Raw genomic sequence first — 392,684 nt, forward strand, 5'->3', positions numbered from 1 at the left:
ACAGTTTCAAGTAACGGTTGCTCCCGTTCCCAGACCATGACTTTCAGTGCGACCGACGCCTGCGGCAACACCGCTACCGCGACCCGCACCGTGTCCTGGACTGTAGACACCACCGCCCCAGTGATTTCGGTGACTGGCCACACAGCAACTCTAGGCTGTAACCCGACTGCTTCAGAGATTACTGCTGCCTTCGGTACAGCAACAGCTTCTGACGGTTGCAGCGGCACAGCTTCCGTGACTGCTACCCCAGGTACAGTTTCAAGTAACGGTTGCTCCCGTTCCCAGACCATGACTTTCAGTGCGACCGACGCCTGCGGCAACACCGCTACCGCGACCCGCACCGTGTCCTGGACTGTAGACACCACCGCCCCAGTGATTACAGTAAGTAGCACACCTCTTACAGGTAGTAACTGTGTTGCGCCTACTCAAGCTCAACTTGAGGCAGCGCTTGGTTCAGCCACAGCTTCTGATAACTGTGGAAATGTGACCGTTACTGCATCAGACGGTGCTGTTCAAGGCCAAGGATGTTATCGTTCTCAAACACGTACATTCACCTCAACAGATGATTGCGGTAACACCGCCACTGAAACTAACACAGTATCTTGGACAGTACCAATAGTAGTTGATTGCTACAGTGTTTGCGTATCAATGGCCAACTATGACCAGAGTAGCAATACTACTACTTTTAGGTTTAGAGTATGTGCAAATGAATGTCCTAATGCGCTATCTTACATAGCTTTCATTATAGGCAGAAGAATAGGAGTTGTGTCACCAGTTAATGGGTCTGTATATAACTACCCTGGTGATCCTAACATAAGCTACAGAGTTTCTGTGCCTATAAGTAATAAAGTTAATGGAATTAAGTTTGAAACAATTGGGGAAGGAATCAGAAACGCATGTGACATTTTTGAGTTCACTCTTGCTGGTAACCAAACACAAACTCCAATTAATATAGAGATCAAAGCAGGTAATAATACTTACAACATTCCTATTAGCAATCCATCTGCTTGTGTATCTTCTCAAACTAATGGAACTACTGCACTTTCAGCAACTTCATCTAGCTCACTTCAAAGTATAGGCGAAGCTGAGGGTGACTTAAGAGCCTATCCAACTCCGTTCTCTGACAAGGCCACAATCGAGTTCACCACTTCTGTGGACGAGAACTACACCGTGCGTCTGTACGACATGAAGGGAGCGCTTGTGAAGGAACTGAAGTCTGGCGCGGCCAAGGCTGGCGTAGTGAACCAGGTGGAGGTTGACGGCAGAAGCCTGCCAGAAGGCCTGTATTTAGGCAGAGTAGTGAGCGACTCCGGATCACAGACTGTCAAATTACTATTGAAACGATAAACCAACATAACAAACAGTAAGGAGGCTGTTTAGAAAGGCGGGGTGCCGGGAGCTTGCTCTTGGCACCCCGTTATTTTTAGATTAATCTGTTATAATTTAGCTAGCTTATACATATGAATGTATTGTATATATTGTATTTATATTTGCATTGTGTTAACATTTATTTACTAAGGTTAATAAGCGTTTAACTTTAAAGCTGTGTAATTTAAGTACAAGAAATTATATCTCTCGTTAAACAAATAAGAGAAGATGAAATGCAGTATAAGACATTTGTATTGCATGAGTAAGTAATAGCGCTACAGATATTCAGCAGAATGCAATAGCTGAAGGTATAATGGATTAAGCTACAATTTATAACCTGTTGATTAATATTTGTTAAACAAAACTTACAGCTTTAGTTACCAAGGCATTTAAACACAACACCGAAATAATAAGCTGGTGTACAGGATCTAAACTCCCCTTTTAGAGCTGATTCTTTAACAATTTAAAAACAGATCATGAAAAAAACCTACCATCTGAAAAAGGTAGGCTGTAAATCTGTTGCCTTCATTTCACAGCCTCCTTAAAATTACCCAGCTATACTTTGCGCCTGCAAAGTGGTTAAGGTCCATTTTATACGGCGGTGTGCATCAGGCAAAGTAAATCAGCCGCAAATCATCAAAAACAATTTATGTAATTTAAACATTTACAGCTATGAACAAATTTTCTTGTTACACGAGTAGAACAGGCAATGTTCTCTCACAGCAGCTGCAGCTAGTATGGCGAATCGCCATGGTAGTAGTAGTTGCTTTTTTATTTTCAGGTAATGCTTATGGGCAAATTCCAGCCTCTTATTGCGATGGTAATCCAGCAGGGTGGCCACTTAGCGGACCTGGTACTGCCAAGATTACAGACAAATTTAACTCGAATGTTGATGATCAGTTTACTGAAGGATCAAAAGACGGGAATCAAATAAATCAAAACGCCTGGGCACTTGGTACTGCTAATGATAAAGGTGACATCATTAATGCCGGAGCCGCGCTTGTAGATGGCTGTGTATTACGCTTCTTCGCTGACCGCTATGCTGTTAATGGTGATGCTGCTATTGGGTTTTGGTTTTATAAAGATCCGAATATAAGTCTTAATCCTGATGGAACTTTTAGCGGCACTCACACGGATGGTGATATCCTGATAGTGGTTAACTTTGTTAACGGCGGTGGAACAGCAGCGCCAGTAACTTATATATGGAGTAGTGGCTCATTAGTAGAAACATCTGTTCAAGGATGTGGTATTACAAACACAACTCAGATGGATGTACCATCAGGTTTAAGTTATCAGTCAAAATCTGGTCCAGCTGGCAAATATCAAGCAGGTGCCTTTTTTGAGGGATATGTGAATTTATGCGGATCAGGTATCGATTTGTGCTTTAGTAGATTCTTAGTTGAAACAAGAAATTCACAGTCGCTAACTGCTTCACTGCAAGATTTTGCTTTAGGTAGCATTGATATCAAGCCTGCTATACCTCAGGGCACAGCAACAGATGAAACATGCTTAGTGAAGGGAACAGTTACTGTTACTAGTCCAATTGTTGGTTTATCTTATAAATTAAGTGGTAATGGGTTTAATCAAACTATAGTAGCAACTGCTGGTAACCCAGTAGTATTTACAGGGTTAGAAGATGGTACTTATAGCCTGACAGCGATAAATACAGCTAGTAACTGTGAGTCAGGGGCTCGTAGTATAGAAGTTGACGCAGACATAACACCGGTGAATGCTCCAGGTGCGTTAGACGTTGACAGATGCGGTCCTGGTACAGTAACATTAGCAGTATCTAACCCACTGGGTGGTGTTACCTACAGATGGTATGCTACCCAAACATCTACAACAATACTTCATACAGGCACCACATTTACTACTCCTAGTCTTAATGCAACTGAAGATTATTGGATCAGTGCTACTGGCGCTAATGGATGCCCAAGTACTAGAACTTCTGTACAGGCTATCATTCAAACGCCTGTTGTGGTAGAAGCTGGTGATAATTTAGCCCGTTGTCAATCTGCATCTGCTCAAGTGGTTCCTCTAACTGGTGCAAGTATAACAGGTGGTGCTACTACTGGTACCTGGACTATTGTATCATCAGTGCCAGCCAATGCAGGAAATACGTTGGGTAATAACACATTGGCTAGTGGTAGCCTTACTGTGGCTGCCAACTACGTTGGTGTGATCACACTACAACTAACAAGCGCAGACCCTCCTGGAGCTTGTCCATTTGTAAGCGATACAAGAACCGTTTCAATTGGGCCAGCTGCTGTCGTTGATGCCGGCGATAACCTTGTGCGTTGCCAATCTGCTTCAGCTCAGGCAGTTGCTCTAACAGGAGCATCAGTTACCGGTGGCGCTGCAACAGGAACCTGGACTATTGTATCTTCTGTGCCAGCCAACGCAGGCAATGTGCTTGGTAACAACACACTTGCCAGTGGTAGCCTGACAGTAGCAGCCAATTATGTAGGCGTTATCACTTTGCAGTTAACAAGTGCCGACCCAGATGGAGCTGGTCCTTGCGTGGCAGTTAGCGATACAAGAACAATTACTATAAATCAAGCTGCAATTGTAGATGCTGGTGATAACTTAACCCGTTGTCAGTCCTCTTCAGCACAGGTTATAGCGTTAACAGGTGCTAGTGTAACAGGCGGTGCTTCAACAGGTACATGGGAAATCGTGTCTTCAGTACCAGCTAATGCAGGTAACGTGTTAGGCAATACTACATTGGCTGGCGGAAGCCTGACAGTTGCTGCTAACTACACTGGTGTAATTACACTTAGATTGACAAGCGCTGATCCTGACGGAGCAGGCCCTTGCCCTGCGGTAAGTGATACAAGAACTGTAACTATAGGCCCAGCTGCAGTGGTAGAGGCAGGTGCTAATCTTGAGCGTTGCCAGTTAAGTACTACACAAGCTATTGCTTTAACAGGAGCAACCGTTAGCGGAGGTACTAATACTGGTACCTGGTCTATTGTTTCCTCTAACCCAGTTAACGCGGGTAATATGCTTAGCAACAGTACGCTAGGAAGTGGTAGCCTGACAGTGGCAGCCAATTATGTAGGCGTTATCACTTTGCAGTTAACAAGTGCCGATCCGGATGGAGCTGGTCCTTGCGTGGCAGTTAGTGATACAAGAACAGTTACTATTTACCCAGCAGCTACTGCTAACGCAGGTGGACCTTACACTGTAGGATGTACTCAGCCACGACAGGTAACTTTAATGGGTACATTTGGTGGCGGAGCAACCAGTGGAAGTTGGAGCGTGCCAATGGGAATGGGTACTGTAGTTGGTAATGTGTATACACCAAGTGCAGCAGCTCTTGAGGCTGGAGTGCCGGTTACACTTACGTACACAACAAATGATCCTGCAGGCCCATGTCTAGCAGCGACTGCTACTGCAATTGTGAACTTTGAAGTTTGCGATGTGTTTGAAGGCTGTACTTTAGGCTACTGGAAGAACCATACAGGTAGCTGGGCATGTTACTCACCAACCACTCTATATGGTAGTATATTTGCAAGTGCACCTGATGAACTTAAAAATATGGAATTGCTTGACGTGCTTAATCTAGGCGGCGGCGGTATCTATAACTTAGCACGTCAGAGTGTAGCAGCCCTATTAAATGCTTGTCATCCACATGTGGATTATGAGTTGACTAGTAGCCAGATTATCAGTAGAGTGAATGCAGCATTTGCTGCTGGTACTAAAAATGCTGCAGGTGCATTAGCAACAGAGCTTGATATGATGAACAACGCTGGTTGCTCTATAGATGCTCATAACAGACCAATAAGCTCTAGTTCATCTTCTTCTCTACAAGGTATAGGCGAGGTTGAAGCTGGTGATCTGAAAGCTTATCCGACTCCGTTCTCTGACAAGGCCACAATCGAGTTCACTACTTCTGTGGATGAGAGCTACACCGTGCGCCTGTACGACATGAGAGGTGCCCTAGTTCAGGAACTGAAATCTGGCGAAGCCAAGGCTGGCGTAGTAAACCAGGTTGAGGTTGACGGCAGAAGCTTACCAGAAGGCCTGTACTTGGGCAGAGTGGTGACTGGCTCCGGATCACAGACTGTTAAGTTACTATTGAAACGATAAACCAACATAACAAACAGTAAGGAGGCTGTTTAGAAAGGCGGGGTGCCGGGAGCTTGCTCTTGGCACCCCGTTATTTTTTATCAAAATATTCAAAGTATTCTTTTATAAATATACTGTGTTGTAACACAGATATGTATAAGTATATTTGAGCGTTCTTGGCTTCCAACTGCTGAACTTATACTTCATATTATCGTCTACTCACCCTCATAACACTATCCTCTACTTACTATATAGGATCGATGTTATAAGTATAATATTATTTAAATAATATTTTGCATAATATTGTTTTGTTGATAGTATGTTGCTGAATTAGTGCAGGAAAATATCTCCTTACTAACTGCGTCTGTATTTGAATAACATCAACATAATTGAAGAAGTTAGAGTATAAGCGCCTCCTTACCCCACCTCCAAACCCTTTAGTACGTTGCGGTAAAGTTTACAGCAGCTGATCACTTGTTTCCCAAACTATACATGATGGTTACGCTTTATGAAAAGTATGGCGGCAGGCTCACTGCAATTTGGTGGGGTTACCTGTTGCGTCCAGGCCCAAAGCAACTGCTCACATAAGTGAGTATTGGTCAAAATCTAAATCAGACACCTTGTTACAGCGCAAGTAATTGCTACAGCTAATAAAACCATAACATTGGCTAAACGGATTTGCTTTGCCCGGTTTTTAATGACGTCTTAAAAGCTTTCTAAACAAAACCTCCAACAACAATGAAACAATTTGACTTTTACCAATTGAGAACGGAGATGATTCTATCCAATCGGCTGTACCGGTTGCCAAAATTTTTCTGTCTCCTATTTTGCTTCGGCCTAATCTTGCTAGCTCAGTCCGTTTATGCCCAAGGCCCATGCCCGGGTAGTAATTGCGTATCTGGTGATATGCGGATTTCAGAAGTTAGGCTCGTACAAAAAACAAGTGCGGGTTATACAGATATGGCAACAACTTGTGATGTAGGACAAACTTTTAATGTAAGTCTAAAAGTTACCATTGATGTTACATCTCAAACCCGCTATGGTTTTGCAGTTATAGCTGATATATACATAAATGATGCTAAAATTACTAAGTCATTAGCCTACTGTGATTCTAAGGATTTTCCGCAAGGCGTAAATATAATTTATGTTGATAAATATGCTGATGGAACACCTATTACATGGAGTTGTGGTACAAAAATTCAGCTCAAAGATGTTTATACAGCTTGGAACAATGCAGTTGAGTCAAGAACTAATCCTAGCATCTGCAATTACTTATCCAAAGATACTGAAGGGAATTACAATGGGTTAATTACAGCTGCCAACTGTAAAAAAATTGCCCCAAAATGTAAATTTTATGGTTCAAACGAGAGTATTACAGTTGTTGCTCCCTTATCAGCCAGCTTTACTACTGTAACTACCTGCGATCAGAATAATCCGGTTTTTAAAACTTATACATTTACAAATACTTCACAGGGAGGGTTCGGAAGTCTTAGTTATAAATGGGAAGTTAAAGTAGCTCCAGCAGAACTATTTACAGAAATGTCTACAGCTACTAATTATTCTTATACACCAACTAGCAGTAATGCATTTACAGTGAAGCTAACAGTTACAGATCAGACCAGTCCTATACCACTTGTTGATACTGAACAGACATTAGTGAATACGCCTGAAACCTGTTGTACTAACCCTATCATAACTGATAAAACAGCTACGATATGTAGTGGAGGGAAATTTACTGTAACTTTAATTTCAGATAATAATAATACAGTACCAGCAAATACAACTTATACATGGGGTGAGCCAGTAAGCAGTCCTACAGGTATTATATCGGGCGGTACTTCACAAACAGATGCAAGTTCAATAAGCCAAACACTTGAAAATAATTCGAGTAATTCTGCAACGTTAACTTATACTGTAACACCAAAGTCCGGTGGATGTGCAGGTAACCCGTTTACAGTTACAGTGACGGTTGATCCAACTACTTTTGGAGGTAGCGTAGGTAATGCCCAGAATGTGTGCAGTGGTAATCAACCTGCAAATAACATTACTTTAAGTGGCCATGTAGGTAATATAGTTAAATGGCAGAGATCGACATCAGATAATTTTATATCAGGGGTGACAGATATTGCAAATACTACTAATACATTAACAGCTGCATCAATAGGAGTACTTACTCAAGATACTTGGTTCAGGGCAGTAGTAAAAAGTGGTGAATGTGCTGCAGCTAATTCTGCCCCAGTGAAAATAACAGTTTATGAAAGTCCAACTGCTGCTACGGTAGGAGGTACACAAAATCGATGTGGAACATTAACTTCTACCTCTCTCGGTGGCAATACTCCAAATGTAGGCACAGGTGCATGGAGTAAAAAAAGTGGTCCAGGATCAGTAACCTTCAGTAATATTAACACAGGTAGCTCAACAGCTACAGTTGATGCGGTAGGTACTTACGTATTTACTTGGACTATATCTAATGGTACATGTACACCTAGTTCAGCAGATATAACTGTAAATTATTATACCGCCCAGTCAGCCCCAACATTAGATACTACACCGCCAACCTGTTCTAATAATAACGGTACTGTAACAGTTACAGCACCACTTGATGGAAACGGTATCGATTACGAGTATAGCAATAATGGTGGTACTAGCTGGCAGGAAACTACTTCTTTTACAGTAGCAGGTGGAGCAAGCTATAGCATTATTGTTAGAAATAAAAACACGACCTGTATTTCTATTGCTACTACTGGAACTATGGCATCTCAACCTTCAGCTCTATCTACGCCGAATGTAACTATATTAACCTATCCTGATTGCTCATCGTCTTCAGGAACTCTTAAAATAGTTAAATCAGTAGAGCCTTTAGAAGAATATGGTTTAGGCTATGAATTTAGCAATAACAATAAGGATTGGGTTGAAAGTCCTGTTTTCAGCTTTACAGCAGGTGCTGGTTACTCACTACATGTTAGGAAAGTAAGCGATATTACTTGTGTAGCTTCAACATCCTGTCAAGGAGAAGGTTCAAGAATAACTTCCCAAACCACCAGCTCCATACAAACAGATGCGCAACCTAAAACTGAAGATCAACTAACTGCCTATCCAGTACCATTCTCACAGAATGTAACACTGGAGTTTAAGGCAGAGCAGTCCGGCAAGTATGAGATCAACTTGTACGATATGAAGGGGCAGCTTGTACGCCAGCTGAAGTCTGGTACTGCAAAAGCAGGAGAGGTTACCCAGATTGAAGTAGACGGAAGAAGTATGGCAGATGGCATGTACCTGGCCCGAATGGTTAGCGGCTCAGGATCTAAAACTGTTAAGCTACTCAAGAAGAACAATTAGATGTAATATTTTATTAAATAGAATTTTAAAGCGGCACCGGGGCTACCTCTGGTGCCGCTTTTTTATTATTTTAAGCTAAGTATAAACTGGCTTGCTGTGTGGGTAAATTTATACTTCCCTCTTAAAGCTTTTTCTGCATGAAGATGATGTATAAGAAGAAGCATGTTTAGACACTATCCCCAACTTTGTTTTTTATACTGTTCACCCATTTCATGTATACTTATACCTGTTGTTATTGCTGAATATTATAATTTATTTAATTAAATAAAGGAATAGTTATATACTTTTATGCTTAAATCCGTACTACTCTAAAATGCAATTAACCGCTTTAGCTAGATTGCAAATGCACTGGCTAATCAGTTAGTGGTATTTACCGCGCCAATAGTACCTATCCTAAGCCCTAATGCTTTCTGATGCAGGAAAACTGCGTCAGCTACTACTATTATTTATACTACAGATAATGGAGCAAAGCACCAGGGTTACCATTTCACCAAATCTTAAGAACCAAAGAACATTATTTGGGGCAAGCCCCTAATTACCGGAAGGTAATGCTATGTATCAGCCTTAAATGATACTTGCAGCCGTCCTGTCTACCGCTGCTTCTCAGCATTGGGTGGCACTGCTGTGCCCACATTTTTCAGAATCATTTATAAACCAATAAACAATAAAAACCCATCACTATGAATTACTTATACCGAAACAAGTATGGCGAGCGCTATGCGTCATCACCCAAGCCATCGAATATGAAATGGCACCTGCTAATGCTACTGATCTCGGCATTGCTTGTGTCTTCTAATGTGTTCGCACAAACATGCCCAGACCTTAACTGTACTTCTAATGATGTAACAGTGCAGCGGGTATACCTGGCAGATGTAAATGGTGTTCCTTTAACGTCGGCCTGCACACCCGGCGAACAGGTACAGGCCTATCTGCACCTGGTGGTATCTACTAATACACCAAGAGTAGGAGCCTTTATATTGGGCACACTTAAAATTGATGGTATGGCCGACCAAGCTGTGGCAAACTGTTTTGGTGTGGCTTTGACGGGCAACAACAATATTCTTAAATACCCGACTCCTGTAAACTGGACTTGCGGCAAAAAAATTATGCTGGTGGATATTTTTGTTGCCTGGGGTACGGGTAACACAGACTTCTGCGTGAACCCGACTACCTGCTCTTCTATTGTGCCATCGAAATGCCGCCGGGAAGCACCTATTGTTGTAGAGGCGCCGCTTATTGCCAGCTTTACAGCACGGGCTTCCTGCACAGAAAATAACCGCTACGAAACTATTGCTGTAAGCGGTTCTGCAACAGGAGGCAAAGCACCTTATACTTATGCTTGGGACTTTAATAACGACGGTGTAACAGATGCAACCACCCAGAACGCTACATATACTTATATGAGCACCGGCGAAAAGATGGTTAAGCTTACCGTAACAGACTCCTCTAGCCCGGCTAAGACAGACATGCATACAAGTATGGTGATGGTGAATGCCTGCTGCACCACCCCGGATGCGAACGCCGGCGACGACATGGTGCTTACCTGTACCACCACAAGCGTAGTCTTAAATGGTAGTTCGGCAACAATGGGGGCAACATATGCCTGGGTAGCCAGCAATGGTGGTAACATTGTATCCGGAGGCGCCACGCTTACACCAACTGTAAACGCCGCAGGTACTTATACTTTAACCGTTACAACAGCAAGAGGTGGCTGCACCGCATCAGATGTGGTAGTGGTAGCAGAAAATAAAGTAGCGCCTGATGTAAACATAAGTACGCCTTCTGTGCCGCATCTTACCTGTACAACACCTACTGCCATGTTAGGCGGATATTCTTCAGTGCAGGGTGCTACATACAAATGGACTGGTCCGGATGGCTTTACAGCTACAACCCAGGGAATTGAGGTTTCTGTAGCGGGCATTTATACGTTAACAGTTACGGATCCGGCCAATGGTTGTACAGCGTCAAAACAGGTTTCAGTAACAGAAGATAAAGAAATAATCTTAAGTGCAGGACTCGACAAAGAGCTGAGTTGCAAAAACACTTCGATTATGCTAGATGGCTCTACGTCTGTGCCGGAGCATTGGAGAAGTGTATCCTGGACAGCCAGCAACGGAGGCAATATTGTATCGGGAGCACATACGCTTACACCAACTGTGAACGCGGCAGGTACTTATACTTTAAAAGTTGTGAATTCGCGTTCAGGTTGCGAGGCTACTGATGTGGTAGTAGTTACTATGGACGATACTAAGCCAACTGCACAGGCAACCGGAGGCATGCTAAGCTGCGCTACAGGTGCACTGCAGCTAAAAGGCTCTTCTACCACACCAGGTGTAACTTACAGCTGGACAGGACCAAACGGCTTTACCTCTATAGAGCAAAACCCGACTGTAACAGTGGCCGGTACTTATATTTTAACGGTAACAAAAAAATCAAACGGGTGCTCTGCAACAGCTACTGCTATTGTAACACCGCAACCAACGCCAGAGCCGGAACTAACCTGCCATATGGAGAACTTCAGCGACGAGAAAATGGGCTTGGTTTCAGTACTTAATACACCAGCGGGCCCGGTGTCTGTATTTGGTCATAAGCGTAACCCGGATGGAAGCTATGCTCCACAAAACCATGCTGCCATTTTCGATACGCAGGCACCTACCGGCGACGATACCGACTTGTACACTGTAGACTGGCATCATGTGCTGATCATTAACCAGGACCAGACCAACGTGCCAAACGACAACCAGTGGGGTGGTGAGTTAGTGCTTGATTTCGCACAGACTGGCCCTGTAGTAATGACCTCCATGCGTGCCTTGGACATCGACGGCTATGAGAGCAACTCGTGGATATACCTGTACGGAGACGAAGGGCAGGAGCTTTACAAGGTGAAACTGCAGGCATTGGGCAATAACAGCCGCCAGACAGTAGACTTGGGTAATACAAGAGGGGTGATGAAGATGAAGATCGTGTTGGATGGCCGCAACGAAATGATGCACTTGGCCGGCTCCGGCGCCTTCGACGAGCTTAAGTTCTGCATCGAAAACGAAGTGGAGAACCCGTGCAACGAAGTGCCGATGGCAAGCGCCGAAAGCAACAAAGCAGTGGCTTATCCAATGCCGTTCAGCGACAGAACTACCGTTGAGTTTACTTTTGTGAAGGGCGGCGAGTATGTGGCAAACCTATACGACCTAAGAGGTAACCTGCTGAAAGAGCTTCAGAAAGGTACTGCACAGGCAGGACAGTTGACTAACGTGGAAGTTGACGGACGTAGCTTACTGAACGGCATCTATATTGCCCGCATCGTGAGCGGCAACGAGGTGAAAACCGTGAAGCTGATTCTGAGAAAATAAAAAGTTAGACATAATGCTGAAAGCTGCCCCGGTGCCTTTGGTGCCGGGGCAGCTTTGTTTTATACTTATAGCGTATTTTTTACGACCTTTGGTATATGCTTAAAGTCGCGATTACAGGACCTGAGTCTACGGGCAAGTCTACTTTGGCGGAGCAGTTAGCGCAACACTACAATACGGTGTGGGTGCCGGAGTATGCGCGCACTTATGTAGGCAACTTAAACAGGCCTTATACTTTGCAGGATATAGAGGCTATTGCGCGCGGACAGTGGGAGCTGGAGCAGCAGGCCATGCAGCAGGCAAACACTATACTTTTTGCCGATACCGATATGCTTGTGCTCAAGATATGGAGCCAACATGCTTTTGGCGAGTGCCCTGCCTGGATATCTGAAAAACTAATGCTGCAGGACTATAACCTTTGCCTGCTAATGGGCGTTGATTTGCCGTGGGAGCCAGACCCGCAGCGTGAGCACCCGCACATGCGCCAGTTCTTCTTTGATTGGTATAAGCGTGAGTTGGAGGCCATGCAGGTACCATTTGTAGAAATAACAGGGCAACAGCAGGAGCGTTTTGCTATGGCACAACAGCACGTTAACAGTCTGCTCCCGAAATCTAATTAAGAAACAAGCTATGCTACACTTTCTCGAGAACGAATATTTTAAAGTAGGCATCGAAAGCCACGGTGCAGAACTGCAGCATTTTATCAAAAATGACGAAGACCTGGAGATGATCTGGGTGGCGGACCCGGCTGTATGGGCTAGCCATGCCCCAAACCTGTTTCCGATTGTAGGGGAGCTGCCAAAACAGCAGTATACTTATGATGGCGAAACCTACCACATGCAACGGCATGGCTTTGCACGCAGCAAAGATTTTAAAGTGAGAGAGGAGAGTGATAAAAAGCTGGTGTTTGAGCTGGAGTATGATGAGGAAACACTGGCACAATACCCGTTTAAGTTTAGGTTGCTGGTGGCCTACAAACTGAATGATAATAGGCTGGAGGTAACCTACAATGTATTTAACGAAGATAAGAAAGCCATGTGGTTCTCGGTAGGAGCCCATCCGGGTTTTAACGTGCCGCTGTACCCCAACGAGCAGTATGAAGACTATTACCTCGAATTTGAGCAGGAAGAAACGCTGCGCCGCTACCTGATAGATGAAAACGGCCTACAAACCGGCGAAACCGAGCTGATTGAGGAGCAAAGCAATATACTGCCGCTCCGGCACCAGTATTTTGATAAAGACGCCATCATACTGAAGGACCTGAATTCAGAAAGACTGGTACTGGCAAGCCATACGGGTCCACGAAAGATAGAGGTAGAGTTTCAGGGATTTCCATACTTGGGTATTTGGGCTAAGCCGGGGCCGTCGCCTTATGTTTGCATAGAGCCATGGTGCGGTATTGCCAGCAGCACAAACGGCAGCGGCGAGTTACAAGACAAAGAGGGAATAAACGAACTGGGCCCGAAGCAGGTGTTCGAGCGCACACTTAGCATCAGGGTTTGGTAAAGGAAGTATAAAACGCGAATTGCGATCTATACTTTGATGATATAAATCCTATCCCTGACTCAGTGCTCTAAACTTAAACTCAAGCTATCATCTCGACGAAAGGAGAGATCTTTTTAGAACTAGTGCAGAAGGAATTTAATAGAGATCTCTCCCAAAGGTCGAGATGACAGGAAACATTAATTTAATGGCGTGGGGAGGGGGAGGTGTGGGTAAATCTAAATCATAAAAACTAAAATCCCCGATTGGCGTACAATCGGGGATTTTAGTTTTTCAGTCAGTGCAGGGACGGTTCCGGGAACTTTGGTACTTTAATGTTCCGGATGTCGTATCTTGGTTCAAAATCACTTATCGGCAATGAAATGCCGGGTGGCAGATCTAAATCTGGTAAATCATCTCCTAGTGGCTCACCTCCGTCATCGTCGTTGTCTGTTGATGGGGGGTGGTTAAATCTTCTGCGTGGGGCAAAAGCATAATATGCTAGTATGGTTAGGAGCGCCATTGTATACAAAATGCTGATCATCATCACAGTTCTACTTAATCATTAATAGTTTCAGCTGGCTTCTGCTACATTCTTATTGGTGCAAAGGGCTATGTAGAGGAATATATGCCATTTACTGTTTTCAACGTACTTTCTGCGTCTGTGGTTTTTGCATTTAAGGAAAAATAACACGCTACTAACCAGCCTGTAGTGTACGTCTGCCCATATGCCTACATTTATTTTTGATTAATAAGGAAATGCCCCCTACCTTTGTCCTTGTTAGGGGTGCCTTAATATAACGGGCTGAGATCATACCCATTGAACCTGATGCGGGTAATGCCGTCGAAGGGAATACAAAACGGTAATAAATGGTAGCGTCATGCTACTCCCCCTGGCATAAATTTTTATGTCAAACTTTTTATCACTTATCATCAATGAAGTACTTAGTATTTGTAATTGCGACCATTGTGTTGCCATTACAGTTGTTCGCGCAACACAACCTGAGCGGACGCGTGGCCGACGCTGCTACTGGCAATGGACTGGCTGGTGCAAATGTGGTGCTGCAAAGCACGGGCGCAGGTGTTGCCACAAACCCACAGGGCGAATTCGAGTTTCCGAACCTACCTGCCGGAGATTACACGCTTAGCATCAGCTACCTGGGCTATGCGGAGAAGAAAGTAACCCTTAGTCTGCCGCAAAGCCAAATAACACACATCAGACTGCGCCAGCAGGCTTTACAAACCAATGAAGTAATTGTGCAGGCCACACGCGCCGACCAGACAACAGGAACCACCTTTACCAATGTAACACGCGAGGAAATAGCGGAACGCAACTTCGGCCAGGACTTGCCATACTTACTCGAGCAGGTGCCGTCGGTAGTGGTAAACTCTGATGCCGGCGCAGGGGTTGGTTATACCGGTATTCGTATCCGGGGCTCCGATATTACCCGCATCAATGTAACGGTAAACGGTATTCCGATAAACGACTCGGAGAGCCACGGTACATTCTTTGTGAACATGCCGGATTTTGCCTCTTCTGTAGAGGATATCCAGGTACAGCGCGGGGTAGGTACATCAACAAACGGTGCCGGAGCCTTTGGTGCAAGTATAAATATCCAAACGCAGCAGGTGCGCCGCGAAGCCTATGCCGAAACAGACAACAGCTACGGCTCTTTTGACACCTGGAAAAATAATGTGCGTTTTGGTACAGGGCTGATCAAAGGCAAATTTGCCTTTGACGGACGTTTGTCGCGCATCAAGTCGGATGGCTATATTGATCGTGCCTTTTCAGACCTGAAATCGCTATACTTTACAGGTGGCTACTATGGCGAAAAAACATCTGTTAAATTCATCACTTTTTCTGGTAAAGAGCAAACGTACCAGGCATGGTATGGCACACCAGAAGCGCTGGTGTATGGCAACGAGCAGGACCTGCAAAACTACATAGACCGCAACTGGATAGAGGGAACCGACAAAGAGAACCTGCTTACTGCCGGCCGCAGGTACAACTACTATACGTACGACAACGAAACCGACAACTACCAGCAAGACCACTACCAACTGCACCTGTCGCATGATTTTATGCCGGGCTTGACCTTCTCTGGTGCGCTGCATTATACGTATGGCCGTGGCTATTACGAGCAATTTAAAGCAGACGATAAACTATCGAAGTATGGCTTACCGAATGTGGTGATAGGTGGAACAGAGATCAAACGCACGGATATTATTCGTCGCCGCTGGCTGGATAACGATTTCTTCGGGGCTACTTACGCGCTGCAGTACCAGCCTAACTCCCGCTTAAATGCCACTTTGGGCGGTGCTTGGAACAAGTATGACGGCGACCATTTTGGTGAAGTGATCTGGGCACGTTATGCCTCCACTTCCGACGTCCGCCACAGATACTACGACAACAATGCCGTAAAAACAGATTTTAACATCTTCGGCAAAGCCACATACGGCTTAACGGATAAACTAAACTTGTTCGGAGACCTGCAGGTGCGCACCATCAACTATGCCTTCGTTGGCTTCGATAACGACCTGGAAAGTATAGAGCAGGACGTGGATTATACTTTTGTGAACCCAAAGGCAGGTATAACTTACAACCTGAAGCCGACGCACCAACTGTATGCTTCTTATGCTGTGGGCAATCGTGAGCCGGTGCGCGACGACTTTACTGAGTCTACTCCAAACAGCCGCCCTAAGCACGAAACGCTTCATAACTGGGAAGCTGGTTACCGCGGTCAAATTGCCCTTTCAGAGGTGGCAGGCAAAGCACTTTTGGCAGACGTGGAGGCAAACCTATACTACATGGACTATAAGAATCAGTTGGTAGTAACCGGCCAGATAAATGATGTAGGTGCCTATACCCGAACAAACATCGACGAGAGTTACCGCCAGGGTATAGAATTGGCAGGTGCCTTGCGTTTAGGCACTACTGCTAAGCTTAGCTCTAACTTAGCTTACAGCCAGAACAAGATAAAAGGCTTTAACGAGTTTATTGATGATTATGACAATGGAGACCAGGTAATGAACAGTTACAACGAATCTACCATTGCCTTCTCGCCAGCCTTTGTTTCATCTACGCAGCTGGAGGTAGAGGTGCTAAAGGGCTTGCGCGCAGCTTTTATCTACAAAACAGTCAGCAAGCAATACCTGGACAACACAGAGAACGAAAGCCGCATTATCCGCCCATATGAGGTAGGTGATCTGCGCCTGCGCTACAACATTGGCTTTAAGAACATACTTAAGGAGCTGGAGTTAGGCTTGATGGTGAATAATGTGTTCAATGAAATGTATGCGGCCAATGGCTATACTTTCAGCTACATTGCCGGTGGCGACCAGATAACTGAGAACTTTTACTACCCACAGGCTACCCGCAACTTCCTGCTGTCTGTTGGGTTAAAATTCTAACTATAAATCCACTTCCATGTAAAGAGCCTCACCAATTGGTGGGGCCTTTTTATTTGTCAGGATTTGCAGGATTTTAGGTTGGATAGGGTTGTTCTGAAACTCGAAGTCCAACCACCCCTGCCCCTCCTTATCTAAGGCGGGGAGTCTGCTACTACTGTTTCTCCTTTCATCACAAAAGCTGTGGCTTTTACTACTTCATTTTAGAAGGATCTAGTATGAAAGGAATATAAGCAGAAACTACTTAGCTTATACTTTTGCCAGAGTAAATCAGAGTTCCCCGCCTTAGATAAGGAGGGGCAGGGGTGGTTGGACCAAATTACTCATTCTGCTAATCCACTAAAACAAGTAATTCCTGCTACAGGTTATACTTAAAATTTTAACTTTGCGTATTACCCTTTCTCATTAACCTTAAAACAAAACTATGGCTTACGAATCATCAGGAGCACCTGACTACTTCAATATCGACGACCTGCTTACGGAAGAGCATCTGCTAATCCGCCAGACCATGCGCGACTTTGTGAAGCGTGAGATTTCGCCTTACATAGAGCAGTGGGCACAGGATGCGCATTTCCCCTCTGAAATCGTGAAAAAGTTTGGTGATGTAGGTGCCTTTGGCCCAACCATCCCGACAGAGTATGGTGGCGGTGGCCTGGACTATATCAGCTACGGCATCATTATGCAGGAGATTGAGCGAGGCGATTCAGGTATGCGTTCTACAGCTTCGGTGCAAGGCTCCCTGGTGATGTACCCAATCTACAAGTATGGCTCTGAGGAGCAGCGCAAAAAGTATCTTCCTAAATTAGCCAGTGGCGAATGGTTAGGTTGCTTCGGCTTAACCGAACCAGATTTTGGCTCCAACCCGGGTGGTATGATGACGAATATCAAAGACATGGGTGACCATTACCTGCTTAACGGTGCCAAGATGTGGATCTCTAACTCTCCGGAGTGCCAGGTGGCCGTAGTATGGGCAAAGAATGAGGAAGGCCGCATTAAAGGTGTGATCGTAGAGCGTGGCATGGAAGGTTTCTCTACGCCTGAAATCCATAATAAATGGAGCCTGCGTGCCAGCACTACAGGAGAGCTGGTATTTGATAACGTGAAAATCCCGAAGGAAAATATCATGCCTAACGTAGAGGGCCTTCGCGGTCCTTTGGGATGCCTTGATTCTGCCCGTTATGGTATTTCGTGGGGTGCTATCGGTGCCGCCATCGATTGCTATGAGTCAGCAAAGAAATACAGTATGGAGCGCATCCAGTTTGATAAACCTATTGGTGCATTCCAGTTAACGCAGAAAAAGCTGGCAGAAATGCTTACAGAGATCACTAAAGCCCAGTTGATGGTATGGCGTTTAGGTACTTTGATGAATGAAGGGAAAGCATCTACGCAGCAGATATCGATGGCCAAGCGAAACAGCGTAGATATGGCCCTGCACATTGCCCGTGAGGCACGTCAGATTCATGGTGGTATGGGTATAACAGGTGAATACCCGATCATGCGTCATATGATGAACCTGGAGTCGGTAATAACCTACGAAGGCACACACGACATTCACCTGCTGATCACAGGGGCTGATATCACAGGTATTTCTGCATTTAAATAATCGTTGATCGGGTGGTAAAGTATAAGAAGGCAGCTGCGTGAGTGGCTGTCTTTTTTGTTGATGTTTTGAACTACCGTCTGTATCTGTGAGGGGCGAATGAGCAGCAGCTGAAGTATAAGTACCATAGCCTCAGCTTTTGCGCAGACAGGTCGCGATCTGTCCCTATGAATGTTTTGCAGTTGCAAATGCGCAACTTAGAGGTGTCGATCCCAGTCTTTGTTGTGAGCGAATCATAGACTAAAGAAGGAGAGTAACTAGATAGAAAGGTAGAACTGATTGCTATTGTTTTTTTGCTAATTATATTAGATTTATATCTAAAAAATATAAAATAATTAGCAAAAATACGTAAATTCGTAAGCTAAAATGGAGCCAATTCTGGTAGTAAACTGTTACCATTAAGTGCTGCAAAAGCAGAAAATAAGAATTAATTTTAGAGCATGAGGGAAGACTATCTTACTGGCGGCAACGAATACATGACGCCAACCGAACGCGACATAGACAAGGCGCTCCGTCCGCTTAGTTTCTCTGACTTTACCGGTCAGGATAAGGTGGTAGAGAACTTGAAAATATTCGTGCTGGCTGCAAAACGCCGTGGTGAAGCACTGGACCACGTGCTGCTGCACGGACCTCCAGGTCTTGGGAAAACTACACTTTCGCATATTATTGCTTCCGAACTGGATGCAGGTATAAAAATGACTTCGGGACCTGTACTGGATAAGCCAAGCGACTTAGCTGGTTTGCTTACCAACCTGGATCCTAACGATGTATTGTTTATTGACGAGATACACCGCCTCAACCCGATTGTGGAAGAGTACCTGTACTCAGCTATGGAGGACTACAAAATTGATATTATGCTGGACTCGGGTCCGAATGCACGTTCTGTGCAGATCAGCCTGAACCCGTTCACGCTGATTGGTGCTACTACTCGTTCAGGCTTGCTTACATCGCCTTTACGTGCGCGTTTCAGTATTAACTGCCGCCTGGAGTACTACGATTCGGAGCTATTGACTTCTATTGTGAAGCGTTCCTCAGGTTTGCTGGGAGCACCTATCTATCAGGATGCCGCATTCGAGATTGCTCGCCGTAGCCGTGGTACACCACGTATTGCTAATAACCTGCTTCGCCGTACCCGCGACTTTGCTCAAGTAAAAGGCGATGGCTCTATCAACGTAGATATTGCAAGGTTTGCCCTAAATGCGTTAGATGTAGACCACAATGGTCTGGACGATATGGACAACAGAATCCTGACCACTATCATTGATAAATTTAAAGGTGGGCCTGTAGGTTTATCTACGATTGCAACAGCTTGTGGCGAAGAGTCTGAGACAATTGAAGAAGTGTATGAGCCGTTCCTGATACAGGAGGGTTATATTAAGCGTACAGCGCGTGGCCGCGAAGCTACTGAGTTAGCGTATCGCCATTTAGGTAAAATTCCGCCACAAGAGATTGCCTCTGGTGGATTGTTTAGCCAGCCGGAAGCGTAAAAAATAACTGTTTGTGATAAAGTTAAAAAAGCAGGCTATATGGCCTGCTTTTTTGCTTATCTTATTTTCGGATTAAAGCTGTTCCTTAGAACTGCTTTAATTTATTATTCAGTTTTCTTTATCTCTGCGATAAGCTCCACCTCCAGTACAGACGCTTCATCAAACAAACGATCTATTTGTACCCAAGTGGCAGCAGGGGAGTGGGTGCCATAGTATTTCTTCCGGACTGCTATACTTTTCTTTGTGGCTTCCATGTCGCGGGTGTAAAGGTTCTCCTTCACCACATGGGTAAAGTCCAGTCCATACTTCTTTAGCGTTAGCTCCAGCGTTTTATATACGCGTTCCGTCGCCTCATCCATAGTTCCGCTGCCAACAGTACCAGAGATGTAGAGCATATTGCCACTGCGGTAAGCTTGCGCATAGTTATACTCTTTCTCGCCGGGGTGCAGGTGGAATACTTTACCGTTCTTCTCCAGAATTCCCTGAGCTTTAACTTCTACCAAAAGAGCAAGGCAAAGTAACAGTAAGATTGCAAATAATTTTTTCATAGTGTTTATAGATTATGGTTTGATGCCAGAAAGGTAGCAAAAGCTCAGAATTAAGTATAAGATTTTACACACTTTAACTAAATTTATACTTTATAAAGTGCAGTAAAAACTTATTTCCTGCACAGAAAAGAAAAGCGTAAAATCGATCATACAACCATAACTGATCACTAAAGTCTGTTTTAATCTGCTGTTGGATTTATTTTGCCTTACTTTTGTTCTTTAAACCATAAAGGTAAAGTATAAAAGCGGCACCAAGTACAAATTGAGCAGAGAGAAGTATACATATCTTGTAAAGCAGAAGGCAAAGGAGCTGGGTTTTATGTACTGTGGCATTTCTAAAGCAGAATTTCTGGAGAAAGAGGCGCCGAGGCTGGAGCGTTGGCTAAACCAGAATATGCACGGACAGATGCACTACATGGAAAACCATTTCGATAAGCGCCTGGACCCGCGCTTGCTTGTAGATGGCGCCAAAACTGTGGTGTCGTTGCTATTAAATTACTTTCCTGCCAAAGAAAACCAGCAGCAAGAGGAAGATACTTATAAAATATCAAAGTATGCTTACGGCACCGACTACCACTTTGTAATAAAAGACAAGCTAAAGGAGCTTTTGAATTATATCAACGAAGAGATAGGAGAAGTAGGAGGCCGTTGCTTCGTAGACTCAGCGCCGGTGTTGGATAAGGCGTGGGCAAAGAAAAGCGGTTTGGGCTGGGTTGGCAAAAACTCGAATCTGATAACTCCGCAGGTAGGCAGTTTTTACTTTATAGCTGAGCTGATCATTGACCTGGAGTTGGAACCCGATGGGCCAATAAAAGACTATTGTGGCTCTTGCACTCGTTGTATCGATGCCTGCCCAACTAATGCCATTGTAGAGCCTTACGTGGTGGATGGGAGCAAGTGCATTTCCTATTTTACCATTGAGCTGAAAGACCAGCTGCCACAGGAAATGAACGGCAAGTTCGGCAATTGGGTATTTGGGTGCGACATTTGCCAGGATGTCTGCCCCTGGAACCGCTTCAGCAAGCCGCACAATGAGCCAGCATTTCAGGCGCACCCGCAACTAACGCAGATGAAAACCAGCGATTGGCAGGAGCTGACACAGGAGGTCTTCTCTCAGTTATTTAAGAAATCAGCGGTAAAGCGCACAGGATACAATGGTCTGCTGCGCAACATCATGTTTGTGCAGGGAAAAGCCACTGCCCAAGAAGAATAGCACCTAAACCTGTGCTTTGGCAAATACCTTATTAAGCACCAGCAGGTACATGCCAGAAAACTGTGCATAGCACCATTTTTTAAGTTCCTGTAATTCTTCTTTGATTAATACTTTGAAGGCTTTTCGAAGCTCCTTTTCAAACAGCATCTTGTCGAAGCTAACCTTCAGCAAAATGGTTTTAATGTATTCTAACATTTCGGTAGGCGAATGAATGATAATCTGCTTTTAATTACGTTGCAGGGGAAAAAAGTTGCTTTTTATCTCATTAATTATCACAAATGTATTAAAAAATATTACCAAATTTAAATGATGTTGATTATGTGTCGAACATAACACAAGTCATTGTTTTCCTCCCTACATTAACAACGGCTAATATTCAGCTTAAGTATAAAGTTTATGCTTGTTTCAGCATCGCTATTAATGTGCCAGTTTCTGTCATCCCGGAGCAATGTTGCAAGCTGTACTTACCCATAGAAAACAGGCAACTAGAGTAAGTGCCGGAATTTAGTTAAATTTGCTACGGTACACGTGTTGGTACCATCCTGTTAAGTTGGATATGCGCCCTTTTGCCCTTTTTCTGTTTTTGATATTTGCCCTAACTGTGCCCGGACTGGCGCAGCAGGTAAGTATTGAATTAGGCAAAAGCCCCTTGCCCATAAACCAATATTACACCGTTTCTATAAAGCTGCAGGACGAACAGCTGAAAGAATACACACCCTTCCCCGAGATAGAAGGGTTTAAGAAAAGCACCCGTTACTCCTCTGAGAAAACGGTAACAGTGGGTGGCGTTACCAATATCATCCGAACCTATACCCAGAACTATGCTCCGCTGGAGGAAGGTGACTTTATACTGAAGCCATTCACCATGAAGGTGAACGGTACTACGGTGCAGTCGCAGGGGATGGCTATTAAGGTTGTACCGATGCAGGCAGGCACGGCGCAGGGCCCAAACCTGCCCGATCTGATTGAAGAGCAGGACAAGCAGGCGCCTACCAGCGAAGAAATTGAGTTTGTTGATAAGGAGGATAATGCGTTCCTGCGGCTGTACACCAGCAAAGAAAAAGTGTTTGTAGGCGAAGGCGTAGATGTGGCTTTATACTTTTACCTGGCCGAGGATGACCAGCGCCTGCTTGATTTCCATGATTTTGCCAACCAGATAACAGGCATCATCAAACAGATAAAGCAGCCGAATGTGTGGGAAGAGACGTTTGACTTTTCGGAGATAACGCCGGAGAACGTAACGGTGCAGGGCAAGCCTTACCTGCGGTTCAGGCTTTACGAGGCTGTGCTTTACCCTTTAAACCTACAGCCACTCAAGTTTCCGCAGTTGCAGCTAAAAATGATAAAGTATAAAGTTGCCAAAACTCCAAACCTGCTTACCGAAGACCGACAGGAAGGATTTAAGACATTTTACAGCAGAGAGCGACAGGTAGAGGTAATGGAGTTGCCGCCGCACCCGTTGCGCAATGTGGTGCCGGTGGGCAATTATACTTTGCTTGAGAGCATCTCCAAAAAGCAGGTATCGGTAAACAAAAGCTTTAGATATTTATTTGAGATAATAGGAGAGGGTAACTTAGATGCTGTGATGCCGCCTACGCCTGCAGCTCCGGCTGGTTTGGAGTTTTATCCGCCGGATGTTCGGCAGGATGTAACGAGGCGTGCAGGCAGGGTGTCGGGTGCGAAAAGCTTTTCGTACAATGTGCTGCCCCGTGAACCGGGTACCTATGAGCTAAGCAATGCTATAGAGTGGATATACTTTAACCCTGTAACAGCTGCTTATGATACCCTGCGGCCATCTTTGCAGGTTACAGTAACCGGCGCCCGCGACAGCGATGCCTTGGTGCTGTCGCGCGATCTGGGAGCTTTCTACAACATTATCGAGAATGAAGACAATACGTTGGTTAGCCTTCATTTTTTCGAGGAAATAAAGCGTTATACAAACATTATACTTGCCGTACTGCTAGTGGTGTCGGCATTTGTATTTCTAAAAAACAGAGCATGAGTAATTCATATGGTAAACTTTTTAAGATAACTACATTTGGCGAATCGCATGGCCCGGCAGTAGGAGTGATAATAGACGGTTGCCCTGCCGGGCTGGAGATAAGTGTAGAAGAAATACAGCATGCCCTGGATCGCCGCCGCCCCGGCCAGTCAGATATAACCACGCCGCGCAAAGAAGAAGATAAAGTAACCATACTTTCCGGCATATTTGAAGGCAAGACTACCGGTACACCCATTACCCTGGTGGTAAATAACAAAGATCAGCACAGCCACGATTACAGCCATATTCAGCACGCCTACCGTCCATCGCATGCTGATTATACTTATACCGCCAAGTATGGTACCCGCGACTACCGTGGCGGAGGCCGCAGCTCGGCACGCGAAACCGTAGCACGTGTGGCTGCCGGTGCATTGGCCATGAAGCTGCTGCAAAACTACGGCATCAGTGTAAATGCTTTTGTATCGCAGGTTGGTAAGGTAAAGCTGCGCAAACATTACTCTAAGTTAGATTTTAGTAAAATTGATGCTAATAAAGTGCGCTGCCCCGATGGTAAGATAGCTGCCCGCATGATAGGTGTGGTAGAAGAAGCCCGCGATAACCTGGATACTATCGGAGGTGTAGTTAGCTGTGTGATTCAGGGCGTGCCAGCCGGCCTGGGTGAGCCAGTGTTTGACAAGCTTCATGCTGAATTAGGCAAGGCCATGCTAAGTATAAATGCTGTAAAAGGCTTCGAATATGGCAGCGGCTTTGAGGGGGTAAGTATGCACGGTTCTGAGCACAACGACCAGTTTTATACAGACAACGAAGGAAATATCAAAACAAGAACAAACCATTCCGGAGGTATACAGGGTGGCATCAGCAATGGGCAGGACATATACTTTAATGTAGCATTTAAACCGGTTGCCACTATACTTCAGCCCCAACAAACAATTAACGATGCCGGCGAGGATATTACCCTGCAGGGCAAAGGTCGCCATGATCCTTGTGTACTGCCACGCGCCGTTCCTATAGTAGATGCCATGGCTGCGCTGGTTATTGCTGACTTCCTGCTGCGCCAGAAAGTTAATAAAGTATAAGTATAGTTTTAAAGATATTCTGATTTACCACAGCGGCAGGAATTTAGTCTCACTTTAAGAGCTCTTTTGTGCTCCTCATATAGAGTTGATTTATCCTGGAGAATGGCAAAAAAAGTAGTGGGAACTATATATTATATTATAGTGAAAGCTGCAGCTTAAAATTACTCTAATGACTTTTAGACAACTTATCAGCTTGTATATCCAAATACTTCATGCTTGCTGCTGCTTTGTATTTTGAAGTGCTAGAGTATAAAAACAGAAGCGCCGCCTCTTTTATACAAGGGGCGGCGCTTCTGTTTTTATACTCTAATGCTTAGAATAATTTCAGGTATACGACCAAGTACCACACTAATATAAGAGCCGGTAACAAGAACGGAATAGAATAACGCACAATATAAGCGAAGAAAGTTGGCATCTTTATGCCTGCACTTTCTGCAATGGCTTTTACCATGAAGTTAGGACCGTTGCCAATATATGTGAACGCACCGAATAGTACAGCTGCCAGCGAGATAGCCTCTAATAAAATTAAAGTTTCTGGGTCAGCGCCAGTGCCTGTGGCAAATGCTTTAACTTCTACTACACTGTTCTGTGCCATATCATACTTCGCCATGGCCAGCGATAAGAAGTTGGCATAGGTAGGAGCGTTATCTAAGAAGCCAGAAAGTGAACCGGTTGCCCAGTAAAGGAAATTCGGTGTAATATACTGCGAGAACTCAGGCGATGAAGCTATAGCTGCTGAAAGCTGCAGGGCAGGCATCATGGTAAAGAAGATACCAAAGAACAGAAACACCACTTCAAGGATTGGGTGGAAGTTAAATTGGTTTCCTGCTAACGCTGTTTTGCTAGAGAATTTGAAACAAGCAAAAGCTGCTGATAACTGTATAATCTCGCGTAGGAAAGAAAACTTGTTGCCATCGTAGGCGATGTGCGGTAATCCTTCTATCACGTTAGGGTCTAGGAAAATGGCACCTATGATAATAGCCAACCAAAACAGGTTGCGCTTCCCACTTACATAAAACTCTGTCTTCTCTTCGTTTTTAGCTACTACCTCTGGGCGGGGTGTGTAAGCGGTTTCTTTATTTCTGCTATCAATTAAAAAGAAGATAAGGCAAAGCAGTGCAATAGTTAGTACCCATGGCGTAAACAGGTGTTGTAATGTCCAGAAAAAAGGTACTCCTTTCAGGAATCCGATAAACAACGGAGGATCTCCTAGTGGAGTAAGTAAACCGCCAGCGTTACTAACTATAAAGATAAAGAATACGATCTGGTAGGGCTTAATGCGGTGTACATTCAGGCGGATAAAAGGACGTATCAAGAGCAGTGATGCTCCCGTTGTGCCCACTAAATTTGCCAGCACAGCCCCAACCGCAACTAAGGCTACGTTCATGGCAGGTGTTGCATTCGCGTTGATATTGATGTAAATACCACCGGCAGCTATGTACAACGAGCTTAAAAGTATAGCAAAAGAGGCATACTCGAAGAAAGTATGCACTGGCATGTGGTAATCGCCTAAGGCAAAAATATAATAACCTAAAACAGCCAAGCCTAAGGTAACAGCAATGGTCTTATAATTGTGCTCCCAAAAGTGGCCAAAGAAAATAGGCCCGGCGGCAATCATACCTATCAGAATAAGAAAAGGAATAATAAGGAACGCCGGTGCTATGTGTTGAGACTGCACCAGAAATATAAAGTTGTTCAGCATGTCTAGATTAGTGCGGTAAGAAAAGGTAATTTAATTTGTTGTTGCACAAAGATACATTTTCTAGCTTAAATAGCCACCCCATTTGGCGGTATACCCTAGGCAGGCCCGGAATTTGTGTAGATACATGTAAAGCGGTTTACTTCGTCGGAAATAATGCCTAATTTTGGAAACTTAAAGCGACACCCGCTAGTTTTAGTTTTAAACAAGATATATCATGTCAGAAAATAAAGAAAAGATGGTTTCGGTTTATGCTGAGGCCAACCCCAACCCTGAATCGATGAAGTTTGTGATGAACCAGCAACTGCTGCCAGAAGGGCAGAGCGTGGATTATCCAAACGTAGAAAGTGCAATGGAGTCGCCGCTGGCGCAGGAGCTGTTCAATTTTGATTACGTTTCTCGTGTATTCATTGCCAGCAACTTCGTTACAATCACTAAGAACTCAGAACTGGAGTGGGTAAAGCTTATTCCTGAACTGCGTACTTTCTTAAAGTCTTATGTAGAGGCTGGAGGTCCTATTTTTAACGAGGGTTTCTCTGTTAAGAAAGCTGCACCTGCTGAGGTAGGTGGCGAGACATCCGCAGAAGATGCAGAGATTTCTAAAAAAGTGATCGACTTGCTGGATAACTATGTACGCCCAGCTGTTGAGCAAGATGGCGGCAATATTACATTCAAGTCCTATAATGACGGGGTGGTAACAGTGCACCTGCAGGGTTCATGCAGTGGTTGCCCATCAGCAACTGTAACGCTAAAGGCTGGTATCGAAAACCTGCTGAAGCGCATGGTGCCGGAAGTGAAAGAAGTAGTAGCCGACGGTGTAACGATCTAAGTATAATTGTAGGTAAAGTATAAAAAGAGCCAGCCTTGAATAAAGGCTGGCTCTTTTGTTCTGTAGCTGCCATAATCCAACCACCCCTAATCCCTCCTTGTCTAAGGCGGGGAACTTATAATTCACCCCAGCCTTCTCCTAATAACAGGAGAAAGTTAGTAACTTGATCAAAATATAATCCCTGTAGTTCCAGCTTAATATCCCTTCACACAAGATCTTTTCAAGATGATATGTAGTAATGCTTATGTGATAGTAGTAGAAGCAGTAGTAACAGATTCCCCGCCTTAGACAAGGAGGGGTTAGAGGTGGTTGGACCCAGTTCTGCTGAAGAATCTTGCTAGACTATTTAACTTATCACATCACCCATCAAACAAAAAGCCCGGAGCAGTTGCCCCGGGCTTTTTAAGTATATTCTAAGCTTATATTACGAACGTGTTACCGGAGTAGCTGCTGCGGCAACTGGCTTAGGCTCTTCTTTAACTGTATCTACTACAATTGGTGTAGCGATAAACAGGGAAGAATAAGTACCGAACAACACACCGATGATCATCGCCAGGGAGAAGCCACGTAGAACTTCGCCACCGAAGAAGAATAGGATCACTACCACCAGGAACAATGTAAGGGAAGTAATGATCGTACGGCTGAAAGTGCTGATAAGAGCTGGGTTAACCAGGTCTTTGATCTTCGTGCGTGGGTTATCGTTCATGTACTCACGTACACGGTCAAAGATTACCACAGTATCGTTAATTGAGAAACCGATAATGGTAAGTACCGCTGCGATAAATACCTGGTCCATTTCGTAAGATATACCGAATAGGTCAAGTATAGAGAATACAGCAATAATCATTAAGGCATCGTGTAACAAGGCCACAACACCACCCAAGCTGAACTGCCACTTTCTGAAGCGGATCATCACATAAAGGAAGATACCTACCAGTGCCAGAAGTATAGCGATAAGTGCTGTGTTCTGAATATCGTCAGCCATTGTTGCACCAACTTTAGATGAGCTAAGCACTTCAGGAGTTAAGTTGCTGTACTCTGCAAGGCCTTCGTCAAGCGCTGCTCTTACTTTGTTGTCTGCCTCAAGGCTCTCGTCGTCGGCTAACCAGCTGGTAATTACTTTAACACGGTTAGAAGCACCGAAAGTCTTCACCTCTGTACCTGCACCCTGGAAGTTATCTACCAAAGCAGCGCGAACCTCAGAAGCAGGAACAGCCTGATCCAACTCTACTACATAAGAACGGCCACCTCTGAAGTCTACACCCAGGTTAGGACCACCATTGATGTACATGGCAATAAAGCCGAAAGCAATTACGCCAAGTGAGAAAGCGTAAGCTGCTTTTCTATACTTCATTACATCAAACTTAATGTTACGGAACATGTTGTCCGACAGCACAGATGAGAATGAAAGTTTACCAGCTTTTCTGAACGTGCTTTCTACAAACAGTCTTGAGATAAATACTGATGTAAAGAACGACGTAACGATACCGATCATCAACGTAATAGCGAAGCCTTTTACCGGACCAGAACCGAAGAAGTAAAGTATAAAACCTACCAGGAAGGTAGTAACGTTAGCATCCAAAATAGTACTGAAAGCCTTATCGTAACCTTTGTTGATCACTTCGCGCATGCTCAGGCCTTTTCTAGCCTCTTCGCGCATACGCTCAAAAATAAGTACGTTCGCATCCACGGCCATACCCAGTGTAAGTACGATACCAGCGATACCTGGCAACGTAAGCGCAGCGCCAAACTGAGCAAGTATGCCAAGTATAAAGAACACGTTAAATACAAGTGCAAGGTCGGCGATAAAACCACCACGGCTATAGTAACCGATCATGAAGATAACTACCACTACTAAACCAGCAATTGTAGAGATCAGACCCTGGTTGATAGCCTCTTTACCCAAAGATGGACCTACAACAGCCTCTTCTACGATACGTGTTGGAGCTGGCATTTTACCTGCCTTTAAGATGTTAGCTAAGTCTTGTGCTTCTTCGATAGTGAAGTTACCAGAGATAGATGAGTTACCACCAGTGATTTCGCTCTGTACCACAGGGGCAGAGTATACATAATCGTCAAGTACGATAGCAACCTGACGGCCTACGTTCTCACCAGTAAGGCGAGCCCATTTCTTAGAGCCTGTTGCGTTCATTGTCATGTTAATCTCAGGACGGCCCTGCTGGTCAAAATCCTGACGTGCATCGTTGATTGCGTCGCCACCAAGCGGAGCCTTACCATCACGACCTTTTTTAATAGCGTAGAATTCTACAAACTGCATGTTGCCTTCGCCTGCCGTTGGCTTAACAGACCACAGGAACTTCATGTTTGGAGGAAGCATAGAACGAACTTCAGGACGGCTGAAGATCTCGTTGATCTTAGCTGTGTCACGCACGTTAGCCATCAGGCCACCCTGCGTAGGTATAAACAGGTTTGCCAACACGCCACCCTGCTGAGCAGTAGTGTCAAGTGCTGCAGTTTTGTTTGTATCTGGCGTGGTTGCCGCTAATGCACTAGTGTCGCCGGCAGCTGCCTGCGCTAATACGTCTTGCGTAGTGTCGGTAGTAGTTGCGGCAGCTGCAGAAAGCGCATCTTTTTGTGGTGCTGCAGCTGTGCCTAAGTTAAGTTTGCCGGCTGCCTGCTGCTGGTCAAGGTACTGGCCAACCTGCATAAAGTAAGGGCTGAATTCCTGAATAGACCATACTTCCCAGAACTCCAGGTTTGCCATGCCAGATAAAAGCTTGCGAACACGGTCAGGGTTGTCTACCCCTGGTAACTCGATCTGAATACGACCTGAACCTTTCAGGCGCTGGATGTTTGGCTGCGTTACACCAAATTTGTCGATACGTGTGCGCAGGATGTTGAAAGAGCGGCCAATCGCGTCTTCTACTTCTGCTTCGATCACCTCAATTACTTCTTCGTTAGAAGATTCGTAGCTGATCTTGCCACGGTTAGCTGTGTTTGAGAAGATGCGGCTAAGGCGTCCGTCTGGCTCAACTTCGCGGAAAGCCTGGCCAAAAAGTGTAACAAAGTTCTCCTGGCTGTTGCGCTGCAGTTCTTTTGCACGCTCCAGAGCCTTCAGGAAATTAGGGTCTTTGCTGTTGCCAGACATAGACTTGATGATCTCTACCGGAGAAACCTCAAGCACTACGTGCATACCGCCTTTCAGGTCAAGGCCAAGACCAAGCTCGTTCTCCTTAACCTCCTGGTAAGTCATACCCAGGAATACTTCTTCATTCCAGATAGAATCAAGGTAAGCCTGTTGCTTAGCCATATCTACATTGCCTTGCGCATCAGTGGCATAAGCCTCAGCTTTGTCCTGGATGCGGCTGGCAACAAACGAAAACGATAAAAAGTAAAGGCAGATAGCCGATACAATTACCGTTAAAACGATTATTAACGATTTGTTACGCATTGTTTAATTAATGAAAGTATAGGTGAATTTTAAAAACAACATTGATTCCGGGTAGCTATTTTAAATCAACCTTTAAAAAAGCTTAGATGTTCCGGATGAGCCTGAATAACTGCATGTTAAGCAGAAATGGCGCCTATAAAAATAAAGAAATGGAGGTGTTGCCCAGCCTAGGGAGCGTTGGGCTGAATGGTAATAGGAAAGATTTGCGCTAAGAAACCAACACTAGGAGGTATGGTTGTATAGGCAGGTAAAAGAATATCTGTCGGGTTTGCGAAAACAGGCTGATGCGGCAGTGGCTCTACGGCCTGCTGCAGGTTAAGCGCCACAAAAGAGGTAGTGCCCTCGAGTGATACCTTCTGCTTTACAACAGTTTTGTTTTCGTGCTTTTCTGCCAGCCGGGTGTCGGCTTGTTGCGGAGTTGCCTCAGCCGAGCAAGTATAAGCCACCACTTCCTGTCCGTTGAGCATAAGTGCCCACAGCAGGGTAAAAGTCATCAATAGATGCTTTAAATGGTTCGGTATGTTCTTGGCTTTTGGCATGTATAACCACAAATGTAAAATCTTTTCTGAAAAAAACAGAAAAACTTAGCGGTTTACATCAATAAATCGCTTCACATCGTTCTTTTTCCCTATAAGAATCAGGATATCTGAAGGATAAATAATGGTGTCGGCTTTTGGTACACCAATAATGTGCTCTACCTGCGTTGGCTTACCATCCTGTATTTCCTCGAAAAAGCGCTTGATCGTGATCAGGTTAAGGTTATATTTTTCGCGGAGCGATATTTTGGCGAGACTGCGGTTGGCGATGTTGCGCGGCGCGTTTATCTCCACGATCTCATAATTATCGGGCAGGGGCAGGAACGTGCGGATGTTAGGCTGCAACAAGCGTTCTGCTACAGTCTTGCCAACCTCACCCTCCGGAGAAAGAATCTCCTGAACACCCATTTTCTCTAGAATACGACGCTGCTGCTTGTTAGAGGCACGGGTAATAACACGCTTAATGTTTAGCTCCTGCAGGTTGGCTGTGGTAATAAGTAAGGCCTCAAAATCCTCGCCAATGGCAACTACCACCGCATCCATGTCCTGGATGTTCTGGGCTTCCAGGGCGCGAATATCGGTAGCATCAAGGGCAACGGCATAGGCTACGTCTTCTTTGATGGCCTCTACGTGATCTTCGTCGTTGTCGATGGCAATTACCTCTGCGCCTCTTTCTGCCAGCGTGCGGGCAATGGAGTTACCGAAAATACCCAGGCCTATTACAGCAAATTTGCTCCTCATGCTTTTGTTTTAGCGTTTAAGAAAGTGGTAAGCACATCAAGGCCCCGCTCAAAGTTGGCGTTATTCGGTATGATGATGTCAGCGTCGTTTTTATAAGGCTTGATGTACTTCTCGTAAGTAGGCGCTACATGATGCGTGTAGCGGTACAATACATCATCCAGGTCATAGCCGCGCTCTACTTTGTCGCGAACAATGCGGCGCTGCAGTTTAATGTATTCTTTTGCGTCGATGTATACTTTCAGGTCCAATAACTTGGCAATCTCCTCGAAATAGAAAACAAAGATACCTTCTACCACCACAATAGGGGCAGGCTTGAATTCCAATTGCTTGGCTACTACATTAGGGTTATTAAACGTGTACTCTTTACGGTAAACAGTTTGGCCTTGGCTTACTTTAAGAATATCTGCAGCGTAGGCTTCGTCGTCTATGCAGGAGGGAAGGTCAAAGTTAACGACCCCGTTTGGATCTATTGTCTGGTGTTCGCGGTCTTTGTAATAGTTGTCTTGCGAGATCAGGCAAACCTGCTCTGGTGAGAACGAAGTAAGGAGTTTATTCAAAAAAGTGGTTTTTCCTGAAGCACTACCTCCTGTAATCCCTACGATAAATGGCTTTTGCATTGGAAGCTTTAGTTTCAGGATACAAAATTAAGATTTTAGGCAGAACAAGACCAAAGGCAGCGGAATAAATTTATACTTTACCCGTTTGTTCTCAGGAAATCGACCAGTTTGCGCACGGCGCGGCCTCGGTGACTGATGGCGTTCTTCTGTTCTGGACTCATTTCGGCAAATGTCTGCTCATAGCCATCCGGCCTGAATACAGGGTCGTAACCAAAGCCTTTGTTGCCTTTCCAGTCGTGGGTTATACTTCCGTCTACGGTGCCTTCAAACTGGTGCTCTTCCCCATTGAGTATAAGTGTGATGCTGGTTCTGAAGTTTGCTTTTCTGTTCTCGTTGCCCTTCAGGTTTTGCAGCAGCAGGTTTATGTTGTCGTTATCGGAGCGCTGGGGGCCGGCATAGCGGGCAGAGTATACACCGGGTGCACCGTTAAGGGCATCAACTTCCAGTCCACTATCGTCGGCAAAACAGCTGATGTTGTATTTTTGCCACACATACTGTGCCTTTTGGCGTGAGTTACCCTCCATGGTGTCCTGCTCCTCAGGTAGTTCTTCATGGCAGCCGATCTCCTCCAGGCTCACCAGTTCATACTTGCCTTCCAGCATCTGGCTCACTTCGGCTATTTTATGTTTGTTGTTGGTGGCGAAGCAGATTTTTTTCATGGATTTAAATGTTGAATAACTGAATTCTTAAATAGTTGATGTATTAGTGTTTACTCAAACTAAATATGCTGCTATCTCACTTTCTGTCAATACCACCTCCACGCGTTCCTGTAATGTTGTAGCCAGGGAGTAACCGGTATAGGTGGCTGCAACCGGATAGAGTGGGTGGTGCCTATCCACGAGTGTGGCTACTTCTACTTTTTTGGGGTTCTGGGGGAGCAGTTTATTTAAAGTATAGGCCAATGTTTTGCCGGTGTTCAGCACGTCGTCTACCAGTACCACATTTTTATCCTCAATCGTTACACCTTCCGGCGATAACGTAACAGGGGCCTCTAGTGGAGCAGTTTTGTCTATGCGCACCTGCAGCAACTGTACTTTTATAGGCGATATGCTTTCCAGTTTTGCCGCCAGCTTTTGAGCCAACGTATAGCCGTTCTGATAGATGCCTGCCAGCACAAGTTCCTGCTCCTCAAAGTTCTGCTCATACATTTCGTAAGCCATGCGTGTAATTTTCTGCTCTATCTGGCTCTGGTCCAGTATCAGGCTCTGGTGCTGTGTCTGTGGTGTCATGGTTTTGATGCAGGTTTTGGTTTAGCGCTAAGGCAAATTTAGAAAGATAATCCTATCAGTTACAGCATTTAAGGAGAGTGTAAAATAATTTAGCGAATAGCATTCTACTTTACAAAATTCTTGTTAAATTTGCAGTCCGATTCAGAAATTAAGGTTAATTAACGTTTATAATAATGAAAAAAGGCATTCACCCAGAGTACAGACAGGTGGTTTTTCAGGATATGACAAGTGATTTCAAATTTATCACTCGTTCCACTATGACTTCTGACGAAACTATTACGATGGAAGACGGAAAAGAGTATCCAGTAATCAAAGTGGAAGTTTCTTCTGCTTCTCACCCTTTCTATACTGGTAAAAATATTTTCGTGGATACTGCTGGTCGCGTGGAGAAATTCAACACGCGTTACAAGAAAAAATAAGCGGTTTCACCCGGTTAAAACGTTTCAACAGAAAGCTTTCCAATACATGGAAGGCTTTTTTGTTTTATAGCTGCCTGTATTTGGTCCGGTTTATGCTAAAGCAAAAACCATATATAGTTTTAACCAGATAAATCCAATGCTATGAAAACAAAACTTACCCTTACGTGTGCTATTGCTGCACTTGCCGCGCTTGCTTCATGCGGTAAAAAAGATGAGGTGGCGCCAAAGCCAATTGCAGTAGATAAAACTGTGGAATTTAAAGTATTTGCCTCTAAAGATTACAGCAAAAGCTACCAAGCTGATGATGAGGTAAGAATATACCTTTCGATCCGTCGAAGAAATAAAAAGACACTTGAAAGCACTGTAGTGTTCGATACTACCTTTTATAAAAAGCTGAAGGAGCTACCTCTTGAATCAAATCCGATAACCATAAACAAAAAGATTTCAAATGTGATAGTCGAAGATGAGTGGGTTGATATTGGAAGTGGGGCTAGAGTAGGTGGGTTTGGGTATGGCGGTACTCAACCATTTCCGGAAGATGAAACAGTAAAAAGTATTGAGGTGGAATGGTAGGCTTAATTATTTCATTTTAGCCAAAGTTTAGGCGTAATAAAACGGGTCTTCCTGAGCTATATCGGGAAGACTTTTTTATTTTTGTAACTATGAATATTATTCTCTTCTGTGATCCAGTGATCAGGCAAAATCTTTTGCCCCTGACTTTTACCCGTCCTGTCTCCGAAATAAGAGTGGGTATACTTACGATAACCCAGAAATGGGAGCAACACGCAGGGGCAACAGTGTCCTTCTTAACAGAAACCTATCTGCAGGAGAAGTATAGCATAAACCAAAGCCATGAAAATATTTACGTAAATGGCACTCTGCTGCCAAACGAAGCCATACTTGCTGAAATAAAAAAACTTAAAATAGGAGAGGCACTCTACTGCGACGATACGCTGCTGGCTTTTAACGGCGATAACCTGGAGCTTCACTCTATTTCCGAAATGGTGGAGGCGTCTTCTTCTAAGAAGAACAATTGCGATGTAGAGCACCACATGGTGCGTGAACTATGGGACATCTTTCTGCTTAACGGGGAGCAGATTCGAAAGGACTATGAAGTGATTACTGCAGGGCGCCAAAGCCAGCCTGTAAATGATAAGCACACCATCGTTTATAACGAAGAGAACATCTTTATAGAAGAGGGTGTGAAAATTCGTGCAGCCATACTTAACGCTGAAAATGGCCCGATTTACCTTGGCAAGAACTCGCAAATACACGAAGGCGCCGTGATAAAAGGGCCATTTTCGTTGGGTGAGGGCAGCAATGTAAACGTAGGCGGCAAAATGCGCGGCGACGTAAGCATTGGCCCGTATTGCAAAATAGGCGGCGAAGTGGCAGCATCAGTAATTTTCGGATACACCAACAAAGGTCACGAAGGCTACCTGGGTAACTCTGTATTAGGCGAGTGGATAAACATCGGAGCAGATACGAACACCTCCAATCTTAAAAACAACTACGCAGAGGTTAAAATCTGGAATTACGCCAAAGGCGGTTTCAAGAATACGGGGCAGCAGTTCTGCGGTCTTATTATGGGCGATCACAGCAAGTGCGGTATTAATACGATGTTTAATACGGGCACGGTAGTAGGAGTAAGTGCCAATATCTTCGGGCCAGGGTTTCCGCGTAATTTCATACCTTCGTTTAGCTGGGGTGGTGCAGCTGGCTTCGAAACTTTTGCCCTGCGCAAAGCTTACGAAGTAGCCGACAAAGTAATGGAACGCCGCAACATACACTTTAATGATCAGGAGAAAGACATCCTGAAAAAAGTATTTGAAGATACGCAGCAGTACCGCGTGTGGGATAAGAAAGCTTAGTTGCTGATTGAATCTCTGAGTTTACCCCATTTATAATTCATAATTTTTAATTCGTAATTCCTTAAAGTGCAGTTTTCACAGATCATAGGTCATCAGGAGGCGAAGCAGCTGTTGCTGAAGTCGGTGCAGCAGAACCATGTGGCGCATGCCCAGTTGTTTCTGGGGCAGGAGGGAAGCGCTAATTTAGCTTTGGCTTTGGCCTATGCCACCTATATTAACTGCGAAGACAAGCAGCCCAATGATTCATGTGGAACATGTGCCAGCTGCGTGAAAATGAACAAGCTGGTGCACCCGGACTTCAACTTTGTTATGCCGGTTACCACTACCAAATCGGTGAGTAAGGATGCGCTGAGCAGCAGGTTCATGAATGAATGGCGGGAGTTTGTGCTAGCCAGCCCCTACCAGGGTCTGAATGACTGGATGCAGCATATCGGTGCAGAAAATAAGCAAGGTATTATCTCGAAAGAAGAAAGCCGCCAACTGGTAAAGCTGGTGTCGCTGAAAGCTTTTGAGGGAGACTATAAAATTGTGGTGATCTGGTTGCCGGAGCTGATGCACTCTGCCGCTGCAAACGCACTGCTGAAGCTGCTGGAGGAGCCGCCTGCTAAAACGCTATTCCTGCTGGTGGCGCAGGCATCAGAAAAGCTGCTGGTAACCATCACATCCCGCACCCAGATCTTGCAGGTGCGCAATTTTACGGAGCAGGAGGTAATACAGTATCTTCAGGAAAAGTATAACACAAACACTGACGTGGCTTACCAGGTGGCCCAGTTAGCCGAGGGCAACTTAAATGCCGCCGCCAAGTTAACATCCGAGATCAGCAGCGACTATTTCAGCTTTTTTACCGATTGGATGCGTAACTGCTACAGCTATAAGTTTGCTGAGATGATAGACATGAGTGACAAGTTTCAGACGCTGGGCCGCGAGAACCAGAAGAACTTTTTACTCTACGCGCTTAATCTTTTCCGGAAAGTGATGTTGTATGGTATGGATGCAGGTCTGGTAACATATCTGCCTCCCGCAGAGCTGGATTTCGTACAGAAGTTCTCGAAAGTGATTACAGGTGCAAACGCTGCGCAATTAACAGAAGAACTAAACCAGGCACATTACCATATTGAGCGTAATGCCAATCCTAAAATGGTGTTTGTGGATAGCTCTATCCAGATTGCGGGATATCTGAGAGGAAATTAATTGTTAAAGGCTAAGTTGTTGATTTGGCTATAACAGAATTAACAGTTTAGCCTTATAAGTTTGAAAAGTGCCTAAGCATGGGCACGTTGACAAAAAGAGTTTTATGCAGGAAAACATAAAAGATAAAGTAATACGAATCGGAACACGAGGCAGCAAGCTGGCTTTGTGGCAGGCAGAGCATGTGGCAGAAAAGCTACAGGCAGCAGGCTTACACACAGAACTGGTGATTATCAGCACCAAAGGTGACCAGGTGCTGGACCGTTCGCTGGATAAAATAGGCTCTAAGGGCGTATTTACGGAAGAACTGGAAATTAGCCTGCGCGATGGAAGTATAGATATTGCCGTGCACAGTGCTAAGGATGTGCAGTCTACTATTCCGGATGACCTGGAGCTGGTGGCCTTTATGGAGCGTGAAAAAGTAAACGACGTTATACTTTCCTTTGATCCTGATTTTAAGCTGGAACGTGACAGCACTGCGGTAATTGGTACATCATCTACTCGCCGTAAGGCATTACTAAAGAAACACTACCCGAACGTTACTACGGCCGAGTCGAGAGGTAATTTGCAGACACGCCTGCGTAAGCTGGAAGAGAAGCAGTTCGATGCCCTGATGCTGGCCTTTGCAGGCGTTTACCGCATGGGCTACGATAACCTGATCGTGCATACTTTTCCGGAGGATGAATTTGTGCCGGCTGCCGGACAAGGCAGTGTGGCCGTTGAGTGTGCAAAGAATCTGGAGCCTGAACTGAAAGCCGCCATTAAAAACGCACTGGACCACCCTGATACGCATGTGTGCCTGGTGGCAGAGCGCGCTTTCCTGAGAACCATGGAAGGCGGTTGCAGCATTCCATCTTTTGCTTTGGCTACTTTAACTGATGAAGGTGTAAGTATAACTGGTGGTATTGTTAGCCTGGATGGTAAAACCCTGCTGCAACAAACCATGACTGCCCCTACTGAAGAAGCTGAGGCGATTGGCGTGCAACTCGCAAATGATACACTTCGCAGTGGTGGCGAAGAAATCCTGTCAAGTATAAAACGCGAACGCAGCGAGATATAGAAGTATAAAGTTATAGTAAATCAGAAGGCCCGCTCTTAACTTATAAGAGCGGGCCTTCTGATTTTGTCTTTTGTCATTTCGAACGCAGTGAGAAATCTGAATAAGATTACAAATGCTCCAGATTTCTCACTGCTACGCAGGTCCCTTTCGACTCTCGTCTCAGGCATGCTCGAAATGACAAAATGCTAATTCATAATCCCTAATTCATCATTCATAATTCCACTACACCTGCGCGGCCTCCACAGCTTTTTTGGTCAAAGGCTGCTTTTTGGTTGATTGGGCGTAAGCAAGGAAAGCCTGCATCTCACGCTTCACTACTGGAGCCAGTAAGTATAAACCAACCATGTTCGGTATACTCATAGCAAACAGCATAGCATCCGAGAAAGCGACCACACTTCCTAGTTGAATAGGTGCACCCAATACAACAAAAGCACAGAATAAAACCTTAAAGCTGATGTCAGAAGCCTTGTTGTGGCCAAACAGGTATGTCCAGGATTTAAGGCCGTAGTATGACCAGGTGATCATAGTAGAGAAAGCGAAAAGTATAACAGCTGCCGCCAATACTAACGGGAACCAGTCGATGACCGTGGAGAAAGCAGTGGAGGTAAGGGCGATACCATCACCAGTTTCCTGGGTATATGCACCTGTTACTACAATTACCAGGGCCGTCATGGTACAAACTATAACAGTATCGATGAAAGGCTCCAGGGAGGCTACAAAGCCTTCGGTTACGGGTACATTGGTTTTAACAGCGGAGTGTGCGATAGAAGCAGAGCCTATACCTGCTTCGTTAGAGAACACCCCACGTCTCAGGCCCTGTATCATAACACCCACCAGGCCGCCTGCAACGGCGCTACCAGAGAATGCTCCTTCAAAAATAGCTACAAAAGCAGCCGGTATGTTTGTTAAATTAACCGCCAGAACAATAAGGGCCGCCAAGATGTAAATGCCGCACATAAACGGTACCACTTTCTCGGTTACTTTGGCAATGCTTTTCATACCGCCAATTATAACCAGGCCCACCAGCACCGCGATGATCAGGCCGAACATCCAGGCATTACCTCCACCAAAAAATGAGCCTTCGGCACCACCGGTTACTGCTATGAACTGCTGTGTGGCCTGGTTTATCTGGAACATGTTGCCAGCCCCAATAGCCCCGCCAATACACATTACAGCAAAAAAGGCAGCCAGAAACTTACCTAGTCCTTTCATGCCACGCTCGCTCAAACCTTTGTTCAGGTAATGCATCGGTCCACCCGACACAGTGCCATCGGCATGCACATCTCTATACTTTACACCCAGTGTGCACGATACGAATTTAGACGACATGCCCAGCAAACCAGCTATGATCATCCAGAAAGTAGCACCAGGGCCGCCCAGCGATATAGCAATAGCCACACCGGCAATATTACCAAGGCCAACCGTGCCAGATACGGCTGCCGTCAGTGCCTGGAAGTGCGAAACCTCGCCGGGAGCACCGGGTTGGTTATACTTGCCACGCACAATATCCAGCGCATGCTTAAAGCCACGTACATTTATAAAGCCCAGGTATACAGTAAAGAAAGCTGCACCCAGCAAAAGCCACACAAGTATAAGCGGGATGCCTATGGTGTCTGTTAGTGTTACTTCATAAAAGATAATGTCGGAGATGAATTGTGCTGCGGGACCAACAGCGGCATCTATTTGCTCATCGATAGAAGCCTCTGGCGCACGTGCCATAAGACTGCTAAGCGACGCTAAACAGAGCCCTGCAGTAAGTAGGATTCTTTTCATTAATAAGTTTAGGTTGATTAGTCAGTTTGCTTGAATATAGCATTTTTAGGGGGAAGTATGAAATTTACAGCTCAATTGCATCTGAGGGTACAGCAAGAAGTTCTAATAATACAATGGTTCTAATGAATAAGTAAGGAGATCAGTTTCTACTCAAGGCAGGTATAAATTGCATGCAAAGTATAAATACGAGCTAAAAACCTTTAAATTTGAATGCTGCAGATTGTAGCGTTATAGTAAATGATCATCTAAACCAATACATAACAAGTATGAAGCTGCTTAAGAACCTTGTTTTGGTCGCAGGGCTGGCCATAGTAGTGCCTATGGGGGCAATGGCGCAAAAGCCGAAAGGCAAAGATAAATTAGTAACGATAGAAACACCGCAGGGCGAAATAAAGCTGGTGCTGTTCGATGATACGCCAAAGCACAAGGAGAACTTCCTGAAGCTTGCCAAAGAAGGGTTTTATGATGGCACCACCTTTCATAGAGTGATAGACGGTTTCATGATACAGGGCGGAGACCCAAATACCAAAGACGATAACCCACGCAACGACGGCTCCGGTAACCCCGGCTATACTATACCTGCCGAAATTAATCCTGCTCATAAGCATGTGCGTGGTGCCGTGGCAGCAGCCAGAATGGGAGACCAGGTAAACCCAGAGCGTGCCTCCAGCGGGTCTCAGTTTTACATTGTTGAGAACCACGACGGCACGCCAATGCTCGACGAGGCCTACACCGTGTTCGGGCAAGTTGTTGATGGGCTGGATGTGGTGGATAAAATTGCAGAGGTGCCGAAAGGCGAGCGCGACAGACCGCTGTCAGACGTGAAAATGAAGGTGAAGGTAGAGGACGTGAAGAAGAAAAAGATTGCCAAAAAGTATAACTACGACTACGCTACACAGTCGCTGCAGAAAAAATAGAGATGAAAAGAGTACTTATTACAGGATCTAACGGCCTGCTGGGACAGAAGCTGGCAGAATTAATTTTACCCAGAACAGATGTAGAGTTGCTGGCAACCAGCCGCGGCGATAACAAACTGGCTGAAGTGCTGCCAACACTGCCATTTAGAAGTATGGATGTAACAGACCCACAGCAGGTAGAGCAGGTGGTAAGCGAATTCAGGCCAACGCACATTGTTCATACGGCCGCCATGACCAATGTAGACCAATGCGAAACCGACCGCGAAGGGGCTGTAAAGCTAAACCGTGATGCGGTGCAGTACCTGGTGGATGCCTGCGAAAAGTATAATGTGCACCTGGTTCATGTATCAACCGACTTTATTTTTGACGGGGAAGACGGACCTTACAGCGAAGAAGCCGAGGCAAACCCAGTGAACTTCTACGGCGAAACCAAACTGATGGCAGAGGAAGTGGTGAAGCAGGCTAAATGCAAATGGGCCATACTTCGTACGGTGCTGGTTTTTGGCGTTGCCCACGACTACGGCCGCACCAACATTGTGCTGTGGGTGCGTGATAGCCTACAATCTGGAAAGGTAATTAAGGTTGTAAACGACCAGTTCAGAACCCCAACACTGGCCGAGGATTTAGCCATGGGTTGCTGGCTGGCTGTTAAACACGACGCTGAGGGAATCTACAATATTTCCGGCAGTGAGATGCTAACCCCTTATGATATGGCCCTGCAGGTAGCCGATTATTTTGCGTTGGATAAATCGCTGATAGACAAAGCGGATGCATCCACATTTACACAGCCTGCCAAACGTCCGCCGCGTACCGGTTTCGACATCAGCAAAGCACAAAGAGACCTTGGTTACCAGCCCCATACCTTTATGCAGGGGATCCAGATGGTGGCAGAGCAAGCCGAGGACATACTTTAAGATCTCTGTCAGAACACAATTTCAGGAGCCTAACACGAGCCAATATTAAAAATATCTGATTTTTAATGCGCTTGTGTTAGGCTTTGTTGAATTTGTTTCCTTAAATTTCAGCTTAAAACGACCTAATCTTAAAACCAACTAAACTAAAACTAAACACTTCTACCTTATTTTATGAGTGCTAACAAAGAATCGTGGGGCTCACGTGTGGGTCTCATTCTGGCTATGGCCGGTAATGCTGTTGGTCTCGGTAACTTCCTCAGGTTTCCGGTGCAGGCAGTACAAAACGGTGGTGGCGCCTTCATCATACCTTACCTGGTGTGCTTTTTAGTGATGGGTATTCCGCTTTTATGGATTGAGTGGTCTATGGGCCGTTTCGGGGGTAAATTCGGACACCACTCCACACCGTTTATTGTGGATACCATGGGCCGTAACCGCCTTTGGAAATACATCGGTGTATTCGGAATCTGGACAAACATTGCAGTTGCCGCTTACTATTGCTACCTGGAGTCCTGGACGCTTTCATATGTGTTCCACTCGCTGGCCGGTACCTTTAGCGGTATGGACCAAGATGGCGTAGCTGCATTCTTTATCGAGTATGTTAGCCTTGGCGAGTCTACTTTTGGTATACCATACGAGCCAATCGTGTTCTTCCTGATCTGCTTGCTGCTTAACACTTGGATTCTGTCTCAAGGCTTAGCAAAAGGTATTGAGAGAGTAGCTAAAATAGGTATGCCGATGCTTATCTTGTTCGGTATTTTCCTGGCTTATAAAGGCTTTACAATCACTGCAGGCGAGAACGGCGCTATCAACGACAGCACGGTAGGTCTTAACTTCCTCTGGACGCCGCAGTACGATAAACTATGGTCGCCAAGCGTATGGTTAGCTGCTGCCGGTCAGATTTTCTTTACCCTTTCTGTGGGTATGGGTACTGTGCATTGCTACGCCTCTTATGTTCGCTCTAAAGATGATATTGCCCTTAACGCCATGTCAGCTGGTTGGATGAACGAATTCGTAGAGGTTGTATTGGGTGGTGCTATCCTTATCCCAATCTCTATCGGTTACTTAGGCATTGATCGCGTAACAGAGCTTGTACAGAGTGGTGGTCTTGGCCTTGGCTTTAGAACATTGCCTTACCTGTTTTACCAGTGGGGAGATGTGCTGGGAGCCATCTCGGGTATGATGTGGTTTGGCTTGTTATTCTTTGCTGGTATTACATCTTCTCTAGCCATGGGTACTCCTTGGATTGGTTTCTTACAAGACGAGTTTAACTGGAAACGTAAACCAGCTGCCTGGTCATTTGGTTTGATCGTACTTATACTTGGTATGCCAACCGTGTTGTTCTTCAACTACGGCGTGTTCGACGAGTATGACTACTGGGCCGGAACAGTATCGCTGGTAGTGTTTGCCTTGCTAGAGTCTATACTTTTTGCGTGGGTGTTTGGCATTAACAAAGGCTGGAGAGAAATTATATCTGGTTCTGATATCAAAGTGCCGGGCATTTATAAGTTCATCATTAAGTTTATCACGCCACTGCTGCTTCTGTGGGTATTCTTAGGCTCACTTTTCACACCAAAAGGCGGTGACTGGGGTAAGGCTATTGCCGGCGACTGGGTGTTGGACGATAGCTCTATTATCAAGAAGATCGCAAACAGTGATTTGAAGGCTAAAATTGCTGCTGCCACAGATCCGGCTACAGTTAACCAATTGCAGGATACGCTTATGTTCGTGAACGGTTCGCGCATACTGCTGGTTGTGGTATGGCTAAGCATTGCCTTGCTGGTGTACATTGCTTACAAAAAACGAGTTAGAGAAGGAAGAATTTAAGAAATATGAATACATCTGCAATTATTGTCATGCTGCTAACATTGGGCACCGTAACTGCTCTGATGCTATACTTCTTCTGGAGGGTGATGAATACGCCACCCAAACCTGAGCCAGATTCGTATCTGGATAACGATGACGAGCCAGGCCGTCAGGAACCGTTACCTTAATACAAATGAATAAACTCAGACACTTAATCCGGCGATACTTTGGCTTTTCGCAGCGCGAGGTAAACGGATTCTTGTGGCTGATAACCATAATGGTGCTGCTTACGGCAGCACCATTTCTTTTTAACAGGCTTTATACTTCAGACACAAGTATAAATACAGCTGCCGACAGGCAAATTTTAGATAGCTTGGTAGCGCAACTGGAGGCAAAGCAGCCGGAGGGGCCGAAGCGCAGGCAATTATACAATATACCCCATCAACTGCAGTCCTTTAACCCGAACCAGCTAACTGCAGAAGGTTGGCAGCAGTTAGGTATGCCTCCTTACATGGCGCAGCGCATCCTCAATTACCGCAAAAAGATTGGCGACTTTACTTATAAGGCAGAGCTAGGCAGGATCTATGGATTACCGGATTCTGTTTTTCAGCAGCTATACCCGTACATCCAGCTGCCGGTAGAGCAGCCGGAAAAGTATAAGCGCAACCAGAGCTACGCCAGTAATAACAGGCCAACTCCTTACCCGGACTGGAACAATGACCGTAAGCCACGCGAAAAGTTTATACTTGCTCCCTTCAACATAAATACTGCCGATACCACACAATTAAAGCAGATCAGAGGTATTGGAAGTAAACTCTCGGCCAGAATTGTGAAGTACCGGAACAGCTTAGGAGGTTTCCATAATGTGGCTCAGCTGAAAGAGGTGTATGGACTGCCGCCCAATGTGGTAGATAGCCTGGAGAAGTACACCTTTGTCCCTAAAGTCAATGCACCGCAAAAGCTGAACCTAAACAATGCTACAGTAGATGAACTGCGTGCGCACCCTTACATTACACCGAATATGGCACGGCTTATTGTGGCTTATCGGGAGCAACATGGGTCTTATCAGCAGGCAGAGGAGATCAAAAATATAAAGGTGATAACGGCAGAGCAGTTCGAGAAGCTAAAGCCATACCTAGAAGTGTAGTGGTTATCTTAGCATTACTGGGTTCATCCTATAATCCTGCAAATCCTGATTACGAGAATAATATCTTAAGAAGTATAAGCTTTTGCCTGCATAAAAGTATAAAAGAACACAGCATTTGGGCTTTTGGCTACTATCCGCATTTCCTCACGCACTTTATCTGCCAGTTCAGCATCAACATAGCCAGCCTCCAGTAATTGAGGTAAGCCACTCAGGAGTAACTCCGTCCAGAAACTGATCATCTCGGCGCGCTTGGCCGGATTCCGGTTGTCGAGGTGGTAAGTTTTAGGCTCTGTAGTAATGCGCTGATACCCTACCGACTGCAGCAAATTACCTAGTTTAGCACCCACAAACGGATCACCGCTCATATCGTACTGCAGGTCGTTAAAGCGCATCCAGTATTGCAGCACACTGGGCGAGTAAGGCTCTACAAAAAAGCTGGAGTTAAGTACCTCTGTTATCACAATAGGGCTGCCCGGCTTTAGCACACGCCGCACCTCCGATAGCACCCTGGCCGGCTCCGGTATATGCTCCAGCACCCAGCACAAAAACGCTCCATCGAACTGCGCCTGTGAATCGAAGTTCATATCCATGGCATTGCCTTGCAGCAACGTGTAGCGGTTCGTGGCATAAGGTATAGCCGAGAGGTAACTTTCTGCCTGCTTAATTTGCTTCTCAGAGTAGTCGAGACCGGTTAAGTGAATGTGTGGGAAGCGGCGTAACAAAATCTCACTTTGGGCACCCACACCGCAGCCTACCTCTAACAGGTTGGATACAGTAGAGAAATCGATATCTGAATAAATCTTATTCTCCATGAAGCGTGCCTGCTTGTAGAGTCGCTGTTGCTCTTCTTCAGAGTAACCGTGCAAGTACTTTTCTTCCGATGGTTCTGTCTGTGCCATAAGTAATGTATCGTTTTGCAAGTTGTAAAGATACTGCTTTAGAAGTTGGTAGCGGAGGTATAAATCTATTTTATGAGCTGATGTAAGGCTAAGAGTGCAAAGTATCTATCATTTCCCTGGCAGTGGCAACCATTTGTTTTTCGCTTTTGAATGCCAGTAGTTGCTCCGCCTCTTTTATACTTACCCAGCGTGCCTCATTTACTTCCCAATCGTGCTTTTCAATATCACCGGAAGTATACAGAAGCAGGAAGAAGTGCACAAATTTATGAAACCGCACCCGCTGCTGCCCCTTATTGCCTACATACCAATATTCTATAGTGTCAATCTTTTGGAGGAGTTCTGTACTGATGCCGGTCTCTTCCTGCACCTCCCGCACGGCAGTTGTTTCTGGTGTCTCTCCTGGATCAACGATGCCTTTTGGCAGTTGCCAGCGTGCAGGCTTGCCAACAGAGATCAATGCTATCTCTGTGCCTAACTCAGTTTTTCTGAAAGCCACTCCTCCGGATGACACCTGGTCTACAACAGGAAGCTTGGGTTTAGGACTGGTGTCAGGCATAACAAGGAAGATTTATTTTTTGGCTGCCGGGGTGGTAGAAGTGGTGTCTATACTTTTCCGTTGTTCGTTTAGCCAAAGCAATCCGGGACTATATGCCATGTCGTGCACCCCCTCAAACAATACCAGCCGTACATCACCTGATTGGCGTGTATATACCACACTAGGGTCAGAGCCTCCAAAATACTTAACGCCATCCGATGTACCCTCTAACTCTTGCGGTAGTTCCTGCTCTTTGTCGATATAACGCATATGCTCCTGCGAAATAGTGTCGGAGGGTTGTGCAAGAGCATTAAATGCTCTGAGGGTATGGCTAACCGGAACAAGCACATCTTCTATGCCAGCCGCCAGAAAAACAGGTATGCCTTTGACGTTGTTGATATAAGTGACCGGGCTTCGGCGCAGACACTCTTCAGCGGCAGGTGTTCCGGGTAAAGGCTCACCACCACAAGCTGTAACTACATGGCGGTTATAGTCGCGGTGGGGGTAATATTGACTAAAGGCATACCAGTCTACCAAGTCATAAACAGGTACCCAGGCTACCACGCCAGCCCACAACTCAGGGTGGCGGCCGGCTGCCACCAAAGCTGTCATAGCACCACCTGAGGAGCCAAGAATGTATATGCGCGATTCGTCTATTTCAGCGTGCTGCTTTGCATAATTCACGGCATCAACTATATCCTGAATAGCCAGGTCAGAGGCCATAGCCTCCGGTTTGTTAAACTTGCCACGGTAATTGGGATGAATAAAGGCCCAGTCGTATTCCATGGACCATTGCGCAAAGGGTATACTTACCTCCTGCAGGTATTCGCTGCTCCAGCTATGCAGCATCACTAGTAATGGCCTTTTGCCGATAGTCTCAGAAGTATAAAATAAAGCAGGCTGCTCGTTACCATCTGCTGTAGATTTGATATTTACTTTTTTTATACCAGGAACTTCTTTCTGCCATTTGCTCAGGCTTTCATCAGCAAATTTAGATGGATACTTTTTAGAGGTAGAATACTGACCCATGCGCTCCACCGGTTTCTCCTGTCTCTCTTTGCGGCAGGACGAAAAAAGCGTGAGCGCTAGTAGCAAAAACGCCAAAGGGAAAGGCTTTTTATACTTTATGAAGGAAAACAGTATCATTTTTAAATAGATAAACAGCCTAGGCACCTTTCTGTGCAGGTTATAAATGAACTTGCAAAGGAATAAAAAGTTACATCATTTTAATAGCCTATAACGAAAATCAGCCAGTTAATTGTATCCGCTCCAGCAATTCTGGGATGCCCTCTTTCTCAAATAAAATCCGCCCGATCTTCAGATCAGACCAACCCTCCTGCAGGCGGTAGGTAAAAACAGGCAGGTTTTCCTGCAGTTCACATGCAATGCTAAATTGCTTAACACCGGGTATTTCTGTAGCGGATTTTAAGTGCAACAGATGAGTAGAGATGATGAAGTAGCACCTGTTATACTTGGCTAGGCCATTAATGGTAGTGGTTGTAATGTCCAGGGCATCGTCTGTGTTAGTGCCTCTAAAAAGTTCGTCGAATACGGCAAAGCAGCTTTTGCCGCTGTTTGCTTCCTGCACTACGCTTTTCAGGTTTATGATTTCTGCCATAAAATGGCTGTAGCCGTCCTGCAGGCTATCGTTGGTGTTAATAGCAACGGCAACGGTATCGAAGTATGGTAGTACAGCACTAGCAGCTGGCACAGCAAGGCCAAGGTGTGCCAAGTAAACACACAGGCTTACCGCCCGCAACAGGGTAGATTTGCCCGACATGTTAGGTCCTGTAAGCAGTATCACGTTATCTGTTGAGGCTAAACACAGGTCGTTCTTAACCGGTTTTTTAAGACTTGGGTGGTAGAACTGCTTAAGCTCAAAAGCATCTTCAGCAAAAACTGGAAAGGCAAAATGATGCGTAAGAATACCTTTGGTGATGGAAAAATAAGCCTCGAAGGTAGCCAGGCTGGTCCAGAAGGAAGTGGTTTCGTGCTGCGTAAGGGCGTTTAATTTCTGGCTAAACTGTATGGTAGCCTTTAGGGTAAACTGCTGCTGTGCTACAAGCCCGGCCTGCTTTTCCATCTCCAGTTTATGGATGAAGGCGTTGATCACCTGCAGGTGCTTTTGAAAGCTGGCAGGGAAGGCAGCTATACTTAACCCCGAGAAATAGCGGCTGTTTAACCTATGTAGGAAATTAATTACCTGGATGCACTTTGATATGAGCTGTTGCCGCTGCCCATAGTTGAAGGTGAGTCTTATAAAGGCCTTTAGCTGCTGCGTCTCCAGTACGATCTTGTTTGAGGCTACTTCATTCAGAAAATACATTGCCTCTCTGTAATCCAGCCGTTGGTAAGTAAAAGACTCAAGCACCTTCCAGTTTTGAACAAAGGCTTTGATCTCTTGCTGCCGGTTGTAGATTTCGTCAACGCTATTGAGCGGCTTGCTGATGAACTGCCTCAGAAGATCTTCTGCCTCTGTGCTATAAGTATAGTTAAACAAGGGCAGGATATCGTTTTTAAGGTTCAGATCGTGTACTTTCAGCATAAAGCAGAAGCGGTTTATTGGTGGCGAAGCTGTTTATTAACTCAAGATAGTGATACCTTCTCTAAATCCGCTTCCAACTCAAACCTTTTCCTGCTAACTTGCTTAAGGCAAACACTACCGCTGGCGTTTCTTCGTTAACGGTGACAGGCACAATGAAAAACATCCTCAAGAATTACAGACGCAGGCTACTTAACCTGGGCACTGGAAACAGGGCTTTGCTACTGCTGCGCCTGTACCAGGAGCTGCACGTGGATGTGGAGGCGCTGGACTTTTTGAGCGGAGAGCCTGCCTTTGAGGTGCTAAACAAATTGCTGAGTGGTAAAAAGAAAATTACACTTGGCCCTTATACCGATAGCCGCTATGCCCCGGTGGCACCTGTTAGCCGCAGATTGCGCTACATAAAGCGGAAGGCAGAAATGATTTTTGAAGAGCGCGGCAGCCGTGAGTTATACTTGGGATGGCCTTTTGTGCACGGTAAATTCTCGGATGGTACGCCGGTTCGTTGCCCCTTGCTCTTCTTTCCGGTGGCTTTGCAGGTAAACGCAGCGCAGGAGTGGGAGATGGTGCCGGACACATCGCAGCAGCCGCAGTTTAACCAAAGTTTTTTGCTGGCCTACGCCCACTACATGGGCACGCCGCTGGCCGAAGAACTAACCGAGCTGGACCTGAGCACACTGCCGCAACAACCGCTGGAGTTCCGCACTAAAATATACGAACTGTTAAAAGACCATCAACTGGCCATTAATGCTGGCCGTGAATTCTTTGCCGATAAGCTCAAACCGTTCCGCGACTACAAAAAAGCCGACTACGAAACACACCTGAAAGACGGGCAGCTGCACCTGGAGCCGGAGGCAGTGATCGGTATTTTTCCGCAGGCCGGTTCCTACTTGCTTAACGATTACGATACCTTGCTGGAGCGCGACGACCTGCAGCAGATGGAAGACCTTTTTGCATCGCCTTTTGAAAGTATAAACAGTCATGCCCCGGCGCAGCAGACCTTTACAGCATTTGCCATGGATGCCTCGCAGGAGGCGGCGCTGCAGGCCGTAAAGCAGGGTAAATCGCTGGTAGTGCAGGGGCCGCCGGGCACGGGCAAATCGCAACTGATCTGTAATCTGGTATCGGATTTTACTGCACGTGGCAAAAAGGTATTGGTCGTAAGCCAGAAGAGAGCCGCACTTGATGTGGTGCACCAGCGTTTGTCGCAGCAGGGGCTAGGTACTTTTGCCGGTTTGGTGCACGACATTAACGCCGACCGAAAAGCCTTGTTTAACCAGCTGCTGCACCAGGTAGAGCAACTCGACGAGTATAAAAAGCAGAACCTGGCGCTCAATAGCATCTACACCGACCGCACTTTTCTGGAGGTAAGCCGGGGCATCAATAAAAATACAGAGCAGCTCGAGAATTTTAAAAAGGCCCTGTTCGATACCAGCGGCTGTGGCTGGTCGGCAAAAGAGTTATACTTGCTCAGCAGCCTGCAGCAACCGCACATAGACCTAAAGGGGCTTTACAAAAACTTTACAGCAGATACGGTAGCCACTTTTCAGCCACGTCTGCGGCAGTACCTGGAGCAGGCTATCAAATTTGAGGGTCCCGATTTTGTATGGCGCGACAGGCGAAGTATGAAAGGCTACGGCTGGCCGCAGCGGCAGCAACTCGAGCAAAGTATAAAATCTGTGCAGGATGAGTACGGTACGCTGCAGCAAAGTATAAAAGAGCAAAGCGGGTTTGAATTTGAACTGAATGCCTTGCCTGCGAACATCACTGAAAGTATAAACCAGGTACACGAGCTGCTGCTGCAAAATGGTGTGCACGAGGTGGTTGATGTACTGCTGCAAAAGCCGGTAAGTTTAAAGGAGCTTGCAAAACAAGTGCAGGAACTGAAGAGCTTATACTTGGTTTGCCCGGCTCCGGATGCTGCCATTCCTGCCGCAGATGTAACTGCTGTAAAAGCTGCCATTGCAAAGTATGAGGCACAGCAAGGCAACCTGTTTAAAAGCATAGGCTGGCAGTTTTCTAACGAGAAGAACATCTTGAAACAGGCGCTGGCAAAGTATAAACTGGAACTGGATGCTGTTGGCGTTGGCGAACTGCAGCGCAGGCTGGCACTAAGGCAGCAGGCCGAATCGCTGATAAAGGCTATCAACACAAGTATAAAGTATAACTTAAGTATTGAAGATAACCCTACGCCTGTACTGCAAAAGCTGGCGGTAATAGAACAGGCACTGGAGGCGCATCAGCAACTACATAAGCTGCATCAGAATAAAATACTCCACGAGAAACTGCTGAAAGAGGTTAACCTACCTGAGCACCTGCAGGAGCTTAAAATAAGCGTATTGCAGCTGGACGAGAAGCAGAAAAATTGGCTGGTGTGGCTGACGGAGAAGCAGGTGAAGCGACTGTTGATCGAAGAAAGCTTTGCCGAAGAACTGCTGCAGGCCCTGCCTTTATACTTTGAAGAACTGGTAGCTTTTGATGCCCTGAAGGAGGAGCTGACACAACCGCACCGCGAAGCAGCAGGTCTGTTGCTTGCAGAAAGTATAAAATCAGGTGAAGAAGGAGAGAAGCTGTTCCTAAACAGTTTGTACCTGGCTTGGTTGCACCACCTCGAAGGGTTGCACCCGGAGCTGCGCCTGCCAAGCAATGGCGGCCTTACCAAGTTGGAGGAAGACCTGCAGCGGCTACTGCAGGAAAAGCAGCAGCTAAGCCAGGAGATCGTGCTGTCGCGGTTACGGGAGCAGACGTACAAAAACATTGAGCTAAACCGACTGGGCAACCCCGTTACCTACCGTAGGCTGCACGCACAGGTTAGCAAGAAGCGCAGTCTGTATCCGCTGCGCAAATTATTATCATTATTCTCTGCTGAGATATTAGACCTTATGCCGTGCTGGCTGGCCTCGCCGGAAACGGTGTCGGCGGTTTTTCCGCTGGAGGCTTGTTTTGATGTGGTGATTTTTGACGAAGCCTCGCAATGCTATGCTGAAACTGGTATACCTGCCATGCTGCGCGGCAAGCAAGTAGTAGTAGCCGGAGACCAGCAGCAGCTAAAACCATCCGACTTGTACCGTGCCCGCTGGAGCACCTCAGACGATGATGAAGTCGAAGAACTGTCTGCTGAATCTTTGCTGCAGTTGTGTGGTTTATACTTGCCGCAAACTATGCTTACGCAGCACTACCGCAGCCGCTATCCAGAGTTAATAGAATTTTCGAACCGCTACTTTTACCGCCACAAACTGGAGCTTATACCAGAGCTTCACGACCTGAACGACAGGCAACCGGCTATTCAGTTTGTAAAGGTGCATGGGCTGTGGCAGGATAACCAGAATATACCAGAGGCCGAGAAAGTAGTGGAACTGGTGCTGGAACTGTTAAAGGCTGGGCAGGAAGAGATTGGCGTGATCACCTTTAATTACGCCCAACAAATGCTGGTGCAGGACCTGCTGGAGGAGAAAGCGCTGGAGCAAAGTATACCAATTCCGGCTTCTGTACTGGTTAAAAATATTGAGAACATTCAGGGTGATGAGAAGGAGGTAATTATACTTTCGGTTGGTTACGCACCGGATGCCAAAGGTAAGCTGAACATGCAGTTTGGCAGCCTGAACCAGGCTGGCGGCGAGAACAGGCTAAATGTAGCTATTACCCGTGCACGGCAGCAGGTGCTGGTGGTAAGCAGCATCAGGGCCGAACAACTACAGGTAGAAGGTACGCTGCACCCGGGACCCAAGCTATTAAAAGATTACCTGCACTACGCGCAGCAGGTTAGCAGGAGGTATTTCCAGTATCAGCCTAAACAAGAGTACATGCCGGGGCACGTGCCGTTGCTAAAAGAGCAGCTGGCAGCGCAGGTGCCAAACCTGCAACCTGAGGTGCCTTTTGCCGACCTTACATTTACCGATAACAACACGTTTAAGGGAGTAGTACTGACGGATGATGATTTATACTATAACCACCAAACGATCCGGCACCTGCACGCTGATGTGCCTCAACTGCTAAAGATGCGCCACTGGCCATACGTTAAAGTATACAGCAGGCAATTCTGGGAAAACCCCCAGGCAGTGCTGCAGCAGCTAAAAAGGCAACAGGAGAATGTTACAGCACAGCAGCTTTAAATATTTTTCAGAGGAATGGGTAGAAAGCGGTAGTTGAACTGGTATATGCCAGCATGAAATTTAAATTTAATTTCGAACTTCTGCCTAACAGGCTCACCGTTAACAAGAGCCGGCTCTAAAGCAGGCAGGCTCCGCAACGACCTTACAATACCAGAAGCAATACGTTCATTAAATGCATTGCTATATGTGAAATTGATCAGCCTACCATCCTCAGCCACCTCTGCATTAATTGTTAACTCATTCTCATAAGATTTTAGGTCAATAGTACTTAAGTAGCCGCTCAATTTCAGCTTTATCTCCTCGCTGTAAGCAGGAATGCCGTTGCGAAACTGTGCGCCCACAACCTTCACTCCTTTTGGCTTAGCCTCGCACTTGTAAGAAGAGATAACCATTCTCTCAGCATTTATGTAAGGGAAATCGTTAGAGTTTAGCAGCGATACTCGAGGGGCATTTGTGTAAGGGCCAATTGGGCTAGTACCTCTTTTAAACTCTCCGTCCTTAAATCGTTCGATGTTGATGGCTTTCTTGCTTCTGTCTGTAGTGTTTACAGCAGTCCATGTGCCTTCTGGTTTACCGTTCAGGATTTGACCACTCCAGGTGATAAAAGCACCTTTGTTAGTGTATTTGCCAATGCCTTCTTTTACAGTTTGTGTGCCATCTGCATCCCAGGCATTGATTATACTTATCTCTCCATCAACTGCTTTAAAGGTGAGCTTGGGGGCGCCTGTTTCATAGTATAGATTCCAGGTGCCGTCAAACTCGTTTTCTGTGTAATTTCCTTGGGCCCGTAATTTTCCGTTGGTGTAATAAATTGTAAACAATCCGGTTTTAAGGCCATCTTTAGTATAGCTTCCCTGGGAAAGTATAAGTGCGGGATCTGATTTGCTGTGGTCGGCAAAGTTGCCATAGAAAACAGCTTTTTCCCTGTTAAAGCGTACATGGCGTACTATACGGGCGCAACTGTCCTCAATAATGGCATATTCATCGTTAAGGGGGATGTGCAGGCTGTCAGCTCCATAATTAGACATGGTAATTCTGCGGTCGGAGGGAACCTGAGCCAGGCAGTTAGAAAAAAGTAGCGCCACGAATATGGCTGTAAGTAAAGTTGTTCTCATAGGGTGACTGTCAAACTAAAATCGGGGTGCAAATAAAATCAAAAAATTGATGTGCTGTTACTTATTTTTTCTCCATCTAAAACTTTTGGTCTTTATAAGAAAAACAGTGCGGACCTTTAGCCATGTAAAGCAAAAAGTATAAAGTATATTGTTGGTGCAAATCCTTTATGTATGCTCTTCAAACTCTTTACCCTGTACATTTATCTGCAAACTTCCCTTTGCGGCTGCGGCCCCGACAGGCGCAACAGTGGCTTCGAAAAACCTTCGTTCAAGTATAAGCTCGAACGGGTTGGCAAGATGGATGCACGTGTACGGGAAAGCTCTGGCCTTGCTCATGCAACTGATAGCACCCTAATTACGCACCCCGACGGAGAAAATCCTGCCATACTTTACAACATTAGCAAAAAAGGAGCATTACTGGACTCCATGCTTTTACCACAGCTACAAAACGCTGACTGGGAAGACCTTGCAGAGGATGATGAGCACCTGTACGTCGGCGATTTTGGCAACAATGCGAACAACCGAAGGGACCTGCGCATTTATAAGATCAATAGGCAAAACCATACTTTAACCGGCACTATAGGTTTTTCTTTTGAGGATCAGGAGTTTTTCCCACCTGCAGAAAATAACCTGCACTTCGATCTGGAGGCATTTTTCTACCACCAGGATTCGCTGTACCTATTCACGAAAAGCCGCGGCAAAAACAAAAAACTAAAGCTGTACACATTGCCTGCCACACCCGGCAATTATACAGCCAAATTGCGGGAGCAACTACCGGTAAATACTATGGCAACTGCTGCCGATATCTCACCAGATCAGAAGCAATTTGCTATACTTGGCTATGGCAAACTATACTTGTTTGCTGTAGAGAACGGAAGTATAAACTTTAGCGGCAAGCATTACTGCATACCCCTTGCCAGAACCGGGCAGGCCGAGGCCATACTTTATACTTCGCCACAGGAACTGCTGCTAACAAATGAGGCTGGTAAACTGTTTAAGATTGTACTCAGACCCCAGTAAATAAATACATTCACCAGTACTTGTAACAGCGAAAATACCATCATATATGGTTAAAAAGCCGTACTATAAGTATATACCCAAAACAAGATAAAACTATGCATACAACAATACTAGTAACCGGGGCCACTGGTACCGTTGGCTGTGAGGTAGTGAAACAGCTATCTGTACAAGACGGCGATATCAGGGTGCGTGCCGGTGTGCACTCCATCATAAAGGGCGAGAACCTGAAACGCCTGCCGGGCGTGGAGATTGTGGAAATGGATTTTGAAGACCAGGAATCGCTGCATGCTGCTTTCACTCACGTAGATAAAGTGTTCCTGATAACTCCCTTTGCCAAAGACCAGGTGCATATGGCCAAAACATTGGTAGACGAAGCAAAGAAAAAAGGAGTAAAGCACATTGTAAAACTGTCGGCAATGGGGGCAGATGCGGAGCCAGGTATACAGCTTGGTCGCTGGCACCGCGAAATAGAAAAGTACATCGAAGACAGTGGCATTTCCTATACTTTCCTGAGGCCCTCTTCCTTTATGCAGAACTTTGTGAACTACAATGCCGAAAGTATAAAGCACGACGGTAAAATCTACATGCCTACCGGCAAAGCTAAAATCAGCTACATAGATGCGCGCGATATTGCCGCAGTAGGAGTGGAGGCGCTAACCGGCGAAGGCCACGAAGGACAGGTTTACGAACTCACCGGCCCAGAAGCCATATCAAACAGCGAGGCAGCTCAGATACTAAGCGATGTAACCGGCAAACAAGTAGAATTTGTAGATGTGCCAGAGGATGCCGCCAGGAAAAGTATGGCAGAACATGGCACCCCGGATTGGATGGCCGATGCTATGATGGAGTTATACGATGTGTACAAAGCCGGAAATTCTAACCAGGTATTCGATTCGGTACAGGCTGTAACAGATAAAAAGCCACACTCTTTCAGGCAATTTGCGCAGGATTACAAGCAATGTTTTGTGTAGTGCAGAAAGTATAGCTAACAAGTACAGGCATAAAAGTAAAAAGGCCTCTCCAAATAATGGAGAGGCCTTTTATTATTGCGTTAGTCTATAACTAGTCTCTGTCTAAGTTACGGTAACGATCACTTCTGCGGCTTTCATAGCGGTCTCTGTCTTGGTCAGAGCCAGAAGATGAGCCGTAATCGCTGCTGCCATAGCCTCTGTAGTTTTCGCGTGAGCTTGATCCACGGTTATCGCTGTAGTATGATGTGCTGCTGTCCATAGAACCGTAACGGCTTTGATCGCCGCCTCGGCCTCCCTGGCCATAACCACCTGAGCTGTATCCGCCTCTGTCGCTAGAGCTGCCAGAGCCGTATCCGTATCCGCCACTCATGCCACGGCTATAGTTGCTATCGCCGTATCCGCCTCTGTCGCGGTCGCTAGAGCTGCCTGAACCACCACTATAGCCACCGCCATAGCTGCTCTGTCCGTAGTCGCTGCCCTGAGAACCATATCTGCTAGAACGGTAGTCGTCGTTATAAGAGCCGCCTCGAGAGCCGTAGCCGCCCTGGCTGCCATAACCGCCCTGCATAGAGCTCTGAGAATCCCAGCCTCTTTGTGAACCACGGTCATCACTATCGTACTCGCTCATGCCTCTTGATGAGCCATAGCCCATAGAGCCGTAACGATCTCTATCGCCGTAACCGCCCTGCATTCCTGTTCTGGATGAACCAGAGCCTGTAGAGCTGGAACCGTAACCTTGCTGACCGCTGCTATAGCCTGATGATGAGCCGTAGCCGCCCTGCCCGTAGTTACTACCACGCTGGCCATAGTCACCCTGTCCGTAGTTTTGCTGGTATCCCTGGCTGCCGCCTCTTGATGAACCTGAACCATAACCTCCCTGAGATGATGAGCCGTAGCTACCTTGAGAAGAGCCATATCCACCTTGAGAAGAAGAACCATAGCCGCCCTGACCGCCGAAGCTTTGCGAAGACGATCCGCCACGCTGGCCGTAACCGCCCATGCCGCCTTGATCGTTCATGGTACCGTAACCACCCTGAGATGAACCGTAACGTTGAGAGCCCTGGCTCTGGCTGCCATAGCCGCCACCGCGCTCGTATCCGCCTCTGCCGCTATCATAGCTGCCGTAGCCGCCTTGGCCAGAAGAGCCGCTCTGCATACCGAATCCACCTTGTGAACCTCCATAGCTTTGGCCGCCCATATTGTCACCTTCTCTATCCTGATATCCGCCTTGCATACCTCCTCTAGAAGAACCATAGTCCTGATCCTGATATCTTGTGCGGTTGCCTTCCATGCCACCTTGGTTGCCATAGTTATAGCCACCCGATGATGAGCCATAAGAGCCACCCTGTCCATAGCTGCTGCCAGACATACCCTGGTTAGAAGAGCCGTAGCCGCCGCTGCTCATGCCTTGGCTGCCGCTTCCGTATCCGCCTTGCTGGCCATAGCCCTGGTTCATGCCTCCTCCTTGTGAAGATGAGCCATAATCACCCTGATACCCGTAGCCACTCTGGCCACCATAGTTACCATGCTGTGATCCATACCCGTAGCCACCCTGGCTGCCATAACCACCTTGACCACCCTGGCCACCGTAGTTGCCTTGGTTAGATCCCTGGAAGTCTTGCTGAGAACCGCTGCTCATAGAGCCATAGCTACCAGTGTCTGAGCCTTCGCCCATGCCACTTACTTGAGAAGAACTGCCAGAAGATTTAGATGACTTACCAGATGATGAACCGGAAGATTTACCAGAAGTTGATCCGGATGATTTACCGCTTGCTGATTTAGAAGTGCTAGCCTTTGTAGTTGAAGACTTAGAAGTTGATCCTGATGTTTTACTTCCTTTAGAAGTTGAGCCGCTGGCAGAGCCTGAGGATGAAGTAAGACCGCTGCTGCTGCTTCCTGATGATGTATTTGATGATGAAGATGACGACGGGTTACTGGACGATCCGCTCGACATATTTGATGATTGGTTCGAGCTTTGGTTTTTCTCAGTGTCTTTCATAGTTCTGATCTCCTTGTTTATTGTTAAAAATTAAGTTTGTTAAACGCTTTTACAAAGCAACCACAGAGGTGGCAGCTATGGGTTCTGTTAGTGGGTGCAATGGTTTCAAAACATTTAGTAATGAAGCCGTTTTTTAATGTAACAGAACGTTTTAGCTATACGAACCCCGCGTTACTTGGTTATTTCCATATTGAAGTATAGCAGTAGTGCAGCAGCAGTGATCAGAGGGAGACTGAAAGTATAATATTATTCATCCTGCGCACACCCAAAGGTTGCCGCGCCAGGAGTGTATGTAATTGTGTAAGTGGTTGATGATGTTATGTTTGATATTTTTTTGTAGTTGCTAGTAATTTTAAAAGGAATATGTACCTTTGCCTTATTAATTAATTTATTTCGTAATGAAGACAGGTAAAGTAAAATTCTACAACGTATCAAAAGGTTTCGGTTTCATTGTTGCTGATGATACAAACCAGGACATCTTTGTGCACCAGACTGGTTTGGTACACGAAATTCGTGAGAACGACCGCGTATCTTTTGAAGTTAAGGATGGCAAAAAAGGATTGAATGCAATCAACGTAGAGAAAATCTAAGTTGTAAATATATAGTGCCGCAAGGCATCATTCATCTATTTTAACCCGCTCACTTAGTGAGCGGGTTTTTTTTCTGCTTTCTGTTCACCGTTCTCCTTTTTTTCCTGGTTACGCTCTTCGCCTTTCTCTAGGCCCTCCTGTATTAGTTCCTTTGCTTCTTCCTTATCCTCACAGTCTGCTTTTGGCGCTTCCTGCTCATCTCCGTTCAACGGCTCATAGTTAAGGCTGATAGCAATAGGGAAGTGGTCGGAACCGAATTTGCTCAATCTCCTTAAGCTAAGCAGCCTAAATTCCGGGTCGTAAAAAACATGATCCAAGGGGTAACGGAAGAAGGGCACAAGGGCATTGTAGGTGTTGTAAAAACCGCGTCCTACACGTGGGTCCAGCATCCCGCTTATTTTCTTAAATAGCTTTGTTGTGCTTGACCATGCCACATCATTCAGGTCGCCAGCTACTATACTTGGGTAGTTGGTTTTTTTTGCCTGTCGTGCCACCATAAGAAGTTCCGCCTCACGTGTTTCTGTATTAAGCATTAAACGCGGGGGCTGTGGATGCACAGTGAACAAGTCAAATTTTTTGCCGTTAGGCAGCTCTATAACAGTGTAGAAAGAAGGTATATCATCTTCAACCAGAAACCTTACTTCACTGTCGTGTAACTTAAACTTGCTCCAGAAGAGCATACCGTAAGTATTGTCTAGTGGTTTTTTGATAGAATATGGGAAATGCGCATCAAACTCTTTTCTCACACTTTCATGCCAAGCCTCATCTGGTTCGTTCATGATGAGCATATCCGGATTTTCCAGCAGTACAAGCTCTTTAAATTTTTGATGTTGCTTGTTCACCATCCGTACATTTGCAATCATTATGGTAAAAGCATTGGCGGGATGCTTCTGCTCAGTCCGCAACCCCTCTACCCTGGCAACAGGAGTAAACCAGAATACATACCTTATCTCGTTGACGATAGCTAAAAACCACACAACCAGCATGACTTTTTCTGTAGTGCCTCCTAATCCGAATGACAATATATAGGTTACAAGTATGATAGTGAGGAAAACAGCAACGTGCAGTCTCGGAAAGTCCAATACCCTGATCCACCAAAGCGGCGATTTGATAAATGGAAGTATAGAGAAGAGTGTAAAAATAAAACCAAATATTATAAGAGCGGACTTCATGTTTGCTGTGGTACTTATATGTGTTGCGTGTTTGTGAATACTTATACCGTACAGGTTTTGTTGCTAACACACCTGTGCAATACTTATAAGTAGAGGCTAATTTATTGCTATGCAGAACTGCTGCAAAAGAAAAAGCCCCACGCACATATATACGCAGGGCTTTTTCTTTTATAGTAGGATCTTTTAGTGCTACTCTGTTTTATTTTCGGCAACGCGCACGCCAACAGCTAAAATATGCGGCAGCGGGTCGCGGCGCATGTACTGCGTCAGCTTCAGTTTATACTTGCCTTGCTTGCTAAACTTTACGTTATCAAGTGCCAAGGCCTGCAGGTCAAATGTATCGCTGGAGCCATCACCCAAAGGCTTGCCTGTTTTGGCATCCATCAGCAATAACTCGTGCAGTTTAGTAGATACCTCAGCTCCATCCGGACCTAGCAGCTCGTGGCGCAAGTACAGGTTATAAAAGTCGTACTGCAGGTTGTAGCGCACATTAAAATATACATCATATACTTTAGTAGTATCCTGAATTTCAAACTCGAAAACAGGGGCGTTGTCAATCTGCCAGTTACTATCAGGCAGCTCTACATTCTGCTCGTACACGCGGGCTGGGTCGCAGCTGGTTATAACAAACAGTAAGGCAGCAGCCCACAACACTAGTTTTTTATGCATCGTTGCGCGGTGGTTTGTTAGCATCTTGGTCAGACTTCTTTCCTCTGAAAGGCTTTCTGTTGCGCTTCTTTGGCCTCTGGTCAGGGTTTCTTTCCTCCCCGGCGGCTGGGGCATTACCAGTTTGCCCTTCAGCTCTAGGAGGCCTTGGTGGCCTGTTCTCCCGGCGCTCTCTAGGCTCTCTGCCTTCACGCTGTTCTCTTGGCTCACGCAGTTCGCGTGGTCCACGTGCTTCTTTTGGTTCACGTTGCTCTCTGCCTTCACGAGGTTCTCGTTGTTCGCGGGGCGCTTTAGCCTCTCTAGGTTCTTTACCCTCGCCACGCGGCTCACGGTTCTCGCGGTCCTCACGGTTTTTGTTTTTGTTCTTGAAAGGCTTCTGCTTGCGCGGTTTCTGCTCATCGCTTCTTTCGCCACGCTCAGGTTGCTCCTGCTTCTTCTCAGATCGTTCTTTCTGCTGCTTAGGAACTTCTGTTACAGCTTGCTCAGGCTGTGCGCCAGCAGGCTTTTTCTTTTTCTTCTTTTTCTTCTTTTTGCTCTTAAACTTGTCGTCCAGGCGCTCCAGACTACCTTCTACCTGCGCTACAAACTCGTTCTGCTTCGGCTCTTCCTGCGGCACCAGCAACAATGTTTCTACGGCAACGCCTTTGGCATTCAGCTCCTGTATCTCCTGCACACGCTCCACTGGAACGGCATACCAGTTGTTGTCTCCCTTGTAGCCGAACCACATCATGCGCTTAAAGATATCCGTTTTCTGAAGTATGGCATCACCTTGTTGCGTCTGCAGTGGTCGGTTTACCGTCGGGATATCCTTCAGGGCATCCATGTAGGTTTCCAACTCATAGTTAAGGCAGCACTTAAGCCTGCCGCATTGGCCCGAAAGCTTGCTCGGGTTAAGCGAAAGGTTCTGGTAACGCGCCGCTGTGGTAGAAACGCTCTTAAAATCGGTAAGCCAGGTAGAGCAGCAAAGCTCACGACCGCACGAGCCTATGCCGCCCAAGCGACCTGCCTCATGGCGCAAGCTTATCTGGCGCATCTCAATACGCACCTTAAACTCCTCGGCCAGTTTTCTGATCAGGTCACGGAAGTCTACACGGTCATCGGCTGAGTAATAGAATGTAGCCTTGCTTTTATCAGCCTGGTACTCCACATCCGAGAGCTTCATTCTAAGCCCGAGTTGCTGAATGATCTCGCGGCTGCGGTACATGGTGGTGCCTTCAAGGTCTCTTACCTCGTTAAACTTCTCCATGTCTTTTTCATTGGCAATGCGGTAGATGCTGCGAATTTCTTCGTTGTTGTCTACCTTCTTTTTCATCATCTGCAGGCGAACCAACTCACCTTTTAATGATACAAAACCAATGTGATGCCCGTTTGGCACATCCACTACCACGGCATCGCCGGTTATAAGCTCTAACCTGTTTGTATTACGGTAGAAGTCTTTGCGACCTCCTTTAAATCTTATCTCAACTATGTCAAACTCCTCAAACGATACCGGTAACTCCATGTCGCTGAGCCAGTCGAACACGTTTAAACGGTTGCAGCCACCCGTGCTACATCCGCCGTTGCTTTTGCAGCCACCGGGTTTGGTGCCGCATCCGCCACTAGAACATGAACTACATCCCACTTTATATATCTCCTTATAATAGCCAGGCTATTCTTGTTTTCTAAAACTGTTAATTAACAAATATACTAAAATTTTAGGCTTTTGCTTTTGCTCCTCCTAAAAGTACAACTTATGCTGACAGCAGAAAGAGCTAATTAATTTTAACCGGCCCTATTAGCAAGCACAAGTAAGGCAGTAAAATACGAAAAATTTGCAGGCGTGGAGAAAGGCAGCGAATTAAAGTATATTTTTAAGGGATGTTTCGGAAGCTACTGTCACATGCGGCGATCTACGGACTGGCAGCACAGGTGCCCCGGCTGGCGGGTATACTTGCGCTACCGGTTATTACACCCTATCTCACGACTGTAGATTATGGTGTGGGCGGCGTGATAACAGCTTATGTCGTAGCCTTGAATACGTTAATATCGTTGGGACTATCGGTGGTGATGGTAAACAGTTTTGCGAAGCACCCACATCATTATAAATGGGTGTGGCGGCAACTGCATGGCTTCTTATCTGTGTGGGCAGTGGCAAACGGAGTTTTACTTACTGCTGTACTTTGGTGGGCTATTCCGGAGGAAGCCATGGTAAATCGTTGGGAGCTGCTTGCACTGAATGTGCTGCCGGTTGTACTGTTTGGGGTAACAGAATATCAAGGTACGCTCTTGTTCCTGATTTCGCAGCGGCCGGTTCCAGTTGCAATACGATCGTTTGTAGTGGGTGTTGCTACTGTTGGGCTCAACATTTATACGATTGCTTACCTGCGAATGGGCTACATGGGGTGGTTTTATGCCAACGCTGCCGGTGCACTGATCGGCTTTGTGTATTACAGTTACCCCATGTATCTAAAGGAAAAGATGTGGCCCATATTTAACTTTAAGTGGCCGCGCATCCGACAATCTTTAAAAATATCGCTGCCCATAATTCCGCATCACTTTTCTTTTTTCCTACTTGATACTTCTGACAGACTTGTGCTGGACCTACTGAAGGTACCTGTGCCGCGAATAGGTCTTTACAACATAGCGTCTAGTTTTGGATTATACTTTATGGCGGCGTCTAATGCAGTGGTGCAGGCCGCATCGCCTTTTTATTTGCAGTATTATTCTAAATCCGGTAAAGATATAGAGGCTGCCAGACAGGCAAGAAGTATGACCTTTGCTTTACAGCTGCTCTTTCTTGGGGTAACGTTTATACTTTGCCTCTGGCTGAAGGAACTGTTTATACTTTTGATCAGGAACAGCGAATTACAGCAGGCTTACCCGTTGGCCATCATACTGATGATGGGATACAACTACAAACCCATGTACCTGGGAGCTGTTAACCTGCTGTCGTACCGTGAGCACACTGGAGTACTTTGGAAAATATCTACTGTGGCTGGTGTAGGTAATGTTATTTTAAACCTGATACTGATACCCTATTTTGGCATTGAGGCGGCGGCTATTACCACTTTTGTCGCTTTAATGTACATGGGATATTCTGGTTATGCCTTAAAGGAGTATAAGCAGATTGCTGAAGTAAATTATCATCCCTGGCTGTGGCTGCTGGTAAATATTATGGCGTTGCTGGCGGTATACCTGCTAAAAGATGTCGACCTGGAGTATAAAGCTATACTTACAGCTTTTCTAGGTGCTGGGGCAAGTATAGGATATCTATACTTTGGAAAGCGTTTAGCCTGGAGTAGCTAGCGGCTTTTTCGTGGCCTATCCTTAAGAAGGCTGTAATACAAAGTCATCAGCTTTTGGTGCAGCACATGGTTATCAAAATTTTGCTGAACGTAAGCACGGCCTGCCTTGCCCATTTGCCTGCAAGTCTCAGGGTGCTTCAACAGGAAATCTATTTTATCGGCAATGGCTGCTGCGTTTTTCTGCTCTACCACAAAGCCAGATTTACCAGGTAACATTCCTTCGGGTATGCCACCAGCATCTGTAACAACCAATGGTAACGCCATGCTTTGAGCCTCCTGCACCACCAGCCCCTGTGCCTCTATTTCTCCGTTTACTGCCTTAATCCCAGCTAAAACAAAAACATCAACATTGTTGTAATGCTCCAGAACCTGCTCCTGTGTGGCGGCACCATGTAAAAATACATGCTGGGTTAGTTTAAGCTCTTTTATAAGCTGCTCTAGCTCCTGCCGCTGTTCGCCTTCGCCAAGTATGTGATAACGAATGTCTGGATAAGTAGGTAGAAGTTGCGAAACAGACACAATGCTATACTTGAGCCCTTTGAACTCAGTGAGGCGTGCTACGGTAAGTATGGTAGGTATGTGATGTTTGCTGCCTCTGTTATTATCTGGAGAGAACTTTTTTGTATTTAACCCTACTGGTAAATACGCGATGTTGGCTTCCGGTATGCCAAGGTTAATTGCCTTCTGCTTCGTATAATGTGAGTTAACAGTAAAAAGCCTGCATTCCTTTGCAAGGTCTTTATACAACCCTTTTCTTGATGCATGACTTTGCCTAGAAAGAAACTCTCTATGGTTTACATCATATCCATGAAAGGAAGTAATCAGCTCACCCTGCAGCAAGCCCAGTTCTCTTAAATTAAGTGCTTTAATGGCGTTAGGGCCAAAATGACAGTGTACCACATCAAACTGCTTATGACCTAGAAAGGGAACAGTGTCATAGAAGAAATCCAGGTTCAGGGCGTACCTGCCATACTTTATAAAGTTGAGCGTTTGCAGCAGGTGTTTGGCGTGTCGGTAGTTCGCCAGCAATAGTTTTAGTGCTTTAGCCAGTCTTCTAACTTTGCTCTTGGGGATATGAGGGCGATAAACTGTTTTAGAAAGCATATTATACTTTTCGATAACAGCGTGCCTGGTCCAGTTCTCAGGCTGTCCGGTAGAAAATATCGTTACATCGTGGCCCTCTTCAAACAAAGGTGCCAGCTGGTTTAGAAGGTACGTTTCTGAAAGCGCTGGGAAAAAACTGATAGAGTAGGCAATTCTGAGCTTCATGCGCATCTAAATTAGCAAATTGCCTTGCTCAGTGCAATCAGGTAGTTAGGATTTATACTTCGTAAATATGCTGAAGCAATAGCAATACACACTTTGGCAGGTGAAACGTCAAAAAGAAAAGGGAGGCAATTGCCTCCCTTGCATGCTTTAGAAATTGAACTAAGGCTTTAAAACTACCTTCACACAGTTGTCCTCTTTCTTTTTAAATATCTCATAGCCGTGTGCAGCCTGATCGAGTGGTAGGGTATGAGTAATAATGTCATCTAATTTAACTTTACCTTCCTGCACCAGTTTCATCAGGTGGTCAATGTATATCTGTACAGGAGCCTGGGTACCCATAAGCGTCACGCCTTTATCAAACCAGCGGTAAATTGGGAAGTTGTCGAAGGCGGATCCATATACACCAACCACACTCACAATACCAGCTCTGCGAACGGCTCTCAGGCAGGTTTCCAACACTTTTGGTGTTCCTTTTTCTATATTGATAACGGCTTTGGCTTTATCTAGAAAACTACGATCTGCTTCCATACCAACGGCATCAATACATACATCTGCTCCTCGGCCTTCCGTCATACTTCTTATTATCTCTACTACCTGGTCCTGGTCCTGCCAAAGTATAGTTTCGGAGTTTGCTGCTTTTTTTGCCATGTCCAGACGGTACTGCTGCACATCTACGTTTATCACCCTTCCGGCACCCATGAGCCATGCCGATTTTGCAGCCATGATACCGACAGGTCCCGCACCAAAAATGGCCACTGTTTCACCGCCTTTAATTCTGCCCCAGTCGGCGGCGGCCCAGCCAGTCGGGAAAATATCTGTCAGGAAAAGCACTTGTTCATCGGTTAACCCATCGGGCACCAGGCGCGGACCATAATCTGCATAAGGCACTCTTACATATTCTGCCTGGCCTCCGCTATAACCGCCGTATAAATCTGTGTAGCCAAAAAGCGCAGCTCCTTTTTCTGATAAAAAGCCACCATCAGGCCCGTACATTGGGTTAGAGTTTTCGCATTGGGTTGGCCATTGATGCGTGCAGAAGTAGCAGGTGCCGCAGGCAATCGGGAAAGGCACTACCACACGGTCTCCCTTTTTGAGGTTGCCTACCCCTGGTCCAACTTCCTCCACGATGCCCATAAACTCATGGCCCAAAACCATATTATTCATTTGTGGTACAAAACCATCTAAGATGTGCAGGTCTGATCCACAAATTGCTGTGGAAGTAACTCTGATAATAGCGTCACGGCTTTCTTCTATGCGTGGGTCGTCTACTGTTTCAACGCGTACGTCGTTAATTTTGTGAAAAACAAGTGCTTTCATAGTTTGTGGTGTTTGTTAAGTATAACCCAGCAGGCTGGGCTTCTGAATAAAATAACTAACGTCTTAATAGAAAACTAGTTATGAAGTTTGAAGCACTGGGATTAGAAAAGCATAAGAGCCGTAGGATATGAAGCATAGATTAATCATAAGGTATACCGTCAGCATTTAATACAGAATGACAGATTTTCGCTTCTCTTTACTAAAGGCACAGGACATGCCCTTGCTGCACCAAACGTTTCTGAAAGCATTTGCTGACTATGTTGTGCCGATACAGCTGAATGCGGAACAATTTAAGTCAAAGCTGCAGCGCGAAGGAATAGAGCCGGGCTTTTGTGTGGGTGCTTTCTACAAAGAACATATGGCAGGATTTATACTTACCGGCGTAGGGGAGTGGCAGGGTAAGCCAACAGCCTATAACGCAGGAACAGGTGTAGTGCCTGTCTACAGAGGGCATAAGTTAACGCAGCAAATGTACATGTTCCTAATGTCCAAGTTGCGTGAGTCTGGGATTGAGGTTTGCTTACTGGAAGTGATACAGGGGAACACAGCTGCATTGAAAAGTTACCAGCGGATAGGTATGCAAAGAACCCGCTCTCTGGACTGCTTTAGGGTAAGAAAGGAGGAATTACTGCTAAGGGCTGATGCACCAGAAAATATCAGTATCGCGAAATCCGTAAAGCCAGCGTGGGAAGAATATCGAAGCTTCTGGGATATTGCCCCTACCTGGCAAAACACGATTGCCGCCATCAAACGCAGCAGAAACGATAACGTGATACTGGAGGCACGCAACCAGGAACAGCACCTTTGTGGCTACATTATTTTTTACCCGAAAAATGGAGCTGTGGCACAGTTAGCTGTGAAAGAAGAGCACCGGTGTAATGGCGTAAGTACAGCTTTGTTGCGGGAGGCGGTTAATCAAATTCAGGCACCGGCCCTCATGTGCATTAACATTGATACCAAGGGAACAGGCGTGATTTCATATCTTAAGCAGCGTTACTTTAAGCTCATCCTGAGTCAGTATGAGATGCAGGTGCCGATTACATAAACAAGAATGAACTAAGCTACTTCAGTAGCTGGATTATGTGTGTAATGGTTGGCTTTCTTTCGGATTGCCCCAAAACTTAGAAGTGCACACAGTAGTACAAAGTATGAAGCTGCTAGTATCCAAGTACTTTGATAGCCAACTACGACTGATTCTGTAGGGAAAATATCCACAGTAATGTAATAAACAATATTTGACGCCCAATGTATACCCAGCGTTAACCAAAGCGACTTTGTTAGCTGCATGGCTGTTGCCAGTACAAGTCCAAGTATAAATAAGTACGTCAGCACGGAGGGGTGATCTGCCAGGCGCCAGATATGGTTTAGCACATACACCACCGCAGAAAATAATACCCATGCATTTGCAGGCATACGTTTGCTTAAATGCTTAAACAGGTAACCTCTGGTAAGGATATCTTCAGCCAGAGATGGCCAGAAGGTCATGAACATGATCCACCAGATCTTATCGAAGAAAACTTCTGCTCCGGGTGTTTCGGTAATCCGCTCATAACCTAAATAAATTGAGACACCCGTTGACAAGCCCACAAAGCAAGAGCCTAAAACCATACCTGTCAAAAGCTTTGCCCACCACTGCTGCTGCAGACCTAAGCCCCAGCTTTGTAATCCCTCCAGCTTTTGTGCCCTGGCCACTGCATAGCTCACAACTACAAACGAGAGCATGGCTACAGCCGAAACAGCCATTGATTGAAAGAACTCGTGGGAGTGATAAACAGCGAAGAGCGCAGCGAAACCAGCAATTATACTTGTGGTGCTGCTGTGTAATACAGGATTGGCGATTTTCATAGTTAGTAGTTAGCTAGAAGCAAATATAATTGCTTTCTGAGGGTTTTGCCAAGGTGGCTCATCAGAAGTAGCTATATTTACATTTTAAACAATAAGCATGAATACAGCGTGGATATACCTGATACTGGCCGGCATCTGTGAGATTGGCTGGGCTTTTGGGCTTAAGTATAGCGAAGGCTTTACAAAACTGGGAGTAAGTATAGTTACCGTGGTGGTAATGATCCTGAGCTTCGTGTTGCTTGCCCAGGCTATGAAGCATTTGCCGCTGGGCACAGCCTATGCCATCTGGACCGGCATTGGAGCCGCTGGCACAGCCATACTTGGTATCGTGTTCCTGAACGAGCCGCGCGACGCTATCAGAATTTTCTGTATACTTTTAATTATTGTGGGTGTAATAGGGCTGAAGGTTTTCTCGGGAGCTAAATAACTACCAGGTGTAAATATCCAAGGCTCTGGTATTGAATAAGTATAGCTGCCCTTCGCTGGCTAAAGCAGTTATGTATGGCTTAGGGAGTGGCAAAGTTCGTGTTTCGGAAGTATAAAGGTTCACAAAATGCAGTACCCCGGCCTTTACAAAGTATAGCTCATTACCCATAAAATTGATATAATCTACGCCAGCTATAGGCAGCTTTCGTTTGTAGTTGCCCAGGTTATCAAACACAAAAATGCCGTTGGCATCCAGAAGGTACACCATATTCTGATACTCCCGCAGTTGCTTTACATTAAAACGCTCTTTTTCCAGGATCAGGTTTAGCGGGGTTTCGATGGTTACTTGGCGTAGCTGCATGTTCAGCTTGCTTAGCGTAAGGTTTGTTTCATCAAAAAGCCAGAAGCTGTCATCAGAGGCCAGGGCTGCTGCTTTGGCTGTGCCCTTGTAGTTAATATCCCGCAGGGTTGTATTGCCGATAGGGCGCAGGAATCTGTCCAGCAGAAATAGCTCCTGACGGTCTTCGTAAAACAGCAGGATTTTCATGGGGTTCCAGGCATCAATGCTGGCAATGCGGCCCCGCGATGGCGGCGAAAAGGTGCCTAAAGCATTTCCTAAAGAGTCTATCCTAAGCAGGCTGCGGTTAGGCGCCAGAAAATAAATATTACCGTTGCGGTCTTTGGAGATGGTGGTAGGGGAGGTAACGGCTATGCTGTGGCTATACTTTAGTTTAAGAGGCAGCACTGCTTCCTGCGCAAAAGCCGGGGCTAGTGCCGTAAGCAACGCCAGTACAAGTATAGCTATGTGATTTTTAGCCTTCAAAGGTCTTTAGTTCAAAGTTTTCTCCGTCGTACACACCATACGTGCAAAAATTGACCCACTCTCCCAGATTCAGGTAGCGGCTGCTTTCTGCAATGGGTACATCTAATGGCAAATGGCGGTGACCAAACACATAAAAGTCATGGTGTTTGTCGGCTTCTACTTCTTTACAGTACTGTACCAGCCACTCGTCTTCACCTAGATAGGCTTCATCTTTTTTGATATTGCTGATGCGGCTTCTTCTAGACCACATATTGGCTACACCAATGCCCAGGTTCGGATGAACACGCGCAAAAAGCCACTGACATACTTTGTTATCAAAAACGCGCTTCAGCACTTTATAGGTATGGTCGCCGGGACCTAAACCATCGCCGTGGCCAATATAGAAAGTATGGCCGTTTATACTTGTGGAGATAGGTTTACGAAGTATAGGAATGTTCAGCTCTTTCGGAAAGTAATCGAACATCCACATATCGTGGTTCCCCGTGAAAAAGTATACTGGTATGCCTGCATCTGTGATCTCTGCCAGTTTCCCCTGTAGCCTGATAAAGCCCTTCGGAATAGCATGCCTGTACTCAAACCAGAAGTCGAAGATATCGCCCAGCAAAAGTATGGCGGCGGCATCCTGCTTTGCCATATCCAGCCATTTCACGATTTTTCTTTCGCGTGCAAGACTGGCTTCGGCATTGGGTACGCCTAAATGGAAATCGGAGGCAAAGTATATTTTTTTACCTGACTCTAACTTGTTAATGCGGAAGGTCATCAATCAGGAAAAGTACTAGCTGTTTAGGGCCATGTGCGCCCATTACCAATGTTTTTTCGATATCGGCTGTGCGGCTCGGGCCACTCACCATTGATACCATAGAAGGAAAGTTGTCTTTATACTTATCCCGAATGCGCTGCAGGCCATCTTTGATATCCGGTACCAACTGGCTGGCTTTCGCTACCACCATGTGTGTTGGCGGGTAAATACTTAAACGGCGGCCACCGGCATTCGCAGAGCTCACAAGTACACTACCTGTGCGGGTGATCAGGGATTCGCAGGTGGTAAGGCTGGCTTCCGCATCGCGCACGAAGCCATCTTGATCTGCAGAGAACTCAATGCCTGCATGGTGGAGCGCATTTTGCAGGTTAGGCTCCCAAACGTACAGGTGCTGCAGGTTCTGCTCTTTTTTGTAGATGTACAGCTGGTCAAAAAAAGCCTCTTCGTTATCGCAGTAGATAAAAACACCTGCGTTTTTGATGAAGTTCTCAGCAAATACCACTGATAAATCCTCCAGTGCAATGGGTGTGTGCAGCGGAGAGGTGAAATCCGGGGTAGGAGGCAGAAAAGGCGCCGACTTAGCCAGCGCCTCTCTTACTCTTCTTAATACTATTTCTTTTGATTTTGCTTCGTACATGCTTGTTACTAAGCTGTTCTCGAGTTTATATTGTCCTCTTGTTCGGCATGAGAATTACCGTTGCCATTGCCCTCCAGCGGAGTACCCGGCACTGATCCTTCTGTCTGCTCAGGATGCTCTGTCTGTCCAAGCTCTACCGGGTGTGTTTGCTCCACTTCGCTCTTTGTCTGGCTTCTGTCAGTTCCTGAAGTATGCGCCTGGTAGGTAGTAAGCGCCTCAAAAGGACGCTTGCCTACTAAACGCTCTAAGTCGCTTTGGAATAGGATTTCCTTCTCCAGTAGCTCTTTTGCAACAATCTCAAGAGCATCAAATTTATCCCTTAATAGCGCTTTTGTACGCTCATAAGCAGAATTGATAATCTGACGAACTTCCTCATCAATTGTTTCGGCAGTTGCCTCAGAATATGGCTTGTTAAACGTCATCTCAGACTGCTTGGAATCGTAGAACGAAACATTGCCGATTTTAGCGTTCATACCATACATGGTTACAATGCTGTAAGCCATCTTCGTGATACGCTCCAGGTCACTTAGAGCACCTGTAGAGATCTTGCCGAAAACAATGTCCTCTGCAGCACGTCCGCCAAGGGCCATGCACATCTCGTCGATCAGCTGCTCGGTAGTATAAAGGAACTGCTCTTTTGGCAGGTACTGCGCATAACCTAAAGCGGCTACACCACGCGGTACTATACTTACTTTTACCAACGGATCGGCGTGCTCAAGGAACCAACCAGCAATGGCGTGGCCGGCCTCGTGGTAAGCCACAATTTTCTTCTCTTCCGGAGAGATGATCTTGTTCTTCTTCTCCAAACCACCAATTACGCGGTCAACAGCATCGTTAAAGTCCTGCATTTCTACAGCTTTTTTGTTGCGGCGTGCAGCAATTAGGGCGGCCTCGTTACAAACGTTAGCTATCTCGGCACCGGCAAAGCCTGGTGTCTGGGCAGCCAGCTTTTTAGCATCCACATCAGGAGCCAGCGTAAGCGGCTTCAGGTGCACTGCAAAGATCTCGGTACGTCCGTTAATATCTGGCTTGTCTATGCTTACCTGTCGGTCGAAACGGCCAGGACGTAACAAAGCTGAGTCAAGCGTATCAGGGCGGTTAGTAGCTGCGAGTATAATTACACCTGAGTCAGTTGCGAAACCATCCATCTCTACAAGCAGGGAGTTCAGCGTGTTCTCGCGTTCGTCGTTACCGCCTGGTGTAGTGCCACGGCTACGGTGACGACCAATAGCGTCAATCTCATCGATAAAGATGATACAAGGTGCTTTTGCTTTGGCTTGCTTAAACAAGTCGCGTACACGCGCTGCACCCACACCCACAAACATCTCCACAAAGTCGGAGCCTGATAGTGAGAAGAACGGTACATCGGCCTCGCCTGCAACAGCTTTAGCCAACAAGGTTTTACCGGTACCCGGAGGGCCCACCAGCAAAGCGCCTTTTGGTATCTTACCGCCAAGTATGGTAAACTTGCTTGGGTTTTTCAGAAACTCAACGATCTCCTGTACCTCTTCTTTTGCCTCTTCTAGGCCAGCCACATCCTTAAATGTGATCTTTACCTTGTTCTCAGCGTCGAAAAGGGCAGCTTTAGACTTGCCAATGTTAAATATCTGGCCGCCTGCACCACCGGATGTAACGCGGCGCATCAGGAACCAGAAGCCAAATACCAGTAGTATCAGGAAGCCCCACTGCAGGAAGAAGTCAGCAAAGCCGGTACGGTCTACCAAACTGTAAGGTACATGCTGCTCTTTCGGAACGTTAGCCTGCAGTTTGTCCAAGTCTTCTTTAAAAGACTCGGCAGAGATGATCTGGAAGTGATAATGCGGTCCTTGTTCCATGGTAAAGGTACCACGCTCAGTCAGGTCCGGCTTATACTTCTCATTCTCGATAGCCTCTTCTTTCAGGAAAACCTCCACGGTTTTGCCGTTTACGATGTTAAGTTTCTTAACATCCCCGCTTAGCAGCATCTCTTCAAACTCCGGTTGGGTAGTTTCTACAGAAGAATTGCTTTTGTTAAGGTAGGTAAGCCCGAAGATCAGCAGAATCAGCACTGCCAACATCCACAACTGCATAGTCGGGCGCGGGGGTGTGTTCGGGATAATCGGCTTTTTCTTTTTGTTATTGCCTTTTTTGTTATTTTCTGCCATTGATGTTTAGTTTCAGTTGTATGTAAACATTGGCCAAATCCTAATGTTTAGGCCAAATGTATTAGACAGACTCCACGTGTTTGATGCTGGCGTCGCCCCAAAGCTCCTCCAGTGCATAAAAGTCACGCTTTTCTTTCAGGAAGACGTGTGCCACCACATCTACGTAATCAAGCAGCACCCACTCTTTGTTGATGCGGCCTTCACTTTGCCATGGGTTTTGTCTTATTGCCTTGAATACCTCTTCCTCAATAGAAGTAGCGATGGCATCAAGTTGTGTATCGGAGCTTGCCGATGCTATAACGAAGTAATCTGATACGGCGTTTTTAAGCGATTTAAGGTTAATTATGACAATATCGGAAGCTTTTTTCTCCTGCATTCCCTTTACTACTAGTTCTGCCAATATGTCTGAATTAGCCTCAACCTTGGTTTCTTTCATTTGCTATACTTAAATTTGAATGTACAAAAGTATTAAATTCTGGGTTAAAGTATGTTGCCTAATACGCTGTTTATGGGTCAGCAGCTATATTTTCTGCCGGCTTGCCCTTCCACAAATTCTGAGGCCCAGCAGCTTCTTATCAAAAATGAAGCCACAGAAGGCTGTGCGGTAGTTACGGCACACCAGACTGCGGGTCGCGGGCAACGTGGCAACACCTGGGAAGCCGAACCCGGCAAAAACATAACCCTATCAGTTATACTTAAGCCAAAATTTCTGGCTATCAAACACCAGTTTTATCTTAATATGGCTGTGTCGTTGGGCGTGCTTGACCTGCTCCGTGAGTTAGGCCTGAAAAACGCGCAGGTAAAGTGGCCAAACGATTTATTCTTTGAAGATAAAAAACTTGGCGGGATTCTAATAGAAAACGCACTAAATAGCCTGACTTTACAACACAGTATAGTCGGGATTGGTTTAAATGTGAACCAGTTAGCTTTTGGTTATACAACGGCCACATCCCTGGCAAAAGTATTAGGTTATACCTTAGACCTGGAGCAAGTTACGAACAGGCTGCTCGAGTTGTTGGAAAAAAGATACCTGGAACTAAGAAATGATAAAACAGCTAAGCTAAAGTATGAGTACCTGCAGGCCTTATATCGCTATCAGGAACAGCACACGTACAGGGTTGATAACCGGCCAGTGATGGGGCAGATTTTAGGCGTAGATGAAGAAGGCCGGCTAGCTGTTGAGATCGAAGGCGAACTCCGGTACTTTGGGTTCAAAGAAATAGCCTTCGTTATTTAGGGCTTCTTTTTCTGGTACAGGGTTACCATCCGGGCCGGGTTATACTCCGGGGTAAGGTGCAGGCGCAGGTTTACATGGATATTTTCTGCCATAAAGCCGCTGGTAAGCTGGGGCGAGTTAATATGATGGTCTTTGGTGCTTACAACAAACAGCGACTGTAGTACAAAGCTGTTCCCTTGCTTTACCAATGTTCCTTTTATACTTCTTCGTTTTGCAACCCCATGAATGGTCAGGGTGCCGTAGGCAGTAACTTCTTTGCTGTTTTGGCTGAAGCTGGTCAGTTCTCCGTTAAAAGTTGCTTTGGGGTGCCTGTCGGTTTGCATATACTTATCATTGAATCGCTCCTGCATCAGGGAGTTAGCAAACTGAAATGACTTTACAGGTATCTCGAAATATACTTTACCATTTTCCGGATTTATACTTCCCTTTATCTCAGAGGAAGTTCCCTTGATCAGGTCAAGGGGGGCTCCGGCGGAAAAGGTGACCTGGCCGTTGCCGGTATACATATTTTGCTGTCCTAAGCTAACCTGCCAGCAAAGCGAAAAGGTTAGCAGCAGCACTAAAAGCGGTTTCATAAAAGTGGCGTATCTATATTATTATGAACTGCTTATACCGTGTATTGTTTCAGGTTTTGGGAAGAAAAAGCGGGAGTCATGTAGCAAACTCCCGCTTATTTAGTCAAAGCCCATATTCTTAGGGTATAATCAGTTTCTTCGTTTCTGTTTTGTTGTCATGGTGCAGCTTAACCATGTAGATTCCTCCGGGCAGCTTTAGCTCAGATAGTGGTAAATCCAACTTGCTTGTACCGGCTGCCATCTGTTCGCTGAATACCACCTGGCCGTTCATGTCCATAATCTGTATGGCTGCGCCGTTGCCTTTGTTTATCTTCAGTCCGACAGTCACATAATTTCCGGTTGCCGGGTTAGGGTAAACAGACAGGTTGTCAGTTGTTGTGCTTTTGCTCTGTGTAACCGCTATCGTGTTACTGTACTCAAACGTGCCGTCGTGGTCTACCTGCTTTAGGCGATAGTAGTTGGTGCCCGGTTCTGCGCTTGCATCTGTGTAAGTATAATGTAGCGCGGTGTTAGAGTTGCCTGCACCTGCTACAGTGCCCACAGTAGTATAAGTTTTGCCGTTCTGGCTGCGTTCTACCTCAAATCCTGCATTGTTTGTCTCTGATGCGGTGCTCCAGTTCAGTTCGATGCCGCTTGGTGTGGCTATACCTTCAAATGATGTCAGTTCTACAGCTAAAGGAGATATAGGAGTGTCTTCGCATGTTTGGGTATTTAAGCCTGAGCTTACCACGGTGCCTCCGGCAGAAAGCGTGATCTGGAAAAACGGATCTGCCTGATAAAGAGCAGTCGGGATGGTGACGGCAAAAATATCTGTACCGCCGTTTGCGTAGCCTTTGGTGTTCTGGCTGTTAAATGTGATCAGGTTTGCCTCCTGGTCCACGGTTGTGCTGTAGCTATACTTGGCTTTGTAAGCGCTGCCGTTGTTGTCGCTGGCAACGGCAATAGGCTCGTTTGTAGCTGGGGTCTCTATAAGTACCTGTTCCACATCAGCAGCTGTGTTGTTCTTTAGCAGGAAGCGGATAGTGGTGGTGCCGTCAGGGAAGTTCATGGCATCAACAAAGCCAAAAACCGCATCGTTTAAGTCCAGCTCACAAGCAGTGTCGGGGTCCTGGCCGGGTGCAGGCACTGCAGCGCAGGCGTTAAGGTCAAAAGTTACCTGGCCAATGGTGCCGTTGCTGGTGCGGGTTTGTACACGCATGCCAGTTGCTGCCAGCGCATCGTAATCGGCATTTGTCAGGTAGAACTCAAAAAGGTCCTCTTCTCCGTTGTTTATTGCCGCCGTATTCTTGGCGTTAAACTGGATGGAGTTAAATTCAGTGTCTATCTGGTTTGGCCCCTGGTTGCTGGTTCTGCCATTTCGTACTACATAATCGTTGTTCTGCTGCAGTATGTTAGATGGGGTGGCGGCTTTAGAGCCTTCCGGCAGCTCAAAGGCAATATAATCCAGATTGTTGTTGCACAGTATTTTAACCGTGTAGATCAGTTTAACATGATCATCGTCGAAGCGTGTGGCGCCTAACAGTTTGTATTCAAAACAGGCATCTGTTTGGGTGCAGTTACTTTGGGCACTAAGACTGTGTAAGCTAAAAAATAGTAGGGCGAATAATAATATATGGCGTTTCATGTAAAGTATCTTCAATATAGTAATCTAAGTTTTGTTTAATGTTTAGTTTAACGAGGTGTTAATTAGCTAGTTGCACAAAACGTAGTTCATTTAAAATAATGCAATAAGAATCTTTATTAAGTATAATTAAATGTGGCTTAAAGGGTGTTTTAGACCTTTGTTTTGTTGTTGTTTAGCAGAAAAGACTACTTGAGTTGGGTTTGCTTAAATTGAATTTTATTTATTCGTGTTGTTTTTGTTTTGACTAGAGTGTGATTGGTAAAATTATAAAATGGCTTTTGCGGCGGCTGCGTGGAGTATGAGAAATCATTAAAAATGAATGCAACCATTTTAGCTTATCAGGCATCATTTTTGAAAGTGATAGAAAAGCCAGTTGAGTTAAAGTAGACGCTGCCTTACTAAATATTTTAAAAATTATATTTAGACTTCTGGCTTTTTAGGCTATCTTTGACTTGAATGTCAGAGTAGACCATAAATCTAAATCGAGACACCCTTATGAAAAATTTTACAAAACTGTTTTTTATAGCTACCCTTATCAGCTCGCACCTGCTGGGTTTTGCAGCCAATGCAACAACCGGACAGTCTGCGAATGAAGGCGTAGAACCTACTTATAAAGGCGGCTCCACTAACTGGAAGCTGATTCAGGAGAAAGGCGCTCAGCTGAGTGTCTCTGCCCAGAACGCACGTCCTGCCTTTGTTCGTAACGAGGAGGAGCATACTTGCTCCAAGCTGTTTGCCTCAGCCGTTAGCAAAGAGTTTCATGTGGTGGAGAACCGTGGCACCAAAAGCATGTTTGCAACAGTGAGCTTCGCTTCGCTGTCTTCTATTGCGCCTTCGCGTGTGATCAAGCAGATGCCGTCTATCAACGCTTATCCAAATCCATCGAGAGGTATAACCAAGCTTTCGCTTAACCTGCCTGGCGGACAGGAGAACTATAAGATCCGAATCTCTAATACCATTGGAAAAGTGCTTAGCGTGCATGAGTTGGTGCCAGCCGAGAAAATGGAGGTAGAACTGAACATGACAAGCCTGCCTTCTGGAATTTACTTCTATAGCCTGCTGGTAAACGATAAAACAGTTGAGACTAAGCGTCTTGTGCTTCAGAAATAAGTATAAATAGGCTTACCCAAAGATACTAAGCCGGCCACCAGGCCGGCTTTTTTTGTTACTAACCCTTAAAATTGCTAAGCCCCTACGATTTATTTATTATTTTCGGGGCTCAATCAAGAAAGCTATGACGGATTATCGTAAGATAAACAACCTCGTGGGCTGGGTCGTGTTTTTGATCGCGACTACAGTATATGTGCTAACGCTGGAGCCAACAGCCAGCTACTGGGATGCAGGAGAGTTTATTGCCTGCTCATACAAATTACTGGTGCCGCACCCTCCGGGAGCTCCTTTCTACCTATTGGTAGGACGTATGTTCTCTATGTTTGCCGGCGACCCGGCTCAGGTGGCATGGTGGGTTAACCTGCTTTCTGCGCTGTGCAGCTCTTTTACAGTGCTTTTCCTGTTCTGGACCATTACCATACTTGCCCGCAAGCTGATGGTGAAAGAAGGGGCTGAGCCTACCCGCGGCAATGTATTGTTGATTATGGGTAGCGGTGCAGTAGGTGCACTGGCTTATACATTCTCCGATTCAGCGTGGTTCTCAGCAGTAGAGGCCGAAGTATATGCTATGTCGTCTTTCTTCACGGCTATAGTCTTCTGGGCAATTCTGCGCTGGGAAGCCAAAGTGGGAGAGGCACACTCAGACAAATGGCTGGTGCTTATTGCTTACCTAGTAGGTCTTTCGATAGGTGCACACTTGCTGAACCTTGTTACCATCCCTGCGCTGGCTTTTATTTACTATTTCAGGTTATACAGGCCATCATTCTGGGGTGGGGTAATCGCTTTTGCCATTAGTGCTGTTATCGTGGTGGCTATACTTTGGGGCGTGATACCTGGCTTGCCATCTGTGGCGGGCTGGTTTGAGGTGCGCTTTGTGAATGACCTAGGAATGCCGTTTGGTTCTGGTCTGATTGTATTCCTGGTGCTGCTTATTGCTGCCATTGTATACGGACTTCGTACATCAATCAAGCATAACAACCGTGTACTGAACACAGCAATTCTATGCTTTATATTCGTGCTGATTGGTTACTCTTCCTACATGATCATTCCAATACGATCATCTTATGAGCCAACGATCGACGAAAACGATCCTGATGATATTCTGACCTTTGTTTCTTACCTGAAGCGCGAACAGTATGGCGACAGGCCACTGCTTTACGGGCCGCAGTACAATGCGCAGCCAGTAGACCAGGAAGAGAAAGCGCCGCGATATGTTAAAGGCAAGGATAAATACATTGCTACACCAGGTGGGGTAGAGCCAATCTACGACAGCAAAGATAAAACCTTGTTGCCGCGTATCTACAGCGATAATCCGCAACACATAGATGAGTACAAAAAGTGGGTTAACCTACGCGAAGGGCAAATGCCATCTTTCGGGCAGAACATCAGCTTCCTGCTTAATTATCAGTTAGGGCACATGTACTGGCGCTATTTCATGTGGAACTTCGCAGGGCGCGAAAGCGATATTCAGCATGCCGGTGTACTTTGGTTTGGAAAGGCTGATCCAAGCGCGCCTGAGCGTGTGCTCGAGAGCAAAGCCCGTAACTGCTTCTATTTGCTTCCGCTGCTGATAGGTATACTTGGCCTGATTTACCAGGTGAGAAAAGATGAGCGAAATGCCTTTGTAGTAGGCCTCTTGTTCTTCTTTACTGGTATTGCCATTGCCTTATACTTAAACCAACCGCCGGTAGAGCCACGTGAGCGTGACTATACATTTGCCGGCTCGTTCTATGCATTCAGCATTTGGATTGGCTTAGGCGTAATGGGGCTGGCAGAACTGCTGCGTAAAGGTGTTAAGAACAACCAGGCGGCGGCAGGTATCGCTACTGTTCTTGGTTTACTTGTTCCGGGTGTAATGGCAGCCGAGGGCTGGGACGACCACGACCGCTCAGACCGTTACCACTCTGTAGACTCAGCCAAAAACCTGCTTGACTCTTGTGCGCCGAATGCCATACTTTTCACAAACGGCGACAACGATACTTTCCCGCTGTGGTATGTGCAGGAGGTAGAGGGTTATCGTACCGACGTGCGGGTAGCTGTACTTAGCTATCTGAACACCGATTGGTATATTGACCAAATGAAGCGCCAGGCGTATGAGTCTGAGCCTTGGCCATTGTCTCTTGAAAACGAGAACTACCGCCAGGGCACAAACGATTATCTGCCTTATGTAGAGCGCCCTCAGGTTGCCGCAGGTATAGACCTGAAGCAGTACATAAGCCTTGTAAAGCAAAACCATCCGGCGCTTCAAGCGCAGTATGGCCCAGGTACTACGCTGCTTACCTTCCCTACTAAAACTTTCTCTTTAAGTATAGACAAGGCGAAAGTTGATGCCATGAACATAGTGCCAGAGGAGAAAGAAGGTGAAATTCTGGACCGTATGCAGTGGAGCATCAGCAAATCTATACTTGAGAAGAAGCACCTGGTTATGCTGGACCTGCTGGCTACAAACGACTGGAAGCGTCCGGTATACTTCTCCACAACAGTTAATAGTGCTGACTTTATTGGTTTGTCGGAGTTCTTCCAGTTAGAAGGTTTGGCCTACAGAATAGTGCCTGTTAAAACTTCAGGTGAAGAAAGCCAGGGCTATGTGAACAAGGAGGTAATGTATGAGAACATGATGAAGGAGTTCAGCTTCCGTAACTTTGACAGGGAGGACATCTTCTATGATGAGAACTATTACCGTTTCTCAGCCAATGCTCGTGACAAATTCGCCAGACTTGCCGCAGCCTACCTGGAAGATGGAAATACAGCACGTGCTAAAGAGGTACTGGAGTATTGCTTCAAGGTGTTACCGGAGGAGTCAGTGCCATACGATTATTATACACCACAGTTTGTTACATTATTTGACGCTGTTGGTGACGAGAAGAGAGCCAATCAAATAATGGACTCGCTGATCAAAAAATCAACGAAGTCCCTAGATTACTATTTTGCTAAAGGCTCATTGTTTGATATGGAGATACAAACAAACATGATCATCCTGCAGCAGTTAATCGGTATTGCGGAAGAAATGGGCATGAATGAGCGCGCCCAACAGTTGCAGCAACAGTTTATGCAGTACCTGCAGCGCATGCGCCGTTAAACAAAATACAGCATTAAACAGTAAAGAAAGCCGGGTGCCTACAAAGTGCCTGGCTTTCTTGTTTTTGGGCTTTAAAGAAAAATTGCTGTAAATGACACGCATACCTTTACCTTTTGCCTTGCTGCTTATACTCTTAGGCTTACATGCATGCGGAACTCCCCAGGCTACACGCTTACAACCTGTTGTGGTAAGGCCTGTTGTGCCGGAGATTGCCATGAAACATACTTTTTATGAAGCCAACGATAGCCTGCACGTGCACCTTAAGTTTGAAGACGAGCAGGAAGTCATGGATGTATTACAGTCTGCTACTGCAGTAGAGTATTTTGTAAAAACAGGCCTCTCTGACCGCGACAAAGTGCTTGTTGCCGATTCGCTTGTGAAGCCATCGCGTAAAATAACAGATGTTGAAGGAGAGCTGCATATAGCGTTTGCATTGCCAGCAAGTGTAGTAACAGAACCTAATATTCTGCATGTAAGGCTGTGGCAGGCATTGGTTGGGCAAGAGCGCATGGCAGTGCGATTTAGAGTACCGCTAAAGGCACAGATGCTGGATAAGAATTATTTGCTGGTTAAGGCAAGTGATGACAAGCCAATAACAAAAGAGTACGCTAACACCTCCGAAAAGCTATTTATAAAACAGTACGGCACACAAAACAACCCAGTAAATATCCATTATTACAACACCGAGTTTTCCCCTGCTTTGCCCCCTATGTCTACGCGCCAGGAGCCAATGGCATTGCCAATGAATGCAGCCGATACCTTACATTACAGCACTGGCGATACAATTAAATTTAATAAAGAAGGGCTTTACGTACTTGAGCCTTCATCAGCGTTTGCGAAAAGTCTGCTCGTGCAAAAAGGAGCTTATCCGCAAATTACCATGGCGCAAGAATTGCTTCAACCGCTTATCTATATCACTACCTCTACAGAGAGGGAGGCGTTATTCAGAACCAGTAACCCGAAGGAGGCAGTGGATAACTTCTGGTTAAAAGTAGCCGGCGACAAAGCCACTGCACGCGAACTGATTCGGACATACTATAGTAGAGTAGAGAGAGCAAACAAGCTTTTTACCTGCCACAAGCCCGGCTGGACCTCAGATAGGGGGATGATCTACATTGTATTTGGAAAACCAAGCACAATGAGCCAGACTGGCAACACCGAGACTTGGATTTACCGGGAGGCGGAGGCGAGCCCATACATTAAGTTCGTTTTTAATAAAAAAGGGGATAACTTTACCGAAAATCATTATGAGCTGGTACGGCACCGCGATTACGAGGAAAGCTGGTACAGCACAGTAGCAAAATGGAGAGCAGGAATAACAGACAATTTGTAGGCAACCGCTACGGTGGCCCCAGAGCACCCAAAGAAGAAAAATTAGAAATGATTTTCGGTTCGCGCCCCATCCTGGAGGCAATGCTGGCCGGAAAAACATTGGAGAAGATTTTCCTGCTGCGCGGTACCAATAACCCAACCACAGACGAGATAATAGCGGAGGCTAAAAACCATGATGTACCAGTTGCATCTGTGCCTCTGGAGAAGCTAAACAAGCTTACACGCAAAAACCACCAAGGTGCCGTTGCGTTAATTTCGCCGATCACGTACCAACCACTAGCTGAAATTGTAACTTCACTGTTTGAAAACGGCAAAACTCCGCTGTTGCTTATACTTGACCGCGTTACAGACGTGCGCAACTTTGGCTCTATTGCCCGTAATGCCGAGTGTATGGGAGTAGATGCTATTGTTATACCAAGCAGAGGCGGTGCGCAGGTAAACGCAGATGCCATGAAAACATCAGCTGGTGCCCTTAATCTGGTACCGGTGTGTCGCGAGCCTAACCTGAAAGATACCATCGACTACCTGAAAGACTACGGTATCCAGATAGTTGCCTGTACCGAAAAAACTGAGCACATGATCACAGATTTTGCCGTTGATTTTTCGGGGCCTACAGCGATCATTATGGGCAGCGAGGAAGACGGTATATCACCAGAGTACCTGAAGCGTGCCGATGTGCGTCTGCGTATTCCGTTGATGGGGCAGATTGGCTCGTTAAACGTATCGGTGGCTACGGGTATTATACTTTACGAAGCAATGAGCCAGCGCCTGCGCGAGAGTGGTTACTCCAGCCTGGGCAGCCTAGAACCTAGATAAACGCTGTATTTATTCTTAATAAGCAGAATATAAAAGGCCGGAAGTATAAAGTATCTTCCGGCCTTTTTGATTTTTATACTTTGCTAGAGCTTAAATAAAGTCTACGCCTTTTTTAGATTTGGCGTCGGCCATAAACTCCTTTACTTTCTGCTCTTCAGACTTTTTGCAAACCATCAGTACATTATCGTACTCAGCTACAATGTAGTCTTCTAAACCCTGCAGCACCACCAGGCGCTCTTTCGGAGTTTTAATAATACAGTTGTTGGTGTCGTAAAGAAGTACCTCTCCGTCAATCACATTGCCGTTGTCGTCTTTATCGTTTATCGTGTAAAGCGAGTTCCAGGTGCCAAGGTCCGACCAGCCAATATCAGCCAGCAGAACAAAAACATTGTCTACCTTCTCCATAATACCGTAGTCGATAGACACGTTGCGGCACTGCGAGTAGGCTCTGGTAATAAAGTTCTGCTCCTGTGGGGTATTTAGCGTGCTGGCTCCTTCTTCAAATATCTCGGTTATCTCTGGCAGCTGCGCTTTAAAAGCACTCAGTATACTTTTAACGTTCCAGATAAATATGCCGGAGTTCCAAACAAAGTCACCGCTTTCCAGGAACATGTTGGCCAGCTCCAGGTTAGGTTTTTCTGTAAAGGTTTTAACCTTTTTTATACTTTGGCTTTCGTCACCTAAATACTGAATATAACCATACCCAGTGTCTGGGCGGCTAGGGGTGATGCCGAGTGTGATCAGAACATCATTGTTGTCGGCAGCAGCAACGGCCTCCTTAATTACATTGGTAAACACCTCCTGTTTTAGCACTACGTGGTCTGATGGGGTTACCACCAGATTGGCGTTAGGGTTTATCTGTGCAATTTTATAGGAAGCATAGGCAATACAAGGCGCGGTGTTACGGCCAATGGGCTCAAGCAAAATCTGGTTATCACTCAGAAAAGGCAGCTGTTGCTTTACCAAATCCTCGTAGTCTTTGTTGGTTACCACATACACGTTTTCCGGCGGGCAAATATCCTGGAAACGTTTTGCTGTCATTTGCAGCATGCTTTCGCCAATACCCAACACATCATGAAACTGCTTTGGGTAATTCGTACGGCTGAATGGCCAGAAGCGGCTTCCGATGCCGCCGGCCATTATCACCACGTAAGTGTTCTTATCCATTATTTTTATACAAGTCCTTCTTTTAGTAGGTCGTGCAGGTGCACGAATCCCTCAAAGATACCAGATTTGGTTACAATTAGCTGTGTTATACTTTTTTCCTGCATAATGGCGAGTGCCTCTGCAGCATATTGTTCAGGCTCTATGGTTAAAGGCGATGGTGTCATGATATCGCTGGCCTTAATGCCTTCTGTAGAATCATATTTGTTTAGCATGCGGCGCAGGTCTCCATCTGTGATAATGCCCACCAACTCTTTGCTGCCGTCTTTTACAACAGCTGTTGCACCTAACCGCTTCGAGGAAATTTCAATAATAATCTCCTTTAACGAGGCGTTCTCATTAACGTTGGGTGCCTGGTTGTACCCATAGATGTCGCCTACCATCAGGTAAAGGCGTTTGCCCAGCGAGCCGCCTGGGTGCAGGTGCGCGAAGTCAGAGCTGCTAAAACCACGTGCCTCCAACAGGCTAACCGCAAGGGCATCGCCCAGAGCAAGAGCCGTTGTGGTGCTGGTGGTAGGGGCCAGGTTATGCGGGCAAGCCTCGCGTTCTACGTTTGCGTTAAGTATAAAATCTGCGCTTTGGGCAAGGTATGAGTCTGTACTAGAGACCATTGCTGCTAGTTTAGAGCCTTTGCGTTTAAGCAACGGAACTAGTACCTTTATCTCAGGCGTGTTGCCGCTCTTAGATATACAGATCACAAAATCATCTGGCTGTATCATGCCTAAGTCACCGTGAATTGCATCGGCGGCATGCATGAAAAGGGCAGGGGTTCCGGTAGAGTTTAGGGTGGCTACAATTTTGGTGGCGATGTTGGCGCTTTTGCCAATTCCTGTTACCACAACACGGCCTTTAGACTGAAGTATGGCTTCGACGCATCTTTCAAAACTTTCGTCGATAAATTCTGCTATTCTGGCGATTGCGTCAGCTTCGGCCGTTAAGACTTTTTTTGCCGTAAGGGCTATATTATTAACAAGATTCAAATTAAATTTGTATTAAGTACCCCGTAAAGGTACAATGCATTTGAATAATTTTCTGCAAGATTACATGTCAGTACAACAAGAGGTAAATCTCAAGAACAAATTAAAGGAAGTTTTTGGGTATAATCAATTTAGAGGAAATCAAGAGTTGATAATTAATAACATTATCAACGGCAAGAATACCTTTGTGATTATGCCTACAGGCGCCGGCAAGTCGTTGTGTTACCAACTACCTGCACTTTCCTTACCGGGCACAGCTATCGTTATTTCGCCGCTGATTGCCCTTATGAAAAACCAGGTAGATCAGCTTAACGCCTTCGGGGTTAACGCGCACTTCCTAAACTCTACTTTATCTAAGGCAGAGATCAACAAAGTTAAAAAGGAGACACTGGCCGGAGAGGTGAAGCTGTTGTATGTGGCACCAGAGTCGCTTACCAAAGAAGAAACTGTTGAGTTCTTACGTAGCTCTAATATCTCTTTTGTTGCAATAGACGAAGCACACTGTATCTCGGAATGGGGGCATGATTTCCGTCCGGAGTACCGCCGCATCCGTGGTATTATTGACCAGATCGGCAACCTGCCAATAATTGCGCTTACTGCCACAGCTACGCCTAAAGTGCAGCTGGACATTCAGCGCAACCTGCAAATGGATGAGGCCTCTGTTTTCAAATCCTCTTTTAACCGTACTAATTTATACTACGAGGTTAGGCCAAAGCACAATACCAAAAAGCAGCTTATCCAGTATGTAAAGAAAAACAAGGGTAAGAGCGGCATTGTGTACTGCCTGAGCCGCAAAAAAGTAGAGGAGATTGCCGAACTGCTGCGTGTAAACGATGTAAAAGCATTGCCGTACCATGCAGGGCTAGATTCAAGTATACGAATGGCCAATCAGGACGCTTTCCTGAATGAAGATGCAGACGTAATTGTAGCTACTATTGCCTTCGGTATGGGTATCGACAAGCCAGATGTGCGCTTTGTAATCCACTACGATACGCCAAAATCTATTGAAGGCTATTACCAGGAAACCGGCCGCGCAGGTCGTGATGGCTTGGAAGGCAACTGCATTATGTACTACAGCTATGATGATATCGTAAAGCTGGAGAAATTTAATAAAGATAAGCCGGTAACGGAACGCGACAACTCGAAGCTGCTACTGCAGGAGATGGCTGCTTACGCCGATTCTGCTGTGTGCCGCCGCAAGCAGTTGCTGCATTACTTTGGTGAGGCTTACGAGAAAGACTGTGGTTTCTGCGATAACTGCCTGCACCCGAAAGAGCGTTTTGAGGCGCAGGAAGAAGTGCAGTTGGCACTTAAAGCTGTGCAGCAAACCGGCGAGCGTTTCGGTATAGACCACATTACGGCTGTACTTACTGGTTTGCGCAACCAGTATGTTACCAGCTACGACCACGACAAACTGGAAGTATTTGCTGCAGGCAAAGAGCAGGACGTGCAGTTCTGGAGTTCGGTGCTGCGCCAAATCCTTTTATCGGAGTTCCTGGAGAAAGATATTGAGAATTTCGGCGTTGTAAAACTGACCCGGAAAGGACTTGACTTTATAGCAAACCCACAGCCTATACAGTTAACTAAAGATCATAATTACGAGCAGGAAGTGAAAGAAGACGAAGAGAAAGAGGAGAGTCAGGCAGCAGCCGGTCACGACGAAGTGCTGTTCGACCTGCTGAAGACGCTGCGTAAAAAGCTGGCAAAAGAAAAGAATCTGCCGCCTTACGTACTGTTCCAGGATCCATCTTTAAAAGAGATGGCTACCGTTTACCCAACCACTAAAGAAGACCTGGCGCATATAGCCGGTGTGGGCATGGGCAAGGTACAGAAGTTCGGTAAACCGTTCCTGGATCTGATCACAAAGTATGTAGAGGAAAACGACATCGTGACAGCTGCCGATGTGGTGGTTAAAACGACGGTAAACAAGTCAAAGATCAAAATCTACATCATCCAACAGATAGACAAGAAAGTTGACCTGGAGGAGATCGCTAGTTCAAAAGATTTAACAATGCCAGAGTTGATCGAGGAGATCGAGCATATCTGTTACTCCGGTACAAAACTTAACCTGAACTACTACATCAACAATATACTTGATCAGGAACGTCAGGAGGATATCTATGACTACTTTATGAACGCCAGCACCGACAACATCGGAGAGGCACTGAAGGAACTCGGCACGGATGATTTCTCTGAAGAAGACCTGCGTTTGATGCGCATTAAGTTCTTATCGGAGTACGCTAACTAAATTGCTAATACCTTATTGTTTGACAAGAAGCATATTAAAAAGGCCGTTGTAGTACTACAACGGCCTTTTTGTTTAAGATAAAGTATAACCTTACAAAGTATAAAACTGTAGATTGTGCTGCACAGGCAAGTATAAATTCATAACTTCGCAACAGTACTTTTAACGGCGCTGAGTACAGCAATTAACAACCAGCTATTAGCAATCAAACTATGAACGTACTAATCATCGGGTCAGGAGCCAGAGAACACGCCATTGCCTGGAAACTAAGCCAGAGCGAATATTGCGACAAAATCTTTGTGGCGCCCGGTAATGCCGGAACATCCGAATTTCACACAAACGCCAGCATCAATATCCACGACTTTGAGGAGGTAGCAAAGTTTGCGACAGACTTCAACATTATGATGATGGTGGTAGGGCCGGAGAATTCGCTGGTAGAGGGTATACACGATTACTTCCAGGAGAAAGAGTACCTGCGGCACATCCTGATTGTAGGGCCTAAAAAAGCAGGTGCTATGCTGGAGGGAAGTAAAGATTTCTGCAAAGCTTTTTTCCAGAAGTATAACATCCCAACTGCGCGTTACCAAACCTTTACCGAAGAGACCTTTGCCAAAGCCTGCGATTACCTGAAGGGGCACACGTACCCTGTAGTGCTAAAAGCTGATGGACTGGCTGCAGGTAAAGGTGTGATTATAGCACAGGATTACGATGAGGCCTTTGATGCACTGGACGCCATGCTGCGCAACAAGCGTTTTGGCAATGCCAGCAGCAAAGTGGTAATAGAGGAGTATCTGCATGGTATAGAGGTGTCGGTGTTTATACTTACCGATGGTAAAGAATACGTACTGCTGCCGGAGGCAAAAGATTATAAGCGCATTGGCGAAGGAGACACAGGCCTGAACACAGGTGGCATGGGAGCAATTTCTCCGGTGCCGTTTGTAGATGATGCCTTTATGGCCAAGGTAAAGGAGCGTGTAATTGAGCCAACGCTACAGGGCATGCAGGCAGATAATTTGGGCTACACCGGTTTCTTGTTTATCGGTTTGATGAACGTAAACGGCGACCCATATGTAATTGAATACAACGTACGCCTGGGCGACCCAGAGACAGAGGCCATACTTCCCCGCATTAAGTCTGACCTGTTTGAGCTGTTCAAGGCCTTGCACGACCATACGTTAGGTAGCTATCAACTGGAGATCGATCCGCGTACGGCTACCACGGTGTTCCTGGTATCAGGTGGTTACCCAGAGGGGTTTGAGAAAGGCAAAGAGATTACAGGTATAGAAAACGTGCCGCAGGATGTAATGGTGTTTCATGCGGGTACAAAAATGGTAGGTGATAAACTCGTGAACAGCGGAGGCCGTGTAATTGCCGTTACTGCCCTAGGCGACACCATGGAGGAGGCACTGGCAAAAGCCAACGCTGCTGCCGAAGCCATTACCTGGCAGGACCGCAATTACCGCCGCGATATTGGCTTTGACCTGAGAGGTATGCATGCGTAAGCAAGTATAAGTATAAAACGACAGCGGCCGGTACTCTACATACCGGCCGCTGTCGTTTTATACTTGGGGTAAATTTAGCAGTATGCTTCGAAAGCACCTTTCAGGTTATCAACGATGCGATGCAACTCGTTCCCCTCGATGTGGTAGCGCTCGATCATGTGCACCAACTCACCATCCTTAAACAAAGCAATAGACGGAGATGATGGAGGATATGGCAGCATGTACTCACGTGCTTTGGCAACAGCATCCTGTTCCATGCCCGCAAACACAGTTACAAGTTTGGTTGGAGTTCTATCGCCGGCTGCAACAGCCATTTTAAGTGCAGGGCGTGCCTTAGAGGCAGCACAACCACACACAGAGTTTACAGCAAGCAAAACAGTGCCTTCAGTTTTTAAAGCCTGCTCTACTTCCTCAGGTGTCATTAATTGCTCAAAGCCAGAAGAGGTTAAGTCTTCACGGATCGGGGCAACCATATATTCAGGATACATTCCCATAGAATTCAATTATTTAAGTAATGAACAATGTGCTGCAAAATTAACAAAATCTCATTAAATAAAGTTACTAACCAACAGGATAAGAGGCTATAATTAACTTAGAGCAGCAAAAATAAAATGTTATAAATATTTTGTAGTAATGTTCTATGAATCTGCTGTTTAGCTATAACTCCGTTCATTAATTGAAGTATAGGTGAAGTACGGCAAAGTTTTTTACACAGCTAAAGTAGATTCTTATGCTTCACCCTGAAAACAACAAGGCCTGTGTCAGGTATTATTATCTGGCCGCGCGCAACGGCAATAGTGCCGAGATTATCAAAGTGCTTAACAGCCAGCGCTATACTATTGATGTGCCCTTGTGGGAAGAAGATGTGATTCTGGAGCCGTTCTACACCCGCCCTATGACCAAAAAAGAGGAGCACCACTGCAAAGGATCTGAGACCTGGAAGCTGTTCTATAATTGGAATAAACTGTACGCTGACCTTTCAAAGAACGGTGCAGGAGAGCACGAATTAAAGGAGTTGCAAGACCGCCAAAAGAACCTGATGTCAGCAGAAAATATACTAGCTTAAAGCTTTTACAGTAATAAGACACAAAGCCAAGTACCAAACTATCTTGTATAGGGCGGTACTTGGCTTTTTTCATTATAGTGATGTACCCGAGACTAAATTTAGCTAAAATAAAAAAAGCCTCTCAGATTTCTCTAAGAGGCTTTTTCGGTGGTCGCGAAGGGAGTCGAACCCCTAACCTTCTGATTCGTAGTCAGATGCTCTATCCAGTTGAGCTACGTGACCGTTTTACCGTTATTATGGTGCAAAGTAACGGCGTTTTTTGATTATACGCAAGTCCTTTTCTAAAATTTTACTCATTTTTTGCGGTAGCGTTGCGTAGGGCTTTTTTCAGAGCACGGTCAAAAACAAAGTATAAACCACCTATCGAAATGACTATCAGGGAGATCATGAGAATTTGTCCGCCGGCTCCGCTGTCGGGGTTTTGAAGTAATTTTATGATGTCGTTGGCCTGAGTGCCGATCCAGAAAAAGAAAAGCGTGCGGGGGAGCATGCCCACTATACTTGCCAGAAAAAATTTACGCTTGTTTACTTGCAGAAGCGACAGCACAAAGTTCATCAGGGCAAAGGGTAGTACCGGCGAAATACGTGTTAAAAAGATAAGGCTCCAGCTTTGGTTACGCAGCTCCTGCATTAGTATGCGGGCTTTTTCGAAGCGGTTCAGGAAGCTCATCATCTTGCCATGGTCAATTAGTTGGGCCAGGCCGTAACCTACCAAAGCCGCAATGCCATACGATATTACTATGCCTGCAAAACCATTCCAGCCCAGGTAAAAGCCACTGACAAGTGCCACAAAAGTGGTGGGTGTGAGGGCAAAGGCCATCGTTACAGATATTACCGCAAAGTATAGCAGCATCTGCAGCCATGTTAGCTCACGCAAGAAGTCCTGGTACTGATAAAGTATAAAAGCCAGTGTAGAGCTAACTACTACCGGCACCACCACCAAAAGCAACATCGACACAAACGTAGAGGCATTTTCACGAACAAGGTTGCGCAGCAGCGGGATAAATTTCATGCAGTAGGCTTTGGTTTATACTTAGCAATAGACGAAATACAAAGGACAAAAGATTTTTGCGGCTTTAAAAATGCTTTCTGAAATGGCTTGTACCAAGTATAAACTGCAGTGCCCTCTTCTGCCTTTAATTTTATAACTTGCAGTATACCGCTTATTCTAAAAATATACTTTGACTATGAAATTCGGAACAAAAGCTATACACGCTGGCGTAGAGCCAGACCCAGCCACAGGCGCCATCATGACGCCTATCTACCAGACTTCTACTTATGTGCAGCGTTCTCCTGGCGACCATAAAGGCTATGAGTATTCGCGTACCCATAACCCAACCCGCACACAGTTGCAGAACGCGGTAGCAGCGTTGGAAAATGGCACACATGGCCTTTGCTTCGCCTCTGGTATGGCTGCCATAGATACGATCATCAAATTACTTGCCCCTGGCGATGAGGTTATTTCTACTAATGACCTGTACGGTGGCAGCTACCGCATTTTTACCAAGATATTCCAGAACTACGGCATCAAATTCCACTTTACCAACATGGCCGACCTAAGCAAGGTAGAGGCGCTGGTAAACGAGAACACGAAAATGATCTGGGTAGAAACACCAACTAACCCGCTTCTGAATATTATTGACATAAAAGGATGTGCCGGCATTGCCAAAAAGCATAACCTGTTATTGGTTGCCGATAATACTTTTGCCACGCCATACTTGCAAACACCGCTTGATTTAGGTGCCGATATTGTGATGCACTCGCTCACAAAGTATATGGGAGGCCACTCTGATGTGGTGATGGGTGCTGTTGTGGTAAATGATGATGGCCTGCGTGACCGCCTTGCTTTTATTCAGAACTCATGTGGTGGCACTCCAGGACCGCAGGACTGCTTCCTGGTACTGCGTGGCATCAAAACATTGCACCTGCGCATGGAGCGCCACTGTCAGAACGGGCGTAAAGTGGCTGAGTATCTTAAAAGTCATCCAGAGGTAGAGAAAGTATATTGGCCAGGTTTCGAAGATCATCCTGGTCATCAAGTTGCTAAAGAGCAAATGCGTGACTTCGGAGGTATGGTGTCTTTTGTTCTTAAAGGCGATAAAGTGGAAGATGCTACTAATGTGCTGGAAAACCTGAAGTTGTTTGCCTTAGCAGAGTCGCTGGGAGGTGTAGAGTCGCTGTGCGGCCACCCTGCCACCATGACCCATGCCAGCATTCCAAAAGAAGACCGTATGAAAGCCGGACTTAGCGATTCGTTGATAAGACTAAGTGTAGGTGTAGAAGATGCCGAAGATCTGATTGCTGATCTAGAAAAAGCGATAGGGTAGTTTTTGTTAAAAGACTAAAGGTGCACTGAAAGAGGCTGCTTGCTGATTTGATTTAGCTGGCGGCTTTTTTACATATAAACTACTCTGTACTTTGTTTGATCGTAGTAAATTGAAATCCATTTTCTAAATATCTTGTGTCGAGAAAGTGACTGACCACGTTATACTTTTCAGGGAGCGGCAACGGTTTAAGCAGTTCTGGCTGTGGATAATTCTACTTGGCGCAGCAACTGTGTTCTGGGCAGGCTTTATTTACCAGGTTATACTTGGAGGGCAGTTTGGCAACAGGCCAGTGTCTGATGTGCAACTGGCAATTCTTCTGGGCTTGATGGGAGTGGGGATGCCATGGTTCTTTTACAAGATGAACTTAAGCACTGAGGTGAGGCCCGGAGAGATACAATTGCGCTTCTGGCCTTTTCATGTAAAGCCAAAAATCATCCCGCTGCACTTGGTCCGTGATTTTGAACAGGTAATTTACAACCCCATAGGAGACTACGGTGGGTGGGGCATACGGTGGGGCTTTAAAGGCAAAGCTTATAACATGTCCGGCAACGAAGGGGTGAAACTATACTTCTACAACCGAAAGCCTTTGTTAATTGGGTCGCAGGACGCACCAGCACTTTATGAAGCTATTAAGCTGGCAAAGGAGCTGAGGTGATTGCTAGTTACTCGCTTCCTCTTCCAACTGTCCCTAGTCCTTTCCTGGATCAAATTCGGGATCTTCGACTTATCATCTCAAAATCTTGTGCGAGGGCATGTTAGGCAACAGCTTCGGTGCTAATACCTCAGCAAACATTAATAGCAGTAATGTCCCCCTTCGAAGGGGGTAGGGGGATGACAATCGTTAGCAGGTAAAAAAGATGTGCATTTTTCTGCAGCGCCGGGTCCAACCACTCTTTTATCTCCCCTTAGCTAAAGAGGGCAATCGAGCCACAACACTAAGGGAAATCCTGTGCATCCTAAAATCCTGTAAATCGTGATTCAGACAAACAAAAAAGCCGGTGCCCTTCTCAGAGCACCGGCTTTTTATACTTTGTTTAGCTTAAAACTACGCCTGGATACCCAGGATCTTGTAGATCTCAGTGAAGTCTGGAGTCAGGATGATCTCAGTACGACGGTTTTTAGCTTTCGCCTCAGCAGAACGTCCTGTATCAACTGGCATATAGTAAGAACGGCCAGCTGGCGTGATTCTGTCTGGAGAAAGACCTTTCTCAGTCATCATACGAGTGATCTCAGTAGCGCGAAGTACGCTCAGATCCCAGTTGTCAGTCAGGTATTTCATGCCATTAGCAACTGTTACGTCGTCTGTGTGGCCTTCTACCATTACACCAACCTGCTGGTTTTTCTTAAGAACGTCTACCAGTTGGTTAATGGCCTTCTGGCCACCAGAGTTTACTTTAGTGCTACCAGTTGCGAAAAGAAGCTTGTCAGACATAGAAACATAAACTTTTCCGTCTTTCACGCTAACGCTAAGGTCGCCTTGGTTGAAGCCCTGTAAAGCAGTATTAACCTCATTTTTAAGGTTGTCTAATACTTTCTGCTGCTCATTCATGGCACGCTCCATTTCAGCAAGCTTCTGCTCACGCTCTTTAAGCGAAGCAGCCAGTTGATCAGCTTTAGCCTTAGAATCAGCAAGCTCGCGCTCCTGAGCCTCTTTGCTAGCTTTCAAATCTTCGTACTTCTTAGAAGAAACACAAGATACCATTAGAGACGAGCACAGCAGCATAGAGAACGCCGCTTTTAAGAAGTTGAATTTCATGTGCGTTTGTGAATTTGTTGTTTAAAGTTTAATTACTCAGTTATTTTATTAGTTTGCAAATATGGTAAAAGATTGTTCTGTAAACTAAAAAAAGTAAAGAAATCCTTAATTATCACTCAAATATTTGCTGCTAAACGCTTATTTCTCTGATATATTGTATTGTTTCTATATAAATTCTAATACTGCCTTTTGAATTGTACTTATTTTAAAAAGATGTTAAAACAATGCATTGTAATTTACTAAGGTATAGGTAGTTTAGAGGTGAGTCTGTTCAGGCGCGGTTGTAGAAACCAAATGCCTATTGGCAGGAATAATACCTGCGCCAGAGGCAAAATGTACGCCTCTAGTGTAATAATCCTTTGCTGTTCTACGCTTGCTATGGAGCGTGCTACAAAATAGACCATGTAGAGGTAACAGAATGTGGCAAACAGGTGTATCGGTAGTAAAAGCGCCAGCATTCCTAAGGGCAGCATGCCATCGGCTATACTATCGCGCACATACCCTAAAGTATAAATAAGGAGGAGGATGTAGAGCGCAAAGTATAAGGCGGCCAGGTGGAAGTATATTGCGCTGATTTTTATGCTGGCCGGCAGGCGTCTGTAAAAGTATAAACCCATCCGCCACAGCCAGTATACAGGCACAAGGGTGGGCAATGCATCTAACACAACAGCAAGCGGAGCAGGCACTGACATGCCTGTAAAAGCAAAAAGCTCAGTTAAGGCATATCGAATAATGAACGGGAAAACGAAGAGCAGCAGAAATGCCAGCCAGTGCCTAAGGCGCAGTAGAAACATAAGTTCAAGAAAAAGCTATTGCCGCAATTTTACTAAATTGTACCAAACACGCTAAAATTAACGTCCTTAAATAAGATTGTAACCTTATAAAGCAGACCATGAAAAAGAGAACATACTTATTGTTTGTGTACCTGTTTGTAAGCCTGGTAAGCTTTGCGCAGACAAAACCAGATTACAGCAAAATTACCTTGGTTATACATGGCGGTGCGGGCACCATTACCCGCGAAAACATGACGCCTGAAAAAGAAAAAGCCTACCGCGAAAAGCTGAATGAGGCCCTGCAGGTGGGATACGCTGTTTTAAAGAAAGGCGGCAGCAGCCTGGATGCCGTAGAGGCCACCGTTAAAGTAATGGAAGACTCGCCGTTGTTTAATGCGGGCAAAGGCGCTGTGTTCACGAACGAGGGTAAAAACGAAATGGACGCCGCCATTATGGACGGTAAAACACTAAAAGCAGGTTCTATTGCCAGTGTAACTACCATCAAAACCCAATTACAGCGGCGCGTGCTGTAATGGAGAAGTCGGAGCATGTGATGATGATAGGCGCAGGAGCAGAGAGGTTTGCCAAGATGAAAGACATAGAGCTGGTAGACCCATCATACTTTTACACTGAGACCCGCTTTAAGCAACTGCAGCAGATTAAAGACAAAGAGAAAACGCAGCTTGACCATGATGGCGGCACCGGCAGCAACGAGAACATTTTTATTGAAGGCAAAAAGTTTGGTACAGTAGGGGCAGTGGCCCTGGATGCTTATGGTAATCTGGCGGCAGCAACTTCTACGGGCGGCATGACCAACAAACGCTATGGTCGGGTAGGAGACGCACCCATTATTGGTGCAGGCACCTACGCCGATAACAGTAGCTGTGCCGTTTCGGCAACTGGCCACGGCGAGTACTTTATTCGTGCTGTGGTAGCCCATGATATAGCTGCCCTAATGAAGTATAAAAACTACACCGTAAAGAAAGCCGCTGACGAAGTGGTTATGAAAAAGCTGGTTGATTTCGGTGGTGAGGGAGGTGTAATTGCCTTGGATAAAAATGGTAATTATGCCATGCCTTTCAACTCTGCGGGCATGTACCGTGGAGTAATCAAAAATGGAAAAGCGGAGGTGTCAATCTACAAAGACTAGTTTAAGCAAACCTTTCAAAAGCAAAGAGGCCGGAAGTGTAGTTCTGGCTTCTTTGCTTTGTAGTTTATACTTGTTGCTGCGCGTGTATCCAAGACCAGGCCTGCTCTCGTTGTGAGAAATCGAAGTACTTTACCTCGGCTGTGGTAAATGGTTTTGCAGCCAGCGTTACCCAATCCAGCCACTTCTGGTCGCCTACAATGGCAACTCTGCTAAAGTCTGATGCATGTGTAAAGTCATACTTGATATCTTCCCACAATGCCCTGATAGAGAAATCCTCTACAAGCTGAACCTCAGCATACACTCTAATTTTTCCGTGCTGCTTAATCCTTTCATCAAGCAAGGGCAACATCACATCATAATCACTCTTATCAACATGCCCAGTTATCCTGAACGCTACCAGATCATCTTTCGCTTCTTCTAATAACTGTATCATATGCGTAAGTTTGGTTAAAATTACAAGCTGTCTGTAGCTGGCCTACTGGTGTAAATGGAGCAAATATAGCTACAGGCTTTCTAAACGCTCCAGTTCTTTGGTTAGTATGGCGTTGGTAGTATGTTCCGTTCCATCTTTAAACCTGATCTTGTACGGTTCGCCGGAAAATCCTGACTTCGATGCCAGTTTCTCTATAAAGTCTCTTGCAGAACCGATACTGTTTTTATGCTTTTCCCACTTGGATTGCAGGTGATCTGCTGCCTCCTTGCACGTGTGTTCGCTACCGTTTCGTACAAAAGTGGCGTCTTTCATACCTCTTACAAACTGTATCAAGCGATGCACCTTCTGCACCTCTGTTAGCTCTACTTTTGTATGTTCTTTAACACTGCCCGCAGGAAGCAAGGTATTACCAGCCAGCAGGCTGCCAGAGCTTAGCAGTAGTATAAATCCCAACATCACATATCTTAACATACCTTTACTTTCTTTAAATAATTATTTTATGATTATAGCGTTATTATTAGCAATTTTAATGCACTTATGTTCAATCAATAACGTTTTGCTGCCACGGTATTCTAAATGCACCGTTACAAGACATTAACGTAGTTTATGAGGAAAATAGTTTTCGCTTTCTTTCTGCTGCTACTTTGCCAGCAGGCTTTTGCCCAACGCAACATCGAAACCCGACTGGGATACAGCTACAACGATGATTTTGCTTTTACGGATGAATGGCAGTACCTGTCTACTGATATTTACCTGTTTAATGGCAACAAGTTTACCCGTGTGCTGAATGAGCTGGAGAAAGGGGTAAGAAAGCCTAAAAAGAAGTATGGCAACTCGCTGGAGTACCTCTTTATTACAGCACAGCTAAAGAACATGAAGCTGTTTGGTAACGATGCAATCGTTTACCCGCTTTACAACTTCTATATCAACCACGATAAGCGGGAGTATAAAACACAGGTAAGCGATCACCTGGAGGTGGTGCGTATTATCGATAAAATGCCACTGTCATCTACACAGAACAGCATTGATGCTGTAATTAACGCAAAGGCGGTTACAAATAACGACGGCGATCAGGTGTTTAGCCTGGTGGCAAACCAATTGGTAAATCTTTCAAAACTTACTAACCCATCAAGTGCAGTGCTTTCCTTAGTTGGTGAGTTTGGTAATCTGCTTAATGCCCGCACTGGCAAAAAGGAGTATAAGTTCAGCTCCACGATCCGGTTATACGAAGGCCAGGACTTTGACACGCGCCTGCACTCGGTGCGCATTTATGTGTTTGTGCCAAGCGATGTAAAGGGGGTAAGTATAAAATCTGTTAAGCTGGGGGATTATCTTTCTAAAAACTCGAACAAGCTAGACCGTAAAAGCCTGGAAGAGTTTATTGGCTATAAAGATTACCCGTTCATGGTGGTGGCCAATTATAAGTCGCTTTACAAAATGGATGTGTTAACTGGCGACGAGGTAACACTGGACCTGATTGAGAAGCGCAAGCAAAAAATTGTAAGCGCCTACGAGCAAAAGCTAGTAAACGACGAGACTTTTAGGCAGGAGAAATTATATGTAGAGTTTCTGCGCGTGTTTGCCGAGATGAAGCAGAACCTGAACACGTACCGCCTGAACTACCGCAACAACAGCCCGGAGGTAAATGCAAAAAACCTGTTTGGTATAGTGCAGGAGTACAAGCGCCTTAAAAGCACGTTTGATGCCCGCGAGAAAGAGTTCTCCAAGAACAGCACCTACATTAACATTTTCAAACCTGAGTATGAATCCATACTGGGTAATGCCGATCTATACTTAGAAGCCGACCACAACCTGAAAAACGGTAAAATATTGGTTAATACCCTGCGTGAGCTGGAAAACGAGCCCAAAAGCTGGAATACGCCTGAAAAGCGTGAGGCCGCACTTGCAAAACTGTACGCAGTGGAGCTGCCAAGGCCGGAGTTTCTTTCAGCATCTGTAGAGGGCGAGGCGATTATAAGGCTAATCAAAAAACTGGAAGACCAGCAGTATAATGATGTATTTGCCCAGGATCTGCAGAAATTAAACGAGGCACAGGCCAACGACGAAACGCTGGCGCAGCGCAACACCCTGCTCGATAAAGCAGCGTCGAGCAAGTGCCAGAGCTGCCGCGAAAAAGTACGCGATGCCGTGACCGATTATAACAAGCGTTACGATAGTTATAAACTAAAGCAGGCACTTAAAAAGAAATCCGAGCTGAATCAACTGGCTGAGCAAACAGTATTCAAGTATCTGAAAAAGCAACTCTGCATCGACAGTAATTTGCAAACGGCAACTACATCTAGCAATACAACACTCGAACAGTATGTTAGCCGGATGCAGGAGAAGAACACGGAGTTTGGCAAAAGCATAAACCAATTGGACCAGCTTAATAAGCAGGAGCCGGAAGCTATAAAGCTTCCAAAAGTGCAGGAGTACAATAATAAGCTGCAGCAACACATAAAGGAGGTAGAGCAGAATTTTGAAATACTGTACGCGTTGGATAAGAGCCTTTGCAATTGCAGCGACACAAACTAAAACAGTTTAAGTAACTCTTCAGGTCGCTGTTCGTTTTCTGAAGTATGCAAGATGCTTTGGAAACAATAGATCACTTGTTGGGTATTGGGGTTGAGTCACTAAGTTGGTGGCAAATGTCTTTAAGGGCCATTGTTGTATTTTTCGCAGCGCTGGCCATTATCCGGATGGGTAACCACCGCATTTTTGGTAAGAATACGGCTTTTGACATTATATTAGGGATTATTTACGGCTCGGTTTTAAGTCGTGCCATAACAGGCAATTCACCTTTCTGGCCCACAATATTTGCAGCCTTAACCTTGGTTATATTGCACAAAATACTAGCTGTAGCGGCCTATCATTCTTCATTTGGCTTTGGCAACATGATTAAAGGCAAACCCAAAGCACTGGTTAAAGACGGGGAATTGCAAAGGGATACAATGCGCAGCAGCAGCGTAACCGAAAACGATATAAAAGAGGCGCTCCGTAACGCGGGGCATAAGCCCGAGATCAGCAGCATTTACAGAGCCTATTTGGAGCGAAGCGGAGACATAAGTATAGTTTGTAAAGAATAAGGCACAAAACAAAGCGGCCTCTTCTGCAATTGCAGAAGAGGCCGCTTTGTTTTGTCTGAAAACACTTATGCCATTTGGGCATCCAGCTTCTGAGACAGGATATTTTTAGGTACAGCACCAACCTGCTTATCTACAACCTCGCCGTTCTTAAAAACAAGAAGCGTTGGTATGCTTCGGATACCAAATTTGGCAGAAGTCTGTGGGTTAGCGTCTACGTCGACCTTACCAATAACGGCTTTGCCTTCGTACTCGCCAGCAAGCTCTTCTACAATCGGGCCTACCATGCGGCAAGGTCCGCACCACTCTGCCCAAAAGTCTACTAATACTGGTTTATCTGAATTGATGATCTCATCAAAATTCGCGTCTGTGATCTCTATTGCTTTGTTAGCCATAACTTTAACGGTTTGTTGTGTTAAATTCTGTTCTTAAATATAGTAACAAATATAGGTTTGGCAAATATCTGCCCAAACTCTGTTTACCTGACAAGCTGTCCTGTTAGTTATACGTTTTAGTGTTACTGTATCTGTTTACTTACGACAAATAGCAGTTGCAAGTATAAATTGTTTGTATAAACAAATGTTGTAAATAAAAGTTTTGCGAGCAAAAGCAACGGTATAATAAAGTAAACTTTCCGCATTATAGTAGCGAAGGCAAAACAACCAGCAATGTGTAAAGGCCAGGCGCAGAGAAAGGGGCTTAAGGTCTTTATTCTAGCATCAGTCTGTAAAACCCTAGAAGCAGCAGGCAACTTTAGCCATTGTTTGAGCATCTAAGGTAGTGTGGCGGTAACAAAACTGATATACAGCCATACTGTACCTGCTAAACCTAAAACTATGAAATTACCAAAGACGTGCTTTTTGCTCGTACTAGCGTGCTTTATCTTAAACTATACTAATGCCGCTCCAAAACCACTCGGCAAAAAAACAATTGAGCGTGTAGCAACCTTTACTAAAGTATGGGGGCTAATGAAGTATTACCACCCAGAGGTGGCAGCAGGAAGTATAAACTGGGATTCTGTATTTGTGGCTCTTACTCCCAAGGTGGCAGAGGCCCAAAACCAACAGGAGTTTGATGCGCTGATGGAAGATTTATATACTTCTGTTCCTGCCCCAACACTTGCCGATAGCTACAACATTCCGAAAGCAGATACTACAAAGACTGTCTTTGCTGTAAGTGAGATCGCTGACTACAAAGTAAGCGTTGTCTTAAAGCAGCAGCTCAGAAACCTCTATGAACGGCACCTGCCTCTGCAGAGTAGGTACATTACCAATAAGTATAAAGAGTATACGTTAGATTATATCCGATTTATAGAAGATCCGCTGGATAAAGTAACTTATCCGGAGAGTGAAATACGGTTATTAGCCTTGGCTCGCTACTGGAACACCATCAATTATTTTTATCCGCACAAGTATAGTATAGGTAAAGCTTGGGAACGAGTACTGCTGCAGTATATACCTGTGTTCGCCAATGCACCTAACGAACTGGATTACCATCTGGCAATACAGCGCCTCAACAAAGAGTTAGTAGATACCCACAGCTTTGTAAGCAGCCCAATTATTAACGCAATGTGGGGGCCAAATCCACATTTTATGGTTGGCTACATGGATGGCAAGTATGTAATTACCAGCCTTAAGTCTGATTCTATCGCTAAAGCTGAAGATGTCAGAGTAGGGGATATACTTGTAAGTATAAATGGTAAACCTATAAAGCAACGTATGAAAGAGCTCTGGCCGCTAATGGTCGGTTCTAACAGAGCAGCTACGCACCGCGATGTTGCTATCTACCTCTTAAACATAGATGCAAAAGCTTCCGCGACTATTGACCTGAAAAGAAACGGCAGCCGCCTTACCAGAACCATAAGCCGATATCCGTATCAGGAGTTGGTTAAACTGAGCGACAAGCCAAAACAGCAGAACCTGTGGCGGGAAGTAGCAGAAAATGTGTATTGGGTAAATTTCGGGGCAATTCAAGATACTGCTAAACTACGGAGTTTGTTTGAGGACCTGAAGAAAGCTGAAACTGTGATCATGGATCTTAGGAGGTATCCAAATTACCAGGTTTACATGATGGCCTTACCGGCATTGCTCTCCGGCAGCTTTCAAACTTCTACAGTAATAAACGCGCAGGTAAATTTTCCTGGATTGTTTACAGAAAGTAAATCGATATTTGAGCGTACCGATACCTCTAAATTAGCTGCATATAGCGGCCGTATGATTGTATTGGTAAACGAGCACACACAAAGTTTAGGAGAGAGTTTTGCCTTTACATTAGCTCTACGACCAAACACAACAATTTTAGGTTCACAAACAGCTGGAACCACAGGCAACATCACTTGGCTATCTTTGCCCGGAGGAGCACGCATTGCCTTTACCGGTGTGGGTGAGCATGGAGTAGACTATTCATTTGAGCAGCGAAAAGGAGTGAAGATAGACAAAGTAGTAAAACCAACTATTGATAGTATAGCCGCAGGCAAGGATGCAGTATTAGATGCCGCTGTTGAGGAGGCCAGAAAGCTTTCTGTAACTACTAAAAGATAGGCAGGTTTAAGCACCATGTACTATGGGTATTGTGCGGATTCAAACAATGTATGTTCAAAATCGCGCGTGTTTAGGTGATAAGTGTGTTTGTAAGTGTTTGATAAATAAATTGTTGTGAGATTGGTGTAATATTGGCTATGGCTGTGGCATTGATCTTATCTGTCACACAAAAAAGTAAAGCCATGAAGAACAGTTACTTAAATCGCCTTAGCCAGTCATTACCGTTTGCAGCTATTTTGCTAATAGCTGTCATCTGCAGCAGCTATATTCAAAAGCAGCAGGATAAAAATAGCTATACAGGTAAAGAGTTTAAATCTCTGCGTTGGCTGGAAGGTACCTGGAAGGGAACAGCTGACGGTGAAGCTCCTTTCTTTGAAAAGTATGAGTTTGTAAATGACACGCTCATGCAGATTACCTACTACAGCGACTCCTCTCTAAAAAAGGGAAGTACGGATGGTGGTGTATACTTTTCAGGAGGTAAAATCTACCATAACTATAAGTCAGCATTATGGGAGCTAAAGCAGCTGGATGGTAAGTCGGCAGCTTTTGTACCACTCAGGAGAGCCAGTAACTCTTTTACCTGGAAGTATACTTCGCCTAATGAATGGACAGCAACTTTGTTTGCTGCCAACGACTCTAAGGGGAAAACTTACCGGCTCCAGCGCATTAAGAAATAATTGTTAGTTGTTTGTGTTTGTTTAAAGAGGTACGCTACTACGGTGGCGTACCTCTTTAAACCTTTATTAGGTACACAGGAAGGCAATCCTGTCCATCCAAAAATCCTAGAAATCCTGATCCTATAGAAGCTTACACTCGCCCAGTCCCAGATCCTTTATTGAACTCAGGAACAGTTTTGGGTCGATTCTATACTTTCTGGAGTAGGTTGGCAATGCAAGTTTTTCCTCTGGCACATGCAGCATGATTTCCAGCCGTTTCTGTCCAGGGCTTGTGACGATGGCGTTTTCTAAGGCTTCGGCCAGGTTTGGTGTGAAAAGCTGCAGGTTAACATTTACCTGAACACCCTGCGCCATTTTATCTAACACATCACCCAACAGTTGAATGTTCTGCGGCTTCAGTTCCCACTGGTCTTCGGTTTTATAGCGCAGCTGCACTTTGCCCCTTATAAACAAGTATAAACCCATCTTCAGGTAAGGCGAAAACTTTACGTAATCTTCTCCAAACAACGCCATCTGCATCGAAGTGTCGTAATCTTCAATAGTAAACAGGGCAAATGGATTACCATTCTTAGCCGTACGGATTACCACATCGGTCACCATACCGGCCACGTTCACATCGCGGTTTTTATACTCCTCAATCTTATTAAGAGGACAAGTGCAGTAAGAGTCTATCTCCAGCTTGAACTGATCCAGCGGGTGGCCCGACATGTAGAAACCTACTACCTCTTTTTCGCGGCGAAGCATTTCGGCCTGCGTCCATACAGGTACTTCCGGTATTTTCGGCAGTGGAGCTGCTACTGCGGCACCGCCACCGAACAGCGACTGCTGCGCGGCTTGCTGCTCTGCCTGGTAACTGTTACCATAACGAACTGCCTTTTCCAGTAAAGGCATACTCTCGCCTTCAGGTATTTCTATCAGCTGAGCCCGGTGGTATAGCTGCCACGAATCGAAACTACCAGCCAAGGCCATACTTTCGAATGTCTTCTTATTTACCGCACGCAAGTTAATGCGCTTGGCAAAATCAAATATATCCTGGTACGGGCCATTGGCCTCACGCTCCGAAATAATGGCATCCACGGCAGCTTCACCAGTTCCTTTTATGGCAGCCAGGCCAAAACGAATCTGCCCCTGCTCATTCACGTTGAATTTGAGCAACGATTCATTCACATCCGGGCCAAGTACGTCTACGCCTTGCTTGCGTGCTTCCTCGATAAAGAACGTCACCTTTTTGATGTCGTTCATGTTGTTGGTCAACACAGCAGCCATGTACTCGGCAGGGTAGTGAGCCTTCAGGTAACCTGTCTGGTATGCTACAACAGAGTAAGCAGCAGAGTGGGAGCGGTTGAAGCCGTACTGCGCAAACTTCTCCATCACGTCGAATACCTCAGAGGCCTTTTTGGCAGGAATCTTATGAATTTCAGCGGCTCCGGCAATGAACTTCTCACGCTCCTCGGCCATCTTCTTCATGTCCTTCTTACCCATGGCGCGGCGCAGCAAGTCGGCACCACCCAGCGAGTAACCCGCCAGAATCTGGGCCGTCTGCATGATCTGCTCCTGGTACACCATGATACCGTAAGAGTAGTTCAGGATTGGCTCCAGCAGCTCGTGCGGGTATTCCACTTCCTCTTTACCGTGCTTTCGGTTAATGAAGTTCGGGATGAACTGCATCGGGCCCGGACGGTAAAGGGCGTTCATGGCAATCAAGTCTTCAATGTTGGTAGGCTGTAGGTCCTTGAGGTACATGCGCATACCCTCCGACTCGAACTGAAACGTACCAATAGTGTCACCCCGCTGGTAAAGCTGGTAGGTTTTCTCGTCATCTATCGGAATCTCGTCTATGTCAATCTCAACGCCATGGTTCTTCTTGATCAACTCCAGCGCATCTTTAATGATAGTCAGGGTTTTCAGGCCCAGAAAGTCCATCTTCAGCATGCCGGCACTCTCGATCACCTTACCGTCGAACTGCGTTACCAGCAGGTCGGCGTCTTTGGAGGTAGAAACCGGGATATAGTTTGTGATATCGTCCGGCGCGATGATCACACCCGCTGCGTGGATACCGGTGTTACGCACCGAACCTTCGAGCTTTTCAGCCAGCTTCAGTACGGCGGCACGGTGGTCTGTGCCTTCGCGGATGGCGGCCAGGTCCAGGTTCTCCATAAAAGCCTTTGCCAGCGTGGTGCCTGGGGTGTCAGGTACCATTTTCGCCAGTTCGTTGGCTTCGGCCAGTGGTAATGAGGTGGAACGCGCTACGTCTTTGATAGACGACTTGGCGGCCATGGTACCAAATGTAATAATCTGGGCTACCTGCGTTTTGCCATACTTGTCCACCACGTAGTCGATCACGCGCTGGCGGTTCACGTCGTCAAAGTCAATATCAATATCGGGCATGGATACACGCTCCGGATTGAGGAATCGCTCAAACAGCAGGTTATACTTAATCGGGTCAATGTTAGTGATACCGATGCAGTAGGCTACCGCAGATCCAGCCGCAGAACCACGGCCCGGCCCCACGAATACCCCCATGTCGCGGCCACGGTTGATGAAGTCCTGCACAATGAGGAAGTAACCTGCAAAGCCCATTGTCTCCACAATGCGTAACTCATAGTCCAGTCGCTCTTCTACCTCAGGTGTAATGTCGGTGTAGCGCTTCTTGGCACCTTCGAATGTCAGGTGGCGCAGGTAAGCATCAGGGCCAGCATGCTCCGGCGGAATCGGGAAGTTAGGCAGCAGGATGTCGCGCTTCAGCTTTGGTGGCGTTATTTTGTCAACGATATCGTTGGTATTGTCCACCGACTCCGGCACATCCTTGAACAGCTCGTTCATCTCGGCCTGCGTCTTGAAGTAGAACTGGTCGTTCGGGAAACCAAAACGCGTTTTCGGACCCGCTTCATCAATGCGGTTCAGCATCTGGCGCACGCCAGACTGATGGCCATACTTGTTGCGTACGTTCTCCACCGTATCATAAATCACTTTCTGGTCATCAGACAAAAAGCGATAATATTTTGTAGTAAAGTCACCAACCGGAGTAGATTGATCCTCGCCGGTGTTCACGCACAGCAGGATATCGTGGGCATTCCAGTCTTCCTGGTCTACATAGTGCGAGTCGTTGGTGCAGATAACTTTTACGTTATACTTCTTGGCCCACTTCAGAAGCACCTGGTTGATATCTTCCTGGCTTTTGCCGGTGCCGTCAATATTCATCAGGCCGTGGCGTTGTATCTCGATGTAGTAGTCCTCCCCGAACACATCCAGCCACCACTTAAAAATCTCCTCGGCTTCGTCCTCAGTTTTCCAAAGTATAGCCTGCGGAACCTCGGCACCAATACAGCAGCTGGTGGCAATCAAGCCTTTGCTATACTTTAACAGCAGCTCCTTGTCAATACGAGGCCATTTGCTGTACATCCCCTCGATGTAGGACATGGAGCAGAGCTTGGCTAGGTTCTGATAACCTTCCTGATCTTTAGCAAGCAGCAACTGGTGGTGGCGCACATCCTTTACTTCTTTGCTGAAAGTTTTTTGATGGCGGTCCGTTACCAAATAAAACTCACAGCCCACGATCGGCTTCACGTTATACTTGTTGGCCTCGTTCACGAAGTTGAAAGCGGCAAACATGTTTCCGTGGTCGGTCATGGCGACAGCGGGCATACCATCGGCCTGCGCTTTTTTCATGAGCGCGCTGATGCTGGCCTGGCCGTCGAGCAGCGAGTACTGAGTATGGGTGTGTAAATGCGAAAAAACTGGCAAATCTCTAAAATTAGAAATTAAAAATTATGAATTAGAAATGACTATCAAAACTAGGGTCTAAGCCCCAGTTATATCCAAACCGATTTATTTTAGAAGCAAGTTATGATTGTAAACAATGTAAAAACATCTCTGTCTCACATTCATAATTTTTAATTTCTAATTCGGCTTAGCACAAGCCATTATGGGATGTTAAAATTACGTAAAATAGGTTGGCTGCCCAAACTGAAAGCTGTCCATTTACCAACACACTTACCAACAAAAAAGCAGCAGGAAAAAGTCCTGCTGCTTCTGTTTTCTCAGCTTAAATTAAAGTTGCTTCTCCCTACTTTCTTCTTCCTGCTGGTTCACCACAAACAAAGTGCGTGTTGGGTAAGCTATTTCAATGCCCATGCTTTCAAACTCTCTGAATATGCGGAGGTTAATAGCCTGTTGGATGTCCATATACACCACATACGTCGGGTCAAGCACGTAGTACACTACCTCAAAGTCAAGGCTGGAGTCTCCATAGGTTTTAAAATGGGCCCTTTCGAACTCTACAGGAATTTGGCTCTCTACAATGTTTTTCAAGACAGAAGGGATGCGCTCCAGGTTTTCGTATGAAGTTTGGTAGGTTACGCCGATGGTAAAAACAATGCGCCGGCGCTGCATGCGTTTAAAGTTATGGATGCGGGAACTGGTCAGGTCGCTGTTAGCAAACACCAGTTGCTCTCCAGACAGTGTTTTGATGCGGGTAGTCTTAACACCGATGTGCTCTACAGTTCCAGTTTTATCATCTATCACCAGGAAATCTCCCACCTCGAAAGGCTTGTCCAGAAAAATAACGAAGTAGTTAAACAAATCGCCAAGTATATTTTGCGCTGCCAGGGCCACTGCTATACCTCCTACACCCAAGCCGGCAATTACTGCCGTCAGGTCGTAGCCCATATTGTCAAGCAGAAAGCCTAAGCCTATAAACCAGATCACCACATTTACGATTAGTGAGATGGCGCCTAACTCATTCACAGTATCTCGGTTTGGGTGCCTCCTGTGTAAGTATGATCGGATAATCAGAACAATGGAAGAGATCAGGAACCGGATAACCATGATCGTAACGGCTACGGTTACAGCAATCTCAAGTATATCGTTGGCTCTGTCGGTTAGGGTGAGGTAGTTTAGAGAGATGTAGATGATCAGAAAGTATAAGATTGGTATACCAAACCTGCTAAAACTCTCTATCAGGTAGTTGTCGAGTCGGGTTTCAGTGCTCTTTGTCCATTTTATCAACCTTAGTAATATGGCCCTCTTGAAGAACTTGACAAGCATTATTCCAATAAAGATGGCGCCTAGTACAATGAGATAATCTCTTACAGTGTTGTGATAGTATACTCTGTCCAGAATTTCTTCCATTAATAAGTATGTTTGATGATTATTCCTGCTTTTATACCGCTGTAACAGGTTTATGTTTGTGAAAATATAGTTCAGGCTGGTGCAGCAGTGTTGTATAGTTACTTGCCGTTTTATAAGTTTAATGATGCCCGTTTAAACTATAACTCCTATCCTTGAACCACACGTAAGTATAATCCTGTGCCAGGGCAGGTGCAGCGAAGTATAAATTTATGGCGACAGCAGTACGAGGAGGAAAATTAAGCGACATGTTCAGGGCTTTGCAATCACGCAACTACAGGTTGTTCTTTGTGGGGCAGGGCATTTCGCTTATTGGCACCTGGATGCAACAGTTGGCGCTCAGTTGGCTCGTTTATCGCCTTACCGACTCTGTTTTTCTGCTGGGAGCTGTTACATTCTCCAGCCAAATACCCTCGTTTTTACTTGGTCCGTTTGCCGGTGTGCTGGCCGACAAGTTTAACCGCCACAAGGTACTGCTGGTAACCCAAACGCTGTCTATGCTGCAGGCTTCTACATTGGCTGCCCTAGTACTCACAGATACGGTGCAGATATGGCATGTGCTTGCGCTGAGCGCCTTACTGGGCACTATCAATGGCTTTGACATTGCTACACGTCAAGCATTTGTGGTAGAGTTGGTAGAGAGGAGGGAGGATATGAGCAACGCTATCGCCCTGAACTCATCATTGTTTAATATTGCACGCCTGGTGGGGCCAACTGTTGCAGGTTTGCTTATTGCAGCCGTGGGAGAGGGGGTATGCATCTTGATTAATGCGGTTAGCTACATCGCGGTGCTGGGGTCGCTGTTATTAATGCGGCTTAAACCTTTTGAGCGTGTAAAAAAGCAGCACCGTGTATGGCAGTCGTTACGCGAAGGGCTCAGTTATACTTTCGGATTTCCGCCTATACGTGCGCTTATTATCATAGTAGGTTTGATTAGTTTGTTTGGGATGCCTTTTACAGTGCTGCTTCCGGTGTTTGCACGCGATATTTTACAGGGCGGTGCAAATACGCTTGGTTACCTGATGGGGGCTTCGGGCTTTGGTGCACTGGCAGGTGCTATGTTCCTGGCGCAGCGTAAATCTGTTATTGGATTGGGGAAGGTTATTATTTTTACAATGTCGCTTTTCGGCTTGGCGCTTATTTCTTTTTCGTTTTCTGAGGTTTTCCTGCTCTCATTGGTGCTAATGCTGGTTAGTGGCTTCGGTATGATTGTAACCATGGCCTCGTGCAATACCCTGCTGCAGACCCTGGTGGACGATGACAAACGTGGCCGCGTGATGAGCCTGTATGCTACAGCTTTTATGGGGATGGCACCGGTAGGAAGTATGTTGGCTGGTTCTGTTGCAGAACACATCGGAGTAGCTTATACTTTGCTGGGTTGTGGGTTTCTGTGCACGATCAGTGTGATCCCGTTTGCTATTCACCGGCCACGACTGCGCCGGATGGTGCAGCCTATTTATGAGCGTTTGGGGATAGTGCCTGAAATTGCCACCGGATTACAAACTGCCTCCAACTTAACTGCTCCTCCCGAGGAGAGGTAGGTATGATTGATAGTTGCCGTTTGTTGACTATTGGTTGATTATAAAGCATAAAGCCGGCCACAGGGCCGGCTTTATGCTTTATAAAATTATTGAGTCAGAAAATGAATTAGTTCTTCTTTATCAAAAGCTTTTCGCCTGGCTTCACATTAAAGTCCGACTTGTTGTTCCACTCCATCACATCCTTAATCGTAACACCATACTTGCGTGAAATCTGGTACATGCTTTCGCCGGCATCTACTGTGTGGTAAGTGCTTTCTGTAGTAGCTGGCGCAGTTTTCTCTGTTGTTTTAGGAGCAGGCGCTGTAGCTTTTTCTTCCGGTGCCACTACACGCAGTTCCTGGCCAAGTTTTAGATTATTATCTACCAAGTTGTTCCAGCTACGAAGTTCGTCTACGGTTACATTGTAGCGTTTAGAGATTTGGTAAAGCGTTTCACCGGGCACAACTGTATGGGTTTCAGTAGCAGGCTTTGCCGGCTCCTTTACTTCAGACTCTTTGGCAACAACTTCTGCTGCACCTAGCGGCTCTGCTACGATCAACTCCTGACTAGGCTGCAGTGCAGTGTTACTTAAGCTGTTCCAGGCGGTAAGCTGAGCCACGGTTACATTATACTTCTTAGAGATGGCATACAGTGATTCGCCTTTCGATACCACATGCTTGGCAGACTTGGCAACAGGAGTTTTTGCAGTTGCATCTTCTTTGGCTTCCTCAAGCACATCTCTTGAGTAGGTAACAAATGTTCCCATTTGCTCCTCTTCTGCTTTCTCACTTTTAGCTGTTTTTACAGGCTCTTTTTTAGAAGTACTTGTTTCTACTGCTTTTGTGGTTGTTTTGGCAGGCTTTGTTGATTCAGTCTTTTCCTTCTCTTGGTAAAGTATAGATTCTACTTCTTCTTCAGACTCCTCCTGCTTTACTTCTTCCTGCTTGGCAGCCATTGGCTTTTCAGTTGTCTTTGCAACTGGTTTCTCTTCCTGCTTCGGCTCAGTTTTTACAGTAGCTTTTGTCTCCTGCTTCGGCTGAGGCTTTTCTTCTGTTTTAACTGCTGTAGGGTTCTCAGTTTTCGGCTTGATAACCAGTTTGTCTTTGCTTGATGGATAAAGAGCGCCTTTAGGCTGAGCAGTAGCAGTTTCAACCACCTCTGTTTTCTCTGAAGTAACAGCCTGCTCTGGAGTTTTCTCTGCGGCTACAGGATCAGCTTCTTTAGCTGGTGTAGCAGCAGGCTTGGTTTGTGCTACAACTGGAGTCTCCTCTGCTGGGGTAGCTGCTTTCTTGTCTTTCTTAAAGCTGTTGATAAAGCGTTTGAACACATTGTCCTTAGGAGCTTCGTCTTTTTTCGCAGCTGCCGTGGGAGTTTCTTTAATGTTTGTGCCCTCAGGGCGGTTGTAACTAGGCGCGGCATTCTTCGCTATACCTTGTTTTTCGTTGGCAGACTTAACCTCTACTGGCGTAGTTACAGGGCGACGCTTCTGCAACCACAGCACACGACCTGGCACTGGCACCTCGTTGCGGGCCATACGGTTTTTATAGCGCAGGTAGTTTAGCTTAATGCCATACTGCTGAGAGATCTGCTGCATTGTTTCGCCTGCCTGTACTGTGTGGTACTCTGCATCAGCGGTAGTCTTTTTAGGTACAGTGTAATAAGCGGCTCCGGCAACTATCTCATCGAAATTGTGCAGGTCGTTATACTTTAAGAACTTACGTGTAGAGATGCCAGCCTGAAGGGCCAGTTTGTCTTTAGTGTCGTTAGGGCGTGCAATAAGGGCACTAAGGCCATTACGTTTTACTGCCGTTGCGGCTGCAGCGTTTTGCTGCGGGGCACTGGGAGTAGCCTTCGAAACAGGAGTAGTTTTTGCAACAGGAGTTTCTTCTTTAGCGGCAGATGCCATAACGCCTGTTTCACCGCTTCGCACCGGTACCATCACATAGTAATCTTTGTCTGATGGGATAGAGTTGCCCAAAAGCCACTTATTATACTTCTCCAGTTCAGCGTAATCAGTTTTAGTGGCAAGGGCGATGTCTGTAAGGCTTTGGCCTGGTGTGGCACGCAGCTCACGCAGCGATACAGCAGGCTTGTCTCTACCAATAAAGTTATCGTAGGCTATTTTGTGCGCCAGGAAAGTGATCACGTATGGGTGTGATTTTTCTGTCACGTCCATTTTCTTAGAGCCAACGTCCGATGACTTGGAGTAGGTTTTTACGCCTGTGTAACCAAGGTAGTATGACAGCAGCGAAGTAAACCAGTTGTCATAGTTCTTGTTGCTGCGCTTAAAATACTGCGCTGCTCCGCGGCTGGCTTCAATAATATGGCGACGCTCGTCCACCACGTTATCCATGCGCAGGTTAAAGTCAGAGGCAGCCTCTTTTTTAAACTGCCAGTATCCTACTGCATTGGATGTAGAAACTGCATCACCTATCAAGCCGCTTTCCTGCAGGGCCAGGTACTTGAAATCGTCCGGAACTCCCTCTTCTTTAAAAACACGCTCTATTACCGGGAAGTATGCGTTGGCCAGGTCTACTTTAATTTTAAAATAGGTCTGGTTGCGGTGCAGAGCGTCTACTTTTTTCTGGATCTCCTGTTGTGCCGCATCAGATATTCTGAGGTGCACATCTGCGAAATAAACGTTTTTTGGTACTGTAACAGTTTGTGCCCATGCCAGCAATGGCAAAAGCAACAGAACGAGAAGAGGTAGCTGTTTTCTCATAAAGGGTAATGGTAAATATACTTTGGCTAAAAATTTTGCTTTTGGCTCTACTACCGGTTGAATAGCAGAGAGCTAATCATCTCTGAATTAATATATTCAGAAAATAATATAGTGTCTGCAAAAATAAAGGATTTTACCGCTCTTTATACTTAGTAACGAAGTATTTTTAGTAAAATTTTTTAGAGCGAGTAGGACTTATCTATTTATAGCTTGCACAGCTACCTTTAGTGTTTTGAAAGGGAAGAGAACAGGCATTTTACACTTGCTCTCTTTGCTTCTGAAGTATAGACAGTTAAAGTTTCCTGGCGATCATCAGGCCATCGCGGATGGGCAGCAGGATGTTTTCTACCCGTGGGTCGTCGTGCACCTTTTTGTTGAAGGCAAGCAAGGCGGCTGTGTCTTCGTCTAGTTTCTTTCTATACTTGTCCAGCACTTTGCCGCTCCACAGCACATTGTCTGCGATAATGTAGCCGCCGGGTGCCATGCGGTCTATTACCATGTCGTAATAAGCAGCGTTGTTAATTTTGTCGGCATCTATGAACACGAGATCAAAAGCAGCATCGATGGTGGGTATTATATCCAGCGCGTTCCCGATGTAGTACTTTATACTTTGGGCCAGCCCTGCCTCTTTAAAGTAGCCACGCACACGGTCTTCCAGTTCCTCGTTAATATCAATAGTATGGAGTGTGCCACTTTCCTGCAGCCCCTCGGCCAGGCAAAGTGCGGAGTAGCCGGTATACGTACCTACCTCCAGTACCTGCTTCGGCTTTATCATGTGCGAGAACATAGCCAGCAACCTGCCCTGCATGTGGCCCGATAGCATGCGCGGCTTCATCACGCTCAGGTGCGTCTGGCGGTTTACCTTGTGCAGCAGCTCACTCTCCGGAGAAGTATGTTCCTCTGCGTATCGTTGCAGGTCCTCGTCTATGAATTCCATAGGGCAGATTTGAAGATTTGTAACTGTGCAGATTAACAAACTCCTGCACAGTTTCTAACTCATATTATTAATTCCTGCCTAGGCAGGTACATAATTCAGGAAACTTAGCTGGTCTTCACGCAGCACGTCATTGGCGATGTCTACCAGATCGCCGGCCTGTATACTTTTTATTTTTTCGAAGATCTCGTTCAGCGACTCTACTCTGTCTAAGTCAAGTATACTTTTGCCGATCATCATCATCAGGCCCATGTTGCTTTCCTCGGCCATGGCTAATTGCCCCATCAGTTGCTCTTTTGCCGTGTGCAACTGCAGTGAGCCAAGCGGCTTTTCGCGTAGCTTCTTCAGTTCTTTAAGCACCAGCGAAGTAGTGCGCTTTAGCTGTTTTTTCTCAGTGCCGAAGTAAATAGTAAGCAAGCCAGTGTCTATGTAAGTAGCATAGTTGGCATCAATGGTATACACCAGGCCATGTTTTTCGCGCACGGCCAGGTTCAGGCGTGAGTTCATGCCTGGGCCACCCAACAAGTTAACCAGCATAAAGAACGGTATGCGTCGATCATCAGACAAGGCGTAGGCCGGGCAGCCTATAACACAATGTGCCTGCGAGATCGGCTTCTCTACAGTAACGGTTTTAGGCAGGTAAGTGTCAAATGGTACGCGTTCCCGCTGTTTCTGTACAGTTGGTATATCACTCAGGTACTTTTCGGCAATCTTTACCACTTTCTCGAACGGCAGATTGCTTACGGAGCAGAAAAGAAGCGAATTGTTGCTGAGGTTACGGTTAATAAAGTCTAGGAAGTCCTGCTTAGTGAGGCTCGATACACTTTCTTTGGTACCCAGTATGTTGTTGCCAAGCGGGTGTCCGTCAAAAACTACTGCATCAAATTCATCTACGATAGCCTCTTCCGGTGTATCGAGGTACATGGCCATCTCTTCCAAAATAACCCCACGCTCTTTCTCAATTTCACGCTCCGGAAATACAGAATGAAAAGTAATGTCTGTCAGCAGCTCAAACGATTTCTCGAAGTGTATATCGAGCACCGAGCTGTAAAAGCAGATTTTTTCTTTGGTAGTATAGGCATTCAGTTCACCACCTACAGACTCCAGGCGGTTAAGTATATGAAAGGATTTACGCTTTTGTGTGCCCTTAAAAGCCATGTGCTCCCAGAAGTGGGCCAGGCCTAACTGGTTCGGACATTCGTCGCGGCTGCCAATGTCCATGATAAACCCGCTGTGGGCTATTTTAGTATGGAGCACTTGCTTGTGAACCACGCGTATTCCATTGGGTAATGTATGGATTTGATATTCAAGCATTCAATCTGAAATTAGCCTGCAAAGGTACGGAAAATGTGGGAGAGTTTTAAGGAAGGGGAGAAGGTTCTTTGCTTGTATAAGTATGATTCTGCAGATCCTATCAGCAGCCTTACTTGCCCACTATTGCACCTACGGGTTTTATCTACTCATCAAAAATTATATACCTATAGGTCTTAGCTGACCGCTCTAGCTATGGTAGTGGAAGAAAAAAACAGCAAAGGCAGAAAGTCCCCCTTCGAAGGGGGGTAGGGGGATGTTGGACTTGAGCAACAGCGCTTATACTTCAGTTATAGGATTAGCAGAATTCCCCTCCTTGGCTAAGGAGGGGCAGGGGTGGTTTGACGTTGTGAAAACTCGCACCCACTTCTCGTCACCAAGTAGATGCTGCGTTAGATAAGCAGATTGATTACTTCGCCTTGCCGCCCACATTGATAACAAAGCCCAGCGAGAAAACAGAGTAAGCGGCCGTTAGGTCGTCGCGGTTCTTCAGGCCAAAGGTAGTGCCGGAGGTGTACTGCAACTGCACCGACGGGTTTAGAGTAAGACGGGTATAGAAGATCGGTTCGATAAAAATGTTGTCTTCTTCTTTAGCCGGCTCGTTGTTGATCTTGTAATCGTGCATGTTCACATAGCTGGCACGCAGGGTGGTGCCATAGTTAAGCGGAAACTCATGCTTAAATACCTTCAGCGATTTTTTCTTTTTGGAAGTGAAGTTCGCCTGCACAAAGTATTTGCTGAAGTTCGCCTCCATGCGTTTGTAGTGCATGGTGCCGTCTTCGTGTTCGTCTTTTTCGGTGCGGTCGCTGCTGCCCGCGCCATAGCCAGCATACAACTCCAGTATCCTGTTTTTATTAGGGCCAAATGTGGTGAAGTAACCGCCACCGGCCTCCAGCAGGTTATGTGTAAAATCTCTTTTGCGGCGCTCGCTGCTTAACATCGAACCGTTAAGTATAACCCCAAAATGATCTGTAACAGCGTAGGCCGTATTAAAAGTAATGTTGCCTTTGGGAGTAATATGGCCTGCTGCGCTTAGCTCCCCTTTCTGGGTAAACATAGGCACGTTCGGCACGTTGGGCATATAAGTCGATACACAGCCCGGCATCAGCAGAAGCGTACACGCAAGTACACAATAAAATAAAATGGAGTTGTTCTTAAATCCGGATAGGAAGCGGGTACTTGTTTTTTTCATACTATAATTAGATGCTATACTTTGGGCCCAGGCCAGGAGTGTTAAGGCTGAGAGGGAGTTTGCGCTCTCACAACCTAAAACAAGCCAGAAAACGAAATAAAACCTAAATTATTCAGCAGAACTTAGCGAAAATATTTCGGCGGCCAAGTATAGATAAAATTCTATATTTATGACTGCTTCTTGTATGGCCACTTCTGCCTTTATATTTTTAACTCAGGCTGGTTTGCCGTAGCTTTGCCCGCTGTACCCTGGGTGCCACCATGAATAAGATACTGATCATACAGACAGCCTTTTTGGGAGATGTAGTGCTGGCAACGGCGCTGATAGAGAAACTGCATGCACACTATCCGCAGGCGCAACTCGATTTTCTACTGCGAAAGGGCAATGAGAGTCTGCTGAAAGAGCACCCGCTGCTGCAGCAGGTACTTATCTGGAATAAAAAGGAAGGCAAGTATAAAAGCCTGATGAAATTGCTGGCGCAGATACGTGCCGAGAAGTATGATTTGGTGGTAAATGTGCAGCGTTTTGGAGCCACAGGTATACTTACAGCCCTGTCTGGTGCAAAAGAGACAGTAGGTTTCGACAAAAATCCTTTCTCCAGGTTTTTCACACGCAGGCACAGGCACGATGTAACTTCCGGCACCCACGAGGTAGAGCGCAACCAACTGCTCATTCAAAGTATAACCGATGCTACGCCGGCCAAACCTAAACTGTACCCGAGCCAGGCCGACTTTGCTAAGGTAGAGGAGCTGAAAGGGGAGAAGTTTATCTGCATGGCACCTACCTCGGTTTGGTTTACAAAGCAATACCCGCTGGAGCAATGGGTAACACTGATTAATAGTATCGACCCAAAGTATAAAGTATACTTGCTGGGCTCACCGGCAGACAAAGCGCACTGCGACGAGATTATCGGCAAAAGCACCAACTCCAGTGTAGAGAACCTTTGCGGACAGCTGAGCCTGCTGCAGTCTGCTGCCTTGATGCGGGATGCTGTGCTGAATTATGTGAACGACTCTGGCCCGATGCACCTGGCTTCGGCTTTAAATGCCCCTACCTGTGCCATTTACTGCTCTACCGTTCCTTCCTTCGGGTTTGGGCCGCTGGCAGATTTTGCCAATGTAGTAGAGCGCGAAGAACCACTTTACTGCCGCCCATGCGGCTTGCATGGTTATAAAGCGTGTCCTGAAGGCCATTTTAAGTGTGCCAGAGACATCAGAAATGAGCAATTGCTGGAAGTATTACAGTTAGCGGAGATAGTATAATCAACCTCAGCACCTCAGGGTAATAGTATAGTATAAGCAAGGCGGGAACAACGTGTGTAATAATTTCATATCTTAGTTTGATAAACACACGATACCTTTCTGCTAACTATGAGATACGCACCTATTGGGCAAGATCTGTTTGTATACAACCGCCATAACCTTGTTAAGCACTTAAAGCATTCCTCAATTGCCATCTTCCACTCCAACGATGTCATGCCCACCAATGCCGACGGCACCATGCCGTTCAGGCAGAACAGTGATCTGTTCTATTTATCAGGCATAGACCAGGAGGAAAGTATACTGCTGCTTTTCCCGGATGCACGTGAGCCACGCATGCGGGAGGTGCTTTTTGTGCGCGAAACAAATGATCATATCCTTACATGGGAAGGCTATAAACTAACTAAACAGCAGGCACAGGAAGTATCCGGCATCAAAACCATACTCTGGACGCATGAATTCAACTCTGTGCTGCACACGATAATCTCTGAGGCAGAGCATGTATACTTAAACTCGAACGAGCACCCAAGAGCAGTAGTGGAGGTTGAGACACGCGATGCCCGCTTCCTGAAGTGGATAAAGGAGCATTACCCCCTGCACAAGTATGAGCGGGTGGCGCCTATCATGCACTTGCTCCGGGCAGTAAAGTCTGAAACAGAGGTTGCCTTAATAAAGCAGGCTTGCCAGATCACGAAGAAAGGCTTTATGCGGGTACTTGGGTTTATTAAGCCAGGTGTGATGGAGTATGAGATTGAGGCAGAGCTTTACCACGAGTTTATCCGGAACCGATCCAGAGGGCCAGCTTACCAACCTATTATTGCATCTGGTGCAAACGCGTGTATTCTGCATTATGTAGATAACGACCGCGAGTGCAAAGATGGAGACCTGGTGCTGATGGACTTTGGTGCAGAATATGCCAACTACGCCTCCGACCTTACACGCACTGTTCCTGTAAATGGTAGGTTTACGCAACGTCAGCGCGATGTGTACAATGCTGTATTGCGCGTAATGAAAGCTGCCACCCAAATGCTGGTGCCGGGAAATACACTGGGGCAGTATCACCAGTTTGTGGGCACCGTAATGGAGAACGAACTGATACAGCTGGGGCTGCTAAACCAAGGAGACGTAAACAACCAGGATCCGAAAAATCCGCTTTACAAAAAGTATTTCATGCACGGTACTTCACACCACCTTGGGTTAGATGTGCACGACGTAGGTGACAAACACAGAGCTTTTGAAGAAGGAATGGTGTTTACTTGCGAGCCCGGCATCTATATAAGAGAAGAGGGGATAGGCATCAGGCTTGAAAACGACATACTTGTTACAGGTAAAGGCCCTGTAGATTTAATGGCAGACATACCACTGGAGCCTGAAAGTATAGAGGAGTTAATGCAGAATAGATAAAATAGTGTGTAAAAGCACCAATTTACTGAGGTTGCCGGTTAAATGCCGGCAACCTTTTTTGTTATCCTTACTTTAAAATTGGGCCCTTTACATCATTTTTTGTCTCAAGTTACAACCTTGTACTACCTAATCAGTTTAAATATTTGGATACATTTTTAACCAGAGGTGTAGTGCTGCCTTAAAAACGCAGTACAATTTTGAGCTTGCAGGAAAGCTGATTTTCAAGCCTTTCCTATAACAACCACTAAAAGCAACGCTTATGGATAAAACGTATACACTAAACTCAAACCCTTTCCGTAAACCTCCTCCTCGACTCTCTGGTGTGTTATTTTTTTAACATCTGTAAACTTGAATAAAAACATGCACGTATGAACATATCAAAATATACTATATAGAACCATGCGAACAAGAATTACTAAACTGTGTACAATTGCTTTTGTGCTCGCTTTGATGCTGTCAGGTAATACAGCATTGTTTGCACAAAGCGCTGACCAGAAGACAAATCTTCAGATATACGGTAGCGCCTTACAGTACAGAGGCGACTTACAGAACGACAAAGAGTACAGTAAAATTGATTGGGGCGGAGGTATTAACCTTAACCGCTACATCAGTCCATCCTTTGACTTAGGTTTAGGCTTGACCTACGGTAGTGCAGAGGATAAGGGTACAGGAGCTTTAACAGGAGCTAACTTTGATGCCCAAATGGGTACTGTTTTGTTGAACCTGCGCCTTAAAATGTATGGCAACATCTTGAAAGAAGATGCCTTTATCGGGCCATACCTGCAAATTGGTGGCGGTGGTGCCTGGGCTAAAACAGATGCTATGAGAGCTGACGGCAGCATGCAGATGGACGACAAGTTCTTTACTGCAGCTGCAAGAGGTGGTGCCGGTATCCGATTCCGCTTCTCTGACGCTGTTAGCGCCTTTGTAGAAACCAACTACCTGATCATTGGTCAGGATAAGATTGATGGCTACGATGTAGGCGAAAATGATCGTTTCCTGCAGCATAACGTTGGTCTTGGTTTTAACCTTGGCAAGGCAAAAGACACTGACATGGACGGTGTGCCTGACAGAAGAGACAAGTGCCCGGATACTCCAACTGGCGTGCAGGTAGACAAAGATGGTTGCCCTGTTGACACAGACGGTGATGGTGTTGCTGACTACCAGGATGAGTGCCCTACAGAGGCTGGTGTTGCTAACTTGAACGGTTGCCCTGACAGAGATGGTGACGGTGTTGCTGACAAGAACGATGAGTGCCCAGACGAGGCCGGTACAGCTGCCACAAACGGTTGCCCTGACTCTGACGGTGACGGTGTTGCAGACAAAAACGACAAATGCCCTGATACGCCAGCCGGTGTGCAGACAGGTCCGGATGGTTGCCCAACTGATAAAGACGGCGACGGTATTCCAGATAATGAAGATGCTTGCCCTAACACTCCTGGCCCAGGTACAGCCAACGGTTGTCCAGAGCTTGACCCTGCTACGCTGAAAATACTTGAAGAAAAAGTTCGCTTCGAGTTCGACAGAGCAAGAGTACAGGAAGGTTACAAGCAGTTACTGGATAGCATTGTAATGGTACTTGGTAAATACCCAGACCACGTGCTGCTGATCAAAGGCCACGCTGACTACATTGGTAGTGAAGAATACAACCAGGCGCTGTCTGAGCGTAGAGCACAGGCTGTAAAAGATTACCTGGTACAGCAAGGCGTTCAAAACCCTGACAGACTGGTAACAAGAGGTTACGGTGAATCTCAGCCACTTGTAAAAGTGAATGAGCGCCTGTCAAGAAGAAGAACAGAGGCTGCCAGAGCTAAAAACCGAAGGGTAGGATTTGAATTGAATACCCCAGACATGCAGCTTAATATGGAATAATGAATTGTTAAGTTTGTGAAAGTAAAAACGCCGCAGGTAAGCCTGCGGCGTTTTTTTGTTTTATACTTCGGTAGCTTTAGGTTATTCCTTTAATCTGTCTAAAAGCAATTGTCCTTGCTCCCATGCACCAATATTGGAGTAGGAGTTGATGTGGCCTAGTGTGCCCACGTTTACAAATTCACTTCCCCACAAATCTGCCAGGTATTTAGCCCTTTCTATGGTTAAATAATCATCATCAGAACTGGCCACCAACATAGATCTGAAAGGCAGTTTATACTTCGGGAAAGGAGCAAAGTCGAGTACTTCCTTTAGGGTAACGTTTATTTCTACTTCTGGCGGGGCTACCAAGAACGCGCCTTTAATGGGAGCTTTATACTTTTGTGCCCAATGCGCTACTGTAAGGCATCCCAAACTGTGGGCCACAAATATAATTTCTTTGTCTTGCACACTAGAAATTACACGCTGTAATTCTTCTACCCAGTCTTTGCAAACAGGATTATCCCAGTTGGTTTGTTGTACACGGATGCTGGTGGGGTCGTTGTTTTGCCATATGCTTTGCCAGTGTTCCGGACCTGAATTCCCTAAACCAGGTACATGTATTACCTGTGCATTTCTCATAAGTTGTGGTTTATACTTTAGATTGGCCCGACCGATTTAGACCAGGTTGGTTATACTTATTGCTTTGATGCCAGCAAGTATAAAACAGCCATGCGTATGGCTACACCGTTCTCTACCTGGTTAAGTATGATGGAATGATGTGAGTCTGCGGCATCGGAACTTAATTCTACGCCACGGTTTATGGGGCCAGGGTGCATTAATACGATTTCCTTATCCAGGCTATCCAGCAGCTTTTTGTCGATGCCATAGTATAAAGTATACTCGCGCAGCGATGGGAAATACTTCATCTGCTGTCGTTCCAGTTGTATGCGCAGTACGTTCGCCACGTCGCACCAGGCAAGGGCCTTGCGCACATCAAGCTCTACCTTTACGCCTAGCTCTTTAATGTGCTTTGGCAGGAGCGTTATCGGTCCGCAAACCATCACTTCGGCACCAAGCTTTTGTAAGGCAAATATATTTGAAAGGGCTACCCTCGAGTGCAGGATGTCTCCAATGATCACCACTTTTTTACCGGCTACATCACCTAGTCTTTCTCTAATAGAAAAAGTATCTAGTAAAGCTTGTGTAGGGTGCTCGTGGGTGCCGTCGCCGGCGTTTACAATATTGGCGTTAATGTGGCGGCTAAGAAAGTGAGGAGCTCCGGGGCTGGAGTGGCGCATCACAATCATATCCACCTTCATAGCCAGGATATTGTTTACTGTGTCCAGTAGGGTTTCACCCTTCTTTACGGAGCTACTGCTGCTGCTGAAGTTGATTACATCGGCAGACAGCCTTTTCTCTGCCAGCTCAAAAGAGAGCCGTGTGCGGGTGGAGTTCTCGAAAAAAACGTTGGCAATGGTAATGTCGCGAAGCGAAGGCACTTTTTTGATTGGCCTGTTAAGCACGTCTTTAAAATTGTCGGCAGTCTCGAAGATAAGTTGAATATCCTGCGGAGTAATGTCTTTGATGCCTAAAAGGTGCCTAACGCTAAGCTCTTGCATGGGTGAGAAATCTATTCGTCGGTTTTAGTAATCAGCCAGATATTGTCTTCCGGTGTTTCCTGCCCCTGCCACTCTACCAGTACCCGCTGGCTTCGCAGGGAGTTTACGTGGCGGCCCACATAGGTGGGTTGTATGGGCAGATGGCGCGTGTACAGCCTGTCTATCAGCACGAGCAGTTCCACGTTGGCAGGGCGGCCATAAGCGATCATGGCATCCATGGCAGCCCTTACAGAGCGGCCCGTGTATAGCACATCATCTACCAGTATCACTTTTTTACCCTCAATCAGGAAATCTATTTTGGTAGCGTTTGCTGTGAGGGGGGAGTCGCGGCGGCGAAAATCGTCGCGGTGAAACGTGGTGTCGAGGTATCCGGTAGGTATCTGTTTGCCAAGTATAGATGCCAGTGTTTGCTGAATGCGCTGGGCTACAAAAATGCCGCGTGGTTGCAGGCCAAGTATAACTGAGTCAGAAAAGTCGCCGTGGTTTTCGATAAGCTGGTGACAAAGGCGCATCACCATTATCTCGAGCAATTGGTGGTTTACGATGAGTCTTTTCTGCATGGCCGGAAGTCTTGCTTGCAAATATAGAGAGTTTAGATTAATTGTTGGGTTGTTAACTTGCTTAATTGTTAAATTGTTGAAGGCTGGTTCCTGACTGGCTGCTGAGATGTTGCGATTTGCTATTACAGATGCAGCTGCAGCCGCTGGAGAAGGTGCTTTCTAAATCTTCCCTGGTTCTTCCTTGGCGCAAATCATAAACGTAGCACCCTTGTAATGTATCATCAAGAGGAGGCTTTGGATTGTTTAGAACTAAGATTTATACTTTAAGTTGCGCTGTTGAATTGTAAACAAGACGCAAGATATTACGTCTCTACATTTCCTAACAACTAAAATCTTACAGCCAAAACACAATCAGAAACTTATCTTATTCAGGTAGAATATTGTGCGGGGTTCATCGCCGGATGCTTTGATTCGCTGGAAGCCAGAGGCTACAAAGTTATTGTTATACCACTTGATGATTCTGGGATCTTCGGTAAGTTGTACTTTTTCATCCTCTGAGTAAGTCTTAATTTCTAATTTATACTCTTTATCATCAAACCTGTCTTCTTGCATAGTATGGTAGATGACATCACCTTCATCGGGATAAGCCATTATAATACGGCCATCCTGAGCTCTTGCTACCTCAACGGCATGTACCAAGTCCATGGTTACCACATCCTTTATCGGGAAAGTATTGTCCCAGATCAGGTTTCCGTCTTTATCAAAAAACATCGCAACAATATGTGTGCGCTTATAGCCCTCCGTTTGTTGTCCGAAGCTTTGCCTGCGCTCCAGGGGTAGTTGCGTATAATTGTTGCGGTACTGCGGGTAGTATATTTCGCCGGCCAACACATAGCCGGTTGGTGTTGTAATAAGATCATGCAGTAGTATACGGAAGCGGTACAGAGGCTCTTTACCGGCTAGCTGCCGCTCTTTTTCACGGGCGCGTGTACGCTCTTCTCGCCGGGGCTTCATGTACTTTAAGAAATTCTTTAGCTGTAGCACACTGTAAAAATTGCCGCTACCGTAGGCAGCTGTTACAGGTTTGGTAAAAAAACCGGCAATGTAACGCAGATCGCGGGTGCCGTAAGTACCTAGTAGCATTTTTTGAGCACTATCGCCGGGTGTTATCTCTGCATTAAGCAGGCTTTTATCTTCTTGTTGTAGTATAAACCTATTGCGTATAAGCTCACCTTTGGCATCAAAGCTTTTTACCTGCAGTCGCGATACCCGGCCATTAGACTCGCTTAGCACCACATCAAGCTGCTTATTTTCGTGGTCGGCCAGCATATCTGAGAAGGTGGACTCTTCACCATAGACAGCTGGCAACTGGCGAGGCTTATCTTCGGTTGGGTCAAGGTACAGCAGTAGCGGCTTAAAGCTTAACCGATTGCGGCCAATCAAAAAATAATTGCCCTGTAGCACATTAAATTCATGGATTGCGTCTACATCTTTTAGCTCATACTTCTTAACTTCTGTGCTTCCGTTTAAGAGGTTCGTTTTTGTGAATACATACTCCTCCGGGTTGTCCCCGGTAAAAACAGCGTAAGTATAAGGGGCTTCGGTGTAATGGCGGATATACTCGTAGCGGGGTGGGATGTCAACAGTTTTACTCCAAACCTTTTCCAGCTTGTGGTTATACTTTGTAAAATAGAAGTCTGCTTTGGTGCTCCAGATGTTACCGGTTTTGTGATATACTAGCAAGCTGCTATCGGGTAGGGCAATTACTTCTACGCTGGTCTCGGTTCTGTTAAAAGGGAGCTCCAGTCGCACAGGCTGTGTAGGCTCCTGTGCAAAAACTACTTCCGTGCAAAATAGCAGGAAAAGAAATAAAAGACTTTGTACTTTAGCCATAGTAGGGTATTTGTGCTATGCAGTACCGGGAAAGTATAAATGGCGCCTGACACTATGTACTTGTTTTAGGCGCCATTCGTTGTAATTTGCCTGTATTTTATGCCCCTACAGCTGTGCGCAATTAGTTTCCCAGCGCCAGCAGTACGTCAAACTCTTCAGGCTTTAGCGGCATCACCGATAGGCGCGACTGACGGAGCAGGGCAATGTTCTCCAACCGATTGTCCTTTTTAATTTGCTCCAGTGTTACCGGGTCTTTAAAATCGCGGAACGGGACAAGGTCTACTACTACCCAATTGCCTTCCTTGGCGGTAGGATCTGGGTAAGCGGCTTTATCTACTTTGGCAATACCCACAATTGCTTTCTCTGATACGCTATGGTAAAACAATACCATATCGCCGGGTTGCATTTGCTGCATGTTGTTGCGTGCCTGGTAGTTGCGTACGCCATCCCACATTGTTCTGCCGTCTTTTACGAGGTCGGCCCACGCGTAAGTTTCTGGTTCTGATTTTACAAGCCAGTAGTGCATTTGTTGTAAAAGTGTATGTAAATTAAAGTTAAAAACTAGATCAATGTGCCAGTAAGTGACTAATGCTTTTGCCTGGCTGCGTTTGCTTTATTGCGCTTACGGCGTTTCCGTACCAGGTCGTTTGCGATTGTTGCTAACAGCATACCGCTTATTATGCCTCCCCAAAAAAGATGAAGTATGCCTGTTAGCATAAGAACTAAAACAAGTACCTGTAGTGCGGCCTTAAAGAATGTCTTTTGGTCATCAGATAAAGTAGCGTAACGGCTCAATAACCCAGACTTTAAAGATTCTTTAGTAAAGTAATGTTTCGAGAATTTTTTAACCTCTACCTCAAACTGCATAAACAGCACCCCAAGCACAATACCCCCGAAGAAGCTGATGAGTAAATCGGCCATTGCAAGCACCATGTACAACAGAAGCAGCAGTATGGCTGTTCTGGTACGGGCCGATTTAGAAAGCTTCTCGTAGTTAAGCATTAAGCTGTCATTTTATCTGAAGTATGGTTACAGGCTAATCATTTGTGTAGCAGCTTTTAGATGCTGGAGTTAAAGAGAAGGTGCGGCTTTACAAAGTATAAACTTAGTTGGTCGACTTCCTGATCTTTAGTACATCATCTTTAAGCGATACGATCTCTATAGTGTATTTTTGTACAGGTTGTCCATTGCCATCAAACTGCACGTGTATTTTGTCTTTATCTTCCTGTTTCCACTTGCCTAAGTGTTCTTCTAGGCCATCGGTAGGGGCGATGTCATACTGTTTTAATACTCCGCCCTCTTCCAGTGCAAAACCTGTTCTTCCGCGCGACGGCGGGAAATCGTACGTGTTTGGGCGGTATACTGTAATGTCGCCTTCGTCCTCCTCAAAAGAATGTAGCCATACTTTACCTATCAGTTCGGTTTCTATGGTGTTCTTTTTACACGTGTTTGCCAGAAAAAGCAGGCACAGCAGGCATAACAGCGATGCGTATTTCATATTATTTCAGCAGTTTTCCATTGCCAAGATAATCATTTCTGCTTTTATATAGAAGCAAACGAATATAAATGCAGCCGTAGCGTGTTCGGGTGGTTTTTCTATCTTTGTAAGTATACGCGACAGAGCCTTGGAAAATAAGAAGATCATAAGATTATTTAAGCTTGCAGCCGAGTTGATGGAGCTGCACGATGAGAACCCATTTAAAGTGCGTTCTTACGTTAACGCAGTAGCTACCCTCGAGCTGGTAGAAGATCCGCTGGAGGGGATGAGCCAGAGCCAGTTGGAAAGTATACAGGGAGTGGGCAAGGGCATTGCAGCTAAAATTACAGAAATAAACGCCACCGGTTCGTTCGAAGAGCTAGACCAGATGCTGGCTGCCACGCCGCCGGGAGTGGTGGAGATGCTGCGCATTAAAGGTATTGGCCCCAAAAAAGTGCGCAACCTCTGGAAGGAGCTTGGCACAGAAACAGTGGAAGAGCTGCTGGACGCCTGTGAGCAGGACAAAGTGAGCAAGCTAAAAGGCTTTGGCGCCAAAACCCAGGAAAACATAAAACAGGCGCTGCTCTTTACGCAGCAAAACAGGGGCAAACTGCTCTATGCCGAAGCAGAAGCAGGTGCCAATGAGTTGCTGCAAAGTATAAAAAGTGCCCTGCCAGAGGCGCAGGTAAGTATAGCCGGTGAGATCCGCCGCCGCCTGGAGATCGTTACCCGCCTGCAGTTTATACTTGCTACTAATACACCGGTTACAGCGCACCAGGCATTGGATACAGTTGCTGAGTTGGAGAAGGACGCGAGAGCATCTGGCCCTTTTGCATGGCGTGGTACCTATACTTTAAATGGACTGGATGTAGAAATAAAGCTGGTGCCGGAAGAGCGCTTTGCCAACGAACTGCTGCTATGCTCGTCGAGCACAGAACACTTATCGCAGCCGTTTACCAGCAGCACAAACCTGCTAACTGTAGTGCGTGAGCAAGGCTATACTTCGGAGGCTGATATCTACAAATCGGCGGGTATGGCCTACGTGGAGCCAGAGCTGCGCGAAGGTACAAATGAGTTGCAACTTGCCCTGGAGAATAAGCTTCCAAAGCTGCTGGAGCTATCTGATCTGAAAGGCATTCTGCACAACCACAGCACGTACTCGGATGGTGCGCATACGCTGGAGCAGATGGCTACTTTTTGCCGCGACATGGGCTACCAATATTTGGGTATTTCCGACCACAGCAAAACGGCATCGTATGCCGGTGGTTTGCGCGAAGGCGATGTGCTGCGCCAGCAAAAAGAGATCGACGAGCTGAACAAAAAGCTTCCTCCGTTCAAGATCTTCAAAGGTATTGAATCTGATATCCTGGGCGATGGCTCACTGGACTATGATAAGGATATTCTGCAGACTTTTGACTTTATAGTTGCCAGTATCCACAGCAGCCTGAACATGGACGAGAAAAAGGCTACAGCACGCCTGATCACCGCCATTGAGAACCCCTACACTACTATGCTGGGTCACCCGACTGGCCGCCTGCTGCTTCGCCGGGAAGGCTATCCGATCAATCATAAAATGGTGATAGATGCCTGCGCGGCGAATAATGTTATCATCGAGATAAACTCGAACCCCTGGCGCCTCGACCTGGACTGGCGCCACGTGCAGTATGCACTGGAGAAGGGCGTAATGCTAAGTATAAACCCGGATGCCCACCACACCAGCGGCTACGACGATATGAAGTATGGCGTGCTGGTTGGCAGAAAAGGCGGCCTTACGAAGGAGATGACCTTTAATGCGAAGCCAGTAGAGGAGGTGGAGAAGTATTTCGCAGCCAGAAAGGAGAAGATAAAGTAGCAGTGAAGATTCTTATACTTCGTTTCTCCTCTATAGGGGATATTGTATTGACTACGCCTGTGGTGCGCTGCATAAAAGAGCAGGTGCCTGAGGCGGAGGTGCATTACTGTACCAAAAAAGCATTCCAGGGTATACTTGCCAATAACCCGTATGTAGACAAAGTGCATGTGCTGGGCGAGAAACTCGGAGATTTGGTGCAGGAGCTAAAGGCGGAGAACTTTGACTATGTAGTAGACCTGCACAACAACCTGCGCACGCGGGTAATTAAGGCAAGATTAGGCAAACCGAGCCGCAGCTTTAACAAACTGAATTACGAGAAATGGCTGATGGTGAATTTCAAGATAAACCGTTTGCCTGATGTGCATATTGTACAGCGTTATTTAGAAGCAGCAGCGCCTCTAGGCGTAAAAGACGATGGCAAAGGACTTGACTACTTTATACCTGCCCAGGATGAAGTGGATGTACAAACCTTACCGGAGGGCTTTCAGGATGGCTATATTGCTTTTGCCATCGGAGCACAACACTATACCAAACGATTGCCTGTAGATAGAATTATTGAACTGTGTGAGCAACTGCAAAAGCCAATTATACTTTTGGGAGGCAAAGAGGACTTTGACACTGGAGACACAGTAGCCGAAATCCTGCGGGCAACTAACTTCGATGAAGCTTTAAAAGTGTATAACGCCTGTGGCAAGTATAACTTGAACGGCTCGGCCTCTTTGGTGCGACAGGCTACCCAAGTGGTAAGCCACGACACCGGCCTCATGCACATTGCCGCTGCCTTTCAGAAGGATGTTATCAGCATTTGGGGTAACACCATTCCAGAGTTTGGGATGTACCCTTATCGTACAAAGTATAAAGTGCTGGAAGTGCAGGGCCTCAGCTGCCGCCCTTGCTCTAAAATTGGCTATAAGAAGTGCCCGAAGGGGCATTTTAAATGTATGCGTGATATTTCATTTGAGAACTTAGAGGTGTAACTATGGCAAAGCATAATCTTACCTGGCAAGCCATTGATGCGCAATTTCTAGAGGCTATACTTTTAGCAACCGGTGGCGAGGGTGGTGCGCCATTGCAGGAAGTGCTGTTGATGGCCGATGCAGTGGATGGTACTGTTTATACTTTAAAAGAAGTAGAGGAGGCGTTGGAAAAGCTGGTTGCGGCAAGTCTTGTGCAGATCCAGAAAAATAAACTGGCATTAACACCTGCCTTCCTGGAAGCTTTTGAAAGCATAGCTGACTCTGAAGTTACAAGTGAGGCTATACTTGATCAACTAAATGCTTACACGCTTACCGAGCAAAGTATAAATGAAGCCAGAGAAGTGCTAAAGAAGTATAAACTGAAAATTTACTACCAACAATACCAGGAGCAGTATGGCTAAGTAGCCGACATCATGTGGCGCAAGTCTTAAGCGCAGCGTGACTTGTGACATGTAATGTGGAAAGTCTTCAGACTTCCTTAAGTTATACTTAACATCTTGACAACCATAAAGCAGAACAGCCACTGAAGTATAATCAGCGGCTGTTCTGTTTTGACGGAGCATCATCTCCCAATTATTACATCTTCAAAGCTTAAGAGATCTTCTCAAACCCTAAGTATGGGTGCAGCACCTTTGGCATGTTAATGCCATCTGGCGTCTGGTTATTCTCCAGGATAGCGGCTACAATACGTGGCAGGGCAAGCGCACTACCATTTAGTGTGTGCAGCAACTGCGTTTTGCCAGACTCTGTTTTATAGCGTAGTTTCAGACGGTTGGCCTGATAGGTTTCAAAGTTAGAGGCTGAGCTTACTTCTAACCAGCGGCCCTGGGCAGTAGAGTATACTTCCATGTCGTAGGTAAGGGCAGAGGTAAAGCTCATGTCGCCGCCGCAAAGGCGCAGCACGCGGTAAGGCAACTCCAGTTTCTGTAACAGGCCCTGTATGTATGTACTCATTTCCTCCAGCGCCTCGTAAGACTTCTCAGGAGTAGTTATCTGCACGATCTCTACTTTGTCAAACTGGTGCAAGCGGTTCAGGCCACGCACATCGGCACCCCACGAACCTGCCTCACGACGGAAACAAGGCGTGTGACCGGTATTCTTAATCGGCAGCTGCTCCGTAGGCACAATCACATCGCGGTAAATGTTCGTGATAGGCACTTCAGCCGTCGGGATCAGGTAATAATTATCTTCTGTGGCATGATACATCTGGCCGTCTTTGTCTGGCAATTGGCCAGTGCCGTAACCAGATGCCTCGTTTACCAGAATAGGAGGCTGTATTTCTACATAACCTGCTTTCATGGCTTCGTCCAGAAAGAAGTTGATCAAGGCACGCTGTAAACGAGCTCCCTGCTTTTTGTATACAGGAAAACCAGCGCCTGTTATTTTGTTGCCCAGCTCAAAGTCGATGATATCATACTTCTGAATTAGCTCCCAGTGCGGCTGCGCTCCCTCATGCAATTGAGGAATTTCGCCGTGTTGTAGAACTACTTCGTTGTCTTCTGCTGTTCTACCAACAGGAACACTTTCGTGCGGAAGGTTAGGTAGCTTATAAAGTGCCTGCTGAATTTCCTCCTCAAGAGCAGATTGCTCCTCAGACAGGGCTTTAGTTTTTTGTTTTAATTCGGAAGTCTCTGTTTTGTACGCTTCTGCTTTGTCGCGCTCCCCGTTCTTCATCAGCACCCCAATTTCCTTAGATAGCGAGTTGGCTCTGCTCTGAAGTTCATCATGCTCGTTCTGCACCTGGCGTCGGCGCTGATCAAGCTCCAGTAAAGCGGCAACCTCCTCGGCCGCGTTTTTGTAGTTTTTCTTGCTCAAACCGGCAATCACCTGTTCGGTTTGCTCTCTTAAAACTGTTAGCTGTAGCATAGTTGGTGTTGTGTATACCTACAAAAATATACTTTTTTGAGTAGTTTGAGGCATTTACGAAATCTTTTAGGTTAATTATGAAACTTTTTTCTTAAAAAACTCCGTAATATTTGTTAATTACCCGGCATTGCAATAACATTGCACTGCAATTTTTAAAGTAGGTTCTATTCTGAGCCTCAACAAACTCTTTCGCAACCTATTCTATTTCCTAGTTTAAATTTATAATCTCTCGCTGCGTTCGCCCATGCAAACCTAGCAAGTTAAGTTAACTACCATACCACTATTTATGTACAACATTGAAGAATTGAAAGATAGGCTTCTTTCAGAACTCAAGGAAATTGCTGAAGATCTGGGCGTCAAAAATTTTAAAAAGCTTAGTAAGCAAGACCTTATCTATAAAATTCTGGATCAGCAAGCCATTACCCCTCCCGAGAAAATAGCCAAAAAGTACAAATCTCCTGCCCGTACTACCGAAATTGAAGCCACTGAGGCTGATGAAAACACAACTGAAGAAGTAGAAGAAGCACTTGTTGAGGCTGAGCCTGCCCGGGCAGAGCGAAGAGCCCCACGCGAGCAGGTAAATCGCAGGGAGAATGCTTCTCAGACTTTTGTACAGGCACCAGTTCCTGTAAAAGACCATGGTCCGCAGGACCAGCCACGTGAGCCGCGCGAGCGCATTAACCGCCGAGAAAATCGCAACGAAGGCCGCGAGCAAAGAAATGATAATCGTGCTGAGCAACGTGAAAACCGATCAGACACACGAAACGAGCAGCGTGAGAACCGCAACGAGAACAGGGAAACCCGTCCGGAGCGTAACGAGAATCGCAACGATAACCGCGAGCAGCGCAACGACAACCGCAACGAGCAGCGCGAAAACCGTGGAGATAGAAACGAAAACCGTAACGACAACCGCAACGATAACAACCAACGGCGTAACACCCAGCAGCAAGTAAGCAGCAGTAACTTTAAAGAGTTTGACGGAATAATCCTAAACGAAGGTGTGTTGGAGCTGATGCAGGATGGGTATGGTTTCCTTCGTTCTACGCACTACAACTATCTGGCTTCTCCGGATGATATCTATGTGTCGCCTTCGCAGATCAAGCTTTTTGGTCTTAAGACAGGTGATACGGTAAAAGGCCAGATTCGCCCTCCGAAAGAAGGCGAAAAGTATTTTGCCCTGCTTAAGGTTGAAACTGTAAACGGACGTACCACCGAAGAAATTCGTGACCGTATTCCTTTCCAGCACCTTACGCCGCTTTTCCCGGAAGAGCGTTTAAAACTGACAACACGCCCAAGCCAGATGTCTACCCGTATTCTGGACCTTTTTGCCCCTATCGGTAAAGGCCAGCGTGGTATGATTGTGGCGCAGCCGAAAACAGGTAAAACCGTGTTGCTTAAGGAGATTGCCAACGCTATCTCTGAAAACCACCCGGAAGTATACCTGATGATCCTTCTGATTGACGAACGTCCAGAAGAGGTAACAGATATGGCACGCAGCGTTAAAGCAGAGGTAATTGCCTCTACGTTTGACGAAACTGCAGAGCGCCACGTAAAAGTATCAAGTATCGTATTGGATAAGGCCAAGCGTATGGTAGAGTGCGGCCACGATGTGGTTATACTCCTTGATTCGATTACACGTCTTGCACGTGCCTATAACACTGTAGTTCCGTCGTCTGGTAAAATCTTATCTGGTGGTGTGGATGCGAACGCGCTGCACAAGCCGAAGCGTTTCTTCGGTGCTGCCCGTAACGTAGAAAACGGTGGTTCCCTAACGATCATCGCTACTGCGCTTATCGACACTGGCTCTAAGATGGACGAGGTTATCTTTGAAGAATTTAAAGGTACAGGTAACATGGAGCTTCAGCTGGATCGTAAGCTTGCCAACAAGCGTATTTACCCAGCTATCGACGTGCCTGCATCTGGTACTCGTCGCGAGGACCTGTTGATGGACAAAGACGAACTGAACCGCGTTTGGATTCTGCGTAAGTTTATGTCGGATATGAATTCTGTAGAGGCTATGGAGTTCTTGAAAGACAGAATGAAAGGCACGAAGAGCAACGAGGAGTTCCTGATTTCGATGAACGGCTAAGCGTAAGCTTTAGCTTAAAGTATAAAAGCTGCCTGCTGGGTTATATGCCCGGCAGGCGCTTTTGTTTTGAACCGGTGATTAAGGATATTTATTTGATTATAGGGAATATCTAGTAGTTCCGGGTCCAACCACCCCTGCCCCTCCTTATCCAAGGAGGGGAGCTTTTACTTACTGCTTCAACCGCCATCACAATAGCATTTGTCTTCTTCTTTGTCATCTTGAAAAGATATTTTTTGAAGGGAGGTTTAGCAACAGCTATAGAGTTTATACATAAGCTATAGTAACCGCAGAGCTCCCCTCCTTATCCAAGGAGGGGCAGGGGTGGTTGGAAAACAATAGCTAGGGAATCTATATCAAAACATACATTAAACCAGAACGCCTGAACCAGCTAAACGGCGCTATCCAATTCATAATTCATCATTCTGAATTCATAATTGAAATAAACTACCACCAAAACGGGTAATCTGGCTTAAGCAGCAAGTAGAAAGTATAAGTAGCTACAAAGCCAAATACAAGATGAACAGCAATCAAAGTGAGCAAGTATGTTCTAAGGGGAATAATGGGCGGATTAGGGTGCAGCATGAAAAAGAAATACCACATCAACATAGCTATAATGCCGTGCGCTAAGCCAAACAGCAATCCCCACGAGGCTGTAACCAGGCCCACTTCGGAATCCCACAACGCCAGGTACACTACTGCAAAAAATATCCCTACCAGGTAATGTGCTATATTGCCTATTACTTTCGTGCTGGTAGCATCGGAGAGGCTGCCGTCGGGTTGGGTGCGCCTAGTAATCATGGTGCCGAGTATCTTTGCCACTTTCATAACACGGTGCGTCAGGAAGGAAAGCAAGTATAAAAAGGCCGTCATGGCGGCGGTTGCTGCCAAACCAGCTGGTATTGCGTAGAGAAATTTCATAGGCCAGCAAGTTATTTTCACCTGTATACGAAGTATGGCGCTTAGGTTATACTTCTACAAGTATAGGTTTGCAACAAGCATCAAAATAAAGGCTAAACTAATGCAGACAGAGGATATCTTGTTCATCAGCATCGTGTTTTTATAATTAACAACCTGCACATCCTTTAGCCCTCGCATTACCCATCCGGCAAAGAAGTACACGATAGGTGCCGTGCAGATAAGGAAGATAACAATGTTCTGTAGTTGCTGCTGTGTAAAGTATAGCCAAAGTAAAAGCGCGCTACCTAGCAGCAAACTGACAGCTGCAAAAAGATAAGTACCCTTAATGCCTAGTATAAGGCTGAGGGTTCTGTCGCCACGGCGTGCATCTTCCTGGTGCTGGTAAATTTGTGTAAGGGGATAGGAGCCACAAAGGAATAGCGTACTCACCAATGCAAACCACACATTCGGTTGCTGTAGTACTTCAGCAGTAGTTAACCCCACACCTACCTGAACCATTAAAAAAGTAAATGCTCCCTGGAAAACCGTTACAACAAAAGTGCTAAGTATAGGATACTTTTTTAACCTGATACCCTCGTAACTGTATGCTTTGGAGATAAGCAAGTATAGAGCCACTAGTCCGGCAAAAAGCGGCGACAGCAGTAGCGCAAAGGCAACAGCCAGCACATCAAAGAGCAGCACTAGGTGCATCAACTCACGTGTTACTTTTGGGGGATGCTCCAGACCTCCTATACTTTCCTCGTCGCGATCGTAGTACGAGTTATAGCCGTTGCTAGCGGGGTAAACAAGTACATGAAGTATAAAAAAGACCGCTAATGCACGCCATACATCAAAATGCTGTAGCGTACTCAGGGCAAACCAGAAGACAGGCATCAGGTACACCGAAAAGGGTATACGCAAAAGTATAAGCGCACTTCGGTAGCTTTGCATTTTCGTTATAGGTTGTTAGTTATTTGTATTCACTCAACCACTCACTTGCTCATTCACTTGTTCACTACCCTCCGGATAACCGATAAGATAAATCACATGTTTTCCCGGTCCTCCTCCTGTACGTCCTGCCTTCCAGATATATTTTGCGCCCTTTACTTGTTTAGCAAGGCTCATAAGCTTTTTAGGTGGATAAATGCGGAGCAGTGAAACGGTGCCATCCCATAAAATGCCAATTGGTATCAAAGGTATAATATAGGTAAAGAAAAGCCTGCTCAGTTTAAATGGTCTGATAAAGGGGGTTACAAGTATAATTACAATCGGGAAGGTGATCCAAAGTAGCAGCAGCTCTGTCCAGCTTTTCTTAGCACCCTCAAATATCCCAATGGCAGCTTTTTTATCTACAGCATCCTGAAGTATATTTTGAGCTATGTGGGGCGGGAAGTGATGGAAGGAAGAGAAGATGGTGCGCACCCCATGCAGTTGATCAGGCACGGCTAGTGCGTTAACAGGTTCTGGCACAAAGGTAATGGTACCCTTCGATTCGTTGTATAGGTACTCATAAGCATCTAAGTTGGGGTAAAGATCTGTTAATGTTACCCTCACGGGCACTCCCATACGCTTGCTAAGTGCAGCGCGAATACCGGCTATGCCGCCCCCGGCCCCTGAACAGAGGTCGGTAATGTGCTGCTGTTGCGTTTTCATCAAAAGCTCCTCCAGCAAAGGCAAGGCTGCCTCATAGGTAGAAAGTGTACTGATCATGAAGCGCAGGTAGTCCTGCATGCCCTGCCGCACCACATGCGGAAACCACTGCTGGTCTTCGAGCTCGAAAAGTTGAAGGCGGATATTCAATACCTTATTTTTTATTTAAAGTACTGAACACCCGCTTTAAAAGTTGTCAGCTATAGTGCAGCCAGAGTTAAAGTATAAGTCCGTTCGCTCCGGCACCTACTGTAAGTCCGTCGCCGGTGTTGCTGAATAGCTGCCAATACTCATCTGCTGGTGTCTCCGGATCGGGAAGAACAGAAAGCAATGTGCCATCGCTGAAGTATAGCATCAAGGTATAATCCTGCTGCTGTTCGATGCGCTCCACCACTAGGTTTGGGTTATCGTTAGTAAGCTGCATTAGGCGCTGATCGCTCAGGCTGGAGCCGGGCTTCTTCCAATCCCAGACAGGAGTAGGCAGGCCAGCCTCACGTTTGCGGATATAAACCTCGCTGTGCTTTATACTCTGGCCATCGGGTAACTGCACCTGCCATGGGCAATTTACTGCCAGTGTTATTTCTCCAACATCTAGCACAAGACCCTGAGGGGTAGTGTAATACGTATTTCCGAAATGGAAATACTGCACAGCTTCGCTGCGTGTTGTCTTATACAAGGGTAAGCCGATAAGTCTGTCAAAAGCCTGCTGAAGAGTCTGCGCCATCGTTGTTCAATTTTATACTTGCTAAGGCAAAGATAGTCAGGTGTATTAAAACTAGCGGCTATTTACACACCATTGATCAAGTTTTTGATATTATCCCCGAAGATGTTGGGTACAAAAGGTATATTTGCACTCGTTTTAATCATCTGAAACGGGAATTTTAAGAGGCTCGCCTCTGTTTGATAGCAATGCTGAAGGAGCAAATAGAAATAGAGAAACCGAAGAGGTCAGTATACAAAGGAATAGTTAGATTTATCTGGAAAGGCTTTTTTCTAGGCTTTGCCTTTGTTGTGTTGTACCTGCTGTGCGTAGAGCACAATGTGCTTTACCTGTTCGGGTCATCGCCGAGCCTGGATAAACTGGAGAACCCCCGCTCTGACCAGGCATCTGAACTTTATACTTCGGATGGTGAGCTTATTGGTAAGTACTTCCAAGAGAACCGCAGCCCTGTAGGCTACAATAAAATGTCGCCGATGCTGATTAAGGCCTTGGTTGCTACCGAGGACGTGCGTTTCTATGACCATGCCGGCATTGACCCTGAAGCCATTGCATCGGCTGTATATGGCAGCTTGAAAGGCGATGCCCGTGGAGCCAGTACCATTACACAACAGCTAGCTAAAAACCTATACAAGACCAGAACCAAAGACACAAAAGGTGTGCTGGGCCATATACCCGGTCTAAATATTGTTATCGCAAAAACCAAAGAATGGTTAACGGCTATTAAGCTGGAGCAACGTTATACAAAAGACGAGATCCTGGCAATGTACCTGAATACGGTGGATTTCGGTTCGAACTCCTTCGGAATAAAGGTAGCCTCTAAAACTTTCTTCAACACATCCCCGGACAGCCTAAAAGTTGAGCAGGCAGCCGTATTGGTGGGTTTGCTAAAAGCGCCTACTTATTACAGCCCCCGTTTTAACCCCGAAAATGCTACCCGCCGCCGCAATGTGGTGCTGGCCCAAATGGCAAAGTATAATTACCTGCCGCAAGCCAAAGCCGACTCGCTGAGCCAACTGCCGCTGGTGCTGGATTACAAAGTAGAAAACCATTACGACGGCCCTGCTACCTACTTTAGAGGTGCTGTGGCAGACTACCTGCAGGAGTGGTGCAAGCAGAACGGCTATGACCTGTACCGCGACGGTTTAAAAGTATATACTACCATCGATTCCAGAATGCAGAAGCATGCCGAAGAGGCTATGCAGGAGCATATGCGCAATCTGCAGCGCCGCTTCGATAATCACTGGAAAGGCCGCAACCCTTGGGTAGACGAAAACGACAAAGAAATACCGGGCTTCATTGAAGAAACCATTAAGCGTACGTCCTACTACCAGCGCCTCAAGAAAAAGCATGGTAATGATGTTGCCGCCATTAACCGTGAGCTGAACACGCCGCGCAAGATGATGGTGTTTACCTGGGAGAACCCTGAGATGGAGAAGGAAGTAACCATGAGCCCACTGGACTCGCTGGCTTATTACAAGCACTTCCTGCACGGTGGTATGATGACAATGGATCCATTTACTGGGCAAATTAAAGCCTGGGTGGGTGGTATCAACTTTAAGTATTTTAAGTATGACCACGTAAAGCAGGCGCGTCGCCAGCCGGGGTCTACGTTTAAGCCATTTGTATATGTAGCTGCCATCGATAACGGCTACTCGCCATGCGATAAGATTGTAGACAAGCGCATCACCATTAACTATGTAGAGAATGGGGAGAAGAAGTCATGGTCGCCTACCAATGCCGATTGGCAGTATACCGGTGCCCCCATGACGCTTCGCCGCGCTATGGGTAAATCAGTAAACTCTGTAACAGCCCAATTAACCGAAACTATAGGTTGGGAGACGGTAGTAAAGTATGCTAAGCGTTTGGGTATAAACAGTCCGCTACAATCGGTACCATCTATTGGGTTAGGTCCTAGCGATGTATCTATCTTTGATATGGTAGGTGCTTACAGCACTTTCCCGAACCACGGTTTTTATACAAAGCCTATGTTTATTACCCGCATCGAAGACCGTAACGGTAACCTGATACACCAGTTTATGCCAAGGCAAAAGAAGGTGCTAAGCGAAGAAACGGCTTTCCTGATGATGCACATGCTAAAAGGCGGTATTGAGGAGCCAGGTGGTACGTCTCAGGCACTTTGGGAGTACGACCTCTGGAAAGGAAATGAGATTGGTGGTAAAACGGGTACAACCTCTAACCACTCCGACGGATGGTTTATGGGTGTTACCAAAGACCTTGTAACAGGTGTTTGGGTTGGCGGCGAAGACAGAAGTATACATTTCAGGACGTCGCAGCTAGGAGAGGGTTCTAAAACAGCTCTACCTGTGTTTGGTCTTTATATGGAGCGTATCTATAAAGATGAAGCGTTAGGTTATACAATGGGGCGTTTCCCGGGACCTACTGTTAAGATCAATAAAAAGTATAACTGTACTACAGTGCTGCCAAAAACTACAGTACCAGACTCTGCTGCTGTAGACTCGGTGCTGGAGATACTTAACCTTGGCGGTGATTTGTTCTAGTAAAGTATAAAGTATAAAACAGAAGCGGCCTGCTAAAGTATAGCAGGCCGCTTCTGTTTTATGTGTTCAGGAGTGTTAGCTTGGTTTGTAAAACGACTCAAGTGCTTCCTCCAGGTAGTTATACTCAAAAGTAAAACCAGTCTGCATTACTTTGTTGGCACTAACACGCTGGCTGGCCAATACTACCTCACTCATTTCTCCCATCATCAAGTTTAAAGCAAAGGCGGGAACATTTGGCAAAACAAGTGGCTTGTGCATCACTTCCGCTAATTCTTTTGTAAACTCTTGGTTGGTTACCGGGTGTGGTGCCACGGCATTGTAAACACCTTCAAACTGGGTGTCTTCTATGGCTCGTATAAACAGCCTGCAAGCATCATCTATATGAACCCAGGACATATACTGTTTGCCAGAACCGAGTGGAGCACCAGCAAGCATTTTGACAGGTTTGGCAATCTGGGGCAATGCACCTCCCTTATCACTTAATACAATGCCCAACCTGAAGATAACTGTTCGCAGGTCGAGTTCACGCATTTGCCATGCGGCATCTTCCCAGGCTTTGCAAACTTCTGCGAGAAAATCATCTGCATAGCTGCTTTCCTCAGATACCAGCCTATCGCCGGAGTCTCCATAAATGCCGATAGCCGATGCCGAGATAAACCCTTTTACGTGGTGCTCGCTTTGGCTTAGGCACTTATGTAACAGCTTAATACTTTCTACGCGGCTGTTTATTATTTCCTTTTTTCGCTCTTCAGACCACTTTTCATCTGCTACGCTGGCCCCGGCCAGATTAATGATGTAATCGGCATAAGACACAGCGTTATCATCAATGTATCCTTTTGCAACATCCCATTTAAAGGTCTTGTAGCTGGATACTTTGTTGGGGTTACGGCTCAGGTGTGCCACTTCATAACCCAGGTCTATCAGCATTTCAGACAGGCGCATGCCTATCAACCCTGATCCACCTGTAATAAGTATTTTACCTGGCATAGTTTTAATTTAGAATAATAAATATAGAAATGATCCTATACGTATACAAGCGCATAAGGTGTTTTATCTACAGCCAAATACTTTACAAAGTGCTTGAACTACAGCATTAAAAGGGATAGTGCCTGCTACTTTTTGCGGATATGCGCCAGGAATTCGTTTCGGAAATGATCTTCCTGAAACAAGCCCGAATATTCTGCTGTGATGGTGCTGCTGGTGACATCGTTTACGCCACGGCTCATAACGCACAAGTGATCTGCCTCTATCATTACAGCCACGTTCTCAGTTCTGAGCGCCTGCTTCAGCTCATTAGCAATCTGCATGGTAAGGCGTTCCTGCACCTGTGGGCGGCGAGCATAATACTGCACAATGCGGTTAAGCTTGGAAAGGCCAATTACATGCTCATTAGGCACATAGGCTACATGAGCTTTGCCGATGATAGGTACAAAGTGATGCTCACAAGAAGAGTAAACGGTAATGTCGCGCTCAACAAGCATATGGTTATACTTGTACTTGTTCTCGAAGCGTCGGATGGTTGGTTTGTTGTCTGGGTGAAGACCGTGGAAGATCTCCTTCACATACATTTTAGCAACACGATGCGGCGTTCCTTTCAGGCTGTCGTCTGTCAGGTCCAGGCCAAGCGTATGCATGATTTGCTCAAAATGCTTTTCTATGATGGCTATCTTCTGGCTGTCAGATAAGTCAAAAGCATCGGCGCGCAAAGGTGTCTCCAATGAACTCAGGATGTGGTCATCCATTTCTTCGTCGTGGGTCCAGTCCTGATTATCCATTGTATTCAACAAAGTTTCTTTCTGTTTCATAAAGTACTACGGCCAGCTCAAGGCTAGCGTCAATTTTAGGGCGGAGTTTGTTCCAAATAACCACTGCAATGTTTTCTGCAGTAGGGTTAAGCTTTGCAAACTCTTCTGTATCCAGGTTCAGGTTTTTGTGGTCAAACTTAGCGATCACTTCTTCCTGCACCAGGGTACTTAACTTTTTCATGTCGTACACATACCCTGTATCCGGATCTACAGCACCTGTAAGCTTTACGATAAGCTCATAGTTATGCCCATGATAATTAGGGTTGTTGCACTTCCCGAAAAAGTTATCGTTCTGCTCGTTGGTCCAGGCTGGGTTATACAGCCGGTGGGCAGCGTTAAAGTGTTCTTTTCGGCAAACGGTTACTCTCATAGTGTCAGCAACAACCTTATACAACTTATGTTTTACCAGGCGTAAAGTCTTTACTTATTAGCGTTGGCTATAAGCTTACAAAGTTACGCGCTGCTATTTCTAATCCCAAACCAAATTTTCGCTAAATTAATCCCCTTATAGCCTCTGAATATCAGGCTGATTACTTATTTTCGTAATCATATCACACAAATCACTAAAGTCAAACACAGGAATGAGAACAGTTTTACTTGTAATGCTATTAATGGTGGCCGGTATTTGCCAGGCGCAGCAGGTTAAGGTAGAGGAGACAGAGCAAACAGTAAATGGCGTTATGCGCCGTGGGCAGCAGCTTACTGTACAGCTCGACCCGAAGTTTGTAGAAAAATACTGGAAAGACCACTTGGGTAATAAGGCTGGAAAAGTAAAGTATAACAAAGGTATTTATACTATCGAGAGCGCCGTTATTGATACTATCAGCAACAAACCGATGCGTGTACTGTCTACGGTAGGCAGTGGTACAAACGGCAGCTTTGTTTGGTGGAGCCTGGATATGGGTGTGGCTTATGTAGACAAGAGTGCAACGCCGCAGGAGTATGCCGCTGCCGAGAACTTTATGCGCGGCTTTGCCCGCAAAGTATACCGCGAAGATGTACTGCGCCAGATTAACGAGGCTGAAGAGGTGCTACGCGCCACCAAGTTGGAGCAGGACCGCGTAGTAAAGCAGGCAAATGACATACAGCTGAACATTGAAAAGAATAAAAAGCGCAAGCAGGAACTGGAGGCAGAACTTGTGCGCAATGGCAATGATTTAAAGCAGCTGGAGCAGGAAGTTGTGAACAACCAGACACAGCAGGAGGTAAGCCGCCAGCGTGTGCAGGATATGGAGAAAGCAGTTGAGGCTGTAAGAGCAAAGCTGCTGCAGATAAAATAAGGTTTAGAAAGAACTAAGCTATACTTACGCTGATTGGTTGGAGTGCTAAGGCTCCTATCGGTCAGCGTAATTTTTTTGTTCAGTTATAGACTAAGAGTTGCTTAAATATCCTAAAATTCCGCCTACAGCTTCATCCAGCGCAATATTTCTTTGTCGGCAAATCTCTCGTTGCGCCAGGCTACAAATTTAGTATCATCTGTTTGGCTGGAGTTTACAAACCACTCCTTAAGTATAGTTTGTGCAGCAGGGTATTTTCTTGAGAAGGTTGCCAGTGTGGTAGCATCTATGGTGCGCTCACTAGGTCTTGCCGGTACTGCTATCACTACAGGTTTGATCTCTCCGTTTGTCTCTAACTGCATTATACCCAACGCTACCACTTCCATAACTGTACCAGCCTCTGCACGCTCCGACATAACAAGTATAGGTAAGCTATCGCCATTCTTATCTATCTCTGTAGAGGGTATAAATCCATAGTTACCCGGGTAGGGGAGGAACTCCACTTTCTGTTCTCTGCCAGCGCTTTTCACACTTACAAACTCCTGCGTACCACGATCATACTTCACCTGTTTGCTGTTTCCGGCTGGCACTTCTATTACAGCCTGTAGTTGCCTGGTACCTGTGTAGGTTGGCAGGTTAGCATAGTCGGTTTTACAGCTGGTAAACAAAAGTATACTTACAAGTAAGATAGTATAGCGGAGATGCATCATAGGTAGTATGGGGGGATTTGTGCTTTCGCTTTAGGCAGGGTAATGTATAAATAAAAAAGAGGAGCTGCGTAAACAGCTCCTCTTCACTAAAACTACGGAAAAATTTATGAAAACAGGTATTCTTATCTTCTTTCTTTGATACGAGCTGCTTTTCCAGAAAGACCTCTTAGATAGTATAGTCTTGCTCTTCTTACTTTACCTCTTCTCACTAGTTCGATTTTCTCGATAGCTGGAGAAAGAAGTGGGAAAATACGCTCAAGGCCGATCTGATTAGATACTTTTCTAACAGTAAATGTTTCGCCGTTAGTGTTTACGTTTTTACGCTGAATCACAACGCCCTGGAACTGCTGGATACGCTCTTTGTTACCTTCACGGATTCTTACGTGGATATTGATTGTATCACCCGCCTGGAAAGATGGGAAAGAGGCGCGCTTGTCAGTAGATTCCTGCTCAATAAATTTAATTAACTCGCTCATGATGGCTATTTTCTTAAAGTATCTTCTTCAAAATTCGGACTGCAAAGATATGTAATTATTTATTACATAAGAACATTTGCAGAAAAAAAATATAGTTTTTTGCTGCCATCGCTAAAAAATTGGTGCAAAGGCAGTTGTAAAGTATAAATAAGCTGGTGCTTAGCCGATCAGATCCTCGTCCAGTAAGTCCGGTCGGCGCTGTTTGGTACGCTCCACGGCCTGCTCAAAGCGCCACTGCTCTATCTTTGGCGTATCTCCCGACATCAGAATATCCGGTACTTTCATGCCCTTATACTCAGCGGGCCTTGTATAAACCGGTGGAGCAAGCAATCCATCCTGAAAAGAATCAGTAAGGGCCGAAGACTCATCGTTCAATACACCTGGAATAATCCGGATGATGGCATCTGCCAACACTGCTGCACCCAGTTCTCCACCCGAAAGTACATAGTCGCCTATGCTTACCTCGTGGGTTACATAGTGCTGCCTAACACGCTCATCCACGCCTTTATAGTGGCCGCAAAGTATGATCACATTCTGCAGCAGCGAAAACTTGTTAGCCATCTGCTGATTCAGCGTTTCGCCATCCGGTGTCATATAAATAATGGCATCGTAGGTGCGCTGTGCCTGCAGTTCAGATATGATCTTGTCAATTGGTTCGATCATCATCACCATACCGGCGCCACCTCCAAAAGCATAGTCATCTATCTGCCCGTGCTTGTTAATGGCATACTTGCGCAAATCATGCACGTGTACCTCCACTAAGCCTTTGTTCTGGGCTCGTTTAAGTATAGAATGGCTAAAGGGGCTTTCCAGCAGGTCGGGCTGGCAACTAATAATATCGAAGCGCATTACTTATCCTCCTCCGTGTCGTCCTGATCGTCGGCGTCCTCGGGGTTGGCTGGTTCGGTGTATACTTCAAGTAATCCTTCCGGCAGTAAAATATGCAACTCTTTGGCTTCATGGTCTGCGCGCAGCAGAATCTCACCCATAACAGGTATAAGCATCTCCTGGCCCAGGTAGTCCATTGCCATCAGCTGTTGCTGCGGAAGGTCGTAAAATTCTTTTACTGTGCCCAGTTTACCATGATTCTCATCTACCACCTGGTATCCGATCACTTCATGGAAATAGAACTGGTCTTCTTCCAGCTCCGGCAGTTCGTTCAGCGGCAAGTATAAAGAGGTGCCGCGCAGCGCTTCTGCCTGCTCCATCGTGCTGATGTCCTCAAACTTAATGATGAAGCGGCTGTCTTTAATCGGGTCAATAGAGTCTATAAAAAAAGGAATCAGTCTTCCTTTTTGCTCAAGGAAAACTGATTCCAGATCTTCATAATCTTCAGGGTAGTCTACGTCGAAAAACGCAACAACCTGACCCTTGGTGCCATGGGTCTTGACGATGTATCCTAGGAGAAAACAGGCATCAATGTTCATGGCAAAGATAAATTATGCCTGCTCTTCAGTAGACTCGCCACCTTCAGCTGCTGCCTCAGGAGCCTCTTCAGTTGCTTCTGCAGCTGGAGCGTTAGCAGCAGCTTTCTCAGCCTCACGCTGACGGATAGCCTCTGCACGAGCTTCTTTAACTTTAGTCTCTGCCTCAAGAGCAGCTTTTCTCTGAGCAGCTTTGTCAGAAATAAGACCCTGACGCTTGCTTTCGATTTTAGCTTCTTTCTCTTTCTTCCACTCCTCGAAACGAGAGTCAGCAGTTTCCTGAGAGATAGCACCTTTGATAACACCAATTTGCAGGTGTCTTCTGTAAAGAATGCCTGTGTAAGAAAGCATCGCCTTAACTGTGTCAGTTGGCTGAGCACCGTTCATTACCCAAGTAAACGCCTTCTCCTGATCGAAGTCGATAGAAGCAGGGTTTGTGTTTGGGTTGTAAGTACCCAGTTTCTCGATGAATTTACCATCACGTGGTGCACGAGCATCAGCTACTACGATATCGTAGATTGCGGCTTTCTTGCGGCCTCTGCGGGCCAGTCTGATTTTTACTGCCATTTTTTATAAGTAGTTAAGTCGGCGAATCCCGTCCGCCAGTTTTTAGAACCGCAAAGGTACGTATTTTATTCCGTTAATTACAAGGAAATTAAAATTGAAAAGTGTGCTGGAGATGTGGATGGAATTTCTGTAAAAGTATAACTGCGTCAGGAGATTAGGCATAATATAGAAAGGAGCATTCGTAGGGACAGGTCGTGACTTGTCCGCGCAACAGGATTTTCGAAGAAATAGGGAAGTATAATTTTGTATTCAAAGCCTGAATTTAATCCTGCTCATCATTAAATCCTGAGAATCCTGATTCAGATAAATTTTTCCGTGCTCGATTCGGACCAGTCACTACTTGTCCCTACAAGGTTATGTTCAACAAAAAGAAAAGCCCTCCGTTACGGGAGGGCTTTTTATACTTAGGCTGCGACTTTAGTTCTTGCTGTTTTGGCTTTAGGAGCTTTCAGTTTAATGATGCTCAACTTATCCAGTGTCCATATAATTGGCCAGGTTGGATCAAACTCCCACCATTTCACACCAAAGTTAACGCGGTTAGGCAGTTTATGGTGGTTATTCTGGAACAGTTCACCTCCTGTAAGAAAGTCGAAGAAAAGCGAGTTTCTTGATTTGTCGTTGTTGTCGAAGTTCTGATAGCCATACTTGTGACCGCTCCAGTTTACGATAGCGCCGTGTACCGGGCCCATCAGGAAGTGGATCGGTAACAGCAAATACATCCACCACTGTGTGGCAAAGGCAATGTAGAACAACACATAAGCCACACCCCATCCGATTCTGGAGTAATATGAATCACCAATTTTTTCGATAGCATTCCAAACAGGGTAGTTACCCTCAAAGCGCTGCTCGGGCTCTACACGATGGTTAAGCACATTGTTGTAGATCTCCTTTGTCTTCCACATCATGGTAAAGGCATTGTTAGAGAAATGCGGAGAATGTGGGTCGCGCTCAGTGTCTGAAAAGGCGTGGTGCATACGGTGCAACACAGCATAAGCACGCGGCGACAGGAAAGAAGATCCTTGGGCAACGTAAGTTAAAATGTAAAATGCTTTTTCCCAGAAAGGGTTCATCGTGAACATTTTGTGGGCGGCATAGCGGTGCAGGTAAAACGTCTGTACAAATAGCGACAGGTACCAATGCACTACAAAGAAAATGAGAATTGCCATTTAGTTGATGTATAGGTGTTTAGGTTTGTATTGCGTGCAGCATGAGCAAAAGCTATGCTAAGCTGCAAAGCTACAACACGAAATCAAAAGTTAAAGAGTTGATAGGGTATAAAAGTTCAGAAAATGATTAAAATCACTTTTTAGAATTATATGCTGCCTTCTTAATCTATGCTAAGAAAAGGTTGCCATACAGCAGTAAGTGGCGGAGGCGCGCTTACAGTTACCGGTGTTTTTAGTGTAGGGTGCTCAAATTGTAATTGCCTTGCATGAAGGGCTATACTTTTGTCTGGTAAGGGTTGTGCCGCGCCATACTTTAAGTCACCAAGTATAGGGCACCGCATAGAAGCAAGCTGCACTCGTATCTGGTGTGGGCGTCCTGTTATAGGGTTTACCTCCAGCAGGTACTTGCCACTGGTTACCTTTAGTAGTTTGTAGTGCAACTCAGAGCGAAGGCCGCTCTTGTTCTCTTTAGCAAAAGCTTTGGATACATTTTTTGAGCTGTCTTTTACAAGCCAATGCACCAGTGTTCCCTGTTCCTGCTGTGGCTTATTCTGTACCACAGCCCAATAAGTTTTCTGCGTTTTCTTGCTCCGGAACAGCTCGTTTAGCCTGCTTAGCGCCTTGGATGTTTTGGCCATTAGCACCACGCCGCTTACAGGCCGGTCCAGGCGGTGCACAACACCTATAAATACGTTTCCGGGTTTATTATACTTGTGCCTGATGTAATCCTTCGCCAGGTCTGCCAGTGTAATGTCTCCAGTCTCATCGCCATGCACCAGCAAACCAGCCGGCTTATTAACTACCAGTACATGGTTATCCTCAAAAAGAACTGACAAAGCCATAGGCTTTTAATTATGAATGATGAATTATAAATTATGAATGGGAACTATGAAGATCATACTCAGAAATTAAGTCTACTTATACTTCAAAAGTTAAGAACTACCAATTCATCATTCGCAATTCTTAATTCATAATTATTACTAATAAGCTTCCTTCTCGCTTGGGAAATCCTGGCTCTTTACGTCCTTTACATAGTTCTGTACCGCATCCGTCATAATGGTGTGCAGGTCAGCGTAGCGACGCAGGAAACGAGGCTTAAACTCTTTATTAATACCCAGCATATCATGCACTACCAACACCTGACCGTCTACATGAGGGCCGGCTCCAATGCCTATTATCGGTATGTGCAGCTGTTCTGCTACGCGTTTTGCTAACTCAGACGGGATTTTCTCCAGCACGATAGAAAAGCATCCTAACTCTTGCAGCAGTAGTGCATCCTCGATCAGCTTCTGAGCTTCTGCCTCCTCTTTGGCGCGCACCGTGTAGGTGCCGAATTTGTAAATTGATTGTGGTGTAAGGCCCAGATGCCCCATGACTGGAACCCCAGCGCTAAGTATTCGTGTAACAGATTCTTTTATCTCCGCGCCGCCTTCAAGCTTCACACCATGTCCGCCAGACTCTTTCATGATACGGATGGCTGAGCGCAAGGCCTCTGATGAGTTGCCCTGATACGAGCCGAATGGCATATCTACTACTACAAAAGCTCTGTTAACGCCGCGCACTACCGAAGAGGCATGGTAGATCATTTGATCCAGCGTAATTGGCAGTGTAGTTTCGTGACCGGCCATTACGTTAGAGGCAGAGTCACCAACCAGCAGTACATCAACTCCGGCAGCATCCAGGATGGTGGCCATGGAGTAGTCGTAAGCAGTGAGCATGGAGATTTTCTCGCCGCGCTCTTTCATGTTCTGCAGCTGGTGCGTGGTTACTTTTTTAACGTCGCTTTTATGAACAGACATAGCAATTGCAGTAGTTAAGGTGTAAAGCTATAAAATCTAAAACAAAAACAGCCACATTTTGGTGTGGCTGTTTTCTTTAAAATCTGTTTCGGGCTGTTCTGTTTCGGGTAAGCCGCAAGTCTTGCAGCAGCGCAGACTTAGCGTTTATGGTAATGTTATAGCCTTGTGCAAAACCGTAAGGTATCCAGCCGATGCTCATTTCCCAGCAATGTAAGTCGCGGTATATCTGTATGTTGGCATTGGCAATGTTGTTGTTTGTAAAGTCATAACCAGCGAAGTAGGTTATTTTCCACTTATCGGTCAGGTTTACCGAGCCATTTACACCTAATGTTTGGTTTATAGTTTTACTGGCAGCACGTCCAAAGTTTCTAAAGTAACCAATGGTGTAGTCAAAACTCAGTGTCCACGGAATTTTGAAGTCTACATATTCTGGCAGCAGCGGATTCATGTCCGGGTTCAGTATTGGTAGATTACCGGGAGCTGATGTACTTGATTGTCTCGCCTCCGGGTTTAAATTGGCGCTTATTGTAAAGTTGGCATTTGTAAGTGTGGCCAGCTTTAGCTTAGAGAAGTCGAACACATAGTCATCAATCTGCCTGCCCAAAGTGTCACGCTTATAGGGCTCAAAAGTAGAGTTAAAAGTTACATTAAAGATCTTGAACAGTCTGGTATTGGCCACTAGGCTTATTGGGGCCAGCTTAAGTGAATCTGCTGCAAAGTTGTATGAAGTGGAAATTCCCAAGTTATCCAGTATACTTACCTTCTCAAATTGATCTTGTGCAGCTGAGTCGGCCTGCGACCTGACCTTCATCTCGATGTTGTTGGACACGTTGAAAGTTAACATGTTCTGAAGCCCTGCTCCAGGTGCATTGGCTACCCGGGGCAAAAGTGTAAAAGTATCGCTACCTGGCGCAGGGAAGGTTGATGTCTGTACACGCTGGTAAAAACCAAAGCGCTCTCTGCCAAAGTCTGGTCGGTAGCTATAACCAATATTCGGGCGGATCAGGTGGCGGATTGCCTCAACGCGTTTGCCTCCAATGTATGCTGTACCATAAATAGTTGTGCTGAGCGAGGCGTTGGCACTATACTCATATATTCTGGCAAAGTTGGTAGTGTCTACATCCACTTTCTGAGAGTCCGGATTAAAGCGGAAACTGTAGCGCTGATCAGTCCAATTCTCGCTATAGCTTACAGATGGCGAAAAGTTAAAATAGCGCATAATCTTGTAGCTGCCCAGGTTAAGCTGGAACTGGTGATTTGCAGAGCGCCGGCCATTTTTCCAAAGGCTTTCAAAATCATCTAAACTAATAGTGTCTTGTCTTACAAAACCTTCTGTAATCGGAACGCCAAAAGAATTACCTGTTGCCTCTCTTAAGTTGGATATCCTGTTTTGAGCGTTCACGTTGTAGCCTATTGTAAACTGCTCATACCATTTACCTGTCGGCTGATCGTTAGTAAAAGCCTCTACAAAGCTGATAGGAGTCATAGAGAAGTTCAGGTCTGGCAGCACGAAGTTGTAAATGCCGCCACGCGTTTGCCCCTGCGATAACTTAGCTGTATAACTGAACGGTGTGTTCTGTATTGTTTTCTGATAAGTAATGTTCGAGTTAAATGTAGGCGACAGGTACTGAGACGTGCTATTGTAGTTTAGGCGCTGATGGCTGGCACTACCTGCGTTTACACTTGCTGAGAAGCGGCCACGTCCGGGCTTTTGCACCGGAGAGTGCGTCCAGTTTATCCAGATCGTACGTTGTGTTGGAGGTAAAGCGTTAAGCAGATCGTTGGTAGAGCGTGAGCGTTCTACGTCTGCTTCGTCGTTTTTAAAGTAACGGTATGCCACGCCCAGGTTACCGCTGTATGCGTATCGTTTACGGTACGTGTTGTCTATACTTACATTGTAGCCTCCCAAAGAGTATATATCACCTGTGAGTCGGGTGCCAACATAATCGTTCCAGGCAAAATAGTAGCCACCGTTGCTCAGATAGAAGCCTTGCCCTCTGGATTCTCCAAAGCTAGGTATGATAAGACCGGAGGCGCGGGTTTTTGCAGGCATCGGAAAAAGTCCGAACAAAAAGCCCAAGGGTGTAGGTATATCAGCCACAACCAGGTTAAAGGGACCTGTCATTACTTTATCATTTGGGATCCCCTTCATTTTAGAGGCGCCTATAAAAAAGTGCGGGTGCTCCAGGTTACAGGTAGTGTATTGGGCGTGGTAGCCAAAGAATTCATCATTTTCGTTCTTTTTTACTACCTCAGCGTGTATATATCCCTCACCTTGCTGCGTTACTACTTCAGATATCCGACCTTTCTTGGTTTTATAGTTGTAAGCAATGCGCTTGGCAGCGTACGAGCCGCCGGAGTCTTTGAACACAGGCACACCGGTTTCTTTGCCTGTAGAGTCTGGCAGAGGTGTAGCTAGCAACATGTTGCTCTCGTAGTCAATCTGGATATAGGCTGCCTCTAAGGTAAGATCGCCGTAGTTGATCTTGGCATCGCCGTATAGGTTTACCACCTTACGATCTACCTCAAACATGATAGAGTCTCTGGCAGAGTATTTGATGGTGGTCGTAATGTCGCCTTTTGGCGCCGAAAGACGGAGAGAGTCTTGCCCGGCAGGAACAGTATCTTGTCGCTGAGTGTTAGCCTGTTTCAGCGTACTCATCCGAGGCACACGCTGGCCTGATACCAACGAGGGGATAAGCAATGCACACTGCAGCAGCAGTAAAAAAAGTAAAATGTGGCGCAACTTCTTCAGACTTCCCTAAAGTTTTATTTATTTTGTACAAAGTTATTGTTTTAGCTTTTAACTAACGAACGTTGTGAGAAATATTGTTACTGTTTCATTTCTGGCTATCGTTTTCTTGCTTTGCTCATCCAACACCCTAGAGTTCAAGAAGGCTTATAAAGTACGTACGGTGGTAATTGACGCCGGGCATGGTGGAAAAGACAACGGTTGTAATGGTAAGTTTTCACATGAGGCAGACGTAGCTTTACAGCTGGCCATGCAAGTTGGAAGCCTGATCGAGAAAAACCTGCCGGACGTAAAAGTTGTTTATACCCGTAAAAATGACACTTTTGTTGAGCTTGTAGATCGTGCCGGTATTGCAAACAAGAACAACGCGGACCTTTTTATCTCTATTCACCTGAACGCAGGTCCATCCGCGGCATACGGTACGGAGACCTATACCATGGGGCTTCATACTTCGGAAGGTAACCTGAATGTGGCAAAACGTGAGAATGCCGTAATATTGCAGGAAGAGAACTATAAGGAGAACTATGGCGGCTTTGACCCAAAGTCTCCGCAAAGCCATATCCTGTTTGCCCTGCATCAAAGTGCGCACCTGGACAACAGCATTCGGTTTGCTGACAAGGTTGAAAAAGAGTTTAAGCACAAGGTTGGCCGCTATAGCCGAGGGGTGAAACAGGCCGGCTTTTTAGTGCTGTGGAAATCCTATATGCCGAGCGTGCTGATAGAGTGCGGTTTCCTTACAAACCCAACAGAAGAAAAATTCCTTAACGATAAGTCCGGCCAAACGTATATGGCATCAGGAATATATCGTGCCTTCAAAGAATACAAGCAGGAACTGGAGGCAATGAACTAAAGCTATTTAGCAACACACCTTACGTGAAAATATCCAAAGAAGTAAAAGTTGCGCTGCTAGGTATAGTGGCGCTGGTTATCCTGTATTTCGGGTTCATGTTTCTGAAAGGATCCGATCTGTTCTCAGACACTCGCTCATACTTTGTGGTGTATGATAATGTAGATGGGCTTACTGTGTCTAACCCGGTTATACTTAATGGGGTGCAGGTGGGTACGGTGCAAAGCATTACCCTGATGACCGAAGAGCAGAACAAAATTCTTGTTAAAGTAGATGTGCTTAAAACGCTGCAGGTAGGAGACTCTACAATTGCCGCATTGGGTAACTCAGATTTGCTGGGCAGTAAAGCGATCACTTTATACTTGGGTAATAGTATAAAAATGTACGATGGCGGTGAAAAGCTGATCCCGTTTAAAGAAAGCTCCATCACAGATATCATTTCCACTAAAACAGTGCCGGTAATTGATAAGGTTGATACCACACTGGCCCGCGTAAACCGCCTACTCGACAGCGAGGCAAAGGAAAATATACAACAGATACTTGCCAACACAAGTGAGACTACAGCTGCACTTAGTGAGTTACTGCGCGCAAACCAGCAAAACATTAATGCTATTACGGCTAACGTAAATGCCTTGACAGCTTCGCTGCGGCAAACAGAGCGCCAAATAAACCAGCTGGCCCGCAACATGACCGACATTACCGATACCCTAAAGCAAGCAGAGTTTAATAAGCTGGTTGCTAATGCAAACAGTGCAGTGGTGGATTTACAGTCTGCTGTAAATAAGCTTAATTCGGAGCAAGGTACAATGGGAAAGTTAATCAACGACGAAGGACTGTATGAGAACATGAATCGCTCTACAGAGGCGCTTAACCTGCTTCTACGCGATATTCAGGCTTACCCGAAGCGCTATGTAAGTTTTTCAGTATTTGGCCGTAAAGACAAGTATAAAGTAGATGCAACTGGCCGTGTTATTACCTTAGATGAGGTAAAGGAGCTGCAGGACAAGAATCCGCAGGAGTTCCGTACGGTGCCGGATACAGTTTATGTGCCTGTACCTGAGAAGAGTGGCAAAGGTACTACAGGTACAAAATCTAATTAAGCCTTATATGTAAAATCGTATATTTGTGAAATCCGCTTCTTTGGGCGGATTTTTCATTGATACACTATTCTATACTAATACAAACTAGCCTACATGGACATTGAATTCAACAAAAACGAGGACGCACTTAAACAGCTTGTTTTTCAGTTACAGAGTAAGTTAAAGAAGGTACATATGGGTGGCGGCGAAAAGCGCATCCAGAAAGAACACAATAAAGGCAAACTAACTGCCCGTGAGCGTGTGGATTACCTGCTTGACGAAGGCTCAGAGTTTTTAGAAATAGGCGCATTTGCCGGCGAAGGTATGTACCAGGAAGTTGGTGGCTGCCCTAGCGGCGGAGTGGTAACAGGCATCGGATACATTAAAGGGCGCCAGTGTGTAGTGGTTGCCAACGATGCCACTGTAAAAGCCGGCGCCTGGTTTCCGATCACGGCTAAGAAAAACCTGCGCGCACAGGAAGTTGCTATTGAGAACAGGCTGCCAATTGTGTACCTAGTGGATAGTGCCGGTGTGTTTTTGCCGATGCAGGATGAGATTTTCCCGGACAAGGAGCACTTTGGCCGCATGTTCCGCAACAACGCCGTAATGAGCTCAATGGGTATTGTGCAGATTGCAGCCATTATGGGCAGCTGTGTGGCTGGTGGAGCTTATTTGCCTATCATGAGCGATGAAGCTTTGATCGTGGAAGGCACAGGGTCTATTTTCCTGGCGGGCTCATACCTTGTGAAAGCTGCCATTGGCGAAACGATTGACAATGAAACGCTTGGCGGTGCTACTACGCATAGTGAGATATCAGGCGTAACCGACTATAAGTGCAAAGACGATAAAGAGGCGCTTGACCACATCCGCAACATCTTTGATAAGATGGGTGATTACAACAAAGCAGGATTTAGCCGGATTGAGCCTGCCGCGCCTAAGCACGACGAGAAAGAGATTTACGGTATGATGCCGGCAGATAGAGTGAAGCCATACGACATGATGGAAATTATAAATCGTTTGGTAGATAACTCAGAATTTGAGCCTTATAAAGAACACTATGGCCAGTCGCTTATCTGTGGCCTTGCCCGCATCGATGGTTGGGCTGTAGGTATAGTAGCCAATCAGCGTAAAATCGTGAAGAGCAAAAAAGGCGAAATGCAGATGGGAGGCGTAATCTACTCTGACTCTGCTGACAAAGCTGCACGCTTTATCATGAACTGCAACCAGAAGAAAATTCCATTGGTGTTCTTGCAGGACGTATCCGGATTTATGGTTGGTAGCAAGGCTGAGCACGGCGGTATTATTAAGGACGGCGCCAAAATGGTAAATGCCATGGCTAACTCCGTAGTGCCTAAGTTTACTATCCTGATTGGTAACAGCTACGGTGCAGGTAACTACGCCATGTGCGGTAAAGCTTACGACCCACGCCTGATCTATGCATGGCCAACTGCCCAGCTGGCGGTAATGAGTGGTGCATCGGCTGCTAAAACTTTGCTGCAGATTCAGGTGTCTGCTCTAAAAGCAAAAGGAGAGGAGATTACGCCGGAGGCAGAGCAAGAGTTGCTGGAGCGCATCACAGCCAAGTATAACGAAGAGCTTTCTCCATACTATGCCGCTGCACGCCTTTGGGTAGACGGTATCATCGATCCGCTGGAGACACGTAAAGTGATATCGATGGGTATAGAGGCCGCCAATCACGCGCCTATCGAAAAGCCCTACAATGTGGGTGTAATTCAGACGTGAGGCTAAGAAATTAAAAATTATGAATTAGAAATTAGAAATGAGAGTATAAGAATGTATGGTTATCAGTTAAGACCATTTGGCAAGTAAGGTTTCTAATTTCTAATTTTGAGTTTCTAATTAAGAACATTGTGACGAAGAACGAAATAAAGGCGCTAATCTCGCTTTTGGATGATAATGATTACGAGGTGGCGTCGCATGTGGAGAAGCAGATTGTAGCTTTGGGAGAGGGCGTAATCCCATACCTGGAAGAGGAGTGGGAGGAAACCCTGAATTCAGATCTTCAGAAGAAAATCGAAGACCTGATACACAACCTTCAGTTTGAAGGCCTGATGGCCCGCCTGAAAGAGTGGAAAGAGAACGGCGGGGAGGATCTGCTGGAAGGGATGTATTTGGTTAACTCTTACCTGTACCCGGATGTAGAGTACGCTAATATTACCAAAACAATCGATCAGCTATACTTTGATGCCTGGACCCACATGAAGGAGGAAATGCATCCTTACGACCAGGTAAAAACGCTGAACAATGTGTTGTTTAAGGAGAAGCGCTTTACTGCGAATACCAAGAACTTTCATTCGCCGGCCAACTCTATGCTGCACCTGGTGCTGGAAACAAAGCGCGGTAATCCATTAACGCTATGTGTTATTTACATGACACTGGCCCAGCGCCTTGGAATGCCGGTGTATGGTGTTAACCTGCCAAACCTGTTTATACTTACCTATAAGCTGGATGGCGTGCAGTTCTATATCAATGTGTACAACAAAGGGCTTATACTCGCTAAGTCGGATATTGATAACTATATTCTACAGTTGAACCTGAACCCGATCGATATCTTTTATGAGCCTTGCAACAACCTGGACATTATCAGACGTGCTCTGCGTAACCTTGCTTTCTCTTTTGAAAAGATGAACGACCCGGAAAAGGCCACAGAAGTTACAAAACTACTTGCTGCCATCACCGATGAGGAGCCACCGGTGTAATGTATATCTACTGAAGCAAAAAGGCCGGGCCGACTAAATTAGTCGGCCCAGCCTTTTTATATATGTATGTTTTTAGTACTTCTTGATCAAACAACCTGTAGCGCGTTTGTCGCTTGCCGATACGGGTCTGTTAGCTAACACGTCGTCAATTACACCTCGTAAATACTGGTTCTTTACACCAGACTCTACCTGTGGATTATCGTCTATGGCACCTTTATACTTCAGTATAAAGCCGTTGCTGGTATTGTGCAGCACAAAAACCTCAGGAGTTTTAGTCGCGCCAAACTGGTTACTGATCTTCTGGCCAGTATCGGCTAAGTATGGGAAGCTATAGTTTTTGGAGCTCATTTCTTCCAGCGTTTCGCTACTTTCGCCAACGCCAGGATTGATGAAGACAAACTGAACGCCCCTGTTGGCATACGTGCTGGCAAGCGTAACCAGCCTGTTTTCATAAAGCTTCGCGTATGGGCATTGGTTGTTTGTAAACACAAGCACCACCGTTTTTGCATTAGCAAAGTCGTTAAGCGACACTGGCTGGTTTTTAGCGCCCTGCAGCGAGAAATTGGCTACTTTATCACCGAGCTGGTAACCGCCACCTTGTGCAAAGGCAAAGGCTGTTACAAAAAATGCTGCGGCAAATGCGGCTAAGTGTTTCATGATTTTAAGTGTTTGTTCTGTTTAAGCTTGTAATTCGTCGATGCAGTAGGTAAGTACGTGATTTTGCAGGAACTCGAAATGGATCCTATACAATTTACTGAAATTAGCTGTTTTTACCTCGCCCAGCAGCACATTTTGTGCATCGGTTGGTGCTAAAATCAAGTTGTCTTTGAAAATCAGTTGCTTACGGCTGTACAACTTATACAAGGTTTCTTTGGCACTCCAGTACAGGCAGGTTTTGTTTTCGTCCTGGGCAGTATACTTTTTTTCATCCTCGCCCAAAAACTTACCGGCCACACGCAACGCCTTTTGCGATAGAAGTTCAATATCTATGCCAACTTCATACTTATCAGAAATAATAACAGCGGCTAAAGCTGGCGAGTGCGAAATAGAAAGGTACAGAGGCACATTCTCGAAGTATGGCTTTCCGTTTTCGTCTTTTCTTAGAACGGCATGAGCAGCGGTAAATTGCTTTAGCAAAGTATAAACCAGTACCCGGCTTGCCAGCCATTCTTTTTTGCGCTTGTCATGTGCCTGCGCTATTTGTGTACAATCTACATGGTGGGGGAGCAAAGCTAGAAGCTCCTCCAGCGATTCTTCCGTTTGCCAGATGCCAAGTATAGTGTGTGGGTTAAGCTGCTGTTTTTGAATAAGAGGCATAGGCAATAAACTCCAGGTAGGCAGGTTTTGTAAGTATGGGCACGCTTTGTTAGGCGATATTGTTGTAAATTTAGCTAAAATTTAAAGACACAGAACCAATTTGGCATCATGGCCAGCAAGATACAAGTACAAAAAATAGCCACCCTCACCGGCCACCGCGACTGCGTTTATACTTTGGAGAAAAGCAGTGATGACAACATCTTTTTCTCTGGTGCAGGCGATGGAATGGTAGTAGCCTGGGACCTGACACAGCCAGAAAACGGAGAATTGGTAGCCAAGGTAACAAGCTCTATTTATGCATTACGATACGTGCCAGACCGCAACCTGCTGCTGATAGGGCAGAATCAGGAAGGGGTGCAGGTAATTGATCTGAATAATAAGCAGATTCTAAAGTCGGTAGCGCTGCCTAAAGTTGCCATTTTCGATATAGTTTATACTTTGGATAAGGTGTTTGTGGCGATGGGCAGCGGAGCAGTGTGTGTGCTTAACGGCCAAACGTTTGAACTGGAAACCATCATCCGAAAATCTGACCAGAGTGCCCGTAGCCTTGCCTACAACAAGTATAGCAACGAACTGGCAGTTGGCTACAGCGACAATGTGGTGCGAATTTTTGATGCCACAAGTATGGCTGTAAAGTATGAACTAAAGTCTCACACTAATTCTGTGTTTACAGTGGCTTATACTCCTGATGGCAAGCTGTTGCTAACAGGCAGCCGCGATGCACACCTGCGGGTGTGGGAGGTGGAGCAACAGTACAAAGAGCGTGGTTACCTTATTGCACACATGTACACTATCAATCATATTGCTTTTAGTCCTGATGGCCGCCATTTTGCCACCTGCAGCATGGATAAATCTATCAAAGTATGGGACGCGGAGACTTTTAAGTTGCTGAAAGTGATAGACAAAGTGCGAAATGCAAGCCACGGCACATCGGTTAATAAATTATTTTGGTCGGCTCACAAGAATCAGTTAGTTTCGTGTAGCGATGACCGCACCATTTCGGTTTGGGATATAAATTTAGGTTCAAGTTATGAAGATTACACCATTAGAGATCAGGCAAAAAACGTTTGAGAAGGCATTTAGAGGATTAGACAAGGACGAAGTAAACGCATTTTTGCTTACCCTTTCGCAGCAGTGGGAAAGGCTGCTGGATGAGAACAAGGATCTGCGCATGAAACTGGATGCTTCGCACCGCGAAACCCAGAAACTGCGTGAGGTGGAGTCGTCGCTTTACAAAACGCTTAAAACCGCCGAAGATACAGGTAACAGCATTCTGGAGCAGGCTACTAAGTCTGCAGAGCTTAAGGCGCGTGAGGCAGAGCTAAAGGCCAACGAGTTGCTGAACCAGGCTCGCAACGAAGCACGCCAGATGTTGGAGGAGGCTAAAAAAGAATCTGAGAAGATGGTAGCTGAGATGCAGCAGGAGGTAAAGGCCCTGGAGCAGGATTATCAGCGTATGGAAGGACACTTGGACACAATGGTGCGTGAGCTAAAGAACCTTGCCAACGAAGCGCTTGAGAAAGCAGAGCGAACCAAATCTAAACCAAAGAGCGATACAAACAGTATTCTTTCAAGAGCTGCCGGTGTTCGAGTTGAGAACACGGAGCTGTTAAAAAATCTGAAAGAAATGAATACTGTAAAAGAAACATATACTTTACCTGAGTCTACGGCAGCTAATGCGCCTGTAGCAATAAGCAACGGTAACGGCAAAGAGTACGATCCATTTGGCGATCCGGCTCCGGATGTAACCCAGCCAAACGAGGTGCCTACGCCTGTAACACCTGTACCCAACATTCCATCGCCGGAAGTTGAGCCAGTTGAGCCAGACTACCCTGGTCGTGTGCCTGCGCCGGATATCGAGCAGCCAATACCTGAAATTAAGCCAGTAACGCCAGATAAACCTGAGATTCAACCACCAAACACAGAGCCATCACGTAACGCTTATGCTACAAACGGCGCCACTGTGAAGCCAACTAGTACTGGCGGTTCTTTCTTTGACGAGATAGGCTAAGCTGTAAGTATGGGGCAGATTGCACTGGAGGGCATGGAGTTTTTTGCCTTCCACGGGTTTTACGACGAGGAGCAGAAGATCGGCAACAAGTATGGCATCGACCTGATCATCAACACCGACCTGCGCCGCGCCGCCGAAAGTGATAACCTGGATGAGACGGTAAACTATGAAGTACTGTACAAGCTGGTGCTGGAGGAGATGAAAATACCTGCCCGCCTGCTGGAGCACCTGGGGCATCGGATTATTGATAAAGTATACGAGCGCTTCCCGTTTGTGCAGTCGGTAAAGGTTAATGTATACAAGTTTAACCCGCCTCTGGGAGGAATCTGTAAGTGGGCGAAGGTTAGTTTAGAAGAAGCAAGGTAGTTTATACTTTAATGGTATTTAAAAACAGCTGGTTCAGGAAATGAGCCAGCTGTTTTTGTTTTATAGCTGTTGTGGTCCAACCACCCCTAACCCCTTCTTGTCTAAGGCGGGGAATTGTACTTACTACCTTAACTTTCATCATAATAGCTTTGTACTACTCTTTTTCACCCTTAAAGGATCTTGTGGGAAGGGAGGTTAAGCAGAAGCTACAGAAGTTAGACTAAAGTAATGCAAGAGTTCCCCGCCTTGGATAAGGAGGGGTTAGGGGTGGTTGAATTCGGAACTGCAGGAGTAAAACCTACACCAATCGCAACAACTCAGCAGCAGCGGCAAAGGCAGATTTTTGCCCATCTTTAACCTCATCTGCTATACTTTGTAATTGTTCTTTCACCTGCTGGTGGCTATAGAAATTGTCTTCCAGCCCTTGGCGAATAGCCTCATACATCCACTGTAGGTTCTGGTCCCTGCGCTTCTTTTCGAAAAAACCGTTGTCTTGAGTGAGCTTCAGGTAGTCGGCAATGGTTTGCCAGATTGTGTCGAGACCAGTGTTTTTCAGAGCGGAGCAGGTGCTAACCTGTGGAAGCCAGCCCGAAGTACCAAGAGGGTAGAGGTGCAGTGCGCTTTGATATTCAGCCTTGGCGGCTGTCGCTTTGCCTGTGTTGCTTCCGTCGGCTTTGGTAATGGCAATGGCATCGGCCATCTCCATAATACCGCGCTTTATACCCTGCAACTCATCGCCGGCACCCGCCAACATCAACAGCAAAAAGAAATCGACCATGGCATGCACAGCCGTCTCTGACTGGCCAACACCTACTGTCTCAACTATAATCGTGTCGAAGCCAGCAGCCTCGCAAAGTATGATTGTTTCGCGGGTACTCTTGGCTACGCCTCCCAACGACTTGCCAGCCGGTGAAGGCCGGATGTACGCCTGCGGGTTCATGGAGAGTTCCTCCATACGAGTCTTATCGCCAAGTATGCTTCCGCCGGAGCGTTGGCTGGTAGGGTCTATGGCCAGCACGGCTAACTTTTTGCCTTGCTCTATGATGAGGTAGCTGCCGAATGATTCGATAAAAGTGCTTTTGCCTACTCCTGGCACACCAGTTATACCTATCCGCACAGAATTACCAGCATGCGGCAACACCGCATTTATTACCTGCTGGGCTAGTTCCTGATCAGTAGCAAGTTTACTTTCAACCAAGGTAATGGCACGGCTTAGCATCACCCGGTCTCCGGAAAGTATGCCATTTACATAAGTATCGGTGCTGAATCTCTTTGCCAACTTTTAGCTGTATAGGTTGCAGTGCTATCTACAAATTTAGGACTTAAATGCACAATCGCTTTAGTTATACTGAAGAATATACTTTTCTATATATAACGTAACAAATAAATTTCTGGATATATATGGATATCACATATAAAAGCAAGAAATTGCACTCAAATTGGCAGTGCTGTAAAACGTTGAAGTATAAAACTTTCCGTTTCTTAATTGCAAAAACACTGTCAGCTTAATCTAACCAAACACAAGTACAAAGTACATCAACCAACTTTTATGAAAAAATTGTTGATGCTGGCGGCTGCCTTCGCGGGGATACAGGCAAGTGCGCTGGCGCAAACAGAGCTTAGCAGCTTCTCGGTAGTAGGCCGTGGGGGCGTAATGAACACTTTTGTTCACGACTTTCAGGCGATAGGGGTAAACCCTGGAAACTTAGGCCGCAGCACCTCTATTGTATCGTTTACAATTGGCGAGGGTGGAGTAGGAGCCAGCACACAGGCCATGACCAGAACCACTGTGAACCGCTTTTTAGAGGCTGCCGAAAACAAAGAGCTTACGCTAGCTGCGCGCCGTGATCTGGCAAAAGCTTTCACCAGCGACAACGTATTAAATGCAGGTGCCGATTTTAACACCTTTGCACTTTCCATCAGTCTGCCAAAGTTTGGTGGCCTTGCTATTAGCAATCGTCAGCGTGCACTAAGCCATGTGGCCTTCAACAAGAACTTTTCAGAGCTGGTATTCCTGGGACAGGATGCTGAATTGTACAAGCAATATGCGCCAGGGCAGACAGTATATGTGTCGCAGCTTTTTGAGGGTACTGAGATAAAGGCATCGTGGGTAAATGAGTGGAATATTGCGTACGGCAGAAAAATAATTGACTTGCCCTTGCTGAATATTTACGGTGGCGCAGGTTACCGATATATCCAGGGTATGGCACTATACGAGTTCAGTTCTAAAGGAGGTGAGGTAAAGGCTTACAGTGCAGCCTCGCCTATACTTGACATCGACTACGATGACTACCTGAACGACCCTAAATTCACCTATGAAGACGCTGACGGTTTATTGAGTCCTGTTGGGCGCGGCCATGGCTTCGACGTAGGCTTATCAGCTGAGATCGTAAAGATTGTAAAAGTAAGCGCCTCAGTAACAGATATCGGTAAAATGACTTGGACAGAGAACCTGCTGCAGGCTCAGGACAAAGGCTTTAAGCTGCCGGAAGTTGACGGATCAGAAGAGTATGATTTCAGCGAGGCAGCAGACATGGCTAAAACCATCATCGACAGCGCGTTGGTATTTAGTCCTGTAAGTGAGCTTACTACTGACCTGCCAACACGCTTCAGAGCTGGCGTTGGTGTAAAGATAGGAGAGAAAGTAGAAGTAGGATTAGATTATGTGCGTGCGCTTAACAATGCGCCAGGCAACATTTCTCAGGACTTTGTTGGCTTGGGCATAGACGTGAATCCTTTCTCGGCCTTACGTTTAAGCACAGGTGTAACCACTGGTGCCGGCGATAAGTTTAACCTTCCGGTTGGTATTGCGATTGTTACACCAGTTTATGAGTTTGGCGTGAGTACACGCGATGTAACTGCTCCTTTCGTAGAGGATAATCCGGGTGGATCATTTGCCGTGGGCTTCCTGAGGTTTAAAATAGGTAAGCCAAAGGTACTTTAGTTTACATTTGCTGAACCGCCTGATTGTAGTTGAGCAAAGAATTATAAAAGCAGCAGCGCCGGCTCTATGAAGGGCCGGCGCTGCTGCTTTTATATAAAGTCTATACTTAGTTTATCCTTGGCCTTGATAATCCTTGTGGAAAGTTAGGTAAACCTAAGTCACTTTTCTGCTTGCCCAGGTGAAAGCCGTTGTCTACATACTCGCTGGCTTTGCCTGTTGCATTTGGTTTGTTAATTACGCCCAGGTAATAGTTGTCTTTACGGGCAACATAAATTTTACCATCGGGCCCAACTTGCAGTGCTCCTAAACTAGGGCTTCCGGAGGTACCTACTACAACCGCTGATTTTGCAATGGCATCTGCGCTTCCTGCTCTCAAATCAAACTGTACGATCTGTGCTTTATTCATTTCGCCGTTATTAACGGTGCCGTATACTTTGCTGCCGTCCGGAGAAAAAGCAACACCATAGGCCTGAGAAAATCCTTTCAAGTGGACAGGGTCTGATATTTTACCGGTACTGCGGTCAAATTTTAAAATCTCAAAGCTGCTGTCGTCATTCCAGAGTGCAGCAGCTAGTCTTGTACCGTCAGGAGATGGCACTAGGTAGCCAATTGCCTTGCGGTTAGGACCACCATGTACTATGCCCACCATGCTCATTACCGGCTGTGTGGCTACACCTTCGGCATCAACTAAATAGGCCATGTAACCATTGCTGTTCCAGCGGTGTGCCAGCACCCACCAGTCGCGGCCGTTGCTGTGGCGTACAGCTGTTAGTTTTTCGGTGGCTGGGGCAATCACAAAGTTGTTACGGGTAACAATGTCGCCGTTGCCGTTGTCTTTGCTCATGTCTACCACGCTGTAGCGCAGGCCGTTGGATTGTGCCTGTATGTCTGTGGTAAAAATGTAGTAGATGGTTTCGCTGCCGGGCTTGGGAAGTATAAGTGCCGATTGAGTGGAAGATTTGCCACCCATCAGTCCGTTGCCATTCGGCATTACCTTGTGCTCACGGTTCCAGACGGTGATGCCGTTTGTGTACAATAGCAAATTACCGTCTTTATCTGAAAGCGAAGAACTGCCCTCTTCGGTAAACAAGCGGCTGGATGTGGCAGTGGGTGTGCCATTTTCAAAGATGATCCCGGCACCTTTTCCGAAATACCAATTATTTTTTTCTCCCTGGGCAAAAGCGCTAAAGCTGCTGAAAGTAATTAAAGCTGCAGCTGCAATATGTTTAAATCTTATCATAGCAAATGTAAAACGTCTGATGCTTCGAGAAAGTACAAATGCAATGCCAAGTATAAAGGGAATAGCAAATTGCTACTGTTATGGGCTATAAACCAGGAGAAGCAGACTGTGCAGTCTGCTTCTCCTGGTTTATGATTTGGGATTACCTGCTACTGCTGAACAACAGAATCGCCGGCTAATTTATCGTTGATGTGTGCAGAATCTGCGCCAGTGCCAGATTTGTCACCAGATATTTCCACCCCTGTTTCCTGTGTATCACTCACCTGTGACTCTGGTGGCATTTCCGCATTTTCACCGTACTCACTGCCGCCACAGGAAGCAAGTAACAGTGAAGCAGAGAAAAGTGCTGCCGCAAAAATATTTATCTTTTTCATAGCTGTCATATTTAAGGTTATCCTTATTGTACGATGCCAATGCGCATTATTTTCAAAAACTAAAAGGTAGTAGTGCAGCTATGGATTAGGCCTGATCTACTTAAATGGTTGCTTCACAAACGACACTTGGCCCATCGCATCTTTCTCATACTTGGCTAAAGCGTAGTCGTTATAGCGAGCTTCAAAGTTAGTGCTGCCGGGGTAAATATTGTCAGGTGCAGGATTGCCTTCTAAAAAGAAATAAACTTTGGTGTTACCATACTTGGTGTGGGGCATGAAATCGCCATAATCCTGCATTTCCTGCCACAACGTATCGTTAACGGTTACTGCATAAATTCGGGTGATTGGACCGGTGTTGTTTTCGTTGCGGTACATGGCCACTTCACTAAAATCTCCTTCCAGGTCATCAACCCCAGGTATAGATAAAGTATCGTAGATAAACCAAGCGACAAGTAAAGCCGAGACAAGTATGAGGATGTACTTAAATTTCATGGTAGAATTAAGGCTTAATGCTTTATAAACGTAGTTCTGTTTTTACTTAGCTTAAAAATAGAGATAAAAAGGATGTATACCAGAGAAGGCAGCCCTACCCAAACCACCTCGCTCTTGATCACCCGCCAGCCCCACTCGCTAAAGAAATTACCTATGCCTATCGGTGATACCTGTATTGGCCTCCAAGGCAGAAAGTGCCGAGTGTTATCGAACGGTGCGAATACCGCCACCCCTAAACCGCCGTTGGTTAAGGCGTCCAGCAGAATATGGGAGGCAGTGCAGAGACTGAAGAAAAGTATAAGTAACAAACCCTGTTTGCTAGTCAGTTTTATACTTCTGAAGAAGATGGCAGTTACCAAGACCCCGAGCAGCAACGCAAATACCAGCGAGTGCGAAAAGCCTCTATGCCCCAGAACATGTTCATACGGTATGCCAAGTTTAAACATCAGCACATCGGCATCAGGAAGTATGGTACAGAGAGCTCCCAAGATCCAAAATTTAGCAGAAGTAGACTTAGCGGGTAAAGTTTTGCCAATTGCTACTGCTGCCAGTGCGTGTGCGAAAGCTGAGGCCATTGTTATGGGGGTGTTGGTTTACTAAGTGAAGATAAGTATAAAGTTGGAGAAGAGATATAGTCTAAAAACTTTAGGGGCAGCATTTCGTCTTCTGAGTGATGAGCACGAAGTATAAACTCGCAAACCCTGATGGTATATTCTTTATCACACTAACTGTGGTGGAGTGGGCGGATGTATTTACCCGACGCGATTATTGTGAGTTGGTTTGTGAAAGTATAATCTACTGCCAGTAAAAGAAAGAACTGACACTTTATGCCTGGTGTATCATGACGAACCATGTGCATTTAATCTGCTCTGCGCCAAAGTTGCCAGATGTAATGAGGGATTTGAAAAAATATACTGCGCGGCATTTAATTGAAGCCATCAGGAACAACCCAAAGGAGAGCCGGATGAACTGGCTAATGTGGATGTTTAAAAGTGCCGCAGCGAAAAGCAGCAGCCATGGAGAGTATCAGTTTTGGCAACTGGCAGAGCATCAACTTGAGCTAAGTAATAATGAAATGCTAGACCAACGATTGGAGTATTTGCATCAAAATCCTGTGAAGACTGGCTTTGTAGAGGAGCCGGAGCAGTGGTATTACAGCAGTGCCAGATATTATGCTGGTGAAAAAGGGAGGTTAGAAGTTGTGTTGATTGATTAAAGTATAAGTATAAAGTCTGGCGCCGGAATCTATCCGGTGCCGAGGGTGGGTGTGAGTCTCCAGACTCACTTGTACAAGTATAAAAGCGAGTCTGGAGACTCTCGTACACTGTGCGTCACCGGTTGGATACCAGCGCCAGAATAAATATAAAGCCGCAGCTGAGCTTAATCAACTGCGGCTTTTTTATATTAGAAGTAGCTTACGCCTCCACTCTTTTGATCAACTTCTCCAGAATATTCTGAGCAGCCACTGAGATGATGGTTCCAGGTCCAAACACCCCCTCTGCACCAGCTTTGTACAGGAAGTCGTAATCCTGAGCTGGAATCACACCGCCTACAATCACCATGATATCCTCGCGATCTAGTTTGCGGAGCTCTTCAATCAACTGCGGAACCAACGTTTTATGACCAGCTGCCAGTGACGATACGCCCACCACGTGCACGTCGTTTTCGGCGGCTTGCATGGCTACTTCGGCTGGTGTCTGGAACAACGGCCCGATATCCACATCAAAACCGAGGTCGGCGAAGGAGGTGGCGATTACTTTGGAGCCTCGGTCGTGGCCGTCCTGGCCCATTTTAGCGACCATGATTCTTGGCCGGCGGCCTTCTAGTTCTTCAAACTGATCAGCTAAGACCTTAGCTCGTTCGAAGTTTTCGTCATCGGTTAGTTCTGCGGAATACACTCCTGATATGGCTCTGATTACTGCTTTATGTCTGCCGTATACTTTCTCCAAAGCATCGGAAATCTCCCCTAAGGTGGCTCTGCGTCTGGCTGCTTCTACGGCAAGGTCAAGTAAATTGTCTGTTCCAGATTCTGCAGCGTCCGTTAAAGCCTGCAGTGCATTTAGAACGCTACCTTCGTCGCGGCTGTCTTTTATACTTGCCAATCGGCGCAACTGAGATTCACGCACAGCAGTGTTGTCAATGTCCAGGATCTCGATCTCTTGTTCCTGCTCTGGTTTATACTTATTAACACCTACAATGATATCTTTGCCGGAATCAATACGGGCCTGCTTACGGGCAGCTGCCTCTTCAATACGCATTTTTGGCAGACCTGTCTCAATCGCTTTGGCCATACCGCCCAGTTCTTCCACTTCCTGCATCAGTGTCCAGGCTTTGTGTGCGATCTCGTGTGTAAGCGCCTCTACGTAGTATGAGCCGCCCCACGGATCTACCACATTGGTAATATGCGTCTCCTGCTGCAGGTAAATCTGCGTGTTACGGGCAATGCGGGCAGAGAAATCTGTTGGCAAGGCAATGGCCTCATCAAGTGCGTTGGTGTGCAAGCTTTGTGTTCCGCCAAGTGCAGCAGCAAGAGCCTCCACGCAAGTACGGGTTACGTTGTTGAACGGGTCCTGCTCTGTTAAGCTCCAACCGGAAGTCTGGCAGTGCGTTCTTAAAGCCAGCGACTTCGGGTTTTTCGGGTTGAACTGCTTTATCAATTTAGCCCACAGCATACGCGCGGCACGCATCTTGGCAATCTCCATAAAGTGGTTCATGCCAATAGCCCAGAAGAACGACAAACGCGGCGCGAAATCGTCAATGTCCATACCTGCTTTCAATCCGGTACGCACATACTCCAGACCGTCGGCCAAAGTATAAGCCAGCTCAATGTCGGCAGTGGCGCCGGCCTCCTGCATATGGTAACCCGATATGGAAATAGAGTTGAAACGCGGCATCTTCTTGGAAGTATACTCAAAGATGTCGGCTATAATTTTCATACTTGGCTCCGGCGGGTAAATGTAGGTGTTGCGCACCATAAACTCCTTCAGGATGTCATTCTGAATTGTACCTGAAAGCTGCTCGGGCTTCACACCCTGCTCTTCAGCTGCCACAATGTAGAAAGCCATGATCGGCAGCACGGCACCATTCATCGTCATGGAGACCGACATCTGATCCAGCGGAATCTGGTCGAAGAGGATCTTCATGTCCTCCACCGAGTCGATGGCTACACCGGCCTTGCCCACATCACCAACCACGCGCGGGTGGTCGGAGTCGTAGCCGCGGTGCGTGGCCAGGTCAAACGCTACCGAAAGGCCTTTCTGCCCTCCGGCCAGGTTGCGGCGGTAAAAGGCGTTACTTTCTTCAGCGGTAGAGAAACCGGCATACTGGCGAATAGTCCACGGTTTTTGAACATACATCGTGCTGTATGGTCCGCGTAAGTATGGCGGCAAACCGGCTGCAAAATCCAGATGCTCAAAATGCCTGGCGTCCTCCGAAGTATAAAAGGTCTTTACCTCGATCTGCTCCGGTGTTTTCCAGGGCTTCGGCTGCTTGTGGTCTTTAGGTCCGTGCTCAGACGAGGCTACCTTGTTTATGTCAACTTTCGAAAAGTCAGGTTTCATTCTTAATAATTTTGAATGAGTGATTGAGTGAATGAGTGAGTAGGTTATCCGATCATTTCATTCGCTCATCATAATCATTTTTATAGTTTAGAATGAGAGTCTGGTGAAGTATAATCTAAAATCATTCACTCAATCGCTCATTCACTAATTCAGTCATTGTTTAACTCGCGTGCTCTGAGGTTACCACCCAGCGTCCATCTTTCTTTTTCCAGAGCTGCGACGATACACCACCCATCAGGCGTTTACCATCCAGCTCAATCTTCCAGCGGAACACAAAGTATACTGCCTCTGAGGATACCTGCTCGATGTGCAGCGGCTCATACGAATAAACGCCCATTTTGCTGCGATCGGTAAAGTCTTGAAGGAACATCTGGTATACTTCCTGATATCCTTTTTCAGTGCCGCTTTTACTGATCCAAAGCATCTCCGGAGAATTCCAGTAAAAGCTCATGGCCTCTTCCAGGTCGCCTTTGTTCCAGGCAGCGATCTGCCCTTCAAGGGCCTTTATTACTTCCTGTTCAGCTTTACTTTTTGGTGCCACAAAAGATGAAAGTGCTGTTGCCAAAGCCATGGTTAGTATACTTGTGATGATAAACTTCATTAGTCTTTGTTGCCTTCGCCGTGCAGCTTTTTGTTGATCACATTCATGATAGTGCTCATATCGCAATCTTCAAAGATAAACTCTTCGTAACCGTTGTCTATCATCTCATCTTTCATGTGCTCCGGGTTATCGGCAAGTATGACAGTAGGTCTGGCATGATGGTTACGAATTCTTGGTCCGAACTCACGCACGAAAGCCGATTCCGAAGAAGAAACTACCAGCACTTCAATGTCCGAGTTTGTCAATTTATCAGATGCTTCCTCAACGGTTGCATACTGCTGAACCTCTGTATCGAAGCCGGCGCAAGTGAAGAACTCCTGTGCAAAACTGGCATTCACGTGGCGTTGCACAGCCTCTCCAATAACAGCAATTATCACCTTAGGATGGCGCTGTAGTTTACGCCTGTGCAGTTCTGTGGCCATGCGCATTATCTCTGTGGGGTAGGAGGCACGGGTGGTGTCAAAACCTGAGCTCTGGATCAGTTCTTCCGGGTCAAAAGGCAGTTGCTCTTTCGGGTTCGGGTATTTATTGGTACCTACCAGCACTTCGCGCCCGGTGGCTATGTTGCGGAATTTGCGGCGGCTAACTTCTGTAATGGTGCCAAGTATAAATCCGTCTTTATAGGCCTCCTCAAATCCGCCGCGCTCTTCCACTTCTTTAAACAGTTTCCAGGCTTTTTGAGCCAGCGCGTTGGTCAGAGACTCCAGGTAGTATGAGCCAGCTGCCGGGTCGATGGCTTTGTCTAAGTACGCTTCTTCTTTAAGTATAATAGACACGTTGCGTGCAATGCGCTCCGAGAACTCATCAGAAGACTTGAAGGTGCTATCGAAAGGTGTAACAGTAAGCGAGTCGCAGCCGGAAATAACAGCCGCCATGGCCTCTGTTGTGGTGCGCAGCATGTTCACGTAAGGGTCCAGGGTAGTTTGATACCAGCTGGAGGTAGAGCTATGGATACGCAGTTTTGCGGCTAACTCCGGATCTGCCTTGTATGCTTCTACAACAGCTGCCCACAGCAGACGCAGTGCACGAAGCTTGGCAATCTCGAAGAAGTAGTTCGTACCCGAAGCCATGTGAAACTGCATGTTGCGCAGCACCGACTCAAGTGGCTCACCGGCATCTGTTAATCTGTCGACATAAGCTACAGCAGCACTTAAAGTATAAGCAATCTCCTGCGTAATAGATGCTCCGATGCCTGAAAAGCTGGTTCCATTTACCGTTACACCGTAAAATTCGGAGCTATCCTTTGTCAGATTTAGTACCTGGATAATAGCTTTCTTCTCCTCGTGGGTAATGGTGCTCTTGATCGTGATCGGGTCGAAGTTGATGGAGCCCTTCATGTTGAGCGGCGACACTTCACAAGCATTCAATTCTGCATATAGGTGCTCCAGGAATGTATCCGGCTGCTCCTGCAGGGTAAAAGAAACTGCATGCTTCGTAAGGTCTATCTTCCGGACCAGGTATGCAAAATCAAACAGTTCGGGATTGTGTATCACAAAGCTGATACCGTCTGCACCTCTTTGCAGTGCATCGGCCGCTTTTTCGATATCGTGTTTGCCGTTGCCCTTAACCTCTACCTGCTGAATGTTTTGCCAGCTGTTGCCGTTAGTTTTACGGCCTCGCAGGTACGGGAACTGCCCCGGCTCGTGCTTTGCAAAAGGCAGGTTGGCAATATCCTCTCTGGAGTAGTATGGCTTAACATCAATATTTTCGTGGGTGTGCCAGGTAAGGCTTTCGAGGGGCGTGTCGCGCAGGTCTTTCTGTGCTTTGTGCTCCCAATCAGCCGCAGTGGCTGGGTTGAATTCTGAAAATAGCTTCTGCTCTTCCGTCATCGTGGTGGTGTAGTAATTTGTTGTAAAGATAACCTTTTCTACGTAAGGTTGTAAAAGTGCAGCGGCTGTATATCTGCAATGCGCTATACTTTAATCGATCTGCTCCATGTATGCCTGGTAAAACCAATAGCCTATCAACAGCCAGATAATGACGATCACCGCTGCCATTACATAGTTTGGTTTTCGCTCCAGCATCTGCTCTTTTGCTTTTTGCCGGTAATGCTCCAGAACTGGTGCTGGAATCAGTTTGATGGACAGCCAAATACCCAACGGAAGTATAAGCAGGTCGTCGAGGTAACCAAGTATAGGTATGAAGTCAGGAATAAGATCTATCGGGCTAAAGGCGTAGGCAACTGTGATCACCAGCACTACTTTAGCCGCAAAGGGTATGCGCGGATCGCGGGAGGCCAGGTATAAAGTATAGATATCCTCCTTAAGTTTACGTACCGTTTCTTTCCATTTCCGAAGCATGGTAGGTTGTACGGTAGATTTTGAGTTTTGGAGAAGGTGATAGAAATGACGATTTGCAGCTGTCGGCTTTTGCTACTGCTGTTACTCAGGATAGTGTTGTTTGTCTTTCTACCTAACTGCTGCTAAAGCTCAGTCTTACTTACCTATACTTTCATTTCAGGCTTTGGTGCCCTCAAGGCCGGGTGGCCTCGTTTGTCTGCATGCCGCTGTGTTCCCTCCTGCGCTTACGTGATGCCCTTGCGGGCACCGGATCTCACAAGGCGCTCAACCCAAAGGCTGGGATCGGCACTTCTTCTCAGGAGGCTTTTGCAACCGGAGACAAAGTATAAGCATGCAACGTTAAATTTCCCACCTTGGAGGTGCAGGGGTAGATTGAACACTCTCGCTCAAAGTAACGGCCTTGGTCAGGTGCACCAACGACGATTTTTTGTCTGAGCGTTCAGCGAGTGGGGGTAGGGGTCCTCAAAAAACAAAATTGTCTTGATTCTTTTGCACTCCCCTCCTTTTTTTAAGGAGGGGTGCCGCAGGCGGGGTGGTTTATCTCCTCAAGGAGAAAAGTAAGGCCCAGCCGGCGAGGCGAAAAGCTAGCTAAGAATAGTAAAAGTTATTCAAACATGATAGCGGATAAAAAGCATTACTCCCAAATAATACCTGCTCACACTTCCATCCTAAGCTCCAAGTGTTTATATTCATACTTCCACTTTATACAAACCGATATGAAAAAGCATCAACTTATACTTGCCGCACTAGGCTTTGGCTTATTTGCAGCGCCAGCCATGGCACAGCAAAGCAAACTAACAGCCAAGGCCAACGCCATGGCTGACAAGATAGAACCTAAAGTAATTGAGTGCCGCCGCTATTACCACGAAAACCCGGAGCTAAGTAACCGTGAAACGGAAACAGCAAAACGTATTGCCCAGGACCTGAAAAAGCTGGGCATAGAAGTAGAGACAGGTATTGCCAAAACAGGTGTGGTAGGTATACTTAAAGGAGGCAAACCCGGACCTGTAGTTGCCCTAAGAGCCGATATTGATGGACTGCCTGTAACAGAACGTGCAGACTTACCATTTGCCTCAAAAGCTAAAGGGGAGTACAATAAGCAGGAGGTAGGGGTGATGCACGCCTGCGGGCACGATACGCATATTGCTATGCTGCTTGGTGCTGCTGAGGTGCTGGCAAGTATGAAAAATGAAATCCCGGGCACTGTAAAGTTCATTTTCCAGCCAGCCGAGGAAGGCGCTCCTGCCGGTGAGGAAGGCGGCGCTTCGCTGATGGTAAAAGAGGGTGTACTGGAGAAAGGACCAAAGCCAGAAGTAATTTTCGGACTGCACATAAACTCACAGACCGAGGTGGGCACCCTAAAGTATAGGCCAGCTGGTATCATGGCTGCTGCGGATGTGTTCAAGATCAAAGTGAAAGGCAAGCAGGTGCACGGCGCCAGCCCATGGAATGGTATAGATCCGATTGTAGTTTCTGCTCAAATCATCAATGGTCTCCAAACGATCATCAGCCGCCAGACAGAACTAACAGAAAACGGTGCTGTAATAACGGTAGGCATGATCCATGGCGGAGTGCGCAATAACATTATACCTGAAGTGGTGGAGATGGAAGGCACCATCCGTACCCTTGACAAGGACATGCAGAAGAAGATACACGACAAGATAAAGCTAACGGCCACCAAAATTGCAGAAAGTGCCGGTGCAACCGCAGAGGTAGAGATAAGAGAAGCGGCCGCATTAACCTACAACGATCCGGAGCTTACACAAAAAATGCTGCCTACGCTGCAGGCTGTAGCTGGTAAAGACAACGTGGTGCTGATGAATGCGATGACCGGTGCCGAAGATTTCTCATACTTTCAGCAGAAGATACCAGGGCTATACTTGTTTGTGGGAGGCATGAAGAAAGGCCAGGACCCGGCCACAGCACCTGCCCACCATACCCCTGACTTTTACATAGATGAAAGCGGCATGACACTGGGTGTAAAAACCCTCACCAATCTCACGTTGAACTATATGAGCAGTCAAGGCAAAAAGTAAGACAACAAAAAAGGCGGAGCTTCATCAACTCCGCCTTTTTTTATGATATAACTGTAACCAAGACTACAGTGTATTATAATAAGCTACAATTTTAGCAAGGTCTTTACCTGGTTTGAACTTCAGCTTGTTTTCCTTCATATAAGCTTTAACCTGATCTTGCTGTGCGCCTAAGGCAGCAAGGTTTGATTTCTGGTTTCTGCTTATTTCCACAAGGTCGTTGCTATCTTTCTTTTTTAGATAGTATGCTTCTTTCTTAACGATCTTGTCCTGCTTGTTACCTGCATTAAGGGCAACGTTATAACCCGCTTTTATCACTTCTATTCTATACTTTCGCAGCAAAGTTGCTTTACCGTCCTCTATCACTTCCAGGAATCCCATCAACGGAACACCGTTTACTTTGTAGCCAGAGTTCAGGCTATTAAGGAACTGGCGGGTGCCACCAAGTTTGCTCTTCATCACAAAAGCCATCACGTTTACACCGTTAACTACACGCGCATCCGATAGTTCTTTTAATTCCTCTTCTCCTTTTAATAAAAACTGGTTCATTTCAATATCAAACTGAAATTGCTGGTCTTCCAGTTTTCTGTTCAGGGTAAAGAAGATCGTGCCTTTGTTCCAGTCTTCCGTCAGAAAAGTGTTGCCGATCGGGGCATTGGCCGAGTAGTCTACATCATCAGGAGAAATAGCTTTGTGCTGTCCGAATCCATCACCTACATAAGTTGTCATTTCACCGATGTAAGTAGGCATGGCTTTGGCAGTTTTTCCACTTATAACCTGCTGTGCGTTTGCGGTTGTAAAACCAAGTACAGAGAGGGCCGCAATGGTAAAAAGCTGGGTAGTTTTTTTCATTTTAGTGTTAGGTTTTGTTAGTATACCTATAAAGTTAGCTAATCAAAAAACAATTTGCCAGCCTTTATTCTCCTGCCATTGCTTATGATGTAATAGAAATAAGTGCCAGAAGGTAAATGCCTTGGGCGTTTTATTATATTTTTGCCTTCATTTAATGTTGTCACAACAACTTGCTGCCCCATAACATTCCATATCTGCAGCTCCACATTTTTCTGCTTAATTTTTTCGATAAAAATTTTGTCAGATACCGGGTTAGGATAAACTTTTGCATCTATTTCGTCTTTTAGATCAGAGACTGAAAGCAAAGTAGAGGCAACTTGTATATATGCATAGTCCCAATTAGTGATTTCGTACAGGTACAGAGAGCTTGTAGTATACTTGTCTACAGCAGATTTAGTACCTATTATATAGGGTTGGTTGCGTACTAGATCAGGTGCTGGAGTAAAAACAACCTCTAAAACTTTACCGTTTGCAGAGTCTCGGTGTGTTACTGTCTGAGAAGTAAAATTACGGATATGGTCTAGTTGGAACTCACTGTACAGTTGAGGAACTTTAGGTGTTTTACCGCTACTTTCAGAAACAAAAAACTCCAACTTAAGCCGTTGATTTGGAGTAGCGATTATCATTCCATCGGTTGTATACTTATACCGATCCTTCTTAACAAGTGTGGCTCTGGGCTCCTTGTTTGATTCCTGTACTATTATCTGGAAATCATAAATTGTTTGGGCTACCAACTCGTTGTTTTTATACTCCTCAACCAAGACGGCAACAACATATTCCCCCCTGACCTGAGGTGACGGCCAATTTATCTCGCCAAACTTATTTATAGATATGCCCGGAGGCAGTGAATAATTTGGTACACCGATAGAATACCCTGGGCCAAAACATAGAGGCGTGACAAACTTATATACCAGTATGTCTCCGTCAGTCTCGTAAGTTCTTAGATTATGTTTAAATGGCTTTCCTACGTAAGCAGTTGCTGTAGTGGGGGCTTCAAATCTTATTCCATTATTAGCAGTGTTTGAGCTGGGAATAATTAAAGTTGTCTTTACTAAAAAAGAGAGTTGATCTGATGGTGAGGATACATTCAGTATATATGGGTTACGATTTATACCGTTCCAAGTGACGTTAAAAGTACCTGCCCCCGGAAAAGTATATTCCCACTTATAAATGTTTAAAGCCGTGTCTTCACCTCCCAAATCGGTGTAGGAATATTTTAAAACACTGATAGAAGTGTTAGGGGCAAGGTTAGTACCAGAGAAATTAATCGTAACCGATGGGTCATCGACACTTGAACCTCTGTCTTTATATACATAAAGCTCAAAGTGATATTTCAGGGGATTGTCTTTGTCAGCTTTATGAGTAATATATCCGCCTTTAATATGAGTTGCTTGTGCAGCTGTGAAACTTAAAAAGTACAAGGCAACTGTAAAATAAAGTAAAAGTGTTTTCATAAGGTTTCTCTTGCCTGAATTAGATACCTATACAAAGAAGTATAAGGTCTTAAAACTAAGGAAACAAAATGAAAATCTGGTTCATCTTATGTTAAAATACTTGCTACTCCAGCACCAGTTTACCAGCTTTTATAGCCTTCCCATTTTTATAGATGTAATACACATAAACTCCAGCCGGCACATGAGAAGGGCGTTTTATAGTGTTACTACCCTCTTTCAGAGTATAGCTGAAAGCTTGCTGCCCGTTACGATTAAATACCTTGAGCTGCCCTCCCTGTAAGTTATCGCCCTCTATTACTAACTTATTTGTGCTTGGATTGGGGTAAACCAGCAGGTTAGCCTGCTCTGGCAGATCTCCTCGGATGGAAGTAGGTTGTTGTGCTCCGATGTACACATTTACAAAGTCCCAGCCATAAACCTGATGAACCATTTGAGAGGTAATAGTTGAAGTACTTCCTCTTAAGCCAATTATATAAGGCTGGTTGCGTGCTATACTTATTCCGGGAGTTAATCTTAAAGTTACAGCCAGGCCATTGGCAGAGTCGCGTGCTGCAAAATCAGGAGTTGCCAGGTCAAGCGTGTCGAGGTCGCTGAACTGCTTTGCGTAAACTGGATTAGTGCTGTTCGGGGCTTTCTCTACAAAAAACTCAAGCTTTAAAAGTTGTTCAGGTTTTGCATACACAGAGCCATCGTAATTAATTGTAAGCCGGTCTTTGTTCAGCAGTTTTACGATTGGCTCGTGCACTCTGTCCTTCACGTGTAATTGCATATCTACAATTACGTACCCGGTCGGCTGATTCTCTTTATATTCTGTTATCTTAACCGCAATAGCATACTCACCTTTAGCCATAGGGTTTTGCCATTGCAGTTCACCAAATTTATTAATGTGTAGGCCTACCGGAAACTGGTAGCCTGGCAGGTTTTGAGGTATAAAGTTTTGATTAACATGCTGCGGTATCACCAACTCATACGTAAGCTTATCTCCGTCTGCATCGTAGGCAATCAAGTTCGTTTTAAATGGCTCTCCAGTGAAAGCTTCTAATGGTGCTGGTACAATTGTTTTAATACTATGCCTGTTTAGTGGGTTAAGTCGTGGTTGTACTTCAGTGTACACAAAGATTGATAGTTGATCTGAGGGCTGGGTTACATTTACAATGTTAGGGTTCCTGTTAACACCCTTCCAGGAAACAACATAATTGCCTGGTTGTTGGTAAGTATGTTCCCATTTAAATTTGAGTATTTGGTAAGCGTGTGAGTAAACTATTGTCTCGGTTTTGACTATAGTTACTTGATTTAAGTCACCCATACTTATCTGAACAGAGACCTCATCAGCGTTTGAGGCCGCATTCTCAAAAATTGTTAGTGTAAACTCATACTTCAACGGATTCTGTGGATCTACTTTGTAACTGATGTAGCCGCCACTTATGTGTGTGGCAAATGTGGTGCTGGAGGCAAGCAGTATGACAACCGCTAGGAGAAGTAAAAGTCTGGTTTTCATAGGCTAAGGATTTATGCACAATATACTATATTAACTGAAAATGAGATATAGATATTGTTAATATTATCCTATGTTACTATATTAATTTAGTGTAGAATTTCTGTGTAAGAACTTACTCTGTTTGCTTGCTGTTGAAGAGGCTGGTAAATTAGAGCCATACTTTACACACAAACATGAAACAAAACACCCTTAAATACATTGGTGGCCTGTTGTTGGTACTCAGTTTAGGAGCCTGCCAGCGCACTTTTGTAGCATCTCCCGTCCTAGAGAATACCGATGTTCCGGTTGACAAAACTGTAACTGCCGATCCACAAATGGAAGCGAAGATTGCACCTTACCGGCAGGAGGTAGTAGCAAAAATGTCGGAGGTGGTAGGTACAGCACCTAAATCCCTTACCAAAGGCAGTTACGAAACATCGCTGGGCAATTTTGTAACTGACCTGCAGATAAGCCAGAGCCAAAAGCTTTACGGCAAACCGATCAATTTTTCGCTCACAACAGATGGCGGCTTGCGTGTGCCGTTGCCGGAAGGTAACATTACTACTGGCCATGTGTTCGAGCTGATGCCTTTTGAAAACGAACTGGTAGTGCTAACCCTGACTGGCGACAAGGTTAAAGAACTGTTTGATTATGCAGCCCAAGCAAAGTTTGTGTTCATCAATAACTCTACTTACACTGTTGCCGATAGTAAAGCCACAGATATTAAAATAAACGGAAAGCCACTGGAGACAAATCAGACTTATACTTTGGTAACTTCTGATTACCTGGCCGGTGGCGGCGACAAGCTGACTATGCTCAAAAATCCTGTGAAGTATGAGAAAGTAGGCATGTTGCTGCGCGATGCTATCCTGCAGCAGATCAGGCAGCTAACTGCTGAAGGCAAGCCGGTAACAGCAGAAGTACAGAACCGTGTCACCATCCTCCCTTAAAGTATAAATCACCATGAAAAGAAGAGATTTTTTAAGAACAACAGCAGTAGGGGCGGCTGGTATAAGCTTGCTTGGAGTGCCTTTTTCAGCTGTAGCTGCACAAAGTATAACCCTCACCATTCTCCATACCAACGACCAGCATTCCCGCATCGATCCTATTCCGGACGATGGACGCAAACACGGGGGCATGGGCGGTATGGCAAGGCGTAAAACCCTAATAGAGCAGATTCGCAAAGAAGAACCAAACGTGTTGCTGCTTGATAGTGGCGACATATGGCAAGGCACACCATACTTTAACTTTTTTGGCGGAGAACTGGAGTACAAGCTGATGAGTGAGATGAAGTATGATGCTGCCACGCTGGGCAACCACGATTTTGACAATGGTTTAGTGGGACTGGAGAAAATGCTGCCACATGCGGCTTTCCCGTTCGTGTCTGCTAATTACGATTTCTCTAAAACTATACTTGAAAACCGCTTCGAACCATACAAGATCTTCGAGAAGCAGGGCGTGCGCATTGGCGTTTTTGGCCTGGGCATAGAATTGGACGGTCTGGTGAGCAAAAGTATGTACGGCGAAACCGTTTACAACGATCCGGTAGCTGTAGCCAGGGAAATGGTGCAGGAATTGCGCGATAAACAAAAATGTAACCTTATTGTCTGTCTTTCACATTTAGGTTACAAATATAGCAGCGATAAAATCGACGATATGAAGCTTGCGCAACAGGTAGATGGAATCGACCTTATACTTGGTGGCCATACCCATACTTTCCTGGATGAGCCTACTGTTGTGCAGCATAGCAACGGCCACGAAACGCTTGTAAACCAGGTGGGTTGGTCTGGTATTTTCCTGGGCCGCATCGACTTCTCGTTTAACAAAAGCTCCAAGAAAAAGACAGATGTGAGAACCGCAGTTTTACCGGTAAACACACCTGTAACAACTTCGTGAAAAAATAATTTTTTGTTTACATATATTTAAGCAAATTTGTAACCCCCTGCCGACAAAAGGAGGTTGGTTTCACCAAACTAATCTTAGTGAGTTTTGGAAAATTGGATGATTAAAGATTGTACGACTGTATGGAGTAACTGCCTGCAGGTGATCAAGGAAAACATTGGCGAACAAAGTTTTAAGACTTGGTTTGAGCCAATAAAGCCTATATCACTGCGTGACAGCGTGCTTACGATACAAGTGCCTAGCCAGTTCTTTTACGAGTGGCTGGAGGAGCACTATGTGCAGTTACTTAAGAAAGTCATTTACCAGGAGCTTGGCAGTGAGGGTAGGTTGGAATACTCCATTATTGTGGACCGTGGCAACGAGGCTAATAAACCGCAGACGGTAAACATCCCGACCAAAAAAATACCACAGGCAGTTGTAAATTCTTATAAGCCAGAGCAAAGCTTTATCAAAAGTCCGTTCGAGTCGAAGACGATTGACCGTAACTTCCTGAACTCGCAGCTGAACCCGGCTTATACTTTTGAGAACTACATCGAGGGTGACTGTAACCGCTTGGCTCGCTCTGCAGGTTATGCCGTAGCAAACAAACCGGGTACAACATCTTTCAACCCACTAATGGTTTATGGCGGTGTAGGATTGGGTAAAACGCACCTGGTACAGGCCATTGGTAACCAGATCAAAAACAGCAATCCAGAGAAGTTTGTACTCTACGTTTCGTCAGAGAAATTCGTGAACCAGTTCATCGAGTCCCTGAAAACGAACAACGTGCAGGACTTTGCTAACTTCTATTTGCTGGTGGATATCCTGATCATCGACGACGTACAGTTTTTGAGCGGTAAGGAGAAGACGCAGGAGATGTTCTTCCACATCTTCAACCACCTGCACCAGTCCGGCAAACAGATCGTGATGACCTCCGACTGTCCGCCACGCGACCTGAAAGGCCTTGAGGAGCGTCTGTTGTCCCGCTTTAAGTGGGGCTTAACCGCCGACTTGCAAAGCCCGGATTTTGAAACTCGTATGGCCATCATCCAGAAAAAGATGCAGGGCGACGGTATTGATATTCCGGATAACGTGGTAGAGTACCTGGCTTACAGCGTAGACACCAACGTGCGTGAGCTGGAAGGCGTGCTGATTTCATTGATCGCGCAGTCGTCGCTTAACCGTAAGGAAATTGACCTGGAGCTTGCCAAGCAGGCCCTGAAACATATTATAGAGGATGTGGAAACAGAGGTTAACCTCGACTTCATCCAGAAAACTGTAGCCGAGTACTTCCAAGTAAGCCTTGACTCTCTGAAAGCTAAAACGCGTAAAAAAGAGATCGTAACGGCTCGCCAGGTGGCGATGTACTTTGCCAAGGAGTTTACCAGCCATTCGCTTAAGTCTATCGGTTACCACTTCGGCGGCCGCGACCACAGTACGGTAATTCACTCAGTACAAACCGTATCCGACCTGATCGACACAGATAAGAAATTTAAAGCCAGCATTCAGGAGCTTCAGAAGAAGTTTAAGTCCAAAGCTGGTTAAGAAGTATAAAATATAAAAAGAGAGCGGGCCATACTTTGCAAAGTATGGCCCGCTCTCTTTTTATAACAACAAATAATTTACGGCCGGTTGGCAGTAGACTCCGAAAGAGCAAAGCCATTTAAAGCGGCCATGTCTTTTATCTTATTCTTAATCTTATCCAGATCTCGTTTTTTGCGCACTTGCTTCAGGTCCAGGTATACTTTTGTGCTGTCTTTTAAAGTAACTCTCAAGGCATAAGGCGATATATGCACAGCTGCGATATCAGGTATAGCGAAGATATGCTTCGTACGGAAAACGCCATACTTCTGCACAATGTACTGCGGCGTAACTTCAATGTAAGACTGCACCCCGAAAACAGAAGTGTTTTGCAGCACCACATAACCAAAGAAAACGAGGGCCAAGGCAAAGAAAACATAGTACAGGTAGTTTGCTCCGTCCGTGCCATCATCGGTTACGAGCAGCATAACAGACCATGCCAGCCAGAAAAGAGTAAGTATAATTTGTACAGTAAAAGAGAGTTTTGCACTTTTTGTTGGGCTTAGCTGCACAATTAACGAGGTTCGTGCATTACTACTACCGGGTACTGCCATGTTCTGGTGGTTAGGTTAAACATAAGATGCTATCTCATAACATACTTGTTGCAATATAATAATTTATTCAATTAAAGTAGCCTTAACATTAACCTCCGGTATGGCTTTCAGTGCTTTAGAAATTGGGCAATTCTCTTTTGACTTCTTAGCCAACTCCTGTAGCTTGTCGTTATCCAGGTCAGGCACTTTTGCCTCTACGTTCAGGTCTATTCGCTCTACTAGGGCTGCTCCGTCTTTTTCTCCCAGTATTACAGTTGCTTTAGCGTGTATGTAATCTGGCGTATAATTTTCCTTACCCAGCAAAGCACTCAAAAACATGGAGTAGCACCCGGAAAGTGCTGCGCCTATCAACTCTTCCGGCGTAGTGCCGTTTCTCTCGTTGCCAAAGCGCGTACCATAGCTGTAGGCAGATTCTATAGTGCCGTTTCCGGTTTTAATGTTACCTGAGCCATCTTTCAATCCTTTTTTCCAGGTGGCTTCTGCGTGGTGTTCTCTCATAGTTAATATTGGTTTATGGTTTCTCACCTTAATAGTGCTAATAGCCTCCAGATGTTACACCCAAGTATAAAATTAAGTACCAACACCACCGAAAATAGAAGATGATATGGCAATACTGGTTAATCTGGCTATATTTACCATCAGACAAAAACTGACTGTATGGGTGTAAAAGCATTGTTGAGTAAACCACTTGCTGCCTACGTGCATAAAAAGCACTTGCGCTGGATGGAGAATCCGGTGGAAGCACAGCAAGCGGTTTTCAGGAAAATCATTGACAAAGCTCAGAACACCCTGTTTGGACGCGACCATAAATTCAGCGGTATTAAAACGCATGCTGATTTTGTGAAGGCTGTGCCGGTGCGCGACTACGAAGGCCTGAACCAGTACTTTAACAAAGTAAAAGAAGGGGAGAGGGATGTGCTGTGGCCTGGTACCCCACTCTACCTCGCCAAAACATCCGGCACCACCTCTGGCACCAAGTATATTCCGATATCAAAGGATTCTATCTCGAACCACATAGACGGTGCCCGCGATGCATTATTAGCTTATGTGTACGAAACAGGCAAGTCTGCTTTTCTGGACGGTAAAATGATCTTTTTGTCAGGAAGCCCTGAACTTGATGAGGTGGCAGGTGTAAAAACAGGCCGCTTGTCGGGCATTGCCAATCATCATGTGCCGGGTTATCTGCGCACAAATCAGCTGCCAAGCTACCAAACTAACATTATAGAAGACTGGGAGAGCAAGCTGGATGAAATCATCGAAGAGACCATAGACCAGGACATGACTCTGATCTCAGGTATTCCGCCATGGGTGCAGATGTACTTTGATAAGCTGATCCGGCAGACTGGTAAAAAGGTAAAAGACATTTTCCCGAATTTTAGCCTGTTTGTGTACGGTGGCGTAAACTTTGATCCTTACCGCAAAAAGCTATTCGAGTCTATTGGCAAAGAGGTGGACTCTATTGAGCTGTTCCCGGCCTCCGAAGGTTTTTTTGCTTACCAAAACGAGCAAAATGACCCAAGCCTCTTACTGCTGCTGGATACCGGCATTTTCTATGAGTTTATACCTGTGTCTGAGTACTTCAACGATAACCCTACCCGCTTAACGATAGGCGAAGTAGAAGTTGGGGTAAACTATGCTTTAGTTGTAAGTAGCAACGCAGGGCTTTGGGCTTATTCTATTGGCGATACGGTTAAATTTACCTCGGTAAAACCATACAAACTAGTGGTGTCGGGTCGCATAAAGCATTACATTTCTGCGTTTGGAGAGCATGTAATCGGAGAGGAAGTAGAGAAGGCAATGAACGCTACGGTTGGCTTGTTCCCGGAAGTGGAGCTGACGGAGTTTACTGTAGCCCCTTACGTGAGCCAGGACCATGGTGCTTCCTATCATGAGTGGCTGGTAGAGTTTGCCAAGCCGCCGCTTAATGCCAGTGCCTTTTCCGAAGAACTCGACAAACAGCTTTGCAAACTGAATACGTATTACAACGATCTAATCACCGGAAACATTCTGCAAAAGCTAAAGCTAACGCAGCTTGCCAGAGGCTCGTTCAGGAACTACATGAAATCGCAGGGGAAACTAGGTGGCCAAAACAAAGTGCCGCGCCTGAGCAACGACAGAAAGTTAGCTGATGGACTGCTTGAAGCTAAATAAAATATTAAACAGCATCATTATTACGAGTCAGGCAAAGGGTAATTTCAACTCGGAACCCGGAACTCGTAACTCGTAACTTAACATGAAAAGAATTGCCATATTGGGCTCTACCGGGTCTATCGGTACACAGGCCCTTGAAGTTATAAAGGCAAACCCGGATAGCTTTGAGCTGGAGGTGCTTACTGCACACAGCAACGCGGATCTGCTGATACAGCAGGCGCTGGAGTTTAACCCTAACACTGTTGTTATCGCCAACGAGGCCCTGTACGATAAGGTGCAGGATGCCCTGCAGCACACCGATGTTAAAGTATACGCCGGTGCCGGTGCCCTTTGCTCGGTAGTGGAGATGGGTACAGTAGATATGGTGCTTACAGCTATGGTTGGTTATGCCGGCCTGCAGCCGACCATCCGTGCCATTAAAGCAGGTAAGCACATTGCCCTGGCCAACAAAGAGACATTGGTGGTAGCCGGACAGCTTATAACCGATCTGGCTGAAGAACATGCCGTAAACATTTACCCTGTCGATTCTGAGCACAGCGCCATTTTCCAGTGCCTGGCAGGGGAGTTTCATAACCCGATCGAAAAGATCATACTTACTGCCTCTGGTGGGCCGTTCAGAGGGCGCACCGCATCAGAGCTTGCTACCGTAACCAAAGCACAGGCCCTGAAACACCCGAACTGGGATATGGGAGCCAAAATCACCATCGATTCTGCTTCGCTGATGAACAAGGGGCTGGAAGTGATTGAGGCAAAGTGGCTGTTCGGGCTAAGAAACGAGCAGATTGAGGTAGTGGTGCATCCACAGTCTATCATTCACTCGCTGGTGCAGTTCGAAGATGGCTCCATTAAAGCACAGCTGGGGCTGCCTGATATGAAGCTGCCGATACAGTATGCACTGGGCTATCCAAACCGATTGAAGTCAGATTTTCCGCGTTTTAATTTCTTGGATTATCCGCAGCTAACTTTTGAGCAGCCGGACCTGGAGACATTCCGCAACCTGGCCCTTGCCTACAAAGCCATGGAGCAAGGCGGAAATATGGCCTGTATTTTGAACGCAGCCAACGAAGTAGCCGTAAGTGCTTTCCTGCGCGACGAGGTTGGTTTCCTGCAGATGTCGGATATCATCGAAAGTTGTATGGCAAAAGTTACGTATATTGCGAATCCTTCTTTCGATGACTATGTTACTACAGATAGAGAAACCCGTGAGAAGGCAACAGAACTCATAAATAACTAAAAACCTGCTGCCTTTAAGGCGCTAGATAACAAGAATAAGCTTTTTTGATGGATATTTTAATAATGGTTGGTCAGCTCATTCTGGGCCTGACGATACTGGTAGGATTGCACGAGTTGGGCCACATGCTGGCAGCTAAATGGTTCGGAATGCGCGTGGAGAAGTATGCCATCGGTTTCCCTCCTAAAATTTTCGGTAAAAAAATTGGCGAGACAGAGTACATGCTGGGCCTGATTCCATTGGGGGGATTTGTGAAAATATCAGGCATGGTGGATGAGTCGATGGACACGGAAGCGCTGAAGGAAGAACCGAAGCCTTGGGAGTTCCGGGCCAAACCAGCCTGGCAACGCCTGATTGTAATGATGGGCGGTATCATTGTGAACGTGATCACAGGTATTGTGATATACATTGCGCTTACCTTTAATTATGGGGAGCAATACACGCCTATATCTGAAGTTAAGTATGGTATTGTGCCTAATGAACTTGGGCAGGATATCGGCTTCCAGACAGGCGATAAACTAGTGGCAGTAAATGGCAAACAGCTAGAGCGCTTCGAGGATGTTTACTCAATGGATGCTTTACTTGGCCGTAATGCTTACTATACAGTAGAGCGCAACGGAGAACGTGTTAACCTAGAGGTTCCAGCAGATCTGATGGATCGTGTGGCTGACGATAAGGATCGTATGTTTTTTGTGCGTCCGAGGCAGCCATTTAGAGTAGGCCAGGTAATGGCTGGTAGCCCCGCAGCCAAAGCAGGATTGCAGGAAGGAGACTTTATTGCTAAAATAAACAACGAGAGCGTTAAGTTCTTCCATGAGTTTCAGGAGACATTACAAGGCAATGCCGGCAAGAAAATAACCATGATGGTTGAGCGTGACGGGAAGCCAATTAAACTGCAGGCGGAGGTAAGCGAAGAAGGCACACTGGGTTTCATGCCACAGGCGCTACTACAGACTGCCACTCGTGAGTATAGCCTAGGCGAAGCTATTCCTGCTGGTACTGACCAGGCTTTCGGCGTAATTACAGCTAACTTGAAAGGCTTTGGTAAAATATTCAGAGGCGAGGTTTCAGCTTCTAAATCGCTTAGCGGCCCGATCGGTATCGCCCAGATCTTTGGTGATACATTTACCTGGTATAAGTTCTGGAGCATAACAGCGATGCTGTCGATGGTGCTGGCGTTCATGAACTTCCTGCCGATTCCTGCGCTGGATGGCGGCCACGTGGTGTTCTTAACGTATGAGATAATCAGCGGGCGCAAGCCATCAGATAATTTTTTAGAGAATGCCCAAAAAGTGGGTATGGTTTTATTGTTAGGCTTAATGGCATTTGCTATATTTAACGATGTGTTCAAGATAATCTTCTAACCAAAGATCCTCTTATGAAAGCCATCGTGACGTATGCCCTGACAAACTTATTACTAGTATTTGCTATAATAACAGCCGAAGATGCTCCCGCAGCAGATTGGCCCATAAGTATAAACCAGCACGTTATCGCCGCACCAGGCGATAGCGTGTACCTGGTACAAAAAGGCGACACCTACTATAGCCTTTCCCGCCGCTTTAACATCCCGCTTGATTCGCTTCAGAAGTGGAACGATAACAAATTGCAGATTGGCCAGACGCTTTACTTAAGCCGTCACCGTATGGCACCTGCTCAAGCTGCCAAACCAAAATCACAATCTGCACCAAAATCATCCAAAGCCGCACCTGCCACTACTACTACTACTACTACACGACCTGCAGGCAGTAATTCCGCTTCTATTTCTTCGGTGCCCCGCACAGCCGAGCATAAGACAAAAAGCAGGGTAATGGTTATCCCATTCGATCCATACTTATACTTTTCGGATGCCGACGATGAAATTGCGCGTAAGTCTAAGATACCGCGCCAGAACGTGCGCCATGTTTTCCGCAACCGCCTGAACGCTATGTTGGCTCCAGAAGGCTACGAGACCATCCACTTGTTGGGCGGCGTGTACCGCGACAGCGTTAGCGAACTGAGCAGGCTTTACAAGTCGCTGAGCTACGGGTACCAGGATAACAAGCAATCTCGGTTTAACAAGCAGCCAGTTGTGGAGGAAGAAAAGGGAGGAGCCCTGGAGTGGGTGCAGCGGCAAAAAGAGAAGCTGGGAATGGAGAAGGAAGAGCAGCCGGTATCTGTTGCCCAGGATCCTACCAAGCACTTTGGTGTCACTGTTAAAGACCCGGAGTTCTTTGGCTATTTTAACAACCAGTACGGCATAGACTACTATGTTTTCATTAACCAGTTTGAGGTGAAAACGGTGTACGAAAACTGCCTGGACCGCGCAGCCTTGAACTATGAGCGTGATTTCATGGTTCATTATTCCATCTATAACAACAAAGGAGAACTGGTGTCGGGAAACAAAGTGAAGATTGCATACCAGTCTAACATGAACGATGTGCAGCGTATTGTAAGCGATAATATGCCAACTATGGCTAAGCGCGTGCTGTCGGACCTGCCGCCATCCGGTAAATAAGTATGAAATATAAATTCCTGTTTCTGGTGCTTGCATTTATGGCAGCATCCTTAGTGCCTGCCCTCGCGCATGATTTTCATACCAGTATCACCGATATCAAGTACAACCCACGCACGCAGTCTCTGGAGGTAGCCGTTAAAGTGTTTACCGATGACCTGGAAGAAGCTGTATCAAAGTTTACCAAAACCAAAGTGGTGTACAACAGCAAATCTGCAGAGCAAAAGCAGCAGCTAAATGCTTATTTGCAAAGCAAGCTTAGCTTTGAAGTTGCAAAGGGTAAGCCCCTGAAGTATAATTTCCTGGGGTCGGAGGCTGAGACAGATGCTGTTTGGTTGTACATAGAGGTTCCGGTTAAGAACTCTTCTCTGGCCCAGCTATATGTTAAGAACTCCGTACTGACTGAACTCTTCAACGATCAGATGAACATTGTTAACCTGAACTACAAAGGCAAAACAGAAAGTGTACTTTTACAGCGCGGCGAAGAGCAAAAGAAGTTTACGCTTTGATTTTTATTGATCCTGACAGCTGTCTCATTGCGCTTCTTTCACAAATAACCATCCAACCACCCTATCCCTCCTTGTTTAAGGCGGGGAATCTGCTACTACCGCTTCTCTGTCATCTTAATAACATTAGCCCTTCTCCTTATCATCCTGCAAGGATCTTGTGTGAAGGGAGGTTAAGCAGTTGCTACAGCACTTTCACTTTTAATCAGTAAAAGCAAAAAGTCCCCTTTGAAGGGGGTAGGGGATGATAATCGTGTGCTGATAACACCCATGCTTTAAATAAGGAGGGGCAAATATTAAATCTATCTTCTAACTTTAAGAAGCTTCCGCCACAACTTAAGAAATGCTGTAAGCAAAATAACCGCAGCTAGACATCCGCTAATAAATCGAACAACCCACATCTCTACTTGTGCAATGCTATTGATATCTGGCGTCTTCAGTAAAAACAATAACAGACCGGACGCGAATACAGCCAGCCAGAAGTATAGCCAGCCATACTTTGAACCCCGGGCAGCTCCATAAGTTGGCAGCAGCAGAACGTAAAAAGCTATAGCCGTTAACCCTGCAAACGTACTGAAATGCTGCACCCAGCGGCAAAGCGGGAGAGCAAAACCAAAGAAATCCACTGGTCTTCTAAGTATGGAGTAGTTTCTTACAAAATAGCCGGAGTAGTGGGTAAAGCTGTCCCAGAAGAGGTGCGAGAGAATACCTATCACAGCAGAAGCAAGAAAGATGTGCCAGTTGCCGCGCAAGTAGCTAAACCATTTGGCATGTGCCGCCACAGCAGCCCTGCGCTCCAAAAAGCCCGGCAAAAACCGAATAACCTGTTCCCTTACAATTGCATGAAAAACAAAGGCAAGTATAAGCGTAATAGGCAGGTTAAATACCAGTACCCCCTTCAACGTATGGCTTACCTTCGTAGTGATAATGGGATTGAGAAAATAGGCAAAATCAGGGGCTATACTTCCAATTACCAATCCTGTGGTAGAGAAAAAGCGGCCAAACTTATACTTTAGCGGAAGAACAATGGCAGGATGCGCGGCGGTAAATGGCATTTATACTTATTTAAATCCGCGTTCCGGCTTCTGTGGTTTTATCAGCCTGAACTCCACACGGCGGTTAATCTTACGGTCTTCGGCTGTCTTTTCTTCTTTTATCGGTTTGGTACTGCCGTAGCCGATGGCATCTATACGTCCCTCCACCATGTTCACCCTTCTTTCTATGTATTGCCGGATAGCGTCCGCACGATCCTGCGACAGCACCAGGTTAAAATCAGGGTCTCCGGCGCCATCAGTGTGACCAGCAATCTCCAGCCTGAAAGTTGGGTGGTCTATCAGGAACAGGGCTACCTCGTCAAGTATAGGCTTCATGTTCTCCTTTATCTCCGACATGTTCGGGTCGAACTCGATGTTCTCGAATACCATTGGTATGCTGTAATCGATCAGGGTGGTCATCAGATCTAGCTTAGTATCGTCCTGCAGCGAGATTTCTTTCTCAATGGTAAAGAAATCCGGGCCCTGAATCATCAGCATGTATCGGGAGTTATCTATCAGGTCAAATTCAAAAGAACCATCGGGGCGCAGGTATTTAGAAGAAACCTCTATGCCATTGTCCAGGTCTATGATAGAAACGATGCCCGAAAGTGGTTTATTGGTGACGGAGTCAGTTAATGTGCCCTGAACCTTTGTTACAGCCAAAGGGTGCGCTTCCATGGGTAATGGAAAAGAGAACAGGTCCAGGTTCTGGAGATCATTTGCCTCGGAGCGGGCATAGTATAAGTTTTTGGAGTCGGCATCGATGGTAAAGTAGTACTCGCTGCCCCGGCCGTTAACCAGTGGCCCTATGTTACGCGGCTCCTGCCAGTGCTCCTGTACTTTGTAGGTTTTGTAGATATCAAAATCGCCGAAGTTGTACAGCTGCCCCCTAGAGCTAAAGTACAGCACCTGATACTTAGGATGGAAAAAAGGGCTTACCTCACTTTCGCGGGTGTTAATGGTAGGGCCAATGTTCTTTGCAGGAGCCCAGTTGCCGTTTTTAGTTTTGTAAGTATAGTAGATGTCCGAGAGGCCAAATCCTCCCAAACGATCAGAGGCAAAGTATAACGTGTCTTCGTTGCGCGAGAGGGTAGGCTGAGAATCCCAGGCATTGGAGTTTACGTCAGGGCCAAGGTTCGTAATTTCGCCCCACTTACCGTCAGGCTGCATTTTGGCTATGTATAAGTCACAGTTGCCGTAGCCATCCGGAGACTCACAGCGGGCAAAGTATAGGGTTTTACCATCGCGGCTTAGGCGGCCGGAACCTTCATTATAAATGCTGTTTATTGGCTTGCCAAACGACTGTGCTTCTTCCCAGTGGCCGTTGTTTTGTTTAGAGAAGAAAAGATCTTCGTTGGCACGGCCGTTTAGCCCCTGCGTGTTGCGCTTGGAGGTAAAAATAAACACCTCATCCTCGCCGTTCAGGGTAGGGCCATAATCCTCAAACGAAGAGTTGATGGCATTGCCCATGTTCAGGTACACGCCTTTAGGCGGCTTAAACGTAGCAATGGATTTACGATATTCTACCAACTCATAATAATAATCCAGCGGCACGTAATAGTTTTTGGTGTTCTGCTCCAGCGAGTCGTAGTAAGAGTAAACGCCGCGGGCATCGGTGCGGTGGTGCTTTAATACCAGCCTGTATAGCTCTTTTGCCTCTTCTTTTCTGCCGGTGCGCTCAAACAGCTGGCCCAGGCGCCAGAGCAGGTAAGTATCTTTGTAAAAATTCTCTATCCCGAAGTTTGTAACATAAGTTTCCAGTAGAGGTAATACCTTGTCGTACTGTTTCCTTTTTTCGAGCTTTTGTATCGTAGATAGCTTCTTTTGGTCGCGATAGTAGGCTATTTTGTTTATATTAGGGAAGTTGAGGTGCAGCTCAGGATCTGGTACCTGCTTGCTGATCTTTAGTCCGCTTGTGCTGTCCAGCGGGATATGGTGCAATTGCCCATAGCTACGCAGGGGAACTAACAACCATGTTGTCAAAACTAATATAAGCAGGGGCTTGAACTGCATCAAAGTGTGTTTGTCCTCGTGCTCAAAGATATTATTTTTGAGTTATATTTTTGTGATAAATACACCTGCAGGTATTTTTTTAGCTGTAATTTTGCACATCAGTAGAATCTCACAAGACAAATCAGCAGGTTGCGGTAGTGTGGCACAGGTCTTGACAACTATAGAAGAACCCTGAAATAAGGCTATCAACGCTTTATTTCTGTCATTATGGCATTGATCATTATATGAATTATACGTTAAAGAATTTTTTACAGAACCTCTTGTTAAGCAATATATCAGACGACGACGAAGTAGAGTTGATCCCGATTATAACTGCTGAAGCAGAAGATGATCTTCCTACTGATACCCTGCCCGACGAACTCCCTATCTTAGCGGTTCGTAACACTGTGCTGTTTCCGGGTGTGGTGCTGCCCATTACAGTTAGCCGCAAAAAGTCGGTTAAGCTGGTGCGTAAGGCCCACAAAGGCGACAAAGTGATTGGCGTGGTTGCCCAGAAAAACTCTAACAGCGACGACCCAACAGCCGAAGACCTGTTTGAAGTAGGTACTATGGCCAAAATCCTGAAGATGCTGGTGCTGCCAGATGGTAATACCACTATTATTATACAGGGACACAGCCGTTTCAAGATAGAAGAGGTAACATCCGAAGATCCATATCTTACCGCCAAGGTTACAGCCTGCACCGAAACAGGGCTTAACAAGAAAGATAAGAACGTAAAAGCGTTGGTGCAGTCGCTAAAAGATGCGGCTGCAAAAATGCTGAAGCTGAACCCTGAGATACCGCAGGAGGCACAGGTGGCGTTGGATAATATTGATAACCCCGGTTTCCTGACGCACTTTCTATCAAGCAATCTGAATGTTGATGTAGCGCAAAAGCAGGCTTTGCTGGAGGTGAATGATGGCATGGAGCGTGGTACTCAACTGTTGGAAATGATGCTGCGCGAAATACAGTTGCTGGAACTGAAGCAGGAGATTCATACAAAAGTTCACACCGACCTGGATCAGCAGCAGCGCGATTACTTTTTGCGCCAGCAGATAAAGGTGCTTCAGGACGAATTGGGGCAGGAGGGACCGGATCAGGAGATAGAGCGCTTCAGAGAGCGTGCCGCTAAAAAGAAGTGGCCGGAGCCTGTAGCGCAGCATTTTAAGAAAGAGATTGACAAGCTGGCTCGCCTTAACCCGCAGGCGGCAGAGTACCCGGTAGCGGTTAACTACCTTGAGTTTCTGCTGGACCTGCCATGGAACGAGTACACCAAGGATAACTTCAACCTGAAGCGCACTAAAAAGATACTCGACGCAGACCACTATGGCCTGGAGAAAGTGAAGGAGCGTATTTTGGAGTACCTGGCCGTGCTTAAGCTTAAGAACGACATGAAGGCGCCTATACTTTGCCTGTATGGTCCTCCGGGTGTTGGTAAAACCTCACTGGGTAGGTCTATTGCAGAGTCGCTGGGCCGCAAGTATGTCAGAATGTCGTTGGGTGGCGTGCGCGACGAGGCCGAGATCCGCGGTCACCGCCGTACCTACGTAGGCGCCATGCCCGGCAAGATCATCAACCAGATTAAAAAAGTAGGCTCTTCTAATCCAGTTATTATTTTGGATGAGGTAGATAAAATTGCTTCTGATTTTAGAGGAGATCCTTCTTCTGCTTTGTTGGAAGTGTTGGACCCGGAGCAGAACAGCACGTTTATGGACAACTACCTGGACGTGGAGTATGACCTGTCCAAAGTATTGTTTATTGCCACTGCCAACTCTCTAGATACAATCCAGCCGGCCCTGCGTGACCGCATGGAGATCATAGAGCTGACAGGCTATACTTTAGAAGAGAAGACTGAGATAGCTAAGCGCCACCTATTGCCAAAGCAGGTAGCGGAGCACGGCCTTACAGAAGATGATGTGAAAGTATCTAAGGCTACCATCCAGAAGATCATAGAAGATTATACACGAGAATCTGGGGTGCGTAACCTGGAGCGCAAGATCGGGCAACTGGTGCGCCACACAGCCAAACTGAAGGCAATGGAGGAAGAGTACCAGAAAAGCCTAAAGCCTGAAGATGTGACCAAACGCCTTGGGCCGGAGATCTTCGACAAAGAAATTTACCAAGACATTGATACAGCTGGTGTTGTAACAGGCCTGGCTTGGACATCGGTGGGTGGTGATATCCTTTTCATCGAATCTATACTTAGCAAAGGCAAAGGCAAACTTACCTTGTCGGGCCAGTTAGGCGATGTGATGAAGGAGTCGGCCATGACGGCAATCTCATACTTAAAAGCCCATGCCGAGCTATTAAACATCGATTACCGCCTGTTCGACCAGTACGACCTGCACATCCACTTCCCGGAAGGAGCTGTGCCGAAAGACGGTCCGTCGGCAGGTATAGCCATCTTTACTTCTATTGCTTCTGTGTTTACGCAGCGCAAAGTAAAATCACGCCTGGCCATGACCGGTGAGATAACGTTGCGTGGTAAGGTATTGCCTGTAGGTGGTATAAAAGAAAAGATTCTGGCTGCCAAACGTGCCGGTGTAACCGACATTATACTTAGCCAGAAAAATAAGAAAGACATCAACGAGATTCCGGAGCAGTACATTAAAGGTCTGCACATCCATTATGTAGATCGTGTGGATGAGGTGGTAAAAATTGCGCTCCTGAAGGAAAAAGTGAAAAATCCGCTGAAACTGGTGGTGACGGAGGAGAAAGCCAGCGCTGATAAAGAGTAGTTGATTGCTGTCATCTCGACGATAGGAGAGATCTAATTAGGATGCTGAAGAGATTTCTCTCAAAGTTAGGAATTACAAAAAGAATAGGGTGAACCATCCTCACCCACTTATTCAAATTTAAGGAGTCCATGAACAGAACCCCTGCTCTTATACTTTGCATCTTGCTGGGCTTTGCGCTTAAGGCGCAGGCGCAGGTAGGGGGGCAGCGTGGCTTCACGTTTCTTGAGTTACCATCGAGTGCCAAGCAGGCCGCTTTAGGTGGGATAAATGTAACAGCTGGCGGGCACGATGTAAACATGGTGTCGGCTAACCCTGGTTTGCTTAACCCTGAAATGGACAACCAGCTTAGCCTGAGCTATGTGGGCTATCTGGCCGATATCAGGCAAAGCAATTTGGCCTATGCTTTTAACACCACTAAGTATGGCCGCTGGGCTTTAAACCTGAATTACCTGAACTACGGCGATTTTGTGCAGCGCGACGCAGCAGGAGCTGTTGAAGGTACTTTTAATGTAAATGATTACACATTAGGTATTACCCATGCCCGACAGGCAGAAGCCTTTACAATGGGGGCTACGGCTAAAGTGGCGGTGTCAAGTATGGCAGGCAACAAGGCTGTAGGTATACTTGCAGATGCAGGTGTGGCTTTTAAACATCCTGAAAAAGACTTTACAGTTGGCCTGGCTTTCAAAAATGTGGGTTACCAGGTAAAGCCTTTCGATGACGGAGAGCGCCAGCCCATGCCTTGGGATGCACAGTTGGGCGTAAGCTACAAGCCGGAGCACATGCCTGTGCGGCTCTCTGTTACAGCGCACCGCCTCTACCAATTCGATATTGTTTACCTAGACCCTAACGCAACTGGCCAGCTGGACGAGAATGGCAATGAGGTGAAAGAAGAAAAGCAGCTGGGAGATAAAATTGCCCGTCATTTTGTGGCAGGTGCTGAATTTGTTTTCAGTAAAAACTTTAACCTGAGGGCCGGCTATAACCACCTGCGCCGCAAAGAACTGAGGTTAGATAACGGTGGTGGAGGCGCAGGATTTTCACTGGGAGCCATGCTGCGCGTACGATCTTTTGAGCTAAACTACAGCAGCGCTTTCTTTCATCTTTCTGGTGCTACCCATTATGTTACTGTGAGCACCAACACCAGCACAATTCTTAAAAAGAAAAGCAGTTTATAACGTATAAGCTAGGGCACCGGCAAAGTGCCCCGGCACATATTCAAAATAAGACTACTATGTTAGATAATATTGCATCACTTACACCAGCACAAATTGTTGCAGAGCTGGATAAATATATAATCGGGCAGCACGATGCCAAACGCAATGTAGCCATTGCTCTGCGAAATCGCTGGCGCCGCATGAATGCCGATAAAAGCATACAGGGTGACATTGTACCGAACAATATCCTGATGATAGGCGCAACTGGTGTGGGTAAAACAGAAATTGCCCGTCGCCTGGCAAAAATTGCCGACGCCCCTTTCACTAAAGTAGAAGCATCTAAATTTACAGAAGTAGGCTATGTTGGCCGCGACGTAGAAAGTATGGTGCGCGACATGGTGGAGCAGTCAGTAAACTTGGTAAAACAGAAGAAAAAGGAAGAGGTAAAGCAGAAGGCCGCCGAAATGGTAGAGGATATCATCTTGGATGCGCTTATCCCGCCAATCCAGGGGCGCAATAACTCTCCGGTTAATCTGAGCACCGACCCGAGTGTAATGCCCGAAACAGACTATGAACTGAACGAGCGCACCCGCGAGAAATTCCGTGAGAAGATCAGAAATGGCGAGTTGGAAGACCGTAAAATTGAGATACGTGTGCAGCAGAGTTCTATGCCGGGCATGGGTGTAATGGGACCTGGTATGGACGAAGCCTCTATGATGAACATCCAGGAGATGATCAGCGGCATGATGCCTAAAAAGACTAAGAAGCGCAAAGTAACCATTGCCGAAGCCCGTAAGATTTTGCTTGAGGAAGAAGCAGCAAAGCTTATCGACATGGATGAGGTGAAGGAAGAAGCGATCTTTAAAGCTGAGAACTCAGGTATCATTTTTATTGATGAGATCGATAAAGTTGCCAGCTCCAGCAAAAAAGGCGGTGGCGGACCGGATGTGAGCCGTGAGGGTGTGCAGCGCGACCTGCTTCCGATTGTGGAGGGCTCTACAGTTAACACCAAGTATGGCATCATCAACACCGATCATATTTTATTCATTGCAGCAGGTGCGTTCCACGTGGCTAAGCCTTCCGATCTGATACCAGAGTTACAGGGCCGTTTCCCGATTCGTGTAGAGCTGGACAGCCTGACGAAGGATGATTTCTACCAGATCCTGAAGTTCCCTAAAAATGCGCTTACAAAACAGTATGAGGCGTTGCTAGCATCGGAAGGAGTGGAGCTTACCTTTAACGACGAGGCCCTGGACGAGATCGCTTCCATTGCCTACGAGGTAAATACTGAGGTAGAGAACATTGGTGCCCGTCGTCTGCAAACCGTAATGAGCCGCCTGCTAAACGACATACTTTTTGATGTGCCAGACAAGATCGGAGCCAACGCTCACATTTTAGTAGATCGCGCCATGGTGCAGGAGCGCCTGGCAGGTATGGTGAAGAACCGTGACCTGAGCCAGTATATACTTTAATTAGGAATGATGAATTAAGATTTATGAATTAGAAGTATAAAGTAGCCTTAATTCCTGGCACCGGTATCTAACCGGTGACGTAAGGTGGGCATGATTCTCCAGACCCGTTTTTATGCTTTAGATCATACTTTAAAGCTGGTGTTTCTGCAAAGGCAGGGGCACCAGCTTTTTTTTACAGGATTTAATTTAAAGCAATGTATAATATTGTTTCACTTATAAAATAATCAGGCTTGCCTCTTACTTAATCTAATTTGCTAAAACGTCTGCAGTACTTTATTGATTATTTTTTTCAAATCGTAAAAATAAAATAGTCTTCAGCTGCGAAGGATGTTTTATATCACGAAATATTAAGATGAAAAAGTATGGCAAATCAAAACTCGGCTTGTTCCTAGTAAGTTCTCTGTTACTAGTAGGATGTGATGATAACAACGACCAGATACCTGTTGTGTCAGAAACATTTACTGTTCGAATTGAAAATGTGTCTACTGAAAATTTAATTAATACGACACGAGCCAATGGGGCTGTACCTCTGTCTCAAGGGGTGTATGCAGTGTATGAGTCTGTTAACCCAATGTTCACAATAGGCATAGATAAAAAGTCAGATGCTGCACTTGAATTAATGGCTGAAGATGGTGTTACTACATTATTGCTTAATCAATTGGCAAGTATGAAAACCATAATCTCAGGATTATTTGAGGCACCAGGAGGCCCAGACAATAGCACTGCGTTATTTCCAGGAGAAGAAGCTACATTCACTTTCGAAGCGTCTCCAGGAGACGAGTTACAAATAATTACGATGTTTATGCAGTCTAATGATTGGTTTTATGCTTTTCGTCGTAATGGCCTTGATTTGTTTGATGGACTAGAAGCTATAGATGGAGATGTAACCTCTGAGTTGGTGCTTTATGATGCTGGTACAGAAGATGACACTGCTCCCGGAACCGGTCCAGATCAAAAGTTGGCTCAAGATCCTTCTGTCACAAATCAAGGTCCGAGAGATCCTCTAAATCAAATTCATCCTGCCGTCGGATCACATCCAGAATACACCATACCTGAAACCGCCTCTGTTATTAAAGTTACCATTACACACGATTAAACAAAGTTGCCTGCTAAAACAGAAAGCTGGTGCTGCTTCAATGGGGTATCAGCTTTTTGCTTTAAAGTTTTACTTACTTTATACTTCAGAAAGAAGAGATAACCTTTCTTTCCCCCTCATTCGTAATTCATAATTCACCATTCATAACTCAGAAAAGTGAACTACTACATCATCACCGGAGCCAGCAAAGGCATAGGCAAAGCGATAGCCGAAGAACTACTGAAAGACGAGAACAACCGTGTAGTGGGCGTATCGCGCACAAACAGTTTAAAGCACCCGAACTACCGCTACCAGCCCCTCGACTTTTCTGACATTGAAGCAGTAGAACACAACCTGCAAAAAGTGTTTCTGCCTTACAAAGACGCCGAACGCCTGGTGCTGATTAACAATGCCGGGGTGCTGGGTGATATTGGTTATGTAGGAGAGGGAATGCCCAACGAACGTTTTGAGTTTGTGTTTGATGTGAACGTGATTGTGCCCGCCATGCTGATGAACACTTTTCTGGAAGTATACCGCACGCTACCTTGCGAGAAGGTGATTGTTAATGTGAGTTCCGGTGCCGGTAAGTACCCGATTGATGGCTGGGCCAGCTACTGCGCCTCAAAGGCTGCTTTGGATATGCTCTCACAAACCATACAACAGGAACAGAATGTGCGTGGAACAGGCGTGAAAGTATATGCCCTATCGCCTGGAGTAGTAGACACAGGCATGCAGGAGCACATCCGGGAAAGCGACGCAGACCAATTTAGCAATGTGCAGCGCTTCCGCGAGTATAAAGCCAACGGTGAGCTTGCCTCCCCGGAAGCAGTGGGAAAAAAGATAGTAGAATTTCTGCACAGCACCGACAAGTATAACGATGTGCTGGTATCAGTTAGGGATATGTAAAGAAGTATAAATCTAGCAAAGTATAGCCTGGCATCAATGTCAGGCTTTTTTTGTGTCTTGGCCTAATCTCTTGGTCTGCAAGGGTATATCTTATAGCCTTTTTGATATGTTTGTTGCTAAATTGCTATAGTTATGCTAATTTACTATACTTTTAAATCAGAAGTATACCATATAGCACACCATGAAGAATCCGATCTGCCCGAAATGTGACGCAATGCACGTAGTAAAGAGTGGTGTGATAGGCGAAAGGCAACGCTATCACTGCAAACAATGCGGCTACTACTTTACGGTAAACAAGGTTGGTAAAAGTATCGATAGCTATTATGTTACAAAAGCACTGCAACTGTACATAGAGGGCATCAGCTACCGCGAAATCGAACGTATTCTGGGTGTCAGTCATGTGTCTGTAATGAACTGGGTGCGCAAGTATAACATTAAACCTCCGGTACAGGCGGTTTACCATCCCACCTACAAAGTAATGAACCAGGCGGAGCTGGTGGAGTACATCAAAAATGGTGGAAACCTGAAAGGCGCCGGTATGCTTATCACTGAATTGGGTGATAAGTACATGATGATAAAATGGAAGCGGTTTAAGGAATAAGCCTTTTCAGTTCTTCTAATGTACTTGCTGCAAAGGTATACTTTGGTTATACTTCTTAGCTATATCAAATTACCAAAAACCAACAAGCTGTTATTTTTTATCCAAACTTTTAGCTAGTATAGGTTAGCCAATACAGACAAAGCAACAGCTTGACACTCACTATCAAAAATTAAGCAGTTCTGTTAAGGCGCTCATTCCGGATGTAGGGCAGCAGGCACTGTGTTTAAGCAGAAACCTCCCGAATGTATAAGGTAAAATACCTTCATTAACTACAGAATTTACCACAGCTATAATCAGGCAGCATTACTGGCTTAAAGTAAGCTGCCTCCGGCGCTAGATATTTGCAGGCAGTGCTTTCTCCGCCATTTGTTGCCGTGGTTCCCATTATACAAGCCGGGATCCGGATTCAGGATACGGCGCAAACAGATTTTACAGAAGCATTATACTTTAACCCGGCAGCAAGGCAGTAATACCTGCTGGCTAAGACGAAGCTATACAATAAAATCACTAATTATACTTTAAACAAACTTATGGAAAGCAACAGAGAAAAAATGCAGGAGTACTGGCGGCGCAATGTCCGTATTCTGTTAACGTTGCTGGGGCTCTGGTTCTCGGTATCCTACCTGTTCGGCATCCTGCTCGTGGACCAGCTCAACGAGATACGTCTGGGCGGATTTAAGCTGGGCTTCTGGTTTGCCCAGCAAGGCTCTATCTACTTTTTCGTGCTGATCATCTTTGTGTATGTGTGGCTGATGAACCAGCTGGATAGGGAATACGATGTGCACGAAGAATAAAGCTCACCTTCACCCTCTCAGCTGCAATACATGGAAATCCTAACCTGGACATACATTATAGTGGGGCTTACATTTGCCCTATACATTGGCATAGCCATCTGGTCGCGGGCAGGCTCTACAAAAGAGTTTTACGTGGCAGGCGGTGGGGTTAGTCCGCTGGCCAACGGCATGGCCACGGCCGCCGACTGGATGTCTGCAGCCTCTTTTATCTCGATGGCCGGTCTTATCTCCTTTATGGGCTACGACGGTTCCGTGTACCTCATGGGCTGGACTGGTGGCTACGTGTTGCTTGCTCTTTTGTTGGCCCCATACCTGCGTAAGTTTGGCAAATTCACAGTGCCCGATTTTGTAGGCGATCGCTATTACTCTAAAACTGCGCGGCTGGTAGCTGTTATCTGTGCCATCTTTATCTCTTTTACCTATGTTGCCGGCCAAATGCGTGGGGTGGGTATCGTGTTTTCGCGTTTCCTGGAGGTGCAGATCGAAACAGGGGTGATCATCGGTATGGTGATCGTTTTATTCTATGCTGTGCTGGGTGGTATGAAAGGCATTACCTATACGCAGGTGGCACAGTACTGCGTGCTGATATTTGCGTACATGGTGCCTGCCGTTTTTATCTCGTTAATGCTCACCGATAATCCTGTTCCGCAGATAGGTTTAGGCGGTACTTTGGAAGACGGCACTTACCTGCTCGACAAGCTGGATGGCCTACTGACAGACCTTGGCTTTTCCGCCTACACCAATGGTAGCAAGGCAACCATTGATGTGTTTTTTATAACTGCAGCACTGATGGTGGGTACAGCAGGTTTGCCGCACGTTATCGTCCGTTTTTTTACTGTGCCTAAAGTTAAGGATGCCCGTATGTCGGCGGGTTATGCGCTGGTTTTCATTGCCATACTTTATATTACGGCCCCGGCAGTTGGAGCCTTTGGTATGTATAATATGCTTAACACAACGGTTAACAAACCAATAGCCTCAATGCCGCAGTGGGTAAGCAACTGGCAAAAAACAGATCTGATCAAAATAGAGGACAAGAACAACGACGGACGTGTGCAATATGTAAAAGACCCGGCTGCAAACGAACTTGTCATCGACAAAGATATTATGGTGCTGGCAAACCCTGAAATTGCCAGGCTGCCGAACTGGGTGATTGCCCTGGTGGCGGCCGGAGGTCTGGCAGCAGCACTCTCTACGGCAGCTGGTTTGTTATTGGTTATCTCCACATCCATTGCCCACGACCTGCTTAAAAAATCGGTTATGCCGGACATTACGGAGAAGAAGGAGCTGATCGCGGCACGCATCGCAGCAACATTGGCGGTAGTGATAGCAGGTTATTTTGGTATCAACCCTCCGGGTTTTGTGGCTGAAGTAGTGGCTTTTGCCTTTGGCCTGGCCGCCGCATCGTTCTTCCCGGTTATCATCATGGGTATTTTCTCCACCCGCATGAACAAGCAGGGAGCTATTTGGGGGATGGTGGTGGGGTTGCTGTTTACCATTGGCTATATCTCCTACTTTAAATTCATCAACCCGGAAATGAGCAAGCCCGAAAACTGGTTCCTGCACATCTCCCCTGAGGGCATTGGCACCGTTGGTATGATCCTGAATTTCATCGTGTCTTTTGTTGTGTCCAGGTTTACACCGGCGCCACCGGCCCATATACAGGAACTGGTGGAGGATATCCGCATTCCGCGTGGTGCAGGTACAGCAACAGTACATCATTAATATCCTGAATAAGTAAAATTTTACGTTCCGAATAAGCCAAAAGCAAAAGCTGCGGCTGCTAAAGTGTAGTATATGAAAACAAGCATTGAACAGCTGAAGGTGTTGTTGGTAGATGATGCCCCAAGTATACTGTTGCCACTGGAGTACCTGATGCGTAAAAGCGGCTTTAATGTTTTTATTGCCCGCAATGGTACCGAAGCCATCGAGTGCGTAAACAAGGAGTTGCCGCAGGTAGTGGTGCTTGATATTATGATGCCGGACGTAGATGGCTATCAAGTATGCCAGTACATCCGGAGCAAAAAAGAAATGGAGGGAGCAAAGGTGATTTTCCTGAGTGCCAGAATGAAAGAAGTGGACATTGCCCGTGGCTACGAAACCGGGGCAGACCTTTATATACCCAAACCTTTTTCACCTCGTTTTCTGATGGAGAAGATTGTAGAATTGGCGGGCAGTTAACGTATAGATGGTGAACAACCCATAAGCCCGGCTAAAGTATAACTAACCGGCGCTTAAAGTACTTTACGAGAAAGAACTTTAACCTTAAACACCTAAACCAACCAAGCGATGACAAATTTCCAAGTAAAGACATACGAAGAGTACCAGCAGGCTTACAAGCGAAGCATAGAAGATCCTGAAGGGTTCTGGAGTGATGTAGCAAGTACCTTTACCTGGCGCAAAAAGTGGAACACAACGCTGGAATGGAATTTTGAGGAGCCTGATGTAAAGTGGTTTAAAGGCGGTAAACTGAACATTACCGAAAACTGCCTGGACCGCCACCTGAAAACCCGCGGCAACAAACTCGCCCTGATCTGGGAGCCAAACGACCCGAAAGAAAGATTTGTGCGCTTTACCTACCGCGAACTCTACGAGAAAGTGTGCCAGTTTGCCAATGTGCTGAAGAAGAACGGTGTGCAGAAAGGGGATCGTGTGTGTATTTATATGCCGATGATTCCGGAGCTGGCCTTTGCCGTGCTAGCCTGCGCGCGCGTGGGTGCTATACATTCGGTAGTCTTTGCCGGCTTCTCCGCTGTAAGTATGGCCGACAGGATTAACGATGCCGGTGCCAAAATGGTGCTTACTTCTGATGGCCTTAACCGCGGAGCCAAGCAGATACCTGTAAAGCGTGTAGTGGATGAGGCCCTGGAGACCTGCCCTACAGTTGAGAAGGTGATTGTGGTGGAGCGTTTGGGCTGGGCTGTGAACATGGTGGAGGGGCGCGATGTGTGGTACCATGATGAAGTGCAGGATGTAAGTAAAGACTGCCCTGCTGAGGTGATGGATGCGGAAGACATGCTGTTCATACTTTATACTTCAGGCTCTACGGGCAAGCCAAAAGGCGTGGTGCATACGTGTGGCGGTTATATGGTATATGCAGAGTATAGCTTCCGGAACGTGTTTCAGTACGAAGAGAGCGATGTATACTGGTGCACAGCCGACATAGGATGGATAACAGGCCACACATACCTGCTGTATGGTCCGCTGCTGTCAGGTGCTACAACATTGATGTTCGAGGGTGTTCCAACGTACCCAGACATGGGGCGTTTCTGGCAGGTATGCGATAAGTTTGGCGTTACGATCTTTTACACAGCACCAACTGCCATACGTGCGTTAATGGGAGGCGATATTGATGAAGTACTTTCCTACAGCCTCGACTCACTGCGGGTATTGGGCTCTGTGGGCGAACCTATTAATGAGGAGGCCTGGCATTGGTACCATATCCATGTGGGCAAAGAGCGCTGCCCATTGGTAGATACCTGGTGGCAAACCGAGACAGGCGGCATTATGATCTCTACGCTGGCCAACGTAACTCCCATGAAGCCGAGCCACGCTGGCCTGCCGCTTCCGGGCATAGAACCAATCTTGGTAGACAGCGAAGGCAACGAGATAAAAGAGAACGGTGTGGAAGGCTACCTGTGCATCAAGCACCCATGGCCAAGTATGATCCGGACCACATACGGCGACCACGAACGCTGCCGCCTGAGCTACTTCTCAACTTACAAGAACCTGTATTTCACCGGCGATGGAGCCAAGCGAGACCAAGACGGATTGTACCGCATTATTGGCCGGGTAGATGATGTAATAAACGTGTCAGGTCACCGTTTTGGCACAGCCGAAATTGAAGAAGCCATCAACCATAATTCTCATGTAATAGAGTCGGCAGTTGTGGGTTACCCGCACGATGTAAAAGGGCAGGGCATCTACGCCTTCGTTATCTGTAAAGACAGACCTGAGAACGACGAGTGGCTGCGTGCCGAGATTATTGAAACAGTAGTTGAGAAAATAGGCAAGATAGCCAAGCCTGACAAGATTCAGATCGTAACTGGCCTGCCAAAAACCCGCTCAGGCAAGATCATGCGCCGCATCCTGCGCAAAGTAGCCGAAGGCGACGTGTCTAACCTTGGCGATACCTCTACCTTACTTGACCCTACTGTAGTAGATGAGATTGTAGAAGGATCCTTAAGCAAAGCAAAAGTTTAGTTGATTATAGTTTAGTTGATTGTTAAAAGTCCTGCTGCATCTGTAGCAGGACTTTTGTTTTACTGCCCCTCCTAAAAACAGGAGGATACTGGCGCCAGCATCCAGCTGGTGGCGTTGGGTGTGTGCGAGTCTCCAAGCTCGCGTTACAGTTACCGTTGGTCCAACCACCCCTAACCCCTCCTTGTCTAAGGCGGGAATCTGCTATCGCCAATTCAATTTCCTTTCTCTGTAGACTTTGCTTAATCTCCCTTCACCCAAGATCTTTCCAAGATGACAAATAGGAATAGCTTCAACTATAGTGATGGAAGATGATATAGTAAGAAAAAATTCCCCGCCTTAGACAAGGAGGGGTTAGGGGTGGTTGGACCTAGTGCTGCTAACCAATAACCGACACCTTGCAAAGCCTCAACCAAACCCTTACCTTAACATCTACAAACCACTACTATGAAACCCTCCAACGCCATACAGGAACGGGTGCAGGAATTCCTAAACAAGTATCCGCCGTTTAACCTGATAATGCCTGAAAAGCTGCAGCAACTGGCGGCGCAGGTGCGGGTTTTATACTTAGAGCCGGAACAGGTGCTGTTCTCGCAAGGCGACGCAAGGCATGCATTTTTTTATGTGGTAAGGCAGGGGGCGGTAAGGTTGCTGCAGCAGGATGAGTTGCAAGAACAACGACTCGTGGATATCTGTGACGAAGGAGATGTTTTTGGAGCACGTGCCTTAATTACAAAAAACAACTATGCCTCTACAGCCAAAGCAGCAGAAGAAACGCTGGTATATGGAGTGCCCATTGCGCTTTTCGAGCCCATACTTCACGAGAATCCCGAAGTAGCCTTATACTTTGCAGCAGGTTTTGCGGCAGGGGCTTCGGTACAACATGGCCGCATGCAGGAAACCAACCAGGCCCGACGCGGACTAAAAAGTCAGCTGGGTTTGCCGTTGCCCCTGCACCTCGAAGATGTATTGGCTGTGGATACCTCGCAGAGTCTCGTTACCTGCTCACCGGAAACCTCGCTGCGCCTGGCTGCCCAGATTATGAGCGACAAAGACTCCAGTTTTATGGTAGTGGTAGATGAACAGCAAAAACCTTTGGGTATTCTTACCGATACCGACATGCGCAAACGTGTAGTGGCTGGCCATGTAAGTATAGATGATCCGGTAACAGCTATCATGTCGTCGCCGGTGGTAAGTATAAAACCAAACCCACACATGGCCGAGGCCCTGATCTCGATGATGCGGCACAAGATTAAACACCTCTGCATAACCGCTGACGGAAGTATAAATACGGTGGTGCAGGGTGTGGTAACCGAGCACGACCTGTTGCTGGCGCAGGGCAGCAACCCGGCGGTTTTGGTGCAGGAGATCCGTCAGACTAAAAGTATAGCAAACCTGCCCACATTGCGCGACCGAGCCGAAGAGCTGCTGCAAAAGTATCTGGAGCAGGAGGTAAGCATCGCCTTTGTCGCTAACATTATCACCGAGATAAACGATGCGCTTATAGTTCGGGCTTTGCAGCATGCCGAAAGTATATTAGGGGAGCCACCTTTACGCTACTGCTGGCTTAGTATTGGCAGTGAAGGCCGCGAAGAACAGCTGCTACGCACCGACCAGGATAATGCGCTGGTGTTTGAAGACCAGCATGCTGCCGGCGAAAAAGAGGCGCAAGTATACTTTCTGAAGCTGGCAACTATAGTAAACGAACTGCTGGAGAAAAGCGGGTTCGAAAAGTGTCCGGCCAACATGATGGGCAGCAACCCGAAGTGGTGCCAGCCGCTGCACACCTGGAAACAGTATTTCTATAGTTGGATACACGAGCCTACCGAAGAGGCGATCATGCACACGTCCATCTTCTTCGATTACCGCCCCGTGTACGGTGATGTTAAACTGGCCGCGCAACTAACTGATTACATTTACGAGCATATACAGCAGGAGCGCATCTTTCTGCCGTTTCTGGCCAAGCATGCGCTGCAAACCCCGCCGCCGCTTAGCTTTTTTCGCAACTTTATAGTAGAGCGCGGCGGCGAGCACAAAGACCAATTCGACATTAAACTCCGTGCCATGACGCCCCTGGTAGATGCGGCCCGCGTGCTGACCTTAGACAACCGCGTAGCCGGAATGAACAACACCTTTAAACGTTTCGAGAAGCTGGCTGAGTTAGAGCCCCAAAATGCAGACCTGTACCGCGAGGCAGCCATGGCCTACGAAATTATGATGCGCTACCGTGCCCTGAACGGCTTGCGAAACCATGACTCTGGCCGCTACCTGAACCCGCAAGAGCTGAACAAGCTGGAGCGGCAAACGCTGCGCAACACCTTTAAACCCATCAGCGATGTGCAGGAGCTACTGCAGGTGCGTTTCCAACTTAGTTATTTAGGCTGATGCTCAATTGGCTAAAAAAACTGTTTACCCGCCCAACGCAGGCTGCGCCCGATGATCCGGAGTTCTGGAAAGTATACCTCCAAAGTATAAATAACCAGCCTGCCAACAGCACACCGTTGCACGAGGCCGTGTTTGTGGTGTTTGATACCGAAACCACCGGCTTAGATACCAAAACGAATAAAGTGCTAAGTATAGGAGCCGTTAAAGTACAGGGGCAACAAGTGCTGGTGCATGATAGTTTTGAGTGCTTGGTGCAGCAGGAGGTAGAGCAGGGTAACAAGAGCCCAGAGGTGCATGGTATACTTCCCTCGCAGGTGCAGCTGGGGCTAACGGAGCAGGAGGCGCTTAAAGCGTTCTTAACTTTTGCCGGCAATGCCATACTGGTAGGCCACCACGTAAAATTCGATACCGATATGCTGAACGGAATGCTCCGGCGAAGCGGCATACAAGGCAAGCTGTATAACCGAAGTATAGATACTGCTCAGTTGGCCCAGCGCCTCGAGCGTTTCCGCCAAAGCCCCGACAGCTTCAGCCGCTCCGACTACAGCCTCGACGCCCTCAGCCAAAAGTATAACCTGCCCACCGAAGCCCGCCACACTGCCCCCGGCGACGCCTTTACCACCGCCATACTTCTGCTAAAGCTGATGGCCCTGGCTAAGAAAAGGGGGATAAGGACAGTGGGGGAGTTGGTGAGGTAGGGGAAATTGTGATGAAACTTTATACATTATTAAATATATTCAAAAGTTGCTAAGTATCAATGTTAATTATATCTGCTATGCAATTAAAAAGAGGTGTTCTAATTCTTGTGTTTTCGACAGTTGCGATGTTCGCTTTGGCAACGATTGGATACTTTGGCCATCATTATAAATTTTCGGCGGTTACTATTTTATACTTTCTCTTAACATTATACTTTCTGGGGAAGACAGCAACTTTACAGGAAAAAGTATGGGTAATATTTCTAATATTGCTTCCTCCGGCAGTTCTCTACCTGCCATTACACTTGATGAGTTTCGAAGGTACTAAGCAGTCAGTTCCAAGTTCTGCAGCACATCTTATTGGTATTGGTTCCGGCACTTTAGTAAATATATCAGGCAAATCACTGAAAGTTGGCTTAGTAACTTTGATACTGTTCCTTTGTATATGGACTACTTCAAAGGGATATGACCTTTGGCTTAACAAATTGAGTTTTGGTACATATACAGGTTCTGTTTCAGAGCAGCTGCCACAGTTTTCATTGTCAGATTCAGAAGGCAATGTTATAACGAGCAATAACTTTAATGAAAAACTTATTGTGCTGGATTTTTGGACTACAAGTTGTGGAATATGTTTTAAGAAGTTTCCTGTTTTACAGGAGAAAGCTAAACCTTACAAAAACCATTCTAAAGTTGAATTTTATGCTGTGAACATACCTGTAGCCAGAGACACCTTAGGGCAGGGACAAAGGACAATTGAGAGTTTAGGTTACTCTTTTTCCAATTTATTTGCTAGTGGAGAGGATGTAGCAAAAGCCTTTGGAGTAAGATTCTATCCAACAGTGCTTATACTTAAAAATGGGAATGAGATTGTCTACAGAGGGAGTATTGAGGGTATAGATGATGAAATCGACGATTATTTAGACTTATAAGAATAGTTTAAAACCGCTTTAGCTTAACCAAATCATAAAATGAGCCACATACTTGAAACAGAAAGGCTAAGGTTACGGGAGTTCACACTCCAGGACACAGCGTTTGTGCTAGAGCTTTTAAACAGCCCAGGCTGGTTGCAATTTATCGGAGACAGAAACGTAAAAACAGAGGCACAGGCAAAAAGCTATCTCGAAAATGGGCCGCTAGAAAGTTACCGTGTAAATGGCTTCGGGTTATGGTTAGTTGAGAAAAAAGACAACAGCCAGCCAATGGGAATGTGTGGTATATTAAAGCGAAATACTCTGAAAAACCCGGATATTGGCTTTGCGTTTTTACCCGGATTTGATGGCAAAGGCTATGCTTACGAATCTGCCACTGCAACGATGGCCTATGCAAACAATCAACTAAAATTACCAAAGATAGCGGCCATAACCATAGCTGACAATGAAAGGTCGATCAGGCTTTTAGAAAAAATAGGAATGGCTTATACCGGCACTGTTCGCTTAGCCGACGATCAGGATGAGTTGCTTTTATACTGTAACTGATCAAGTATAACCCGTATTGATTTTAGCTTAGCTTTAAACTATAAACTATGACAAGAAAAGCATTTACCGCAGAAGGGGCAGTAGCTGTAGGCCCGTATACACACGCTGTAGAAGCCGGCGATCTGGTATACCTCTCCGGGCAAACACCTATTGATGCAGCAACCGGAAAGCTAATAGAAGGCGACATTGCGGCCCAGACAGAACAATGCTTCAAAAACCTGTTTAGCATACTTGCTGCAGCAGATCTGACGTCAGACCATGTAGTAAAGGTGAATGTATTCCTAACAGATATGGCTAATTTTGCAGCCATGAATGCTGTGTATGAAAAGCATTTTACTGCTCCTTATCCGGCCCGTACCACCATAGGTGTGGCTTCGCTGCCATTAGGTGCGCAGGTAGAGCTAGAGATGATTGCCCAGAGAGGCTTATAAAGTATACTTATACTTTTGTCGTCCATACTTGCGCAGCCCTTATCTTTGCGGCAGCAAAACTAAAAGCTATGATTGACGAGACACACAACCCCTGGACCACCCTCTCCAGCAAAAATATTTACCAAAACCCCTGGATTAAAGTGCGCGAAGACCAGGTACTGAACCCGAAAGGCGGAGAAGGTATCTATGGTGTGGTAAGTATGAAAAATAAAGCCATTGGCATCATTCCCATTGATGACGAAGGCTATACTTACCTGATCGGGCAGTACCGTTACCCCCTAAACGAATACAGTTGGGAGATACCCATGGGCGGAGGCTTGGTAGAGAACGACATCCTTGAATCGGCGAAGCGTGAGCTGCAAGAGGAGACAGGCTTTACTGCTGCTAAATGGACCAACATCTGCCGGCTTCATACTTCCAATTCCGTAACCGACGAAGAAGGCTTTGTGTTTCTGGCGCAGGAGCTAACCGCCGGCGAAACCGCCTTTGAAGAAACAGAAGAATTGCATATCAAAAAAGTACCCTTTTCAGAAGCCGTGCGCATGGCCATGAATAATGAGATTACCGATGCTATCAGTGTGGCAGGTATACTAAAAGCGCATCTTCTGCTACAGCAGGAGGCAAAAGCACAGTAGTTACAGATCGCATTTTTGGGAGAAGTATAAAGTGTAAATTTAAATCGACTGATAGCTAATGCTTTATGAAAGTAGGGACAAAGTTTAAATCGGGAATAAGCATACCATCAGCCACCACAGCACGTTAATGAATTATTCTGAAACCGGATTGGTTCTTGAGAAGTTGAAGAATAAGGGAATATTATTACATTTGAGTGCATGAAAGCAATTAAATACCTCTCCCAAAGACTATACACAACCTGGTGTTGCACCTGGTTTATAGTGCCCTTTGTGGTTACCTATCCGGTACAGGCTTTCCTGATACGTAAAGAGAAGTGGTATAAGCACGTGCATAACATCAACAGAGCTTGGTCTACGGTGTTTCTGCGCATGTTCATGGCCCCGCTTATTGTGGAGTGGCGCATGAGGTTAAACCCGAAGCAGCAGTACATCTTCACGCCAAACCACAGTTCCTATCTCGATATCCCGATGATGCTGCATTCCATTCCCGGATTTCTTAACTTTGTTGGGAAAAGCTCGTTGGCAAAGGTGCCGCTGTGGGGTAAAGTATACAATAAGCTGTACATCTCAGTGGATCGTAAAAGTGCCGTAAGCAGTGCCAAAAGCTATATTAAGTCGGTTAAGTCGCTGGAACAGGGGCGTAATCTGGTAATTTTCCCAGAGGGCACCATACCGCCTACAGCCGGAGAGCAGTTGCTGCCTTTTAAAGACGGACCGTTTAAACTGGCTATTGAGAAGCAGTTGCCGGTAGTACCCGTAACCATGCCTTATAACCAACATTTCCTGCCCGACCTGGATGGGAAGCTGAAGGTAAGGTGGCATCCGCTTAAGATCGTGTTCCATGAGCCGATCGAAACAAAAGGCATGACACTGGCAGACCTGCCAATGCTGAAGGAGCGGGTTTTTAACATAATTCAAACAGAAGTAACAAAACATACAAAGACAGATGTCAACAGATATTCAGACTATCAGGAAATTAGCGCACTTAGCAAGGCTGGAGTTTAACGACGAGAAAGAGCAGGAAGTGCTGCAGGATCTGAATAAGATCCTGAACTGGGTAGACCAACTGCGCGAACTCGACACGGAAAACGTAGAGCCGCTGACGCATATGTCTGAAGAAGTGAATGTGATGCGTGAAGATGTGGCACAGAACACTATCACACACGAACAGGCGTTGCTGAACGCCCCTAAAAAAGACTCCGATTATTTCAGGGTACCAAAAGTGCTGGAATAGTCTGCTGACTAACCTATGAGCAAAATCAAATTCTGGAAAGGCTGGGATACTGACACCAAGTATCCCTATCTTTTTTTATTGCTGCTGAGCCTGCTGGCTCTAACTATTGGCGTATTCTATTACTTTGCTGGAGAGGATTACGCCTATGCCTGGGATAAGATAACAGACCTGCAGGTGGTGCCTGTGCCTGTGCACGAGGTGTCGCGGTTACTCGAAAACTTTACCCTGACGGCAGACGGATACCTACTCTTTGAGCAATATGATGTAGCTCCGCCCACCACAAATACAACGGCCGCCACGCTGTTTTTAGGATTTATAGCCCTTTCCATCGCCTTTTACACGGCAGCTATCAGTACCATGAAGCGCATTCCATACTTTGTAGGGGTGCTGTTACTGATGCTGTTCCTGGCTAGTTTCTACTTTGATGAGTTAAGCATTTTTGGTGCTGGCACCAGCCAGACAACCCTGTTGGTAAGTATAATCTTACTGGCAGCAGGAAGCTATTCTTTCCAGGCTTTTCTGCCTCAAACAAAGTTCTCGCTGCGCTTGCTTGTGATGCTGGGTATTGTAGGCATGCTGGGGGTAATTTTCTACAGCGAAGCAGATTTCTCGGCAGAGCTGGTAACGCTGCACCTGGTTAACTACAGCAGTATCGGCACGCTACTGGTTACGCTGTTGTTCATGCTCTGGGTGTCTTACGAAAACGTAAACGCCCTGCTCTGGATCAACACACAAGGTAAAACACCGGAGCGACGCTTTAGCTTGTGGCAATTTATACTTGTAACCGTTCTATACTTGTTAAACCTGCTGTTGCTGTACCTGCGCCACATCGGTTACCTGCACGCCGACCTGTTGTACATCAATGCCTATGTTATTTTGCTGCTGTCGACAATAGCTGGCTTCTGGGGTATGCGACAGCGCGAGGCGTACTACAAAAAGCTTTTCCCGTTCAGGCCAACCGGCGCGGTACTGTACCTGGTATTTGCAACCATCGCCTTCGCCAGCATAGGCTACGCATTTGCTACTGCCAATGATACGTACATTGCCCTGTTCCGAGACCTGGTGGTGTACACGCACCTGGCTTTCGGGTTTGTGTTTTTTATTTACGTGATGATAAACTTTGGCAGGCTGATTGAGCAGCGCCTGCCAGTTTACAAAGTTGTTTACGAGCCCAAGAGCTTTTCACTGGTTTCGTTCTTTATCATGGGTATTATCTTGTGTGCCATACTTATAGTGCGCACACAGTACCGTTCCTATACTTATGCCTTTGCCGGCCACTATAGCTACCTCGGCGATTTGTATGCAGCGTCAGGCAACGACATCCTGGCAGAGCGCTATTATGTAGAGAGTGATGTGTATGATGTAAACAACGTGAAAGCAAACTATAGCCTGGCAGCCCTTTACCGCAAAACCGACCAGCGCAACAACGAGATTCTTCGCTTGAAAGACGCTATCACGAAGCGGCCTAACCCAAAGCTGTATGTGCGCCTGGCTAATCTTTACGACGAAAAACAGTACTTCTTCGAAAAGCTCTATGTGCTGCAGGAGGGGATAGATAAGTTTCCGGAAAGCTCGGAGATCTATAATAACCTGGCGCTGATGTACGCGCAGACAAATGTGCAGGATAGTACCGAGTATTACTTTAACCTGGCGCAGGAGCATGCATCGGATAAAGATTTTATTTATAGCAACAGGCTGGCTTATTATACAAGGCAGGCCATGCTGGAACCTGCCCGTACGCTGCTGGACGAGTCTACAAAGGGGAAATATAAAACCCTGCGAAGCAACACAGCAGTTTTAAGGCAATTGCTTGGCCTGGACCCACGTGAGAAAGAAGCATATACACCAGATTCCCTGGAAAGCGTAGAGGACCTGACACTATTTTACAACCAGACGATAAGTAGGCTGAACAGTGGAGATACTGCCCGAATAGAGCCCATCAACCGTTACTTGTCTTCGCCGGGTAATCAGCTTTTCTTTGAAGATCTGTTATACTTAAAAGGCCTTGTACACCATTACAACGGCCGCCCACGAGAGGGGAGAAGGCTGCTGGAGAACCTGGCTTTACAAGCAGAGGCCAAAAGCGGTTACTATAGCTATGCGCTGGGGCTATGGATGCTGGAAGAAAGAAATTACAAAGCTGCTGCCTCCTATTTTAAAAGAGCAAAAGACAACGGCTACCAATATGCCTTTTTAGCGCATGGCTATGCGCTGGCACTGGCCGGGCAGCCACAAAAGGCGGTGGAGGCCCTGCAGGAGGTAGGGTTTACAGAGAATGAGGCCGCCATAGCTGTGGCACAGGACCTGATGAACGTACTGCAGCAGGATGTTTCTACTATTCTGCAGGAGGCTCCGGACAAGGATAAGGTGCAGTACATGATAGCTTTTCTGCCACAGCTCCAGAAGGAAGAAGTAAATGCACTGGTACAGGCCGTTGAAGACAAGGACCTGAAACGTAGAGCCCTGATTGCACGCGTAAACTATCTGATGGCGAAGCAAAGTTGGAAAGAAGCTTTCGATGCTATACAGGATGCATCTACAAAGTTGCAGCCTGAAGGAGAGCTACGTTCTGCATTAAATTTGCAACAACTGAGGCTTTGGCTGAATACTGGCAAATATGACGTGCTGCTAAGCAAAATGGACCAGCTATACTTAACAGACCGTGACAAGCGACAGCATTTATACTTTAAAGCCAAGGTAGCAGAGGCAAAAGGACGCACAGAAGAGGCCGCTACCAAGTATGAGCAGGCAGTTAAAATGCTGCTGTACGATGAGGAAGTGGTACTGTCTGCGGCCAACTTTTTTAATAAGCATGAGCCTAAAACTGAAAAAGCCTATAACATCCTTTTAAGCGGGATAACCTATAATCCATACGCTGCAGAACTATACAAAGCCTATGCCCTCGAGAGCGTGGAACAGGGGCTTTACAGTTATGCAGACCAGGCTAAAGAGGCGCTTCAAAGCTTGCTTCCTGCGTCAGAATATAGTACATTTATACAGAAATTAGACAAAAAGCGCCAGGAGGCTGCAGCACGCGCCGACGAGTGGCAACTATGAAATTAGCTGTATGAGCGTTATCATCGAAACTCACGATATCTCGAAGGTTTACAGAATGGGAGCCGAAACCATTCATGCCCTTAAGTCTGTGTCTATCAAAATAAGCAAAGGCGAGTATGTAGCGTTTATGGGGCCGTCCGGTTCAGGCAAATCCACGCTCATGAACATTATCGGCTGCCTTGATACTCCTAGTGGTGGGCAGTATATCCTGAACGGACAGGACGTGAGTAACATGACCGATAATGAACTGGCAGAGGTGCGCAATAAGGAAATCGGCTTCGTATTCCAGACGTTTAATCTGCTGCCGCGACAGTCGTCGCTGGAGAACGTAGCTTTACCGCTTATTTATGCCGGCTATAGCAAAAGTAAACGCACAGAAAAGGCCCAATTAGCTCTGGAGAGCGTAGGTTTGGGTAACCGGGGTAAGCATAAGCCAAACGAGTTGTCTGGTGGTCAGCGCCAGCGTGTGGCCATTGCCCGTGCCCTTATAAACGATCCTAGTATTATACTTGCCGACGAACCAACAGGTAACCTCGATTCCAAGACCTCTTACGAGATCATGGAGCTGTTCGAGAACCTGCACTCCAAAGGCAACACTATTATCATGGTAACGCACGAAGAGGATATTGCCCGCTACGCGCACCGCATCGTGCGCCTTCGCGATGGCCTTATCGAGTCTGATGTTATGAATCAAGATATCGTAACAGCATCCAAGTTACAGTCTGAACACTCACACTAAATGAAGATTTATACCAAAACAGGTGACAAGGGGACTACTGCACTCATTGGTGGTACCCGTGTGTCTAAAGCCGACCTACGCATAGAAGCATACGGAACAGTGGATGAACTGAACTCCTACATTGGTCTGGTGCGCGACCAGGAAGTAAACTATTCTCGCATGGATATTCTCAAAGAAATTCAGGACAGGCTGTTTACAATAGGTGCACTGCTGGCTACAGATCCGGAAAAATCTAAAATGAAAACCCCCGACCTGCACGAGGAGGATATAACCTTGCTGGAGCAGGAAATAGATAAGTATACTGCTGAAGTGCCGCCCCTACGCGCTTTTGTGTTGCCTGGTGGACATCAGTCGGTGTCGTTTTGCCACGTGGCCCGCTGCGTTTGTCGCCGTGCTGAGCGGCTGGCAATAAGCTTGCAACAGGTGTCGGAGGTAGATAATTTAATAGTTAAATATTTGAACAGATTATCTGACTATCTGTTTGCACTTTGCCGTAAAATGACGCAGGAGCTTAATGCCGAAGAGATCACTTGGAAACCCCGCGTCTGATACCAAATGAAAGAACCAAACAAACCTACTATGTCATTAGACCTACTATCGATACCAGCCGAGTGCGTCACCCAATCACGCATTTCGGAGCTGGACTATAACAACATTGAGTTCGGTAAAATATTCTCAGACCACATGCTGGTGGCCGATTACAAAGACGGTGCGTGGCAAACGCCGCAGATCATGCCGTATGGCAACATGTCTTTGAGCCCTGCAACATCAGCGCTGCATTATGGACAGTCTATTTTTGAGGGCATGAAAGCCTATAAGGCTGCAAACGGAGATATACTTTTGTTTAGGCCGCTGGATAACTTCAGACGTCTGAATATATCTGCAGAGCGCATGTGCATGGCTGAGCTGCCGGAGGATATCTTTATGCAAGGCTTAGAGCAACTGCTGCGACTGGATGCCGCATGGGTGCCGCCAACTTCAGGCTGTGCATTATACATCCGTCCGTTTATGTTCGCTACCGACGATTTTATCGGTGTTCGCCCGTCCTCTAGCTACAGGTTTACGATTTTCTCATGTCCGGTGGGTGCTTATTATGGACAGCCATTGAAAGTAGCCATTGAGCCACATTACGTACGTTCAGCTGAGGGAGGCGCTGGTTTTGCCAAGGCAGCAGGTAACTATGGTGCAGCACTTCTACCTGCCCGCAAAATGCAGGAGAGAGGCTACCACCAGCTTATCTGGACAGATGCCAAAGAGCATAAATTTATTGAGGAGTCTGGCACCATGAACCTGATGTTTGTGATCGACGGAAAGCTAATTACGCCTCCGGCCAGCACAACAATCTTAAAAGGCATTACAAGAGACAGCGTATTGCAATTGGCCCGTGACTTTGGCTACACAGTAGAAGAGCGTAAGGTATCTGTAGATGAAATTGTAGAAGCCCACAAAGCTGGTAAGTTGCAGGAGGCATTTGGTACAGGTACAGCCGCTACTATTGCCCAGATTGCTACTATCCACTACAATGGCCAGGACATGGACCTGCCAGCTATAGAGAACCGTGAAATATCGAACAGGGTAGCTACTGAACTGGATAAAATTAAAACAGGTCAGGCACCTGACAAGCACAACTGGGTGTATCGTATCAGCCTGTAAAGTATAAAGTATAGTATAAAATGCTGGAGTATAAGCCTTAAGTTTATACTTCAGCATTTTTGTTGTTTAAAACAAAGTATAAACCGCATAGCTAATGACAACCGAGCAAGTAAAAGAGTTGAAGGCCAGAGTAGAGGCCTTAAGGAGGTACCTTTGACTACGATGCCAAGAAAGAGCAGGTAGCCGAAACCGAAGTACGCACCACTGCCCCCAACTTCTGGGACGATCCCAAAGAAGCCGAAAAAGTACTGAAAGAAGTAAAGTCTGTTAAAGTCTGGACAGACCATTATGATGAAGTAGAGAAAGCTGTTTCTGATTTTGAAGTGCTCTTTGATTTCTATAAAGAAGGAGATGTGTCGGAAGAAGATATACAGCAGGAGTATAAGAAAGCTGTAGAGGCTGTGGAAGGGCTTGAGTTTAAGCGTATGCTAAGCGGCGAGGAAGATCAACTAAGTGCTATACTTGAGATCAATCCCGGGGCTGGCGGTACCGAAAGCCAGGACTGGGCCGAAATGCTGATGCGCATGTACATTATGTGGGCCGAGTCGCATAACTTCGGTGTAAAGCAGATCAACTACAATGCCGGTGAAGGCGCAGGGATAAAGTCGGCTACGCTGGAAATTACCGGCGACTTTGCTTATGGTTATCTTAAATCAGAGATAGGGGTGCATCGCCTGGTACGCATCTCACCGTTCGATTCTGGTGGCCGCCGCCATACTTCGTTTGCCTCGGTATTTGCTTACCCTGTGGTAGATGATACTATAAATATTGAGATCAACCCTAGCGACATAGACTGGGATACGTACCGTGCAGGTGGCGCAGGCGGACAGAACGTGAACAAAGTGGAAACGGCAGTTCGCCTGAAGCACAAGCCAACTGGTATTGTGATAGAGTGTCAGATAGAGCGTTCGCAGCTGATGAACAAGGAGCACGCCCTACGCATGCTTAAGTCACGCCTTTACCAGATAGAGATGGAGAAACGCAACGAAGAACGCGATCGCATTGAAAGCACAAAGAAGCGCATCGACTTTGGCTCTCAGATTCGGAATTACGTGCTGCACCCTTACAAACTTGTAAAGGACATTAGAACAGGTGTAGAACGTTCGGATGTACAGAATGTGCTGGATGGTGACTTAGATGAATATATTAAGGCATTTCTGATGCAAGCGTAGAAGGTTTTCTACTAGATAAAGCAGCGGGGGCTATCATTTTTAGTGATAGCCCCCGCTGCTTTTTTGTTACAGGATGAAATTTCATGATTTACGTTGAATTTCACACAGTTAAGGTGTTAGTCCATAATTGCACTTAATATTATTATATAAAGTACAAATAAGCTTTCATTAATAGGACTATTTCTATATTGAAAGATTTTTATTGCAATGTAAAATATTGATATACAAACATATATGATTGCATATATTAGATATGTTTAATCGGTTTTAGTGATTAAAAGCTAACCTTTTTTTTAACTGAATTCGTAAAACCACTTTGATATGTTGTACTATCTAAATAATTAATTTGTATGAAAAGAGGTCTACTACTAACCTTTTTATTGGCGATACTGCTGTCAATAGAAGGTTTCTCACAAACAACTCAGACCATCAAAGGTCGGGTAACCGACGCTGAGACAGGTCAGGCTTTACCAGGTGTTGCAGTACTGGTAAAGGGCACTACAACAGGTACTACTACAGGAGCTAATGGTGAATATGCACTTGAGGTACCTATACCTGTAAACACAAAAGTTCTTCAGTTCAGATTTATAGGATATGGGGTAGTAGAGCGAGCCATAGGCAGCACTACCACTATAGACGCACAGTTAAGTGTCGATACCAAACAGCTTAGTGAAGTTGTTGTTACAGCGTTTGGTATTGAAAAAGAAGAGAAGGCTCTCAGCTATTCAGTGCAACAGGTAACAGGTGAAGAGGTAAACAGAACTAATCAGCCAAATGTTACCAACGCTATTCAGGGTAAAGTAGCTGGGGTTATCGTTCGGCAGTCGAGTGGTCTGCCAGGCTCATCTTCTACCATTACTGTTCGTGGTAACCGCTCTTTTACAGGTAACAACCAACCATTATATGTAGTGGATGGCATGCCAATTGAAAGTAATGCCATTCAACAAGCTGGTGGTACAGGTATAGGCGTTGGCGGTGTAAGTGGTACTGATGCCTCTGCGCGTGCTCTTGATATTAATCCAAATGATATTGAATCTATTTCTGTACTGAAAGGAGGTGCCGCGGCTGCTCTCTATGGCGTTCGAGCTGCTAATGGCGTAGTGTTAATTACAACAAAGAAGGGTAAAGGTGTAGGGCCAAACGAAAAAGCTAGAATAACTTTCAACTCTGATTTTTCATTCGACCGCGTTTCAAGACTTCCTGAATTACAGGATACTTATGCTCAGGGCTCTGGAGGAGTTTTTAACTCGACCACATCCCTCTCTTGGGGTCCCAGAATAAGCTCTCTCTCAACAGTAACAACGCCTCTGGGAGATCAGATTCCAGCGCAAGTTTTTGATAACGTAGACCCTTTCTTTGAAACAGGACATACATGGACAAATGGTATTACTGTAGCAAATAATGGAGCTATAGGAAATTATGCTGTTTCTTTGAGCTATACAGATCAGGAAGGTATAATCCCAACAACAGGTATGGAACGTTTTAACGGTAAAGTTGGTGGTGATTTTAAGGCGGGTGAAAAAGTAAGTATAGGAGCCTCCATAAACTACTCAGATGTTCATATAGATAAAGTGCCGGGAGGTTCTAACCTATCAAACCCGCTATTTACACTTTATGCAGCGCCAAGAACATTTGATCTTTGGGGGACACCGTTTAACTTCCCAGGACAGCCCTTCAGACAAGTTAATTACAGGAGCTCTATTGATAACCCAAGATGGTCGCTGGCAAACAACAGATTTTTTGAAGATACCCGGCGCGTAATAAGTTCTGCCAGCATTAATTACAAGCCGCTCGACTGGATTACCCTCAATTACCGATTAGGTGGTGACTTCTTTGTAACAGATGGTAAAGAAGTTTATGAATTAGGATCTGGTTTTACCGGTGGTTTTACGAATCCTCCATCAGGTGGTCAGATAAACGACTTTAGCTACATTCAGAATCAGGTAAACTCAAATTTGTCATTAACATTTAACCGTGATTTGACAGAAGATTTAAATGTTACTTTATTGCTTGGTAATGAGATATATAATATCTGGAACCGCTTGATAAATAACACTGGTTTTGGTATTGCTCAAGGCGGATTTGGTAATATAAATAACACAACAGTACAAACAGCCTCCGAGACGGTAACGGAACGTAGAGTTGCTGGTTTTTATGCAAACGCAGAATTAGGATTCAAAAACTTCTTATTTGTAAATGCATCAGCTAGACAGGACTATGTTTCTAACCTTGCACGTGGAAACCGTGACTTCTTCTATCCTTCAGTAGGTGTTGCACTAGCTTTCACCGATGCGTTTGATATAGGAACTGATGTTCTGAACTTTGGTAAGATAAGAGCTTCATATGCTGAAGCTGGTCAGGCCCCTGATGACGCTTTTATTACCAGAAACGTGTTTATACAAGGTGGTGCAGGCTCAGGTTTCCTGAATGATGATATTCAGTTTCCGTTTAACAGCCGCATAGGGTACACCTTAAGCAATGTTTTCAGAACAGAAGACCTGCGTCCACAGAATACAAGAACTATAGAGTTTGGTGGTGATTTTAGATTTTTCGACAACCGCCTATCTTTTGACTATACCTACTATATACAGACAACAGAAGATCAGATATTTAGTGTGCCAGCCTCTCCTGCCTCTGGTTTTACATCAGAGTTCAGAAACGCAGGTAAGCTAGAAACAACTGGACATGAACTAATTGCTACAATAGTTCCAGTTAAGACAGATGCTTTTGATTGGGCTCTCACAACGAACTTTACAGCATATAAGAACGAAGTAAAAGAGTTAGCTCCGGGTGTGGAGAATATTTTCCTTGGAGGTTTTACAACTCCGAATATCCGGGCAGAGGCAGGAGCTCAGTACCCGATCATCTTTGGTACATCTTTCGTTCGTGACGACGCCGGGAATATTGTAGTGGATAGCCGCCAAACAGTAGGGGGTAAAGCTAATCCAACTTATGGCATGCCATTACAGGGACCTGCAAAAAACATTGGCAATGTGCAGCCTGATTTCGAAATAACTTTTACAAATACACTTACATTCAAGAATATAAGTTTGGCTGCCCAGTTAGACTGGAGAAAAGGTGGCAACATGTATGCGGGTAATACTCGCCTTCTTAAACTATATGGTATGGCTGAGCTTACTGAAGATCGTGAAACACCAAAAGTATTTGGTGGGTCTAAAGGCTTCTTCGATGCAGATGGTAACTTAGTTGTTGAAGGACCTAACGACATAGCTGTGGTACAAGGTCAGGTTTTCTGGCAAAATGCAATGGATGCTATTACAGAGTCTAATGTTTACTCTACAAGCTTTGTAAGATTGAGAGAAGTAGCTCTGAATTATACTTTGCCATCATCTCTGATTGAGGGTACTTTTATTAGGAATGCTTCTATTGTCTTAACAGGACGTAACCTATTCCTTATCACAGACTATCCAAACTTTGACCCAGAGACAAGTGTAGGTGGCGCTAGTAACTTCCAAGGTTTGGAGTATGTGACACTTCCACAGACAAGAAGCTTTGGCGCAGGTATTAAAGTTACTTTTTAAACGCTAGAAACGACAGTTATGAAAAAGAATAAATTTATGAGCTTTATCCTAGCAGTTGGCCTAGTTTTAGGTAGCTCTGCTTGTGACGAAGACACACTCGATGAAATAGACACCAATCCGAATAACCCGGAGGATGTTTCTATAAGTTTACTGATGCCTCAGGTAACGATGGCTGTACCTACAGCTGTTACAGGGGTAGACTTAGCTTGGTATTCTTCAGTTTTTGTACAACATACAGCAGGAGTGCACGCGCAAATGCAGGATGCTGACCGCCGTTCAGGTCTTACTGATGCAACACTTCTTAATAACGTGTGGGTGAGTATCTATGCACTTGTACTGCCGGATTTGAACGAGATTATCAGGAAAGGATCTGAAGGTGGAAGTGAAGAAGGTAGCTGGACACAGGTAGGTATAGCAAAAGTTTTGAAGGCATATACTTTATCAGTCGCAACTGATGCCTGGGGACCTGTACCAGCTAGTCAGGCAAGTCAGGGTATTGAGAACAGAAAGCCAGGCTTTGATGCGCAGCAGGCGGTATACAACCAAATACAATCTTTACTGGATGAAGCAATAGCTGACTTGGCTAAGCAATCGGCGACAAATCCGGGTGGGCAGGACTTTATATATGGTGGTAGTGCAGCTAAATGGACAAGGGCGGCTTATTCACTTAAAGCAAGGTACTACAACCGGCTAAGTAATATTAACCCGCAGGAGTCTGCTAGAAATGCTCTTGATGCAGCTGCAAAGGGTTTCCAAAGCTCTGCAGATAATTTTACCTTTAATATGTATGTGGCGTCAGCAATAGGTGAGCATCCTTGGTTCCAGGAGAAGAATGACCGTAGCCATCATGCTGTAAGTGTATCTTTTGTACAGACGCTGCAAAGTTTAAACGATCCACGTTTACAAGCAATGGTAGCACCAGCTCCTACACCAGGTGTAATTACAGGCGCACCTAACGGAACTCTGACAAACGATCAGGCAAATAAACTGTTTTCTGATGTAACGCCAGCGGTACTTGCTCCAAATTCTCCAATGCCAATGATGACCTATGATGAGCTGAAATTTATTGAAGCTGAAGCCCACTTAAGATTGGGAGCTACAGGTGCGGCTTTTACAGCCTACCAAGAAGGTATTCGTGCCGCAATGAGACGCCAGATTAATGCAACTGATGCTGCGATAACTGCTTATCTGGCAAATGCAGCTCTGCCTCAATCTGCCGGAGCTTTGTCATTAGAGAATATCATACGTCAGAAATGGATAGCGTTTTTCTATTTCCAACCATTTGAAGCATATAATGACTGGAGAAGAACGGACTTTCCTGCCTTTATAGACGACCATCAAATTTCTCCTCCACCATTACGTTTCCCTTATCCACAATCAGAGTTAGATGCGAACATTGAGAATGTGCCTGATATCGGAGGGGTTCAGATCTTTAGCAACCCAATTTGGTGGATGGACGGTGTAGAAGAATTATAAAATCAAAATTAATTTAACTGAAAAAGGCCCGGCATTAGTTCTGTCGGGCCTTTTAGTTGCTTAAAGAATAAATAATTTTAGCCTTAATGTACTTTGATACATCTTATTCAATGGTTAAACATTGAAATTGTTATACTATCTTTTATCGCTCATTTACTTGTAAAGAATCCAATCTAATGTATTAATCTATTACATATGAAAAGGTTGATAAATGCATTTATAGTGTTTAAACACTGTTTTTTATCTATAAAAAAAGATTTGCAAACAGTTGCTTTTGATGTTAAAGGTCAATATAATTGATGAAAGAATAGGACTTCCTACTAGGTAAGATACAATAGTTGATGTAAGTGAAAAGCAGTCTTTATTCGTTTCCTTTTATTTATAGTGCTGCGTCTGTTGTAGAGCGCATCACGTTTTAATACTTCTCCATTTACTTTTTTGAATTACATCATTTCGGAAAAATTCGCCTTTTCTCTGAAATGTGTTATCTGATATTTTTTATGCTCTTAGAATGGGTCAGGGAAAACTATTGCCTATTCCAAAGCATCGATACATATTTTACTAACCTAATTATTACCTATTATTCACCTTAATTCAAACACTTAAATGAGAAAACTATTACTCATGAGTCTTGTTTTGACGCTCACCCTGCTTAACCAGGCAGTTGCGCAAAGCAAGACCGTGTCTGGTAAAGTAACAGACCAGACCAACGCGCAAGGGCTGCCGGGTGTAGCAGTCGTTGTAAAAGGTACATCTGTGGGTACCACAACAAGTGCAGATGGTACATACTCTATCAACGTGCCGGCAAACTCAAATACGCTGGTTTTCCGTTTCATCGGTTATTTACCGGTTGAGAAGACAATTGGTAATACATCAACCATAAATGTTGGCATGGCCTTAGACAACAAGCAGCTGCAAGAGGTTGTTGTAACAGGATATGCTACAAAAAGCAAAGAAGAGTTTACAGGAGCAGCGGCTTCTGTAACAGGCGAGGCTATCAAAGACCGACCTGTTCAGAGCTTTGCACAGGCCTTAACCGGTCAGGCAGCTGGTGTAAACATCGTTCAGCCAAACGGTGTGTTAAACAACCCGCCGGTAATCCGTATCCGTGGTATCAACTCTATCTCTCTTAGCTCATTCCCGCTTGTAGTTGTTGATGGTATTCCGATTGCAACAGGCGATGCGTCTCCAAACTCTGCTGCCAACAACCCACTTGGCGATATCAACCCGTCTGATATTGAGTCTATTGACATTCTTAAAGATGCTGCTTCTACCTCTATCTATGGATCGAGAGCAGCTGCCGGTGTTTTAATCATTACAACCAAGAAAGGTAAGCAAGGAAAAGCTAAAGTATCATACGATGGCTGGGTAGGAACAGGCGTTGCAGCACGCCTACCTGAACTACTGAACGCGGAGCAATATGTGGAATATAAAAATGAAGCTGTACGTAATGCGCTTTCTGTAAACACGGCTCTAGTTCCAACTGCGCAACGTGACGCAAACGGAGTAAGCTTCTTCCCTGGTGAAGGAAACGTGGATACTAAATGGTATGATGAAATATATCGTCGTTCAGTTTCTCAGAACCACACATTCTCTGTTTCTGGTGGTAACGAAAATACTTCCTACTATTTTTCAGCAGGTATATCAGATCAGGATGGCTTTATAAAGACAAACTCTTTTACCCGAAGAAACACCAGGTTAAATATTAACCATAAAGTTACAGACTGGTTCAACTTCAGAGGGAATGTTACTTACTCAAACTCTATGAACATGGCGCCTCAAACAGGTTCACTTCCAGGAACTTCGTTTGCATCATCTGGTTTGGCTCGTCTGGCGTTGGTACTTCCTCCAAACGTGGCTCCACGTAATGCGGATGGCAGCTACAACATTACTGGCTCTAATACGATTGGGCAGGGTAAGAACTTGGCAGCTATTACATTCCAGAACCCACTTCCTATAATGGATCTGAATACAAACACATCTGAGAATACAAGGTTGATCTCTAACATTGGTGCCGATTTCAACATTTTTAAAGGCCTTACAGCCAGAACAACATATTCTTATGATAGAGGCAACACTGAGAATATTCAATTCTGGAATCCACAACACGGTGACGGTTGGAGCTGGGGAGGTCAGGCATTTAACAGTACAGCCAGAAGAGAGAACTGGAACTGGGTTAACACATTGCAGTACGAGACTACATTTGGCGAAAAACATAATATCTCCTTATTGGCAGGTACAGACGTTCAGAAAACTACTGTAGATACCTGGGGATCTGTACGTCAGACGTTAACTGATGTGGGTTTTGATTTATACCAAGCAGGCTATACAACTAATGTGGCTGGTGGTAATGGTATTAGTTACAGAGCTTACGAGTCTTACCTGTCTAGCTTGAACTACAACTATGGTGGCAAATATTTCTTAAGTGCTAACTTCAGAAGAGACGGCAACTCTGCGTTAGCCACTAAGCAGCGTTGGGGTAACTTCGGTGGTGCATCAGTTGGTTGGGCACTGTCTGAGGAAAACTTCTTCAAGAATAGCTCACTTGCCAACACAGTATCAAATGTACGCCTTAAAGGTAGCTGGGGCCGTGTAGGTAATGGTAACCTGCCTAGCGATTTCGGTTCTTATTCTCTGTTTGGAACAGGCCTATACGGTGATATCTCTACGTTGGCGTACGCGCAGGCTGGTAACGAGTTCCTGTCGTGGGAGACAAGTGATCAGACTAACATCGGTTTAGACCTGGCTTTCTTGAACAACAGAATTACATTTGAGACAAACTATTACAAGAATGATGTTAACGGACTGATCCTGGAGGCACCACAAGCGCCATCTAAAGGTATCCCTGGAAACAGCATCCTACAGAACGTTGGCTCTATGTATAACGAAGGTCTTGAATTCTCATTGGGTGCAACACCGATAGATAGAGGTAAGTTTTCATGGAAAACTAACTTTAACCTGACACTGAATAAGAACGAAGTTACTGCACTGGCAGGCGGAAACGCTCCTATTCCAGGTGTAACTCAGTTAGAGACTGCTAACCTTACAAGCGTAGGTAATTCAGTAGGTAGCCTTTGGGTAGTTAGAACAAACGGTGTTAACCCTCAGAATGGTAGAAGAATCTTTATTAACAAGAAAGGTGAAGAAGTACAGTACCTGCACGGTGGTGGCGCTAACGCCTGGACTTACCTAGACGGTAAAGTAGCTTCTGCTGTAACAGCTGCTGATGCTTCTGCTATGTACAACACCCTGCCAACCTGGTACGGTGGTTTCAACAACAACTTCACGTACGGTAACTTCGACCTGAGCATAATGTTTACGTACTCTGGCGGTAACTATATCTACAACGGTACACAGGCTGGCTTAAGAGACCAGCGTTTCTGGAACAACCACACAGATGTGTTGAGCCGCTGGCAGAAAGAGGGTGATCAAACTGAAATCCCTCGTCCAATCTTCGGCGATAACGTATCAAACGGTTCTTCTTTCCCAATCGATGTAAACGTTGAAAAAGGCGATTTCCTTCGTCTGCAGAACACTGTATTAGGTTATAGACTGCCTGCTCAGCTGTTTGGTAAAACTGGTATCTCATCGCTGAGAGTGTACGGCCAGATCGACAATGCATTCTTGCTTACAAAGTATAGCGGCGTTGACCCAGAGATATCTACAAACGGTAATTCTAACCTGGCTCCGGGCGTAGAGCGTAACACGGTGCCGCAGGGCAGAATGTTTACAATGGGTGTTAACCTAGGCTTTTAATCCTTAAGATCATTACCAATGAATATACTTAACAAAACAAATAAAAAATACTTACTAAGGCTGGCCTTGCTAAGTATTCCTTTAGCTCCGATGATGTCTTCGTGCGCGGATGACTTCCTGGAGGCACAACCACGTACTTCAGTTTCTGTAGAAAATGCCTTTGATACTCCTGAGCGTGTTGAGGCACAGGCTAACGGACTTTATGCCACAATCAAATCTGGTGCGTTTCTTGGAGGCCGTTACCAGGTTTACAACGATGTGCGTGCAGAGGAGTTCATCAACCGCCTGAACAACGGCGTGACAGGGGCGTGGGCTTATGCGCACACCATTGGCGGCGACGACACATACCTGGCAAACTTCTGGATCACAGGATACCTGGCCATTAACCGGTCTAACCTGTTCCTGGAAGGCCTGGATGCAAACGCTACCAAAATAGACCCTGCGAAACTGCAGCAGTACAAAGGAGAAGCAAAGTTTGTGCGCGCACTAACTTACTTTTACCTGGTACAGATCTATGCCAAGCCTTATGCAATTGATAACGGAGCTTCCCCTGGACTGCCGCTTAGGTTAAAAGGAGAGACTGGCCCGGATAATAACGGTATGGCAAGAAGCACAGTAGCACAGATCTATGCCCAAATCCTAAAGGACCTGAACGAAGCTGAGGCGGAACTTCCGTCTAACTATAGCTCAGGAAGCCTTAACACGACACGTGCTCATAAGAATACCGCGATTGCCCTTAAAACGCGTGTATATTTAACCATGAAGAATTATGCAAAAGTGATTGAAGAAGGAAACAAGATTGTTTCCGCAAATGCTCCTTTCACTTCTCCTAATCGTGTAGCGCACGCTCTGCAGTCAAATATCAAGAACGTGTTCACTAACTACACTACAACGGAGTCTATCTTCTCGATGCCGATGACTAACAACAGTGCTCCTGGTACACAGAACCAGTTAGGATATTACTACAATGGTTCGCCTAACGGTAACAGAGAGTACTACCTGAATGTGAACGCGACTGGCATTAAGGGAATTTATACAAACTCTCAGTTCAGAGATACAGATGCGCGTAAAACTGACTTAACTGCTACTATCTCTGGCCAGCGTTATGTTACTAAGTTCAGTGGTGTTACGCCATTTACTGACTGGGTTCCGATTATCAGATACTCTGAGGTGCTGTTAAACCTGGCAGAGGCAGAAGCTGAGGTAGGTAGCCAGACACGTGCCATTGCACTACTGGAGGCAGTTCATAAACGCTCAGATGCTACATGGACTTACACTGGTACTACGAAAACTGACCTTATAGACGCTATCCTGACTGAAAGAAGGATAGAGTTGTTGGCAGAAGGCTTCAGAACAAATGATATTATGAGAAGAGGCCTTGCTATACCATCAGTAGGAGCCGGTGCTCAAATACCAGTAGCTGATAGCAGGTATACATTCCCGATTCCAACAAGGGAGTATCAGACTAACCCGCTACTGTAGAGTTTCTTAGCTAATTTTTTTCTCATACATTTCTAAAAGCCCGCCGTCGTTTGACTGGCGGGCTTTTCTTTTGTATCAGGAAATGTATTATACTGTTGCTTTGTTTACCTTAAAATAAATTTAAGCTGATAATTTTGCGGCAGCTAAGTTTATACTTTTAGCCATACTTTATACTTATGCTTTTACCAAACTACAGCGGCTATACATTAGAGGCAGGCATTGATGAAGCAGGACGCGGCTGTTTGGCCGGACCTGTTGTGGCTGCCGCAGTTATACTTCCCTCAGACTATAGCCACCCGCTTTTAAACGATTCGAAGCAACTGAACCGAAAGCAGCGGGAGCAGCTGCGCGAGGTTATACTTCAGGATGCTGTCTGTTGGGCAGTAGGTGAAGGAAGCCCATCTGAGATTGACCAGATAAACATCCTGAATGCAACTTACCTGGCTATGCACCGTGCCATTAAAGGGCTGCAGCAGCACCCGGAGTACCTGCTTATTGATGGTAACAGGTTTAAGACAAACTTAGCAACGCCTTACGCCTGTATTGTGAAGGGCGACGGAAAGTATTTATCTATTGCAGCTGCGTCGGTGCTGGCTAAGACTTACCGCGACGATTATATGTGCAGCTTAACAGGGGATTGTGAAAGGTATGGCTGGGAGCAGAATGCAGGCTATCCTACAAAAAAGCACAGAGATGCTATTCTTAAGTATGGCGCTTCGGTACATCATAGGCAGTCGTTTACGCTGCTGCCCAATCAGTTAGATGTGTTACTATAAGTAATTTCGCACCAAATTTATACTTATAGCGGCTAGGGCTACTACTTTAATTTGATCAGGTCCAGGAAAAGGCTGAAGCTGTCTAGTGAAGAGTGGCTTTTCTCAAAGCTGTCAAAAGAAAGCGGTTTTACGATATAACCAGACACGTTTAGGCGCTGAGCGGCCATCCTATCTGTTTCCTCGTTCGAGGTGGTCATGATGAATACTGGGATGTGACTGAATTCTGGCTCACGTCTAAGCTCTGTTAGAAACTCAATCCCATTCATTTTAGGCATGTTAATATCCAGAAGTATAACGCTTGGAGCAGGCGTTATTTTAGGTGCTCCCTCGCCACGCAACATGTTCAATGCCTCACGGCCATTGCGTGCAACATGAATAGGATGTTCTATATTAATCTTTTTAAGCTCACGTTCCACATTCATAATATCCAAGTAGTCATCTTCTACTAAAAGGATATTTACTTTATTGTCAGTCATTTATAAATTCGTCTGGTGCGTTAGAAACAAAACTACTAAAATTCTTCCTCTTTTGCCTTACTTTTTGGCCAGGTAAAGGTAAATGTAGCACCCTGCCCCGGCTGCGAATCGAGCCAGATGGTGCCGCCCTGCCACTCCACAATTTTCTTAACGATGGTTAAGCCAACTCCAGTACTTTCTACAGCGTCGCGTTCCTGCAATGTCTGGAAAATAACGAAGATGCGGTCATGGTAATCAGGGTCAATGCCCGGGCCATCGTCTGAAACAGAGAACACATGATGCGTGTCAGTTTCGTGATGGCGAATTGTGATTAGCCCTTTCTCTTTATCGTGATATTTAATGGCATTGCTGATCAGGTTGCTGAACACCTGCTGCAGCTGTATACGGATAGTATGAAGAAGAGGCAGGCTATCCTGTACATCAAACGTAAATTTATTGCTTGGCGAAAGCATGTCTATTACCTCCACCAGTAGCTCGTTCACATCCACATCTTCTTCTACCTGCCCGGTGCGGCCAATACGTGCAAGGGCAAGTATACCGTTTATCAGGTTCTCCATGCGGTGCACCCTAACACGCATCATCATCAGGTACTCTTGCACGTTTGGCGGCATTTGTGAGCCCATGTCTTCTTCCACCCAACGCGACGCGACCTCAATGCCCCGCAGCGGAGCCTTCAGGTCATGCGAAACTACATAGGCAAACTGGTCAAGCTCTTTGTTTTTCCTGTCCAGCTCTGTAAATGTTTCGTCGATGGTGGCAGACATCCGGTTCAGAGAGTGCGACAGCTGGCTTAGTTCGTCTTTGGAGGTATCGATAATGTGGGTTTTATAATCACCCTTGGAAATCTGCTCAGCTAGCTTCACCATTTTCATGATGCGCTCTGTAATGATCCTAACAATATAATAGGCCCAGCTCAGCGCAAGTATAACCGACAGGATGGTAAGTATAGTAGAAACCTGGCGGGTTGTATCTAAACTTTGGCTAAGACGTGCATTTCGCTCTCCTCTCACCTGGTACTCATACGCATTAAATTCCCGGAAAATAACGCGTATAGAGTCTACAACAGCTTTCTCCCCTAATACCAAGCTGTCTATCTGTGCTGTAAAGTCTTGGCCTGAGCCAATTGTATCGGCTTTTACAATAGCAATAAGCGGCTCGGCGTAGTTTTCTTCAAATTCTCTCTGATATTCTATAATTCTATTTATTCGCGCAGTCTGTTCGGGTGCATCTGCTGTGTATACTTTTATTTCATTAAACAAATTGCCGAGTATGCCTTTGGCAGTATAGTATGGCTGAAGGAATGTCTGGTTGCCGTTAAGCAGGTAACCGCGCAAACCGGTTTCCATATCAATAATATTACGTTGCAAGGCAGCAGAATTCCGCACTACGATCTGGGAACGAGTAACCCAATGTGAGTTCTGAATTACATCCTCAGATAGCTGGAAGTTTACGATGGCCACAGCCGTAAATAACACCGAGATCAGAATGAACCCGAGAAACAGTTTTACAGATAATTTCATTGATTAGAAAGTCCTATCATGGCAGACACTGAGCACCTGTTGTACAGGTGTACAAAAGTTCGCGCTCTTTTAGCCTATAAGTATAAGCCAGGCTATGAGCATTTTGCAAGATAAGCTGTAAAACTATATAGGAGGTACTAGAGTTGAAATATAGGGTGCTTTATTAGATGACATTGGTTCCTTTAGCTAATTATACCGTAGCAATAACGGGAAACGATATAATCTGGTTTAACATTATTTTGCACTCTTTCTGTGCTTTTCGAAGATATTTAAAGTGGCAGAAAGTATAACTGCATCCGTGCTGATTTGCTGGAAGTGGAATGTTAATTAATTTCGGATGCGGTTGAAATTTAATTAATTTTGCTACTTAACCACACAGAAACAGCATTACCAAATGGAACTTAAGAAAATAGCTTTAAACGACGTGCACGAGGCGCTTGGTGCTAAAATGGTGCCTTTTGCAGGTTATAATATGCCGGTTCGTTACTCATCAGACCTAGAAGAACACAACACAGTGCGCAACGCAGTGGGTATTTTTGATGTGTCGCACATGGGTGAGTTCATGCTGCGCGGGCCAAAAGCTTTGGACCTGATCCAGCGCATTACCTCTAACGATGCCTCAAAGTTAGCTGATGGCAAAGTGCAGTACTCTTGCTTCCCGAACGAGGAAGGCGGTATTGTAGATGATTTACTGGTGTACCGTTTAGGCGAGGAAGAATATATGCTGGTGGTTAATGCCTCTAACATAGAAAAAGACTGGGCCTGGGTAAGCAAGTATAACACAGAAGGTGTGGAGTTGGAGAATATCTCTGATGAGATGTCTTTGTTTGCCGTACAGGGGCCAAAAGCTGTTGATGCGCTTCAGCCGTTAACTAAAATTGACCTGGCAAACATGGTATACTATACGTTTGACAAAGGTGAGTTCGCTGGTGTGCAGGACGTGATTGTTTCAGCTACGGGCTACACTGGCTCGGGTGGCTTCGAGATCTATGTAAAGAACGAGGATGCCAAAAAAGTATTTGATGCCATTATGGAGGCAGGCAAGGAGCATGGTATTAAGCCAATTGGTTTAGGTGCCCGCGACACGCTACGCCTGGAAATGGGCTTTTGCTTGTATGGTAACGACATAAACGACACTACATCGCCGTTGGAGGCAGGCTTGGGCTGGATCACGAAGTTTGATAAAGACTTTACCAATGCGGCAAATCTTAAAGCGCAGAAAGAAGCAGGCGTTACGCGTAAACTGATTGGGTTTGAGATGTTGGAGAAAGCCATCCCGAGAGCACATTACGAGATAGTGAATGAAGCTGGTGAGCAAGTAGGAGAGGTTACTTCAGGCACTATGTCGCCATCGATGGGCAAAGGCATTGGTATGGGATACGTAACAACAGACTACAGCAAGCCAGGCAAAGAGATCTTTGTGCGTGTCCGTAACAAAGACATGAAAGCACAAGTGGTAAAACTGCCTATCCTTAAAAAGTAAATACATTACTAGGTTGCTGAATGGTTAAGCTGTGGAAATTTGAATTTCAGTAGTTTAACCATTCAGTATTCTAACCATCTGATATTAATAAATAAGTGATGCCAAGTATAGATGTGTGCTACAGCCCGGAGCTGCTGCACTTGTATGATCTGAAGGGAAAGGCTGTGGTGGCCGTGGATATTCTGCGTGCTACCTCTACTATGGTTACTGCTTTTGCCCACGGTGCCACAGATATCTTTCCGGTAATGAAGCTGGAAGAATGCCAGGCATTTGCCGAAAGAGGCTGCCTGATAGCCGCTGAACGCGATGGTATAAAAGCTGAAGGTTTTGACTTGGGAAACTCTCCGTTTGCTTACATGAACGGCAATGTGCAGGGCAAAGCTATCGCCATTACAACTACCAACGGCACCCGGGCCATCCATCTGTCTATGGAGGCGGAGGAGATCGTGATAGGTTCTTTTTTAAATTTACAGGCCGTTACAAATCACCTGCTGGACCTGCAACTGGACGTGCTGGTAGTTTGCGCCGGCTGGAAAGGCAAGTTTAACCTGGAAGATACATTATACGCCGGTGCATTAGTGGAGCGCTTGCAGCATGCCTTCTCATTCGAGAACGATGCAACGCTTGCCTCCCTATACTTGTACCAGACCGCAAAGCAAGATCTTGTAACTTTCCTGCGTCAGTCGTCGCATGTGCGGCGCCTCGAGAACTTGGAGATACACAAAGATACTGAGTTCTGCCTGCAGCACGACGTGTACAGCACGCTGCCAGTCTGGAAAAATGACAGGCTGGTGGACATAGCCGCAAAAAGAGAACTGGCATAAAAGTATAAAGTATAAAAGGCCACCCATCGGGTGGCCTTTTATACTTTATACAATACTGATTTACCAACCAGGTGCAAAGTTTATTCCGAAGCTGGCCAGCTTCAGGCCGTTCTTTTCTAGCGGAATAGCATAGAATGGCTCTATAACCATATAACCAAACAGGTTCACGCGCACCGAGGCGCCTGCACTTACCAAAGGCTTATGCGAACCGGTTTCTGCCGTAAGGCCCCAACTCTCCGTAGTAGATTTATCAGGACTCCAGGCCATGCCCGCATCCACAAACAGGTTTAGGTCTGTTAAAAAGAAGCCTGATTTGATTAGTGCCAGCCGCTCTGGTCCTGTGAACGGCAAGCGGATTTCGGCATTAGCTACTGCTATGCGATTACCATACAGGTTGCTGAACGACACATTGCTGTAGCCATACTTCTGGCTCTTGTTAAAGTAGCCGTTGCCATAACCACGCACAAAAGTTGGGTGTGCAATAGATAATGGACCTAATCTGCCGCTTTCAGCATCACCGCCAATACGCGTCTGGTGCAATGCCCTGAAGGCTATGGCAAATGGCTTCACGAACACATAATGCCTGTAATCAACAATACCTGTCCAGAAGTTAAACTCTCCGAAGTAACGCTCAGCGTGCAGCCTAAAGCGACGTCCGGCTAAAGGGGATGTCAGGCCAAAAGTAGAGTTATCGCCTACATAGGCCACAAATGCCTGCTCAAAATGGAACGGCTCCGGCGCATCCAGCTTTTCGTCCTTCGTTCTAATGTATAAGCCGTCTTTGTAGTAGTTGTTATACTGATCTATGCGATAACTGTAGCGCGAAATGCCTCCACCAAACTCCAACCTGCGGGTGGTGCTAAACACATAGTTACCAATCAGGTTAGCAGACTGCTGAAACATCCTGATCTGCTGCAATATCACGTTGTCTACAAGTTCTTTTTTATCTCCTAACTGTATAGAATCCTGGGTAAAGCCCATTAGCCCGGACATGAACGGTACATGCCCGATTTGTGCACCGAGCTTAAACCTGCCTACCTGACGAAGGTAACCAACCTGGGCTCCAAAATCATAAATCTGGCCATTAAGTGAAGCAGCCGCAAACAACTGATTTGTGCCCAGCACATCACTGAACAGCATATTGATGCCACCATTCAGGCCTGCGCCGTACGGGCCAGTGCTCGCCCCAATGCCCACACCTGCCGTGTTGCTGATGTGGTCGAGTTTGAATTCTGGTTTATAAGCTTTCTCAGAAACATATTCAGCTCCTATACTTGCAGGGTTAGCTGTAGAGGCTTTAGCTAAGTTTGGTGCAATAAGCGGCTTGTTACGTTCCAGTGGAGGCAATACGCCTGCATGTGCCTCTACTTTGTTTTTGTCTACTTCTTTACCTTTAAACTGTGCCAGCGGTGCCGTAAAAATGCTGTAATCTCCCTTTTTGTAATGCGAGTAAGCTACAGCAGAAACATCACGCGCTACCGACAGGGCCGGGGAGAAAGCAGTAATGCCGCTTATACCTGTTACATATTCTGTAAGCTGCTCCACACGCTGTTCTCCAGGTATGTAGCGGTACATGTTACGGTAGCCATCCCTGTCTGAAAGAAATAGTATATTATCGCTGTTTGGTTCGTACACCGGGTTCAGGTTATCAGCTCCTGCAAATACATCGGCGACTTTTATACTTCCAGTGGCAATAGTTAGCTCTGCCAGGTTATAGCTGCTTTTGTTGTCGGTCTGGGTTCCAACGGGTCTGTCAGTAGCAAAAACCAGTTTAGTACCATCGGCAGACCAGCCCGGCATCAGGTCGCTGTAGGCATCGTTGGTAAGGCGGGTAGTTTTTTTGCTGCGAAGGTCATACAAGTATAAATCGCTCTGCATTTCTCCCAACCCAGACACTACTATACTTTGCCCGTCCGGCGACCAGGCTGGATACGCAAAGGCATCTACTCCCGGTATTCTGATGTTCTCGATAATTTTACCACGGGCCACATCTACAATTGCCAGTTTATTTACACCCTGCTCAAACACAACGAATGCAAAACGATTGCCGTGTGGCGAGAACGTACCCGCCGACTCCATGAAGTTGAAGTTATCCAAGTGCTCGTTTTTGGATAGGCTGGCCAGTTGTTTTACTACTTTACCTGTTCTGGCGTCGGCCAAGTATAAATCCAGCCCCAGCACATTCTGATCCGACATGTAGGCAATAAACTTCCCGTTCGGGCTTAGTACCGGGCTAATATTCAGGCGACCCGCATTCTCCTTATGAAGCAGCTTGTTTCCTGTAGCTATACTATCGGCGCTGCTGATATATGGTTTATAATAGTCCTGCAGCTTCGTCTTCCACATGTTACCCAATGTCACGGCATCAAGGTTAAGTACCGTGTCGATGGCGGCTTCGTAGCCATACTTGGCCGTGTTAAGGAAGAGCGGCTCTATTACCTGATCACCCCATGTACCTGCCACAAAAGACCAAAAGGCCTGTCCCCAGCGATAAGGGAAGTACTGAGGTTTGCGGGTAAGATCTTTCAGCGACGGAATGTCTTTGTGCAATACCGCGTCGCGCATCCACATGGCTGTGTTCGGGTCGTGGTGGCCAATAGACATATACTCGGCAAGCCCCTCTACCATCCAGAGCGGCAGGTTACGCATCGAGTTAAGCGACAGCGAATCGCCTGTACGCATCATGTTATATTGAAAGGCGTGTACCAGCTCGTGCCCCAGCACGTGATCTGTTTGTTTGTTGGAGAGTGTAATGGGCATCACCACACGGTTCTTCAAGCCTTCAGTTACACCACCAGTACCTACACTAATAGCGCCACTAATTGCTGTGGTCTGCTGAAAGTCAGCGTGGTTCTTGTAAATGATAAGCGGGTTGGGTTCGGCTATAGTATCTTTTAAAACCAACTGATGCAGCTTATACCATCGCTCAGAGTCCTGGATTACCTTAAGTGCGTCCTGTTGGTTGTCGAAGTAATGGTAGAGTTTGAAGTTGGGACTCTCCATCACCTTAAAATCAAATTTCTTGTAGGCTGGTTTATTGCGTCCAAAGTACTGTGCCTGTACAACAGTGGTTGTAAGCAGCATGAGGCACAGTAAGCCATAGCGTGTTAAGTTATGTACCATATGTTTAGCAGTTTGGATCGGGTGCTGCAAAATGGCTTACGTTCAGACAGTGCTTTAGCGGCACTATATGCTATACTTGTACTCTAAAATGGGTGAAGCTAACTCTCGCAGTATCCGTCTGTTAAGAAAAATTATAGTACCAGTTGCTAAAGCAAATATTTTGCCAGAAATGGGCGTCAAAGCAGCAGTTTATACTGTGAATGGCAAGTGAGGGTAAGTTAGGGAGTCTATAGGTTAATTAGCAAAGGGGTTGTGTTTGCCCTGTGTTATAGCGGAGTTGCTGACTTAATGTTTTTGCTAGTGTAGAAAAAGCAGGAAAAATGTCGTGCTTGTAAAAGTTATACTTACTTGAGTTTTTTGTTTTCCTTGTGGCGCTGGCTGTCGCGATTTGTCTTTTTCTCCAGGTTTTTTTGCAGTGCCTCGGTCAGGTTGATGCCGGTTTGATTGGCTAGGCAGATAAGTACGAAAAGCACATCGGCCAGCTCATCTGATAATTGCTTGCCCTCGTCACTTTTCTTAAAAGATTGTTCGCCGTACTGCCTGGAAATAATGCGGGCTACCTCGCCTACCTCTTCGGTAAGTATGGCCATGTTAGTAAGCTCGTTAAAATAACGCACCCCGTTCTCCTTAATCCAGTTGTCTACAATGGCTTGGGCCTCAGCTATGGTCATAATTAAAAGATGTCTTTGTTTTTAGTGTCCATCATTATGGTTACTGGTCCGTCGTTTAGCAGCGATACTTTCATGTCGGCGCCAAACTCACCGGTTTGCACAGGCTTGCCCAGTACTTCCTCCAATATGGTAACAAAACGCTCGTATAACGGTATGGCAATGGCAGGAGGAGCCGCATTAACATAAGAAGGGCGGTTGCCTTTTTTGGTATTGGCGTACAATGTAAACTGGCTGATCACCAGAATATCCCCCTGCACATCCTGCACGCTCAGGTTCATTTTATCCTGCTCATCGCTGAAGATTCGTAGTTGGGCTACTTTCGTGGCCAGCCACTTCAGGTCTTCTTCGGTGTCGTCGGGGCAAATGCCAACCAGTAGCAATAAGCCTTTCTCTATCTGGCCTTTTACTTTTTTCTCTATTTCTACAGATGCCTGCGTTACCCGCTGAATAACAGCTCTCATAGTTATACTATACTTCGTGGTTCCTGGGCAAAGGTAGCAATTGATTGTTAATTGCTGGTTGCTAATTATTGGTTCGCAGCACCGGGTCAAACCACCCCTAACCCCTCAGAGCTACGCTCGTTAGTTTCGAACTCGCGTTCTCACTAGTCCAAGGCGGGGAATCTTACCTACTACTTTGCTTCCCATTAAAATAGTGACTTAATTCTATTTAAAGATAAGTTAAGCAATTGCTACAACGCTTGCACTTTTAATTAGTAGCAGCAGAAAGTCCCCCTTCGAAGGGGGTAGGGGGATGATAATCGTATGCTGATAACGCCCAGCCCTGCAAAAGACAGGGATATGAGGATGCTCTTCGTGAACTAACTGTCATAAGTTAATCCACATACCCCTCATACAAAATACGACTTACTTTGCCGTTTTTGAGGAAGAAGTGTAGTGTGGTGGGGGCACCTTCGTAGCCGGAGGCAATTACCTCGTTGGGGTTTTGGGTAATCCTGATATCCTTACCAAAAGTTTTAAGCTTGCTCATAAGCTCTGCCTGCGACATACCAACGCGCATGTTATTGCGGAGCGTTATGTCGCTGTTCTTGATATCGGCGACCTGTAACAGGAGGTCACCTGTCTGGCTTGGGGCATAAAATTCCATCATGGAGTTGCCAAAGCGGATGGTAAAGATCGTGTCGGTAACAGTAGAGCGGTGAATATTTTCTATCGGATCGGCATCAATGGTAAAATCAGTATTAATGCGGTCGTAGTAGGAGCTTAAAAAATTACCTTTGCTACGGTTTGCTACAAAAGGGTTTCCCAAAAGGCTTACTGTGGTTGGGGCGGCATTTCGCCTGGTAGAGGTAGTGTCGGCCTCCACGGTTGTTTCGCGCTCACGTGGCATATCGTTCTCCCCATCTGTTGTGGAGTCAGAAGTGCATGCAGAGGCAAAGGTGTTTACCAGGAACAACAGGATCATCAGCCTTAAAGCAAGGCTGTATTTCCAGCGGCAGCTGATGAAGTATAAAGTAGACATGGTAAACGTAAGTAGGCGTTAAGAAATTATACCATACATACGAGAGCTGCCTGCTGAAAAGTTTTGACTAAAAGTAGTTTAGCCAGTAGTATCTGCGCCTGTAAAAGCATAATTTTGCGCAAAGATTACACAAATATGAATATTCAACAAATAGCACTCATAACTTATTTTAATACCGGTAATTTCAGCGGAATTTCTGATCAGGAGAACGACGATCTATATAATTACCTCACGCAAAAAGGCTTATCTGTTTCTTACCAGATCTGGGACGACCCGGAAGTGGACTGGACACAGTTTGAGCTGATTATCCTGAAATCGCCTTGGGATTACTTTGATAAAATAGATGCCTTTTATACCTGGCTGGATAAGCTGGAGCAATTAGGGTGCCGCGTGCTAAACCCGGTGCAGACAGTGCGCTGGAACGCTGATAAACGTTACCTGAAAGATGTGCAGGACAAGGGCATGAAGATAGTGCCTACCGTGTGGCTTCAGAAGGGCAGTACGTTTAATGCAGGAGAGGCATTTGCTACACTCGGCTCAGAAAAAATTATTGTAAAGCCAAGCGTAAGCGGTGGTGCCAAAAATACTTTTGCGCTTACACCTGCCGATGCCGAAGCTAAAACAGAAAGTATAAACGAGCTGTTGCAGGAGGAGGCATTTCTGGTGCAGCCCTTTGTAGAGGAGATCAAAACAAAAGGAGAGTGGTCGTTCCTGTTCTTTAACGGGGAGTACAGCCACACGGTGCTAAAAACGGTAAAGCCCGGCGATTTCAGGGTGCAACACTTCTTTGGGGGCACAATTCATACTCCAGAGCCACCGGCTGCCTTACTAGAAGCTGCCCACAACATAGTAGACAATTTTGCTCAGGACTGCCTGTATGCCCGCGTAGACGGTGTTGAGATTAACGGAGAGCTCCACCTGATGGAGTTAGAGCTGATAGAGCCGTTCCTGTTCCTGGCAACAAATGAGGGTGCCTTGGAGCGTTATTACCAGGCTGTGCTGGAGCACCTGCAGATACCGGCGTAGTTTATACTTCGTCAGGGGAATGGAAAACCAGTAGCGGGACCTCCGACTCCAGTACCAGTTTCTGCGCCAGGCTGGGATTAAGAATAGAGGCAAACCCGCTGCGCTTGTGCGTAGTAAGGGCCAGCAGGTCTATCTGTTGGTCCTGTATGTACTCGTGTAAGGCCTTGGCTACATTGTCGCCTTCTAATAAGGAACAAGTTATACTTGCCTGTGGGTGAGTCTGCGTTAGCTTGTCCTGTAGCGCGTGCAGTTGCTGCTGGTCCTGCTTGTTTTCTGATTTACTGATGTGCACACAATGTAGCTCCGGCCTGAATGGCTCTAAGAGCTGCAGAAGCTGCGAGATAGCCTTGGTGTCTTTGTTGTCGAAGTTGGAGGCATAGGCCACTTTTGAAATCCAGGTGCCCTGGTAAGAGGCAGGTATAGTGAGCACAGGTATATTCAGTTCCTGTACTACTTTGGTGGTTACAGTGCCGAAAAACGAACGGGAAATATTGGATTCGCCTTTGGTGCCCATTACTACCAGATCGGGTTTAAAACGCTCTGCCTCGTCCAGGATCACGTCTTCGGGCAGGCCGTGTATAAAAGCGCGCTCCAAGCGGGTGTGGCTGTTTTGTGTGGTGGCCTGGGCGCGCAACTGCTGGTAAAGCTCCTCCAGTTCGTCCTGTGCTTCGTCCACATTCCGATTTATAACCCGTTCTGCTATTTCTTCTGATGCTGTCATTTCGGGTGGCGGCGGCACGTCTGTGTCAGCGTCGGCAAGGTAGTCCTGGTAACAGTGCAGGAGTAACAATTGTGCCTGTGGTGCAGCAGTGGCCAGTGCCAGGGCATAGTGGCTAGCTTTAACGGAGTCTTCGGTAAAATCAACCGGAACAAGAATCTTATACATGCGGGTGTCTTCTGGTTTGGCTATGTATACGTGTTGCTGTACCAGAGTTTTGCGCCGATCATACAAAGTATAAAAATGGCTTGCTCTGCCGTCTCAATAGTATGGCTAAAGCTGTCAGTATTCAAAAAAAAGCCTAAGTTTGTAGTCCGTAATTACTGCACATGCCGAAACGCATCGTATTCTACTTCATTGGTTTTGTTGTGCTGGCATCGCTGGCCTACTACGGCTTTAACCGCTGGAAAGACTCCCGCGAGAAAGTTGATCTGTGGGCGATGGTGCCGGAAAACGCTGCCTTTGTAGTGGAAACAAACAACCACTTGGCTTTGGTGGAGCACCTGCGGGAAACCAATCTATTAGAGAGCTTTTCTGCCCTTGCCGCCTACCAGCGCTTTGAGGAGAACATGGCTTACCTGGATAGTGTGTCGCCGGGGACGCAGCGCCGCGAACGCTTCTTAGATAAGAAAAATATACTTACCTCTATCCACGTGGTGGGCAAAACCGATGTGGAGTTTGTGCACTACATTCCGGTAAACTCAGTTGGGGAGCACCGTTTTCTGCGCACGCTTACCGAAAACATCAGCAAAAGCGAATTTTTTGAGCAGGATAGCCGGCAATATCAGGGCACTTTGCTAAATGATATAACAAACACACGCCTCGGCACCAGCTTCACCTACTTTACCTACCACAACAACATTATACTTAGCCGCTCGCCGGTGCTGGTAGAGGAGATCGTGCGCCGCATAACCCGGGGTAACCCTACCTCTGTTGCAGCAAAATTTAAAAGCACCAATTACCTGAACCAGCCCGAAGTATACGCCAACGTCTTTATAAACTACCGTGAGCTGCCCAATGTGCTGGGGCTTTTCCTGAAAGAAGACCTGATGCCGCAGGTGCGCTACCTCAGCAGCTTGAGCGAGTCTGCTATGCTGGAGCTGAAACTGGAGCAGGATAAGATCTTTCTGAATGGTTTTTCGGAGCCGGAGACGTTAAAGAACTCCTTCCACAGCAACATTGCACCGGTAAAGCCGCAGCCAATGGGTGTGAAGAACTACCTGCCTAACCGCACGGCTGTTCTTCTGCATTTCGGCCTGGATAAAGTGGTTAAACTAAAGAGGCAGCCTGCCCAGAAAGAAGCGGCGGGCTCGGCTTACGGGGCAACCATAGATAGCTTAGCGCAGGTTTTTAACAATGAAGTGGCGCTGGCTTACATGGAGTCGAACACGATAAATGCCAGCCCCGAAAAAGTAGTTTTTGCCCATGTTGGCAATGCAGCCCGTGCACAAAGCCTCATAAAGCAGCTGAATCAGAAGGTTCTTTCGCCCCGGAAAAAGAAACCGTACACCGAGAAGTATGGCGGCTATACTATAGAGATGATAGAAGTGCCGGAGCTGCCTGCAAAGCTGTTCGGCAGTTTGTTTACAGGCTTTGAGCAGAGCTATGTGGTAGAGGTCGACGATTATATCATTTTCTCTGATGAAGTTGCCGCGCTGCGCGATATGCTGGATGATATCTCGGCCGAGAATGTCTGGGGTAAGTCTGTAGCGCAAAAGGGCTTTATAGAAGAAACGCTGCAGGAGGCAAACTTCAGCCTGTACCTGAACACGGTAAACGCCTGGTATGTGCTTAGCCGCTACATGACTGACAACAGCCGCGAGGACCTGCTGCAGAACGCGACACTGATCAAACGTTTTAACCAGGTCAGTTTTCAGTTTGCCAATACCGGTAAGCAGTACTATACTAGTTTTGTTTTCAGGAAGCAGGATCGGAGCGCTACCTCTGGCGAGGACCTGTTTGTAACAGAACTAACCGAAAAATTTGACACCCGCATCAGCTCCAAGCCATTTCCTATTCAGAATGCAGTGGATCGTAGCCGTGAAATTGTAGTTCAGGATTCTGCTGACGTACTCATTAATATAACGGCTACCGGTAAGAGAGGCTGGGCAGATACAGTGGGTACTTCTATAAGAGGAGGTATAAAGCAAATAGAGTTTGGCCCTGAGAACAAGCTTCGTTACCTGTTTGCCACAGGCAGCAGAATACACGCCATAAACAACCAGGGACAGAGCCTCGAGAATTTTCCGTTTAACATAGGAGACACGCTTAACATACAGCACCTGGCCGTTTTTGATTACGAGAAGAACCAGGACTACCGCCTGCTGATCGATGATAACCTGGGCAACCTGTACATGTACGATATTCGGGGCAATGCCATAGAAGGCTGGCAGCCGCGCCGCATGGATTACCGCCTGGCAACAGAGCCGCAGCACCTGCGCGTAGGAGGCCGCGATGTGATCCTGGTGCTGCTGGAGAACGGCTATGTATATGCATTAAACAAGCGAGGCGAAACTTACCCGGGATTCCCGATCAACCTAAAATCTCCCTTAACATCGGGTGCTTTTATAAATGCCGGCGCCGATCTACGCAAAACCGAAGTTACCGTGGTTACTAAGTATGGCAGCGTTGCTACTTTTAACCTGCAGGGCAAACTCCTAAACCGAGAGCAGCTGGAAAGGCCAAGCAAAGGCGCGTTCTTCAATCTGTTGCCAGAGGAAAACAATGGGAAGTCTTACATTATAGTGCGGCAGGAGCAGGGCAGGGTAGCCATATTTGATCAGGACCTGAACCTGCAGTTTGAGAAGCGCTATGTTACCTCAGCACCTAAAATCGTGCAGTACTTCCATTTCGGCGGCGACAACAAAGTATACGCCGTAACAGAAACCGGCCCACAGAAAACCTACCTCTATACTTCTAAGGGCAAGCTTGTAGGTAACACCACCCTCGAAAACAGCAAGCCAGTGGTTATATACCGCAACGAGGCCACCAACGATTATACTTTATACAAGGTGTTTCGGAAAGAGCTGCAGAAGATCAGCTTTAGGTTGGTGAATTAGACGTTGTACTTTTCGATTTAGCTGTAGTACAAGTTTCTCCTTATTACTATCTTTATTTCTCATAATTACTGTCTTAAAGGCATCAAACACCTTTGTATATAGTGTCAGTAACCGTATGTTTACGCATAGCCGCTAGTTAGGCAATATTAATGTAATGAAAGAAGACGAAGTTTTTAAGTATGTATCCGACCACCAACTTGATTCCATTATGAACAATACAAAATGGAAAGAGTTAGTGAAAGAAATTAACGCAGACCAGAATTATAGTCCTTCTGTCAACATTAAATACATCTTCGACAGAGAAAATAATGGAAAGTTTTCACCTGTATCTTGGGAAGAAGTTGAAAGAGATGGATATAAGCTGATAGAGTGGATTGAGATCAATCCTATCAAAGAAGAGCGGATAGGAGCATTAGTACCTCCAAAAGTTACCGACCATACAGATTTTGTGAAGAGCGCAATAGAAAAACATGGAATTCCATATGAAGTAAATGGCAAGGTATTTAAAATTTGGGGGTATAGAAGAACAAAATAACAATGCCTAACCACACCTAAACGTCATGCTTCGGCCAATGGCCTCACCCGTAGTTTAGCCAAGTACCGTTACTTTTTATGAATTTAAGTCACCTTATCGCCTTGCTCTGTCTCCCTATTGGAATCTTCTTTATGCTAAAGAATAAATTCTGGAAGTATGACTCTAGTGATATGTTGTCTGCAGCCTCACTTAAACTCTTCTTGGGTGGCCTTCTTTTCTTACTAGTAGGGATTTATGGAGTTGTTGATGGGGTAATAAAGCTGGTTGAGTAAGGTAATATGTGTTTTAGTATAAGACAAAGATCAAAATCAGCCTTTAGGCTGCGGCTACGCCTTTTCAAATCACGCAAGAACACGTTAGGCCACATGTAAAACTTAAACGAAACCAATCTTGCTATACTTTCAAATCATTTAGGCTCTTTCAAGCCCTTTAACCGGTCTGTACCCTTGATGTGGTTGCACAGCCGCAGAGCTAAATCCGTCAGAAGTAATACAGTATTTAATATATTACTATGAAGACAAGCCGGAAGAAAATAGTTAAGCGTCGGGGTTATAGTCTGCCATACTTACTTCTGTTCGGAAAGAAGCTACATGTAAGTACAATTGGGCTGCTAGCGTTGGTGGCACTGTTTATATATCGCGTAGCTGATACTACTTTATTAAAAATGGATATAGCCGAAAACGGTAAAATAGTAAAAGGCTACATTTACGATTCGAGGCGCCTAGGGGGTAAAGGGACAGTGTACCACCACTACACCTTTAAAGTGGGCAGCAGCTTCTACGAAAGTAAAGCCGTTGATGGAGATTTTTCAGAGAAAGACTCTATGTACATTGTTTTTGACGGCCAAAGCCCCGATAGGAATTGGGCTCTAAAACATCTGGAAAAAGATCATCCTGCCCTGTTAAAGCATAACCTCAATTATATACACCTAAGCAAGAGCAAGTTTCTTAAAGTATCTGAGGCACACTAAAGTTTGCGTTGCTTTATGTCCGGAACAGATTCAGCCATTACCTTCCATCTGCTTACTAAAAATAACTTAAACATTATTATATTGTGTAGCACATTATCCATCTGCTCATGAAGAAGCTATTCCTGTATTTAGAAGATATACTCATGAGTAGGAAATGGGTGTTGCTCTTTGTAACGCTCAGTATTGCAGTTGTGCCTACCCTTACTAATCTGCTCTTTACATCAGACAAGCTGCGTGCGTTACTGGACAATCAGCTATACTTTGTGGGGTTAGGTGTAGTGGTGTATACCATATGGCTCACGCTGCTGTATTACCTTAAAAAGAAAGACACTATTAAATTCAGGCATCTCAGCCTGACAAGGTCCGAGATCACGAAAGGCCTTCTGCTTAGTGTAGTTATTTATATTGGTGTAAACATTGCCTTAATAGCAGGTGTGTTGCTGAAAGGGGAGAGCTTAGCGCTGGCTAAAAGCTTCTGGTCGGTTAGTGGTGTGGCTAAGGCGCTGGGTGTATTTTTCTTTAACATACTATTAGGAGCTTTTATCGAAGAACTGCTGTGCAGGGCCTATTTAATTCCACAGGGCTATCTGCTGCTCCAGAAAAAGATAAAGTATAAAGTAGTGGCATTGCTGGCTGCGGTTATCTTAACACAGTTGATATTTGCACTTGCACATCTCCCTGCCGAACTGTTCCGTTTCGAAAAGAGCCTAGCCAGTATCGTCAGTAACCAGGGGCAGCTTTTTATGAGCGGACTAATACTTTCGCTGGTTTACTTAAGAACCCGGAATGTTGTTTTTGTGGCAGTGTTTCATGCTCTTATGAACTATAAACTACCTATTATAGATGCAACAGATGCCGACTTTAAGTTTTATTACCTGGTGGGTGCTTTTGTTGTAGCTGTTTTCTGGGATAAAATTATGAAACCAGTCGGTGCAGGCAAACAGGTAAGTACAGAGGCAGATTTTGTTCCAGGTAACCTGGCTTAAATAAGTATAGGCTAAGATGTAATCAGGTCTCCTTATTTATTCCTCCTCAAACATATCTAACACCATCATCACTAACGACGCAAAACATATGTACTACATCCTCTTTTATGCAACTGTTGAGAACTACATAGAAAAACGTGCCCCTTACCGCACCGAGCACCTGGCGCTTGCCCAGCAGGCAAGGCAGGACGGACATCTGGTAATGGCAGGCGCACTTGCTGAACCCGCCGATGGAGCGGTGTTGGTGTTTAAGGGAGATTCCGCTGGGGTGGCAGAAGATTTTGCCAAGAACGACCCTTATGTAAAGAATGGGCTGATCTCGGAATGGAAAGTAAGGCCATGGACAGTTGTGATTGGAGGATAAGCTTACGATTAAAAGCTCCTGAACCACCCTTTTTTGTAAAAGAAGTATAGCTGGAAAAGTATAAGTATACCCATTAGCCCGAGCAATATAGGGTAAGAGTATGGCTCATACAACTCTGGCATGCTGTACCTGAATACTCTGCCAGTTTCAGGGTCTTCGTGGGCGAAGTTCATGCCGTAGAGGCCCACGATAAAGCTAAGTGGAATAAAGATACTGGAGATGATGGTAAGTACTTTCATGATCTCGTTCATACGGTTGCTCACCGTAGACATGTAAAGCTCCACCAAGCTAGACGACATTTCCCGGTGGTTCTCTACCAGGTCTATCAACTGCACGGCGTGGTCGTACGCGTCGCGGAAGTATACTTTAAGCGAGTCGGGTATGGTGGCATCATCCATGCGCAGCAGCTCATTCATCAGGTCACGCTCCGGCCAGGTTATGCGGCGCAGTTTTACCAGTTCGCTTTTCAGGTCCAGTACCTCTGTTAAAGTTGATTTTGAAGGCTGGCGCAGTACCTTTTGTTCCAGTTCCTCCATGTAATGCCCGATCTCCGCCATTACCGGGAAATAGTAATCCAGCACCACATCCAGTACAGCGTAGGCCATGTACATGGTAGGGCGGGTACGGATAACACCTTTGCCAATCCTGATGCGTTCGCGCAGTGGGTCCAGGCAATCGCCGTAGTCGCTTTGCAGTGTAAGAATATAGTTGGCGCCGGTAAAAATAGACAACTGCACATCTACCAACGATTTAAACTCCGGAGACCAGCGCAGCATGCGTGTGATAATAAACAGCCGGTTCTCACCAAACTCCTCTACCTTAGGGCGCTGATAGTCGTTTATCACATCTTCCATCTGCAGCGGGTGCAGGGTAAAGTCTAGGATAAACTGCTCTAGCATATTCTGATCACCATAACCACGAATATCAATCCAATGGCGTGCATTTGGTTTCTCTTTAAACCGCTTTATCAGTTCCTGATAGCTGTTAAGCTCTGACTCCTCAAAATGCGTTTCTGAAAAAGAGATTAGGAAAAAGCGAGGTTTATAAGCCTCTGCGGAAATAACCAAAGAACCAGGTTTGATACCTGCTTTGCGTTCGAGAATTTTGTTGCGCTTACGCTGGAATTTGATTTTGGCCATGCAGCAAGATACTAAGTTATGGCAGGTTTGGTAAATTTATACTTTATAAACTGGTCGGAAATCCCTGCTCAGCCACAACGGGTAAATCATCAGTTGCTCCCCATTCACTCCACGACCCATCATACACGGCTATATCTTGGTAGCCTGCTAAAGTTGCTCCCAGAGCAGTGATACACGCCGTTACGCCAGAGCCACAGCTAAAAATAAGCTTCTTGTTTGTAAGCGGTAAAGTTTGGAACAGTTCTTTCAGCTCAGTTTCAGAGCGCATCTTGCCTTTTTCCAGCACTGCCTCAAAAGGAATGTTTTCAGCGTTTGGCATATGCCCTAGCCGTAGTCCAGGCCTTGGCTCCGGTGCTTTCCCGTGAAATCGTGCAGCAGGTCGTGCATCAATTACACTGTAATTTTCATCTTCAAGAGCCAGCAGCACTTGTTGCTTGTCACTAACTAAGGCGGCATTATACCTGGCCTCAAAGTGTCCTGCAGCAGTGGCATGTGCCGTAGCAAGTGGCTCACAAGTATAACCGGCTGCTATCCAGGCCGGCAACCCACCGTCAAGCACATACACCTGCTCGTGCCCCATAGCCCTAAACATCCACCAGGCCCTAGGGCTGGAGTAGATGCCTCGGTTATCGTAAATTATAAGTATGCTGTTTTTGTTGATGCCCAGCTTTTGTGCCTCCCGGGTAAAACTTTCCGGTGAAGGCAGCATGTGCGGCAGGTTACTGTTTTTATCACTGAATGCGGCATCGATGTCGAAGTATCGAGCTCCTGGAATTTGCAAGGGCTGTTCAACAGATACAGAGGTGGTATTCTGAGTTTGTTTCAGGCTGGCATCCAGTACCACAACCTCAGGCTGTTGCAGGTGCTGGTGTAGCCATTCTACAGATACCAAGGGAGAAGAGGGAAGTTTTATCATAGTTTTAGCTGTTACTCAAGTATGGTTACCTTTACACCCTCCGTATCCTCCAGTTTCGCTGTGATTTCATACTGCAATGCTTTCCTTACCTCCAGCGTTAGTTTGCAATCCAGTTCGAACTGCTGGTCGCGCACCGGCAGATCGTATTCCTTCACCAGGCTCATCACGTCGTTCATCTGCGGGTAAGCATAGTGGGCCTGCAGCAAAACTGTTTCGTGCTGCTCTACAACAGTAGCCTGCTCCAGGGCAGCGGCAGTGGCCGCTTTATAGGCTGTAATCAGTCCGCTTACCCCTAACTTGGTGCCGCCAAAGTAACGCACCACAATCACCAACACATTGCTTAAATCGGCAGAGCGAATCTGGCCAAGTATAGGGTCGCCGGCAGAGTGGTTAGGCTCCCCGTCGTCGTTGGCGCGGTAGCGGCTTTTGTCGGCTCCTAAGGTATAGGCGTAGCAATGGTGGCGGGCATCGTAGTATTTCTTCTTCACCTCCGCCAGAATATCCTTCACCTCGTCTTCGGTATAAACCGGGTAAGCCAGGGCTATAAACTTGCTGCCTTTCTCCTTGTAAAGTCCTTCGGTGGGCTCGGATATGGTTCTGTAGGTGTCTTGCATAGGCTAAGGTAAGTTAGCTAAAATTTCTTGATACGAGATAAGTATAATGGCCAAAACGGCTACCGCAATGCCGATCAGGTTAAGTTTGGTAAGTTTCTCTTTAAACAAAGCCACTGCCCCGATGGCGCCCACAAGTATAATCCCGATATTGTTGATTGGGTACAGAAAAGCACCGTCGTTGCCAAAGGCAGACAGCGCCAGCAGCAGAAAAAAGATGGAGAAGTAGTTCGGAATGCCCAGCAGCACACCGGCTGCTATACTTTTAAAGTTGAGCCGCACTTTGCCCAGCAGCAGCACTACAACCAGCACAAGCAAACCGGCAGTGGCCGAGGTGGTGAACGTGAGCATGGTAAACTGGCTGGCCTGGTGTGGCTGCAGGTAATGCTCGTTTGTATAGTTGATCAGAGAATCGGCAATACCGCTGTTCAGGAAGATAATAAATGGCAGCAGCAGCGTAACAGCCCTAGATGCTTTCACATCGCCATCGTTTCGGGGCCTGATGGAGGTAAGCACAATGGCCACCACAGCTGCGGCCATACCCAGGTAGTTGATGATGTTATAATCTTTTAGGCTGGTACGGAGCACAAGCAAACTGAACAGTACCGGTATCACCATCGAAATCTTGGCTGCCACTGAAGTTGCCGTTACGCCAGCTTTGTGAGTACTAAGCGCCATCAGGTAAAAAGTAAGTATAAATATGGTGCCCAGCGCCATAGCTGCGTAAGCCCAAGTGTGGTTAAAAATGCCAGGCTGCAGCACATCAGTACCTCCCGGAAAAAGCAGTCCAACGAAAATGCATACCGTATAATTTACCACAATGGCCTGAAAGGTGTGCACGTTGTAGTGCTGGAAAAGCTTGAAAATGAAAATAAGAGAAGCGCTTACTAGAACGCTAAGTATAAGGTAAAGCATAGATATCGTTAACAGGCCTGTCTGCCGCAGCTACAAATTTAACTTAACTATAGCCGTAGGCAAGCTGGTAAAAGAATTAGCGCTATATTCGTTCTGGATAAACAATAGTTACAAAATTGCCGCAGCAGCCACACTACATCACATTCGATAGCACCGGAGATTCTTCCGAAGGCTATATCAGCTCCACGCAGTTTGCCCATAAAATTCCTTTTGCCGTAAAGCGCGTGTTCTGGACGTACAATACGCCGCAGGATGTAGTGCGTGGCCGCCATGCACATATTGCCACGGAGCAGGTGCTGGTGGCAGTAAATGGAAGTATAGCGGTAAAGATAGATGACGGACGTGGCGGCAAAACATCGTTTACACTTGACCAGCCAAACCAAGGGTTATACCTGCCGCCGATGTATTGGGCAAATTTATACTTCTCGGAAGGTGCTATACTGCTGAGCCTTACTTCTTCTGACTTTGACGAGGCCGATTACATCCGGGATTACCACACTTTTTTAGAGAAAGCACAACAGGCAAAAGTATAGACAGATGCAGGAGCAGGTACCTTTTTTTGCGTTCAGGGATTTTGTGCCGGGTGTGCAGCAGCAACTGGAGCAGGCCTTAGTTCATGTGGCGCAGCGGGGCAACTTTATACTTGGCGAGGAGGTGGGCAGCTTTGAAAAGGAGTTTGCCAGTTACTTAGCAGAAGGAACAACTGCCATAGGAGTAGGTAATGGCTTTGATGCGTTGGTTATCTCTCTAAAGGCCTTAGGAATAGGAGCGGGTGCAGAAGTGATCGTGCCATCTAACAGCTATATGGCTACTGTAAATGCTGTGCTGCAGGTGAAGGCAAAGCCCGTGCTGGTAGAGCCGGATAAGTATACTTATAACCTAACGGCAGCAAACGCTGAGAAAGCTATCACACCTAAAACCAAAGCTATACTTCCGGTGCACCTCTACGGCCAGGCCTGCCAGATGGATGAACTGATGCAGCTTGCACATAAGTATAACTTAAGTGTGGTGGAGGACTGTGCCCAGGCACATGGTGCTGCTTTTAAGGATCAGTTAATTGGCACCTTTGGCGATGCCGCTGCTTTTAGTTTTTATCCCACCAAAAATCTAGGTGCCATGGGCGACGGTGGGGCAATAGTTACCAGTAACGCATTGGTGGCAGATTTTGCGCAGCAGTACCGTAACTATGGTCAAAAGCAAAAGTACATAGGCGAGCTGGTTGGCGTAAACTCCCGCCTCGATGAACTACAGGCTGCCATACTTCGCATTAAACTTCAGCACCTGCACCAGTACAATGCCGAAAGGCAGCGATTGGCAAACGTATACTTGCAGGAGCTAAATGGAGTAGGAGATCTTTTACTTCCACAAACAGCTGAAAGCTGCAGCCACGTGTACCACATCTTCAACATCCGGACAAAACAGCGGGATGCACTGCAAAACTATTTGAGAGAACAAGGAATTTGCACAGCTATTCATTACCCGGTGCCGGTGCACCTGCAGCCTGCTTATATTTTTCTGGGTTATGGCGCTGGTGACTTTCCCGTGGCAGAAGAGCTGGCTTTAACAAGTATAAGCTTACCGCTTTTTCCAGGGCTAACAGAGCAGGAACAGGAGCGAGTAATTAAGGCGGTAAGGGAGTTCTATCAGGACAAGTAAGTACAACAAGCTTCTTACTCCCACAGAAAAAGCTTATTTTGCGGTAGCTTTGGCCAACTAAATGCTGCGACTACTTAAATCATCCTTCTGGTCTTTTGTCTCCATCCTAGTACGCGCAGTATCTAATATTGCCATCAATAAACTGTTTGCCATATTCTACGGGCCAAACGGCATCACACTTTACGCGCACTTCCAGAATCTTTTGTCCATTGTAACCACAGTGCCGGATGGCGGTGTGAATATTGGGTTGGTTAAGTTTCTGGCAAAAGGGCAGCCTACTTCCGGGGTATACAAACGTTACTTTTGGGCAGGCATGTTGCTTAATTTCTTATGCATACTGGTGGCTCTTGGTTTGATATTTGGCTTTCCGGGATATTACCTCGAGGCTTTTTTAAGGGAGGTAACCTGGAGTAGTGGCTGGCGATGGGGCCTTTACTTTAGTATAGGCAGCATGTTGGTCACGCTTAATCTGGGCCTGCAGGCGGTGGTGCTGGCGCGGCAGCAGCTGAAGTGGCATGTGTTCAGTAGTGCAGTAATGAGTATTGGCGGTGTGCTGGTGGTATACTTTACCCAAGGCGAATTGCCCCTGAACATACTTTTACTGTGGGTGCTGGCGGCGCAGGCAATCTCTTTTTTTCTGATGCTCGGAGTGTTATACTTCAAGCGTTTGCTGCCATCGCTTAAAAGTATCAGCATACCCAAAAGCGTTTACAGAGATCTCTGGAAGTATATTTTGATGGCTCTTAGTGCAGTTGTATGCCTTAAGCTCACCAACTTTTATATCCGTGATTTTGTGATAGCGCGTTTTGACTTGTACCAGACGGGGCTCTGGCAGGCAGTGGTAAAAGTATCCGAGAATTACAGCACTGTGTATAGTGCCGTAATTTCTATGCTGGTGTATCCGCGCCTGGCTGCCATGGTAAACGAGGAGGATGCGCTGCGTAAGTTTGTGCGTAACACTTTTTACCTGGTAATGCCGGGCCTGGCTGCTGCGCTTTTGCTGGTTTACCTGTTGCGCGATTGGGTGCTGTTGCTACTGTTTAACGAGGATTTCGTAGTGGCCAGCTATCTGTTCGACTACCAGCTGCTGGGCGATTTTTTCAGGATGTGGAGTGTGATATTAACTAATCTGATTGTGGTGCGCGCGCATGTAAAACTGTATATTGGATGGCAGTTATCATCAGCTTTGCTATACATTACGCTGGTGAGTGTGCTGGTAAAGCCATTTGGTTTAGAAGGCATCACCATCGCGCATGCTGTTCGTTATGCCGCCACACTGGCCTTTGCTATGTTGTATTACAATAAATACATCCGCCCATGAGTTCGCTGCCACTGGTAACTGTTATTTGTTTGTGCTACAACCACGAACGTTTTCTGGCAGAGGCCCTGGATTCTGTGCTGGCCCAGACTTACCAGAATGTAGAGGTAATTGTAGTAGATGACAGCAGTACCGACGGAAGCGTAAAAATCATTCAGTCATACCTGCAGCAGTACCCGCACATCAGGTTTGTCAGTACCGGGAAAAACGTGGGTAACTGTGCTGCTTTTAACATGGGGCTGCAGGCCAGCAAGGGGGAGTTCATCATCGACTTCGCAACAGATGATGTACTGTTGCCCGAACGTATTGCGCAGCAGGTGGAGGCCTTTGGTAAACTGGATAAAAGCTATGGCGTGGTTTATACCGATGCCGCCTATATCACAGACGCTTCAGAGTTCTTATACCTGCATAGCCAGAAATATGAACCAGCCCCCGATGGTGACGTGTTTGCGGAGGTTTTGCGCCGCTACTTTATATGTCCTCCAACCATGATGGTGCGCCGCCAGGTGTTCGAAGACTTAGGTGGTTACGATGCCACACTGGCTTATGAAGATTTCGATTTCTGGGTAAGATCGTCCAGGAAGTATAAATATTATTACCTTGATAAAGTTACTACTAAACGCAGGGTGCACGAGCAGGCATTATCTAGGGGCTTGTACAAACCAGGAAATAAAATGCTGGCGTCTACGGTGGTTGTTTGTCGTAAGGCAGCAGCGCTGGTGCAAAGCGAAAATGAGCGGCAGGCACTAGCTCAGCGGCTAAAGTATGAGACAAGGCATGCCTTTTTAACATGTAATTTTAAGGAAGCCGGAGAGTTGATAGAACTACTCAAATCCACTACCGGATTACCTGTTTTGTACAGGTTTATTTCTCTTTTAAATGAGTATAAAATTAACTTGGGTTTCCTTCGTAAACTTTACCATAAGGTTCGGTACTAAATATTTATTGCACTCTTTTACTTGTGTTTACGTTGATAGTGTACCCTCAAAGTATACCTTGATGCTATATTTGCGTAAGTAATATTTTAAGCAAATTCCATATCGGGTTTCTTGGCATATGTTATCAATTTGTTAACCGATAAGGGTAGTTTATTAGCATTTATAAGTATATTTGGCCTTTCATAAAACAAAAACAAATGATTACAGCAGTAACCGCTTCCCGCGCAGAAGTCATCAAGTGGATGGAAGATTTCGTGAATGAGAAAATTTCCGAATTTCTTAAAACTGTAGAAGACAGCTGGCAACCAGCAGATTTGTTGCCTGATGCTACGCTTGATACTTTTTTTAGCGAAGTAAAGGAACTGCGTGAGCGTGCCCGCGACCTAAGCTACGACTTACTGGCTGTTTTAGTAGGAGATACTATTACAGAAGAGGCGCTGCCAACCTACGAAAGTTGGTTAATGACAATCGAAGGTTTGCCAAGTGATCCACAGGGGCCATGGATGCGCTGGAACCGTGCCTGGACTGCTGAAGAAAACCGTCATGGTGATGTGCTGAATCGTTATCTATACTTGAGCGGCCGCATTAACATGCGCGAAATGGAGGCCTCTACGCAGTACCTTATTGCTGATGGTTTCGACCTGCAGACAGACAACGATCCTTACCGTTCGTTTGTATATACTTCTTTCCAGGAAACTGCTACAAACCTTTCGCACCGTCGTGTGGCTCAGATAGCGAAAAGAGAAGGTGATGCAATGCTGGCCAAACTTTGCGGCCACGTAGCTGCCGACGAAGCAAGACACGCGAAAGCCTATAAATCATTTGTTGGTAAAATTTTCGAAGCTGACCCGAACGAGATGATGCTGGCTTTTGAAGATATGATGCGCAAGAAGATCGTTATGCCAGCGCACTACATGCGCGAGCTAGGCGTGGATCTGGGCAAAACCTTCGGGCACTTTACAGATGCTGCTCAGCGTATTGGCGTTTATACTTCATCAGATTATACTGATATTCTGGATGGCTTGATTAAAGAGTGGAAAATTGATGCGGTTACAGGCCTTAACGAAGCTGGCGAACGTGCACGCGATTACCTGATGGCTTTGCCTGATCGCCTGAAGCGTGTAGCTGAGCGTATGCGTGTGCCGCAGTTAGAGTATAAATTCCGTTGGATTGACTAGTTCAACTAAAGTATAAAACAAGAAAGGTGCGCTGCAAAGCGCACCTTTCTTGTTTTATCTTCTGCCTTCTCGGCAAAATATTATTTCTTTAACTCTATCTCATCAGAGAAGGCAATGTAGCCTCTGATGTCTGTTGCATCTTCTTTAGGATCGGGATAATACCACGCGCCATCCTGCTTTACTTTGCCTTTTACCTGCACATGGTAAAAAGAAGCCTCTCCTTTATCCGGGCTGTCTTTATGCGTGCGACTGTCTTCCAGGTACTTTTTGTCTACAGTATTTGGCGGGAAATAATGTTTGCCGTCTTTCTCTATTGTACGATCGCTGTCTGCAATCACGATCTCATTCCATATCGCTTTCATAGTTTCTTCGTTTTAATTAAAAGTGACTTTCTAAATTTTACTTCAGAAAAGCAGTTTAAGTTATACTTTGGCTGCGTTTGAAGGGAAGTTAGCAAGACATATAAAGAACAATGTGCTTTGTTGGCTTGTTGTAAAGTATACATTTATTCTAGTTATGGCTTTAGGATACCGATTTACAGATTACGTACCTCCGCAGGATGATAAACCAGGGTTTGAGTCGCTGCTGAAGATATTTCTCCAACTGGTTACCATCAGCTCCGGCGATGTGGGGGAGGCGCTTAATTGGCTAAGTTCGCTGGACAAGCAGTACAACTTAACCGGCGACGAGTATGGCATCGGCGACTTTATCGAGGATCTGAAGAAAAAAGGGTATCTCGATGAAAAGCCGCAGGAACGCGGAGGATTTCAGTTGACTGCTAAAAGCGAACAGAGTATTCGCAAAAGTGCCCTGGAGGAGATCTTCGGTAAACTTAAGAAGGGTGGCAAAGGCAGCCACGCCACACCACATACTGGCACCGGTGACGAAGCCAGCACCGACCGCCGTGAGTACCGTTTCGGCGATGCCCTCGAGCAGATATCTATGACAGACTCTATCCGAAACGCCCAAATAAATCACGGCATTGGTGACTTATGGCTAACCGAGCAGGACCTGGAGGTAACTGAAACAGAGCATAAAACACAGGCAAGTACGGTGCTGATGATCGATATTTCGCACTCCATGATCCTGTACGGGGAAGACCGCATTACGCCTGCCAAAAAAGTAGCCATGGCGTTGGCCGAACTTATCAAACAAAAATACCCGAAAGATACGCTCGATATCCTGGTGTTTGGGAACGACGCCTGGCAAATAGAGGTAAAAGACCTGCCATACCTGGAAGTAGGGCCTTACCATACGAACACCGTGGCAGGTCTCGAATTGGCTATGGACTTACTGCGCAAGCGCAAAACACCAAACAAGCAGATCTTCATGATAACTGATGGCAAACCAACGTGCCTGAAAGAAGGGCTGCGCTACTACAAAAACAGCTTTGGCCTGGACAGGAAGGTGGTAAACAAAACACTGAACCTCGCTGCCCAATGCCGCCGACTTAAGATCCCGATCACTACATTTATGATCGCATCAGACCCATACCTGCAGCAGTTCGTAGATGAGTTTACGAAAGTAAATAACGGGCAGGCCTATTACAGCAGCCTGAAAGGTTTGGGGCACCTCGTTTTTAAGGACTACGGCCGCAACCGCAGAAAGAGCTTTTAAATATAACTGTACCCTCAAGTGGACAATGTCCTTACTACAACAATTTAACCATACAAGAATCAGAAATGGTTACTTATTAGTGTTAATCCATAATTGTGCAAATGAACTACAAAGACATACCAGCCGAAAATTTACTTAAGATAAAAACGCTTGGCCAACTGAAAGCAGCTGGCTACGAACCACAGAGTGTAAAGCAGGAGCTGCGGCACAACCTGATTAAGAAGCTTCAGAACAAAGAAGAAATCTTTCCGGGGATATGGGGCTATGAAGAGACGGTGATTCCGGATATGCAGCGTGCCATACTTTCGATGCACCACATTAACCTGCTGGGCTTGCGTGGACAGGCCAAGACCCGTATTGCCCGCCAGATGATAGACCTGCTGGACGAGTACATACCTGTAGTGCAGGGCTCTGAACTGAACGACGATCCGCTGCAGCCGCTGTCGCGCTATGCCCAGGACATGGTGCACGAACACGGCGATGATACACCAATTAGTTGGATGCACCGCTCAGACCGCTACACGGAGAAATTAGCCACACCCGATGTTTCCGTAGCCGACTTGATTGGCGACGCAGACCCCATAAAAGCCGCTACCATGAAGCTGCCCTACTCAGATGAACGCGTGATCCATTTTGGACTGATACCGCGTTCGCACCGTGGCATTTTCGTAATCAATGAGCTGCCGGATTTGCAGGCGCGCATACAGGTGGCGCTGTTTAATATTCTGCAGGAAGGGGACATACAAATACGGGGTTTTAAAGTGCGCCTGCCTCTGGATATACAGTTTGTATTCACGGCCAACCCGGAGGATTACACGAATCGTGGATCTATTGTAACACCCCTCAAAGACCGCATCGATTCACAGATCATCACACACTATCCGAAGACCATCGAAACCGGTAAAAAAATCACAAGCCAGGAAGCGCGTATAAAAGACGGACAGGGCGACCTGGTGCAAACAAATGACATCATAGGTGACCTGATTGAGCAGGTAGCGTTTGAGGCGCGTGAGAGTGAGTATGTAGATGCCAAAAGCGGTGTGTCTGCCCGATTGACAATATCTGCATTTGAGAACCTGCTGAGCGCTGCCGAGCGTCGTGCTCTGCTGAATGGTGAAAGCAAAACATACATTCGTGTATCAGATTTTTTGAACACAATTCCGTCTGTAACTGGTAAGGTGGAGCTGGTGTACGAGGGGGAGCAGGAGGGAGCAGGACATGTAGCGCAGGTACTGATGGGCAAAGCTATCCGCACACAGTTCCTCAAATACTTCCCTGATCCTGATAAAGCCAAGAAAGCAAAAAACGGTAACACTTATAAAGCCATCACCGACTGGTTCGGAGACGGAAACACACTTGATATCCTAAACGATGCCTCCTCAGCGGATTACAAGAAAGCCCTGAATAAAGTGCCGGGTTTGCAGGAACTAGTAGATAAGCATCAGCCTAAGGCGAAGGGGGATGAGAAGCTGTTTTTGATGGAGTTTGCACTGCACGGTTTAGCAGAGCACAGCCAGCTGAGCAAAAACCGCCTGAGCACCGGCCTTCAGTTTAAAGACCTGCTAAGTGGTATGTTTAGTATGCCTACTTTCGGTGAGGAAGAGGAGGATGACTATTAAGAGTTAGAGAATTAGAGAGTTTAGGAGTTAGAGAGGGAATTGTAGAGACGCAATACTTTGCGTCTTTGAGTGATGATAAAGACCTCGCAGTGTCCGGAGGTCCTGCGAGTGTCTGGTGACAGAGGCTGTTGCTTCGTAGCAGACCAGACGCTCGCGGGTCATAAAGACACCGCGAGGTCTTTGTCATTTTATGCTTTTATGAAGACTTTCCTCCGGCACAAGTAACGCTGCGCTTAAGGCTTGCCCCAGTGGTATATATCAAAAGTCGTAAGTCCTTTGTCTAACGTTCTTTTGTCCTGTTACCTATACTTGCTGCCGCGCTTTTTTCTCCATGGGCAAAATGCAGTGGTAGATAAAGCGGTTCACCGGTACAGGCACGTTATACTGCTCGGCCAGCTTTACCACGGTGCCGTTCTGGTATTCAATCTCTGATGGCTTGCCTTCCCACACATCCCGGGTAAGAGATGCAGTAGATTCGGGTGGCAGTGCCTCAAAATTAAGTATGGTGCGGGCTACAAAATCAGTCTCAATGTTAATACCGATGCGCTGTGATAAAGTATAAACTTCAGTTAACAGCTCAACTAATAGCTGCCTGGTTTGCGGCAAGTCCAGCACCTGCCCATAAGTAGAGCGTGTAATTGCCAGCAATCCGCTTACACAGATGCCAATAAACTTCTTCCATAGCTCTGCCTGAATGTCGGTGGCTACTTTAGCTTGAATATCTGCCTGCTCAAAAACCTGCTGCAATTGCTGCGTTCGCGCAGACAGTTGGTTATCAAGCTCACCGAAGATGATGGTAGGCTCCACGCCAAAGTGGTTGATAACACCTGGTGCTTCAATTTTGCTGATGATGCGGCACAAGCCTCCCAGTACATTTCGAGCAGGCAGATGCTCGCCTAACTCCTGTGCAGCCAGTACACCATTTTGCAGGGGAAGTATGAGCGTGTCGGGAGTTACGATGGTGGCTAGCTCCAGAGCTGCTTCTTTAACCTGCCATGCCTTTACGCATACCATTACAAGATCTACCGGTCCTATGCTTTTGATGCTGTCAGTGGCAGTTACTTTCTCTATTTTAAAGTCGTCTTTTATACTTTTTACCGTGAGGCCATCTGTCTGCATTGCCTGCAAGTGTTTGCCTCTTGCCAAAAAAATAACCTCGTGGCCTGCTTTAGCCAGCTTAGCTCCAAAGTAACCGCCTACTCCGCCTGTGCCTATAATCGCAATCTTCATGTGTTTTAATACGCCTTTCTTTTTTAAGCTAGTATAACGTGCGGGGTTTTAAAGGAGATACCAGAAAAGTTTATGCGGCTGCTAGGTCCTGCCTGATAACAGATTTTTGTTTCCATGCCCAGACAATTGCCAGCACTACCAGCACGCGAATAGCTGTGAAGATCAACTCACCGGTTGGCTCCAGGTTGGTAGGATAGGCCAGGTTTGCCATCAGGTGCAGAAGTATGGCGCCAAGTATACTTCGGTTGGTGTTGTTGTATATCCAGGTAAATACAAATGATAGCATGATCAACTGGAAAGACCACGACCAGAACTGGTAACCAAAGCCTTTTGCGTGCTGCGATGTACCTTCAATAAAGAATAGTGGCAAGTGCCAGAGGATCCAGAAAATACCTAGAATTAAACTGCCACCTGCAGAGCCATACTTTTGCTGCAGTGGATCAAGCACGTAGCCGCGCCAGCCCAGTTCTTCAGAAACAGGTCCGGCAAAAATCATTACAAAAGCAAACAGAAGTATAGCTGAAAAGGAGTCGAGGCCGCTGAACAGACTTGCTACGGGTGGCTGCTCTCCTCCGAAGTATGAATAGATATAGTAACCAAGCAGGTAAATAGCCGGAAAGATTGAAAGTATCACCAAATACCATTCCCAGCCTATCTTTTTAAAACTGATTACACGGGTCCAGAAGTCGCGTATGTTTGCTGCGTTCCCATAGCGGTGCATCAGGTAAACAGCGGCAAAAGTAGGCCCAAAGGCACCTAATATAAGCAATGGCAGCATCAGGTCTGCGGGTAGCGACAATGCCAGCATAGCACCCCAAACAGCCCACGAAAACAAAAAGCTAAGTCCAAAGAAACCCCAGATGCTGGCTAGCTCAGTGTATTGTAGAGATGCTTTTCCCATAGTATAAAACAGATTTTAAGAGTAATAAATAAACTACAATATAGTAAAAACCGCATACATAGGTGATACATGGATGCGCTGCTAAGGGGGTAGCTTTGAGGTAAGGGCATAAAAAAACAGGAGGCTTTATGCCTCCTGTTTATACTTTAGCTGTGTTACAGGCTCTTCTTCTGCGCTACCTGTTCAGCCAGCTTAAGGGCTTCGTAGGCGTTTACCACCCCACCAGAGGCTGATAATGTAGAGAACTTCGTTGTCTTTTTGTTTTTAGGATCTTCAGTAGGGTAGTAAACTTTTAGCTTCGGATACTTTACGGACGACTGCAGCAGCACATCCTTCAGTTCAGCGGCAGTAAGCTCCGGGTAATACGACCATACCAGGGCAGCTACTCCAGACACTACAGGGCTGGCAAAGCTGGTCCCGTCCATTTTGTCGTACTTGTTGTCCGGGGCAAGCAGCACCAAGTCTACGCCAGGGGCGAACAGGTCCACGTTCTGAACACCGTAGTTAGAGAATTCTCCTACAAAAGTTTTATCTAAGTTTTTGGATGTGGCGCCAACCTCCAGCCAGGTGCTGGCACGGGTGCCATCTAATAATTGCTTTGTCGGGAAATTATCCGCACCATCGATGTTTTTACCGTCGTTGCCGGCAGCGTGTACCATCAGCACATTTTTAGACTCGGCATACTTTACGGCTTCATCTACAAAGTTTTTCTGTGGCGAGAAGTCTTTGCCAAAGCTCATGTTGATGATGTGGGCACCGTTGTCTACGGCATATCGAATGGCCAGGGCAATGTCTTTGTCGCGCTCATCGCCGCTAGGCACGGCACGCAGTACCATAATCTCTACATTCTCTGCTATGCCGTCTACACCTACTCCGTTGCCCCGGATACCTGCAATAACACCCGCAACCGGAGTGCCATGGTCAGCTCTTGGGCCTACCACATCGCTGTTGCCATACTTGTTATCTGTGATATCCTCAGGGTTATCGGCAACAATAGTTCTTGGGTTAAACTCCAGGTTCAGGTGGTAGTTCACGTACTTATCGATGTGCGCTTTGTAGGCTCTGAACGATTCTGGCGTAAAGCCCTGGCTATACTTCTGCAGCAACCAGTTTTTTGCTTTGTTTACCTCGGCGTCTGAAGTTGAGATTGCCTTCAGCTCGTTTACGGTATAAGTGTTCTTGCCCAAATGCTTGCCGATTACAGCTTCGCAGTAGTTTAGCACCTCCCCGAATCCATCTAAGTTAGCCTTCGTTTTAAGACGCTCATCCAGCTCCTTTTCGAAGTTTTTGCGGGTGGTAAGGTAAGTGTTATACTCTTTCTGCTCTTGCTCGGACAGGCCCTGTGTAGACGTTACATTTTTATACTTTGGCGCATACTTTCGCAGCAGGCGCACATACTCATATGTTTCATACTCGATGTTCTCGCCAGCGGCATTGCCCAAAAATCCCCAGCCGTGCACATCATCGGTGTAGCCGTTGTTATCGTCGTCTATGCCGTTTCCGGCTATTTCGTTTTTGTTAACCCAGATCTTTCCTTTTAGCTCTTCGTGGTTAATATCGGTGCCGCTGTCTATTACAGCTACCACCACTTTCTTTTTGGGCTGTTTAGATGCAAGCAACTCGCTGTAGGCGCGGTTTACGCTAACACCAGGCACTTTGTCCTGCTTGGCATCCAGGTTATACCAGTTGTGGTATGCCTTGTCTAACTCCGATACCGACGATACGCCTCCATCCTGGGCAAAGGCAATAGGGGCACTTAGTAAAAGAAAGGCTGCAGTTGCCTTTAAATTACGGAAGAGGTTTGTTCTCATGCTATACTTGAAGTTTTTTGAATTACGAAGCTATAATAACAAAAACCGGGCAGAATTTTTTATGAATTATTATTTTCTCAGAAAATCGAAGGCTCCTTTTCTCAGGTTTATCCCATACTCCAGGTATGCTTTTAGACAGGCCAGGAAATTAGCCCAGCCTTCGGTGTTTCTTTGTAGCCACTCTATGCCGGTTTCGTTGTTGGGCATACTCTTTTCGGTGATGCTCACCAACGTGGAGTTATTCTCTTTTGGAGTGAGCGTTATCTCTACCAGAAGCTCCTTGTCTTCGTTATGCCAATAGTAAGAGATATACTTGTCCTTGTCAATCTTGCCTACGCGCACAGGTACTTCCAAGTCAAACTCCGGGAACCGCCAGGTAATCTCTTTGCCTTCTTCCATTCTGCCTGTGCTCTCCGAGATAAAGTAATTTGCCATTTTTGCAGGATCTACGATTGCTTCAAATACGTCATGCTCGGGTTTCTGAATCTGGAGTGCAGCTTTGATTTCCAGGGTTTGTGTCATGTGGGAGTTAGTAACGTTTTGCGAGATGTGCTATTGATTAGGCTAAACAGCGGCCGAGGCTGGCGTTTAGCTGTTGTGAGTATCCAGCTTTCTTTTCTGTTCCTCAAAAAATACTTCTTCGTCACGAACATAATAGCTGATTAACCTATAAGTCCCTGTTCGCTTGATATTCATAACTTGTCCTTTAGCGACTGTGTTAAACTGGTTGTCCTTATTTCTTAAAATGAATAGTCGCCATTCGTTTAAAATTAAAATCTTAAAGCCACCTAAATCAATAACGTCTGTCACTTTAAAGTTTGCTGTTCTCTTAATCCCCAAATTCAGGTCTATAGTGTTTCTTATAATTAAGTAAGCCAGGCCTATTAATAGTATTAATGGTATAACTATCAGAAAACTTGAAACTCTAGATTCGTAGTCATCAAGGGTCTTAGGGGGCGACCAGTTGCCCCAACCATAGCGAGGTGGGAAAAAGGGCATGATAAAGGATGAAACAAAAATCACAAGGAAAATAATGCCTAAGGAAACCCACGTAGATTTTTTAGACAATGAGAAGGTACCATATTTCCCTGATAAACTCTGAACTTCCCATTCCAAGAGTCTTTCGGTTCGATATTTCGTATCGATTTGTGGTTTCATCAAGTTTGCCAACGGCTTTGCTATGAGGTGGCACAGCTACCTTATAGGTTTTGTTGTGGTTTGTTGTTTTTAGACTTGCGCTATTTCAATTATTGAGACAATACTCATAAGCAATCCAAATGCTATTCCGAAAATCAGTATTCCTTCTGGAAGTTCATAGGCTGTCTTGGTTCTTGGTTTCAGAAAAAGGAACACCACACATAATAACATGATGGGTATTGTTATGAAAAAGAAGAACGTCCACCATGTCGGAATTAGGTTTAAAACAATTGCTGTTACTCCTAATACTCTGGGCTTCTTAATTATTCTGTCAATCCAGTTACTCATGTTTTGAGCATATTTAATCTACTTTGGTAAGTTGCTCATAAGCTTGTTCATCAGTTAGCTCTGTCAGCTTTATTAAGGTTCTTTTGGAAAAGTTGTCTGAAGCAAGGCCCTTGCTTATGAGTTCTAAGCTTTGTATGAACTCATCTATAAGTGCCCAGTCTTCACGATTGAGTTTCTGTTTTTCAATCACTTTACCTGCCCTTGCAAAACCATCATTGTCTCCGCTATACTTGTGGTAGATGTTTAACTTCTCGATGGTTATTCTTTTCATAATTTCAATGCACCACAACTTCTGTATAGCAGGAGTACCTACTCCCACTATCTGCACTATATCCGGAGTAATTTAACTATCTTTTTATACTAACATTCACCTCCCGTACCTAAAAATAGCAAAAATTAAATTCGCACCTACACCTGCACAATAACAGGCAAAATAAAAAAAGCCCCGGATAATTCCGGGGCCAGTTTGTGTTATGCGGGTTCTTCAATAGGCGGGTGTAGCTGGCCTTCGGTTCGAGCCACCACCATGGCTACAGTGGCATCGCCGGTTACGTTTACTACGGTGCGGCACATGTCCAGAATACGATCGGGGGCAAGTATAAGCGCTATACCCTCTACAGGTATTCCAGCCTGCTGCAGCACGATTACTAGCATTACGGTGCCTGCACCCGGTACGGCTGCTGCACCAATAGAGGCTAGTGTGGCGGTAAGTACAATGCCTATCTGCGTCATGATGTCCAGGTTCATGCCATAGGCCTGCGCAATAAACACGGCAGCTACCGCCTGGTAAAGGCTGGTACCGTCCATGTTAATAGTAGCGCCAAGGGGTAGCACAAAACTTGTGATCTCTTTGTTGATGCCCAGGTTCTGTTCGCAGCGCTCCATGGTTACAGGCAGTGTGGCAGCACTAGACGAGGTAGAAAATGCCAGCATCTGTGCCGGGAAAATTCCTTTGAAGAAGTCTTTATACCTTGTTTTGCCAACAGTGGTCACAAGTATAGGATATACCACGGTAATCATCAGCGCCAGGCCAATGATGACTACAATACAGTAGTAGCCCAGCACCAGCAGCAGTTCCAGGGCAGCGCTTGGGTCGTCGCCGGCAAACTCTACCACCAGACCGGCCAGCAGCGCAAACACACCGTAAGGCGCAAATTTCATGATAATGTCCACTACCTTAAGTATAACCAAGTTCACGCCCTCAAAAAAGTCGTTAACAGGAGCGGCTTTATTGGATGGTATCATGATAAGGGCAATGCCAAACAGCAAAGCAAAGAAAATAACCTGCAGCATACTGCCATTGTCCGTCAACGATCTAAACACATTGTCTGGCACAATGTCTATGAGCGGCTGCAGCGGCCCCTGCTGCTCTACGGCAGCGGCATCAGTAGATTTCTGCGTGGTGGTGGCGGCAAACTGCTCTTTAAACTCCTCGCGTTTTTCAGGGGAGAAGGCTTTGCCTGGGGCAAACACATTTACAAGTATAAGCCCCATAGTTACGGCCAGTACCGTTGTTGCTAGGTAAATACCAATAGTTTTGGAGCCAATGCGGGATAGCCTGCTTATATCACTTAAACTGGAGACACCCGTTATCAGCGACACCAATACCAGCGGCACGGCAATAAGTTTTAGCAGGTTTATAAAGATGGTTCCAAAGGGTTTAAGCCAGTCCAGCGTGAAATCGACTAGGCCATAGGAGCTGGCGAAAATACCCCACAGTACGCCAAGGGTCATACCGATGAGGATTTGCCAATGTAGAGCAAGTTTTTTCATGTTACCTGAGTTGGAGCAGCACCAGTTGCTGGCATCCGTTTAGTACGTATAATTTTGGATAATTAACGCCTGGTACCATAAAAGCCGGGGCGGGCATAGCAGGAAAACCCCTTCCGGTACCGAACGGCATTATGGTAAAATTAAGCATAAATACTCAGGAAAGGGGTGTAATGTTGGAAAGATGCCGTTATACCTGCTAAAAGTGCAGCATAAAGTGTGTTGTAACCAACAAAAAAAGCCGCTTTATCAGCGGCTTTTTTATTCTAATATAGTATAAACGTTATTTGCAGATCAACTGTAGATATGCATCACGAATAACTGGCAACTAAAGGTTACTCTTCGGTTACCACGATCTTTTCGATCTTGTCGTTGGCTTTGATCTGGTCAATCACCTCATCGCCTTCTACCACTTTACCAAAGCAAGTATGGTTACGATCCAGGTGAGCGGTGTTTTTGCGGCTGTGGCAGATAAAGAACTGCGATCCGCCGGTGTTGCGGCCAGCATGCGCCATACTTAGCACGCCACGATCGTGGTACTGATTTTCGCCGGTAAGTTCGCAATCAATCTTGTAGCCTGGTCCGCCTGTTCCTGGTACGCCTTTAGCTCCCTCGCGTGAGTTAGGGCAGCCACCCTGGATCACGAAATCAGGAATAACGCGGTGAAAGGTTAGGCCATCGTAAAAGCCTTTCTTAGCAAGATCTATAAAATTCTGTACTGTTTTAGGAGCGTCTTTCTCATAGAACTCTACTTTCATGACACCCTTGCCAGTATGGATTTCTGCAGTTTTCATGGTTTATTTTTTTGGTGTAAAACAATGTAGATAACAAAAGTACGCATTTTATAGTTTAAGAAGACAAACTGCCGGCACCATTGGTAGCCGATCCGTGACAAAAGTTAAAGTACAATCTATGAAAAAAATGAAGATACATGCACTTGTTAGTGCCATTATGTGCAGTGCCATACTTATGGGGTGTGGCGGTGCTGATGATAGCAGAAACGAGAATCCAATGCAGGAAGAGCGAAGCAGGCCAAACCTAGGCGCGGAAACTGAAGCAAAGAGAACAGAACCTAACACACCTGGCAAGCAGGCCGGTGAGGGTGGAGGCATAGCTAATCCAGAGATAGGCGGAAAAGAAGTGTTGCCATCTCAGACAATCGTTGAGAATATTTATGTTGCCCCTCGTTTATCCAACCTGGAATCTGCTATTAAGCAGGCCGAACTGGTAAGAACGCTTAACGCCACAGGGCCATATACTATTTTGGCACCTGATGACGCTGCCTTTGACGCCCTACCGGAAGGTGTACTGGAAGACCTGATGAAAAACGAAAACAAGCAGGATTTGATCGCTATACTTAACAACCACGTGATTGCTGGAAAGCTGACTTCCCAGAACCTGCAGGACGGCACAATGCTTAAAACAGTAGGCGGCGAACAGCTTACCGTTACAAAGCGCAACAACAAAATAATGGTTAACGGTGCAGAGGTGATTGAGATGGACGGAGAAAGCAAGAATGGCACCATCCATGTTATAAACAAGGTGCTGGTTCCGTCTAAAAAAGAATAAGTTATAAATGGTTGATAAAAAGGCGGCTCTACAAAAGAGCCGCCTTTTTTGTGTTGTCTAAAACGGGTTGGTGGCCCATACGGCAAGCTCTGGTATAAAGCCTCTGTTATCCATCTCCAAAGCACTCTTTATTGCCCATGCTATTTCCTCGCCGCGCAGCTTGTTGGGTTGCGAGTCACGTTCTTCTCGGTCTGGGTTGCCAAAGGCAGTGGTTACTTCGCTGGGGTTTATCAACATAACGCGCACGTTGTGCTTGCGCAGTTCTTTTTGCCAGCTTTGTGTCATACTTCTAAGAGCTGCTTTTGAAGATGCATATACCGAGCCTCCTTCATAACCATTAGTTGCTGCCGTAGACCCAATGTTGATGATGTTTCCGTAATTCTGCTTATTAAAAATTTTTGCCGCGCGAGCCGCCATCATGGCCGCACCGAACACATTTACCCGGTATATGCGCTCAAAGTCCTCGATAGTCAGTTCTTCAAGCGGCCTCGATAAGCCTATTCCTGCATTATTGATTAGCACATCCAATTTGCCATACTCCTCCATAAATGCCTGAAACGTGTGCCGCACATCATCCGGATTGGCTACATCTGCTGTAATGGGCATAGCGCCAATTTCGCGTGCTGCCTTATGGGTGCGTTTTTCGTCGCGGCCAGTAATGGCTACGTTCGCACCGCTTTCAATTAAAAGTTTAGCGGTATCGTGGCCAATGCCCAAGGTGCCACCTGTAATCAGGATATTCGCGTTATTGAGTTTCATAGTAGGAGATAGATTTGAGGTTTAGGTGTAAGTAACGGTGGCGGAGGAGAATTGTTGATGGGTTGTTGATTGTTTGCAGTCCTGGGTCCAACCACCCCTAACCCCTCCTTATCTAAGGCGGGGAATTATGACTACCGATTATTCTGTCATCACCATAGTTGAGGCTGCTACTTACTATCGAGAGGATCTTGTGATAAGGAAGTTTAAGCACAAGCTACAGAGCTTATACTAAGCTTTAGTAAAGTAATACCAGAGGTCCCTGCCTTGGATAAAGAGGGGTTAGGGTGGTTGGACACCTGCGCTACATCTCTACGGGTTTAGTATAATTTGTAACTCGGCACTCAGAACTCAGAACTCACTTCCGGTTGTCCTGGCCGTGCAGCATGCTCAGGTAACTTTCGTAGCGGGTAAGAGAGATTTCGTTATGGCGTACAGCTTCTATAATAGCGCAGCCTGGCTCGTTAAAGTGGGTGCAGTTGTTAAAGCGGCACTGGTTCATACGCTCCCGCATCTCCGGGAAAAAATGGCTTAGTTCAGCTGCCGGAATATCTACAATGCCTAGCTCTTTAATACCCGGAGTATCGATGATAAAGGTATCCTTATCAACCTCAAACATCTCGGCAAAGGTGGTAGTGTGTACACCTTTGTCGGAAAAGTCAGATATTTCGGAAGTCTTCAACTCCAGGTCTGGTACAATCAGGTTGATGAGCGTAGATTTTCCTACCCCAGAGTGACCGGAAAGGAGGGTAGTCTTACCATGTAGGAGTTGCTCTATCTCATCTATACCTTCTTTTGTTTTGGCCGATACTGCCAGGCTTTTGTACCCGATCTGGTCATACATGTGGCTGATCTGGCGCTGGTACTCCCGCATCTCGTCGTCATACATGTCGGTTTTATTGTACACAATTATGGTGGGGATGTCGTAGGCTTCGGCAGTAACCAGAAAGCGATCTATAAAACCAAAAGAGGTACGCGGCGAAACTAATGTAACGATAAGCAGTGCTTGGTCGAGGTTGGCGGCAATGATGTGTGCATGTGCCGATTTGTGCGTGCTCTGGCGGATGATGTAGTTTTCGCGGTCCTGAATTTTATGGATTACAGCCGTATCTTCTCCGGTAGTCTCCACATCAAACTCCACCTTGTCGCCGACGGCAATTGGGTTACTCACTTTCATGCCCTTCAGCTTAAACTTACCGCGTAGGCGGGCACGGTGCAATTTGCCTTCTTCATCACGAAGCAGGTACCACGATCCCGTCGATTTTACTACAACTCCTTTCATGTATTCTGTTTAAGCAAAGCTTTTATGTCGGCCATTATCTTAGCAGTAGCACCGGCTTGCTCTTGTACGTATGTTTTTTCTTTGCTGGTTATACTTTGGCGAAAGCCGGGCGTGGTATGCACCTCTTCAAACTTCTGCAGCAGTTCCTGGCTAGTATTTACTGAGAACGCGCAGCCAATGCCGATCAGATCCTTCGCCTCCTGAAATTTCTCATACTTGGGTCCGAAGAAGAGCGGCAGTCCAAACACGGCAGCCTCCAGGGTATTGTGCAACCCTTTGCCAAAGGCGCCGCCAATGTAGGCGTAAGTGCCATAGCTGTACAGCGACGACAGCATGCCAATGTTATCGATCACCAACACGTTATACTTTGCGACATCTGTCTCTGTGGCTTTGGAGAAACGTATCGCGCCTTCGCCAAGACTTTGCATCATGGTAGTTATACTTGCTTCGTTTACCTCGTGAGGTGCAATGATGAAATTTATATTTTGGCTATACTTCTGTATCAGCGGTAAGAGCACCTCCACATCAGCGGGCCAGCTGCTGCCTACCATAAACACCTCCTTGCCTGCTACAAAGGCCTTAACCAAAGGTATGCTTTTAACAGAAGCAGCCGTTTGTAATACCCTATCAAATCGTGTATCGCCGGCTATACTTGCTTGCTTTATACCAATGCGTTTTAGCAGCTGCAGCGAAGTTTTGTTTTGAGTATAGATGTGTGTGAAGCGGCGCAGCATGTTGCGGTTAAACTCTCCGTAAGGCTTAAAGAAAACCTGGTCTGGCCGGAAAATAGCCGACACGGAAAGTATAGGTATGTTGCGCTGCTGCAGCTCTTGCAAGTAATAATGCCAGAACTCATACTTCACAAACACCGCCAGCTCAAGCTCTGCTATATCCAGAAACTGCTTCGCGTTTTGGGCGCTATCCAGGGGCAGATAGAAGATATAATCAGCACCCGTGTAGTTCTTGCGAATTTCGTATCCGGAAGGGGAGAAGAAGGTAAGCAGGATCTTATACTTTGGATATGCCATCTTGAACGCCTCCATTACCGGACGCCCTTGCTCAAACTCTCCCAGCGAGGCACAATGAAACCACACTACCGGCGCCTGGTTGCCTGCAAAGGCCCGTTTCATTTTATCGAACTGCTGCTCCCGTCCCTGCCGCATTAATCTGGCCTTCTCGTTAAAGGGAGAGGCCAGGGCAATGGCAGCTTCGTAAGCTTTTAGTCCGATGTCGTAGAGTAACTTCAAGTTTATACTTTCAATAAGAAAATACCGAAATGCGTACAGTTGCCGCGAGTTTCTGGAAATGCAAATATAGTGGATTGTGGAAGTATAGTTTGTAAGGAATTATACTTTGTGGGTGTGCCTTTTTGTGAGCTGCTGATATCTGCTATATTTGAAGAGATATGGCAGAGCAGTAATAGGTGCAAGTATGCGTACTCGGGTTTTCTGAAGTATGGATCGTTCTGCAAATTGCTGTAATGCTTTTTACTAGTATAAAAAATGAGCATCAACATCAGGCCGATACAAGAGGCAGATAACCTAGAGCTGGCAACACTTATCCGTAAAGTTTTCAGAGAATTTAAAATCGACAGGCCAGGTACCGTATACACAGACCCTACCACAGATGATCTGTATAACCTTTTCAGGCAGCCGAACAGCGCATACTTTGTGGCAGAGGAAAACGGAGAGATAGTTGGCGGCTGTGGCATATATCCTACTGATGGCTTACCCAAAGGCTGTGCAGAGCTGGTGAAGTTTTACTTATCGGCGGAGGCCAGGGGTAGGGGAATTGGCAACCAACTGATGCAGCAAAGTATAGAAGAAGCCAAAAAACTTGGGTATAAGCAGCTTTACCTGGAGTCTTTTCCGGAGTTAGCCAAGGCAGTGAGCATGTACGAGAAGGCCGGTTTTAAACCTTTACCGCATGCAATGGGTAATTCAGGACATTACGCCTGCAACATCTGGATGTTAAAAGAACTATGAGCATAGAACAAGCCTACAACAATTGGGCATCGCAGTACGACACAAACAAGAACAGAACCCGTGATCTGGAGGGGAAGGCACTGCGCGCAACTTTAGCAAGTATACCTTTCGAAACCTGTCTGGAAATTGGTGCCGGAACCGGTAAAAACACAGAATGGCTGATGCGAAAAGCAATGCTTGTTACGGCAGTAGATTTGTCGGAGGAGATGCTGAAGCGCGCCAGAAAGAAAGTGAACTCTAATAAAGTTGAGTTTATTCAGGCTGATATTACGAAAGACTGGGATTTTAAAACACAGGAATACGATCTGGTAAGCTTTAGCCTGGTGCTGGAACACATCGAAAACCTGGAGCATATTTTTAAGGAAGCAGCAGCAGCATTAAAACCTGGTGGGCATGTGTACATTGGCGAACTGCATCCTTTTAAGCAATACACCGGCACCAAAGCCAGGTTTGATACAGAGGAGGGAAGGCAGGAAGTGGAGTGCTATACCCATCATATCTCAGATTTTTCACAGGCAGCCAAACAGTGTGGCTTTAAGCTGGTTGATGTAAATGAGTATTTCGATGACAACAACAGAAACGATATTCCGCGCATCCTTACCTTACTTTTTCAGAAGTCATCAACATAGGCATTGACAGAGTTGTTTTGCAGGCTGCCTTAGCACAGCACTGCTAGCGCAAAAGGTGCCGTATACTTTATCAGAGACCTTATTATTTATGACTACAGCACCGGCAAGTACCTATACTAACCTGTACAACTTTCAGAAAAGCTTTTTTGAAACCGGGAAAACTAGAAGCTATACTTTTCGGAAAGAACAGTTGCTGCGCCTACGCCAAGCTGTAAAACAATATGAAGATGGTATAACCGAGGCGCTGCATAAAGATCTGCACAAGCCTGCCACCGAGACGTATGTTACAGAGATAGGATTTGTTTACGAAGAAATAAAGTATGTCCTAAAGCATCTCAAAAGTTGGATGAAGCCACGAAAAGTATCTACTCCACTTGTGGCGCAACCGGCATCCAGTAAAGTTTACCACGATCCGTTGGGGCTCACCTTCATTATTGCGCCCTGGAACTATCCCTTTCAGCTGCTTATTGCTCCTTTGGTAGGGGCAATTGCCGGAGGTAACTGTGCGGTTTTAAAACCATCAGAAGAAACACCGCACACGGCACAGGTAATAGAAGATATGGTTAAGGAGTTCTTTCCGGAGGAGTACCTGGCAGTGGTGCAGGGAAATGGTGCAGAGGTAGTGCCAGAACTAATGGATAACTTCCGATTTGATCATGTGTTTTTTACGGGCAGCGTACCTGTTGGTAAAATCATAATGGCAGCGGCAGCCAAGCATCTTACGCCTGTTACGCTGGAGCTAGGCGGTAAAAGCCCCTGCATTGTTGACGAGACTGCAAATCTGAAAGTAGCCGCTAAAAGAATAGCCTGGGGTAAATTCTTAAATGCCGGCCAAACCTGTGTTGCCCCCGATTATGTACTGGTTCATACTTCTGTTAAAGAAGAGTTTACCAGACTGGTTGGTGAGGCTATAAAAAGTTTTTATGGAGAGGATGCAGCCAAGAGCCCGGATTACCCGCGTATGGTGAACGAGAAACGCTATAAGGCTGTAGCTAAATTTATTAACCCTGAGCATGTTGTGCTTGGCGGCCAAACAGATGAGCAGGATAAGTATATCGCGCCTACCATACTCGATAGAATTACCTTTGATGACCCGGTGATGCAGGAAGAAATATTTGGACCTGTGCTGCCCATACTTACTTTTGAAAAACTAACTGAGGTGCCGCAACTGGTAGGGCTGCATCCATACCCGCTGGCTTTGTATCTGTTTACAAGCAGCAAAGAAAACGAGAAGTACATTTTAAACAACATACGCTTCGGCGCTGGCTGCATTAACGACACTGTTATACACTTAAGTAACCCAAGTATACCTTTTGGCGGCATTGGCACCAGCGGGTTTGGCAGCTATCACGGCAAGTATAGCTTTGACACATTTACGCACGCAAAGGGTATACTTAAAACAACCACTGTTGTAGATGTGCCGCTGCGTTACCCACCATACGGCGACAAAGGCAAGTATGTAAAGATGGTGATGAAGTAAAGTAATAAAACAGAAAAGCCCCGACATTTGCCGGGGCTTTTCTATATCTAAAAGCTGTTAAGCTTAGTGTTTTGCAAGGTAGTTAGATACACCTTCTTTAGTAGCCTGCATTGCTTCTTTGCCTTCAGACCAGTTTGCAGGGCAAACTTCGCCTTTCTCCTCAAAGTACTGCAGCGCGTCAACCATACGCAGGGCCTCGTCGATAGAACGGCCAAGCGGAAGGTCGTTTACAACCTGGTGACGTACTACGCCTTCTTTGTCGATTAGGAACAGACCACGGTAAGCTACTGGCTCGCCAACAAAGATAGCTTCGCCTTCTTCGTTGTAGTCATAATGACCAGCTAGAACGTCGTAGTTCTGAGCGATAGTTTTAGAAGCGTCTGCTACAAGTGGGTAGTTTACACCCTCGATGCCACCCTGCTCGCGCGGAGTGTTCAGCCATGCAAAGTGAGAGAAGTGTGTGTCGGTAGAGCAACCTACAACTGCTACGTTCTTGCGCTCAAACTCTTCCATTCTGTCCTGGAAAGCGATGATCTCAGTTGGGCACACAAACGTGAAGTCCATTGGGTAGAAATAGAAAAGTACGTGCTTCTTGCCAATGTACTGGTCCAGTGAAAAGTTCTCTACAAATTCTCCGTTCTCTACGGCTGTTGCTTTAAAAGAAGGTGCTTTTTTACCTACTAATACTGCCATGTGTTATTTAGTTTTTGGTTAAAAATTCTATTTAGATACTCGTTTTATACTTATTTGCTTATCGGGTTCCACTTTGCTGCCTGTTAGCTGCACTGAGAAGCCTTTTAGTTCAAAGTTCTCCAGCTTTCGCTTGCTGAAAAAATCTGCCAATAGCTGTTCCAGTTCTTCATCCTCAAAATCAACAATCTCTTTCGTCTTGCTGCAGAAGATATGGTTGTGCACGTGTGTGTTGGCATCGTAACGCTTGCCGCCTTCTTCTGAAAGAGCACGCTTAATCAGGCCTGTTTCTACAAAAGTATCCAACGTTTTATAAACCGTACCCAGCGATATACTTGGATTTCCCGGTTTAAGGCGTTGGTAAATGTCTTCAGCAGTAGGGTGGTGCCCATGCAATTCCATCACCGATTCAAACACAACAATGCGCTGGTGCGTGGCTTTTAAACCACCCTCCGTCAGGCGCTGTCGTAATTCGTCTCGTGTCAGATTTTGCATACCAGATAAGAATGTTTCTTAACTAGGAAAAGTTCCTGCAAATGTAGAGGTAATAATTAAGTTTTGAAAGTGAAAGTATAAAACTTGTTCGTGGGTTGAGGAACTTTGAGTGTGGAGGATTACGGTGATTCGCATACGACTATAAACCACCCCTACCCCTCCCTAACCAAGGAGGGGAGTTCTGTTATTACTTTAGCAGAAGTATAGGTTTCCATAGCTGCGTCTATTACCCAGACAGGCTCTCGATCTAGCCCTGCATGTTACAGCTATTATAGGGGGCAAGAGAAACAGTAATTACAGTACTCCCTCCTTGGACTAGTGAGAACGCGAGTTCGAAGCTAGCGAGCGCAGCTCTGAGGGGTAGGGGTGGTTTGACCGGTACTGTGAAAATACCAAGCCTAAACTTATCTTCCCTTAAACTCCGGCCTGCGCTTCTCTACAAAGGCGTTCATACCTTCGGTTTGATCTTCGGAGGCGAAGCAGAGGTAGAAGTTCTTGCGCTCAAAGTATAAGCCTTCGTCCAGGTTAGTTTCGAAAGATCGGTTTACAGACTCTTTGGCCAGTTTAGCTGCCACCGGCGACATCTGAGCCACCTCGCCGGCCAGTTTAAAAGCCTCTTCTAAGTATAGTTCTACAGGTACTACGCGGTTTACCAAGCCGTGCTTTTCTGCTTCGTCGGCACTCATAAATTTGCCGGTAAGCACCATCTCCATGGCTTTTGCTTTACCGATGGCTTTTGTAAGGCGCTGTGTGCCGCCGGCACCTGGCATTACACCTATTTTAATTTCCGGCTGTCCAAATTGTGCAGTTTCAGAAGCCACGATCATGTCGCAAGTCATAGCCAACTCACAGCCACCTCCCAAGACAAACCCAGAAACAGCGGCGATTATTGGTTTTTTGGTTTTTCGGATCTGGTCCCAGGTAGAGAACTGGTCAATGTTGAGCATGTCAATGGCAGTTTTACCAGCCATTTGCTTAATATCGGCTCCAGCTGCAAAGGCACGTTCGTTGCCCGTGATGATAATAGCACGTACTTCATCATTCTCGTCTAGCTCCTTTAGAGCATCGCGCAGCTCACCCATCAATTGCAGGTTTAGCGCATTAAGCTCTTTGGGTCTGTTTAGCTGTATGAGGGCAACATGAGGCTGGGCCTGTGGCGTTACAAGTATAAATTCCATGGGTCTTATTTTGTGTTCAAGCTTTATTTAAAGCCTCAAGTTACGGCTTTTGGATCAACCATAAAAAAAGCCCTTCAAAGGGCTTAAGAATTAGATAGCAGGACTATTTGGTTTGGCGCGATCAGCTACTTTATGATATGGGGTCTTTTCCTGCTGCTGTACATTGTTAACCTTGGAAGGCTGCTCATCTAAATGCACTTCAGCTGCATCTGCAGGAACACCCATTTTGTTGGTACGGAAAAATACCCCCGTTAACAACAGGGCGAATAGCACCACGAGTTTAATTACAAATGTAGGGGTAAGTTTCTCAGCCATGGGCTCTCTTCGTTTGTCAGCTCTTTTTCACTGGCTAATCTATACGCAAAGTAAATATAAAGTTTTGGGAATATGAATAAGATCAAACTAAAAGTTGATAAAGTCTAAGTATATTTTTCTTCGGGCTAAATTCTACCTGCAAACTGCCTGGAAGGTGGTTCGGGTGCGCTGTTCAAGTAATATACTTTTGCCAGTGGTAACCTTGCTGATGCTCTGACTGTCGTAGTTTTTTATGGTATAAAGCCGCAGGTTAGTGTTGTAGTGTATCTCAAATTGGTCTTGCAGCGTCTGGATGAGGCGCTCCAGGCGTTCCGGAAAATAGTCTGTGCAAATGGAAAAGGAGATGGCCGAGTTCTGCATCATGTTTATCTTTAGCCGCATCTCCGACAGCGCGTTAAAAATAGTGCCTAAGTTTTTCTCTGATATAAATGTGAAGTCTTTAACACTAAATGAGATGAGGCACTGGTTTTCTTTGATAATGTAGGCTGGCGCAATTACCTCAAAACGGCAATCGCAGATCTTAGTGCCTGCCGCCGCCGGATTCAGGAAAGATTTTACATAGAGCGGTATAAGTTTGTTGGCCAATGGCTTGATTGTTTTAGGGTGTATTACGGATGCACCATAATATGCCATCTCAACTGTTTCCTGATACGATATCTCAGGGTACCGAACCGTATCCTCAAAGTACTTAGGGTCAGCGTTCAGAAGCCCTTCCACATCTTTCCAGATATACATGGCTTCGGCGTCAAGACTGTAGGCAAAGATGGCTGCACTAAAATCAGAACCTTCGCGGCCAAGAGTGGTGGTAAATCCATTATTTGTTCCACCCAAAAAGCCTTGCGTTACAACCAACTGCTCCTGCAGCAGGCTAGTAAGGTCACGTTTGATTGTGCGTTCAGTCCAGTTCCAGTCTACTTTGCCCTCCCGCCACGTATTGTCTGTCTGAATATACTTGCGGCTATCTATCCAGGTATTTGAAAGCCCTTGCTCCTGAAGAAAATGGTGAAGTATGGTAGAAGAAAATAATTCTCCGTAACTAACCACCTGATCGTAATATTTATCGTAAGTAGCCCCGGATGGAATTCGCTCCAAAGTTTGGCGAAGCTGTGCAAACAAGTGCTCCAGGCGCTCATGAACAGGCGCTGTCTTATCGCGAAACAGTTCGTTTGTAATTTCCTGATGGTACGACAGGCATTGCTGAAATGCAGTTTCAAATGACTGTCCGCTGTATGCCAGATCAAAGATTTGCTCTAGCGCATTGGTTGTTTTGCCCATGGCCGACACAACCAGCAGGAGTTCCCTGTCGCCGCCACATGTCTTAACAATATGTGCTATGTTTCGAAATGCCTCTGCGCTTTTTACTGATGCGCCACCAAACTTGAATACTTTCATCCTGACTAACTACGTTTGCCGTAAAAATATGTATACTTCATTATATTAACTAAAATCGATACTTTTGTACCCGAATAAACCTTTACCTTATGAACGATAAACTGGCGTTACCTGTAGGCACCACCCTTGACAGGTTCATCATGCGAAAACAAGAGGATTTCCCTTATGCAACAGGGGAGCTTTCTCAGTTGCTGCGCGATATAGCGTTAGCAGCCAAAATTGTGAACAGAGAGATCAATCGTGCCGGATTACTTGATGTAACCGGAGCTTATGGCAACCAGAATGTACAGGGAGAAGAGCAGCAGAAACTGGATGTAATTGCCAATATCCGTTTTATCAGAGCCCTTCGTAATGGCGGTGAGGTTTGTGCCATTATTTCTGAAGAAGAGGAGGATATCATCCAGACAGGTAACACAAAAGGCAAATACATTGTTGCCATGGACCCGCTGGACGGCTCTTCTAACATTGACGTTAACGTATCGATAGGTACTATTTTCTCTATCTATAGAAGAGCATCTGAAACCGGATGCGACGGCACATTAGAAGACTGCTTACAAAATGGTACGCGCCAAATTGCTGCCGGATACATTATCTATGGCTCATCAACGATGCTGGTTTATACTACAGGCCATGGCGTTAACGGCTTTACCTATGAGCCATCGCTGGGCGAGTTTTTCCTGTCGCACCCTAACATCGTAACACCGCGCACCGGTAATGTGTATTCCTGCAACGAAGGTGGCATTAACGGCTTCCCTGAAGGAATTAAGAACTATATAAGCTACTGTAGAGACAGCGGTTATTCGGCGCGTTATATTGGTTCGCTGGTGGCAGACTTTCACCGTAACCTGTTAAAAGGTGGTATCTATATTTACCCGTCAACTGCAAAGGCGCCTAACGGTAAACTGCGTTTGATGTACGAGTGCAACTCGCTTGCCTTTATTGTAGAGCAGGCCGGTGGTAAGGCTACTACAGGTACACAGCGTATCATGGAAATAGAGCCAACAGAGCTGCACCAGCGTTGCCCGCTCGTAATTGGCTCTGCCGAAATGGTAGACAAAGTAGAAGAATTTATGAAGGCCGAAGCGTTGATTAGCTAAAGCTCAAAGTACAAAATGAAAGAGGGCAGGAGTTAAACATACTTCCTGCCCTCTTTCATTTTGTAGCTATTGATATTAAACTATTTGCCGCTGTACCTTTGGCGTAATTCAGCCTTCTGTAGCTCGCGCTTTAATACAAGGCGTGCAATGCGTTCGGCAATCAGTTCCTGGTCATCGGCAATCATGGCCTCTTTTACGGCTCTTTCTTCTACGTCTATGCGGTAAAGGATATGGAGAAGCTTTGCCAGGTCGGTGTTTAGCAGGTGCAGTATTACTCGTGCCAACTTAAAGTGCAGCGACTCCAGGTTAGTAGCAGGCAGGTTATCTGTTTCAAAAAGGCTTTGTAAGCGCAAAGTTGTACTGGAGATTATACTTGGCGGGTACTGCATACTGTAAAATTAACTAAAAATTTAGCCACAAAGTAGAACGCCCTCCGTTGTAGAAGGGCGTTCTATTTTGTGGCTTTAAAGCTTACTCTTTATCTGCTTTAGGCTTCTTTGGTTTTGCCTCCGCTGTTTTTTCCTTTTTATCAGCAGTTGCTTTTTTAGCTTTCGGAGCCTCCTTTTCTTTAGCAGCTTTTTTCTCTCCGTCGGCAGCTTTTTCTTCTTTAGCAAAGCCTATGTGCTTATTAACAATAAGGTACCAGTTGGCCAGCTTCTTCATGTCAGAAGTATACACTCTGTCCTCGTCGTAATTTGGCAGAATGTCGCTCATAAACTGCTGGTAATCCTCGTTGCTTGGTTTCTCGCTAAGCGGCAATTTATCGCCATACTTTTCGTGGATACGCTCAAACACCTCGGCCAAAGGCACAGTGCCCTCTTCATCGGTAGTATAGATAGAGATCTCATCCAGGATCGACATGCGGTGGCGCGCCTGAGCAACCATAGTTTTTGGTTTTTCTTCCAGGCTCTGCACAATAACACCGGTACGCGTAGGCTTTACAATCTGGTAAAGGCCGCTTTGGCCAGATATGGCCGCAACTTGTCTTAAATCAATAGGCATAGTAAAGTATAAACTGTTGTTTTATAGTTTAAACATAATCGGAATGCTGGCATTTACTGCGAAGCCAGGTGCTTTAAACTTTAGCAGTCTGGTAACGCGGAGCGCCTCCTCTCCAGTGCCTGCACCTGCATTGCGCAGCACTTTAAATCCTGACAGAGAGCCATCCTCGTTAAGGGTAAAGCTAACGATGCAGTCGCCCTGTACACGATTACGCTTTGCCAGCGCCGGGTAATTAAGTTCTTTATAGATGGCCTTGTACATAGCTTCTACACCGCCTTCATAAAATTCGGCTACCGGAGGCGTTTTCTCAGGTGTCCATACTTTTTTCTCTTCAACTTGAGCCGCTTCGGCTTTCGCCTCAGTGGTTTGTGCAGAAACTGCTAATGTCGCGAAGGCAAACAAAATAAATAAAAATGTGAACTTGGTTTTCATAAGGGTTAAATTAAATATTCTACTTCACAAATGGCTTTCCGGCACATTTCCGCAAACTTATACTTTTGAGGTAAGAGTTTTGTTATTGCTGTTGCTGTACCTTCTCGTTTATTTCATCAATATAGGCCAGAATCTCATCTTTGCCAATTCTCTTCTCTGCCGAGGTTTTAAAGATCGGCGGAAGCTCATCCCAAGTTTCGCGCAGCTTGGCTTCGTAAGCGGCAATGTTTGCATCTGTTTTAGCTGCAGATTGCTTGTCTAGCTTCGTGAAAACAATTACAAAAGGAACGCCCATATTACCCAGGTAATCGATAAAATCCAGGTCTGGTTGCAGGGGCTCGTGTCTGGAGTCGATCAGCACAAACACACAGGTAAGGTTTTCGCGCTTCTGGAAATAATAATTGATCATTCTGCGCCACTTCTCCCGCGATTCCTTGCTAACTTTTGCATAACCATAGCCTGGTAAGTCTACCAGGTACCACGAGTTATCTACCAGAAAATGGTTAATAAGCTGCGTTTTTCCAGGTGATGAAGATGTTTTGGCAAGTCCTTTCTGTCCTGTCAACATGTTAATCAAAGACGACTTTCCAACATTTGAGCGACCAATAAAAGCGTATTCTGGCTTATCAGGTGCCGGACACAGCTCCACTTTGGTGTTGCTCATCAAGAACTTTGCTTCTTTAATTTCCATGTGTTTATCTATACTGTTAGCCCTTATTATTAATTTATTACAGTAAGGGTAAAAAGCTTAATTTTGTTAACTTAAGCTGCTCATAGGCCTTAAGCCTTTCTGCGCCTCAAAGTTAAGCTTATTTTTTCAAACATGAAGTTGCCTAGCACTAACGTGACAATTGCTTTTAGTATAACGGCGAATATTCTGAAACAGTATCGTGTAAAGCATGCGGCACGGGTGCTTTGTCTTGCTTTTACCTTTCTTTTGTGTGGTGCAGCCGTTTCGGACGGTGAGCAGAAGTATATTCGTCGTGCTGATGTAGCCTTTGACCTGGAAAACTATAAACTGGCTCTAGAACTATATCAGAAAGCACTGGAGGTAAATCCAAAAAGCCTGAAAGCGAATTACAAAGCTGGCTATTGCTACATGGAGCTGCATGAGCCAAAGAAAGCCAAAGTATACTTTAAGAGAGCATTTGATATTACCCCCACTTTCTCTGATTACCTTATTACATTATACTTAGCGGAGGCGCACCATCAGGATTATGAGTTTGAAGAGGCCCGTAAGTATTATCAGCAGGAAATGGCCCGCACGCCCCGCACCGATAAGCCTTACATTCAGTTCCTGCAAAAACGGATAGATGAATGTGCTGCCGGAGCTATACTTGTAAACCGCCCTTCTGTGGCTGAGGTTGTTAACCTAGGGGCAAGTATAAATACTTCGTTCTCAGATTACATTCCGGTGTTTTTACCCGGCGATAGCACCATGCTTTTTACCACGCGTTACAGACACCCTGATAAAAATGGCCTCCTGACGGATGATGAAAAACTGAAGTATGCCCGCCATGGAGCTAAAGGATGGGAGGAGACTGCCACTGAGTTCGGACATTTTGAAAGCAAGGCTGGGCACGGGCTGGTAAACATAGGTCCGCGCGGCAAAAGGCTATATACTTTCCATAACTCCAAAGGCTTGCATGTATCTGAACTAGTGCAAAACACATGGACTGAACCGCAGCAGTTAGGATATCCCTTCAACGAAGGCCAGTTGAATGTGTCTATTTTCATCACACCAGACGGTAAGTATGCTTTCTTCTCAAGTAACCGTGCCGGTGGCATTGGAGGTTTGGACTTGTATGTAACAGCGAGGCAGCAGGACGGCGCCTGGGGGCCAGCCCTTAATTTAGGCCCCAACGTAAACACAGCCTTCGACGACGATGCACCATTTGTAGACCCAGTTACACATACTTTATACTTTAGCTCCTTAGGACATAACAACATGGGGGGCTTTGATATCTTTAGCAGTAAACTTGAAAATGGTGGGTGGGGAGCCGCACAAAATCTGGGATACCCTATCAATTCTACCCATGATGATTTATACTTTGTACTGAACCGTAACAGAACCAGTGCATTTTTTGCATCTAACAGAGCTGGCGGGTTTGGAGGGAAGGATATCTACCAGGTTTTATTTCCCTCGCACTAGTGTGTTATAGTTTGGCAGTCAAAGGGTTTGCGAATTCATGCAATAAGCTGCTCTTTCAATAGTGATAATACCCATTATCTAATTCTGTTAGGTACAGGGGCCTTTTTAATTACTTTGATCAATGCCCAGGAAGGCACTGCGATCATCCGACAAGTGAAGCTTTTAATTTTTTAATCAAATTGTGGTTCAATAATTAATGTTGTGCCATGAAATTAGATATCTTGTATATAATATATTTTATATATTTGCACAATTATCAATTTATTATTGGTAACATTATATAAGATTTAGTTATGCTAAACTGACGTAACTATCGCACCGTTTAAAGACCGCATTAAATGAACTAAAGGTGCGTATAACATATACTAAATTTAATATTGACCGTATAGAAGCAAGTAAATGCGCATTATTAAGTAGAAGTATACAGTAAAACAGCTTTTTAAAGTAGAAGCCTAATAATATAAACAAACAAAATATAACAAACCCTTTACTATATGAGCCAATTAGCCAAAATGTTGTCACGGTTCACGATGTTGCTGGTCATTATGCTTATGCTGGTAACTTCGGTGTCGGCACAGAGTACCAGAAAACAGATGCGTACCGCCAATAAGTTTTTTGACAAAGAAAACTACCGTGCAGCCATTCCATTTTACGAGCAAGTACTGGCTAGCGACCCTAACAACGCAAAAGCCCTATACCGGGCAGGTATCAGCTATCTGACTTTCGATAAAGAGAAAGCCGCTGATTACCTGTATCGCGTTCAAAAACTTAAGCCAAATGTAGATCGTGATCTGGAGTATTGGTTAGGTCGTGTAGATCACATCAATTATCGCTTCGATAGTGCCATTGATCACTACCAGAAATATCAGAAAGAGATTCCTCGCAGAAATGAAGAGCGTCGCGAAGAGGTAGCTATGCTGATTCAGCATTCTAAAAATGCGAAAAAAGAAGTAGCAAACCCTAAAGATGTGTTCGTAAATAACCTGGGTGGCACTATAAATACAGCTTATTCAGAGCACAGCCCTGTAATCTCATCAGACTTTAACTACCTGTTATTTACTTCAAGAGGCGAGCAGGCAACAGGTGGCAAAGCTGCCCGCGACGGTGAATACTACGAGGATATCTTTGAAACAAGAAGAACAGGCGAAGATAATTGGGAGCCAACTCGCAAAGTGTCTGGTGCCCTAAATGGTCCTGGCCACGAAGCTTCTATCCAGTTATTTGATAATGACACAAAGATGCTGCTATACTCATCTGTGAACAACGGTGATATCATGGTGTCTGAGCGTCAGGCCGACGGCTCGTGGGGTGCTCCTAAGAGCATCAGCGACAGAGTAAATACTAAAGACTTTGAATCTGACGCATACATTTCACAAGACGGAAACACACTGTTCTTCTCTACCAGCCATTATTCTGAAAACGGCGACCTTGACCTGTATGTAGTACAGCGCAACAAGAACGGCAGCTGGGGTACACCAAAAAGCCTGGGTACAACCATAAACTCACCTTTCGATGACGATAGCCCATATCTTGCAAAAGATGGTACTTTGTACTTTGCCTCCAGAGGTCACAACACGATGGGTGGATATGACATCTTCTCTGCTAAGTTTGACTCTGTTGCCAGACGCTGGAGCCGTCCTGTAAACTTGGGTTCGCCTATTAACACGCCGGATGATGATACGTATTACCGCCTTGCGCCAGATGGCAGCTATGCTTACCTTTCTTCTTACCGCATAGGTGGCTACGGCGAAAAAGATATTTATACTATTAACTATATCCGCAGCTCGCAGGTAAAAGGCCAGGTGTTCTCTAAAGTAGACAGCACCATGATACCTGGTGTAGAACTGATCTTCAATTCCAGCCAGGCTGATAAGCGCCCTATCTCGTACCGCGACGTTACAAGACCAGATTCTGCTACATATGCCGTGCAGGTGCTATCTGGACGTGACTACCAAGTACAGGTTTCTAAAGATGGTAAGTTAATCACAACAGAACAGCTGGAAGTTCCAATGTCGCTGAACGATACAACTACTTTGGTACGTAACTTCTATATCGATTATGTAGATACAACCGGAGTTACACCAGGTGTTGTAGCAGGCAAGTTTGCGATGCAGAATATCTACTTCGATACCGACAAGTATAACCTGAGACCAGAGTCTATAACGGAACTGGACAACATTGTGCGTATCATGAAGCAGAACCCGAATATCAACGTAAGTATAGAAGGCCACACCGACTCACGTGCCAGCGAACAGTATAACATGACGTTGGGTGATAACCGTGCCGGTGCCGCTTACGACTACCTGGTGAAGCAGGGTATCTCTCCAAGACGCCTTGTAACTGTAAGCTACGGCGAGCGCAGACCTGCCGTGCCAAATACATCTGCCGACAACATGCAGCTGAACAGAAGAACCATGTTTAAGGTGATTCCTCGTGAAGGAGACGACCAGCAGCAGAACCAGCAGATTAACAACCAGATGAATAAAAAGTAAAAAGAACAGCCTGAAAAGGCGCACTTATACTTTACAGGAGCAGGCCAAACCAAGTGTTTGGCCTGCTTTTTTTATATTTCGGAACATAATCTGCGGTTTATAGTTTTAGGAACAGTATTTTTGCCTTATTATACTTTACATTGAATCATGGCGGTAGTACCCTACAAAGACCAGAACGACGACAAGAAATCGCAGGTAGCTACAATGTTCAACAACATTGCCGGCAAGTATGATTTCCTGAACCATTTCCTGAGTGCTGGCATCGATATCATCTGGAGAAAAAAGGCTGTTAGCCTGCTTGCTCCCGAAAAACCAAAGTATGTTTTAGATATTGCCACCGGCACCGCTGACTTCGCTATCGAAACGCTGCGCCTAAACCCAGATAAAATTGTGGGTGTAGACATCTCGGAGGGTATGTTAGCCGTAGGACGTGAGAAGCTGGCAAAGAAAGGCCTTACAAATAAAATTGAGCTGAAGTACGGCGACTCAGAAAACCTGCCATTCGAAGACAATACTTTTGATGCAATTACCGTAGCTTTTGGCGTACGTAATTTCGAGAACCTGAAGAAAGGCCTGTCTGAAATGAATCGTGTGCTGAAACCGGGCGGAACAGCCGTGGTGTTGGAGTTTTCTAAGCCGCGCAGCTTCCCGATGAAGCAACTTTACCAATTTTATTTTAAGAATATACTACCGGTGGTAGGTAAGATCGTTTCAAAAGACAACGCTGCGTATACTTACCTGCCCGAGTCGGTACAGGCTTTCCCGGACGGTAAGGACTTTATCAGCATTTTTGAAGAAGTTGGATTTAAAAACACCAAATGGCATTCACTCACATTCGGCATAAGCTCGATTTACACTGGCAAAAAATAACCTTTCTGGCAATTGTGCTTGCTTTGCTACTTGGCAGCCAGGCAGCCCAAGCCCAGAACAAAATAAAGCAGCAGAACAAGCCTGGCTACGACGATAAGATCGTGCACTACGGTTTTTACCTGGCTGCACCGCTTACTACCTACAAAATACAGCATTCACAGGAGTACGCCGATCAGCTTGCCAACGACCCTGGTGGAGCGGGAAGTATGGCCGTTAACGCCAAAGTGTCTCCGGGCTTTTACACAGGCTTGGTGCTGGATGTAAAGTTAGCAGAGTATTTAAGTGCACGCTTTGTGCCTGGAGTTGGCTTTTACGGCCGCTCTATAGAGTATGCCAATGCACCCCAGGAGACAGGTGAGCGCAAAGACGTGGTAAAGACAATAAGCTCTACCATGATCGAAATGCCCCTGCTGCTAAAGTATAAAGCCAAACGCCGCACTAACTTCAGGATGTATTTAGTAGGCGGTATCAAACCAGGTCTAGATCTTGGCAACAACCGCAGTGGCGATGATACAGAGAACGAGCTCTTGGTAGATAACTTTGATGTAGCAGTAGAGTATGGCTTTGGACTAGACATCTTCTACCCATACTTTAAGTTTGCCCCGGAAATACGTTTCTCGCATGGCCTGCTAAACCAGCACGTGCCTAATGAGAGCTTATATAATAACAGCATTCAGAGGCTTACAAATCACAACGTTTCATTTATACTTTTCTTTGAGTAAAAGATGAATAAAACTGCACTTGTTACCGGCGCAACTTCCGGCATTGGTCGTGCCACAGCCATAGAGCTAGCTAAAAAAGGATATCAGATAATTGCTACCGGCCGCCGTGAAGATAGGCTGGAAGAACTAAAAGACCTGATTACCGAGGTGCCGGTTTATACCATGGCTTTTGATGTGCGCGACAAAGTTGCCATAGAGGAGGCTTTTGACTCATTGCCTGAAGCGTGGCAGCAAATAGAAGTGTTAGTTAACAATGCCGGAAACGCACATGGCTTATCTCCTATTCAAACCGGCGACGTGGACGACTGGGATGCCATGATTGATATTAACGTGAAGGGGCTATTGTATGTGAGTCGTGCAACGCTGCCTTATATGCTCAAGCATAAAAAAGGCCATATCATTAACATAGGCTCTATTGCTGGCAAAGAAGTATACGCCAATGGCAATGTGTACTGTGCCTCTAAGTTTGCGGTAGATGCCCTCTCTAAAGCTATGCGACTGGACCTGGTGCAGGAAGGCATAAAAGTATCGGAAGTTAACCCGGGGCTGGTAGAGACAGAATTCTCTGAAGTACGCTTTAAAGGCGACAAAGACAGAGCGGCTACTGTTTACCAAGGTTACCAGGCCTTGCAGGCTGAAGACATTGCTGAGTTAATCAGCTTTATAGTAACACGTCCTGCCCATGTAAATCTAGCTGAGGTGCTCATACTTCCAACTGCACAGGCATCGGCTACTACGGTGGTGAAAGAGTAAGTATAATGTATTTTGAAAAAGCCCCGGCTTTTGAAAGTAAAGAGCAGGAGCCGGGGCTTTTTGTGATAAGACTATTTTATTCAGCCATTATTGGTTTTATCTCTAATAATCTATACTACTGCCGCCTTTGCTTGCTGTTCAAAACATACGTCTAAGGCGGCTAGATAAAACGTTAAACAGGTTCATCCGTCTCATCTTAGCTTTCCGAATCTATAGCTAAAGGCTAGGCTAAACTGGCGAATTACTGTAAACGACTCACGTAACTGGTAAAATGATGGATTTATAGTTTCGTGTAAGTTACGTCTCTCTTTAATGAAAGGGCTTCTCACATTAAAGGCGATACTTGCTTTCTCGTTTTTCAAGAACTGCTTGTTGATAGAAAGCGAACTCCAGGAGTAACCACTTGAGCTACCCTGAAGTATGATGTTAGGAGAGTTGTAGCTCAGGTTACCGCTTATACGCCAGCCTTTGCCGAAACGCACATTTGCTGCTCCCCGGAGGTTATAGGTAAAACCCTCATTTGTCTGTGGCTCTCCTTCCAGCGTGCTAGTATAAGAAACATAATTTGCTCCTGCATTCAGGTTAAGTGATAACCTTTTAAACAATGTGGTATTGCCATTAAGCGTTAGGCCATAGTTCCTGTTCTGTCCTATATTACCAAATGTATTACGTGCTACCGAGTCCTTGCCAAGTATGGTCAACTGTTCGATGGAGTTGTTGGTAAAAGTATGAGTGGCATTAAGGTTAAATGAGGTAGCCTTATAATAGGTGCTGTACTCTGCCTGAAACGCATGGCTGGTGGCCGGATCTAGATCAGGGTTGCCAAAACTAATGTTTAAAGGATCAGTTTGATCTACATAAGGGTCTAATGAGTATAAGCCTGGTCTATCAATACGCTGACTGTAGGAGAGGTTAATTCTGCTATTTTCCTTTAGCGCGCGTGAGAGCGTCACGTTAGGGAATAAACTGAGGTAGCTCTTAGAAACGCTTGTGCCGGACGATCTGAAATTAGCATCTAATTTAGTACGCTCTATACGGCCCCCTGTTATAAGTCCCCATTTGCCCGTAGTTAGGTTAAATGAGATGTAAGCAGCATGAACATCTTGGTTGTAGCTAAAGCTATTGCTCATACTTGGGTCTGGCAGAAAATAACCGGTCTCTTCGTCACGGGTTTTGAAAAAGTAGTTACTGGTGCTTTTCTCAAACATTGATCTTGCTCCAACTTCAAGACTTTGTTTTCCTATAGGATGTACATAATCTACCTGTATTATACGCTCTTTAGTGTTGTTTTCATTAGTGGCTACACTTACCCGTCCAGTATAGTTTACTATTGGCTTAATTGTAAGATCACTGTTGTTGCTACTGTTGCTAGTGGTTGAGTTAAATGAAAAGGACAACAACTGCTGGTCGCTCTTCTTGAAACTGTGCTCATAGTCTAAAGAGACGTCTTGGCCAGTTGATTCGCTTTTGCCATAATTTAGGTTTTGGAAAGATTGAGTTAATGCGCCTATAGCGTTCGTTTGCTTAGCCAACTGAGTAAAGTTGCTCGTGTTATTGCTGCTGTATTGGCTATAGTTGGCGGTAATGATATCTTGGGGGCTAAGCTGATAGCTTATCTCACTGCCCAAATTCTGAGAACTGCTTTTACTAGTTCTTATACTTGTTTGCTTTAGCTTGCTATTATTAATGAAGTCATTTCGGTAAAAACTGCTGCTATTGGGAGGGCTTTCAGAGTGCCTGTAGTTATAACGACCTGAAAAAGAGAACTTGCCTGCGGTTGCTGAAAGGAAGGAACCTGCAGTATAGCCTTCTGGGCTGTCTCCAGTTAAGTTGATGGAGCCATTATAACCGCTGATGCTTTTCTTATGGGTAACGATATTGATGATCCCACCAATGCCAGATGCTTCGTATCTGGCAGAAGGATTTGTAATAACCTCTACTTTTTTTATAGAATTGGCTGGGAGGGTTTTAAAGATCTCGCTTGGGTTGCCGGCAAATAGTGCAGACCTTTTACCATTTACTAGTATCTGATAGCTATTACTGCCTTTTAGCTGGAGGTTATCTTCCGCATCTATGGTTAGGTAGGGCACTTTACGTAGCATATCCAGTGTACTAAGGCTATTTGCCTCAGGGTCTGCATCCACGTTGTAAATAGTTCTGTCAAAGCTTTGCTCAATGAGTGGCCTTAGCGTTGTTATCTGTACTTCATCGAGTTCTGTAGCCGTGGGAGTAAGAATTATAGTTCCAAGATCAACAGTAGGGGAAGTTGAAGAAGGGAGCGTTAAGGTTTTAGTTTTGTAGCCTAAGTAGCTGATTGTAAGTTGGTATTGTAAGTTAGGTAACTCAGATAACGTGAAAGTGCCGTCGTCATAGGATAGAGTGGTTCTTACAACTTGCGACCGCTCAACAATAATTACTGTTACGTAACTAAGCGTCTTTTGTGAGACAGAGTCTACTATAGTACCTTTTATTGATAAAAATGCTTTAGAAGTCTGTGCATAAGCAGTATGAAAACTAAGGTACAAAGTTAAAAATAATAGTAATTTATGGCATCTCTTAAAGCTTAATGTGAACAGGTACATAGGAAAACTTCAAGGTTATAAAGCTTTTTCTTACATATCTTATGCAGTTAAGAACTGAAATTTTTTATCGCGATTGCAGGTTTACCTGCAATCGCGATAAACATGTTATCTACATACATTTGAAGGGGCAACAGGGGCAATATCACCTAGATTGAAAAATCGTCCTAAAATAGTAAAACTAACATTTTTGAAAGTAACATCAACTATGCTTCGCATGCCATCAGGACAGTCTCCTGCTTCAAAGTCAGTATAAAGTATTTGACAGCCTCTTGTTCTGCCGTTACGAACATCAAAAGTAAGAGTAGATGATTGATTTGGTAATGTTCGGGTAAGTCCTGGTACAGGTTCACAATCTTGTTTCTGTTGTCCACGATTAATACAGTATGTTTCAACTACAGCAGTATAATTTACTATAATATCAACTTCATTAATGTTACCAAGACCAGCGAAATCAACACAGAGTTGTAAGTCTGTACCTAAATCTGTTGCAGTTGGATATTGTTTCACTACAAGGTTCTGTGCCGTAGCCGTACCTAAATTTAACAGCGCGATCAGCGCAATGGCGAAACTTAAAACTTTTGCTTTCATTAGAATAATAGTTAATAGTTTAAAATTTAGTTTTCCTGAATAAGTTGTTCTTGCTAATAAATTGGCAATAAGATGCCTGCCAATAGTGTACCTATCGGAAAGTATGGGTGCATCAACAGCTAATGATTGTGCTGAAGGGTTATTAAATGCTGCTGTGAATTGTAATGTTTTTGCGATGTATAACCTGCCTTAGCAGTGATGGATTTTATTGATTAATTCTCCTGTAGTGGTAATAATTAACATGTTGTATCTTGAATGTTAATATAAAAATATAAGGCTACACCTTAACTGTTGCTCGTGAGCTCGATAAAGCAACATGTAAAAATCAGGTGCTGTGGGAAGTGTGGTGAGAAGTTTAACCTAATATTAGTAAGTTTTTGATTCTCTACCTATTTCAATCTTTTAGCAAAAACAACTTACTTAGAATTACGAGATATTATTGCATTAATATGCTAAAAAATTACAATATAAGTAGCTGATGGAATTTAAGGTGTAAGTGTTCTGTATTGGTGGGTGTATAAATATGTATATTATTTATATAATTTATATAGTTTTATTAATGCTGTTAGAGTGTTATAACATTGGTATAGTATAAATAAAGCGCGTTCAAAATCTTTATTGCGCTAGTATATATACTTACTATAGTAGTTAGTGACAATGTTTGTTAATGACAGTGATAAAGCACATAAGTTGCTGTTTTATATTACCTAATATCCAATAACTACAAAAAGAATTTATTAGAGTAGGCTTTATAAAGTATGAATGGATTTTTTAGTCTAAATAATACCTGAGTAGCCACCCCTCTGCATCAAACTTATTAGCGGGTATATTATCATCTACTTTAACAGAAGTATGCTTCGCTACATTATAAGTGTTGCTGTAGGTAGAGTCGGTAATGTATACTTTGTTGCCTACCTTACTTTGGCCGGCTTCAACAAAGTAAGTGTCGGAACCGGCTCCGCCCCAAATGTTAATCCTTATTTTAGGTTTTGCAGTACCTTTTATTTCAAAATTATCGTCACCGTTAAGGCCATATAAGTTTACTGTACTGGTAGTTTTTGCATTAACAGTACGGCTGTAGAGGAGTTGCTTTGTGATTCCTTCTTTATCTGTTTTAAACATTTCTATCTTAACTTCATCCTCTGAGATAACATGCACTACAAATTGCTCATGCTTGTCAGAGCCTACCAAGGTTACATCTTCGGCAAGTATGGTAAAATAGCGCCGGGAAATTTCCTGTAGTTGATTTCTTCTACTTTTCAGCTTCTCCAGGGTTTCGGGGCCAGTAAGTTTGTACACGGTGTCTGGCATTGCACGAAGGGCTTCCTCCAGCACCTGGTTGGTTAGGGCGGTTTGTACGCTGTCGGTTATTTCCTGCCAGTCCTGCCACTCCAGTTCTGCCAGTATCAGCTCATCTAGATTGCGGGCGCTCAGGTTCAGTTTCTCTACCTGCCTCAGGTTTTTCCGGAAGGTTTGGAAGTGAGGTTTAAAACCAAATCGCTTAAAGAACCAGGGAATAATGCCGTCTTCAAACTTGTAGTAGATGTTGTCTCGGTCTCGGGGAATGGCGCGATACGTATAAGCGTTGTTATGATGTTCAGTTTCAGCCCATCGCCAGTTGTCTTCGTGGCGGCTCCAATCGCCTACTACCATATCAAGCAGGCGTGCCCGCAGGTAAAAACGTGCATCAAAATGTGAATCATTGTCTGTAAGGCGCTCTGTAATTGCAGAACGTGTGCTTTTAACCTTAGGCGCATTGCCTAAAAGTGGGTTATCTGATTGATCTCCGTCCGGCCTGCGTTCCAGTAAAGCTAAAGTACCGCCTATGCTGTCGCGGTAAGCTCCTAGGCGTGGGTCGTGGGGCACGTATACCAACTCTGGCTTCACGTGGTAAATATTAATTGCCTCAGCCATTCTCGGTATAGTTAAAGCACCATAAGGATTGGTAGCAGAGGTGGCATCGCGAACAATGTATGCGAAATAACTACGCTGCAGGCGCTCCGGGAAAATGCTGGCTGGTTCTTTATCCAGAGAACGTATAACGTACTCTACTCCATTCGTATTTAGCATGCGCATGTTAATGGTTTGCCTGCTGCCACCCATCTGCAGTGGCTTTAAACCTCCTTTGGCTGTGGCAATATCAAGTACTTTAGCTTCTACAGGAGCTTTCCAGATATCACGGTAATGGTCGCCGTAGAGCACTGTATGAAGCCAGCCCCTGTCGTAATGGGTGCCGGCTGCCAGCGTAATGGTGCTATCAGAAAAATCCGGAACACTGCCTGCAATACCATCCGGCGGAGAGACTTGTTTTACGGTATGGATAAACCTATTGCTGCAACTGCTTAGTATAAGTAGGAGCAGCAGCACAGATAAATTATATAGGTATGTTTTGTGCATAGTTGTTATTGTACAAGCCAGGCATTGCTTGGAAGTACTTGTTTAGGTGCTAACAATAAAGTACAGAGTGGCTCTAAAAGCCTTCTCTATCAAAGGCGTGTAACCGAACGTCATTTTTGCGTTTATCTTTGGTAGTAGGTCCTGCCTCTAATTCGGTGCCGCGTTTGGTGTCGTATACCCAGGTTTTCTTTCCGCCCCGTTTTACTTCAGACTCATCTTTTATCTCATCTTCACCGCGCCCACCATAGATTTCTATTTTGATGCCTTCGTTCACTTTGCCGCTTATTTTAAACTCATCATCCTCGGCAAGGCCATGTAGAGTAATCAAATCTGTTTCTGAACGGTAAAATGTACGCCTGTAGATCACATTATCGTCAGACTTGCGTTTAACTATCACCTCAGTCTTTTCATCGTCCAGGCGGTTCACTTCAAACTCATCCTCCAGGTCAGTACCAACCACTAAAACCTCTTTAGCCAGGATCTCATAAGCCTTATCTGCGGCTTCGTGTAGTTTGTTGCGTCGGTTTATCAGCTTGCGCTGTGTGCTTTCTCCTACAAGGCTGTACACTGAGTCAGGGAAGTTCTGTACCCCGCGGGCAATTACATCATCAGTTATACTTGTTTGCAGCTCTTTAGCCAGCGAATCGAACTGCGCGCGCGTTACCTGCGATAGCGCCCTTTCATCTAAAAATTTAGAGTTGATCATCAGCGCATAGATGTCGTTATATTCATCGTCAAAAGATTCAAACTTACGGATGGCCCAGTTCCTGCTGAAGATCCAGGGGATGGTTCCGTCCTGGAATCTATAAAACACATTGTCGCGATCTTTGGGTATTGGGCGGTAAATGTGGTTTTTCTTATTTTCATACTCTGCCCATTCCCATTGTCCTTCATGCCGATCCCAATCATGGATCAGAATATCAAATAGGCGAGCTTTTGCAAATGCCAGTTGGTCTATAAAGTGATTGTCTTCTTCGTAACGCTTGTTAAGTACTTCGCTGGAGTTTACGATATCAATAGCATCACCTAGTTCAGGAGTTAGCGCACGTTTGTCGTTATACTTCTCTTCAATAGTAAAAAGCTTGTCGCTAAACTTATCTTCATACTCCCCAAAAGAGCTGTCGTTGGGGCGCACATATACCAACTCTGGAGATGAATGCGGTATTCCTGCTGCCTTGGCCATTGGCGGTAAAGCTAAGGCGCCGTAGGGGTTTATGGCTGAGATCTGGTCGCGGAGGATGTTTAGTACAAAGGTATTGCGCCATACTTTGGGCAACACCAACTCCGGGTCTTTGTCAACAGAGCGGAGGGCATAGGTAAAACCGTTTTTATCCTTCAGAGTAAGGCTGGTGGTCTGGTAACCCCCGCCAAGCTTTTCGATCTCAAGGCCACCTTTGGTGGTATCCATATCAAATACAGGCACTTTTGCAGGAGCGGCCCAAACCGGACGATAATGCTTACCCCAGAAAATGCGATGTAAAAAGCCTCTTTTGTAATGCCTTCCTGCCTGTACTACCACCGAGTCCACGGACTGAGGATTTTGTTCAAGCTTCTGGCGTACTTCTGGATTAACAAGGGGCGTTTTGGCGTAGAAGTTCTTTCGCACGCATCCTGTAAACAGTAATGCCAGCGCTATAAGTATAAGGTGCCCAAGGCGTATATTCATAAAGCGTTATATGTCCTTTTTATCATCCTATCTAACGTAAATTGGCTATAATGTTTTCAGTGAACAGCTATAAGCAATAAGGGAAGGGCAAGGGCAGCCATGTAGAAGTTAGCACCTGCACCTGATTGCATGTGCAACCAGTATGAATATGAGGAGGGTAAGGGCAGCGCAGTAGGGACGATTCTCAAGCCGTAGGTTCAGGTGAAACTCGCTCAAGCCAGACCATTCATCATAAGCAAGTATAAACTAAATGTGGGCTGATTGCCAGGAAAAGTATCCTGACCATCAGCCCACATTTAATGTACTAATAAGTATATCTTAAACGATTACCACTTGTAAGATGCACCTAGCTGGAAGCGGGCACCGTTTGCTCTTGTAAAGTAATCGTTACGGCCATACCAGTAAGCCTGTGGCAGGTAATACGATTCATTTAGCAGGTTCTCAATGCCTAGGTTCAGGTTCAATTTCTCTGTTGCCTGATAAGTGCTAGCTAGGTTAAACACGTTAAATGATTTTATTGGACCTTCGCCAGATACGTAATTGCCTTTTGCGTTTGGTTCAAACCTGTCTCTTTCGCCTGAGTAAATGTGCTGCAGGTTGATGTTCAGCTTCGCAATTGGCTTAATGTTGATGTAAGAGGTAACCTTAACCGGAGGAATACGCGTGCTATTCAGGTAGCGATCCGCGTCGTCAAAATACTCCCCATTGTCATCAAAGTCAATTTTACCTTCGCTGTAGGCTGCATTTGCGCCAATTGTCAATTTGCTGGTAACAAAGAAGTCAACCAATGCCTCAAAACCTTCGATACGCTCCGGAGCACGCTCAATAGAGTAAGTGCCTTCATCATTTGCCTTCAGGTTAGCACCCAATTTAGAAGTGCTCACGAAGTATGCTCCGCTAAAGGCAAACTTACCCAACTTGCTATGGAAACCGGCTTCATAATTATTTACAATTACTGGCTCCAGGTTCATCTGGGAAATATAATCTTCTTTGGCTCCACGTACATAACGGCCTACATCGATCATGGAGAAACCCTGCGAGTAGCTGATGAATGGTTTGAAGGCCTGTATGCCTGCGTAGCGCAAACCAAAGTTATAAGTGTTGGCATCAAATTTTAATGTACCTCCATTTACATAGTCACCACCTGCTCCGCTAGCTAATACCAACTGCTGAAAATCATCTACAGAGATTTTTACGTTGTCGTAACGATAGCCTGCTTTAAAGATGAAGTCGTTGTAGAGGTTTAGTTGCAACTGCGCGTAGGGTGCCAGGTTGTGAAGGTCCATTTCAGGTACCCAGGTACGGCCATCTACCAGCGGCTGCGATGTTACGTCATTCATATAGTCAACACCGTAAGTAAGCTGTGCTTTGATGTCGTTATTGATCTGAAACGGAGTATTCAGATTTACTCTAAGGCCTTTCTTGTCTGACAAGATGGTAGACTGTCCGCCGTCTTTAAAGTATGTTGTCCAGCCATAAACGGTGTAGAAGTTCTGCATGTAAGCGCTCACATCTACAGTACTGTTCAGGAACAGGTTTTTACCAGTGTAGCGCAGCTGTGCATTATGGTTGTAGCGCGTGCCCTCTTCAATGCCTTTTACTTCACCTTTCACACCTATACTTGGTGTCTCGCCATACTTGCCGTTCTGTAATACATATTCGGTGTCCTGAAGGCTACCGAAGTAGTTATACATGGCTTCTACACGGTGGTTGTCGTTGATGTTATAGCCTAATTTACTAAAGCCATTATACATTTTGGTTTCGCCTAAGCCATATAGGGGAGAGATAACCAGCCCTTCACCGTCTTTCAGAACACCTGTTTTCTCGTAAGTGCCACTGGCAACGTAGTCAAATCCCTTTATTTTACCGGAGAACTGTTGCGAAATGCGACCTCCAAGGGTGTTTTTGCTATTAAACAACATACCTGTACCTGCAACAGAAGTATAGGCACTAAAAGGTTTGTCAGTGTTTGGCTGCTTGGTGATGTAGTTGATCAAACCACCATCTGCGCCGTTGCCATACACAGCAGTAGCGCCTTTTACTACTTCTACACGCTCAATGGCTGCGGGGTCAATAGTACGTACGTCGCGGCTGCCGTTTCGCAGTGGGGTAGACTGCGGGATCCCGTCTACCATGATCAGTACGTTACGTCCTCTCAGGGTCTGGCCTACATTGCTGGTGCTGTTGCTTTGCAAGGCAAGGCCTGGAACAGTAGCTGCCAGTATGTTAGATATATTGGAGTTAATCTGGGTTTGCAGCTGAACAGTACGCGAATCGAGCACGTGCACTGATGCAGGAGTTTCATCCAGAGCTTCTACGCTGCGGCTCGCTGACACAATAACCTCATTTAAGGTATGTTGGCTGGCACTGATATTAATATCAAGCTTTAGTATCTGGTTGTCTGCTAACGATACTTCTTTACGGATAGTGTTATATCCTACACCGCCAACACGTAGCACATATGTACCAGAGGTTATATTATTAAGCTGGTAATAGCCGCTTGCATCAGTGTGGGTGCCTTTATCTGTTCCCTCTATGGCGACAGTAACCATACTTACAGGGGTATTCTTGGAGTCGGTAACTATACCTTGTATAGTAGCAGGAGCATTTTGTGCACTGACACCAAGGGTATAGAGTAAAACAAAAACGAGGAGTAGTAACTTTCGCATTTTTATGGTTGGATTATTTAGACTGATTCTATTTTGATGCAAAAGTATTATCTGATGTTATGCCATGCAACCTTTATTTAAACTAATTCTAAATAATTTTAGGTGATTGTTATCACTTTTTTAACCGCAACGAAAAACGCCTGCCACAGCAAAGTGGCAGGCGTCTAAATAGTTAATGAAAATTTATAATCTTACATTTTAACAAACTCTACTCTTCTATTATTTGATTTGGCTTCTGGTGTACTGTTCTTATCGAGCGGCTTTGATTCGCCCATGCCTTTTGCCTTTAACCTGTCAGTGGCAATACCTTGTTCTGTTAAGTATACTTTTACAGCTTCGGCACGCTGCTGGCTTAGCTTCAGGTTAGAGTTGTCGTCTCCGTCGCTGTCGGTGTGACCCTCAATGCTGAACTTTAAGCTTGGCTGTTCCTGCATTAGCTTGGCTATACTTGCCAGTGTACCCACAGACTCTGGTCGGATATCAGCTTTGTTCACATCGAACTTAATGCCATAGGTTACTATTTTACCGTCTGCCATTACCTGGTCGTACAGTTTTTTGCCGCCTTCGGCAATCATCACGTTTTTAACCATGGTGTTTGCCTCAATTCGTTTATCAACTTCGATACGCAGCGAAGCAGGTGTGCCTTTTACATTAGGTATGTTTATAAGACGCTGGTTGTCCAGGTATACTTTCATGCTGCGTTTATTGAAAGAAATAGCAACATGGCGCCATTGGTTCTTAATATCTTGTGCTTTTAATTCTTCAGATTCTGAGCCATAATCCTGAAACCTGATGCCATTTGCTCTGATAGCAATCGGCTCCCAGAAATCACCATGCTTGGCTTCGATGAAATTAGAGGCTTTGGGTATAAGAAAAATTTCATACTCCACATTTGGGTTGTCACTGTCGAAGAAGATGTCGAACTCTATGGTGAAGGTTTCAGGCAGGTACTCTGTTTTGGTCATGAGCGGCTGCACGCTGGTGCCGTAGCTTACTAAGTTTATGGCGCGATCATCGCCCAATACTGCTACTTCAGCGTTTCCTTTATTTAAGTCCCAGCGTGACGGAAATTCCCCAATCTCTTCTCCTGCTAAGTTATCGGCAAATAGTACTTTGTCACCCGGCACAAAATCATACTTTGTCCAAGCCTTAATTTTCTCCGGATTGTTTTCTTTACTGGCTGCAGCTCCGTTTGCAGTAGCTTTACCGGCAGCTGTTGGTTTTTTGCCATTCAATGCTCCATCAATTGATTGGTCAATCTTCTGGTCTATTTTCTGGTTTACCTTGTTTTTGATTTTGTTGCCAATGTCGAATTGGGCGTAAGAAGGAGTGCTGAACAGCAATGCCATGGCCGCTGCGCATGCAGCAGATAATACAATTTTTCTCATAGTTTTTGGGTTTAGGTTCGAGTCAGCAAATTTATAAATACTTTGAATTAAATCAATATTAAATTTGATAATTTAATTGCCATGGCATTGATAATTAAATTATTAATATTCATTAAAACCAGATGTTAAAGCGTTTTGTAAAAAATAAAGGCCTGCCACTTTTCAGCGGCAGGCCTTTTATACTTTATAGCGATTTATACTTACGCTACTTCTTCTTTATTTCTCATGCGGTTACGCTCATTCTCGTCTAAGTAGATCTTGCGCATACGCAGGCTCTTCGGCGTTACCTCCAAGTACTCATCCTTCTGGATGTATTCCATGGCTTCTTCCAGTGAGAAGTTTTTAGCAGGAGCGATCTTAGTGTTATCATCAGAACCGGAAGCACGCATGTTTGTCAGCTTCTTACCTTTCTGGATGTTCACTGTGATGTCGTTCTGGCGATTGTGCTCACCAATTACCTGACCCATGTAAACATCTACACCCGGATCAACGAAGAACACACCTCTATCCTGAAGTTTATCGATAGAATAAGCAGTACCAGGTCCAGTCTCCATAGAGATGATAGAACCGTTGTTACGTCCAGGGATTGCGCCTTTGTACGGCTCGTAGCTCTGGAAACGGTGGTTCATGATCGCCTCACCGGCAGTTGCTGTAAGCACGTTGTTACGCAGACCAATAAGGCCACGCGCAGGGATGTTGAACTCAAGGTGCTGCAGGTCTCCCTTAGGCTCCATGATCGTAAGCTCACCTTTACGCTGCGTTACAAGCTCAATTACTTTACCAGCTGTCTCTTCCGGCACGTCAACTACCAGGTGCTCGATTGGCTCGTGGCGCTGGCCGTCAACTTCTTTATAGATTACCTGTGGCTGACCTACCTGAAGCTCATAGCCTTCGCGGCGCATAGTCTCGATAAGTACAGACAAGTGCAGGATACCACGACCAAATACAAGGAATGTATCTTCACGGTCAGTTTCCTGTACACGCAGTGCCAGATTTTTCTCAGTTTCTTTGAACAGACGATCGCGCAGGTGACGTGATGTTACGAATTTACCCTCTTTACCGAAGAAAGGAGAATTGTTGATCGTGAACAACATGTTCATGGTAGGCTCGTCGATAGAGATACGCGTTAATGCCTCTGGGTTCTCCGCATCAGCAATAGTATCACCAATATCGAAGCCTTCGATACCTGTTACAGCGCAAATTTCGCCGGCAGATACTTCCTGAACTGTTTTCTTACCAAGACCTTCAAATACCTGAAGTTCTTTAATGCGACCTTTCTTGATGCTTCCATCTGCTTTCATTAAGCTGATAGGCATACCTTCTTTCAATGTTCCACGGTGAACGCGACCAATCGCGATACGACCTACGAAAGAAGAATAGTCAAGAGAAGTGATCTGCATCTGCGGAGTACCTTCACGGAACGGAGCAGCAGGAATCACATCAATGATCGCATCTAATAAAGGAGTGATGTTATCAGTTGGCTGTGTCCAGTCGGTGCTCATCCAACCCTGCTTAGAAGAACCGTAAAGCGTTGTGAAGTCCAGCTGGTCTTCTGTAGCATCCAGGTTAAACATCAGGTCGAATACCTGCTCGTGCACTTCATCAGGACGGCAGTTTTCTTTATCCACTTTGTTTACTACCACAATCGGCTTCAGGCCAAGCTGGATAGCTTTACCAAGTACGAAACGTGTCTGTGGCATGGCGCCTTCAAAGGCATCCACCAATAGTAGCACACCGTCAGCCATCTTAAGAACGCGCTCTACCTCACCACCGAAGTCGGCGTGACCAGGCGTGTCAATGATGTTGATCTTAACGTCTTTGTAACGAACCGACACGTTCTTAGAAACGATCGTGATACCACGCTCGCGCTCCAGGTCGTTGTTGTCCAGAATAAGGTCGTCAAACTGCTGGTGCTCTGCGAATAGCTTAGAAGCATGGATGATCTTGTCCACGAGCGTTGTTTTGCCGTGGTCTACGTGTGCGATGATCGCAATATTTCGAATATTTTGCATTGAATAGGTTTTTCGAGCCGCAAAAGTACTGAAAAGGGTTTAGATTTTCACTAGTTAGCTCGAAATAAACAGGTTATGATACTATTTTTTTATTGAAAGCCTGTAATTTGGCAGGCTAATGGGCAAACACAAACTATTTATACTTTGTTTCCTAAGCAGTTAGGAAATTTAACATAAGCCAAAGCCAAGTATAAACTATGGTCGTAAGTATAAGTATGAAAGCACTAATTTTTATCCCATTGTTTGTCCTGCTAAGCCAGGCTGCCTGCACCCAGCAAGACAAAACCACCGACCTTGATTATACAACAGCCACCAGCGGACAAGAGCCACTGCCAGACTATGTGCGCCAGGCACTTAACAGTGAAACTCTGGCAGATACCGTGGCGCGCACTGAAGAGGAGTGGCTTAAGCTACTGACAAAAGAAGAGTATTATGTGCTACGCGAAGAAGGCACGGAGCGTGCTTTTGCCAATGAGTACAACGATAACAAAAAGGAGGGAATTTACTACTGCGCAGCCTGCCATAATCCCATGTTTACTTCCTACACAAAATTTGACTCCGGCACCGGTTGGCCAAGTTTTTATGCGCCCATCTCTAAAGAGCGTGTAAAAGAAGTAGAAGACCGGACTATGGGGATGGTAAGAACTGAGGTGGAGTGCGCACGCTGCGGATCTCACATCGGCCACGTTTTTCCGGACGGACCGGAGCCTACAGGTTTGCGCTACTGCCTTAATTCCGTGGCCCTCGATTTTGAGCCGAAAAAATAAACCTTCAGAAACACTCTCGGTTTTACCTTTGCTTTGCCTGACTACATGCGTGGCAACAGCTTTTTTACATCTACTTTTAAACAAAAATGAATCACAGAATTGAGGCGCTTCAAGAGGCGCTGCTGCAGCATCGGCAACGACTGCTCGAGCACAACGTGTACCAAAGCCTGGAGACGCTAGAGGATCTCAAAACATTTATGCAGCACCACGTTTTTGCCGTGTGGGATTTTATGAGTTTGTTAAAAGGGCTGCAGCGAGACCTGACTTGTGTTACATTGCCATGGGTACCAAAAGGAAGCCCAGTTACACGACGCCTGATAAATGAAATTGTGCTGGAAGAGGAAACAGACGTAGATCAGGAGGGTAACCCGGTAAGCCATTTTGAACTGTACCTGCGTGCCATGGAGGAATGCGGAGCAGATAAAACACAGATAAACTCAATGCTGAAGAGTATAGCAGAAGGTATGAGTGTAAGCAGTGCCCTTGACCATATATTGGTAGATGCGTCTGTAAAACATTTTGTGCGCAACACATTCAGCATTATAAAGTCGGGCAAAACACACGCATTGGCAGCTGCCTTTACTTTTGGCCGCGAAGACTTAATACCAGATATGTTTCGCAACCTAATTGCAGACTTAAACGAACGCTTCCCAGGTAAGCTTGATACTTTTATTTATTACCTGGATCGCCACGTGCAATTAGACGAGGAAGTACATACACCTCTAGCTTTGCAGATGGTTAGCGAATTATGCGGTGATGATGATGAAAAATGGCAGGAAGCACTTGATATATCCATTGCTTGCATTGAGCAGCGCATTGCGCTGTGGGACGGAATACGGAGTATATTACCAACGGAAGCGTCTTAATTGTTGGTTGCTGTTTTAGAAACTCTCATTTGTGGCTGAGAAAGCCGGATGTAACCGAAACATTTAAAACACTTACTCCGGCACATATAACAATCATCTATCAGCAATCAACAATTAATAAAATCCTCCCGTACTTAATCTAAACACAAAAAGTATAGAAAAATGGTAGAACTACATTCCGAAGCAGATAATATAGAGAACACGGCTCAGTGCATAATGGATGCCTTTAAGACAAATAATATTAAAGAAGGAGAAACTCTGCGGTACCAGGAGTTATACCCATACTTGCAGGAGCGCTACCCGCATTATAAAGATGTTCAGAAAGAGGCGGAGCAGCACTTATCAAAAGAAGGTTTCGTAAACCCGGCACCAGATGGCCTGATGTTAACACAGGTAGGCGCTGCTAATCTCTACAATAACAAATAAGAAATCCCAGGTTAATGCTAAGCTGGGGCAAAGGCGACAGGTAATTTATACTTGTTGCCTTTGCTGTTTTAAGAGTATACTTTAGTTTAACTCCTGTTATACTTCGTATATACTTATAAGCCAAAGGTATAAAGTTGGATTTAAGTATAATACTCAGACAAATGAAAACGAACATTGCATATATAACAGGAGCATTTTTAATAAGTATAGTTAGCTGTACCTCGCTATCGGAGGGGCAGGAGAGCCTGCCGCCTGGCGTGGTTACAGAACAAAGGGTAAGCTACAGGGAAGGTCTGAACACAGATGTGCGGGTGCGTATGAACGAGCAGGCAAGCGAGATAAACCGCAAACGAAACATCGAAGAATTCGATAGAAACGAGCCTGCTATGACACCTCCTACACTTCGTCCTCAGCATTTGCCCTATTCACCTATAGATTCTACCCGGCATACCATTTATTGGCCGATAAGACCGGTTATAAGACCCATTAGGGTAATTCCTGGCAACTAAACTAAAAGCCCCGGCCTGTATTTAAGCCGGGGTTTTTAGTTTGATATTACTTCTTCTTTTTCTTCTCTTCCTCTTCTTTAATTTCCTGTACAGGCTCGTCGCCTACATGCAATTCATCTGGCTCCAGGTCTACATATACTTCGTTTTCTTTGGGAGTATTTATTGATTCGCGGTCAGCCTCTTTGGGTGCAGGATCTTTATCTATTTTCTTACGCTTTTGTTCATTGCCCAAGCTTTCGGCGTGGTGTTTCTCAGTACGGAAGTTATCTTTATTCTTCATCTCAAAGTATAGGTAAGGTGATGCTTTGTCTTACGGAAAAACGGGGCAGAGGTCATACAGAAAACCTGATTTTGCCACTTTAAGAGTTAAGGGCGATGCAATCCGTTCGCTATTTGTATATTTGCTTTTTTTAAGACGAGACATGACAAATACACCAAAACGCTATACTGTAACAGCTGCTCTGCCTTACGCCAATGGTCCGGTTCACATCGGGCACCTGGCCGGGGTATACTTGCCAGCTGATATCTATGTGCGCTACCTGCGCCTGCAGGGCCGCGACGTGAAGTTTATCTGTGGATCTGATGAGCATGGCGTGCCGATAACGATTCGGGCTAAGAAAGAAGGCATTACACCGCAGCAGGCAGTAGATAAATACCACGAGCTGATCAAGAAATCGTTCGAGGATTTCAATGTGTCATTTGATGTGTATGACCGCACTTCCTCTAAAATACACCACGAAACGGCCTCTGATTTTTTTAAGAAGCTGTATGAGGAAGGTAAATTTATAGAGCAGACAACGCAGCAGTACTACGACGAGAAAGCACAGCAATTCCTGGCGGACCGTTACATTGTAGGCACGTGCCCGAAATGCGGTAACGAAAATGCCTATGGCGACCAGTGCGAAAGCTGCGGTACCTCACTTAATGCAACAGACCTCATCAACCCTAAGAGTACACTGAGCGGCGCTGTGCCGGTTATGCGTGAAACAAAGCATTGGTACCTGCCCCTAAACGAGTATGAGCCATGGCTGCGCGAGTGGATCGTAGAAGGCCACAAAGGCGACTGGAAGCCAAACGTGTACGGCCAGTGCAAAAGCTGGATCGACCAAGGGCTACAGCCGCGTGCCGTAACCCGCGACCTGGATTGGGGCGTGCCTGTACCAGTAGAAGGGGCAGAAGGTAAAGTGCTTTATGTGTGGTTTGATGCGCCTATCGGATATATCTCTGCTACAAAAGCTCTGACAAATGACTGGGAGAAGTACTGGAAAGACAAAGACTCCAAACTGGTACACTTTATTGGCAAGGATAACATCGTGTTCCACTGCATCATCTTTCCGAGTATGCTGAAGGCGCACGGCGATTATATACTTCCTGACAACGTGCCGGCCAACGAGTTCCTGAATCTGGAAGGCGACAAAATCTCTACCTCCCGCAACTGGGCGGTGTGGCTGCACGAGTACCTGCAGGATTTCCCGGGTAAAGGCGATGTGCTGCGTTATACCTTGTGTGCCAACGCTCCGGAAACCAAAGACAACGACTTTACCTGGAAAGATTACCAAGCCCGCAACAACAACGAACTGCTGGCTATACTTGGTAACTTTATTAACCGTGCGGTAGTGCTTACCCAAAAGTATTACGATGGTGCCGTACCAACCCGTGGCAAGCTTACAGACTACGATAAGGAGGTGCTGGGCGTGCTGGAAGGTATGCCAATGGTAATTGCAACTTATATTGAGCGTTACCGCTTCAGAGATGCCCTGGGTGAGCTGATGAACCTGGCGCGTTTGGGCAACAAATACCTGGCAGACACTGAGCCATGGAAGCTGATCAAAACAGACGAGGAGCGTGTGAAGACCATCATGAACATTGCACTGCAGATCTCTGGTAGCCTGGCTATACTTATGGAGCCGTTCCTGCCTGATTCTGCTGCCAAATTGCGCAATATGTTGAACATGGCATTGGGAAATAGCTGGTCTGCTGCAGGGGCATCTGACCTATTAAAAGAAGGCCATGTTATTGGTAAGCCGGAGCTACTGTTCGAGAAAGTAGAAGATGCGGCCGTGGAGACACAGGTGCAGAAGCTGCTGGACACGAAGAAAGCAAATGAAATGGCCAATGCTGTAGCTGAGCCAGCGAAAGAAAACATCACCTTTGATGAGTTTTCTAAAATGGACATCCGCGTAGGTACTATTCTGGAAGCGGAGAAAGTGGCTAAAACTAAAAAGCTCCTGAAGCTGAAGATCGACACTGGCATTGACCAGCGCACGGTAGTTAGCGGTATTGCTGAGTTCTTTAACCCGGAGGAGATCATCGGGCAGCAGGTAAGTATACTTGTAAACCTGGCTCCACGCGATATCAAAGGTATTACCAGCCAGGGTATGATTCTTATGGCAGAGAATGCCGACGGCTCTTTAGCTTTTGTACAGCCAAGCAAGCAGATTGTAAACGGAGGTACCGTTTCATAGAAACACAATAAGAGTAACAAAAAGCCTCATAGTTCACTAAAACTGTGAGGCTTTTTCTTTATAGAGGTGCAAATTAGTACATCTCTATTGTCTCAACTCATCACGGCTGGCTCACCGGCGGCAATTATTAGCTTCTGCTCATTTTGCTCTACTCTTCTTACAACAAAGTAGATCCCAATACTTAAAAATACTGTAAAGACCCCAAGCGACCACCAAAGGGTATCAAAGCTATACTTAGATGCAATGGTTGTACCTAAGTATGGCGCGATAACGTGCGCGGCAGCGTAGGAAATAGTATAAAGCCCCATATATGACCCACGGTTTTGCTCGTTAGACCGCTCTACAGTTATCGTAGACATAAAGGGCATCACCAGAATCTCGGCTATACTTAGCAAAGCCATTGCCAGGTATAAGATACCAACATGATGTGTAGCGTTTAGTAATACAAATGAGAAGCCAAGTAGTAATATCCCCGCTGGTATAATCAGCGATTTTTTAAACTTTTCGCCAAGCAAGTATACTAGGATCATTTCTAAAGCAAACACCAACAGGCCATTAAAACCCAATAACATACCAATGCCTTGTTCCGGTAGTGTGTATACATCTCTATAGTATATAGGCAACGTAGACAGAAACTGGAAGAACACAATAGCAAAGCCACAGTTAATGAGCACAAAAAGTAAGTATAACCCATCAGTATAGGGCGATTTTACCTTAGCTACAGGTCTGGATGCATCGTGCTTTTGCCTCATAGGCTTATGCCCCTGCTTATTTCTAAAGTAAATAAAAAAGAACAGGCCAGCCATAATACAAGTAGCACCATCTGCAATAAATAACCAGTTGTAGGAAATCGCCGCTAAAAGACCTCCAACTGCCGGGCCAATAGAGAATCCCAGGTTTATAGCCATCCTGTTCAGGGAAAAAGCACGTGTAACATTTTCAGGCTTAGCATAAGAGGCTACTGAAGAGGCATTGGCCGGGCGCAGGGTATCATTTACGAGGCTAAGTATAAATACCGCTGCGGCCATATGCTCGAACTGCTGCAGGTGCAGGAACATAAAATATAAACTGCCGCCTATGGTAAGGCTAAAGAATTGTACTTTAAAATGACCGACTCTATCCGTCAGCCAGCCTCCTAAAAAGGAACCACAAACTGAGCCAAGCCCATAGATACTGAGTATAGCACCGGCTTCTTTTAAAGTATAACCTAAAACACCTGTTAAGTAAACACCCAGAAAAGGGATAACCATCGCACCGCTCCTGTTAATGAACATGATCAGTGAGAGCATCCAGGCGGAGTGGGAGAGGCCGCCAAAGGCGTTGCGGTAGAGAGAGAAAACTTTTTTCATAGCTTTGGTAATAAGTAGCGGTAAGCAAATGTATATTTTCTGCCTTACATAAAAAAAAGAAGAGACACAAAACTGTGTCTCTTCATGTAACTATATGATAGCTGAAGGGTAACTACTTCGTATTGTACTGGTTCATAGTGCGTTCCAGGCCAATAGTGCCAAAGGCTATTACCGAGTCAGCTGCCTTTTCAATCAGCGTCTGTAGCTCTATCTGCTCGTCGTCACTGAACTTGCTGAGTACATAATCTACCTGCTTTCCTTTATGGAACGCGTCGCCAACACCGAAGCGCAGACGGGGATAGTTGTTGTGCCCCAGTGTTTGCTCGATGTGCTTTAAACCGTTGTGCCCGCCGGCGCTGCCCTTCATACGGATGCGTATCTTGCCGAAAGGTATGGCAATGTCGTCGGTGATCACCATCATCTGCTCTACAGGCAGTTTCAGGGTATTTAGCCAGTGCTGTACGGCTTTGCCGCTCAGGTTCATGTAGGTAGTTGGCTTCACTAACACGAAGGTGCGCCCTTTGGTCTTTATCTCGGTTACAAAGGAGTGGCGGCTGGTATCGAACTGCGCATCAAACTTCTTTGCCAGGTAGTCCAGCACCATAAAGCCAATGTTGTGTCTGGTTTCAGCATACTCAGGACCAATGTTGCCAAGGCCCACAATCAGGTATTTCATACTTGTATCTTCGGGTAGGGCGGGAGCCTCAGGAGCCATGCCCAGCCACTGTTTTATCTTAATAATGGTTGAATTGCTCAATTGTTAAATCGTTGTAAAGCTTAGCACTATATGAGTTCAGCAATTTAACAGTTTAACCTTCAATCAAAAACAAAAAATCCTGCCCCGCTTGTAGGCAGGACAGGACTTGATGTGTTGAAGCAGTAATTGCTTATTTCTTACCAGCACGAGCTTCTTCCATCTGTGCACTCTTAAGAGCACGAGGAATAGTAACTGTAGCTACTGGAGCAAGTGGGTTTGTAAGGATTTCGTAATCGCCACCTTTGATCTTACCAACTTTGATTGACTTACCAAGCTCAAGATCAGAGATATCAACTTCGATATAGTCAGGAAGGTTAGCAGGAAGAGCTTTCACTTTAAGCTTACGCAGTTTTGTTACAAGCTTACCACCTAGCATTACACCTGGAGAGTTACCTACCATTTTCACAGGAATTTCTATCTTAACAGGCTTGTCTTCCTGTAGCTGAAGAAAATCAACGTGCAATAGCATTTCGTTAACCGGGTGGAACTGTACGTCCTGCATAATTGCTCTGTAGTGCGTACCTTCAATGTTTAAGTCTACTTCGTATACTTCCGGAGAATAAACTAAGTCTCTGAACAGGATAGCTGGTGCGTAGAAGTGAACTTGCTCAGCGCCGCCATAAAGTACTCCTGGTACATAAGACTCATTACGCAACTCTTTCGTTTGCGCTTTACCGAGATTTGCTCTTTTAAACCCTATAATCTCTAAAGTTTTCATAAAAATGAATTTGTTAAAATTTTGAAGCCACAAAGGTAGGGATTAAATTATTGATTATTGAATGGTTGATTGTTTTTTTCTTGTATTGTACAATCAATTCAGTAATCAGGCGCTCAGTTACCTTTCAGGCCCGCTTTTGTAAAATGTTAAATGCTGATTGTTAACCATTGCGAACAACAGTTAACAATCAGTATTTAACAGTTCAGACTATATAAACAGCGAGCTGATAGACTCGTGTGTAACAACGTTATTGATAGCTCTGGCAAAAAGATCTGCAAAAGAAAGCACCTTGATTTTTGAGCTCTCATGTTTAAGTGGAATAGTATCAGATACCACCAGTTCTTCCAGCACAGAGTTCTCTATGCGCTCGTAGGCCGGGCCAGAAAGGACAGGGTGCGTAGCGATGGCTCTCACAGATTTTGCGCCTTTCTCTTTCAACAACTCTGCTGCTTTTGTAATGGTACCGGCTGTATCTACCATGTCGTCTACCAATACTACGTCCATGCCTTCTACATCACCGATCACCTGCATAGAAGCAATTTCATTGGCACGTTTACGGTGTTTGTCGCAAACTACCATCTCTGCTCCGAAGTTCTTGGCAAAGCTACGCGTTCTAACCACACCGCCTACGTCCGGAGATGCAAAGATCAGGTCTGAACCCAGGTTCAGGCTACGCAGGTAAGGTACAAAAATAGCGGAACCATCCAGGTGGTCTACCGGGATATCAAAGAAGCCTTGAATCTGGCCAGCGTGCAGGTCACAGGTCATCAGGCGGTCGGCGCCGCAGCTTTGTATGGCGTTAGCCAATACTTTAGCCCCAATAGAAACGCGTGGCTTGTCTTTTCTGTCCTGGCGGGCATAGCCATAGTATGGCATTACAACAATTACTTTGTGTGCCGATGCGCGTTTTGCGGCATCAACAAGTAACATAAGCTCCATCAGGTTATCAGCTGGCGGAAACGTAGACTGCACAATGAATACTTCAGCGCCACGTACAGACTCGTTAAAGTGTACGCCAATCTCTCCATCGCTGAAACGGGAAATGGTAAGATCGCCGAGCTTAGTGCCGTAAGCGGCAGCTATTTTCTCAGCTAAATACTGTGAGGCGGAACCGGAGAAGATTTTTACCTGTGGCATAATTCTGCTAAATGCTAAGTGTTGATTGTTAGGGTTTAGGTTAACTATGCCTGCAAAGCTACAAAATAAGTTCTATAGCATTGGGTTATTTATGAAGTTTAAATGCGGGGTAATGGTAATAGGGTAAAGCTTGCATTGCTTTAGAGGATAGTTTAAGCAATACACTTATACTATAGAGGAGCTTAATTGGTATTCATGAGCCGTGAGGTGCAAGTGCAGGAAACCAGAGCAGAGACTAGAAACAAAAAAGCCCTTAGATCAGATCTAAGGGCTTTTTAAGTTGTCCGACCAGGGCTCGAACCTGGACTCTTCTGAACCAAAATCAGACGTGTTGCCAGTTACACCATCGGACAAACTACCTACTAAACATCAGGGTGGAAGCCCCTTCGTCGTTTGGTGATGCAAAGATAGAGAGACGATTTTAAACTGCAAACAATTGCTGCAAAATTTTTCAGAAAATTTTAGTCAAAATCTGCTCTGGCGCTGTTTCATCCTGCTTTTTACCTGTTGTATTGCATCTCATTAGTTGCTGTTTTTGCGGCAGTTGCAATAAGTTATAGCAGCTAATTATGTGAAATTCACAGTGTTGTTTTATGGCAATTAACTTAAAAGTATACTCCAGGGGCAAGATCAATATCGTGACGAGAGTTTATACTTTACGTGAAAACGTATGCGTTTTTTTGATGATTTTTGCTGTAGATCTGATTAAGTGCGGCTAGTTAGAATTGCTCTATCCGGCTTTTTTCAATTGTTATACTTGAAGCTAAAAGCTATATTCTTTGGTTAATCACTCCTGAATCTGGTCAAGTGAACCTGGGTTAGTCCGGCTCTACATCAGTTACATTCTCAACTCGAGCATCAATGCTTCCTTTTAAAGTTAAGTAAATGCAGCAGTCAAGGCTTCTGAAAAGGAACTGCTGTTTCAGTTGATTTTCTGTGGTTTAGGAGGTTGTGAGAAGAGGTTAGTAAGAAGAAAAGTATGTGTTTCAGTAGCTTATTATATTAAGAAATATGGTGTTTCCAAGGTTGTATAACACAGAACAAATACATCTTAAAAATTATTATTTTTTCTGGTTTAGTCGTGTCACTAACTGTGGTTTTGTGCGTAATGAAAGTTCTATACTTTACTTATGCTTATGCCAACCACAACACTTAACTCTGATATCATCACGACCACCTGTGGCCAACAGTTAGACCTGAGTACTACTGAGCTGGTGATAGAGCGGTCTAACAGTCTTTTTAGCTATAATATACATAAGCTAAAAACCGGGGAGTACGTTATCTGCGAAAAGTTTTACGCCAACCCGTTTAACAACCGTTATATTTTGTTGAATGACGACCAGATAGAGTTACTGAAGAACCTGTAGTGCAGGTTATACTTGTGATGTGGTTTGAAGCCAACTGACTAAATAAAAAAGCGCAGCCAGTATTTCTCTGGCTGCGCTTTTACTTTTTGCAAAGTATAAAGATTAATTTTCGGCTACACGGCCTCCACCTGCGCTAACTATTGTTCCTCTTCTTTTTTCTCCTCCGTTCTCAATCTCCCTGTTTATCTCATGAATATCTACAGGCTGTGAGAAATCTCCTAACAGGTGCTTAGTAAAGTAGTCACCCATCATCCAGAAAAAATACTCTGTCATGTCGCCGAAGCCGTGGCGCTGGCCTGGCATCAGCATAAAGTCGAAGCGCTTGTTTGCTTTGATAAGGGCGTTAGCCATGCGGATAGTATTAGCAGGGTGCACGTTGTTGTCCACGTCGCCGGTTACCAGCAGTAGGTTACCTTTCAGGTTCTTTGCCAGGTCAGGGTTTTTCTCGATGTTGTATATAAAAGTAGTGTCGCCTTTAGGAGAGATCAATTCTTTTACACCATGGTGCTTCTCGCTCCACCAGCGGTTGTAGATGTTGTTCTCGTGGTTGCCCGCACCCGATACAGCCACTTTAAAGAAGTCTGGGTAAACTAGCATGGCTGCCGTAGACATAAAGCCACCACCAGAGTGGCCGGTAATACCTACACGGCTGATGTCGACAAACTTGTGGCGATCTGCTAACTGTTCGATAGCTGCTTTCTTGTCGGCAAGGCCATAGTCGCGCAGGTTGCCGTAGCCGTAGGTGTGGTACCACTTAGAGCGGGCAGGGTGGCCACCTCTGTTACCCACAGTAATTACCACAAAACCCAGTTGCGCCAAACGGTCGATGCGGTCCATGCTGCGGCCAAACGACTTATTCACCGCTTCAGTCTGCGGACCTGGGTATACATAGGCAATAACCGGGTAGGTTTTAGTAGAGTCGAAGTCGAAAGGTTTATACATTACACCATAGATATCGGTAATGCCATCGTCTGCTTTCACTTTAAACGGCTCTGGGAACTTGTAACCAGTCGTCATCAGGCGGCTAAGGTCTGCTGTTTCCAGGTCCATTACTTTGCGACCTTTGCTATCGTACAGAGTAGATTTAGGGGTAGTGTTTACTCTTGATGCAGTGTTTACAAAGTATGAATTGCCATCGTTCAGGTTGGCATTGTTGTCGAAGTTGCCTTTGTTTAGCAATGTAAGTCCGCTGCCATCGAAGTTGATGCGGTACAGGTGCATTAAGTATGGGTCTTCGCCTGTTTCGCGGCCATTGGCTGTAAAGTATAGCACACGGTTCTTCTCGTCGATGCCTTCTATACTTTCGCAGTGGTAAGGACCTGTCGTGATGCGGTTTTTCAGGTTACCGGCTGCATCATATAAATAGAAGTGTCCCCAGCCATCGCGCTCAGACCAATGGATAAGCTCTTTGCCGCCGTTTACTAAGCCAACACGCTGTACTTCTACATAAGTATTAAAGCGCTCATTGATCACAGGTGTTACAGTGCCGGTTGTAACGTCTAACTGGCAAATGTCGATCTTCTTCAGGTCGCGGCTGGTGCGTGTAAAGTATAGTTTATTGTTAGTGCCGTGCCAGATGCTAGGGCGGTGCTCATCGTCGCGGTTCTTCTTCAGGTCCGGCGCGTCCCACAATCCTAATTCTTGGTCCTTAAAAGCTGAAGTGTTTATTTTCTTAGCTGTCTTGTTCGCAAAGTCAAACACCATTAACTCTCTTTTTGGTGCTTCCTTTTCGCCTGGCATCTGGTATTTGTAAGTTTCCAGTTCCGGACGGCCTTTGGCAGTGTTATGAATTACCCACAGGTCTTTTACCTTACGCTCATCGGTGCGGATGAAAGCAAAGTGCTTTGAATCTGGGGACCAAAGTATACGTGCCGGCTTGCGGTTGTTCTTGTTCTTTTCACGCTCCACATTTGTTTCGCCTCTTGTGTCGCCGTAGCTGTAGTGCTCAATACCGTCTTTGGTAAGCTGGTGCTCTACAATGGTAGTGTCTTTCTCGTTTTTCAGGGCCTTCTGGTAGTTAGCAATGTCCATCCAATATAGGTTGTGCTTACGGGCAAACACTACCACTTTCTCGTCTGGTGAGATAGATGCCCAGCGTGCTCTTGGCTTCGGCTTTTCGTAGTCCTTTAGCTCCTGCAGTTGGCCAGTAGCCAGGTTATAGCGGAAGAAGAATGTCTTTTTCTGAAGTGAGTCTGGAGAAGATTTATCGGTTCTGTCTTTTTTTACTTCATCTACAGTGCTCTTTACCTCAAACTGGATGTTCTGCTCGTCTGGTAAAAACTTCAGGTTCTCGATAGGCAGGTGCTGCGCATCAAAAGGGTCCTGCACGATCATGGTGATGGCAGAGGCCAGTTTGTCTTTGTCAAACAGCTGCTTTTTTGTTTTGGTGGCAGGGTCTACAATATACCAGCTTTTGCCGTTGCTGGTCTCATACTCGTACCAGAACTTGTCTGACTGCTTAAGCCAGTGCGGGTCTATACTTGTGCTGAAGATAAGCTTTTGCAGCTTCTTAGGGGAGAAGCGTGAGGCAAGCTGGTAATTGCCTTTGGCTGGTGCCGGCGACTGAGCCTGTACTCCTAAGCAAAAGAGCAGGAGAAAGGACAGGAGGTAAATTTTTCTCATGTTAGGCTAAAAGTTTAGAAAAGTATTAAGGTGTAAATTAGTATAATAAATTATGTAGCCAGTGCTGGTTTTAGTGCAAAAGCAGAGAAGCAAAAGCATCTATAGTTTGCTTAAAACAATTAAATACCTGCCTTCAGCCACATTTTCCGGACTATAGACAGTCAAAATAAATAAAAGTTTAATCATCGACTTGCATAAATGCACCTGTTGTTAGCATAAATTTACTTATAGTTGTATGTGCATAGTGCGCGGTGGCAAAACTTTTTGAGTTCTTGTATGGATATAAGAGATTAATGCATTAGTTTTGCACCCTGAAATAACTCCGTTACAAAAGTTAATCAATAAATTAAGTCAAATGGCGAATATTGGCAGAATTACCCAGGTTATCGGTCCGGTTGTGGACGTTAGCTTTGCGGGTGAAAACTCTAAGCTACCAAATATCTTGGATGCCCTACAAGTGACGAAAGACAACGGCCAGGTAGTAGTACTGGAGTGTCAGCAGCACCTTGGCGAGGACCGTGTACGTACCATCGCGATGGACTCTACAGAAGGTCTTACTCGTGGCGCTGAAGTAGTTGACTTGGAAGGTCCAATCAAAATGCCAACAGGCGAAGGCATTAAAGGTCGCCTTTTCAACGTAATCGGCGAAGCCATTGACGGTATTCCGCAGCCTGTGAGCACGGGTGGTTTGCCAATCCACAGACCTGCTCCTCGTTTCGAAGATCTTGCTACTTCTTCTGAAGTATTATTCACAGGTATCAAAGTAATCGACCTTATCGAGCCTTATGCAAAAGGTGGTAAAATTGGTCTTTTCGGTGGTGCCGGTGTAGGTAAAACTGTATTGATCCAGGAACTGATCAACAACATCGCGAAAGCACACGGTGGTCTTTCTGTATTTGCCGGTGTAGGTGAGCGTACTCGTGAGGGTAACGACCTTCTTCGTGAAATGATCGAGGCTGGTATCGTGCGTTACGGTAAAGAGTTCTTAGAGTCTCTTGAGCACGGTGGCTGGGATCTTTCTAAAGTAGATCAGGAAGAACTGAAGGAGTCTAAGGCTACCTTCGTGTTCGGTCAGATGAACGAGCCTCCTGGGGCGCGTGCACGTGTGGCACTTTCTGGTTTGACTATGGCGGAGTACTACCGCGATGGTGAGCCGGGTTCAAGCGATGCGGGTCGTGACATCCTTTTCTTCGTAGATAACATCTTCCGTTTCACGCAGGCAGGTTCTGAGGTGTCAGCACTTCTTGGCCGTATGCCATCTGCGGTAGGTTACCAGCCAACGCTGGCAACTGAAATGGGTGCCATGCAGGAGCGTATTACATCTACAAAGCGTGGTTCAATTACTTCGGTACAGGCCGTTTACGTACCTGCCGACGACTTAACTGACCCTGCTCCGGCTACAACGTTCGCTCACTTGGACGCGACTACGGTACTTTCTCGTAAAATCTCTGAGCTTGGTATCTACCCTGCGGTGGACCCTCTTGATTCTACGTCTCGTATCCTTACGCCAGAGGTAGTTGGTGAAGACCACTACAACACTGCGCAACGTGTGAAAGAAATCCTGCAGCGTTACAAAGAACTTCAGGATATCATCGCCATCCTTGGTATGGACGAACTTTCTGACGAGGATAAAATGGTAGTACACAGAGCGCGCCGTGTGCAGCGTTTCCTGTCTCAGCCATTCCACGTAGCAGAGCAGTTTACAGGCCTTAAAGGTGTACTTGTTGATATCAAAGACACTATCAAAGGCTTTAACGAGATCATGGACGGTAAGTATGACCACCTTCCTGAGGCAGCTTTCAACCTTGTAGGTACAATCGAAGACGCTGTTGCAAAGGGTGAGAAAATGCTTGCTGAAGCAAAATAAGTATAAATTAGTTACGAGTTACGAATTCTGAGTTACGGGTTAGCTTCTGCTGCTCATAACTCGGAACTCGGAACTCTAAACTCATAACTAATAAAAATGTATTTAGAGATAATCACACCTGATAAAAAGGTTTTTGCCGGTGAGGTAACAAGTGCCCAGTTCCCGGGAGCCAATGGTTCTTTCGAGGTTCTTGATTCTCACGCTCCACTCATCAGCACCTTGGATAAAGGCAGAATCCGTGTCACTACCAACAAAAGCCAGGAATTCTTTACCGTTGACGGTGGTGTGGTAGAAGTGCTTAACAACAAGATCATTGTACTTGCAGAGTCTGTGATCGAGTAGCAACAGCGCAACTAAGACATAAAAATTCCCCTCCTGTTCGTAAGAGCAGGAGGGGATTTTGTTTTGGGAGTATACCCTTACTGCTTTAGATTAGCTATGGCCGGATTAGGCTCTGAATCTGCTCTTTCTAAGGGGTAATATTCTACAACATCGAAGCTTTTGCCTCCTAGGTCCACATAGAAGTAATGTAGCTGATCATTCTTGTTAAACTCTCCATTCTTATCTATGTCTTCCGAGGTAATGAAGTATATTCTCTTTTGCACGTCAATTATCTGCCAGTCAACAAGCTCCTGCAGATCTGGTGACAGCTTTTGGAGATTATGACCATTTATACTACTTATATAAAGAGATTCAATGTCATCAGTATCTAGTTTCCTGTCCTTATTGGTGTCTTTATCAGTAAGGCTATATAAAAGTAACTGATTCTTGGTAGACTCAAAGATTGAACGGAGAAAAGTAATGGAGCGAATTTTAATCTGCCTTTTTGTTAGTGATGTGAAGCTTGCTGAGTCTACGTGCTGAAACTTTACGTTATCAAAATTTCCTGATATCTCCTGGTTGTTCCTGTAAGCTACTGCAATTCCGCTGTTACCAGATTCGTAAGAGCTCATGTATATATCGGCTCCTCTCTTGTTGGGAGAATACTGTCCTATCGGGTGAATTAGATAAAAAGTACTATCAAAGTGGATTGGAATACTAGCTACCGCAATTGAAGTGCTGTCATCTAAGATTTGATTTTCTGTTTCTGCAATCTCCTGCGCATCATCGTAAACAACCTTAGGTTTAGGATCGGAACAGCTTGTGTTAAGAGCAAGCAATAGTAGTGCTACAATTTTTCTCATTCCAATATTATAATATTAAAGTATCAGGAGCGTGTTCTAGGGTCTGCTATTTTGAGGCTATCATTTCATATCAACAGAAGAAAACCAAGGATTATTCTTCAACAATATAGTAATTTCCTCCTTATCTTACAGCTCGATTTATACTTACTCCCATGCCAAACATTCACCCGAAAACCACACCTATCTACCAAACCTCTGTATTTACTTTCGACGACCTAAACGCGCTGGAGTTATACTTTGAAGAGCCGGGACAAAATTATATGTACACCCGTTACGGCAATCCAAACACGGATGAATTGGCAGAGGAAATAAACAAACTTGAGGGTGGAGTAGGAGGAGTGGTAACCTCTTCGGGTATGTCTGCTATACTTGCTGCGGTCTTGGCAGTTTGCAAGGCTGGTGACCATGTGTTGTGTGCCGAAGAAATTTACGGTGGCTCGGCGGCACTGCTGAGCCAGGAGCTTACGCGCATAGGCATAGAAGTAAGTTACGTGCCCTCTGCCGATACTTATACTTTGGAGCAGTATACCAAGCCAAATACCCGACTGATGCTTGCAGAGACCATGAGTAACCCGTTGCTGCAGGTACTGGACATTGCAAGGCTGGCCCTTGAAACCAAGAAGCTAAGTATAAAACTGGTAATTGATAACACCTTTGCCACACCTGTACTTACCAAACCCTTAGAGCTGGGTGCAGACATGGTAATGCATAGCGTTACTAAATATCTGTCGGGGCACAGTGATGTAACAGCCGGGGTAGTAGTATGCCAACAGCAGGAAGATTTGCAGCGCGTGCAGGCGGTAATGCGCACGTATGGCCTTAACCTGAGCCCTTTCGAAGGATGGCTTGCTGCACGTGGATTAAAAACGCTTCGCCTGCGCATGAAGCAGCATTGCAGCAATGCACTTGCTGTAGCTCAATTCTTGGAGCAGCACCCAAAGGTGGAGCAAGTATGGTACCCGGGACTAGAAGGGCATCCGCAGCACGGGCTGGCAAAAGAGCAGGGGCATGGAATGTTTGGCGGCATGCTCAGTTTTAGGATAGCAGATGATACAGAATCGGTAAATCGCTTTATGCAAGGATTGGCAAGTATACCTTTTGCGCCGTCGCTGGCTGGTGTAAGTACTTCTATTTCATATCCGCTTGGCACTTCGCACCGCTCGCTTAGCCCGGAGCAGCAGCAAAAGCTTGGAATTACGACAGGAGTAATCCGGCTTTCGGTTGGTATAGAAGAGCCCGAGGAGTTGATTGAAGAGCTGGAACAGGCGTTGGCAAAAGTATAAGGGTTTAGCTTTAATAGCTGCCTTGATCCAACCACCCCTAACCCCTCCTTGTCTAAGGCGGGGAACTATGGCACTACTTTTCATTGACATACTTCTTTGTAGAGATTGCTTAACCTCTCTTCCCACAAGATCCTTTCAGGATGACAAGGGTAGAACTAAAGCAATTATGATAAAATTGAGGTTGTAAGTATAATTTCCCGCCTTAGATAAGGAGGGGTTAGGGGTGGTTGGAACCGGTTCTGCAGACAGGAAGGACTATACCACCTCCAGTAACTTCTTGAGATGCTTTACAACCTTTTCCAGTTCCTCTTCCTGTAAACTGCTGCTGCTTGGGAGGCAGAGGCCGCGGTTAAAGAGACGCTCGCTCAGCCTGTCGCCAAAGTAAAGATTGTTGGCGAAGAGCGGCTGCTTGTGCAAAGGTCTCCAGAGAGGGCGTGTTTCTATATTTTCTTCTTCCAAAGCCTGCCGTATGGCTTTAGGCTTTTGGCCCTCGGGTAAAAGCATAGTAGAAAGCCAGCGGTTAGAGAAACAAGCTTTGGGCTCAGCTAGAAACTCTACGCCTTCTATACTTTGGAGCTGGTTTCGATAATAGTTGAATATGTCCCGGTGCTGTTTTACACGAAGTTCCAATACTTCTATCTGCCCACGTCCGATGCCTGCATTAATATTGCTGATGCGGTAGTTGTAGCCCATTTCCGAATGCTGTTCATGCGGTGCAGGGTCTTTTGCCTGTGTCGCTAAAAAAACTGCTTTCTCAGCAAGATCCGGCTTAGAAGTGATAATGGCTCCGCCTGCCGATGTGGTAATGATCTTGCTTCCGCCAAAAGAAAAAACACCCATACGCCCGAATGTGCCCACTTGATGGCCGCCATACCTTGCACCCAACGCCTCTGCAGCATCCTCTAGTACAGGGATATTATATTCCTCAGCCACAGCCATAATTTCATTAAGCTTTGCTGGCATGCCATAAAGATGCACCACAAGTATAGCTGCTGGTTTCTTTCCCTGTTTCAGTCTGTCTTCTATGGCACTGCGAAGCGTAGCAGGGCACATGTTCCAGGTCTCGGACTCGCTTTCTATAAAAACAGGACTGGCACCCAAGTATAAAATGGGGTTGGCAGAAGCCACAGCTGTAAAGGTAGAGCAAAGCACTTCGTCGCCGGGGCCAACGCCAAGAAGGCGCAACGCTACGTGTAAAGAGGCCGTGCCAGAGCTTAAGGCAACCGCATGGCGGACATTGGTATGCTGGCAAATGTCGTGCTCAAAACCCGGAATGTTAGGCCCGGAAGTAGTAACCCAGTTATCCTCAATAGCTTTCTGTACATAGTTCTTCTCATGGCCGCCCATCTGCGGGACCGATAAAAAAATTCGCCCTGGCCTGTACATCATGTCTTTACTATTAATAAGGGTAACTTAATTAGGTTGCGTCTTGGTTTATACTTGAACGGTGTCAGTAAGTATAGCAGTATATGCCAATAAGTCTTATACTATGTTTTTATGAATATAGTAAAAAGACTTTACTCAGTCAGGGCATTTTACGTACTAAACGAGATTATGCTGCAACGGTGCGCAGGTTTCAGGGCATTTTTATAGATTGCAGCCGAAAAACACTGTTTTTAATTCACAATGCTGGACTTTCCGAACGCTAAGATTAACCTTGGCTTATACATTATTTCCAAAAGACCTGATGGCTTCCATAATTTACAGTCGTGCTTTTACCCTGTAAAGTGGTGCGATGCGCTGGAGATCTTACCTGCTGCTGAAGAGCGTTTTGATATTACAGGTTTGCCTGTTCCTGGAAATCCGGATACAAACCTATGCCTGAAGGCGTACAAGCTGTTGCAGCAGGATTTTAACCTGCCGCCGGTACATATGCACCTGTACAAGGTTATCCCCATGGGAGCCGGACTAGGAGGAGGGTCTGCCGATGCCGCCTTTACATTAAAGATACTGAACAAGCAATTTGAACTGAACCTGACAGAAGATGCACTGGAGGAATATGCCCGGCAACTGGGAAGCGACTGCGCGTTCTTTATCCGGAATAAGCCAGTGATTGCTACTGAGAAAGGAGATGTTTTTACACCAACAGACCTGGACTTAAGCGGCTATACTTGCGTGGTCGTGTACCCTGGAATTCATATCACAACGGCAGAGGCCTATGGCAATGCAAAGCCTGAGCAACCTACCTGCCACATGGATATGTTGCTGAAGCAGGATGTGAAGGTATGGAGGGACGTATTAAAGAATGACTTTGAAGACGCGCTGTTTCCCAAGTACCCGGAGTTGGGGCAGATAAAGGAGAAATTATACGCCGCCGGTGCAGTGTATGCCTCCATGACAGGGTCTGGCTCAGCAGTGTACGGTCTGTTTAAAGAGAAGCCAGCAGCACTACTCTTCCCCGACCACTACACTCTCTGGAAAGGCCTGCTTTAATTTTTTGCGGCGTTTATCATAAGCATCCAGTATCGGGTAGATAAACACGCTTAATAGAATGATGGTAGCCCCCAGGTAAAAGCCAGACGACATCTGCTCGTCTTCCTTAAAGATCAGGAGAGCAAGTATGATTCCGTAGATCGGCTCCAGATTTACCGTCAGGTTCATGGTATAAGCTGTTATGCGCTGCATCAGCCTAACAGAGGCAGTGTAGGCATAAACTGTACAAGCAAGCGCCAGCACCAGCAAATATACCCAATCCATGGCAGTCAGGCTAAAGTTCAGTGCTCCGTCCTCGGCAAAATATGTAGTATAGATCGGGAAGAACAGCACAGTACCCAAACAAGCACCCGTCATCTCATAGGTTGTGATAGTGGTGGACGGTATTCGTTTTACCAGCTTTGCATTGATAATAGTGAAGATAGATCCCATCAAAGCCGAAGTAATGGCCATGCTGATCCCCAGGATGCTGTCGAATTCAGTCTCATGTTGGAAGATGATGTATAGGCCAAATATTACCAGCAGCGCCAGCAAGATTTCATGAGGCTTAATCCTGGTCTTGCTGAACAGCGGGTCGAGCAAGGCGGTCCAGAGACTGCAGGTGGCAATACCTACCAAGCAAATAGAAACCGAAGACACCCTAGCAGCGGCGAAGAACAAAATCCAGTGAGCTGCGATGATAAAGCCTACACCTAACAGTTTAAGCGCTTGTGTCCTCCCCATCCAGAACGGTGTGCCGCGTTTGTAAATAATAGCACCAATTGCCAGTGCTGTAATAGAAGTACGCAGTGCCACTAACTCAACAGCGGGTATCGAGATAAGCTTACCAAGTATGGCTGTAAAGCCCCACAGGAAAACAATGAAATGAAGCTCCAGGAAATCTTTTAAGCGAGGCATACTAACGCGGAACGTAGCGGTACAAAATAAAACCTATACCTGTAAAAACGATGGTTGGTACCCAAGCCGCTATAGACGGAGGAATGTCACCTACCTGCGCCAGGCTGCGGCTGGTAATTACAAATATGATGAAGATAAAAGCCAGCAGGAAACCCAACGCAATCTGGAAACCAACGCCTCCACGCGCCTTGCGGGCACTCACAATCACACCGATAATGGTAAGTATAATAATAGCAAACGGATAGCTGAAGCGCTCATATTTCTCAATGAGGTACGTCTCCAGATCATCCGCGCCACGTGCTTTTTTCTGTTCTATAAACTGGTTCAGCTCAGTTAGTGTCATGGTCTGCTCCAGCTTATAAGTACTTTCAAAATCCTTTGGGCTCAGGTTGAGGGTAGTATCCAGCGCTCCGCCTTTGTATATGGTTTCCTTCTCACCGTTGAAGGTGCGCAGGGTGTAGTTATCCATGTGCCACTTCTTCTTCTCATCGTCCCAGCGCACATTATTGGAGGTAAGCTTGCTCTTCAGGTTGGTGTCGTCTATAGACTCCAGCGCAAAGTTATAACCTACATGCGCGGTAACGTTGTAGCTCTCCATATACACATATGTTTTAGGAGCTACCTTTACATGTATATTTCGACTGTCGTAGGTAAAAGTGCTTTTAGTATACTTTATCTGGAAGGCTACGCTTTCTTTGTTTGCATTTGGTATAACCCATCCAATTAGCAGGAAAATTACCACAGCAATAAGAGAAGAACCCATCAGGTAAGGCACCAGCAGTCTTCTGAAGCTTACGCCACTGCTAAGTATAGCCACAATCTCGGTATGCGATGCCAGTTTTGCCGTAACAAACACCGTGGCAATAAACACGGTTATCGGGCTTAGCATATTGGCGTAGTACGGGATCAGGTTGAGGTAATAGTCAAAAATGATCTCGCTGGCAGCCACGTTGTGCTTAATAAAGTCGTCGTTCTTCTCTGTAAAGTCAATTACCAGAATAACAGACACCAGTATCAGCACCACAAATACGAAAGTGGTCAGGAACTTGCTTAATATATACTTATCGAGGAGCTTCAAGCTTTGCTTAAGTTAAAAAGTTAAAGAGTTAGAAAGTTATAGAAGTAGAAAGTATTAACTCTTTAGCTTTCTAACTCCCAAACTCTCTAACTATAAACGTGTCATTAATTTCTTTACCATCACATCTTTCCAGTCGCGGAAAGTTCCGTCTAGTATCTGCTGGCGTGCCTGCTTTACCAGCCATAAGTAGAAAGTAAGGTTATGCACGCTGGCAATTTGACCGGCCAGATACTCACCGCTGTGAATTAGGTGGCGCAAATAAGCCTTGCTGTAGAACGTGCTCACGTACCCGCCCAGTTCCGCATCAATAGGAGTATGGTCGTTGGCCCACTTCTGGTTTTTAATGTTGATGACGCCTTGCGTTGTAAACAGCATGCCGTTGCGGGCATTTCTTGTTGGCAGCACGCAGTCAAACATATCTACTCCAAGTGCAATGTTTTCCAGTATGTTGGCCGGCGTGCCCACACCCATCAGGTAGCGCGGTTTATCAGCCGGAAGTATGTCGCATACCAGGTCCGTCATCTCATACATCATCTCAGCAGGCTCGCCTACCGATAAGCCACCAATAGCATTACCTTCACGGTTAAAGCTGGCAATAGTCTCGGCAGACTGTATGCGCAGATCTTTGTAAGTGCTGCCCTGCACAATCGGAAACAGGGTCTGATTATAGCCATACTTTGGCTCGGTACTGTCGAACCTGTCTACACAGCGCTGCAACCAGCGGTGGGTACGCTCCATCGAGTACTTGGCATAGGTATGGTCGCAAGGGTAGGGGGTACACTCGTCAAACGCCATAATGATGTCGGCGCCGATGGTGCGCTGGGTGTCCATTACGTTTTCAGGAGTGAAGTTAAGCGTAGAGCCATCTATATGCGACTTAAACTTAACGCCTTCTTCCTTGATCTTGCGGGTGCCGGCCAGCGAGAAAACCTGGTAGCCACCGCTGTCGGTAAGTATGGGCCTGTCCCAGCCGTTAAACTTATGCAGGCCACCTGCCTGCTCCAGCACATTAAGGCCGGGGCGCAAGTATAAATGATAGGTGTTGCCAAGTATAATCTGGGCATTGATGTCGTCCTTCAATTCGCGCTGGTGCACTGCCTTAACCGTACCGGCTGTGCCAACAGGCATAAAAATGGGTGTTTCGATGGCGCCATGGTCGGTTTGTACTACACCGGCACGCGCCTTAGACTGAGGATCTTTAGCTACTAATGAAAATTGCATATGTCTGGTTTACAGCCCTGTCTTTAACAAAACAAAGGCCAACTGCCGCCGCGATACCAGCTGCAGGAAAACGATAATTTATAATTCTAAAAGAACCGGCAAAGATACAAAGTGTAGCGCCACAAACCATACAATTTTTTTAATGCGGCTATACTTCGGAAATGGCTATTTAATGGCTATTTTTGAGGAGGCTAAATTAAATTGTTTTATCGCTTGATAGCTGAATGGTTGTTTCCTGTTAAACCGGAAGCAATATTTTAAAATGCTGCAGTGCAACAATTTAACAATCCAACCATTTAACCATATACAATTTGATTACAATTATACTCCTGGCGCTGCTCGGACTTTGCGTGCTGGTGCAGCTTTATTTTGCGCTTATTTACTTTTTACCGCTTACCAAACACGTAGACCCGCCAGTTACGGGCAGGAAGCCTGTTTCCGTTATTGTGGCTGCCCACGACGAGCAGGATAACCTGTATGAACTCCTGCCTATGCTGCTGGACCAGGAGTACCCTGAGTTTGAGATAGTGGTGGTAAACGATCGTTCCGAAGATGACACGGAGTTTTACCTATATGAGCTGGAAAAGCAATTCCCGCATTTTAAGGTAGTAACGATAAAAAAGACACCGGATTACCTGAATCCGAAGAAATATGCTGTTGCCCTGGGTATCAGGGCTGCAAAGTATGAGCACATGCTTTTTATAGATGCCGACTGCCGTCCGTGCAGCTTAAATTGGATAGAAAAAATGCAGAGCGGGTACGAAACCGGGGCAGAAGTAGTACTTGGCTACTCTCCGTATGCACAATTAAAAGGTTTTTTAAATCACTTGATCCGATATGAAACCTTGCTCACCGGAATTCAGTATCTGTCTCATGCAAACCTAGGTAAACCCTATATGGGGGTAGGTAGAAACTTATCTTATACCAAATCTTGTTTCTTTAAGAACAAAGGGTTTGCATCTCACATCAAAACGATGGGCGGCGACGATGATCTTTTTGTACGCGATGCCGCCAACAATAGTAAAGTTAGCATTGTTATTAACAAGGAGGCGCAAACAGTAAGCATTCCCAAAAAGACGTTTTGGGAGTGGGTTGTGCAAAAACGTAGGCATATGTCCGTCGGCGGGCGTTATAAAGCGGCAGACAGAAGAAGGATAGGAGCATTTGTAGCATCAAACGTTTTTTTCTACATCCTCTTAATAATTCTTCTTGTTTTACATAGCCATTTAGCTATATTAGGTGCGCTTGTAGGCATCCGTTATTTATCGGTGTTTCCGGTGTATATAATGGCTGCACGCAGACTCGACGAAACGGTATCCCTGCCACTGTTACCTGTGCTCGATGTAGTGTATTTTATAAACTACATCTTCCTTGGGATATCTGTATTAATGTATAAACGACTCAGATGGAAGTAAACAAACAATTCTCTGCAAAGGCAAAACATGATTTCAAACTTATTCAGGCTGCGGTAGAAGAAAACGACGAAAAAGCTTATGCCGAGCTGATGAGCATCTATAAAAAGCCCGTTTACCACGTGGTTTTAAAGATGGTGCGCAACGCCGACGACGCAGAGGACTTAACGATAGAGGCTTTTGCCAAGGCCTTCAGAAACCTGCACAAATTTAACCCGGAGTACGCGTTCAGTACCTGGCTGTTCCGCATCGCCACCAACAACTGCATCGACTTTATCCGCAAGAACAGGATTAAAACGATGTCTATCGATTCGGCGATCAAAATTGACAACGGCGACGAGATAACGATCGACTTTAAAGACAAAAACCTGAACCCGCAGGAAGAGGCGATCAAGAACCAGAAGATTGAAATTATGCAGTACGTGGTGGCCAAGCTGCCTGAAAAATACCAGCGCCTGGTTACGCTGCGCTACTTTAACGAGCTTAGCTACGAAGAGATAGCCACCGAGCTAAACGCACCGCTTGGTACCGTTAAAGCCCAGCTGCACCGCGCACGCGAGTTGCTGTATGACATGGTAAAAAACAAGAAGCACTTGATTTAACTGTTAAATGGTTCATTGTTTATCAGCAAAAGTGCCCTTATTGCATATTAATTAAGGTTGATTATTTGATTACGTTAAAAACCCCTGTTGCCCGTAAGCAGCAGGGGTTTTATACTTTTAGTGCGGATGCCGTACTTATTTTATACTTTTGCAGACTTTGGAGCTATAACCAAAAGTATATAAAAGTAAGCTTTAAGCAGCATACCGTTGGGCAGATGAAATCAGTAAAGGACGCCATACTTGAAGGGATTGGTAAGCAGTATTTGTACCTGCGTCTGCGCCAGGAAGAGCGGGTAAAACGGGAGCTTAATACAAAGTATGAAGGCCAATACCGCAACGCTGGCCTGGTACTGCTGTTCGATGTGTTTATGGCGCTTGCTGTTGTAGTTGCTGTGGCTTTACTTGCAGGTGTTTTATACTTGCTCGCAGCATAGCTCATTCATTATTAATAATTCCTAATCCATAATTCAAAGTATGACTGCCATTCGCACACTTCTTTCCGGTTACTTCCCGGCGCTTACCGAAGACCAACTGCAAAAGTATGAGCACATGGGGGAGCTGTATAAGGAGTGGAACCAGAAGATAAACGTGATCTCGCGCAAAGACATGGACCAACTGGGAGTGCACCATATTCTGCACTCGCTGGGTATAGCAAAGGTGGTTCAGTTTCCGGAGCACACGGCAGTAATGGATGTGGGCACAGGAGGAGGCTTGCCTGGCTTGCCTTTGGCAGTTATGTTCCCGGAGGTAAAATTCCATCTGGTAGATTCTATTGGTAAGAAGATACACGTAGTGCAGGAGATTGCCCGCGAGCTGCACCTGCAGAACGTTACGGCCAGCCATACCCGTGCCGAGCAGGTGCGCGATAAGTATGATTTCGTTGTAAGCCGCGCCGTAACCCGCCTGGCTAATTTCTGGCCCTGGATCATGAACAGCTTTAAGAAGACAGGTTTGCCAGAAGAAGGACTGTACTACCTGAAAGGCGGCGACCTGGAAGAGGAAATAGCTGAGTCGGGGCTGATTACTAAAGCCTATAACCTATCCGATTATTTTACAGAAGATTTCTTTGAGACAAAGAAGGTGGTGTATGTGCCCCTTAAAGAGACGAGAAAGACTTCAAAGCGATAAGCCGGATTTCTAATCAAGTATAAACCAAACGAGTCGTAGCTTGCTGCGACTCGTTTGGTTTTGTTGGCATATTTAATTCTTTATTCCACTCGTTCACGGTCCTGTTCTTCAAGTATAAACCGGATGGCTCGCGCCTCTGAGTAATAATCGTCTTTCCGGAAATCTTCGGTGAACCCTACATGGCCGCCTTCTTCTGGGATCTCTAAGAAAAACAACGGGTTCTGCTCAGCTTCGTGAATTGGATAGCAGGGCTTTCCTAGAAACGGATCGTTTTTGGCGTTTACCAACAGCGTTGGCACCTTTATTTTTGGAATAAACTGCTTTGAACTGACGCGCTTGTAGTAGTCCTCGGCATTCTTAAACCCGTGTAAGGGTGCTGTGTAACGATCATCAAACTCTGGGAAAGACCAAAGTATACTATAATCGCTCAGGTCAACATCATCAGGGTACATTTGTCTTTTCTGCTCCAGCTTTGCACCCAGAGACTTCAGAAAGCGTTGCGTGTAAATTCTAGATATTTGCTTAGCAGATGATTTTAAGTCTACGGGTACCGAAAACACGGCTGCGCGTTTTATCTCTGCAGGCACCTTCTCCGGTGCTTCTCCCAAGTATTTAAGGCTGATATTGCCTCCCGCACTAAACCCAACTAAGTATACTTTGTCGTAACTGCCGGCATCCAGCGCGTGACGTACTACAAAATCAAGATCATCAGAGGCGCCCAAGTGATAGGAGCGGAGCAGCTTATTAGGCTCGCCGCTGCAACTGCGGTAATTCCAGGCAAGGGCATCTACACCATGCTTGTTAAAGGCTTTCACCATACCTTGTATATAGGGCCTGCCAGAGTCACCTTCGAGGCCATGCGAAAGTATAACAAGCTCGTTCGAGCCCACTTTAGACCAGTCTATGTCTATGAAATCATCGTCGGGGGTAACAAGGCGTTCGCGCAAATACAATACGCCGTCTACTTGCCTGAACAAACTGGGTATAATGGTTTGCAGATGGCCGTTAAACAGGTAAAAGGGTGCTTTATGTTTAGATGGAACAATAGGCATGGCTAAAAAATATGGCTACTGCTGTACTTATATGTACGTGGTTCGTGCGAAAATAAGTTATTCTTTCCTTCTTATATATCAATTATTGTTTTTTCCACGTAACAAGGGTGTTAACTAATATATATAACTATGGAAATTGCATCAAAGTTTAAAACAATAGGCCTTTCTTTGGCTCTAGGTATATTTATCTTTGCCTGCTCGCAAGAGGCACAAAACGAGACTAACCAGGAGATAGACGAGGCACAAGTTGAGATGACCGAGGCTGGTGACGAGATGAACCGCGAATTTGATGAATTCTCAACCTGGGTAAATACTAATGTTGAACGTTCTGAAACTGTGACCGCAGATGAGTATCGTGAAATGCGAACAGAGTATAACCGTCGTTCTGCTGAGCTAGAAGCTGAGAGCAGCACCTGGGATGAAGAAACCCGCAGAGAGTGGGAGGCTACAAAAGCAGACTGGAACGAGTTTGAGAATAAAGTTCAGACACGTTTAGGTAGAATTGATGATGTTGATGTAGACGTAGACGTAAACAGAGACAACAACTAAGCTTTAGCATATTCTTATTATAAAGCGGCCTCGAGGTTATACTTCGGGGCCGCTTTATTTAATTGTACTGTAAAAGCTGTTGCCTCCTATCGGAGAAATAGCGTGCGGTGTTAGGACTAAATGCTTCTGTTTGTTACCTTTGCAATCCCTAGTATACTTTTAAAAAATATAGAAGTGCGCTTTGGAAATTAATTGTAAAGGATATACCTTTGCAAACTCATTAGAGAACGGAATAAAAAAAGATATAATAGTATAAAATAATATGGCTAACCATAAGTCGGCATTAAAGAGAATCAGAGCGAATAACGCTAAACGTCTTCGTAACAGATATCAGGCGAAAACTACTCGTACTTTTATCAAGAGATTAGAAAACCTTACTGATCAGGCCGAGGCGCAAGAGCTTTACAAGACAGTTTCTTCTATGCTTGACCGTCTTGCCAAGAAAAACATTATTCACAAGAAAAAAGCAGCTAACAACAAATCTAGACTAGCTAAATTTGTTAACGGCTTAGCAGCTTAATTTTTGCTGGTATAAAGTATAAAAAGCCTTGCACCCGAGTGCAAGGCTTTTTGTGTTTTTTTACTTTTCTGGATAAAAGGTATAGCCACACAAACTACACATCTACGGATATTTAAGGATTAAGGCAAAAGTTATGCTTTGCTCCTAAGAGACTATACAAATACAAGCTTTTAAAAAAGGAGCGGCCCTGTTATATTTTATAACAGGGCCGCTCCTTTTTTAATGTTAATGTATACTAAGCTATACTTAACTTAATCATGTTAGTGCGCTTGTGCTCGTTTATTGGCATGCTAGCAGTGTTGATGAATACATCACCTTTTGCTAAGTGGCTGCCATCTAACAATGCTTGCTTAATATCAGAGATAGTAGCATCAGTAGACTCAAACTTATCGTAGTGGAAGCCACGTACACCCCATACCAGGTTAAGCGTGCTCAAAAGTCTGAAGTTCTCTGTAAAGATAAAAATATCAGACTTTGGCCTGTGCTTAGCCAACTGGAAAGCCGTGTAGCCAGATTTTGTCATGCCTATAATAGCGCGCGCATTAGTGTCGCGGGCCAGGTTGCATGCGTTTGCTACAAGGCTATCGCTGAAGAACGTTTCGGAGTGCGGATTAAGGATGTATGTTTTGTTAAAGATATCCGAGTGCGTTTCCACAGTTTTAATGGTAAGGCTCATACTTCGGATCGTCTCTATAGGGTAGGCTCCCACTGCAGTCTCAGCACTTAGCATCAGGCAGTCGGCTCCGTCAATTACCGCGTTTGCAATGTCGTTGGTCTCTGCGCGTGTAGGGCGCGGATTTTCAATCATACTTTCCATCATCTGCGTGGCGATGATAACAGGCTTAGAGGCTTTGTTTGCTTTCTCAACCAGCATCTTTTGGATCATCGGCACCTTCTCCATACCCACTTCCACGCCTAAGTCGCCGCGTGCCACCATCAAGGCGTCAGCAGCATGAATGATCTCATCAATATTTTTGATAGCCTCAGGCTTCTCTATCTTGGCTATTACACGTGTGTCCTTGCCGCGCTCTTTAATGATGCGCTTGATCTCCTGTATGTCCTCCACCTTACGCACAAACGATAGGGCTACCCACTCAATGTCATTGTCTAAGCCAAAGTGCAGGTCGCGCAGGTCTTTTTCGGTAAGTGATGGGGCAGATACTTTGGTGTCAGGTAAGTTGATGCCTTTGCGTGGCTTTACCACACCGCCATATCTTACTCTTGCCTCAATCGCGCAGTCTTTGTCGGTGGTAACTACTGTAAGTTCCAGTTTTCCATCGTCAAGCAGGATAGCATCGCCAGGGTTTACATCGCGAGCAAGCTCTGTGTAGCCTGTGGCAAGGTGGCTGGCGTTACTAACCGAGCCGTCGCAAAGCAACTTTACAATTTGGCCCTCTTTTATCTCAATGCCGCCATTCTCTACTTCTCCCACACGGATCTTAGGTCCCTGCAAGTCCTGTACCAGGCAAATGTTCGTGTTGTGCTCTTTATTTATCTGACGCACGTAATCGATTACCTGCTGGTGTGCAGCATATTCTCCATGCGAAAAATTAAGTCTGAATGCATCTACACCTTCCTGAATCAAAGCTAACAGACGGTCGTGAGAATTGCAGGCCGGGCCTACAGTGGCAAGAATCTTTGTTTTGTTAAATGAAATTTCCATAATCAGAAAAGTAGATTCTCCTTGAATTTTAGTGTAAGTGGATCGAATTTCTTTACGTACTGCACGAGCTGGGTTTTCAAAATACTGTTAATAAACTCCTGCGGATACAGTTGCTGCATAGCTCCTGATATTTGAATTACATAATCATACTCTTTGATATCGGGCAGCAGAAATGGTTTTTTTAAGGTTGTAGCCACCAAAGCCCTGTTACGGAACAGCCGGACCATGCTATGGTCTGTAATGTACTGATAATTTGAAATAATTAAACGGTCTTTTCCGAAAAGATCATAGCACAGGTCGTTTTGCCTGCTCAGGCGCAAGTCGAAAATGTTGTTTAGGGCCCACGCCAGCTTGTAGTCTTTTACAGGCGATACAACGCCATAAAGGTCAAAGTCGTACTCGTAATCAATATCTAAGCGCAGAGTTTTCATGAGTAGGTATGCAATACCCAAAAGTAAGAACCTATTACAGCAAAAGCGAAAGACTAGAGATAAAACTTTTGTTAAACTGTAATGGCGTAATTTTTTTTGACATTGTCTGCCTAATTATATTTCTTTGCACAGTGTTTTAATAAACTATAAGAAAAAATGTCAGAAATCGCAGAAAAAGTAAAAGCTATCATCATCGATAAGCTTGGTGTTGAAGAGTCAGAGGTTACACCAGAGGCTAGCTTCACTAACGACCTAGGCGCTGACTCACTGGATACAGTTGAGCTTATCATGGAATTCGAAAAAGAATTCAATGTGTCTATTCCAGATGATCAGGCTGAGAATATCTCTACTGTAGGTCAGGCGGTTAGCTACCTGGAAGAGCACGCAAAGTAATTTTTGCTTTAAACCTATTGTATAAATCTCTACTATCTATCCTCTACTAGCAGCTTATGGAGCTTAAGAGAGTTGTAGTTACTGGGCTTGGCGCACTCACGCCACTTGGAAACTCTGTTTCAGAATACTGGAACGGTTTGATCAATGGCGTGAGTGGTGCTGCGCCTATAACCCGCTTTGACGCGAGTAAATTCAAGACTCAGTTTGCCTGTGAAGTAAAAGGATACGACGCAGAAAAATACTTCGACCGTAAAGAAGCCCGCAAAATGGACTTGTTTACACAGTTTGCCATGGTAGTAGCCGAAGAGGCCGTTACCGATGCGAACCTGGTAGAAGGAAATTACGATCCGGATCGCGTTGGTGTGATCTGGGGGTCTGGAATTGGTGGTTTACGCACATTCCAGGAGGAGTGTGTGAATTTTGCCAACGGCGACGGTACGCCGCGTTTCAACCCGTTCTTCATCCCTAAGATGATCGCTGACATCAGCGCGGGTCACATTTCTATCAAGTATGGCTTCCGTGGGCCAAACTTTGTTACCGTTTCTGCCTGCGCATCTGCCACAAACGCTATCCTGGACTCTTACAACTATATCCGTTTGGGTATGGCTGATGTAATTGTAACGGGTGGTTCTGAGGCGGCCGTAACAGAGGCTGGTATTGGTGGTTTCAATGCCCTGAAAGCCCTTTCGGAGCGCAACGATTCACCTGAAACCGCATCTCGTCCATTCGACAAAGACCGCGATGGTTTTGTGTTGGGAGAGGGAGCCGGTGCCCTTATTCTGGAAGAGTATGAGCATGCAAAAGCCCGTGGCGCAAAAATCTACGCCGAGATGATCGGTGGCGGTATGTCTGCGGATGCTTACCACATCACTGCTCCACACCCTGAAGGACTTGGTGCCCTGAACGTAATGAAAAACGCTCTTCGTGATGCTGGTATTAAGCCGGAAGATGTGGATTACATTAACGTACACGGTACTTCTACTCCACTTGGCGATGTTAGTGAGGTAAAGGCGATCCAGACTGTTTTTGGAGAGCATGCTTACAAGCTTAATATCAGCTCAACGAAATCAATGACAGGCCACCTGCTTGGTGCTGCCGGAGCCATAGAGGCCATTGCTTCTATACTTGCCGTGCAGAACGATGTGGTGCCGCCAACAATCAACCACTTCACCGATGATGAAGCGTTTGATCCAAAGTTGAACTTTACGTTTAACAAGGCGCAGGAGCGCGAAGTGAAAGTTGCCCTGAGCAATACCTTCGGCTTTGGTGGTCACAATACGTCTGTTTTATTCCGTCAATTTGAGGATTAGTGTTCGGTCCTATTAAACCAGTCAGGCGCGTCTATCACAAGCTTTTTACCAGAGACAGAGAATTAATACGCGCTATTACTGGTATAATTGGCATTACGCCGGATAACATCCGCCTGTATAAACTTGCCTTAACGCACACCTCGTTTGCACGCCAGAATGCTGCGGGCAAACATGAGACGAATGAGCGTTTGGAGTTTTTAGGCGATGCCATACTTGGCGCTGTGGTGGCAGAACACCTGTTCAATAAATTCCCGTACGAAGACGAAGGTTTTCTGACGGAGATACGCTCACGCATTGTAAACCGTGAGTCGCTGAATCATATTGCCCTTAAAATTGGCTTAAACCTGCTGGTTAAGGTAGATACCTCCAACCATAGCATGCGGCACAAGTCGGTTAACGGTAATGCTTTAGAAGCTTTGGTAGGAGCTGTATACCTGGACAAAGGCTACGACAGAACCCGCCATTTTATACTTAAGAAGCTCATCAGGCCACACGTAGACCTGCACAACATTCTTAATACCACTGCAAACTTTAAGAGCAAGCTGATCGAGTGGGCCCAGAGCCAGAACAAAGAGATTCGATTTGAGATTGTAAAGCGAAAGCAGCAAGGCAACACCACCGAATTTACCTCCGAAGTATACGTTAACGATGAGCCCATTGCTATAGGAGTAGGACTGTCTAAGAAGAAAGCCGATCAAGCTGCCGCTGAAAAAAGCTTGGCTGCCCTTAATATTGCTTAATCATTTTTGGTTGCTCGTGCATGTAGAGACGCAAAATTTTGCGTCTTTTTTGTTTTATAGCGCAGGTGTTAAATGCAGAGTTATTTGTGCTGGTTGTTAGTGCAAGCTTGAAGACTTATGTTTGGCATGCTATGAATGTGGCCCCCATACAACAATAAACAATTTAGCCTTACAGCAATTAAACAATTAGATTTAACTTGCTTCTGCTTACTTGCGTTATACAACTCCATGAAAGAAACCAGACTACAGTTGGCAGCTGCTGCGCTCAACCAGACACCAATGGATTGGGACAACAACCTGCAGAATATAAAAGACGCCATTACAGAGGCCATCACCAACAACACTCAGTTACTTTTACTGCCAGAGCTTTGCATAACCGGTTACGGCTGCGAAGACATGTTCCTGAGCCCCTGGTTGTCGGAGGTGGCATTTGAAAAGCTGCTACAAATAAAAGAGTGGTGTGAAAGCATTACCGTTGCGGTAGGCCTGCCGGTTTTCCTGGATGGCAAAGTATACAACACTGCCTGCGTTATCAAAAATAAAGAAATTGTAGGCTTTACGGCCAAGCAGTTTTTAGCCAACGATGGTATCCATTACGAGCCCCGTTGGTTCACGCCATGGCCTGCCAATGAGGTACATGAGTTTCAGATGCTGGGACAGACCTACCAAATTGGAGATATAATCTATGAAGAACAGGACGTGAAGTATGCCTTTGAGATTTGTGAGGATGCTTGGAGACCCAACCGACCTGCAGAACGCCACATGCCCAAAGGCGTGCAACTTATACTTAACCCAAGCGCCAGCCACTTTGCCCTGAGCAAAACCGATGTGCGTTACCGTCTGGTAGTGGATGCCTCTAAAAAATACCAGTGCGCTTATATGTATGCCAACCTGCTGGGCAACGAGGCCGGGCGCGTGGTGTACGATGGCGAGGTGCTGATCGCACAGAACGGAAAACTTATCCGTAGAAACGAGCTGCTGTGCTTCAAGAATGTAGACATGGAGTGTGCAGAAGTATGTTTCTCTGATAACCCTGAGATTGCGGAGGTAATAGAGTATTTGCCACCGATAGACGAGAACAAGGAACTGATCGCAGCCCTGAGCCTTGCCCTTTTTGATTACATGCGCAAGAGCCGCAGCCGTGGCTTTGTGCTGTCGTTAAGTGGTGGCGCAGACTCTTCGTTGTGTGCGGTGGCTGTGGCTGAAATGGTACGCAGAGGCATCGAGAGTTTGGGGCTACTGAGTTTCGTTGCAAAACTGCAGATGTTCTCTTTACGGGATGCTGCAACCATCGAAGGATTGACAAAAGAAGGTGCTCAGAGAGAGCTGGTCAACAGGCTGCTTACCTGTGCTTACCAGGGTACCATAAACTCATCCGACGAAACCTTTAACTCTGCAAAAGGCCTGGCAGAAAGTATAGGCGCAAGGTTTTACAGCTGGACGATTGATGATGAGGTGCGCGGCTATACTTCTAAAATAGAGGCTGCCTTAGAGAGACCTTTAACCTGGGAACAAGACGATATTACATTGCAAAACATCCAGGCAAGGGTACGTGCCCCGGGTATCTGGATGCTGGCGAATATAAACAACGCCCTGTTGATGGCTACCTCTAACCGAAGCGAGGCATCAGTGGGTTACGCTACCATGGATGGCGACACGGCAGGAAGTATATCCCCAATCGCTGGCATAGACAAAGCATTTATCCGGCAGTTTTTGATATGGGCACAACAGGAGTTGGGGTATGAGGGACTACAGTATGTAAACAACCTGCAGCCAACCGCTGAGCTGCGTCCTGCCAAAGAGGCGCAGACCGATGAAAAGGATTTAATGCCATTCCCGGTGCTAAACCAGATAGAGCGACTTGCCTTCCATGACCGTTACTCACCTGAAGAGGTGTTTAACATACTAAGCGAGCAGAACATTGCGGAGCCGGAGCAGCTAAAAGCCTGGATGTCTAAATTTTACAGCCTGTGGTCCAGAAACCAATGGAAGCGTGAGCGTTATGCCCCATCTTTCCACCTGGACGACTATAACGTAGACCCACGCAGCTGGTTACGATTCCCGATACTTAGCGGAGGATTTAGAGAGGAACTGGCAAAATTAAAAGGATAAGTATAAGAAGGCGTTGCATCACAGGCAGCGCCTTCTTTTTTAATAGTCACCAAATTTTCGCTTCAGGTGCTCGTTAGTTACATAGATGCTTAGCATAAAAAGTAAGAGCATAATGCCAATAGGTACCAGCAGACTGGGTAGCAGAGGCAAGGTATAGTAGCAGACCAGGCCCACAGGGAGGGAAATGAAACCGATGGCAAGTATAAATTTAGCGTAGTAGCGGTTGCCTTCGTGCCAGTTCTTCTCGTCGCGCATCGAATAGTGTGTCCGGAAACCCCAGATCCAGTTAATGCGTTTCGGTGGCTTACTGTAAAGTATAAACCCTATCAGGAGAACAAACAAGCCCGGTAACAGATGTAAGAACAGCATCATAATTTTATGTTCAGCTTTATTTGAATATACCTGATTCAGAGAGTACCGTTTTTTCCATGATTGATTTATTGTAACTTTGGCTACATGAGCATCACCCTAATGAATTTATTAAACTATATTCCCTGGAACGTTGATCCGGAGATATTCAGCATAGGCCCTTTAAGTGTTAGGTGGTATGGTTTGTTGTTTGCATTTGCCTTTATTTTCGGGCAGCGCATCCTTACCAAGATATACGTAGCCGAAGGCCGTACCGAAGGTGACGTAGACGTAATTACACTGTACATGATCATTGGTACTGTAATTGGCGCGCGCCTAGGCCATACTTTGTTTTACTCACCGGAGTATTACCTGAGCAACCCCATTGAGATACTGAAGATTTGGGAAGGCGGACTTGCCAGCCATGGTGCCACCATCGGTATACTTTTCGCGCTCTGGTTATTTAGCCGCAAGCAGAAATTTGATTACATGTGGGTACTTGACCGGATCGTTATTGTAGTGGCCTTGGGCGGTGCGCTGATACGTTTAGGCAACCTGATGAATTCTGAAATAATTGGCCACCAGACCACTGTGCCGTGGGCGTTCTTGTTTGAGCGTTTAGGGGAGAACCCAACCGTGCCACGCCACCCGACACAGCTGTACGAGTCGTTGAGTGTGTTCCTGCTGTTTGTGCTGCTTTACTGGCTCTGGAAGAAGTATAAAAGTGCTCTGCCAAAGGGCTTACTGTTCGGTATTTTTGTAACGGCCCTGTTTACCTTCCGCTTTTTTGTCGAGTTTTTAAAAGAAGACCAGGTAGAAAAAGAAGCAACGATGGTACTGAACATTGGCCAGATACTAAGCATACCGTTAATCCTGATAGGCTTATTTATACTTTTTAAAGTATGGCAAAATCCTAAGCCTGCACTGCCCGGCGGAAGGTTGGAAGAAAGCTCCAAAGCCTAACCAAGTATAAAAAAGCCTCTCTGCGCAAATGTGCAGAGAGGCTTTTTGCTTTTACAGCGTATAGCGGTACAGGTTGCCGCCTTCGCTGGTGATAATAAGTGTCTGATCATTCTCAAAGGCCACACCCTCTGTCTGGCCGGCTTTTTTGAGATCTATCTCCTTATACTTGCCCTTGTAAAACGATGCCGCAGAAGTATAATCTGTGAAAAGGTGCAGTTTGCCTTCGCTGAGCAAAACTACGGTTTCTTCGTCGGGACTGATGGCGGCGCCGGTTACCATATGGTTTAACTTGTGCTTGCCTGTTAGTTGAGCAACATGGTTGCCGGGTTTGTCGGGCAGGCGGTATACTTTGGCAGTTGTTTCCTGCCCTCTGTCTTTAGATATTAAGTATAAACTACCATTGTGCCAGAAAATGGCTTCACAGTCAAAATTCCGGTCTTCATTTTTGGGCGGATACTCCTTCTGGTCTTCGTATGTAAAGCGGATGGCCTGTGGCTTACCAGGCTCTTGCAGGTTGATTTTGTACACAGCCAGTTCCCTGCGTCTGTTGCTGTTGTTGCCTGTATCGGCTATATAAATGTTTCCGCTGTTGTCGTGGGCAAGGTCTTCCCAGTCTACATTGGGCAGGTTAAGCTTTATAGTTTGCTCGATTTTGGCGTTGCGGTTTATCTTGTAAAGGTAGGGTTTATTGCCTGCGTCGTTGTGGGTAAGGTATTGGCCGTCTACCGCCTCTATACCGGAGCTTTCGCTTATTTCACCGGGCAGAGTAGCCATCATTTGCAGGTCGCCTCGCCTGCTACTTTCGGAGGCGTTTGCGGCATCGGTGCTAAAAGAGCCTGGGCGTGTAAAATAAAACATAGCAGCAATTGCCACTACAAAAAATACTAAAACCTTTATCATAAGCTTCATAAGTTTGTTTTCTGGATCAAGTAATGGTACTATACTTAACGAGAAGTTTATTCAGACGTTAAAACATTTAGTAAGGAAAGTTTTAAAAGAATACAATTTTAAGTGTTGCCCAAAGTATAAGCCGCCTGACTAAGTATGACCATTAGAAAAATAAAAGAGACCTGCCTGTATGTAAGTAACCTCCAGAAAAGCAAAGCGTTTTACCACGGGCAGCTGGGGCTTGAGGTAATAGGAGAGGTAAAAGATAGGCATGTGTTTTTCAGGGCCGGTGAGTCGGTGCTGCTGTGTTTTATCTCAGAGGCGTCGAAGAAGGGTGGCGCCTTACCGCCGCACTTTGGCTCTGGGCAACTGCATCTGGCGTTTGAGGTAAGCAAAACAGACTACCAGAGCTGGAAAGATAAAGTACAGGACGCAGGAATTACTATTGAGCAGGAGTATGACTGGGGTAAAGGCTACCTGTCTTTTTACTTCCGGGACCCGGACCAGCACCTGCTGGAGGTTGTAATGGAAGGTATGTGGGAGAGGAGTTAGTTAATTGTGTTTTTAAATCACAAAGCCCCGGATTTGATCCGAGGCTTTGTGAAATGTATAGGTGAAGCTATTTAAGGCGGGCCTGTATCTCTTCTGCTATTCCTCCATAGCGCTTCAGTAGTCTGCCCCAGTCTGTAAATAGCTGGTCTTCTTTTACGCTTGTAACTCCATCTGCACGCTGGCTTACAATCTTAACTACATACGTAAGGTCGTCGGCATTGCCACCGCTACTCACAATAACCCTTGTGCGTATGGTGCTCATGCCGTTAAAGTTCTGTACCTGCCAGGCTGTGGTAAGGTAGCCGGTGTTGTAATCCACTGTCTCCAGCACGTCAAAGCTGCGGGTAATAATAGAGCTTAGTATCTTCCAGGCGTTTTCGGAGGGTATGGTTTTATTAACCGGTACTGTAATGCGCACATTGGCCATGTCAGTAGAGATAGAGGAGTTGTAGGCTTCGTCTTCCACCATTTCTACAAACTCAGTCAGGGGTGGCTCCTGCATGTTTTGCTGGTTGCAATAGTTTTTAACGTAGCGGATAAAGCCATCTTTCGTTACCCGTAGCTCCACACATGCATTTTTGGGCACTTTTAAATCATACTTTCCAACGCCCAACACTTTGCCTGCTACCTCAATATTGGCATCTGAGGGTGCAGTGGTTATTTTAACCAGCCTGTCTTCCAGGGCTGCTCTAAATCGGATGGGCGGAACAGGGTCTGTGGCTGGTTTGTTGCAAAATACCTGTGTCTCTTCTGCGAAGCCTTCTCGGGTTACACTTACCGTTACACACTCGCTGGCGGGTATGGTTACATCGGTTGTGCCCCGGCCCTTGGAAGCGCCGTTAATGAGTACAGTAGCATCAGCCGGGAACACCTCCAGCCGCACCTGACGGTCTTTCATCTCAAAAAAATCTTTTACAGGAGGCGCTTCGCGGTCTGGGGAGTTGTAGTATACTTTGGTAAGAGGAGCGTAACCGGCTTTTTTAACCTCCAGTGTTAAAAACTTGCCTTTGCCCACCACCATGTTAATGCGCTTGGTGCCTATCATGCGGCCGTCCACATAAATCTCTGCATCATAGGGCTCCACACTGATGTCCACTAGCCGATTTTCCAGGTTTATTTTCTGCTCCTTGTCCCATTTCATTGTTTTGGGGTACTCCTTTATCAGGGGCTCATACCCTTCTTTTACCACTTTAATCCTGTTCCGGGAATTCTTGTCCAGCTTTAGCTCAATACTGCCAACGCCTAATTCTGCCACTTCTGTGTTGTCGGTGTCTTTAAGTAGGAAGAACTTAGCATCGGGGAGGTTAGAGGATATGTTGATTTTACTTTGAGCAAAAACGGAGACCGCTACAAAGTATAAGCACATAAACGCGTATAACTTTTTTCGCATAACTGTAAGGGTTTATTGGTTGTTAAAATTAGGAATAATGGTTGCGATGTTTAGTACTTACGCAATAAAATATATAAATGTTCTAATTGTGCTATATAGTGTTAAAGCAGAACTTGTGTAAAGAAGTAGGTTGGCAGCTTTATACTTTCACAGAAAGTATGAAGCAGGCAATCAGATCATTTGAGAAGCTTATGTTTTATATGTCAGTGCTTTAGGTGTGATTGCGCTGATTGCTAGATAAGCTCAACCTCTAATGAAATTGGAAAGATTTTCTTTTAAACCGATATTAGCAAAAAGTAATTTTAGATGAAGATCAAGCTTATTGCGATAGGTAAAACAGACGAGGCGTTTCTGGAAGAGGGGATTCAAAAGTACCTTAAAAGACTAAAGCACTATCACCAGGTTGAGTTTACTATTATTCCGGATATAAAGCAGGGAGGCAAGTTTACGGCCGATAAGCTAAAAGAGGAGGAGGGGAAACTTATACTTCAGAAGGTGCAGGAGGGAGATCATTTGATTCTTCTGGATGAAAAAGGAAAGAATTTTACCTCCTCAGAGTTTGCTGGCTTTTTGCAAAAGAAGCTAAACGCTGTTACCACAAATTTGGTCTTTGTAATTGGCGGCGCCTTTGGTTTTTCACCGGCTGTTTATGAACGTGCAAACGATAAAATCTCCCTTTCTAAAATGACCTTTTCGCACCAGATGGTACGGCTGTTTTTTACAGAGCAGCTATACCGCGGCTTTACCATTCTGAGAGGTGAGAAGTACCATCACGATTAGTAAATGGAAAAAATAGTCTATAATGGTGAAGTAACTTCGGCTATACTTCGTTTTACATCATCCTAAAACCTACTGGTGCAGTCACGCAAAAGTCTTGCGCCTTACCACTTAAAGTTGGCGGGCTTGCGAGTTTAAGTTTCCTGATAACCCGAACTGCTTCTTTATCCAAGAGCAGATGCTTGCCTTGTTGCACAGTAATATCCTCAATTTTACCATCCTTAGTGATAGTGAAGTTCACGAGCACCGTCCCTTGTATACCTTCTCTTAAGGCGCCAGCAGGATAGACAATGTTAGTCCCTAAAAAGTAATTGAACGACTTTTCTCCTGTTGCTATTTTGGGTGCTTTATACCCTATACTATCGTTGTCTGCAAAGTAGTCGCTGATGATAAGTTTCTGTGCACCAATACATTGATCGCCTGAATATTCAAGTGTGAAGTTATAGTCTATGGGTTTAGGGCCGCTGCCATACTGTATAATCCAGACCCCGACAGGTTCGGCACCTCTGTAAGTTTGGCTTCTGATGATTTCATCTTTCCTTAAGTTCTTAACTGCATTTGTCACGCTTCCGTCTGCGTGCCGGGTTTCTATTTTGGCGTAGGCTGCCTTCTCTTTTGGTGTTTCCTTTCTCAGAGACTGATCTTTGAAATAGCGCTCACTTGTTTCCTGCGCCATACTGGCTGCAGGTATAACCAGAAGTATAAAGAGTAAAATATGCTTCATCATAATGTAGTTTGTTTTATAGCCAATGCCTGTGCTAAGGTAGTTTTAAACACTGTGGGTTTTGCCGTGCGTTTCTTGCTTTTTGCCCTTATTCAGGATTACCCAGATTAGAATAGAGAAAGAGACGGTGACCAGTGCAAAGAATTTCTCGAAGTATGTTTCTGCCACAATATTACCTATGGTATTCAAAGTAAATATGACCAGGAATATCCACAAGATCGCGTTCACCATTTTAAGAGGTAAGATCTGCCGAACGTATCCTCCTTTTATCATCAGAACGAAGCCTAAGAACAAATTAACAGCTATTGATATGGATTCAAAAGCATACATTTCTGCTTCGCTTTTCAATCTTCCGCCCCATGTAATTTCATAAGGGACTAACTTCAAAAGAATGCTCAAATGGAATACCGTAATAGCAGCGATCAGCCATAGTAATATATTGACTGCAGTTATTTTATTCATGGTGCGACTATTATTTTAGAAGTTGAATGGTTTGGCTAAAGCACATTTTAATGTGTTTTAGGTGTGGTTTGAGCATTAGCTTTTATTCTTGTATACATTTCACTACCACCTGTACTGATATACAGATTATCCCTGAAAATAAATGGCTCACCTAACCCGTATTCAAACTCAGTTTTCTCGGTAACCTTTCCTTCCATACTAACAGAATAGAAGGTTCTATCATATGTACCGAAAACAATTTCCCCATTGAAAAGTAAGATTCTGGTACTCGGATAGTCCTTTTGGAGATTTACTGACCAGATAATATCTCCATTTTTAGGGTTAAGACATAATAAACCATATTTATATGATGCAATAAACAGCTTGCCATCAATGTAATAAGGTTTTAAATGTGTATTTGGGTAAGTCTGCCTTTCCCAAATCATATTTCCACTTTTTAAATCTATTGCTTTTGTAAAACCATTGGCATAAGAGGAATCTAAGTTGATGAATACCTTGCTATTACTAACTTCTGCCTCGCTGGTTAAATAATTTGGAGTTGGGAAGTTCCATTTTGTCTTTCTGGTTTCCACGTTTATGCAATAAAGGCTGCTGCCTTCGTTGTCCTTGTAATCAAAATCGCCGACAACAAGCATACTGTCAACCAAGATCGGGTCGCTGGAGGAAAGCATTTGATATTGCGGAACGATGGACCAGACGCGGTTGCCTGAACTTTGCTCAAAGGCAAATAATCCTCTGCTATTGACGGAACCGATCAATTGGGATTTATAGGGAATTAAGGTATGGCCGATCTTCTGACCAGTTTTTTGCTTCCATTTTAAATTCCCGAGCGTATCGTAAGCAAAAATGGAATCCCTCCCCCCGATATAAATTTCTTCACCAATTATTAACGGTTTCTGGCCTTCATAATTTGGTAAGGCCGGTTTAATCCAAATAACCTTACCAGTTAATAAATCTGCTTTGAATAGTTTTTCATTCAGAGTTAAACCATAAATTTTATTTCCCTTAATTATTAATGAGGTCGCATTCCAATCTAAATCCGTTTGAGTCCAAATCTTCTTAAATCCTTCTCCATAGTTTTTTTTCTCTTCAGACTTACAAGAAGTAAGAGTCAAAATCAACAATAAGAAGACCCACAGTTTATTCATTTGAAATTTGCTCTAACTAACGGCTAACAGGAGTACCTACTCCTACTACCTCCACTATATGTGGAGGCGCTTTATCAGAATATCATTGCCGAAAGGCACATCAGCTTAATTCAGCATTAATTTAGCAAAATAAACTACAACTGCGCATTAATAAGTTGCAGCGTTTCCAGATGCAAAGTATGGCCACCTTCAAAAGTATAAATGCGTGGAGAGATGTCAAGCTGAGCCATCAGCTGTTGTTTGCGGTCTAAGGCTTGTTGGGTGATAAATTCGTCTTGCGTGCCATACACCATAGCTACCGGTAAACCTGCAAACGCGGCTTTACCCATGGCAAAATCTATGTCTTCGGGAAAAGAGGCGGCCCAAAGTATAAGCCGGTGCACTGGTATACTTTCGGTGGCAAGCCAGCGGCTTACAGTAGCCCCACCCTGCGAGAAGCCCAGCACCGTTACACGTACATTTTTCGGTAGCTGCTGTAGCAGTTCATGTAGCAGCAGGTTCAGGTAAGCTGCCTGGTCCTCAATTTCAGAAAGGCGGTCTTCTTTGGTCATCCAGGTGGCACCTACGCGGCCAGAAAAGCCATCCAGGTAAAACCGCGACAAAGCTTCCGGTGCCACCACTACAGTTTTGCCGTTATCCAGCACACTAAAATGGCGCAAAAAGTAACGTGCCAGCTGTCCATACCCGTGGCACACAATCCATAGGTCCTGCACCTCATCAGAAGGAGTGCCTAACGTGTAATACCGGGCAGTACGCGGGACAACAAGACTGTGCTCTGTCATTGGTTCGGGTTTAGAAATTGAGCAGTCTGCTAATGAAGATTTATACTTCACTTGATGAATTACTTCTTCTAAAAGCGACTAACTCAGAACTCAGAATTCGAGACTAACCTACAGGCTTTCGCGGTTAAACTGGAAAGGCAACAGGTCGGCTACAGACTTAAAGCGGTAAAAATTGCCGTCGGGGCCTTGCAGCAATACAGGTATAACCTCGCCTTGTTTGTGCTCATACTCGGCCATTACCTGGCGGCAGGCGCCACAGGGCATAGCAGGCAAAAACGAAGCATCTTCTCTGCGGCGGGCAGTTACGGCCAGTAGCTTTATCTTTTCGTTCGGGTGGTGCGCGCTAAAAGCAAAAAGTGCGGTACGCTCTGCACATAATCCTGATGGATAGGCTGCGTTTTCCTGGTTGCTTCCTTTAAACATGGTGCCATCTTCCAGCACCAGCGCAGCGCCTACTAAAAAGTTAGAGTAAGGAGCGTAAGCATCGCTGGCAGCCTGTTGGGCTAAATCCATGGCCTTGCGTTCCTGGTCGGTTAGTTCATTGGGTTCCAGCACATCAATGCTGATATTTATATTCAGTTCACTTGCCATTTCGTAGCGAATAGGTCATAAAAGTGGAAAAGGGCTATAAATTTAAGGTAATATTCTGAGAAAACCATACTTAAGGTTGGCCTTGCGTACAGTATTAGCTAAATTAAGCCAAAACAACGCTGCACTATGAAAAGAATCCTGTTGCTTGGAGCCGGCCGCTCCGCCTCTTCCCTGATTGCTTATCTGTTAAACAATGCTGCTCCCGAAAACTGGCACCTTACCATTGGCGATATCACGGTAACGCACCTGCGCCCTGTATTAGAGCCTTTTAGCTTTGCCGAAGCCATTGTTTTTGATGTGCACGACGAAGCACAAAGAGCTGAAGAGGTTGGCAAAGCAGACCTGGTGATTTCGCTGCTGCCGGCTGTGTTTCATATTCAGGTAGCCAAAGAGTGCCTTGTGCAGGAGAAAAATTTAATTACAGCCAGCTATGTTACGCCAGAGTTTCTGGAGCTGCACCAAGAGGCACAGGAAAAGAACCTTACCATACTAATGGAATCTGGCCTGGACCCGGGAATAGATCACATGTCGGCGATGCAGATTATCCGTCGCATACAGGCTGAGGGTGGCACGTTAACATCCTTCAAATCCTTTACAGGCGGCTTGGTGGCACCCGAATCCGATACAAACCCGTGGCGCTATAAGTTTACCTGGAACCCCCGTAACGTAGTGCTGGCAGGGCAGGGTACAGCCAAGTACATCAAGAACGGAGCTTACAAGTATATCCCGTACCACCAGCTCTTCCAGCGAACCGACGAATTCTACGTAGATGGCTACGGCCATTTCGAAGGGTATGCTAATCGTGACTCCCTGAGCTACCGGGAGCCTTACGGTCTGCTAAACATTCCCACAATGTTGCGAGGCACCCTTCGCCGCCCCGGTTATTGCCAAGCCTGGGACGTATTTGTGCAGCTAGGCCTCACCGACGACAGCTATACTTTAGATAACTCTGAAGGCATGACTTACCGCAGCTACCTTGAGGCATTTCTGCCTCCTGCCACTGATGGCCAAAGTATAGAAGAGTGCCTGAGTTTATACCTGGGTATACCTCTAGAGGGTGATGTGATGCATAAACTGGCTTGGCTAGGCTTGTTTAGTGATAAACCTGTAGAGCTTGCCGGCGCCACTCCTGCCCAAGTATTGGAGAAGATCTTAAAAGAAAAGTGGACGTTAAGCCCCGGTGACAAAGATATGATCGTGATGCAGCACCTGTTTGAGTACGAACTGGACGGTGAGAAACGCGAGATAACCTCTTCGCTGGTAGCCATCGGCGACGATGAAATTCAAACGGCCATGGCGAAAACAGTTGGCTTGCCTGTGGGTATACTTGCCAAACTCATGCTTCAGGAGCGAATCTCTCATCGTGGTGTGGTGATACCTATATATTCGGAGTTGTACGAGCCGGTGCTGGAGGAGCTAAAGGAGTTCGGGATTGACTTTGTGGAGCAGGAGCGAGTGATGGTGAGTTAGTGAGGTTATTCTTTTAGCTTGTTATTCTGCTTTTCTGCAGCACCGGGTCCAACCACCCCTAACCCCTCCTTATCCAAGGCGGGGAACTCTGCAGTTACCATTGCCAAAGTATAAGCTCTCAATATCTTTACAAGATGATATGAGAACAGCAGGAACTCTTAAGAAGAGATAAGAAGTAGTAAGTATAAATTCCCCGCCTTGGATAAGGAGGGGCTAGGGGTGGTTGGACTAGGTGCTGCACAAAGCAAGTATTGGGAATCGCGCACACTTGAAACAGCCAGTGCATGAAGTTAAGCTGGACTAAAATATCAAATAATACTCTTTCAGCAACTCTATAAATGCGGGAGAATAAGCCACTCCATCCATCTCTCTTATTGCTATTTGATCAACAGTTGCTGCAGGCACAGCATCAAAAGTATAAGTCTGTATATGCCGAATACATTTGCCGCCTACCTTAGTATAAACCTCCAAAGTATGAGCAAGGTGTAAATCATACTTCTGCGCCAGCTTCTGGAAAAGTATAGCCTCAGGTGGCGGTAAGAGTAAGTATAACTTTCCAGAGCTGGTCAGGTGCTGTTGTGCGAAGCGAAGTATCTCCTCAAAAAACACCTGTTCTACATGTCGGGCAGCGTTGATGGCAGCATCCGGAGACTTAAGCGAGGAAATGAAAAAAGGCGGGTTAGAAAGTATAATGTCGTAGCGCTGCTGCTTGTGTGCAGCAAACTCCTGCAACGACTCAGGGTGCAGCTTTAGTCTGCCGGCCCATGGGCTGATTGAGAAGTTCTCCTGTGCCTGCTGTTGCGCCTCCGGGTTGATCTCCACGGCATCTATACTTGCCTGGCTGCGCTGGGCTACCATCAGGGAAAGCAAACCGGTTCCTGCTCCAATGTCAAGTATGTGTGCTGCACCGGCCACATCCAACACAGCACCAAACAAACAGGAGTCGGTGCATACTTTCATAGCGCACTTATCCTGCTCTATCCTGAACTGCTTAAACTGGAAGTATGAGTTGGCCACTTGGGAAATTATGAATTATAAATGGAATACAAGGTGTACAAAAGCAACTCATAATTAATAATTCAGCACTCATAATTAAAGCGAGTTGTACATCCCCGACTCGAAGCCTTCGTCGATGAGCAGGTTAGGGGAGAGGGCGCTGGCTACGGCCAGTTCGTCGCAGCGTTCGTTTTCGGGATGGCCGGCATGGCCGCGAATCCAGACAAACTTCACGTTATGGTTCTTGTATACTCGTAGAAAGCGCGACCACAAATCAGCGTTGGCTTTGCCTTTAAAGCCTTTCTTTTGCCAGCCAAACACCCAGCCTTTTTCCACGGCATCCACTACATACTTTGAGTCGGAGTAGATAGTAACAGGAATGCCGGGTTTGGTAATTGCCTCCAGCCCAACAATCACTGCCAGCAACTCCATGCGGTTATTCGTTGTTTTCCTGAAGCCCTGGCTTATTTCTTTCTCGTGCTGTTTCCAGCGAAGTATAACGCCATAGCCTCCCGGGCCAGGGTTTCCACGTGAAGCACCATCGGTAAACAGTTCGATCATGTATTTAAATGAGTGAATGAGCGAATGAGTTATTGTCTAATGTTTAAATGACTCATACACTCAGTCAAAATTACAAATTAGTTTTAAAGAGCTTAATGGCGATGGCCAGCAGTATGATACCGAAAACTTTTCGGAGTACGTTAGCGCCGTCTTTGCCCAATTTACGCTCTATCCAGCTAGATGCCTTCAGCACGATGTATACAAACACCAGATTTAGCACAATGCCTACCAGCACGTTTGGCAGCGAGTAAGCAGCGCGTAGCGAGAGCAGCGTAGTCATAGTACCGGCACCAACAATAAGCGGGAAGGCCAGGGGCACAATAGAACCGCTCTTCGACTCGGGATCAGAATGGAAAAAGTCTTTGCCGAGGATCATCTCCAAACCAATTAGGAAAATAATAATAGCACCTGCCATGGCAAACGACTGAAAATCGATACCAAACAGCTTTAGTATAGACTGACCCAGAAACAGGAAAGCGATCATCAAAACGCCAGAGATAATAGTTGCTTTCTCAGACTCTATTTTTCCTTCGCGCTTGCGCAGGTCTATGATGATCGGGATGGATCCAAGAATGTCGATAACGGCAAAAAGGGTAAGCGTAACAGAGGCTATCTCTTTTAAGCTAAACATGGTTCTGAGTTAAAGAATTAGAAAGTTAGAAAGTTAAAGAGGTGCCCAAAGTTAGGCAAAATGTGGTAGAAGAAAGTTAGAATCGGAGTTGGATATTGATTAGAGTGCCTGTTTTAGTATATATCTGAATGCACAACTCCTAAACTTTCTAACTCCAAAACTCTTTAACTCATATTAGGCATAGTAGTGCAGGAAGAAGCGTTTTAGCTCTTCGTATTCCTCGTCAAGTATGGCTGGGAAGTTGGCAATCCGGAAGCTGTTGCGTGCCCATGGACCGTAGCCATTGCCTAACCGGATGTTGTGGTACAAAGCACGCTTTTTGGCTTCATCAACCAATCGTTCAGGTGCCTCGATGGCGATAACAGTTTTGGAGCGCACCTCCTCGTTCTCTATCAGCAGTTTAAAATCTGTGAACTGGCTAAAGAAAGTATAAAGGTCCTCGGCACGGTCTGAAAGCTGCTGATCTATACTTTTTATAAACTCCCGATCCTCAAGCATGCGCTTGAGCAGGTAAATGTTGAGCACATTCGGTGTATGGGTAGTCTGGTAGTTCAGCATTTTCTCATACATACTTACCAGGCTGTTGTAGTGCCCGCGCTCGTTCATCTGCTTCGCCCTAAAAATTGCCCTCGGCGAGCAAGCCATAATACCCAAACCGGCTGGTAAGCCAAAGCACTTCTGCACCGATGCAAACCAGATATCTGCCTTTATCAGTTTTAAATTTAACCCGGCCATCGACGAGGTGGCGTCCACGGCAATCAGGGTATCGCGGAATTTGTTGTGCAGGTTAAGTATTGTAGTGGCAGAAACCTGGGTGCCGTTAGAGGTCTCGTTTTGGGTAAAGCAGATAAGTTCGGTGTCAGTGCTTATCTCCAGTTGGTCTACTGGCATAGGCTCGTTCACATCAAACTTATAGCCCTCTGATTTCGGCCTCAGGTTTTTGGCGTACTGGCACCATTTCTCCCCGAAAGAGCCATTATAGATATGGAAGCTTTTGTGTGTTGTAAGGCTTTGGATCAGGATTTCCCAGCACTCTGTGGCCGATGAGGTAAAGAAGATGTAGTAGTCTTGCGGGATGTTTAGTTTGCGCTTGATAGAGCCAACCACAGCCCGCGAAAGCTGCACAAATTGCTCACCTCTGTGGGGCGTGCTCAGAATGCCCTCATCGTACGCATCCTGCATGTAAGCGCGTACTTCACTATATACTTTAGAAGGCCCTGGATAGAAGTTCAGCATGAAGGGAAAGTATAAAAAATATAGGAGTTATACTATACCTGTTCTCAAAAAGTTAGGTCTGTAGATAACGGTAAACTATACCAGAGTTACACACTAAAGCCGATTTGTTTTGGCTTTAACCTTTCAAAATACTGTAAGGCAAGCCGGTAACTTTCCAATCCGAAGCCAACTATCACGCCCTCGCAGTAAGGTGCCAGCATACTTTTGTGCCTGAAAGCTTCGCGCTTGTATACATTAGAGATATGCACCTCCACAACCGGCGTATCAATGGCCTTGATCGCATCTGAGAGTGCAACCGAAGTATGGGTATATGCCCCTGCGTTCATCACGATGCCTTTATAGCTAAAGCCAACTTCGTGCAGCTTATCAATTAAAGCGCCTTCTGTGTTAGATTGAAAATAAGTGAGCTCCAATGCAGGAAATGCCTCCTTCAGCTCTCCAAAGTAGTCTTCGAAAGAGCGGCTGCCGTAAACGGCTTTTTCGCGTACGCCCAGCAGGTTCAGGTTAGGGCCGTTCAGGATCAGTATTTTCATAGAAGCAGGCAATTAGATATTATGGTAAGTTTCTGAGAAGACAAAGGTAAGGATTAACTATATTTGCTTAGTTTTTTTGACAAAAGAAAATAGATAAAGGACAAAAGACTACAGCTAATTTAGATTAAACCTGTGCCTTCTTCCTTTCTGCAACCTGTCTTTTGTCTTTAGTCTAACCACCCTTTGTCCCTAACATGAGCTGGCATATCACAACAAAGCAATTCGGCGAATACCTAAAGCTGGAAAAATCGCTCTCGAAGCACTCTGTAGAGGCATATTTGCGCGATGTGTCGAAGCTAACCGACTTCCTGGAGCTAAAGGGACTAAGCGTTTCACCGCAGCAAATTACGCCAGCGCATATACGTGAGTTTCTGGAGTGGGTGGCAGAACTAGGCATGACGCCGCACTCGCAGGCGCGTACGCTTTCAGGCATCAGGGCTTTTTACAAATTCATGATCATGGAAGATATGCTGCAAACTGACCCTACCGATACAGTAGAGGCTCCAAAGCTTAGCCGCAAACTGCCCGATACGCTTAACTTTCATGAGATAGAGCAGTTGCTAAGTGCTATTGACCTTTCTACGCCTGAAGGTACACGTAACCGTGCGATGCTGGAAACGCTGTATAGTTCTGGTTTACGTGTTTCCGAGCTTCTGGACCTGCGCCTGAGCAACCTGTACGAAGATATGGGCTTTTTGAAAGTGGCCGGTAAGGGTGACAAAGAACGCTTGGTGCCAATCGGGCGCGACGCACTAAAGCATATCAAACTTTACAAAGAGGGTGTGCGCTGTCACCTCAAAATCAAAAAAGGCCACGAAGATATTATTTTCCTCAACCGCCGCGGTGCACAGATGACGCGCGTGATGGTGTTTACGATCATCAAAGACCTGGCTGCAAAAGCCGGAATCCAGAAAACAGTAAGCCCCCATACTTTCCGCCACTCTTTTGCTACGCACCTGATAGAAGGCGGAGCCGATCTACGTGCGGTACAGGAAATGCTAGGCCACGAGTCCATCACGACTACTGAAATTTATACCCACTTAGACAGGGATTACCTGAAACAGGTGATCAAGGATTATCATCCTAGGAGTTAGTAAGAATATCTCTGCAGAGGAATTATGATCGTGTTCGGAGTGCTCTTTCTAAAAAAGCTAATTACAGCTAATAGCCTTTTAAATCAATCTCCTCCGACTCCACTATCGCAACCCGCTTGCCCATTTTTTTCTGGATGATCTTAAAGTGGTGCTGATCTTCTGGGGTGATGAGAGAAATTGCTTCGCCGGTGGCACCTGCACGGCCTGTGCGGCCAATGCGGTGAATGTAATCTTTGGGAGAGCGGGGCAGATCGTAGTTAACAACGTGCGGCAGCTGCTCAATATCAATACCCCGTGAGGCCAGATCGGTGGCGACCAAAACACGCAGGTCTCCTGCTTTAAATTTACGCAAAGCCTCTGTTCTGGCTCCCTGGCTTTTCTTGCTGTGCATGGTAGCCGCCTGTATGCCATTTTTATTCAGCTTGTCTACCAGGTTATCCGCCGTGCGCGTAGAGGATACAAATACCAGCACCTGCTGCCAGTCACCCTGTTTTATCAGGTATCTCAGGAACGGGCCTTTCTTTTCGGGGGCTACATTATAGGCTAGCTGCTTAATCTGTTCCGGACTTATACTTTCAGCCTCAATCTCGATGGTAACCGGGTTTTGCAGCAGCATTTGGTTTATACTTTGCACATCGTTGCTAAGCGTGGCCGAGAAAAGTATACTTTGGCGTTTAGCAGGCAGCAGCGAAAAAATCTTATCCATCTCTTCCTTAAAGCCCAAGTTCAGCATTTTATCGGCCTCGTCCAGCACCAGTACCTCCACCTGAGATAGATGCACCGCTTTCGAATTGATCAGGTCCAACAGTCTTCCTGGTGTAGCCACCAGCACATCAGTGCCTTGCAGCTGCATCATCTGCGGGTTTATACTTACACCGCCATACACTGCCAATGTTTTTACTTTTCGGGGCAGGCCAGAACCAAATGCCTGAAATACATCCTTCACCTGCACAGCCAGCTCACGGGTAGGAACAAGTATAAGTGCCTTTACAAACCTGTTGCGAGAGGGCTCTGTGCGCTGTAGCTTCTCAAGTATAGGTAGCGCAAAGCCGGCTGTTTTACCTGATCCTGTCTGCGCAATCCCTAACACATCTTTCCCTTTAAGTATAGCAGGTATAGCCTCTTGCTGAATCGGGCGTGGCTGCTCATACTGCTGGGCTGCTATGTTTTTTAAAAGAGGAGCTGATAAACCGAGGTGTGAAAACGACATGCGCTGCTTATTTTTTTCTGTACTGATCTATACTTTTTGGTGCACCCTTTTTCTGCTTTAGAGTAAGTGCTGCGGTGCAAAGGTATGGTTTTATACGTGCGGTTTAGTTCATTACAGCTAAAGTACAGCAGGAATGATGGATGTCATGTGAAAGTACAGTTATGATTTAGTACCTTGATGTAGAAAACAATTGCTCTGAAACATTTAAGCATGTACATATGGCTGAAGCGCACGACACAGGAAAGCTGCTGGGAGTTAACAAGGAGTTTTTACCGGAGTTTGTTTATGGTGGCATCGATGGCTCCATTACCACTTTTGCTGTAGTAGCAGGAGCAACCGGTGCTAACCTCGACATCCCGGTGGTGATCATACTTGGGTTTGCCAACCTGATAGCCGATGGGTTTTCGATGTCGGTGGGTAATTTTTTCTCTACCAAAGCCAGCCTCGACAGCTACGATAAAAACAAGAACATTGAGTACTGGGAGATTGAAAATAAACGAGAAACAGAAATAGAAGAGATACGACAGATTTACCGCAATAAAGGATTTAAAGGCGAGTTGCTGGAGCAGGTAGTGGAGGTGATCACGTCGGATAAGGATGTGTGGGTGGAGACTATGATGAAGGAAGAACTGGAGATGACCAAAGACCGGAAGTCACCTTACCAAACCGCCGGCATGACTTTTTTCTCTTTCCTGCTGATCGGCTTTATTCCGCTTGCCGCTTATGTGTATGCGCTTGTTTTTGAGACCAGCAAACAAAATCTGTTTATCTATGCCTGCGTGCTTACCGGCCTGGCGTTTTGTATCATTGGGGTGCTTAAAAGTATGGTTAATCAGAAAAATGCCATCAGAGGTATTGCTGAGACATTGTTTTTAGGAGGCATTGCTGCCGTGCTAGCCTACTTTGCAGGAGCTGTGCTGGAGAATCTGTTCCGGTAGAAAGTAAATTGGAGCATTGTTATTTCCATCTACTTTATAGCACCCTATACTTTTCGAAATTCTTTCTATTTCTGTATTCCTAAAATAATGAGCTTATATTTGTAAGCAGCAATCTAAACCCAAAAAAGCTGCCGTGTATAAAAGCCTGCTCCGCCCGCTGCTGTTCCAACTAGACCCCGAAAAAGTACATTACCTTACTGCCGATGCCGTTAAATTTGGTTACAAGCTGCCTTTTATAGAAAACATAACCCAAAGTATGTTTCAGGTACAGGACCAGCGCCTGGAGCGGGAACTGTTCGGGTTAAAGTTTCCAAACCCGGTTGGCCTGGCAGCTGGCTTCGATAAGGATGCTAAGCTGATAGATGAGTTTGCTCACTTTGGATTCGGATTTATTGAAATAGGAACCCTCACACCAAAGCCACAGTCCGGTAACGAAAAGCCGCGCCTGTTCCGCCTGCCTAAAGACCAGGCTATCATCAACCGTATGGGCTTTAACAACGAAGGCGTGGATGCTGCCGTGAGAAGGCTGGAAAAGCGCAAAAGCAGTATCATTGTAGGCGGCAACATCGGCAAAAACAAAGTAACACCTAACGAAGAGGCGACCAACGACTACCTCTACAGCTTTAAGGCTTTGTTTGATGTAGTAGACTATTTTGTAGTGAATGTAAGCTCGCCTAACACACCGGACCTGCGTGCCCTGCAAGACAAAGAGCCGCTGCAAAAGCTGCTGCTAACTCTTCAGGAAGAAAACCAGAAGCACGCCACACCAAAGCCACTGCTGCTTAAAATTGCCCCCGACCTTAACTCAGAGCAGCTCAACGATATCATTGAAATTGCTATTGAGGCCAGGCTAAGCGGCATAATCGCTACAAACACCACTGTGAGCAGAGCCGGGTTGCATACTTCGCCAGATACAGTTGCTGGAATAGGTATGGGTGGCCTCAGCGGAAAACCACTTACCCATCACTCTACCCAAATTGTAAGACATCTGCGTACATACTTGCCAAAAGAAATAAAGCTGATTGGTGTGGGCGGCATTATGACGGCAGACGATGCCGTGGAAAAAATGCAGGCTGGAGCCGACTTGGTACAGTTATACACCGGTTTTATCTACGAAGGCCCTGCGCTGGTAACACGCATTAATAAGAAATTGCTAACGCTTTAGTCGTTTTCGTTATTAGGTAAGACACTCACAGTTTTCGAAGACACTGTGAAGTCATTTATTTAACTCTTCCTGGCGCAAGTCTTAAGCGAAGCGTGACTTGTGACTTTTCATGAGAGGAATTCTTCAGACTTCCGAAAGCCATACTTGTTCCTTTACTTTCTCACGCAAGTCTGAAGATTTGTTGCCATTCACCAGCACAAGAAGCACTACGCTTAACAGTTGCGCTATGACAACAAACAAGACGCAAAATATTGCCTCTCTATGTTCTGTAATTGTTAGCAATCAACAATTTCGCGGTTTAGCCATTCAATAATTAGCCATCAGGAACTACCAGCCAAATTATTTCACAAATTTGAGTAAAAGCCTTCCCTTTTGCTGGGTGCATCTATCCAAAAAAATGTAAATTTGAAATCTTAATTAGTCAGAGGGTATGGCCAAGAACACTTACAGAAACGATACGCTTAATTATGGGCGGCAGAATGAGGTGCGGGGTAAGAATGAGCCACGCAGGGCAAATGTGCCTAAAAGCGAGATGGGCAAGCAGGCCAAGAAAAAATGGTCGTTTAAGTTGCCGTCTTTCTCGTTGCCAAGTATAAATATCGATTTTTTTAAGGATCGTAGGGTTAAGCTTACCGTTGGCTTTACGTTTCTGCTGCTTTCCTTCTGCATGACCATTGCCTTTGTGTCGTACCTGTTCACGGGTAATGCAGACCAGAGCGTGGTTTATTCTGTAGACGGCACTGGTTTAAAAGAGTCTGGCAAAGAGGCTGAGAACTGGCTGGGGCTATTTGGTGCGTGGCTGTCGCATATCTTCATTCATCAACTGGTAGGCCTGGGTGCCTTCTTTATCATACCTATATTCTTTATAACGGGCCTGCGCATTGTATTTAAGCGCGTTACCATTTCCCTTTCTTACATACTTGGCCTTTGCAGCTTTAGTACTTTGTGGCTTTGCCTGATGCTCGGCTATGTTGTATTTGCTTTTGATGCTGTTGGCAGGTTTGGCTTTCTAGGCGGAGGCATCGGTATAGAGGCAGCTATCTGGATGAACAGCCTAATTGGCTGGGGCTCGTGGCTGGTGCTTGGTTTCCTGATGCTGGTGTTTTTAGTAGGGTTCTTTAACATCACAAGTATAAACTGGGGCTCTAAAACCAAAGAAGAGGAAGCAGAAGAGGATAAGCAGTTAGGGAATTATGCTGCAGCGCAGTCGCTGGGCGATGTGCTGGGCAACGGTAGCCGAAGTATAAACCACAACGCTGACCCAACGGCCTCTCTTGAATATGAAGAGGAGACTGAAGACGAAGAAGAGCTGTATGACGAGGACGACGAAGAAATAAACCGTGCCCTGGAAATGGAGCTGAGTTCCTTAACGCCATTGAATGAAGCTCCTGCCAAGCCGGCTGGCCCTACCTTAGAGCTTGATATTGACGACGCGCTGCTGGAAGAAGAGGAGTTTGACAATACCGAAGAGCCGGAAATGGAGCTGAAAATTGAGCAGACTCCTGAAGAGGCAGAAGCGGACATAATTTCAGGAGAGAACTACGATCCAACCCTTGACCTTGCCCGTTACCAGTACCCACACATCGACCTGTTGAACGACTACGGAACGAACAAAATTCAGGTAACGAAAGAAGAACTGGAGGAAAATAAAGACAAGATCGTAGCTACGCTGGGCCATTATAACATCGGAATCGCCAGCATTAAGGCCACCATCGGCCCAACGGTTACACTTTATGAGATTGTGCCGGATGCTGGTGTGCGTATCTCCAAAATCAAAAATCTGGAAGATGACATTGCCTTGAGCTTAGCAGCTTTGGGTATACGTATCATTGCACCAATTCCGGGTAAGGGTACCATTGGTATCGAGGTGCCGAACACGAAGAAAGAGATGGTTTCCATTAAATCCATACTTTCTACGGAGAAGTTCATGAAGAGCGACATGGACCTGCCAATTGCCTTCGGTAAAACCATTACCAACGAAGTTTTCATCACCGACCTTGCCAAGATGCCTCACTTGCTTATGGCGGGTGCTACGGGTCAGGGTAAGTCGGTTGGCTTGAACGCTATACTTACCTCGTTACTTTACAAGCGCCACCCTTCGCAGCTTAAATTCGTACTTGTCGATCCGAAGAAGGTGGAATTATCTCTGTTCAATAAGATTGAGCGCCACTTTTTAGCTAAGCTGCCGGATAGCGAAGAGCCTATTATTACTGATACTAAAAAGGTAGTAAACACGCTGAACTCGCTGTGCATGGAGATGGATATGCGCTACGACCTTTTAAAAGACGCCGGCTGCCGTAACCTGAAAGAGTATAACCGCAAGTTTGTAGAGCGTAAGCTGAACCCGAAAAAAGGCCACCGCTTTATGCCGTTTATCGTGTTGGTGATTGACGAGTTGGCTGACTTGATGATGACTGCCGGTAAAGAGGTAGAAACGCCGATTGCACGTCTGGCCCAGCTAGCCCGAGCTATTGGTATTCACCTGGTGGTGGCTACGCAGCGTCCGTCGGTAAACGTGATCACGGGTATCATCAAAGCTAACTTCCCGGCGCGCATCTCCTTCAAAGTAACCTCTAAAATAGACTCCCGCACTATTCTGGATGCCGGCGGTGCCGACCAATTGATAGGCCAAGGTGACATGCTCTTCTCTATCGGCTCTGATATGGTGCGTATTCAGTGTGCTTTTGTGGATACTCCGGAAGTAGATAGGATATGCGACTTCATCGGGGAGCAGCAGGGGTACCACGATGCCTACCTGTTACCTGAATTTGTTGGTGATGAAAGTGGTTCTGAGAAAGCCGATTTCGACCCAAGCTCTAAAGATCCATTATTTGAAGAGGCTGCCCGCATTATTGTGCAGCACCAGCAGGGAAGCACCTCGCTGCTGCAGCGCCGCCTGAAACTAGGTTACAACCGTGCAGGCCGCTTAATTGACCAGCTCGAGAGTGCAGGTGTGGTAGGTCCGTTTGAGGGAAGTAAGGCCCGCGAAGTTTTAATTCCAGACGAATACAGTTTGGAACAGTTATTGAATACAATGGGGTAGATTTACCTAAGGATTAAATTTTAAACATGAAACGATTATTCTCTCTACTGCTGGCGTTGCTACTTTTTGTAAACCTGGCAAGCGCGCAGCAAGACCCTAAGGCTGGCAAAATACTGAATGCCATGAGCCAGAAGTATAAAACTATGAAGGCTTTTAAGGCTAACTTCAGCCAGACGCTGGAGAACCCTTCTGCTAAGGTAAAAGAAACCATGAACGGCGATATTCTGGTAAGCGGTAATAAGTATCGCTTAGGGGTAAGCGGTCAGGAAATCATCAACGATGGTAAACTGATGTGGACTTACCTGAAAGATGCCAACGAGGTAACCATTACTGAAACTGACGCAGAGGCGGAGGCTATGTCGCCGAGCAAGATTTTTGACATGTATAAAAAAGGCCACAAATATGCCTATGCCGGCACTGAGACGATTGATGGCGTGAAGCATGATGTGATTGAGCTTGCTCCTGAGGACCGTAGCAACCCGATCTTTAAAGTTCGTCTATTCATTAACCAGAAAGACAAAACTCTAAAGAGCTGGCAGATGTTCCGTAACAACGGCAACCGCTATACTTATACTATTAAGAACTTCCAGGCTAACCCAACGCTTGCTTCCGATGCTTTTACGTTTAACAAGGCAAAGTATAAAGGCGTGAGTGTGGTTGACCTTAGATAATACCAACCTTTTATGATGTAAAAAGGCTGCTTCCGAAATGGGAGCAGCCTTTTTTGTTTGCTTGTTTTATTTTGTGCCGTCTGTGATGGTGATGGTTTTAGTGATAGAGTTCTCAGGATCCTGATAAAAGTTGAAAGTATAGGTGCCAACTTGTGTAGGCGTAAAGGTGTAGTCAGTATAACCATACATAGCTGCTTGATGGCAAATTCTGTTTGGGTCACTGTCAGAAGAAAGATAAGCCTTAATTGTGTAGGTGTTTCCGGCTCTCTCTTCCTCTAACCCTTTAAAACCAACACAGCCACTACTAAGGGTGTACTTAACCTTCATGGTTATTACCTCATTAATCTTTCCGGATTCAGGAGCATCTACTTCTATAATCTTAGAAAGCAGTACGGTAGGTTTAACTGTATCTGTTTCTTTAGAGCAGCTAAAGGCTGTACAGAGCAGCAATGTGAAAATACATAAAATTCTTACCATAGGGTTCAGGTGAAAGGATTAGTAGTTATAGGTTAGCAGTATTTTTAGCTGTATGATTCCTATAACACCATAAGGGTTGCAAGCGGAGTAAAATATTGCAGCAGGCTGCACTGACAGTCCAGCCACCCCTGCCCCTCCTTATCCAAGGAGGGGAGCTTTTTCCTTATTACTTCATCTATCGTCATAATTGCTGCTATCATCTATTTGGTCATCCTGTTAAGGATCTTATGAAAAGGGAGATTAAGCAGTTGCTATGAAACTTATACTTTGTTTAAAGTAATAACAGAATTCCCCGCCTTAGACGAGGAGGGGTAGGGGTGGTTGGATACACTTCCGCTGAAAACAAAATATACTTTAACCATCCCCACCTCAAAATCAGTTTTTGCACCATCGCTTATTATTATACTTTTGTATAAACCTATACCCTCCATACTCCCATGACCAGAGAACATCTTTTTGAGCAGATCCTGCTAAAGAAATCATACTTGTGCATTGGCCTCGACACCGATCCTAAAAAACTGCCGCAGCATCTTTTAGACACAGAGGATCCTGTGCTGGAGTTTAACAGGCAAATTGTAGAGGCAACGGCCGACCTGTGTGTGGCCTACAAGCCCAACATTGCTTTTTATGAGGCGCAGGGGCCAAAGGGATGGGTAAGTCTGGAGAAAACGCTGCAATATATTCCGAAGGAGATTTTTACCATTGCCGATGCCAAACGCGGCGATATCGGTAACACCTCTGAGCTTTATGCCCGTGCCTTCTTCGAGACGATGGATTTTGATTCGGTAACAGTAGCTCCTTACATGGGTTCTGATTCTGTGAAGCCTTTCCTGATGCAGGGTGGTAAGTGGGTTATACTTCTGGCGCTTACTTCTAACCCGGGGAGCAAAGATTTCCAGATGTTGCGCCTTTCTGATGGCAGCGAAGAATACCTGTTTGAGCAGGTGCTGCGCGAAAGCTCTACCTGGGGCACACCGGGCCAGTTGATGTTTGTGGTGGGAGCTACACAGGCAGAGTATATACAGCGTGTAAGGCAGATTGTGCCGGAGCATTTCCTGCTGGTGCCGGGAGTAGGCGCACAGGGTGGTAGCCTGGAAGAGATCTCAAGACTGGGCATGAACCAGCGTTGCGGCCTTTTGGTAAACTCCTCACGTAGCATTATCTACGCCTCTTCCGGGCGTGACTTCGCCGAAAAAGCAAGAGAGGCTGCTCTGGAGATTCAGAAGGAGATGGAACAGTACTTGGAGCAATATGTACAGCATTTGTAGAGTACTTTACTTTAGATACAGTGCCTATAACCGCGTATTCATGCTTTTCCATTAGTTAGAGAACATATGAATGAGATTTGTAAAAGAGACCAATATGGCTGATTCAGTTAATGAAAACAGGAGTTACACTCTCTAACAAAATATAATCTAGTTAGGCCACATAATAGTAGAGCATAAAGCAATCTTTAATCTAGCCTTAGCAAACATTACCGATACAATCATATGAACGAGAAGAACCAGATCCTACAGCTATGTAAAGAAGCGCATGCACTTTCGGAGCAATGTTATTTAGAGCACTCAGCTACTAAAGGCAGTAGTGAATGGTTTGATAAGCGTAAGTTCCTTTTAGCCGATGTTTCTCTTCACATGGTACAAGCAGCTCTTCAGAATGAGCGTGCTGATGTTGAGCTGATCCGAAGATATTTGTTCTCTCTACTAACTATCTGTGATGAGTTTATTCCGGAAGCCAACTTGTCATCAACGGCAAATAAATTAATAGAGCGCACAGATTCTATAGCAGAAAAGTGATTTAATAATCTTATAGAAATAAGTTTCACAAAGGATGCTCATTTTAAGTAAAACCGACTCTACTAACCCAGAATTTATTGCACTAGTCCGATTACTGGACCAGGATTTAGCTATCAGAGATGGGGATGAGCATGCTTTTTATGCACAGTTTAACAAGATTGATAGTATAAAGCATGTGATTGTTGGCTACAAAAATGGAATAGCTGCCGGTTGCGGAGCTATAAAAGCTTATGCTGATGGCGTGGCTGAAGTAAAGCGCATGTTTGTGCACCCGGATTTCAGAGGGCAGGGGATTGCTAAAAGTATACTCGCAGCTTTAGAGGACTGGGCAGAAGAGCTTAACTATAAAACTACTATCTTAGAAACAGGTACAAAGCAACCAGAGGCAATAGCACTTTACAGAGGCTGTGGCTATAGGCAAATACCAAACTATGGGCAGTACGCTGGAGTAGAAAACAGCCTGTGCTTTGAGAAGATGCTGGAGCATTAGGTAAGCTGTAATCTCTGATGCTTTTATACTTGTTGCCGCTACTTTAGCACAAATAAATGCTTACCCTAACCAGATCCGATTCCAGCAACAGCGACTTTCTTTACCTAGTACAACTGCTTGACGAAGAGGTACAGGGCAGATACGGGGAGGAGCATGCTACCATTGCACCTTTTAATAAGCTGGATAACATTCAGCATGTAATTGTAGCTTTTATGAACGGTGAGCCAGCAGGTTGTGGAGCAATTAAAAAGTATGATGAGGTTACTGCAGAGGTCAAGCGAATGTATGTGCATCCGCGATATAGAGGGAAGGGCGTAGCAAAAGCCGTTTTGCATGCGCTGGATACATGGGCAAAGGAGCTAAACTATACTTTTTGTATATTAGAGACTGGTGTAAAGCAACCGGAGGCAATAAGCCTGTACACGAGCTCCGGTTATAAGCAGATACCGAATTACGGGCAGTATGCAACAGTAAAAATCAGCCTTTGCTTTAAAAAGGAGTTAATTTAAGAGGAAAGGCCAGAATAAAATTTATACCAATGTTGGTGCTTTCACCAACAAAAATGCAGTTAATGGAGCTATAAAAAATCAACTATAACTGCTCAAAAATAGAACCAAGATAACATGACCAACAACGACGTACTTCGCCGCATCCGCTATACTTTCGACTACAACGACTCGCAAATGATAGAACTGTTTGCCTCAGGTGGCATGCAGGTGACACGCGCCGAGGTAAGTGACTGGCTGAAGAAAGAAGACGACCCGGAGACGAAGGAGATTAACGATGAGCACCTGGCAGCTTTCCTGAATGGCTTTATAAACGAGAAGCGCGGCAAGAAAGAAGGGGAGCAGCCTGTACCAGAAAAGAAGCTGAACAACAATATTATACTTCGCAAACTGAAGATCGCCCTAAACCTGAAGGATGAGGATATCATATCTATACTTGAGCTGGTAAGGTTCAGGCTGGGCAAAGCGGAGTTGAGTGCTTTTTTTCGTAACCCAAGCCAGAGTCAGTACCGTCCGTTAAAAGACCAGATCCTGCGTAACTTCCTGCATGGCATGCAACTGAAATACCACGGCAAAGAGAGCTAATCATACTTCACAAAGCCACTCCACAATCGTGAAAGAGGATTTCCTGCACTACATCTGGCGGCATCAGTACTTCGAAAAATCGGAGATAACCACTACCGATGGGGAAGCTGTGCAGGTAATCAGAACGGGCTATTATAATACCGAAGCCGGTCCTGATTTTAAAGAGGCCATTGTCAAAATAGGAGAGGTAGAGTGGTCTGGTAGCGTTGAGGTGCACTTGAAAGCATCTGACTGGCAACGGCACCAGCACCACACCGATGGCAAGTACGAGCAGGTGGTGCTGCATGTGGTATGGGATGCGGATAAACCGGTTTACAGGCAAGACGACACTCTTATCCCTGTGCTGGAACTGCAGGGGAAGGTAAATCTACACATGCTCAATACCTACCAGCAGCTTCAGCAAGCCATACATGCCATACCTTGTGCTGCCTTCTGGCCAACGGTTCCGGAGGTAACCAAACTTGCCATGATGGAGCGTGCCCTTATTGAGCGGCTTGAGCTGAAAGGGGAGGAGGTGCTGCAAGCCTACCAAAGTACCGGCAACGACTGGGAGCAAACTGCCTATTATACTTTGCTTCGCAGCTTCGGCTTTAAAACAAACCAACTTGCCTTTGAACAACTGACCAAGGCTTTACCCTTCAGAGTAGTGCGGCAACACGTAGCGTCACAATCTCAACTGGAGGCGCTGCTGTTCGGTCAGGCTGGTTTTCTAACAGAACCTGCTGATGATTATGCTCTGCAGCTAGCAAAAGAGTATACTTTCCTAAAGCAGAAGTATAAACTAGAGAATATGCAGCCGCACCAATGGAATTTCCTGCGCATGCGGCCGGGTAATTTTCCGACAGTTCGTCTGGCTCAATTGGCGGCTGTACTTCATAAGAAACCATCACTTTTTGCCACGTTGCTGGAGCTTGAGACGGTAAAAGCCTACGAAGCACTTTTTAGAGCGCAGGTGTCGGAGTACTGGCAGCAGCACTACATGTTGGGCAGAGCAGCAAAAGCAAAGCAGAAAAGTATGGGGAAAAGCAGCGCGCATAACCTTGTAATAAATGTAGTGGTGCCCCTGCTAACAGCCTATGCCAGCCATACCGGCAACCAGCAATTTCAGGAAAAAGCCATCGCTTTGCTGGAAGGGTTAAAAGAGGAAAGCAATAAGTATACGCGCCTTTATGAGGAACTGGGCTGGCAGGCAAAGTCTGCGGCAGATAACCAGGCAGCGCTGGGACTCTTCAGGTTTTACTGCGAGCCGGTAAACTGTATGCAGTGCGGCATTGGTAATAAGATCATGAAACAGCGGGCAAGCTAAGTATGAGTACAATTTTATACATACTTAATGCTTTGCTACTGGGTGGCATTATTTGGCTGCTTTATCGGCGGCCAGGTTTGCAACCTATAAAGAAACACCTGTTGCCGGCGCTGGGGCTCAAGCTGTTGGCAGGTATACTGCTGGGCTTGCTCTACCACCACTATTACCACGAAGGCGATACGCTCACTTTCAAAAATGCCTCGCTTATACTTACCAAATATGCAGGCCAAAATCCTGAAGGCTACTTAAAACTTATACTTTTTAACGATTTCGAAAACGAAGCTTTCAGGGCATCAGTGCCTTTTTCCAGGCTGCCTAACTTTTCTAATTCCTTTTTCTTTATCAAACTCCTTAGCCTGCTAAACCTGCTCACCAATAGCCAATATTACCTTAATTCGCTTTACCTGTCGCTGTTTAGCTTTTGGGGTACTACCACTTTGGTAGCTACTTTGGTAAGTCATTTCCCAAAGTATAAATCGGCTGCGGTACTGGCGTTTTTATACTTCCCGTCGGTGGTATTCTGGAGTTCCGGGGTACTTAAAGATGCCATACTTTTCGGGAGCATGTGCTGGGTAATTGCTGCGGCTATTGAGTTGGCAAAAGGCAAACTTTTAAGCAAAGTAAACTGGCTGCTGCTGCCCTTCTTGCTCTACCTGTTTGTCAGGATAAAGTTCTTCCTGGCCTTTATTGCCATTCCGTTGTTTCTGTTCTATTGCCTCATCAGGTTATTAGCAGCTAAAGCCAACATGCTTAAAAGTATAAAAGCGCAGCAGTTGGCACTGCTGGTGGCGTTTAGTTTAGTAGGCACAATAGGTATTTACCTGGCACTGCAGTACAACGATGCTTTCTTTTTCCATAATCTGGTAGACACTTATGAAGATATTCTGGAGCTGTCGCAGGCAAGGCCCCATATCTCTTTTGCTAGCTTAGAACCTACCCTGCCAAGTATGCTGGGCAATGCGCCAAAGGCATTTTTCAGTGCTGTGTTCAGGCCATTTGTTTGGGAGTCGGTGAATATTTTATACTTGCTTTTGAGCCTGGAGAACCTGCTCATACTTGCCTTGGGCCTACTTGCTTTGCTAAGTATGGTTAAAAATGGTGTGAAAGAAGTAACCCTGCTGCAGGTCTGTTTTATACTTATGATTGTTTGTTTCGGGGTGATCTTCGGACTTTCTACGCCTAACTTTGGCACCCTTAGCCGCTACCGTATTGTGTTCCTGCCCTTCCTGGTATACCTGCTCCTGCAAAACCGATATGCACAACAGTTGCTGGCAAAACTGCGGCTGTAGCCATACTTTCAAACTCCCGTGCTTCTTCGTACCTTTGCGCTTTATTTAAGAGAGCTATGCAAAATCCTGTAATCATATTGGGCGCCCAAAAGTTGGGTACCGCAGCATTGGATATATTTAACAGCAACAGTGTGGTAGTGTACTGCTTCCTCGACGACAGCAAAGACCTGCAGCAGCAGGAGATCAACAATGTGTCGGTGATGAGCAGCACAGAAGACAACGAGTTTCTAAAGCTAGTTGGCAAAAAGTGTGATGTGTTTGTAGCCGTAGAAGATTCCGCTGCCCGCAAAGGCCTTATTAAAATGCTAAAGGACGAGCAGAAGGTAGTGCCTGTAAACGCGATTCACCGTTTTAGCTCTGTTTCGGAGTTTGCCTGGTTAGGCCATGGTAACATGGTAGCAGCTGGAGCCGTGATAAACAACAACGTCAAGATTGGCAACTATACGCTAATTCACTCTAACGCGGTGGTAGACACACATGCTGAAATCGCTGACTTTGTGCAGATCGGAGCAGGCGCTGTGATTAACTCGGAGGTGAAAGTGGAAGAAGGAGCCTTTATCGGTTCTGGAGCCGTGGTGGTGTCTGGAGTGAAGATAGGTAAGAACGCACGTGTAGGTGCAGGTGCCGTGGTAATCGCCGATGTGCCAGCCAAAGCAACTGTATTTGGCAACCCGGCTGCCCCGGTAAAATAAACTTTTATACTTGCTAAAGCTGTTATTCAGCCAAACTGATGAAAGTCATTTTAGAATATTAGACTGGCTTTTAGCTTTGCATTAGAATTTAGGAACAATGGTAGGAGGTAATCCTGTTTATCATTTTTAATCCTGAAAATCTTGATTCAGATAGAATAGAAAATTAACAATCAACTTTAACACTAAGCTGAAACTTAGCAGTTATGAACAAACCATACAGTATACTACTTTACTACTGCTACACGCAGATTGAGAACGCGGAAGCGTACCGCGACGAACACCACCTGCTTTGCCTGGAGCTGAACCTACTGGGCCGCATCATTGTATCCGACGAAGGCTTAAACGGTACCGTATCAGGTCTGAAAGAGGATTGTGACGAGTACATGAGACGCCTGCACGCAGATCCGCGTTTCGGCCATACAGATTTTAAAGTAGATCCATCCGATGTGCATGCGTTTACAAAGCTGCACGTGCGTTACAAGCCAGAGATCGTACATTCCGGCCTTAGACACATTGATCCAAACCAGCGTACAGGCGTGCATCTTTCTCCACAGGAGTTTAAAGAACTTAAGGATAAAGAGGATGTAGTGGTACTTGACGTTCGTTCTGATTACGAGCACAGTGTAGGCCGCTTTAAAAATGCTGTTACGCTGGACATCGAGAACTTCCGTGAGTTTCCGGATAAGGTAGATGAACTGAAGGAGAAGTATAAAGACAAGAAAATCTTAACCTACTGCACCGGCGGTATTAAATGTGAGAAGGCCAGTGCCTTTTTGCTGGAGCAGGGATTTGAGAACGTGTACCAGCTACACGGCGGTATTATCAAGTATGGCATGGAGGCCGGCGGCGAAGATTTCGAAGGCAAGTGCTATGTATTCGATAACCGCGTGGCTGTAGATGTGAACAAGGTCAATCCAACTGTTGTCTCTACCTGTCACGTTTGCGGCACCAAGTCCGACAGAATGGTAAACTGCGCCAACCCGGTTTGCAACCTGCATGTGCCCATTTGCGAAAACTGCGGTGTAGAGTTAGACGGTGCCTGCTCAGTTGAGTGCAAGGAGCATCCTGACAAACGCCCTTACGATGGTACCGGTTACTATCAAAAAGAGATGAATGGCTATAATCCATTGAAAGGTTTCAACCGAAAGAAGAAATCTGACGTAAAAGTATAAGTATTCTCTAAAGCTCAAGAAGAGCGCAGCCTGTGAATGGCTGCGCTCTTCGCTTTTCTTAAGTTCTGTAAGTGCCAGTAAACCAGTGTGGAGGCGATAATTAAGTGCTTCTGAACTGACAGTAACTGCAGAAATAAACTGGACATTTAACATACTGCGATATGCAACAAATTAACTCAACAGGGGCGACTATCATCCCGGAGTCAGAACTGATCATCAACAAAGACGGCAGCATTTACCATCTTAACCTGCTGCCAGAGCACATTTCTGATACTATCATCACGGTTGGCGACCCGGACAGGGTAGAGCGCGTGAGCAGACACTTTGATGAGATGGAGGTGCAGATTGCTAAACGCGAGTTTGTAACGCATACCGGCTACTACAAAGGAAAGCGCATCACGGTTATCTCTACAGGTATGGGTACAGATAACATTGATATCCTGATGAATGAACTGGATGCGTTGGTGAACATCGATTTTACCAGCAGAACAGTTAACGAAGAGAAAATAAAGCTGAAGATAGTGCGCGTGGGCACGTCTGGTGCGTTGCAGGAAGATGTGCCGCTGGGCAGCCACTTAGCCTCACACTACGGTGTTGGCATTGACTCATTAATGGAGTTTTACCCACTGGAGCAGGACGAAAACGAGCAAAGTATAACCAAATCTCTTCAGCAGGAATTGGGTTTAACTTTCAGGCCATACTGCGTAAACGGATCTCAGGAGCTGATCGAAAAGATCGCTTTTGATATGATACCAGGCAACACACTTACCTGCCCGGGCTTTTATGCGCCGCAGGGCCGGGTATTGCGTGCCGGTTTAAGAAACGAGCAGCTGCTGCAGGTATACAACCAGTTTAGAGTATGCGACTTTAGGTTAACCAACTTTGAAATGGAGACCGCCGGGTACTATGCCATGGGTCGCCTGCTTGGACACGAAATGCTCTCGCTTAATGCCATTGTAGCCAACCGTGTAACGCAAGAGTTCGCTAAAAACGCCGATGAAGTTATAGATGACCTGATATTGAAGGTGCTGGACAGAATATAATATTACAATGCAAAAACACCGGGGCCTCTCCAGCTGCTGCTAGAGAGGCCCCGGTGTTTTTATACTTTACAAGTATAGTATTTTAAAAGAACTCTACGCCGACAATAGAGGCAATCGGGATAAAACAACCTGCTTTAAGCATCATATACTTGTCGTCTACAGCCCAAACGGTTGTATCTACGCGCTTTAGCTCCCCCTCTGCCGTTCTAAACGTTATCTCTACTTTTCCGCGATAACCGTTGCCTAAGATAGAAGCACGGTTTAAATCCCACAAACGCTTTTTACGGGCTTCTGTGTTCTCCAACACATCATTGTGGGTAAAGCGGAAGAAAGGGATCATCTCTTTCTCCACCATCGGAATTCGTTTTGTTTGAGCTTTCATGGGCGGTGCATGTTAAAGTAAAACACCTATTATACTTATGTATAAATACGAAAACCCCGGCTCAACAGCGCATGGCTTTTTAAATTTTTTGCAAGAATGCCATCGTGTCAATTCCGTCTGAATAATCCCATAGCATAGGGCGGTGTGCATCGCCAAATGGTATACTTCCCTCCAGCCAGCCATGTGCCGACACCACACATTCAGTTTTGTCTTTAACAGCCGCAAGCTTTTGTCTCAGGTCCGCCAACGAAGTGAATGTCTGGTAAAAAAGCACAGAGACAGGGGAGATCAGGTTCTCGCTTTCCTGCACCAGCATAAAACCGTTGTCGAAGTGAGGCACACGGTTCACCAGAAGTATAGATTTGTTGTAGTCGTAATTGTTCTGGTACTTGTGCAGGTCCAGGATGTTGCTGCGGTGTGCATTTGCTTCAAAAAACCTGTCAAAGCTATACCCTTCCGGTACAAACACCTTAGATACGTTGCGGCTGCTTAAGCCATAATATTGCATCACATCGTTACCCAGTTCCTTTAGGTCATCAGCTTCTTCGTGGCCTGTAAGCACGCCTATACTTCTTCTTTCTTTCCGGATGAGGTGCGGTCGTTTGGCAAAGTACTGCTGCAGGTAACTAATGGCGTTATCAGAGCCTGTCGCGATCAGGGCATCGGCTTCTTTTAGTAAATAGGCAAACTCAAATCTATTGGCAAAAGCTGGCTCAATGGCAACAAGCATATCAGCCAGTCTTTTTATCAGCACCTCATCACCAGAATTAAGCTTGGCTAACAAGTAATGTCCGCTTAGGAGTACCGCCATAAAATCGTGGAAACCAGCCATGGGTGTGTTGCCTCCCATTACCACGCCAACCTTCTTTGGTGTAACCTGTTTCAGGTGGTAAGGGTAAAGCCATTCACGCAGGTATTGCTCATTTAAAAACGTCACTACGCCTTTTAAGGCGGCAGCAACATTCTGTTCGTCAAACCAGGTGTTGCGCGATGTAGCCATGCGGGCCCAGGTTGTAATATCTTCAGGCGAGAGCTTCTGGAGCTGTTTGCCCAGTTCTACAAAGGCTTCTATCCGGTTCTCTAGGGTCATGGCAGTGAGTATAGCGTAAAAATTATTTGATAAGGATACCTTTTGTTCCTAATTTTGTTTGTTAAACAAAGCTGATTACAAAAGTATAAAAAATATACAGGAGATACGACTATGGCGATAATGATAACTGACGAGTGTATTAACTGCGGAGCCTGCGAACCAGAGTGCCCGAATACTGCCATTTATGAGGGCGGTGCGGACTGGACCTGGGGCGGTGGCACAGCACTGAAAGAGGTGGAGATCGACGGGGGAGAAGTTATTCCCGGAGATGCTTCTCAGCCACCTATTTCAGATGAGTTTTACTACATCGTGTCAGATAAATGTACCGAGTGCATGGGCTTCCACGAAGAGCCTCAGTGCGCTGCCGTTTGCCCTGTGGATTGCTGCGTAGACGACCCGGACTACCGCGAGACAGAGGAAGAACTGTTGGCTAAGAAATCGTGGCTTCACCAGGAAGCTTAAGTATAAAAGCACCAGCAATGTGTAAAACCTGTCTGTAAAGGGCAGGTTTTATCTTTTTAGATAAAGTATAAACCATGGCTATGGAAGGACTGACACACGAAGGCAAAACATTCGAGAAAGTTACGTACCAGGGAAAAACCATCAGCAAAAGGGAATTTGAGCGCTGCACTTTCCGGGGCTGCGATTTTTCGGGAAGTAATTTCTCGCAGAACCGTTTCACCGACTGCACCTTTATCGGCTGTAACCTGGCCATGCTTAAGCTAAATCGTACTACACTGAGCCATGTCGTGTTTCAAGGGTGCAAGCTAACTGGTGTAAACTTCAGCGAATGCGAGGAGGTGCTTTTTACTGTGCAGTTTGAAGGCAGCTTACTGGACTATGCCTCTTTCGTGAACAGAAAAATGGCTAAGACAAAATTTATCCGTTGTTCGCTTAAAAGTGCAGACTTCTCCAATGCAAATCTGGCTCAGGCTGTTTTTGATGATGCCGACCTAAGCGGCGCTGTCTTTAGCCATACCAATCTTTCAGTAGCAGACCTTTCAACAGCATTTAACTTTGAGATTGATCCTGTCCTGAACACCATCTCAAAAGCAAAGTTTTCGCAGTATGGTCTGCAGGGGCTGCTTACGAAGTATAACCTGCAGGTCGTCTGAGGCACAGGCTGATGAGCAGGTGTCAGAGTGATAAAAAATTCTGTTCATCCTTCCTACCTGATTATGACAACAATCAGTAATTGAACAATCAACAATTCCCCTAAATTGTCTAAATTTGCTTTTTAGCGCGAAAAGCAGCAAAATAAAGTATAAGATGTCGATTTCAACGAAATATAACCCCAAGGAAATAGAGAAGAAGTGGTACGAAAGCTGGATGCAGCGCGGCTTCTTCCACTCAGAACCAAATCCGAATAAAGAGCCATATACCATTGTTATTCCACCGCCAAACGTTACAGGCGTGCTGCACATGGGGCATATGCTCAACAATACCATTCAGGATGTGCTTATACGCCGTGCGCGTATGCAGGGCAAGGAAGCTTGCTGGATACCAGGCACCGATCACGCTTCAATTGCTACTGAGGCAAAGGTTGTGGCGATGTTGAAGGAAAAAGGCATTAACAAAAGTGACCTTACCCGCGAGGAGTTTCTGAAGCACGCCTGGGAGTGGAAAGAGAAGTATGGCGGAATTATACTTGAGCAGCTGAAGAAACTAGGTGCTTCCTGCGATTGGGACCGTACGCGTTTTACGATGGAAGACGATATGTCTGCTGCTGTAATCGAGGTGTTTGTGGACCTGTACCGCAAAGGCCAGATCTACCGTGGTGTGCGCATGGTAAACTGGGACCCGCAAGGCCAGACGGCTCTTTCTGACGAAGAGGTTATCCCGAAAGACACTATGGCGAAAATGTACCACCTGAACTACGAAGTAGTGGCAGACGGTGCAGTAGCGCCTTCTTATATTACAGTAGCTACCTCTCGCCCTGAAACCATTATGGCTGATGTGGCTGTGGCTGTAAACCCTAACGATGAACGCTATAAGCACCTGCATGGGAAGTCTGTTCGCATTCCATTGTTAGGTAAAGAGATACCGGTTATCCTGGATGAGTATGTAAGTATAGATTTTGGTACAGGTGCGCTTAAAGTAACTCCAGCCCACGACCTAAACGACTACGAACTAGGCCAGAAGCACAAGCTGCCTACCATAGATATACTTAACAACGACGGCACACTAAACGAGCAGGCACAGCTTTATGTAGGTCAGGATCGTTTTGCGGCACGCCGTAACATAGTAAAAGACCTGCAGGAAGCCGGATTGCTGGTAAAAATCGAAGAGTATGCCTCTGTGCTGCAGACTTCAGAGCGTACCGGTGCTGTAATTGAACCGCGCTTGTCTATGCAGTGGTGGTGCAAGATGGACAAAATGGCGAAGCCTGCGCTTGAGTCGGTGATGAATGATGAGATTCGCCTTCACCCGCCTAAGTTCAAGAACATGTACCGTTCCTGGATGGAGAACGTACGCGACTGGTGCGTATCGCGCCAGCTGTGGTGGGGGCAGCGTATACCTGCTTACTACCTGCCAGATGGCAATTATGTAGTAGCTGCCACTGCCGATGAGGCGTTGGCACTGGCCCGTCAAGAAAGCGGAAATGAGAATCTGCAATTAACTGATCTGCGCCAGGACGAAGACGTACTGGATACCTGGTTCTCGTCGTGGCTGTGGCCAATCTCTGTGTTTGATGGCTTTAAAGACCCTGATAACAAGGATATTTTATACTATTACCCAACAAACGATCTGGTTACTGCCCCTGAGATCCTGTTCTTCTGGGTGGCGCGTATGATCATGGCCGGTTATGAGTTCCGTAACGAGATGCCGTTCAAGAACGTGTACCTGACAGGTATCGTGCGCGATGCGCAGGGCCGTAAAATGTCGAAATCGTTGGGTAACTCACCAGACCCGCTCGATCTGATCGATCAATACGGAGCCGACGGCGTACGTGCTGGTATGTTGTTCAGCTCACCGGCCGGTAACGACTTGTTGTTCGACGAGAAACTGGTAGAACAGGGACGCAATTTCAGCAACAAAATATGGAATGCTTACAGGCTGATTAAAGGATGGGAAGTAGACGAAAACCTGCCATGCCCGAACGAAACGGCTATGAAGTGGTTCGAGTCGCGCTTTAATGAGGCGTTTATTCAGATAGAAGACCACTTCAGCAAATTCCGTATTTCGGATGCGTTGCTAACAGTTTATAAACTGGTGTGGGATGATTTCTGCTCTAATTACCTGGAGATGATCAAACCGGCTTATCAGCAGCCAATTGATAAGCAGACACTGGATACGACAGTGGAATTCCTGGAGAAGGTACTGAAGGTGTTGCATCCGTTTATGCCGTTTATCACAGAAGAGATCTGGCATGACCTGAAGGAGCGCAAGGACAAGGAATATCTGATTGTTTCTGCCTGGCCTAAAAAGGATAAGTTCGATAAGCAGATCATCGAGGTAATGGAGACTGTGCTGAACGTAGTAGGCTCTGTTCGTAATATCCGTAACTCTAAGAACATCCCGAACAACAAGCAGCTCGATCTTTACATCAAAGTAATGAGCCATGATCATTATGAGCCATTTTTGGGTATCATGAAGAAGCTGGCAAACCTGAACGAGGCGGAATATGTGAAGGAAAATATCGAGGGCGCTATCAGCTTTATCGTTTCCGGTGACGAATTCTACATTCCGATGGAGGGAAACATTGATGTAGAGGCAGAGCGTGAGCGATTACTGAAGGAACTGGAGTATACCAGGGGCTTCCTGATTTCTGTTGATAAGAAACTGAGCAACGAGCGCTTTGTAAGCGGTGCGCCAGAGACTGTAATTGCCAATGAGCGTAAGAAGAAAGCGGACGCAGAAGCTAAAATCAACGCTATTGAGCAAAGTTTGGCATCGCTTTAAAGTATAAATTAAAGTATAGAAAAGGGCCGCTTCTGATTAAGGAGCGGCCCTTTTGATTTTTGCTAAATATGTAATCTGAAGGGGGCACCTTCTGCAGACAAAAAACTATTTTATACTTTTCTTCAGGATCGCCTCTACCTCTGCCTGATACTTTGGCAGCAGATGGTTCAGGCCGTTTTTAGGGGAAGTATAGCTAATCTGCACTTGCTTTTCTCCGAGGTGATAAGCCAGTAAACCCTGCTCTTCTTCTGTGAGATAAAAAAGCTTGGCCGGCTCGTTTGCAGTAGAAACCTGATAAACTCTGAACACAAAGTTGTTCGTGATGCGGTGTTGGGAAGGAGGCCGGTTTTCGAGGTAACGTTGTGTTACAACCGTATCCATAGCAATAGTGCTTTCCAGTTGGGTGATACTCTTAATCGCACCTTCATCAAAATGCCACTGTTGTACCTGGTGATGCCCTTGTTCGTACTGACTATATTTTGCGTTGCTCAGGTTCAGGTTAGATACCATTCCAAACAGCTGCAAGTCATTTACTATACTTTGCAGAGTAGCAGTTTCTGTGGTGTTGTCGCTGATAAAGTACCGGTTGCTTTCCTGTAGCCTGGTTATATCTTTTTGTAAGTCCTGCTGCAATTTAAGCTCTCCTGTAGCAACAAGTATAAAAGAGAAAAGCAGAGGAAGTATAGCGTGTAAAAGCATCATAGTAACAAGTGATTTATACTTTATACTTCTCCTGCTCAAAAGTTGTGCTAGAAAATTATAGTTTGGAGTGATCTACTACTTTCCAGGTAATGTTTCCGTTGCTTACCTCATACTTTAACAACATGTAGCCTCCGTTGTGGCCATCTTCATAATAGGCCATGGCATAGCGGTCGTTCAGGATACGGCTATCGCGTATGGCCATTGTTCCACCCATGGTACCTTCTGTTGGTATAAGCTGCCGCTGCTTACGGTTTAGGTCGTTCATCAGGTCTGTTTCGGGGTTGCGTAAGCCTTTACGCTGGAGGCGCTGCACATCACTTTCGCTTAGTGAGCCTAATTCATCTACAAAAGCTGCTCCACCAGGAGGTGTCATTTCCATGGTATCCGGAGGCAGCAGCATGCCATCTGAAGTTTCAGTTTCTTCGCGCTCCTGCTCCCGGTTAACTTCAGCGGCCCTGTTATCAGCTATGATCAACCTGCTTTCGGCTTCGTTTTTCTGCCAGTAAAAGTAAAGGGCCAGAAACAAGAAAATGGCTACGATAAGCCAAGGGAGTATACTTTTCATAGTTTTGTTAATTTATACTTTATATGACCACAGTTTATACTTCTAATATTAAATAAAAGATATCTGTAAAGCTATAGCAACAAAAAAGCCTGCTCCGTTAATCGGAACAGGCTTTTTACTTTATATACTCTTGAAGAATTAGATCGTCTGGTTTACATCAAAGTTTTCCAGGTAATCAGCTACGCGTCGCACGAACATGCCACCCAGCGAACCATCCACAACGCGGTGGTCGTATGAATGCGACAGATACATGAAGTGACGTATACCGATCAGGTCTCCCTCAGGAGTCTCGATAACAGCTGGCTTCTTCTTGATAGCACCTACGGCCATAATAGCCACTTGAGGCTGCATAATGATAGGCGTGCCCATTACATTACCAAAAGATCCAACATTAGATACCGTATAAGTACCGCCTGCAAGATCATCTGGCGTAAGCTTGTTCATACGGCCACGGTTTGCCAGGTCGTTTACTTTTTTCGTCAGGCCGTTCATATTTAGCTGGTCTGCGTTTTTGATGTTCGGCACGATCAGGTTACCACTTGGCAAAGCTACAGCCATACCAATGTTAATGTCTTTGTGGCGGATAATAGTGCCACCGTCTACAGACACGTTAATCATCGGGAAGTCTTTGATAGCCTTTGCAATGGCATCAATGAAGATAGGAGTGAAGGTCAGGTTCTCGCCTTCGCGCTTCTTATACTCATTCTTCCACTTGTTTCTCCAGTTCACGATGTTAGTTACATCAGCCTCTACAAAAGAGGTAACGTGCGGAGAAATACGCTTGCTGTCTACCATTCGGTCAGCAATCATCTTACGCATGCGGTCCATCTCAATCAGCTCTACGTTGCCACCGTAAGAGGCAGCTGGCTTAACCTGAGGCGCAGCAGCCTGTGGCTGAGCAGCCGGAGCAGGAGCCTGTACTTGTGGCTGTGGCTGAGCCTGAGTCTGAGGTGCAGCAGCCTGTTGAGGAGCAGCAGTACCACGGTTAGCCAGGTAATTCATTATGTCTTTTTTAGACACACGACCTTCGCTACCAGTACCCGGTACATACTCTAGTTCCTGCATCGAAATGCCTTCTTCACGTACAATGTTAAGCACCAGCGGAGAATAGAAACGGCCTGTTGCTGGCTTGTCTAGTTTAGCAGAAGAGGCAGTTGCAGCAGGGGCAGCTGTTTCCTGTGGAGCAGCAGCGGCCTGTGGTGCAGCAGCAGGAGCAGACTCAGTTGCGGCAGGAGCAGCAGCGCCAGTATCTTCGCCGTCGGTAGAAATGATGGCGATCGGAGCGCCAACGGCTACTACATCACCCTCTTTTACCAGGATCTCCTTTAAAACACCACCCTGAATAGCAGGTACTTCTGTGTCCACTTTATCTGTAGCCACTTCAAGCACCGACTCATCCTGCTCAATGGTATCACCCACGTTTTTGAGCCATTTCAGAACGGTACCTTCCATGATACTCTCGCCCATTTTGGGCATAACCATTTCTACAAGTGCCATATTTTGTTGTTGATTTCTATAATGTTAGAATGTAGATGCTAGAACTTAAACTGAGCTGATCTTCGGAAGCAGCAAACCCAGATGCTACTACGAAATCGGATGTCTATTGTCTAACTTCTATATACTAAAGTCTGATTTTAGAACAAAGTTAAGGATTTTAGACTATTCCTCAACGGTTGCGGTTAAACTTTGGCGCACCAGGTTTAGCACGGCCATGGCTGTGTACTCTATATTCAGAAGCCGGTCTTTGTTAAATTGTAATAGCTTGGCTTCTGTTTTATACTTGTCGGCATAGGCAATCCAGATCGTACCCACTGGTTTTTCAGGAGTGCCTCCATCAGGACCAGCTATGCCACTAGTAGCCACGCCAATGTCAGTGTTGAATTTCTGTCGCACATTAGCTGCCATTTCTTTTACAGTAGCCTCACTTACGGCACCATGCTGCTGAAGGGTTTCGGGCTTTACGCCAAGCTCACGTATCTTAACATCGTTGTGATAGGCTATAACGCTGCCATGGTAGTAGGCTGAGCTGCCGCTTATACTTGTAAGCTTGTGCGCCAGATAGCCGCCAGTGCAGCTTTCGGCTGTGGCAATGGTTAGGCCGCGTTCTTTTAATAACTGACCAATTGCTGCCTCCAGGCTTAGCTCGCCAAATGCAAAAATGTAGTTTGGGATGATCTGCTGCAGCTTGTCTACTTCTGCCTGTATTTCCTGCTCCAGCTGCTTTGCATCGATGCCTACTCCAGTCAGGCGAAGGCGTACGCCGCCCAGGTGGGGGAGGTAGGCCAGCTTTATGTGCTCCGGTAAATTTAGCTCCCACTTCTCCAGTTTATCGGCGAGTATAGATTCCGGAATACCCACCGTTTGCACTACTTTATGAATTATTTCGGGTGTCTTAAAAAATGCCTTTAGTTTGGGAAGTATAGTATCCGTCATCATGCGCTTCATCTCGAAAGGCACTCCCGGCATCGAAATGTATACTTTACCTTCTTTCTCAAACCACATGCCCGGCGCAGTACCCAGCACATTTCGCACAGGCGTGCAGGCTGCCGGTAAAAAAGCCTGTTGTCGGTTCAACTCCGTAATTTCGCGGCCTCGCTTTTTAAATATTTCTTCTACATCTGCCAGCGATGGCTCATGCAACTCAAGTGTAGTATTAAAATAAGAGGTAAGTACTACCTTTGTCAGGTCGTCTTTTGTAGGACCCAGGCCACCAGTCATAAGTATAATATCAGCCCTGGTTTTGGCATTGTCCAGTGCTTCTATAATATGAGCTGCGCTGTCTGAAATAGAGGTAATCTGTTTAACCTTAATACCTATCTTAGTTAACTCGGTGCCCATCCAGGCAGAGTTTGTGTCTACTATCTGGCCGTAAAGTATTTCGTCTCCGATCGTGATAATTTCGGCAATAACGGATTTCATATATATTTTGGTCTGATTTATGCGTAGGTGATTTAAACTGATTCAAGTTAAAGATGTTCTAGCGATATGAAAAAACTACTGTACACTTCTTTTATAGCTGTTGCCCTGGGCGCATCTGCTTGCACGGCTACCGATATTCAACGCACTGTAGATGGCGTACTGGCTGGTACTACCACCGGAGGCCCAGTTACACAAAATGAGGTTGCTGCTGGCTTAAAGCAGGCTTTAGAGGTTGGTATTAAGAACGGCGCAAATCAGGCTTCCCAAACTGACGGCTTCTACAAAAACTCCCTTATCCGAATTCCTTTTCCGAAGGATGTGCAGCGCGTTGAGAATACGTTGCGACAGGTTGGTTTAGGTAATGAAGTAGATAAATTTATACTTACCCTAAACCGTGGAGCCGAGGATGCTGCTAAGAGTGCCGTGCCAATCTTTGTGAGTGCCATTAAGCAGATGACGATTGCAGATGCCTGGGCTATACTTAAAGGCGACAAAGATGCCGCCACACAATACCTGAAGCGAACTACTTCGCAGCAGCTGTACAATGCCTTCAATCCTGTTATGGTGCAGTCGCTGGAGAAGACGAATGCTACAAAATATTATGCTGACCTTGTAAACCAGTATAACAGGATTCCAACGGTGCAAAAAGTAAATCCTGACCTGGACGACTATGCCACCCAAAAGGCAATTGACGGATTGTTTATGCTTGTAGCCCAGGAAGAGGCAGAAATCCGTGAAAACCCAATTGCACGCACTACAGAGTTACTGCGCCGCGTATTTTCAAAAGAAAATCAGTCTTAAAATAGGTTGCCCTTTACATGGCTTTGCACCCGCTTTACTCAGAAGTAAGGCGGGTGCTTTTTTTTATGGAACATAAAGTGTTGAATAAAAGTACAATACAGCAAAAATTACCCAAGGCAATTTGTCCTGCAACAGCTTATAGTACTATCATGGAAAACAAACCTTTTAAATATAACCCGATCACGAAGGAAAAGGACTTGGATGTTTTGATTGAAGAGGTCGGGGATGCACGTATTGTCATGTTAGGCGAGGCTTCGCACGGCACCTCCGAGTATTATACCTGGCGTACAGCCATTACAAAGCGACTTGTGCAGGAAAAAGGGTTCAGTTTCGTAGCTGTTGAAGGTGACTGGCCAGAATGTTATGCTGTAAACCGCTTTATAAAAGGTTATCAGAAATCAGGAAGTAAAATTGCAGATGTGTTGCAGGTGTTTCGCCGCTGGCCTACATGGATGTGGGCTAACTGGGAGGTAGCTGCGTTGATAGAGTGGATGCGCGACTATAACCATCTGCGCAATGCAAACGAGAAAATCGGTTTTTACGGACTTGATGTGTACAGCCTGTGGGAATCGCTGGAGCAGATCCTGAAGTTTCTGGAGAACAATGACGGACAAGCAGTAGAGGCTGCAAAGATGGCAATCAATTGCTTTGAGCCTTTTAACCGAGACCCTCAGACGTATGCCCGAGCCACAGCCTTTGTGCCAACTGATTGTGAAAACGAGGTAGTGGAGATGCTGCAGAAGATACAACACCACCGCACTTTTACCGATGACCCCGAGAACGACTTTAACACGCGCCAGAATGCATTAGTGGCGGTAAATGCAGAGAAGTATTACCGGGCCATGGTGCGCGGCGGCGGCAGCTCCTGGAACGTGCGCGACAGCCACATGATGGAAACACTGGACAGGCTAATGGAACTGCATGGGCGAAATTCCAAAGCCATTGTTTGGGAGCATAACACGCACATCGGGGATGCCAGTTTTACAGATATGGCTGATGATGGCATGTATAATATTGGCGAGCTAGCCCGCAAACAGTATGGCCAAAATCAGGTAAAGCTTGTTGGATTCGGAACGTATCAGGGCAGTGTAATTGCCAGTAAGTCGTGGGGTGCGCCCATGCAGAAAATCGAAGTGCCGCCAGCTGTAGAAGGTAGTTGGGAGCATATGCTGCACAAAATCAACACAGATGACAAGATTATACTTTCGAAGGACCTTGTAAACGTGCCAGAGCTGCAAGGTCGAATTGGCAACCGAGCCATCGGTGTAGTGTATGATCCAAAGTATGAAATGTTCGGAAACTACGTGCCTACCGTTATACCCGGCCGTTACGATGCCTTTGTATACTTTGATGAAACAGAGGCAGTGCACCCGCTGCACATGAAGAGCACCTCAGGCAAAGAGCCGGACCTATATCCGTGGAATTATTAATTGTGAGTTGTTAATTGCAGTTTGTTGTATTGCTGCAAAATAACTCTTAAATAAAGTGCTGTTCAACGTTTAACTGTTTACTATCCTCTCTGCACCAAGAATACTATGTAACCAACGTAAACCAGCAGGAACAGCACGCCGTTCCATCGATCAATGGTGTTTTTCTTACCAATTGGCATGGTGATAATAAGCAGCGTACTTGCCAGAATCATCATAGCGATATCATAGTTACTTACCACATCAAACGGAAGGGGGCTAATTAAAGCACTTATTCCAAGGATCCAGAGCAGGTTAAAGATATTGGAACCCACTACGTTTCCCACGGCTATATCAATGTTTCTGCGGTATGCAGCCATAGCGGAAGTAACCAGTTCTGGTAGCGAAGTACCGATCGCTACCACAGTAAGTCCAATAAAAGACTCACTCAGGCCAAGTGACTGCGCAATGAAAACCGCACCGTCTACTACCCACTTACCACCCAGAAATAAGCCTGCCACACCCAATGCAATGTATGTTGAAGCCTTAACCAATGACATTTCCTCCGTCTCCTCTTCCGGTAATATTTCATCTTTATTAGTGCGGGCTATGTTGTATATGTATGCCATAAACAGCACAAAGAAGAACAGTAGAATTACACCGTCGGTCCGGCTGATGTATAATTCGATGCGGTTATCGATTAGTGCAGCGTTGGCTAAAAAGCCAACTAATAATGTGGCTATAAGAGAGAATGGAATTTCTGTAAGTATAGTATTTCTCTTGATGGGCAGCGGGCAAATAAGTGCAGTGATACCAAGTATAAATAACAGGTTAGCCACATTGCTGCCAAATACATTGCCTATTGCCAGTTCTGTCTGCCCCTGTAAACTAGACATAATATTAATGATCAGCTCAGGCAATGAGGTGCCAAACGAGACAATAGTAAGTCCAACAACCATATCAGAAAGTCCATAGCGTTTTGCAATAGCAGATGAACCTGAAACCAAAATGTCAGCTCCTTTAATCAGGAGAACAAAGCCTACTACAAAGAGAATGTATAAAAGCATAATGTGGTGTGTTGGGTAATTTTTAAACAGTACGAGCTAAATACAGGGTGGGCTATAAAAAAGTATGGCTGCCCATTTCTGAGCAGCCATACCTAATATGTTATGCAATATATTAAGCCATGTTGTGGTAAACAGCCTGCACATCATCATCTTCTTCAAAGCGCTCTATAAGCCCCATTACCTCCTCTTCCTGCTCCTCTGTAAGCTCAGTTCTGGTGGTTGGGATTCGCTGTACTTCAGCACTGATCACCTCAAGGCCTTTCTCCTCCAAACCTTTCTGCATGTTGCCAAACTCAGTAAATGGAGTTTCTATGATGATCTCGTTTTCGTGCTCGTAAATGTCTTCAGCGCCAAAGTCGATTAGCTCCAGTTCCAGATCTTCCAGGTTCACTCCCTCAGATGAGATTTTAAATATGCCCTTGCGATCGAACATGAAGTCCAGAGAGCCGGTTTTGCCCAACGAGCCGCCGCCTTTAGAGAAGTGCATGCGCACGTTGGCCACAGTACGGTTCAGGTTATCGGTAGCACACTCCACAACCACAGCAATGCCATGTGGTGCGTAGCCTTCGTATACTACTTCTTCGTAATCTTTCTCCTCTTTAGAAGATGCTCTTTTAATAGCAGCCTCTATTCTATCTTTCGGCATGTTAACGCCTTTGGCGTTTTGAATTGCCGTGCGTAAACGAGAGTTTGTCTCAGGGTTTGGTCCGCTTTCTTTAACGGACATAGCTATCTCTTTGCCGAGGCGGGTAAAGGCCTTCGACATCTTATCCCAGCGTTTAAATTTGCGGGCTTTTCTAAATTCAAATGCGCGTCCCATAGTATATCTTATGTGGTATACAAAGTTAGCCAGCTTCTCTTAAATTTGGTAGTATTTTTGGTTATTCGTTGCTGCTTGTTCGCTATTGTGTCTCTATGTTTCTCAACAACCGGTAGCAACTAACGAACCCGGGGAGCTACATGATAATCAGAAATGCGTAGTTGCTGCTCGCAAAAAGCATATTCGTGGTGAATGTTAGAGCCGACAATTACAAGGCGACCTTGCTTGTTTAGCTCCACGTGTTCCTGGTACCATGCCACACCTTCTTGGTCTAAGTTGGTGGTAGGCTCATCTAGTAGTAGTAGCTGTGTATCAGAGTATAAAGCTAGCCCTAGCTTCAGGCGTTGCTTCATGCCCGACGAGAAATCCTTCACAAATTTGTTCTTTGATCGCTGCAGGCCCATCCGTTCAATCAGCTCTAGGTTTGTCAGGTTATGGCGGAGCTGCTTAAAGCGGGTATGGAAATCGAGCATCTCCAGCAACGTGAATTCTTCTACTAACTCTAAGTATGGCGCGGTAAGGGAAAGGTGGCGGTAGGCTTCGTCGGAGGCAACAGTTTTAGAACCTAAAGTATAAGTGATATCGCCTTCGCTGTGCAGATTGTGCCCTGCTATTATAGTGAGAAGAGTGGATTTACCGGAACCGTTATGCCCAAGTATGGCATAAGAGGTGCCTGACTCAAAAGTATAAGTCAGGTTCCGGAAAATCCACTCGTAATTGTATCGTTTACCTAAGTTGCTTAGGTTAATTTGCATCTTTAGAGAAATAACTTCTGATGATACCGCGGCCTGAGTTGCGAATGAAGTTTACCACTTCGTCGCGCTCTTTGCTCGGCGATAGCTCAAGCTCGATCTTATCCAGTGCCTGTGAGTTGTTAAGGCCACTGATAAACAGGATACGGTAAATCTGCTGTACCTCGTTTATTTGCTCACTTGTAAAACCTCTTCTGCGAAGGCCCACTGAATTGATGCCTGCATAAGCCAATGGCTCGCGGGCAGCTTTCACAAACGGAGGTACATCTTTCAAAATCAGAGAACCACCGGACACCATGGCGTGTGTACCAACCTTTGCAAACTGGTGCACCAGTGTAGCTGCACTTATGATGGCGTGATCGCCAACTTCTACGTGGCCTGCCATCTGCACTGCATTACCAACGATACAATTATCACCTACAATGCAATCGTGCGCTACGTGTGCGTAGGCCATGATAAGGCAGTTCTTACCGATTACGGTTTTCATCTTATCGATAGTACCGCGGCTAACGGTAACACATTCCCTGATCACGGTATTGTCACCGATGTGTGTAGTAGTTACCTCTCCGGCAAACTTAAGATCCTGCGGCACAGAAGAAACAACTGCTCCTGGGAAGATTTTACAGTTTTTGCCAATGCGGGCACCTTCCATGATTACTGCATTCGGGCCTATCCAGGTACCTTCACCAATCTCCACATTCTTATGGATGCTGGCGAATGGCTCGATTACAACGTTCTGAGCAATTTTTGCCTCTGGGTGTACGTAAGCTAATGGCTGGTTCATGCGTCTTTCTTTACAATACTTGCCGACATTTCAGCTTCCATCACCAGTTGGCCGGCAACAAATGCCTGACCGCTCATTTTGGCAATTCCACGTTTAATAGGAGCCAGCAGTTCACATTTAAAAACTATCGTGTCGCCAGGTATAACCTTGCGTTTGAAGCGGCACTTGTCTATGCCGAGGAAGTAAGTCCAGTAATCTTCTGGGTTCTCTACAGTGTTAAGCACAAGTATACCGCCTGTCTGTGCCATGGCCTCAATCTGGATCACACCCGGCAATACTGGATTGCCCGGGAAGTGCCCCTGGAAGAAAGGCTCGTTCATGGTCACGTTCTTAACGCCTGTAACCGTTGTTTCGTCTAAGTGTATGATTTTATCGATCAGCAGGAATGGATACCGGTGCGGCAACGTTGCCGAAATCTGGTTGATATCCATTACTGGTTTTTTCTTCGGATCGTAGTTAGGCACGTTTTTGATCGTAGCCTCATGGATCATTTTCTTCACCTTTTTGGCAAAGGCAACGTTGGCTGCATGGCCAGGGCGCGCCGCAAGTATCTGTCCCTTAATCGGGCGTCCGATCAGGGCTAGGTCACCCATCAGGTCGAGCAGTTTGTGGCGTGCTGGTTCGTTCTTAAAGCGAAGTTCGGTGTTGTTAAGAATACCTTCTTCTTTTACCTCTACCTTTGGCTTCTTAAGTAAATCAGAAAGGTAATCCAGTTCCTCGTCCTTCACAACGCGGTCCACAATCACAATGGCATTGTCAAGGTCGCCGCCTTTGATCAGGTTTTGCTTGTACAACGCTTCCAGTTCGTGCAGGAACACGAATGTACGGCATGGAGCAATCTCCTCTACAAACTGATCCATGTGGGTAATAGAGGCGTGCTGGCTGCCAAGTATAGGCGAGTTGTAATCTACCATTGCCGTCAGGCGGTAGTCATCCAACGGAAGTGCTGCGATCTCTACTCCACGGCTGTCGTCTTTGAAGCTAAGGCCTTTTGTTATTTCGAAGTAGTTGCGAAGTGCATTTTGCTCTTCCAGGCCCACTTCCATTAGAGGCTTTACAAACTGAATCGAAGAACCGTCCATGATCGGAGGCTCAGGGCCATCCAGTTCAATCAGCACGTTGTCTATCTGTAAACCTACCAAAGCAGCCAAAGTATGCTCAATAGTATGTACTCTTGCTCCGTTCTGCTCTATGGTAGTGCCTCTCGAAAGGTCTACCACATTGTCAACATCAGCGGCTACAATCGGCTGGCCGGGTAAATCAATGCGCTGGAACTTGTACCCGTGGTTAATGGGTGCAGGCTTAAACGTCATGTTGGAAACCACGCCCGTGTGCAAGCCTATACCCGATACAGTTACCGGGGCCTTGATAGTGTGCTGTTTATCGTTCATTCACGTATCTGTAGTCGTATTTCTCTCTTTTGTTAACAAGAACCGGCAGTGTAGCTTAGGTTGTATACTTTACAAACTGCTGACTTTTACCACTTGCCGCTGCAAACTTAAGACATAATCCTCCACCTTGCCAATTTATTTTAGCAGACAATAGGTGGTGCTAAGGTACAGCAGGCTTATACTTTCTCTTTCAGCAGTTCCAGTTCACGCTGTAGTTCCGGCAGTTTGCGGAAAACAGTCATGGCGCGTAGGTTTTGCTTATAGTCAAAAGCAGGGGAGCCCTGTATTATATTACCTGATTCTTTAACTGATTTGGATACACCGGACTGGGCACCGATAGTAGTTTTGTCGGCGATGGTGATATGGCCTACAATACCCACTTGCCCTGCAATTACGCAGTTATTACCTATTTTAGAAGAGCCGGAGATACCTGTTTGAGAGGCCACTACGGTATGTTTCCCAATCTCTACGTTGTGCGCAATCTGCACTAGATTATCAATCTTTGTGCCTGTTTTAATGATGGTAGAGCCCATGGTAGCGCAATCAATGGCAGTATTGGCGCCGATGGAAATATCGTCCTCCAGCACTACATTGCCAATCTGCGGAACAGCCTTGTAAGTGCCATCTGCCTGTGGAGCCCAGCCAAAGCCATCGCTGCCAAGCACGGCACCGCTATGGATAGTGCAGTTGCTGCCTACAACAGTGTTGGTATATAATTTAGCGCCAGCAAAAATGGTTGTGTTATCACCTATCGTTACATTATCGCCGATGTATACTTGCGGGAATATTTTTACATTCTCTCCTATTTTGCAGTTTGAACCTACATAAGAGAATGCGCCGCGGTAAACATTATCGCCCACTACAGAACCCTGGCCTAGAAAACATGGCTCTTCTACCCCTGATTTTGAAGCGATCAGGGCTGTCTGGTAGTATTGCAGTAACGTCGAGAAGCTTGTATAGGGGTCTTCTACACGGATTAGGGCGGCCGCAACAGGTTGTTTTAGCTCCAGGCTGTTGGTAACGATAACCGCACTAGCCTGGGTTGTATATAGAAAAGGTTCGTATTTTGAGTTGGATAAAAAAGCAAGAGCACCTTGTTTGGCCTCTTCTATTTTAGCTAATGTGCTGACCTTTATGGTATTGTCTCCTTCTACTTTGCCCTGCAGAAGATCAGCAACCTGTTGAACAGTAAATTCCATTTTGTAAAATTATAGCAAAAACTTAAAAGTGCTAATGCTTCAAGAGTACAAACATAACAAAAAAGTAAACTCGCCTATACTTTGCAATCGCAACTTATTGTTATAGTGCCAATCATTATTTGATAGGTAAATATTGCGAAAAGCAGGAGCGTATCCTATTCGGCTATTGATACTGCTGCTACCCGGCAGCTTTACCGGGTTTATACTTTAGTGCGCGACTTCTTTCGGGTAACACACGTAGTATTTTTCTACCTTATTGCTCAAGGCTCTGATATTGGGTAGGTCTGAGGCCTCTGCAACATCTATCACATACCCTGATTTAGTAAGCATGTCAATTGTCTGCCCTTCCACATCATAGGCGTTATTGCCTATTTTGCCGGCAATCATCAGGTATTTTACATCCTCGTCAGCAATTTTAAAGTGCGTTTGCACAAGTTCGCTTATACCCAGCTGTAGTTCCTGGTCGATAGGCTTATTCGCAATAACCACCTTAAACAATTTACGGCTAAGTATGCTGTTAGCCAGATATGACAGGATTTTGTCTGAGTGAGAGGCCCACATTTTAATTCCTCCCCATATATCGTGATCATCCAGGCTTACGAAACGCTCCAGAATACTGCTGTCCTGCTGGAAGTCCTGCATGGTAAGGTCAGTTGTCAGGAAAAACTTAAGGCAGGGGCTGCAAGGCACTTCTACGTCTTGCTGAACTAACTCTCTTGCACGCTGAACAACGCGAAGCACCATGTTCTCGGCACTGATAACTGTTTTGTGCAAGTATACTTGCCAGTACATCAGGCGGCGGCTAACCAGAAAGTTTTCTATACTATAAACCCCTTTTTCTTCTACAACAAGTTTGTCATTGGCCACGTCCAGCATTTTTATGATGCGGTCTGCACCGATCTTGCCTTCGTAAACACCTGTGTAAAAGCTGTCGCGGTTCAGGTAGTCTAATCTGTCAACATCCAGTTGGCTCGACACCAACTGGTGAAAAAACTTACGGTGGTATTTATCTGTAAAAATGTCTATTGCCAGGCTCAGTTTGCCACCAAACTGCTCGTTAAGCAGGTGCATAATGTGCAGCGACAGGTGCTCGTGGTGCACATTCTTAAATATAGCCGTCTCCAGGGCATGCGAGAAGGGGCCATGGCCTATGTCGTGCAGCAGTATAGCAATAAGCGATGCCTCGAATTCTTTATCAGAAATTTCGTTATTTTTACTTCTTAAAGTGTTTAAGGCAGTATTCATCAGGTGCATGGCACCTAAAGCATGGTGAAAACGCGTATGCAGGGCACCCGGGTAAACCATTTCGGTAAGTCCCAGTTGCTTTATCCGGCGCAAGCGCTGAAAGTATGGATGATCGATTATGTCGAAAATAAGATCAGTTGGAACGGTGATAAAGCCGTAAACAGGATCATTGAATATTTTCTTCTTATTCACAGAACGGAGTTTTAGTAAATGATTGTTAGTGAGTTAGATGTGTTTTAATATTCTGTAAATAACAGATGTACATTTAAAAGTAACTTAAGTTATACTATAGAGTAAATCTATTCGTGTATACAGATACAGTAAGACATTCTAACTAATTAGAGCTCTACATGTTTAGAGACCAGTAACACAGCAGTTAAGCCATTTATACTTAAGATAAAACTATGCAAAGATATAACATTTTATGGGCCGATGATGAGATCGACCTGCTCAAGCCACACATTCTTTTCCTTGAAGACAAAGGCTATGATATTACCCCGGTAAACAGCGGAGCCGACGCTATAGAAGAGTTTCGGGAGAAGAGCTTCGATATCGTGTTTCTGGATGAAAATATGCCTGGTATCAGCGGGCTGGAAACACTTAATGAATTGAAAATTATCCGCCCTTCCGTGCCGGTGATCATGATTACCAAGAGCGAAGAAGAGCATATCATGGAAGAAGCCATCGGTTCCAAAATAACGGATTACCTGATCAAGCCGCTCAACCCAAATCAAATACTGCTTTCGGTAAAAAAAGTGCTGGACAACAAGCGTCTGGTATCTGAAAAGACCAATATGAGCTACCAACGCGACTTCAGGCAACTGGGTATGGCTTTTGGTGAGCGCCTTAGCCCGGGAGAATGGGCTGATATTTACAAGAAACTGGTGTTCTGGGAGCTGGAAATAGACGAGACAGAGAACAAAAGTATGGCCGACGTGATTAACATGCAGAAGGATGAAGCCAACTCTAACTTTGCACGTTTTATCATGGACAACTACGAAGACTGGATAAACGGTGACAGCGATGATGCACCGCTTATGTCGCACCAGTTGTTTAAGGAACGCGTGTTCCCGATGATGAAAGAAAGTAACCGGCCGGTATTCTTTGTTCTGATCGATAACCTGCGCTACGACCAGTGGAAGATACTGGAGCCGTTGATTTCGGAATACTTTACAGTAGACTCTGAAGAGATGTTCTACTCTATACTTCCTACTACCACTGCCTATGCCCGTAATGCCATCTTCTCGGGTATGCTGCCAACGGATATTGCGAAAAAGTACCCGAACATGTGGGTTAGCGACGATGAGGAAGAGGGTAAAAACCTGCATGAGGCCGATTTCTTGGATATCCAGTTTCAACAGAACAAAGTGACGGACAAGCACAGCTATCATAAAATAACCAATGTGCAGGCAGGCCGCGACCTGCTGAACAAGTTCAGTAACCTGGATAGCAACAAGCTGAACGTGATCGTGTACAACTTCGTGGATATGCTCTCACATGCCCGCACCGACAGTAACATGGTACGCGAACTGGCCCCAGATGAATCTGCTTACCGTTCCATTACCCGTTCCTGGTTCCTTCACTCGCCGCTGTACGATACTTTGAAGATGATTGCAGATAAAAAAGGTAAGTTGATTATTACGACTGACCATGGCACCATTCGCGTAAAACGGCCATTTAAGATCATCGGGGATCGTAATACAAATACTAACTTAAGGTATAAGCACGGTAAAAACCTGGGCTACACCGATAAAGATGTGTTTACTGTGCGAAAGCCAGAGAGATTTTTCTTGCCAAAAGCCAATGTTTCTACTACGTTTGTATTCGCAATAGAGGACTACTTCTTTGCCTACCCCAACAACTATAACTACTATGTTAATTATTACAAAGACACATTCCAGCATGGGGGGGTATCGTTGGAGGAGTGCATCATACCGTATGTAACACTTTCACCTAAAAATGTATAATACAGGAGTAGAAAGAACACAAATAACGATGTCGTCGTTGGCTGATTTGCCGGCGGCGGCTTCTGTGCTTATAGAGGAGGCTAAAAACGAGCCAATTATACTTTTTGAAGGGCCAATGGGAGCCGGAAAAACAACTTTGATCAAAGAAGTGTGCCGGCAGCTAGGTGTAAAAGACAACGTTAGCAGCCCTACCTTTTCTCTTGTAAACGAGTACGCAGGTGCCGACGGGAAACTAATTTACCATTTTGACTTTTATAGGTTAAATGAGGAGCGCGAGGCATTGGACATAGGTGCCCTGGAATATTTTGATTCTGGCAGGGTTTGCCTGATCGAGTGGCCGTCTATGATTCAGAATATATTGCCGGAGCACTACCTGCTTGTAACGTTGCAGCCTGATGCCGAGGGCCAGGTGCGTACCATGACCATAAACCAAGTATAGCATGACGCAAAAGATTTCCGTAGACCTGGGAAAGCTTGCCACAAGTCCCGCTCTTTATCCGAAAGAGTCGATGATGGCTGTAGAAGAACGTCGCAGAAGCCTTTTTATCGGTATTCCCAAAGAGTCATCTTTCCAAGAGAATCGTATTGGTCTAACGCCTGATGCTGTAAAGCAGCTAACAGACTATGGGCATCGCATCTGGATAGAAGCTGGTGCAGGCAGTCCTTCTAAATACTCTGATAATGAGTACTCTGAGGCCGGTGCTAAAATTGTGTATGGCACAGAAGAAGTGTATGAAGCAGATATCATCCTAAAAATCGCGCCACCTACATATGATGAAATTGAATACCTGCGTGCAGGACAAACCTTAATTTCTGCCCTTCATTTCGGTAATCTTACTTCTGATTTCATTAACGCACTGCTCCGTAAGAAGATAAATGCTATCTCGTTCGAGCTGCTTCGCGATAAGTCGGAGTCTAAGCCGGTGGTAAGGGCTATGAGCGAGATTGCCGGTAGCACCGTTATGCTGATTGCTGCGGAGTACTTGAGTAGCAGCAACGAAGGCAAAGGCGTTATACTTGGCGGTATTACAGGCGTTCCTCCGAGTAAAGTAGTTATACTTGGCGCTGGCACCGTTGCCGAATATGCAGCCAGGGCAGCTATGGGTCTGGGAGCCGAAGTTAAAGTATTCGACAATCATATCTATAAACTGCGCAGGCTTAAGCATAATGTCGGCTCTCCTTTGTTTACGTCTACGTTAGATAAGGCTGTTCTGTATCCTGAAATCAGGCAGGCTGATGTTGTAATAGGTGCCCTTGTAGCCGATGAAGGCTACATGCCTTGCACAGTTGAGGAGAATGTGGTGGCACACATGAATCCGGGCTCAATCATCATTGACGTTTGCATTGATCAGGGCGGTTGCTTCGAAACATCAGAGATGACCTCTCATACACGTCCCGTGTTCCGGAAGTATGACATTATTCACTACTGCGTTCCGAATATTGCTTCCAGAGTGCCGCGTACAGCTACACAGGCACTGAGCAACATCTTTACACCAATTTTCAATGAGTTCTCAAAATATGGCGGCATTAACGAAGTGCTGTTCATGAATGAGCATTACCGCAGCGGTGTGTATATTTACAAAGGCAGCCTAACCAATGCGCAGGTGGCCAAAAAGTTTGGAATGCGCTACAAGGAGCTAGGGTTGATGATCGCAGTACGTAACTAGATTGATCAAAAGAATTTAATTATTTTAAATATTGCCCTAGGGCTATAAAGTAAAAAGAGGCGCAAAATTCTGCGCCTCTTTTTACTTTATAGTACCGCAGCCATCAAGCGATTATACACTGAGTTCTAGTTTATACTTTCCCACTCAACAGCAACACCTTCCAAGCCTCTGTTACTTGGTTGCTCTCCAGTAGTTTCTTGCCCAATACCTCTAGTTCATACTTTAGCTTAGCATGGTCGTCCTGATATTTGCTATAAGTATAGCTAACAATAGGGTCTGATTTAAAATGCTCTACTTCTTTGCTGGTAGGAATGGTTTCAGAGTTGCCAAGCCTTGCTAGGTTATTGCCAGTAAGTATAACGCTCTCTCTAATAAAAGCAGGGAGTTTGTCTACACCTATGCCTTTATTGCGGATTGGTTTTGGTAGTTCGAAAATGCAGTCGCCGTTGGCTCTGAGGTAATAGTCGCCTCCCATTCGGGCAACAGCATCAAGTTTAAAGGGATCGATCTTGCCGACTTCATCCAGTATACTTTCATTGATATGCATTAGCAGCACTTCGCAGACTACCAGGTTGCCTGCTCCGCCTTCCGGTCCTAAACTGATGATGTCGTTTACCTTGCATTCGAACGCCACTGGAGCCTCCTTTACACGCGGCGCCTTAATTAATAGAGAAGCCTCAGGAGTTAGCCCAGATTTTACGAATTCGTTAATGCCCCTGTCGTACTCAGTGCTTGCCAGCGACATCTGCTCCACAATATCATAGTTGGTAATGTTAATCACTACTTCTCTTGTCAGTTCCGCATTTTCCAAGGTGTGCTTGCTGGTGTTGTCGCGTACTCTGCGGGCCGGGGAAAATACTAGTATAGGAGGCCTTGCGCTGAATACATTAAAGAAACTGAACGGGCTAAGGTTTACATTTCCCTCCAGGTCGATGGTGCTGGCAAAAGCGATAGGCCGCGGCGCAATGGCTCCTAAAAGTAGGGCATGTACCTCTGCCGTTTTAGTTTCGCGTGGATCTATGGTTCTAATTGACATTGCTAAAATGTGTGGTTGCTGTATAGAACAGGTTTTACGGCAAGTTACTTTTAATTCTTAACATAAATAATAAACATGCTTCTCATAGCTGATGGTTTGAAAAGGCAGATAGATCAAGTAAAGCAATGTTTAAACCTTAAGTAGTAGATTGTCACAGACCACTACCTGGTTTAAAGGCTTTGACAAAGGAAAGGGGGATAAAAGAAACATAGAAACAATTATAAGAAAATTGATATTTTATAAATACTTAAATCTGTGTTTTAAAGGAATTATTTCGCGTCAGCTGTAGTTGTGCACAGAATAATAACCAAAAGATAAAGCCACATTATCACACTTTTTCATAATTTTGCGAATCTGTAGTGTCGGTTATGCTATAGATTTTGCTTTCAAGGTTAAGTATAAATTGTAAAATGGGAGCTGCTTAAAATTGATATACCGGAAATGAAATATAGATTAGTTGCATTTATAGTAAGTCTGCTCTTTTTTGCCTCCTGCAGTGCTCCGCGGAATCTCGCCTATTTTGATAATTTACGTGAAGAGACTGTCGTTACTGAGAAGATAGCCAATGAAGCAGAGGCTAAAATACAGCCCGGTGACCTGCTAAGTATAAATGTTACCAGTCTGAGCCCTGAATCGAATATACTTTTCAACAAAGGTGCATTGCCTACTGCGAGTAATGCCAATGTAAACGGAGTAACATATGTTCAGGAAACAGAAGGTTACCTGGTAGACAAGTCTGGTTTTGTGGTGCTGCCTATTCTTGGTAAAGTAAAGCTGGAAAACTTTACACGAGAGGAAGCAGAAACACAGCTAACTGCAAGCCTGCAGAAATACCTGAAAGAACCAGTAGTTAACGTGCGCTTCAGGAATTTTAAAGTGACAGTGATAGGAGAAGTAAACAGGCCGTCTACTTTCCAAGTGGCAGACGGTAACGTGAATATACTTGAAGCATTAGGTATGGCAGGCGACATGACCGCCTTTGGCAAGAGAGAAAATGTGCTGGTGATACGTGAGACAAAAGACGAAAGAAGTATGGTAAGGCTGAACCTGAACGATAAGAATATTCTGAAGTCTCCTTTCTTTAATCTTCAGCAGAACGATATCGTGTACGTGGAGCCTGATAAAGCTAAGGAAGTTCAAGCGAGTGCAAATCCTCGAAACATTTCCATTATAGTTGGTGCGATGTCTGTTTTAACTATAATACTTTCAAGATTACTGTAAGTCCTTAAGAGCATGTCAGAGAAAGAGGTTTTTATGCTCGAGTCGGAGCAGATCGATATCAAAAGTATTGTTGCTAAGTACTTGCGATATTGGTATTTGTTTGCTATTGGCGTGGTGCTAAGTATGGTTATAGCATTTTTATACTTGCGTTATACTACTCCAGAATACAGCATCAGCAGCACGCTTTTAATTAAAGACGATAAGAAAGGGCCGGACCTGCTTGGCAGCAATGTTGCTTTCAGTGATCTAGAGATTTTCCAATCAAGTAAGAGCTTAGACAACCAGATACAGATACTGAAGTCGAAAAGCTTGATGCAGCGTGTGCTGACGGATCTTTCGATGTTCACAAGTTTTTATGTGGAGGGACGTGTTAAAACAACAGAAGTGTTTGGCCGTTCACAGCCATTCAGAATTATTGTAAGCGAACTTGATTCCTCAGCATTCAACAAAACGATCTTTGTAAACTTAAAAGACAATAATAGCTTTGAAATCGAAGATGGAGAAACCAAAGCTGTTAATAAGTTCGGACAGCAGATCAAGACCTCTTATGCCACTTTCACACTTGTGGCTGCCCCGGCCCTAGCAAGTAAGAGTGGAGATCAGGTGGCCGTTAAATTCCACGATATCCGTAAGCTGTCAAATTACTACAACCAACAGTTAACGGTTACACCTGTTAACAAGGAGGCAAGTGTACTTACCATTAGCCTGACAGATGCCGTTCCCGAAAAAGGTGTGGCAATTGTAGACAGACTGATTGAAGTTTATAATAAAGAGGCCGTCGAAGATAAAAACCAAATCGCCGCTAATACCATTCAGTTTATTGACGAAAGGCTAAAGTACCTTACAGAGGAACTATCCACTGTTGAAAAAGATGTGGAGGCGTATAAGCGTCAGAATGAATTGACGGATGTAAGCTCTGAAGCCAAAATGTATCTCGAGCGTGCCAGCGAGTACAACAGTCAATTGTCTGAGCTAGAGATCCAGATCGATGTACTAAATTCAATTGAAACTTACCTGAAGAAACAGCAAAATCAGTTTGAGCTAGTGCCAAGTACCCTAAGTATACAGGATGCCACATTGATAAACCTGATTGGAAAGTTTAATGAATTGCAGTTGGAGCGCCAGCGCCTTCTCCGAACGACACAGCCTGGTAACCCGATAGTAGTAAACGTAAACGACCAGTTGGCGAATCTACGAACAAATATTCTGGAAAACCTAGGCAATATTAAAAGCAGTTTAGCGATCACTCGCAATAACCTGCGTGCTAATTCTTCTCAGTTCGAATCCCGCATACAGAAGGTGCCTGGTATAGAACGTGAATTGCTGGAAATAAATAGACAACAAAGTATAAAAGAAGGGCTGTATTTGTACTTGCTACAAAAACGCGAGGAATCTGCCCTTTCATTAGCTGCGACTGTTTCAAATTCTATGGTGATCGATTCTGCTACAGCTGGTGACCTGCCTGTAAAGCCTAAGAAACAGTTGATCTACCTCTTGGCTTTTTTAGTTGGGTTAGGTGTTCCGTTTGCCTTTATCTATATACGCGATATGTTGGACGATAAAGTGAAGGAAACAAAAGACATTGAAAGCGCCACTGCTACGCCTGTGTTAGGTGAAATTGCACATAACTACAGCGGTGAAACCATGGTAGTTACGAAAAAAAGCCGTGGCCCTGTAGCTGAATTGTTCCGACTCATAAGAGCTAACCTGCAATTCGCCGCAGCCGGCAAGGAGAATAAAGTTATTCTAGTTACCTCCAGCATGAGCGGCGAGGGTAAAACGTTCTTTAGTATTAATCTGGCAGCCAGCTTAGTGCTAACGGGTAAAAAGGTAGTAGTGATAGGTTTTGACCTTCGCAGACCAAGACTCTCGCAAAGTCTGGATATAGTTAACGATATTGGAGTTTCTAATTACCTGATATCAGATTACCTGCCGGTAGAGGATATCATAAAGCCTGTACCCGAATTAAATGGACTGGATATTATTGGTTCAGGCCCGATACCTCCAAACCCGACAGAACTGATGCTGCTGCCTAAAGTAGATAAGCTGATCGAGGAGCTGAAAGGCCTTTATGATTACATTATTATCGATACGTCTCCGGTAGGCCAGGTAGCAGATGCTCTTGCTTTAGCGCCACACATCGACTCTAGTATTTACCTGGTGCGATACAACTATACGCATAAAAACCAGCTCAGCATCATCGACGACATTTACAAGAACAAAAAGCTTGTGCACCCGATGATCGTTCTAAATGATGCCAGGAAGGAGAATGGCTATGGGTATGGATACGGTTATGGCTATGGAGAAGATGTGAGTGAGGGAAAAAAGCCTAAGAAGGAAATAAAAGTTTCGGGCTTTTACTAAGGCAAAGAAAACAATCGATAAAGAATAACATCAGTTAGTTTTAGATGAACAACAACGATAATAGTACTATTATAGGAAATGCTAAAATTGCTATAATTGGATTAGGTTATGTAGGCCTTCCACTGGCAATAGAATTTGGCAAAAAATATGATGTAGTTGGTTTTGATATCAACGAAGAGCGCGTAAGCGAGCTGAATAAGAGAAAAGATCGTACTCAAGAGGCAAATCTTGAGGCAATGACAGCTGCCATGGCTCTAAAGAAAAGTAAAGAAAACAGTATTGGTCTTCATTTTTCTTCAAAAAAAGAAGACTTAAAAAATTATAACACTTTTATTGTTACTGTTCCAACTCCAATTGATCAGTTTAAAGCACCGGATCTTCGTCCTCTTATAAAAGCATCTGAAATGCTAGGCTCAGTACTTAAAATTGGAGATATTGTAATTTATGAGTCTACCGTTTATCCAGGGTGTACAGAGGAAGATTGTATACCTGTATTAGAAAAGCTATCAGGTTTGAAGTTTAACAAAGACTTCTTTGCAGGTTATTCTCCTGAACGCATCAACCCAGGAGATAAGATTAATACCCTTACTAAAATCAAAAAAGTAACAAGTGGCTCAACGCCTGAAATTGCTTCCAGAGTAGATGACCTATATAGATCCATTATAACAGCAGGTACACATAAGGCCCCAAGTATAAAGGTGGCAGAAGCAGCGAAAGCAATTGAAAATGCACAGCGTGATATTAATATTTCATTTGTAAATGAGTTAGCTTTGATTTTTGATAGAATCGGCATTGATACCAATGATGTGATAGAGGCCGCAGGTACAAAGTGGAACTTCCTGAAGTATAGGCCAGGATTAGTAGGTGGGCACTGTATTGGAGTAGATCCATATTACTTAGCGCATAAAGCAGAGGCCTTAGGCTATCATCCACAGGTAATTCTTTCAGGGCGTCGTGTGAATGATAATATGGGACCATTTGTAGCAAATAAGGTAATCAAGCTTATGATTGAAAAAGATCATAAAATCAAAGGGTCTAAAGCATTGATTATGGGTATTACCTTTAAAGAAAATTGCCCTGACGTTCGAAATACTAGAGTAGTAGATATTTATCATGAACTTAAGCAGTTTGGATTGAAGGTTGATATTTTTGATCCATGGGCAGATACTGCTGAGGTGAAGTATGAGTATGGAGTAGAGGTACTAAATAGGTTAGATGAGACAATAGTTTATGATGCCATTATTGTTGCTGTAGCACATAATGAGTTTCTAAGTTTTGACTATCAGAAGTTCAAACGTAATAATGCAGTAATTTTCGATACAAAGGCTTGTTTGGATAGAAGTTTAGTAGATGCCAGACTTTAAACAATCATCAATCCAAAAATGAAGATATTGATTACGGGCGGCGCCGGCTTCATCGGCTCGCATGTGGTGCGTTTGTTCGTGAACAAGTACCCGAGTTACCAGATCTACAACCTCGACAAGCTGACGTACGCCGGCAACCTG

Annotated in this window: 346 protein-coding genes, 2 tRNA genes, 2 pseudogenes and 1 riboswitch; of the genes and pseudogenes, 178 read left to right on the forward strand and 172 right to left on the reverse strand. The window is 45.6% G+C overall.

The genetic code is table 11. The features are described 5' to 3' along the window. The 6 genes from H8S84_RS09180 to H8S84_RS09205 all read left to right on the forward strand — a co-directional run. A partial coding sequence (locus H8S84_RS09180; RefSeq protein WP_222621622.1) for a T9SS type A sorting domain-containing protein occupies positions 1–1,347 on the forward strand: 1,347 nt, incomplete at its 5' end. 693 nt (positions 1,348–2,040) lie between these two features. Beyond that, positions 2,041–5,460, forward strand: coding sequence for an Ig-like domain-containing protein (locus tag H8S84_RS09185; RefSeq protein WP_187067024.1), 3,420 nt, complete (start codon positions 2,041–2,043; stop codon positions 5,458–5,460). A gap of 717 nt (positions 5,461–6,177) precedes the next feature. Next, positions 6,178–8,778 (forward strand): PKD-like domain-containing protein, encoded by a 2,601-nt coding sequence (locus tag H8S84_RS19985; protein ID WP_222621623.1) that lies wholly within the window; start codon positions 6,178–6,180, stop codon positions 8,776–8,778. A 680-nt stretch (positions 8,779–9,458) separates the two neighbouring features. Then, complete coding sequence (locus H8S84_RS09195; RefSeq protein ID WP_187067025.1) at positions 9,459–12,125, forward strand: PKD domain-containing protein; 2,667 nt, start codon at positions 9,459–9,461, stop codon at positions 12,123–12,125. A 95-nt stretch (positions 12,126–12,220) separates the two neighbouring features. Beyond that, positions 12,221–12,742 (forward strand): AAA family ATPase, encoded by a 522-nt coding sequence (locus H8S84_RS09200; RefSeq protein ID WP_187067026.1) that lies wholly within the window; start codon positions 12,221–12,223, stop codon positions 12,740–12,742. A 10-nt stretch (positions 12,743–12,752) separates the two neighbouring features. Further along, positions 12,753–13,628 carry an aldose 1-epimerase family protein gene (locus H8S84_RS09205; RefSeq protein ID WP_187067027.1) on the forward strand — a complete coding sequence of 292 codons (876 nt, stop codon included), beginning with the start codon at positions 12,753–12,755 and terminating at the stop codon, positions 13,626–13,628. 274 nt (positions 13,629–13,902) lie between these two features. Here the strand turns inward: H8S84_RS09205 and H8S84_RS09210 are convergent, their stop codons facing one another. Next, complete coding sequence (locus H8S84_RS09210; protein ID WP_230407119.1) at positions 13,903–14,127, reverse strand: hypothetical protein; 225 nt, start codon at positions 14,125–14,127, stop codon at positions 13,903–13,905. Positions 14,128–14,377: 250 nt separating this feature from the next. Further along, positions 14,378–14,475, forward strand: a riboswitch (TPP riboswitch). Between the two features lie 65 nt (positions 14,476–14,540). On the opposite strand from H8S84_RS09210, the gene H8S84_RS09215 reads away from it, so the two are divergent. From H8S84_RS09215 to ruvB, 3 genes are all read left to right on the forward strand, one after another. Further along, positions 14,541–17,015, forward strand: a complete 2,475-nt coding sequence (locus H8S84_RS09215; protein ID WP_187067029.1) for a TonB-dependent receptor — start codon at positions 14,541–14,543, stop codon at positions 17,013–17,015. A 421-nt stretch (positions 17,016–17,436) separates the two neighbouring features. Beyond that, the gene (locus tag H8S84_RS09220) at positions 17,437–18,615 is read left to right on the forward strand and encodes an acyl-CoA dehydrogenase family protein (RefSeq protein WP_187067030.1); all 1,179 of its coding nucleotides are present in this window, start codon (positions 17,437–17,439) and stop codon (positions 18,613–18,615) included. A gap of 437 nt (positions 18,616–19,052) precedes the next feature. Then, on the forward strand, positions 19,053–20,099 hold the full coding sequence (gene ruvB, locus H8S84_RS09225) for a Holliday junction branch migration DNA helicase RuvB (RefSeq protein ID WP_187067031.1): 1,047 nt from the start codon (positions 19,053–19,055) through the stop codon (positions 20,097–20,099). 104 nt (positions 20,100–20,203) lie between these two features. On the opposite strand, the gene H8S84_RS09230 is transcribed toward ruvB, so the two are convergent. Then, positions 20,204–20,647: a RidA family protein gene (locus H8S84_RS09230; protein ID WP_187067032.1), complete on the reverse strand. Its 444-nt coding sequence runs from the start codon at positions 20,645–20,647 to the stop codon at positions 20,204–20,206. Positions 20,648–20,909: 262 nt separating this feature from the next. Between H8S84_RS09230 and queG the strand changes: the two genes are divergently transcribed. Next, entirely contained in the window at positions 20,910–21,860 is a 951-nt protein-coding gene (queG, locus tag H8S84_RS09235) for a tRNA epoxyqueuosine(34) reductase QueG (protein ID WP_187067033.1), read from the forward strand. Positions 21,861–21,863: 3 nt separating this feature from the next. Here the strand turns inward: queG and H8S84_RS09240 are convergent, their stop codons facing one another. After that, positions 21,864–22,055 carry a hypothetical protein gene (locus H8S84_RS09240; RefSeq protein ID WP_187067034.1) on the reverse strand — a complete coding sequence of 64 codons (192 nt, stop codon included), beginning with the start codon at positions 22,053–22,055 and terminating at the stop codon, positions 21,864–21,866. 361 nt (positions 22,056–22,416) lie between these two features. On the opposite strand from H8S84_RS09240, the gene H8S84_RS09245 reads away from it, so the two are divergent. After that, a complete protein-coding gene (locus H8S84_RS09245; RefSeq protein WP_222621624.1) occupies positions 22,417–23,862 on the forward strand; it encodes a BatD family protein in 1,446 nt (481 codons plus the stop codon). Next, a complete protein-coding gene (gene aroC / locus H8S84_RS09250; RefSeq protein WP_187067036.1) occupies positions 23,859–24,938 on the forward strand; it encodes a chorismate synthase in 1,080 nt (359 codons plus the stop codon). Before H8S84_RS09245 ends, aroC begins: the two co-directional genes overlap by 4 nt. Before the next feature lie 313 nt (positions 24,939–25,251). Here the strand turns inward: aroC and H8S84_RS09255 are convergent, their stop codons facing one another. Beyond that, positions 25,252–26,640 carry a sodium:proton antiporter gene (locus H8S84_RS09255; RefSeq protein WP_187067037.1) on the reverse strand — a complete coding sequence of 463 codons (1,389 nt, stop codon included), beginning with the start codon at positions 26,638–26,640 and terminating at the stop codon, positions 25,252–25,254. A gap of 214 nt (positions 26,641–26,854) precedes the next feature. Between H8S84_RS09255 and H8S84_RS09260 the strand changes: the two genes are divergently transcribed. Next, on the forward strand, positions 26,855–27,466 hold the full coding sequence (locus tag H8S84_RS09260) for a NifU family protein (RefSeq protein WP_187067038.1): 612 nt from the start codon (positions 26,855–26,857) through the stop codon (positions 27,464–27,466). A gap of 424 nt (positions 27,467–27,890) precedes the next feature. Here H8S84_RS09260 and secDF read toward each other — a convergent pair whose 3' ends face one another. The 6 genes from secDF to H8S84_RS09290 all read right to left on the reverse strand — a co-directional run bounded on the left by secDF (position 27,891) and on the right by H8S84_RS09290 (position 34,001). Continuing rightward, positions 27,891–30,878, reverse strand: coding sequence for a protein translocase subunit SecDF (secDF, locus tag H8S84_RS09265; RefSeq protein WP_187067039.1), 2,988 nt, complete (start codon positions 30,876–30,878; stop codon positions 27,891–27,893). Positions 30,879–31,045: 167 nt separating this feature from the next. Continuing rightward, positions 31,046–31,372 carry an RNA methyltransferase gene (locus H8S84_RS09270; protein WP_187067040.1) on the reverse strand — a complete coding sequence of 109 codons (327 nt, stop codon included), beginning with the start codon at positions 31,370–31,372 and terminating at the stop codon, positions 31,046–31,048. 90 nt (positions 31,373–31,462) lie between these two features. Next, the gene (locus H8S84_RS09275; RefSeq protein ID WP_187067041.1) at positions 31,463–32,155 is read right to left on the reverse strand and encodes a potassium channel family protein; all 693 of its coding nucleotides are present in this window, start codon (positions 32,153–32,155) and stop codon (positions 31,463–31,465) included. Next, positions 32,152–32,772 carry a uridine kinase gene (udk, locus tag H8S84_RS09280; protein WP_187067042.1) on the reverse strand — a complete coding sequence of 207 codons (621 nt, stop codon included), beginning with the start codon at positions 32,770–32,772 and terminating at the stop codon, positions 32,152–32,154. Before udk ends, H8S84_RS09275 begins: the two co-directional genes overlap by 4 nt. A gap of 77 nt (positions 32,773–32,849) precedes the next feature. Beyond that, positions 32,850–33,431: a non-canonical purine NTP diphosphatase gene (locus H8S84_RS09285; protein WP_187067043.1), complete on the reverse strand. Its 582-nt coding sequence runs from the start codon at positions 33,429–33,431 to the stop codon at positions 32,850–32,852. A 54-nt stretch (positions 33,432–33,485) separates the two neighbouring features. Further along, a complete protein-coding gene (locus H8S84_RS09290; protein WP_187067044.1) occupies positions 33,486–34,001 on the reverse strand; it encodes a phosphoribosyltransferase family protein in 516 nt (171 codons plus the stop codon). 173 nt (positions 34,002–34,174) lie between these two features. On the opposite strand from H8S84_RS09290, the gene H8S84_RS09295 reads away from it, so the two are divergent. From H8S84_RS09295 to hemC, 5 genes are all read left to right on the forward strand, one after another. Continuing rightward, a complete protein-coding gene (locus tag H8S84_RS09295) occupies positions 34,175–34,420 on the forward strand; it encodes a type B 50S ribosomal protein L31 (protein WP_073853987.1) in 246 nt (81 codons plus the stop codon). A gap of 141 nt (positions 34,421–34,561) precedes the next feature. Next, positions 34,562–34,993: a hypothetical protein gene (locus H8S84_RS09300; RefSeq protein WP_187067045.1), complete on the forward strand. Its 432-nt coding sequence runs from the start codon at positions 34,562–34,564 to the stop codon at positions 34,991–34,993. A gap of 89 nt (positions 34,994–35,082) precedes the next feature. After that, a complete protein-coding gene (locus H8S84_RS09305) occupies positions 35,083–36,291 on the forward strand; it encodes a GlmU family protein (protein WP_187067046.1) in 1,209 nt (402 codons plus the stop codon). Positions 36,292–36,357: 66 nt separating this feature from the next. Next, positions 36,358–37,482, forward strand: coding sequence for a DNA polymerase III subunit (locus tag H8S84_RS09310; RefSeq protein ID WP_187067047.1), 1,125 nt, complete (start codon positions 36,358–36,360; stop codon positions 37,480–37,482). Positions 37,483–37,585: 103 nt separating this feature from the next. After that, positions 37,586–38,539 (forward strand): hydroxymethylbilane synthase, encoded by a 954-nt coding sequence (gene hemC, locus H8S84_RS09315; RefSeq protein WP_187067048.1) that lies wholly within the window; start codon positions 37,586–37,588, stop codon positions 38,537–38,539. Positions 38,540–38,761: 222 nt separating this feature from the next. Here the strand turns inward: hemC and H8S84_RS09320 are convergent, their stop codons facing one another. After that, the gene (locus tag H8S84_RS09320) at positions 38,762–40,312 is read right to left on the reverse strand and encodes an alanine/glycine:cation symporter family protein (RefSeq protein WP_187067049.1); all 1,551 of its coding nucleotides are present in this window, start codon (positions 40,310–40,312) and stop codon (positions 38,762–38,764) included. Between the two features lie 266 nt (positions 40,313–40,578). On the opposite strand from H8S84_RS09320, the gene H8S84_RS09325 reads away from it, so the two are divergent. The 5 genes from H8S84_RS09325 to H8S84_RS09345 all read left to right on the forward strand — a co-directional run bounded on the left by H8S84_RS09325 (position 40,579) and on the right by H8S84_RS09345 (position 45,093). Then, positions 40,579–41,229 carry a peptidylprolyl isomerase gene (locus H8S84_RS09325; protein WP_187067050.1) on the forward strand — a complete coding sequence of 217 codons (651 nt, stop codon included), beginning with the start codon at positions 40,579–40,581 and terminating at the stop codon, positions 41,227–41,229. A 2-nt stretch (positions 41,230–41,231) separates the two neighbouring features. Next, the gene (locus H8S84_RS09330; protein ID WP_187067051.1) at positions 41,232–42,143 is read left to right on the forward strand and encodes an SDR family oxidoreductase; all 912 of its coding nucleotides are present in this window, start codon (positions 41,232–41,234) and stop codon (positions 42,141–42,143) included. A 171-nt stretch (positions 42,144–42,314) separates the two neighbouring features. After that, positions 42,315–43,967 (forward strand): sodium-dependent transporter, encoded by a 1,653-nt coding sequence (locus H8S84_RS09335; RefSeq protein WP_187067052.1) that lies wholly within the window; start codon positions 42,315–42,317, stop codon positions 43,965–43,967. A gap of 5 nt (positions 43,968–43,972) precedes the next feature. Next, a complete protein-coding gene (locus H8S84_RS09340) occupies positions 43,973–44,134 on the forward strand; it encodes a hypothetical protein (RefSeq protein ID WP_187067053.1) in 162 nt (53 codons plus the stop codon). A gap of 5 nt (positions 44,135–44,139) precedes the next feature. Then, positions 44,140–45,093, forward strand: coding sequence for a ComEA family DNA-binding protein (locus H8S84_RS09345; RefSeq protein ID WP_187067054.1), 954 nt, complete (start codon positions 44,140–44,142; stop codon positions 45,091–45,093). Between the two features lie 65 nt (positions 45,094–45,158). Here the strand turns inward: H8S84_RS09345 and H8S84_RS09350 are convergent, their stop codons facing one another. From H8S84_RS09350 to H8S84_RS09365, 4 genes are all read right to left on the reverse strand, one after another. After that, positions 45,159–45,992 (reverse strand): class I SAM-dependent methyltransferase, encoded by an 834-nt coding sequence (locus H8S84_RS09350; protein WP_187067055.1) that lies wholly within the window; start codon positions 45,990–45,992, stop codon positions 45,159–45,161. Positions 45,993–46,080: 88 nt separating this feature from the next. Continuing rightward, complete coding sequence (locus H8S84_RS09355) at positions 46,081–46,548, reverse strand: NUDIX hydrolase (RefSeq protein ID WP_222621625.1); 468 nt, start codon at positions 46,546–46,548, stop codon at positions 46,081–46,083. 12 nt (positions 46,549–46,560) lie between these two features. Beyond that, positions 46,561–47,673: an alpha/beta hydrolase family protein gene (locus tag H8S84_RS09360; protein ID WP_230407120.1), complete on the reverse strand. Its 1,113-nt coding sequence runs from the start codon at positions 47,671–47,673 to the stop codon at positions 46,561–46,563. Between the two features lie 100 nt (positions 47,674–47,773). After that, positions 47,774–49,072, reverse strand: coding sequence for a MutS-related protein (locus H8S84_RS09365; RefSeq protein WP_187067056.1), 1,299 nt, complete (start codon positions 49,070–49,072; stop codon positions 47,774–47,776). Between the two features lie 152 nt (positions 49,073–49,224). Between H8S84_RS09365 and H8S84_RS09370 the strand changes: the two genes are divergently transcribed. After that, a complete protein-coding gene (locus H8S84_RS09370) occupies positions 49,225–53,181 on the forward strand; it encodes an AAA domain-containing protein (RefSeq protein ID WP_187067057.1) in 3,957 nt (1,318 codons plus the stop codon). Here H8S84_RS09370 and H8S84_RS09375 read toward each other — a convergent pair. After that, the gene (locus tag H8S84_RS09375; protein WP_187067058.1) at positions 53,178–54,296 is read right to left on the reverse strand and encodes a toxin-antitoxin system YwqK family antitoxin; all 1,119 of its coding nucleotides are present in this window, start codon (positions 54,294–54,296) and stop codon (positions 53,178–53,180) included. The two genes, H8S84_RS09370 and H8S84_RS09375, sit on opposite strands and share 4 nt — an antisense overlap. A gap of 171 nt (positions 54,297–54,467) precedes the next feature. Between H8S84_RS09375 and H8S84_RS09380 the strand changes: the two genes are divergently transcribed. Next, a complete protein-coding gene (locus tag H8S84_RS09380) occupies positions 54,468–55,316 on the forward strand; it encodes a hypothetical protein (RefSeq protein WP_187067059.1) in 849 nt (282 codons plus the stop codon). Positions 55,317–55,411: 95 nt separating this feature from the next. Continuing rightward, complete coding sequence (locus H8S84_RS09385) at positions 55,412–56,287, forward strand: SDR family oxidoreductase (protein WP_187067060.1); 876 nt, start codon at positions 55,412–55,414, stop codon at positions 56,285–56,287. Positions 56,288–56,378: 91 nt separating this feature from the next. Here H8S84_RS09385 and H8S84_RS09390 read toward each other — a convergent pair whose 3' ends face one another. Continuing rightward, on the reverse strand, positions 56,379–58,286 hold the full coding sequence (locus tag H8S84_RS09390; RefSeq protein WP_230407121.1) for a hypothetical protein: 1,908 nt from the start codon (positions 58,284–58,286) through the stop codon (positions 56,379–56,381). A gap of 398 nt (positions 58,287–58,684) precedes the next feature. Between H8S84_RS09390 and H8S84_RS09395 the strand changes: the two genes are divergently transcribed. Then, positions 58,685–58,876, forward strand: coding sequence for a cold-shock protein (locus tag H8S84_RS09395; RefSeq protein WP_187067061.1), 192 nt, complete (start codon positions 58,685–58,687; stop codon positions 58,874–58,876). 53 nt (positions 58,877–58,929) lie between these two features. Here the strand turns inward: H8S84_RS09395 and H8S84_RS09400 are convergent, their stop codons facing one another. The 3 genes from H8S84_RS09400 to ricT form a co-directional block, all read right to left on the reverse strand. Beyond that, positions 58,930–60,048 carry an endonuclease/exonuclease/phosphatase family protein gene (locus tag H8S84_RS09400; protein ID WP_187067062.1) on the reverse strand — a complete coding sequence of 373 codons (1,119 nt, stop codon included), beginning with the start codon at positions 60,046–60,048 and terminating at the stop codon, positions 58,930–58,932. A gap of 189 nt (positions 60,049–60,237) precedes the next feature. After that, entirely contained in the window at positions 60,238–60,717 is a 480-nt protein-coding gene (locus H8S84_RS09405; protein ID WP_187067063.1) for a gliding motility lipoprotein GldH, read from the reverse strand. Beyond that, positions 60,710–62,236: a regulatory iron-sulfur-containing complex subunit RicT gene (gene ricT, locus H8S84_RS09410; protein ID WP_317175436.1), complete on the reverse strand. Its 1,527-nt coding sequence runs from the start codon at positions 62,234–62,236 to the stop codon at positions 60,710–60,712. The genes H8S84_RS09405 and ricT overlap by 8 nt, the downstream gene beginning before the upstream one ends. 335 nt (positions 62,237–62,571) lie before the next feature. On the opposite strand from ricT, the gene H8S84_RS09415 reads away from it, so the two are divergent. Further along, positions 62,572–63,999, forward strand: coding sequence for a lipopolysaccharide biosynthesis protein (locus H8S84_RS09415; RefSeq protein ID WP_187067064.1), 1,428 nt, complete (start codon positions 62,572–62,574; stop codon positions 63,997–63,999). Here H8S84_RS09415 and H8S84_RS09420 read toward each other — a convergent pair. Beyond that, a complete protein-coding gene (locus H8S84_RS09420) occupies positions 63,996–65,267 on the reverse strand; it encodes a glycosyltransferase (protein ID WP_187067065.1) in 1,272 nt (423 codons plus the stop codon). The genes H8S84_RS09415 and H8S84_RS09420 overlap by 4 nt on opposite strands. A gap of 159 nt (positions 65,268–65,426) precedes the next feature. Then, positions 65,427–66,584 carry a zinc-dependent alcohol dehydrogenase gene (locus H8S84_RS09425; RefSeq protein WP_187067066.1) on the reverse strand — a complete coding sequence of 386 codons (1,158 nt, stop codon included), beginning with the start codon at positions 66,582–66,584 and terminating at the stop codon, positions 65,427–65,429. A gap of 175 nt (positions 66,585–66,759) precedes the next feature. Here H8S84_RS09425 and H8S84_RS09430 point away from each other — a divergent pair, with 175 nt between their 5' ends. Next, positions 66,760–67,629, forward strand: a complete 870-nt coding sequence (locus H8S84_RS09430; protein WP_187067067.1) for a GNAT family N-acetyltransferase — start codon at positions 66,760–66,762, stop codon at positions 67,627–67,629. Between the two features lie 11 nt (positions 67,630–67,640). Here the strand turns inward: H8S84_RS09430 and H8S84_RS09435 are convergent, their stop codons facing one another. Next, positions 67,641–68,429 carry a CPBP family intramembrane glutamic endopeptidase gene (locus H8S84_RS09435; protein WP_187067068.1) on the reverse strand — a complete coding sequence of 263 codons (789 nt, stop codon included), beginning with the start codon at positions 68,427–68,429 and terminating at the stop codon, positions 67,641–67,643. A gap of 97 nt (positions 68,430–68,526) precedes the next feature. Between H8S84_RS09435 and H8S84_RS09440 the strand changes: the two genes are divergently transcribed. After that, positions 68,527–68,856: a DMT family transporter gene (locus H8S84_RS09440; RefSeq protein WP_187067069.1), complete on the forward strand. Its 330-nt coding sequence runs from the start codon at positions 68,527–68,529 to the stop codon at positions 68,854–68,856. On the opposite strand, the gene H8S84_RS09445 is transcribed toward H8S84_RS09440, so the two are convergent. From H8S84_RS09445 to rsfS, 5 genes are all read right to left on the reverse strand, one after another. Then, positions 68,857–69,678 carry a hypothetical protein gene (locus H8S84_RS09445; protein WP_187067070.1) on the reverse strand — a complete coding sequence of 274 codons (822 nt, stop codon included), beginning with the start codon at positions 69,676–69,678 and terminating at the stop codon, positions 68,857–68,859. Further along, the gene (locus H8S84_RS09450) at positions 69,668–70,438 is read right to left on the reverse strand and encodes a UDP-2,3-diacylglucosamine diphosphatase (RefSeq protein ID WP_187067071.1); all 771 of its coding nucleotides are present in this window, start codon (positions 70,436–70,438) and stop codon (positions 69,668–69,670) included. The genes H8S84_RS09445 and H8S84_RS09450 overlap by 11 nt, the downstream gene beginning before the upstream one ends. Next, a complete protein-coding gene (locus H8S84_RS09455; RefSeq protein WP_187067072.1) occupies positions 70,422–71,075 on the reverse strand; it encodes a LutC/YkgG family protein in 654 nt (217 codons plus the stop codon). The genes H8S84_RS09450 and H8S84_RS09455 overlap by 17 nt, the downstream gene beginning before the upstream one ends. Before the next feature lie 8 nt (positions 71,076–71,083). Beyond that, entirely contained in the window at positions 71,084–73,219 is a 2,136-nt protein-coding gene (gene ftsH / locus H8S84_RS09460) for an ATP-dependent zinc metalloprotease FtsH (RefSeq protein ID WP_187067073.1), read from the reverse strand. A 61-nt stretch (positions 73,220–73,280) separates the two neighbouring features. Next, complete coding sequence (rsfS, locus tag H8S84_RS09465) at positions 73,281–73,655, reverse strand: ribosome silencing factor (protein WP_187067074.1); 375 nt, start codon at positions 73,653–73,655, stop codon at positions 73,281–73,283. 51 nt (positions 73,656–73,706) lie between these two features. On the opposite strand from rsfS, the gene H8S84_RS09470 reads away from it, so the two are divergent. Then, on the forward strand, positions 73,707–74,456 hold the full coding sequence (locus tag H8S84_RS09470) for a biotin--[acetyl-CoA-carboxylase] ligase (protein ID WP_187067075.1): 750 nt from the start codon (positions 73,707–73,709) through the stop codon (positions 74,454–74,456). Here the strand turns inward: H8S84_RS09470 and H8S84_RS09475 are convergent. Then, positions 74,453–75,031: a YceI family protein gene (locus H8S84_RS09475; RefSeq protein ID WP_187067076.1), complete on the reverse strand. Its 579-nt coding sequence runs from the start codon at positions 75,029–75,031 to the stop codon at positions 74,453–74,455. The two genes, H8S84_RS09470 and H8S84_RS09475, sit on opposite strands and share 4 nt — an antisense overlap. A gap of 118 nt (positions 75,032–75,149) precedes the next feature. Further along, positions 75,150–76,655 carry a T9SS type A sorting domain-containing protein gene (locus H8S84_RS09480; RefSeq protein WP_187067077.1) on the reverse strand — a complete coding sequence of 502 codons (1,506 nt, stop codon included), beginning with the start codon at positions 76,653–76,655 and terminating at the stop codon, positions 75,150–75,152. Positions 76,656–77,150: 495 nt separating this feature from the next. On the opposite strand from H8S84_RS09480, the gene H8S84_RS09485 reads away from it, so the two are divergent. From H8S84_RS09485 to rlmB, 4 genes are all read left to right on the forward strand, one after another. Then, positions 77,151–77,765, forward strand: coding sequence for a T9SS type A sorting domain-containing protein (locus H8S84_RS09485; protein WP_187067078.1), 615 nt, complete (start codon positions 77,151–77,153; stop codon positions 77,763–77,765). A 124-nt stretch (positions 77,766–77,889) separates the two neighbouring features. Continuing rightward, complete coding sequence (locus H8S84_RS09490; protein ID WP_187067079.1) at positions 77,890–80,844, forward strand: glycosyltransferase family 117 protein; 2,955 nt, start codon at positions 77,890–77,892, stop codon at positions 80,842–80,844. Positions 80,845–80,935: 91 nt separating this feature from the next. Further along, positions 80,936–82,177, forward strand: a complete 1,242-nt coding sequence (locus H8S84_RS09495) for a GWxTD domain-containing protein (RefSeq protein ID WP_230407122.1) — start codon at positions 80,936–80,938, stop codon at positions 82,175–82,177. Then, on the forward strand, positions 82,147–82,992 hold the full coding sequence (gene rlmB, locus H8S84_RS09500; protein ID WP_187067080.1) for a 23S rRNA (guanosine(2251)-2'-O)-methyltransferase RlmB: 846 nt from the start codon (positions 82,147–82,149) through the stop codon (positions 82,990–82,992). The genes H8S84_RS09495 and rlmB overlap by 31 nt, the downstream gene beginning before the upstream one ends. A gap of 90 nt (positions 82,993–83,082) precedes the next feature. On the opposite strand, the gene H8S84_RS09505 is transcribed toward rlmB, so the two are convergent. Both H8S84_RS09505 and H8S84_RS09510 read right to left on the reverse strand, forming a co-directional pair. Next, positions 83,083–84,159: a mannose-1-phosphate guanylyltransferase gene (locus H8S84_RS09505; RefSeq protein WP_187067081.1), complete on the reverse strand. Its 1,077-nt coding sequence runs from the start codon at positions 84,157–84,159 to the stop codon at positions 83,083–83,085. A 5-nt stretch (positions 84,160–84,164) separates the two neighbouring features. Beyond that, positions 84,165–85,136 carry a KpsF/GutQ family sugar-phosphate isomerase gene (locus tag H8S84_RS09510; RefSeq protein WP_187067082.1) on the reverse strand — a complete coding sequence of 324 codons (972 nt, stop codon included), beginning with the start codon at positions 85,134–85,136 and terminating at the stop codon, positions 84,165–84,167. A gap of 64 nt (positions 85,137–85,200) precedes the next feature. On the opposite strand from H8S84_RS09510, the gene recQ reads away from it, so the two are divergent. After that, positions 85,201–87,381 (forward strand): DNA helicase RecQ, encoded by a 2,181-nt coding sequence (gene recQ, locus H8S84_RS09515; RefSeq protein WP_187067083.1) that lies wholly within the window; start codon positions 85,201–85,203, stop codon positions 87,379–87,381. A gap of 209 nt (positions 87,382–87,590) precedes the next feature. Next, positions 87,591–88,880 (forward strand): phosphoribosylamine--glycine ligase, encoded by a 1,290-nt coding sequence (gene purD, locus H8S84_RS09520; protein ID WP_187067084.1) that lies wholly within the window; start codon positions 87,591–87,593, stop codon positions 88,878–88,880. A 74-nt stretch (positions 88,881–88,954) separates the two neighbouring features. Here purD and H8S84_RS09525 read toward each other — a convergent pair whose 3' ends face one another. Then, the gene (locus tag H8S84_RS09525; RefSeq protein WP_317175438.1) at positions 88,955–89,368 is read right to left on the reverse strand and encodes a BrxA/BrxB family bacilliredoxin; all 414 of its coding nucleotides are present in this window, start codon (positions 89,366–89,368) and stop codon (positions 88,955–88,957) included. A gap of 242 nt (positions 89,369–89,610) precedes the next feature. Here H8S84_RS09525 and H8S84_RS09530 point away from each other — a divergent pair, with 242 nt between their 5' ends. Next, positions 89,611–89,946 (forward strand): hypothetical protein, encoded by a 336-nt coding sequence (locus H8S84_RS09530; protein ID WP_187067086.1) that lies wholly within the window; start codon positions 89,611–89,613, stop codon positions 89,944–89,946. A gap of 148 nt (positions 89,947–90,094) precedes the next feature. On the opposite strand, the gene H8S84_RS09535 is transcribed toward H8S84_RS09530, so the two are convergent. Both H8S84_RS09535 and H8S84_RS09540 read right to left on the reverse strand, forming a co-directional pair. Further along, positions 90,095–90,168 (reverse strand) — tRNA-Arg (locus H8S84_RS09535). A 67-nt stretch (positions 90,169–90,235) separates the two neighbouring features. Beyond that, positions 90,236–90,958 carry a TVP38/TMEM64 family protein gene (locus H8S84_RS09540; RefSeq protein ID WP_187067087.1) on the reverse strand — a complete coding sequence of 241 codons (723 nt, stop codon included), beginning with the start codon at positions 90,956–90,958 and terminating at the stop codon, positions 90,236–90,238. 175 nt (positions 90,959–91,133) lie between these two features. Here H8S84_RS09540 and H8S84_RS09545 point away from each other — a divergent pair, with 175 nt between their 5' ends. Continuing rightward, positions 91,134–92,273 (forward strand): cystathionine gamma-synthase, encoded by a 1,140-nt coding sequence (locus H8S84_RS09545; protein WP_187067088.1) that lies wholly within the window; start codon positions 91,134–91,136, stop codon positions 92,271–92,273. A 145-nt stretch (positions 92,274–92,418) separates the two neighbouring features. Continuing rightward, the gene (locus H8S84_RS09550; RefSeq protein WP_187067089.1) at positions 92,419–92,928 is read left to right on the forward strand and encodes a DUF6141 family protein; all 510 of its coding nucleotides are present in this window, start codon (positions 92,419–92,421) and stop codon (positions 92,926–92,928) included. 390 nt (positions 92,929–93,318) lie between these two features. Here H8S84_RS09550 and H8S84_RS09555 read toward each other — a convergent pair whose 3' ends face one another. Next, the gene (locus tag H8S84_RS09555; protein WP_187067090.1) at positions 93,319–94,029 is read right to left on the reverse strand and encodes an OmpA/MotB family protein; all 711 of its coding nucleotides are present in this window, start codon (positions 94,027–94,029) and stop codon (positions 93,319–93,321) included. Positions 94,030–94,268: 239 nt separating this feature from the next. After that, positions 94,269–94,823, reverse strand: a complete 555-nt coding sequence (locus H8S84_RS09560; RefSeq protein ID WP_187067091.1) for a hypothetical protein — start codon at positions 94,821–94,823, stop codon at positions 94,269–94,271. A gap of 98 nt (positions 94,824–94,921) precedes the next feature. Here H8S84_RS09560 and H8S84_RS09565 point away from each other — a divergent pair. Continuing rightward, a pseudogene (locus H8S84_RS09565) lies at positions 94,922–95,952 on the forward strand (isoaspartyl peptidase/L-asparaginase family protein). A gap of 64 nt (positions 95,953–96,016) precedes the next feature. On the opposite strand, the gene H8S84_RS09570 reads toward H8S84_RS09565, so the two are convergent. Together H8S84_RS09570 and H8S84_RS09575 are read right to left on the reverse strand one after the other, a co-directional pair. Continuing rightward, positions 96,017–96,385, reverse strand: a complete 369-nt coding sequence (locus H8S84_RS09570) for a SpoIIAA family protein (RefSeq protein ID WP_187067092.1) — start codon at positions 96,383–96,385, stop codon at positions 96,017–96,019. A 69-nt stretch (positions 96,386–96,454) separates the two neighbouring features. After that, on the reverse strand, positions 96,455–96,856 hold the full coding sequence (locus tag H8S84_RS09575; RefSeq protein WP_187067093.1) for a DUF5329 family protein: 402 nt from the start codon (positions 96,854–96,856) through the stop codon (positions 96,455–96,457). 135 nt (positions 96,857–96,991) lie between these two features. Here H8S84_RS09575 and H8S84_RS09580 point away from each other — a divergent pair, with 135 nt between their 5' ends. After that, the gene (locus H8S84_RS09580; protein ID WP_187067094.1) at positions 96,992–98,920 is read left to right on the forward strand and encodes a hypothetical protein; all 1,929 of its coding nucleotides are present in this window, start codon (positions 96,992–96,994) and stop codon (positions 98,918–98,920) included. 44 nt (positions 98,921–98,964) lie between these two features. Further along, positions 98,965–99,471, forward strand: a complete 507-nt coding sequence (locus tag H8S84_RS09585; protein WP_230407123.1) for a DUF421 domain-containing protein — start codon at positions 98,965–98,967, stop codon at positions 99,469–99,471. Between the two features lie 65 nt (positions 99,472–99,536). Here H8S84_RS09585 and trxA read toward each other — a convergent pair. Then, positions 99,537–99,869: pseudogene (gene trxA / locus H8S84_RS09590) on the reverse strand (thioredoxin); the annotation flags it as partial. Positions 99,870–100,304: 435 nt separating this feature from the next. On the opposite strand from trxA, the gene H8S84_RS09595 reads away from it, so the two are divergent. Together H8S84_RS09595 and H8S84_RS09600 are read left to right on the forward strand one after the other, a co-directional pair. Next, positions 100,305–102,008 (forward strand): S41 family peptidase, encoded by a 1,704-nt coding sequence (locus H8S84_RS09595; RefSeq protein ID WP_187067096.1) that lies wholly within the window; start codon positions 100,305–100,307, stop codon positions 102,006–102,008. 182 nt (positions 102,009–102,190) lie between these two features. Continuing rightward, positions 102,191–102,685, forward strand: coding sequence for a hypothetical protein (locus H8S84_RS09600; protein WP_187067097.1), 495 nt, complete (start codon positions 102,191–102,193; stop codon positions 102,683–102,685). Positions 102,686–102,805: 120 nt separating this feature from the next. Here the strand turns inward: H8S84_RS09600 and dnaE are convergent, their stop codons facing one another. Further along, positions 102,806–106,429: a DNA polymerase III subunit alpha gene (dnaE, locus tag H8S84_RS09605; protein WP_187067098.1), complete on the reverse strand. Its 3,624-nt coding sequence runs from the start codon at positions 106,427–106,429 to the stop codon at positions 102,806–102,808. 306 nt (positions 106,430–106,735) lie between these two features. Next, on the reverse strand, positions 106,736–107,815 hold the full coding sequence (locus tag H8S84_RS09610; RefSeq protein ID WP_187067099.1) for a mechanosensitive ion channel family protein: 1,080 nt from the start codon (positions 107,813–107,815) through the stop codon (positions 106,736–106,738). 209 nt (positions 107,816–108,024) lie between these two features. Between H8S84_RS09610 and H8S84_RS09615 the strand changes: the two genes are divergently transcribed. Then, a complete protein-coding gene (locus H8S84_RS09615; protein ID WP_187067100.1) occupies positions 108,025–109,353 on the forward strand; it encodes an MFS transporter in 1,329 nt (442 codons plus the stop codon). Positions 109,354–109,459: 106 nt separating this feature from the next. Here H8S84_RS09615 and H8S84_RS09620 read toward each other — a convergent pair whose 3' ends face one another. From H8S84_RS09620 to H8S84_RS09635, 4 genes are all read right to left on the reverse strand, one after another. Next, positions 109,460–112,054, reverse strand: coding sequence for a LysM peptidoglycan-binding domain-containing protein (locus H8S84_RS09620; RefSeq protein ID WP_187067101.1), 2,595 nt, complete (start codon positions 112,052–112,054; stop codon positions 109,460–109,462). A 292-nt stretch (positions 112,055–112,346) separates the two neighbouring features. Next, positions 112,347–112,991, reverse strand: coding sequence for an O-methyltransferase (locus H8S84_RS09625; RefSeq protein WP_187067102.1), 645 nt, complete (start codon positions 112,989–112,991; stop codon positions 112,347–112,349). Between the two features lie 78 nt (positions 112,992–113,069). Next, the gene (locus tag H8S84_RS09630) at positions 113,070–114,302 is read right to left on the reverse strand and encodes a M16 family metallopeptidase (protein ID WP_187067103.1); all 1,233 of its coding nucleotides are present in this window, start codon (positions 114,300–114,302) and stop codon (positions 113,070–113,072) included. Positions 114,303–114,708: 406 nt separating this feature from the next. Next, a complete protein-coding gene (locus H8S84_RS09635; RefSeq protein ID WP_230407124.1) occupies positions 114,709–115,491 on the reverse strand; it encodes a hypothetical protein in 783 nt (260 codons plus the stop codon). A 260-nt stretch (positions 115,492–115,751) separates the two neighbouring features. On the opposite strand from H8S84_RS09635, the gene H8S84_RS09640 reads away from it, so the two are divergent. From H8S84_RS09640 to H8S84_RS09650, 3 genes are all read left to right on the forward strand, one after another. Further along, complete coding sequence (locus tag H8S84_RS09640) at positions 115,752–116,753, forward strand: glycosyltransferase family 9 protein (RefSeq protein ID WP_187067104.1); 1,002 nt, start codon at positions 115,752–115,754, stop codon at positions 116,751–116,753. Between the two features lie 108 nt (positions 116,754–116,861). Next, positions 116,862–118,154 (forward strand): aminopeptidase P N-terminal domain-containing protein, encoded by a 1,293-nt coding sequence (locus tag H8S84_RS09645; protein ID WP_187067105.1) that lies wholly within the window; start codon positions 116,862–116,864, stop codon positions 118,152–118,154. Between the two features lie 399 nt (positions 118,155–118,553). Beyond that, positions 118,554–120,026 (forward strand): OmpA family protein, encoded by a 1,473-nt coding sequence (locus H8S84_RS09650; protein WP_187067106.1) that lies wholly within the window; start codon positions 118,554–118,556, stop codon positions 120,024–120,026. Positions 120,027–120,107: 81 nt separating this feature from the next. Here H8S84_RS09650 and H8S84_RS09655 read toward each other — a convergent pair whose 3' ends face one another. The 7 genes from H8S84_RS09655 to H8S84_RS09685 all read right to left on the reverse strand — a co-directional run bounded on the left by H8S84_RS09655 (position 120,108) and on the right by H8S84_RS09685 (position 125,515). After that, positions 120,108–120,644: an RBBP9/YdeN family alpha/beta hydrolase gene (locus tag H8S84_RS09655; protein ID WP_187067107.1), complete on the reverse strand. Its 537-nt coding sequence runs from the start codon at positions 120,642–120,644 to the stop codon at positions 120,108–120,110. Between the two features lie 56 nt (positions 120,645–120,700). Further along, entirely contained in the window at positions 120,701–121,624 is a 924-nt protein-coding gene (locus tag H8S84_RS09660; protein ID WP_187067108.1) for an aspartate carbamoyltransferase catalytic subunit, read from the reverse strand. An 11-nt stretch (positions 121,625–121,635) separates the two neighbouring features. Continuing rightward, a complete protein-coding gene (gene pyrR, locus H8S84_RS09665; RefSeq protein WP_187067375.1) occupies positions 121,636–122,184 on the reverse strand; it encodes a bifunctional pyr operon transcriptional regulator/uracil phosphoribosyltransferase PyrR in 549 nt (182 codons plus the stop codon). A gap of 351 nt (positions 122,185–122,535) precedes the next feature. Then, on the reverse strand, positions 122,536–124,017 hold the full coding sequence (locus H8S84_RS09670) for a hypothetical protein (RefSeq protein WP_187067109.1): 1,482 nt from the start codon (positions 124,015–124,017) through the stop codon (positions 122,536–122,538). A 121-nt stretch (positions 124,018–124,138) separates the two neighbouring features. Then, entirely contained in the window at positions 124,139–124,543 is a 405-nt protein-coding gene (locus tag H8S84_RS09675; protein WP_187067110.1) for an EVE domain-containing protein, read from the reverse strand. A 59-nt stretch (positions 124,544–124,602) separates the two neighbouring features. Continuing rightward, positions 124,603–125,019 (reverse strand): hypothetical protein, encoded by a 417-nt coding sequence (locus H8S84_RS09680; protein WP_187067111.1) that lies wholly within the window; start codon positions 125,017–125,019, stop codon positions 124,603–124,605. A gap of 103 nt (positions 125,020–125,122) precedes the next feature. Next, positions 125,123–125,515: a hypothetical protein gene (locus tag H8S84_RS09685; RefSeq protein WP_187067112.1), complete on the reverse strand. Its 393-nt coding sequence runs from the start codon at positions 125,513–125,515 to the stop codon at positions 125,123–125,125. A gap of 127 nt (positions 125,516–125,642) precedes the next feature. On the opposite strand from H8S84_RS09685, the gene polX reads away from it, so the two are divergent. From polX to H8S84_RS09700, 3 genes are read left to right on the forward strand one after another with little or no spacing between them, the layout of a single operon-like run. Continuing rightward, positions 125,643–127,346 (forward strand): DNA polymerase/3'-5' exonuclease PolX, encoded by a 1,704-nt coding sequence (gene polX, locus H8S84_RS09690; RefSeq protein ID WP_187067113.1) that lies wholly within the window; start codon positions 125,643–125,645, stop codon positions 127,344–127,346. 2 nt (positions 127,347–127,348) lie between these two features. Beyond that, the gene (locus H8S84_RS09695) at positions 127,349–128,323 is read left to right on the forward strand and encodes a glycosyltransferase family 9 protein (protein WP_187067114.1); all 975 of its coding nucleotides are present in this window, start codon (positions 127,349–127,351) and stop codon (positions 128,321–128,323) included. A gap of 2 nt (positions 128,324–128,325) precedes the next feature. Continuing rightward, positions 128,326–128,724, forward strand: a complete 399-nt coding sequence (locus tag H8S84_RS09700; protein ID WP_187067115.1) for a hypothetical protein — start codon at positions 128,326–128,328, stop codon at positions 128,722–128,724. Between the two features lie 190 nt (positions 128,725–128,914). Here H8S84_RS09700 and serS read toward each other — a convergent pair whose 3' ends face one another. After that, entirely contained in the window at positions 128,915–130,189 is a 1,275-nt protein-coding gene (gene serS / locus H8S84_RS09705; RefSeq protein ID WP_187067116.1) for a serine--tRNA ligase, read from the reverse strand. A 286-nt stretch (positions 130,190–130,475) separates the two neighbouring features. Between serS and rho the strand changes: the two genes are divergently transcribed. Then, positions 130,476–132,278, forward strand: a complete 1,803-nt coding sequence (gene rho, locus H8S84_RS09710) for a transcription termination factor Rho (protein ID WP_187067117.1) — start codon at positions 130,476–130,478, stop codon at positions 132,276–132,278. Between the two features lie 444 nt (positions 132,279–132,722). On the opposite strand, the gene H8S84_RS09715 is transcribed toward rho, so the two are convergent. The 4 genes from H8S84_RS09715 to H8S84_RS09730 form a co-directional block, all read right to left on the reverse strand. Then, positions 132,723–133,196: a hypothetical protein gene (locus H8S84_RS09715; protein ID WP_187067118.1), complete on the reverse strand. Its 474-nt coding sequence runs from the start codon at positions 133,194–133,196 to the stop codon at positions 132,723–132,725. 54 nt (positions 133,197–133,250) lie between these two features. Beyond that, the gene (locus tag H8S84_RS09720) at positions 133,251–134,126 is read right to left on the reverse strand and encodes a UbiA family prenyltransferase (protein ID WP_187067119.1); all 876 of its coding nucleotides are present in this window, start codon (positions 134,124–134,126) and stop codon (positions 133,251–133,253) included. Between the two features lie 33 nt (positions 134,127–134,159). Further along, on the reverse strand, positions 134,160–134,975 hold the full coding sequence (locus tag H8S84_RS09725; RefSeq protein WP_187067120.1) for a class I SAM-dependent methyltransferase: 816 nt from the start codon (positions 134,973–134,975) through the stop codon (positions 134,160–134,162). 67 nt (positions 134,976–135,042) lie between these two features. Continuing rightward, the gene (locus H8S84_RS09730; protein WP_187067121.1) at positions 135,043–135,549 is read right to left on the reverse strand and encodes a hypothetical protein; all 507 of its coding nucleotides are present in this window, start codon (positions 135,547–135,549) and stop codon (positions 135,043–135,045) included. Positions 135,550–135,734: 185 nt separating this feature from the next. Here H8S84_RS09730 and H8S84_RS09735 point away from each other — a divergent pair, with 185 nt between their 5' ends. After that, a complete protein-coding gene (locus tag H8S84_RS09735; RefSeq protein ID WP_222621626.1) occupies positions 135,735–138,065 on the forward strand; it encodes a penicillin-binding protein 1A in 2,331 nt (776 codons plus the stop codon). A 75-nt stretch (positions 138,066–138,140) separates the two neighbouring features. Here the strand turns inward: H8S84_RS09735 and H8S84_RS09740 are convergent, their stop codons facing one another. The 3 genes from H8S84_RS09740 to H8S84_RS09750 all read right to left on the reverse strand — a co-directional run bounded on the left by H8S84_RS09740 (position 138,141) and on the right by H8S84_RS09750 (position 140,240). Further along, positions 138,141–139,052, reverse strand: a complete 912-nt coding sequence (locus H8S84_RS09740; protein WP_187067122.1) for a TIGR01777 family oxidoreductase — start codon at positions 139,050–139,052, stop codon at positions 138,141–138,143. Positions 139,053–139,177: 125 nt separating this feature from the next. Beyond that, positions 139,178–139,870: a GTP cyclohydrolase I FolE gene (gene folE / locus H8S84_RS09745; RefSeq protein ID WP_230407125.1), complete on the reverse strand. Its 693-nt coding sequence runs from the start codon at positions 139,868–139,870 to the stop codon at positions 139,178–139,180. After that, a complete protein-coding gene (locus tag H8S84_RS09750) occupies positions 139,833–140,240 on the reverse strand; it encodes a 6-pyruvoyl trahydropterin synthase family protein (RefSeq protein ID WP_187067123.1) in 408 nt (135 codons plus the stop codon). Before H8S84_RS09750 ends, folE begins: the two co-directional genes overlap by 38 nt. Before the next feature lie 211 nt (positions 140,241–140,451). Between H8S84_RS09750 and H8S84_RS09755 the strand changes: the two genes are divergently transcribed. After that, positions 140,452–141,150, forward strand: a complete 699-nt coding sequence (locus H8S84_RS09755) for a DNA repair ATPase (protein ID WP_187067124.1) — start codon at positions 140,452–140,454, stop codon at positions 141,148–141,150. A 122-nt stretch (positions 141,151–141,272) separates the two neighbouring features. Here H8S84_RS09755 and H8S84_RS09760 read toward each other — a convergent pair whose 3' ends face one another. From H8S84_RS09760 to H8S84_RS09800, 9 genes are all read right to left on the reverse strand, one after another. Then, on the reverse strand, positions 141,273–141,857 hold the full coding sequence (locus H8S84_RS09760) for an inorganic diphosphatase (RefSeq protein ID WP_187067125.1): 585 nt from the start codon (positions 141,855–141,857) through the stop codon (positions 141,273–141,275). A 122-nt stretch (positions 141,858–141,979) separates the two neighbouring features. Next, a complete protein-coding gene (rplS, locus tag H8S84_RS09765) occupies positions 141,980–142,333 on the reverse strand; it encodes a 50S ribosomal protein L19 (protein WP_187067126.1) in 354 nt (117 codons plus the stop codon). A 159-nt stretch (positions 142,334–142,492) separates the two neighbouring features. Beyond that, a complete protein-coding gene (trmD, locus tag H8S84_RS09770) occupies positions 142,493–143,182 on the reverse strand; it encodes a tRNA (guanosine(37)-N1)-methyltransferase TrmD (RefSeq protein ID WP_187067127.1) in 690 nt (229 codons plus the stop codon). After that, entirely contained in the window at positions 143,182–143,760 is a 579-nt protein-coding gene (gene rimM / locus H8S84_RS09775; protein WP_187067128.1) for a ribosome maturation factor RimM, read from the reverse strand. The genes trmD and rimM overlap by 1 nt, the downstream gene beginning before the upstream one ends. A gap of 12 nt (positions 143,761–143,772) precedes the next feature. Then, positions 143,773–144,324, reverse strand: coding sequence for a 30S ribosomal protein S16 (locus H8S84_RS09780; RefSeq protein ID WP_187067129.1), 552 nt, complete (start codon positions 144,322–144,324; stop codon positions 143,773–143,775). A 404-nt stretch (positions 144,325–144,728) separates the two neighbouring features. Continuing rightward, positions 144,729–145,490, reverse strand: coding sequence for an acyl-CoA desaturase (locus H8S84_RS09785; RefSeq protein ID WP_187067130.1), 762 nt, complete (start codon positions 145,488–145,490; stop codon positions 144,729–144,731). A 161-nt stretch (positions 145,491–145,651) separates the two neighbouring features. Then, the gene (locus tag H8S84_RS09790) at positions 145,652–146,332 is read right to left on the reverse strand and encodes an RluA family pseudouridine synthase (protein ID WP_187067131.1); all 681 of its coding nucleotides are present in this window, start codon (positions 146,330–146,332) and stop codon (positions 145,652–145,654) included. Between the two features lie 138 nt (positions 146,333–146,470). Next, positions 146,471–147,289, reverse strand: a complete 819-nt coding sequence (gene panB / locus H8S84_RS09795; protein ID WP_187067132.1) for a 3-methyl-2-oxobutanoate hydroxymethyltransferase — start codon at positions 147,287–147,289, stop codon at positions 146,471–146,473. A 76-nt stretch (positions 147,290–147,365) separates the two neighbouring features. Further along, positions 147,366–149,951 carry a putative LPS assembly protein LptD gene (locus H8S84_RS09800; protein WP_187067133.1) on the reverse strand — a complete coding sequence of 862 codons (2,586 nt, stop codon included), beginning with the start codon at positions 149,949–149,951 and terminating at the stop codon, positions 147,366–147,368. Between the two features lie 157 nt (positions 149,952–150,108). Between H8S84_RS09800 and H8S84_RS09805 the strand changes: the two genes are divergently transcribed. The 4 genes from H8S84_RS09805 (at position 150,109) to H8S84_RS09820 (ending at position 154,687) form a co-directional block, all read left to right on the forward strand. Then, the gene (locus tag H8S84_RS09805) at positions 150,109–150,891 is read left to right on the forward strand and encodes an N-acetylmuramoyl-L-alanine amidase family protein (protein WP_187067134.1); all 783 of its coding nucleotides are present in this window, start codon (positions 150,109–150,111) and stop codon (positions 150,889–150,891) included. 23 nt (positions 150,892–150,914) lie between these two features. Next, on the forward strand, positions 150,915–151,988 hold the full coding sequence (locus H8S84_RS09810) for an MlaD family protein (protein ID WP_187067135.1): 1,074 nt from the start codon (positions 150,915–150,917) through the stop codon (positions 151,986–151,988). Positions 151,989–152,081: 93 nt separating this feature from the next. Next, positions 152,082–153,710 carry an acyl-CoA carboxylase subunit beta gene (locus H8S84_RS09815; protein ID WP_187067136.1) on the forward strand — a complete coding sequence of 543 codons (1,629 nt, stop codon included), beginning with the start codon at positions 152,082–152,084 and terminating at the stop codon, positions 153,708–153,710. Positions 153,711–153,838: 128 nt separating this feature from the next. Then, a complete protein-coding gene (locus H8S84_RS09820; RefSeq protein WP_187067137.1) occupies positions 153,839–154,687 on the forward strand; it encodes a transglutaminase-like domain-containing protein in 849 nt (282 codons plus the stop codon). Between the two features lie 72 nt (positions 154,688–154,759). Here H8S84_RS09820 and H8S84_RS09825 read toward each other — a convergent pair whose 3' ends face one another. Together H8S84_RS09825 and H8S84_RS09830 are read right to left on the reverse strand one after the other, a co-directional pair. Then, a complete protein-coding gene (locus H8S84_RS09825; RefSeq protein ID WP_187067138.1) occupies positions 154,760–155,344 on the reverse strand; it encodes a thioredoxin family protein in 585 nt (194 codons plus the stop codon). A 21-nt stretch (positions 155,345–155,365) separates the two neighbouring features. Next, positions 155,366–156,004, reverse strand: coding sequence for a 4'-phosphopantetheinyl transferase superfamily protein (locus tag H8S84_RS09830; RefSeq protein WP_187067139.1), 639 nt, complete (start codon positions 156,002–156,004; stop codon positions 155,366–155,368). A gap of 108 nt (positions 156,005–156,112) precedes the next feature. Between H8S84_RS09830 and H8S84_RS09835 the strand changes: the two genes are divergently transcribed. Genes H8S84_RS09835 through folB form a run of 3 tightly spaced genes read left to right on the forward strand, consistent with a single transcriptional unit; the run spans position 156,113 to position 158,381 of the window. Then, complete coding sequence (locus tag H8S84_RS09835) at positions 156,113–157,075, forward strand: WD40 repeat domain-containing protein (RefSeq protein WP_187067140.1); 963 nt, start codon at positions 156,113–156,115, stop codon at positions 157,073–157,075. Then, a complete protein-coding gene (locus tag H8S84_RS09840) occupies positions 157,035–158,015 on the forward strand; it encodes a DivIVA domain-containing protein (RefSeq protein WP_187067141.1) in 981 nt (326 codons plus the stop codon). Before H8S84_RS09835 ends, H8S84_RS09840 begins: the two co-directional genes overlap by 41 nt. A gap of 9 nt (positions 158,016–158,024) precedes the next feature. Further along, complete coding sequence (folB, locus tag H8S84_RS09845) at positions 158,025–158,381, forward strand: dihydroneopterin aldolase (protein ID WP_187067142.1); 357 nt, start codon at positions 158,025–158,027, stop codon at positions 158,379–158,381. 298 nt (positions 158,382–158,679) lie between these two features. On the opposite strand, the gene meaB is transcribed toward folB, so the two are convergent. Next, entirely contained in the window at positions 158,680–159,660 is a 981-nt protein-coding gene (meaB, locus tag H8S84_RS09850; protein ID WP_187067143.1) for a methylmalonyl Co-A mutase-associated GTPase MeaB, read from the reverse strand. Positions 159,661–159,930: 270 nt separating this feature from the next. Between meaB and H8S84_RS09855 the strand changes: the two genes are divergently transcribed. Beyond that, complete coding sequence (locus H8S84_RS09855; RefSeq protein ID WP_187067144.1) at positions 159,931–161,325, forward strand: DUF5723 family protein; 1,395 nt, start codon at positions 159,931–159,933, stop codon at positions 161,323–161,325. Positions 161,326–161,431: 106 nt separating this feature from the next. Here H8S84_RS09855 and H8S84_RS09860 read toward each other — a convergent pair whose 3' ends face one another. The 4 genes from H8S84_RS09860 to H8S84_RS09875 form a co-directional block, all read right to left on the reverse strand. Next, the gene (locus tag H8S84_RS09860; protein WP_187067145.1) at positions 161,432–162,565 is read right to left on the reverse strand and encodes a YncE family protein; all 1,134 of its coding nucleotides are present in this window, start codon (positions 162,563–162,565) and stop codon (positions 161,432–161,434) included. A 149-nt stretch (positions 162,566–162,714) separates the two neighbouring features. Then, positions 162,715–162,939, reverse strand: coding sequence for a hypothetical protein (locus H8S84_RS09865; RefSeq protein WP_187067146.1), 225 nt, complete (start codon positions 162,937–162,939; stop codon positions 162,715–162,717). 96 nt (positions 162,940–163,035) lie between these two features. Further along, positions 163,036–163,431 (reverse strand): hypothetical protein, encoded by a 396-nt coding sequence (locus tag H8S84_RS09870; protein ID WP_187067147.1) that lies wholly within the window; start codon positions 163,429–163,431, stop codon positions 163,036–163,038. Between the two features lie 14 nt (positions 163,432–163,445). Beyond that, complete coding sequence (locus H8S84_RS09875; protein ID WP_187067148.1) at positions 163,446–164,006, reverse strand: metal-dependent hydrolase; 561 nt, start codon at positions 164,004–164,006, stop codon at positions 163,446–163,448. A 98-nt stretch (positions 164,007–164,104) separates the two neighbouring features. On the opposite strand from H8S84_RS09875, the gene H8S84_RS20215 reads away from it, so the two are divergent. Continuing rightward, positions 164,105–164,239, forward strand: coding sequence for a hypothetical protein (locus H8S84_RS20215; protein ID WP_262890232.1), 135 nt, complete (start codon positions 164,105–164,107; stop codon positions 164,237–164,239). 9 nt (positions 164,240–164,248) lie between these two features. Next, positions 164,249–164,647 (forward strand): transposase, encoded by a 399-nt coding sequence (locus tag H8S84_RS09880; RefSeq protein ID WP_262890234.1) that lies wholly within the window; start codon positions 164,249–164,251, stop codon positions 164,645–164,647. 199 nt (positions 164,648–164,846) lie between these two features. Here H8S84_RS09880 and scpA read toward each other — a convergent pair whose 3' ends face one another. The 4 genes from scpA to H8S84_RS09900 all read right to left on the reverse strand — a co-directional run bounded on the left by scpA (position 164,847) and on the right by H8S84_RS09900 (position 169,892). Further along, the gene (scpA, locus tag H8S84_RS09885) at positions 164,847–166,991 is read right to left on the reverse strand and encodes a methylmalonyl-CoA mutase (RefSeq protein WP_187067150.1); all 2,145 of its coding nucleotides are present in this window, start codon (positions 166,989–166,991) and stop codon (positions 164,847–164,849) included. Positions 166,992–167,151: 160 nt separating this feature from the next. Continuing rightward, complete coding sequence (locus H8S84_RS09890; protein WP_187067151.1) at positions 167,152–167,592, reverse strand: YybH family protein; 441 nt, start codon at positions 167,590–167,592, stop codon at positions 167,152–167,154. Then, complete coding sequence (locus H8S84_RS09895; RefSeq protein ID WP_187067152.1) at positions 167,592–169,421, reverse strand: methylmalonyl-CoA mutase subunit beta; 1,830 nt, start codon at positions 169,419–169,421, stop codon at positions 167,592–167,594. The genes H8S84_RS09890 and H8S84_RS09895 overlap by 1 nt, the downstream gene beginning before the upstream one ends. A 90-nt stretch (positions 169,422–169,511) precedes the next feature. Next, positions 169,512–169,892, reverse strand: a complete 381-nt coding sequence (locus H8S84_RS09900) for a YkvA family protein (RefSeq protein WP_187067153.1) — start codon at positions 169,890–169,892, stop codon at positions 169,512–169,514. A gap of 716 nt (positions 169,893–170,608) precedes the next feature. Between H8S84_RS09900 and H8S84_RS09905 the strand changes: the two genes are divergently transcribed. Continuing rightward, a complete protein-coding gene (locus H8S84_RS09905) occupies positions 170,609–171,928 on the forward strand; it encodes an amidohydrolase (RefSeq protein ID WP_187067154.1) in 1,320 nt (439 codons plus the stop codon). Positions 171,929–171,991: 63 nt separating this feature from the next. Here the strand turns inward: H8S84_RS09905 and H8S84_RS09910 are convergent, their stop codons facing one another. The 3 genes from H8S84_RS09910 to H8S84_RS09920 form a co-directional block, all read right to left on the reverse strand. After that, complete coding sequence (locus H8S84_RS09910; RefSeq protein WP_187067155.1) at positions 171,992–172,777, reverse strand: hypothetical protein; 786 nt, start codon at positions 172,775–172,777, stop codon at positions 171,992–171,994. 38 nt (positions 172,778–172,815) lie between these two features. Beyond that, positions 172,816–174,231: a T9SS type A sorting domain-containing protein gene (locus H8S84_RS09915; protein ID WP_187067156.1), complete on the reverse strand. Its 1,416-nt coding sequence runs from the start codon at positions 174,229–174,231 to the stop codon at positions 172,816–172,818. 103 nt (positions 174,232–174,334) lie between these two features. Further along, positions 174,335–175,729 carry a T9SS type A sorting domain-containing protein gene (locus H8S84_RS09920; protein ID WP_187067157.1) on the reverse strand — a complete coding sequence of 465 codons (1,395 nt, stop codon included), beginning with the start codon at positions 175,727–175,729 and terminating at the stop codon, positions 174,335–174,337. Positions 175,730–175,902: 173 nt separating this feature from the next. Here H8S84_RS09920 and H8S84_RS09925 point away from each other — a divergent pair, with 173 nt between their 5' ends. The 3 genes from H8S84_RS09925 (at position 175,903) to dnaA (ending at position 179,134) form a co-directional block, all read left to right on the forward strand. Beyond that, a complete protein-coding gene (locus tag H8S84_RS09925; protein ID WP_187067158.1) occupies positions 175,903–176,658 on the forward strand; it encodes a 5'-nucleotidase C-terminal domain-containing protein in 756 nt (251 codons plus the stop codon). A 13-nt stretch (positions 176,659–176,671) separates the two neighbouring features. Then, on the forward strand, positions 176,672–177,604 hold the full coding sequence (locus H8S84_RS09930; protein WP_187067159.1) for a bifunctional metallophosphatase/5'-nucleotidase: 933 nt from the start codon (positions 176,672–176,674) through the stop codon (positions 177,602–177,604). Positions 177,605–177,709: 105 nt separating this feature from the next. Continuing rightward, positions 177,710–179,134, forward strand: coding sequence for a chromosomal replication initiator protein DnaA (gene dnaA / locus H8S84_RS09935; protein WP_187067160.1), 1,425 nt, complete (start codon positions 177,710–177,712; stop codon positions 179,132–179,134). A gap of 77 nt (positions 179,135–179,211) precedes the next feature. On the opposite strand, the gene H8S84_RS09940 is transcribed toward dnaA, so the two are convergent. Together H8S84_RS09940 and H8S84_RS09945 are read right to left on the reverse strand one after the other, a co-directional pair. Then, entirely contained in the window at positions 179,212–179,724 is a 513-nt protein-coding gene (locus H8S84_RS09940; protein ID WP_187067161.1) for a hypothetical protein, read from the reverse strand. Positions 179,725–179,787: 63 nt separating this feature from the next. Continuing rightward, positions 179,788–180,222 carry an OsmC family peroxiredoxin gene (locus tag H8S84_RS09945; protein WP_187067162.1) on the reverse strand — a complete coding sequence of 145 codons (435 nt, stop codon included), beginning with the start codon at positions 180,220–180,222 and terminating at the stop codon, positions 179,788–179,790. Positions 180,223–180,381: 159 nt separating this feature from the next. Here H8S84_RS09945 and H8S84_RS09950 point away from each other — a divergent pair, with 159 nt between their 5' ends. The 5 genes from H8S84_RS09950 (at position 180,382) to H8S84_RS09970 (ending at position 186,106) form a co-directional block, all read left to right on the forward strand. After that, positions 180,382–181,875, forward strand: a complete 1,494-nt coding sequence (locus H8S84_RS09950) for a GH3 auxin-responsive promoter family protein (protein WP_187067163.1) — start codon at positions 180,382–180,384, stop codon at positions 181,873–181,875. Positions 181,876–181,957: 82 nt separating this feature from the next. Then, positions 181,958–183,109 (forward strand): 1-deoxy-D-xylulose-5-phosphate reductoisomerase, encoded by a 1,152-nt coding sequence (locus H8S84_RS09955; protein ID WP_187067164.1) that lies wholly within the window; start codon positions 181,958–181,960, stop codon positions 183,107–183,109. A gap of 47 nt (positions 183,110–183,156) precedes the next feature. Beyond that, positions 183,157–184,470 carry an RIP metalloprotease RseP gene (rseP, locus tag H8S84_RS09960; protein ID WP_187067165.1) on the forward strand — a complete coding sequence of 438 codons (1,314 nt, stop codon included), beginning with the start codon at positions 183,157–183,159 and terminating at the stop codon, positions 184,468–184,470. 14 nt (positions 184,471–184,484) lie between these two features. Continuing rightward, positions 184,485–185,600 (forward strand): LysM peptidoglycan-binding domain-containing protein, encoded by a 1,116-nt coding sequence (locus H8S84_RS09965; protein ID WP_187067166.1) that lies wholly within the window; start codon positions 184,485–184,487, stop codon positions 185,598–185,600. Positions 185,601–185,602: 2 nt separating this feature from the next. Further along, positions 185,603–186,106, forward strand: a complete 504-nt coding sequence (locus H8S84_RS09970; protein ID WP_230407126.1) for a DUF6702 family protein — start codon at positions 185,603–185,605, stop codon at positions 186,104–186,106. Positions 186,107–186,405: 299 nt separating this feature from the next. Here the strand turns inward: H8S84_RS09970 and H8S84_RS09975 are convergent, their stop codons facing one another. Then, positions 186,406–187,158 (reverse strand): DUF4184 family protein, encoded by a 753-nt coding sequence (locus H8S84_RS09975; protein ID WP_187067167.1) that lies wholly within the window; start codon positions 187,156–187,158, stop codon positions 186,406–186,408. Positions 187,159–187,164: 6 nt separating this feature from the next. Continuing rightward, the gene (locus H8S84_RS09980) at positions 187,165–189,150 is read right to left on the reverse strand and encodes an OmpA family protein (RefSeq protein ID WP_187067168.1); all 1,986 of its coding nucleotides are present in this window, start codon (positions 189,148–189,150) and stop codon (positions 187,165–187,167) included. A 224-nt stretch (positions 189,151–189,374) separates the two neighbouring features. On the opposite strand from H8S84_RS09980, the gene lon reads away from it, so the two are divergent. From lon to H8S84_RS10120, 28 genes are all read left to right on the forward strand, one after another. Continuing rightward, positions 189,375–191,867, forward strand: a complete 2,493-nt coding sequence (gene lon / locus H8S84_RS09985; RefSeq protein ID WP_187067169.1) for an endopeptidase La — start codon at positions 189,375–189,377, stop codon at positions 191,865–191,867. A 128-nt stretch (positions 191,868–191,995) separates the two neighbouring features. Then, positions 191,996–193,045, forward strand: a complete 1,050-nt coding sequence (porQ, locus tag H8S84_RS09990; RefSeq protein ID WP_187067170.1) for a type IX secretion system protein PorQ — start codon at positions 191,996–191,998, stop codon at positions 193,043–193,045. Between the two features lie 56 nt (positions 193,046–193,101). After that, positions 193,102–194,496 carry an ATP-dependent protease ATPase subunit HslU gene (hslU, locus tag H8S84_RS09995; protein WP_187067171.1) on the forward strand — a complete coding sequence of 465 codons (1,395 nt, stop codon included), beginning with the start codon at positions 193,102–193,104 and terminating at the stop codon, positions 194,494–194,496. A gap of 352 nt (positions 194,497–194,848) precedes the next feature. Next, positions 194,849–195,592 carry a spondin domain-containing protein gene (locus H8S84_RS10000; protein ID WP_187067172.1) on the forward strand — a complete coding sequence of 248 codons (744 nt, stop codon included), beginning with the start codon at positions 194,849–194,851 and terminating at the stop codon, positions 195,590–195,592. A 156-nt stretch (positions 195,593–195,748) separates the two neighbouring features. Further along, positions 195,749–196,477, forward strand: coding sequence for an SDR family NAD(P)-dependent oxidoreductase (locus H8S84_RS10005; RefSeq protein WP_187067173.1), 729 nt, complete (start codon positions 195,749–195,751; stop codon positions 196,475–196,477). Between the two features lie 181 nt (positions 196,478–196,658). Then, positions 196,659–197,078: an IS1/IS1595 family N-terminal zinc-binding domain-containing protein gene (locus tag H8S84_RS10010; RefSeq protein WP_187067174.1), complete on the forward strand. Its 420-nt coding sequence runs from the start codon at positions 196,659–196,661 to the stop codon at positions 197,076–197,078. Positions 197,079–197,608: 530 nt separating this feature from the next. Then, the gene (locus H8S84_RS10015; RefSeq protein ID WP_187067175.1) at positions 197,609–197,872 is read left to right on the forward strand and encodes a DUF4212 domain-containing protein; all 264 of its coding nucleotides are present in this window, start codon (positions 197,609–197,611) and stop codon (positions 197,870–197,872) included. Positions 197,873–197,902: 30 nt separating this feature from the next. Then, positions 197,903–199,594 carry a sodium:solute symporter family protein gene (locus tag H8S84_RS10020; RefSeq protein WP_187067176.1) on the forward strand — a complete coding sequence of 564 codons (1,692 nt, stop codon included), beginning with the start codon at positions 197,903–197,905 and terminating at the stop codon, positions 199,592–199,594. Positions 199,595–199,666: 72 nt separating this feature from the next. Next, on the forward strand, positions 199,667–200,050 hold the full coding sequence (locus tag H8S84_RS10025) for a response regulator transcription factor (protein WP_187067177.1): 384 nt from the start codon (positions 199,667–199,669) through the stop codon (positions 200,048–200,050). Between the two features lie 108 nt (positions 200,051–200,158). Continuing rightward, positions 200,159–202,072: an acetate--CoA ligase gene (gene acs / locus H8S84_RS10030; protein WP_187067178.1), complete on the forward strand. Its 1,914-nt coding sequence runs from the start codon at positions 200,159–200,161 to the stop codon at positions 202,070–202,072. A gap of 444 nt (positions 202,073–202,516) precedes the next feature. After that, positions 202,517–204,454: a DUF294 nucleotidyltransferase-like domain-containing protein gene (locus tag H8S84_RS10035; RefSeq protein WP_187067179.1), complete on the forward strand. Its 1,938-nt coding sequence runs from the start codon at positions 202,517–202,519 to the stop codon at positions 204,452–204,454. Further along, on the forward strand, positions 204,454–205,152 hold the full coding sequence (locus H8S84_RS10040) for a 3'-5' exonuclease (protein WP_187067180.1): 699 nt from the start codon (positions 204,454–204,456) through the stop codon (positions 205,150–205,152). The genes H8S84_RS10035 and H8S84_RS10040 overlap by 1 nt, the downstream gene beginning before the upstream one ends. 77 nt (positions 205,153–205,229) lie before the next feature. Beyond that, positions 205,230–206,078, forward strand: a complete 849-nt coding sequence (locus tag H8S84_RS10045) for a TlpA family protein disulfide reductase (RefSeq protein ID WP_187067181.1) — start codon at positions 205,230–205,232, stop codon at positions 206,076–206,078. A 39-nt stretch (positions 206,079–206,117) separates the two neighbouring features. Next, positions 206,118–206,624: a GNAT family N-acetyltransferase gene (locus H8S84_RS10050; protein WP_187067182.1), complete on the forward strand. Its 507-nt coding sequence runs from the start codon at positions 206,118–206,120 to the stop codon at positions 206,622–206,624. Positions 206,625–206,671: 47 nt separating this feature from the next. After that, positions 206,672–207,055 carry a RidA family protein gene (locus H8S84_RS10055; protein WP_187067183.1) on the forward strand — a complete coding sequence of 128 codons (384 nt, stop codon included), beginning with the start codon at positions 206,672–206,674 and terminating at the stop codon, positions 207,053–207,055. 68 nt (positions 207,056–207,123) lie between these two features. After that, entirely contained in the window at positions 207,124–207,690 is a 567-nt protein-coding gene (locus H8S84_RS10060; RefSeq protein ID WP_187067184.1) for an NUDIX domain-containing protein, read from the forward strand. A 198-nt stretch (positions 207,691–207,888) separates the two neighbouring features. After that, positions 207,889–208,695, forward strand: a complete 807-nt coding sequence (locus H8S84_RS10065) for a lysophospholipid acyltransferase family protein (RefSeq protein WP_222621627.1) — start codon at positions 207,889–207,891, stop codon at positions 208,693–208,695. Further along, on the forward strand, positions 208,637–208,924 hold the full coding sequence (gene gatC, locus H8S84_RS10070) for an Asp-tRNA(Asn)/Glu-tRNA(Gln) amidotransferase subunit GatC (protein WP_187067185.1): 288 nt from the start codon (positions 208,637–208,639) through the stop codon (positions 208,922–208,924). Before H8S84_RS10065 ends, gatC begins: the two co-directional genes overlap by 59 nt. Before the next feature lie 15 nt (positions 208,925–208,939). Beyond that, on the forward strand, positions 208,940–211,981 hold the full coding sequence (locus H8S84_RS10075; RefSeq protein ID WP_187067186.1) for a tetratricopeptide repeat protein: 3,042 nt from the start codon (positions 208,940–208,942) through the stop codon (positions 211,979–211,981). A 10-nt stretch (positions 211,982–211,991) separates the two neighbouring features. Further along, positions 211,992–212,720, forward strand: coding sequence for an ABC transporter ATP-binding protein (locus tag H8S84_RS10080; RefSeq protein ID WP_187067187.1), 729 nt, complete (start codon positions 211,992–211,994; stop codon positions 212,718–212,720). Further along, complete coding sequence (locus tag H8S84_RS10085; RefSeq protein WP_187067188.1) at positions 212,721–213,269, forward strand: cob(I)yrinic acid a,c-diamide adenosyltransferase; 549 nt, start codon at positions 212,721–212,723, stop codon at positions 213,267–213,269. A gap of 30 nt (positions 213,270–213,299) precedes the next feature. After that, positions 213,300–214,373, forward strand: a complete 1,074-nt coding sequence (locus tag H8S84_RS10090) for a branched-chain amino acid aminotransferase (protein ID WP_187067189.1) — start codon at positions 213,300–213,302, stop codon at positions 214,371–214,373. A 94-nt stretch (positions 214,374–214,467) separates the two neighbouring features. Then, positions 214,468–215,545, forward strand: a protein-coding gene (gene prfB / locus H8S84_RS10095) for a peptide chain release factor 2 (RefSeq protein ID WP_187067190.1) whose coding sequence is annotated in 2 segments (ribosomal slippage) — positions 214,468–214,527 and positions 214,529–215,545 — 1,077 coding nt in all. Because the reading frame shifts where the segments join, the coding sequence is not laid out codon by codon here. A 350-nt stretch (positions 215,546–215,895) separates the two neighbouring features. After that, positions 215,896–219,087, forward strand: a complete 3,192-nt coding sequence (locus tag H8S84_RS10100; protein WP_187067191.1) for a SusC/RagA family TonB-linked outer membrane protein — start codon at positions 215,896–215,898, stop codon at positions 219,085–219,087. Between the two features lie 18 nt (positions 219,088–219,105). Beyond that, complete coding sequence (locus tag H8S84_RS10105) at positions 219,106–220,563, forward strand: SusD/RagB family nutrient-binding outer membrane lipoprotein (protein WP_187067192.1); 1,458 nt, start codon at positions 219,106–219,108, stop codon at positions 220,561–220,563. A 606-nt stretch (positions 220,564–221,169) separates the two neighbouring features. Then, the gene (locus tag H8S84_RS10110) at positions 221,170–224,319 is read left to right on the forward strand and encodes a SusC/RagA family TonB-linked outer membrane protein (RefSeq protein ID WP_187067193.1); all 3,150 of its coding nucleotides are present in this window, start codon (positions 221,170–221,172) and stop codon (positions 224,317–224,319) included. Positions 224,320–224,337: 18 nt separating this feature from the next. Beyond that, the gene (locus H8S84_RS10115) at positions 224,338–225,801 is read left to right on the forward strand and encodes a RagB/SusD family nutrient uptake outer membrane protein (protein WP_187067194.1); all 1,464 of its coding nucleotides are present in this window, start codon (positions 224,338–224,340) and stop codon (positions 225,799–225,801) included. A 176-nt stretch (positions 225,802–225,977) separates the two neighbouring features. Further along, on the forward strand, positions 225,978–226,577 hold the full coding sequence (locus H8S84_RS10120; RefSeq protein WP_187067195.1) for a ribonuclease HII: 600 nt from the start codon (positions 225,978–225,980) through the stop codon (positions 226,575–226,577). Between the two features lie 41 nt (positions 226,578–226,618). Here H8S84_RS10120 and H8S84_RS10125 read toward each other — a convergent pair whose 3' ends face one another. Both H8S84_RS10125 and H8S84_RS10130 read right to left on the reverse strand, forming a co-directional pair. Further along, the gene (locus H8S84_RS10125; RefSeq protein WP_187067196.1) at positions 226,619–227,053 is read right to left on the reverse strand and encodes a response regulator; all 435 of its coding nucleotides are present in this window, start codon (positions 227,051–227,053) and stop codon (positions 226,619–226,621) included. Positions 227,054–227,088: 35 nt separating this feature from the next. Then, the gene (locus H8S84_RS10130) at positions 227,089–228,573 is read right to left on the reverse strand and encodes a sensor histidine kinase (protein WP_187067197.1); all 1,485 of its coding nucleotides are present in this window, start codon (positions 228,571–228,573) and stop codon (positions 227,089–227,091) included. Positions 228,574–228,967: 394 nt separating this feature from the next. Between H8S84_RS10130 and gcvT the strand changes: the two genes are divergently transcribed. Further along, the gene (gcvT, locus tag H8S84_RS10135) at positions 228,968–230,056 is read left to right on the forward strand and encodes a glycine cleavage system aminomethyltransferase GcvT (RefSeq protein ID WP_187067198.1); all 1,089 of its coding nucleotides are present in this window, start codon (positions 228,968–228,970) and stop codon (positions 230,054–230,056) included. A gap of 98 nt (positions 230,057–230,154) precedes the next feature. Then, positions 230,155–230,880 carry a 2-phosphosulfolactate phosphatase gene (locus H8S84_RS10140; protein ID WP_187067199.1) on the forward strand — a complete coding sequence of 242 codons (726 nt, stop codon included), beginning with the start codon at positions 230,155–230,157 and terminating at the stop codon, positions 230,878–230,880. 60 nt (positions 230,881–230,940) lie between these two features. On the opposite strand, the gene H8S84_RS10145 is transcribed toward H8S84_RS10140, so the two are convergent. The 4 genes from H8S84_RS10145 to H8S84_RS10160 form a co-directional block, all read right to left on the reverse strand. Then, positions 230,941–234,003 (reverse strand): BamA/TamA family outer membrane protein, encoded by a 3,063-nt coding sequence (locus tag H8S84_RS10145; protein ID WP_187067200.1) that lies wholly within the window; start codon positions 234,001–234,003, stop codon positions 230,941–230,943. 344 nt (positions 234,004–234,347) lie between these two features. Then, positions 234,348–234,674: a nucleotide pyrophosphohydrolase gene (locus H8S84_RS10150; protein ID WP_187067201.1), complete on the reverse strand. Its 327-nt coding sequence runs from the start codon at positions 234,672–234,674 to the stop codon at positions 234,348–234,350. A gap of 2 nt (positions 234,675–234,676) precedes the next feature. Further along, positions 234,677–235,135 (reverse strand): D-aminoacyl-tRNA deacylase, encoded by a 459-nt coding sequence (dtd, locus tag H8S84_RS10155; RefSeq protein ID WP_187067202.1) that lies wholly within the window; start codon positions 235,133–235,135, stop codon positions 234,677–234,679. 373 nt (positions 235,136–235,508) lie between these two features. Further along, positions 235,509–236,156, reverse strand: coding sequence for a hypothetical protein (locus H8S84_RS10160; protein ID WP_187067203.1), 648 nt, complete (start codon positions 236,154–236,156; stop codon positions 235,509–235,511). Positions 236,157–236,291: 135 nt separating this feature from the next. Between H8S84_RS10160 and H8S84_RS10165 the strand changes: the two genes are divergently transcribed. Beyond that, a complete protein-coding gene (locus tag H8S84_RS10165; protein ID WP_187067204.1) occupies positions 236,292–237,182 on the forward strand; it encodes an ATP-grasp domain-containing protein in 891 nt (296 codons plus the stop codon). Between the two features lies 1 nt (position 237,183). On the opposite strand, the gene H8S84_RS10170 is transcribed toward H8S84_RS10165, so the two are convergent. After that, on the reverse strand, positions 237,184–238,134 hold the full coding sequence (locus H8S84_RS10170; RefSeq protein WP_230407127.1) for a universal stress protein: 951 nt from the start codon (positions 238,132–238,134) through the stop codon (positions 237,184–237,186). A gap of 95 nt (positions 238,135–238,229) precedes the next feature. Here H8S84_RS10170 and H8S84_RS10175 point away from each other — a divergent pair, with 95 nt between their 5' ends. The 5 genes from H8S84_RS10175 to H8S84_RS10195 all read left to right on the forward strand — a co-directional run bounded on the left by H8S84_RS10175 (position 238,230) and on the right by H8S84_RS10195 (position 243,814). After that, on the forward strand, positions 238,230–240,959 hold the full coding sequence (locus H8S84_RS10175) for a hypothetical protein (protein ID WP_187067205.1): 2,730 nt from the start codon (positions 238,230–238,232) through the stop codon (positions 240,957–240,959). 154 nt (positions 240,960–241,113) lie between these two features. Continuing rightward, positions 241,114–241,494 (forward strand): DUF6678 family protein, encoded by a 381-nt coding sequence (locus H8S84_RS10180; RefSeq protein WP_187067206.1) that lies wholly within the window; start codon positions 241,114–241,116, stop codon positions 241,492–241,494. 511 nt (positions 241,495–242,005) lie between these two features. Then, positions 242,006–242,464 carry a hypothetical protein gene (locus tag H8S84_RS10185; protein ID WP_187067207.1) on the forward strand — a complete coding sequence of 153 codons (459 nt, stop codon included), beginning with the start codon at positions 242,006–242,008 and terminating at the stop codon, positions 242,462–242,464. Between the two features lie 107 nt (positions 242,465–242,571). Beyond that, positions 242,572–243,450, forward strand: a complete 879-nt coding sequence (locus tag H8S84_RS10190; RefSeq protein ID WP_187067208.1) for a CPBP family intramembrane glutamic endopeptidase — start codon at positions 242,572–242,574, stop codon at positions 243,448–243,450. 88 nt (positions 243,451–243,538) lie between these two features. Continuing rightward, positions 243,539–243,814, forward strand: coding sequence for a YciI-like protein (locus tag H8S84_RS10195; RefSeq protein WP_187067209.1), 276 nt, complete (start codon positions 243,539–243,541; stop codon positions 243,812–243,814). A gap of 8 nt (positions 243,815–243,822) precedes the next feature. Here the strand turns inward: H8S84_RS10195 and corA are convergent, their stop codons facing one another. Genes corA through H8S84_RS10215 form a run of 4 tightly spaced genes read right to left on the reverse strand, consistent with a single transcriptional unit; the run spans position 243,823 to position 247,395 of the window. Beyond that, complete coding sequence (corA, locus tag H8S84_RS10200; RefSeq protein WP_187067210.1) at positions 243,823–244,953, reverse strand: magnesium/cobalt transporter CorA; 1,131 nt, start codon at positions 244,951–244,953, stop codon at positions 243,823–243,825. Positions 244,954–244,996: 43 nt separating this feature from the next. Next, a complete protein-coding gene (gene sseA / locus H8S84_RS10205) occupies positions 244,997–245,869 on the reverse strand; it encodes a 3-mercaptopyruvate sulfurtransferase (protein ID WP_187067211.1) in 873 nt (290 codons plus the stop codon). An 11-nt stretch (positions 245,870–245,880) separates the two neighbouring features. After that, the gene (locus tag H8S84_RS10210; RefSeq protein ID WP_187067212.1) at positions 245,881–246,483 is read right to left on the reverse strand and encodes an IMPACT family protein; all 603 of its coding nucleotides are present in this window, start codon (positions 246,481–246,483) and stop codon (positions 245,881–245,883) included. A 3-nt stretch (positions 246,484–246,486) separates the two neighbouring features. Next, positions 246,487–247,395 (reverse strand): hypothetical protein, encoded by a 909-nt coding sequence (locus H8S84_RS10215; RefSeq protein ID WP_187067213.1) that lies wholly within the window; start codon positions 247,393–247,395, stop codon positions 246,487–246,489. Between the two features lie 116 nt (positions 247,396–247,511). On the opposite strand from H8S84_RS10215, the gene H8S84_RS10220 reads away from it, so the two are divergent. The 5 genes from H8S84_RS10220 (at position 247,512) to H8S84_RS10240 (ending at position 252,485) form a co-directional block, all read left to right on the forward strand. Beyond that, on the forward strand, positions 247,512–247,928 hold the full coding sequence (locus H8S84_RS10220) for a sugar 3,4-ketoisomerase (protein WP_187067214.1): 417 nt from the start codon (positions 247,512–247,514) through the stop codon (positions 247,926–247,928). A 4-nt stretch (positions 247,929–247,932) separates the two neighbouring features. After that, complete coding sequence (locus H8S84_RS10225) at positions 247,933–249,051, forward strand: DegT/DnrJ/EryC1/StrS family aminotransferase (RefSeq protein WP_187067215.1); 1,119 nt, start codon at positions 247,933–247,935, stop codon at positions 249,049–249,051. 61 nt (positions 249,052–249,112) lie between these two features. Then, positions 249,113–250,372, forward strand: a complete 1,260-nt coding sequence (locus H8S84_RS10230; protein ID WP_187067216.1) for an MATE family efflux transporter — start codon at positions 249,113–249,115, stop codon at positions 250,370–250,372. Next, positions 250,369–251,307, forward strand: coding sequence for a glycosyltransferase family 2 protein (locus tag H8S84_RS10235; protein ID WP_187067217.1), 939 nt, complete (start codon positions 250,369–250,371; stop codon positions 251,305–251,307). Before H8S84_RS10230 ends, H8S84_RS10235 begins: the two co-directional genes overlap by 4 nt. 197 nt (positions 251,308–251,504) lie before the next feature. After that, on the forward strand, positions 251,505–252,485 hold the full coding sequence (locus H8S84_RS10240) for an acyl-ACP desaturase (RefSeq protein ID WP_187067218.1): 981 nt from the start codon (positions 251,505–251,507) through the stop codon (positions 252,483–252,485). A gap of 80 nt (positions 252,486–252,565) precedes the next feature. On the opposite strand, the gene H8S84_RS10245 is transcribed toward H8S84_RS10240, so the two are convergent. After that, entirely contained in the window at positions 252,566–252,847 is a 282-nt protein-coding gene (locus tag H8S84_RS10245; RefSeq protein WP_187067219.1) for a DUF427 domain-containing protein, read from the reverse strand. A 154-nt stretch (positions 252,848–253,001) separates the two neighbouring features. On the opposite strand from H8S84_RS10245, the gene H8S84_RS10250 reads away from it, so the two are divergent. Continuing rightward, the gene (locus H8S84_RS10250; protein ID WP_187067220.1) at positions 253,002–254,102 is read left to right on the forward strand and encodes a vWA domain-containing protein; all 1,101 of its coding nucleotides are present in this window, start codon (positions 253,002–253,004) and stop codon (positions 254,100–254,102) included. Positions 254,103–254,203: 101 nt separating this feature from the next. After that, positions 254,204–255,721 carry a sigma 54-interacting transcriptional regulator gene (locus H8S84_RS10255; protein WP_187067221.1) on the forward strand — a complete coding sequence of 506 codons (1,518 nt, stop codon included), beginning with the start codon at positions 254,204–254,206 and terminating at the stop codon, positions 255,719–255,721. A 303-nt stretch (positions 255,722–256,024) separates the two neighbouring features. Here H8S84_RS10255 and H8S84_RS10260 read toward each other — a convergent pair whose 3' ends face one another. The 9 genes from H8S84_RS10260 to H8S84_RS10300 all read right to left on the reverse strand — a co-directional run bounded on the left by H8S84_RS10260 (position 256,025) and on the right by H8S84_RS10300 (position 263,712). Beyond that, a complete protein-coding gene (locus tag H8S84_RS10260; protein WP_187067222.1) occupies positions 256,025–256,951 on the reverse strand; it encodes a ketopantoate reductase family protein in 927 nt (308 codons plus the stop codon). A 70-nt stretch (positions 256,952–257,021) separates the two neighbouring features. Next, positions 257,022–257,852, reverse strand: a complete 831-nt coding sequence (locus H8S84_RS10265; protein WP_187067223.1) for a type II CAAX endopeptidase family protein — start codon at positions 257,850–257,852, stop codon at positions 257,022–257,024. Between the two features lie 155 nt (positions 257,853–258,007). Then, a complete protein-coding gene (locus H8S84_RS10270) occupies positions 258,008–259,663 on the reverse strand; it encodes a S8 family peptidase (RefSeq protein WP_187067224.1) in 1,656 nt (551 codons plus the stop codon). Positions 259,664–259,732: 69 nt separating this feature from the next. Beyond that, positions 259,733–260,185 (reverse strand): SRPBCC family protein, encoded by a 453-nt coding sequence (locus H8S84_RS10275; protein ID WP_187067225.1) that lies wholly within the window; start codon positions 260,183–260,185, stop codon positions 259,733–259,735. Positions 260,186–260,251: 66 nt separating this feature from the next. After that, positions 260,252–260,821 carry a hypothetical protein gene (locus H8S84_RS10280; protein WP_187067226.1) on the reverse strand — a complete coding sequence of 190 codons (570 nt, stop codon included), beginning with the start codon at positions 260,819–260,821 and terminating at the stop codon, positions 260,252–260,254. Between the two features lie 69 nt (positions 260,822–260,890). Beyond that, positions 260,891–261,148 carry a hypothetical protein gene (locus H8S84_RS10285; RefSeq protein WP_187067227.1) on the reverse strand — a complete coding sequence of 86 codons (258 nt, stop codon included), beginning with the start codon at positions 261,146–261,148 and terminating at the stop codon, positions 260,891–260,893. Positions 261,149–261,161: 13 nt separating this feature from the next. Continuing rightward, entirely contained in the window at positions 261,162–261,419 is a 258-nt protein-coding gene (locus H8S84_RS10290) for a hypothetical protein (RefSeq protein ID WP_187067228.1), read from the reverse strand. Positions 261,420–261,619: 200 nt separating this feature from the next. Beyond that, on the reverse strand, positions 261,620–262,921 hold the full coding sequence (locus H8S84_RS10295; protein WP_187067229.1) for a dicarboxylate/amino acid:cation symporter: 1,302 nt from the start codon (positions 262,919–262,921) through the stop codon (positions 261,620–261,622). Between the two features lie 332 nt (positions 262,922–263,253). Then, the gene (locus H8S84_RS10300) at positions 263,254–263,712 is read right to left on the reverse strand and encodes a peptidylprolyl isomerase (RefSeq protein ID WP_187067230.1); all 459 of its coding nucleotides are present in this window, start codon (positions 263,710–263,712) and stop codon (positions 263,254–263,256) included. Between the two features lie 118 nt (positions 263,713–263,830). On the opposite strand from H8S84_RS10300, the gene H8S84_RS10305 reads away from it, so the two are divergent. Further along, the gene (locus H8S84_RS10305) at positions 263,831–264,487 is read left to right on the forward strand and encodes a fasciclin domain-containing protein (protein ID WP_187067231.1); all 657 of its coding nucleotides are present in this window, start codon (positions 263,831–263,833) and stop codon (positions 264,485–264,487) included. A 57-nt stretch (positions 264,488–264,544) separates the two neighbouring features. On the opposite strand, the gene H8S84_RS10310 is transcribed toward H8S84_RS10305, so the two are convergent. From H8S84_RS10310 to H8S84_RS10320, 3 genes are all read right to left on the reverse strand, one after another. Continuing rightward, positions 264,545–265,246: an SDR family oxidoreductase gene (locus H8S84_RS10310; RefSeq protein WP_187067232.1), complete on the reverse strand. Its 702-nt coding sequence runs from the start codon at positions 265,244–265,246 to the stop codon at positions 264,545–264,547. 355 nt (positions 265,247–265,601) lie between these two features. Then, positions 265,602–266,525: a ribosome small subunit-dependent GTPase A gene (gene rsgA / locus H8S84_RS10315; RefSeq protein ID WP_187067233.1), complete on the reverse strand. Its 924-nt coding sequence runs from the start codon at positions 266,523–266,525 to the stop codon at positions 265,602–265,604. Beyond that, a complete protein-coding gene (locus H8S84_RS10320; RefSeq protein WP_187067234.1) occupies positions 266,522–267,772 on the reverse strand; it encodes a 3-deoxy-D-manno-octulosonic acid transferase in 1,251 nt (416 codons plus the stop codon). The genes rsgA and H8S84_RS10320 overlap by 4 nt, the downstream gene beginning before the upstream one ends. Positions 267,773–268,027: 255 nt before the next feature. On the opposite strand from H8S84_RS10320, the gene H8S84_RS10325 reads away from it, so the two are divergent. The 3 genes from H8S84_RS10325 to H8S84_RS10335 all read left to right on the forward strand — a co-directional run bounded on the left by H8S84_RS10325 (position 268,028) and on the right by H8S84_RS10335 (position 270,619). After that, positions 268,028–268,510: a GNAT family N-acetyltransferase gene (locus H8S84_RS10325; RefSeq protein WP_187067235.1), complete on the forward strand. Its 483-nt coding sequence runs from the start codon at positions 268,028–268,030 to the stop codon at positions 268,508–268,510. Beyond that, positions 268,507–269,139: a class I SAM-dependent methyltransferase gene (locus H8S84_RS10330; RefSeq protein WP_187067236.1), complete on the forward strand. Its 633-nt coding sequence runs from the start codon at positions 268,507–268,509 to the stop codon at positions 269,137–269,139. Before H8S84_RS10325 ends, H8S84_RS10330 begins: the two co-directional genes overlap by 4 nt. 88 nt (positions 269,140–269,227) lie before the next feature. Then, entirely contained in the window at positions 269,228–270,619 is a 1,392-nt protein-coding gene (locus H8S84_RS10335; protein WP_187067237.1) for an aldehyde dehydrogenase, read from the forward strand. Between the two features lie 63 nt (positions 270,620–270,682). Here the strand turns inward: H8S84_RS10335 and H8S84_RS10340 are convergent, their stop codons facing one another. The 5 genes from H8S84_RS10340 to H8S84_RS10360 form a co-directional block, all read right to left on the reverse strand. Next, positions 270,683–271,312 carry a peroxiredoxin gene (locus tag H8S84_RS10340; protein ID WP_187067238.1) on the reverse strand — a complete coding sequence of 210 codons (630 nt, stop codon included), beginning with the start codon at positions 271,310–271,312 and terminating at the stop codon, positions 270,683–270,685. Positions 271,313–271,339: 27 nt separating this feature from the next. After that, positions 271,340–271,804, reverse strand: coding sequence for a Fur family transcriptional regulator (locus H8S84_RS10345; RefSeq protein WP_187067239.1), 465 nt, complete (start codon positions 271,802–271,804; stop codon positions 271,340–271,342). A gap of 404 nt (positions 271,805–272,208) precedes the next feature. Then, a complete protein-coding gene (locus H8S84_RS10350) occupies positions 272,209–272,982 on the reverse strand; it encodes an enoyl-CoA hydratase-related protein (protein ID WP_187067240.1) in 774 nt (257 codons plus the stop codon). A 90-nt stretch (positions 272,983–273,072) separates the two neighbouring features. Beyond that, complete coding sequence (locus H8S84_RS10355) at positions 273,073–273,297, reverse strand: hypothetical protein (RefSeq protein WP_187067241.1); 225 nt, start codon at positions 273,295–273,297, stop codon at positions 273,073–273,075. Between the two features lie 132 nt (positions 273,298–273,429). After that, positions 273,430–274,689 carry an aspartate kinase gene (locus H8S84_RS10360; protein ID WP_187067242.1) on the reverse strand — a complete coding sequence of 420 codons (1,260 nt, stop codon included), beginning with the start codon at positions 274,687–274,689 and terminating at the stop codon, positions 273,430–273,432. An 89-nt stretch (positions 274,690–274,778) separates the two neighbouring features. Here H8S84_RS10360 and fbp point away from each other — a divergent pair, with 89 nt between their 5' ends. After that, complete coding sequence (fbp, locus tag H8S84_RS10365; protein WP_187067243.1) at positions 274,779–275,786, forward strand: class 1 fructose-bisphosphatase; 1,008 nt, start codon at positions 274,779–274,781, stop codon at positions 275,784–275,786. An 80-nt stretch (positions 275,787–275,866) separates the two neighbouring features. On the opposite strand, the gene H8S84_RS10370 is transcribed toward fbp, so the two are convergent. The 4 genes from H8S84_RS10370 to yihA all read right to left on the reverse strand — a co-directional run bounded on the left by H8S84_RS10370 (position 275,867) and on the right by yihA (position 277,911). Beyond that, positions 275,867–276,175, reverse strand: a complete 309-nt coding sequence (locus tag H8S84_RS10370) for a hypothetical protein (protein ID WP_222621628.1) — start codon at positions 276,173–276,175, stop codon at positions 275,867–275,869. A gap of 82 nt (positions 276,176–276,257) precedes the next feature. Further along, positions 276,258–276,788: a DUF5606 family protein gene (locus tag H8S84_RS10375; protein WP_187067245.1), complete on the reverse strand. Its 531-nt coding sequence runs from the start codon at positions 276,786–276,788 to the stop codon at positions 276,258–276,260. Positions 276,789–276,809: 21 nt separating this feature from the next. Beyond that, entirely contained in the window at positions 276,810–277,220 is a 411-nt protein-coding gene (locus H8S84_RS10380; protein ID WP_187067246.1) for an energy transducer TonB, read from the reverse strand. An 82-nt stretch (positions 277,221–277,302) separates the two neighbouring features. Beyond that, on the reverse strand, positions 277,303–277,911 hold the full coding sequence (yihA, locus tag H8S84_RS10385) for a ribosome biogenesis GTP-binding protein YihA/YsxC (protein ID WP_187067247.1): 609 nt from the start codon (positions 277,909–277,911) through the stop codon (positions 277,303–277,305). A 132-nt stretch (positions 277,912–278,043) separates the two neighbouring features. On the opposite strand from yihA, the gene H8S84_RS10390 reads away from it, so the two are divergent. The 5 genes from H8S84_RS10390 to H8S84_RS10410 all read left to right on the forward strand — a co-directional run bounded on the left by H8S84_RS10390 (position 278,044) and on the right by H8S84_RS10410 (position 284,209). Then, entirely contained in the window at positions 278,044–279,372 is a 1,329-nt protein-coding gene (locus H8S84_RS10390) for a tetratricopeptide repeat protein (protein WP_187067248.1), read from the forward strand. A 494-nt stretch (positions 279,373–279,866) separates the two neighbouring features. Continuing rightward, entirely contained in the window at positions 279,867–281,864 is a 1,998-nt protein-coding gene (locus H8S84_RS10395; RefSeq protein ID WP_187067249.1) for an OmpA family protein, read from the forward strand. 147 nt (positions 281,865–282,011) lie between these two features. Continuing rightward, the gene (gene ubiE, locus H8S84_RS10400; protein WP_187067250.1) at positions 282,012–282,734 is read left to right on the forward strand and encodes a bifunctional demethylmenaquinone methyltransferase/2-methoxy-6-polyprenyl-1,4-benzoquinol methylase UbiE; all 723 of its coding nucleotides are present in this window, start codon (positions 282,012–282,014) and stop codon (positions 282,732–282,734) included. Next, positions 282,683–283,456 (forward strand): type IX secretion/gliding motility protein PorT/SprT, encoded by a 774-nt coding sequence (gene porT, locus H8S84_RS10405; RefSeq protein ID WP_187067251.1) that lies wholly within the window; start codon positions 282,683–282,685, stop codon positions 283,454–283,456. The genes ubiE and porT overlap by 52 nt, the downstream gene beginning before the upstream one ends. A 3-nt stretch (positions 283,457–283,459) precedes the next feature. After that, a complete protein-coding gene (locus tag H8S84_RS10410) occupies positions 283,460–284,209 on the forward strand; it encodes an SDR family NAD(P)-dependent oxidoreductase (protein WP_187067252.1) in 750 nt (249 codons plus the stop codon). A gap of 191 nt (positions 284,210–284,400) precedes the next feature. Here the strand turns inward: H8S84_RS10410 and H8S84_RS10415 are convergent, their stop codons facing one another. From H8S84_RS10415 to typA, 7 genes are all read right to left on the reverse strand, one after another. Continuing rightward, positions 284,401–286,734: a TonB-dependent receptor domain-containing protein gene (locus H8S84_RS10415; RefSeq protein WP_187067253.1), complete on the reverse strand. Its 2,334-nt coding sequence runs from the start codon at positions 286,732–286,734 to the stop codon at positions 284,401–284,403. Positions 286,735–286,896: 162 nt separating this feature from the next. Continuing rightward, positions 286,897–287,379, reverse strand: coding sequence for a hypothetical protein (locus tag H8S84_RS10420; protein WP_187067254.1), 483 nt, complete (start codon positions 287,377–287,379; stop codon positions 286,897–286,899). Positions 287,380–288,150: 771 nt separating this feature from the next. Then, positions 288,151–289,776, reverse strand: a complete 1,626-nt coding sequence (locus H8S84_RS10425; protein WP_187067255.1) for a hypothetical protein — start codon at positions 289,774–289,776, stop codon at positions 288,151–288,153. Positions 289,777–289,849: 73 nt separating this feature from the next. Next, complete coding sequence (locus tag H8S84_RS10430) at positions 289,850–291,442, reverse strand: hypothetical protein (RefSeq protein ID WP_187067256.1); 1,593 nt, start codon at positions 291,440–291,442, stop codon at positions 289,850–289,852. Between the two features lie 326 nt (positions 291,443–291,768). After that, on the reverse strand, positions 291,769–294,111 hold the full coding sequence (locus H8S84_RS10435) for a TonB-dependent receptor (protein ID WP_187067257.1): 2,343 nt from the start codon (positions 294,109–294,111) through the stop codon (positions 291,769–291,771). Positions 294,112–294,302: 191 nt separating this feature from the next. Then, a complete protein-coding gene (locus H8S84_RS10440; protein ID WP_187067258.1) occupies positions 294,303–295,499 on the reverse strand; it encodes an OmpA family protein in 1,197 nt (398 codons plus the stop codon). 200 nt (positions 295,500–295,699) lie between these two features. Beyond that, positions 295,700–297,511, reverse strand: a complete 1,812-nt coding sequence (gene typA / locus H8S84_RS10445) for a translational GTPase TypA (RefSeq protein WP_187067259.1) — start codon at positions 297,509–297,511, stop codon at positions 295,700–295,702. Positions 297,512–297,726: 215 nt separating this feature from the next. Between typA and msrB the strand changes: the two genes are divergently transcribed. The 4 genes from msrB (at position 297,727) to H8S84_RS10465 (ending at position 300,079) form a co-directional block, all read left to right on the forward strand. Beyond that, on the forward strand, positions 297,727–298,278 hold the full coding sequence (gene msrB, locus H8S84_RS10450; RefSeq protein WP_187067260.1) for a peptide-methionine (R)-S-oxide reductase MsrB: 552 nt from the start codon (positions 297,727–297,729) through the stop codon (positions 298,276–298,278). An 86-nt stretch (positions 298,279–298,364) separates the two neighbouring features. Continuing rightward, positions 298,365–299,144 carry a DUF3050 domain-containing protein gene (locus H8S84_RS10455; protein ID WP_187067261.1) on the forward strand — a complete coding sequence of 260 codons (780 nt, stop codon included), beginning with the start codon at positions 298,365–298,367 and terminating at the stop codon, positions 299,142–299,144. Between the two features lie 162 nt (positions 299,145–299,306). After that, entirely contained in the window at positions 299,307–299,570 is a 264-nt protein-coding gene (locus H8S84_RS10460; protein ID WP_230407128.1) for a hypothetical protein, read from the forward strand. A 161-nt stretch (positions 299,571–299,731) separates the two neighbouring features. Continuing rightward, positions 299,732–300,079: a hypothetical protein gene (locus tag H8S84_RS10465; protein ID WP_187067262.1), complete on the forward strand. Its 348-nt coding sequence runs from the start codon at positions 299,732–299,734 to the stop codon at positions 300,077–300,079. Between the two features lie 46 nt (positions 300,080–300,125). Here the strand turns inward: H8S84_RS10465 and H8S84_RS10470 are convergent, their stop codons facing one another. Then, positions 300,126–300,359, reverse strand: a complete 234-nt coding sequence (locus tag H8S84_RS10470) for a hypothetical protein (protein WP_187067263.1) — start codon at positions 300,357–300,359, stop codon at positions 300,126–300,128. Positions 300,360–300,501: 142 nt separating this feature from the next. On the opposite strand from H8S84_RS10470, the gene metG reads away from it, so the two are divergent. Beyond that, positions 300,502–302,544, forward strand: coding sequence for a methionine--tRNA ligase (metG, locus tag H8S84_RS10475; RefSeq protein WP_187067264.1), 2,043 nt, complete (start codon positions 300,502–300,504; stop codon positions 302,542–302,544). Between the two features lie 92 nt (positions 302,545–302,636). On the opposite strand, the gene H8S84_RS10480 is transcribed toward metG, so the two are convergent. From H8S84_RS10480 to H8S84_RS10500, 5 genes are all read right to left on the reverse strand, one after another. After that, positions 302,637–303,893 carry an MDR family MFS transporter gene (locus H8S84_RS10480; RefSeq protein WP_187067265.1) on the reverse strand — a complete coding sequence of 419 codons (1,257 nt, stop codon included), beginning with the start codon at positions 303,891–303,893 and terminating at the stop codon, positions 302,637–302,639. A 112-nt stretch (positions 303,894–304,005) separates the two neighbouring features. Continuing rightward, a complete protein-coding gene (gene pth, locus H8S84_RS10485) occupies positions 304,006–304,569 on the reverse strand; it encodes an aminoacyl-tRNA hydrolase (RefSeq protein ID WP_187067382.1) in 564 nt (187 codons plus the stop codon). A 211-nt stretch (positions 304,570–304,780) separates the two neighbouring features. Beyond that, positions 304,781–305,368: a 50S ribosomal protein L25/general stress protein Ctc gene (locus H8S84_RS10490; protein ID WP_187067266.1), complete on the reverse strand. Its 588-nt coding sequence runs from the start codon at positions 305,366–305,368 to the stop codon at positions 304,781–304,783. Positions 305,369–305,575: 207 nt separating this feature from the next. Further along, positions 305,576–306,505 (reverse strand): ribose-phosphate pyrophosphokinase, encoded by a 930-nt coding sequence (locus H8S84_RS10495; protein WP_187067267.1) that lies wholly within the window; start codon positions 306,503–306,505, stop codon positions 305,576–305,578. Positions 306,506–306,785: 280 nt separating this feature from the next. After that, positions 306,786–306,858: transfer RNA gene (locus H8S84_RS10500), tRNA-Gln, on the reverse strand. Positions 306,859–307,641: 783 nt separating this feature from the next. On the opposite strand from H8S84_RS10500, the gene H8S84_RS10505 reads away from it, so the two are divergent. Then, positions 307,642–307,872 (forward strand): hypothetical protein, encoded by a 231-nt coding sequence (locus H8S84_RS10505; RefSeq protein ID WP_187067268.1) that lies wholly within the window; start codon positions 307,642–307,644, stop codon positions 307,870–307,872. Between the two features lie 102 nt (positions 307,873–307,974). Here the strand turns inward: H8S84_RS10505 and H8S84_RS10510 are convergent, their stop codons facing one another. Continuing rightward, positions 307,975–310,494 (reverse strand): S9 family peptidase, encoded by a 2,520-nt coding sequence (locus H8S84_RS10510; protein ID WP_187067269.1) that lies wholly within the window; start codon positions 310,492–310,494, stop codon positions 307,975–307,977. 355 nt (positions 310,495–310,849) lie between these two features. On the opposite strand from H8S84_RS10510, the gene atpD reads away from it, so the two are divergent. Next, a complete protein-coding gene (gene atpD, locus H8S84_RS10515) occupies positions 310,850–312,361 on the forward strand; it encodes a F0F1 ATP synthase subunit beta (RefSeq protein ID WP_187067270.1) in 1,512 nt (503 codons plus the stop codon). Between the two features lie 96 nt (positions 312,362–312,457). After that, the gene (atpC, locus tag H8S84_RS10520) at positions 312,458–312,703 is read left to right on the forward strand and encodes an ATP synthase F1 subunit epsilon (protein ID WP_187067271.1); all 246 of its coding nucleotides are present in this window, start codon (positions 312,458–312,460) and stop codon (positions 312,701–312,703) included. A 77-nt stretch (positions 312,704–312,780) separates the two neighbouring features. On the opposite strand, the gene H8S84_RS10525 is transcribed toward atpC, so the two are convergent. After that, positions 312,781–313,545 (reverse strand): hypothetical protein, encoded by a 765-nt coding sequence (locus H8S84_RS10525; RefSeq protein ID WP_187067272.1) that lies wholly within the window; start codon positions 313,543–313,545, stop codon positions 312,781–312,783. A gap of 152 nt (positions 313,546–313,697) precedes the next feature. Here H8S84_RS10525 and H8S84_RS10530 point away from each other — a divergent pair, with 152 nt between their 5' ends. After that, a complete protein-coding gene (locus tag H8S84_RS10530) occupies positions 313,698–314,828 on the forward strand; it encodes a trans-sulfuration enzyme family protein (RefSeq protein WP_187067273.1) in 1,131 nt (376 codons plus the stop codon). A gap of 255 nt (positions 314,829–315,083) precedes the next feature. On the opposite strand, the gene H8S84_RS10535 is transcribed toward H8S84_RS10530, so the two are convergent. After that, the gene (locus H8S84_RS10535) at positions 315,084–316,217 is read right to left on the reverse strand and encodes a DegT/DnrJ/EryC1/StrS family aminotransferase (protein WP_230407129.1); all 1,134 of its coding nucleotides are present in this window, start codon (positions 316,215–316,217) and stop codon (positions 315,084–315,086) included. 237 nt (positions 316,218–316,454) lie between these two features. Between H8S84_RS10535 and ispE the strand changes: the two genes are divergently transcribed. Continuing rightward, complete coding sequence (gene ispE / locus H8S84_RS10540) at positions 316,455–317,261, forward strand: 4-(cytidine 5'-diphospho)-2-C-methyl-D-erythritol kinase (RefSeq protein WP_187067274.1); 807 nt, start codon at positions 316,455–316,457, stop codon at positions 317,259–317,261. On the opposite strand, the gene H8S84_RS10545 is transcribed toward ispE, so the two are convergent. The 3 genes from H8S84_RS10545 to tgt form a co-directional block, all read right to left on the reverse strand. Further along, a complete protein-coding gene (locus tag H8S84_RS10545; protein ID WP_187067275.1) occupies positions 317,217–318,158 on the reverse strand; it encodes a DMT family transporter in 942 nt (313 codons plus the stop codon). The genes ispE and H8S84_RS10545 overlap by 45 nt on opposite strands. Position 318,159: 1 nt before the next feature. Beyond that, a complete protein-coding gene (locus tag H8S84_RS10550) occupies positions 318,160–319,236 on the reverse strand; it encodes an LptF/LptG family permease (protein WP_187067276.1) in 1,077 nt (358 codons plus the stop codon). Positions 319,237–319,326: 90 nt separating this feature from the next. Next, positions 319,327–320,457 (reverse strand): tRNA guanosine(34) transglycosylase Tgt, encoded by a 1,131-nt coding sequence (tgt, locus tag H8S84_RS10555; RefSeq protein WP_187067277.1) that lies wholly within the window; start codon positions 320,455–320,457, stop codon positions 319,327–319,329. 311 nt (positions 320,458–320,768) lie between these two features. On the opposite strand from tgt, the gene H8S84_RS10560 reads away from it, so the two are divergent. The 4 genes from H8S84_RS10560 to rsmG all read left to right on the forward strand — a co-directional run bounded on the left by H8S84_RS10560 (position 320,769) and on the right by rsmG (position 323,599). Continuing rightward, positions 320,769–321,872: a glycosyltransferase gene (locus tag H8S84_RS10560; RefSeq protein WP_187067278.1), complete on the forward strand. Its 1,104-nt coding sequence runs from the start codon at positions 320,769–320,771 to the stop codon at positions 321,870–321,872. After that, positions 321,863–322,471, forward strand: a complete 609-nt coding sequence (locus tag H8S84_RS10565) for an RNA polymerase sigma factor (protein ID WP_007659731.1) — start codon at positions 321,863–321,865, stop codon at positions 322,469–322,471. The genes H8S84_RS10560 and H8S84_RS10565 overlap by 10 nt, the downstream gene beginning before the upstream one ends. A 65-nt stretch (positions 322,472–322,536) precedes the next feature. Next, complete coding sequence (locus H8S84_RS20120; protein WP_230407130.1) at positions 322,537–322,905, forward strand: hypothetical protein; 369 nt, start codon at positions 322,537–322,539, stop codon at positions 322,903–322,905. A 40-nt stretch (positions 322,906–322,945) separates the two neighbouring features. Next, positions 322,946–323,599: a 16S rRNA (guanine(527)-N(7))-methyltransferase RsmG gene (gene rsmG / locus H8S84_RS10575; protein ID WP_187067279.1), complete on the forward strand. Its 654-nt coding sequence runs from the start codon at positions 322,946–322,948 to the stop codon at positions 323,597–323,599. Positions 323,600–323,679: 80 nt separating this feature from the next. On the opposite strand, the gene H8S84_RS10580 is transcribed toward rsmG, so the two are convergent. Next, positions 323,680–324,651: a YheT family hydrolase gene (locus H8S84_RS10580; protein ID WP_187067280.1), complete on the reverse strand. Its 972-nt coding sequence runs from the start codon at positions 324,649–324,651 to the stop codon at positions 323,680–323,682. 129 nt (positions 324,652–324,780) lie between these two features. Between H8S84_RS10580 and H8S84_RS10585 the strand changes: the two genes are divergently transcribed. Then, the gene (locus H8S84_RS10585; RefSeq protein WP_187067281.1) at positions 324,781–325,200 is read left to right on the forward strand and encodes a hypothetical protein; all 420 of its coding nucleotides are present in this window, start codon (positions 324,781–324,783) and stop codon (positions 325,198–325,200) included. Between the two features lie 262 nt (positions 325,201–325,462). After that, a complete protein-coding gene (gene rpsT / locus H8S84_RS10590; RefSeq protein ID WP_187067282.1) occupies positions 325,463–325,720 on the forward strand; it encodes a 30S ribosomal protein S20 in 258 nt (85 codons plus the stop codon). Between the two features lie 235 nt (positions 325,721–325,955). On the opposite strand, the gene pyk is transcribed toward rpsT, so the two are convergent. Both pyk and H8S84_RS10600 read right to left on the reverse strand, forming a co-directional pair. Beyond that, entirely contained in the window at positions 325,956–327,383 is a 1,428-nt protein-coding gene (gene pyk, locus H8S84_RS10595; protein WP_187067283.1) for a pyruvate kinase, read from the reverse strand. 2 nt (positions 327,384–327,385) lie between these two features. Beyond that, positions 327,386–327,814, reverse strand: coding sequence for an IPExxxVDY family protein (locus H8S84_RS10600; RefSeq protein WP_187067284.1), 429 nt, complete (start codon positions 327,812–327,814; stop codon positions 327,386–327,388). A 156-nt stretch (positions 327,815–327,970) separates the two neighbouring features. Between H8S84_RS10600 and H8S84_RS10605 the strand changes: the two genes are divergently transcribed. From H8S84_RS10605 to nadE, 4 genes are all read left to right on the forward strand, one after another. Beyond that, entirely contained in the window at positions 327,971–328,207 is a 237-nt protein-coding gene (locus tag H8S84_RS10605) for an acyl carrier protein (protein ID WP_025609494.1), read from the forward strand. Between the two features lie 56 nt (positions 328,208–328,263). After that, on the forward strand, positions 328,264–329,517 hold the full coding sequence (fabF, locus tag H8S84_RS10610; protein ID WP_187067285.1) for a beta-ketoacyl-ACP synthase II: 1,254 nt from the start codon (positions 328,264–328,266) through the stop codon (positions 329,515–329,517). Further along, entirely contained in the window at positions 329,517–330,257 is a 741-nt protein-coding gene (gene rnc / locus H8S84_RS10615; protein WP_187067286.1) for a ribonuclease III, read from the forward strand. The genes fabF and rnc overlap by 1 nt, the downstream gene beginning before the upstream one ends. Positions 330,258–330,485: 228 nt before the next feature. Further along, complete coding sequence (gene nadE, locus H8S84_RS10620; RefSeq protein ID WP_187067287.1) at positions 330,486–332,369, forward strand: NAD(+) synthase; 1,884 nt, start codon at positions 330,486–330,488, stop codon at positions 332,367–332,369. A gap of 39 nt (positions 332,370–332,408) precedes the next feature. Here nadE and H8S84_RS10625 read toward each other — a convergent pair whose 3' ends face one another. After that, positions 332,409–332,741, reverse strand: coding sequence for an SdpI family protein (locus H8S84_RS10625; RefSeq protein ID WP_187067288.1), 333 nt, complete (start codon positions 332,739–332,741; stop codon positions 332,409–332,411). A 99-nt stretch (positions 332,742–332,840) separates the two neighbouring features. Between H8S84_RS10625 and lgt the strand changes: the two genes are divergently transcribed. Beyond that, positions 332,841–333,680: a prolipoprotein diacylglyceryl transferase gene (lgt, locus tag H8S84_RS10630; protein ID WP_187067385.1), complete on the forward strand. Its 840-nt coding sequence runs from the start codon at positions 332,841–332,843 to the stop codon at positions 333,678–333,680. A gap of 51 nt (positions 333,681–333,731) precedes the next feature. Here lgt and H8S84_RS10635 read toward each other — a convergent pair whose 3' ends face one another. Next, the gene (locus tag H8S84_RS10635) at positions 333,732–334,580 is read right to left on the reverse strand and encodes a hypothetical protein (protein WP_230407131.1); all 849 of its coding nucleotides are present in this window, start codon (positions 334,578–334,580) and stop codon (positions 333,732–333,734) included. Positions 334,581–334,724: 144 nt separating this feature from the next. Between H8S84_RS10635 and H8S84_RS10640 the strand changes: the two genes are divergently transcribed. After that, positions 334,725–335,120, forward strand: a complete 396-nt coding sequence (locus tag H8S84_RS10640) for a VOC family protein (RefSeq protein WP_187067290.1) — start codon at positions 334,725–334,727, stop codon at positions 335,118–335,120. 67 nt (positions 335,121–335,187) lie between these two features. Here H8S84_RS10640 and H8S84_RS10645 read toward each other — a convergent pair whose 3' ends face one another. Beyond that, positions 335,188–336,510: a peptidase associated/transthyretin-like domain-containing protein gene (locus H8S84_RS10645; RefSeq protein ID WP_187067291.1), complete on the reverse strand. Its 1,323-nt coding sequence runs from the start codon at positions 336,508–336,510 to the stop codon at positions 335,188–335,190. A gap of 306 nt (positions 336,511–336,816) precedes the next feature. On the opposite strand from H8S84_RS10645, the gene rlmH reads away from it, so the two are divergent. Continuing rightward, positions 336,817–337,290 carry a 23S rRNA (pseudouridine(1915)-N(3))-methyltransferase RlmH gene (gene rlmH / locus H8S84_RS10650; protein ID WP_187067292.1) on the forward strand — a complete coding sequence of 158 codons (474 nt, stop codon included), beginning with the start codon at positions 336,817–336,819 and terminating at the stop codon, positions 337,288–337,290. 52 nt (positions 337,291–337,342) lie between these two features. On the opposite strand, the gene H8S84_RS10655 is transcribed toward rlmH, so the two are convergent. From H8S84_RS10655 to cdd, 5 genes are all read right to left on the reverse strand, one after another. After that, entirely contained in the window at positions 337,343–338,014 is a 672-nt protein-coding gene (locus H8S84_RS10655) for an energy transducer TonB (protein ID WP_187067293.1), read from the reverse strand. 42 nt (positions 338,015–338,056) lie between these two features. Continuing rightward, positions 338,057–338,473, reverse strand: a complete 417-nt coding sequence (locus tag H8S84_RS10660) for a hypothetical protein (protein ID WP_187067294.1) — start codon at positions 338,471–338,473, stop codon at positions 338,057–338,059. A 47-nt stretch (positions 338,474–338,520) separates the two neighbouring features. Then, positions 338,521–339,621 (reverse strand): outer membrane protein assembly factor BamB family protein, encoded by a 1,101-nt coding sequence (locus H8S84_RS10665; RefSeq protein WP_187067295.1) that lies wholly within the window; start codon positions 339,619–339,621, stop codon positions 338,521–338,523. Between the two features lie 134 nt (positions 339,622–339,755). After that, positions 339,756–340,403, reverse strand: coding sequence for an alpha/beta hydrolase (locus tag H8S84_RS10670; protein WP_187067296.1), 648 nt, complete (start codon positions 340,401–340,403; stop codon positions 339,756–339,758). Positions 340,404–340,511: 108 nt separating this feature from the next. Beyond that, complete coding sequence (gene cdd / locus H8S84_RS10675) at positions 340,512–340,994, reverse strand: cytidine deaminase (protein ID WP_187067297.1); 483 nt, start codon at positions 340,992–340,994, stop codon at positions 340,512–340,514. A gap of 126 nt (positions 340,995–341,120) precedes the next feature. Between cdd and H8S84_RS10680 the strand changes: the two genes are divergently transcribed. After that, entirely contained in the window at positions 341,121–342,464 is a 1,344-nt protein-coding gene (locus H8S84_RS10680; protein ID WP_187067298.1) for a saccharopine dehydrogenase family protein, read from the forward strand. A gap of 300 nt (positions 342,465–342,764) precedes the next feature. Here the strand turns inward: H8S84_RS10680 and H8S84_RS10685 are convergent, their stop codons facing one another. The 5 genes from H8S84_RS10685 to aroQ form a co-directional block, all read right to left on the reverse strand. Next, positions 342,765–343,481: a tRNA1(Val) (adenine(37)-N6)-methyltransferase gene (locus H8S84_RS10685; protein ID WP_187067299.1), complete on the reverse strand. Its 717-nt coding sequence runs from the start codon at positions 343,479–343,481 to the stop codon at positions 342,765–342,767. 75 nt (positions 343,482–343,556) lie between these two features. Next, on the reverse strand, positions 343,557–344,021 hold the full coding sequence (gene rnhA, locus H8S84_RS10690) for a ribonuclease HI (protein ID WP_187067300.1): 465 nt from the start codon (positions 344,019–344,021) through the stop codon (positions 343,557–343,559). 70 nt (positions 344,022–344,091) lie between these two features. Continuing rightward, entirely contained in the window at positions 344,092–344,652 is a 561-nt protein-coding gene (locus tag H8S84_RS10695; RefSeq protein ID WP_187067301.1) for a MarC family protein, read from the reverse strand. A gap of 174 nt (positions 344,653–344,826) precedes the next feature. Then, positions 344,827–345,888 carry an aminotransferase class V-fold PLP-dependent enzyme gene (locus H8S84_RS10700; protein WP_187067302.1) on the reverse strand — a complete coding sequence of 354 codons (1,062 nt, stop codon included), beginning with the start codon at positions 345,886–345,888 and terminating at the stop codon, positions 344,827–344,829. Positions 345,889–345,974: 86 nt separating this feature from the next. Next, positions 345,975–346,421, reverse strand: coding sequence for a type II 3-dehydroquinate dehydratase (gene aroQ, locus H8S84_RS10705; RefSeq protein ID WP_187067303.1), 447 nt, complete (start codon positions 346,419–346,421; stop codon positions 345,975–345,977). Positions 346,422–346,615: 194 nt separating this feature from the next. On the opposite strand from aroQ, the gene xerD reads away from it, so the two are divergent. Continuing rightward, positions 346,616–347,515 carry a site-specific tyrosine recombinase XerD gene (xerD, locus tag H8S84_RS10710; RefSeq protein ID WP_187067304.1) on the forward strand — a complete coding sequence of 300 codons (900 nt, stop codon included), beginning with the start codon at positions 346,616–346,618 and terminating at the stop codon, positions 347,513–347,515. Positions 347,516–347,582: 67 nt separating this feature from the next. Here the strand turns inward: xerD and H8S84_RS10715 are convergent, their stop codons facing one another. Further along, positions 347,583–348,725 carry a DEAD/DEAH box helicase gene (locus H8S84_RS10715; RefSeq protein WP_187067305.1) on the reverse strand — a complete coding sequence of 381 codons (1,143 nt, stop codon included), beginning with the start codon at positions 348,723–348,725 and terminating at the stop codon, positions 347,583–347,585. A 218-nt stretch (positions 348,726–348,943) separates the two neighbouring features. On the opposite strand from H8S84_RS10715, the gene H8S84_RS10720 reads away from it, so the two are divergent. The 4 genes from H8S84_RS10720 to H8S84_RS10735 all read left to right on the forward strand — a co-directional run bounded on the left by H8S84_RS10720 (position 348,944) and on the right by H8S84_RS10735 (position 354,542). Continuing rightward, the gene (locus H8S84_RS10720) at positions 348,944–349,663 is read left to right on the forward strand and encodes a VIT1/CCC1 transporter family protein (protein ID WP_187067306.1); all 720 of its coding nucleotides are present in this window, start codon (positions 348,944–348,946) and stop codon (positions 349,661–349,663) included. A 133-nt stretch (positions 349,664–349,796) separates the two neighbouring features. Continuing rightward, positions 349,797–350,828: a quinone-dependent dihydroorotate dehydrogenase gene (locus H8S84_RS10725; RefSeq protein WP_187067307.1), complete on the forward strand. Its 1,032-nt coding sequence runs from the start codon at positions 349,797–349,799 to the stop codon at positions 350,826–350,828. A 430-nt stretch (positions 350,829–351,258) separates the two neighbouring features. After that, positions 351,259–353,871, forward strand: coding sequence for an FtsK/SpoIIIE family DNA translocase (locus H8S84_RS10730; RefSeq protein WP_187067308.1), 2,613 nt, complete (start codon positions 351,259–351,261; stop codon positions 353,869–353,871). Positions 353,872–353,897: 26 nt separating this feature from the next. After that, on the forward strand, positions 353,898–354,542 hold the full coding sequence (locus tag H8S84_RS10735) for a LolA family protein (protein WP_187067309.1): 645 nt from the start codon (positions 353,898–353,900) through the stop codon (positions 354,540–354,542). A gap of 66 nt (positions 354,543–354,608) precedes the next feature. Here the strand turns inward: H8S84_RS10735 and H8S84_RS10740 are convergent, their stop codons facing one another. Beyond that, on the reverse strand, positions 354,609–355,019 hold the full coding sequence (locus tag H8S84_RS10740) for a hypothetical protein (protein ID WP_187067310.1): 411 nt from the start codon (positions 355,017–355,019) through the stop codon (positions 354,609–354,611). A gap of 437 nt (positions 355,020–355,456) precedes the next feature. Between H8S84_RS10740 and pyrF the strand changes: the two genes are divergently transcribed. The 10 genes from pyrF to H8S84_RS10790 all read left to right on the forward strand — a co-directional run bounded on the left by pyrF (position 355,457) and on the right by H8S84_RS10790 (position 363,898). Beyond that, positions 355,457–356,287, forward strand: a complete 831-nt coding sequence (pyrF, locus tag H8S84_RS10745) for an orotidine-5'-phosphate decarboxylase (RefSeq protein WP_187067311.1) — start codon at positions 355,457–355,459, stop codon at positions 356,285–356,287. A gap of 222 nt (positions 356,288–356,509) precedes the next feature. Further along, entirely contained in the window at positions 356,510–356,815 is a 306-nt protein-coding gene (locus H8S84_RS10750) for a hypothetical protein (RefSeq protein WP_187067312.1), read from the forward strand. 34 nt (positions 356,816–356,849) lie between these two features. After that, positions 356,850–357,305, forward strand: coding sequence for a GNAT family N-acetyltransferase (locus H8S84_RS10755; RefSeq protein ID WP_187067313.1), 456 nt, complete (start codon positions 356,850–356,852; stop codon positions 357,303–357,305). Positions 357,306–357,361: 56 nt separating this feature from the next. Continuing rightward, positions 357,362–357,814 (forward strand): GNAT family N-acetyltransferase, encoded by a 453-nt coding sequence (locus H8S84_RS10760; protein WP_187067314.1) that lies wholly within the window; start codon positions 357,362–357,364, stop codon positions 357,812–357,814. 114 nt (positions 357,815–357,928) lie between these two features. Continuing rightward, positions 357,929–358,396, forward strand: a complete 468-nt coding sequence (locus H8S84_RS10765; protein WP_187067315.1) for a YehS family protein — start codon at positions 357,929–357,931, stop codon at positions 358,394–358,396. Positions 358,397–358,424: 28 nt separating this feature from the next. Then, positions 358,425–359,702 carry a DUF2851 family protein gene (locus H8S84_RS10770; protein WP_187067316.1) on the forward strand — a complete coding sequence of 426 codons (1,278 nt, stop codon included), beginning with the start codon at positions 358,425–358,427 and terminating at the stop codon, positions 359,700–359,702. 2 nt (positions 359,703–359,704) lie between these two features. Continuing rightward, a complete protein-coding gene (locus H8S84_RS10775; RefSeq protein WP_187067317.1) occupies positions 359,705–360,991 on the forward strand; it encodes a hypothetical protein in 1,287 nt (428 codons plus the stop codon). Between the two features lie 56 nt (positions 360,992–361,047). Continuing rightward, positions 361,048–361,683 carry a NeuD/PglB/VioB family sugar acetyltransferase gene (locus tag H8S84_RS10780; protein ID WP_187067318.1) on the forward strand — a complete coding sequence of 212 codons (636 nt, stop codon included), beginning with the start codon at positions 361,048–361,050 and terminating at the stop codon, positions 361,681–361,683. A 203-nt stretch (positions 361,684–361,886) separates the two neighbouring features. Next, positions 361,887–362,855 (forward strand): oxygen-dependent tRNA uridine(34) hydroxylase TrhO, encoded by a 969-nt coding sequence (trhO, locus tag H8S84_RS10785; RefSeq protein ID WP_187067319.1) that lies wholly within the window; start codon positions 361,887–361,889, stop codon positions 362,853–362,855. Positions 362,856–363,016: 161 nt separating this feature from the next. Beyond that, positions 363,017–363,898: a nucleoside phosphorylase gene (locus H8S84_RS10790; protein ID WP_187067320.1), complete on the forward strand. Its 882-nt coding sequence runs from the start codon at positions 363,017–363,019 to the stop codon at positions 363,896–363,898. Between the two features lie 82 nt (positions 363,899–363,980). Here H8S84_RS10790 and H8S84_RS10795 read toward each other — a convergent pair whose 3' ends face one another. Both H8S84_RS10795 and H8S84_RS10800 read right to left on the reverse strand, forming a co-directional pair. Then, positions 363,981–364,280, reverse strand: a complete 300-nt coding sequence (locus H8S84_RS10795; RefSeq protein ID WP_187067321.1) for a hypothetical protein — start codon at positions 364,278–364,280, stop codon at positions 363,981–363,983. Between the two features lie 79 nt (positions 364,281–364,359). After that, positions 364,360–365,370, reverse strand: coding sequence for an aldehyde dehydrogenase family protein (locus tag H8S84_RS10800; RefSeq protein ID WP_187067322.1), 1,011 nt, complete (start codon positions 365,368–365,370; stop codon positions 364,360–364,362). Positions 365,371–365,481: 111 nt separating this feature from the next. On the opposite strand from H8S84_RS10800, the gene H8S84_RS10805 reads away from it, so the two are divergent. The 3 genes from H8S84_RS10805 (at position 365,482) to H8S84_RS10815 (ending at position 369,273) form a co-directional block, all read left to right on the forward strand. Further along, positions 365,482–365,832 (forward strand): 4Fe-4S dicluster domain-containing protein, encoded by a 351-nt coding sequence (locus tag H8S84_RS10805; RefSeq protein WP_187067323.1) that lies wholly within the window; start codon positions 365,482–365,484, stop codon positions 365,830–365,832. A 74-nt stretch (positions 365,833–365,906) separates the two neighbouring features. After that, entirely contained in the window at positions 365,907–366,485 is a 579-nt protein-coding gene (locus tag H8S84_RS10810; RefSeq protein ID WP_230407132.1) for a pentapeptide repeat-containing protein, read from the forward strand. A 154-nt stretch (positions 366,486–366,639) separates the two neighbouring features. Then, complete coding sequence (locus tag H8S84_RS10815; RefSeq protein WP_187067324.1) at positions 366,640–369,273, forward strand: valine--tRNA ligase; 2,634 nt, start codon at positions 366,640–366,642, stop codon at positions 369,271–369,273. A 105-nt stretch (positions 369,274–369,378) separates the two neighbouring features. Here H8S84_RS10815 and H8S84_RS10820 read toward each other — a convergent pair whose 3' ends face one another. The 4 genes from H8S84_RS10820 to H8S84_RS10835 form a co-directional block, all read right to left on the reverse strand. Further along, on the reverse strand, positions 369,379–369,975 hold the full coding sequence (locus tag H8S84_RS10820) for a hypothetical protein (protein ID WP_187067325.1): 597 nt from the start codon (positions 369,973–369,975) through the stop codon (positions 369,379–369,381). Between the two features lie 55 nt (positions 369,976–370,030). Beyond that, positions 370,031–370,540, reverse strand: coding sequence for a hypothetical protein (locus tag H8S84_RS10825; protein ID WP_187067326.1), 510 nt, complete (start codon positions 370,538–370,540; stop codon positions 370,031–370,033). A 138-nt stretch (positions 370,541–370,678) separates the two neighbouring features. Continuing rightward, positions 370,679–372,037: a dihydrolipoamide acetyltransferase family protein gene (locus H8S84_RS10830; protein ID WP_187067327.1), complete on the reverse strand. Its 1,359-nt coding sequence runs from the start codon at positions 372,035–372,037 to the stop codon at positions 370,679–370,681. 162 nt (positions 372,038–372,199) lie between these two features. After that, positions 372,200–373,459: a competence/damage-inducible protein A gene (locus H8S84_RS10835; protein ID WP_187067328.1), complete on the reverse strand. Its 1,260-nt coding sequence runs from the start codon at positions 373,457–373,459 to the stop codon at positions 372,200–372,202. A gap of 66 nt (positions 373,460–373,525) precedes the next feature. Here H8S84_RS10835 and H8S84_RS10840 point away from each other — a divergent pair, with 66 nt between their 5' ends. Beyond that, on the forward strand, positions 373,526–374,260 hold the full coding sequence (locus tag H8S84_RS10840) for a DUF4197 domain-containing protein (RefSeq protein WP_187067329.1): 735 nt from the start codon (positions 373,526–373,528) through the stop codon (positions 374,258–374,260). Between the two features lie 149 nt (positions 374,261–374,409). After that, positions 374,410–375,690 carry an erythromycin esterase family protein gene (locus tag H8S84_RS10845; RefSeq protein WP_187067330.1) on the forward strand — a complete coding sequence of 427 codons (1,281 nt, stop codon included), beginning with the start codon at positions 374,410–374,412 and terminating at the stop codon, positions 375,688–375,690. Between the two features lie 80 nt (positions 375,691–375,770). Here the strand turns inward: H8S84_RS10845 and H8S84_RS10850 are convergent, their stop codons facing one another. The 7 genes from H8S84_RS10850 to H8S84_RS10880 all read right to left on the reverse strand — a co-directional run bounded on the left by H8S84_RS10850 (position 375,771) and on the right by H8S84_RS10880 (position 383,116). Continuing rightward, positions 375,771–376,733, reverse strand: coding sequence for a calcium/sodium antiporter (locus tag H8S84_RS10850; protein WP_187067331.1), 963 nt, complete (start codon positions 376,731–376,733; stop codon positions 375,771–375,773). Positions 376,734–376,845: 112 nt separating this feature from the next. Continuing rightward, positions 376,846–377,553, reverse strand: coding sequence for a YebC/PmpR family DNA-binding transcriptional regulator (locus H8S84_RS10855; RefSeq protein ID WP_187067332.1), 708 nt, complete (start codon positions 377,551–377,553; stop codon positions 376,846–376,848). Positions 377,554–377,672: 119 nt separating this feature from the next. Continuing rightward, positions 377,673–378,308, reverse strand: a complete 636-nt coding sequence (locus H8S84_RS10860) for an ABC transporter ATP-binding protein (RefSeq protein ID WP_187067333.1) — start codon at positions 378,306–378,308, stop codon at positions 377,673–377,675. After that, entirely contained in the window at positions 378,298–379,089 is a 792-nt protein-coding gene (gene lpxA / locus H8S84_RS10865; protein WP_187067334.1) for an acyl-ACP--UDP-N-acetylglucosamine O-acyltransferase, read from the reverse strand. Before lpxA ends, H8S84_RS10860 begins: the two co-directional genes overlap by 11 nt. Next, a complete protein-coding gene (locus tag H8S84_RS10870) occupies positions 379,086–380,480 on the reverse strand; it encodes a bifunctional UDP-3-O-[3-hydroxymyristoyl] N-acetylglucosamine deacetylase/3-hydroxyacyl-ACP dehydratase (protein ID WP_187067335.1) in 1,395 nt (464 codons plus the stop codon). The genes lpxA and H8S84_RS10870 overlap by 4 nt, the downstream gene beginning before the upstream one ends. Before the next feature lie 176 nt (positions 380,481–380,656). Next, complete coding sequence (lpxD, locus tag H8S84_RS10875; RefSeq protein ID WP_187067336.1) at positions 380,657–381,679, reverse strand: UDP-3-O-(3-hydroxymyristoyl)glucosamine N-acyltransferase; 1,023 nt, start codon at positions 381,677–381,679, stop codon at positions 380,657–380,659. 207 nt (positions 381,680–381,886) lie between these two features. After that, on the reverse strand, positions 381,887–383,116 hold the full coding sequence (locus H8S84_RS10880; RefSeq protein WP_187067337.1) for an HD domain-containing protein: 1,230 nt from the start codon (positions 383,114–383,116) through the stop codon (positions 381,887–381,889). Positions 383,117–383,328: 212 nt separating this feature from the next. Here H8S84_RS10880 and porX point away from each other — a divergent pair, with 212 nt between their 5' ends. Genes porX through H8S84_RS10895 form a run of 3 tightly spaced genes read left to right on the forward strand, consistent with a single transcriptional unit; the run spans position 383,329 to position 386,558 of the window. Then, entirely contained in the window at positions 383,329–384,891 is a 1,563-nt protein-coding gene (gene porX, locus H8S84_RS10885) for a T9SS response regulator signal transducer PorX (protein ID WP_187067338.1), read from the forward strand. Further along, the gene (gene tsaE, locus H8S84_RS10890; protein ID WP_230407133.1) at positions 384,884–385,330 is read left to right on the forward strand and encodes a tRNA (adenosine(37)-N6)-threonylcarbamoyltransferase complex ATPase subunit type 1 TsaE; all 447 of its coding nucleotides are present in this window, start codon (positions 384,884–384,886) and stop codon (positions 385,328–385,330) included. Before porX ends, tsaE begins: the two co-directional genes overlap by 8 nt. Position 385,331: 1 nt before the next feature. Further along, positions 385,332–386,558: an alanine dehydrogenase gene (locus tag H8S84_RS10895; protein WP_187067339.1), complete on the forward strand. Its 1,227-nt coding sequence runs from the start codon at positions 385,332–385,334 to the stop codon at positions 386,556–386,558. A 130-nt stretch (positions 386,559–386,688) separates the two neighbouring features. Here the strand turns inward: H8S84_RS10895 and H8S84_RS10900 are convergent, their stop codons facing one another. Further along, positions 386,689–387,594: a flavin reductase family protein gene (locus H8S84_RS10900; RefSeq protein ID WP_187067340.1), complete on the reverse strand. Its 906-nt coding sequence runs from the start codon at positions 387,592–387,594 to the stop codon at positions 386,689–386,691. 441 nt (positions 387,595–388,035) lie between these two features. Between H8S84_RS10900 and H8S84_RS10905 the strand changes: the two genes are divergently transcribed. The 4 genes from H8S84_RS10905 to H8S84_RS10920 all read left to right on the forward strand — a co-directional run. After that, positions 388,036–388,815, forward strand: a complete 780-nt coding sequence (locus tag H8S84_RS10905; RefSeq protein ID WP_187067341.1) for a polysaccharide biosynthesis/export family protein — start codon at positions 388,036–388,038, stop codon at positions 388,813–388,815. A 12-nt stretch (positions 388,816–388,827) separates the two neighbouring features. After that, positions 388,828–391,179, forward strand: a complete 2,352-nt coding sequence (locus H8S84_RS10910; protein ID WP_187067342.1) for a GumC family protein — start codon at positions 388,828–388,830, stop codon at positions 391,177–391,179. 44 nt (positions 391,180–391,223) lie between these two features. After that, positions 391,224–392,543, forward strand: coding sequence for a nucleotide sugar dehydrogenase (locus H8S84_RS10915; protein ID WP_187067343.1), 1,320 nt, complete (start codon positions 391,224–391,226; stop codon positions 392,541–392,543). 18 nt (positions 392,544–392,561) lie between these two features. Further along, on the forward strand, positions 392,562–392,684 hold a 123-nt coding region (locus H8S84_RS10920), incomplete at its 3' end, for a GDP-mannose 4,6-dehydratase (protein ID WP_187067344.1).

The organism is Pontibacter cellulosilyticus, from assembly GCF_014306105.1.
GTDB classification, from domain to species: domain Bacteria; phylum Bacteroidota; class Bacteroidia; order Cytophagales; family Hymenobacteraceae; genus Pontibacter; species Pontibacter cellulosilyticus.

Coding starts and splice junctions, on each gene's coding strand:
- H8S84_RS09635 (WP_230407124.1), bottom strand. CDS start 115,491: ATGAAAAAAACAAGTACCCGCTTCCTATCCGGATTTAAGAACAACTCC.
- H8S84_RS09920 (WP_187067157.1), bottom strand. CDS start 175,729: ATGAAAACCAGACTTTTACTTCTCCTAGCGGTTGTCATACTGCTTGCC.
- H8S84_RS09925 (WP_187067158.1), top strand. CDS start 175,903: ATGAAACAAAACACCCTTAAATACATTGGTGGCCTGTTGTTGGTACTC.
- H8S84_RS09385 (WP_187067060.1), top strand. CDS start 55,412: ATGCATACAACAATACTAGTAACCGGGGCCACTGGTACCGTTGGCTGT.
- rseP (WP_187067165.1), top strand. CDS start 183,157: ATGGATATTTTAATAATGGTTGGTCAGCTCATTCTGGGCCTGACGATA.
- H8S84_RS10050 (WP_187067182.1), top strand. CDS start 206,118: ATGAGCCACATACTTGAAACAGAAAGGCTAAGGTTACGGGAGTTCACA.
- H8S84_RS09720 (WP_187067119.1), bottom strand. CDS start 134,126: ATGCAAAGCTACCGAAGTGCGCTTATACTTTTGCGTATACCCTTTTCG.
- purD (WP_187067084.1), top strand. CDS start 87,591: ATGAACGTACTAATCATCGGGTCAGGAGCCAGAGAACACGCCATTGCC.
- H8S84_RS09240 (WP_187067034.1), bottom strand. CDS start 22,055: ATGTTAGAATACATTAAAACCATTTTGCTGAAGGTTAGCTTCGACAAG.
- ruvB (WP_187067031.1), top strand. CDS start 19,053: ATGAGGGAAGACTATCTTACTGGCGGCAACGAATACATGACGCCAACC.
- H8S84_RS10160 (WP_187067203.1), bottom strand. CDS start 236,156: ATGTCTACTTTATACTTCATCAGCTGCCGCTGGAAATACAGCCTTGCT.
- H8S84_RS10755 (WP_187067313.1), top strand. CDS start 356,850: ATGCTCATTTTAAGTAAAACCGACTCTACTAACCCAGAATTTATTGCA.
- H8S84_RS10130 (WP_187067197.1), bottom strand. CDS start 228,573: ATGAAATTATCTGTAAAACTGTTTCTCGGGTTCATTCTGATCTCGGTG.
- H8S84_RS10145 (WP_187067200.1), bottom strand. CDS start 234,003: ATGGTACATAACTTAACACGCTATGGCTTACTGTGCCTCATGCTGCTT.
- H8S84_RS10720 (WP_187067306.1), top strand. CDS start 348,944: ATGGCTGAAGCGCACGACACAGGAAAGCTGCTGGGAGTTAACAAGGAG.
- H8S84_RS10175 (WP_187067205.1), top strand. CDS start 238,230: ATGCCGAAACGCATCGTATTCTACTTCATTGGTTTTGTTGTGCTGGCA.
- H8S84_RS09910 (WP_187067155.1), bottom strand. CDS start 172,777: ATGAAAAAAACTACCCAGCTTTTTACCATTGCGGCCCTCTCTGTACTT.
- corA (WP_187067210.1), bottom strand. CDS start 244,953: ATGGCCAAAATCAAATTCCAGCGTAAGCGCAACAAAATTCTCGAACGC.
- H8S84_RS10775 (WP_187067317.1), top strand. CDS start 359,705: ATGAGTACAATTTTATACATACTTAATGCTTTGCTACTGGGTGGCATT.
- H8S84_RS10110 (WP_187067193.1), top strand. CDS start 221,170: ATGAGAAAACTATTACTCATGAGTCTTGTTTTGACGCTCACCCTGCTT.
- H8S84_RS10285 (WP_187067227.1), bottom strand. CDS start 261,148: ATGAGTAACTGGATTGACAGAATAATTAAGAAGCCCAGAGTATTAGGA.
- H8S84_RS10895 (WP_187067339.1), top strand. CDS start 385,332: ATGACGCAAAAGATTTCCGTAGACCTGGGAAAGCTTGCCACAAGTCCC.
- H8S84_RS09505 (WP_187067081.1), bottom strand. CDS start 84,159: ATGGATAAGAACACTTACGTGGTGATAATGGCCGGCGGCATCGGAAGC.
- H8S84_RS10055 (WP_187067183.1), top strand. CDS start 206,672: ATGACAAGAAAAGCATTTACCGCAGAAGGGGCAGTAGCTGTAGGCCCG.
- H8S84_RS09545 (WP_187067088.1), top strand. CDS start 91,134: ATGAAATTCGGAACAAAAGCTATACACGCTGGCGTAGAGCCAGACCCA.
- H8S84_RS10910 (WP_187067342.1), top strand. CDS start 388,828: ATGTCAGAGAAAGAGGTTTTTATGCTCGAGTCGGAGCAGATCGATATC.
- fbp (WP_187067243.1), top strand. CDS start 274,779: ATGAACGATAAACTGGCGTTACCTGTAGGCACCACCCTTGACAGGTTC.
- tsaE (WP_230407133.1), top strand. CDS start 384,884: ATGTATAATACAGGAGTAGAAAGAACACAAATAACGATGTCGTCGTTG.
- H8S84_RS10105 (WP_187067192.1), top strand. CDS start 219,106: ATGAAAAAGAATAAATTTATGAGCTTTATCCTAGCAGTTGGCCTAGTT.
- lpxD (WP_187067336.1), bottom strand. CDS start 381,679: ATGGAATTTACTGTTCAACAGGTTGCTGATCTTCTGCAGGGCAAAGTA.
- H8S84_RS10325 (WP_187067235.1), top strand. CDS start 268,028: ATGAGCATCAACATCAGGCCGATACAAGAGGCAGATAACCTAGAGCTG.
- gcvT (WP_187067198.1), top strand. CDS start 228,968: ATGGAACTTAAGAAAATAGCTTTAAACGACGTGCACGAGGCGCTTGGT.
- pyrR (WP_187067375.1), bottom strand. CDS start 122,184: ATGCAGAAAAGACTCATCGTAAACCACCAATTGCTCGAGATAATGGTG.
- H8S84_RS09980 (WP_187067168.1), bottom strand. CDS start 189,150: ATGCAGTTCAAGCCCCTGCTTATATTAGTTTTGACAACATGGTTGTTA.
- H8S84_RS09305 (WP_187067046.1), top strand. CDS start 35,083: ATGAATATTATTCTCTTCTGTGATCCAGTGATCAGGCAAAATCTTTTG.
- H8S84_RS09300 (WP_187067045.1), top strand. CDS start 34,562: ATGAAAACAAAACTTACCCTTACGTGTGCTATTGCTGCACTTGCCGCG.
- H8S84_RS10060 (WP_187067184.1), top strand. CDS start 207,124: ATGATTGACGAGACACACAACCCCTGGACCACCCTCTCCAGCAAAAAT.
- H8S84_RS09975 (WP_187067167.1), bottom strand. CDS start 187,158: ATGCCATTTACCGCCGCGCATCCTGCCATTGTTCTTCCGCTAAAGTAT.
- H8S84_RS09350 (WP_187067055.1), bottom strand. CDS start 45,992: ATGGCACAGACAGAACCATCGGAAGAAAAGTACTTGCACGGTTACTCT.
- H8S84_RS10040 (WP_187067180.1), top strand. CDS start 204,454: ATGCTCAATTGGCTAAAAAAACTGTTTACCCGCCCAACGCAGGCTGCG.
- H8S84_RS09210 (WP_230407119.1), bottom strand. CDS start 14,127: ATGGCGCTCCTAACCATACTAGCATATTATGCTTTTGCCCCACGCAGA.
- H8S84_RS10435 (WP_187067257.1), bottom strand. CDS start 294,111: ATGCGAAAGTTACTACTCCTCGTTTTTGTTTTACTCTATACCCTTGGT.
- H8S84_RS10490 (WP_187067266.1), bottom strand. CDS start 305,368: ATGAAAACTTTAGAGATTATAGGGTTTAAAAGAGCAAATCTCGGTAAA.
- H8S84_RS10245 (WP_187067219.1), bottom strand. CDS start 252,847: ATGAAAGCGATATGGAATGAGATCGTGATTGCAGACAGCGATCGTACA.
- H8S84_RS09600 (WP_187067097.1), top strand. CDS start 102,191: ATGAAGAACAGTTACTTAAATCGCCTTAGCCAGTCATTACCGTTTGCA.
- H8S84_RS09700 (WP_187067115.1), top strand. CDS start 128,326: ATGGCAAAGCATAATCTTACCTGGCAAGCCATTGATGCGCAATTTCTA.
- H8S84_RS10600 (WP_187067284.1), bottom strand. CDS start 327,814: ATGAAAACTCTGCGCTTAGATATTGATTACGAGTACGACTTTGACCTT.
- H8S84_RS10250 (WP_187067220.1), top strand. CDS start 253,002: ATGGCTTTAGGATACCGATTTACAGATTACGTACCTCCGCAGGATGAT.
- H8S84_RS09815 (WP_187067136.1), top strand. CDS start 152,082: ATGGACATTGAATTCAACAAAAACGAGGACGCACTTAAACAGCTTGTT.
- H8S84_RS09260 (WP_187067038.1), top strand. CDS start 26,855: ATGTCAGAAAATAAAGAAAAGATGGTTTCGGTTTATGCTGAGGCCAAC.
- H8S84_RS10870 (WP_187067335.1), bottom strand. CDS start 380,480: ATGAACGATAAACAGCACACTATCAAGGCCCCGGTAACTGTATCGGGT.
- H8S84_RS10120 (WP_187067195.1), top strand. CDS start 225,978: ATGCTTTTACCAAACTACAGCGGCTATACATTAGAGGCAGGCATTGAT.
- H8S84_RS09660 (WP_187067108.1), bottom strand. CDS start 121,624: ATGCAAGAGCTTAGCGTTAGGCACCTTTTAGGCATCAAAGACATTACT.
- H8S84_RS09575 (WP_187067093.1), bottom strand. CDS start 96,856: ATGTTAAGATATGTGATGTTGGGATTTATACTACTGCTAAGCTCTGGC.
- H8S84_RS10045 (WP_187067181.1), top strand. CDS start 205,230: ATGCAATTAAAAAGAGGTGTTCTAATTCTTGTGTTTTCGACAGTTGCG.
- H8S84_RS10000 (WP_187067172.1), top strand. CDS start 194,849: ATGAAAAAGTATGGCAAATCAAAACTCGGCTTGTTCCTAGTAAGTTCT.
- H8S84_RS10270 (WP_187067224.1), bottom strand. CDS start 259,663: ATGAGAACAAACCTCTTCCGTAATTTAAAGGCAACTGCAGCCTTTCTT.
- dtd (WP_187067202.1), bottom strand. CDS start 235,135: ATGAGAGCTGTTATTCAGCGGGTAACGCAGGCATCTGTAGAAATAGAG.
- H8S84_RS10460 (WP_230407128.1), top strand. CDS start 299,307: ATGGTAGAACTACATTCCGAAGCAGATAATATAGAGAACACGGCTCAG.
- H8S84_RS10370 (WP_222621628.1), bottom strand. CDS start 276,175: ATGCAGTACCCGCCAAGTATAATCTCCAGTACAACTTTGCGCTTACAA.
- H8S84_RS10290 (WP_187067228.1), bottom strand. CDS start 261,419: ATGAAAAGAATAACCATCGAGAAGTTAAACATCTACCACAAGTATAGC.
- H8S84_RS10840 (WP_187067329.1), top strand. CDS start 373,526: ATGAAAAAACTACTGTACACTTCTTTTATAGCTGTTGCCCTGGGCGCA.
- H8S84_RS09835 (WP_187067140.1), top strand. CDS start 156,113: ATGGCCAGCAAGATACAAGTACAAAAAATAGCCACCCTCACCGGCCAC.
- H8S84_RS09185 (WP_187067024.1), top strand. CDS start 2,041: ATGAACAAATTTTCTTGTTACACGAGTAGAACAGGCAATGTTCTCTCA.
- H8S84_RS09255 (WP_187067037.1), bottom strand. CDS start 26,640: ATGCTGAACAACTTTATATTTCTGGTGCAGTCTCAACACATAGCACCG.
- H8S84_RS09900 (WP_187067153.1), bottom strand. CDS start 169,892: ATGCTTCGGAAATGGAAAGAAACGGTACGTAAACTTAAGGAGGATATC.
- H8S84_RS09475 (WP_187067076.1), bottom strand. CDS start 75,031: ATGAAACCGCTTTTAGTGCTGCTGCTAACCTTTTCGCTTTGCTGGCAG.
- H8S84_RS09560 (WP_187067091.1), bottom strand. CDS start 94,823: ATGTTTCTACTGCGCCTTAGGCACTGGCTGGCATTTCTGCTGCTCTTC.
- H8S84_RS09760 (WP_187067125.1), bottom strand. CDS start 141,857: ATGATGCATCTCCGCTATACTATCTTACTTGTAAGTATACTTTTGTTT.
- H8S84_RS10585 (WP_187067281.1), top strand. CDS start 324,781: ATGGAAATTGCATCAAAGTTTAAAACAATAGGCCTTTCTTTGGCTCTA.
- sseA (WP_187067211.1), bottom strand. CDS start 245,869: ATGATAAAACTTCCCTCTTCTCCCTTGGTATCTGTAGAATGGCTACAC.
- H8S84_RS09455 (WP_187067072.1), bottom strand. CDS start 71,075: ATGTACGAAGCAAAATCAAAAGAAATAGTATTAAGAAGAGTAAGAGAG.
- H8S84_RS10090 (WP_187067189.1), top strand. CDS start 213,300: ATGTCATTAGACCTACTATCGATACCAGCCGAGTGCGTCACCCAATCA.
- H8S84_RS09380 (WP_187067059.1), top strand. CDS start 54,468: ATGCTCTTCAAACTCTTTACCCTGTACATTTATCTGCAAACTTCCCTT.
- H8S84_RS10855 (WP_187067332.1), bottom strand. CDS start 377,553: ATGGGACGCGCATTTGAATTTAGAAAAGCCCGCAAATTTAAACGCTGG.
- tgt (WP_187067277.1), bottom strand. CDS start 320,457: ATGCAATTTTCATTAGTAGCTAAAGATCCTCAGTCTAAGGCGCGTGCC.
- H8S84_RS09785 (WP_187067130.1), bottom strand. CDS start 145,490: ATGGCAATTCTCATTTTCTTTGTAGTGCATTGGTACCTGTCGCTATTT.
- H8S84_RS10825 (WP_187067326.1), bottom strand. CDS start 370,540: ATGAAAAGTATACTCCCTTGGCTTATCGTAGCCATTTTCTTGTTTCTG.
- H8S84_RS10605 (WP_025609494.1), top strand. CDS start 327,971: ATGTCAGAAATCGCAGAAAAAGTAAAAGCTATCATCATCGATAAGCTT.
- H8S84_RS10480 (WP_187067265.1), bottom strand. CDS start 303,893: ATGAAAAAAGTTTTCTCTCTCTACCGCAACGCCTTTGGCGGCCTCTCC.
- H8S84_RS10025 (WP_187067177.1), top strand. CDS start 199,667: ATGAAAACAAGCATTGAACAGCTGAAGGTGTTGTTGGTAGATGATGCC.
- H8S84_RS09420 (WP_187067065.1), bottom strand. CDS start 65,267: ATGAAGCTCAGAATTGCCTACTCTATCAGTTTTTTCCCAGCGCTTTCA.
- fabF (WP_187067285.1), top strand. CDS start 328,264: ATGGAGCTTAAGAGAGTTGTAGTTACTGGGCTTGGCGCACTCACGCCA.
- H8S84_RS09440 (WP_187067069.1), top strand. CDS start 68,527: ATGAATACAGCGTGGATATACCTGATACTGGCCGGCATCTGTGAGATT.
- H8S84_RS10760 (WP_187067314.1), top strand. CDS start 357,362: ATGCTTACCCTAACCAGATCCGATTCCAGCAACAGCGACTTTCTTTAC.
- H8S84_RS10425 (WP_187067255.1), bottom strand. CDS start 289,776: ATGCACAAAACATACCTATATAATTTATCTGTGCTGCTGCTCCTACTT.
- rlmH (WP_187067292.1), top strand. CDS start 336,817: ATGAAGATCAAGCTTATTGCGATAGGTAAAACAGACGAGGCGTTTCTG.
- H8S84_RS10280 (WP_187067226.1), bottom strand. CDS start 260,821: ATGAAACCACAAATCGATACGAAATATCGAACCGAAAGACTCTTGGAA.
- H8S84_RS09365 (WP_187067056.1), bottom strand. CDS start 49,072: ATGCTGAAAGTACACGATCTGAACCTTAAAAACGATATCCTGCCCTTG.
- typA (WP_187067259.1), bottom strand. CDS start 297,511: ATGCAAAATATTCGAAATATTGCGATCATCGCACACGTAGACCACGGC.
- H8S84_RS10195 (WP_187067209.1), top strand. CDS start 243,539: ATGTACTACATCCTCTTTTATGCAACTGTTGAGAACTACATAGAAAAA.
- H8S84_RS09895 (WP_187067152.1), bottom strand. CDS start 169,421: ATGACGGAAGAGCAGAAGCTATTTTCAGAATTCAACCCAGCCACTGCG.
- H8S84_RS09345 (WP_187067054.1), top strand. CDS start 44,140: ATGAATAAACTCAGACACTTAATCCGGCGATACTTTGGCTTTTCGCAG.
- H8S84_RS09340 (WP_187067053.1), top strand. CDS start 43,973: ATGAATACATCTGCAATTATTGTCATGCTGCTAACATTGGGCACCGTA.
- H8S84_RS09625 (WP_187067102.1), bottom strand. CDS start 112,991: ATGGAATTCATAGACGAGGACCTGCAACGATACGCAGAGGAACATACT.
- H8S84_RS10765 (WP_187067315.1), top strand. CDS start 357,929: ATGACCAACAACGACGTACTTCGCCGCATCCGCTATACTTTCGACTAC.
- ispE (WP_187067274.1), top strand. CDS start 316,455: ATGCTGGACTTTCCGAACGCTAAGATTAACCTTGGCTTATACATTATT.
- H8S84_RS09295 (WP_073853987.1), top strand. CDS start 34,175: ATGAAAAAAGGCATTCACCCAGAGTACAGACAGGTGGTTTTTCAGGAT.
- rlmB (WP_187067080.1), top strand. CDS start 82,147: ATGGAGAGCAGGAATAACAGACAATTTGTAGGCAACCGCTACGGTGGC.
- H8S84_RS09870 (WP_187067147.1), bottom strand. CDS start 163,431: ATGAAATTTAAGTACATCCTCATACTTGTCTCGGCTTTACTTGTCGCT.
- H8S84_RS09650 (WP_187067106.1), top strand. CDS start 118,554: ATGCGAACAAGAATTACTAAACTGTGTACAATTGCTTTTGTGCTCGCT.
- ubiE (WP_187067250.1), top strand. CDS start 282,012: ATGGCGGTAGTACCCTACAAAGACCAGAACGACGACAAGAAATCGCAG.
- H8S84_RS09290 (WP_187067044.1), bottom strand. CDS start 34,001: ATGACACCACAGACACAGCACCAGAGCCTGATACTGGACCAGAGCCAG.
- H8S84_RS10150 (WP_187067201.1), bottom strand. CDS start 234,674: ATGACCATAGCTGAGGCCCAAGCCATTGTAGACAACTGGATTAAGGAG.
- H8S84_RS09965 (WP_187067166.1), top strand. CDS start 184,485: ATGAAAGCCATCGTGACGTATGCCCTGACAAACTTATTACTAGTATTT.
- yihA (WP_187067247.1), bottom strand. CDS start 277,911: ATGGAAATTAAAGAAGCAAAGTTCTTGATGAGCAACACCAAAGTGGAG.
- H8S84_RS09495 (WP_230407122.1), top strand. CDS start 80,936: ATGACACGCATACCTTTACCTTTTGCCTTGCTGCTTATACTCTTAGGC.
- H8S84_RS10860 (WP_187067333.1), bottom strand. CDS start 378,308: ATGCAAATTAACCTAAGCAACTTAGGTAAACGATACAATTACGAGTGG.
- acs (WP_187067178.1), top strand. CDS start 200,159: ATGACAAATTTCCAAGTAAAGACATACGAAGAGTACCAGCAGGCTTAC.
- H8S84_RS09585 (WP_230407123.1), top strand. CDS start 98,965: ATGCAAGATGCTTTGGAAACAATAGATCACTTGTTGGGTATTGGGGTT.
- udk (WP_187067042.1), bottom strand. CDS start 32,772: ATGCAAAAGCCATTTATCGTAGGGATTACAGGAGGTAGTGCTTCAGGA.
- H8S84_RS10700 (WP_187067302.1), bottom strand. CDS start 345,888: ATGCTGAACTTCTATCCAGGGCCTTCTAAAGTATATAGTGAAGTACGC.
- rplS (WP_187067126.1), bottom strand. CDS start 142,333: ATGAGCGAGTTAATTAAATTTATTGAGCAGGAATCTACTGACAAGCGC.
- H8S84_RS10790 (WP_187067320.1), top strand. CDS start 363,017: ATGCAACAAATTAACTCAACAGGGGCGACTATCATCCCGGAGTCAGAA.
- H8S84_RS09195 (WP_187067025.1), top strand. CDS start 9,459: ATGAATTACTTATACCGAAACAAGTATGGCGAGCGCTATGCGTCATCA.
- rpsT (WP_187067282.1), top strand. CDS start 325,463: ATGGCTAACCATAAGTCGGCATTAAAGAGAATCAGAGCGAATAACGCT.
- H8S84_RS10190 (WP_187067208.1), top strand. CDS start 242,572: ATGAAGAAGCTATTCCTGTATTTAGAAGATATACTCATGAGTAGGAAA.
- H8S84_RS10805 (WP_187067323.1), top strand. CDS start 365,482: ATGGCGATAATGATAACTGACGAGTGTATTAACTGCGGAGCCTGCGAA.
- xerD (WP_187067304.1), top strand. CDS start 346,616: ATGAGCTGGCATATCACAACAAAGCAATTCGGCGAATACCTAAAGCTG.
- pth (WP_187067382.1), bottom strand. CDS start 304,569: ATGAAATACCTGATTGTGGGCCTTGGCAACATTGGTCCTGAGTATGCT.
- H8S84_RS10740 (WP_187067310.1), bottom strand. CDS start 355,019: ATGGTAAGAATTTTATGTATTTTCACATTGCTGCTCTGTACAGCCTTT.
- H8S84_RS09595 (WP_187067096.1), top strand. CDS start 100,305: ATGAAATTACCAAAGACGTGCTTTTTGCTCGTACTAGCGTGCTTTATC.
- H8S84_RS10340 (WP_187067238.1), bottom strand. CDS start 271,312: ATGGCAGTATTAGTAGGTAAAAAAGCACCTTCTTTTAAAGCAACAGCC.
- H8S84_RS09205 (WP_187067027.1), top strand. CDS start 12,753: ATGCTACACTTTCTCGAGAACGAATATTTTAAAGTAGGCATCGAAAGC.
- H8S84_RS10210 (WP_187067212.1), bottom strand. CDS start 246,483: ATGCAAGACACCTACAGAACCATATCCGAGCCCACCGAAGGACTTTAC.
- H8S84_RS10695 (WP_187067301.1), bottom strand. CDS start 344,652: ATGTTTAGCTTAAAAGAGATAGCCTCTGTTACGCTTACCCTTTTTGCC.
- msrB (WP_187067260.1), top strand. CDS start 297,727: ATGAAAGCACTAATTTTTATCCCATTGTTTGTCCTGCTAAGCCAGGCT.
- H8S84_RS09735 (WP_222621626.1), top strand. CDS start 135,735: ATGCTGAAGGAGCAAATAGAAATAGAGAAACCGAAGAGGTCAGTATAC.
- H8S84_RS09370 (WP_187067057.1), top strand. CDS start 49,225: ATGAAAAACATCCTCAAGAATTACAGACGCAGGCTACTTAACCTGGGC.
- H8S84_RS09285 (WP_187067043.1), bottom strand. CDS start 33,431: ATGAAAAAAATCTGCTTCGCCACCAACAACAAACATAAAATAGCCGAA.
- H8S84_RS09860 (WP_187067145.1), bottom strand. CDS start 162,565: ATGATAAGATTTAAACATATTGCAGCTGCAGCTTTAATTACTTTCAGC.
- H8S84_RS09335 (WP_187067052.1), top strand. CDS start 42,315: ATGAGTGCTAACAAAGAATCGTGGGGCTCACGTGTGGGTCTCATTCTG.
- H8S84_RS10240 (WP_187067218.1), top strand. CDS start 251,505: ATGATTACAGCAGTAACCGCTTCCCGCGCAGAAGTCATCAAGTGGATG.
- H8S84_RS10830 (WP_187067327.1), bottom strand. CDS start 372,037: ATGGCACTTGTAGAAATGGTTATGCCCAAAATGGGCGAGAGTATCATG.
- H8S84_RS09390 (WP_230407121.1), bottom strand. CDS start 58,286: ATGAAAGACACTGAGAAAAACCAAAGCTCGAACCAATCATCAAATATG.
- H8S84_RS09865 (WP_187067146.1), bottom strand. CDS start 162,939: ATGAAAAAGATAAATATTTTTGCGGCAGCACTTTTCTCTGCTTCACTG.
- H8S84_RS09645 (WP_187067105.1), top strand. CDS start 116,862: ATGAGATACGCACCTATTGGGCAAGATCTGTTTGTATACAACCGCCAT.
- H8S84_RS09620 (WP_187067101.1), bottom strand. CDS start 112,054: ATGAGAAAACAGCTACCTCTTCTCGTTCTGTTGCTTTTGCCATTGCTG.
- H8S84_RS10225 (WP_187067215.1), top strand. CDS start 247,933: ATGCAGGAGCAGGTACCTTTTTTTGCGTTCAGGGATTTTGTGCCGGGT.
- H8S84_RS09570 (WP_187067092.1), bottom strand. CDS start 96,385: ATGATACAGTTATTAGAAGAAGCGAAAGATGATCTGGTAGCGTTCAGG.
- H8S84_RS10295 (WP_187067229.1), bottom strand. CDS start 262,921: ATGAAAAAACTTGCTCTACATTGGCAAATCCTCATCGGTATGACCCTT.
- H8S84_RS10215 (WP_187067213.1), bottom strand. CDS start 247,395: ATGCTTTACCTTATACTTAGCGTTCTAGTAAGCGCTTCTCTTATTTTC.
- H8S84_RS10440 (WP_187067258.1), bottom strand. CDS start 295,499: ATGAGAAAAATTGTATTATCTGCTGCATGCGCAGCGGCCATGGCATTG.
- H8S84_RS10795 (WP_187067321.1), bottom strand. CDS start 364,280: ATGAAAGCTCAAACAAAACGAATTCCGATGGTGGAGAAAGAGATGATC.
- H8S84_RS10375 (WP_187067245.1), bottom strand. CDS start 276,788: ATGCCTATTGATTTAAGACAAGTTGCGGCCATATCTGGCCAAAGCGGC.
- atpC (WP_187067271.1), top strand. CDS start 312,458: ATGTATTTAGAGATAATCACACCTGATAAAAAGGTTTTTGCCGGTGAG.
- rsfS (WP_187067074.1), bottom strand. CDS start 73,655: ATGAAAGAAACCAAGGTTGAGGCTAATTCAGACATATTGGCAGAACTA.
- H8S84_RS09615 (WP_187067100.1), top strand. CDS start 108,025: ATGGCGACAGCAGTACGAGGAGGAAAATTAAGCGACATGTTCAGGGCT.
- H8S84_RS10510 (WP_187067269.1), bottom strand. CDS start 310,494: ATGAGAAAAATTTACCTCCTGTCCTTTCTCCTGCTCTTTTGCTTAGGA.
- lpxA (WP_187067334.1), bottom strand. CDS start 379,089: ATGAACCAGCCATTAGCTTACGTACACCCAGAGGCAAAAATTGCTCAG.
- H8S84_RS10165 (WP_187067204.1), top strand. CDS start 236,292: ATGAATATTCAACAAATAGCACTCATAACTTATTTTAATACCGGTAAT.
- H8S84_RS09790 (WP_187067131.1), bottom strand. CDS start 146,332: ATGGCTTTGTCAGTTCTTTTTGAGGATAACCATGTACTGGTAGTTAAT.
- H8S84_RS09630 (WP_187067103.1), bottom strand. CDS start 114,302: ATGCTTGAATATCAAATCCATACATTACCCAATGGAATACGCGTGGTT.
- H8S84_RS10735 (WP_187067309.1), top strand. CDS start 353,898: ATGAAACGATTATTCTCTCTACTGCTGGCGTTGCTACTTTTTGTAAAC.
- H8S84_RS10565 (WP_007659731.1), top strand. CDS start 321,863: ATGGAAGTAAACAAACAATTCTCTGCAAAGGCAAAACATGATTTCAAA.
- H8S84_RS10800 (WP_187067322.1), bottom strand. CDS start 365,370: ATGACCCTAGAGAACCGGATAGAAGCCTTTGTAGAACTGGGCAAACAG.
- H8S84_RS10330 (WP_187067236.1), top strand. CDS start 268,507: ATGAGCATAGAACAAGCCTACAACAATTGGGCATCGCAGTACGACACA.
- H8S84_RS09930 (WP_187067159.1), top strand. CDS start 176,672: ATGAAAAGAAGAGATTTTTTAAGAACAACAGCAGTAGGGGCGGCTGGT.
- H8S84_RS09940 (WP_187067161.1), bottom strand. CDS start 179,724: ATGGCAGTACCCGGTAGTAGTAATGCACGAACCTCGTTAATTGTGCAG.
- H8S84_RS09320 (WP_187067049.1), bottom strand. CDS start 40,312: ATGAAAAGAATCCTACTTACTGCAGGGCTCTGTTTAGCGTCGCTTAGC.
- H8S84_RS10545 (WP_187067275.1), bottom strand. CDS start 318,158: ATGCCTCGCTTAAAAGATTTCCTGGAGCTTCATTTCATTGTTTTCCTG.
- H8S84_RS10465 (WP_187067262.1), top strand. CDS start 299,732: ATGAAAACGAACATTGCATATATAACAGGAGCATTTTTAATAAGTATA.
- H8S84_RS10915 (WP_187067343.1), top strand. CDS start 391,224: ATGAACAACAACGATAATAGTACTATTATAGGAAATGCTAAAATTGCT.
- H8S84_RS09580 (WP_187067094.1), top strand. CDS start 96,992: ATGAGGAAAATAGTTTTCGCTTTCTTTCTGCTGCTACTTTGCCAGCAG.
- H8S84_RS10395 (WP_187067249.1), top strand. CDS start 279,867: ATGAGCCAATTAGCCAAAATGTTGTCACGGTTCACGATGTTGCTGGTC.
- H8S84_RS10835 (WP_187067328.1), bottom strand. CDS start 373,459: ATGAAATCCGTTATTGCCGAAATTATCACGATCGGAGACGAAATACTT.
- H8S84_RS09970 (WP_230407126.1), top strand. CDS start 185,603: ATGAAATATAAATTCCTGTTTCTGGTGCTTGCATTTATGGCAGCATCC.
- H8S84_RS10115 (WP_187067194.1), top strand. CDS start 224,338: ATGAATATACTTAACAAAACAAATAAAAAATACTTACTAAGGCTGGCC.
- H8S84_RS09200 (WP_187067026.1), top strand. CDS start 12,221: ATGCTTAAAGTCGCGATTACAGGACCTGAGTCTACGGGCAAGTCTACT.
- H8S84_RS09405 (WP_187067063.1), bottom strand. CDS start 60,717: ATGCATAAAAAACTAGTGTTGTGGGCTGCTGCCTTACTGTTTGTTATA.
- H8S84_RS09890 (WP_187067151.1), bottom strand. CDS start 167,592: ATGAAGTTTATCATCACAAGTATACTAACCATGGCTTTGGCAACAGCA.
- H8S84_RS10075 (WP_187067186.1), top strand. CDS start 208,940: ATGAGCAAAATCAAATTCTGGAAAGGCTGGGATACTGACACCAAGTAT.
- hslU (WP_187067171.1), top strand. CDS start 193,102: ATGTTAGATAATATTGCATCACTTACACCAGCACAAATTGTTGCAGAG.
- H8S84_RS09450 (WP_187067071.1), bottom strand. CDS start 70,438: ATGACCTTCCGCATTAACAAGTTAGAGTCAGGTAAAAAAATATACTTT.
- H8S84_RS10470 (WP_187067263.1), bottom strand. CDS start 300,359: ATGAAGAATAAAGATAACTTCCGTACTGAGAAACACCACGCCGAAAGC.
- cdd (WP_187067297.1), bottom strand. CDS start 340,994: ATGGCAAGTGAACTGAATATAAATATCAGCATTGATGTGCTGGAACCC.
- H8S84_RS10455 (WP_187067261.1), top strand. CDS start 298,365: ATGAATCACAGAATTGAGGCGCTTCAAGAGGCGCTGCTGCAGCATCGG.
- H8S84_RS10380 (WP_187067246.1), bottom strand. CDS start 277,220: ATGAAAACCAAGTTCACATTTTTATTTATTTTGTTTGCCTTCGCGACA.
- H8S84_RS10275 (WP_187067225.1), bottom strand. CDS start 260,185: ATGACACAAACCCTGGAAATCAAAGCTGCACTCCAGATTCAGAAACCC.
- H8S84_RS09715 (WP_187067118.1), bottom strand. CDS start 133,196: ATGAAATTTCTCTACGCAATACCAGCTGGTTTGGCAGCAACCGCCGCC.
- porX (WP_187067338.1), top strand. CDS start 383,329: ATGCAAAGATATAACATTTTATGGGCCGATGATGAGATCGACCTGCTC.
- H8S84_RS10310 (WP_187067232.1), bottom strand. CDS start 265,246: ATGAAACTCAATAACGCGAATATCCTGATTACAGGTGGCACCTTGGGC.
- H8S84_RS09245 (WP_222621624.1), top strand. CDS start 22,417: ATGCGCCCTTTTGCCCTTTTTCTGTTTTTGATATTTGCCCTAACTGTG.
- H8S84_RS10010 (WP_187067174.1), top strand. CDS start 196,659: ATGAAGAATCCGATCTGCCCGAAATGTGACGCAATGCACGTAGTAAAG.
- H8S84_RS10780 (WP_187067318.1), top strand. CDS start 361,048: ATGCAAAATCCTGTAATCATATTGGGCGCCCAAAAGTTGGGTACCGCA.
- H8S84_RS09430 (WP_187067067.1), top strand. CDS start 66,760: ATGACAGATTTTCGCTTCTCTTTACTAAAGGCACAGGACATGCCCTTG.
- H8S84_RS09530 (WP_187067086.1), top strand. CDS start 89,611: ATGCTTCACCCTGAAAACAACAAGGCCTGTGTCAGGTATTATTATCTG.
- H8S84_RS19985 (WP_222621623.1), top strand. CDS start 6,178: ATGAAACAATTTGACTTTTACCAATTGAGAACGGAGATGATTCTATCC.
- H8S84_RS09685 (WP_187067112.1), bottom strand. CDS start 125,515: ATGAAATACGCATCGCTGTTATGCCTGCTGTGCCTGCTTTTTCTGGCA.
- H8S84_RS09675 (WP_187067110.1), bottom strand. CDS start 124,543: ATGCACTACTGGCTTGTAAAATCAGAACCAGAAACTTACGCGTGGGCC.
- H8S84_RS10235 (WP_187067217.1), top strand. CDS start 250,369: ATGAGTTCGCTGCCACTGGTAACTGTTATTTGTTTGTGCTACAACCAC.
- H8S84_RS10360 (WP_187067242.1), bottom strand. CDS start 274,689: ATGAAAGTATTCAAGTTTGGTGGCGCATCAGTAAAAAGCGCAGAGGCA.
- H8S84_RS09395 (WP_187067061.1), top strand. CDS start 58,685: ATGAAGACAGGTAAAGTAAAATTCTACAACGTATCAAAAGGTTTCGGT.
- H8S84_RS10715 (WP_187067305.1), bottom strand. CDS start 348,725: ATGTCGTTTTCACACCTCGGTTTATCAGCTCCTCTTTTAAAAAACATA.
- H8S84_RS09355 (WP_222621625.1), bottom strand. CDS start 46,548: ATGCCTGACACCAGTCCTAAACCCAAGCTTCCTGTTGTAGACCAGGTG.
- metG (WP_187067264.1), top strand. CDS start 300,502: ATGACAAATACACCAAAACGCTATACTGTAACAGCTGCTCTGCCTTAC.
- H8S84_RS10645 (WP_187067291.1), bottom strand. CDS start 336,510: ATGCGAAAAAAGTTATACGCGTTTATGTGCTTATACTTTGTAGCGGTC.
- H8S84_RS10495 (WP_187067267.1), bottom strand. CDS start 306,505: ATGCCACAGGTAAAAATCTTCTCCGGTTCCGCCTCACAGTATTTAGCT.
- H8S84_RS09640 (WP_187067104.1), top strand. CDS start 115,752: ATGAATAAGATACTGATCATACAGACAGCCTTTTTGGGAGATGTAGTG.
- H8S84_RS20215 (WP_262890232.1), top strand. CDS start 164,105: ATGAGCACGAAGTATAAACTCGCAAACCCTGATGGTATATTCTTTATC.
- aroQ (WP_187067303.1), bottom strand. CDS start 346,421: ATGAAAATACTGATCCTGAACGGCCCTAACCTGAACCTGCTGGGCGTA.
- H8S84_RS10530 (WP_187067273.1), top strand. CDS start 313,698: ATGCCAAACATTCACCCGAAAACCACACCTATCTACCAAACCTCTGTA.
- recQ (WP_187067083.1), top strand. CDS start 85,201: ATGTCAGTACAACAAGAGGTAAATCTCAAGAACAAATTAAAGGAAGTT.
- H8S84_RS10900 (WP_187067340.1), bottom strand. CDS start 387,594: ATGTCAATTAGAACCATAGATCCACGCGAAACTAAAACGGCAGAGGTA.
- H8S84_RS09415 (WP_187067064.1), top strand. CDS start 62,572: ATGTTTCGGAAGCTACTGTCACATGCGGCGATCTACGGACTGGCAGCA.
- H8S84_RS10680 (WP_187067298.1), top strand. CDS start 341,121: ATGAAAAGAATCCTGTTGCTTGGAGCCGGCCGCTCCGCCTCTTCCCTG.
- H8S84_RS10230 (WP_187067216.1), top strand. CDS start 249,113: ATGCTGCGACTACTTAAATCATCCTTCTGGTCTTTTGTCTCCATCCTA.
- H8S84_RS09435 (WP_187067068.1), bottom strand. CDS start 68,429: ATGAAAATCGCCAATCCTGTATTACACAGCAGCACCACAAGTATAATT.
- pyrF (WP_187067311.1), top strand. CDS start 355,457: ATGACCAGAGAACATCTTTTTGAGCAGATCCTGCTAAAGAAATCATAC.
- H8S84_RS09540 (WP_187067087.1), bottom strand. CDS start 90,958: ATGAAATTTATCCCGCTGCTGCGCAACCTTGTTCGTGAAAATGCCTCT.
- H8S84_RS09875 (WP_187067148.1), bottom strand. CDS start 164,006: ATGGCCTCAGCTTTCGCACACGCACTGGCAGCAGTAGCAATTGGCAAA.
- H8S84_RS09830 (WP_187067139.1), bottom strand. CDS start 156,004: ATGCCTCTTATTCAAAAACAGCAGCTTAACCCACACACTATACTTGGC.
- H8S84_RS09490 (WP_187067079.1), top strand. CDS start 77,890: ATGACGGATTATCGTAAGATAAACAACCTCGTGGGCTGGGTCGTGTTT.
- H8S84_RS09525 (WP_317175438.1), bottom strand. CDS start 89,368: ATGTATCCTGAATATATGGTTGCCCCGATCCGTGAAGACTTAACCTCT.
- H8S84_RS10845 (WP_187067330.1), top strand. CDS start 374,410: ATGGAAAACAAACCTTTTAAATATAACCCGATCACGAAGGAAAAGGAC.
- H8S84_RS09220 (WP_187067030.1), top strand. CDS start 17,437: ATGGCTTACGAATCATCAGGAGCACCTGACTACTTCAATATCGACGAC.
- rimM (WP_187067128.1), bottom strand. CDS start 143,760: ATGAACATTGATGCCTGTTTTCTCCTAGGATACATCGTCAAGACCCAT.
- H8S84_RS10665 (WP_187067295.1), bottom strand. CDS start 339,621: ATGAATAAACTGTGGGTCTTCTTATTGTTGATTTTGACTCTTACTTCT.
- H8S84_RS10085 (WP_187067188.1), top strand. CDS start 212,721: ATGAAGATTTATACCAAAACAGGTGACAAGGGGACTACTGCACTCATT.
- rsgA (WP_187067233.1), bottom strand. CDS start 266,525: ATGAAAGGAGTTGTAGTAAAATCGACGGGATCGTGGTACCTGCTTCGT.
- H8S84_RS10140 (WP_187067199.1), top strand. CDS start 230,155: ATGCCAAGTATAGATGTGTGCTACAGCCCGGAGCTGCTGCACTTGTAT.
- H8S84_RS10730 (WP_187067308.1), top strand. CDS start 351,259: ATGGCCAAGAACACTTACAGAAACGATACGCTTAATTATGGGCGGCAG.
- H8S84_RS10300 (WP_187067230.1), bottom strand. CDS start 263,712: ATGAAAACTGCAGAAATCCATACTGGCAAGGGTGTCATGAAAGTAGAG.
- H8S84_RS10640 (WP_187067290.1), top strand. CDS start 334,725: ATGACCATTAGAAAAATAAAAGAGACCTGCCTGTATGTAAGTAACCTC.
- scpA (WP_187067150.1), bottom strand. CDS start 166,991: ATGAAACCTGACTTTTCGAAAGTTGACATAAACAAGGTAGCCTCGTCT.
- H8S84_RS09945 (WP_187067162.1), bottom strand. CDS start 180,222: ATGAGAGAACACCACGCAGAAGCCACCTGGAAAAAAGGATTGAAAGAT.
- H8S84_RS10345 (WP_187067239.1), bottom strand. CDS start 271,804: ATGCAAAATCTGACACGAGACGAATTACGACAGCGCCTGACGGAGGGT.
- hemC (WP_187067048.1), top strand. CDS start 37,586: ATGCAGGAAAACATAAAAGATAAAGTAATACGAATCGGAACACGAGGC.
- H8S84_RS10505 (WP_187067268.1), top strand. CDS start 307,642: ATGCCAACCACAACACTTAACTCTGATATCATCACGACCACCTGTGGC.
- H8S84_RS10905 (WP_187067341.1), top strand. CDS start 388,036: ATGAAATATAGATTAGTTGCATTTATAGTAAGTCTGCTCTTTTTTGCC.
- H8S84_RS09905 (WP_187067154.1), top strand. CDS start 170,609: ATGAAAAAGCATCAACTTATACTTGCCGCACTAGGCTTTGGCTTATTT.
- folB (WP_187067142.1), top strand. CDS start 158,025: ATGGGGCAGATTGCACTGGAGGGCATGGAGTTTTTTGCCTTCCACGGG.
- H8S84_RS10535 (WP_230407129.1), bottom strand. CDS start 316,217: ATGATGTACAGGCCAGGGCGAATTTTTTTATCGGTCCCGCAGATGGGC.
- rho (WP_187067117.1), top strand. CDS start 130,476: ATGTACAACATTGAAGAATTGAAAGATAGGCTTCTTTCAGAACTCAAG.
- H8S84_RS09915 (WP_187067156.1), bottom strand. CDS start 174,231: ATGAAAACACTTTTACTTTATTTTACAGTTGCCTTGTACTTTTTAAGT.
- H8S84_RS10080 (WP_187067187.1), top strand. CDS start 211,992: ATGAGCGTTATCATCGAAACTCACGATATCTCGAAGGTTTACAGAATG.
- H8S84_RS09275 (WP_187067041.1), bottom strand. CDS start 32,155: ATGAGGAGCAAATTTGCTGTAATAGGCCTGGGTATTTTCGGTAACTCC.
- H8S84_RS09750 (WP_187067123.1), bottom strand. CDS start 140,240: ATGAGAGTAACCGTTTGCCGAAAAGAACACTTTAACGCTGCCCACCGG.
- H8S84_RS10430 (WP_187067256.1), bottom strand. CDS start 291,442: ATGAATATACGCCTTGGGCACCTTATACTTATAGCGCTGGCATTACTG.
- H8S84_RS10850 (WP_187067331.1), bottom strand. CDS start 376,733: ATGCTTTTATACATTCTCTTTGTAGTAGGCTTTGTTCTCCTGATTAAA.
- H8S84_RS09950 (WP_187067163.1), top strand. CDS start 180,382: ATGGGTGTAAAAGCATTGTTGAGTAAACCACTTGCTGCCTACGTGCAT.
- H8S84_RS10670 (WP_187067296.1), bottom strand. CDS start 340,403: ATGACAGAGCACAGTCTTGTTGTCCCGCGTACTGCCCGGTATTACACG.
- trmD (WP_187067127.1), bottom strand. CDS start 143,182: ATGCGCTTCGATATTATTAGTTGCCAGCCCGACCTGCTGGAAAGCCCC.
- H8S84_RS10015 (WP_187067175.1), top strand. CDS start 197,609: ATGGAAAGCAACAGAGAAAAAATGCAGGAGTACTGGCGGCGCAATGTC.
- rsmG (WP_187067279.1), top strand. CDS start 322,946: ATGACTGCCATTCGCACACTTCTTTCCGGTTACTTCCCGGCGCTTACC.
- folE (WP_230407125.1), bottom strand. CDS start 139,870: ATGAAACAGAAAGAAACTTTGTTGAATACAATGGATAATCAGGACTGG.
- H8S84_RS09800 (WP_187067133.1), bottom strand. CDS start 149,951: ATGAGTACGCTGAAACAGGCTAACACTCAGCGACAAGATACTGTTCCT.
- H8S84_RS10580 (WP_187067280.1), bottom strand. CDS start 324,651: ATGCCTATTGTTCCATCTAAACATAAAGCACCCTTTTACCTGTTTAAC.
- H8S84_RS09840 (WP_187067141.1), top strand. CDS start 157,035: ATGAAGATTACACCATTAGAGATCAGGCAAAAAACGTTTGAGAAGGCA.
- H8S84_RS09825 (WP_187067138.1), bottom strand. CDS start 155,344: ATGAAACACTTAGCCGCATTTGCCGCAGCATTTTTTGTAACAGCCTTT.
- H8S84_RS10810 (WP_230407132.1), top strand. CDS start 365,907: ATGGCTATGGAAGGACTGACACACGAAGGCAAAACATTCGAGAAAGTT.
- H8S84_RS10260 (WP_187067222.1), bottom strand. CDS start 256,951: ATGAAGATTGCGATTATAGGCACAGGCGGAGTAGGCGGTTACTTTGGA.
- H8S84_RS10655 (WP_187067293.1), bottom strand. CDS start 338,014: ATGATGAAGCATATTTTACTCTTTATACTTCTGGTTATACCTGCAGCC.
- H8S84_RS09670 (WP_187067109.1), bottom strand. CDS start 124,017: ATGGCTAAAGTACAAAGTCTTTTATTTCTTTTCCTGCTATTTTGCACG.
- H8S84_RS09360 (WP_230407120.1), bottom strand. CDS start 47,673: ATGATACTGTTTTCCTTCATAAAGTATAAAAAGCCTTTCCCTTTGGCG.
- porQ (WP_187067170.1), top strand. CDS start 191,996: ATGAACAGAACCCCTGCTCTTATACTTTGCATCTTGCTGGGCTTTGCG.
- H8S84_RS10065 (WP_222621627.1), top strand. CDS start 207,889: ATGAAAGCAATTAAATACCTCTCCCAAAGACTATACACAACCTGGTGT.
- H8S84_RS10750 (WP_187067312.1), top strand. CDS start 356,510: ATGAACGAGAAGAACCAGATCCTACAGCTATGTAAAGAAGCGCATGCA.
- H8S84_RS09780 (WP_187067129.1), bottom strand. CDS start 144,324: ATGGCAGTAAAAATCAGACTGGCCCGCAGAGGCCGCAAGAAAGCCGCA.
- secDF (WP_187067039.1), bottom strand. CDS start 30,878: ATGCGTAACAAATCGTTAATAATCGTTTTAACGGTAATTGTATCGGCT.
- H8S84_RS10625 (WP_187067288.1), bottom strand. CDS start 332,741: ATGATGCTGTTCTTACATCTGTTACCGGGCTTGTTTGTTCTCCTGATA.
- serS (WP_187067116.1), bottom strand. CDS start 130,189: ATGCTACAGCTAACAGTTTTAAGAGAGCAAACCGAACAGGTGATTGCC.
- H8S84_RS09400 (WP_187067062.1), bottom strand. CDS start 60,048: ATGAAGTCCGCTCTTATAATATTTGGTTTTATTTTTACACTCTTCTCT.
- H8S84_RS09610 (WP_187067099.1), bottom strand. CDS start 107,815: ATGGAAGAAATTCTGGACAGAGTATACTATCACAACACTGTAAGAGAT.
- H8S84_RS09485 (WP_187067078.1), top strand. CDS start 77,151: ATGAAAAATTTTACAAAACTGTTTTTTATAGCTACCCTTATCAGCTCG.
- H8S84_RS09425 (WP_187067066.1), bottom strand. CDS start 66,584: ATGAAAGCACTTGTTTTTCACAAAATTAACGACGTACGCGTTGAAACA.
- H8S84_RS09330 (WP_187067051.1), top strand. CDS start 41,232: ATGAAAAGAGTACTTATTACAGGATCTAACGGCCTGCTGGGACAGAAG.
- trhO (WP_187067319.1), top strand. CDS start 361,887: ATGAACAAACCATACAGTATACTACTTTACTACTGCTACACGCAGATT.
- H8S84_RS10265 (WP_187067223.1), bottom strand. CDS start 257,852: ATGGGAAAAGCATCTCTACAATACACTGAGCTAGCCAGCATCTGGGGT.
- H8S84_RS09325 (WP_187067050.1), top strand. CDS start 40,579: ATGAAGCTGCTTAAGAACCTTGTTTTGGTCGCAGGGCTGGCCATAGTA.
- nadE (WP_187067287.1), top strand. CDS start 330,486: ATGAAAGAAACCAGACTACAGTTGGCAGCTGCTGCGCTCAACCAGACA.
- H8S84_RS09470 (WP_187067075.1), top strand. CDS start 73,707: ATGTTGCCTAATACGCTGTTTATGGGTCAGCAGCTATATTTTCTGCCG.
- dnaA (WP_187067160.1), top strand. CDS start 177,710: ATGATTAAAGATTGTACGACTGTATGGAGTAACTGCCTGCAGGTGATC.
- H8S84_RS09270 (WP_187067040.1), bottom strand. CDS start 31,372: ATGACTTTTACCCTGCTGTGGGCACTTATGCTCAACGGACAGGAAGTG.
- H8S84_RS10815 (WP_187067324.1), top strand. CDS start 366,640: ATGTCGATTTCAACGAAATATAACCCCAAGGAAATAGAGAAGAAGTGG.
- H8S84_RS09955 (WP_187067164.1), top strand. CDS start 181,958: ATGAAAAGAATTGCCATATTGGGCTCTACCGGGTCTATCGGTACACAG.
- H8S84_RS10035 (WP_187067179.1), top strand. CDS start 202,517: ATGAAACCCTCCAACGCCATACAGGAACGGGTGCAGGAATTCCTAAAC.
- H8S84_RS10420 (WP_187067254.1), bottom strand. CDS start 287,379: ATGAAAGCAAAAGTTTTAAGTTTCGCCATTGCGCTGATCGCGCTGTTA.
- H8S84_RS10350 (WP_187067240.1), bottom strand. CDS start 272,982: ATGGAATTTATACTTGTAACGCCACAGGCCCAGCCTCATGTTGCCCTC.
- H8S84_RS10185 (WP_187067207.1), top strand. CDS start 242,006: ATGAAGACAAGCCGGAAGAAAATAGTTAAGCGTCGGGGTTATAGTCTG.
- rnhA (WP_187067300.1), bottom strand. CDS start 344,021: ATGATCGAACTGTTTACCGATGGTGCTTCACGTGGAAACCCTGGCCCG.
- panB (WP_187067132.1), bottom strand. CDS start 147,289: ATGTCTGTTCATAAAAGCGACGTTAAAAAAGTAACCACGCACCAGCTG.
- H8S84_RS10390 (WP_187067248.1), top strand. CDS start 278,044: ATGAAGTTGCCTAGCACTAACGTGACAATTGCTTTTAGTATAACGGCG.
- atpD (WP_187067270.1), top strand. CDS start 310,850: ATGGCGAATATTGGCAGAATTACCCAGGTTATCGGTCCGGTTGTGGAC.
- H8S84_RS10525 (WP_187067272.1), bottom strand. CDS start 313,545: ATGAGAAAAATTGTAGCACTACTATTGCTTGCTCTTAACACAAGCTGT.
- lon (WP_187067169.1), top strand. CDS start 189,375: ATGAATTATACGTTAAAGAATTTTTTACAGAACCTCTTGTTAAGCAAT.
- H8S84_RS09555 (WP_187067090.1), bottom strand. CDS start 94,029: ATGAAATTCAACTTCTTAAAAGCGGCGTTCTCTATGCTGCTGTGCTCG.
- lgt (WP_187067385.1), top strand. CDS start 332,841: ATGAATTTATTAAACTATATTCCCTGGAACGTTGATCCGGAGATATTC.
- H8S84_RS09755 (WP_187067124.1), top strand. CDS start 140,452: ATGAGAACAGTTTTACTTGTAATGCTATTAATGGTGGCCGGTATTTGC.
- H8S84_RS10255 (WP_187067221.1), top strand. CDS start 254,204: ATGAACTACAAAGACATACCAGCCGAAAATTTACTTAAGATAAAAACG.
- H8S84_RS10660 (WP_187067294.1), bottom strand. CDS start 338,473: ATGAATAAAATAACTGCAGTCAATATATTACTATGGCTGATCGCTGCT.
- H8S84_RS10355 (WP_187067241.1), bottom strand. CDS start 273,297: ATGGCTGAGAAACTTACCCCTACATTTGTAATTAAACTCGTGGTGCTA.
- H8S84_RS09215 (WP_187067029.1), top strand. CDS start 14,541: ATGAAGTACTTAGTATTTGTAATTGCGACCATTGTGTTGCCATTACAG.
- H8S84_RS10410 (WP_187067252.1), top strand. CDS start 283,460: ATGAATAAAACTGCACTTGTTACCGGCGCAACTTCCGGCATTGGTCGT.
- H8S84_RS09375 (WP_187067058.1), bottom strand. CDS start 54,296: ATGAGAACAACTTTACTTACAGCCATATTCGTGGCGCTACTTTTTTCT.
- aroC (WP_187067036.1), top strand. CDS start 23,859: ATGAGTAATTCATATGGTAAACTTTTTAAGATAACTACATTTGGCGAA.
- H8S84_RS10180 (WP_187067206.1), top strand. CDS start 241,114: ATGAAAGAAGACGAAGTTTTTAAGTATGTATCCGACCACCAACTTGAT.
- H8S84_RS09740 (WP_187067122.1), bottom strand. CDS start 139,052: ATGCCAGGTAAAATACTTATTACAGGTGGATCAGGGTTGATAGGCATG.
- H8S84_RS09680 (WP_187067111.1), bottom strand. CDS start 125,019: ATGCTTAACTACGAGAAGCTTTCTAAATCGGCCCGTACCAGAACAGCC.
- ftsH (WP_187067073.1), bottom strand. CDS start 73,219: ATGGCAGAAAATAACAAAAAAGGCAATAACAAAAAGAAAAAGCCGATT.
- H8S84_RS09730 (WP_187067121.1), bottom strand. CDS start 135,549: ATGGCGCAGACTCTTCAGCAGGCTTTTGACAGACTTATCGGCTTACCC.
- porT (WP_187067251.1), top strand. CDS start 282,683: ATGGCATTCACTCACATTCGGCATAAGCTCGATTTACACTGGCAAAAA.
- H8S84_RS10635 (WP_230407131.1), bottom strand. CDS start 334,580: ATGATAAAGGTTTTAGTATTTTTTGTAGTGGCAATTGCTGCTATGTTT.
- H8S84_RS09230 (WP_187067032.1), bottom strand. CDS start 20,647: ATGAAAAAATTATTTGCAATCTTACTGTTACTTTGCCTTGCTCTTTTG.
- gatC (WP_187067185.1), top strand. CDS start 208,637: ATGTCAACAGATATTCAGACTATCAGGAAATTAGCGCACTTAGCAAGG.
- H8S84_RS09855 (WP_187067144.1), top strand. CDS start 159,931: ATGAAAAAATTGTTGATGCTGGCGGCTGCCTTCGCGGGGATACAGGCA.
- H8S84_RS10305 (WP_187067231.1), top strand. CDS start 263,831: ATGAAAAAAATGAAGATACATGCACTTGTTAGTGCCATTATGTGCAGT.
- H8S84_RS10125 (WP_187067196.1), bottom strand. CDS start 227,053: ATGACTGACAATAAAGTAAATATCCTTTTAGTAGAAGATGACTACTTG.
- H8S84_RS09655 (WP_187067107.1), bottom strand. CDS start 120,644: ATGAGAAATGCACAGGTAATACATGTACCTGGTTTAGGGAATTCAGGT.
- H8S84_RS10020 (WP_187067176.1), top strand. CDS start 197,903: ATGGAAATCCTAACCTGGACATACATTATAGTGGGGCTTACATTTGCC.
- pyk (WP_187067283.1), bottom strand. CDS start 327,383: ATGGAAATTTCATTTAACAAAACAAAGATTCTTGCCACTGTAGGCCCG.
- H8S84_RS09480 (WP_187067077.1), bottom strand. CDS start 76,655: ATGAAACGCCATATATTATTATTCGCCCTACTATTTTTTAGCTTACAC.
- H8S84_RS10335 (WP_187067237.1), top strand. CDS start 269,228: ATGACTACAGCACCGGCAAGTACCTATACTAACCTGTACAACTTTCAG.
- H8S84_RS10820 (WP_187067325.1), bottom strand. CDS start 369,975: ATGATGCTTTTACACGCTATACTTCCTCTGCTTTTCTCTTTTATACTT.
- H8S84_RS10100 (WP_187067191.1), top strand. CDS start 215,896: ATGAAAAGAGGTCTACTACTAACCTTTTTATTGGCGATACTGCTGTCA.